Genomic DNA, 446,050 nt, shown 5'->3' on the forward strand with positions numbered 1-446,050 from the left:
CGACGCCCAGCGTCTCCGCCAGTACGTCGGGCAGGTCCAGCAAGCGCAGAGTGTGGCCCGTCGGCGCCGTGTCGAAGACCACGGTGTCGTAGTCGGCGTCGGCGTAGCGAGCGATATACTCAAGCGCCGCCACCTCGTCCCCGCCGGGGATCAGTCCGGCGTCGAAGAGCCGTTCGAGATCCGACTCGTCGAGAGGGAGGCCGGCGTCGCGGAACTCGGCGACGAGCGCCTCGACGACGCTGCGGTACGCCTCCTGTCCCGCCTCGGAATCCACCTCGACGGCGAACAGCGCGTCGGCTACCTCGGTCGGGTCCGCGTCCAGCGAGCGGTCGAACGAGTCGCCCAGCGAGTGGGCGGGGTCCGTGGAGACGACGAGCGTTCGCTTCCCCGCCGCCGCCAGACCAAGTGCGTGGGCCGCCGCACAGGTCGTCTTGCCGACGCCGCCTTTCCCGCCGTAGAGGACGATATCCGTCTCGTCGGTCATCGGAACTCGGTACGCGCCGGAGGGACACAAAGCCGCGGGTCGGGGGACCTTTGGTGTCGCAGGGCGGAGTGTCGGGTGGCCGATGACGAGGGCACCGCTCCGAGTCGGGGTGGCACCCGGTGGTGACGAGCCCTATGAGTGCCGAGGCCCATTTTCTGGTACCAGAATCGCCCCTAGAGTTAAAAAAGAAAGCAGCTCGTATTATTTCCATAAGTTAACCGCATTCGTCCGTGGTTGGCTGTCAGGAGGTATCGAACGATGACCGGTTGGAAGCATAACATGGGAATGTCGGAGGACATGGCGCTCGTGAAGTCGTACGTCCCCGACCAAGTCAAAGAGACCTGGAAGGAAGAGGCAGAAGAGCAGGGTCAGTCCCTGTCCAAGTACGTCGCCGCGAAGGTCGAGCAGGCCCGCGCACAGCAACAGGTCCCGCAGACCAGCAACACGGAGGAAGTCGAGAAACTTCAGCAACGAATCGCGGAACTCGAAGACCAGCTGGACGAGGCACGGGCCAGACAACCCGAGGCCTCCGCAACCGTCTCCATCCTCGAAGATGGCGCGGTGAAGCAGAACCTCTCCCACCGCTGCAAGACGCTGGAGGAACTCCTCCGCGAACTCGTCGAAGACGTGGCTGTCGATCAGTTGATACGGGAGCCGGTCGAGACACGGCTCTACGAACTGGCGGCGGAGAAAGAAGTCGAGTTCCAACGCGGCGCAGGATGGCGGCTCACCGGAGGTGACCGCCGATGAAGGAGTGGGAAAAGACCATCCTCGACAACAAGCACGACGCCGTCAACCAGTTCCTCCAGAGCAAGGAGAACACGGGGAAGTCCAAGCGAACGCTCAACGCGTACAGCCGGATACTCCAGAAATTCTACCACGAACACTTCCCCGAACTCACGCCACAGGAGACGGAGGTGCGCCACGTCGAACAGTACCTCGGAGCACTCAACCACCGAGGCCTGACACAGAACACGAAACGGCGCTACCTCGAATCCATATCCGCATTCTTCACCTGGGCCATGAAACGCCCACGCTTCGAAGACATCAACGGAAATCCCGCCGCGGTCTTACTGGAGGATATTCCGAAACAGGTCCGGAACCGACCGGACTGCGCCACGTGGGAGAACGCGAAGAAGGTCGTCAAGGCGATCAACGATCCACGCGACAAGGTCATCGCCGCCTTCCTCGCTAAAACCGGGTGCAGGGTAACGGAAGCGGTCAACATCCGCAGGGACGACGTGATGACCGACGAGGGATTCGTCCGTCTCCGGGAACGGAAGGGTGGGAAGCAGACTGTCGTCCCTATCGACGGCGAAATGATCCGGGCCTTCCAGCGGTTCGAAGTCCTCCGCCACGGCGACACCGAGGACATGTTCGTCTCGATGAAGGGCAACCGGATCGGCCGGGAGCGAATCCGGCGAACCATCCGAAGCGCCGCAGTCCGCGCCGACGTGATGGAGGAAGGCGAAACCCGTTTCCACAAGAAATTCACGCCTCACACCTTCCGCAGCGTCTTCACCACGCTGATGCGGAACCAAGGCATGAGTGACCACATCCTCCAGTACATCCGCGGCGACTCGGAGCAGGACATCATGGACGTGTACACCCGCGTCGACCGGACGGAGGCCCGAGAAGAATACCTGGAGTGCATCAAAAAACTGGAATTCTAACCCCGAGGAGGTGAACCACGAATCGAACACGACGTTGGCAAAGTCTTCAACGCCGACAACGAGTTAATCGGCGGCACCGTCTTCCTCACTCCCGAGGAAGTCGAACGACTGGAGAGACAGGGCAAGCTCGAAATACAGACCGACTGAATTATATCACTTATTTAATATTTTCTTACTGTAGTTATACTATGGTGAGAACGACGTGGCATCGCTGACAATCAAGCTTCCAGACAATCAGAAGTCCGAAATCGAAGCTATCGCTGGGGAGAAAAACTACAACAGCGTCTCGGAGTACGTACGGGAGGCCCTCCGCGACAAAGTAGAGGAAGATCTATTTCTCCGACCAGAAGTCGCTGAAAAGCTCCGAAAACGACTCAAGAAACACAGGGACGGAGACGTCGAAGTAGTCTCCCACGAGGAAGTCTTGGAAGAGCTGGGACTGGATGAAGATTAACTGGCTGGAAGAAGCCCGAAACGACCTACAACGATTCGAGAAATCAGTACGAGACGAGATCGCGGTCCGAGTCGGGCAACTGGAAAACAATCCGCTCGGCGAAAACACGTCGCTATTCAGTAAGCAGGGCATGGAGATTTTTCGATTGAAGCTAAAGGACGGCCAGTTAGATCACAGGGTATTCTTCGACTTGGATGGCGGTGAAGTCGTAATACTGGGAGTCGAACACCGAGATCAAGCGTACACACCCGAGTCCATCAAGAGAATCAAGTCCCGGCTCTGAATCCTCCGAGACCAACATACAGTAGTAAGTCGTTAGTCTCTCAGTACTGTTTCAAACCCGTCTGTCTGGGCTGTCGGGTTCGTTTCTAACCTGTTTCGAGCCTGTCGTCGCGTCCCCGGTGTTTGGGTTCGGGGCTGTTTCCGGGCCGATTTTCAGACCTGTTTAACATATAGTCAATTGATTTATAAAAGTTAACTACAATATGTAAAGTAGAGGGTGGCAGGAGCAGAGTGGAATACGAACTTGGAAGCATCCAGGTAACCGCAGAACTCCAAGACGAGGACAGCGAGGAGATTCAGAGCTTTTCCGATGTTACCAGCAAGTACGGGTTCCTCAGGGAGAGACCGAAGGAACACTTCTACGCGGTCTTCCTGAAGTCGGACAACGAGGTGATCGGTGACAAACTGGTCAGCCTCGGAGGTGCCAGCTCCGCCTCCATCGACACGAAGGATGTAGCTCGGACCGCCGTCCTCACCAACGCCTCGGCCGTCATTCTCGTCCACAACCATCCGAGCACTAACGACAGGCCGACCGACCAAGACTTGAAGGCCACCAAGGCGATTCAAGACGCCCTCGACCTCTTCGATGTCGAAGTCCTCGACCACGTCATCATCTCACAGACCGGCAGCTACAGCATGAAGCAGAACGGCGACATCTGAAATAAAAGAATCAACCCGGCGACTACTACCATGGAAGCCGACAGAATCCTCAACGAATACGACCTCTCGAAAGAGACCGCTGCCCGATACATCGACGCAATCACTCGGATGAACCAATCGGAGACGGCCGAAGAAATCGGAGTCTCACGCCAGACCGTCAACCGATACAAGAACGTATTCGCAGAGATGACCGCGCAAGAACGCAGCCTACTAATCGCCTCTCTCGCGCAGGACCAATTCCTCGAACAAGCAACGGAATGATTTCACTCGTCTCTCTAAAAAATCGAATCTCTACGCCAATACTGCTGAAATATTTTTAACAGTTCCCGTACCACACAGTAGCAACAAGGGTTCTGTATGGATCGACGCCAGTACCTCGGCTTGACGGGAACGAGTATCGCGGCACTTCTCGGCGGTTGTTCGTCGTCAGGCAGTCAGAGCACTGCAACCGCTACGGATACGGCTACCGCCACCGCAACTGCGACGCCGACAGCCTCGCCAACTGCAACTGAGACAGCCACACCGACTGAGACGGCAACCGCTACGCCTGCGTCGGATCCATATAATATCGACCGGTCGTACGTTGAGTTCATACGCGAAGAGTATCTGCCGAGCGGTGAGCAGGCCCGGAAGATCGCGGATAATTTCGACACTGATGCTGTTGATCCTGGTTCTCCGCAGTTCGGTGAGCAGGTGTTGATGCAGATGAATGATGTTGTGAATACCGGGACTTCGTGGAGCCAGGCCTATGATACGGCTCGGGCCGCTCAGTACGCTGTAACCGAAATCCTGGGTGAATCGATCGATCCGGAGGACAGCAACTCCGTCCACGTCAGACCCGTCCCGCTCCTCCTGACAGGGAAAGATAAGCATGGAGTGGATTTCCACGACAGCCACGGCCGGACCACAATGGCCGCAGCATACGGAGAAACCACCGACGGAAACATACTCAACCCAGAAGAAGACGGAATCGGCGGAAACGAAGGCATAATTGCTTCAACAGTAGAACACGAAAGGGGGATTAAAGATAGTACCTTTAGATGGAGCCACTTTGATGTTATCAATCAAAAGAAAAACAACAGATTCACCCCCGCGGGTGCGGATCGGTACCATACTCAGATTGGGAAACTTATTCCTGATCTGTATCCTGCAGGTAAAATTCCTGCAACGCCTCAGGCTTGGATGACTGAATCCGGGGCGAAGCTCTTGGATGAGCGAGTTGTCGAGGATTATGATGGAATTGCTCCGTATGTGGAGATCGCTGAAGGATTCAGGGATGTTGAGGCAGGAAAGATTGGGAAGATATACGAAGAAGACGGTGAATTTGCCGTCGAACAGGTAGATCAGGATGCATACAGGAACGACATTTTCTTCGCTCCCGAACTCTGATTAAGGCCAATTAAAATTGAGCTTGAATACTTCCAGCGGATCCTTATTAGGGGTTGGGTTTCCTGCTATTCCGGTGGATCCTTCTGGGAAGTGTTGCCAGAGTTCTCCGTTGGGGTTTTGGGTGTTGTCGGCGCGTTTTTCCAGCCATTGTTGTTCGGTGGGGTCGGTGTTGATGCCGAGTTGCTGGTTGATTCCTGGTGTTCCAAGGCTTCTGTCGGCGTCGAGTTCCATGGTGGAGTTGGTGTCAACTATTTGGCCTGCTACTGAGCTTCCTTCGACGATGTATCCTGTATCGGAAGTTCCTGTGACTTCTGTGACTGATCCTCCGCTGTAGATCCATCGCCGGGTTCCCGGTGTAATGTCTCCTGTACTGCCGGATGGCACTTCTTGCTGGAAGCCGTAGATGCAGGAATTATCCCCTGAGTCTCAGTCCAATCTCCTCTGCACCTGCTTTTGGAACGTATTGAGTCGGGCTTCTAAGCTCTCAACCTGCTCCTCCACTTGATGCACCTTCTCCACGAGTTCTCGGTGAGTCAGGTTCTCGTACTGGTCTAGATCTTCTTCATCCTGTTTTAGTCGCTCTTGTCCGTTCTCGGTTAGTTCGGCTTGTTTTGGTGCTTGGAAGACGCGTTTCTGGCCATCGATTACGCGTTCGACCATTCCGTCGGGTTTCTCGACGTGGATGAGGCCCTGTTCTTCGAGTTTTTCGAAGGCGTAGGTGACGTGATGGTTTTCGAGGGTAGTGACTGCGGTGATCTTCTGGACGTCGTCTTTCCCGTTGCCGATACAGGTGAGGACGACCCGGTCTTTCTCTCTGAGCGAGGTCATAATTCGAGGAGGACACATTTGGTTCCGAGTTCTGTGCAGAAATCGTCCTCATTACGGTAGAGGCAAGCCACCTCTAGATCCTCGCGAGTGCTGTACTCCAGCTCTGGACACTCCATCTCGGTTTTTTGGCGTTCCTGTAGCTCTTCCCCGGATAGTTCGAGGATTCGGTACTCGACCTGTTTCAACACCTCTACGTCGGTTACGGATTCGCCGTCGTCAGTGTAGTAGCTGTAGCTGCCGTTCTCGTCTTCGTATTCTGAGCCACGGCGGTTGACTGGATCGGAGACAATGTTCTCCAGCTTCGCTGCGTTGCCTTCCTCAACGACGAAGAGGACTTCTCGCTCTTCTTCGAGGCCGCGTCGCAGGTTTTTGAGTACTTTTGCTGGTTTGCTGAGTGTCTGGCATTCGGCTTCGAGGTGTGCGAGTTCTCCGTCTGGGAGGTGGACGTGCCCGTCCGGTTTCTCTTCTTCGTGGCCTTGGTGGAACAGGTGGGTTTGGAATCCGCGTTCTTCAAGCTGTTTCTCGGCCTGTGCGAGCAGCTCCTGGTGTTTTTTGCTTCCGGCGTTGGCCTGGTTTCCGAGTGATTGCTCTATTTGGAGTTCTGTTCGAGATGCTCGATCAGCGGAACTTTGTCTCTTGATCTGTTCTACGTCGCTGTAGTCGGCGTTCCAAGGCGGGTAGGTGTCGAAAGTAATCGCGTTTTGCTGGGTTCGTTCTGCGGGTTTCTGGACTGCGGCCCGGTATTTGCCCATGGAGGTTAGCGTGTCTCTGTCGAGGCCGTGGAGCATTCCGGCAATTCGGTTGATGTCTTCGGTGCCGCTTGGGTCGAAGAAGACCTTGGTGCGGCAGTTGTTCGAGACGGCCCGGCGCATTTCGGTGGCGAGTTGGTGGAGGTACTGAGTGGCGAGCCAGCATCCAAGCCGGTATTCGCGGGCCTCGGACAGCATCTTAGTGAAGTTGGAGCCTTCACCTCCGAAGTTCTGGAGTTCGTCGACGTAGAGATAGAACGGCGTTCTCTGGTCTTCCGGTTCTGCGATCCGGCTCTGTGCTGCGGCCCAGATCTTGGTGATGGCGATACTGCCGACGAGTTCTGAGGTCGTTTCCCCGATGTCGCTTTTCCGGATGTCGACCAACAGGATCTTGCCCTCGTCGACTACCTCCTTGAAGTCGACGCCTGAGTCTTCGGCTCCGATCACTCTCCGGATGGTTGCGTTCATCACGAAGTCGTTCAGGCGGCGCTGCAACGGCTCCAGATCATACGAAGACATGTCCTCTTTCACCCGGACGAGCTGCTCACGGATTACCGAGTCCTGTATCCTGTCAACCAGATCCGAGAGCTCGTCTTCGTTGATGACGCAACGAAAGACGTCGACCAATGTCTTCGATTCGTCGTGTTTGATGTTCTGGTCAAGGTGTGCGCGGAGCAGGGTTTCTAGGACGCGGCCGAACTGGTCGCCCCAGTTCTCGGATTGGCGTTTGAACAGGTCGATGAGGTCGGAGACGATGATCTCCTTCTGGTTCTCCCGCTGTGCAGTGTTCATGTCGTCGGTGATGTGGGGTTCGAGGACGTTGATCGGTGTCACTGGTTCCTGAGCCGGGTTGACGTAGACGACGTCTTCGACTCTGTCTTCTGGGAGTTTGGCGAGGAATTCGTCGATCATCTCGCCTTTCGGGTTGATGATGCAGAGGCCGCGGCCTTTCCTCGCGTCCTGTAGGGCGACGTGGAGCAGGAGTTGGGTCTTCCCGTGTCCGGTCGGGCCGACGTTGAGGACGTGTGTCCGCCGCTTGTCGTCGTCGAGGGTGACGTTCTCCTCGACGCCCATCATGGATTTGCGGCTGCCGAGGTAGGTGATGGACTGATTCCCAGTACTCTCGATCAGGTTCTGAGCTTCTTCGGGAGTCATGGCTGTGCGGTTCGGATGTTCTGCTGGTTGCGGTCGGGAATCGAGACGAGTGCAGCGAGTTCGGAGGTGGAGGCCTGGAAACTGAGACTCCAGTCGTCGAACTCTCTTCTCCGGACAGCATCGGCGAACTCGAGGAAACGGGATTCGCGTAGTGATCGGACGGTACTGGTGTTGAGGTACTGTCCGGTCGTGGCGTCTTCGAAGTGATTGAACGCCCCAGCGAGTTCCTTCACCCGGCTGGGTGTGTGTTCTCCGGCTCCGATGACGAGGAACCGTATCGACACATCGAACCGTGGACTACCGGCCTTATCCTCAATCGCGTCTGCTTGCTGCCTCTCTCGCGGGGTTGCCGGGCGATCATGCCAAGGGAAGATATCAGGCTTCTCCTTACGGAGGTAACCCAGTTGCTTGTAGGCCCGTCGGATCCACAGTCTGTTTCGAACCGGTTCTCCGATCTTGGGCTGGAACAGGATTTGAACGACGAACTTCGTGTCCCACATTGCGTGCCGATGTAAGGCCGCGGTCAGGGCGTTGATCGGCGGGATATCGTACTCGGTACGTAACGGGTAGCAGTCTCTTCTTCCGACAGTGAGCAGGCCCCCACCGATGGTGTCGTCTTTCAGAACCGGCAGTCCATCTACTCCAGTCTCGAATCCGAGTCCAGGGATCTGCTCGCTCAGATTGGTTCTCAGTTTGCGTTCCAGCCGCTTCGACGGTACCGTGTACTGGTAGGTGAGTTCGCCGCTCTGGCTTCTGCGTATTTCGTATGCGATAACCGGTGAGGCGTTGGACAGTCCGAGCCACTTGGTCTGGTACTCGGTGATCCCCCTGACGAACTGGTTTAGCGTGGAAGGGATGTCGCCGTTTCGTGGCGGTTTTACCTCGACGGTGTACTGGCTTCCCGCTCCGTGATGCAGCTGCTCGGCTTCGTCTTCTGAGAGCGTGGTGTGGTTGTGGAGTAGTCGGTTTTTGAGGTCTATCATCGGGGGTCACTCCTGTAGCTGGATGTAGCGCTCTGAGAGTGCGGGGCAGGCGGTCAGCAGGGTTCTCGCTCGGTCGATGGATCCGTCAAGGATGACGACGCCGAAGATGAAGCGGCCTCTTGCGGTCCAAGCATCGAACCGGACGGGTTCTCCGACTCCGAACAGTTCGTCGACGGCGTACTGGACGTGGTCGGGTTGCCACCGACTTATGTGGATCAGGTACCGGTCGTTTTTCGGTCCGAGGTACGTACCGAGAACCCAGTCTTCTGCGACCGGAACTGCCCAGCGATCCGTCGTGGTTCCCAGTTTTTTCCAGCCCGGCAGCACTTCCGGGAGCAGTTCTTCAGCCGAGGCCTCTCTGTCTGGATCCTCCGCCTCGGTGATGCACGTATCCGGCAGTTCGAGCAATCCGTCCTCGGAGCCGCGGACTTCTCGGTTTCTGGCTTGGGACTGAGTGTTCAGGTTTCCGGTGTCTGCGTCGGGGTTTTTGATTTCTGTTCCACCATCTGACTTGACAGGGTTGTCTGGGTCGTTGGTCTGTTTTCCACGAGCTTCGGTGGCGGTGTTTTCGGGCATGGATATGAGGTTCTCTTCGAATTCTCTGGTGATGAGGTCGTGTTCGCTCTGCGTGGACTCGATTCGGAGCTTGGTGCTGACGGGACCGCGGATGATAGCCTCACTGAAGGGCAGGTCAGTACCGGTCCGTAGCCTCCGAAGTTCTACGGCCTGCTTCGGTGATAGGTTGAAGAAGTCGGAGACACCGGTCTCGACGTCTTGGTGTTTCATGAAGAGGTAGCAGTCGACGTTTCGAAGGATGTTCTGGCCTGCTTGACTGCGGGTGAAATCCGAGGCGTTCTGTGTGATCATCTCGACCGAGACGTTCCGGTCGCGGCCCTCTCTGACCAGTCCGTCTAACGCTTTTCTCCCGTTTGGGTCGAAGAGGAGGCGGTGAGCCTCGTCGATCAGGACGATGGTCTTCCGCCGGTCTTCCGATGCCTTCCTGTAGATGTGGCGGACAGCTTCGGACAGAAGATCGGTGTTGTCCTGGCTGCGGTCAGCGACCGTGTACCGCGTCACCGAGCCCGTCTCCAGGTCGGAAAGCGTGGCAGAATCGAGTACAACGGTCTCTCCATCGATTGCCTCGGTCAGGCTACCGTACTCCTGTTTTGGGTCGATGATGTAGACTTGGAGGTCGCTGTAGGTCTGCCAGGAGCGGAGGAGTGACAGGATCGCGAAGTAGGTCTTACCGGATCCGGTCTTGCCCATGCGGGCGATGTGGCCGGCTTCCCAGGTGAACCGGTTTAGGACGACTGGCATCGAGTTCCGCGTGTCGATACCGAACGAGATGCCGCCTTCCTCGATCTTGTCGTGGGTGGAGAACGCGAAGCTAGCTGCGACTGACCGTGAGGGCATTATCATTCCACGGTCCAGTCCGTCGGGGCGCGTGATGGAGTCCGTCCGTATGCTTCGCGGGGTTTCCAGCCACGGTTCTTCGTGTTTAATGTTGAATCGGCGTAGCAGCCGCTTTACTTCTTCAGTGGTTTCGTCGACTTCTTCCCATGACTCGCCGCGGATGACGATGTATGCGGCGGCGTTCACGAGGCGTTCGTCACCCGATCCCTCGATGTCGATCAGATCCTGTGCGTCGGCTAGCTTCCGGTCGATTTCGGAGCTTCGCAAAGGGTTCGGTGTGGCGACAGTCTCGGCACGCATTCGGCCGACCAGGCGGCCCAGCTTCTTCCGTTGCTTATCCGACGCAGGTTCCACGTTCTGGACGACGTCGATGAATCCCGGCGCGTCCATGTTCAGTATGTCCGAGAGGACGCCTGGCCCGCGTTTTTCAGGGTAGCCGGAGATGCAGAGGATGCGCCGGTGGCTGTCTTCTCCGATGGTGTACCGGGTGTTGGTTAGTGAGGGTTCGGAGATTTCCAGCCTGTTGAGGGTTTGTTCCAGCGGGGTTCTGGTGATGTGGTTTGCTGAGAGGTCACCGGCGTTCAGGCTGTTTCGGATCATCCGACACCGCTCGACCGTGTCCTCGATACGGGCCTCGACTGACCGGGATTCGGATTCTTTCCAAGGTAGTATCGACGGTGAGTCTGGGGAATCTCTGATGACGACGTAGTGATCGGTGGTGACGGCTTGGTTCTTGACGCACCTACAGTCGGAGAGGTCGACCCGGCGTTTCCGGGAGTGGATCTCTACGGGATCTTCGATCTCACGGTGAAGGTTGGCAAGGGTGTCGCGGTTTACCTGCCAGTCTCGCTCCGACGCCATGTCGAGGTCTACGGAGTCGATCTCAACCAGTCCGATCACAACTCCGTTGTCGGTGACGGCGACCTGGTCTCGGACTTCGTACTCGCATTCCAGCTGCTGTTTCTCAGTGTGGAAGCGGAGCAAGTCGACCAGTACTTTGTCGAGAGTTTTACCGTGGATCTGGAGTTCGGCGAAGCCGATACCGACAACCGATCCTACAACGGCACCCGGGAGTCCGGCCAGGATCAAGCCGATAAATACTGGGAGAATAATTCTGACGAGGTCTCCGACGGTGTATCGCCAGAACTTGACTTTGAACTCCGTGATGGGAGCGGGGTACTGTACCTTCATTTGTCACCACGCCCCCGGAGTTCGGTCTCTTTCGTCCAGTCGCCGTTCTGGTCTTGGTGCCAGTTCTCCTCGACGTCGACCTTCGTTTCGTCCTGCCTGATACGGTCCTTCACCTTTCTCTTGGCCCGATGCAGCCTTCCACCGGTCTGGTGCATCTCGACCTCGTTGTTGGACCGGTGCTGGAGCCGGACCTGGTCAGGTTTCTTCTCTGCGAACCGGTTTCTGGCTTGGTTGATCCGTTGAGTTCCTTTTTCCCTGAAATTCTGGTACTGCTCTCGGACCTTGGGTTTCACCCGGTCGCCGGCCTTTCCAGCTGCGTTTCGACTGAATAGGAGGGCCGGAAGCACTAGCGAGGAGCTGGATGAAAGTATCTGGAACGGGAGGGCCAGCATGACGAAGTATCCTCCGAGACCCCAGATGTACTGTGGCAGCGCGTTCTGGCCCTGCATATCCAGCAACGCCAGTACCAACTGATAGGCGATCAGGTCCATCGGCCCGATCAGCAGGAAGCCGATGAACAGGCCAGTCAGCGGTGAGGCGAACTTGCGCGTCGGCTGGAAGTAGGTAAGCAGGAAGATCAAGGGGGAGGCAGCGACGTAGAACAACAGGTAGAACGATTGAACGATGAAGAGAATCACGAGGGCGAGCAGGACTGCCGCTTGAATCCAGATCACAACAGCAGTTGTGAGAGTGACGGATAGGCCGCTCATCGTCGAAACCGGTCCCGGCCGGAGTGCAGCTGCCGCCAGACGCGAGAGTTCGACAGGGTAGTAGAGTAGCCACGGCGAGACTCCGCCAGCGGCTACAACGGCGAGGAGTTCAACCGTAGGCCGGATGCCATCTGCTCTGCCGGTGATGTGCTGGAAGCCGATCCAGATGAGGACGGGGACGGCAAGCAGTAGCGTGAGCTGGAAGACGGTGTGGTGGACATCCAACACGTCCTGATGTTTCACATCCGGGTATGATACCATGACGTAGGAGAGGGTTTCAGAGATAGTCTGGACTAAAGCGTGGAACGGTTCGACCAGTAGCGTCAGCCCTGCCTCAACGATGATGTCGCCCAGGTCGTCACCGAGTTGCTCGACTTCGTCGACCAAGTCTTCAATGGCATCAGTGAGGGCGCTGAGGTCGATCACAGGGCCTTCGTCTTCCTCGTCTTCCTCCTGAGCAGCCGCTGGAGTGGCGGCAGCCAGAGCCAGGAACATGGTAACTCCGAGGATGAAGAGGGTGCGCCGGTTCATCTCTACGCACCCCCGCAGAGGACTCCCTTCACGAATTCTACAAGCCCTCCAGCCATCAGGACGATTATCAGACCGACGAACGTGTTGAAGATGATTCGCCGGGCCTTCTGCTGGCTGTCCGGGGTGCCGCGCATCCAGAGGATGCCCCCGTAGATCAGCATGATCGTCGCGATCAGGAGTGCGAGAGCGATCCCCAGCTGCTGGACCCGAGTGAGCAGTTCGACAATCTCTTGGAACTGAGAGGGCATGTCGCCACAGGAAGCACTGGTCTGGGCCGCGGCACGCCGAGGGATTGAAACGAGGGCAGTGGTGAGGGAACTAATTGCAGCGAGTTGGCTTCGGCTGGGGGATAGCTTAGTGAGGGAGTGACGTAACCACGTTTTGTATGCCCCGGACAGCGGTAGGCGGGACATGATGGATGGGGATACGGGCAGATTAGCGGTGGTTATGATTGATGCGGTTGCGGAGGCGAGCGTCGCCACTCGCCGGCGGATGTTTTCGTACATATCTCTGTTTCTGGGCTTTCAGCCTGTTTTCAGGCTGTATCGCGTGGTGTTGTGGCCGGGCTTCTTACCGGCCAAGTTGGTCCAAGGCTGGAATCGAGGTAAGTACTATCAAATTTATTATAATATATTCAGATCTACTGTGAGAAGGAGTTTTAGCACGAGGAATCTGTTTTACGTGTAGAATGAGCACGGAGTGGGAGGAAATCGCATCTCGGACGATTAGGGATAACAGGAAAGTCCGGACACCAGATTGGTTTGTTGAGTTATTCGCCGTGGACGGAATGGATGACTCCGTTTTCTGGAACTATGAGAAGAACTCGAAATACATCGTTCTCTCTGATCGACCTCTCTCAAAAAGCCAGTATCAGCCCGTAACACGAACTTTGATCTACAACGAGGGAGGTTACCGGAAGATCCGCCCGCCGGGCGATTTCTCTGAGGTTCTTCTTTCCAAATTCTTTGAGGGGAACGAGTTGTTCTACCTGCTTCACCGAGACATGAGAGGCGAAGATAACCCTACATCAGTGTATTTACTGACCCGGAGAGAGGTCCTTGATCTCTTGCCGAATGGGAACCCAGATTCAGATCTGAAGAGCAAGATCCTGAGTACTCCGGGCCTCCTTCCCTCAATATAGGCCGCCTCTAAATCCAAGTCATGCGAATTCTCCGAGTGGAATGGTCGATAGAGTCCTCTTTTGATTCGGTCAAGAAGCATCTGGAGGATCAGATGGGTGATCCGGATTTTGGCGACGAAAGGATCTATAGATGGAAGCCCACTTCGAGGTTCGAAAGCCGTGTGATAGAGCTTGATCGATCAGAGGGCATGATTTGTATGGAAAATACAGCCCCTGATTTCCTGAAATACGCTCTGCATCTGCTGATTGCAGCTCTTGTTTTGGGGGTCGTCGGCCAGAAACAGTTAGTGATAGATGCTGGGACCGGTGCTTCACTTCTCCTCTTTTTCGGATTCAGGCATCTCGTTGACGTGCCTCGGCACGAAGACTACGTGATAACCTCGATAGCTATTTCCAAGTACTATTTTGCCAGCATCCTTCTGGCAGGGATCTTTGCCGTATTCTCCAGTTTTAGCACGTCTGGAACGCTTCAGATAGTGTATATCGTGGGAGGCTTGCTGATTCTGGGAGAGCATTTTGCCCAAGGTTCGCTGCCTATTGATTCGGATTATATTCCGGACCCTGGCAGCAGTCAATCCTTCCTCCATGTACCTGTACTCGGGCTTGCAGCTCCGCTCGGGTCGTATGCCCTGATTAATCTCTTCAATTTGCTTCGGACCTCTGCGCTCCCGTATTGGAGTGTCGTATCACTTACTGCGGTTTTTGCTGTGCTTGGGACTCGGGGATATGGTATGGCGTGTAGAGACGCTCTCGACAGAGTTCGACTGGATCGGAATGCTTTCTTTCCGTCGAAACCGATTCGTGCCGTTGCGGCACTCCTGTATATTTGCGTTAACGTCCTCTCTCTGGCGATGCTTGTTTTCTGGGTCGATCTCCTCGCTCTTGGAATATCTGGAGGTGGCCTGATTCAGGACTTCACACCGAGAGGTATCGAACTGTTCACTCAAATCTATGCAAATCTTGATGCCGTCTTCCAACCTTTGCCCCTGCTATCTCCCCGGAGCTATTCCCTCCTGTTTGCCTCGCTGATTTTCCTTCCAACACTCCTGCTGGTAGGGACTTGGCTTGCGTTTCTTGTTCTGAATATGCACCTCAAGATGAATCTGATCGTGAAGGGCAGGCCAGAGAGTTTCAGCGAAATAGACGGTTCCAATATATCGGTTATTTCGGTCGATGTTGGCCGCCCCATCATCAAACCGCTTAGCCTGTTTTTCGGACTGAAGAAGTGTATTGTCGTGGATAAGTCGGTTCTTGATTTTCTTGATGAAGACAGGGATGAGACTCAGGCAGTCTTGGCACACGAGGTCTACCATCTCCGCAACAGAGAAGTCCTAGTGAATATTCTCTCGTCGATCTTTTCGCTAGTTGTTTTCGGGGGCAAAAATGCGCTGCTCGCGTTCTACGATTACCCCCGTATTGAGGAAGAGGCCGATAGATACGCGGCTGAGATGTTCGGAGCTGAGTCCTTGCAGAGCGCCTTGAGGAAGATCGAATACTTACAGGTACAAGCTACCGGCGACTCAAGAATTGAGCAGATACTTGGAATGCCTGGGTTCACCGGTTCACGAACCAGAGCAGATGAAGAAAACGCGGACGATCCGCAGGAAGAGGCCCCGCTCCTTCAGCGGGTACTGACTGACTTTTCGGCCCCTTACAACCTATTTTATGGAACCGTGTTATTTGACCAGGCCCACAGGTCTGTTGATGAGCGTATCCAGAGACTTGCCGATATGACCAGCTAGTCTGAGGATTCATCCGAAACACACCCTCTCATCACCTACTACCCTGTTCTCCCCGCCTTAGTTCTACAGGGTGATACTCTATCCAAGGTGAACAGTACGCTTTCGACGATTTAGACGAGCTTTACGAAACCGCTGAAGAGCTTCCCGAGGTCGACAGACACGACGTCTACGCCCATCACACCGGAGAGGATGAGTGGGAGGAGGTGCCGTACCGCGACAGTCTCTGGACGGACGATGGAAGGGCGACCGGCGTGGTCTCTGCCTCCCAAGACTTCTACAACATCATCCAGTACGGCGATGTCCTGGAGACTATCGGTGACGCCGTCGACCGCCACGAAGACATTACGCCGAGAGGCAGGGTCTCGATCTCTCCGACAGCCCACAAGATGTCGGCTTCCATCGACTTCGACGGGGCAACGATCTACGCCAACGAGGACGATCCCATCGACCTCGGGTTGCAGGTGCAGAGCGGGCACTCTGGTTTCCACGGTCTGAAGTACGATGTGGGAGCGGAGCGCCAGGTGTGCAGTAACGGGATGACGGCATTCATTTCCGACCTAAGCTTCGACCAGACCCATAGCGATCCGTTCCAGCCCGGTCTTGCGTACAACGCTGTCGACGCCGTCATCCAGAGCCCGGCCGAGATAGAGCAACGACTGGCCCAAGCCCAGAACCGCGAACTAATGAACCAGGACGAGGCCCTGCTTGTCTTGATGGACTCGGGTATCGGACGTTACCTCGAACAGCCTGTCCCCGACCTGCTCAACGCTCTGTACGACGAGGTAGATGATCCGGAGGCTCCGACACTCTGGGAGACGTACAACGCGGCCACACGCGCACTCACGCACTACACTCAGGTCCCCGACTACGAGTTAGCCGATGGGTTTGAACAGGCGGCCCAGCTTCTGGAGACAGGCGGTAACGAGATTCCTGAACCAGAACGATTGGGGCAGCAAGCGGTTGAGAGACGGACCCGTGAACTTGTCGAGCGAGGTGATGCCGAGCCGCTGTGGGAGGGCGAGACCGAAACCCTGCGAGAGCTCCAGGAATTCCACGACGTGGAGGCATGAAACAGATGCTGATCCCACGAAGCCAAAATCCAGAACGCTGGGTAGCGGTGAGGTACAATTACTGATTTTGACGAAGAGGAGCCGATAGCGCGGTGGGAAGCAGCTTTTCTTCCGGACTGGGAGTGGGAGGCCTACGACAAGGACGACGGTCTCTACTTCGGCCGCGTCCGCTCCCCGAACACGTACGGTGAGTGGGAGTACGGCTACTTCTCCCAAGAACAATTGACGGAAGCCGGGGCCTACCGAACCGACCTATATCCGGAGGACGAAGCACCGCTATTTCCGGACGGCGGAGAAATCGAAGATATCGTCGCAGTCTACGAAACGGAGTTAGCGGCCATGCTGGAAGAAGGTGATGACGTATAGACTCAGTCGATGAGATCCTGGAAGAGTATGTCGACGAGCGACACCAGTTCCAAAGGAAGCCGTACTGGCTCTTCCTTGACGCCCAAGACGAGCTGAAGTGGGAGACGTTCGCGTACTTCCCCGAGGCCCACTACAACCGGGAGATAAGCAAACGAATCAGAAAAGAATGGGAGCAGGAGATTCTGCCTGACGGCGGTTCGAGGACGCAGTACTACTGGAGTGGCGAAAAGGGAATTGTCTACCACACTGACGCCGGTGACGAAATGGTAGACCCGTTCTTCGGCTCCATCGAAGAAGCAGAACGCTATCTCGAGGATCTAGCCGATAGACACGGCAAGGAGCAGTACATCGGATTAGTCCTGAGAAAATCCGGGAACAGAAAGGTCGAGGAAGCTACCGAGGTACTGACTGAGCAGAGCGGGATAGCGGACTGGTGATTTAGATCGGATATTTTCCGGAGGTAGCAAATCATCTTAGCAGGGAATATTCTTTATATTTCCTCAAGGAAGGTGCTGGGGGATACGATCTGTATTCCCTCAAATTCCTCTAAGTCCAGTAGGTCGCTATCTCCGGATACCACGTAGCTTCCATCGGCTGCTAACGCACACTCCAGAAACTTGTTGTCGTCCGGATCCCGACAGACCTCCACTGACGGTTCCGGCTGGACGATGTGGAATTCGGTTGCAATGTGGCTGAGGAATCTCTGCTTCTCGGATTCTCTAAAGTCGAGATGAGGATAGTCCATCACCAGCGCGAGTTCTCTCAGGATGTCGGGCGAGGTGTAGCCGGTAATGCTGTCATCGAAGACCTTCTTGAGACATTCCTCTGGCTTACCGTTCCAACCCAGTGCGGAGATGAGGACATTGGTGTCGAAAACCGCTTTCACGCTTTCTGATCTCTGGCCCATTCGATAGCATCCTCGACAACGTCTTCGTCGACATCTTCTTCGCGGAAGCGTTTCTGGATGTTCTGACTCAGTTCCTCATACTCCGAGTCGATGTCCAGTTCGATTTTCTTGAAGATAACACCGTCTTCAACCGGAACAGCCAGGAATCGGTCTGAAGGTTTGAACCCTGCCTGTTCGCGGATCTCGCTCGGTACCACAAGCTGCCCTTTTTCAGACATTTTGACGATTTCTTCGCTCATATTGTTAAACAATTCAACTGTTAAACTTTTAAATATTGTGCTGAGAGGAGCGATACCAGAAAACGAAAACCGATTTCAAACGAACTGACGCCTAACTCGCCATAATAGACAGTTTCTGAATCAAAACTAACTCATGAATTCGCCCGACGGTAAAAGCCTGCTCAGCGTAGCGAAACGCAACGATCTCCTTGATGACCCGGAGGTTCGGAAACTGGTCTTAGCCGCCGGTATCTCCAACAACCAACTCCTCCGAGAGACCGCTTCGAAAGCCGTACTTGGGAAGTCGGTTCAGCACTGGGAGTATCCCTTCGACCGGCAACCACACGTAGGAGATATCGAACTGGGAAAGACGTTCCAGAACCAGCGTTTCCAGCTCTCGCAGGAAGACTTGACGAAGCATCTTCTCGCAGTCGGCCAGTCAGGTTCGGGGAAGACCACGCTGTTCTACTCATTGATGGAGGAGATCGAAAAACCGTTCTGGGCGTTCGATCTGAAGCAAGACTACCGGCACGCCGACGATGTCTTAGTGCTTCCCTGGACGGAACTCCGGTTCAATCCGCTGAAGCCACCGGAAGGTGTTTCGCCCCGGCGCTGGGCTCAGGTCTTTGCTGAGATCTTCGGCCACGCTACTGCTCTCCTCAGCGGTTCGAAGAACTATCTGATGAAGAAGGTCGTCGAGCTGTACCAGCTGTACAACCTGTTCGACCGAGTTGAGAAGCCGTATCCGAACCTCCACGAGTTGGAGATGCTGATCGACTCGGACGGGATCAACTTCGTCAGGAAGCAGTCAGACTACCGCGACACCCTGCTCAACCGTTTGGAGGCGATGAACCTTGTCGCAGGCACCGTCTTCGACTGTAGCCAAGGCTACTCTATCCAAGAGCTTCTACAGCGGGATGTTGTCTTCGAGTTTGACGGTCTTTCCCGAGATGTCCAGAATTTCTTGATGGAGATTCTCTTTACGTACGTTTTCGAGTACAGGTTGGCGCAGAATCATCGTGATGAGGGCCTCAACCACGTCTTCTTCCTCGACGAGGGCAAGAGGGTCTTCTCGGTGTACAAGGAGCGGCAGGATGCCTCCGGTATCCCCGAAATCGACGAGTTGACCGCGAAGATGAGAGAGTTTGGAGAGGGTATCGTTGTCGCGGATCAGGAGGCTTCGAAGCTGACCGATTCGATCAAGGCCAACACCTACACCAAGTTGCTTCTACCTACGGCGGGAAGGAAGCAGTTCCAAGCGGTTTCCGAAGCGATGAATCTCTCAGAGAGGCAGGCGGAGTTCGCCCAGAGCCTCGAAGTCGGGGAAGCGATTGTCCAGGTCGGAAGCGGTGACCCAGTCCCGGTCAAGCTCGAAAACTACGAGATAGAGAAGCAGATTTCGGATGAGGAACTCGAAAAACGCCAAGCGAAGAACTGGGAAGAACTCAGCTCTACACCGAGGGATGCGACACCTGAGTTCGAACAGGCCATTCTCCCCGACCAAGGGACAAGGGAAATTCCCGAAGACCCAGAGAGAGAAATCGAAGTCTCTGAAGACGCGGATCGATTACTGGAAGATATCGTCGAGAATCCATTCAAGTCGCTGACCGAGAGGTACGAGAAGTTCCCGAGCAGCTACAAGGGAAACAACGCGAAGAACGACTTGGTCGACCAAGGCCTCGTCGTCGAAGGGAACGTCCGAGTAGGAGAGCAGAGGAAACTGCTTCAGTTGACGGAGAAAGGCCGGGACTACGCCAAATCCCTAGATCTGGAAGTGAAACACACGGGGCGAGGCGGAGTCGTCCATCGATACTGGCAGCATCGGATCCAGGATGCATTCGAAGAAGCGGGGTGGCATGCCTTCCTGGAAAAGTTCGACGCCGACGTCTATGTCAACATGGGAAGCACGGAGCTAGTGGTCGAAGTAGCGATGGGCGACAACCCAAGAGAAATCGACCACGTAGAGGACCACCTCGAACGAGGATTCATCGTCTGGGTCGCCTGTCGAACCAAGGAGATTCGAGACGGACTGAAGCAGAGACTGGAGGATAACGGACTAGATCCGGATTCCGTGATGTTTCGACTGTTTCGGCAGTTCAACGAGTTAGAGCTCAACTCTGGATGAGTGTTTCGGGTAGTTCGGCGTATCGGAATATAATATCTCTAAACAAGAAATCGGCGAACAAATCTTTCTATTCAAATCTTCCAAGCTTTGGTTCAGATGTGAGTTGAGAGTCACCCCGTCCTATTTAAAACTCAGACACCAATTTTCGCTTGAAAGACCAAACGAAGGAAGGAGAGAAGTCGAAAGGCAGTGAACGGATAATACCTAGCCCCGTCCGGGCACCTGATGAAGGGTTCACTGTCCTTCAACCGTGATGAGGGGTGAGAGCCCCAAGAGAACTGCTGTGTACCGGGACTCTGGTCAAAGGGTTAGGTGTCCGTATACAGCTGTGAATCCATTCGAAGCGCTGTCTTTCCCAGCTTCTTTCCTTCTATTTGAGGTGTAGAACTACTCTATGTCGACGAAACGCTATATCAACGTTGAGAAACAACTGCAAAATCTGAAAGATTCCGAGCTTGAACCAGCTAATGTAGACGCAATACGGAAGTTCATAGATCACTGCGCTGCTGAGGACATCAGTGAGGTGCGGCAAAGCCGATTGATAACTGCTCTGAAATCTCTGATACTGAATTTTGGCCCTGACAGCTTTGAGTTAAGCGGCGCTACTGAAGAAGAGTTGAAGATGACTATTGCCTCTTTGAACAGGAGTGATTACGCTGACTCCACCAAGCATACGATGAGGGCTGCTGCGAAGAAGTTCTACAAGATCGAGAACGGTGGACACGAGCATCCGGAGAAGGTAGATTTCTTTTCTGCGTCGGCCAGCCAGAAGTCGACGGTAAGTCGGGAGGATATTTTCACCAAGGAAGAGCTGAAGCGGTTGTTCAGCGGTTTCATCAATACGCGTGACCGGGCCTTTACGATGGTTCTGTATGAGTCGGCGGCTCGTCCTGGCGAACTCTTGTCGCGGAATCTTGGGGACTTCACGTCGAATGCGAAGGGCGACTTCATCTATCTTGAGGGGATCAAGGGCACGCCTGATCGTACGAATCAGCTGGTTCGTTCGGGACGGCCCTTGCGTGAGTGGATCGCTCAGCATCCTCTCGGTGGAGAGGTAGGCGATATTGATGATCCGAGTGTGCCGCTGTGGGTCAAGACTCAGCAACAGGAGTGCAAGAAGTGTGGAAAGGTTCCGCAGCAGCATGGAAATACAGATTGCCTGTATGATCCAGATCTCCGGGATCGGTGGAAGTACGATAGTTTTCTACGCCGGTTCCAAGATGCCTGTGAACGAGCCAGTATACCGGACAACAAGCGTAGGCCGTACAACCTTCGGCACACTCGATTGACGGAGGTGGCGACGTTCATGGGTTACGAGCAGCTCAACAAGTTCGCCGGCTGGACACCCGGAAGCGACCGAGCGAAAGTCTACGTCCACCTCAACAACGACGACGTCAACGAAGCGATCAGAGAAGAGTACGGTCTGAGCGGTGAGGAAGACGAGGATCAGAGTGAAGACTGCCCGTTCTGCGGGACAGAGAACGAGTCCATACACTCGGAGTGCCGTAACTGCGGACGGCCTCTCAGCTTGGAAAAGGAGCAATCGAAGGAAGAGAAACAGGAAGTCTTGGAGCGTCTCACGGAATTGGAAGAGAAAGGAGTACTGGAGAAGTTGGAACAACTGGAGAATTAGCTTCAGAAGTCCGGTGTAATGACACCGGTTTACCCCTCACTCTTCTCGTTGTTATGCTATGACCCGCATTGCGTCAGGCGAAGTCTTCGAAGCCGAGGAACTCTTGGAAGAAGTCGAGTCCTGGAGCGAAGAGGAGATCAAGGAGTTGCCGAAGCTGTATCAGAGGAAGGCAAGGGAATTTCGGCGGCTTCGGAACCGGGGCGAGGAATAACCAGTAACCTAGGTGTTCGCCCATAGTTCCCTGTGGAATACTTTGACTACGGAGCCGAGAACCTGGATACTGGATTCGACGTAGAGGAGTTCTTGGAGCGGTCACAGAGGAATCAGGGACAGCGGCTAGAGCAGCAGCTTAAGCGGATCAAGAAACAGTTGGAAGAGCGGGATCGGATCTTTGAGGAGAACCGCAGCGAGTTAGAGTTGAAGCTGGACTGGTATCTGGAACGATTACAAGAGGAGTACAACTCGGTCGGGCCAGAATCCGTTGACGAACTGAAAGAGAAAATAGAGGAGTTCTACGAGTCGATCAGGGAGGAGCGCCGGAGGCATTGGCGCGACAGGCAGGAACTGGAGCAGGAGAGACGACAGATTGAACGAGAATTAGAGGAGATAGAAGCGAGTACTTTCGATTTAGTCGAGAGTCTGCAGACAGATTTTTAACAATTCTGTTACGTTATGATGACAAGAGGCCGTTGAAGATGACCGGTCCGCTATCTCGACGCCGTTTCTTAGAATGGAGTCTTGTTTCTTCTTTCCTTGCTGGTTGCTCAACGACAAATAATTCAACAGGTCGATCAGCCACCCCTACTGATACGACATCTACTGCTACTGCGACATCCACCCCTGAGCCTACTGAACAAACGGAGACACCTCAGGAACCAGAGTATCCGGATACAGGATCACTCTCATTCAACCCGGCGGGGGGCGCACCAGCAGACCACGCAGTATTCAACGGCGATGTAGACCTCGGAGTGTTCTCCAACAATCCCGAAGACTACCAGATGCCATCGATACAGCAACTCCGTGAACTATACCACTTCCAACAAATAGACCGGATAGCAGAAGGACTTGAAGGAAAGGTGGAGGTTACAGGGAAAAAACGGTCGGAACTGCTGCATGAATTTCCAAGAAGACTGCTTAACGGAGAATGGGTAGACAGTAATATAGCTGAAGTATTGGAAGAGAGACACGATACAGATTTAGGCGATTTCTTCTATGAAGAAGTATTTAATTCAAAAGCACCTCTAATAGAGAGAATTCCAGAGTCAAACTACAATGGTCTATGGATGAACGTAGAGATGCTCTCCACAGATACTGGAGTCTCATCAACTCACGACTTCATCCGGACAGCAGCATTAGCAGCTGCAGAACATTATTCAGTTGGAAATGAAACGTTCACGAGCCATATGAAGACTTTGGGTGGAAGCCACGGGCTGGGCATTGCAATGACGGGCCTAACCTACAACCAGAGTAAGCAATCCAACCAGAAAGTCTATGGAATAGAAACTGATCCAAATGAGCCAGAACAGATCTGGCCACTCCAAAAAGGCTACGTCAACAGAGATAGCAGAATACCAATCGAAAAACCTGAAGCTCCTGGGAATATAACTCAATGGATGGGTATAGGATTTGATGATGGAAAAATACCGGAAGTATTTCAAAATACGGAATATTCAAACATCAATCTTCAAATTGAAGGAGTGGATCAGTGGGTTGATTTCAAGCGTAATTCTGCGAATCATGCCGGGATGAAGTTTGTAGATTCTATGGTCCTAGCGGCCTACATCGAAGATGAAGCATACGAAGACGGACAACTACCTGGACTGGAAGACGCAACTGTCCGCGTCTCTCCAAAAGGCTTGGACTATAATTTAGCTTGATTTTTTAGCTGATACTCAGTAGATCCGAAGTTGCACCACTACCTGACTGGAGGATGTCCGAATAAAGACACATAGTTCTCACTCGGTTAGCCTAATTTCTCGCGTCTTCCCTTTCTCTCCGCCGTAATAGTAGTCCGCTTGAATCAGATCAAGCATCTCCAGTTCTTTGAGGAAGTCGCTTAGTCGTCTGTTGCTCAGAGAGTCTATCGATTCAATCCTGCAGAGTTTCCGATATCGCTGGTATATCTTCCCAGTTCGAATCCCGTCATCCGCCCCTTCATCCAGATCGACGATAGCGCTGTACAGAAGCTGGTGATGTTGGCTGAAGTCGCTAAGAAGTCGCCCCGCATACGTATCAAGTGCCTCTTGATACACGTCAGTTACACCCGGTTTTGAAAGAGTCTCATTAGCGTTCCTCGCTGCTGTTTGCAACCAGCAGAGTGCGAATCCGACATTCCTTGTCGATGAAGAGATATGAGATAGCGCCTCTTTGTGCAGGCTTCGTGGAGCAAGTGCTTTCCGAGCTCTATCCGCAAGTATCTTGAAGATCTCCTCGCTGGAGTAGGGTTCAAACGTGAGCGTACGAGGATAGAGCGAGCTGAATGTTCTTTCCTCCACCCACTCCTCAAGACTTGCTTGGCCATTAGAGATCAATACGAGACTGAGTGATTCTCTGTCGTCGATCCGAGAGAGGAAGTAGAGCAAATCATTCCCGTCGTTCAAGAGAAGAAGATCGATTTCGTCGAGTACGATGATTGTCGGGAGACCTCCGATTCTCTTGTCAAGCTTGCGCTGTAGCGAGGCCGTGTGGTGACCCTCCTCCGCCGACTCCCTCAGTAATTGTTCGTGGATCCGAGAGAGTACCTTGTACTGAGTGTTGAACCGAGTGCAGGGGACATAGCAGGTCGCGACGGAGTCATCAAGTTCGTGGAGTTGCCTCCGAACCAGATGAGTTTTCCCGACGCCGCGGGGACCTCGGATGATCAGGTCAGTCGACCCGGATTCCATTGTTACCGTGAAAAATTCTCTAAGCGCTGACAGCGTATCCTCTCGGTCTACGAAGCTTGCCGGAATATAATTCGCTTGGAGGGGAGCGGGGTTCTGAATGAGGGCACTCATAGCGTCAACTGAACGTCTCGAATTAATGTACTACTGAGGAGACCGGGTTTTCTGTTGGCCTTCTCTTGAACTGATTCAATAGAAAAATTCGACCTTCAATCGTTTATCAATCCCATCCGAAGCACGACCCGTGACAACGATATTTGAAGATGATGACCTGAATAGTTACCCGGTGGTTGCTCCTGTTCGGCTCATCTAACTCAGGCAATAGCGTATTTCGAGACAGGTCAGTACTAACGTCAGATAGTCCGTTGGACACACCTATCGGACGAGACGACGAGATAGAACGGATAGCCGAGGCCGTCCAGCCGTTAACCCGGAGAAATCCTGCTGAGAACCTGCTGATCTACGGCCCGGCAGGGATCGGTAAATCGACCTGTGTCCAACACGTTTTCGGCGAACTGGAGAAGCATAGCCGAATCAAGCCCGTCTTCATCAACTGCTGGCAGTACAACACCCGGTCGTCACTCCTCACCGAACTCCTGATCCAACTCGGATATCCTGCACCTCGAAAAGGCAAGCCAGTCGACGTACTCCTCTCGAAACTCAGCGAGTGGTTGAACAAGAACCGAGGAGTCGCCGTAGCACTCGACGAGTTCGACCAGCTCGAAGACAAGAACAAGGTAGTCTATGACCTCTTGATGCTTAATCAGGAAGTGGAGAATCGGTTGGGAACGGTCCTAATCTCGAATCAGCTGCCCTCACAGCTCTTCCTAGATCCACGGAGTAACAGCCGACTCTCTCTTTACACACTCCAGTTCGAACCATACGGCTCGGAGCGATTGGAAGAGATCCTGAGAAGCCGAGTCGAACAGACCTTCCAACCAGGAACGGTACCAGATGAGGTGATTCAACGAGTCGCTGAGCAGGTTGCGGACGAAAGCGGTGATTGTCGGAAAGCATTAGAGATGCTGTTGAAAGCAGGACGGAGGGCAGACCAGGAAGGGAAACCCGAACTATCTATTGAAGACATCAATCGATAGAGAGAATTCATTACAAAATTGCGGGTTCTGCTCCGGAAACCGAATTTCGCAATACTCGCCAAGGCCCGGAGGAGTAAATTTAGACCCCGCCGTCTTGCCTTAGTTTCACTTTCACTCTGGATGGATGAACCTTTAGCAGATAGGGAGTGTTGAGTTGAGCAAGCAGGGGGGTTTCAATCGTGCCCAGCTTCGATGTGGAGAAAACGGAGATCACCGTCTTCGAGATCGATGGCTTATACCTGTTTAGACAGTATTTCGACGAAGACGGCTTGTTCCAGCAGCTTGAGGAGTACTATAATTCCGAAAGATATCGATTCGAAGTTCCAGAGTGCGATCTTCCAGAAATAAGTCAGATTTTGGATAATTATTTTTACGAGCTGAAGCTGGCAGACAATCCTGCAGAGTACTGCGCCGTTATAGACAAGGGTATCGACGCGTCGGACATCATGAGAAACGCGGTAGCCACTCAAAGGCACAGAGACTTCGTCATTTTTCTCCTAAAAGATAAGATATCGCTCAAGCAAGCCAAGGAGCATGGCGCAATATCGCTTGAAAAATCAGAAATTTACAAAGAGGTTCTGAGATGGAAAACCGACGGATCGTAGCGGGGGCATTGGGCGGTTCGAACGGAAAATTGAAGTGTCTAGCCGGCACGAATCAAACGAAGAGATTATTAGCATGAGTACGGACAATCTCGAAGTTTCTAAGACCGGACAAGAAAAGGGAGAATCCGTATTTGACACCCGGTCACTCAAGGAAATCTATGAGGAAATACAGAACACCTATCTCGCGGACAATCGCCCTTGGGTCATCGGATATAGTGGTGGAAAGGACTCTACTACCGCCCTTCAGCTAATCTGGTACGCTATTGAGGATCTTCCAGAAGAAAAAAGAAATAAGCCGATATACGTTATTTCGAGCGATACGTTAGTCGAAACACCGAAGATAGTCAATCATATCGTCTCTACTCTCGAAAACATAAACGAATACGCAGAGAAGAAAAATCTCCCGTTCACGGCCCACAAGGTCACCCCCAAAGTCGACGACTCATTCTGGGTTAATCTGATTGGCCGAGGCTACCCGGCACCGAACCAAAACTTCCGCTGGTGTACTGAGCGGCTCAAGATCGACCCTGCGGACCGTTTCATCGAGAACAAAGTCTCCGAACACGGCGAAGTCATCGTCGTTCTAGGAGCACGCAAAGCCGAATCCGCCACCCGCGAACAGGTGATGGAAATGCACAGCATCGACGGTAGCGTGCTCTCCCGCCACAACAAGTTCGCCAACGCCTTTGTCTACACCCCTATCGAGGACTGGATCGTCGACGACGTCTGGACGTACCTCATCCAAGCCGTCGAAAATCCATGGGGCAAGAACAACAGAGATCTCGCAGCCCTCTACCAGGAAGCCGACGACGAATGCCCGATGGTCATCGACACGAAAACACCCTCCTGCGGGAACAGCCGGTTCGGCTGCTGGACCTGCACCGTGGTCTCCGAGGACAAGGCGATGCAGAATATGATCGACGAGGGAGAGGACTGGATGGAACCCTTGTTGGAGTTCCGTGACTTCCTCAAAGAAACACAGGATCCGGAGAAGAAGCCGAAATTCCGGCAAGTAAAGGGCCGTCAACACGGCTACGTCAAAGAGAAAACCAACGGCAGCGACGGCATCATTCCCCGTGCCCACAAGTTCGAGTTCTGCAAGGACCTGCTCCGCAAGCTCCTAGAAACGCAGAAAGAGGTCAACGAAAGCCTCCCCGAAGACGAGGAAATGGAGCTGATCCGAGAGGAAGAGATCAGAGAAATCCGCCGCCTCTGGCGCGAAGAACGTGCAGACTGGGCTGACTCCGTACCAAAGATCTACAACGAGGTCATGGACGACAACCTCAACTGGGTACATGACGACCTCGGTTCCTTCGGAGAGATGGAAGCAGAAGTCCTGAACGAAGTCTGCGAAGACCATGACGTACAGCCGGAACTCATCAAACGCCTGCTCGACACCGAGTTCCAGCACTACGGAATGAAACGCCGGGCCTCGATCTACAGCGAGATAGACAAGGTCATGAGGGAGGACTGGCGGGACCTAGAAGAGATCGTTTCGGAGATCGAAGGGGAAGACCGGATAGAAGCATGGCAGTACGACGGTATCGGAGGAACCTGAAGATACTCTATGAGGATAAACAAGCTGGTAATCACCGATTTTGGACCTTATCGTGGACGCAACGAGATCACTCTCACATCAAGTGACGACTCTCCAATCGTCTTGTTCGGCGGGAAAAACGGGGCAGGGAAGACCACACTGTTTGAGGCCATAGGATTCTGCCTCCACGGGAAATCCTCGCTCGGTCGTCGCACCGCCAGAAAAGACTACGAACAAGCCATCCGGAGCAAACTCCACGAATACCCTGACGGCAAAGCAGACAGCGCCGCCGTACGCTTGGAGTTCGAGTACGCCCACATGGGCGAAGTCGACCACTACTCGGTCGAACGCTCATGGCGAGACAGAGGCAAGAGCATCGTCGAAAACCTGGAGGTTCGAAGAAACGGACAGATACCATCCGAGCTGAACGAAGACCAGTGGCAGGACTTCCTCAAGGAACTCGTTCCTCCCGGCGTCTCACAGCTGTTCTTCTTCGACGGCGAGAAGATTCAAGAACTCGCATCCGCAGTCGAATCTGACGCTGACTTCGAAGACTCGATGTACTCCCTTCTCGGTCTGGACCTGATCGAACGACTGGACACTGACCTCTCCATCTACATCTCCCGCAAACTGGATGAGAGCGGAGTCGAAGGCATCAACGAGGAACTCGAAGAACTCCGAGATGAGCGAAACCAGTTCGAGCAGGAACTCAAGGATTTCAAGCAGGAGAAAGAAGAGAAAGAAGAGAAACTGCAGGAGCTGGACTCGAAAATCGACAGCAAAGAGTCCAAGATCGCTCAGGAAGGCGGGTCATACGCCGACAAGCGAGAAGAACTGAAAGAGCGCCGTGCAGAACTCAACGCCAGCATCGAACAACACGAAAATCAGATCCGGGAAATCGCTATGGGTGCATACCCGTTCACCTTGGCACCGGATCTGTGTGAGGCCGTCGTCGACCGGCTCAAGACCGAGACAGAACGGCAGAACAAGGTGACTGCCAGAAACGAACTCACTGATGAACTCAACAACGTGCTCGGGGACAACGAAGTCTGGCAGGAAACCGAGGTTCCTGAAGACCAGATTGGGGAAGTCGCGGAACGTATCCAGCAAAAGCTCCAGGGACGTCTTGAAATCGATGATGAAGAGCCAGAGCTCGCACACCAGTTCTCCGAAGCACAACGCCAAGAAATCTACTCCCTAGTGGACAAGGCGTTGCACGACGTTCCGCAGCAGCTGTCAGAGGTGACTGAAGAACTGGAAGAGGAAACCCGAGAACTCCAAGAAGTGGAAGCTGGTCTTGGCAAAGCACCTGATGAAGAACTCATCTCCCCGCTCATCGAAGACCTGAACGAGCTGACCGAAGAGAGGGGTGCGATCAAGTCCCGGCTGGAAGAGCTTGAAGAGGGAATCAGTAAGGCACAGACAAAACTCGAACGGAAAGAAAACGAGATCGAGAACAAGCTGGAGAAGAAAGCCCGTGTCGAAGATGTTTCCGAACGGGCAAACCTAGCTACAGACGTACGTGACGCAGTTCAGGACTTTCGAGAACAACTTGCTAAGGAAAAACTCCGGAAACTGGAAAGCAAACTCAGTGAACGGTACATCACGCTCTCCAACAAGGGCAAGTTCTACGACAAGATTGAGATAGACGAGGAAACCCTTGATATCTCCATCAAGACCATCCACGGCAACAAGAAGCCGCACACTGAGCTTTCCGCTGGTGAACGACAGATATTCGCCACCTCTCTACTCTGGGCGCTGGCTGACATCTCCGACCGTCCACTTCCGTTCATCGTCGACACACCTCTTGGACGCCTTGACAACGACCATCGGGATAACCTGATCACGCACTTCTTCCCCGAGGCAGCCCACCAAGTCATAATCTTCTCCACCGACACTGAGATCGACGACAGCCAGTACCAGAAACTGGAGGGCTACATCTCTAATGCCTACCATCTCGAATACGACGAAACAGAAGGCCGGACAATTCCCTCGAAGGGTTACTTCTGGGACGATGATGACGAAAACCAGCAGTCCCTAGAGGAGATCACTTCATGAGCCAGAAGTTCAACCGCATCACGATAGGTAACGACGCAACCAACCGGTTGAAAATGCTGAAAGCCAACACCGGTATGACCCCGAACTACCTGTGCCGAATCGGGTTCTGCTACTCTCTGAACGAATCCCGGCCACCAAACCCGGAAGAATACGACAACGAGGGCCAGACGTTCAACCGGTACACCCTCCTTGGAGAACACGACGCACTCTACATGGCACTCCTGAAGGAGCGGCTGATCCAGGAAAACAAAGACCCTGAAGAGGTTCTGTACGACGAGTTCGTCGCACACCTCAACCGAGGAGTGATCCGAGTCCACGGCAACGTCAGAGACCTAACTGACCTCGAAGACCTGGTGCCCGGTGAAGTGAAAGGGAAGCACGCTCAACAGGAAGGATAACATGAGTCCTGACGTGGCAACACCCATCTACCTTGACCATCACGCCACCACCCCTGTAGACGAAGACATCGTCGACGGGATGAAACCCTACTTCACAGAAAACTACGGGAATCCTGCCAGCGAAGATCATATTTACGGGGCCAACGCCAAGAAAGCGGTCAACGAAGCCCGAGAACGAATCTCAGAAGCGGTAAACTCCAGGCCTGAGGAAATCATCTTTACCAGCGGAGCCACCGAATCCGACAATCTGGCGATCAAGGGAGCCGCCGAGTACGCGGCCAAACACGACAAGGGGAACCACGTCATCACAGCTGTCACCGAGCACGAAGCCGTACTCGAAGCCTGCGAAGCAGTGGAAGAGAAAGGATTCGACGCTACATATCTCCCTGTCGACGAACACGGCCAGGTCGATCCCAGTGACGTAGAAGACGCGATACGTGACGACACCGTGCTGATCTCGATTATGGCCGCAAACAACGAGATCGGTACCACTGCACCCCTGCAAGAAATCGGTGAGATAGCGAAAGAGCACGAGGTCTTCTTCCACACCGACGCAGTCCAGGCAATCGGCTACCTCCCTATCGACGTCGAAGAAATGGGGATCGACCTGATGTCTATCTCCGGCCACAAGATCTACGGGCCGAAAGGCGTCGGCGCACTCTACGTCCGCCGCAGAAACCCGAAAGTCAAACTTGAACCACTGCTTCACGGCGGCGGCCACGAACGAGGCTGGAGATCTGGAACTCTCAACGTACCATCCATCGTCGGTTTCGCAAAGGCAGTGGAGATGGCCGACAAGAACATGGAAGAACGTACCAGCCACGTTGACGAGCTCACCTCGTATATGTGGGAACGCCTCAACGAGGAGCTGGACGACATCGTCCTGAACGGTCACCCGGAGGAGCGGATACCCAACAACCTCAACATCAGCTTCACCGGCGTAGAGAACAAAGCTCTCGTCAAGAACCTTCAACCCGATATAGCGGTCTCAGCAGGCTCCGCCTGTACCACGGGCCAGGTTGAAGCCTCACACGTCCTCCAGGCCATCACCGACAACGAAGACAGGTGGCACAACGCCATACGGTTCGGCCTCGGAAAAGACAACACAAGAGAAGAAATCGAGTACGCCACCGACGAAGTAATCAAGATCGTCAACAGACTCCGCAACATCACCTTCTAAAAACTCATGACCCAGTCAAAACAACTTCAGAGTAAGATCGTCGACAAACTCGGGGTAATGAGGGACGATATCCACGTCACCAGCGACGAGGATGCACTCACCTTCTACCTTCCACCCGACAAGCTCGAAGAAGCCGAAACCATCCTTGACAGAGATTTAGAGGTACTGGAAGAGCACGAACACGAGTACCTCGTCAAAGCCGACATCCAGTAAGACCAGTCAGCAGTCAGTCGTCATCATCCGTTACATCTGCATCCGGGCGGTGATCCTGATGCATCGTAACAACTTCAGTCCGGAGTGTGGAGAGAGTATCTTTTGGTCCACGGACCAAGTCGTCGATATACTCGAAACCGCCATTCGCGTATTCCTGGACTATTTGAGCTACCTGGCTGCCATCCTTCAGGATCTCGGCGTCGTCAGCTTCCTTCACTGCAACCGATTTGATTACCCACTGCTCGTCCTTCGTCAAGGCACTCCAAGGAATGCTCCCCGACCTTGAGTCAAGAGACTTCTGGAGGCCCTGGTCATACCCGATTCCCAGCGACACCATGAACAACTTGCTCATCTGCTGACCTGCGAAAGGAGAGCCGCTGTCCTCGTCAATCAACTCCTTATAGCGGTCTCGCTTTTTCTCCTCGATCACAAGGTCGCGCGGGATCTCGGTTTCCTCAATCTCGTCGATCATCTTTCAACCACCTCGGTTTTCAACCCGCTATTGCTCAGCAGGTATTCATTAGAGATACTATCCTTCATCCTGCTTTCAACCTGGGTAGTGTACTCTGAGTCTGTCATGAGGAAGGTGAGCTGTGTTCCCTCTATGTAGTCCGGGATGTTCTCGGCAATCCTGTTCCGTGGTTCACTAGATATCCTGCCCAGAGGCGTGTCAATAACGATGGGGGCTTCGAATCCACTGATACTGGTGAGGGCGGACATGAACGACAATGCCAAGACCTGCTTCTCTCCAGCAGACAGGGAACCAATCTTGTCCATTCCGAACTCATCCAGGACTCGGATAGTATAGTCCTCCTCCAAGACAATCTCGTATTCTTCGTCTTTCCAGATCAGCTGGTTGAAGTACTCCTCTATTTTCTCCTGAGCCTGACTACGGATCTCGCCCAATACAGTCTGCTGGATCTCATTGACGTGGTCAATCGACTGCTCCAGGAACTCCAGCTTCTTCACCAGGTCCTGGTGCTTCTCTTTCTTCTTTAATTCCTTAGTCAGCTCCTCGTCTTTGTTATCTACCTCTTCCTGCTTCAACGCGATATCACTCACAATATCCTCTTTCTGATCCTTCAGGGTCTCCTCCCGGTCTTCTAAGTCGTCAAGCTGATCCTCAATAGCATCTACGTCGATATCTTCGTCCGAAGTATCGTACTGCTTCAGCTCCTCTTTGATCTCGTTGATCTCAGTCTCCGTGTCACTAATCTCCTCTTCGACCTCACGGATCTGGCCTCGCAAATCCAAGAGCTGGCTCACTTTCTCAGTTCCAACATCCTGGATACGGGGGATCTCACTCTTACCCTCCAGATTTTCATCCTCATCCAGGCCCTGCTCAACTTCCTCAAGAAGATCTTTAAGCTCGTGCTCGTGGTCCTCTTCTATCGGCTCACCGCAGATACACTCACCCTCTTCCAAGAGCTCTCGGATGAAGTAGTCCTGAATCCTCGGAGGTAACTTCCCTTTCTCGTGTAACTCGTTGATTTGCTCCAGAGTGAAATCAAGAGCATCGTAACAGTACACAATAGGAGCTGCCTCCGCCAGGACATCGCCAGATCGATTCTGAAGATTCTCTTTTCTACTGCGGAGATTCTTCAACCGATCCTTCGCCTTGCTACGCTGCTCCTGTCTACTCCGAATATACTTGTCATCACTATCCTCAAGCTTCGATTCCTTCTGCTTGATCAGCCGCCGCGTCTCCTCAAGGTTAGAAACGATCTCTTCCTTGTCACCCTCTAAATCCTCAAGTTCGTCTCTCAGCTCGTTCAATTCCTCACGAAGCTCATCTTCCTTCCCGGAGAAATCATCCTTATCCTGTATCTGGTCACGAACTCTCTTCAGGTGGTTCTCCGATCTCTCCAGAAGGTCAATATGCGAGACGTCGACGATACCTTTCTTCACATTCTCCGAATACTCTTCTTCAAAAAACGTGTCAAGCCGTTCACCGTCAAAGAGGTAGTAATCACGGACGTCAACAGGGAGAATCTGGTTTAGGTGAGCGATAGGATCGTCCTTGATATCCCAATCAGAGCCCTCCTTACGCTGTAGTGTAAGATCGTCAGAAGCGTCGCTAAACTGGTTCTCCCCCTTCTTGACCGTTGTAAAACTCCGCTTGAACCTGTATTCCGGACTATCTCTGCCAAACCGGACCTCCACATACCCATTAAGCTCTTCACCTTCATCTAGATCTTCCAGCTTGTCTCGATTGCCGTACGGGTAAACATTCAGTCCTTCTTCTTTCGACTCCTCAAGATGTTCCTCGGTATCGTAAAGACAGAAAGTGATAGCGTTCAGCAGATTTGACTTTCCAGAGCCGTTCTCTCCCTCTATGACATTGATATTCTTCTTACCATCAGTTTTGAGCTCGATTCGTTGCTTTCCGTGGAATTGTCTGTAGTCCTTCACCTCCACAGAATGAATCTGTATCCTACTCATTTTCTGAGACGATGTCGTCGAGCATATCTTTGTAATCGTCGCTGTACCGAGGCATAGGCTGGTCAAGATTATCGCGCTCGAACTTCAGAATCTGTTTAATGAACGCTCTCTGATCCTCATCCTCGATTTCGTCGACCTTGTCCGTGATTAGACGGTTGACTTCTGGTTTATCCATAATGAGTCCTGTTTTGTTGTCTGAAATATTCCTTTCAGTTGCTAACTACGCTGATGAGGCAATGATCACACGCTACACTTCATATATTGTTCGGACTGTCTCGATGGCGTTCCGGGCCTCAATTTCGTTGTCAGCATTCGATGCGAACTCATCGAACCTGTCCAGTTCCTTTAACAAAATCTTTTTCTCGATTTCTTTGATATCGGGATTCAAATCCTCTGACAGGGATGGAACCACAATTATATCATGGATGACTGCTTTCTCCTTTCCCTCATAATGCCGGAGGACGCGCCCTCTCCTCTGGATAAATTGCTTGGGATTCCCCGTGCTTGACATTAATATGGCCTCCCGAGTAGATGGCACGTCTACTCCTTCGTCCAGACATTTCATCGCCACCAAGGCGTCATAGTTCCCCTTATCGAACTGCTCTAGGAGTTCCGGTCTCTCACTCGGTTTCTCCGCCTGAGTGAACTTATGATGGAAAATACCGTGTTCGTCTAAGATCTGCTGCGCTTGGTCAATTTGCTCGTCGTTAGTGTAGACCAGGAGATGGTCTGGCTCATCAATCCCTTCTAAAATGTCATGGAGCTTGCTGTACTTGTTCTCCGCTTTCTTAATCAGATCGGCACGCTCCATCATCATGTTCTCCACGACCTTGTCTTCGACATCGTCACTGGCTGCCATCCACCCCAAGTCACTGCTTATCTCCTCATACTCGTGCAGCTCCTCCGGAGTCATCTCCACGAAATACGGTTTATACTCGTACGGCGTCAGATGCTCAGGAATCGCCTCACCCAACGGCAGCTCATAAACCACGCCGTTGAAATAGTCCATCAGGAAATCCGTACCCTCCTCGTCAAAGTATCTCTGAGGCGTAGCAGAAAGCCCAATACGGTAATTGTAATCCTCAAGCAATCCTTTCTTCCTCTCCTCAGATCCAGAGCCGTGAACCTCATCAGCAATCAGCAAGCGGTCACAATTCAATTGCTGAATCTCCGACCGGAAGTGCTCATCTGAAAGAGTATCATGCGTGGTCAGCAGAATAGCGATATCTTGCATTTCAATCCGGATATCATCAAGGACGCGACCCATGTCCGACTTCCAGTTGGTGTTGACACTCCCGAAGATCATGTAGACCTCTTCATCATACCCCCAGTCCTCCAAGTCGTCTCTCCACTGGAAAGCTAAGTGCGTATTAGGTACCGCAATGACCACGACCATCGGATGCTCTTGCTTCGCAAAGGTTTGATCCATCGCACCAATAGCGGTGTACGTCTTCCCAGTACCCGTAGCCATCTCGAATAGGCCGTGCCGACCATTGTACCGCCACTGATTCACCGCTTCCTGCTGGTAGTCGCGCAAAGTAATGTTGTGGTCCCTCGCGCTCATTGGACTACCACCAGATCTGTCGTTGTCATAAGGAGCATCGTCAGTCTCTCTCAGCTGGACTATATCCTCGCTAACCCCTTCAGGAAGAGAATACACGGAGATATCTTCCTTCTCGTTATTCCACAGATCATCAAATCTTTCCTCGTGTTTCCGTATCCTTTCAGCATCGCGCTCACACGCCCAATCGCAGAAAACATCGTACGACTCGTAGTTGTAGAAGCCCTTCTGACTGTCATTCTGAGAACCGTGAAACGCCATTTTCCCGCCATAGATACCGGTGACAATACCCCACTTATCGTGGAAGTCTCCATAGATATTGCGTCCATCCGGAACTGCGAATTTGATTTCCAGAAGACCGTCCGCAATCATCCAAGCAACAGTATTCAAAGTATCTTCCTCAAGCCCCTCCTCTAGCTCTTCTATCCCCCGCTCAAGCGATTCATAGATAACCTCGTTTCTACGGCCTTCTTCTCCCTTCTTGAAGGCCTCCCAGTCATCCTCCTCCAGTATCGGGCTGATAATCCACTTGGCCTTCCCACCATTCGACGCCAACCCAGCAATACCACGAGCAGCGTTCTTCAACCAGCCACTCGTAAAGTATCCGACTCCCCTCTTGTACTCAATTGCCCGAGATAGAATAGGATTGTAGAAGTCGTGTATGAAATCAGTCTCTGAGGTCTCAATGACTGGTGGGAGCTCTAACTCGTCAAGTCTCTCCCCAACGGTGTTACCTGATACAGTCACTTGTGATACCCCTGGTAGTACTAACCTTGCACCGAGGTCTGTATAAATCCACGGTGGGGTCAGGAACGCAAGACTCTCTACCTACAAACTTCAGAGATACTCGTCCGGCTCCGGATAATACAGATCCGCGTCCGGGAACTCTTCCTCGAACACGTTGATCCACGTCCTGTATTCCTCATCAACCAAAGACTTTGCGTCCAGCTCGTCGTACTCAAAGTTCACGACGCCGTCGAAGTCAAAACTGTAGTCAGCACTTCCTTCTACACACTCCAATGGCCGGCCGTGGACGTGCATCTGAAACACTTCATCATCCAACCTACTGTCTGGGTCTCCCAGGTACTCGTACTTCTTCAGCCACGGAGCCAGCATGATCACCTTCTCCTCGAAATTAGCCAGCTCCTCCCAGTTCTCAATACGCCGGACAGCGTCAACAGCGAAAGGCGAATCCTGGCTCTCAGCGATCAACTATCACCCCCGTTTTCCTTTCGGAAACCATTCTGATCATCGAGACTTCGGTGATGTGGCCGCAGTCGCTACAGAGAACCTACGTACTGTTTCTTGGGTCACCACCAGCGACGTCGAACACATGGAGAACACCTGAGATATCGACTGCCACGGGCTCTTCAAAGAACTCGAAAAAGCCGAGGTCTACAGGAATGAACACAGCCCAGAGACCGGAGTGCTTCAGATGCCGGAACGAGTCAAAGAAGAACACGGCCTACTCGAAGACGATGACCCAGAAGGAGAGGAAGAGACGGAACAGGTCGGGCTCACTGAGTTCTGAACTCGTTGTACGTGACTAAGGTACGTTCAGAGAGGGCAGGTCAAGCAAACAGACTGAATCGTACTCGTCTGACTTCTGAAGCGAGGTGAACTCCGATCTTAGCGTCACCTCAACCCCGCCACTCGGATCGTCGTCCACCTTGAGCACTAACCAGCTCTTACTGTAATCATTTGGCAGATCGATATTCAGGGAGTCATCCACGACGGAGGTATCTCCCTGCTGCTTCTGCAACACATACCCTCCACGATCTACAGCGAAGCCCGTCTGATCGTACTGGTTTGGAGGGAACCAAGTAATCGGGATATTGCGGTTCCCCTGGAGATGTGTCCCGTTGTCGATGTGATACCGGTACTCCATCTTGTCCGGGAGAAGAACTTGTACAGGGGAATCCAATGATCCCAGAACCGTCTTCGTCAGACTCGGAGAAAACTCATTGCTGCCAACCTGCTCCCTTGCATCGTGCTCTTGTTCAAACCAGTTCAACAGTTTTGACTGCTCGAAAGACGTGATCTCATTGACTACAGGCTTCACGTTGTGATGGGCAATACCCGCGCTGAAATCCTGAACCTTCAGCTTGGCACTTCGCTCCCGTGTCTTAGTCGGCAGATTCGCGGAACCGTACTCCCTAACGGAGTTCGCTTCTCCGAGAAGCGTGTTCTCGTTATAAAAGTCGAAAACACCTTCAACGAAATCCTCTACATTGTTTTGGGTCAACTGCATACGTTATTAGAAACAGGAGATTATCGTAAAACCTCATGTAGACTCTAAATCTGGGAAAATACTTTGACATCAACATGAGACTATCCTCTATGTCAACCGACTCCCTGACTTTCCTCGAAACGGTCACGGAGATTAGCGACGACCGACGGATAACTCAGGAGCGTATTCAGAACTTGCTTGAGGGCCTCGGTTTCGACCCTGAATCCGCCGACTACAACGTGGCTATGGAAGACAGGGTTCCGCCTACGGCTGGAGAGGCCATGATGTCGAAAAGGGCAGAACCACACGAGTGTCGACTGATCATCGATGCCATCATCCGCGAAACTCTATCCCACCCTGCACTGGCAGTTTATTCGCCTAAAACAGAAGACATGGATCAGATGGGGATCACTCCGAGTGAAGAGTCAGATGAGATTGGACGTGAATCAACCGCGTCTCTATGGCTACACATGGCTTCCGAGGTTTCAAAAGCTCAGTGGACTCTTCTTGTCTCCCCAGTGATTATTTCGATAACGGGATCCGACTCAGATAATCAGCACTTCCACACCCAAAACTTCGATCAGGAAGACGCCCAAGAAATCATTGACACAATTACTGGCTAATCATGACCAACACGAACTACGCTCCAGGCCCTATCAAGTGCAGAGAATGCGGTGAAGAGTTTGAGACAATTGAGAAGGGCCACTTACAGAGCGAAAACTGCACCGGAGAAGTAGATGACGTCGAGGAATATCGGTCGAAATACCCTGACGCACCTACCCGGACCACAGAGATGAGGGACAAGATCGTCGACAGCCTGAAGGGCTGAACCACCACTTACGCCCGTTTCGACAATATCGAGAAAACTACCCGAAATACAGCATACAAGACCCTGGCGATTCCAAGGATTACTCCGGCTATCCAGGCTGCCAGCCAACCATACCGCTTCTTCTCCTCACTGACTATGGAAAATCACCTTTTCAACCGATGAACTCCGCCATGCCGACCTACATCATGCCCAAGATTCTCCTCAACGTGCTCCTCCCAGCCAATATCCTTCTCCGCCAAAACAGCACGACGATCACTCCACGACAGACCGCCTTCAGCACTCCCCAACCCATCCCGGCGAACTAACTCACGACTCCAACACTTATGAGGCCGAACATCACCTGTATCCTCGGATTTACCGAAGCCGCGGCCCAATAAATCAGAAGCTGAGACCATCGACAGATTCAGAGGAATGTCACTCTTCCGGACCACGGCCCTTCCGACGTCAGTCACTGCGTAGTTGACCGCGTTATCCGGATGGTCTGGGATCTTCTTCAGGAAGCGCTGCACACAGTGGTTCTTTTTCGGAATCCCACGTTTCTGGCCAGATAAGCCCTTGAGACGTCGTCGAACGGTGCGAGCAGAGAACTCAGCGTCAGTATATTCGGTAAGGTGCTCCGCCATCCGGTTGGCACTCCACCTGTTGGCGACCTCCTTCAGGTTGAGTCAGATTGCGTCGGCAGATCTGTGATTCAAGACCACCCTGTAACTTCACCCGGTTTTCCGCATTGTACTTCAAAATGTGTGACAGCCTATTTTAAAATATCAACACGGTCCGACCAAGCATCAGCCACAGTTCTGAACTCAATCAATTATATCTGGTATCGCTTCATCTCGCTATACAATGGCTGATACTTGGATCGGCGTTACGGATAGCCGACCCATCCCCCTACTGAACTCGCTTGTAGCATCGATTGAGAGCGGCTACACACCGGAAGATATCCTCGTCTTCGTACCTCAGAACGACAAGGACGTACTTCCCACCATCCGGCAGCTTGTCGAAAACGTCTGCAAAGAATACAATGTAGACGCCGAAGTCAAACTTTCCACAACACCCAGCGTCAACAAGCCGAAAGACCTCTCACAGCACGTCTTAGAGACTTTGCAAGAATACGAGGGCACGAACGCGGTCAGCATCTCAAGCGGCTCACGGCTTCTCAACGCCTGTCTTATCGGAGCCAGCAACCAGATGGAGCGATTCAAACTCGACCATCTCTACACCTTGGAAGGCCCCAATCAAGCTAACCTGGAGTCCACCATTTACCCGATGATTCCACGGCCCGAGATGGATCTCATAGACTATCAAAAGAACTCTGCATTGGAACTCACTGGTCCAGGAGATCACGGCAATACTGACGGTGTCTACAAGATCTCTCGCAAGCAGCTGCCTCTCCTCTTCAACGCACTCTACAGCACCGGGAACCCGGTTATTTCTGTAGATCATAAATCCAGTATCCTTTCTACCCTCTACGAGATCCAGCTGGACCGAGGCACTCCTGCTTCCATCCGATTCACAAGCGATGTCAACCAGTACCAGGAAGACAGATCCGAGGTAGGTCGGCGTCACGGAGGACAAGCAGAATCAGAAATCCCGGATCACCGGGCCTTCATTGGTGCGTTCACTTCCAGCGTATTAGAGTTCGATAACCAGGACGAGATTTCGGACTTCATCGACCCATACAGAAACCGACGATTAGAACATGGGAACGCTGAATCCCTCGCAGTCTTCGACACCAACCTGATTCAGTACTGGCCTGCTCACCAGCTGGGTGTTGCCCCTGAGCAAGAACAGGGTTTGAATGGATACGCCGTTGTCACCGGGGTTCGGGACGAACTGATGAATTACGATGGTGACGAGAAAATCAACAAAACCCGGCAACTCGAAGACGCCTTCGGGAAGGAATACAGGGAACTTCGTAACCAATTGAAAAAGACACCACGGCAGCTCCGGCTCGGTAGACAGTACTTCAGCCGACTCCAACGCGAACTCTACACAGAGAAGATTCAGTCCGAGATGGAGGACAACAATATCACCGCTGCCTGCGAAGAAGTCCACCAAACCGGTGGCTTTGATCTCCTGCTATTCAGCAACGACTCAGGCTTCATCTCCACAGCCAGGGATCGTGGACTCCCCTCAGTACTCGTCGATTTCCCTCAAACCCTGCCACGGAAGAAGGATGTCACATGGGAAGACGCATCTACCGCTCTCTACCTCCACGCCGTCCAATTCGGCATTTTGAAGCTTCCGAAAATCGACCTGTACGGCGTATGGCCGCGAAAACGGCCCGAAGACTGGGATACTGAAAAGCTTGCAGTCAGATGCCGCAGCCCGGTCGTGGCCAAACAACTCAACCGTTACCAGAACATCCTCGACGCATCTCCAGGAGAAAGCCAGTAAACCCTCTGAGAAGCTGTGTGGATCGGTGTACCATGGCCCAGTAACATTGATTACACCCCGGCCCGACATTTCCAGTAGTGGTTATTCGTATTGAGTCTCTCACTGTAGAGAACCTGCGATGCTTCCGTGGCGAGCACCAGCTGGATCTCGGCCGAAGCGACGAACCCAGCATCGACGTGGTGTTCGGCTCCAACGGCTTGGGCAAAACCACGTTAGCCGATTCTATTCAACTCTGCCTTACTGGGGAGTTCGATGACGAAGCCCCTCTGGTAACCTACGAACTGGTGGACGAACTCTCCCCTGGAGAGGAAGTCTCCGCAAAAGTCTCGGCCGTGATCTCTGACAGCGAACTCGGTCGACGATTCCGATTCACCCGAAAGTTCCAGACGTCCGAGACTCGCCGGGGACCGGTTAACTCCGTAGACTCGCTTCAAGTAGAAGAAGAGGAAAACGGTGACTGGGTCAGCACCAGCTCGTCGGAAGCGATAAACACGGTGTTCCCGCTTCCGGCGTTCAAGTTTTCCAAGCTGGACGCCGAATCCTCTGTCGGGGTTGACGACCCGTGGGGCGGCACCAGTTGGAGCGAACTTGTCGAAGCCGTAGGTGAAGCAGCGGCCCAGCAGTCGGCAGCACGCGGCACCGAACTTCCCGAGTTCTTCGCCAACAACTACGATCTCGGTGACGAGATGATCCGCCGGATCAACGACGTGCTTCCGAAGCTGGATGAACGTGACCTGTACGAAGTAGAGGAGCGGCAGGACGGGCTTGTGGCTCGCCGGAAAGAAGATAACTCTCCGGCAGAGATGGCTCACCTCTCTGCAGGAGGGCAGCTGATTATCTCACACGCAGCAGCGTTGGTTGCCGGCGAGGTCATGCCTGCGACTCCTCCGCTAATCGGAGATACGATGTTCGGTCGTGTGGACCGTCCTACCCGCGAGCGGATGTTCGAGGTCATCAAGCAGGCTGATCGGCAGGTCCTGCTGTTCTCCTTCGACGCTGAACTGGAGGGCTTCGATATTTCTCCCATGTTCAAACTTGAGCAGGCTGGAGAAGGGAGAGAGAGCAGGATAGCTTCTGTGAACTAGCTGGAGATTTCATTTTCTTTCATTAAATTGCCATCCATGTTAACTAGTACCAAAAAATAATAGTTGCTAGAGAATTTAGTGTGTTATATGCCGGGTAGAGTCCCGGTGATAAAATGTCAGAGTGCCGAGGCCGCTATTTTTGACGGTAGACGGCGTCTCTAAGGGCATCTAGCTGTGGCCACGGTTGACATAGGCCCCGGTCAGATTCTCATCGGGCCGGCAGACACGGATTTATGAACGTTGTCGAGTAATCATACTGCATGGCCGCCGAAATCTCCGACCGGGTTCGAGAAATCGCCGAGGCTCGCGGCCTCCCCGAGTCCGAAGTATTCGAGCAAGCTCTCGAACGCGGTCTCGAAGACCTCTGGGAGGACCTCGTTCTCGCTCGGTATCTCGACGGCGAACTCGACCGCGAGGAGGCCATCGAACGTGTCGGTCGGACGAAAGTCGAACGGGCAAAACGAGAGCGTGAGGCAGTCGAGGAAGACGTCGACTGGGGCCTGAGCGCGTGACGCTTGCGGCTGTCTCGGACGCCGGAGAACGCGCCGCAATTGCGGTCGCGGAAGAGCGGGGAGTCGTTCTCCTGACCGATGACCTCGCCGCCAGAGAGGCAGCATCCGACGTGGGCGTCGAAGTACGCGGTTCTATCGGCGTCATCGCGCTCGGTTACGGCCGCGGATTGCTCAATAGAGACGAAGCGGCATCGCGTATGCGAGCACTCCAGCGTGAGACGAGTCTCTTCGTGACCGAGGCGGTCGTGGAGCGCGGCATCCGGATGCTGGACGAACAGTAACGGAACGAGCGGACGCTATAGGCGCGCTAATCACAATCACTATGGATAGATTGTGAGTCGCGAGTGCCGAGGCCACGCTTTCGTACCGACGCCGAAGTCACAACACACCGACGACGGCGATGGCGAAGTCGGCGGCGTCTCTGAGGACGGGAATCAGCTCCCGGAACCGCTCTTTCCGCTTCTCCCAAGTTAGTTTTCGGAGGGCGTTCGCCTCCATCGAGGCGGCCATCAGCGTCTTCGTCACCGCCTCGACTTCCTCGGCGCCGTCGAGGTGTCCCAGTCGAAAGATGATTGCTTGGTCGCCCTCCCGAACGTCGTTCGGATGCTTCTCCAGAACCAGAAGCCAGGGCATGTAGACGGGATCCCAGTCGAGACCGAGCGACTCCACCAGATCACGCTGGGCTTGCGTATTCCGCGCACGGAGATACAGGAGTGATTCGACCTCACCGAAGTCGTGGAACGCCGCGTTCAGTACGTCACCGACCTCGTCGTCGGTGCCGTTGCCGATCTCCGCGATGAACAGCTCGAACCCGTTCTCCACCCCCCTGAAGTCCCAGTCCGAGATTGCGGCCATTCCTCGATGTTAGATGTCATATGTCTTAACTCTAGGCAAGGTCAGTACGCCAGTTCGTGGGCGGCGGCGGGACGAACGGGACGGCGCCGCTCTACCGCCGACCGCTGGCTCACTCCGGCGGCGTCGTCTCCGCGACCGCCTGCTCCAGTCGATCCAGAAAGTCGGGGTCGTACGTCTCGTCGACGTGGTCGACGTTCCACAGCCCCGACTCCCGAATCGCCCGGCTCCGACTGTATCGGCCGAGCCACCCGTCGGCCCGCGGATCGACCGTGGATGTGCCGACGTTGCTGAGGAGGGCGATGGCGTTGCGTTCGACGTACACTCGGTCGCTGTCGGGACCCGGTTCGTCGTCGAGGGCGATCCAGAGGAAGGGCTGTTCCCGGAGGTACGCGCTCACGCGCCGTTCGAGGATGTACTCCTCGTCGCGGACGGTCGAGCGGTCGCGGTCGATACTCGACCACCGCGCGTTCCAGTCGGGGTAGTCGTCGTGGAGGGCGTGTTTCTCGATGATCGCTTCGCCGACGCGCTTGCGGTAGACCGAGCCGCGGTGGTTGCCGCCGTGGGGATGGGCGGAACTCCCGCTGCCGGTGCCGTAGTGCTGTTTCAGTCGATCCCAGAGTGACGTGCTGCTTCCGGCGGAGACAGCGTGAGTCCCGACGCGGGTGACGCGCAACTGCTCGGTCGCGTCACGCGTCTCCCCCGGTTCGAGGAAGACGTAGACGCCACGGTCGGGCCAGTCCATGTAGCCCGTGCAGTTCTTGAGTTTTCGCGGGCCACCGACACGCTGCCTCAACGTATCGAGTAGCCGATAGAAACGGTCGAGGTCGTCCCGTCGAGCCATCGTCCCCTGATCCACTGCTGCACACAAAGGGTTTGGTACACGATCAGAGGTCGAGGCTACCTGCCCGAGCTGTGGCCTCGCCTACCACGACGCCGACGCGTCACAGGGCCTACGGCCACGTCATCTACTGGGAGTTCGCCTCGCGGGAGTAAACCGGCGGACTCGTCGGAAGTGACGGGTGTTCGTGACTGGTCAGGCATCGAAAGGCGTAGAAACCGACAGGATAGAACAAATATACACAAATTCCCACTTTACCAGTGTATTCGTCTTCCAAGATGCGGTGCGAGAAAACGAATACGCAACCCTTAACCGTGTACCCGGACTCGATCCATTTGCAATGGCAAACGGTAAGGTTGATTTCTTCAACGACACTGGCGGCTACGGTTTCATCGACACTGAGGATGCTGACGACGACGTATTCTTCCACATGGAGGACGTTGGCGGTGAGGATCTGACGGAAGGGACCGAGATCGAATTCGACATCGAACAGGCCCCCAAGGGCCCGCGCGCGACGAACGTCACGCGCGTTTAAGAACGGATTTTCCGCCGTCTTCGACGGCGACTATCTTCGTTTTTCCGACACCCACGACCGAGAGCGGCCGCGACGGCGCGGACGCCGACGAGCGGCGTCACCGACCGGCTTCGACGAGTCGCGACCGTGCGGGGAGTCGCACGGCCCGCGCCGGAGTCTCGGGGTCCGTCACGTTCGTCCGCTGGACGACGTAGCGCTGGCCGACCATCGGGTCGAGGAGGGCGTCGACGGGCGCCTGGTCGTCGCGCAGGATGGGCACGTCGTCGGTCGGTGGGGGCGGGCGAGACATCTCGATGGCTGCAGTGAGGTCGATTCCGATCTCCCGGCGGTCGTTCCGGCGGAGTAACTCCCGAGGCGAGAGCCGTTCGGATCGCTTCGTGGCGACGACTTCGACGTTCTGGACGACGCTCCCGCTCGCGGTGGGGAAGGTGTAGACCTGCGGGAAGGCTTGGGCTATCGTCTTGTACTCGGCGCGGTAGAACTTCGAGGCCGGGCCGCTCGGCGCGGAGATGAGGTTGGCGAAGAGGACGCCATCCTCGTCCAGTCGCGACTCGGCGAGGCGCATGAACTCGACGGTCGTGAGCTGGAAGGGCACCTTGTCTTTCTTGTAGGCGTCGAGGACGATCAGATCGTAGGTGTGGTTCGTCTTCTGGAGGAACTGCCGGCCGCCGGTGTTGTAGACGTTCAACCGGTCGGACTCTTCCAGCCGGAAGTAGCGTTTCGCGGTCCGGATCACCTCGGGGTCGAGTTCGGCCACGTCGACGGTGACGTTGTACTCGGACGCGAAGTGTTTCGGGCCGGTGAAGCCGCCGCCGCCGACGAACAGCACCCGGTCCACGTCCTCGGTCATGAGCATGGGCAGGTGGAAGTAGCGCGTGTACTCGAAGACGTGGCGATCCGGGTCCGACACGTCCATCGCGCTGTGGGGCTGGCCGTCGAGATACAGGGTGCGCACGTCACCGACCTGCGTCACTTCGAGTTCCTGATACGGGGTCTGAGTCTGGTAGAGGACGGGGCCGCCGGCGGAGACGCCGAGCGCGCCGCTGAAGCCCGCGCCGACGACGAGGAGGGCGACGGCGATGCTCGCCAGCGTCGGTTCGTGGCGGTCGTTGCGCCACGTGAGCCAGAGCGCCGTCCCGACGAGGAGGAGGCCGAAGCCGACGCCGATGGCCTCGACGCTCAGTTCGGGGATCAACACGAACGTGGTCACGAAGGCGCCGACGATGCTCCCGACGGTGCCGACGGCGTAGACGTGGCCGGAGGCCGCACCGACCCCCTCCGTCTCCGTGAGTTCGGCGGCGTAGGGGCTGATAAAACCGAGGAGGTAGGTCGGCGGGCCGAACAGGAGGATGACGGCGGGGAGGGAGGCGAACCGGCTGGGGAGCGGAATCGCTCCGGCCGTCGCCATGAGGATGTCGGAGGCGAACACGACGAGGGCGACGTAGGCGGCGGTGCCGAGGAGGAGCCACGCGAGGCGGTCGTCGCTCGCGCGCCCCGCCGCCCGCTTCCCGCCGAGGTGGTAGCCGAGGGAGAGCGCCGCGAGGAAGACGGCGATGATGCTCCCCCACGTGTAGATGCTGCTCCCGAACTGCGGGGCGACGATCCGACCGGCGAGAATCTCCAGCCCCATGCTGGCGACGCCGGAGACGAACACGGCGAGGCCGGGCGGGGAGGGCCGCCACGCGTCGCGCGGGAGGGACGCCATCGAGCGAACAATCGGAGACGGAGGGGTTAAGCCTTGGCTCGGCAGGTGACGATCCCCCGGAACGGGCCGAACCCGTTCGTGACAAGCCCGATACCGGAAAGCAGAGTGAGTTAGTCACATGGAATCATTGGATATGATACACGACGTGTGTGACTCGACGCTCGACCGACGACGCGTCCTACAGGCTGTAGGGGCGGGCGGCGTCCTCGCGGGGCTCGGCGGCCGCGCGACAGCACAGCGCGGCGAGGGACGGGGTGAAGGGAGCAACGCCGGCGTCGACGTGATCGCCAGGCAGGACGAGGGAGTCGTCCACTGGTCGCTTCCGGGGAAGCGCCGACTGGGACAGACCGTGTTCGGCACGCCGGACCGGCCGCGGGCGACGCTCCAGCCGATTCTCGACCTGCTCGACGATCCCGACGGCCCGGTCGGGACGCTGTTGCAGGAGTTGCCGATCCTCGTGGGATTACCGCCAGCAGCCCGCGAGACGAACGGGGACGGAACGGCGTACACGCAGACGGCGGTGCCAACGCCGTTCAGCGACAACGTCGTACGAGTGTCCGGATCGGTGCACGCGACCTACCGAGACCGTCGGCCCTACGACCTGCCCCACTCCTACGGCTCGTCGCCGGACACGGTGGACGTCGACGTGGAGTTCACCGATCCCAACGGCACCCCCTACACGCTCGACGTTCACCACACCATCCAGCCGCCGATTCCGACGTGGGAGACGGGGGGAGGTGTGATCACGGACACGTGGATTCACGGCACGACCGGCACGGAGTCGCCGCTGTTGCCGCGAACCTACACCTACGCGGCGTTCTGGGGGATCTGTGACGTAATCGTCGAGGGCGACGTGGTCGACGAGAACAAGGTGATCCACGCGATGACGATCCAGAACATGCGGAGAGCCGACGGGTCGATAGCCCTACAGTCCGAGATGCCGCTCGCGCCGGACGAGACGTTCAGCGGGCAGGCACACCACACGCAGTTGATCGTGCCGCCGATCACGGTCGGCCCGGACGGTCCGGTTCACGAGGCGGTCAACACGGCCTACACTCTCCCGAACGGCCACACACAGCCGTTCATCCACCTCACGTTCGAGGAAGACACGATCGTCAAGGCACCGTTCGCGAGGTGGGAGTTCCCCGAGAAGGAGTAGGAGTTATCCGGCGGACCTGCGTAGCGCCGACGACCGATGGCCTGTAAGGTCGAACGGGTGTGCGAGCGCCGCGGCCTGCCGACGCTCACGGAGCGACTGGCCGAGCGCCGGACCGAGACGGACGCCAGCCTCCGCGCCCTCGAACGCTTCTTCAACCGCGAGGTGCTCGCGGCGGCGATGCGGGCGGCCGGGATGGAACTGCTCGAAGACGAGGCCGCGAACGTCTACCGCCTCCTCACCGACGAGGACGTGAGCCACGCCGCGCGCACGGAGGCGCGGGACCGCCTGACCCGCGCCGGGGTCGACGTCGACGCCGTCGAGCAAGATTTCGTCACGTACGGCACGATCCGCACCCACCTCCGGGAGTGTGCCGGCATCGAGACGGGACGGGCGTCGACGGTCGACGCGGCGGCGGTGCGCGACACCGTCTTCAAACTCGTCGGGCGGACCGAGGCGGTGACCGAACGGGAACTGGCGCGGCTGGCCGACCGCGAGGACTTCGACGCGGGCGACCTGACGGTGTCGCTGACTGCCCGCGTCGCCTGCGAGACCTGCGGTGAGGAGTACGGCCTTCGCCGCTTGCTCGAACGCGGCGGCTGTGGGTGTGGGGAGTCACAAACGTAATAGTCCCGCCCCGACGTACGAGGAGTACGCTCGTCCGACCGGGTAGCGGTCGGATACGGATACGATGACACACAACGAGACGAACGGTGAGCGCGAGAACGGAGACGAGTCCCTGACGCTCGACGTCCGAAACGTCGGCGGGATCGAGCAGGCGTCGGTGACGCTCGATCCCGGCGTGACGATCGTCGCCGGCGAGAACGCCTCGAACAAGTCGTCGCTGCTGGGGAGTCTCGGGGGCGTCCTCGGCGGTCCCCACCCGCCGCTCCGGGGCGGCGCCGACAGGGGGTCGGTCACGCTCGCGTTCGACGGCGACCGCTTCGACCTCGACCTGATACGGCGGGACGGGGAGACGGTCGTCGCGGATGCGACACCGTACACGACGGCGACGACACTCGTCGACCTGTTCGTCTCCCTCGGTGAGGAGAACCCGATCCGCCGGGCCGTCGTCGACAGCGGCGACCTTCACGAACTGCTTATGCGGCCGGTCGATACGGCAGCGATCGAAGCCGAGATCGAACGCCTGCAGAATCGACGCGAGGAGATCGACGAGCGGATCGAGGAACTCGACGCGACCGTCGAGGATCTCCCCGAACTGGAGGTGCGAGCGCGGCAGTTGGCCGAACGGCAGGCGGACGTGGCGGACCGCCTCGAATCGAAACGGGCGGCGATCACGGAGGCGGACTACCGGGACGCCGCCGAGGCGACTCAGGACCTCCTCGACGACCTCGAAGCGGCGCGGTCGGAGCGCGACCAGCTCCGCGACCGGCGGGACACCAAGCGTCGCGCCGTCGACTCGTTGCGCGACGACCTCGAAGGCGTCGACGAGCGCCTGACCGACCTGAGCGGCGAGGCAGAGTTGGAGAGCGTCGACGACCGCATCGAACAGGTCGACGCGGAACTGACGCGCCTCCGGGATCGGAAGGGCCGTCTCGACGAGACGATCAACGCCCTGAGCCCCATCGTGGAGTTGAACCAGCAGTTTCTCGCGGACGCTCGGCTCCCGTCGACGTTCGACGCGGACGGTGTGGTCGACGATCTCCACCCCGGTTCGGGGTCGATCACCTGCTGGACCTGCGGCCAGTCGGTCGATCGGGCGGAGATCAAATCGCAGGTCGAAGCGGTCGAGGCGATCCTGCAGGAGAAACGGCGGGAGCGCACGACCGTCGAGGCACGGATCGAGGAGCGGAAGAAAGAACGGGCGACACTCGACGCCCGACGCGACGAGTACGACGACCTCGTGGCGCGACGGCGACAGCTCGAACGCGAAATCGAGGAGCGCGAGCGCACGCTGGCCGACCTCGACTCGCGCATCGACGAGGTAGGGAAGCGGATCGAGCGGCTGGAGGCCGAACTGGCGGAGACGGACGCGGCCGACGCTCTCGTCGACCGGCACCGCGAAGTGAGCGATCTGGAGTACGAACGCGGCCGGCTCGAACGCGAACTGTCGGACGTGGAGGAGCGAATCGAGGCGGCCGAGGCGGCGAAGGCCGAACGGGAGACGCTCCGGGAGGAGCGCGCCGAGGTGACGAGCGAACTCGCGGAGCGCCGCGACCGCGTCGAGCGGATCGAGCGCGAGACGGTCGAGACGGTCAACGAGTGCATGGCTCGCGTCCTCGACCGCCTCGGATACCGCGCCGTCGAACGCGTCTGGATCGAGCGTCGAGAGGAGGCGGACGGGACGGTCTTCGACCTGCAGGTGGTGCGGACGGCGGACGACGGGACGGTCTACCGCGCGGCGGTCGACACCCTCAGCAAGAGCGAGCGCGAGGTGGTGGGACTGGTCATCGCGCTCGCCGGGTACCTCGTCTACGACGTGGCGGAGACGGTGCCCGTCGTCGTCGTCGACGCCATCGAGATGCTGGACGCCGAGCGCATCCACGGGCTGCTCGATTTCTTCGACGAACACGCGCGGTACGTCGTGGCGGCGGTCCTGCCGGAGGAGGCCGAACGGTTGCGGAAGCGGTTCGACACGGTCGAACTGGCGGCCGTCGAAGCCGCGTGAACACACCCCAGCCACAGCTCGAAATCCGGCGACTTATACCGTCGAACGGCCTACGACCAGCATCGATGCCGACAGTGAAACGAACGCCGGGACCGGCGGCGCAGCACGCCTTCCGCCTCGGTATGCTCGCCGCCGTCGTCGGCGGCCTCACCGTCCTCGCCGCGCTCTATCTGCACGGCGTCCTCACGACGGCGACGGCGCTGTACGTGTTGTTCGCGCTGTTTCCCGTCTATCTCGTCTTCGCCGCCTCCGCGCTCAGCGTCTGGCTCGGCTACGACAAGGACGTGACGGATCTGCGACCGGTCTACCGCTAGTCGTCGCGGCGGGACTGGCGGCGCCCGGCGGCCCGCATCCGCCCGACGAGCGTCGGTCGCTCGCGCTCCCGGTCCCGCTCGTGTCGCCGGAAGGCGAGGGTAAGCCCGACCAGCGCGACCAGCGACAGCACCGCGAACGGACCGCCGGTCAGCACCGCGGCGACCTGCAGGGATTCGCCGCCGCCGACGAGTAACACGGCGCCGGCGACGAGGCCCTGGAGGATTCCCCAGAAGACGATGCTCCCGGTGGTCGGCGCGACGCCCCGCTCGGTCGCCAGAATCGACACCACGAGCGTCGACGTGTCGGCCGAGGTGACGATGAAGACGACGATGAGCGCGAGAAAGCAGAAGAGGAGGAGACGAGAGAGCGGCAGGGCAGCGAGGATCGGAAAGCCCGCGACGGCCTCGGTGCCGCCGGCGGCGTCGATGGCGGCGAGCACGTCGACGCGGCCGGAGCGCTGGAGGGCGAGCGCGGTGCCGCCGAACAGGAGGTGCCAGCAGACGGAGGCGGCAGCGGTGGCGACGACGCCGGTGAACACGACGGTCCGTACTCGCCGCCCCTTCGACAGCGCCGCGAGGAAGAGGCCGGCGAAAGGCGCCCACGAGAACCACCACGACCAGTTCCAGACGGTCCAGTCGGCGGCCCACGCCACATCGGGGGTGAGGCTCATCGACGCGAAGTCGGCAGCGTAGCGTCCGAGAGCGGCGGTGCTGGCATCGAAGACGTACCCACGGGGGCCGACGAGAACGAGGAGGAGGGCAAAGAGGGCAAAGAGGGCGAGGTTGACGCCGGCGATGCGTCGGATGCCGCGCTGGACGCCGCTCTCGGCGGAGATGCTGTAGATGAGGACGAGGCCGGCGACGAAGAGGAGCGCGCCGGTGCTACCGAAGGTGACGCCCCACTGGAAGTTGATGCCCGCGAGGAACTGTTCGCCGACGAAGGCGACGGAGGTGGCGACGCCGCCGATGGTGGCGAAGATGGCGAGGACGTCGACGAGTTTGGCGAGCGGCCCGTCGAGGCCGTCGACGCCGAGGAATGGGGTGAGGATGGTCGACACCCGGAGTGGCGCGCCGTGCTGGTGGGTGAAGTAGGCGATGGGGAGGCCGACGACGAGGTAGGCGCTCCACGCCGACACCCCCCAGTGGAAACTCGCGTAGGTCAGCGCGACGACGGCGGCGGCCGGTGAGTGTGGGGCGACGCCCGACGTAGGTGGTGGCGAGCCGTAGTGAAAGAGCGACTCCGCGGGTCCCCAGAAGACGATGCCCGCGGCGATGCCGGCGGTGAAGACCATGGCGAAGTAGGTCGGGTAGGTGTAGTCGGGGTCGGCGTCGGGACCGCCGAGCCTGATCGACCCCCACGGGCCGACGAGAAGGAAGAACGCGTAGCCGACGGAGAGGAACATGGCGCCGAGGAAGAGCCAGTCGAACTGCCGGAAGAGGATGTCGCGGGCGACGGTGACCGCGGTACCGACGCGAGCAGGGGCGAGGAGATGGGCGGTGAAGAAGCCGGCGAGGACGACGACGGGGACACCGAAAGTAAGGGGGTCCTGCCGGACGAGAAAGCCGCCGACCCAGTTGCGCCAGGAGAGGTGTCGGACCCGGAGCAGATACGGCGCCCCGGGACCGTCGTCGCCGTCGGACCGGTCGACCGGGAGGAGCGCGAGGTAGGCGAGGCCGGTGCCGAAAAACAGGAGCGAGAGGACGAGCCACCCCCGACCGGAGACGACGGAGCCGACGATAGCCGGGAAGAAGAAGCCGGAGACGACGACGACGCCGGAGAGCGCACACACCGGGAGCAGCGCCGAGCGGGCGAGTCGCTCCAGCACGCTCGTGGTGTGTGAGACCATGGGACATATGTCGGACGGAAAATGTATAGGTGTGTCGTCGCGCCCGCTCCTTTTTGTCGCTGCCGTGCGAATCGCTCACACGTGGCGACCGACTCCCCCGAACCGCCGAGCGACACGGCGCTCGACGAACTGTTCCACCAGCCGGAGACAGTCCCGCTCGTGTACTGGCGGGCGTTCTCCGGCGCGCGGACGACGGTCCTGCTGGCAGGGACAGCGGCCGCGCTGGCCTTCGTCGCCGGGCTCTCCCACCTCAGTCAGGGGGGAATCACCCCGACCGGACCGCTCGCGGGCGTCGTCCCGCCGGCACTGGTCGACGTGGTACCGCTCGCGAGCATCCTCGTCGCCTTCCTGCTGACGGGTGTCGCGGTCGGATTACGGAGTCGGTACCGGCTCGCCTGGTACGGCGCGCTGGCGTGCTTTCCGCTCCTGCTCGGCCTGCCGCTGGTGACGGGGTCGGCCAGCGACGCCATTCCCGCGCTCGTCGGGGGGGTCGGGCTGGGGTCGGTGATCGTGAACCGGACGGGGTTCGACCGCGCGGTCGATCTGACACCGTTTCAGACCACGGCCCTGCTGGCGTTCGTGGCGGTGCAGGTGTACGGTACCGTCGGGACCTACGCCATGCGCGACAATTTCGTCGGCGTCGACAGCCTGACCGACGCGTTCTACTACATCGTGGTGACGGGGACGACTGTCGGTTACGGCGACGCGACGCCGACGACACAGGCGACGAAACTGTTCACGCTCTCGGTTATCGTCCTCGGAACGGGCGCGTTCACCGTCGCGACGGGGTCGTTGCTCGTGCCACTCCTCGAATCGCGCATCTCCAGCGCCTTCGGAACCATGACAGCCTCGGAACTCACACTGCTCGAGGATCACGTGTTGGTCCTGGGCCACGGCGAACTGACGGAACCGCTTCTGGACGAACTCGCGGCGGCGACGGACGTGGTGGTCGTGACGCCGGACACCGACGCCGCGTCGGCGCTCGACGACCGCGAGGGCGTGAACGTGTTGACGGCCGATCCGACCGACGAGGGTCCCCTGCTCGACGCCCGGATCGACGCGGCCCGGGGCGTGGTCGTCGCGACGGACGACGACGCCACGGACGCACTGGCGGTGGTCGCGGCCCGACAGGCCAACCCGGACGTGCGGATCGTCGCGGCAGCAACCGACCAGCGCCACGTCGACAAACTCGAAGCCGTCGGGGCCGACGCGGTCATCAGCCCCGCAGTCATCGGCGGGCGTCTGCTCGGGCGGTCGGTGTTGGGCGAGCGAGAAGATTCCCTCGCCGGCCTGTTGGACGGCTAGCGGGCGGGCGCCGGCCCCCAACTTATTTGCTCCCATCAGGAGAACGACCTGTAAGGGACGCAGAGACATGTACGACAGTATCCTCATTCCGTTCGACGGTAGTGACGAGGCAGAGAAGGGCGCCAACCACGGTCTCGGGCTTGCGGAGACGTGTGGGGCGACGGTTCACGCGCTCTACGTCATCGACCTTCCGGGTGCCCCGCGGACGGTGTACCTCCGGGACGACGAGGACGAGATGCGCGAGCGATACCGCGAGTACGGCGAGGAAGTGACGAACGAGATCAAAGAACGGGCGGAAGATCGGGGACTCGAGTGCGTCACGGCGATCAGGAGCGGATCGCCCGGCGAGGAGATCGTCGACTACGCCAAAGACGAGGGCGTCGACGCCATCGTCCTCGGAAGTGCGTACCGGGGGAAACTGGGGGCGCTGCTCGGGAGCACGGCGGAGAAAGTCGTCCGCACCGCGGAAGTGCCGGTCGTCACGGTGCGCGAGCAGATGAACGATTAGGCGAAGTCCCCGCGGCGCCAGCGCTCCCGCATGTAGATGAGGATGCTGGCGCCGAGGAAGGTGAGGCCGGCGAGGCTGAGTCGCCCCGCCGCCATCAGCCACAGGGCGACGGCGAACGCCACGACGATCAGGAGCGCCAGCAGTGTGGGGACGGTCTCGGGCATGGAACGTGTCGTCTCCACACGCCGGAGGATGAAAAGTCCGACCCGTCGTACGGTCGGCTGGAAGTCGATCGAACGATTCGCCACTCGGAGTAGCGAATCGCTCGAACCAGTCACAGCCGACCGGATCAGTAGAAGTGCTTGAACTCCCAGTGGTACTGGCAGTTTTCGCACGTCGCCCACTCGGGAACGTCGAAGGCCCTCGGGTGGCGCTGGCCGTGTTGCATGCGAGTGCGACAGATGGGACAGGTGAGCGCGAGGAGTTCCAGATCGGTGAACCGCTCGGGCGGGAGGTCGGTCCGACAGTCCGGGCAGTCGATCGGGTCGTGGGGACCGGCCTGTACGATCTCCGAGGCACACTCCGGACACCGGAGCGTCGCCGGCGGCCGGTACGCCCAGCCAGTGTCACCGTCGATGGTGGTGGTGTGGATCTCGACGCTCGACAGCCGGAACTTGTTGGGGCCGTCCTTGGAGCGAAGCGGCGCGATCAGCCGTTCGAGCACCCATCGGAGCGCGCCAACGATCCACCGGAACGCGGCGAGCAACCGGCTACCGGACGAACCGAGGATCGTCGGGAGACCGTGGGAATCGTCGGCCACAGCTACTCGTCAGGGAGTGAACAGCATAAATCCTCGTCGGGGACGGACTTTTCTGCCCACCCGCGAAAGGAAGGTCGTGTCACACCTGCGCCGACAGTCGGGACCGGGACGGCCGTCACGGGCCGCCGCAGCCGCCTTCGTCCCGCTCCAGTGGGGGCTCGGCCCGGCGGACGTGACGGGCGTCCCCGGGCGAGCGGTCGCGTCGTTCCTGCTCGTGTTGAGCGTCGCCGGCGTCGTTCGCTACTGGCGGGCGGGGATGCTGGCGCGGGCGGTCGACGCGACGCTCGATCGGCCGCTCCGCGCCCCGCTCTACGGGGTGGCGACGGCCGTCCTCGGCTGGCTCGTAGTGGCGTACGCCTTCGGGCAGGCGCTCCGTCTCGGCGGCCGCGTCGGGCAGGTAGCCGTGGCGCTCGGTGTCGGCGTCGCGCTCCTCGCCGGCGGATTCGGGTTCGTCGTCGTCGGAACAGGGGTGACGGCGGCCCTCGGCGACCGGCGCCCGTGGGCCGGGCCGCTGGTCGGCGCGAGCATCAGCGCAGTCGTGCTCCTAGCGCTGCCGACTCTGGCCGGCACGCTCGTCTGGGTGCTCGTCGCCGCCACGGGACTCGGCGGCGTGGCGCGCCGGTGGCTACACGCCTCGCAGTCGGTGGAAACGACAAAGGAGTGAAAGCGCATCGTGAATCCCCGCCGGAACGGTCCGGCGAGAGGGAGCTACCCCCTATCAGTCGCTGCTGGCCGCGTCGTCGCTCTCCCTGATGTCCGTCACCATCTCGTCGCCGGCCGTCACCACGTCGACGCTCTCGCGTTCCGAGAGCTCCTGGATGGTTTCGGCGAACTCCTCGGATTCGAGGATTTCGTACTCGTTGCTGAGTCCCAGATAGACGGTGTAACACATCAGACAGAGGATGACGGCGAAGGGGAGGCCGGTGGTGATGGCGGCCGTCTGCAGGGCGGTGAGGCCGCCGCCCCAGAGCAGGATGGCCGCGACGCCGCCCTCGGTGACGGCCCAGAAGATGCGCTGGGCGCGGGGCACGTCGTGTTTCCCGCCGGAGGTCAGGTGATCGACGACGAGCGATCCGGAGTCGGAGGAGGTGACGAAGAAGGTGATCACCAGGAGCGTCGCGAGGATGCCCGAGAGGGCGCCGAGCGGGAACTGTTCGAGCATGGCGAACATGGCGACGGTCTGCCCGAGTTCGTTGTACGTCGCGAGCGCCGCGCCGTTGCCCTGCAGCGAGTTGAACAGGGCGCTCCCACCGAAGGTGGACAGCCAGATGGTGGAGAACATCGCCGGGAGGACGAGGACGCCCATGACGAACTGGCGGATGGTACGGCCCTTCGAGATGCGGGCGATGAACATCCCGACGAAGGGTGACCACGCGATCCACCACCCCCAGTAGAAGACGGTCCAGGCGGTGACCGTACTGCCGCCGGGCGCGAGGGTACCCCGGAAGAAGCCGAGCGCGAGGATGTTGTTGAAGTAGACGCCGAGACCCTCGACCCACGACCCGAGGATGAACACTGTCGGCCCCACGATCAGGAGGAAGCCGAGCAGGGTAAACATCAGGTAGAGGTTGATCGTGCTGAGGCGCTTGACCCCGCCGTCGAGACCGGCCGCAACCGAGAGCGTCGCGATCCCGGTGATGCCCGCGATGAGGAGCACCTGGACGAAGGAGTTCGTCGGGACGCTGGCGATGCCGAGGAGGTCGCCGCCGACGTACGAAATCCCCTGATTCACCTGCGCCACGCCGAGGCCGAGCGAGGTGGCGAGACCGAACAGCGTCGCGAACACCGTCACGAGGTCGATGAGGTGCCCCGGCCAGCCGTAGATGCGGTCCCCGAGCAGGGGCCAGAAGATCGACCGGAAAGTGAGCGGGAGGCCACGATTGAAGGAGAAGAAGGCGAGACCGAGACCGACGAGGCCGTAGACGGCCCACGGGTGGAATCCCCAGTGGAAGAACGTCTGTGCCATCGCCGCCGACGCCGCCGCCCCAGTTTCGGCCTCGGCTCCGAAGAAGCCGGGGACGTTCTGGAAGTAGTACAGCGGTTCGGAGACGCTGAAGAACATGAGGCCGATCCCCATGCCGGCACTGAACAGCATCGCCATCCACGAGAAGTCGCTGAACTCCTTTTCCGCCTCGACACCGCCGATCTTGATCTTGCCGTACTTGCTGAACGCGAAGAACAGGAGGACGACGATGAAGATGTTCACCGCCAGCAGGTAGAACCAGCCGAAGTTTTCGCCGATGAAGTTGAACAGCGCAGTGTACACCGAGGACGCTTGATCGCCGAGTACGACCGTGATGGCGATGAAGAGCGCGATGAGAACGAGCGCCACCGGGAAAACGACCGGGTGGATGTCGAAGCCGAACCGCTGGATGTTGGTGTCACCGGGTTCGCGGTCCGACTCCGGGTGGAACAGCTCTACCTGTAACCCTTCGGACATCTCCCCAGTCGTGTCGTCTGATTCAGCCATACTGTTCCTCCGTCCGGCGAGTGCCGGTCGTGTGTTGTCGGTGGGTCATATGCGTGTCTGGATGTCGGTCGTCGGTCGGTTCGTCGCCTGCGTGGCGGCTATCAGTCGATGCTGCCATGAGCATGGATAGCCGCCCCCATGGCAGAGAGCCACATAGAGACTACTCGTTGTGTCAGATAAAGTTTGGTGTTTTTCTGGAAGCTGTTCTGACGACTACCGCAGAATCTTCTCCCGACCGGGGTCGAACAGCGGTTCGTCGCGCACGGTAGCGTCGTACGTCTCGCCCTCACACAGGATCTGCACGTCGGTACCCGCGTCGGCGTACTCGCTGGGGAGGTAGGCGTAGGCGATGGACTCGCCGACGCTGTAGCCGTAGTCGCCGGCGACGACGTAGCCGAGCGCTTCGTCGCCGTCACCGGCCTCGCCGGTTGCTCGAGGCGTCTCCGACGCCTCGCCATCTAGAACCGGCCGCCCGCCGAAGATCACGTCCGTCGAGTCGTCGAGCGTGAGCGGCGTGAGTCGGCTGTCGGGGCCCGACGCCTGCACCTCGGCCAGCGCCTCGCGGCCGACGAAGTCGGTGTCCATGTCGACGGCGAAATCGAGGCCGGCGGCGACAGGGTTGGCGTCGGTGTCGATGTCCGTCCCCCACAGCCGGTAGCCTTTCTCCAGTCGCATCGACTCCAGCGCGCCGCCACCCATCGGCCGCACGTCGAGGTCCTGCCCCGCCTCCCAGAGGGTGTCCCAGAGACGCGACCCGTACTCCGTCGGCGCCCACAGCTCCCAGCCGAGTTCGCCGACGTAGGAGACACGCAGCGCGAGGACGGGCACGTCGCCGACGTAGATGCGCTTCGCGCTGAAGTAGGGGAAGCCCTCCGCGGACACGTCGGCGTCGGTGACGCGCTGGAGGAGGAGTCGGGACTTCGGCCCCCAGAGCCCGATAGTCGACCGAGCACCCTCCTCGACGACCACCGACACCGTCTCCGGGGCATGGCGCTCCAGCCAGCCGCCGTGGATGCCCGGCGAGTTGCCGCCGCCGGTCGTCACCACGAACTCCTCCGGGCCGAGGCGAACGACGGTCACGTCCGCCAAGACGTTCCCGCCCTCGTTACAGAGCAGGGAGTAGCGGATGCGACCCGGTTCGATATCCACGTCGTTCGTACACATCCGCTGGAGGAAGTCGGCGGCGCCCGCACCCTCGACGCGGATGGAGCTGAACGAGGTCATGTCGAACATGGAGACGTGCTCGCGGGTGTGGAGGTGTTCGGCACCCTCGATGGGCGAGCGGTTGACGCCCTGCCAGCCCTCCTGATCCGGAATCTCGCCGGCGTAGCGCTCCACGAGATCCGCGTTGGAGTCGTACCACTGCGGCGCCTCCCAGCCGCCGGATTGGTAGAACTCCGCGCCGAGGTCGGCCTGTTGCTGGTAGAAGGGACTCCGTCGGAGGGCGCGGTGGTCGTCGGGTTGCCAGCGGGGTTCGACGATGCTGTACACCTGCCGGTAGCGCGTCGCCCCGCGGTCGACGAAGTAGTCCTTGCTCCCGGCGTGGGGTTCGAACCGGTTCACGTGGATGCCACCGGTCTCGACCGGCCCCGAGGGGAGTTTCGGGACGCCCGTCTCCATCCACTCCGCGAGGATCTTCCCGTAGCCGCCGGAGTGAGTCCACCAGATGGCGAGCGCGGTCCACAGGTCGTCCACGGCGTGCGTCTCGCCGAGCACCGGCATCCCGTCGGGCGTGAACACGAAGATGCCGTTCTCCGTCGCCTCGAACTCCTTGCCCTCCGTGACGGGGAGGAGTTCTTCGAACGCCCGTTTCGGCGCCTTGTCGCGGTCTGGGTGGGTCGCGCGCTCCCAGTGCTCGTCGGTGAAGTCACGAACCGACGCCTGCCGGTGCTCGGTGTTCCCACCCATCGCGTCGGGGTCGACCGTCAGCGACTCGTGGTTGTAGGAGCCGAGACCGATGGACTCGCCGTGGGTGCGGAAGTAGAGGGAGTTGTCCTGATCGCGACCCACCGGGCGGGTCGGCGCTCGGCCCATGGCGTCGGCGATGCGGCTGTCACCCGGCACTTCCATGTCGCCGGTGTCGACGCGGCGGTTCGGGTCGGCGTCCGCCAGTTCGGCAAGCGGTTCCGTGACGGCGTACTGGTGTTCGACGGGTGCGATGGGCAGGTCGAGGCCCGCAAGCTTGCCGGTCTGGTAGCCCCAGTTGTTCGTCGCGATCACGCACCGGTCACACTCGATGCGACCGCGGTCGGTGTCGACGGCCGTCACCGTGCCGCCAGCGGTGTCGAAATCCGTGACCGACGTGTGGCCGTAGAAGTCGGCGTTCGACTCCTCGATGTACCACTGGAGGGCAGCGACACCGTCCACCCGACCGTCGGTGGGGGAGTAGTAGCCACCCAGAATCTCGTCTTCGTTCACCAGCGGCAGGTAGTCGGTCACCTCCTCGGGCGAGAGGAGTTGCGCGTCGGGGAGGCCGTAGGCGGTGGCGTGTTCGACGCGGCGCTGGAGGAAGTCCATCCGCTCCTCGGAGCGGGCGACTTCGATGCCGCCCACTTCGTCGTACACCCCGGCGTCATCGAGGAGCCGACTCGTGTAGTGAGCCGTCTTCGTCATGAGTTTCGACGGCGAGGTCTGGAACATGATGCCCGGCGCGTGGGTCGACGACCCGCCGGTGACGGGCAGTGGACCCTGGTCGACGACGACGATATCCTCCGCGCCCAGTTCCGAGAGGTGGTAGGCGACGCTACAGCCGACGGCACCCGCGCCGACGACGACCGTCTCGGCGGACGCGGGGAGCGTGCTATCCGTGCTCATGGGGAAGGAATCGGGCCGAACACGGCAAAAACCTCGGGGTGGTTCACCTGCGACCTTTAAAAGCGGTCGAGGCCGAACATCTCGATGGGGTGGTCGGTCTCGCCGTCGTCGGCGAGGTCGGCCAGAATCTCGCCGATGACGGTGGCGAACTTGAAGCCGTGTCCGGAGAACCCCGCGCCGACGACGACCTGCGGGTGGTCGGGCAGCGTGTCGAGGATGAAGTGCTCGTCGGGCGAATTGGTGAACATACAGGTGGCGAGCCGCATCGTCGGCCCCGCGGCCTCGGGGAAGTACTTCTCCGTGAAGTCACGCAGGAGCACCTCGTCGGCGGGGCCGGGGTCGGTGTCGTAGTGGTCGGGGTCGACCGACTCGTCGAGGTGGTGGTACTTGCCAAGCTTGAACCCGGGCACGTCGTAGATGGGCAGGCCGTAGAACCGCCCCTCGGGCGTCTCGATGTTCCACACCGGCAGTTGCTCGGGTTCGTACAGCGAGGGCGTCTCGGGCTGGAACCACGCGAGCACCTGTCGCTCGGGGACGGCGAGGCCGTCCAGCGCGTCCGCGAGTTTGTAGTTCCACGCGCCCGCCGCGAGGACGAGCGTGTCGGCCTCGTACGTGTCCTTGTCCGTCCAGACGCGGACGCCGCCGTCGGGCGTCTCGGCCCAGTCGTGGACGCCCTCTCGGGCGCGAATCTCGGCGCCTGCCGCCTGCGCCAACTCGGTGTGGCCGACGATTGCCTGCTCCGGGACGACGAACCCGCCGTCCTCCTGATAGAGCGCGCGGTACTCGTCGGGGAGATTGTACCCGGGGAACCGCTCGTTCAGTTCCGCGCCCGTCAGTACCTCGTGCGGGATGTCGTGTTCCTTACAGGAGCGCAGCGACCCCTCGAAGACGATGTTCCCCTGCGGGCCGGCGTCGATGGAGCCGGTGCGGTGGATCACCGGCCGCCCCGTCTCGTCGGCCAGGTCGTCCCAGAGTTCGTACGCCCGCTCGATCAACGGAATGTACGAGGGGTGTTCGTAGTACGCCCGTCGGATAATGCGCGTGATGCCGTGGGAGGAACCCTGCGTGTGCGGGATGTCGAACCGCTCCAGTCCCAGTACGTCGACTCCGCGGTCGGCGAGGTGGTACGCAGTCGCACTCCCCATGCCGCCGACGCCGACGACGATGGCGTCGCGTCGCTCGTCGCTCGAACTCATAGCGCTCCGTTCGACGGGGAGGATATTGATGCTTGGGTCGTCAGGACGCCGTCAGGAGCGCCGCAGTGGGCGAATTCTTTAACAACACTATTGCTGTTAAAACGCTGGTCGATTCGGCGTTCCCTCTTATACGTCCGAAATAGTTGTGGTCCAGTCTTATGTGGATAGGGAGCGATGTTCACTGTCGATGGCAAACAACGAACCACCGGCGCTCGACGACCACCCGAACCACCCGGATATCGACCAGTCGGACCGTGTACTGCCCCGCAACCTGCGCCAGAGCGGCGACCCTGGCATCGAGATGCTCGTCTCGACGCGCGTGCGCAAATCCCCCTTCTTCCACAAGTCGTTCAACGAGGAGGGTGCGTGGCGCTGTACCGTCTACAACCGAGTCTACCACCCACGGGGGCTGGTCGAACCGGAAGATGGCGGCGCGATGAAGGAGTACGAGGCGCTGACGGAGAGCGTGACGCTGTGGGACGTGGCGGTCGAACGCCAGATTCGCGTGAAGGGTCCGGACGCGGAGGCGCTCACCAACTACGTCATCACGCGGGACGCTACGCAGATCGAGCCGATGCACGGCAAGTACGTCATCCTCTGTAACGAGGACGGCGGCATCCTGAACGACCCGGTCCTCCTGCGCGTCGCGGAGGACGAGTTCTGGTTCTCCATCTCCGACTCGACGCTCATGCAGTGGCTGCAGGGCGTCAACGTCGGTATGGACTTCGACGTGGAGATCGACGAGATCGACGTGGCGCCGATGCAGATTCAGGGCCCACTCTCCGAGGACGTGATGGTCGAAGTCGTCGGCGAGGAAGTGAGCGACATCCCCTACTACGGCCTGATGGACGCGGAGATCAACGGCTGTGACGTGCTGGTGAGCCAGACCGGCTTCTCCGGCGAGAAAGGCTTCGAGGTCTACGTCAAGGACGCGAGCAAGAACGCCGAAGCCGTCTGGGACCCGGTGATGGAGACGGTGAAAGCCCACGGCGGCCGCCAGATCGCGCCCGGTCACCACCGCCGGATCGCGGCCGGCATCCTCTCGTGGGGCCAGGACATGGACCACGAGACCTCGCCGTTCCAGGTCAACCTCGGCTACCAGGTGCCCGACGACAAGGAGGGCGACTACATCGGCAAGGAGGCGCTGGAAGAGCAGAAGGCGCAGATCGAGAACGGCGAGTATCCGTTCAACCTGAAACTCGTCGGGCTGAAGATCGCGGGCGAACCGATCCGCGACTACGCGCCCGACTTCTGGATCATCTCCGACCCCGAGACGGGCAAGGAGTGTGGCTACATGACCTCGCCGTGGTGGAATCCGGAGCTCGAGACGAACATCGGCCTCGGCTTCGTCCCGGCGGAGAAACTGGAGGCGGAGACGGACGCCCTGCTGAACGACGAAATCTACGAACACGACCTCGATCTGGAGTTCCAGGTCCACCTGCCCGACGAGTACGCCGAGGATGACGGCGAACCGGCCTTCGCGACGGTCGCGGAGGTGCCCTTCAAGGAGTCGGTCAACCCGAGCGCTCGCGAACAGGCGAAGCTGAACGCCCGGCACGAGGACTAAGAGCTAACCGCCGCGAGGCCTTAGGACGGCCGACACTGCCCACGACATGTCACTCACGAGATCGAAACCCGCCGACGGCGTCGCGAACCTGCTCAGCGAGCCACGCTTCGAACTGATGCCGTTCGACAGCTTCGAGGAACAGATGGAACAACTACCGGACGGCGCCGAAATCGCCGTCACGGCCTCGCCGCAACTGGGCCTCGACGCGACGGTCGAGTGGTCCGAGAAGGCGGCCGCCCGCGGTTACGAACCCATCCCGCACGTCGCGGCGCGCTACGTCGAGGACCGAGACCACCTCGACGACATCGCTACCCAACTGACCGAGGCGGGCGTCACCGACATCTTCGTCCCGGGCGGTGACCGCGAGGACCCCGTCGGCGAGTTCGAATCCGCCTACGAACTCCTCGTCGCGCTCGACGACAGCGGCCACGAGTTCGCGGACGTGGGCATCACCGGCTACCCCGAAGGCCACGACTTCCTCGACGACCGGACGCTCGCGGACGCGATGGCGAAGAAGGCGCCCTACGCCACCTACATCACGACCCAGCTCTGTTACGATCCCGACGCCGTCACGGCGTGGATCGAACGGATTCGTGACCGCGGGATCGACCTCCCCATCGAGGTGGGGATTCCGGGCGTGATGAAGTACCAGCGCCTGCTCAACATCTCGCAGAAAGTGGGCGTCGGCGACTCGATCCGGTTCCTCCGGAAGACGAGCGGTATCGTCGGCTTCGTGCGCCAACTCGTCGGCTCGCGCGGGAAGTACGAACCCGACGCGCTCGTCGACGGCCTCGCACCCTACGCCGACGACCCGGAGTACGCGATTCGTGGCCTCCACATCTACACCTTCAACCAGGTGGCCGACACCGAAGCGTGGCGTCGCGGGCGGCTGGACGGGTAGCGACCCGACCGACCCAATTCGTCGCCGGTTTCGCGCGTTTTCAGTCGATCCACCAGCCGATTCGTCTCGTAACGCGGTGTCCGTGCGGCGCGCTCCGGGACGACCACGTCGCCGCGGTTCAATGTATATTTTTCGAGTATTATTGATATCATAGAATAATTCGACATCTACAGACGAATCTCGGGGTGATTCTAGGCATTTCAGCGCGTTCACTCCCTATTTCTACGTTGAAGACAGCCATAATTCGATTTCGAGGCGTAATTTTCGCGTAACAGGCCGATTATGGCAACCCGGCATATCTGACAATTTTCAGAATGATAGTCGAATATATCGAATTACAGACTCATTCGTCGTCGGTCGTTTCACGCAGGAACACGGCACCGGTGCTGCGGACGACGACGACGTAGCCGCCGTAGGTGAAGGTGAGACAGCCGGCGGCGGTGGGGCGGTCGGCGTCCGTCTCCCACAGTGTATCGAGCGCCGCGACGTTGATCCGCGTGTCGAGTGGCGGGAGGTCGGCCGGCGCGGTGTCGGTGAGCGAGGCGACAGCGTCGACGAGGGTGTCGCTCAGCGGGCCGTCGCCATCGTGGTGAACGTGGTGGACCTCTCCTCGACCCGCGATAGCAGTACCCATGGGTGAGGGTCGGAGGGAATCGGGTTGGGTTGTCGGGTGTCTCACCTGAGGTATTTATTACAGGGAGAAGCGTTCGGCTGGATTCCCGGGCGGTGGGAACCTCTCACTCGTCCTCGATGAGCGTCCGTTCGATGAGTCGGGACGTACCCCGACGGATGCGTCCGCCGACGGCGGTGGGCGAGATGCCGAGGTCCTCGGCGAGCGCCTGTAGCGACGTGCCACGGGGTTCCTCGAAGTAGCCCGCCTCGTAGGCGGTCACGAGGGCGTCGTGCTGAGCGTCGGTGAGGCCCACCCGGTCGTCGACCGAGAACTCGTCGAGGGAGTAGATGTGTCCGAGATCGAACGCGATGTCCTCGCGGTCGCAGTAGTCCCAGAGCGTGCTGAGCGTCTCGCGGTCGGGGAGTTGCATTCGCACGGACCACCCCCGGTCCGTACTCTCGGCTTCGAGCATCAGCCCACCCATCTCCGTCGTGGTCGGGGAGATGAGTTTCGTGCCCGACGTGTGGCCGAGGCGGTAGATGCGCGTCGTCGACGCCTCGGCGACGAGCATCCGTTCGTCGACGGTGTGGTCGCGTTCGAGGGCGGCCTCGAACGCGGGGAACGAATCGGATTCGACGAGGAAGAAGAACATTCCCGTCTCCGGGTCGGTCGCCGTATGGGAGACCACCTGGATCGACGCGTCGGTCGATTCGATGGTGGGCGTCAACGCGAGGTCCGGGTGAGTGAGTTCCGCGACGGCGATGAGACTCATGGATACCTCCCGACGGCGGGGCGGTCGTCGACGGGCGGTCGAACCGGGGGGACGGTGTGCCCGTTCATGACCACTGCGCTGGGGCGAATGGACTTTATCGTTTGGGCTACGCTCCGACACGCCGTCCGTCGTCGCGACGAGCGGAAAGCTGGTCGTCGCTCGCGAGTGTCGACCGGACTGGCTACCGATGGCGACAAGGGTTGGTGAGTTCACCGACACCCTCGATGCCGACGGTCACGTGGTCGCCATCGTCGAGACTGACCGGCGGATCGCGTGACGTGCCGACGCCGGGCGGCGTCCCAGTGAAGATGAGGTCACCTGGTTTGAGCGTGAAGGCTCGACTACAGAACGAGACGAGTTCGTCGAGACCGAAGATGAAATTCGCCGTCGTGGAGTCCTGTAGCCGTTCCCCGTCGACTTCGGCCCAGATGTCGAGGTCGTGAGGGTCGTCCACGTCGTCTAGCGTCACCAGGTCCGGGCCGGTCGGGGCGAACGTATCGAGGGTCTTGCCACGGACCCACTGGCCGTCGCGTTGCTGGAGGTCACGCGCCGTCACGTCGTTGCCGACGGTGACCCCGGCGATGTGATCCCACGCGTCCTCGGCCGCCACGTCGCGGGCCTCACGTCCCACGACGATGACGAGTTCCGCTTCGTAGTCGACCTCGGTGGTGTACGTCGGGTCCCAGACGATTTCGTCGCCGGGACCCGTGATCGCCGTCGGGAACTTCGAGAAGAGAACCGGTTCCTCCGGAATGTCGAGGTCGAGTTCCCGTGCGTGGTCCTCGTAATTCAGCCCCACGCAGACGACCTTCTCGGGATCGGTCACCGGCGCGTGCCGAGTCAGATCGTCGAGGGGTTCCTGCGCCACCTCCTGTTCGGTCGCGTACTCGACCGCCAGCGACGCCTTCTCCGCCCAGTTCCACTGATCGAGCAGCGTCGACAGTCGCCGTGGAACGTCGATGCCGGCGGCGTGGCCCGCGGCTGGCAAGTCGATCACGGTATCGTCCATCACTGCGCCACACCACGGCCGCTCCGACGCCGTCGTACTGAACTGACCCAAGCGCATCGGGCGTAGTAGTCCATCCCGATACATAAGTCCCAGCGGCGGGTGATGTCGAGCGGATTTCCGGCTCCGGTGCCTCTTTGCCGCCCCGCGTGGCACGTCAGCACATGGATCTCGGACTCGACGGCAACGCGGCACTCGTATCGGCCTCCAGCAGTGGTCTCGGGAAGGCGTCGGCGGCGGCGCTCGCTGCCGAGGGCGCGAACGTCGTCGTCAACGGGCGCGACCAGGAGCGTCTCGACGCGGCGGTGGCGGAGATTCGCGAGGAGGCGACGGGCGAGGTGGTCGGCGTGCAGGGCGACCTCACCGACCCCGACGACGTGACGAACCTCGTCGAACGGACGGTCGAGGAGTTCGGTGGCCTCGACCACCTCGTCACCAGCGCCGGCGGCCCGCCGAGCGGCCCCTTCCTCGACACCACCGACGAGGACTGGTACGAGGCGTACGACCTGCTAGTGATGAGCGTCGTCCGCCTCGTGCGCGAGGCGGCGCCCCACCTGCAGGACGGCGGCGGCACCATCGTCAACATCACGTCCGGGAGTGTCAAGGAGGCCATCGACGGTCTCGTGCTCTCGAACTCGGTGCGGATGGCCGTCGTCGGACTGGAGAAGACGCTCTCGGAGGAACTCGCGCCGGACGTGCGCGCGAACACGGTCCTCCCGGGCACCCACGAGACGCCGCGAATCGAGGAACTCGTCGAACAGGGCGTCGAACGCGGCGACTACCCCGACTACGAGACAGGGGTGGCCGAGTGGAGCGCCGGCAACCCGGCCGAGCGGATCGGTCAGCCCGAGGAGTTCGGCGACGTGGTCGCGTTCCTCTCGTCCGAACGGGCGAGTTACGTCAACGGCGCCGCCGTCCCCGTCGACGGCGGCGACCACGCCTCGAACCTGTAGCGGAAAAGTCGCGGGGGTTTATGTAGCATCCATCGTACCTCCCTGCAACTCGCATGGTGCTCGGACTGTCGGGAGAACTGGTCTCGGTCGTGTTGTTCCTGGTGGGCGTCGTCATCGTCATCGTGAGCGTCGAGACGTTCATCGAGGCGGTGGCGGAGGGCGCGCTCGCGCTCGGCGTCTCGGGCTTTTTCCTCACCGTCGTCCTCGCCGGCACCGACCTGGAGAACGTCATTCTCGGCATCGCGGCGGCGTACGACCAGTTGCCCGATCTGGCGCTCGGCACGGTCTTCGGTGAGGCGCTGTTCATCCTCGGCGCCGCCGTCGGCCTCGCTGGCGTCCTCGTCCCCTTCGAGACGGACGTGCCCCGGAACTATCTGGGCCTGATGCTCCTCGCCCCGTTCCTCTTTTTCGGCCTCGCCCTCGACGGCACGCTCTCCCGGTTCGACGGCATCGTCCTCACCGCGACGTTCGTCCCCTACCTCGCCATCATCTACACGCTCGAACGCTACACCGACACCCGCTACCTCTCGGCGGAGGAGGTCGAGATCATGGAAGAGGAGCGGGAAGCGGCCGAAGCCGAGGCGGAAGGGAAGGAAGGAGAAGTGGAGGACGAGTGGTTCGACCTCGACCTCGATCTGGATCTCGACGTCGACGACTTCGTGGAGGAACGTGTCCCCGAACGCTACGAGGGGCCGGCCTTCCTCGCCATCGCCATCGTCGCCGCCATCGGCATGACTATCGGCTCGGAACTCGCCGTCGAGGGGGCGAAGGAACTCCTCGCGCTCCTGGGAGTCACCGGCCTCGCCTTCGGCGCGACGGTGATGAGCTTCATCGCCTCGCTGGAGGAACTGTTCCTGACGGTCGAACCCGTCCGGCAGGGGCGACCCCACATCGGTGTCGGCAACGTCGTCGGGAGCATGCTCTTTTTCGTCAGCGCGAACGCGGGCCTGATCGCGATGGTCCACCCGCTGAACACGGCGGGCATGGTCGTCACCGTCCACTGGCCCTTCTTCTTCGGGACGATGCTCGTCGTCGCCGCCGCGTTCTACCGCGGGAAAGTGGGCCGCCCGACCGGCATCCTCCTCCTCGGGATGTACGCCGCCTACTGGGTCGCGAACTACGCGATTTAACGACCCACCGTCACCGGCGCGAGGCTCTCGAACCGGAACAGCCTGAACGGGTGGTACGACTCCTCCTCGCCCCGGTTGAACGGGGGCGCGCGATGGAGTTGCGTCACGGTGAAGTAGATGTGTCCGTCCGGCCCACAGCAGAAGCCGTCGGGCCAGAGGAACTGCTCGTCGTCCCTGGCGATCACCTCGTACTCGCCGGACGGCCGCGTCACCCCGATGGCGTTGTTCGTCATGTCCGTGATGTAGACGTTCCCCGCCGTGTCGACGGTGATGCCGTCACAGACTTCCTTGTCGCCGTAGCGTTCGATCCGGTCGTCGAGGTCGGCGTCGGAAAGCGACTCGTCGAGCAGATCCGCGGCGCGAATCCGGTAGACGCTCTCGGTCGTGATCCCGCAGTAGTAGACCCACTCGAAGGCGGGGTCGATGGTGATACCGTCGAGGCCGGCGCGGATGGGTTCGTACTCCCCCTTGCTGTTCTCCTGCACGACTGGTTCGCCCTCCATCACTGGCGTGACGCCGTCCTCGGGGAGAACGCTCGGGTGGTCCTCGATGACGCGGCGGGTGCGTCCCGTCTCCAGATCGAGGGCGACGACAGCCGGCTTCCCGTCGGCGCTCGGCTCGTCGCTCAACCCCAGATCCGCGATGTAGATGGCGTTGCGCACCGCGTCGTACGCGAAATCCTGCATAAAGGAGAGGTCGGTCGTCGCGTGCGCGGGAATGTGGTCGACGCGGTGGAGGCGGTCGGCCGTCGTATCCCACGAGACGAGTTTGGGCCGGTGGCCCGCCTCGGGGTCGCCGATGTCGAGGATGCGGACCATCCCGTCGGGGTCGGCCCGCAGGCCGATCAGCGAGGAGATGCCGACGCCGTCCTCGTCGGGGGGCGTACTCCACGCCTCGTTCGGGAAGGGGCGGACCTCCCCGTCGTCGACGTACTCGACGACGCGATACTCCGGCGGGTCGCCGTACGGGAACGGGTGATTGCTGACGATGAGTCGGCCGTCGGGCGTCATCGCCGGGTTGCCGGCGCGGGTGTCGAACTCGGCGTAGCGTTCGGTTTCGACCTCGGTGCCGCCGTCCGTGTGCGGTGTCTCTGGCATGGGTACGTTCCCCGCCGGACGAACCAGCGCGGGTGATCGGACGTGTTGGCGGCCGATCCATATAGAACCCTGCCGTGACCTTACTCGCCGACGGGCACGCCGCTGAACATGACGAGCGCGATGACCCAGTAGGCGACGTAGAGGCCGCCGAGGACGAGGCCGTGCCACTGCTTCATCTCCTTCGTGTAGAAGAAGTAGGCGGCCAGCGCGGTCATGAGGATCATCATCGGCAGGTGGAAGGTGAGCACGGTCGGGGAGATGGTCACCTCACTGAGGAACATGATGACGCCGATGTTGCCGGTGACGGAGAACAGGACGCTCCCGATGACGTTGCCGACGCCGATTTCGGGGAAGCCCCGGCGGACCGGTTCGAGCGTCAGCATTATGTCCTCGAACGTGAGGATCAGGGTGAGGAACGTGGCGCCGAAGACCGTCTCGGAGATGCCGAAGCCCTCGATGACGACTTCCGACCCGCCTTCGAGGAGCATCGCGGCGAAGACGATGCCGGCGAGAGCGACGACGGAGAGGCCGAGCCAGACGAGTCCGGAGTTGGCGAGGTTGCCGAGGATGCGCTCCTCCGGAATCTCTTCGAGGGCGTCGGGCCGAGCCATCCCGCCGTCGGGGCGGAGTTCCTTCCCGAGTTCCGTGTCACGGAACACCGGGATGTCGCGCTGACGCTCGCGGACGATGAAGTACGCGAACGCGAAGACGAAGAAGGCGGTGAGAATCAGGCCGTGAATCAGCGTGAGCGTCCCGATCAGGACGAAGGGAACGAGGACGACCGGCGCCAGCGCGAAGATGACGATGTAGTCGGTCGGCAGATCGACCGGGAACGGGCGGACGATGGCCGCGAGCGCCAGCGTGACGCCGGTGATGGCCAGTCCCGTCCCGAGCGCCGTTCCGAGCGCCGCCTGCTCCAAGCCGCCGCCCGAGAGCACCAGCGCGAGGATGGTGTCGTCGAACTCGAATCCGGTGAAGACGATGGCGAGTGCGAACAGCGAGATTCGCATGTTGATCGACGCGCGGGCGAGGTAGCTGATGAGTTTCTCCGTACAGACAGTGAGAAGGAGGATGCCGCCCAGCAACACGATGACCGCGCCGATCGTGCCTTGCGCTTCGACGAAGCTAGAGATAGCGCCCTCGATGCCGCCTTCTTCCTCTTCTTCCTCGCCCGCTTCCTGCGCGACGACCGTATCGATCGGCCCGGTCACGCCGAGGTCGGCGGCGACGGCCGAGGCGGCCGGCGACGCGAGAAGCAGTGAGAGGAGCAACACGCCAGCGACGATGCGTCCGTGAGATGGCATTCGTCCGTCCGTAGGAATCTGGGGGCTTATACCTCCGTTCTGGGGTACAGCAGTACGACGAACTACCGTACACGAAGTGAGTACGGTGAACGATCCTCCACGCGAGACGGAGGTGGCGGATCGCCGCGTCCGACCGTGAGGCCACGGCGAACCGCACATGTATAATCATACAATGTACCGAGCTACACGGAGAGGGAGACATAAGGCCCCCCACTCGTAACGGCCGTCGATGCGATTCGCGAATCGCCGGTTGGGCGTCGTGTTGGTTGCGCTATTACTGCTTTCGGCTGTCGGAACGGGACTCGTCACCGCGCAGGAGGAAGGCGGCGAGGAAGGCGAAGAGGGCGAACTACTGGAGGTGTCGGGATGGGCCGCCGTGGCCACGTTGCTCGTGGGGTCGTTGATCCTGCTGGCGAGTATCGAACTCCTCATTCACGCGCTGATCCGCACGGCGCTCCGGTTCGGCGTCTCGGCGTTCGTGTTGGCCGTCATTTTCTCGGGGTGGGAGTTCGACAACGTCGCCTTCGGCCTCTTCACCGGCTTCGCGGAGATGCAGAACGTGGCGTTCGGCCTCGCCATCGGCAACTCGGTGTCGATTTTCGGCATGACGCTCGCGCTCGGCGCCCTGGCGGTGCCGTTCGTCGTCGACGTGCCGAAAGACTACCTGCTGCTGATGATCGCTTCGCCCATCCTGTTGATCCCGCCACTACTCTCGGGGTCACTGACGCCGGCGCTCTCGGTCATGTTCATCTTCGTCTACGTGATGATCTTCGGGTACATCCTCTGGCGAGAGAGCCGGATGGATCGGACGTTCATGGAGTCCGACGAGGTGAAAGAGGTCATCGCGACGGCGGACGGACAGGGTGAGACCGCGGGGGGCCTGCCGTCGTACATTCCCGATCCGATCCGGCGGCTGACCGAGTTCAAGTGGTTCTGGCCCACGATGTTGCTGGTCGGTATCGGCGGCATCGTCGTCGGCGCGGAGGGCGCCGCCACGGGCGTCGAGGGGATTCAGGGAACGTGGAACCTCACGGGGACGTTCATCGGCGTCACGCTCGTCACCGTGTTGCTCACACTCGACGACCTGCTCCTGATCATCGAACCGCTCCGACTCGGCTACTACGACGTCGCGGTCGGCGGCGTCATCGGGAGCCTGCTCTTTTTCGTCACCGCCAACGTCGGCATCATCGGACTGGTCGGGACCATCCACTTCCGGTGGGAGACGGTCTTCTTCCACCTCCCGTCGCTGTTCGTCTTCGCCGGGCTCTCGGGCTATTTCCTCTGGAAAGGCGAGATGGGCCGGCGCCACGGGGCGTTACTGCTCGGGATGTATATCGTCTATCTCCTCATCAACATCCGCTACTTCGCGACGCTCCCGGTCGAGGGCTAGTCGGCTTCTTCGGCTTCCTCTACGTCGTCGGCGTGCAGGAGAAACATGGGGTCGGGTTCGGGCGACGCCCGGAGTTCGATGTGTTTGGTCAGGCGGTAGTACTTCCGTCGGCTGGTCCGGTAGCTCTCGACGATGCCGGCCTCCTCCAGCGTCGAGAGGTGGTGGACGGCCGTCTTGCCGTCCATGCCGACCCGATCCGCGAGTTCGGAGACGTACCGTGGCTCGGTCGCCAGTTCGCGGATGATCTTCAGCCGCGCCTTGCTCCCAAGAACGTCGAACAGAGACATCGGTTACCCGGTCTAGGGACGCACACTATTTTACCCCTCTCCTCTATAGACACCCTATGGCCGACTTGCCGGACGCGAACGGTGGGCAGCGAACCGTCACCGAGGGATATTTCGAGCGGGAAGTGCGACTCTCCCGGGAATCGACCGCGGCGTTTCTCCGCGATCTCGCCGACCAGATCGAGTCCGAACCGCGCCTGACCATCTCCACCGACGAGTGGAAGATCCCCTTCGAGTTCGACGAACCCATCGAGGTCGAAGTGGAGTTCGTCGGCGAGACGCACCGCCAGCTAGAACTGGAACTGGAGTTCGAGTGGTCGCCGCCGGAGGACGAACTGGGCGTGAGTTAAGTATATAAACATTTCACCGGAATTTTTATACTAACCGTGTCCTGATAGCCGCGCATGGAACGGACAGCGACGAGACGGGCGTTTCTCGCGGCCACGGGCATGGGGGTAGCTGGACTGGCCGGCTGTCTCGGCGGGACGGGCGGCGGAGCGGGAGGCGACGGCGACACTGCGTCGCCCACCGGCACGACGACGGGGACGCCGATTCCGGGCGAGTCGTCCCTGCTCCTCAACTGGAAGCCGAGCGGCCTCCACGTCCCCTACTTCGCCGCGAAGGCGAACGGGTTCTACGAGGAGGAGGGACTGACGCTCGGCGAGATTCAGACGGGCGAGGGGTCGACGTTCTCGGCCAAGCAGGCCGGCCTCGGCAACGTCGACTTCGCGGTCACCAGCAGTGATCAGGTGTTGAACGTCAACAGCCGCGACCTCTCGCCGCAGTCGGTGGGCGTCGTGATGCAGAAGAGCCCGGCCGTGGTGTTCTCCACCCGCGACACCTTCGGGGGCGAACTGACGAGCGTCGACCAGCTTGCGGGCAAGACGGTCGGCACCGGCCCGGGAATGGTCCGGATGCTCACGACGCTCCTGCTGGAGGAGGCGGGCGTCCGCGAGGACGTGGAGATGGTCGACACCGGCTACGACACGGTCCAGCAGCTCCTCTCGGGCGAAATCGACGCCGCTGGCGGCGTCTTCGGCGACGCCATCAGCGCCGAGGCGCAGGACTACACCGTCGACAGCATTCCGGTGGGGAACACCATCCCCTCCTACGGACACGTGATCGCCGTGAACCGGGAGTGGGCCGGGAACAACTCGCCGGCCGTGCGCGCGTTCCTCCGGGCGACCGCCCGCGGGGCGGCGTGGGCCCAGCAACGCCCCGGCGAGGCGACGGACCTCCTGATCGACGCCAACGGCGTCCTCGAGGAGTCACGCGACCAGCAGCGTCGGAAGTGGGAGACGATGGCCGCGGAGTTCATGACCGGCGACGCGGTGGCCGAACACGGCTGGGGGTGGAGTCGAAGTGAACCGTGGCAGGTCGTCCACGACGCCCTCGCGGGCGCCGACGCCCTCGGCGGCGAGGTCGACCCCGCCTCGGTCTGGACCAACGAGTATCTGGACACCGACTACCGCTTCGTGGGCTCCTACACCGACATCGTCTGATGGCAACGAGTGACCGACGACTGACGACGGTCGAAACGCCCGCCGTAAGCGGCCGGGCCGTCCGGGCAGTCGTCGGCCACGTCTGGCCGCCGGTCGTCGTCGCCGCCCTCGTCGTCACCGGCTGGCAGTGGTTCGTGACGGCGACGGGCGTTCCCGAGGTCATCCTGCCCGCACCCGGCGACGTGGTGACGGCGGGGCTGGCGGCGCAGGACACCCTCCTCGCCGCCGCAGCGACGACCGCACTGACGGCAACGGTCGGGCTACTGGGCGGCGTCGTCGTCGGCCTCACCCTCGCCTTCGCGATGGTGGGGTCACGGACCGCCTCGGCCATCTTCCACCCCTACCTGATCGCCCTCCGCATCGCGCCGCTGATCGCCATCGCACCGCTCGTCTTCCTCTGGATCGGTGACGGCGTCCTCGCGCGGGCGACGCTCGTGGCGACGATGACCGTCTTCCCCGTCGCCATCGCGTCGGTCGACGGCCTCCGGGCGGTGCCGGAGGAGTACACCGACCTCGCGCGGTCGGTGCGGGCACCGTCGGCGCGGGTCTTCCTCCGAATTCGCATCCCGGCCGCCGCGCCGAGCGTCTTCGCGGGCGTGAAACTCGGGGCGGCGCTCGCCGTCGTCGGCACCGTCGTCGCGGAATTTCTCACCCTCCAGTCGGGGCTGGGCTACCAGTTGTTCCACGCCGCGGAGTATCTCCGGACCAGTACGACCTTCGCGGCACTGGTCGTCCTCACGGCGCTCGGTCTCTGTTTCTACCTGATTCCTGCGGCCGTGGAGCGTCGGCTGGACTGGGGGTAACTCCGCTAGTCCCACGCGACGGCACGGTAACACAGCGCCACGCCGCCGTAGAGACAGAGGCCCACACAGAGCAGGACAGTCAGCGCGGCGAGCATCACGTCCACCTGGACGTTCTCGGAGGCGACGAGGATCAGCGAGCCGAGGCCGTCGTTCGAGAGGATCCACTCGGCGACGACGGCGCCGACGACGGCCAGCGTGACCGACTGTTTCACGCCCGCGAACACGTCGGGGAGGGCGTGGGGGAGGCGGACGTGGAGGAACGTCTGGACGGCGCCGGCGTCGACCGACCGGAGCAAGTCGAGGTGGGACTCGGGCGTGCGATCCAGCCCCGCCGCCGTCCCGACGACGACGGGGAAGAAGACGATGAGCGCGACGAAGAGGATGGCCGTCTCGAAGCCGACGCCGAAGTAGATGAGGAAGATGGGCGCGACGGCGATTTTCGGGAGGACGCGCGCGGCGACGAGGTAGGGGTAGATGGCGCGTTTGAGCAGGGGCACCGCCCAGACGAGGAGCGCGAGCGAGAAGCCGACGGCGATGCCGGCGGCGCCGCCGACGAGGATCTTGCGGAGTGTCTCGACGGCGTTCGTCAGGTAGAGGTCGGGGTTGCCGACGAGGCGGGCGGCCACGGCGGCAGGCGACGGGAGGAGAAAGGGTGGAATGGCGAGGGCGACGGTGAGCGCCCACCAGACGGCGACGGCGCCGATCAGCGCCGACAGCGGGAGAACGATTCCGGGAAACGGCACCCGCTCCGCGACGCTCATAGTCGTGAGCCGATGCCGGGCGTTCGCCATGACGGTCCGGCGAACGGTCGACGAACGGGGGCGACGCGCTCGATCATGCGTCGTCGTGGAGCGCGCCGCGCACCTGTGCGACCTGCCGGCCGAACGCCTCCGACCCGAACACCGACTCGTCTCGCGGGCGCGGGAGGTCGATGTCGAACTCCGCGACGATGCGGCCGGGGTCGCCGTTGCCCGTCGCGGCGTGGCCGTCGGCCGGGGCACCGGCGACGACGAGACAGCGGTCGCCGAGGAAGACGGCCTCGGGAACGCTGTGGGTGACGAAGACGACAGTCTTGCGGTTCTCACGCCACAGGCGGAGGATCTCGACGCTCATCTCGTCGCGGGTGATCTCGTCGAGTTCCCCGAAGGGTTCGTCCATGAGCAACACGTCGGCGCCGAGGTGGATGGCGCGGGCGATGGCGACCCGCTGTTTCATGCCGCCGGAGAGTTCGGCGGGACGGGCGTCCTCGAACCCGTCGAGGCCGGTCGTCGCCAGCAACTCGCGCGCGCCGGCGGGATCGGAATCCTTGCCCGCCATCCGCCGGAGGAAGGTGACGTTCTCCAGCGCCGACTTCCACGGGAGGAGAGTGTGATCCTGGAAGACGAACCCGAGGCGGGCGTCGGCCTGCGCGACTTCGGGCGGGTCGCCGTCGATGCTGACCCGGCCGGTCGTCGGTGACTCTAGGCCGCCGATGGTTCGCAAGAGCGTGGTCTTGCCACACCCGGACGGACCGACGATGGTGACGAACTCGCCGTCCGCGATGTCGAGCGACACGTCGTCGAGCGCCCGGAGGTCGCCGTAACTGACGGAGAGGTTCTCGACCCGAATCATCGCTGGTCGATGGCCGCGGCCTGTTCGAGTGCGACGCGGAGCCGCTCCCACGTCTCGGCTGAGTGCCACCCCCAACCGTTCTTCTCGACGGCGTCGCCGCCAGCGAAGCGGTCGAACGCGCCCTCCAGCTTGCGGCGCTCGTCGGCGACGGGCTCGTCGCTGTGGCCGGCGACGGTCGTCGCCGCCGCTTCGGGGTCGTTTCGGGCGTCGGCCCAGCCGGCCATCGCGCCTTCGAGGAAACCCCGGAGCGCGTCGGGACGCTCCCGGAGCGTCTCGCGGCGGACGACGAAGGCGGGGCCGGGGACGGGGAAGTGGTCGGCGAGCAGCACCGAGTCCACGTCGTAGCCCGCGGCCTCCAGTTCGAGGGGGTCGGTGAAGACGCCGGTCGCCACGTCCGCGTCGCCGTCGAGCAACGCCTCGCGTTCCTCGCCGTCGGCACGGACGACGGTCACGTCGTCGACGACGCCGGCTTGGGCGAGAAAGAGCCGGCCGAGGGCGCCCGTCTCGGAGCCGGCGGGCATCGCCACGCGCCTGCCGCGCACGTCTTCGACGCTGCGGAGCGGGCCGCCGAAGGCCGACCGGGTCGTGTAGAGGACGACCATCGCGCGCTGGTAGTAGAGCGCGAGGGGGACGACATCCTCGCCACCCGCGTGTGCGCGAAGAAGCGTGGCGGCGCCGGTGAGCCCCACGTCCACGTCGCCGTCGGCGACGGCGGAGAGGGCGGCCCGGGAGCCGCGACAGCCCGTGAGCGTCACGTCGACGCCGTGGTCGGCGTAGGTGCCGGCGAAAAGGGGCGCGTGGAGCCCGTTGGGCTCCCAGTTCAGGCCGACGTCGACGGCGCCGGCGTCGCGGTCGGGTGGGGTGGGGCCGGTTGTGTCGACGGCGATGTCGTCGCCGAGCGTCGAGGCAACCGTGGCCGCCTGATCGAGCAACGCTTCGGAGTGTCGAGCGCGCACGCGAGAAACGGTACGGTCGTGGCCGGCGGCGGCGCGCCAGCCTTTCGGCGGGCGGCCGGGCGCCTCGCTGTCGACGGTCGTCTCGACGACGAGCCCCAGATCCGTGAGCGTTCCCAGCACGTCCGAGACGCGGCCACGGCCGAGGTCGACGCCGACGCGAACGGCGAGACGCGACGCCGCCTCGCCGGAAAAGCGGTCGGACTCCTCGCGGCCGACCAGATAGGCGAGGACGCGCGCAGCCTCGCGGTCGAGACCCGTGGCGAACGCCTCGACCGTCCGTTCGTCCTCGTCACCGAGGATGGGGAACTCTCGAACTCGCACGTCCCTACCTTGGCCCCTCGGGATATATAAACTGCGTGCGGCCGCTGGCTGATACGTTGAATATCGTATACGTTCGGCCGTGTGTGGGAGTGCCTGACGCAAATTCATCAGCTTTAAGAGTTGGAAACCAAAGTTCGTGCCGATGGTCTCAAAGCAGCCGAAGAAGTTCCTGTCGCGGCGAAAATTCGCAGCCACGTTCAGCGGTGCCGTTCTCGCTGGACTCGCGGGCTGTTCCGGTGGTAACGGTGGCGGCAACGGTGGCGAAGACGGTGGCGAGGCTACAGCGACGGCGACCGCCACGGATACGCCCGAACCGACGGCGACAGCGACGGCAACTCCCACGTCGACGCCGACCGAAGAGGCCGACGCGACGATTACGGTCGGCCCGGGCGGCAGCCTCGAATTCGATCCGGAGACCACGGCAATTTCGCAGGGCGACACGGTTGAGTTCGTCTTCGACTCCGGCGGTCACAACGTCTCCGGTCACCCCGACGCCCATCCCAAAGTCTCTCTCCCCGAGGGTGCCGAACCGTTCGCGAGCTACGACATCTCCGGCGACGACATCAACCACATCTCGCTCAACAAGGCCGGATCGACGTACCGACACACGTTCGAGACGACCGGCGAGTACACCTACGTCTGTGTCCCCCACGCAGCGTCGGGCATGATCGGTCATCTGACCGTCCGATAACCCGAACAAATTCGACAACGGCGGTTAGACGCCCCCATTCTCGTGCCTACGACGTTTAACCCTATAGAACCTTATACACTCAAATTTAATTAACGTGTTCAATTGTGAAATATATCACAAAGTTAAATATAGACAATTCCTACGCTACGTACGGAGTGGTATGGCATGTCGCAATATGTAAACGGAATGCCCCAGATCGACCAAGAGGATCGACGGCAGTTCCTCAAGGTCGTCGGGTTGACCGGCGCAGTGGCAGCAGGCAGCGAGTTCACCCTGAGCGATCTCAGGGGCGAAGTAGAAGGGGAAGCGGCGGGGGAACTCGCCGCCATGGGCGAAGCGATTCGCAGCGACCTCGTCGGCACGCTCGACGCGGGTCTGCTCGGTAGCGAGCTCGCCTCCCTCGAAGGTCAGATCGAACGCCTCCCCGAACTGCGGGCGATGGGCGTTCCGGCCGAAGACAGTACAGAGTATCAGACGCTCGCCGAGCCCGGCTGGGCGATCCACGAGCATCTCGTCGAAGTCGGCTTCTTCGAGAGCGTCGAGGAGCACCTGCCGGAGTTCACGCCCGAGCACATCGGGGCGACGGCGCGCGAGTTCATCAACACGGCGGCGCTCGCGTCCGCGCTCGCCGAACTCGGCTACAGTGAAGAAGAGCTGACGTCGACGGTCGTCAACGTCGTCAACAACAAGGAACGCCTGGCCATGTGGGTGCCGACGAAGAACATCCCGGCCGGCGTCGAAGGGTTCGACCCCGCGAACATCGCCCCGCTCCACCAGCGAGCGTCGGCCGGTGTTCTGCTGTGGACGGACTACCTCGACACGTACCTCTGGCAGAACGAGGTGCTCCTGACGGACACGATCCTCGACAACAACTACGGCGACCTCAAGCAGATGTACGCCGGCCTGCACCTGCTCGCGAACGCGGCCGAAGACCTCGCGGGTTCGCAGGAACTCAGCGACGCGCAGCTCACGGCTGCGCTGTCCGCCGGCGCCGCGATGATGATCGTCGGACAGGAAGACCTGACGAACGACGTGATGCGCATCACGGACGAAATGCGCGCCCCGCGCACGGGAGGTGCGTAATTCATGGCGACTATCCACCAGGCTTTCGACAAGGACCCGGCAGCAGAAGCAGCAGCGAACATCGAGATGGTGGAGGTGGAAGACGGGTACACGCTGACGAACGTACCCGACGAGTCCATCACCGCTCAGTTCGATATTGACCAGATCCCCCAGAAGAACGTCACCCAGGAGATGCGTGAGGCCTCCGCGAAGGAGGACCCCACGTCCTGGCTGATGTACGGTGGCGGCTATCAGCAGCAGCGCCATACCTCGGCCGACGTCATCACGAAGGACAACGTCGGCGACCTCGAACTCGAGTATCTGGTGCAGAGCGGCGTCGCCTCCAGTATGGAGGGTGTCCCGATCGTCGTGCCCGGCGACCCGCCGGTCATGTACCAGACGAACGGGCCGAACCACGCGAAGGCGATCAACGCCCGCACCGGTGAGACCCTCTGGAGTTACACGTACGCGAACCCGCAGGGCCTGCTTCTCTGCTGTGACGCGAACAACCGTGGCTTCGCTGTCCACGGCAACAAGGTCTACATGACCACCCTCGACTCCGGTGTCGTGGCGCTCAACCGCTACACCGGCGAAGAGGAATGGTACACCTCGACCGGTGACCACGAGATCGGTTACTCCGCGACCTGGGCCCCCATCGTCCACGAGGGCAAGGTCATCACCGGCTCCGCCGGTGGCGAGTACGGTGTCAGCGGGTTCGTCACCGCCCTCAACCCGGACAACGGGAACGAGATCTGGAAGACGAACACGACGCCCCCGGAGGAGTGGGCCGGCGATTCCCACGAACACGGTGCCGGTACCGTGTGGATGACGCCGACGCTCGACCCCGACAGCGGCATGATCCACGCGCCGGTCGGTAACCCCGGTCCGGACTTCGACGGCACGGTCCGTCCGGGTCCGAACCGCTACACCATCGGGACGCTGACCCTCAGCGCCGACGATGGCTCCGTCCAGTGGCACTACGGCGAGTCGCCCCACGACGTGTGGGACTACGACTCCTCGGCGCCCAAGATCCGTGTCAACGACATGGACATGGGCGACGGCACGCGCGACGTCGTCCTCAGTCCCGGCAAGACGGCCTGGGTCTACACGATGGACGCCGGCAACGGCCGGCTCCTCGAGCGCTCCCAGGAGACGACCCAGCACATCAACATGTGGAAGATGGTCCCGCACGTCGACGAGGACCGTCGGGTCGCCTTCGTCCCCGGTGCGCACGGTGGCAACGACTGGCAGCCCCCGTCCTACAACCCCGAGACGGGGCTCATGTACATGAACCAGAACAACGCGCCTCACGAGATCTTCTGGGAAGAGGCGCAGTACGAAGCCGGCCAGACCTACTGGGGCGGCGGCCTGAACGACTGGCCGGACGTCACCGAGCCGCAGGGCTGGAACGGCAACCTCAGCGCCATCGTCGCCGTCGACCCGGTCACCGGAGAACGGGTCTGGCGCGACTGGATCTCCTCGGACGCCACCAGCGACTACCTCTGGGGCGGCTCCATCACGACTGCGACCGGCATCACCTTCGCTGGCCTCCAGACCGGCCACCTCGTCGCCTACGACGGCGAAACGGGTGACCGTCTCTGGCAGTTCCAGCTCGGTGCGCCGATCTGCTCGTCGCTCTCCAGCTGGTACGACCCCGGCGAGGGCAAGCAGTACGTCGCCGTGCAGGTCGGTGGCTCCGGTTGGCTCCACGGCGGTCGCCGTGGCTCCACCGTCGCCGTCTTCGGCCTCAGCGAGTAATCCGACGACCGATTTCTCCATTTTTTCGCGACCCGATAGCGACGCGTCACGGTGCTGTGATAGTCGTTCTCAGGGGGAGTATCCCCTAATTTTATTTAATGCGGGATACACGGAACGGGTATGGCGACGCGAAGAAAATTCCTGATCGGTGCTGCGGCAGCGACGACCGGACTTGCTGGCGCCGCGGGATCGGCAACTGCACAGGTAGACACGACGTTCGAACTCGAACTGACACAGCAAGGCTTCCTCGGCCGGGCACCCTCCAGTATCGCCGGTACGACGAACCCGACACTGGAAGTCGAAGCTGGGACCCGGTATGCGATCCAGTGGACGAACAGCTACAACCCCGAGAGCGAGGGACTGCCGGCGCGGCACAACCTCGTCATCACGACCGACGACGGAGTCGTCCGACGTGGCGAGTACGTCTTCGAGACGGGACAGACTCGGACGGTACGCTTCACGGCCAACTCCGGCCTCTCCGAGTACTTCTGTGAAGAACACATGGACGAAGGCGGCGAGTTCTCGGTTAGTGGCGGCGCGACGGCGACGCCGACGGACACCCCCGAGCCGACGGCGACGGATACGCCGATGGACGGCGACGGCGACGGCGGTGACGGCGGCGACGGCGGTGACGGCGACGGCGGCGGCGAGACCAACGGCGGCGGCCCCGGCTTCGGCGTCGGTGCGGCCGTGACCGCCATCGGTGCGGCAGCCTACGGCGCGCTGCGGAAGAAGAGCGACGAGTAACGTCGGCTCCAGCGGCACACAGCTTTTTTCGAGGTGTGCGCCTAACCGAGGAGCGATGCGTCTCGAATCAGTCGGTGACCACCTGCGCCGTCCGGAGTATACGGGGGAGAATCGGTGTCTCCCGTGTACCGTCGTGAACGTCTGTCTCGCACTCGTCGCCGCTGCTGCCGCCACGGTCCTACTCGGCCCGCTCGGCGGCTTCCTCGTCCTCACCGGCGGACTGGGGTCGATCTACTTCCGAGGCTACCTCGTGCCCGGAACGCCGACGCTCACGATGCACTATTTCCCGCCGTGGCTCCTCGAACTGTTCGGGAAGGAACTCGAACTGCGGGACACGCTCACGCCGATCGAGGGCGTGGCCGTCCGGGCAACGCCCGAAGGCGAGCGGCTGATCGGGTCGTTCGCCTCGGCGTGGGACGATCGGATCGAGTCCATGCGCGCCGAAGGCGTCTCGGAGGAAGACGTGGCGACGCTGCTCGGCGTCGAGGAGGCGTCGAACGTCGGCGAGGCGGCCTACGTCGTCGACCAGGGCCTCAGACAGTGGCTCTCGGAATCGGCGCTTCTGGCCGACGCCGCGGCCGCAGCGGTCCTCGAAGCGCGTGGCGGTGAGGCGTGGGCGTCGCTCGATCCGGACGAACGGGTAGCGACGCTGCGTGACCTGCGAAAACATCTCGATTACTGCCCGCTCTGTGACGGTCCCCTCGACAACGAGGAGACCGAAACCATCGAAACCTGTTGTACCGAATCCGAACGGGTGTTGATGGCGACGTGCGAGAACTGTGACGTTCGCCTGATCGAGGATCTGGACGAGCGATAACGCGGCGGCCGCGCTAGTCGTCGGCCGGGGCGTCGGGTTCGACCGAGACCTCGATTTCTGCGGCGGCGGCCTTGTACTCGGGAATCTTCGCGCGCTCGTCGAGCACGTCGTTGGTCAGGCGGTTGCCCGCGGCGTCGGCGAAGTGCGGGGTCGTCCACACGGTGCCTTCCTTGATGTCCTCGGTGACGCGAGCCTCGACTTCGATCTCGCCGCGCCGGGATTTGAGTGTCACGTAGTCACCGTCCTCGATGCCGTAGTTCTCGGCGTCGTTCGGGTGAACGTCGACGAAGTTCTCGGGTTCGACGCGGTTGAGCGTCGCGGACCGACGGCTCATCGTCCCCGTGTTGTAGTGTTCGATGATCCGACCCGTGGTGAGGATGAGCGGGTACTCGTCGTCCGGCGTCTCCTTGGGTGGCTGGTGACGCACGCCCTCGATCTGTCCGAGGCCGCTCTCGGTAGTGAAGCCGTCCTCGTAGAGGTACGGGTCGCCCTCGTCGCCGGGTTCGTAGCAGGGCCAGTGGACACCCTCCTCGCCGAGGACGTCGTAGGTCATGCCGTGGAAGATGGGCGCGACCTGCCGGAGTTCCTCGAACACGTCCTCGGGACCCTCGAAGTCGAAGCTCCCGTCGCCGAACAGGCGGTTGCCCACGTCACACAGGATTTCGAGGTCGTCTTTCGTGTTCGGGTGAACCTTGTCGACGCCGCGCATCCGCTGGGTACGGCGGTCCGTGTTGACGACGGTGCCGTCGCGTTCCGCCCACGAGGTGGCGGGCAGAATCACGTCGGCGTACTCGGCGGTTTCGGTCTTGTAGATGTCCTGAACCACCATGAAGTCGAGTTCTTCGAGCCGCTTCTCGACCTGGTTGGTGTCGGGTTCGCTCATCACGGGGTTCTCGCCCATGATGTAGAGGCCGTAGATCGTGTTCCCGATTTCGTGGGACATCTCGACGTTGGTGAGGCCGGGTTCCGACGGAATCTCGAAGTCCCAGACCTCCTCGACGTCGGCGCGAACCTCGGGATCGGACACGTCGCGGTAGCCGGGGAGGACGTTCGGCATCGCGCCCACGTCGGACGCACCCTGCACGTTGTTCTGGCCGCGGAGCGGGTTGACACCCGTGCCCGGGCGGCCGAGGTTGCCGGTGATGAGCGCGAGGTTGATCTCGTTCTGGACGTTGTCGACGCCGCAGGTGTGCTGGCTCATCCCCATGCCGGTGAAGATGGCGGCGTTGTTCGCCTTCGCGTACTTCTCGGCGGCGAGTTCGATGTCTTCGAGAGGGACGCCGCACTCCTCGGCGGCTTCTTCCTTGTCGAAGTCCTCCAGCGTCTCTTTCAGGTGTTCGAAGCCTTCCGTGCGCTCCGCGATGAACTCCTCGTCGACCCAGTCGTTCTCGAGGATGGTCTTGAGGACGATGTTGAGCAGCGGAATGTCCGTCCCCGGCTCCAGCTGGAGATGCATGTGGCGGTCGGTTTCCGTGATTTCGAACGACCGCGTCGTCTTGTTGGCGTGGGGATCGACCTGAATGACGGTCGCTCCCTCGAGGACTGCCTGCCGGAAGTACTGGCTGTTGGCGATGGGGTGCTGTTCGCCCGGGTTGGCACCCTGAATCCAGAACACGTCCGCCGCCTCCTCCAGATCCTCCATGCTGTTGGTCATCGCGCCCTCGCCGAGGCTGTTCTTGAGGGCGTACACCGTCGACGAGTGGCACATCCGCGTACAGGTGTCGACGCTGTTGGTACCGTAGCGACGGGCGAGTTTCTGGATGAGGTAGTTCTCCTCGTTCATGGCCTTCGAACAGCCGTAGAAGCCCATCGCCTGCGCACTGAACTCGTCGCGGATGCGCTCCATGTTGTCGACGATCAGGTCGTAGGCTTCGTCCCAGGTGGCCTCGCGAAGTTCGCCGTCGTCGTCACGGATCAGCGGGTCCGTCAACCGGTCCTCGTGGTTTACCGACTGCGTCGCCGCCCCGCCCTTGATACAGATGCTCCCTTCGTTGACCGGCGCGTCGCCCCACGGCCGGAAGTTGACTTCACCGTCCTCGTCCTGTGTAATTTGGATGCCGCACCCGACCCCACAGTACGGACAGATCGTCTTTTTCGGCCCGCCTGATTCGTCGCTGGATTCGGATGACATTGTATGTAAAAATCAAGATGGTGAACCATCAATGTTGTCATCCAGTACCGTGCGAAACGCCGCCATCGGGGGCTTAAAGTGCCGATTCAGGCAAATGACGCCGTAGGGAAACGTTCACCCATCGGCGGGTGGATGAGTAGATATGACCGGTTACGAAGCTTTGGGTGACGGGGGAAACGAAACCACAACCGACCTCACTCGCGAGCGGATCGACGTGCTCTCGGACGAATACGAAGCGCGCGAACCGTTCGATTTAGTAGAGCGAGAGCACACCGAGACGCTCCCGCGCGCGTTCGCGGCCGGTGACTTCGGCCGCCGCGACGCCGAGTGGGTGGTCCAGTGGTACTTCCGACGAGGAACCGTCTCGGACAGGGAACGGCGTGAGGCCGAGGAGCGCTTCCTCGACAACGACTACGAGGAGATGGTCGACGCCATCCAGGGGGCCGCGACGGCCGACACACTCGACGAACAACTCGGGGCGTTGACGACGCTGACCGGCGTCGACGTGCCCGTCGCCTCGGCGTTTCTGGCCTACAGCCACCCCGAGGAGTACGTCGCCGTCGGTGAGCGGGAGTGGGCGGCGCTGGCCGCGGCGGACGAACTGGACGAGCCGTATCCGGAGACGGTGACACCGGCCGCGTATCGGCAGTACATCCGGGCCGTCCGGTCTGTCGCGGAGCGAACCGGCCACGACTGCTGGACGGTGTACCGGGCGCTGTGGCGAGTCGGCGCCGATTAACGACCGATCCGCTCGGCGTAGTTCGCGATCACCGGATCGGAGTCGTCGACGTACTCGTTCGTCCACGCCGCGTCGGGGTCGACCGGCGACTCGAGCAGATCCGTCTCGGCGAGCATCTCGGCCAGATTCTCCCAGCGCTGCCCGTCGTGGTGGCCCCAGCCAGCTTCGCGGACGAACTCCGTGAACTGGAGATCCTCGGCGGAGGCGAGGAACTTCATGTGTTCGACCTCGCGGTTGTGTTCGAGCTGGGCGTTGCGAGCGATGAGCGCGTCGACGGCGCGGTCGGGGTCGTTGGTCGCGAGCTCCCACCCGCGAGCCGTCGCCCGCAGGAACGAGCGGACCGTCTCGGGGTTCGACTCGGCGAAGTCCGGGTTGGTGACGACGGCCATCCCGTACACGTCGAGGTAGTCGCCGATCAGGAGTTCGTCGGCCGTACGGTCGTACTCGCGTTCGAGTTCCTTGCCGTTGGTGACGACGCCCACCGCGGCGTCGACGTCGCCGTCGAGCACCAGATGCTCGACGCGGTGGTGCGTGTGCTTCTGCACGTCCCGGACCTCCACCTTGTCGCGGATGCCCCGGTCCTCCAGTAGCTGGAGGGTGAGGATGCGGGTCTTGGTGGCCGAGGGGGCGACCGTCCGACCCCGAAGCTGTTCGGGCTCGGTGAACGCCTCGCCGAACACGTCGCGGAGGGTGTAGATGGTCGCCGGCGTCTTCTGGCTGACCGCGGCGACGGCCAGCGGTTCGAGTCCCTGACTCCGCACCGAGAGGACGGCACTACCGCCGGCGAGGCCGAGGTCGCTTCTCCCTTTCGCGGTCTGTTCGGCGGCGAAGGGCGAGCCGTGCCCCTCGACGAATTCGACTTCGAGGCCCTCGTCGGCGTAGAAACCCTCCTCTCGCGCGAGGAAGTACGGTGCTTGGAAGCCGTTCGGTTCCCAGTTCAGCTGGAAAGTGACAGTGTCGGTCATGGATCGGTGTTGAAGGTGCCTTCAGGAATCTCTTCGACGCCGAGTGCCTCGGCGCCAGCGACGGATTTCAGGTGGTCGAACAGTCGGTACATCCCGTCGACGCTCTCCTCGTCCCAGTCGCGGACGACCATGTCGCGCCAGCCGTCACGGACGGCGCGCATCACGTTGGGGTCGTCGTACGTCATCAGTTTCTCGCTGATTTCCTCCCAGATTTCGTCGTCCTCGACGAGTTTGTCGACGGCGTCGCGGTAGGCGTCCGCGAACGCCCGGACGGTCTCGGTCTGGTCGTCGAGATAGTCGCCGCTGGTGAGGAAGGCCGCGATGGGGAGTTTGTTGTCCGTCTCGGAGAGTCGCTGGACCAGTTCGGAGACGGGCAGGACGTTCTCGTAGGGGCCCGTCTCGGTGATTTCGGGGATGATCTGCCAGAACTGGAAGCCCGCATCGACCTCTCCCTCGCGGATCATCCGCGTGAGTTCCACCTTCGAGCCCGCTTCGACGGGCGTCGCCGTCTCGTCGGGATCGAAGTCGTGGTACTCTCGGCAGGCCGCCCGCGTCAGAATCCAGTTCTTGTCCAGACGGCGGACGACGCCGATACGCTTGCCCGACAGATCCTCCAGCCCGTCGATATCCGAATCCTCGGGCGCGACGAGGCCGCCCACGGTCCGCCCGTACGGGTGGAAGGCGACGATGTCGGCGCCCTCGGCGCGTTCCCGGGCGATGGAGATGTAGTCGATGTCGATCAGGTCGGCGTGACCCTCCTGCAACTGGGCCTCGACCGTCTCGATGCCGTCCTCCAGTGCGTCGGAGACGAGTTGCACGTCGAGGTGGAACCCGTGGTCGCGGTCGAAGCCGAACCGCTTGATCGTGTAGAGCAGGTAGCGCGGACTCCCGTTGTGCTCGAAGCGGGCACGCATCACCGGCAGGTCGCCCGGATCGTCGTGGTACTCGTCGAGGGCGGCCTGTTGAACGTCGACGTGATCCCGGTTCATCGGTCCCCGCAAACGCACACAGTCGTCCGTCGCGTCGACTCGGAGCCGTCACGTCCGGCGTCGCTCTCGGGGGTCGCCCGACAGCGCGCCACGATGGTCTCGTCGGTCGGCATACCCGCAGGGTACGACTGTACCGTGATAAAATTTCCTTGGGAAGGTTCATAAGTCCGATTCGCGGACGACGGGGCCACGCTCACGGGTCGAGCCAAAACGTTCCGTCGGGTATCGTCTCGACGCCGAGGGCGTCGGCGCCGGCGACGGCGTGCAGGTGATCGAACAGTCGGCGCATTCCGGCGATCGTCTCCGCGCCCCACTCGGTGACGACCATCTCCCGCCAGCCCGTGGTGACGGCGCTCGCGACGGTGGCGTCCGGCAGTAGTCGGCGGCTGATGTCGTCCCAGATGTCGTCTCTCGTCAGGAGGTGGTCGACTGCATCCTGCGCGGCGGCGGCGAAGCCCCGCACCGCCTCGGGGTGAGCGTCGAGGTAGGAGTCGCCAGTGACGAACGTCGCGATGGGGAGTTTGTCGTCGGTGCCGGCGAGTCGCTGGACCAGATCCGACACCGGGAGTACTTCGACGAACCGGCCGGTCTCGGTGAGTTCGGGCACGAGCGGCCAGAACTGGAAGCCGGCGTCGACCTCGCCTCCCCGGATCAGCCGCGTGAGGTCGTCGCGGGAGTCGGCCTCGACGAGCGTCGCCGTCTCCGCGGGGTCGAAGTCGTGGAACTTCCGGCAAGCCGCCCGCGTCAAAATCCAGTTCTTGTCGAGCCGACGGGTCACGCCGAGGCGGTGGCCCGAGAGATCAGCCAGTCCCTCGATGGCCGTGTCCTCGGGTGCGACGAGGCCGCCCACGGTCCGCCCGTAGGGGTGGAACGCGACGATGTTCGCGCCCGCCGCGCGTTCCCGGGCGACGGAGATGTAGTCGGTGTCGACGAGGTCGGTGTCGCCCTCGTCGAGGCGGTGGCGAATGGTCTCCATGCCGCTCTCGAGTTCGTCGGTGACCAGTTGGACGTCGAGGTGGAAGCCGTGGCGGTGGTCGAGATCCAACCGCTTGATCGCGTAGAGCAGGAAGCGCGGGCTCCCGTTGTACTCGAAGCGGGCACGCATCACCGGCAGGTCGCCGGGGTCGTCGTGGTGTGCGTCGAAAGCGGCCTGCTGAGCGTCGACGTGGTCTCGGTTCATTCACCGCAACGGCGAGACGATGGCGTCGATGTCGGCGTCGCCGTCGATCAACTGCCGCCGTTTCATCCAGTCGAGGTGGTAGTCGAGGTCGTCGCGGTCCGCGAGTTCCGGCACCTCGTACTCGGGCACGTCGATAGCGGCGCGGACGGCGTCGGCGTCCACGTCCTCGAAGAGATCCGGCGCGACGGCCTCGTCCTTCCAGAGCATGTCGAGGTACTGGTCGCGGTAGGCGTCGGGATCGGCGTTGATTTCCTCGACGGCACGGCGGTACGCGCGCATGAACGCGTCGAGCGTCTCGCCCTCCAGCGCCTCCGCGCCGACGACGCCCATGTGATTCTCGAATTCCAGCACTTTCTCGAAGCCGAGGTGTTCGGCGAGGGTGATGTGCGGGTCGAGGAGCGTGACAGCCTCGACGTCGCCGTCCCGGAGCGCGCGGAGGCGGTCGGTTGGCATCCCGTGACCCTCGATGACCACCTCGTCTTCGTCCATGTGCTCTTCGAGCGCTCGGATGGCCGTGTACTCCTGTCCCGTCCGTCGGTTGACGCCGACGGGAACGTTCGCCAGATCGGACGGCTCCTCGATATCCGAGTCGGGGCGGACGAACACCGCGTACGGCTGGTCCGCGAAGGTGCCCTTGGCGACGATGCGGCCGTCGTCGAACTCCCACGTCCGCTTCAGACTCTCCCACTTGCAGATGGGGTAGAGGTCCACGTCGTTGTCGCCGGTCAGCGTCTCCTCCGCCGGAATGTACTTGTTCGTCACGCAGGTCCGGTCCCGCTCGATCAACTCGACGTCGAGCCCTTCGTCGGCGAAGTAGCCACGCTCCGCGGCGACGCGCTGGGGCAGCATGAACGAGAAGGGTAGGTGGAACACCCTGATCGTCTCAGTTGCGGACATACGACGTGGATACGACCATATGAGTATAAAAGTTCCTCAGAAACCTTTATTAATAGCCCACAGTATCGACTGCGTGGGGACAGATCGAATGAGGCGGATCAACGACGAGCGGGCAGACGACGAACAGGTCGCGGACGGCGTGTATCTCGCCGACCTCGCGGCTGGTGAGCGCGCGTCGATGAAACACTGGCGAGTCGAACCGGGAGCCACGCTCCCCGTCCACCGGCACGACAACGAGCAGATCGGTTACATGATTCGGGGGACACTCACGGCGATCACGGAAAACGAGGAGATCACGCTCCGCCCGGGCGATTCGTACCTGTTCAAATCTGGCGAACTCCACGGTGCCGAAAACCGCGGCGACGAGCCCGCAGTCGGCATCGGCGTCCTCTCGCCGCCTCGTTCCGATCCGGACTGGAAGCAGTCGTAACGACCGGTCCGGCGAGAATCGCTGAACAGTTACGATACTCCCGAACCATACCACTCCCACACCGTTACTCACGACCGACGAGCCGGTCACAGCGCGCGACCGGTACCGTCCCGTCTCGTCCCCGTTCCATCCTCGCCGCTCGTAGTAGGCGTCGAGCGCGTCGTCGACGCACTCGGCATAGTTCCGGTCCGTGGGCGGTAGTCACATACGTTCGGGGCGGGTAGTCGCGGAGGCGCATGGACGCGAACGACCGCGGGTTGGTGAAGTTCACCGCACTCGCTCACGCCCTCTTTCACACCTACGAGCTGTCGATCCCGCTGTTCATCGGCGTCTGGATGGCAGAGTTCGACGCCTCGGCGGCGCTCGTCGGGACGGTCGTCGGCGCGGGCTACGCCCTCGTCGGCCTCGGGGCACCCGTCAGCGGTGTCCTCTCGGATCGGCTCGGCTCCCGCCGACTCATCACCCTCTCGGTCGTCGGCATGGGGGGAGGATTCGCGCTCGTGAGCCTCGCCGACGGCGTGTTCGTCCTCGGGGTCGCGGTGGTGGTGTGGGGCGCGTTCGCCAGCCTCTATCATCCGGCCGGACTCTCGCTCATCAGCCGCTCCGCGGACGCACGGGGGAGCGTCTTCGCGTACCACGGCGCCGGCGGCAACGTCGGCACCGCGTTCGGCCCGCTGGCGACCGTGGTACTCCTGCTGACGGTCGAGTGGCAACTCGCGGTCGGACTGCTGGCCCTGCCCGCGTTCGCCGCGGCGCTGGTCGGACTGCGGATCGAGTTCGACGCCGCTGGCGGCAACAGCGATGGCGATGGCGGCGGGACGACAGAGACCCTCGGCACCGAACTGCGGCGGACGGTCGCCGAATCGCGGGCGCTGTTCGGCGCCGCCTTCACCGTCGCGTTCGTCGCCGTCCTCCTGTACGGGACGTACTACCGCGGACTGCTCACCTTCCTCCCCGACGTGCTCGCCGAGTCGCCGTCGCTCGTCCCCGTCGAACTGTTCGGCTACGACGTCGACCCCGCACAGTACGTCTACACGGGGCTGCTGACCGTCGGTATCGGCGGGCAGTACGCCGGCGGCCGACTCACCGACCGCGTCCCCAGTACGACTGCGTTCGTCGCCGCCTTCGCCGTGCTGGCCGGCCTCGCGTTCGCCTTCCCAGTAGTGCGAACACTGGGGGTGGTCCCGCTCGTCGGCGTCTGTCTCGCGCTCGGGTTCGTCGTGTACGGCACCGCACCGATCTATCAGGTCGTCATCGCGGAACACGCCGCGGACGACGCGCACGGCCGCTCCTACGGCTTCACCTACCTCGCGATGTTCGGCGTCGGCGCGGCCGGCGCGTCCGTAGCCGGTGTCGTCCTCACGCACGCCACCAGCGCCATCCTGTTTGCAGTGTTGGGACTCGTCGCGGCCATCGGCTGTGGCGTCGTGGTCTGGCTCCGTCGCCTGTAGCCGGTTGGAGACTGTCGACCCGCGGCGACGGGGAAACCTATATCGGTCGGCACTCGCCAGTAGTGGCATGGACGCCGTCGATCACATCAACATCGACGTGGACGACCTCGACGCCGCGTACGAGTTCTACCGGGACGTACTCGACCTCGACCTCCTCCGCCCGCCGGAGGATTTCAAAGGCGCGCACGTCATGTTCGAGACGGGCGCAGGGACGGTCGTCACGCTGATGGAGACGGGTCGCGCCGAGAAGTGGGACGAGGAAGGGCTGGATCACCCGCTCGACAAGGCCCACATCGCCTTCGAGACGGATCGCGACACCTATCAGTCCCTAATGGCCCACCTGGAGGGCCAGTTTCCGAAACAGGGGCCCTACGACTGGGGCGAGTTCGAGGGCTTCTACTTTCTCGATCCCTCGGGGAACCTGCTCGAAATCATCACGTACGATCCGGCGCCAGCGGACCGGGAGCGGCGGCTGATGGACCACGACGACGTGGAGTAGCGACGCCGGCGCTACGTCGACCGGTGTGTGACGCCCGCACGAGGCGGTACGCTAATATGTGCATAGGTAGCACACGTGGCACACCATGAGCGGAATCCCGGGCTACGACTTCGGCGACGAGTCCGTGCCAGACGCGCCGATCAGCATGGCCGAGTTCGAGCGGTTGAAAGACACGGTGATGTGGTCCGACGAGGATGACGAGTATCTCCGGATGGCGGGGGAGACGCTCGAACCACAGGTCGACGACATGCTCGACCGGTGGCTCGGCTTCCTCTCCACCTTCGAGTTCATGAACGACTACCGGCGGGACGTGGATACGGGCGAACTGATCGAGGAGTACGGCGACCGCTCACGGCCGCGATACGGGCAGTGGATACGGGACACCTGTGACACGCCGTACGACGAGGACTGGCTCGACTACCAGTTCGAAATCGGGCGGCGACACCACCGCACGAAGAAAAACGAGACGGACGACGTGAACGCGGCGCCCCACATCAACCTCCGGCACATCACGCCGCTGATCTACCTCCACACCGCCACGGTTCGGGAGTTCCTGCAAAACGGCGACCACACCGAGGAAGAGATCGACAAGATGTACCAGGCGTGGTTCAAGTCGGTGGTGCTGCAGGTGACGCTGTGGAGCTATCCGTACACGAAAGAGGGGGACTGGTGAGGCGGGGCGGCGCGGCGTAACGGACGCCAATCAGCGGTGACGACGAGTATCAGTCGTCCTCGACTCGCGCTTCTTCGAACCGGAGTCGACGAGTATCAGTCGTCCTCGACTCGCGCTTCTTCGAACCGGAGTCGACGAGTTCAGTCGTCCTCGACTCGCGCTTCGACCCCCGCCATATCCTCGATGACCTGCATCACGCCGGAGTTGTCGTCCTTGCCGCGGCCGGTCGCGACCATCGACTTGTACATCTCGTGGACGAGTTCGGTCTGGGGCATCGGCGACTGGTAGGCCTCGCCGGCATCGGTGGCGATGCGGAGGTCCTTGTACTGGTAGTCGGCGAAGAAACCGGGTTCGAAGTCGCCCTGAATCATGCTGGGCGCGCGGTTGTCGAGCGTCCAGCAACCGGCGGCGCCGCCGCTGATCGCGTCGACGACGGCTTCCAGATCGGCGTCGGCCTGATACGCGAAGACCAGCGCCTCGCTGACGGCCTGCATCGTCCCCGCGACGACGATCTGGTTACAGGCTTTGGTGACCTGGCCCGCGCCGTTGTCGCCGCAGTACGTGATCGTCTCGCCCATCACGTCGAGGATCGGCCGGACCTTCTCGAGGACGTCCTCGTCGCCGCCGACCATGATGGAGAGCGACGCCTCGATCGCGCCCTCCTCACCGCCGCTGATCGGCGCGTCGAGCATGTTCGCACCGCGCTCGCGAACCTCCTCGGCGAGGTCCTCGGTCACTATCGGCGAGATGGTGGAGTTGTCGATGACCACGTCGCCCTCGCTCAGACCGGCGAGGACGCCGTCCTCCCGGCGCATGACCTCCGCCACCACGTCGTGGTCCGGCAGACACATGATCGTCACGTCGGCGCGTTCGGCCGCCTCCTTCGGCGTCTCGGCCGCCTCACCGCCCGCCTCGACGTGTTCATCAACCGGTTCCTGGGAGCGGTTGTGACCGATCACGGTGTACCCCGCATCGAGCAGGTTCTTCGCCATCGGTCCGCCCATGATGCCGAGTCCGACGAATGCGATTGTCTCGTCTGCCATATCCAGTTCACTCCGCTCGGCCGACATAAAAGAGTCGGAACCGGGAATCGGCTTCGGGGACCGTTTGATGGGGGCTGGTGGCGAACGGGTGTCCATGACCGACGCCGATTCGACCACCGACACGACCCAACCCGCCAGCGACGACGCCGTCGAACGACGCCTCGGCCGTCGCCTGCGGGAGCGCGAGGAGACTCTCGCCGTCGCCGAATCGCTCACTGGCGGCCTCGTCGGCTCACTGCTGACCGACGTGCCCGGCTCCAGCGACTACTTCGACCGCAGCGTCGTCGCCTACTCGAACGACGCCAAACTCGACTGTCTCGGCGTCACTCGGGAGTCGCTGGACGACCACGGCGCCGTCTCCGCCCCCGTCGCCCGCGAGATGGCTCGGGGCGTCCGCGACGACGCCGAGGCGACATGGGGCGTCTCGACCACCGGCATCGCCGGGCCGTCCGGTGGTACGGACGAAAAGCCAGTCGGCCTCGTCTTCGTCGGCGTCGCCTACGCCGCCCCGTGGGGCACTGGTGACTCCTTCGTCCACGCCGAACGCCGCGTCTTCGACGGCGACCGCTGGACCGTCAAACGCGAGAGCGCGCGGTGGGCGCTCCGGACGCTCGATGCCGCGCTGGACTAGTTCGTCGTCACCAGTTCGACCACGTCCCGGTCGTCGAGTTCGTGGCCCCCGCCGATCTGTCGCGACGACCGGCAGTCGATGCCGTGGAGCAACCCGTCGCCCAGATCCGTGTGGATGTGGTTCGCGAAATCCTCGGTCGTCGACCCGGCCGGCAGGAGGAAGCAGTCGCGGAATCGCCCTTTCTCGCTCGTCGATCCGTCGTCGCTCCCGGGGAACACTGCGATGAGGTCGAGTGCGTCGAACAGCGCCGCCTCCAGCGACGACTGGACACCCGTCCCACCGTGTTCGTCGAGGAGGGAGCGAATCTGCTCTAACCCGGCCGCCTGCTCCTCGCTCACGTCGTCGACGAGGTCGAAGTCGTCGGCGCCGGGCGTGTAGTCGATCCGTCCTGCCTCGTCGGCGGCCTTCAGCGCTTTCTCCGCGTGGGCGCTCGCCGGGACGATCGGGAGGTGGTCGTAGGCGGGGTCGGCCGCGATGTCCGCGAAGTTCTCGGCCGCCGCGGGGTCGTCGATCTTGTTCGCCGCGATCACCATCGGCTTCGTGCGCTTGCGAATCTCGCGGGCCAGCGACTCCCGATCCGCCTCGTCCCACGTCGACGGGTCGAGGTCGAGGCCCTCAGAAAGGATGATCTGCTTGATCTCGTCCTCGTTCGTCCGGAACGCGCTCATCTGTTCGGCCAAATCGGCCTCGATGCTTGCGTCCGCGCCGTGATACTTCGACTCGAAGCGCTCGATCCCCTTCTCCAGAATCCCCAGATACCACATGTCGAGTTCGTTCTCGAGGAAGTCGATGTCGTCGCGAGGGTCGTGGCCCTCCGTGGGTTCGCCTTCGAGGTCCGTCTTCCCCGAGAAGTCGACGACGTGGACCAGCACGTCCGCCTCGTTGAGGTCGCTCAGGAACTGGTTGCCCAGCCCCTTCCCCTCGTGAGCGCCGGGGATGAGACCGGCCACGTCGACGAGTTGGACGGGAACGAATCGCGTCCCGTCGTCGCAGTAGCCCACGCTCGGCGTGCACGTCTCGTCGAACTCCGGGGCCGCACACGCGACGCGGACGTACGCCTCGCCGACGCTCGGGTCGATAGTGGTGAAGGGATACGCGCCCTCCGGCACGTCGTTCATCGTCGCCGCGTTGAAGAAAGTCGACTTGCCCACCGAGGGCTTGCCGACGAGTCCGATGGCATAGCTCATGGTCACCCTCCACCGTCACCGGGCAAAAACGCCGCTATCGCGCCGCCGTCTGGCTGTTACTCTCTTTCACACCGACCGGCTTATGCGGCCGGCGGACCGAGCGGGCACATGGCCGACGACTCCCCCGCGGACACCTTCGGCGTGAGCATCGGCGTCGACGACGACGCCTTTCGGTTTCTGGTTCACGTTCCCTCCAACCTCGACGCCGCCTGGAGCGACCGCGACGCCTTCCAGCAACTGGTCGAGCAGGCCGTCTGGGAGCGACTAGATCGGGACCGGACGATCCGGGCCGTCGACCGCGTGGCCGAGACGGGCGAACGGGTCGAACTCGGGACGGTGACGCTCCGCCCCGACGGAACCGTCGTCGATCACACCCTCGCAGAACCATGACGCTCGCGGCGGTCCGGGCGGCCGCACTCGACCGCGCCCTCGTCGGCGACGATCCCGAGTCCGCACTCGCGCTCGCGGGCGTCGTCGATAGCGTGATGCTTCGCATCACCGAAAAGAGCGCGATGCCCGGCGCCGCGGACGAAACAGCCGATCCGTTCACTGCCGCGATGCTCGCGGTCGGCTGTGTCGGGGCCGCGAGCGGATCAGCCGCGACCGACACGCTCGACGACCGGGCGTGGCGACCCGGCCACGACGCCGATCCAGCCGCTATCGCCGGCGCGGCCGTCGCCGTCCGTGAACGGGGTGTCGCCGTCGACCGAGCGGCCACCCTCGCCGGCTGCGCGCCGGCGACGCTCGACGCCGTCGTTGAGAAGCAACGTCGCGAAAAAGAGAACTGAGTCTCAGTTAGCGACCGTTGCCGTTTCCGCCGCCGTTGCCGCCAGCGTTCCCGCCGCCACTGTTGCCGCCAGCGTTCCCGCCGCCACTGTTGCCGCCAGCGTTCCCGCCGCCACTGTTGCCGCCAGCGTTGTCGCTACCGCCACCGGCATCGTCGTTGCCGCTACTGCCGGCGTCGTTGTCGCCGGCGTCGTCGTTACCGCCGTCCTGTTCGTCTTCCTCGTCCGACTGCCCGGGAGCCGAGTCGGAGTTACCCGGCGACTCGTCGCTTTCGTCCTCGGACTGGTCGTCGTCGCTATCCTCGGACTGCCCGGGGGCCGAATCGGAGTTACCCGGTGACTCGTCGCTCTCGTCCTCGGACTGATCGTCGTCGCTATCCTCGGACTGACCCGGTGCCGATCCCGAGTTACCCGGCGATTCGTCGCTCTCGTCCTCGGCGTCATCGCCAGACTGTCCCGGTGCCGATCCCGAGTTACCCGGCGACTCGTCCTCATCGTCGTCGGACTGACCCGGGGCCGATCCCGAGTTACCCGGAGCGCTCTCGTTGCCCTTGTTCTCGACCGGCGGGTTCGCCGGAACGATCCGCGACTGGTTGCCGTCCTTCTTCTCCTGACCCGGCGGCGTCACGGGCGCGTTGTTGCCCGCGGCCGGCGGCGTCACGGGCGCGTTGTTCCCGACCGCCTCGGAGTTACCCGCGTTCGACGGGTTGTTGCCCGTCACGAAGTCGGACACCTGCTGACCGATGCCGGTGAAGCCGGCACCCTTCAGCGCGTCGACGAAGGCCGAGACGATCTGACCGAACGGCCCGACCGGTTCGGGAGGCTCCAAGTCAGCCGTCGTCGTCGCCGTGTCGCCCTCTTTCGTCGCCGTCACCGTCACCGTGACGTTCTCCGCGGGCGCCGGGAGCACGACCGTCCCGGTGTCGTCCGTCTCGTACTCGCCCGTGGCCGCGTACGTGCCATCGGTCGTCACGGTGACCGTCGCATTCGTCACCGGTTCACCGAGTCGGCCGACCGAGACGGTCACCGTCCCGTCGTCGGCCTGTTCGACACCCACGGCGAGCGTCTGAACCGGCTTAACGACGACCGACGTGGACGCCGTGTCGTTCCCGTCCATCGCCGTGATCGTCAGTTCGACCGTCTCGTCCGGGTTGGCGAGCGTGACCGTGCCGTTCTCGTCGGTCTCGAACTCGCCCGTGTCGGCGTAGGTCGTGTTCGCCGTCACGTTCACCGTCGCGTCCTCGACCGTCGCGTTTCCGCGCGTGACCGTCACGACGACCGACCCGTCGGCCGCACCGTCAACCTCGATACCGAGTGCCGGTTCGAGGTCGACTGTCTGCGTCGTGGTCGTGCCGTTGTAACTCGCCTCGACGGTGACCGTCACCGGTTCGTCGGGCGCCTCGAGCGACACCGTGCCGTTGGTGTCGGTCTCGTACTCGCCCGCACCGGCGTACGTGTCGTTACCGTCGGCGGTCACGTTCACCGTCGCGTTCTCGACGGCCGTGCCGTTGTCCGTCAGGGTGACCGTCACCGCCCCTGTCTCGTCCTGTGTCACGTCCAGTGACAGCGACTCATCTGTCGTCTGCGCTGTCACCGCTGCCGGCGCGACCGCCGACACCAATAACAGCGCCGCCATCAGTATCGCACCAGTTCGTTTCGCGTTCATGCCGGTCGAGTCCACGGCCTACACCCCGTTAAATCGGGAAAGCGCTGAAGCCGGGTTTGGGGCGTTTCACCCCGATTAAACCCGGTTTAATTCGGATTGCCGAGCGTTATCGCGTGTGAGATGTGGGTAGGTGTGGCGAGACCAGTGGCTCGGAGCGTATGAAAACGCGACGAGTGGACGGATGGCCGTCGCTCGCCGAGTGAATGAAATGAAGTATGAATGGTGAGGCGGCGAATCGGGTCTCCCAGAGGCTCGCGCACTCCAGTACTGGCCGATACGCAGACAGGCTTAACGTCCGTGTTCGGGATGGGTACGGGTGTGTCCCTGCCGCTCTGGCCGCCTTCATGCCGACCGACGGAATCGAACCGTCATCAGACCACTGTCGGTGGGTCGAACTACCGTATGTACGTGCGATCCAGTTAACGCCTGGACCCGATCAGTCAGATCAGGTCACAGTGCGAATCAGATGAATGTGGCTTGGACTGTTAGTGCTCGCGGGCTGAACGTCTCGTTGCCTCGACGCGTACACCCCGAGTCTATCGAACTCGTCTTCTACGAGTGTCCTCGGTGGTACCTCTTTTCCAGGTGGGTTTCGAGCTTAGATGCGTTCAGCTCTTACCCCGTGGTGCGTGGCTGCCCGGCATCTGCTCTCTCGAACAACCGGTACACCAGTGGCACCCAAGCGGAGTTCCTCTCGTACTATACGCTTGTTCCCGTCAGGTACCTCAACACCCCCAATAGATAGCAGCCGACCTGTCTCACGACGGTCTAAACCCAGCTCACGACCTCCTTTAATAGGCGAACAACCTCACCCTTGCCCGCTTCTGCACGGGCAGGATGGAGGGAACCGACATCGAGGTAGCAAGCCACTCGGTCGATATGTGCTCTTGCGAGTGACGACTCTGTTATCCCTAAGGTAGCTTTTCTGTCATCCACGGGTCCCATTAATGAACCTCGTGGGTTCGCTAGACCACGCTTTCGCGTCAGCGATCCTCGTTGGGAAGATCACTGTCAGGCCTCCTTGTGCTCTTGCGCTCTCTTCCGGGTTCCCGACCCGGATGAGGAGACCATCGGGCGCGCTCGATATCTTTTCGAGCGCGTACCGCCCCAGTCAAACTGCCCGGCTACCGGTGTCCTCCGCCAGGAGTGAGAGTCGCAGTCACTACCGGGTAGTATTTCAATGGTGGCTCGGTGGCCCGCTAGCGCGGGTACCTGTGTAATGCCTCCTACCTATGCTGCACAGTAGCGACCACGTCTCAGCGACAGCCTGCAGTAAAGCTCTATAGGGTCTTCGCTTCCCCTTGGGGGTCTCCAGACTCCGCACTGGAACGTACAGTTCACCGGGCCCAGCGTTGGGACAGTGGCGCTCTCGTTGATCCATTCATGCAAGCCGCTACTGAAGCGGCAAGGTACTACGCTACCTTAAGAGGGTCATAGTTACCCCCGCCGTTGACGGGTCCTTCGTCCTCTTGTACGAGGTGTTCAGATACCCGCACTGGGCAGGATTCAGTGACCGTACGAGTCCTTGCGGATTTGCGGTCACCTATGTTGTTACTAGACAGTCGGAGCGCCCGAGTCACTGCGACCTGCCTCTCTCCGAGGCAGGCATCCCTTATTGCGAACGTACGGGACTAACTTGCCGAATTCCCTAACGCCGGTTGCTCCCGACGGGCCTTGCCTTTCGCCGGCAGAGCACCTGTGTCGGATCTCGGTACGATCACTACTCTCGTCTTTTCACGGGCTCTAGGTACGGCCGACTTGCGCTATCTCAGGATTTGGCCGCTTCCTGCCATTACGGCTTCCACGGCGGTACCTGATTCGACCGGGCGAAGGCCCGGCTCGGCTGTCCCCAAAGCGTCAACTTTCAATGAGTAGTGGTGCTGGAATATTAACCAGCTTCCCTGTTGTCTCGGTCGAATTACGGCGAGACTTAGGATCGACTAACCCTCGGCTGATTGGCAGTGCCGAGGAACCCTTGCTCGTAAGGCCGTCGGGGGTCACACCCGACTCTCGCTGCTACTATGACCAGGATTATCGTCACCGCTCGGTCCACACGAACTCTCGCCCGCGCTTCCGTCCGAACGGAGTGCCAGCCTACGCGATTGTCCGGTGAAGGACACGGGTAGGTCTCGGTGGTAGATTTGAGCCCCGATCATTTTGGGCGCCCCGAACCTCGGCCGGTAAGCTGTTACGCTTTTCTTAGAGGGTAGCTGCTTCTAAGCTCACCTCCCGGCTGTCTAGGGCTCGGGACCACCTTCGATCGCACTTAATCTACACTTGGGGACCTTAACCTACCGCTGGGTTGTCTCCCTTACGGTGCACAGGCTTACCCCGCACACCGGACTCCCTTCGTCTACGGCGTCCGCAAGTTCGGAGTTCGACAGGAAGGCCGACTCCTCTCGGAGGCGGGTCTTCCAATCGGTAGCTCTACCTCGCGGACTACCTCAGAAGAGGTCATGCTTCGACATGTTTCGGCTGGAACCAGCTGTTGCCGGGTTCGATGGGCCTTTCACCCCTACGCATAGGTCACGGGAGGGTATTGTAGGACACCACCCCTAACGGGCCTCCACGTGGCTTTCGCCACGCTTCACCCTGCCCACGCGTAGATCACCCGGTTTCGGGTCGCACCCGCTTGACTCCCCGCGCTTGAACACGGTGGCCCTGGTCGTAAGACTGCGGCCGTATCGGTTTCCCTGTGCCTTCCTCGATAGTCGAGTTAGGCTTGCCAAGCAAGTGCACTCCCTGGTTCGTTTTTCAAAACGCACGACGGAACATCGGCTTCCTTCGAGTCCTACTAGCGGGTCGCCCCGCGGTCGTTTGTCGAAGGACCTTGTATGCCCCGTCGCTCGATCGCCAACTGAGTTCAGGCTCTATTTCAGTTCCCTTCTCGGGATACTTTTCAGCGTTCGCTCACGCTACTTGTTCGCTATCGGTCTCGAGGAGTGTTTAGCCTTCCCGGTTGATGCCCGGGACGTTCACGAGGAATATCCAATCCCCGCTACTCTTGAACTGACTCACGTCGTACTGCATCCCGATACGGGGCTGTCACCCTGTATCGCGCTCCGTTTCAGGAGACTTCTCGGGACGGGTCGGACGCTGATCGTCAGCCTACACCACATGTCTCGTGAGAGATTCGGTTTGGGCTGGCCCGCGTTCACTCGCGGTTACTAACGGGATCGCGATTTGCGTTCTCTTCCTGCTCCTACTGAGATGTTTCAATTCGGAGCGTTCCCCATTGCGCGAAGCAATTGCGAGGGGATTCCCATTCGGAGATCCTCAGTTCTTTCCCTCCATGCGGGTCCCTGAGGCTTATCGCAGCTTGGCACGTCCGTCTTCGGCTCTCGAGCCGAGCCATTCACCAGCTGGCACAGTAGCCAGATTGATGGTTGTCACACTAGTGACCCGGATATGACTGTTCGGGTCCAGTGGACGCCTGGATCGCACGTACATACGGTGTCATTACGCTCTCGTGGACGCGAGGGCGTTCGACCCTTCCCATCCGCGTTCACACGGGATGGTGCATCGGTCTTGCGTAGCCCAACCGAGCGCCGTCATGCACTTAAGCAGTGCGTTTCGGCGACGGTGGGCTGGCATGGACCCGCTGGGATTTGAACCCAGGGCGTCCTCCTTGCAAAGGAGGTGCTCTACCGCTGAGCTACGGGCCCGGTCCCAAAGTGGGACGCTGGGTGATGGTGTGTGAGCCTCGGTGGGTCGTAGGTGCCCGGTCGTTCGGGTGGGCGATCCGATTCCTTGGACGAGTGGTCGCTACGTGGTGGGCCTCCCGTGTGGAAGCGGGAGGTCCCGGTCAGTAGGAGGTGATCCAGCCGCAGATTCCCCTACGGCTACCTTGTTACGACTTAAGCCCCCTTGCGGAGCCCAGATTCGACTTGGGTGACCAAGCCTCATCCGGACCCCACTCGGGTGCTTTGACGGGCGGTGTGTGCAAGGAGCAGGGACGTATTCACCGCGCGCTGCTGACACGCGATTACTACCGAATCCAGCTTCATGAGGGTGAGTTTCAACCCTCAATCCGAACTACGACCAAGTTTAGGAGATTACCGCCCTCTCTCGAGGTGGGAACCCATTGTCTTGGCCATTGTAGCCCGCGTGTAGCCCAGCACATTCGGGGCATACTGACCTACCGTTGCCCGTTCCTTCCTCCGTGTTAGCCACGGCAGTCCTCCTAATGTACCCACCCGGCCGAAGCCGGTGCTGGCAATTAGGAGTGCGGGTCTCGCTCGTTGCCTGACTTAACAGGACGCCTCACGGTACGAGCTGACGGCGGCCATGCACCTCCTCTCAACAGCTCTGACAAGGTCATCAACCTGGTCGTCATTGCTGTTGTCGATGCTGGTGAGATGTCCGGCGTTGAGTCCAATTAAACCGCAGGCTCCTCCGGTTGTAGTGCTCCCCCGCCAATTCCTTTAAGTTTCATCCTTGCGGACGTACTTCCCAGGCGGTCTGCTTAGCGGCTTCCCTACGGCACAACACCCACTCGTAGTGGGAGTCACACCTAGCAGACATCGTTTACGGCCAGGACTACCCGGGTATCTAATCCGGTTCGAGACCCTGGCTTTCGTCCCTCACCGTCGGATCCGTCTTCCCAACATGCTTTCGCTATCGGTGGTCCGTCCAGGATTACGGGATTTCACTCCTACCCAAGACGTACCTGTTGGGTCTTCCGGTCCCAAGCCACACAGTTTCCACCGGACGCCCGCCAGTTAGGCTGGCGGATTTCCCGATGGACTTGTGTGGCCGGCTACGGACGCTTTAGGCCCAATAAAATCGGCCATCACTCGAGCTGCCGGTATTACCGCGGCGGCTGGCACCGGTCTTGCCCAGCTCTTATTCCACTACCACCTTACGGTAGTGAAAAGCGAGGACTGTATGCCCTCGCACTCGGGGTCCCCTTATCGCACTTGCGTGCAGTGTAAAGGTTTCGCGCCTGCTGCGCCCCGTAGGGCCCGGAATCTTGTCTCAGATTCCGTCTCCGGGTTCTTGCTCTCACAACCCGTACCGATTATCGGCACGGTGGGCCGTTACCCCACCGTCTACCTAATCGGCCGCAGCCACGTCCTACAGCGCCGGAGCGTTTACACGTCCCAGCATTCCAGCTTGGGACGGATATGAACTATTAGCCTCAGTTTCCCGAGGTTATCGTTCTCTGTAGGGTAGTTTGGCCACGTGTTACGGAGCTATTTGCTACGAGTGTAAACTCGTACAACTAGCATGGCTAAATCGGACCCCGATAGCAATGGCCTCCGGCAGGATCAACCGGAATGGGCTCACTCCAGAGGGAGTGAGGGGTGGCGGGAAACGTAATGTTTCCGCGTCGTAAAGACCACTGAGGTCCAAGGTGGTGGATCGGGTCCACCCGAGCGACCGGGTGACACCGACCCACCGAGGCTCACATCAGATTCCGTCTTACGGCGGACCGCAGGGGGGGAATCCTCATGTTTCGTCCGGACTTGAACCGACGAGAGCGACCCATATAAGCCCGTTGATCGGGCCCGGGGGATCTCCCATCGGAGCGTGTGGTCCGGGACGCCGAGGGCATCGTCGCCCTCGCCGCGTTCGCATTAGATGCAGAATGGAGGTGAATACTTAACCCCGTTGGTTTCCGCTGAAATCGGCAGACGCAATGATATTTGCGTGGTGATCCCTGTCGTGGTGAGTGGTCGCACGAGGGGTCGATTCGGGCTGTCGCCCGGCGTGAAGGATCAACGACCGCACGTCTCCGGGGTGGTTTATAAGGATGGGGCGTGCATTTGGGCGCATACGATGAGTGACCCGGCAGATTCGATAGAGATTCAGAACGTGGTGGCGTCGACCGGCATCGGGCAAGAGCTCGATCTCGAAGCGCTCGCGGAGGACCTCCCCGGGGCCGACTTCAATCCCGACAACTTCCCAGGGCTGGTCTACCGCACGCAGGAACCGAAAGCGGCGGCCCTCATCTTCCGGTCGGGGAAGATCGTGTGCACGGGCGCGAAGAGTATCGACGACGTCCACGACGCACTCGGTATCATCTTCCAGAAACTCCGCGACCTGCAGATTCCCGTCGAGGAGAGCCCAGAGATCACGGTCCAGAACATCGTCTCCAGCGCGGATCTGGGCCACACGCTCAACCTCAACGCCCTCGCCATCGGGCTTGGGCTGGAGGACGTGGAGTACGAACCGGAACAGTTCCCCGGTCTCGTCTACCGCATGGACGATCCCGACGTGGTCATCCTGCTGTTCGGCAGCGGGAAAATCGTCATCACGGGTGGGAAGCGGACGGCCGACGCCGCCGAGGCGGTCGACGTGATCGTCGACCGCATCGACGATCTGGGACTGCTGGGCTAGGAACGGGTCACAACTCGTTTCTCCGTCCGGGGCGTACCGGCACCGATGACCGACGAATCCGCAGACGGCATGGACGCCGTCACGCTGGAGTCGTTCCACGACGCGTTGCAGGCGGAGGGACGCCCCGTCGCCACCGCCCAGCAGATCGCCCGCCGGATCGGGTGTTCGCAGGCAGCTGCCAGCGAGGCCCTCGACCGACTAGTTACCGACGGCCGCGTGGAACGCCTCGACGTCGAAGCCGACCCCGTCGTCTGGTATCCGACCGAGTGGAAGGAACTCGCGGAGCGCGAGCGCGTGATACTCTTTCCGGAGCGGCGGGAACTCGTCGTCGACCAGCCGACTCAGTACACCCGCGCGCAACTCTCTCGTCTCGCCCACCTCGTCGACACCTCCGGAACCAAAGGCTACCTCTATCGCATCCGCCAGGAGGACGTGTGGGCCGCACCGTTCGACGACTGCGACGCCCTCCTGCGAACGCTGCGCTCCGTCCTCCCCCGACGGTCTCCCCACCTCGAGGAGTGGATCGAGCGCCAGTGGACTCGCGCCCGGCAGTTCACACTCACGACCCACGAGGACGGCTACACGGTTCTGGAGGCGGCGAGCGAGAGCCTGATGGGCAACGTCGCCCGGCAGAAACTCGACGAGGAACACCTTCATGCCCCCATCTCTGACACCGAGAGCTGGGTCGTGGAGGGGAGCGAGGCGGCGATCAAGCGGGTCCTCTACGAGGCGGGCTACCCCGTCGTCGACGAGCGTGATCTGGAGACCGGCGACCCACTCGACGTGGACCTGACGACGAGTCTCCGCGACTACCAGCGCGACTGGGTCGACCGCTTCCTCGATCAGCGTGCCGGCGTGTTCGTCGGCCCGTCGGGGAGCGGCAAGACCGTCGCCGCCATCGGCGCTCTCGCGGCCGTCGGCGGCGAGACGCTGATTCTCGTCCCCAGCCGCGAACTCGCGGGGCAGTGGCGGACCGAACTCCTCGAACACACGACGCTCGACACGGAAGACATCGGTGAGTACCACGGGGGCGAGAAAGACATCAGCCCAGTCACTATCGCCACCTACCAGGTCGCGGGCATGGACCGCCACCGCGCGCTGTTCGACCGCCGCGAGTGGGGGCTGATCGTCTACGACGAGGTCCACCACATCCCCAGCGAGGTGTACCGGCGGAGCGCGGACCTCCAGAGCAAACACCGCCTCGGCCTCTCCGCGACGCCGGTGCGGGAGGACGACCGCGAGACGGATATCTACACGCTCGTCGGTCCACCCATCGGCACCGACTGGGACGCCCTCTTCGACGCCGGCTACGTCCAGGAGCCCGAGGTCGAGATCCGCTACCTCCCGTGGGCGAACGACGAGGAACGCAACGCGTACGGGAGCGCGGAGCCGCGCGCGAAACATCGGATCGCCGGCGAGAATCCGGCGAAGATCGACGAAGTGCGTCACCTGCTCGCGGAACACCCGACGGCGAAGGCGCTCGTCTTCGTCGAGTGGCTGGATCACGGCCGGGAAATCGCTGACGCCATCGACGCGCCCTTCGTCAGCGGCGAGATGCCCCACCACGAACGCGACCGGTTGTTCGAGGAGTTCCGAGCGGGCGAGCGCCGGACGCTCGTCGTCTCCCGCGTCGGCGACGAGGGGATCGACCTGCCGAACGCCGAACTCGCCATCGTCGCCTCGGGGCTCGGCGGGTCGCGCCGACAGGGTGCCCAGCGGGCCGGGCGGACGATGCGCCCCGCAGGGAGCGCGACGGTGTACGTGCTGGCGACCCGCGGGACGAGCGAGGAAGACTTCGCCCAGCGACAGATGCGCCACCTCGCGGAGAAAGGGATTCGCGTGACCGAGCAGGGCGTCGATTAGAGTTCCGCTTCGAGCGCGTCCATCGCCTGCCCCACCCGATCCACGTCGGCGTTGTACCCCATGTGTCCCACCCGGAGCACGTCGTCCGCGAGGTCACCGAATCCAGTCGAGAGCGTCACGTCGTGGGTCTCACGGAGTCGTTCCTGCAACTCCGTCGCCCGCCCGGGAACCGAAAAGGCGGTGACGGTCGGCGAACTCCGTTCGGGATCGGGGTAGGGGTCAAGTCCGAGCTCGGAGCCACGCTCCCGGCACACTGCGGCCACTTCCCGATGTCGGTCGTAGACGGCATCCAGTCCCTCCGCCAAGAGCAGGTCGAGCGCCTCGTCGAGAGCGACGACGAGCGTTGTCAGGTGGGTGTAGGGGTAGGGCTGTTCGGCGTCGTGCCACGGGAGGAGGTTGGTGTACAGCGATTCGGGCTCCCGCTCCTCGATCCGGTCCCACGCCGCGTCGCTCACCGAGGCGACGGCGAGCCCCGGCGGCGCGCTGAAACACTTCTGTGACGCGCCGAGGCAGATGTCGATGCGGTCGGTGGGGACGGACGCCCCGCCGAGCGACGAGACGGCGTCGACGACGGTCACCACGTCGTGGTCGTCGAACAGGGCAAGCGCGGGGGAGAGATCGTTGAGCGCCCCCGTCGGCGTCTCGCAGTGGACCATCGTGGCGAGGTCGAAGTCGCCCGCCGCGAGCGTTCGCTCCAGATCGGCCAGGGGAAGCGAGTCGTCGTAGTCGGCGTCGACGAGCGTCGACTCGCCGCCGTAGCTCTCGACGAAGTCGGCGAAGCCGTCGCCGTACGGGCCATTCGAGAGACACAGAACGTGATCGCCGGGACCGACGGTGGAGGCGATGGCCGCCTCCAGTCCGAGGATGCCCTCGCCGCCCATGACGACCATCTCGTCGTCGGTGTCGAAGACGGTCCCGAGTTTGTCGAGGAGGGCGTCGTAGCGGTCGGCGAACGCGGGGTCGACGTCGGGGTTGATCAGTTCCTCGCTCATCACCTCGCGGACGGACGGCGGCAGGGCCGTCGGGCCGGGTGTCAGGAGCATACTCCACCTACCGCCCCCGGCGGCTTGTAGGTGCGGTTCGGACGGGAAGGCACATGAACGGGGCGGGCGTAGCGCCGCCCATGACCGGCAAACTGGATCGCACGACCCTCACCGATCTCGTTCTCTCGCGGACCGGCGCTCCTAACTCGAACCTGCTCGCCGGACCGGCGTTCGGCGAGGACGCCGCGGCGATTCGGGTCGGATCGGAGACGCTGGTCGTCAGCACGGACCCCATCTCCCTCGCGGCCGAGCGCATCGGGCAGTTGGCCGTCACCGTCGCCTCGAACGACGTGGCGGCGTGTGGCGGTGCCCCCGAGTTCCTCCTCTGTACGGTCCTCCTCCCGAGCGCCGACCCGAGCCTGCTCGATACGATCACCGGTCAACTCGACGCCGAATCGAAGCGGTTGGGGCTGACCATCGCCGGCGGGCACACCGAAGTCGTCGCCGGTCTCGACCGCCCGCTCTGTTCGCTCACCTGCTTCGGTACCGCCGACCGATTCGTCTCGACGGGTGGCGCGACACCCGGCGATCACGTCCTGCTCACGAAGGGTGCGGGGATCGAGGCGACGGGCGTCCTCGCCACCGACTTCCGCGACCGCTTAGATCTCTCGGCCGACGCGCTCGACCGGGCGACGGCCGCCTTCGACGACCTCAGCGTGATTCCCGAGGCGGCCGTCCTCACGCCGGTCGCGACGGCCATGCACGACCCCACCGAGGGCGGCGTCCTCGAAGGACTGATCGAACTGGCGATCACCGGCGACGTGACTCTCGACGTGGACCGCGACGCCGTCCACGTTCGGGCGGAGACGCGCGCGGCCTGCGAGGCGGTGGGTGTCGATCCCCTCCGCGTCCTCGGGTCCGGCGCGTTGCTGGCGACCGTGGGCGACGACGAGGTCGACGACGCACTCGCAGCGCTGGCCGCGGAAGGAATCGACGCCGTCGACATCGGCCGGGTCGAAGCCGGGGAGGCGGCGGTCAGAATCGACGGCGAGCGCTACACGGAGCCGATTCGCGACGATATGTACGCCCTGTGGGGCGAGTGATCACTCCTCGAAATCCGGTTCAGTCCACGGATCGTCCGCGTCGACCGCCGCGAGTGCGTGGGCGACCTCCTCGTCCGTGTAGTCGTATTCGTCGAGCGCGAGATAGAGGCGCTTCCACCGGGCGCTCACGTCCGTCTCCCCTTCGGGACCGACGCGCGCGCCATGAACCCGGAAGAACGGCGAACTCCGGTTCAGTCGCGCCCCTTCGCCAGTGTGGCCGTCGAGAGCCACGTCGTACTGGCCGCCGGCGGAGAGGTCCTCGCCGCTGACGGGGAAGGAGTGAGTCGGCTCCTCCCCTCGTTCGTGCGCCTCGGCCCGCCGCTTCGCGATGGCGTGGAACGCGTTGACCGCGTTCGCGCCCTCGCGGGCCGCTCTGGCGCGCGCGACGACCAGCGCCGCCTGCACCGCCGCCATCTGCCCCCGCCGGGAGTCCATGTCCCAGTTCTCGGCCAACTCCTCGTACCGGCCGACGAGGAGGGCGGCCTGCGCGTCGGCTTGCAGGTCCTCGACGACGAACGTGTTCAGGCGGTCCCAGAGGTTCCACCCGAAGCCGGAGCGTGCGAGTTCCCACGCACACCACGCCGACACCTCCTCGTCGCCGCGGCGGATGGCCTTCTGGAGGAGGCTGACGACCGCGTAGCGGTTGAACCCACCGTCCGTCTCGTCGGCACCCGTCTCCTCGCCGAAGTCGTTGGTCCCCGTCGCCTCCGGCGCCTCCGTCTCCAGTTCGCCGTCCGGCCCGAAGGTCGCCTGTCGCTCCTCGTCCATGCGGCGTCGATGGCGGGCGGCCGACGAAAGGGTTCGGGTCCGCCCGCCACGTAAATGAGAATCCTTAAGTCCAGTCTGGCGATTACGTCTACGTGCCCGCCCTTAGCTCAGACTGGTAGAGCAGCCGACTGTAGATCGGCTTGCCCCCCGTTCAAATCGGGGAGGGCGGACTCGTTTTCCAGCCGATGTGAAGTCGACGAGAAATCGCTTTGCCTCCGTCCACGCGAGCGTAGCGAACGCGAGGCGACGGCGACCGTAGCGAATGGAGGAGACGTTCAGTCGGCGTAAAATACGGCGGAGACAGGTGGAGTATCCGGGCGCAGACCGGATGTCGATGTCAGAGGCACCCCATCTCCGTTCTGACAAATAGTTATCAATCATGTAAAATTCATATATTCACTCGATTAATCAAAACCAGATATGGGAGGAAGATGCGTAGCACTCTCGATACGGACACCCGGTGACGGCCGTCCGGCGAAGGCGGCCCAGCGCCGAGCGGACCGAATCGGTCACGCGGCCCGTGAGCCGAGACAGTAACTAGTAGCTGGAGCGTCAAACCCGACGCAGCGATGGCGCGAAAGATGTCGTGTGACAGTTGCGGGTACGTGGAGAGCTACGACAACATCGCGACGGCGCCCGGTCACTGTCCCCGGTGTGGCGATCCGTGGGGGCCACAGTACTGACCCGGTAAGCGTGAGCCTCATAAGCTGATCCGTCCCTCCAGTATCTATGCGACAGGGTTGGACCACAGTCCTGGCCGCGCTCCTCGTCGTCACGGCAGGGTGTGCAGGATTCGCACCGGACGGCGACGAGACGCCGGCGGTAACGGAGACAGCGACGCCGACGCCGTCGAACCCGTCTGCGGTGACGTACCCGTCCGGCTGGAATGCGACGGGCGTGAACGCCTCGGTCGCCCTGCGATCCCACTACACCGCCGTCCTCACCGGACCGTCGGCCACCGTCACGTATCGATCGGAAGTAGTCGAGTCGGAGGGAATTCCACGCCGAAACACCACGCTCGACATGCGACTCGACACGGCGGACAGGCGGCTGTACGCCTCGATCGAGGGGAAGACGAACCACCGCATCGCCTATTTCGCGGACGGGACGCTCTCGCGCTGGGACGCTCGAAACGAGACGCTGGTCGGGCAGTCGTCCGCTCGTTTCGGAGAAGTGGCGCAATCGATAGACAACGGCGTCCTCTACTCGCATCTGTTGCTCTACGACCTCGAATTCGAGCGGACGGTTCGTCGACAGGGGACGACCGCACTCGTGTACGACGTGACGGGAGCGTACAGCAACACGCTCTCGCGGACGTACGGCTCGGCCCGGGACGCGACGGGGCAAGTCGTCGTCGCGGCGGACGGCCGCGTCCTCGAGATCGAGACGACGGTGACGTATTCGGAGGGGACGCTCCGCTACCACTACGCCCAGACGCGAGTCGGCGAGACGGACGTGGCGATGCCGGACTGGCTTTCGAGCGCGTGATGGCCGGCAGGCACTCGACGGTCGCGTTTTCACTAGATGGAAACCGACGAGCGAGTCTTCAACTCGACGGAGCGACCTACGAACGGGGTTCCAGTAGTCTGGTGTGTGACCGTCCCCTGGAATCCCATCCTCGACCGGTGAGCACCGGCGCTCGCCGCGAGGGAACCGTCGGGCGCAACGGACCCGCGCCCGCCGGATTCGGACGGCCTGCCGAGCCGTCGGCGCTCGCCCCGGAACGTCGTCTCGAGGTGAAGAAGTTGCCGTGCCGAAACGTTCTACAGGGGAGGCAAACGATGAGACAGCCACGAAGTATTCAAAGGATTGGCTTGAAAACCCGAGTGGGTTCCGAATACTGCCTGTACCATCGTCCCATGCGGAACCCCTCCCCTTTCCTTACTGGACGAACCGCCAATTGTGAGCCAGCGTGACGGCGCGTGGCAACGGGGACGGTCCCCCACACCTTTCACGGGGTCGGTCGTACGGTCGCTATGAAGTTCGCCGTATTCGGGGCGGGCGGCGTCGGCGGCTATCTCGGCGCACGGCTCGCGGACGTGGGACACGAAGTGCATCTGATCGCGCGTGGCGAGCATCTCGACGCCCTCCGATCGTCGGGGTTACGGGTCGAGAGCGTCGCCGGTGACACGACCGTCGACTGTCCGGCGACCGACGACCCGGCCGACATCGGGCACTGTGACTACGTCCTCTTCTGCGTGAAGTCATACGACACGCGCGAGGCGGCCGCGGATCTCGACCCGCTTCTGGGTGCGGACACGGCCGTCGTCTCCTTCCAGAACGGCGTCGACAACGAGGCGTGGCTGGCCGACGAGATCGGTGACGAGCACGTCGCCGGCGGCGTCGCCTACATCTTCTCGACGATCAAGGAGCCGGGCGTCGTGGAACACACGGGCGGGCCGGCACGGTTCGTCTTCGGCGAACTCGACGGGGAACGAACCGCTCGGATCGAGGCGCTCGACGAGGCGCTCTCGGCGGCCGAGGGAATCGAAGCGGTGCTGGCCGAGGACGTGCGGGTCGAACTCTGGCGGAAGTTCTGTCTCATCTGCGCGCAGGCAGGGATGACGGCGACGACTCGCCTGCCGCTCGGCGAGATACGGGAGACCGAGGCGTCCTGGGAGATGTACCGGCGACTCATGGGAGAGGTGAGTGCTGTCGCGCGGGCGGAAGGCGTCGATCTGCCGGAGTCGGTCGTCGACGAGTGGAGCGAGTTCGTGCAGGGGCTGGACTCGGAGATGTACTCCTCGCTGCACTACGACCTGACCCACGGCAAGCGGTTAGAACTCGACGCGCTCCACGGGTCGGTGGTGCGGCACGCGGCGACCGTCGACGTCGACGTGCCGATGAACGAGGCCGTCCACGCCATCTTGCGCCCGTGGGCGGACCGGACGGTCGAGTAATCCTACTCGTCCATGTGCGCCAGTTCGACTTCGGGGTTGGTCGGCATCCCATTCAGAATCTCCTCGACCTCACCCGCTTCGAGTTCGATCTCGTCGAGGCCGCCGTCGCTCTGGTGGAGCGAGTAGACGAAGTTGATCATCGTCGCCTGGAAGTGCGGGCTCGGCTGGTCGTTCTCGCGGATGTTTTTGATAAGCTTGGCGGCGGTTTCGTCGTCGAGAATGTCGCTCATGGGGTGGAGATAGCACGGCCCCCAAGTAGATGTTCCGGAGCGGAGCTAGTCGCCCCGGACGGCGAAGCACGCGGCGTCCTCGCCGACCGACTGCGAGGAGATGGTCGAGATGCCGACGGTGAGGAGGGCGCCGAGAACCATGAACGCGAGCGCCACGTCCCACCCACCGTAGCTCCGGGCGAGGAGTTCGACGCTCGTGCCCGCGATTTCGACGGTCGCCGCGGGCACGAGAACGTGCATGAGGTAGAGCGCCTGCGGGACGGCGATGCCGACGACCATCCCGTCACGAGTCGTCGCCTCCCAGTAGAGCGCGATCATGACCGGCGGGGCGAGGAGGGCGAACCCGGAGAACGCGGTGTCACCGACCTCGATGAGCGTGCCGGGGCGAGTGAGGCTGGCGAAGAACGCGAGGGTGGCGAAGGCGGCGACGCCGATCCGAGCGATCCACGCCTCGCGGCGCTCGCTCGCGTCCGGGTCGACGAGGGGTCGGTACAGGTCGCGCGTGAAGTACGACGACCCGGAGAGGAGCATCGAGTCCGAGGAGGACATCATCGCGGCCATCGCGCCGGCGACGACGAGCGCCGCGAACCACGTCGGCGTGTACTCCGCGAGGAGGACCGAGAGCACGTTCGCCCCCTCGGGCACCTCGATGGGGAGGCCGGCGGCCCACGCTCCGAGCATGAACGCCGGGACGAACAGGAGGAGAACCAGCACGGGCCAGAGCGCGAACGACCGCTTCAGCACCGTGGCGGACTTCGCGACGAAGAACCGCTGGTTGATCTGCGGGAACATCGTGACGCCGAAGGCGATGGTGACCGCGGTGGAGATGATGAACTGCGGGGAGTAGAGGCCGCCGCCGAGCGCGGCGAAGTCGGGGTTGGCCGCGATCATTCCCTCCGTGGCGGCGCCGACGCCGCCGATGGCGCTCACGATCCAGAGGACCGCGACCCAGAGTACCGAGAGCATGAACAGTCCCTGCAGCGTGTCGGTCCACGCGACGCCGCGCAGGCCCGCGAGGGCGACGTAGGCGATCATGAAGACGGTGATGAGCGCCGCGCCGCCCCAGTAGGGGATGGCGCCGCCAGTCAGTCCGCGGAGCGCCTCGCCGGCGCCCATCTGCTGGAGCATGACGTACGGGAACAGCCACAGGAGGCTGACGCCGGCAACGAGGGCCCGGAGACCGGGCGACGCGAACCGGTCACCGAGCATCTCGCCCAGCGTGACGTAGTCGCGAGCGCGGCCGATGAGCCACTGCCGGTAGCCGATGACGTACCAGAGGATGGCAAAGAGGATGCCGTCCATCACGCCCATCACGAGAATCCACTCGGGACCGGCGGCGTACGCGAGGTTCGGGCCCCCGAAGAACGTAAAGGCGGAGAGGAGCGTGGCGAAGGTGGTAAAGAGGAGGACGAGCGTCCCGAGTGTCCGGCTGGCGAGGTAGAAGTCCTCGGCGTCCGACCCGCCAACGCGGTAGGCGAGGAGGCCGACGCCGAGCGCCAGGAGGAGGTAGCCGACGACGATGCCGAGCGGCTGAAGCGTCACGGTTCACCACCCCGGACAGGAGGGGTCGCGTCGACGCCCATCAGCCGGTCCCACCCGGTCCGGGCGAACAGTGCGAACACGACGGACGCCACGCCCATCCAGCCGACGTGCCACCAGAGCCAGACCGGCAGGCCGGCGACGACGGTGGACGATCCCCAGAGGAACCAAGGAACCGAGAACGTGACCAGTGTGGCAAAGACCACGACCCACAGCCAGTCGCGTATCGAACGAGTCATCGGAGTACACTCGTATCTCCAACTACGTAAATGATGCCAAATAGTTCTGCAACAGAGTTTTTGAAGAAATTTTGTCTTCGATACGAATAGATGGCGAGTCTGTTCGTTCGATATCCGTCGATACCGGTAAGCCGCCGCCGGGAGAGCGATAGCGTGTGTCCGCGACCGACGATCCAGTCGTGCCACCCCTCCTCGCGCTCGCCGTCGCCGTGCTGGCGATCAGCACGAGCGCGATTCTGGTCCGCTGGAGCGACGCGCCGAACGTGATCAAGGCGCTGTATCGGGTGTCGTTCACCGTCGGGGCGCTCGTGCCGCTGACGGTGCGTGATCGGGCGTCACTCGGTCGTATCCACCGGCGCGACGGCCTCGTCGCCGCCGCCGCGGGCGTCGCCCTCGCAGCCCACTTCACCCTCTGGTTCGAGAGCCTCGAACACACCACCGTCGCCGCGAGCGTCACGCTCGTGCAGGCACAACCGGCCTTCGTCGCCGTCGGCGGATGGCTCCTCCTCGGCGAACGCGTGACGCGCCGGGGGGCACTGGGCATCGCCGTCGCACTCGTCGGCATGGTCGGCCTGTCGTTCGGGCCGGCGATCCGCGCGGCCGTCGATCCGGCCGTCGCCGCGACGGGAGCCGGTGTCGGCACGCAGTACGGCAACGTCCTCGCCCTGATCGCCGCCGTCGCCGTCGCGGGCTACTACCTCGCCGGCCGGTCGCTCCGACGACGACTCGGCGTCGTCCCCTACGCGACGGTGGTCTACGCGGTCTGTGCGCTCGTCCTCCTCGTCGTCGCCGTCGGACAGGGTGAGGCGCTGCTGGCCTACCCGCCCCACGAGTGGGCGCTCTTTCTCGGGATGGCACTGGGTCCGGGCGTCCTCGGCCACACCGTCATCAACTGGGCGCTCGGCCACCTCGAATCCCACGTCGTGAGCGTCACGCTCCTCGGCGAACCCATCGGGAGTACCGTCCTCGCGGCGCTCTTGCTGGCGGAGACGCCGACCGTCGGGACGCTTCTCGGCGGCGCCGTCGTCCTCGCCGGCATCTACGTCACCGCATCGGCCTAGTGCAGTTTGAGTTCGACCCGCCGGCCGTCGGGGTCACGCACGTACGCTGCCCAGTCACGGCCGTAGGCGCCGTAGCGCTCGCGGGGTTCGTCGGCTTCGATCTCGACGCCCGCGTCCCGGAGGCCGTCGAGGAGGGCGTCGAGTTCCGCGCGCGTCCCCGTGCCGTCGGAGCGGAGGAGGAGACAGACGTGTTCGCCACCGACATCGACGGCCTCGTCCGACGGGACGAGATGGAGGTGACGGCCGCCGGCGACGACGGCGACGTACGGGACCTCGCCGGCCTCGAACCGCTTGCGGTCGCGGACTTCCATCCCCAGCAGGTCGTGGTAGAATTCGAGTGCGCGATCCACGTCGCTCACACGGAGGGCGACGTGATCCATGTCGACGACATCCGCGTCCATAGCCGCCGATTGGAGCGCCGCCCTCAAAATCCTACTCCAGCAGTTCGCGTGTCCGCCGGTGCCGATAGCGGAACATGGGTTCGAAGCCGACCCGCGCCAGCGTCGCGGCCACCTCGCCCACCGACCCGAACGGCAGGGCGTACACCACCCGGTCGTCGACGACCGTCTCCGATCCGTCGGCGAAAAAGCGGTGGGTGTGCTCCCAGCGTCGGAACGGCCCACCCTCCATCTCGTCGCGGAAGTACGCCGTTCCGTCGTCGCGTTCGCGTTCCGTGATGACGGAGGTCCACCGCTGGCGCGGGCCGACGCCGAGGGGTCGGAGCGACGCGTCGATCCGCGATCCGGTCTCCAGAATCTCCGGGTCGGGGTCGCCGTTCGGTCCCCGCACGTCCTCGATGCGGAGGTTCATCCACCCGGGCGTCAGCGCCTCCAGACCGCGCACGCGGGAGTGGAAGTCCCACACCTCGTCGAGCGGAGCAGCGACGCGCGTCCGGCGTTGGTAGACTGCCATACTGGCGCCGTAGGGGCGAGCGACCGATAAGCGCCCCGCCGAGATCCGCCTATCATATTAGGTGATTTATTAATCTGAATGTTTATATGCCATCAAATAACACGGGTTATGTGGTGTAATACCATGGACGAAAGTCGACGGCGGTTTCTCAAACGAGCGGGGGTAGCGACAGCGGCAACGACCACCTTGGCCGGTTGTTCGGGTGGTAGTGGCGGCGGTGGGGGTGGCGGCGGCGGCGGTGGAGGCGGCGGTGGAACAGCATCGGGCGAGCAGCGAACGATTTCGGGCGACAAGGGGGAGGTCCACTTCCTCTCGGCGGAGAACAGTTCCGCGTTCAAGCAGTACTACCAGAAGTGGGCGGAGCGGTTCAGCGAGGAGACGGGCTACGGCGTCCGCCTGGAGTTCGTCGGGGTCGGATCGAGCCAGTCGGCCCGCATTTCGCGACTGTTGCAGGCCGGGAATCCGCCGGAACTGACGACGACGGCACCGGAGAAAGGTGGCGGCCTCGCGCTGCAGGGCGTACTCGCGGACCTGAGCGATCAGGCATCCTGGATGGAGGATCTGTACGGCTACGACTTCAACGAGGACTTCCTCTTCTCGTTGCAGGGCAACCAGTACGTCGTCCCCATCTGGGTGAACATGACGATGGACTGGTACCGCGTGAGTACGTGGGAGGAGGAAGCCGGCATGACGCCCCGCGAGCCCACGTGGGACGAGTTCCTGGAAGGCGTCCAGGCGACCGACGGGGCGGGCGACCGCCGCGGGACCTGTGTCCCGGCCGGGCAGACCCTGATGTCCACCGAATACTACATCGACCACATGTTCCAGAACGGTGGTCAGATCTTCGCCCGAAACGGCGACACCGTCGAGGTGGTGATGGACCAGGGCGAAAATCGGGAGCTGACCAAGGAGGTACTGGAGTACATCGGCCAGCTCAACGAAGTCTCCATCGACGGGTCGGGCTACGACTACGGCCCGCAGATCGAGTCCTACTGGTCCGAGCAGGTGAACGAAGTGAAGTACTTCGGCGCGCGCCCGCTCCAGCAGGCGGTGGCGAACAACGAGGCCGTCGCCGAGGACACCGGCCTCATGCATCCGCCGTCGAACCGCGAGCAGACCCACCAGGCCTTCTCCGAGGGCTGGGTGATGTTCGACGCCGCGGACAACAAGGAGGGCGCCCGGGAGTTCGTGCAGTTCATGTCTCGACCGGAACCGCTGTACGAACTCCTGCACATCGCGCCGCTGCACAACCTGCCGCCGTTCCCGGCGGCCGTCGACGACGAGGAGTTCCTCGACAACGAATTCATCGACACGTGGGTGCGGCCGAACGACCACATCCGCATCGAGGACGTGGTGAAGATGGTCGAAACCGCGAAGACGCTCGTTGGCGAGACCGACCCCAACAACGCGCTGGCTTCGCCGGTGTTCTCCGAGTCGACGTTCGGCAACATGCTGTTCAACTATCTGCACGGCGACATGAGCATCGACGAAGCCATCGACCAGGCCGGGAGTCGCTCCCGCGAGGTCATGGCCAACTTCGAACAGTGATGTACGGGCGTACTCCGTGGAGGTGGGCGTAGATGGGCGAAGCGACCCCGACGAGCGGGGTCGAAACGTCCGGCGGTGAGCCCACGCTGCGCGACCGACTCGGCGACCTGTTGGAAAACGAGACGTTCCTCGGGTACGGGAGCCTCTCGCCCGTCATGCTCCTGTTCCTGTTTATCGCCGTGTTCCCCATCATCTGGGCGCTGGCAGGGAGTTTCTTCGCCATCAACGCGTTCAACCCGGTGTGGGAGTGGACCGGCATCTCGAACTACCAGCACCTCTTCTTCGAGGACGGCTTCTACTGGTCCGCGGTCGTCAAGTCGGTCATCTTCGGCTTCGGCTCCGTCGCGGTTCAGGTCGTCGTCGGGATCATCTTCGCGCTCATCCTCCAGCGGTCGTTCCGGGGGAACGCCTTCGCGAGGGCAGTCGTGTTGCTCCCCTACCTCGTGCCGGTCATCGTCGTCGGCCTGGTCTTCCAGTGGATGATGAACCCGAACTACGGCGTGTTCAACCTGCTCGCCATCCGGTTCGGCCTCATCAACGAGGCGATAAACTTCCTCGGCAACCAGGACATCGCGATGTACGCGCTCATCGTCGCCGCGAGCTGGAAGTGGTCCATCTTCGTCGTGATGATGTCGCTCGCCCGGCTGGAGGCGATTCCGTCGGGGTACTACGACGCTGCCCGAGTCAACGGCGCCAACGCCTGGCAGCGGTTCCGTGACATCACGCTCCCGAACCTGAAAGGGATGATCATCCTCGTGGTGTTGCTCCGCGGCATCTGGATGTTCAACAAGTTCGACATCATCTGGATCATGACGCGGGGTGGTCCCAGTCAGTCGACGACGACGCTCCCGGTGTACGCGTACCGGGTGGCGTTCAACCAGTGGCAACTCGGGGAGTCGCTGGCCATCGCGTCGACGCTGTTCCTGACGCTCGTCGTCGGGGCAGCCATCTACTTCGGTAAATTCAACCCCGAACAGGAGGTCCGCGTCGAATGAGCTACACGACATCCAAATCACCGATCGAACGCCTGATGGACTACTACGTCAGGAACGTCCCACACGCCACGCAGAAGCGCATCAGCACGTGGCTGTTCCGCTTCCTCGTCGGGGCGACAGTCATCGTCGTCGGATTCCCGACGTACGTCATGCTGAAGGCGTCGATACAGCCCGAACTGGAACTGTTCTCGAAGACGTTCCTGTTCGTTCCGCGAAACCCGACGTTCGAGAACTTCGCGGGGCTGTTCACCGAGACGTCGTTCGCACGGTTCTACCTCAACAGCATCGTCGCGGCGCTCGGGACGATGGTCATCAGCGTCGTCTCGGCGACGCTCGCGGGGTACTCGCTGACCCGCTTTACGTTCCCGGGGAAAAAGCGGCTCGCCCAGTCGGTGCTGTTCTCCTACATGTTCCCGCCGCTCTTGCTCGCGCTGCCGATGTTCATGATCTGGCGGGATCTGCAGTTGCTGAACAGCTACCCGGGGATCATCCTGGCCCACAGCGCCCACGCGCTCCCCTTCGACATCTGGCTGATGTGGAAGTTCTTCCAGACGGTGCCGATCAGCTACGAGGAGAGCGCCTGGATCTACGGTGCGAGTCGCTTGCGGGCGATGCGCGACGTCGCCATCCCCATGGCGCTGCCCGGCATCATCGCGGTGTCCATCTTCTCGTTTGCCATCTCGTGGAGCGACTTCACGTTCGCGAACCTGCTCCTGACGCAGGAGTCGATGAAGACGCTCCCCATCGGGATGCTCGGCTTCATCGAACAGCAGGCGGTCAACTGGGGGCTCATCATGAGCGCCTCGGTGATGATGGCGCTGCCGGCCTTCTTGCTGGTGTACTTCCTGCAGAGCTACCTGCTCCGCGGCTTCAGCGTGGGTGGTCTCGGATGATCGAGACTCCCCGTCGTATCGTCGGCCGACCATACGAGGTGAGCGATCATGTCTGAGATACGCATCGAAAACCTGCGGAAAGTCTACGACGTACCGAACGGCAAAGAGGTCGCTGTCGAAGGATCGACGCTGACGGTCCCGGACGGCGACTTCCTGACCCTGCTCGGACCATCTGGTTGTGGGAAGAGCACGACGCTTCGCTGCATCGCCGGCCTCGAAAACCAGACGTCTGGCAACATCTACTACGACGAGGACGAGGTGTCCGACCGGCTGGCCCAGGAGCGCGACATCAGCATGGTGTTCCAGTCGATCGCGCTCTACCCGCACATGAAATGCATCGACAACATCGCCTATCCGCTGAAGGTGCGGGGCGTACCCAAAGACGAGCGGTACGAACGCGCCCGTGAAGTGGCCGCGACTCTGGAAGTCGAGGGCCTCGTCGAGAAGTATCCCGCCGAACTCTCCGGCGGCCAGCGCCAGCGCATCGCCATCGCCCGCGCCATCGTCAGGGAGCCGCGCGCGTTCCTGATGGACGAGCCGATGACGGGTCTCGACGAGAAGCTGAAGGTGCGGATGCGCAAGGAGCTGAAACGCGTCGTCGAGGAGACCGAGCAGACGGTCATCTACGTCACCCACAGTCAGGAGGAGGCGATGATGCTCTCCGACTGGATCGCGGTGATGAGCGACGGCGAGATCGAACAGTACGGCACGCCGAACGAGGTGTACCGCGAGCCGAACAACCGCTTCGTCGCCTCCTTCGTCGGGATGCCGGAGATGAACATGTGGATGGGTGAGACCGACGGCTCGACGGTCACCGTCGACATCGGGGAGCAGACGGTCGACCTCACGGTTCGGGACGCGGCCAGCGACGCCGAGCGCAAGGACAAATCCGGCATCGAGGAGCGGAGTTCCGACGCGGTGGAAGTCGGCTTCCGCCCACAGGCGCTCAGCGTCGTCGCCGCGGGCGACGGCGACTTCGACGCCGACCTCGACCTCGTCGAACCGATGGGTGAGAACAGCCTCTGTTACGTCGACTCGCCGATCGGCGAGATCCGCGTCGTCGAGGACGCGGTCGAGGGGCTATCCGAAGGATCGCGTGTCGGCATCGAACTCGACCGACACAAGGGGTACATCTTCGACGAAGACACCGGATCGACTATCGCACGGACGGGCGAGGCGCCGCCGGAATCGGACGGCGTCTCCGGCCGGGCGGCCACCGACGACTGACGGAACCCCGTCCCGACGCCCCCGTTTACCATGACCGACTACCATCACGGCGCGCTCGACGACTTCGAGACGAATCCGGCGAAACCCGGCCGACGATGGGAGCTCTCGCCACCGCTCGGCATCGACGCGTACAACTTCAACGTCGCGGTGCTCGCCCCCGGCGACCCGCTGTCCCAGAACGGCTATCACTACCACGAGTCGCAGGCGGAGCTGTTCTACGTGGTCGAGAATCAGTGCCGGGTCGAGGTCGAGGACGGTGGCTTCACGCTGGAGACGGACGATATCGTCCACTTCGAGACGGGGGTCACCCACCTGCTCCACAACCCCTTCGACGACCCCTGCAAGGTCGTCGCCGTCGGGAGCCCACCCGAGGGTCGGTATCCGGTCCACCAGGTCGCGTCCGCGGCAGAACTGCTCGACCGTCGGTACGGCGATCCGTCGCCGTCGGCGGAGCGAATCGACGACGCCGAACACACGACATGAAAGCGATCAGATATCACGAACACGGAGACGCAGACGTACTGACGGTAGACGACGTGCCGACGCCGGAGCCACGAGCGGACGAGGTACTCGTTCGGGTCCACGCCGCGAGCGTCAATCCCATCGACACCTATGTCCGCGAGGGTGGGGTCGAACCCGCGGGCGGCCTGCCACACGTCGGCGGCGCCGACGTGGCCGGCGTCGTCGAGGCGGTCGGCGACGACGTCGAGGGGTTCGCGGTCGACGACCGGGTGTTCGCCACGGGACTGGGGCTGTTCGAGTCGGGGTCGTACGCCGAGTACGTCGCCGCGCCGGCCGAGTCGCTCGCCTCCCTCCCCGACGAGGTCTCCTTCGTCGAGGGTGCCGCCGCCGCGATGGCGTTCGCGACGGCGTGGCGCGGTCTCGTCGGTCGAGGTGAACTCGAAGTCGGCGATGCCTGTCTGGTGCAGGGCGGCGCGGGCGGCGTCGGCCACGCGGCCGTCCAGATCGCCGCCCACGCGGGCGCCACCGTCGTGGCGACGGCAAGCGACGGCGACGAGGCGTTCGTCCGGGGCCTCGGCGCCGACGGCGTCGTCGACTACGGCGGCGACGACCTCGCCGACCGCGTCCGGGACGCGGCCGGCGGCGAGATAGACGTCGTACTGGAGACCCACGCGGCGGCCAACATCACGACCGATCTCGACGTACTCACCCGTGGCGGGCGGATCGTCGTCCTCGGCGAGGAGGGGCCGATCCGGATCGATCCCGGCGCGTCGATGACCGGGAAGATCGCCGACGCCGACGTGCGGTTCATGTCGATCATGGCCTCCCGCGACGACCAACAACCGATCCTCGAACGGGTCGGTCCGCGCCTGGCCGACGGGACCTTCGAGGTAGAAATCGAAGCGACGTACCCGTTCGAGGAGGCCGCGGAGGCACAGCGACACGTGCTGTCGAGCGGATCGCGCGGGAAGGTCGTCCTCGAAGTTCGGTAATCGAAAGCGAGAGGTTAATTCACCACACTCTCGTCGAACCAACTATGTCGATCTCACTCGGCCCGGACGACTCGGTCGCCGTCCTTGCCCACGAGAAGTTCCCCGACGGAGCGAAGACGGCCGTCGGCGTCCTCCGATACGCGAACTACGACGTGACGGCAGTCCTCGACCGGGAACGCGCCGGCGAACGTGTTACCGACCACGTCCCCGACGTGCCCGACGCTCCCATCGTCGAGAGCATGACTGACGCACTCGAAACGTCGACTCCCGACGCCCTCCTGATCGGTATCTCTCCCATCGGCGGCGGCTTCGACGAGTCGTGGCGCGCCGACGTGCGCGCCGCCATCGAAGCCGGCTGTGACGTGATCGCCGGCCTCCACTACTTCCTCGAAGACGACGAGGAGTTCGCCGGCCTCGCCGCCGACCACGGCGTCGACCTGATCGACGTGCGACGGCCGCCCGACGACCTGACCGTGAGTCAGGGCCGGGCACGCGACGCCGACGCCGACGTGGTCCTGACGGTCGGCACCGACTGCTCGACGGGGAAGATGACGACGACGCTCGAACTCGTCGCCGCGGCACGAGAGCGTGGCATCGACGCCGGCTTCGTCCCCACCGGCCAGACGGGGATCATGATCGCCGGGTGGGGGATTCCGGTCGACCGCGTCATCGCCGACTTCGCTGCCGGCGCCGTCGAGCAGATGATTCTCGACGCGGCCGACGACCACGACGTCCTCTTCGTCGAGGGACAGGGGACTATCGTCCATCCCGCCTACTCCGGTGTCACCTGTTCGCTCCTCCACGGCGCGATGCCCGACTCGCTCGTCCTCACCCACAGCGCCGGCCGCGACGCCATCCACGGCTACGAGGACTTCGCCATCCCGCCCGTCGAGGCGTACGTCGACCTCTACGAGGACCTCGCGACCCCCGTCGCACCGACCGAGATTGCCGCGGGCGCTCTCGATACGCGAGCCATCGACGACGACGACGCGGCCCGCGCGGCCGTCGACGACTACGCCGACGCCGTCGGCGGCCCGGCGACCGACCCCGTCCGCTTCGACGCGGACGCCATCCTAGACGCCCTGCTATGAACACCGACTTCGAGCGCCTGACCCTGCCCATCGACGGCGCCTTCACCATCTCCCGCGGATCGAAGACGGAGGTGGAGACGGTGGTCGTCCGCGTCAGCGACGACGCCGGTCAGACTGGCGTCGGCGCCGCCGCACCCGATCCACACTACGGAGAGACGGTCGACACCGTCTGCGCGGTGCTGCCCGATCTACTCGCCGTAGTGGCGGACGTGGACGACCCCCTCGCCCTCGACCGGATCGAGCGCCGACTCCGGGAGACGGTCCGCGACAACCCCGCCGCCCGCGCCGCCGTGAGTATCGCCTGTCACGACCTCGCGACGCGACGCCTCGGCGTCCCGCTCTACCGGCACTTCGGCCTCGACGCGGAGCGTGCGCCGCCCACGTCCTACACCGTCCCCATCGACGACCCCGACGCGATGGGCGAGCAGGCGGCCGACGCGGTGGCGAACGGCTACGAGATTCTGAAGGTGAAACTCGGGGCCGACCGCGACCGGGAACGGATGGAGGCGGTGCGGGCGGCCGCCCCCGACGCGACCATCCGCGTCGACGCCAACGAGGCGTGGACGCCCCACGAGGCGGTGGCGAAAAGCGACTGGCTGGCCGACCTCGGCGTCGAGTTCGTCGAACAGCCGGTTCCGGCGGAGAACCCCGCCGGCCTCCGGCAAGTCCACGAGCGGAGCGCCCTCCCAATCGCCGCCGACGAGTCCTGTGTCACCCTCCCCGACGTGCCCGCAGTGGCCGACCGGGCCGACATCGTGAACCTGAAACTGATGAAGTGTGGCGGCGTCCGCGAGGCGGTGCGGATGGTCCACGCCGCCCGCGCGCACGGACTCGAGGTGATGCTCGGCTGTATGGTCGAATCGACCGCCTCCATCGCCGCCGCCTGCCACCTCGCACCCCTCGTCGACCACGTGGACCTCGACGGCGCCCTGTTGCTCGCCGAAGACGCGTACGAGGGCCCGACCTACGACGGCGGGACGCTCACGGTCCCGGATCGGCCGGGGACGGGCGTGCGACCCGTCTAGTTACTTCTCGACCCGGAGCGCCTCCCACCCGTCGGCGTGACGCCGGTCCCCGTCGCGGGTCAGAAACAGCGCCGAGAGGTCGTCCCGGGCGCCGACGAACGCCGACGCCCGGTCGTCGTCCATCACGAACGCGGCGGTCGAGTAGGCGTCGGCCGTCTCCGCGTCGGGGGCGACGACGGTGACGCTCGTATCTTCCGTGGGCGACCGCCCGGTGTCGGGCGTGACGATGTGGTGGTTCGTGCGGTCGTCGTCGTAGTAGATGCGGTAGTCGCCGGAGGTGGCGACGCCGCCGCTTCCGAGGCGGAGTATCTCGGCGAGGCTGTCGCCGCGAGGGTTCTCGACGCCGACGCGCCACCGCCCGTCGTCGCCGCCGAAGGCCCGCACGTCGCCCCCGGCCTCGACGAGACCGGCGTCGACCCAGTCGCGGAGAGCGGCCACGCCGGCGTCGACCACCGCGCCCTTGGCGACGCCGTCGAGGGTGATCGGCGTGGGTGCCCGGAGCTCCGAGTCGTCGACCGTAATCGCGTCGAACGTCGCCGCGCCGACCCGTTCGCGGGCGTCCCGCGGGTGGTCGCGCCCGGATTCGTAGGCCGTCAGCACCGGGAGGACCGTGGGGTCGAACGCGCCGTCGGTCCGGTCGTAGATCCGTCGACAGCGACGGAGGAGGCCGACCAGTTCCGGCGACGGGTCCGCGAGAGCGCCCGCCGCGTTCAGCCGCGCCACCTCGCCGTCGGAGTCGTGTCGGGTGAACACCGACTCCAGCCGCGACATCTCTGCGAACGCGCGGTCGACGCCGAGTTCGGCCCGCTCCGGGTCCCGCGTGACCACCGTGACGGTCACGAGCGTCCCCATCATGAGCCGCGTGCTCCGCACCTCCGTGACCTCCCCGCGGACGAGGAGCGTCCGTCCGAGGAGGCCCGCGCCGGCGACGCCGCCGACAGCGGACAGGAACGACCGGCGGTCGAGTTCACGCATCGTCGTCACCTCCCGTCTCGTCGGGCCAGCCCGCCCCCAAGCACGAACACGACGTGTCCGACTCCGAACACGCGCACGAGGTGCCGTGCGCGTCGTCCGAGGCATCGCCGTCTCCCGTCGACCGGCGGACCATGTCGACGATGGTCCCTTCGGGGATCAGGTCCGAACTCCCCTCGAACAGTTCCGTCTCGCCGCCGTCGGTCACGGCGCGTTCGGCCAGAATCCGCTGTTGTTCCGTCGTGCGGTCCTCGGGGCGGATGCGCTCGATGAGATGCGGGTCCTGCCACGCGTCGACCGTGATACCGTGTTCGTTGTCGTACTGGAGGACGACCGGACAGCCGCCGGGGTCGTAGTAGTTGTCGACACAGACCGAACACTGGAAACACTGGAACCGGTCGATCGAGCCGTCGTCCTCGATGGCCTGAAACTCGCAGTCGGTCTGGCACTTCACGCAGTCGCCACAGAGGTCGTACCGCTGGATCGGCTTCCGCTGGAGGACGTTGCCGAGCGCCAACCCGGCGCCAAGCGGACAGATGTAGCGGCAGTACGGCCGGAACATGAACGCCCCCGAGACGATCAGAATCGCCGACCAGCCGATGTAGACGGGGTCGCTCACCAGCGAACTGTAGAAGGCGGCCTTGAACGGTTCGACCTTCGCCAGTTTCGCGCCGAAGTCAGTCGAGATGACGAACCCGATTACGATGGCGACGAAGAGCGGGTACCGAAGCTTCTCCAGTTTGACGTGGTACTCGCGTGGGAGTTCGTACGCCCACGGTGTCACCTTGTAGAGCAGTTCCGAGAGCGCGCCGAACGGACATATCCATCCGCAGAAGACGCCACGTCCCCACTTCGGGAGGACGAGGGCGATGCAGATGAACACGAGTGCGACGAGCGGCGCGGAGAAAAAGAGCGCCCACCGGAAGCCGCCGGTCGTCGCCCACGAGATGAGTTCGCGGACGAGGATGGCGATCTGCTGGGTGGTCGGCTGGGTCGGGTGGTACCAGCCGAGGAAGACGAGCGTCACGCCGAGCGTGCCGATCCGGAGGCGGTTGACCGTCACCCCCGCGTACCGGCAGATGCGCGAGCGGAACGCGAACACGCCGAGGATGCCGCCGAGGAAGAGGACGAGCGCGACGACGGACCCCCAGATGTCCTCCCACGCCGACTCGACGGTGCCGACCCACGCCGGCAACGCCTGCGCGGCCGCGGCGTCGACCGGGTCGCGAACCGCCAGCCCACCGGGGCCGTAGGTGCGGCGGACGCGCTCGCCGCCGACGGTCAGATCGAGGACGAACGAACGGGACGTGTCGAGGCCGCGAACCACCAGCGCGGCGCTCCAGTCGACGCCCTCGACTCGCGTCTCGTGGACTGGCGGTGCGTACGACTGTGTCCACTGGTGGAGCCGAAGTCGGTCCGGGCGAGTAGTCGATCCGGGACCGTCGAGGCCGACCCAGAGCACCGTCGCGTTGGCGGCGAGACTCGCGTTCGACTCGCCGAGCAGGCTCTGTCTGACGGGCGCCGCTTCGATTGGCGCCGCGTAGAGATCCAGCGATGCGGAGGCGTTGGGACCGTCCGTCGCCCCGGCGGTCCAGTGAGCGAGCGCCGTCCCACGACCGAGGTCACCGAGCGTCATGCGACGATCGGTCGTCGTCTCGTTGGTCGCCGTCTCGTTCGCGGCCGCCGACTCATCGACCGCCGAGTCCGAGACGATACCCTTCTCCTCGGCCACGAGACGGGCCGAGCGCGTCACCGTCTCGATGGAGGCCCGCGTGGTCACGGACGCGCCAGTGAGGGCATCGACGTGGTATTCGCCGGACTCGGCGTCGCGGAGGGTGACCTCCTCGGTGACGGACATACCGACCATCTGGTGGCTGAATCGGCGCAACCGCTGGATGGCGGAGAGGCGGTCGAAGAAGGGTTCGTGCTGTTCCACGAGTTCGATCCCGCGGATGGTGCCGTTGGTGTCGAGTGCCACTAGGAACTCGATGGGTTCGTTTCCGTAGCCCTCCACGTCAACCACGTTGCTCGTGAGGTAGACGTAGCCCAGGAGTCGGCGCTCGCCGTCGACCTGTTCGTAGGCTTCGACTGTTCGATACGTCCCCGACGGCTCGGAGAAGGAGTCGGCGCCGGGATAGACCTTCGAGAGACTCCGCTCCGAGAACGGGTCGTCGATCGTCGACCGGTCGACTGCGGCCACTGGTGCCGACATCGAGAGGACGAGCACCAGGGCGAACACGACTGCGAGCCGTCGACCGTGCGTCATGGGTAGCGAGACGCCGTCGAACTGGCGCCGGAATCAGGCCGATATCCGCGTTCGAAAGACGGACTGGCGTGAGGTAAATCCGATCGCGAACGGGTTCGAACCGTCGCCTCGTCCGCGGGGACCGAACCGACTCGCGGCGGCGTCCGACACACCGTGCCGACGGGGACCGTTCCGACGTAACCGACAGAATTTGCCGTTGTCTCTGACACGATAGCCATCGTCACGCGATGGGTGTTAACTGTATGGGTCGAATCCTCCCGTTCGATAACGAGCCGGCGGGCGATCTGTCGACTGTATCACCAGTCTCGGTGCGTCGTGACCGAGCGCACCACGTGGACGAGACGCGTTCCGAGAAGCACCGTCCCGAGAGCGACCACGGCCCCGCCCACGGCGCTGGCGATCCACGGAACACTCGTCCCCGACGTGCCCGCGGCCGGCACGTGGAGCAGCGACGTGAGGGCGTTCATCGCCCCGAACGTGACGGGAACGCCGACGAGAAACGGCGCGCTCCACGCCATCATCGTCGTGGTAACGAGGTCCGGCCGCGACACCGACAGCCAGCGGTCGAGCGTGGCGGCCGCAACGAGCTGCGGGAGCAGACCGAGCAACAGAAACAGGCCGGCGGCGGCCGGCGCCTCGTCGTACAGAGCGAGGACGCCGAACCCCGTCACGCCGAGGAGCGCGAAGCCGTATCGAAACGGACCGGGCAGCCGGCCGGTTCGGCGGACCCACGCGTAGGCGGCGACGGTGGACAGCGTGGCGAGGACGGCGATACCGCCGAGCACCCCCAGCAGGGTGAGCGCGGCGAAGCCGGCACCGAGGCCATTCGACATCGAATCAGGGTTCGGCCGGCCGGTGGATGATCCTTCACCAGTCAGCGAAGACCGTCTCGCCGCCAGCGCGGTCGAGATAGTCTCGCTGCATCGTCTCGATGGCCTCGGGCAGAGTCGCGCCGTCGTCGACGGCGTCGCGGACACGCGCTTTCTTCCACGCGCTCGGAGCGGCCCCGTCGCGCCGGCGTTCGACCGGGTCGAGGTAGCTGTCGATCACGTCGTCGGCGATGCCGGCGTCCCGCAGGCCGCGGCGGGCGAACGCGAACACCTCGTCGTAGATGGTCTCGGGGTCAGCAGTCCGCTCGCCGTCGGCCGTCACCCACGCGAGGTCGGCGTCCGGTCCCCGGTCGACGGCGTCGTAGAAGCAGTCGCGCGCGGCCGTCCACGGCAGGTCGGTGAGCGGGTGGTCGGCGTCGATCAGTCCACGGAGGAGACCGACGACGAGCACCTGCACCGAGACGGTGTCGCAGACGGTGGGCTGGGTCGGGAGCGGGCGGTACTCGATACGGAGCGACGCGCCCGCGTGTTCGGTGCCGACGGGTTGCCCGCCGATCACGCCACGCACCCACCGCCAGTGGACGCCTCGCTTGTGGTCGTACTCCCGGATCGTCGAGCGGTAGTCGTCGGGGTCGCCCGGACCGTCCGCGAGGACGGGCGCGTACGTCTCGTCTTCGACAACCCGGTCCACCACGTCCGTCGCGCGGTCGAGGTCCGACGGGAACCGAACCTTGCCTTCGCCCCGCGGCGCCCCGGCGTTGATGCTCTTCTCGAAGACGTGGATTCGGAGTTCGTGGGGCGTCGCCGGGATCACGTCGGGGTCGTCGTCGTAGCAGTCCGCCGGGAGAAACGGGGAGTTGCTCGTCAGCGCGAGGATCGGGCCCGCCGTCCGCAACGCGGCGTTGAAGTACGCAGGGAACGCGTCCACGTCCGGAATCTGGAGGTGTGGCTGGATCGACGTGGCGAGCGATTCGGCGAGAATCGTCGGGTAAGAGAGGGTCGCACCGGGCACGTCGAGCGTGATCCGACCGCCGCTCCGCTCCAGAATCTCGTTGTCGAGGGCGACGTAGCGCGGGTGGTGGCGCATGTTCTCGGCGACGGTCACCCCGTCCCGCTTCTCGATTCCACCGAGATAGGCGTCGGTTCCTCCCACGGGTGGGATGGTCCACATCGCGTCGAGGGCGGGCGCGAGGTCCTCCGCGGCGAGCGCGTCGATCGCCGCCGAGACGTTCGCGTCGATCCGGTCGGCCTGCTCGGCCACGCCCGCGGCGTCGAACACCGTCGCCGTGGAGTTGACCTCCAGATTGTGGACGCCGAGTTCCTTCGCACAGCCGCCGCGCTCGAAGACGCGTTCGGGGATCCGCGCCAGGCGGCCGTCCGTATCGACGGCGTACGCCTCCAGTTCCATCCCGACCGCGAACTCGTCGGTGTCGAGCCGGCCGGATCGGATGTCGTCGCGGATGCGCTCGGCCTGGTCGCGCACCCGGCGGTCGAACGTCTCGCGGACCTCGGGATCGGTCGATCGCTCGACGGCGGCGACGAGGTCGGTCTCGTCGCCCATCAGGCCGACTCCTCGTCCTCTTCTTCGCGCAACTCGTCGAGTTCGGCTTCGATGTCGGTGGCGGCCGGTTCGGACGCGGTGTCAGAACCGCTCGACTCTCCCATCTCCGCTTTCAGCGTCTCCAGTTCGGCGTCCACCTCACTCGACGTTCGCCCGGTCTCTAGCTGGCGGTCGATCTCGTCCTGATCCGAGAGGGCGTCCTCGAACGCGCCCGTCTCCTGCAGTTCGTCCATCGCCGCCGCGCGGGCCTCCATCTCGTCGGTTCGCTCCTCGGCACGCTCCAACGCCCGACTCACGTCGCCCATCTCGTCGCCGACGCCGCTCATCGCCTCCGAGACGCGGGTCGACGCCTCCGCCGCCTCGTAGCGCGCCTTCATCGTCTCCTTTTTGGTGCGGAACTCCTCGATCCGGCGCTGGAGTTCGTTTTTCTTCTCCACCAGATCGTCCTGCGTGGACTGGAGGTCAGCGATCTGGTCCTCCAGCTCCTCGATCTGGTTCATCTTCTCCTTTTTCTTCTCTAACGCCCGCCGCGCCAGGTCGTCGCGGTCCTGTCGCACCGCCTCCCGTGCCTGCTCGTTGTGTTTGTCGACGTTCTCCTCCAGCCGCCGCTTCTGAATCTCCAGTCGCTTCTTCTGGGTCGTCAGATCGGCGATGCCCTGTTTGACCTCCTGCAGTTCGTCGCGCATCCGCTCGTAGGAGTAGTCGAGCGTCTCCGTCGGGTCCTCGGCCCGATTCAGGAGGGCGTTGAGCTTCGACCGGACGACGTAGGAGGCCCGCGAGAGTATTCCCATACCCCTCCGTTTGGGACGCGAGGCTTAAAATCTCACCCGCCGGGGAGCGACAGGATTGTGCCCCCGCACGGCGTAGCGGCCGGCGTGCCGACCGAACGCCTCGCCCTCCCCGGCGGCCGCGACGTGCGCGCGAGTCTCGATACGAACGGCCAAGCCGACGCCGTCCTCGTCGCCTGCCCGCCCCACCCACAACACGGCGGCACCCGGCACGACGGCCGCCTGACCGCCGTCAGCGACGCGCTTCCCCCCCGTACCGACTGCCTCCGCTTCGACTACGGCCCGTGGGACGAGGGGCGAGGGGAGCGAACCGACGCCGAAAGCGCGGTGGAATGGGCCGCCGAGCGATACGACCGAGTGGGTCTCTTCGGCTACAGTTTCGGCGGCGGCATCGCCCTCCGTGTCGCTAGCGAGGCGGACGTAGTTGCCGTCGCTGCCCTCTCACCGATGGCGCAACTGGAAGACGGAACGGACGTGGCCGCCGCCGTCGGGCGGATCGGCGTACCGCTGTGGATCGGGTACGGGACCCGAGACGACACCGTCGACGCCGAGCGTGTCGCCGCGGCGGCCCGCGATCACGGCGCCACCGTCGAGACGTTCGCCGCCGATCACTTCTTCGTCGGACAGGAGTCGCAGGTGGGCGAGCGGGTGGCGGCGTTCGTCGAGAACACGCTGTGAGGGCTTTTGTCCGCCGGAGCCGTACGTGTTCACGTGCGACGGTACACTCGCCGACGTGTGGTGACCGGTGCGGCGGCCCTCGGTGTCGGGGTCGCAGGGTGTGCGGGAGACGGCGGATCGGCGGCCGAGGGCGACGACACCGCCGAGACGACGCCGACGGTGACCGATACCGAATCCGACTCGGCCGCCCTCGACCTCCGTGAGGCGAACGTCGTCGCCGTCGAACTCGACCGCCGCGACGACGGCACCCGGTTCGACGTGACGCTCCACCACGACGACGACGGCGAAGCGGGGTACGCAAACTGGTGGCAGGTCGAGACGCTCGCCGGCGAGCGACTGGGGCGGCGTGACCTCCTGCACGCCCACGGCACCCGCGAGTTCACACGCTCGGCGACGGTGTCAGTGCCCGACGACACGACCTGCGTCGTCGTCCGCGGCCACGATCAGACGCACGGCTACGGCGGGCAGGCGATGCTCGTGAACGTGGAGACAGGGGCGACGACGGCCGTTCGACAGGGGAGCGATCGGCTGTCGATGGCCGACCGGGAGTGCTGAGTTACTCCTCCCGTTCCTGCTGATTGAGCTTCAGGTACGCGGCGAACCCGAGAATGGTCGCCGGCCACAGCCCGACGAACTGTCCTTTCTGTTCGTCGCCGCGCACGTAGTAGTAGTACAGCGCGAGGGCGACGGAGCCGATGGAGGCCATCCCCGCCGGCCCGAGACCGCTCGCTTCGAGTTCGTTCGCCAGTGCGTTCGTCTCGTCGGTCTCCGAAGTCGAGCTCACACATATTAGTTGGATTGCAGACATATATCATCGGCCACCCCACAAAGAGGGTGACGACGGCACGCCGCTCAATCGCTCTCGTCGTCCTCGTGTTCCGCTTCGTGTTCCTCGATCGACTCCCAGAGGACACACCAGTCGGCCGGATCGACGTACCCCTCGACCTTGGCGCAGGCGCCGAAGCCGTCGCCATTCTTGTCGGGGATGTACTCCGCGCAGTTGCCACAGTCTTCGCCCGGTTCGGCGGACCCGGCCTCGACGGCCGCCTCGGCCTCCTGAAACGACACGTCCTCCTTCCGTGCCAGTTGGTCGGGGTCCCGCCGCTCCTCCGCCTGTGAGAGCGCCGTCCGGTACGGTTCCGGAACCGGCCCGTGTTCGAACTCCTCCTCCGAGACGCCCTCGGGGCGTTCCTCCTCGTGGTCGTCTTCTTCGTCCGCCACCTCCGTCGCCGTCGGCGTGGCTCCACCCCCACCGTCACCCCCGACGCAGCCCGCGATCCCACCGAGACCGGCCGCACCCACAAGCCGGAGGAATCGCCGCCGCGTGTTGGCTATCAGTCCCACATTCACAGATAATATCCTGCTACGTGTTAACGTGACTATATTTCTCGCAGTGTGATAATCTCCTGCGATGCGGTCGAATTTTACCCGCGGTACGGCCTCGGCGCAACGCCCATTGCCCTCGATACGTGATATGGTATCATGCCTATCCATCAGGGGTACGAACAGCACGAGGGCGAACGTATGGGGTACTACCAGTGGGGCGACTCGGGAACGAAGTATTACTACACGCCCGGCAACGAGACGGCGCGGAAGCGCGCGAAGACGAAAGCGGAGAACCAGCAGGCTGCGGCGCACGCGAGCGGGTACGAGGAGTGATCTGGGGCGCCGTTCGTCCTATCAGTTGTACTCCCGCCAGCGGTAGCCACACTCCTTGCATTTGAAAAAGCGCGTCGGCGGTTCGTCGGCCGCACCGGTCTGTTTGATCGTGTACCACGCCTCGCCGTGCCCGCATTTATCGCAGGTCACGTCCGTCGCCGTGGGTTTCCCCTCGAAGTTCGCGCCCTCTTCCGTCTCGATAACGTCGTCGTCGCTCTGGGCCTCGGTGGAGACGAACTCGGCGGCGCGTTCCTCGTCACGGTCGGCGGTCGCACCGCAGGACGTACAGACCATCTCGCCGTCGCGGGTGTGCATCATCGACCCGCAGTCGTCACAGAACTGCATTCGTGCGGCGTAGCGGGTCGACCTACAAAGGTGACTCGGGTGGACGGTTGCGGTCGTTCCCCGTCAGTCGAACGAGGCCGCGTCTTCGTCCTCGACGATGGGACAGTCCCGCACGCGGAAGTGATCGCTGTCGACCACCTCGACGATGGTCGTCCCGTCGTGGGTGCAGGCCGTATCTGGCGGCGCAGCGAAGTGGGGGCACCGCTGACAGAAGTCGCGTTTCGGGACGACGTGTTCGTCCGGTTCGCCGACGGCTTCGGCCTCGGCACCGAGGCCGACCCGATCCTCCGGGCCCGTCTCGCCTTCGACGAACGACTCCCAGACCTCCTCGTCGTCGACGGAGCCCACCTCGACCGATTCGAAGAGGTCGGCCTCGGGCGCGTCGGCGTCGAAATCCGTCTCCTGCGCCTCCCGTCGGGCGCGCACCTCGCGAGCGAGGTCGTCGAGCGGGGCACTATCGTCGTCCGACTCGGGGCCGGGAGCATCCGTGTCCGACTCCGGTGCCGAATCAGGTGCATCGCCCACCTCGCCGAACGGGTCGACCGGATCGTCACCCTCAGTCATCGCTCGAGCCCCCGACTTCGACGTCGAACAGGTCGGCCGGGTCGTTGGGCACGCTGAAGTCGTCCGTGCCGTCGGTCAGGGCCGGGTGGTCGCCCGTCTGGAGCGTGGCGCTACCGAAGAAGCCCGAAGCGGGATCGAAGTCGACGAACGTGGCCTCGCAGTGGGGACAGCGGGCACGGGCGAGGAGGCCGAGGTCGACCGTCGCGTCGCAGTCGCCACACGCCGCCGTCCGCTCGCCGTGCCGGTTCGCGGCAGTCCGTAATTCGTCGACTGCCTGTCGGTCGTGTTCCGCGGCGGCGACACGCTGGAGTTCGGCGCGGAGGTCGACGACTGCACTGGCCAGCGTGTCGGTCTTCTCGTCCAGATCGTCGGCCGCGTCGGTCAGATACTCCAGAATCTCCTCGTAGTTCTCGAACCCGCGGTCGAGGCGGTCGGCGAGGTCGTCGACTTTGGCGTCGGCGTCCGCGGCCGCCTGGGCAGTCGCGTCGACTCGCTCTTCGAGGTCCGGATGCCCGTGATCGCGCGGGGCTTTGGCGTCCGTCTCGCGTTTGATCTGGATGACCCGCTCGCGCACGTCGTCGATCTTCTCGTCGAGGTCGTCTTCGACCGCCGCGACGCGGTCGACGACGTCGTCGACTTCCGCGTCCAACTCGTCGAGACGGGTCTCGGAGGGGTCGTCCGCCTCGGCGTCGAGCGTGCGATAGACCGCCGCGGCGCGCGCGAGAATCGTCTCCGGGTCGGTGTCGCGCTCGGTCGCCTTCCGCTCGACCCAGTCCCGCAACTCCGGCGGGAAAGCCTCGGACTGTTCCCCTGCCATCCTGTAGGCGCTTGACCTCCGGAGCTATAAGTATGACCGCCTAGTTATCTCATCTAATTTTTCGGACGCCGCTCACGTCGAACCCGCCCTCGTGAATCTCCGTCTCGAATCGGATGATGTTCTCCGCCTCGATACGGGAGAGGACGCCCCGGAACTCCTTGACGAACATCGTCCGCGCGCGTTTGGAGCCGCCGCTCTCCCACCCGAACTGGAGGGTGCCCGAAGCGGCGTCGACCAGGTGGCCGAGTTCTGTCGGCGCCAGCGTCTCCTCCTGTACCAGCATCAGAATGAGTCCTCCCCAGTCGTACGCCGCCTTCTGGACGCCCTTCATGAGGAGGGCGATGTCGCTCCAGGTCATGTCGCCGCTGACGGCGGCGACGAGGTCGGTGATGGAGTCCACGACGACGAGGTTGCCCGCCGCGTGCTCGCTGAGATAGTCACCGAGCGCGCCGAGCGCGCTCTCGCGGCGCTCCTCGCTCGCCAGATCGCTCACCGTCCGGGTCTGGCCCACGTACCACTCCCGCGGAATCGGGCTCAGCTGGAAGTATTCGGGCGAGAGGTCCCGAAAGTGGACGTGATCGACCGCCGCGCGGACGAGATCGTCCTCCATCGTGTACGCCATCTCGCGTTCGAGCTGGTCCGGGGCCGCGGTGAAAGAGACGTAGTGAATCTCGTCGGGGGGCTCGGCGGCGGCGTCTAGCTCGCCGTAGTGGAGTTCGAACGCCTCCGTGTCGCCGTAGTAGAGGCCGTTCATCGCGGCGCTGGTGTGGATGAACTCGCGGGCGCCCGCCCCCGCCTCGCCGCTCAGCAGGACGACGCTCCCCGGTGGCGCACCGCCGCCGATGATCGAGTCGAGGCGGGCGATACCGAACGGAATCCGGGCCATGGACGCCCTACGGCCGACGGTGGGTTATTCGTTGCGGCGCTCGGCACACGCGCCACGATTCCGCCCCTCGGCCACCAGCACACGGCCGTCGACGCCGGCCGCGTCGAGGGCGCCCCGCCCCGCCTCGCGCGCCGCCGCCGCCCGGTCGGCGTCGGTCACCCCGTACACCGCCGGTCCCCACGAGGATTGCCCGGCGCCGTACACCGCAGGCGTGTCGTCGAGTGCGGCGACGAGTTCGCCCGCCGGCGGTCGGTAGACGCCACCCTGTTCGTCGGCGTACCACGTCCCGTTGAGCCGGCCGATTTCGGCGACTGCGGCGCCGAACCGCTCGACCGACGCCTCCGTGATCGCCGGGAGGACGCGCCGGGCGATCACGCCGGCGAGACGGTCGCTCGGGGACGGCGGCGCGGACTCGACGACCGAGCGCATGCTCCGGTCCTCGGCGTCGCCGCTCGGGCCCGCCGGCGCGTCGGGCACGACGAGCAGGAACCGCCAGTCCCCGGGGATCGGATGCCGGGCGGCGACCGGCGGCACCGACCACTGGCCAATCTCGGGGCGCGAGGTGGTGAACCGCGCCGTCGGATGGCCGGCGTCGAGGACGAACCCGCCGTCTTCGAAGGTGGCGACGCCGACGCCGGACCGTCCGCCGCGGCCGAGATCCGGCGCGAGGTCGCGCACGTCGACGTCGGCGTCGGTGGCACGCGCGACGGCGACGAGCGTCGCGAGGGCGAACTGTGTCCCGCTCCCCAGCCCCACGTGCCGCGGGAACTCGCCCTCGACCGAGAGGTCGGCGCCGGGCACGTCGAGCAACGCGACGACGCGCTCGGCGTACTCGCGGACCGCGGGGTGATCGCAGCGGACGCCGTCGTGTGGCGTCGCCGTCACGCGGACGTGCGGCCGGTCGAGGCCGACGCCGAGGCTCCCGTAGAGTCGCTCGCGTTCGAGACTCAGGTTACAGAAGCCGAAGTGGAGTCGCGCGTAGGCCGTGACGCTGACGCGGGGCATCGCCTCAGCCCGATCCCGGCATCGGACAGAGGCTGGCGGTGAAGACGACCACCTCGTCCGTGTCGTTGCGCGCGCCGTGACTCACGCCGCGGGCGTGGTGGACGACGCCCGGCGCCTCGATAGCCTCCTCCTCGTCACCCTGCACGACCGTCACCGTCCCCTGCAGAACGTGGAAGACGTTCGTACTGTCACCGTGTTCGTGGGGATGCAACTCGGCGTCCGGTCCCAGCGCGAACGCCTTCACCAACACGTCGTCGCTGACGACCAGTTCGGCCGTCAGCACCTCTTCGGACTCCGGATCGAGCGTCTCCAGTCGGTCGAGTGTCATAGGAAGGAGATCGACCGCCGGCGTCTTAACGGTGCGGCTTCGGGAGCGGTAGAGCGGCCCTCAGTCGAGGGAGTTCGGAACGGAGATAGAGGCGAGATAGCTGTCGTCGTGTGCATCGAGAACCCGCTCGAAGTACGGTGTCATGGCCTCGCGGCCCTCGTCGAACTTCCGGGTGTCGTGGAGTTCGATTCCGAGGGCGTAGCGCGCCGGTTCCGGGCCGAATCCGCTCTGCCCGCTTCGCGGTTTGTCCGGATACTCCGGGTCCTGCATCGCCGCGCGGAGTTCGAACATCTGGGCCTTCATCATCGGCGTCCAGTAGTCGCCGCCGGCCTTGTGGTTGATCCACGCCTCGGTCGTCAGGGACGCGTACGCCGAGTCGATCCCAGCGACCTCGGCGCGGCGTTCGAACCCTTCTTCGACCGCCGACCAGTCCGCCTCGGCGACGCCGTCCGCGTCGATCCGCCCGTCGCCGTCTACCCGGCAGGCGTCCTCGACCTCGTCTTTGGCCCACAGCGCGTCGACGTAGGCTTCGGCGGCCTCAGTCGCCGCGTCCTCGTCGAGATGCGCGAACTGCAGGGCGTCGACCGCCGCGAACGCCTTGACTGCTGCCTCACGCCGTCGCTGGTCGTGATAGACGAAGCCCCGACCGAGTTGCCCGGCCATATACGCGGCGATGTTCTCGATGCGCTCCGAATCGATCCGTTCCTCGGTAGTTTTGTACGTACTCATTGATTGGCTGAAAGCGAAGCGTCAATTGGTGTCTCGAGCGGGGCCAGGCCAGCACCCGTGACTGGCCGGTGTGAGTGACGACCACCAAAAGCGACGATGGCCACTGCCGGAGAGCCACGTCGCCAGCCGTGGCGTCCGCATCAGGTACGGAGTCGTGGGGTGGTCGTCGGCCGCATCGGAATCGATGGCCATCTCCCGTTCGTTCGTACCCTCTACGCGAGAGATATTTGCCCCTTCGGTTTTGTTCGCGCCGCTTCTCTCGGGAGTCGGCGCGTCGTCCGACACCCCAACCACCGTGCCGACGCCGGCGTCGAAAATCCGGACGACTGATCGTCCTTGGATGGTGGTCGTGGCGCCCATCGTACGCATCGTTGTGGATTACGGCCACTTCAAACATACTGATACTAAAGTACAGATTTCAAGGATGTTAGCCCCGTTAGGCCAGTTCTTCCGCCACCAGATCCACCCCGAACAGATCGGGGTCCATCGCGATGTCGGTCTGCCCGCGCGCGAATCCGGGCAGCGAGTCGTGACTGTAGACGACGACCCGGATGTCGGGGTTGCGGTCCTTGGCGACCGAGATGGCCGTCGCCTCGTCGAGATCCGTGAGGACGAACAGGTCGGCGTCGTCGACGCCGGCGTCGTCGAGAACCGACGCGGTGAGGAGGCCCTCGACGCGAACCACGTCGATGCCCTGCACTTCCAGTGCGGCGCCGAGGCCGTCCCGATCCGGCCCGGCGAGGATGGCTCGGGTCACTATTCGTACTCGATGGTCGCGGGCGGTTTGTGCGTCACGTCGTAGACGACCCGCGCGACGTTGTCGTTCTCGCCAGTGATCCGACTCTGGATGCGCTGGAGCGTCTCCCACGGGAGGTCCTGCGCCCGTGCGGTCATGCCGTCGCGGCTCTCGACGGAGCGCACCGAGACGACCCACCCGTGGACGCGATTGTCGCCCTTGACACCCGTCGCCTTGCCGATGACGGCCGCGAAGGCCTGCCACGGATCGTGTTCCGCGACCTCCTCCTCGACGACGTGACACGACTCGCGGGCCACCTCCAACTTCTCCTCGGTGACTTCACCGATGATCCGCACGGCGAGACCGGGGCCGGGGAACGGCATCCGCTCGGAGACGACCTCCTCTAAATCCAGGGCTCGCGCCACCTCGCGCACTTCGTCCTTGTAGAGGTCGCGCACGGGTTCGACGATGCCCTCGAAGTCGATGACTTCGGGGAGGCCGCCGACGTTGTGGTGGGACTTGATGTTGCCCTCGCTCTCGATGCGGTCGGGGTAGATCGTCCCCTGCACGAGGTAGTCGGCGTCGGTCTCTTTGGCCGCGCGTTCGAACTCGCGGATGAACCCCTCGCCGATGACGTGGCGTTTCTCCTCGGGGTCCGTCACGCCGGAGAGGGCGTCGAGGAATCGATCTTTCGCGTCGACGATCCGGAGGCTGTCCATGAAGGCGAACGTCTCCCGGATCTGTTCGGTCTCGCCTTTGCGCATCAGGCCAGTGTCGACGTAGACGGGGGTGAGTTGGTCGCCGATGGCGCGGTAGGCGAGGGCGGCCGCGACCGAGGAGTCGACGCCGCCAGAGAGCGCGATGATGGCGTTCGCGTCGCCCACTTCGGCCGCAATCTCCTCGGTTGCCTCCTCGATGAACTCGTCAGTGTCGACCATCAGGCCTCCACCTCCCGTTCCTCGTCGACCAGCTGCTCCAACGTCGCTTCGACGAAGCCGACGAAGGGCGGACTCGCGCGGTCGGGGCGCGACCGGAACTCGGGGTGGAACTGCGTCCCGAGGAAGAAGGGGTGATCGTCGAGTTCGACGATCTCCATCCGGTTACCCGCCCGGCCGGAGAAGGTGAGGTCGCCGGCTTCGAGGTCATCGATGTACTCGGGGTTCACCTCGTAGCGGTGGCGGTGGCGCTCGGTACACGAGTCGGCGTCGTAGACCTCGTGGGCGAGCGTGCCGAGATGGATATCCGTGGTGTGTGCGCCCAGCCGCATCGTGCCGCCGAGATCCTCAAGATCGTACTGCTCGGGCAGGAGGTCGATCACGGGGTAGGGCGTGTCCTCGTCGATTTCGGCGGAGTGAGCGCCCTCAAGCCCGAGGACGTTCCGCGCGTACTCGACGACGGCCATCTGGAAGCCGAGACAGAGGCCGAGGAAGGGCACGTCGTTCTCGCGGGCGTACCGGATCGCCTCGATCTTGCCCTCGGCGCCACGGGAGCCGAAGCCACCGGGGACGACCACCGCGTCCGCCTCGCGCAGGCGTTCGGTGTGGTGGTCGCGCATCTCGTCGGCGTCGACCCAGAGGACGTTCACGTCGACTTCCTTGTGGATACCGGCGTGTTTCAGCGCCTCGTGGATCGACATGTACGCGTCTTCGAGGGCGTACTTGCCGACGAGCGCCACGTCGATCTCGCCCGTGCGCTCGCGGGTGACGAGTTCGCGCCAGCGGCTGTCCCGTTCCGCCTTCGGCAGCGCCTCGTCCGCGATGTTCAGTTGCTCCATCACGTACTCGTCCAGCCCTTCCTCTTCGACCATCAGGGGGACGTGGTAGATGTCCTCGACGTCGGGGTTGGAGAAGACGGCGTCGGTGGGTACGTCACAGAACAGCGCGATCTTCTCTTTGGTCTGCGGGTCGAGGCGGTCCTCGCACCGGCCGACCAGTACGTCGGGTTGGAGGCCGATGGAGCGCAGTTCCTTCACGCTGTGCTGGGTGGGCTTGGTCTTCTGCTCGCCGTTTTTCGAGTAGGGGACGAGCGTCACGTGCGCGAAGAGCACGTCGTCGTCCTCTTCCTCGTGGGAGAACTGCCGGAGCGCTTCGAGGTAGGGCATCCCTTCGATGTCGCCCACGGTGCCACCGACTTCGACGAGACACACGTCGGTCCCTTCGGCGGCCTCGCGGATGCGCCGCTTGATGTCGTCGGTGATGTGCGGGATGATCTGGACCGTGTTGCCCAGATAGTCGCCCGCGCGCTCCTTCTCGATGACGTGTTTGTACGTCTTCCCCGTCGTGACGTTGTGGTCGAACGTCATGTCCGTCCCGAGGAAGCGCTCGTAGTTGCCGAGGTCGAGGTCGACCTCGCCCCCGTCTTTCAGCACGTACACCTCCCCGTGCTGGTAGGGGTTCATCGTCCCCGCGTCCACGTTGAGATACGGGTCGATCTTTACGGCGGTCACGTCGAAGCCCGCGTTCGACAGGAGGCGGCCGGTGCTCGCGGCCGTGATCCCCTTGCCGAGACCGGACATGACACCCCCAGTTACGAAAACGAACTTCCGACCCAGATCCGGGTCGTACCCTGTCTCGGGTTCCGTCGGCATAACGACCATGCGCGAGCGCACATGAAAATCGTTTCGCCTACGCCCTCGCCGTGTGTCGCGTGCGCATCCGACGTACTTCGAACCGGCCCGTCGTGCCGGTATCGCAGGGTTGGACACGCCAGCGGTCGTTCGGCCGGTATGGATCTCCCACGACTCGGCTTCGGCACGTACCGACTCACCGATCCCGACCGCTGTCGCACCGCCGTCGAGACGGCACTGGAGACGGGGTATCGCCACGTCGACACCGCGGAGTATTACGAGAACGAGGCGTCGGTCGGCGCCGGAATCGCCGAGAGCGACGTGCCGCGCGAGGACGTGGTCGTCGCGTCGAAGGTGTGGCGCGACCGCCTCGGCTACGATGCGTTCCTCGAAAGCGCCCGCGAGCGCGTCGATCTGCTCGGCGTCGAGACGCTCGACTTGCTGTACGTCCACTGGCCGATGGACACCTACGACCCCGAGGAGACGCTCCCCGCGCTGGTGGCGGCACGGGAGCAGGGCCTGACCCGCCACGTCGGCCTCAGCAACTTCACGCCCGAAGGGATGGACGAGGCCATCGACCACCTCGGCGAACCGCCCGCCGCCCACCAGGTCGAACTGCATCCCCTGCTCCAGCAAGACGACCTCCGGGCCCACGCCGACCGCCACGGCTACCAGCTAGTGGCGTACGCTCCTATCGCACGCAACGCTGTCGCGGACGTCCCCGAGATTCGGCAGGTGGCCGAGAAACACGACGCTACGCCGGCGCAGGTGTCGCTGGCGTGGGTCGTCGAGAAGGGCGTCGTCCCCATCCCCAAGTCGGGGACGCCCGCGCACGTCCGCGAGAACTACGGGGCGCTCGATCTCGACCTCGACGACGCGGACGTGGCGAAAATCGACGGGATCGAGCGCGAGAAGCGGGTGGTCGACTTCCCGAACGCGCCGTGGAAATAGGCCTCGCCAAGCACTTCGTCATGCTTTTCACTGGCCGCTCCAAGGATCGAGCATGAGCGCGGACGACAAATATCCCGAAGAGAGCGGCCGGCGGCGATTCGTCAAGGGCGTCGTGGGGGGCTCGGCGCTCGCCGGCGTTGGCGCTCTCGGGACGGTGACCGTCAACAGCGCGACCGCCTCGCCCGGGGCCGGCGGCGGGAGCACCCAAGCGTGGGCCATCGAGAACACCGGCGGCCCGGCACCCCGCGGCATGCCGCAGATCCCCATCGAGATCGACTCCGAGGGCTACATCAAGGGCGTCTGGCCCGACGTCGAGACCGTCACGCAGGGTGGGCGAGAGGTGCAGGTCGCGGAGATGGATCTCGGCGGCTCCACCTACTCCTCCGAGTGGTTCCAGTACTGCGGTGTCGAGGGATACGGCGGCATCCAGCCCGGATACGAGAGTGAGAACTACTTCCGCTCCGGGTCGAACCCCGCCTACAACTGGCAGTCACAGAGCAAGGAGGAGGGCGACCGCTTCCACGTCGACGACTTCAGCGACTACGAGGAGTGGGGCAACGGCATCGGTGACCCCGGCACCGGGAAGCCCGCGAGTGGCCGGTGGCGCTCCGAGGACGCCAGCGACATCATCCCGATTCAGTTGCTCCGCAGCACGCGCATCGAGGAAGCCGCTCAAGACGACGAGTGGTTGCAGGCGAGCACTTCGGAGGGCTTCATCGCGTGGCTCAACAAGTGTACGCACTTCTGCTGTGTGCCGGGCTACAAGCAGTCGGCCGATGCCGGCCGGTTCGGGAACCCGAACAGCGTCTACTGCCAGTGCCACCAGTCGACGTACGACCCGTTCAACCTCGTCCAGACACTGTTCATCGCGCGTCCGCGGCCCGACTAATTTTACCCGCCGCTCACCGGCGGGAACAGCGCGAGTTCGTCGCCACGCTCCAGTTCCGTCTCCAGTCCGTCGCCCGCGTGGACGTTCTCGCCGTTCCGGAGGACGTTGATGTGGTCGGCCACCGTACCCGAGTCGTCGAGGACGCGCTCCCGGAGCGCGGGGCGGGTGTCGAGCAGTTCGTCGAGTGCGTCGCCGACCGTCGCGCCGGGGGCCACGTCGACACGGATCTCCCGGTCGCCCGCCACTTCCGCGAGGTCCGCGAACAACTTCCACTGCATGAGTACGTGTCGCGCCCCGTCGGTCAAAGGAGTTGCGTCTACGCCTCCGGCGCCCGGCTTCGAGCGTCGAGCCGTCGGTACGTCTCGGGACGGCTGACGACGTACACCGCGTCGCCGGGCGCGAGCGTCCGATCGTCGGGCAGGTCGTCGACGGTCCCGTCCTCGCTCTGGACCGCCACGACCGTCGCATCGAGACTCTCGACAGCCACGCCCACGAGGTCGCTCCCCGCAGCAACGTTGACGACGTACATGGTCTCTTCCGCCGCTCGGAGGAGCGACGCGAACTCGCGTTCGGCCTGCGGTTCAGCGGGGAGAGTAACCAGCCGATACGTCTCGTCGGCGTCGAGGTGGGTCGCCTCCTCCCCGTCGACGGCGAGCGTCGCCACGTCGTCGACGTGTGCCCGGAGTTCGCCAGTCAGGAGGCGTTCAGCCGCCGGCTCCGTCCGCCACACCTGCACCCGATCACCGGGACTGGCGGCGTGGGCGGGATCGGCCCGGACCGCGACGGCGACGGTCCCCGGTGCGAGCGTCGGGCCGATCCCGGTCGCGCGACTCCCCAGTGCGAGATACTCGATCGTACCGTCGTCGGTCAGTTCCACGTCGACGTGACCCACATCGTAGTCGTCCTGCAGACGGGTGACGAACCGGTTCTCTAACTCCGAGACGGACAGTCGTCGGGGGAAGATCAGCGTCTTGCCCGCGAGCGTCTCCTTCGTCGCCGGACTCACCGGATCGTACCCCTCTATGTCATCGATGTCGTCGGCGTCCTCGGGGAGGGTCACGTCGGTGATGCGGCCGACCGAGCGGACGATCCGACTCACCTCCACGTCGAGTTCGCGCGCGCCCGCGAAGGCGAACACGTCGGTCGCGACGCGGTCACCGACGAGGCGGCCGACGGGCGCACTGATCGCGCCGACACCCAGCGCGAGGACGTTGAACACGATCCGTTCGACCGAGAAGATGCTCGTCTGGCCGCTGAGCAGGTCGGTGAACACCCCGACCGTGTTGAGCGCCAGCGCGACCACCGAGAGGCCGAGCAGGATCGACAGCCACAGCGGCAGGCGGAGTTTGGTGTACCAGCGGTAGACGAGCGCCGCGACGGCACTGACGAGGGCGGCCCCGACGGCGAAGGCGAGCAGGCGGGCGAGCGTGCGAAGCAGGAACGGATCGACCGCGGGCACGGACACTTGCATCACGCGACCGCCTCCCGGAACGCCGAGACGGCGTCGTACGCCCCGACGACGAACAGGTCGTCACCCACGGCGAGCGCCTGCGAGCCGCGGGGCGCGAACTGCCAGCGCCCCTCGTGGCGGACGGCGAGGACCGTCACGCCGTGGGCGTCCCGCAGGTCGGCGTTACCGATGGTCGTGCCCGCGACGGGCGCACCCTCCCGGATCGTCACTTTCCGGATCCGGTTGCCCGCCCGCCGGAGGAGCGTCAGGAGTTCGTACTCCCGGCGCGTCCCCCGGGAGAGGACGGTGAGGCGGTCGACGGCCGACCCGAGCAGCGAGGACGCCTGCCCGGCGTCGACGGCGACGGTCAGGCGGCCGTCGCCACCGTCCGCGACGGGGAGCGACGGGGTGGCAGTGGGGTCGGGGACAGGATCGGTCCCGCCGTCGGTGGCGCTGGTGTCGGCCGTCCGCGCGGCGTCGCGCGCGCTGTCGCTCCGGAGGCTGACGACGGTCCCACGGTAGGTTCGGTCGGGGGCCGTGAGTGCCACCTCGTCGCCGCGAGCGGTACCCGTCGGCAGGAGCCCCCGGACCGAGACGCCGCGCTTGCCCGGCGGGATGCGCTTGGAGAGGCCGCCGAGGGGCGGCGCGGCGTTCACCGTCGCTCGGGCGCGTTCGTCGAGCGTCACCGCCACGTCCGCGAGGTCGAACTCGGTGCGGAGGCGGTCGGCCACCCGCGACTCCAGTTCGACCACCGGCACGTCGGCGGGGAAGGTGGCGGTCCACTCCCGAATCTCCCGGCGGAGGTCCGCGGGCACGGACGGATACCCCTCCATGTCGCCCACGTCGCCGGAGACGCGCACGGCGACCTGCCCGCGGCCGCCGACGAGTTGGATCACGTCCGTCGAGAGGGTTCGGTCGGTGAGTTTGCGCAGCGACAGTTTCCGGGGGAACTCCGCCCCCATCTTGTCGCCGGCACTGTGCGCGTACAGCGAGAGCATCAACACGACGATGACTGCCACGGTCAGGCGGACCTGATTCGCCGACTGGGTGAAGGTCGGATCGTTCAGCGCCATCAGGCCACCGTTGACGCCGGCGATAGCGACGGAGAGGACGATGACACCGAACGCAGGGACGGTGACGCCGGTGATGTACTTGAACGTGAAGCCGAACGCCCACGACACCAGCGCCGGAATAATGCCCGTCAGGATGCCGAGATAGAGGCCAAAGAGGACTTCGACCGGAAAGGAGGCCATAGTCGCGTCTCGGCGCCGAGGCGTAAACCGCTAACGGGCCGGGCGGGCGACGAGCCCTTTATCAATCCCGTGCCCGAGAGCGTAGGCATGGCTGCGAGTCGGGGTGATCGGTTTCTCGGTGTGCGGGCCGCAGTAGGCCTGACGCTCCTCGCCGGCGCACTCTCGATGGTGACGGGCATCGTCCACATGGGGTCGCCGACGGGGCGACCGCTCGTCCCCTTCGTCCCCCCGGTAGCCCGCGCCACCGCCGGCTTCACCGGCACGCTCACCGGCTTTCTGCTGCTCGGGAGCGCGCTCGGTCTCCGACGAGGCCTTCGCGCCGCGTGGTACTCGACCATCTGCCTGCTCGTCGTCTCCGCCGGACAGGGGCTGGTGCAGGCGAGCGAAACGTCGATTCCGCTGGTGGTCCTCTCCGTCCTCGCGCTGCCCGCCGTCGCGCTCAACCGCCGTCGGTTCGACCGCTCGGTCGACTTCTCGGCCACGCAACTGGCCGCCCTCCTCGCTCTCGGCGGCTCGCAGGTGTACATCACGACGGGCGCGTACGCCCTCCGCGAGGAGTTCGGCGGGATCAACACGGTGGTCGACGCCGTCTACTTCGCCATCGTCACCTCCAGCACCGTCGGCTACGGTGACATCACGCCCCAGACGGCAGTGGCTCGGCTGTTCGGTATCTCGGCGCTCGTCGTCGGGACGGCGAGTTTCGCCATCGCCCTCGGTGTCCTGCTGACGCCCGCCATCGAAGCCCGACTCGTCAAGGCACTCGGAAAGATGACCCAATCAGAACTCGACTTGCTCGACGATCACATCCTCGTCCTCGGTCACGGCGACCTGACCGAGGCGATCATTCAGGAACTGGACGGCAAAGCACCCTTCCTCGTCCTCGTCCCGGACGGTGACGTGGCACGACGGCTGAGCGAACGCGGTATCGACACGCTCACCGGCGACACGAGCGACGAGGAGACGCTTCGGCGCGTCCACGTCGAGGAGGCGCGGGCCGTCGTCGCGGCGACGAACGACGACGCGGCGGACGCCCTCGCCATCCTGACGGTGCGTGACCTCGCGCCAGACATCCACATCGTCGCGGCGGCGACCCACCGCGAGAACGTGGCCAAACTCCGGCGTGCGGGCGCCGACACGGTAATCAGCCCCGCGAGCATCGGCGGCCACCTGCTCGTCGAGTCGGCGCTCGGGGGCCGGGACGTCGACACCGAGGCTGTGGCGGATCGCTTGCTCGACGAAATCTAGGGATGCCCGCGGTCGATCACCGCCACGTCGCAGTCCACGTCGTGTAACCGCTCGAAGGTGGGCGGGGAGACGAACCGCGAGGCACGCGAGCGTTCGCCGGACGATCCGACGAGCAACAGGTCGTAGGCGTCGGCGTTGGCGCCGATGAAGTCGGTGATCCGGCTCCGGGCCACCCGCGTCTCCACGTCCACGTCCACCGTCTCCGCGAGGTCGGCCAGCCGTGTCTCCGCCCCCCGGCGCTCCACTTCGGCGTCGATACAGGTGCAGACGCTCAGCGTCCCGCTCCGGCCGGCCAGTCGCGCGGCGAAATCGAGCATGGCGTGGGCGGTGTCGCCGGGGCGAGCGACGGTCACGAGAATGCGCCGCCAGCGGCGACGGCCCGTCGTCGGCCGGAAGGCGATGGTGTCGTAGCGGCTGTCGAAGATGCCGCGAACGTACGGCGAGAGCAACCCCTGCTTTTCCTCGTAGGGCGTGACCACGAGGTCGCAGTTCGTGTTCGCCGCCGTCTCGACGGTCGTCGGTACGGGCGCGCCGCTGGCGACCACCACCTCGCAGGGGACGCCGGCACGAGTTCGGACCGTCTCCGCGGTCGCCTCCAGACGTTCGGCCGTCTCCGTCGCGACGTCGTCGAGCGCCGGGTCGGCGTTGGCGTCGACGTCGGCATCGGCCGCCGATTCGTCGAGAATCGCCAGCAACACCACCTTCCCGGCGTCGTGGGCGGCGGCGAGCGTCGCGCCGAACAGCGCCGTCGTCTCCGCGCGGTCGTGATCCCCCCGCATCGGCACGAGGACGTGATCGTCACCCTGTGCCGTGTCGTAGAGATACTGCGCGCGGCGTTCGTAGAAGCGCGAGCGCCAGAGGGAGAAGACCACGGCGACGAGGGCACCGAAGACGGCGACGCTGGTGACGTACGCCTCGGGCGAGGCGTCGTCGGTGACGAGGACGAGCAACGCCGTCGAGAAGGCGGCGGGTTCCTCCACGTCGAGGAGCCACGTCGCGGCACCGGTGAGGAAGATGGAGAGCGCGGCGCTCGCGGGCGAGACGGGGGCCGCGGTGGGGAAGAACGGCGCCCACGCGGAGAGGCCGAGCGCCGCCCACCCACAGCACGCGCCGACGACGAGGCCGACGACGAACTTCCGGGGCGAGGCGTAGCGCCCCTCGGGGTCGGCAAAGAGCGTGTACGCCCCCGACGCCAGCGGCGGGAAGAGCAGGAAGGAGAGTTCGGTGAGCGCGTTCGAGATGAGCGTCACCAGTCCGATGAGCAGGGGGACCGCCACCAGCACCGTCAGGTGGAGGAGGTTGCCGGTGTGCTGGAGCCAGCGCCCGAAGGCGGCGAGTTCGCGCCGTTCGAGTCGCCGCATTCGGCGGGCGACGGCGACGAGTCGAGCGATCACCCCCTCGAACATCCTCGCTTACCCGAGCGTCGCGGCGGCGTCTAACGCCAGTTCGATCATCCGCTCGACGTTGTTGCGGGCCTTCGGCGGGAGTTCGTCTGCCGACACGTCGCCGCTCCCTTTCTGCGTGCCCTCGACGAGGTTGCCGTCGACGGTGCAGATGGCACCGGCGCGCAGGCCCTTCCGCCGAGCGAGGGTGAAGAGCGCGGCCGCCTCCATCTCCACCGCGAGCAAGCCGGCGTCCTCCCAGTCGGCGACGTACTCGTCCGTCTCGGCGTAGAAGGCGTCGTCGGTGACGATCGGGCCGACGTGGACGGCCTCGTCGTTCGCCTCGGCGGCGTCGACGAGCGCTCGCAACACGTCGTAGTCGGGGGCAGCGGGATACTCCACCCGCTCGTAGCGTTTGGTCGTCCCCTCCTCTTTCGCCGCGCCGGTGGCGACGACCATGTCACCGATCTCGATATCCGACTGGAGCGCGCCGGTCGTCCCCGGCCGAATGACCGTCTCGACGCCGACGGCCGCGAGTTCCTCCAGCGCGATGGCCGCGGAGGGCGACCCCACGCCGGTCGAACAGACGGTGAGCGGGACGCCGTCGTACTCGGCGTTGACGAGGTAGTACTCGCGGTTGTGGGCGAGTTCTTCGACGGTGTCACACTGCGCGGCGATCCGTTCGACTCGCCCCGGGTCGCCGGGCAGGAGCGCCACGTCGTGAACGTCGTCCTCGTCGACCCGCAGGTGTGGCTGGATGGCCATAGTAGCTCCACGCCGCGCCGGGGAGAAAACAGTCTCGGCTCGGTGAGATCGCTCAACCGTCCGTTTGAGTCACCCAAGCAACCAACACGCTGGGCGCCGAGCCGACACCATGGATCAGACGCGACGACGGGTCCTCGCGGCCGGTGCGGCCGCCGGCCTCCTCTCGCTGTCGGGCTGTCTCGGCGCCCTCGGCGGTGACGATGGCACTCTCGACGGCGGCGAGAACGACAGCCGCCACCTCCAGCTCCTCCTTTCGGACGCCTCGACCCCCCTCCGCTCGGGCTACGTGATCGATTTCGCGGAGACCGAGCGACCGTGGGACGGCGAGGCCTTCGCGGCGGCGTTGGCGGGAGAAACGTACACGACGCAGTACCGCACGCCCTTCGGCTCCCGGCCCGACGACCCGAAATACGCCCGCCACGGGGGGACGTACTACCGCCTCGGGCACGTCGTCGTGAACGAACGGTCCGTCACGCATCCGGTGGTTCGGCTGTCGGCCGTCGCGGACGCGGAGGCGTCCGACGCACCCGAGGCCGTCGCGGCCGACGACCTCTCCGAGGCCGACCGGACGGTCGTCCACGTCGCCCACATGGCGGCGCGGGCGCGGGGGAACGTCGGCGGCGCACCGTGGGGGCTGATCCAGCGCGGTGGATTCGTCTTCCGCGACGACGCCGACGCCGAGGAGAGTCGACTGGTCGGGGACGACGCGCCGAGTCACGTCGCCTACCGCGAGACGGTGTACGCAATCGAGGTCAGTCGCGAGCGGTTCTACGAACCCGTCTACCGGGCGACGGTCGAGCCGGTAGCCGACTCGCCGGAGCGGATGGAGGCCATCCTCCGGGCGCAGTTCGTCGACGCGCGCCTCTCGGGTGACCGCCTCTCTGGGAAGGCACGGTCCATCCTCCGGGAGGCACAGGGTGAGGGCTACGAGGAGGCGCACCCGTACTCCGACGCGTACCGGACGGTGGTGACGGGGCTCCACGCACGCGCCTACCTCGACGGCAACATACAGAAGGACGCGTACGTCGAGGACCCCGGCGCCGGAATGGTGCGGTACGACGGGACGTACTACGACTACCGGTTGCGGTTCGTCACGCGGGGGTGACCCGACCGAGCGCACGATCATGAACACGATTCGTATCGCAATAACCTGCTTCGCCGTCAGCATCCTCGTCTCCCTCGTGAGTCGGGCGTGGTACTCCGCATCGTTCGCGTACGGCGAGGCGGCGTTCTACGGCGGGCTACTGGTCGGTGGAGTTCTGTGGCTGGTCGGCGCTTACTACGGCTACCGGGCGGTTCGGCGGCGCTAGGTCGGTGACCCGGCGACGGCGAACAGCAACACGTTGTGCGCGCCGGGGCCGAGTCCCACCGCAGCGACGAAGCCGAGGATCAGTCGACCCTGCGTCGGCGCCTCCCGCACCGTCTCGGTCAGCGCGACGACCACCACCCCCACGACGGCGAGTTTCACGAGGACGAACAGCCACCCGCTCCCGATCAGGGGCGCGGTGGGGAGCGAGGCCGCGAACTCGATGATGAGCGCCGAGAGCGGCGTCCGCTCGCCGAAGCCGAGGAGGTCGATCCCGACCGCCGTCGAGACGGCGTCGAGGGCGTGGCCGGCGACCGCGAGGGCGCCGACGCGACCGGTCAGAGCCACTTCGGGGCGCAGTCGGCGGAGCAGGAGCCACGTCGCCCCGGTGACGACGGCGGCACCGACGAGGATCGCGATGGATGGAAGGAGACGGAGCGACCGGCGACCGGCGCCGACGCCGAGGGCCGCGGCGACGACGGGGACGAGGGCGACGACGCCGACCGCGGCGAGAAAGCGGTGCGTCTCGCGGAAGGGGGCGGCGTCGGCACCGATCCACGTCGCCCCGGCGACGACGGCGACGGTGAGGTAGACGGCCGGCGTGCCGGTCAGCGGCCGGACGACGGCGGGGAGGGCGTCGAGAACGTAGAGGACGTGAAGGGCGGAGCCGAGCATCATCCACGGCGCGAACGCGAGGATCGTCGACTCGGTGACGGCCGGCCGGCGGCGATAGAGGAGCGCGGCGACGGCGCCGAGGCCGACGAGGAGGGCGAGCAGGTAGGGGAGCGGCGGGAGCGCGAAGCCCTCGGGGAGGACGGCCATAGCTGAAAAGCGCAGAGTCGGCGGGAAAGCCTTACGCTCCGACGACGTGAAGCGGTGACATGGACCGAGCCGATTTCGCCGCGCGCATCGATCACACCGTCCTCGGGCCGGAGACGACGCCGGCCGACGCCAGTCGGATCGTCCGGGAGGCGGCCGACTACGGTCTGAACGCGTGTGTTCCGCCGTGTTACGTGGCCGAAGTGGTCGACGAGGCGCCCGCGGTCACGGTGATGACGGTGGTCGGCTTCCCGCACGGGCAACACGACCCCGAGGTGAAACGCGAGGAGGCGGTCGAGGCGTGGGAGGACGGCGCCGACGAACTCGACGTGGTGCTGAACGTCGGGCGGGTGAAGGCCGGCGAGGATCGGGCGGTGGTCGACGAACTGGCCGAACTCGTCGCCGCGGTGCCCGTGCCGGTGAAGGTCATCGTCGAGGCACCCCTGCTGACCGAGGACGAGAAACGCCGTGCGGGGGAGGCGGCGGTGGAAGCGGACGCCGACTACCTGAAGACGGGGACGGGCTTTGCCGGCCCCGCGACCGTCGAGGACGTAGAGCTCCTCGCGGAGTATCTGCCGGTGAAAGCGAGTGGAGGCATCGGCACCGCCGAGGCGGCGAGAGCGATGCTGGACGCCGGCGCGACGCGCATCGGCGCGTCGGCAGGCGTCGAACTGGTCGAGGGGTTCAACTGAGCGCCACGAACGCCGCCTCCGACGCCGAGGTACCGCTCACGGGGACGAAGAGGGCGTCGTCGGCGACGGCGAGGCCGCGCACGACCGACCCGCCCACGTCGAGGTGCCAGCGCCGGGCGTCGAAGCGCACGTCGCCGAGGCCGATGCCGCCGCCCATCCGGTAGGCGGACACGCCGTTCTCGCCGCCGACGTAGAGCGTGTCGCCGGCGCCGGCCATCCCCGCCGCGAACGACCCGTCGACCGACCACTGCCGACCCTCGCCGTGCCGACTCATCGCCACGAGGCCGCCGCCGTCGGCGCCGTAGACGGTGTCGTCGGTGAGGACGAGCGAGTCCTTGGCGGGGCCGGATTCGACGTGCCAGCGCGTCCGCCCCGCGTGGAGGCCGTCCGCGAGTTCGAACGTGCCGCCGCCGAACGTCGTCGCGTAGACGGGGCCGCCGTTCCCGAGGGCCACGTCGACGACGCTCCCGGGGAGTTTCCGGCGCCACAGTCCCTTCGCATCAAAAAGCGCGTACACCTCGCCCGCCTCGGTGCCGACGTAGGCGATGTCCCGACTCGTCGCGAGCGACGTGACCGCGCCGAACACCGAGGCGGTCCACCGCACCGTCCCGTCCGCGGCGTCGATGCGGGCGACAGTGCCGTCACGCGTCCCGACGAACACCGACTCCCAGTCGTGGTCGGGGACGGGCGCGACGGACACGTCGCCCACGGCAGTCCGCCACTGCTCGCTTCCGTCCGCGGTGGAGAGCGCGAGGAGGCTCCGGTCGTCGTCGGTGCCGACGTAGGCGGTGCCGTCGTGGACGGCGGGGCCGGTCATCCACGTCGTCGATCGATCCTCGGCGGGCGCGAGCGTCCAGCCCGGCGACCCGTCGAGGGCGAACGTTCGGAGGCCACCGAGCGTCGGGAGGTAGACCCGGTCGCCAGCGACGACGGGACGGCCGGTCGGCTGGGGGACGGTCCGGCGCCAGCGTTCACTGGCGTCCGAGCGCGGGCCGACGGAATCGGGGACGTAGCTCGTGCCGCCGGCGTCGCAGTCGGGGAGCGGCCAGTCTGTCTGACTGTCGGTCGCGGCGGGGTCGGCGTCGCTGTCATGACCGAGACAGCCACCCGTGGCGAGGAGGCCGAGACTCGCGAGCACGCGGCGTCTGGAGGGCATCGACACCGTCGTTCGTGTGGCGGGAAGAAAGACGCTACGGTTGGTACGGCGCGACACGCCGTGTGCAATGCCAACAACTAACGTATCTCCGCCCGAAGTCGACGGGGAGGTTCGTGCGCGCCGTGACGCTGACGACCGTCCCGCGATACGCCGGCAGTCGGACGCCGCAGTTGGGAGCGCACGCAGTGGTGGTGGGGGCGGGCGTGGCCGGCCTGTCGGCCGCGTGCGTCCTGGCAGACGGGTTCGATACCGTCACGGTCGTCGACCGGGATACCCTGCCCGACGACCCGGTCGCCCGGCGCGGCGTCCCGCAGTCCGGTCACATCCACGTGCTACTCGTGGCCGGGCAGGTCACGCTGGACGACCTCTGTCCCGGTTTCGGCGCCGACGTACTCGCGAGCGGCGGGGCCCTCATCGACGGGACACGGGACGTGTGCTTCTACGCCGAAGGGGGGCGTCTGGCCGACGGCCCACGCCGCGTCCCGCTGTACTGTGCGACGCGACCGCTCTACGAGCGAACGCTCCGGCGCCACGTCGCCGCATTCGACGGCGTCCGCATCCGGTCAAACTGTCGGGTCACCGACTACCTCCTCGACGAGACGGAGACGACCGTGGCGGGCGTCGCAATCCACGACGAGACGGGCCGTGACGAACTCGCTGCGGATCTGGTCGTCGACGCCACCGGGCGCACGAGTCGGACGCCCACGTGGCTCGACGCACACGGCTACACGCCGCCCGCCGTCGACGAGGTGACCGTCGACCTGACCTACAGCACTGCCTTCGTCCGGCGGCCGGCCGACGACCGCCGAGCGTTCGTCGTGACGCCCTCGCCGCCAGAGGCCCGCGGGATCGGGATGCTTCCCGTCGAGGACGACCGGTGGTTGATGACGGTCTTCGGGGTCCACGGCGACACCTCGCCGGCCGACGCGTCGGGCGTCGTCGACTTCGCGGCGAACCTCCCGATTCCCGAACCGGCCCGAATCCTCGACGATCACCCGCTGGCCGACGGCAGTGTCTCCCGGTATCGGTTCGCGTCCAACCGGCGGTATCGCTACGAACGGCTCGAGCGGTTCCCCGACAATCTGGTCGTCGTCGGTGACGCCCTCGCCAGTTTCAACCCGATCTACGCACAGGGGATGTCGGTCGCCGCCCTCGACGCGCTGCATCTCCATCACGCGCTCTCGGCGGGGGGCCGTGAGGACCTCGCGGCGCGATTCTTCGACCGAGCCGCGGAGACTGTCGACCTCGCGTGGAACATGGCCGTCGGCGCCGACCATCGATTCCCGGACACCAAGGGACCGAAACCGCGGGGGGTGGGCGTCCTGAACCGGTATCTGGCGCGCCTGCTCCGCCGAGCGCACACCGACGGCGTTCTGGCCGACGCCTTCTTCCGCGTGCAGATGATGGAGCGACCGCCTACCTCGCTGTTCCGCCCCGGAATCGTGTGGCGGGTCCTCCGGCCGGGATGACGGACGCCGCTGCCGGACCGTCGCGCTTTTCTCCGCGCACACGTTACCGCCGGTAACCGAATGGCCCGCTATCACATCGAGACGTACGGGTGTACGGCCAACCGCGGCGAGAGCCGGACCATCGAGCGACGGCTCCGCGACGGCGGCCACCACCCCGCCGACGGGCCCGCGGACGCCGACGTGGCCATCCTCAACACCTGTACCGTCGTCGAGAAGACGGAGCGCAACATGCTCCGCCGGGCCGAGGAGTTGCAGGCGGAGACGGGCGACCTCGTCGTCACGGGCTGTATGGCGCTGGCGCAGGGCGAGGAGTTCGTCGAGGCGGGCATCGACGCCCAGGTCGTCCACTGGGACGAGGTGCCCGAGGCGGCGATGAACGGCGAGTGCCCGACGACGACGCCCGACACCGACCCCGTCCTCGACGGCGTGATCGGCATCCTTCCCATCGCCCGCGGCTGTATGAGCGACTGTTCGTACTGCATCACGAAGCGCGCGACGGGGAAAATCGACTCCCCGCCGGTCGAGGAGAACGTCGAGAAGGCGCGGGCGCTCGTCCACGCCGGCGCGAAGGAGATCCGCATCACCGGACAGGATACCGGCGTCTACGGCTGGGACGAGGGGGAACGAAAGCTCCACGTCCTGCTCGACCGCATCTGCGACATCGAGGGCGACTTCCGGGTGCGCGTGGGGATGGCGAATCCCAAGGGCGTCCACGGCATCCGCGAGGAGCTAGCGGACGTGTTCGCGGAAAACGAGAAGCTCTACAACTTCCTGCACGCCCCGGTGCAGTCGGGGTCGAACGACGTACTCGGCGACATGCGCCGCCAGCACCAGGTCGAGGAGTTTCTGGAGGTCGTGGAGACGTTCGACGACCGCCTCGATGAGTGGACGCTCTCGACTGACTTCATCGTCGGCTTCCCCACCGAGACGGACGCGGACCACGAACGGAGCATGGACCTCCTCCGCCGGGTGCGCCCGGAGAAGATCAACGTCACCCGCTTCTCGAAGCGGCCGGGGACGGACGCCGCGGAGATGAAAGGCCTCGGCGGAACGATCAAGAAGGAGCGCTCGAAGGCGATGTCCGAGTTGAAGCGGGATGTCGTGGGCGAGGTCCACGAATCGATGGTGGGCACGCGCCGCGAGGTGCTCGCGGTGCGACCGGGAACCGGCGACTCCGTGAAGTGCCGCGACGGCGCCTACCGGCAGGTGATCGTCCAGCACGCCGACGACCACGGGATCGAACCGGGCGACATGCTGGAGGTCGAAATCACGGGCCACGAGACGATGTACGCGTTCGGTCGACCGACATGAGCGGCAAGTGGCTCCGAAGCGGACTCCGGCGTGACATCTGCGTCGTCGTCGCCGGCGCCGACGAACCGACGGCTCAGGAGTGCAAGGCAGCGCTCGAATCACGGTACGACGACCGGATCGAGCCGAAGACGTTCTACGGGGCACTGGACGCGCTGACTGACGCGGGATATCTCGACCAGTGGGCCGACGGCCTCCACGACCGATACCGCCTCACCGACGCCGGGAAGCGGACGCTCCGCGAGCAGTACGCGTGGATGCGCGACATCCTCGACTAGCGCGCCGTCATCGACGCCGACGACCGGTCGGTGGCGTCTTTCCACTCGCCCAGCCCGGCGGGGTCGAGGTGGACGTGCACGTCGGAGACGGGTTCGATCTCCCGCACCCGCTGGCGGAGTTCGGTTTCGAGGTCGTGGGCCTCGGCCAGAGAGAGGTCGCCGTCCACCTCGGCGTGGAACTCCACCTCGATGACGTGCCCGGAGTAGTAGGCGACGAAGTCGTGGAGGCCGTGGACCTCGGGGTGCGAGCGGATGGCGGCCTCGATACGCCCGCGTTCGTCGGCTGGCGGCGCGCCGTCGGAGAGGTAGCGGATGTTCTCCCGCGAGATGTCGACGCCCTGGTAGATGACGAGGAGGCTCACCACGCCACCGGCCAGCGGGTCGAAGATGGGGTAGCCGAAGGCCATGCCGACGACGCCGGCGAAGGCGGCGAGCGTGGTGTAGATGTCGTTCTTGCTGTCGGCGGCCAGTGCGCGCAGGCTGGGCGACCCCACCTCGCGGTTGACGCGGACGGTGTACCAGTAACAGGCATAACGGACGACGAGGGCGACGAGGAGGCCGGCGACGAGGATCACGCTGTACTCAGCGCTCGGGCCGGTGAGGAGACCGTGTCCGGCGTCGTAGAGGAGTTTCAGACCGAGGAGGATGAGGACGCCACCGACGAAGAGGGCGGCGAGGGGCTCGAACCGGTCGTGGCCATGGGGGTGGGAGGCGTCGGGGTCGTCGTAGACGAACCGACCCCAGACGAGGACGACGGCACTGGCGAGGAGGTCCGCGACGGAGTGGGCGGCGTCGGCCATGAGCGCGAGGCTGCCGAAGGTGACGCCGAGAACACCCTCGACGACGATTTTGAGGACGTTCGAGGCGACGTTGACCCACGACGCCTTCAGGAACGAATCGCGGTCCTCGCTCATATCCTTATACAGCACCTAAACCCACATAAGCGGTGTCATTAGGCAGGTGGAAGCCAGTTTTTGACTCAGTCTAAAACTGGAGTCGAACGGCGCAGTCGTCGTCGGGGACGGTCGCGTCGGGATCGGCGGCGAAGGCGTCGTGGAGGCGGTCGTAGGTGTCCTCGACGGCCTCGACGATGACTTTCGTGTCCGAGACGACGGGCATGAAGTTGGTGTCTCCCTCCCACCGGGGGACGACGTGGGTGTGCAGGTGGTCGTCGATGGAGCCACCGGAAGCGCCGCCGCCGAGGTTGAGACCGGCGTTGTAGGCGTCGGGCTGGAAGGCCCGATCCATGGCATCGAACGCCCGTTGCTTGAGGCGAGCGTGATCCAGCAGTACGTCGTCGTCGAGCGCGCGGTAGTCCCCTTCGTGTTCGTAGGGGATGACCATCGCGTGACCGGGGTTGTACGGGTAGTTGTTCAGGATGACGAACGCGTGATCGCTCCGCGCGACGATGCGACTCGCCCGGTCGTCGTCGCGGTCGGGGAGGACACAGAACGGACACCCCTCCACGTCGTCCTCCGCGTCGTCGCGGGTCACCCACTCGATCCGCCACGGGGCGAACAGTTGCTCCATATCGTCGGGGGGATGCCCAGCGGTTTATACTGTCGGCTGACGCGCGTCAGACGATAATGGTTCTCACGGCTGAGAACCCGGCTGAGCCCGGATTAACCGGGTTTAATCCGGGTTAACCGACTGCCGGGCTTATGCGAACAGCGTCGGTATGGAAGATCGATGAAGGCGAAGCGACCCAACCCAGACACCAACCTCGAACTGTGTCCCGACTGTGGCCGGGAAACCAGGCACGCGGTCCGGGTAGAGATCCGAACGGAGAACCCCGCGTCCGCGAACGCGGCGTTTTCGCGCGAGCCTTACCGGGTCGCAGTCTGTGACGTCTGTGAAGCGGAGTCGATCCAGCGGATGAACGACGCCTAGCGTCGCGTCAGCCCCGACGACGGTATTGACACTCTTCCCCTCTCGACGGCGGACGGAAGACTACGCAGTCGTGACTTCACACCCGTCTTCGGTGACGATGAGGGTGTGTTCGGCCTGACTGACCAGACACCCCTCCTCCTCTTTCAGCACGGGGTAGCCGTGAATCACGTCCTGTTGTTTGAGCCGTCGGAGCGCCATCTCGGCGCGGGGCACGTCGATCCACCGGGCGGCGAAGGGGAGCGTGCGGTACTCCTCGGTGACCTGTTCGAGCACCTGCCGGGCCTGCCGGTTGCGGACGGAGCGCTCGCGTTCGAGCCCGAAAATCTCCTCTTTGCTCCCCTCGCTCACCTTGCCGCGGCCGTCGGTGGCGAACGGTTCGATGGCGATCACGTCACCGACCTGCAGTTCCGACCCGTGATCGACGCCGCGGTTGGGGATGGAGGGGCCCGTGTGGGCGTCCCACTGCTCGACACCGTGGCCCGAGAGGTTGAGGACTGGCGTGTAGCCGTATCCCCGGATCACGTCCTCGATCTCGCCACCGATGTAGCCGGTGTCGACGCCGGGTGCGACGGCGTCGATGGCCACGTCCAGTGCCTCCTCGGCCGCTTCGACCATCTCCGGGTTGCCCGAGAGGTCGACCGTCGTCGCGGCGTCGGCGATGTAGCCGTCGACGTGGACACCGACGTCGAGACAGACCATCTCCTCGCCGAACTCGGTGTCGTCGTCGCGGGCGGGCGTGGAGTGGCTGGCCTCCTCGTCGATGCTGATGTTGACGGGGAAGGCCGGGCCGTCCGCGAGTTCGTCGATCCGCGACTCGGCGTGTTCCGCCACCTCTAGCTGGGTCACACCGGGTTCGATCATCTCGGCCGCCTCGTCGAGGACGGTCCGCAACGCCTCGCCGGCCTGGCGATACTTCTCGACAGTCTCCTCGTCGAGGGGTCCTACGCTCATGGACGCCCTTGGCGTGAGCCGGGGAAAGAGGTTGCGGCATCCACGGGCACGAACCGGCCACCCGCGACGACTACGTACCGACTCGGACGAGCTATATAGACATAGGGACGCCACTTAGCGCGCTTTATGGGCGACGACCCAGTCACGGACAGACAATGATCCGGACCGACGCGCTCGACGCCAGCCTCGATCTCGCGCTCGGCGACGAGCATCACCACGTCGACGCCGACGCGTGGGCGAACATCTACGTCGTCGGCGACGTACACGGGTGTCTACGGGAGCTAGAGCAACTACTCGACCGCCTCGACCCCGCCGACGACGACCTCGTCGTCTTCGTCGGCGACCTCGTGCGGAAAGGGCCCGACAGCGCCGGTGTGATCGATCTCGTCCGGTCGCGTCCCAACTTCGTGTCGGTTCGGGGCAACAACGAGGAGAAACTCCTGCGCGGCGAGAAGTCGCTGGACTCGCTCGACGACGACGACCTCGCGTGGATCGCCGAACTCCCGGTGGCGATCCACTGGGACGGCGCGCTGGTGGTCCACGCCGGCGTCGATCCGCGGAAGTCCCTGATTCAGCACACCGTCGACGACTTCGAGAACGTACGCGAACTCGACGGCGGCGACTACGAACCCCCGTTCTGGTACGACGAGTACGCGGGCGATCATCGCGTCTTCTTCGGCCACACGCCGCTCTCGGCGCCCGTCGTCCGCGAACACGCCGTCGGCCTCGACACCGGGTGTGTCTACGGCGGTGAACTCACCGCCTACGACTGGACGAACGACCGCTTCGTGCGCGTCAACCCGGACCGGACGGTACAGGAACGCCCCGCCCGGAAGTTCGTCACGCCGCGGCGCACGATCGCGGCCGACTAGTTCTCCGCCACGGCCACCTGCATCGATGCGTTGGTCGCCGACCCGACGCCGTCCGGCCCACAGACGACGACGCCGGCGGTCGAGTCGGTCAACTCCTCGAACTCCGCGATGGCGAGCGTCGCGGCCCGGTCGGCCGACACCCCGTCGTCGAGATGATCGACTGCCCGCCGGGAGAGCGTGACGCGCGCGATGTCCTCACCCGCGCCGGTGGCGCTGGCGCCGCCGGCGGAGGTGGCGAAGAAGCCGGCGCCGACCTGTGGCACGTCGCCGACGCGGCCGGCGAGGGCGAACCAGCGGCCGGCGGTCGAGGTGGCGGCGACGAACCGCCCCTCTCCCCCCGCGACGACGCCGACGGTGTCGTGGTCGTGGTCGCCATCGCGCCCGAACCGGTCGCGGAGCCAGTCGAGGTGGGTTCGGGGCGAGTGCGTGGCGCCACGCGCCACGAGTGGATCGGCGTCCGCGAACCGCTCGCGGGTCCGGGCGGTCGTCAGGTCGACGCCAGTCGCGACGCCGAAGTCGGCCGCGAGCGCCGCTGCTTCCCGGCCGGCGACACAGACGTGGGGCGTCTCCTCGGCGACGACCCGCGCGGCGCTGACGGCGTGTTCGACGCCGGGGACGGCGGCGACGGCACCGACGGTCCGATCCTGAGACATACAGCCGGCGTCGACGCGGACGACGCCATCGGACTGGACGGCGCCGCCACGGCCGGCGTTGAAGCGCTCGTCGGTCTCCAGACGGCGAAGCGCGGACTCGACGGCATCGAGCGGCGTCCCCGCCGCTGCGCCGTCGCGTGCCGCGGCGTCGAGGACGGCCTGTCGCGCGGGTGTCGGACGGCCGGCACCGGTGCCCGATCCGGCGCCGCCGTGGACGATGACACGCATACCGGACAGAGGGGAAGGCGGCGGAAAAGCGTCGTGGCGGCCTGTCGGCGATAACGGCAGGTCTTTCACGGTGGTCGGCGAATTCGCCGACGATATGAGCTACGACAAGGTCGAGGTCCCCGCCGACGGCGAACGTATCACCGTCGACGAGGACGGCGAACTCGACGTACCGTCGAATCCGATCATCCCGATCATCTACGGGGACGGCATCGGGAAGGACGTGAGCCCGGCCGCCCAGCAAGTGCTGGAGGTCGCCGCGGAAGCGACCGGTCGCTCGATCCACTGGATGCGCCTCTACGCCGGCGAGTCGGCGCGCGAACGCTACGACGAGAACCTGCCCGAGGAGACCGTCGAGGCGATTCGCGAACACCGCGTCGCGATCAAGGGGCCGCTGACGACGCCAGTCGGGAGCGGCTTCCGGTCGCTGAACGTCGCCCTCCGGAAGAAACTCGACCTCTACGCGAACATGCGCCCGACCTACTACCTCGACGGCGTCCCCTCGCCCGTCACCAACCCCGAGAAGATGGACATGGTCAACTTCCGGGAGAACACCGAGGACGTGTACGCGGGCATCGAGTGGGAAGCGGGGACCGACGAGGTCGAACGCGTCCGCGAGTTCATCGAAGACGAGATGGGCAAGACCGGCATCATCCACGACGGCCCCGTCGGCATCGGCATCAAGCCCATCTCGGAGTTCGGGAGCAAGCGCCTGATCCGGCAGGCCATCGACTACGCCCTCCGCAACGACCGCGATTCGGTGACGCTCGTCCACAAGGGCAACATCATGAAGTTCACCGAGGCGGCCTTCCGCGACTGGGGCTACGAACTCGCCGAGGAGGAGTACGGCGACGAAGTCATCACGGAGGACGTTCTCTGGGACGAGTACGACGGCGAGGCGCCCGAGGACGTGGTGGTCGTCAAGGACCGCATCGCGGACAACATGCTCCAGCAGTTGCTCACCCGGACCGAGCAGTACGACGTGCTGGCGATGCCGAACCTCAACGGCGACTACCTCTCGGACGCCGCGGGCGCCCAGATCGGCGGCCTCGGCATCGCGCCCGGCGCGAATCTCGGCGAAGGAGCCTGTCTCGCCGAACCCGTCCACGGGTCCGCACCGAAGTACGCCGGCGAGGACAAAGTCAACCCGACCGCGATGATCCTCTCGGGTCGGATCATGCTCGAACAGCTGGGCTGGGAGGACGCCGCCACCCTCGTCCGCGACGCCGTCGAGGAGACGATTTCGTCGGGCAAGGTCACCTACGACCTCCACCGACAGATCGAGGGCGGCACGAAACTCGCCACGAGCGAGTACGCCGACGCCGTCGTCGAGAACATTCACGAGTTGGCGTGAATCTCCCGAGCGTCAGTCGATAATCGAAACACGGCACCGGACCACAGATAGGCGGTATCGGCGGTTTGGATGCCGACAATATCGCGGCGGTTTCTTCACTAATTTATAGTCGGAGGGGGAGGTTCCTGTATGAGCGATCCTCATGTGCTGTTGCTCGGCGCACCGGGAGCGGGCAAAGGAACCCAGAGCAAGCGCCTCGCGGAGACGTTCGACATCGAACACGTCACGACGGGTGACGCGCTCCGCGCGAACAAAGATATGGACATCAGCCACATGGACACCGAGTACGACACGCCGCGAGCGTACATGGAGGCCGGCGAACTCGTCCCCGACGAAGTCGTCAACGAAATCGTCAAGACGGCGCTCTCCGAGGCCGACGGCTACGTTCTCGACGGCTACCCCCGCAACCTCGATCAGGCCGAGTACCTCTCGGAGATCACCGACCTCGACGTCGTCGTCTTCCTCGACGTGAGCGAGGAGGAACTCGTCGACCGTCTCACCGGTCGCCGCGTCTGTGACGAGTGTGGCGCCAACTACCACGTCGAGTTCAGCCCGCCGGAAGAGGAGGGCGTCTGCGACGAGTGTGGCGGCGACCTGATCCAGCGCGACGACGACACGGAGGACACCGTCCGCGAACGCCTCCGCGTGTACGAGGAGAACACCGAACCCGTCGTCGAACACTACCGCGACGAGGGGACCCTCGTCGAAGTCGACGGCGAGGGCACGCCGGACGACGTGTTCGAGGCGATTCGCGGGGAAGTCGAAGCGGCGACAGAGTAAAAGCTTCATAACTGCTGGGGGGTTACTCCACGTCAATGGCACGGATCGAGCAGAAGGTGCGAGACCTCGTCTCCGAAGACGCGGGGATGGAGTCGGTCGTCCGGACAGTCCTGGACCACGCGGAGGACGGTGAGGTCAAGTGGGTCGACGTCCGCGACGACTTATCGAGCGGACAATGGGGCCGCCTCATCGAGACGGGCGTACTGGTCGACGGCGACGCCGGATTCGAACTGGCGGACGCCGAGGCGACCCGCGACGCCCTCGAAAACGGTACAGCGGACGCGGGGACCGCGACGGCTACCTCGTCATCGTCGACCGACAGCGACGAGACCGAGTCCTCGTGGTCGATGTGGGACAAGGGCGCGGCGGTCGTCAGTATCGCCCTCTTTGCGGGCTACTCGTGGGCGCCGATGCGCAACATCATCGGCAACGCGATGAACGTGTTCCTCGGCCCCCTGAACTCGGCGCTCCCGTTCTACGCCGTCGTCATGATCCTCGCAGTCGTGACCGGGCTGTACTCGACGCTCCTGCAGGCGAACCTGATGGACACGGAGATGATGGGCGAGTATCAGGAGAAGATGCAGGAGATTCAGGAGAAACGCAAGGAAGCGAAAGAGCGCGGCGACGACGAGGCCCTCGACCGCATTCAGGAGGAGCAGATGGAGGCCATGGGCGACCAGATGGGCATGTTCAAAGAGCAGTTCCGCCCGATGGTGTGGATCATGTTCCTCACGATTCCGGTCTTCCTGTGGATGTACTGGGGCGTCGGTATCGGAGCGAACGCGACGCCGATCTTCAATCTCGAACCGCTCGTTCTCCCCTTCGCGGGCGAGAAGGCGTGGACCGATCAGGTGCTCGGCCCGATTCAGGTGTGGATTGTCTGGTACTTCCTCTGCTCGATGGGGTTCACACAGATCATCCGCAAGGGGCTGAACATCGACATCAGCCCGACCGGATAGAAGTGGACACGCTCTTTTAGTCGGCCCCCATGAGTGGCGGTATGTTACTCACCGTGTCCGGACCGGCGGGCAGTGGGAAGAGCACCACCGCCGCCGGTCTCGCGGAGGCGCTCGATCTGGAGCACGTAAGCGGCGGCGACATCTTTCGCGAACTCGCCACCGAACGGGGCTACACGCCCGTCGAGTTCAACGAACTCGCCGAGGAGGACGAGCGGATCGACCGCGACCTCGATCAGCGCCTGTACGAGATCGCCCGGGACCGCGACGGTCTCGTCCTCGAATCCCGACTCGCCGGCTGGCTCGCACCCGACGCCGACTTCCGACTCTGGCTGGACGCCCCGGTCAACGTCCGGGCCGCCCGCATCGCCGACCGCGAAGAGAAGTCGATCGAACGGGCACGCGAGGAGACGCTCCGCCGCGAGCGAAGCGAGCGGAAACGCTACAGCGACTACTACGAGATTCCCATCGACGACCTCTCCATCTACGACCTCGTCGTGAACACGGCGCGGTGGACCGCCCCGGACGTACTGGCGATCCTCACGACCGCCATCGAGCGTTACGATCCCGCGGTCGACGAGGGCCGCTACACCATCAACGGTGTCGACCTCGACAGTCTCGACCTGTGACTCACCTTCGCGATCCCCCTGGAACCCGCTCGCTCGCGGCGCTGCTCTCGTTCGGCGTCGTCAACCTCGACAAGCCGCCCGGCCCCTCCGCCCACCAAGTTGCCGGATGGGTGCGCGACCTCGCGGACGTCGACCGCGCGGCCCACGCCGGCACGCTCGACCCGAAAGTGACGGGCTGTCTGCCGGTCATGCTCGGCGACGCCACCCGCCTCGCGCCCGTCTTTCTGGAGGGCCGCAAGGAGTACGTCGCCGTCCTCGAACTCCACGGGCGCCCGCCCGCCGACCTCGACAGCGTCCTCGCCGAATTCGAAGGCGAGATCTACCAGAAACCGCCGCGCAAGAGCGCCGTCGCTCGTCGACTCCGTACCCGGACGATTCACGATCTGACTGCCCTCGAAACCCGCGACCGACAGGTCCTCCTCCGGATCGAGTGTGAGAGCGGCACCTACATCCGCAAACTGTGTCACGACCTCGGCCTCGCACTCGGGACGGGGGCACACATGGGCGACCTCCGCCGGACTGCGACCGACCCCTTCGACGATCGGGATCTCGTGACGCTCCACGATCTGTCCGACGCCCTCGCATTCGCCGAGGAGGGCGACGAGGAGCCGATTCGGGAGATCGTCGCCCCTGCCGAGCGGATTCTGGAGGACCTCCCGGCGGTGACCATCGCCCCGAGCGCCGCCGAACAGGTAGCGACGGGGGCGCCGGTGTACGCCCCCGGCGTCATCGACAGCGAGGCGTCACCGACGCCTCGAAGCGCCGGTGAAACCGTCGACGCCGATCCGGCCGACGAGGACGCCCTCGTCGCCTGTGTCACGCCGAACGGGTCGGCAGTGTGTCTGGGTCGACTCGTCGGCGATCCAAACGCCGATTCGGGCGTCGTCGTCGATCTGGAGCGGGTGCTCGTCTAGCGCAAAGCGACACGCTTAACCCGACCACGGTCCTCGCTCGAAACGCGGGACCGTGGGGTAGTGGTATCCTCTGCGCATGGGGTGCGTTGGACCCGTGTTCGAATCACGGCGGTCCCATCCTACTTCCGTTCGACTCCATGACTTAGAGCGGAAGTGCCGCCCGACGGCGAGGGGGTGGTGGATTTGATTCCCCTCGACCCCGAATCGAATCCTTCTGAGTGCCAGTTCTGTGGCACCCACGTCTCCGACGACTTCCGGCGAACCCTCGGGGACGAGGATAACGTTGCTCACCGGTGTCTCGCGTGCGATTCGCGCCCGCGTATCCAGTCCGGAAGCGCCGCCGGACGGGAGGTCAAGTACCCCGACCCGGCGGATCAACCGAATCGGAATCGGGGCCGAAACGTCTCTGAAACACTTTCTGACGGAGGTGTCGACCAGTGAGCCTCCAGGACTTCGGCGTCGAGCGGTTCGACCGCCCGCGCCTGAAGGTGAAAGACGAGGACGGCCGTGTCGCCTGTCCCGTCACACACAACCCGATAGAGTACACGGAGGGAGAGATAGAGATCGCCGTCGCCTCGCTCGCTGACGCGACCCTGAAAGGGGCGCTGTCGAACGCGGGCGTCTCCTCCGTCCGTGCGTACGGATTCGACTCCCCGCACGCCGAGGTCGTCGTCCCCGAGACGTGCCGCGGCCCGGAGGCCGCCGGCTGGAGTGACGAGTTCGTGGGCGTCGAGGTCAGTTTCACCGACTACCCGCGCTACGTTCCCGTCCGTCGCGACGACCTCGCGCCCGCGGGTCGACACGTCGACGCGCTTCAGGTGGACGGCGTCGAGGAGATCGACGCCGAGGCCGGCGGCGCGGACGAGGACGAGGACGAGCCGGGCGACGACGAACAGCGAACCCGCGTCGGTCACTGTCAGCACGACGAGACGGACGTGTATATCGGCCGCCACGGAGACGGCGGGGAGCACGACTTTCTGTCCGTCGACGAATCCGGGGCAGCCGGGTGGCTGGGGAACCCGTACCCCGTCGAAGTGTTCGGCCGACAGGAGTCCGTCGCCATGTTCACCCACGCCCTCCTGACCGAACTGGAGGAGCGTCCAGAACTCCGTCGCGAACTCGTCGAACGCTGTCGTGGGAAGGTACTCGGCTGTTGGTGCCAGCGTCTCGATGAGGACGGCCCGCTGTGTCACGGAGAGGTTATCGCCCGCGTCGTCGACGACGTGATTCAGAAGGTCGACAGCGACGAACTGGAGGGGTCGGAGTGACGGACCCGGTCGAAACGCACCTGTACGTTCTCCTCGACGAGGACGGGAATCCAGCGCGGGCGTACCGTTCCAGCGAGAAGGCGTCCGAGGCCGTCAAGTCAGAATCGTACACTGACGAGCACCTTGTCGAGGTGTGGCCCGACGTTCCTCTCATCGAATCTGAGGGAGGCGAAGCGGAATGAGTACCGACACGAACCCGGAGGGCGACAGCCTCCCGGTCAGCCGTACCTCCTCGACGTTCCCGGAACCGGTCGAACATGGGGCCGCTGTGCAAAACGTCCTGAACGACCTCGCGCCCAGCCGCGAGGACGAGCGTCCGGGAGACCGCGATACGCTGTACGACCGCGCAGTCACGTACTGGCGCGAGCACGTGGGCGATTACGAACAGGAACCCCACCTCCTCGACGCTGACTTTTCCGCGGAGTGGCTTCCTGACGGTCGTTTCGCCCTCCTCCTGACGACCTCGAAATGGAAAGCCGGTGTGAACGGGGCGAACGGATACTCTCCGTTCTACGAACAGCATCTCAAACTCCGCGAGGTCGTCGCGGAAGGCGTCGAGGAGGACGACGCGAACCGCGGACAGGAGTTCGTCGACGGTCTCCTCCTGGAGAAACCACCACTCGCTCTCCACGTCGAAGTCATGCCACAGTACCGCGACCTCGTCTACAAAGACGGGAACGTCCTAGAGTGTCCGTACGGGGAAGGAACCCGCCTCGTCGCCTGGACGACCTGGGCGGAGTCAGGGGAGGCCGTAGAAACGCGTGCGTACGACGCGCTACGCGCCGCGTACGGGGAGGACGCCGTCGACGTTGAGGCTGACCGGAACTACGACTCCCGACGTATCGCGAAGGCGGAGGCACACATCCGGTTCGCCCTCGCGAAGAAGAACGCCGCCGTCGAGACGGTCGAACAGTCGAAGAACCTGATAGAGTGGGGTGGGGAGGCCGAGATCGACGCCGCCCAGCGCCGCCTCCAGGAGGGATGGCTGGAGGCCCGCGTCTCCTCCGGCCGCTGGGACCTTCTCGGGTTCGACGCACCGGGGAAGTTCAAAACGGAGCTGAAAATCTACCAGGCCGACCGCTGGCACAAGAAGCCACCCAGCGACCCGTTCCGGCACCCGAAAATGGAGGCGTCGTTCGACGGCGTCGAGGACGGGAAACTCCCGCACGTCGATCAGTGGGACGCCGTCCTCGACTATCTGAAAGCGGTCGTCGCGACGCACGCGGAATGGGCGAGTATCGGTCGGGCGGACCTCGTCGAGGACGACTTTTTCGCGGGACCCGCCGCGCCACGCTGGGGCTACCTGAAACCTGACGGACGGCGTGAAATGCTCCACAATCGGTACAAGGACCGTGCGACCGCCGTGTACCGCGAGGCGTTGAAAGAGTCAACGACGGCCGTGTACGACCTCCTCCGCGTTATCCAGCGCGAGGGCGGAGCGACGTACGACCACCTCGTCCGGGAAACCGGCCTCGCCCGGTCGACCGTCCGTTATCACGTCGCCCGCCTCGCGGAGGAGGGCGTCCTGAAACGGCTGGGGAACCCCGTCCTCGTGGTGTTCGTCTCCCGTGACCTCCTAGAGCGAGCGGGTGACGTACTCCAGGAGGCACGCCCCGGCGACTCCGCCGAGGACCTGGAGGAGCGAGCCGACGAGCGTCGCCAGCGTCGGGAGGAGCAGCGAGACTCCGACGAACACGACGACGCCGAGGGCCTCGACGCTGACGACGACGGCGCGTCCTGGGCGTTCCTCCGTGACGCCCCGATAGGTGCCGACGGCCTCCTCCAGCGCCTCTACGACGAGCGGCTGGGGGAGTGCGACGTTCGCGTTCGCGTCTCCAGCCTCAACGCCCCGCCAGGCTGACCGCGACCCTCTTTTCGTAGATCGCTGCCGGCTTCGCGCCGGCACGTCGCGAGCGAGCGCTATTCCCAGCCGTCTTTTCTTACGCTCTGTATCAGTTTGAGAAATTTTAGGCATCGTCATTCCGGACTGTTATCTCACACGTTTTACTTTCACCTGGGTGTTAACGTGGCATCTCGCTTTTGTTTCGCTACGTTTCCGCGCGTACATTATACGGGCGCGGACGCCCTCGACGCCCGCACGCCGACGCGCTGGGGTCGCTAACCGCCGGGTAGAGGGTCCGGGCCGCCCACCCAGGTTGTCAGGGACCCTTAGGGTAGGTGCCCCTAAGGGGGAGAGAGAATATCGGCCGGCGGCAGAACGCCGCCGGCCTCCCCGCCCCGCCGCCGGAGGTCAGGCCGGCCGTACGAGGCCGTGACGACCGCCAGGACGACGGAACACGCCAGGATGGGGAACGGGTGGGATTGTGCTAACCGGAGTTATCAGGAACGCTTAGGAGGGTCACACGGGGAGCCGGTCCCGGAGCCACGACAGCCCGAGGCCGACGACCGCCAGGACGAACAGAACGACCTCCCCGCCAGCCGCGAGGTCGACGAGGACGCCGAACCCGAACTTCTCAACGACGAGCGCGAGGGGACTGTCCCGACAGCCCCAGTAGCACGACCGGAGGAAAAAATGGAGAACAAACCAGGCACCGAAGAGGAGCGCGAACGCCCACGCGCCCGCCTCGCGGACGCTGTCGATCATGTACGAACGCGCTCCCGCGCCCTCGACGCGTACGCCGACGCCCGGACGAGCGCGTTTATCGCCCGCGCCCTGACGGACCCGCGCGGAGACGCGAACACGCCGCCGGCCGCGGCCGTTCCCACGCCCAGCCGCCCGGTCGTGGCTACGCGGACGAGCGTACGGACGAGTTCCTGGGCGCGGGCGCTGTCGAACGCGACCACGTCCGCGAACGCCAGCACGCCCACGAACGCGAGGAGCACGGCACTGTACCGGAACAGCGCCGCGAGCGCCTGACCTTTCCAAACCCAGCGGGCCGCCATGACGAGCGACAGGCCGCCCGCCCCCGCGATGAGTTTCGGAGACGCCGCCAGGTCGAACGGGAGCGGCACGTTCAACGCCCCCTACGGAGCCGGAGTGTCACGTTCTGTTTCCGGGTCAACCGGTTAATCACCCGGTACGCACCCCACAAGAGGAGGCCGCCGCCCGCAAGGAGGAGCGGTGCGCTGACCTGACCCAGGACGCCCGTAAGCTCCGCTCCCGCCATTGTCCCGACCTCCGCGAACGTGTACGACACAGCGCCTGGAGCGAGCGTTTCGACCGTGACGAGGCCGACGAGGGCCGCCACGGGCGCGTACACCCACACGGGAACGCCGGCCCGCGAGACGACGACGCCACCCAGGAGGAGCACGCCGGTCCCGAGGCCCATCATGATGTAGGGCGGGACGAGCGGGTTCCCCGCGCCCGTCGAGACGAGTGGGGCGACGCCTCCGCCGCCTCCACTCCCGTCTCCGCCCGCCAGCGCCTCGACAATCGCGATTACCAGGCTGTCGTGCGTGTCCTCCATAGTCAGCCGAACCGGGGAGTTCGCGGTCCCCTTATCCCACACTTTGCCGTCCTCCAGCGACTCCAGTTTGTACTCCTCGCCGGAGGCCGTTCCGTACAGGACGAACTCGACCTCGTCACCTTTCACGGTCGCCGGCCCCACGTCGAACTCCGGCGTGTCGCCAGCCTCGACGAGGCGGACACGAACGTCGTTCTGTGGGTGGACCTCCATAGCGTACGAGCGGGCGGTCGCGGTCGCGCCCGCGGACACGTTCGGGACGTAGAGAACCTGACCATCCGCCTCGACGACGGAATACTCCGCTGGAGCCGTCCAAGATTCGTTGGTTAGGTAGTGGAGGTACTGGGCCTCCTCCGTCCCCGACACGTCGATTGCGAACTCCGAACCCGCCGACTCGACGCGGAACTCCGTCGCCAGCGTGTTCCCTGGCGTCGTCGGTTTCGTGACTTGGATCGACCCGTTCTGTACGTCGACGCGAGACCCGTTCGCGGAGACGGTCACGTTCGACCCAGCCGACACATGACCGAGTTGTGCCGTCAGCGTCGTGTTCTGGAGCGCGTAGTCGTTTACCGTCACCCACGACCCGCCATCAACGCGATATTTGACCTCGCGGACAGCGAGCACGTCCGACTTGAACGGCACCGTCACGCTGGCGCTGTCCGTCTCGCTGGCGTAGTACCGGCTGAAGTTGTACCGCTCCGACCACGTCTCGGCCCCGTAGTCCACGCTGACCTCGTCTTGCGCTTCGTGTGCGTACTCCATGTCCACGGACGGCGTCGGAGCGTCTGACGAACCGCCTAACTGAACCGTGACCGTATTCGACGTGTTCACTGCGGTTGCCGGCGGGTTGACCGTCGCCGTCTCCCCAGGAGCGAGGGTTCCCGCGTAACTCGTCGTCTCACCGTTCACGACGACCGAGGGGTTCGGTGAATAACTCGTCTCCTCGTACGAGATCGACGCGCCGACGCCGTTCCCACCCGTTGCAGACATAGACGCCGAAACCGACGTATCGCCGTCGAGGGATACCGATTTGCTGGATTGGCTGGAGAACGATTTACTCGACCCGTCGACCGTGACAGACACGTCCTCCGGCGTGTCGTACGTCGTGGATTCACTACGTAGGTCGGGAGTCGCGCCGGATGTTGACTCTATTTTGATCGAGTATTGGTCGGCATTATTGTACGAGCTTACATCTGCGGAGTATGTTACTCGTGTTTGATCCGACGGTAGGCTTTTGTCCTGACTGTACACCTCCGTCCCATCGACCCAAACAGTCACGCGCGCCGAAGTACTGTCGTAGAACGTGGACAAATCCACGCTTATAGATGCTAAGTCCTTGGGCCAATCGGTAAACGTGTGTTTGACCCCCTGCGGGGAATCACACCCCCCACATTCACTTTCTACTGCATCGTAGATGTCTTGGCCGTCGCCCGAGTTCCCCGTTCTCCAAGACGTTTCTACCGTCGCGGAGGAGGGCACTTCTTCGCCCGCTATTGTCGAGGACGTAGATGCTCCGGGCGATAGTGAGAACGTATCCGTCTCCGTCGTCGACGTACCCGTGAACTGAACACTGAAGTTATCGACAGCGTCGAGAGAGTTCACGCTGTAACTGTACGAACTCCCGTCCTGGGCCGGCGTCGCGGAGATTCGGACCTGGCCGCTGAACGTCACGGTGTTGTTACTGAAGTGCGGCACCTCGAACGTCAGGAGGCCGCCGCCGGCCTCGACGTTCCGTCGCCAGCGCGTCCCGTCGTCGTGCCGGCCGTACACCGTCTCCGGGAGGTATCCCAGCGTCTCTTTCACGACGCCCGCGGGTAGCGCGACCTCGCGCCCCGCGTCGTGCGTGTCGTCGCGCAGGACGAGCGCGAGGCCGTCCCCGCCCGTCCCCACACGCGCTCCGTCCGCGTCCAGGTACGTACTCGCTCGCTCTTGCGTTGTAACGACGACCTCCAGCGTCGAGGCGTGACGAGACGCCATGACCGACCCCTCCAGATCGCTCGCGTTCACACCGACCTCCGTCCCGGCGGGAACGTCCTCCTGAACGTTCGCGTCCGGGACGCCGACCATACCGGCCGGCTGTCCGACCGCCGGCACCGACGCCGACGCGACGACGAGCACGACGACCGCAACCGCCGCCAGGAGGCACCCGGGGGGTTTGCTCCCATCCGACTCGACACGCGCGGGCGCGTATCCGGTAATCTTCTCGACAACTTCGTGGATCGGTTCGATCACGACGAAACCACCCCCCGACCCTCGTCAGGTTCGCTCGTCTCGCCGGGCGCGGCCTTCGAGATTGACGCGTCGAGGTCGACCCGCAGCTCCTCACCCGTCGGTTTGGGAACGTCACCCCACGCGAACGCCTCGAAATTCGTTTCCGTCCACATGAGGGCCTTCCCGACCGACATACGCGAGGTCAGGTCCGTGTTCATCGGCACCGAGCGGAACCCGACGACCTGACTCCCCCTCGTCGGGTTCGCCCGTCCGTTCATCGTAATCCGCCAGCGCACCTTTCGCCGGACCTTGTCGTGAATGTCTTCCGGGTTCTGTCCCGCGAGGTACAGCGAGAGGTTGAACTTCCGCGCGTCGACGACGATGTCCTGGAGGAGTTCCACCTTCTGATACGTCGCGAACGCGTCTTTGCTCGCGTCCTGACTCGCTATGTCGCCTATCTCGTCGCAAATCCAGGACGTGAAACTGTACGGGCCGAACTCCTGGCGCTGGAGGAGCGCACCGACCCACCAGTGCCGAACCGGATCGTCCGGGGAGAACTCTAACTCCTCGTAGTGTGACGAGGAGCGTTCGTACGCCTCCTGACAGCCGCGCATCTCCGGGTCGGGATAGACTACATGGAACTTGCCGGGTTCCACGCACCGCTCCCACAAGTCCGCCACGTCGTCGTAGAACACGACCTCGCGGACGACCTCCTTCAGGTCGACCTCCCGACGGTACGCGTCCTCCTCGTCCGTCGAGACGACCTTAGCGGTCACGCCGCCCCGGCACGACGCCGGGAGGCACACACGCGCCCACGGAGCAAGGGGCGTCCACTCCGAACGCGTCTCGTCTCCGCGCCACACGACCGCCTCCCCAGCGTTCACCTCAAGGAGTCGGATCGACCACTCCAGAAGGAGCGTCGACTTACCGGCACCCATCGGACCCTCCGCCAGTAACTCGGTCCCTCCTGCTGGGGAATACGCGGAGTTGTCCTTTGCATGGAGGAGTGCCCCGGGGACGGTACTCGGGTAGTTGAACGCCTGTTCGTCGAACGACGGGATACTGAACTCCCGCCGCATATCGGCCGCGTCGGTGTGCCGAGACGTGCCGAGGAACGTACCCGTCTCCGTACGGGCCTCCAGGTCGGTCAGCGTCTCGACGCCACTCCAGGTTTCACTCATAGTCGTGTCACGTCCATGTCCTTCTTTTCGCCCTCCGCGAGTTCGCCCGCTTTATCGACGACCTCGCGGGCCGCCGTCGCGAACGCAGGGAGGAGTTCGACCGCCGCCCACGACTCCCGGAAGAACGGCCCGTCCGGGTCGTCGTGCGGCTGGCGAATCACCATCTGTTTCGTGTGCGGTTCGTCGACGAGCACGCGCGTCACGAGATCTCGGTCGGCCTCCGCGAACGACGCCTCCCCGAGGTACGACCCCCACGTCAGGAACGCGTCCTCGCTGTCGAACCCGTCGAGGGCGTGCCGTATCGCCCAGCCTTGCTTTTCGTCCATCTCCGTCAGCGCCGGCCGCATGGCTGGGTGTTTCTGTAGATCGGCCTCCGGCTGGAGGTCGTCGTCCCGGTCGTTCACGTACTCCGTCGCGTTCCACCGGAGCGCCCGCACCGCGTCGAGGCACGCCGGGAGCACGTCGACCGCCGCGACAGCGCGACGCTGACGGGCCGCCGCCTCCAGATCCGGCGGGTCGTCGACCCACGCCGTACGCGCCCGCGAGGTCAGGAGCGCCGCCATGTCCGGGCCGCTGAACACGCGCTCGACGAACCACTCCCCGGACAGTGACCCCAGCGTGTGTAAGGCCGTCCGCTGACTCCAGCGGACGAACCCACGCCGTGATCGAAAGCCGTCGACGAACTCCGCCACTATCTCCCGTTGATCCTGGGTCAGTTTCCCGACCGCCGGGCGGAACTCCTGGGTTTCCGGGAGGTCGTTCAGGAGTCGGTCGACCGCGTCCCGGTCGAACGTCGAGGCGCGGGCGTTCCCCTCCTCGACCGTCGCCGGGTCGTCCCGGACGCTGTCCCCGTCGTCGGGTGCCGCGCTACGCATGGGCTTCCTCCTCGTCAGCGTCGTCTGTACGCCCGTCTCGACGGTTCCGGGCGACACGCTCCGCACCTCCGCCCATCCCGTCCTCGTCCGGCGCGAGACGGTCGACGACCTCCCGGAACGTGTTCACGTCCTTCCGTTCCAGGTCACGCTGACGCTGGGCGCGACGTTTCGCCTCGCTTTGGTGGTACTTCCGCTGGAACGTCTCCGCGTCGGCACGCTCCGCGTAGCCCTCCATGACCTGAACCATGTTCCCCACGACCGCGTCGAAATGTGCGGGCGCGAGTGAGACGTTCGCCTTGCCGGCGTCCGGAGTCACGACGAGCGTCCCGAGGGCGACAGCGGCCGCCAGCGCCCCCAGCGTCGTGTTCGTCGTGACGTACGTCACCGCGAGGTACGCCACGCCCACGAACGCCAGCCCTGCCAGGATTTTCCCGACAGCCACGGACGGCACCGGGAACCGGCCCGCCACGAACTCCTCCTCGTCTTCCGGCCACTCGACGAGATCCGGGAGGCCCAAGCGGAACGTCTCCTCCGAATAGTCGACGACGTGTTCCGCCGTCGGATCGACGAGGTAGATCACGTCGTACTCATCCTCCTGTTCGTCGCCTGGGAACCGCGTTCGCACGCGCGACCACAGGCCCTCGTCGTCGTCCGCATCTTCGGGCAGGAGATCGTCCTTCGGAGCTGTCACACGCCGCGCTCCCGGGTTCGTCGCGTCGAACTCTAGGAGCGGAGCCGCGTCGCTGAACGGCCACGCACGCGCCAGGAACGGCACCCAGCCGTCGCGAGGGACGACCTTCCGACCGTCCGAACGCTCTACGACCGTGTGAACCCGGTTCGCCAGGTGCCACGTCCCGGACCCGTCGGGAGCCATGTCGGCCTCAGCCGCCCGGAACTGGAGGAACAGCGCCTCCTCCCCGCGGTCGGAGAACGCCCATATCGCGAGCGCGCCGACGAACAGTCCGCCGAGGATGCCCAGGAGTTCGGGCCGCTTTGCCAGCGTCTCGATCAGGCCGTTGTAGAACACGAACCCGCCCATGAACAGCGCCGCGAACCCGAGGAACCCGTACTCCAGGACGGAGACGCCAGGCCCACGGCCCGCGGATTTCAGGAGGTAGCGGTCGAGCACGACCGCCCCGACCGCCGTCCCGAGGAACGGCAGGAAGATACTAACGAACCCGAACATGACGAGGTCGCCCTGGCTGTTCGCCGGCACGGACGCCGTCGCCGCGTTGCTGTTCAGCCGGAACACCCACTGGGTCCGGTCGCGTTCGCCCTCCAGCCACAGCGTGACGTACTTTTCACCGTCGTAAGCCGGCGGGAGGTCTATCCGCGCCTCGTCGTACGTCCCGCCCGCCAGCGACGCCGTGACCGTCTTTTCCTGAACGTCCGTCAGCTGTTTCTCGACGGTCGTCCCGTTCTCCGTCTCCTCCTCGACGCGCCAGGTCACGACGTGAACACGGACTTTCTCGTCCTCGCTTTCCCAGCCACGGAACGACCCGAGGTAGACCTGATTCCGACGGACGACCGTGTTCGGCGTCACGTATCGCCGCGCGTCCTCCGCGCCCTCGCTGACGCCCAGCGCCGCTGGAACGTGCCGGAGCCACCACGCGCCCGCATCGCCTTCCGGCCGCATGGAGTCGGGTGCCCCGGCCGGGTGCGTCCCGAGTTGCCGGAGGCCCTGGATAGTGTAGTTCGACGCCGCCCCCGACGAGTTCGACGCCGGGGCCGGCGTCGCCGTCGAGGACGAGTTCCCCGCCTCCTGGGCGACGACCGGGGCCACCATCGGGACGGAGATCGACGCGACGAGGACGACGACGAACGCCAGCCGAGACACCCGTCGCATGATTACCCAGCCTCCGACAGCATCAACCCGACGAGGATAATCGCGCCCGCGATAGCCGCGAATCCCGTCACAGTCGGCTGGAGCGTCCCGTCGACGACCAGCACTCCGAGGCCGCCGAGGGCTAACTGGGTCAGGAACCCAGGCGACGACAGGATTAGCTGACCTGCCTCCCCGAGGAACATGGATAGGCCGTCAGCCGCTCCGACGAGCGCCCCGACGACGCCAAGGCCCAGCAGGCCCACGCCGGCCGCCGCTCGCTGACTGTCTCGCCGGGCGCGTCTCGCGACGCCCCGGCCGCTGTTCTCCTGCGTCGCCCAGTAGGCCGCCGCCAGGAGGAGGAGCGCGACCACTCCCCACACCCACAGCGGCACCGTATGGAGCGACGCCAGCGACACGTTCGGGAGTTCTATCCCGAACGGCACGCTGTACACCTCCGTTCCGTGTGTCGAATCATGTGATTCTCTCGTAAGCCCTCCCCGCCAGCCGCGCGAGCGCGAAGGCCACGAACACGACCGACAGGAGGAAAACCGTGTAGTTCAGCGCGTCCTGAGGGAGCCAGGAGACACGCGGAGCGATACGATACGCCAGCGGCACGAACACGCCCAGGAGCGAATCGAGATTCAACAGGCCGAACTCGAAAACGGCCCACACACCCGACGCCATTCCCGAGGCTGCCGCGAGGGGTTTCAATTCCGACATGGTCAGGTCACCCACTTCAGGAGCCACGTCCCGAACTGGAGCGCCCCGAACACGGCCGCGACGACGAGTGCGAACGTCACCGCCGCCGCTATCGGACCCGCGAACCCGGTTCCGCCTGCCAGGTCAAGGAGGACGCTGTTCAGAAACCGCTGGAGGTCGAGGACGACGAGCGCCACGACGCGCCCCGCATCCCATGTCTGTTCTCCAGCGATTACGAACGCGCCGATTACCTCGCCCTGGACAGTCTGGACCGCGTACACGACCTCGTCGATCAGGAACTCCAGGCCGGAGACGAACCACGAGATAACGACCTCCAGGATTCGCTCCCGTGGACAGAATATCCAGTCCGGCACCCATCCAGGGACGCTACTCGAAACCTCACACGCCAATCCGACGCACCCCCCAAGACAGGATAAACAGCGTCACGACCACGCCGAGCATGATGACGACGAACGACGCCGGCCCAGCGACGGAGGTCACGTCACGAAGGAACGACCACCAAGACGCCGAGATAGCACGGGAGCCACCGCTGAACAGGAGGCCCAACCACTCCGCCAGGAACGAACCCGGAGCGCGGACGACCTTCCCCAGTCCGCTACCGAATAGCTGGATAGTCTCGACGTAGCCCTGTTGAATCGCGTAGATCGGCGCACCGACGAGGAGAGACGCCACTGTCGGCCACAGCACTTTGCCCCCCTCGCTCACCTTGACGCCGTCTATGCGTGCCATGTTCAGCGCCTGATTCGGTCGTACAACGCCGTGACCGGGTTGAGGTTGAACCGGCGGAGCATCTGGAGGAACACCCATATCCCGGCCATCGTTGCGATTACCCCGACCGCGAACGTCGCGGGTCCGAAGATCGCCCACTCGCCCTCCGTGAGAGAGAACGCCGTGAACGACACGCTCGCGCGGATAATCTCGTCGGGGAGTGACGCGTCGATCAACCCGACGAGGCCGTCCCTGAAGGCCCACAGCGGTTTGAGGAACGTGACGCCGATACCCTGGATGAAGCCGATTACTTCCAGGATGATCGCGTACGAGACGCCCCCCAAGCCGTACTGTTCGATGAGGCCGACGAGGCCGACGCTGGAGACGATACCGGCCGCGGTTTTCGCCGTCGTGCGGGCGGAGGAGTCGGCCATGCCGAATCACCCCATCCTGGACCGGAGGCCGAAGAACCCGAGGATACCCGTGAACACGGCCATGACTGACGCGAACACTCCCCCGAACCCGCCGCCTCCTCCGCCGTTCTCCAACGCAACAGCGCCGCCGCCGCTGGAGGACTGGACCGCCTCAACCTCGTCCGAAGTGACGAGGATTTCCGCCTCGTAGGCCCGGACGACGCCCGCCTGGGGCGACGACGCCAGCGTTACCGTGTTTCCGAGGGAGTCGTACGACCCCGTGTGCGTCGTCCAGGAGTCGTCAGAAATGTCCGAAAACTCCGTGTCCTCGACGCCGGAGGCCGTCCGCACCGTCGCGTAGCGGGCGGCCGGGACGGCCGTCTCGTCGTGCCACGTCAGCCCCGTATGCTGGAGGTCGTAGCCGGTCGGAACGACCGCCTTCCCCTGCTGGACGAGTTTCCGGTCGTACCCCGCGTACTGGGTCGCCTCGACGAGCCGCCAGCGGAACGACTCCGACCCGTCGCCCAGCGTGTACCGCATGGGCATCGACAGGTCGTAGATCACCGCCTCGTCCGTCTTGAGGTCGGAGGACAGCGTGTCGAGGCCCGTCACGGTGAACGAACCCGGCCCCGGCGTGTAGCGGTCCACGCGCTCCTCGCTGTCCGTGTCCTCGTTGTTCAGGTACGACCCGAACTTCCACCGGGCCATCTTCTCGACGTTCAGCGCCGTCAGAACGACCGACGCGTCCGCCTCGCTGATCCGGATCTCGACCTCCTGGACGGAGTCGAACGACCCGTCCCCGTTCGCGACCGTCGCGAGGTCGCCCAGCCGCTGCTGAACCACGTAGCCGTTCCCCGTCGCGGCCGCGAACACGTCCGCGTTCGACGTGTCTCCCGACGGGTCGGCCTTCACGACCTTCTCGTCCCCGTCTCCGTCGCGGGCGACAAGTTCGACGACCGACCCCGACGCGAGGGAGTTCACGTTCACGACCGCCTGGAGGTGTCGTTTCTCGACGCTGTCCTCCACGGATACGTCCGTGAACGTGGCTTTGACCGTCTCGCCCGACGCCACGGAGGAGGTCGACACGTCCAGCGCGTACTCCACGTCGACGTTCGCGTCCGTGACGGAGATCGTCCCGTTCGTCGCGCCGGTCGTGCCCCAGTGCGTCGCCTCCAGCGCCCGCACCGGGTCGTCCGTCTCCCCGTCTCCGTCCGCGTCGTACTGTTCGCCCCGCGGGAAGGCGTAGAGGTCCGGGGCCTCGACCTTGTCCGCCCGGATCGACACGACGTTCTCCGTGTCCTCGCGCGGCACGTAGCCGCCGAGGCTGTCCTTCTCCCCACTGTCGTTTTCGTACGCCGTCAGCGCCGCGTCGTCCGTCCCCCACTTCAGGCGGTGTTTCGCCTTCGTCAGCGTGTCCTCCGCGAAGTAGGGGTTCTGGACGAAATCGCTGTCCCACGCGAGGCCGTCGCGGCCGGTTTGCCACTCCGTCGACTCCTGGGCGCTGGCGACTCCGGTCGCCGCCCCAGCCGTCGAGGCCGCGACGACGCCCACGTTCCCGAGGAACCGACGCCGGGAGAGTTCGTTCGTAGACTGTTCCGCGTTCGTGTCCCCGTTCGGGGACTGGGTTTTCGCGGTCATAGTCGACCGTCGACCCACACCGGGCCGATAGACCGGCCGTGCTATCGCCTCGGGAAATGACCTCGCCTGAGTCCCATCCCTCGCTCCCGAAGTGGCTACGCCGTGTATCCGAGGCTACCTTTTATCACACCCCGACGGCACGCGGCGCTCATGCAGGTGTTACAACAGAAGAACCTCAGTGGCGTCGTGACGATTCCGAAGGAACACTTGGAGCGCGACGGTGTCCTGGAGGACGGGGAGTTCCCCGACGAACAGAACCTCGTCGTCGATCGGGTCGGGCGACAGCAGTACCTCGTGCGGATGGTCGAGGGTGGAGACGTGCCGGATTTGGAGGAGGCGGAGGTGGTTCAAAGAGTGGCTGCGAAGGTGGCCTTGGAGCGAGATTTGTCACACTCCACCGAAAGGAAAGAGTAACCGTAGATAGACTTATGCATAATCCATGCCAGTCGGTCGATATTTTCGCGGGTTAACCGCGTATGATTTACTCGGGAATCTAGTTCCGGGGACGATTCTTCTTATCATGACAATGGGGTTTCTTCCTTCCCCACCAATTCCTGAATCCCTCGGAGAATACGGTCTGTTTACCATTATCGCATTCTCCTTGGGTTCGATTATCCAAGAATACGCATCAAAGGCGGTAGGTGATCGGAAACATTTCGATGAAACAATCGACACGGTCGAACAACTACCAAATACGATTGCAGGGAGCGAAGAGGACGAGGAAGAAAATGAGACAGAACCTGAGGAGGACGAGGGAGAAGATGAGGCAGAACCTGAGGAAGATCGGCGTCTTCGTGATAAAATAAAGCAGGTGGTTTGGTGGGCATTACATCCAGTGATCGGCCCCCTCTTTGGATGGTGGCGTCCAAAAAGAGGGGAAAAGTTGGAGGATTCTATCTTAGCGAATCGAATTTGGCAGCATCTCGTAGACACCTACGAGATTCCTTTCAGGACAGATTCTTACGGTGTATTATACCACATAATGTCGAGTAAAGTGGACGATAGTCGCTCACCGGGTCGAGCAACCCGAATACAGGCGATCCGGAACTTCCATCGAGGAATGTGGATCACAGCGTGGTATTCCTCTGTACTCCTTATCATATCAATATATTTGAAACGTTATTTTGCTGGGGAAACAATTCCCCCATTCGGAATAGAGTACGTTGAATCTGCTTACTTCGTCTACTGGACACCTCTTTGGCACGTAGTTGTGATTAGCCTGATCAGCGTCTTTGTCTTCTGGTATCTCTTCGAATCAGCAGAGGAGGACTATATCGAATATCTGTTCGTGGATTATGCTGTAGCGGTTGGGGACAGCGAGAATGCAGTTACATTCACTCAAGAGGAGGACATCGTGATTGCTGGCGATTTAACCGCAAATATCGGAGGGTCTTCACTCCGCACACTGGATGATCAGGAAAGCGGACCAGATGACAAATCAGGCTAAACCGGGAACGCGATCTGGAGCAGCCCCGTCGTTTCCACAGAAGTCAGAGATACGCCAATCAGGACGCTGTTCACTATCGCTAACCAGAATCAACTCCTTCACATCTCCTACAGATAGGTTTTGAACCTGCTTCTGGATGTTCTCTGAATACTCGGAGTCGTGGACAGGAACCGAAACTCGAATGCCTTGGTCCCCACCCTCCAAGATTTCCAGCCAGAGGTGGTTGTTCTGTCGTCCGACCACCTCGTATGGAGCAGGCTCTGTTTCTAACATACCTAGGTACTCTAGCCAAGGGAGCAATAAACTTTCTCGTAGATTCTAGTGGTGGAACCGTCGTATACAACCTAGTGGTGGAACTAACGTATACAATCTAGTGGTGGGACCATCGTGTAGAACCCTGGGTTCACGCGGAGATGTTCACGCTTCACCGGGTTTCTCCATTTGTGACCACACCGGCCGCCGTCGAGGTCGCGACGACCCCACGAAACCGTTCCCACATCACTACTTAAACGGGGGTCGCGCCGGGTAGATCGACGCGCCGACCCACCTACCCTTCATAAAGAACTCCCGTTCCAGTTACTCCCGAAACACGGTTTCCCCCTTCAGCCGGGGGTTTCTAGACCCCCCGTAGTCACACGCGCTTATATGGGTCGAGATTACATCCGACTCCGGTCGAACCGTGAACGCGAGAAGTTGCTGGCTGAAGCGAAGGAAGTCCTCGACGAGGACCAAGACAGCAAGGCCATCGACGCCGCGCTCCGGCACCTCGTGGAGTCGCACGGGAATCTGGAGGAGATGAAGCGGGACTTGACGCCGGATCAGGCCGAGGCGCTGAGTACGAGCGAGTTGAGTTTGACTATGTATCCGCAGGTCCGGCGATAACCCGAGCCGATTCCGAATAACAATGAAGTCGATTCTTCTGAAATGGAAGTTCGATGATTCTCAGTAACTACCGTAGGCTTCCGTGTGAATAATCGAATCACACTTTGGGCAGATCCAATCTGTATATTGTAACTGGGGTCCCTCTCGTTCTTCCGTTTCCCAGTCAGTGCTACTGGAGGGAGTATATGAGCAATTTTGACAGTCGATTGTCTCCAACTTTTCAACTAGATCTGCTATCTCAACAAAAGCGAGAGTCGTTGCAACTCCTTTTGAACCGGGTTTAGAGTACGTTTCTGTTGTGATTAGAGTATTCTCTGGGGAAAACGGTCCCTCGTAGGCGGTCGCAACTGATGCAGCTATTGTCACCTCTGAGACTTGACCCACAGTATGTAACTCGTCTCTTACCCTACTAGGGTCAACGTCAGCAGAGTATTGTCCGGGTCCATCACCAGGTTGCACATCAACGACTTTTCTTGTGTCTGTCTCCCATGATACTCGAACCATATCGGAGACAGAGAACCGCTAGTCTTCTATGTTTTGGTGGCGCTTAAAAAAGGGGAATTTGGATTGATCGAGCCGGGTTGATTTCGAAGGGCTCTGGAAAACTGCTCTACAGCAGTTCGTCCTTGATGAGTCGGAGCCCCTTCGTCGTCATCCGATAGCGGTTAGGGTTCGAAGCGACCTGGAGGACTCGGTGTCCTACGGCACTGTTGACACGGTCGCACACGAAGCTCCATTCAGGAAGCCGGTCTTCCGGTATCTTGATCGAGACACCGTGACGGTCCGCTACCTGCGCCACAAGATCCGCGATCTCGCTAGGCGTAACTGCGGTGACTTGGTCCCCGGCGTCCTCATCTGCTTCAGTGTCGATGATGAAGCGGTTCGTACCGCCTTGTTCCGTCTTGTGGAGGTAACCGTCCTCCTCGACGATTGTATTGAGAAGGCTTGTCGTCGTCTGGAGAGTAGCCTCCTCTTCTTCGTCCTCCTCTCCGATGAGGTGACCCACGTCGTTGTAGTAGAGGTGGGCGTTTAGCTGGCTACGAGCGAACTCCGCTTGTCCCAAGTCACTAGCGGTGACTTTGAGGAGCTTCGTTCGCTTCTCGGTCAGGTCGTCCGGTTGGGTGAGGCCTTTGGACATAGTTGGCTCTCCATCCCGATCACGGCAACATTCAAGACGTGCCCCACCCAACCACTGGTGGAGGCAACAGTCTCGTCTGTTGCCCGTCGGGCGTGCTGCGGTGCCGACCCGGTACCCACCGAAAGTCTCCCAGGACCGTGATGGGTGCAAACGGGTCGAGCGTCCGACCGATCTTCTACAGCCGACCGATCTTCACATTACACCAATACCCCCCCTAGGTAAAAAGAATTATGACAATCGAAAGCCACAATGCGGCCGGAAAGACTATCAGCAATTGTCCTATAGGTGGATACAGACTATGAATTTCGATTCGATTGCCAAAGAAGGCGAAAGCAGGGATCGAGGAATATTAACCCCAGATGACAGGAAATACCTTCGCGGGGAAAAAGAATACAGTAGTAAACAGTCCGAGATTGACGCTCGATATCGCATTCGAAAGAGAATCAAGAATGCAATAATCGATTTCAGTATCATTCTCAGTAAGCTCACGGATAACGACCGCGAGCAGATATTCAAATCGAATGCTCCCAGCGAGGAGCGAAAAGAAGGCATCTCCGCCGAGAAGCTGGACGAGTTCGTTAAACAAACGAGGTTTGTCCGTGGAATTGAGCATGCTATAGGATTTCTTTATCTCGGAATCGTGGATCTTGGATGGAATTTTGAGGAAGTGCTAGAAGCCGGCATTAAAAATGCAGAAGAGAAGCGGGGCTACGTCGTGGACAATGTCTCAGTGAATATCGAAATAACTCATTCAGAACCTAATTTCGAAGAACTGATTCAAAAATTACAGAGAGGAGAGGGACTAACCAGCGAAGAAATGCGGGCGCTAATCCGCTCAGGAGAGCTTGATATCGACATGGAAACGTTAGATCGGCTCTTTGAAAGAATGAGTGAAGATATTTCGGAAGATCTGGACGAGGGGGAAATTGAGCTGAATTTCGACCCCGAGTGATTACATTTCGATCTCTTCTTCAGGAACCGGTTGAAATTGAGAAATATCTTCCTCTAACATTTCCTCTACGAAATGTTCAATACCAGTCTTCCATTTACGGAGATGATAAGGTTGGGCGGCAGTATCGGAATTTCCCAACGAATCCTTATATAATGAGTATTTGTCTTCCAACTCTGTGAGTTTCTCACCAAGAGCTAGAGTGCTTAATTCAGAGGAATGGTGTTGCCGCACCTCGATATAGTGCCGGCTCTGCGCCGTATAATCCCCATCAAATTTGTAGATCTCACTCCAAGAGCCCAGTTCTCGACTGCAGATCTCGCATTCACACAAGGGTTCATTATTTTCATCTCCGAGATGTTCTGTTTCTTGGAAATTCAGGAATGTTTTAACGGGATTGAAGTAGTAGCGATTGGTCCCTCCCCCGCCACTCTTACCTTCATCTCCAGTCTTTTCCGCCTTCGATTCCTGATATGCAGGACCGAAGCCTGACCCACGGTTTCCTAGATATCCCAGTAGATGATCGAAATAGCTTCCGTACAATAGATGTGGGCGTATATTGGAATCTGATATTTCGTAGATCAACTTTGCAGTGTGTGCGTAATCCATCGGGTCCGTTTTCCGTTTCGTTAGTCCCTCCACCCAAACGAAGACTTCCCGAATATCACATCCCGAAATTAATTCGATCAGAGCACTCAGACGAGTCTCGTCGCTAAGAAAGTCTGGAGTGGTGAAGAAACAGGGCTTGACGGGATAATTTGAGTATTCCTGAGCCGTTTCAATTATCCATTCGTTGATTTCTAAATCACGGATTGAGGTAATCTTCACGTACCACGGAACGATAGCTCGAGGTCGAAGGTCGGCCTCTAAGTCCATGTATCTCCCCAGCTTAGCTTGCGCTGCATCCGCAACCATACTAAGCTGAAATTCACATTGGCTTTCAATGACCTCTCTAAGCTGCTCTTGAGAAAGATCACCTACGGTCAGATTACCCTTTTTTATTAAGATATCAGTCACCGGCTTTCCATAATACTCTGCCAAGGCCTGATCCCATTGACCTAGCTTACCCGGTTTGTCCCAGAACTCTCTCCCCACACGATACGCCGGTAACCGGGGATCGACGTAAAATTCCGTGCCGAAGTCTGTTTGAAGTCGTTCCAGAAGGCCAGCAATTTTCCGGGGACTGACGGCTACAAAATGCGCGGGAATCAGCAGTGAATCATGGTATTGAGCGGCTTTCTTGACCGCCTTTGTTTCGCCATTATGATTGTATCGTAGAGTGTTCTCGAACATCGTCAATAACTCGCTCCATTGCCCGTACTTGCGCGTGAGCGCTGGGATTGTTTCTTCTAGCTGTTGATAAACATTTCACACTGTCACCTACTGCTAGAAGCCCTATGGGGGTGTCCTCCAACCTTTCCAGTAAGTCGTTCGTGACTCTCTCTTCCCATACTGAGAGATACGAATAATCGACAAAGGATCGATTTCGGTCCGCTTGTTTGATCCCTCGCTTGAAATCCTTCGTTTTTAATTCGACTGCGAACACATCATCATCCCGAACGCCAAGCACATCAATTGGAATCGAAAATAGGAGTGGCTCGGTAACATGCTCTATATTTTTTTCTTGAAGGTACTCTCGTACGAATCCTAGTTGATACTTCTCGGGCCAATACATCTAATTATTCATAATATCTTCTTTAATCTCGGATTCGGTAGTGTAGTCCGGATATTGGCTGTAGATATACCTGAGCAGGTCTTCAAGCTCCATGTCAAGATATTCATCAACCACTTGCTCAAACTCTTCCTGAACTTCACTGTCTAAGGCTCGGTTTACGTCCTCTGCAATCGTTTCACCTCTTTCTGTCACAAGGAACCGCTTATTCGCATGGCTCCGGCTATCAGTAGACGTGCGAACTCGATCTGCATTATCTGCTTCTACTTCTTCAATAGCCCCCATATTAATGAGCAGTTCCAACTCATCATAGATTTGCTCAGAGAACGGGCCGTATTTGTATGGTTTAAATTCGATTTCGACATTCGCGTACAAATCCGTGAACTCTGTTTCCTCCTGAAGCAGGAACAGGAGTTTCTGGAGACGGGTGATTCCCTCAACCTCATCGGCATAGTGGAAGAGGAGAAAAGCCAGATCTGTTTCCTCGTTGATTTCGTCTATCTTTGGCATATTGAGCGGTTATTCTTGATTGGCAACGGACTGACTAAGATGTTACCTATGAGCCAGAACCTTTGATCTCCTGCTTCAGACTCGGTGCAAAGTTTGAGCATCTAACTCACCATCCAGATATTCCTCCCCAGACTCCGTGATCGCGTAGACACCATTACCGAGATTCTCCAAGAGACCATATTGGGTTAGGATTCTACATCGTTTGCCGACATACTTGCGGTGATATTGGAGGGATTCACCCAGTTCAGACATACGGTCAGCGATTTGTGCAGGCTGGTGGTTCCCATATTCACTCAGAAATTCTAAGATACGTTCGTCGGCGTAGACCATCCATTCCGCAGGTTTCCTCATTATATGCGTGTTGCCAGATACGTAATTAGATTCAGCGAACAGGACACTATAGTGTTCTAGTGGGAATCTATAAGTTCCCATAGTAGAGTCAGAAGGTACGGAAGCACTTCGCGAACCCGTCGCTCCCCGATGGGTTCCACTCGAAAGCAAAGCGAACCCCGCTGCTGGAGACAGCGGGTTCGCACGGGCTTCCGTGGGATTGGCACGAAAGCCATGTACGCACACACGACGCGGGGTATTCAAAGCCCCGTCCGACCGCTCGAATCGCGCCTGAAGAACCGTTCAGTTTCACTCCCCGGCTGTGGATTCGCCCTTTTACCGACACGTCCGTCGTCCGTCGATGATGGCGAGAAAAGTCGTGCGGATCGAAGACCGGATGGACAGGTGGCGGTTCACGTGCCCTCGCGGCCATCGGTCGTGGGAGCCGACGAATCACCATTTCTGGTGCCAGCAGTGCGCCCGCCTCGACGGCGTCGACGGCGTGTTCCACGAGCTGCGTGACCGGAAGAGTGGCGAGTGTTTCGAGCGCGAGCAAGTGCGCTTGCTCGTCGCGCGCGGGCCGTACGACCGCGACCTGGACGGGAGGAGCCAAGCGTGACGCTGGACGGGTCGAGTTCCTCGCGGAACGACCTCCAGCCGCTCATGCCGCAGGCAGCGATGGAGGACTGGTTGGACGTGCAATCCGACAGTTCCTCCCCGGGAACGGTGGGGTCGTACCGCCGTCGTGTCCGGCAGTTCGTCGAGTGGTGCGCCGAGGAGGGCATCATGAATCTGAACGACCTGCGGGGACAGGATATCAAGGCGTATCGGGACCACCGCCGGCCGCGGCTGAACGATACGTCGCTGAAGAACGAACTCCGGACGGTTCGGCAGTTCCTCCAGTTCGCGGTCGCTATGGAGGCGGTCGAACCGGCGCTCCCGGAGGCGATCTCGCAGGTCATTCCCTCGCTGACGAAGGGCGAGGAGTCGAGCGATACGATGATCGAACGGGAGCAGGTCCACGCGATTCTGGATTATCTCGACGATTACCACTACGCGAGTAGGGACCACGCGCTGTTCATCCTCTTGTGGGATACGGGCGCGCGGATCAGCGGGGTTCGCGCCCTCGACGTGGACGACTTCGACCCGGCGGAGCGGACGGTGACGTTCCGGAATCGACCGGAGTCGGATACGCGTCTGAAGAACGGCGCGTCGAGCGAGCGGATGAACGTCCTCAGCGAGCGGACGGTCGACGTGCTGAGTGATTACATCCGGAATAAGCGGAGTGCTAAGACGGACGATTACGGTCGTGAACCGCTGTTTACGACGAGATTCGGCCGCGCGTCGAAGCAGTGGGTTCGGAGGACGACGTATCGGCTGACTCAGCCGTGTTTCTATTCGGGGTGTCCACACGACGAGGACCCTGAGACGTGCCAGTACCGGGAGCACAGTCATCTGAGTAAGTGTCCGTCGAGTCTGAGTCCGCACCCGATTCGGACGGGTCGGATTACGGACCTCCGGAATCGGGGAGTTCGTATCTCCCACGTCGCGGGACGGGTCGACGCCATCCCGGAGACGATTCGGGTGTACTACGATAAGCCGGACCTTGGACAGAATCTCGACCGACGGAGCGGTGCGATTTCTGACACGGGACTATGAACGCGAAAATCGACAGCAGAGACGGCGATAGTGGAATGATTAGTCAAATTTCTGATGTGTTCAAGTCACGGCGGTCCCATTCGGTTTTCAAGGCCAATCACCACCCGATAGCGACCCCCTTAAGTCGAGGTGGTCGGCGTGAGTCGCGGCGCCCGTCACGTCGACCTGTCGGACCTGCCGACACCCTGCTGTGACTTCTGTGGCGGTCGCATCGAGGACGAGGGCCAAGAGTGCCCGGCGCTCGACGAGGGGGTGTGTCGCCCGTGACGCTCGTCTGCGAGTGTGGGTCACCGGCGCTCAAGATCGTCGACGCGACGTACCCCGAGGACGCCGACGGTCGACCGACCGGCACCGCCTTCGAACGCTACGAGTGTGAGACGTGTGGTCGGACGGGGGATTCTCCTTCGGCGGCGGCGTCGAACGGACAAGCGGCTGTGTCACCACTCGGGAGGCCCGGCTATGAGTACCGAGCGTGTCGGTGGCTACCCGGAAGTCGAGTTACCCGACGACTTCGGAGACTCGACGAGCTGGCAACGCGCCCGCGACGAGGAGACGCGCGTCAAGCCGCTCACCCGCGCGGAGTGGATGGTCCGCGTCGGCGACGGTGACCGGCATCGCGTCGTCTTCGGGACGCGGAGCGGCCAGCCCGTCGGAGAGTGCGACTGCAAGGGCTACACGCACCACGAGTGGTGCACCCACCTCGCCGCTGTCTTCCTCGCCTACTGTCGACAGGAGATCGTCGTCGCCGACCTCGAGGCTGATCCCGACGAGGAACTGGCGATGCTGTGGCGTCAGTACCGGCAGGAAGGTGAGGCATGAGCGGTCAGTCACTCTACGAGCGGGAGTGAGTACGGTAGGGGCGACCGTACCCAGTCCCGAACAGTGAGGAGTTGGGGATCGTGGTATGTCAGAGGCACCCCTTCCCCAGTCAGCCATCTATCTCCAGAGGCATGTACCCCCGCTGTTTCCCATGTAATCAGAGTAATAACAAGAATGACAGCGGTCGTCGACAGTTGTTGCTCACTCGTTCCGGACAGTGAGCAAGGGGGAGAGGCGTGATGGACTACCTCGCCATCATGGAGCGAGCCGACCGCGCCATCCACTCGGTCGCGCAGACCCACCTCACCGAGTTCGAGGGTACGGTCGACCTGTATCCCTCGGTCGGTGAGGGTGACGGGTCGCGCGCACACGCCCCCGAACGCGAGTCCGCTCCGCACACATCCCCACCCCCCGTGCATACGGACTCCGAATCGCCGCGCAGTCCCCGTATTCACGGCGTATGCAAACCGGAGGTGAGTGAATAAGATGCCGCGGATGGACCACAACCCGAAGAGCCGCGTCTCGTTCGGATGCCCCGACGGCGTCGACGCGACAGCCGAGTACCTGCTTGCCAACGAGAACGAGCGGTTCATCCTTCCAGCACCGGCCTACGCTGAAGTCCTCGTCGGAGAAGGGAACGACCCGGACGGCGACGTGGTAGAGGCGAAAGCCGACCTCGCTTGGGGCGAAGTCTACGAGACCGGGAAGGAGACGGCGGAGGTTGCTGGGGAGATCGCCGACGAAATCGATCTGCAGGGGCCGTTCCTCGCAAGAATGGATGGCCTTATCGCTGCTGTCGGCCGAGAACTGAACGCGTCCGTCGTCTCGGACGACCGCGACCTCACGCACCCCGAGACGAAGCAGGCCGTCGACATCGAAGAGTATCGCAACTAACCGAACCCGCCAAACCGACCGAACCGCACCTTATCCCACCGTCCGACGGCGTGAATCGGAAGTGACGGCTCGTCGTCCCCAGTGACACCCATCTACCCTTCGACTGTTACGACTACCCGCTGTCCGGACCGCGTGAGGGGCATCACTCTCGAGGGCCACAAGACGTTTCGGTCCACCGATCCAACTCCCGCCCGTGACTGAGTCTTCAGACAGCGATAGCGACGCGGCTGAAAGCGAGACTCCCCGCGGCGCACCGAAACCGAAAGAACTCGAAGACCGCGAGAACGAGAGGGACGACGAGAGCGAGATCCCGCCAGAGGCCCGCGACCAAGAGGGGAAGTACGACAACGAGTACGGTGAGGCACGGGAGATCGCGAACCCGGACCAGCACCGCGACGAAGAGGAGTACGACTAGCGAGACGGGTGGTGACGTCCCGTTACTGCCGTTCGAACCGGTGGAGAACGATCTCCGAACTGTCGTCCCACTCGAAGTTGTCGTGGGCGCGCTCCAGAATCCCCTTGTAGTGGTCCAGATCCCGTGCCCCCTCGGCGCGGGCGTCGGCGTCGGTCATGTCGCCGAGCGTTCGCTCGGTCACCTCGACGACTTCGAAGGTCGTCCCCTCGACGTCGAAGGTGTCGCCTTCGTCGGCGTACTGCTGGCCGCGGTGGATCTGGGTCACGTCGCCGTCGAGTGCCTGCTGGCGCATGCGGTCGTTCGGGAGGAGCGTCCCGGGGTCGATGTGAGCCATACACGAGGGTAGGACCGAAGCGTGAAAAGCGGTCGGTGACGGCCCTCGACGGCCGACGAACCACCACTTCTGGGGCCGCAGTGTGCGCGAATCGACAGTGTGTTCGACGAACTCCGCGACCCACGCGAGCAAGTACGCCTGCTGACGCCGTTCGGACCGTGTCCGAGAGAACAAGAGTGAAAGAAATGGGGCAGAATGGAGATATAGTTTTACGAACTAGCAATTAATTATTCTATAGCCGACCGAACAGCCTCAAAATATTTAACTTAGTGGTCGCATGGTAATGTATGGTCGAACAACGAGAACGGTCGACGGTCGCATCACACACCGAGTACGTACGCTCCCGGTTCCAGTGTGTCAGGTGTGGCATGAGCGTCCCGGTCGATTCGGAGCGGGGCGGCCAGCGAGTATGCGGTCGCTGTGCTCACTAATGGACGCGACAGTGCCGGCCATCGCGGGACTACGTGATCGGCCGGAGTTCGAACTGGAGTGTCTCTACGACGATCCGTCGAGCCCGTCGGAGTTGACGATCTTTTCGCCGGAGACCCGTCGACTCGCGACGGAATGGCTGACCATCGACCGCTCGATGGCGGTCCGACTCGATCGGATGCGGTAGCTCAGCGGATTGTCAAAGGTCATCAAGCTTCTCGGCGGGATCGTTCAGCGGGAATCTATCGACGGTTGATAAGCCCGATCACTCCTCGTCGGGGAACACGAATCCGTCCTCGTCGTCCGAAGACCAGACGCTCGACACTGCCGTCGGCTCGATCGGCACCTCTTTTCGGTTCCCCATCGCCCCGATCTCTCGGGTCGGGAAGTCGTCGTCGGGGGCCGAGATCGTGATCTCGGAGTGGGCGAACAGGTACTCGGGCGTGATGCAGATATCGCCCGAGAGATCGCCGCGGATCACGCCCTTCCCGTCGGTGAACGTAAGCGCACGCTGATACTCCCGTTTACACGCCGGACACGTACCGCCGTTCGGCTGTCCCTCCGCGTCGCCAGCCATGATACGCTCGTCTGAATCGGTCATACTGCTACCAGCAACGTAGAGGAGCATATCGTTTGTGACCCGACCGCCGCCGAGTGGCGTTGCCACTGGTGGCGTGAAAGAAAGAAAAAACCGCTTTCGGCGGTCAGTCGTGGTTCGTCGGACGATCGTAACCGTCGATCGAGCCGCACGAAGCGACTCGATCGTGGCTCACGATCGACCGATTAGTTGTCGCGCCGAGCGGCCAGCAGCGCAGCCGCGATGAGCGCGATGACCGCGACGATGGCACCGAAGCCGGGGCCGCCGCCCTCAGTGGGCGTCGGCGTGGCCGTCGCCGTCGGTTCCGGCGTCGGTTCCGGCGTCGGTTCCGGCGTCGGTTCCGGCGTCGGCTCAGGCGTCGGTTCCGGCGTCGCGGTGTCCGTCGGCGTCGGCCGGTCGGTTGCCGTCGGTTCCGGCGTCGCCGTCTGGACGTTCTGGACGATCTCTACCTCGACCGTGTCCGAGTTGTAGGAGTCGTCCGCCTCGAGCGTGTACGTGCCCGTCTGCACGTCCTCGAGTTCGAGCGACACCATGTACTGACCGTTGTAGCCCCACTCCTCAGTGGTTGCGAGGGCGACGGAGTCACCCTCCTGCGTCAGCAGTTCCACGGTAATCGAGTTGTCGTCCGGACGCAGGTTCGTGCGGCCTTCGACGACCAGCGTGTCGTCGACGCCCACGGGGTTCACACCGGAGGCTTCCATGCCGTCGGGGTAAACCGAACCGATCGTCGTCCGGGAGTCAGCGAGGCGGAACTGCTGCGTGACCATGCGGTCGTCGCTCGCGACAGCCTCGGTCGTCTGGTCCAGGAGTCGCGCACGGACCTGGTTGCCAGTCAGCGAGTCACTGTCGAGACGGCCAGCGAGGGCCTGGAGACGCGAGTACGCGTCACCAGAGCCGCTCAGGCCTTCACCGAACTGATCGTCGCGGCCGGCGGTCATCGCGTGCGCACTGACCTGACCTTCGACGAGGTCGCTACCAACGTTGAGGTCCTCTTCCTCGAACGTGTTGTCGTCGTCGACGGAGAGGTCAGTGTAGTGGACGTTACCGCGCTCGTCGATGAAGATGAACGCCACGGTCTGGGAGCCCAGCGCCGTGCCGGTCACGTTCACCACGCGGTCGTCGGTGGAGACCTGCCCACCGATCGTCTGGATGTTGGCGTCCAGTTCCGTGTCGGTGACGCGCAGCGACTTCTGGCTGCTCGTCCCCGTGTTGAACGTGGAGACGTTCACGTCGGAGTCGATGCTGCCCGTCCCACCGACGTCGGCCGTGTCGATCACGCCGAAGCGGTACGTACCGGGCTGGGAGAGGAGGTCGTTCCCGTCACCGTCGCCGGCGGAGAGAACGAGGTCCTCCTTCTCGAACGTGTTGTCTGCGTCGACGTTCAGCGAGGTCTGAGTGATACCGTTGTCACTCCGTCCGTCGAGGTCGACGAGCTGGTAGTCGCCCTGGCGGCGGACGTAGAAGGCAACGTCGTCGATACCTTCCGACGCCGTACCGTTCAGGTCGACTTCGCTACCGACAACGTACGTGTTGCCGGGCTGGTTGATCTCGACGTCACCCTGCTCGACCGTGAGCGAGGGATCGTCCTCGAGGCGGCTCGAGATGGCTGCGCCGTCGATGGCGGAGCCAGTCGGCGCAGTCGAGTTCTGTGCGTAGAGGTTGACGTCGACACTGCTGTCGTCGAGGTTGGTCGTGTCGATCTGACCGATGCCGACACCCGTGTCGTCGTCAATCTCGACGACTGCGTAGGCGTAGCCGCCGTTCGTAAGTCGGGAGCCCTTCGAGACAACATCTCCGACGTTCCGGAAGATGCTGTTGTTCGCGGTCGAGGACTGGGTCTGCGAGCGGAACTCGTCGGACTCGATGGTGACGACGTGGAAGTCGCCAGCGTTCGAGCCGCGGATCCTGAAGGTCACGTCCTCACCGCGCGTGACGCGCGACGAGTCGAGATCGAGGGACACGTCGTCGTCACCGGTGACGGTGACGGTCGTGCTCTGGCTGGCCTCACCGAAGTCGAGGTCGTCCGTGCCAGCGAGCGTGATCGTGAACGTTCCCGTGTTGAGGTCCGAGAGATCGAGGTCCCAGTTGACCTCGTTGCTACCGGCGCCCATCTTCCCAACGTCACTCGCGGTCCGAGTCGCCGGGTCGGACGTGCCGCCGGGGTCGTCGTTACCCGTGATGGCGTCGCCAGTCACGTCGAGACCGTCGTCGTTCTCGACGGTGACTTCGAGGTCCTCGGCGTCCTCGTAGTTCCAGGAACCGACGACCGTCAGTTCACCAGAGCCTTCGTTATCGTCGCCCTGCGGCACGGAGCCGCCGGCGATGTCAGCGCCCTGCGCGTTCTCCACGTCGAGCGTGGTCACGCGCGGACGCTGGACGGTCACGCCATCGGAGCCGGAGGCACCGTCGGTCGTGTAGCGACCGGTTGCCTGGTCCTGCGGGACGTCCGGGACTTCGAGGGGCACACCCTCGGCGTTACCGGCCGTCTTCACGATGCCGTTGGAGAGCGAACCGCCCAACTGGAGGCCGGACTCGCCCTGGAAGACGGTCGCACCGTCGAAGACGTAGCCTTCACCGTCGGCGGTGTCGAAGTCGCCAGTCCCGTCCGCGTTAGCGGCGCGGTTGTCCGCACCGCCGCCGGCGTCGTTGATGTTGAACGAGGCACTGCCGACGTTGCCGGACGTCGCCGTGTCGATGTCGAGCGTCCGGGAACCGGTACTGATGCCGGAGGCGACATCGACCGTGGCGTCGATGGAGACGCTGGTCTGGTTCGAGAGGTCAGTCGTGGTGGTGTTGACGTTGTCGATACCGACCACGATGTCGCCGTTGGAGACGGACGTGTTGTTCACACTCCCCTCACCGGTGACGGTGACATCGGTATCACTGATACTCGCAGCCGTCACATCGGACAGGCCGGAATCGGAATAGACCAGCGTGAAGGTTTCATCACCACTGGAACCGCCAGTGGCGTTGAACGATACTGTCTGCGTCTGACCGCTGGATCCAGCGGTGACGTCTGTGGCATTGGTATTGCCAATATTGCTCACGTCCGCAGCAGCCGTCCCCGAAAGCGCGACGGTGCCCGCGAAAACGGAAAACACCATCAGCGCCGCGAGGATCACTGCGCGGATTTGTGTGTTGCGTTCAGTCATTGTTTACTTGCGTTGGTGGCAGTTCCGAGTGAACTCTTTCGTGCCAGTTCGTGACCTGCCCGTTTCTCGGCCAGACCACCGGTAGGGGTGAATCCAAATCAAACGTCAATTAGGTAAGTACTTTGTGCCTGACGCGCGGGTGGATGCGACGTACATCGTAGACTCCTTATATGTGTACTGTTGCCTATGAGGCCCTAACATCCTACAGCAGAATTAGAAATACTAGATGCCAAAGCGATATATAGGTGAACATATCTAGCGTTATTCGTCATGACTGAAAACATTCAGTCGGAGAAAGCGGAGAATAGTGAAGAATCTGCCACATATTTTGTCGGGGACGGACACGGCGTAGCCGACACCGAGGACAACTGAGCCACCAATGTTCGACAAAGACGACCTCGAAGGCCCACGAATCGACCGGCGAACGGCGACGAAACTGCTCGCGGCGGGGGGACTCAGCGGTCTCGCCGGCTGTAGCGGCGGCGGGGACACTGGCGGAGGGGGCACCGAGAGCGACAGCGGATCGAGCGAATCCAGCGGCTCCAGCGGAGGATCCATCTCCGCGGGCTGGAACATCGACGAAATCGAGTACCTCGACCCCCACTACATCGACAAGGGGCAAGAGATCTACCTCTCCTCGAACATCTACAGCGGCCTCGTGAAGATCGGTGCCGACGGCTCCATCGTCGGTGACCTCGCCAACGACTGGACGCTCCCGGACAGTTCGACGTACGTGTTCGATCTGAAGGAGGGGGCGACGTTCCACAACGGCGACCCGCTCGACGCCCCAGCGGTGAAGGCGTCGTTCGAACGGCTGATGAACCTCGACGACTCGCCACACCTCGGCAAAGTTTCGTCCATCGAGAGCATCACTGCCGAAGACGAGACGACGCTCCGCATCAGCCTCGAAACGACGGTCGGGCCGTTCATCTCCTTCCTGACGCGTGGGCCGGGACGGGCCGGCACCATCGTTCACGCCCCGAGCGCGACGGAGAACCCGAACGAGTACAACCGGATGCCCGTCGGAAGCGGCGCGTTCGAACTCGTCGAGCGTGAATCCGGTGAGTACCTCCAGTTGGAGGCCTACGACGGCTACTTCGGAACCGACGAGGACGGAAATTCGCTCCCGTACCTCGATTCGGTCCGGATCGACCTGATCCCGGAGCCGTCGACGATGTGGACGGCGATGCGCGGCGGCGAGATTCAGTACTCCAACAGCATCCCACCACAGAACGCCGGCCAGGCGGAGTCGATGAGTTCGCTCGACGTTGTCGGCACCAACCCCGGCGCGTGGTTCTGCATCGCGCCGCTGTGTAACGACCCGTCCGAGGTCGAGTGGCAACAGTACGCCAGCGGCGCCGGGGAAGCGACGGACAAGTGGTCGGACGAGGAACTCCCGACGACCGACGCGCGCGTCCGGCAGGCCATCGCCATGGCCATCGACCGCGAGGCGCTCATCGAGCGTGCCTTCTTCGGCTACGCCGAACCCGCTCACTCCGTGTTCAACCCCGCTATCGCGTGGCTCTACGAGGAAGAGCCCGATCCGGGCCAGTACTACGACCCCGAGACGGCCCAGCAACTCCTCGACGAGGCGGGCTACACCGGCGACCCGCGGATGAGCCTCTCACTGCTCGGCACGCCGAGTGACGAACGCCGGATGACCGTCGTCCAGGAGATGCTCTCGCAAGTCGGCATCGAGGTGGAACTCAACGTCCAGCAGGAGTCGGCCTACTGGGACAACCTCTACCGCTACGAGAACGAACTCGTGATGTACGACGGCTACGTCGACATCGACCCGTGGATGTCGCTGTGGAAACAGCTCAAGACGCCGGTCGAGTCCGGGTCCGCGGGCGCGTGGCAGGCGAACCTCTACCAGAACCCCGAGTTCAACGAACTCCTCGAGCAGGACTACCGCACCTCGGACGTGGAGTCGCGAACCGAACTCCTCCGCCAGGCCGAGGAACTCTTCCTCGGGGACGCCGCCTGGGCCATGACGACCTTCCCGCTGATTCCGAAGGCGAGCGCGTCGAACCTCGTGGGCGTCGGCAACCAGGCCGGTCTGAGCAACTTCCACACCGCGAGCCTCGAGTAAGCCATGGGCATCCAACGGTACGTGGCGAAACGGACACTCCAGGCGGTGCTGGTCATCTACGTCGTCGCGACGGCGGTGTTCGTCGCCATCCGCTCGATTCCGGGTGATCCCGCACGGCTGATCCTCGGCGGCGACGCCGACGCCGACGCCATCGCGGCCGTCCGCGCCGAACTCGGTCTCGACGAGCCCATTTACGTCCAGTATGTTCGCTGGATGAGCGACCTAGCCACCGGCGACTTCGGGTCCTCGATCTACACGGGCGAACCGGTGCTCGGCCGCATCGCCGGCGCCGCCGAACCGACGCTGAGCATCGGCCTCGTCGGCATCACCATAGCCATCCTGATCGCGATTCCCGCGGGCATCGTCAGCGCCACCCGCCGCGACCAGTGGGAGGATTACGTCGCCACCGGCGTGGCCTTCCTCGGCATCAGCATGCCCTCGTTCTGGATCGGCATCGTCCTCCTGCTCACGGTCGGGACGGCGATTCCGGCCATCCCCTCGTACGGCTACGCGTCGATCAGCGAGGGCGTGGTGCCGTGGCTCTCCCACGTCGTCCTGCCCGCGACGGCGGTCGGCCTGCCCTACGCCGGGATCATCACCCGAATGACCCGGTCGTCGATGCTCGAAGTCCTGAGCGAGGACTACATGCAGACGGCCCGCGCGAAGGGGTTGCCGCCGCGCCTGATCCTGTTCAAACACGGCCTGCAGAACGCGCTCCTGCCCGTCGTGACCATCGCCGGCATCCTCTTTGCCCTCCTCCTCGGCGGCATCGTCGCCGTCGAGATGGTGTTCGGCATTCAGGGCTTCGGCCGCCTGCTCATCCGCTCCATCGAGCGCCAGGACTTCCCCATCGTACAGGGGTCGGTGATCGTCATCGCGATCATCTTCGTGTTCATGAACCTCTTCGTCGACCTGCTGTACATGTCGATCAATCCGAAGATCAAGTACGGAGGTGACGCATGAGCACGAAGTACGGCGAGGCGGACACGGTCTTCGGCATCCGAGTGGACCGATTCGAGCGCCTGCGCGAGACGATTGCCGGCGACTACAAGGCCACCTTCGGACTGACAACCGTCGTGCTGTTCGTCCTCGCCGCCATCTTCGCGCCCGAACTCGCGCCGTACGACCCGATGGCACAGGACTTCGCGCTGATGCAGGCGCCGTCGCTGTCCAGCGCCCACCCGCTCGGCACCGACTCCTTCGGCCGCGACCTGCTCTCGCGGATGATGTTCGGCGCGCGCATCAGCCTCGGGGTGAGCCTCGGCGCCGTGACCATCGGCGCCGTCGTCGGCGTCTCCCTCGGCGTCGTCGCCGGCTACTTCGGCGGCTGGATCGACGACGCTCTGATGCGCTTCGTGGACGTACTCTGGGCGTTCCCGTGGCTCCTCGTCGCCATCATGCTCGTCGCGGTGTTCGGGCAGGGCGTCTGGAACGTCGTCGCGGCCATCGCCTTCGCGTACATCGACGACTTCGCTCGTCTCGCGCGCGGTGAAGTCCTCTCGATCCGCGAGGAGGAGTTCGTCCTCGCGGCGAAGAACGTCGGTCTCGGAGACCTCCAGATCATGACCGAGGAAGTGCTGCCGAACGCGGTGGCGCCGCTGATCGTCCAGTTCACCGTCCTCGTCGCCCGCGCGATGCTCGCCGAGAGCACGCTCTCCTTCCTCGGCATCGGCGTCAAACCGACCACGCCGACCTGGGGAGCGCTACTCGGCCAGGGCCGGAGCCTCATCGGGCAGGCCTGGTGGATCTCCATCATCCCCGGCATCGCCATCGTCATCACGGTCCTCGGCATCAACCTCTTCGGCGACGCGCTCCGCGACGCCTTCGACGTGCGCGGGGAGGGAGGGTCGCCGTGACGCTGCTGGACATCGAGGATCTCGCGGTCACGTTCCCCGTCGAAGATGGTCCGGACGTGCCCGCCGTCGACGGCGTCGACCTGCAGGTCGAGGCCGGCGAGATTCACGGCCTCGTCGGGGAGTCGGGGTCGGGCAAGAGCGTCACCGCCCGGTCGATCATGCGCCTGCTCGACGGCGCCGAGGTCACTGCGGATCGCTTTGCCTACCGCGGGGAAGACCTCTACGCCAAGTCCGAAGCCGAGATGCGTGCGGTCCGCGGCGACGACATCGGGATGGTGTTTCAGGACTCCCTGTCGGCGCTCAACCCGGTGATGACCGTCGGCGAACAGATCGCGGAGGTGGTCAGACACCACGGCGACGTGGACGAGTCCGCGGGATTGCTGAGCGAACTCCGGCGCAAATACGTCACGGGGACGCGCAAGACCGCGTCCTCGTGGCGCCGCGCCGTCGACCTGCTGGAGACGGTCGGGATTCCCGACCCCGAGGAGGTCGCCACGTCGTATCCCCACCAACTGAGCGGCGGCCAGCGCCAGCGCGTGATGATCGCGTCGGCGCTCGGGGGCGACCCCTCGCTGATCGTCGCCGACGAACCCACGACCGCGCTCGACGTGACCGTCGAGGCCAGCATCCTCGACGAACTCCGGCGCCTGTGTGACGAGTTCGACGTGGCGATCCTCCTCATTACCCACGACCTCGGCGTCGTCGCGGAGACCTGTGACCGCGTGACCGTCATGTACTCGGGATCGGTGATGGAACACGGCCGAACCGACCAGCTGTTCGAGAATCCGGCCCATCCCTACACGAAGGGCCTGCTTCGGAGCATCCCGGAGCAGGCGCCACCCGACGGCGAACTGACGACGATTCCCGGCTCCGCGCCGGAGCCGACCGAGCGGCCCACGGGCTGTCCCTTCCGCGACCGCTGTCCCGCCGCGTTCGACGCGTGTGCCGACCCGCTCCCCGAACACGTCGTCGACGACGGGCACGTCGCGCGCTGTCACCTCTACACCGAAGGCGACGACCCCGGTGAGGTGGCGTGGGACGCCCGGGACGGCGAGACGAACGGCACAGTCGACGGGGCGACCGACCGAACCACCCCGACCGAGGTGACCGACGGATGAGTACGGACTCCACGACCACGACGACCGACGCACGGCCACGCGAACTCCTGCAGGCGAGCAACGTCAAGAAACATTTCCCGCTCGACGAGGGGCTGTTCGACCGCCTGTTCGGCGGGGATCAGGTCGTCCGCGCCGTCGACGGCGTCGACCTGACCGTCCACGCCGGCGAGACGGTCGGCATCGTCGGCGAGTCGGGATCGGGCAAGAGCACGCTCGGTCGCACCGTCTCGCGGCTCTACGAACCCACCGACGGGAGCATCGTCTTCGACAGCGAACATATCGAGACGTACTCCGGGCGGGAACTCCGCCCGATCCGCCGCCGCGTCCAGTACGTCTTTCAGGACCCGATGTCGGCGCTCAACCCGCGCAAGACGGTCGGTGAGAGCGTCGCGCGTCCGCTTGCGGTCCACGACATCGCCGACGGCGAGGAGAAGTGGGAGCGGGTGGCGGACCTGTTCGAGGAGGTAGGACTGTCGCGCTCGCAACTCGACGCCTATCCACACGAACTCTCCGGCGGCCAGCGTCAGCGGGTCGGCCTCTGTCGCGCCCTCGTGACCGAACCCGACCTGATCGTCTTCGACGAACCCGTCTCGGCGCTCGACGTGACCCTACAGGCCCAGATTCTGAACCTCATCAACCGCCTGCAACGGGAGTTCGATCTCTCGTATCTGTTCATCTCGCACGACCTCACCGTCGTCCGGCAGGTGTGTGACCGGATCGTGGTCATGTACGCCGGCGAAATCGTCGAGCGTGGCACGGCGCGGGACATCTTCGAGAACCCGCAGCATCCGTACACGCGGTCGCTCCTCGACGCGATTCCGCAGGTCGACGGGGGGAGGCGGTCGGATCGCAAGCACCTCGGCGGCCAGCCGCCGAGCGCGACGAATCCGCCGAGTGGCTGTCGGTTCCACCCCCGCTGTCCCGAGTTCATCGACGGGCGGTGTAGCGGCGAGCAGCCAAGCCTCCAGTCCGTCGAGGGCGACGGTCCCGATCACGAGGCCGCCTGCCACTGGCTCGACCCGAGCGAGGGCGAGCGGGCGACCCACACTCCGCCGTCGCGAGCCGAGCGCGAAATCATCCAGGAGTCGAGCGGGGACTAGCGCCGTTCGCGCTCGGTCGCTCGCTGTCGCAACCGTTCGATCCGGTCGGCCATCGGCGGGTGCGACGCCAGTAGATCGGTAACCGGCCCCTCCTCGTCGCCGTGGATGACCAGCGTCGACAGGAGGCCGCCGGGCGTCGTCGCCCGCTCGATTTTCTCCAGTGCGCGCGCCAGCGCCAGTGGCTCGGTCACGCGCGCCGCCCGGTCGTCGGCCGCGTACTCCCGGTATCGGGAGTACGCCTGCACGACGGCGGTCAGGAGAAAGAGACAGACGACGACGAGGCTCGTCACCGCCGCGTCGGCGGTCCGGGCCGTCCGCCGGAGTTCGACGGGGTCGCCACCGCGGAGCAGCGCAACCGCACGGGCGACGCCCCCGACCAGCAACGCGATGGGCAGGAGGACGAACCAGACGATGCCCGTGGCCGTCCGGACGAGGCTATAACCCAGCGTCTTCACCAGACTGTCCCGCCGTTTCAGGTGCGCGAGTTCGTGGGCGATGATCGCCTCCAGTTCGGCGGCGGTGAGGAGTCGAAACAGGGACCCGTCGATCACCACGTCGCCGTCGCGGGCACCGCCGAGGGCGAGCGCGTTCGGTCCCGGGAGCGACGCGACGAGCAGGCGTGGTGGCTCGACGCCGACCCGATCCGCCAGTACATCGACACGGCGGTAGAGTTCCGGCATCTCGCGGCGCGGGAGTTCGACCGCGTCGAGCGCGTATCGGAGGCGGGCCGTCCCGATCCGATAGCTCGCGTAGCCCATCCCGAGAGCGAGGCCGACGACCACCACCACCGTCGTCACCGGATCGGGACGCTGCGACCAGAGAAAGAGGAGCGCCCAGTAGGTGACGAAGGCGAGGGTGACGTAGACGAAGAGCGTAAGGGCGGCCACCGTGGCGAAGAGGAGTGACGACCCGAGCCGTCGCATGCGTTACGGGTCGATGTCGGTGACGGTGCCGACGCCCTTGCTCCGCCCCTCGCGGAAGACGAAGCGCTGGCCCTCCTCGATCAGGTAGGGGCGGAACTTGAACTCGACCGACGCCGCCCCGCGGTCGCCGGGGAGGAGGTGCCCGCCCTCCGGGCGGAAGACGGCCGCCTCGCTGATGGTTTCGAGGTGGACGACGGGTTCGTAGCCCGTGCCGATGCGGGTGGGGTGGTTGAGGACGACGATTTCGGCCTCGAACTCGCGGACAGGCGTCGGATCGGCGTCCGCGGGCAGGAGCACCATCCCCCGCTCGATTTCGTGTTCCGCGACGCCCTTGAGCGCGATGCCGACGATCCGGCCCGCCTCCGCGCGGTCGACCCGGTGGTAGTGCATCTCGATGGAGCGCACCTCCACCTCGCGGAAGGAGCCGTCGGGCATCGGCCCGATGAGGAGGTCGTCGCCGGCCTCGACGGTTCCGGAGTTGACGGTCCCGGAGGCGACGGCGCCGACGCCAGTCACCGAGTACGTCCGGTCGATGTACATCCGGAAGTCGCCGTCGCCGCCGTTGGTCTTCGGCAGACGCTCGAAGAGGTCGTCGAGGGCGTCCAGTCCCGTCCCCGTGACCGCACTGGTCTTCAGGATCGGAACCACGTCACCGATCTCCTCGGCCGCCGCCTCGACGCCGTGGCGCTCGATCCGCAGCGGCGTCTCCTCCACGTCACGCAGGAGGCGTTCGACCTCGCGTTCGACCTCCTGGACGCGCTCCTCGCTCACCACGTCCGTCTTCGTGATGGCGACCAGCGTGGGCAGTTCCGTCGCCAGCAGAATGCCGAGATGTTCGCGCGTGGTCTTCGTCGGGCCGTCGTCGGCGGCGACGGTCAACAGACCGTAGTCGAGTTTCTGGCCGACCAGCCCCCTGATCGTCGTCCGGAGCCACGGTTCGTGGCCCACGGTGTCGACGAAGGAGACGAGACGGTCCGCCTCCTCGACGACGCGGGCGCGGTCGGACTTCCGGTGGGGGTTGTCCATCCGCACCGATCCCTCGTCGTCGAAGCCGTACACCGCGTACGAGAGGTCCGCGGAGAGGCCGCGCTCCACCTCGTGCGGTTGCACGTCGAGATACGAGCGCGTACTCCCCTGTCCGTCGTCGGCCTGGCCCGTGACGAGCGTCCCGACGAGCGTGCTCTTGCCGTGGTCGACGTGGCCCGCGGTGCCGACGACGATGTGGGAGTCGTCGGTGTCGAGCATCGCCCCCTCGCGGATGGTCGCGACGCCCACGAGACCCTCCTCGTCCGCGCCGCCGACGCCCCACGTCTCCACGTCCTCGATGTGGGCACCCGCCTCCTCGGCGAGCAAGGAGAGCACGTCCATCGACTCCGAGAATGCGGCAGGGGGAATGCCAGCCACGTGGCCGTCGTCCGTGACCCCGACGACGTACGTCGCCTCGCCGTCACCCGAGAGCACGCGGTGGCGCAACTGCGCTGCCAGACTCTCCATCCGGCCGTCGACCAAGTGGACCTCGCGGGAGAGGCGCTCCTTGAACTCGATTGGGCCGCCCTCCTCCTCGCCGCGTTCCAGGGCCCGTTCCAGCAGGGCCCGATCGGCGGTCATGTGGCGTGTTAGGCAACCACTCGGCAAAACGCTTTCCGTCGTTTGGGTATAGTTAGCACACGAATCGAGGGCCCGTCAGTCGCGCAGGCGCTCGTACGCGCGGTTCACCCGCTTGAACGCCTCCTCGTCGCCACTCTCGGTGTCGGGATGGACTTCCTTCACCTTCGCCCGGTAGGCCCGCCGCACCTCGTCGTCGCTCGCACCGGGGTCGAGGCCAAGCAACTCGTAGGCCTCGCGCTCGCTCGGGCCGGACTCGCCGGGGGGTGCGCCGGTTCGCCGGCCGGTCGTCCGGGTCCCCGACGCCGTGCCGCGGGCCGTCGCGCCGAACCCGCCGGGGGCGCGACGTTCCCGTCCCCGCCCCGCCGCTCGACTCGCCCGCGCCTCCCGCCGGGCACGCGCCTCGATCCGGCCGGTCGCGTGATGCCACATGAGATACGTCGTCGCCGCGAACGGGAGCGCCAGAAAGAGCAGGAATAGCTGACGGACGAACGCGACCACTACGAGGACGACCGTGAGGCCGGCGAACACCGCCGCGAGGCCGAGGATGAGTCGGTCCCTGTCCACGTCGTCGTCTCGGGTGCCCACGGTTGTAAGCGTCTCGCCGGATCGAGCGAAAGATACACGACAGTTCGTCAACGAGTCGGGGGCGCATGTCCCTCCAGATCGGTGCCGCCCTGAAGAGCGGAGCCTCTCGCTTCGCCAGTCGAACCGGTGCGATCCTCACGGTCGCCTATCTCGTTCTGTACACCGTCTACCAGATTGGGTACAACGCGATAGTGAACGTCGTCTACACGCGGATGGGCGTCGATACCAGCCTCGCGGTGCCGGTGTCCCTCCCGGTGCCCGTCGCCGTCGTCGTCGTCGTCGCGTGTCTAATCGCGCTGTCGTACCTGAGCGTCGTGGCGATTCGGACGTTCGTCGCCGGTACTCGCGACACCATCCCCGGCGAGTTCTACACCGACGGCGTCGTCTGGGCCGTCCCCAACCTCTTCGTCGGCGGCCTCGTGACGATGGTGCTCGTGACCATCGGCTTCGCCCTCCTGTTCGTCCCCGGCATCTTCCTGCTCGTCAGCCTCCTCTTCATGCCCGTGTACGTCGCCGTCGAGGGCGACAACTTCGTGACGGCGATGCGGCGGAGCTGGGCACTCGCCCGCGGCGACCGACTCGCCATCCTCGGCCTCGTCCTCGTCGTCGTGGCCATCGGCGCCGCAGTCGGCGTCGTCTTCGCCGTCGTGAACATCGCCGCCTCGCTCGCCGGCTATCAGGTCGTGGTGCCGTTCGTGGCCGCCGTCGTCGTCTCACCCGTGACGATGTACAACCTCGCCGCGGTGGCGGCGGCGTTCGAGCAACTCGCCGGGGTGCCCAACGCTGAAGCCCTGTGACGCCGTATCGCCGGCATGAGCGTTACGACCCTCTGTCAGGTCTGTGAATCCGCAACCGCGAACTACACCTGCGACGCCTGCGGGGCGGCGGTCTGTGCCGAGCATTACGACCGCGCCGCGGGACTCTGTGTGTCCTGTGCCGCGGGGAGCCGCCGTTAACGGAACTGGTTGAGTCGGCGCTTGAGTCGCTTGGCCGCCTGCCCCGCCGCGCCGAAGTACGCTCCCTCGTCGTCGTTCGGTGAGCTCTGCTCACCGGCGAAGATGATCCCGCGCGAGGAGTTGACGAGGCCGACGCCATCTGCGAGGCCGTACTCGACCGCCGCCTCGGCGTCGCCCCCCTGTGCGCCCACGCCGGGGACGAGGAAGGGCAGGTCCGGCACCTCGGTGCGGAGCGTCTCCAGTTCCTCCGGCGCCGTCGCGCCGACGACGAGGCCCACGTTTCCGTGTTCGTTCCAGAGATCCGCCAGCGCCGCCACCCGCCGGTAGAGCGGTTCGCCGGAAGCGAGTTCGAGGTCCTGCAGGTCCGCGCCACCGGGGTTCGAGGTGCGACAGAGGACGAACACGCCCGCGTCCTCCCGGGAGAGGAAGGGGTCGAGCGAGTCCCGACCCATGTAGGGATTCACCGTGATGGCGTCCACCTCGTCCAGGAGGCGCGCGTACTGTCGCGAGGTGTTGCCGATGTCGGCCCGCTTGGCGTCGAGCAGAACGGGCACGTCCTTGCCGTGGGCGTACGCGATAGTCTCCCGGAGCGCTCGCCAGCCGTCGGCGTCCTCGTAGAAGGCGGCGTTCGGCTTGTAGCAGGCCGCGTGCTCGTGTGTCGCGTCGATGATCCGGCGGTTGAACGCCCACCGCGGCAGGTCACGGTCGGCGAGGAAGTCGGGAATTCGGTCGGGGTCGGCGTCGAGGCCGACGGAGACGACGCTGTCGACACGCTCGATGCGTTCGGCCAGTCGGTCGAAGAAGGCGGTCATTGGACCGAGTCGGCCGGGCGAGAACTACAAGGTTGCGACCTGCGTTCAGCGACCGTCGTAGACGATATCGCCGTCGACGACCGTCAGCGTCACGTCGATGTCGCGGATCGCCTCGGGCACCCCCCACGGCGACGCGTCGAGGACGACCAGATCGGCCCGCTTCCCCGGTTCGACCGTGCCCAGCCGGTCCTCGTCGAACCCGGCGTACGCGCTCCCGAGCGTGTACGCCCGCAGGGCCTCGGTCACACCGAGGCGCTGTGCGTCAGTCGGCGCGTTGACGGCGTGGTGGACGCCGACGAGGGGGTCGAGCGGCATGCAGTCGCTCCCGAACGCGAGGTGGACGCCGGCGTCCGCGAGACGACGCAGGCGGTTGGTCGCCGTCCGCCGGTCGCCGAGACGGTCGGCGTACAGCCCCGACTCGCCGGCCCAGCGGTGGAAGTTCGGCTGGACGGAGGCGACGATGCCCCGGTCGGCCATCCGGTCGATGGCGTCGTCGCTCGCGAGTTCGGCGTGTTCGATTCGGTGACGGGAATCGGAGTCGTCGCGAGCGGCGAACGTCGTGATCACCTCGTCGACCGCCTCGTCACCGATGGCGTGGGCGGCGACCTGGAACCCCGCGCTCTCGGCGCTGTCGAACAGGTCACGGAACGCGGCGGGCGTGACCGTCCACTCGCCGCACTCCCCCGGCGCGTCGGCGTAGGGTTCGGAGAGTCTGGCCGTCCGGCCGCCGAGGCTCCCGTCGGTGAACGTCTTGAGTGCACCGACGCGAACCAACCCCTCGCCGTGGTTCGTCCGCAGGCCCGTCTCGAGGAGGGCGTCGAGGTGGTCCGCCCAGTAGTTGAGGCGAACCCGGAGCGACAGGTCGCCCTGACGAGCGAGGTCACGGTAGGCGCCGGACGTGTGCGAGCATCGGATCATGTCGTGGACGCCGGTGACGCCGCGCTCGTTCGCATGGCGCTGGGCGGCCCGGAGCAGGTCGGCCGTCTCCGCGGGGTCGGGCGCGACGGCGTCGAGTACCGCCGCGGCGGCGTCCTCGACGACGACGCCCGTCGGCTCGTCCCCCTCGCGCCGGACGCCCTCGGCGGGCAGGTCGTCGACCCATCGTTCCAGCGCCGTCGAATCCAGCGAGGCGACGTGGAGGTCTTCGCGGACGGCGACGACCGGCCCCGAAGCGTCGACGGCGTCGAGGTCCGCGCGGGTCAGGTAGTCCGTCTCGCCCCACGCGTGTTCGTCGTAGCCGAAGCCGAGGACGGGGGCACCGGACTCGACGGCGGCCGCCCGGTCGCGGAGGGCGTCGAGCGCTTCTGCGCGGCTCTCGGCCACCGACAGGTCGGCGTTGACGAGTTTCCGGCCGAGGAGTTCGAGGTGGGTGTGGGCGTCGACGAACCCGGGCAGGAGGACGCCCCCGCCGCAGTCGACGACACGGGTGTCGACGCCGGCCAGAAAGTCGAGTTCGTAGGCGTCGCCGACGCGGACGATCCGGCCCCCACGGACGGCGACTGCTTCGTGCGTCTCGTCGGGGCGCGCAAGCGTGTGGACCTCCGCGTTCGTCAACAGGAGGTCGGCGGCCTCGGTCATAACCGACCTGCCGCGGGCGAGCGCGTTAACGCTTTGGGGCGGTTAGCGCCGCGCCTTGCGGACGCCGTAGGCGACCATCTCGGCCGTGTAACAGAACACACAGCCCCGGAAGCGGGGGCGTGTGAGGTCGTCGGTGTCAGTGGAGTCGGTGGTCTCCCCCATGTGAAGACGGTACACGGCGACGACGTAAGGGTGAAGCGGTCGTGCGCGGTCGGCGGGCGAGCGTTCGGAGTTCAGGGCGCGTAGTAATACTCGCCCTGCCGTTTCTGCTCGCGGTCGAGTTGGCTCTCGGGCTTGTTGATCCGCGGACGGCCCGTCCGCTCGTCGCGGCGGAAGGTGATATCGAGGTCCGCGAGGAAGTCGTTCATGCCCGAGCGCATATCCTGCGGTTTCGAGGCGTGCCCGTGGTCGGCGGGTTCGCCGTCGAACACCATCAGGCGGTCGGCCAGCAGGTCGATCATGTAGATGTCGTGGTCGATGACCATCGCCGTCGCGTCGTGGTTCTCGGCGTAGCGGCGGATGGCCGAGGTGGCCTGCACGCGTTGCTCGACGTCGAGGTGGGCCGACGGCTCGTCGAGCAGGTAGAGGTCGGCGTCTTTCGACAGGCAGGCTGCGATGGCGACGCGCTGACGTTCCCCGCCAGAGAGATCCGTCAACTGCTGTTCCATGATGCGCTCTAGCTGGAGCGGTTTGGCGATCTCCGTGTTCCAGAAGGAGGTGCCGAAGTCGTCGGTGATCGAGGAGAGGAAGGTGTCGACGCGCATCGGCTGGTCGACTTCGACGTACTGCGGTTTGTAGGCGATGTCGAGGCGGAAATCCAGACTCCCTTCGTCGGGTTCGAGCGACCCCGCGAACAGTTTCGCGAGCGTCGACTTCCCGATCCCGTTCGGCCCGACCACGCCCAGCACCTCGCTCTTGTAGATGGTGCCGCCCTCCACGTCGAGCGAGAACTCGCCCTCGCCGTACGACTTGCGCAGGTCGGGGTACTCGACGAGCGGCGTCCCCGTCACCGACTCCCGCGGGGCGTGTTCCTCGAACGTGATTTCGTTCGGGCGGATGCGCATGTTCTCGTTGTTGAGATAGCCCTGCAGATACTCGTTGATGCCGTTGCGAACGGATTTCGGGTCGGTGATGACACCGTACGCTCCGGGCTCACCGTAGGCGACGTGGAGGCGGTCGGCGAGCAAGTCGAGGACCGCGAGGTCGTGTTCGACGACGAGCATCGAGCGGTCCTCCTCGTCGGCGAGTTCGCGGACGAGACGGGCCGCGGTGACGCGCTGGCCGATGTCGAGATAGGGCGTGATCTCGTCGAGGAAGTAGAAGTCGGCGTCGCGGGCGAGCGTCGCCGCGAGCGCGACCCGCTGGAGTTCGCCGCCCGACAGCGTGTCGATGGGCTGGTCGATCACCGGCCGGATGGAGAGCCGGTCGACCAGGTCGTCGACGACGCCGCGTTCGTCCGTGCCCGCGAGCAACTCGCGGGTCTTGCCGTCGAACTGGTCCGGGATGCGGTCGACGTACTGCGGCTTGCGCGCGACCGTCACCGCGTCGTCCATGAGGCGTTCGAGGTAGTTCTGGAGCGCGGTGCCGCGATAGCGGTCGAGCACCGTCTCCCAGTCGGGCTCCGCGTCGTACTGCCCGAGGTTGGGCACCATCTCGCCCGCGAGGGCGTGCACGGCCGTCGATTTCCCGATCCCGTTCGGGCCGAGCAGGCCCGTCACCGTCCCCGATTCGGGAACGGGGAGGCCGTAGAGGGCGAACGCGTTCTCGCCGTAGCGGTGGACGGGGTCGTCGGTCAACTCGGAGGGGAGGTTGATGATCTCGATAGCGTCGAAGGGGCACTTCTCGACGCAGATGCCGCAGGTCTCACCGAGACACAGCTCTTCGGAGATGCTGATCTGGTCGGGGCCGCCGTCGTAGAGGTCGGGGTCGTCGTGTCGCTCCTCCAGCGTGACGATACACTCCTCGCCCGTCCGATTGGGCGGGCAGAAGTTCGCACACTCGTAGTTGCAGCGGTCGGGTTGACACCGGTCGAGGTCGACGACCGCGATACTGTCGTCGGCCATGATTACAGTGAGGCGCCAGTCGTGAGGAGAATTGCGAACGTGATGAACCAGAGCGTGAACGTCATGAACCCGACGTACAGGTGATCTTTCGCGCCGAAATCGGCGACATCGACGCCGATCAGCCGGAGGACGGGATACTGGACGGCGACGGCGGCCACCATGAAGATGAGCGCGAGCGGGTCGGACGCCGCCTCCTGACCGGTACCGACGACGACGCTCGCGGCGACGGCGGCCGCGACGCCGCCGAGACAGGCCAGCGTGGTGACCGTCACCCCGCGGACGTGGCCCGAGAGGCCGGCCTCGGTCTGCGTTTCCGTAGCCATACACGTCTCTCCGGCGGCGGGCATGAAAAGGCGTTCGATACGGCGAATCGCCGTTATTCCGTCCGGACGAACGCGTCCACACAGACGCTCCGCTCCGGGCGCACCATCACCGGGTTGAGGTCGAGTTCCGCCACGTCCTGTCGCTTGGCCACGAGGTTGCCGACCTTGGTGATGAGGTTGGCGAGACTGTCCAGCGACGCGTCGGCGCCGAACTCGTGTTCGAACCGCGCGGGGAGGTCCGTCCGTTTGAGCGCGCCGTAGGCGTCGCCCTTGCCGAACGGCGCGATCAGGTGGGTGGTGTCCTGCAGCGCCTCCACCTGCGTCCCGCCGGAGCCGAGCGTGACGACCGGGCCGAGGTTCGGGTCCTGTGACGCGCCGACCAGCGCCTCCACGCCGCTGTCGACCATCTCCTGTACGAGGACGCCCTCGATCGTCGCCTCGGAGTCGTACTCGAAGACGTTGGCGACGATCTCCTCGTAGGCGCGTTGGGCCTCGGCCGGGGAGTCGACGCCGACTCGCACCGCTCCGATGTGGTTACGGTGGGCAACGTCGGGGGAATCGACTTTCATCACGACCGGCGTGCCGATCTGGCTGGCGTAGCGGGCGGCCTCCTCGCTCGACCCGGCTGACCGCGTCGCCGGCAGGTCGAGCCCGTAATCTTCGAACAGGTCCGTCGCCTGCGACCACGTGAGCGTGGCGTCTGTCGGCAGGTCGGAGGCGGGGCGCCCGTCGAGTTCGAACGGCGGCCGGCCCACGAGGCGGTCGCGTGCCTCGTCGAACCAGACGAGCGACGCCAGCGCGTCGATGGACTTCTCGGGTTCGTAGAACAGCGGATACTCGGCACGGACGCGCTCGTACGGCTGTGGGTCGTCGAGGTCGGCCGGCTCCTTCCGCCCCGTCCAGAGGAAGATGACGGGGTCGTCGGTCATTTCGGCGACTTCGAGCAGGTGGTCCGCGATCATGTCGGCATCCTCGTCGACCATCGAGAGGCCGATGCCGAAGACGTAGGCGTCGAAGCTGTCGTCGGCGAACAGTTCGTCCGCGACTTCGGGGAGCACCTCCGCACCCTGTGCGCGGATGTCGACCGGGTTGTGGAGTTCGCCGAACGTGAGCAGGTCGTCCATCTCCAGCAGCGTCGCCTCCGTCTCCTCGGCCAACTGTGGGAGTTCGAGGCCGCGCTCCTCCGCGAGGTCGGCGAGGAGGGTAGCCAGCCCACCACTGGTCGACGCGATGCAGACGCGGTCGGAGTTCGGCGGGTCGAACGCCGCGTGTGCCTGCGCCCGGGTCGTGAGGTCGGGGATGTCCGGCACGCGCTCGATGCCCGCCTGCCCGAAGGCGGCGTCCCAGGCGGCGTCGTTGCCCGTCAACGAACCGGTGTGTGACTCGGCGGCCGCCTGCGCCACGTCCGAACTCCCGACTTTCACCGCCAGTACCGGCGTTCCGGTCGCCACCGTCTCCCGCGCCACCTCGATGAACCGCCGTGGCTCCGTGACGCCCTCGATGTACGCACAGATCACCTCCACGTCGGGGTCGGCAGCCATGTACTCGACGTAGTCCACGAGGCTCTGATCGACCTCGTTACCCGTCGAGACGATGTGGGAGAAGTGGGTGTCCTCGTCGGCGGCGTTCTCGAAGAAGGTGGCAAACGAGAGCGCGCCGGACTGGCTCGCGAGGCCGATATGTCCGGGTTCGGGCTCCCGTGAACAGAGCCCGGTCAGCACCGTCCCCGCCTGTGCGTTCGCGAGGCCGATGCAGTTCGGCCCCGCGACGCTGATGTCGTACTCGGCGGCGGTGGCTTCGAGGTCGGCCTCCAGTTCGGCGCCGCGCTCGTCAGCCTCGCTGAACCCCGTCGTGATGACCAGCGCCGCGGGGACGCCGATCTCGCCCGACTCACGTACTACGTCGACGACGTACTCGCGAGGGACGACGACGACGGCGAGGTCGACGACCTCGGGGAGAGCCGACACGCTGTCGTAACACTCCCGATCCCACGCCGCCTCCCGATTCGGGTTGACGAGATAGATGTCGCCGTCGTAGCCGTAGTCGATGAGGTTCTCGGTTATCCGCGAGGAGTACCACGAGTCCGGACTGGCGCCGACGATTGCCAGCGACGATGGATCGAACAGGGGGTCGAGTTTTCGACGTGTGTCTTGTACGCCCATAGACACCAGTCGATATGCATCGGCCATTAATGATGGGAGTTGCGGCACTATTGACACTGCGCAACGATCACCGGATCCCGTCTCCGTCGACGGCCAACTCGTCGACGAAGCGACGAACAGGATGGCGAAAGCTATCGTCGCCACGGCCCGCGCTCCGACGCTGACGCGCGCCAGCGCGGGTCGTTCGTGAACCTTTAAGCCGGTGGCCGCGTTCGATTGACGTGATGGCTGGAACTGATGAGGAGGGTCTGGACGACCTTCCCCCGAGCGCGAAACTGGTCTTCAAGGTCCTCGAATACAACGGATCGCTGACCCAGAAGGGGATCGTCGAGGAGTCGATGCTGTCGGCCCGGACGGTTCGCTACGCGCTCGAACGACTCGAGGATATCGGCGTCGTGGACGAGGACGTCTACTTCGCCGACGCACGACAGAATCTCTACCAGCTCAACGAGGCGGCGCTGGCCGACGACGGGAAGGAAGCCGACGCGGCCTGCGTCGAGTGCGACTAGGACGGCAGAACGGTAATCCGCTTTTTCTCGTCGATCGCGCGTTCGAGTTCGTCCGCGATGGCGCTCCCGCGCGACACCTGAATCTCCCCGCCGCGACCGACCGTCGCGGTGAAGAGATAGTCGCCGTCGGCGCGGACTTCGACCGTCTCGCCCACCTCGGCCCCTTCGGCCACGTCGACGACGACGTGACGGGACGTGACTTCGGGGGTGACGACGGTGCCCTCACGAGCGGGACCGCCGGAGCCGCCGCCGTCCCCGTCAGCGCTCCCGTGTGACGGCTTCTCGGCCAGCGTCCGCACGTCGATACTGATGCCGAGGCGGTCCTCCACGTCGCTGATCCGGCCGCCACCTTTCCCGATGACGTAGGAGATGTCGTCCTCCTCGACGTAGACGACGGCCTCGTTCTGGCCCTTCAACTCGACTTCGACGTGCCCGCGAGCGATGGAGCGAATCTCGCGTTCGACCTCCTTGCGCGCGAGGCGGGAGACGCCCGTCTCCGACGACTCGCCGTCTTCGAGGGGGACGGTCACAACCTGCCGGTTGAACGTGTAGATCTCGTAGGCGGGCTTGCCGGTCTCGAAGTCCGAAATCTGGATGACCGGGCGGGCGAGGTCCTCCGCGGTCAGACCCTCGGGCACCTTCACCTCCGTCGTCACGTCGTAGACGGTGTCGACGCGGCCGGCTTCGATGTAGACCACCGTGTCCACGACTTGCGGGATCATGCCGAGTTCGACCCGGCCGACGAGTCGCTGGAGGGCGTCGATGGCGCGCGTGGCGTGGACGACGCCCACCATGCCGACGCCGGCGAGGCGCATGTCCGCGAACACCTCGAAGTCGGCCGTCTTGCGCACCTCGTCGTAGATGGTGTAGTCCGGGCGCACGAGGAGAAGCGAGTCGGCCGTCTTGGCCATGTCGCCCCCGAGAGCCGTATACTGGGTGATGTCGGGGCCGACCTGCAGGTCGCGGGGCTTCTCCATCGTCTTCACCGCGTTGTCGTGGCTGGCGAGGAACTCCGCGACGGCCTGCGCGAAGGTGGACTTCCCGGCACCCGGTGCGCCGGAGATGAGGACGCCGCGCTGGCGTTCCAGCAGTCGTTCCTTGAGATCCTCGGCGAACTCGTAGTCCTCGAGATCCGTCTTGACGATGGGGCGGACGGCGGTAATCTCGTAGCCATCGGCGAAGGGCGGACGGGCGACGGCGATGCGGTACGAGCGATACTGGACGATAGTCATCCCCGGTTCGTCGAGTTCGACGAAGCCGTCGGGACTCGCCCGCGCCGTCTCCGCGATGTCGTGGGCGTACTCCTTCATCTCCGCCTCGGTCGTCGCCTCGTCACCGATGGTCTCGTAGTGCATGTCGCCGATGGCGCCGCGCTTGGCCTTCGGCTTCGACCCGGCACGGAGGTGGACGGACATGGTCGTCTCGTCGAAGAAGGACTCGATTTCCAGCCCCTCGGCGTCGCGGCCGCGGGGTTCGACGTACTCGACGGCGAGTCCCTTCGCCTTGCTCACTTCGGCTTGCACCACGTCGCTGGTCAGGAGCGTGGCGCCGAGTTCGGCGGCCACGTCCCGGACGATGGCGTCGATTTCGCCCTCGTCGGCGTCGCGTTTCTGGCCCGCGTTGGGACGTTCGCCGTGGTACTCGACCGAGATGGAGGATTCCTCGGCCAGTTCCACCAGCCGCTGTAACTCCTCGATACCCTCCCAGCCGGTGTCGTGGCCCTCGTTGGCCTGCCACTCGAGTTCGCCGACGACGGCCTCGGGGATAGTAATGGTCGCCCCCTCGTAGGCACCGGCGTCGACACGTTCGGACACGCGGCCGTCGATGACCGCGCTCGTGTCCGGTACGACGTTCATACCCGATTTCGGGGTGCGAGACGGATAAGGGTATTCAAGCGGCGGTCCGAGAGCGGCCGAGTATAAGGGTATAGCCCCCCTCGGCCGACTCATGAGCGACACGCTGGCGCTGACGCGCCGACTGGTCTCGATTCCCAGCCACGAGGACGAACAGGCGGCGGGCGACGCCGTCGAATCGTGGCTCCGCGAGGAGACGGACGCGACGGTCCGCCGCGACGGCGCCGGCAACGTGATCGCCCGGCGCGGCGAGGGTCCTCGATCCCTTGCCCTCGTCGGCCACCACGACGTGGTACCGCCGGCGGACGAGCAGGTGGCGGGCGGAGGGGTCGACGGTAACGAGTACGTCGTCGAGAAGCGAGACGGCCGCCTCTACGGCCGCGGCACCGCGGATATGAAGGGAAGCCTCGCGGCGGCGATGGTCGCCTTCCGCGACGCCGACCCCACGACCGAACTCGTCTTCGCCTCCTTCGCCGGCGAGGAACAGGGCGGCGTGGGCGCGCGCGCCGCCATCGACGAAGGGTTCGCCCCGGACTACGCCGTCGTCGGCGAGGGGTCGACGGGCTACTCCGCACCGAGCGTCACGGACGTAGCCGTCGCGCACAAGGGCCGACGCGGGAGCACGCTCGTCGCCCGCGGCGAGGGCGCCCACGCCAGCGAACCCGAGGCGGGAGAGAACGCCGTCTACCGCGCCTGCGACGCCGTCGACGTGGTTCGGGGGCTCGACGCACCCGAAACGACGGTGCTGGGCCAGGAGTTGCAGGGGAGCGTCGCCGTCACCGAAATCGACGGCGGGTCGGCGTGGAACGTCATCCCCGAGCGATGCGAGGTGACGGTGGACGAGCGAACGGTGCCGGGCGAGCGGGTCGATCTGGAGCGCACCGAGTCGGTCCCGGGCGTCGAGTGGGTCGTCGATCAGGACCTCCCGCCGATGGCCTGCGACGACGCCGACTTCGCGGACGCAGTCCTCGACGCGGCCCGAGAAGTGCAGGACGGCCGCCCCGAACACGTCGCCAAACCCCACGCGACGGACGCGGGGTGGCTGGCGGCGGCGGGGACGACCTGCGTCGTCTGTGGCGCCGCGGAACCGGGCGAGGCGCACACGGCGACCGAGAGCGTCGCTATCGACGTTCTGGGGCGGTGTGAGTGGCTCTATCGGCGAGTCGCGGAGTCAGTCTAATCGTCTCGAAGCCGGTCTACCTCGGCTTCCAGCGCCGCGATGCGCTCCTCGTACGCGTTCCGCCCGTCCATGAACTGGTAGACGACGAGGGCGACGAACGCCGGGATAGCGAACTGGAAGAGGAGAGCGAAAGCGAGTATCAACAGTTCGGGGAGGCCGGGAATCTGGAGCGGGACCATACGAGGGATGTCGGGCGGGCGACGTATAGAGGCCGGGGACTACCCACCGTCCAGTCGAACCACCCGATCCACGCGCTCGCGAAACGTGTCGAGCGCCGCTCGTTCGGCCCGCGAGACGGGGTCGTCGGTGACGATGGCGTCGGCTTCGAGAGCATTCAACACCGCCACCTCCGCCCCCGCGCAGTAGTCGAGCAGTCGCGCCGGGTCGGCGTCCGGCGTCTGGAATGGGATGGTGGCGTCGTTGACGAACACCGCCCGCGGATCGGCGGGCGCGGCGTCGAAGATGTCGGCCGCGCGGCGAGCGTTGTCGGCGGCGAGCGTGACGGCCTCGTCGTCGGTGTCGGCGGTCGCTCGCGGCGCGTGGGCGTCGAGGACGCCCCGCCAGACGCCGGCTGGTGGCGCGACGAACCGATCGAGCCGACCGCCGAGAATCCGCCCGTCGCGTTCGACTTCGGGTGCGAATTCGAAGACGACGACACCCTCGGCCCCCTCGCGGTCCAGCCACGCCGTCAGGGCGCGAGCGGTGAGCCGTGTCTTGCCGGTGTTCGAGGGGCCGACGATCAGGGTCGTGCCGGCGAGCGGGACGGGGAGGGTGGCGTCGTCGGGCATCGCCTCAGACCAGTTCCTCGCTGGCGAACTTGCCGGCCAGTCCGACCATGGCGAGGGCGAGCGCGACGGCGAAGGCGAGGACGAATCCCGCCAGCGGGCTCACGCCGCCGGCGACCTGCGAGCGGACGAAGTTGGCGGCGAGACCGCCCGTCACGAGCAGGAGCGCGACGCCGCCGACGTTGGCGAGCGTCGAGTTGCGGTCCGGCACCGCGCCCGAGTTCAGCAGGTAGAGGACGATGGCGATGGCGAAGGGCGTCCCCACCGTCCCCAGCGCGAGGACGAGGACGAGCTGGCCCAGCACCGCACCGCCGATGAACGCGCCGGGCGCGGAGAGCAGGGCGGCGGCGACGAGGAGCCAGCGGTACCGCGAATCCTCGATGGTCGTTCCCCAGCCGAGTTTGTCCGCGAGGAGGAAGGGTGGGACGATGGTGTTGCCGCCGAGCGTCGAGACGGCGGCGCCCCAGAGGCCGAGGAGGAACAGCCACTTGGCGCTGGGGCCGACCAGCGGGCCGAGCGCCTGCGCTGCGCCGACAGTGGAGAGATCCGCCGAGGTGAGGACGCTCGCGGTGACGAGAAAGATGGCGAGGGAGTAGACGCCGAAGGCGACGAGCATCGACGCGCCCACGTCGAAGGTGGCGAGGTCGTAGTCGTCGCGGGTCCATCCCCGCGAACGCATCGTGTAGGAGTGCATCGTGATGAGCGTGATGTGGACGGCGCCGCCGAGGATGCCCGCGGCGACGAGCGCACCGCCCGAGGGGACGGAGGGGACGAGGCCCGCCACGGCCGCGCCGGGATCGATGGGCACGACGAACAGGCTGGCGGCGAACGCGAGGACGACGCCGGCGACCAGCACCTTCGCCGCGAGTTCGAGGAAGCGATAGCCTCGCCCGGCGAGGCCGACGGCGAGGACGAGCGCCCAGACGACACCCCAGATGCGCGCGTCGATGCCGGTGACGGTGGCCGACACGGTGGCGACGGTCTTCATGATCACCAGTTGGGCGACGCCGGCGGCGATGACCGCGTCGGCGACGAGGAGCCACGCCCACCACTCACCGAGGTGGTCCTCGACGACGGCGACGATACCGCGCTCGGTCAGGAGGCCGAGACGCATGGCGAGGTACTGGGCGAGAGCGCCCGCGCCCGCGGAGAGGACGACCACCCAGAGAAGTTGATACCCGAAGAGCGCGCCGGCGGTCACGAGGCTGGCGATAGTCGCCGGCCCGGCGGCGATGGCGCCGGCGACCCACGATGGACCCATTCCGGAGAGATAGCCCTCGATGCGTGCGGTGAGCCCCGAATCCGGCGACGTTCGGGTCACGTCCGTATCTGTCATGCCTCCCGGTCGACGCCTCGCCCGTATAGGTGTTACCACTCGGTTGTATCTCCGGGTGACGGCGCGGGGTTGATAACGACGCGAGGCTACGTCCGGACATGAGCGACACGCAGGCGGCGTACGACGACTTGCTCGACCGGGTCGGTCGCATCGCCAACGTCTCGCACGCGGAGGAACTGCTCTCGTGGGACCAGCAGGTGATGATGCCCGACGCGGGGACGCCCGCTCGCTCGCGCCAACTGTCGGCGCTCTCGGCGGTCGAACACGACCTGCTCACCGCGGACGAACTCGGCGACCTCCTCGACGAACTGGAGGGGGCGGATCTCGACGACGACCAGTCGGCAGTGGTCCGCGAGGTGCGCCGCGAACAGGAACGTGCCGTTCGTGTCCCCACCGACCTCGTCGAACGCATCTCCGCGGCGTCGTCGGAGGCGTTGACCGCGTGGCGCGAGGCGAAGGAGGCCGACGACTTCGACGCCTTCGCGCCCCACCTGGAGGAGTTGATCGAGTTGAAGCGGCGGTACGCGGAGCATATCGACCCGGACCGCGACCCCTACGAAGTGCTGTTCGAGGAGTACGAACCGTGTCTTCCCCTCGCCCACGCCGAGGACGTGCTGACGGACCTCCGGGACGCGGTGGTGCCGCTGGTCGACGACATTCGGGCGTCGGAGGCCGACCTCGCCACGGACGCCTTCGCGGGGACGTTCGCGGCCGACCGGCAGGAGGCGTTGATGCGCGAGGCGCTGGATCTGCTCGGCTACCCGTGGGAACGCGGCCGCCTCGACGAGGCTCCCCACCCGTTCTCGACCGGGACGACCTTCGACGCCCGGATCACGACCCGCTACGACGAGAAAGAGCCCATCGGCGCCCTCCTCTCGACGATTCACGAGTTCGGCCACGCCACCTACACGCTCGGCCTGCCGGACGACGCCTACGGGACGCCGCTGGGCGAGGCGCGTGACCTCTCGATCCACGAGTCACAGTCGCGCCTGTGGGAGAACCACGTCGGCCGGTCGAGGGCGTTCTGGGAACTGTTCCTGCCCCGGGTGGCCGAGACGTTCCCCGCCGTCGAGGACGTGAGCGTCCACGAGGCGTACGAGGCGGTCAACGCCGTCGATCCCTCCAATCTCATCCGCGTGGAGGCCGACGAACTCACCTACCACCTCCACATCGTCCTCCGGTTCGAGATCGAGCGCGACCTGATTCGGGGCGATTTGGCCGTCGACGAGGTACCCGCCGTCTGGAACGACCGGATGGCGTCGTATCTGGGCGTCCGGCCCGAGACGGACACCGAGGGCTGCCTACAGGACATCCACTGGTCCCACGGCGCCTTCGGCTACTTCCCCACCTACTCGCTGGGGAGCGTCGTCGCGGCGCAGTTGTTCGACGCCGCCGAGGCGGACATCGAGGGATTGGAGGGGCAGGTCCGCGAGGGCGAGTTCGACACCCTGCACGAGTGGCTGACCGACAATATCCACCACCACGGGAAGCGCTACGAGACGAACGACTTGGTCCGGCGGGCGACCGGCGAGGACGTGTCGGCCGACGCCTTCGTCGACTACGCGACGGCGAAGTACGGCGACCTGTACGGACTGTAGCGGCGGTCGTAGGCCCGAATCGCACGACTGTGACCGCTCGACCTGTACTGTGCTATACTTATCCACACCAATACGCCTAAGTAATGGTATGGCGTACCATGGCATGTATGGCAGCCGGACCCAGCGAACACGACGACGAACTGTTCGACCAGTTCCTCGCGGACAACGGCCACGAAACCACACCGGTACGCTGGGAACGATCCTATAACAAGCTGCAGTGCCCGGACTGTGGGGCACTGCACGACGAGGCCGCGACCGACTGTTCGGTCTGCGGCTGGGACCCGGCCACGTAGCCGGGTCAATTCCGGCGTCGTCGCCCGTCCTTCGAGCCACGCCGTTTATAGAGCCTCGGGCCGTGCACATGGACAATGAGCGACGACGCTACGGTCACCCGCCTCTTCGGTGGCCCCGGTAGCGGGAAGACGACGGCCCTCCTCGACCGCGTAGACGAATTGCTGGAAAACGACGACGTGAGCATCCGCGACGTCCTCGTCGTCTCGTACACCCGGGCCGCGGCCGCGGAGGTGCGCGAACGCCTCGCCGAGCGACTCGACGTGTCGCCCCGCGCGCTTCAGGGGAACGTCTGTACGATGCACGCGAAGGCGTACGAACTGCTCGACCTCTCGCGGGGCGACGTGGTCGGCGAGAGCGACAAGGAGGAGTTCTGCGAGGAGTACGGCATCGAGTACGAGGACGAGTACGGCGGCGCGGGTCGACGAACGGCCCGGTCGACGACGCTCGGCAACAAGATCATCGCCACCAGCCAGTGGCTCCAGCGCACCCAGCGCGACGTGGCCGACTGGTACGACGTGCCCTTCCAGTGGGACGTGGAGACGGTCCGCCTCCCACCCGACATCGACCCCAACGCACAGGAAGGGAACAAGTACACGCCGACGTGGCCGACCGACGACGACCGGATCGACGTGCCCGAAGTCATCCGCGCGTGGCGCGCGTACAAGGGCGAACACGGCCTCGTCGGCTTCGCGGACATGCTCGAACGGGTGGCCCAGCGGTCGCTCGTCCCTCACGTCGACTACCTCGTCATCGACGAGTTTCAGGACATCACCACCCTCCAGTACGAGGTGTACGAGGAGTGGAAACCCCACATGGAGGGCGTCCTCATCGCCGGCGACGACGATCAGGTCGTCTACGCCTGGCAGGGCGCCGACCCCAACATCCTCCTCGACGCCGAGGTGCACGAGGACATCGTGTTGCCCAACTCCTACCGCCTCCCCTCGCGCATCCTCAACGTCGTCAATCGGGAGATTCGCCACATCGACAAGCGACAGGAGAAGGACCTGAACCCGCGCAAGGAGGGCGGCGTCGTCGAGGGGATTCAGAACCCCTCGATGTTCGAGGTGGTGCGGAACGTCCAGCACACCGTCGACACCACCGACGAGACGCTGATGATCCTCTTCCGGGCGCGCTACCAGATGTTCCAGTTCATCGACGACTTCCTCCCGAAGGGCATCCCGTTCTCGGTGATGACGGATCAGCGGATGTGGACCGACCGCCTCACCCAGTACGTCCGCGCCGTCGAGAAACTGGAGGCCGACGACCCGATCACGGGACTGGAAGCGCGCCGCCTCGCCGACATGCTTCAGGATTCGGCGTTCGGGACGAACGAGCGCGACGACTTCTACGACACGCTCGACGACCGCGAGGAAGAAGCGGACGTAGAGGACATCGCCGAAATCGAGATATCGGCGGACGTGGTGAACGACCACATCCCCTTCATGCCCGACGCCGCCTCCGCGGGCGATATGCTCCGAAAGGTGACGAGTTTCCAGCGCAACTCCGTCGACGCCTACTTCGGCGGGGAGTATCAGGGCATGGACCCGAGTCGCGTCCGCGTCGGCACCATCCACTCCGCGAAGGGTCGCGAGGCCGACCACGTCTTCGTCTGTACCGACCTCACCGAGAAGGTGGTCGAGCAGATGGCCGCGAGCGTCGACGATCCGACCGACGTGGACGGCGTCGAGGAGTTCACCGCCCACACCAGTCCCGTCCCACTCCTCACCGACAACGAGCGCCGCGTGTTCTACGTCGGGATGAGCCGGGCGCGGGAACGGCTCGTCCTCCTGGAGAACCTCATCGGCGGCGCCCCCACCCTCCCGATCAGCGTCGTGTTGCACAACGAACTGCGCGACGAGGGCGTGGAGGCGATGCTGGAGGAGGCCCAGGAGACCCCGGCTCCCGAACCCGAGCCGTGAGCGTCGAGGTGGCGCTGCCGGCCGCCGAATCGGGACTCGTCGCCGTCGCGGACCGCCTCGCGGCGGCGACGGTCGTCGACGGACGACTGCGCGTCGACGGCGACCCGCTCATGGCGGCGGTACTCGACGGCGTCGTGAACGAGGCCGCCGACGATCTGACGGCGATCGTGGGAACGCACGACGGACCGCTCCGAGCAGGTGTCCCCATCGTCGTCGCGGTCGATCCCCGCGTCGACGACGCCTCCACGCCGCTCGCGCGGACGTTCGTCGTCGACGGGAGCGGCGGCTGGGAGCGGCGGGCGGCCGTCGCCGTCGAGATGGCCCACGACGCCGTCCGCCGGGTGGCCGAACCGGGAGTCCCGGCTCGCCGGATCGTCGACGAGGCGGTCGCGGAACTCGCGGCGTACGGCCTCGGCACGGGCGAGGGCGCCGTGGCTCGCGGACTCGGCACCGACATCGACTTTTCGACCGACACGTCGCTGGCGGCCGGTCAGCGATTCGTTCTCGATCCGACGGCCGTCGCGCCCGACGCCGACCGCGGCGCGGTGCGGATCGGGGCGTGGTACGCGGTTACCGACGAGGGGTGTCGACGGCTCGGGGACCTGCCCACGTCGCTGTCGCCGGACGCCTACTGAGCGTCCCTATCCTCGTCGTCCTCGTCCGGTTCCTTCACCGCCCGGCCGACGACGCGTTCCAGAACCGCGCCGGGCAGGTCGGCTGGCGTCGTGAGTCGCCGGGGTAACACGACCATCAACACGGCGACGATCACGAGACCGCCGCCGAGGAGCCGGTTCCCGGAGAGAAACGTCTCGATGCCGTAGAGGCCGACGGGGATGGCGAAGATGAGCGTGGCCGCGAGGCCGACGGTCTCCAGAATCCCGAGTCGCATCGGCGGACGTAGGCGGCGACGGGACAAAAGAGGCGTCGGTCTCGGGTCCTACCCCGTGACGCCCGACGGCAATTCGTCCACGTCGTCGACGCTCAGTCCCGTCGTGACGAGGAGCCGAAGGCCCCGGCGGTCGGATTGGGGCTGTTTGGGAGGAAGACGCTGTAGAGATCCTCGTTGGTCGCGCGACGGGTGGCGCGCGGCGCCTCGTTGGTGATGAAGCCGACGGCGTAGACGCCCTTGCGGAGGAACTCGACGAGGACGACGGCGTCGTAGCCGGCGGAGCGCTGGACGAGGCGGATGGCTCGCTCGACGCCGCCGAAGAGGCGTTTCCCGAGGCGCCACGACGCGAGATAGCCGAGGAGCGTGATCCCCGCGTCGATGAGCAGGGCCGCGAGCAACTGCGCGACGATTTCGACGTTGGCGGTGTAGTTGGTCAGTCGCGTCGCCTGCACGAGCGGATTCAGGAGGCCGGTCGTGCGGACGAAGACGAACTGCAGGACGAACAGCGTCACCGCGAGCGGCGTCACCAGCAGGAGGCCGGTGGCGAAACTGGTCCGGAGGCGGCCGCTGAGACTCATACCGAGAGAGAGAGAGCGGAACGCGGATAAGTGAGACGGCGGATCGGAATCCCTTACTCCGGCGCCGGCGAACGGGCGAGCATGTTCACGGGTATCGTCGAGGAGACGGGCGAGGTGGTCGGCGTCGACGTGACCGAGGAGGGCCGCCGCCTCCGCATCCGCCACGGGTTCGACGCGGTCGACCACGGCCAGTCCATCAGCGTCAGCGGCGTCTGTCTCACGGTCGAGCGCTTCGACGACGACTGGTTCGAGGTGTTTCTCGCGAGCGAGACGGTGGCGAAGACGTATCTCGGCGAGGTCGGAGTGGGCGACACCGTCAACCTCGAACGCGCCATGCCCGCCGACGGGCGCTTCGACGGCCACATCGTTCAGGGGCACGTCGACGGCGTGGCGACCGTCGAGGCCGTCGAACGCGTCGGCGACGACTGGGAGTTCACGTTCTCGCTCCCCCCGGACCTCGGACGCTACGTCGTCGCCAAGGGCTCCATCGCCCTCGACGGGATCAGTCTCACTGTCGCGGACCGCGCCGACGGTCGGATCACCGTCGCGATCATCCCGACGACGTACGATCTGACGACGCTCTCGACGAAGGAACCGGGCGATCCGGTCCACGTCGAGGTGGACGTGGTCGCGAAGTACGTGGAGCAGTTGGTCGACTGAGCGTCAGGACTCGAACTCGGTCGCCTCCACCTCGAACGCCGACTCCTCGGCTTCCTCGTCCTCGTGGACCTCGCGGTAGGTGTGGCTGTATCGCCGGATCTTTCGGAAGAGTATGAGGCCGAAGAAGCCGTCGTAGAGCAGGACGTAGACGAAGTAGGACGGGAGCTGCGGCAGGCCGGTCGCGAGGGCGATCAGTCCCGAGCCGATGCCGACGGTGGTGTTGTAGGTGGCGTGGATGAACGCGGCGATCAGGAGACCCTTGACGACGATCGGCCCGCGGTTTTTCGGGTTGAACTTCGCGAGGCCGAGGTAGTAGCCGGCGAAGGCGGAGTAGATGACGTGGCCCGGCCCGGCGAGGGCGCGGACGGCCGTAATCCCGCCACCGGCGCCGATGAGGCCCAGCCCCGTCGCCGTCGGCGCGTCGAGGCTCTGCGTAATGTAGAGGGCGTTCTCGATGGTGGCGAAGCCGAGACCGGCGACGGCGCCGTACACCGCGCCGTCGACGACGGCCTCGAAGTGGTCGGTGCCGTAGGCGTACAGCCGGACGGCGAGGAGTTTCACCGTCTCCTCGATGGGGCCGACGATGAGGAAGAAAAAGAGGACGTTGCCGACGAAGCCGAGGCCGTCGAAGGTGCCTTTGGTGATCGAGTTGAGCACCGCCGCGAAGTTGGCGGTCAGGACGCCGAGGAGGAAGGTAGCGACGAGAATCGAGAGGGGTTCGCCGCTCGTGACGTCCGTCCGCCGGACGTAGAGGGTGAGGCCGAGCGCCGGGAGCGCGGAGAGGAGCGTCAGCGCGCCGATCTGTGGGTCGGTCAGCGCGCTCAGTCCGCCGATACCGACGAGGATGAGCAGGGCGATGCCCACGACGAACAGTCGGGCCGAGGCGACCATCACGCGGTAGATGCCGGACGACACGGCGTCGAGCGGACCCCGACGTTCCCACGTTGCGATGTCGTAGAGGTCGACGGAATCGTCGGCACGCTCCTCGACCGGGTCCCGTCTGCGCGACATACACGTCGTGTCGCCTGCCAGCGGTTAAGTTCTTGGCCTAAGCGAACTGGGACCGCTCACCGGACCGCCGGGTATTTGTCCGCGCGCGCCGGAACGTGGCGCATGTACGACTTCGTCGTAGTCGGCGTCGGCCCCGCGGGTGCGCGCCTCGCGCGCCGGGCCGCCGAGGCCGGATACGACGTGCTCGCCCTGGAGAAAGGGACCGTCGGCACGCCGCTCGCGTGTTCCGGGCACGTCAGCACCGACATCTGGGCATACGTCCCCGAAAGTGCGAAAGCGACCCTCCTCCAGAATCGGGTGTACGGCGCGAACTTCCGGCTCGGCGGGCCGGACTCCCGAGCGTACCCCTTCTACAAATCCAGCGAGGTGTCGAACGTCATCGACCGCGTCGAACTCGACCGGACGCTGGCCGACGCGGCGCGGGCGGCGGGCACCGACGTGCGCGAGGGCCACACCGTCACCGCCGTCGACGAACGCGCGGACGGCGTCCGGGTGACCGCGAGCGCCGACGGCGAGACACACACGTTCGAGGGGCGCCTCGTCGCCGGCTGTGACGGTCCCGTCTCGCGGGTGCGCCGCGAGATCGGCCTGCCGGAACCGGCGGAGACGCTCCACGGCGTCCTCGCGTTCGACGAGGAACCCGACCACGGCGACTTCGTGGACGTCCACCTGACGGTCCCGCGCTTCTTCGCGTGGCGCATCCCCCGCGGCGACGCGGGTGTGGAGTACGGCCTCGCGGCGCCGCCCGGCACCGACGTGACCGAGCGGTTCGAACGCCTGACCGACGCCTACGGCGCCGAGACGACCCACCGGTGTTCGGGCGCCATCCCCATCGGCCCGCCGGAGCGCGTGACGAGCGACCGTGCCTTCCTCGTCGGCGACGCCGCCGCCCAGACCAAGCCCTTCACCGGCGGCGGCATCCTCTACGGCATGACCGCCGCGGACCACGCCGTCGACACCATCGATCCCACGGACCCATCGACGCTCGACGCCTACGAACGGGCGTGGCGGTCGGATTTGCGCCGAGAGATCCGGCTGGGCCACCTGATCCGCCGAGCGTACTCGCTGCCCGAACCGATCCAGCGGCTCGGTCTGTGGGCGCTCGACGGCGAAATCGGGGTTCACATGGACCGCCCGACCTCTTTCTTCTCGGTCGAGCATCTGCGGGCGCTGGTCGGAGGGGGGAGCGCCGACACGGCAGGCGAAAACGAGCGACCTCGGTCTCAGTCCGAGTAGCGGGGCAGGCGGGCCGACCGGCCGCTCCCCTCGACGAACGGGAGCGAGGTGACCGTGGCGTCCACCTCGTCGCCGTCGACACGGACGGTGAGTGAGGGATCGGAATCGTCCAGCACCCCACTCTCTGCGTAGGCGAGCGCGATGGGCCGCGAGAGCGACGGACTCTCCGCGCCGCGGGTCACGTCGCCGACGTGGGCGTCGCCCGCCATCACGGCCGCCCCCGAGTCGGGCACGGCGTCGAGTTCGAGGCCGACCAGTCGCTTGCTCGGCCGACCCTGATTCTCGACGCGGGAGACGACTTCCTGTCCGACGTAACACCCCTTGTCGAAATCGAGCGCGTTGCGGACGCCGGCGACGTTCGGAATCCGGCCGGCGAGTTCGGTGTCGAACAGGGGCGTGCCCGCCTCCAGCGTCAGGGTATCCCACGTGCGGTAGCCGACGGGCGTCGTCGGCGTGCCGCGAGTGAGCAGGGAGTCCCACACGTCGTCGGCGTCGTCGGCGCGACAGATCACCTCGTAGCCCGTCTCGCCGGTCGGATCGTCGGCGGAGACGACAGTGACGCCGGCGTCGGCGATGGCGCCGCGGGCGAACGTGAGCGGCTCCTCGGGCGCGCCGGAGCCAGCAAAGAGGGTCGCCACCGTCTCCGTCGCGGTGGGGCCGTGGACGCCGAAGACGCCGAACTCGTCGGAGGCGTCGCGGATCGACACGTCCTGAATGAACACCTTCTCGCTCCAGTCGGCGGCGAGGGGGTCGGCGCGGTCGGGCGGTGTGAAACAGAGCAGGCGCTCGCCCGCGTTGTAGACGTACAGATCGGTTTCGATGCCGCCCTGCGGGTCCAGCAGGAGGGCGTAACAGCCCTCGCCGTCGGCGGCGGGGACGCGATTCGAGACGGCGTTGTCGACGAAATCGACGGCGTCGCTTCCCTCGACGACGACGACGCCGTAACCCATCTCGATGACGCCCACACCGTTGCGGACCGCGAGGTGGGTGCGCTCCGGGCGACCGTAGTGAGCGACGACGTCGCGCCCGCCCCGTGTCTCGAACTCGGCGCCGTAGTCGGCGTGGCGACCCCGTATCATCGACGACAGGTAGACGGGGAGACGGAAAAAGTGACGCGGTTAGCGGTGGGGCGATCAGAACCCGAGGCGGTCGCGGATGGCGTCGAACAGTCCGTCCTCCTCGTCCGGCCGTTCGCTCGGGTCGGGGACGACGCGGTCGTCGGGGAGGACGACCGTCCGCCCGTCGTCGTGTTCGACCGAGATGAGCGAGTCTTCCTTCAGTTTCCCGAGCGCGTCTTCGAGCGTGTCGATGTCTTCGTCGACGGCCGCGCGGAGTTCGAACACGGTCATCCCCTCACCACTGCGGTCGACCAGCGCGTCGAGGACGGCCACCTCCACGTCCTCGCGGTCGCGGAACTCCCGTTTGGCCTTCATGCACGGACGTAACGACCGCGGATGGTTTACCAGTACCGCCGAGCAGTGTCGCAGTCGGACGCACGTCTGACGGACGCTTTTGGTGTCGGAACCCGCTACCCCTACACAATGGGACTCAGGTGCCTGCTGGGACACGAATACGCGAACCGAGAGGTGGAGCGCGAGCGGGAGGAACGCGGGAACGAGGTGGTCGTCACCTACCGGACCGTCGAGACCTGTGATCGCTGTGGGGAACGCCGGATCGTCAGCGAGAACAAGGAAGTGCGCCCCGTGCGCAACCCTCGCGATGACGAGGTAACGACGGGGCTGGGCGGCGACGCCGGCGGCGTGACGGCCGATATGGGCGAATCGCCCGGCGAGGACGATGCGCCGGCGGCTGCGGAGACGGAGCCGGCCCCGACGCCGCAGCCCGAGACGCCGAACGAGGAGTCGACGCCGGCCGCATCGACGGCGGAGCCGACCGACGTGCCCGACGCCGAGGGGGCGGCGTCGGCCGACGAGACGGCCACCGACGCCGACGAGACGGACGACGTAGACGACGCGATCATCCTCGACGACGATGGGACGGACGAAGGTGGGGCCGACCGCAGCCACGGCGAGTGGCCCGAGCCGGACACCGAGTCGGAAATGGAGCCGGAACCGGAGCCGGAACCGGACACCGTCGACGACGGTGCGACCGTCGTCAGCGGCGACGAGGGCTGGCCCGACACGGAGGGGGAAGACGAGGGGTTCGACGCCGAACCGAGCGACGGCACGCCCACGGAAGTCTCCTTCGGCGGCGGGCTGGCACCCGAGCGAGCCGACGAGACGGCAAGCGGCGAGGCGGAGGCGGCCGCCGCGACGAACGGCACGACGGGTGGCTCGGTCGCCGGCAAGCAGTTCGTCGCCGCCGAGGAGGTCGAACGGGTCGGCGAGGAGGGCGACGGCGAGACGGAGTTTTTCTGCCCCAACTGTGGCTACGCCCGCGTCGCCGGCGGGTCGTCGATGCGCGCCGGCGACATCTGCCCCGAGTGCCACAAGGGGTACATCGCCGAGCGCGAGCGGTCGTAGTCGCAGTCGGGCAATCACGCGGTGTCGACGAACGACGAGCAGGGTGGCGGAAGGACGAAACTGGTAAACCATCGCCTTTCGAAGCAGGGTCCATGAAGGAGTACAAGATGCGTCGTGGGGAAACCCTGGAGGAGAACGCACCGGATCTGAAGGGGACCATCGAAGAGTATTTCGGGCCGGTAACGGGGACGGAGGAGTTCAAGGGGAACGACCTCTACGTCGTCGGCGAACCGGACAACCCGGTCTTCGAGCGGATCGTCGCGGGCGCGACGAAATACAGCGGCAAGAAGGACAAACTCGCGGTCCACTTCGAGGAGAAACCGGCTGCGCAGGTGATCGAAGAGGGCCACGCCGACGCGGCGGAAGACGCCGTCAGCGCGAAAAACGACTTCCTGCTCGAAGTGACGGGGCGTGACGCAAAGTCCCGCCGCGACTCCATGAAACGCTCCGTCGAGGACGACCCCGACGACGTGCCGAACGCCTGAATAGTCCCGTTTCCGCCGTCGAACGACAGCGGAGCGCCGCCTCCGGGATGGACACGAGATTACAGCGCTTCCGGAATCCACCCGCCGTCGACTTCGACGTTTTCGCCGCTCACGTAGTCGCTATCCGAATCGAGGAAGAAAAAGAGCACCTGCCGCAGGTCGTCGAAGGAGGCCCACCGGCCGCGAGGCGCCTCCGCGGGAAACTCGTCGGAGTTCTCGACGACGTACGGCGAGATGCAGTTGACGGTGATGCCGTCGGATTTCGTGTCGTTCGCCAGCATCCGCGTGAACATGATGACACCCGTCTTGGCGACGAGGTAAGGGAAGTTCTTGGGGTAGACGAGCGCCTTCTCCGTGCCCGCGTAGCCGACGTTGACGATGCGGCCGAACTCCGCCTCGCGCATCGCGGGAAGGGCACGTTTCGAGCAGAGATACGTGCCCGTGAGGTTCGTGTCGATGACACGATTCCACGTCTCGAACGAGAGGTCCTCCCAGTGCCGGGGTGCGAAGTCGCCGACGTTGTTGACGAGTATGTCGACGGTGCCGAGATCCGACTCCACCGCGTCGAAGATGGCGTCCACGTCGTCGGGGTCGGTCACGTCGCCCTGAACTGTCGTCGCGGCACCGCTTTCCTCGCGGGCGACGGCGGCCGTCGCCCGCGCCGCCTCGGCGCTCGTGTGGTAGTGGACCGCGACCGAGGCGCCCGCCTCGGCCATCGAGAGGGCAAATTCGCGGCCGACACCCTTCGCGCTCCCCGTCACCAGCGCCACCCGGTCGGAGAGATCCGTGGTGAGCATACCGACGCATGGGAGAGCGGGCGCAAAGGGATTCCGGGGTCGTGAGAGCGGGCGGTAACGGTTTGTGTGCGGCCCGCGAACCCGCCGGGCATGGCCGTCGAGACAATCCTAGTTGCAGTCGGACCGCAGGACTACGAACGCGTCGAGCGACTGGCGGAGGAGACCGTCGACATCGCGGGACCGACCGGCGCAGAGGTCGTCCTCGCCCACGCGTTCACGCGGGAGGGGTACGAGAAGGCGCGGACGAACCTCTACTTCGACGACGCGACGCCGGACGAAGTGGCGGAGCGTAACGCGACGATCCGCGACCTGGAGGACGTGTTAGAGGAGACCGACATCGACTACACGATCCGTGGCGCGGTCGGCGATCCGGGAGACACGATGGTCGAGCTGGCGGGGTCGTGTGACGCCGACATCGTCGTCGTCGGCGGGCGCGAGCGCTCGCCGGCCGGCAAGGCCCTGTTCGGGAGCGTCGCCCAGTCGATCATGCTCGACGCGCCGTGTCCGACCCTGTACGTCCGTACCGGCACGGAGTAGATGGCGACGTACCTCGGCGTCGACCTCGGGGCGACGACGATCCGGGCGGTCGTCGGCGACCGCGCCGGGCAGGTGGTCGGTAGCCACCGCACCGCCACACCACGGGGACCGACCGGCATCGCGGTCACCGAGGCGGTACTCGACACCGTCCGCGAGGCGTGTGCCGACGCCGGCGTCGACCCCGCGGCGCTCGTCGCGGCCGGCATCGGCGCCATCGGCCCCCTCGACCGTGACGAGGGCGACGTGGTCGACACCCCGAATCTGCCACGTGTCGACCGCATACCCCTCGTCGGCCCCCTCCGCTCCCTGCTGTCGACCGATCGGATCATCCTCCACAACGACGCCACGGCCGGCGCTATCGGCGAGCGGTTCTTCCGCGAGGGGGCGGACCACCTCGTCTACCTCACGCTCTCGACGGGGGTCGGTGCAGGCGCCGTCGTCGACGGACACGTCCTCGACGGCTGGCAGGGCAACGCCGCCGAAGTCGGGCACGTGACGGTCGACCCGGACGGCCGTCCCTGTGGCTGTGGCGGGGCGGGGCACTGGGAGGCCTACTGCGGCGGGGCGAACGTTCCGGACTACGTCAGCGACCTGTACGACGGCGAGGCGACGAGTCTCCCCGTCGACGATCCGGACGCCGGCCTCGACGCCGCGGCCGTGTTCGACGCCGACGCCGCGGGCGACGCGTTCGCGACGCGGGTCGTCGACCGGATCGGCCGCTGGAACGCCCTCGGCGTCGCGGCCGTCGTCCACGCCTACGCGCCACGGATCGTGGCCGTCGGCGGGGGGATCACGCGCAACAACCCCGAGCGCGTACTGAGGCCGATCCGTGAGCGCCTGCCGGACCACGTAGCGACGACGGTGCCCGAGATTCGGCTCACCGACGAGGACGGGGACGCGGTCGCCAAGGGTGCGCTGGCGAGTGCGATCACCGGCGGAACGGGCGCGCCGGCGGACCGCTAGAGCGCCCCTTCCAGACTCGACGCGACCGTCCGCGCCTTCTCCGCCAGGTCCTCGGACACCAGTCCGGCGTCGACGGCGTCGTCGAGTTCGTCGTCGTCGACCCGGCGCACCTCGCCCGCGGGCCCTTTCACCACGTCGACGTGGAGGTCGACGTACCGGACGGCGTCGGGGAAACACTCCACGGGGGTACAGACGTTGACGTAGGTCCCCTTCCGCTCGCCGTCCGCGTCGCGGTAGACGGTCGGGTACCACCACCGGCCCTCGCGGACCTTGGTGATCGCCACGTCGCCGGCCTCGCGGGAAACGCCGAGGGCGTCGTAGGTGCCGCCGGCGGTCATCTCGCGGCGAAGCGTGAGCGTGCCGTCGGGGTCGCGGTCGACCACCTCCGCGCGCCCGAGGACGATCCGCCGGCCGTCGGGTTTGCCGTGGTCGAGGCGGACGGAGTCGCCCGCGACGGGGCCGAATACGTCGGTGACGGCTTCGAAGGGGAAGTCGTCGTCCCCGCCGGCCGTCCCCAACGCCTCCACCAGATCGACCGCCCGACTCGCCTCGTCCGAGGCGGCCTTGACGCGGTGGTGGCCGGGCATCGTCGTCGTCACCGCGCGCCGGTCGGCGTCGAGGGCGAACCGCGCCTCGCGGCCGAACCACACCCACGTCGTCGCGGCGGGGGCGGCGAGACGGCGGGGCGGGTCGACCGTGGAATCGAGCGTCGCCTCCAGTCGTTCGGCGCGGTCGACGGCGCGGTCGAGTGCCGTCTCCAGCGACCCCATGTCGGCCTCGGTCGCCGCGGCCGCCCAGACGAGTCCCCAGCCGTCGGGCGGTTCGATGCCGAGGAGGTCGGTCATGCCCGCGAGTTCGCGCCCGGCCTCGTCGTCGTAGGTGTCGACCGTGATTCCCGAGTCGCCGCGGACGAGGGTCGCCGGACCGGCGCGCACCCGAATCGCACCGTCGAGGACGGGCCGACGGTCGGCCCACGGCGGCGCGGGGTCCGTGACCTGCACGCGCACGTCGTCGCCCACCTCGACGTGGGCGTCGACGTTGCCGAAGGGGAGAAAGCCCGTGGCGTCGCCGAGGTCACAGACGGCGCCGCTCCCCAGCGTCTCGGTGACGCGGGCGTCGAAGACGGCGTCCCGTGCGGCCGGGGCGGGCCACACGAACGTGTCACGGGTCAGGTCGAGGTTGTCGACCACCCCCGCGACGGCGTCGGGGTCACCGGTCACGCCGACGCCCTGTCGGTCGTCGGTCGTCTCGATGGTCACGTCGTGCGGATCGGCCCCGAAGTCCGCGTCGAAGCGCTCGCGGATAGGATCGGACGCCGCGACCACGTCGTGATCGGCGTCGAGAAAGCGGCGCGTGAGCGCCGTCGTGTAGATACCGCGACAGCGGACGTTCATACGTGCCTGCGACGACCGGTCGTCGCCGGCGGGAGGGGAAGTTCGTCGTCCATCACACCCCCGCTTGGAGCGCGGGGGTTTTCACTGCGACGGAGACGGTCAGGGGCGTCGGCGCCGAGCGCGAACGACGAGAGACAGGAGCGCCGCGACGGCCGCGACGACGGCGGTCACGGGGCCGAAGCCGGGGCCAGCGCCGACTGTCTCGGTCCGCGATGCGCGACCGGTCGCGTTTCGCGCGTCGTCCCCCGCGGCGGCGCGGTCGGGGGTGGCTGGCGTCTCGGTCGGCGTGGGTGTCGCCGTCACCACGGTCACCGCCTCGGAGTCGATTTCGGTCGTCGTGGGGGCTGGCGTGGATGTCGCCGTCGCCACATCGCCGATCTGCACGGCTCGGCTGTCGGTCACGTCGGCTGTCTCGGCCCGAAGCGTGTAGGCGCCGTCCGCGACGCCCGCCACGTCGACGGTCGCCTGCCAGCGGCCGGAGGCGTTCACCGTCGCGTCGCCGACGGTGACGGTCGCCGTCTCGCGCCGGAGGTCGAGGAGGACGTGCGTCCCGTTCTCGCGGTTGGACGTCCCGGTGACGACGAGCGTGTCGTTCCGGTGCTGGACCGTCTCGACGCGCACGCGAGGGTCGGTCGCGGTGACGTTCAGCGCGAGGATTCGGTCGTCGACGCCGGCGCCGCCGTAGCGGTCGCGGACGACCGCTTCGGCCTCGGCGGCCGTCTCGGAGCCCGCGAGTTCGCTCCGGATGGCCGCCGCATCGCCACCGTCGGCGAACCCGAAGGTAGCGTCGCGGCCGGGCGTCACGAGTAGAACGCGGTACCGGCCGGGCGTGTCGAAGCCGGCGTAGTCGAACTCGAAGGTGTCGTCGTCCGCGACCGTTACGTCCCGGGGGTCGACGGCGCCGCGGGGCGAGACGACGTAGGCGCGGACCGTCTCGCCGGGGCCGGGCGCGCGCCCAGTCACCGTCACCTCGTCGCCGTCGGTCGTGGCGATACGCGACTGCGACACCGACGCCGACGGCGCGGGATCGGTCGTCGTGAGCGTCGTTGTGCCGAAGTCCTCGAAGTCTCGGAGCGTCGACTCCGAGATGCGCGCGGTCGACCCGAGTTCGTCGTCGCCGGGATCGGCGACGGCTGCGATCCGGTACCGACCGGGGACGGTCACGACTTCGCGGGTGTCGAGGTCGACCGCCCACGACCCGTCGGCGCCGACGCGCGTCTCCGCGAGATCACCGTCGTCGTCGTACAGCGGCGCGTACGCCCCGCCGACCCGGGCGTAGAGTTTCACGTCGTCGGCGCCGGGGGCGGTCCCCGAGACGGATACCGTCTCGCCGACCGTCACTGTCTCGCGCGCAGGTGATGCCGAGACCTGTCGGTCCGCGACGGTGACGGGGACGCTCGCCTCGGCGTCGGCGGTGACGTTCCGGGCCACCGCGATGTCGTGGGTGCCCGTCGCCAGTCGATCGGTGTCGATTTCGACTTTGGCGAAGCCGTTGTCGTCGAGAGCGACCGTGGCGTAGAGGGCGTTCGCCTCGCTGTCCGCGCCGACGAGGACGAGACCGTCGGCCGCGCCGAACACCGCCTTCGCGGTGGGAACGGTCACCGATTCGCCATCGCGGAGGGCGTCGGCCGGCACCCGGACGTGCCGGACGGCCCCCGGCGCGCCGCTCACCGTCGCCACCGTCGACTGGCCGCGGGCGACGCGCGTCCGACTCGCCGATATCGTCTTCGCCTCCGCGCGTACCCGGAACGTCGCCGTCGCGGTCACGTGATCGAGGTCGTCCGCGCCCTCGACGCGGACGGTGTAGGTGCCGGTCGAGAGGTCGGCCACGTCGAGCGTCACCGTCTCGCCCGAGGCCGACACCGTCGCGTCCGCGGTGAGTTCGTCGGTGACGGTCAGGCCGTCCGGGTTCTCGACGGTGATGGTGGCGTCGTCGGCGTCCTCGAAGTCGAACCGCGGCTCGACCGTGAGCGTCTCGACGCTCGCCGGGATGGAGGAGCCCGAGACTTCCGTCCCGCTCGCGGTGTCGCCGGGGTAGAGGTCGACGGCCGTCACGTTCGGTTCCTCGACGACGAGCGTCGAGTCGCCGCCGGCCGAGAGCGCGTACGTCCCGGGGACGAACCCATTGCCGCGTGTCACGTCCGCGACGAGGGCGTCGTCGACGGTCGCGACGTTCCCTTCGGCCTCACCACCGGTGCCGAAGAACTGCTGTGACTCGCCCGCCGCGCTCGCACCGTCGAGCCCCGTCAGATCCACGTCCGCCTCGCCGAGGAAGAGCGAGGCGTCGGTCGTGGTGACGCTCCGGTCGCTTTCCGCCGCAGTAGCGGTAAGGGTACCGACCGACCCCGAGGCGTCCGTCGTCCCGTCGCCGTCGGCGTCGACCGTCGCGGAGAGGTCGTGGTCGCCGGTCCGGTCGACGGCGACACCCGAGACGGTGACGGTGACCGCTACCGTCTCGGAGTCGGCACCGGCGTCGTCGTCCCACGAGACGACGACGGCGTTCGACGCGCTATCGACCGAGGCGGTCACGCCCGTCGCGTTGGGCGTAACGCTTCTCGCGTCGACCGTCGCACCCGAGAGGTCGAGCGCTGCGGGCACGGCGACGGTGACGTTCGCGCCAGTCGTCCCGTCGGTGGTGTTCACTGCCGTCGCGTTCACCGAGAGGTCGAGCGTCGTCGTCGACCCGGTCGTGGCAGTCGTGGGCGAGACGGACGCGTCCCCGAAGCCGACGGCCGCACCGCTCGCGGGGATGGCCGCGAGGGTGAGGGCGAAGACGACAGCGAGCGCGACCGTACGGCGCCGCGTCATCGGCGCCACCTCCCGGTCAGCGCGAGAAGCAGGAGCGCCGAGAGCGCGGCGACGGGGCCGAATCCGGGGGCGCTCCCGGGCGTCGGCGTCGACGCAGTGGGCGTCGACGTGTCGGTCGCCGTTGCCGTCGCCGTCGCGGTTGGTTGCGGCGGTGTAGCGGTGGCCGTCGCCGTCGCGGTGGCCGTCGCCGTCGACGGCTCCGTCGCATCCGTCGCCGGGTCGGGGTCACGTGACTCCTCGACGGCCAGCATCAGCGTCGGCAGGCCGGTCGTCCGCGCCTCGTAGACGAGGGTGTCGGCCGTCGCGTTCACCTGCGTCGTCCGCAGCGGCGTCCAGCCGGAGTCGGTCACCCGGTAGAGCGTGACCGTGTCGGGGTCGGCGTTGCCGAGTCGACTCCGGTTCACCGCCAGCCTGAGCGTCAGGTGGTCGATGTCGTCGGTGTAGATGCCGTTGCCGGACACCCGCATCGTGCGGAGGGCGCGGGTGCCGTCGGGCGCCGATCGGTTGCCGGCGTCGCGCACGCGGAGTGTGAACGTCGGGTTGATCGTGGAGAGGGAGACGTTGACCCGGCGCACGTCGACCGTCGCGTTCGAGCGAGCGGGCAGGTCGAAACTCACGCGGGTGGCGCGGCCGATGTTGGCCGCCTCCAGCGTAACGCTCCCGTCCGCGAGCCGTTCGGCCGTCGTCCGGCGCTGGCCGTCGAGCGATCCGGAGTCGATGCGACCCGCTATCTCCTCGTCGTACGCCTCCGGGTGAAGCACTCGGACGAGGTCGACGATGGCGTCGACGATCCGCGGGGCGGGCTGACTGATCTCGTTGGCGTCGAGGACGATGGCGTTGTCCTCCTGGTAGGCGGTGGTGCCTTCGTAGACGCCGTTGGGACCGGACGGCACCGTCGCAGTGCTGTGCTCGTCGCTGTTGAGGACGAACCACGTGGGGTCGGCCGCGACGACCACCTCGCTGTTGGCGAGGAAGTAGCCCGTCGTGTCGCCGCCGCTCGCGTTGATGTCGTCGTAGTCGGTGGCGATGTTGTCGCCGCCGGCCGTCTCGATTACCTCGTGGACGAACGTGTCCTCGCCGGCGGTGAACCCGAAGAAGGTGTAGAACACGTCGGGACGGTCCACGTCGTCGACGGCGGACTCGATCACGTCGAGCTGCCGCGCGAGTTCGTCGGCGCGGGAGTCGGCGCTCTCGCAGTGGCCGACGAGTTCGCCCGTCAGCCGCGTCTTCTCCTCGATGTCCTCGAGGTCCTCGGCCTCCTCGAACAGGTACACCGTCAGGCCGGCGTCGCGGAGTTGCTCGACCGTCCCCGTGTCGGCGATGGTGTTCGGCGCGAGGACGAGGTCGGGGTCGAGCGCGATGGTCTGCTCGACCGTCGCGTCGTCGGTGCCCGTCCCGACCGTCGTCTTCTCGTCCGCGCCGGAGAGGTAGGAGGCGTAGGACGAGACGCCGACCACCTCGTCCCACGCGTCGATTTCGTACATCGTCTGTGCCGCACTGGGGTTGAGCGTCACCACCTCGTCGGGGTCCTCGGAGATGGTCACGGGCGTCCCCGTGGCGTCCGTCCGCGTGATCGGGAACGAACAGTCCTCGGCCGCCGCGGCGGTGCCGATGCCCGGTGATCCGAGCGCCGACACCACGACGAGGACGGCGAGGAGCAGGCGTGTCGTGTGCATGTTTCCACCGCTGTAGGCAACATTGATTTATCTAACGAAAACAAACTTGATAATTCGGCGAAGGGTGAGAGCCGCGTCGGCGCGGTGCGGCGACGGGCTTTCGGCCCCACGCGACGACGGGATGGTATGGACGATCCGTTCGACGCCGATCCGGCGACACGTGTACGGCACGTGTTCGAGCGCCACGCCACGGTCGGCCTCCACCACGGTGCGCAGTTGGCGGTGTACGACGGGGACGAACTCGTCCTCGACCTGGCGACCGGCACCGTCGGCCCCGACGGCCCGGCGACGACGCCCGACCGCCGGTACGTACTCTTCTCCTGCACGAAACCGTACGCCGGCGTCTGCCTCCACCACCTCGTCGAGCGTGGCCACCTCGACTACGACGACCCCGTCCGCGACCACTGGCCCGAGTTCGCCGACGCGGGGACGGAGAAAGCCGAGGCGACGGTCCGACACGTCCTCAGCCACCAGGCCGGCCTCCCGTACGGCCCGTTCGACGAGGCGTACGACCAGTGGGGCGACTGGGACGCGGCCGTCGCGGCGATGGAGGATCTGGAGCCGAAATTTCGGCCGGGATCGACCGCCGCGTACCACTCGCTCACCTACGGCTTCCTCGTCGGCGAACTCGTCCGGCGCGTGAGCGGGCAGCCCGTCGACGCCTACGCCCGCGACCACGTCTTCGAGCCGCTGGGGATGAGCGACACGTCCATCGGCCTCCCCGCTGGCGAGCCGGACGACGTGGCGACGCTCGCCGGATTCGCGCCGGGCGAGCGGTGTCGAAACGCCGGTGTCGGCCTCGACGGCCGGGAGGACGAGGCGGCCGCGCTGTTCAATCGGGAGGCGATGCACCGCGCCGTCGTCCCGGCGGCGACGGGCGTCGGCACCGCGCGCGACATGGCGCGGTTCTACGCCTGTCTCGTCAACGCCGGTGAACTCGACGGGGCGCGGCTACTCGCTCCCGACACCGTCGAGGCGGCCACGAGCCTGCAGGTCGAAGTCGAGACGGACGCCACCCTGAACGTGCCCCGGCGCTACGCGCTCGGCTTCGAGCGCGCGGGAACCGTGTGGGACAAATACGGGACGCTGGCGCCGCGGACGACGTTCGGTCACGGCGGCCTGGGGAGCATCGTCGGGTGGGGCGACCCCGAATCCGGGCTGGCGATGGCCTACGTCACCAACGGGATTCGGGACGAGACGGAACACGCCCAGCGGGCCTGTGAGATGGCCGACGCGGTTCGGCGGGCGTTCGGCGGGTGAGCAGGACTACCGTCTCGATGTACGTCGGAAGCGACGCCGACGGCGCTACCGCCACCACGGCACGCACGGTGGGTCCGGGACCGAAACAGCGCCGTCCGACCCGCGATAATGTTGGGACACCTATATGTAGACAGAGAGCCATGGTATAGCATGGCAAGCAAGGAGACTCGGCCGACCACCGCCGACGAATTGGATATGTTTCCCGACTGGGTCTACCAGATCCCCGGCCTGATCCTGATAGCCCTCGGCTTCGGTGGCGTCGTGTACCTCTCACTCTTCTGAACCACACCCCGTGGAGGAAGGCGGGCTCCGTAGCGCCGCCTGAGCGACGGCATCGTCGGCCGCGACTAGTCGTTGCTCGCGGCCTTCGCCGGCTTGCGCCGATCCGAGCGCGGCCCCGTCAGCGCCACGTCGGGGAGCAGGTCGCGCAGATACCGACCGGTGTGGGAGTCGTCGAGTCGCGCCACCTCTTCGGGTGTTCCCGTCGCCACCACTTCGCCGCCACCCTCGCCACCCTCGGGACCGAGGTCGATCACGTGGTCGGCGTTTTTCACGAGGTCGAGTTCGTGTTCGATGACGACCACCGTGTTGCCGGCGTCGGCGAGGCGGTGGAGCACCTCGATCAACTTGCGTTCGTCCTCGGGGTGCAGCCCCGTGGTCGGTTCGTCGAGCAGGTAGAGCGTCTCGCCGGAGTCCTTCTTGCCCAACTCCTCCGCGAGTTTGACGCGCTGGGCCTCGCCGCCGGAGAGCGTGGTCGAGGGCTGGCCGAGTTGCATGTAGCCGAGGCCCACGTCCTGTAAGAGTTCGAGGCGACGACGGATGCCGGGGTTGGCCTCGAAGAAGTCCAGCGCCTCGTCGACCTCCATGTTCAGCACGTCCGCGATGGTCGCGCCCTTGTAGGTCACGTCGAGCGTCTCGTCGTTGTAGCGAGCGCCGTCACACTCCTCGCAGGGGACGTACACGTCCGAGAGGAAGTTCATCTCGATTTTGACCGTGCCCTGTCCGCCACACTCCTCACAGCGGCCGCCCTTGACGTTGAACGAGAAACGCCCCTTCTCGTAGCCGCGCTGGTTCGCGAGTTTGGTCTCCGCGAAGAGTTCGCGGACGTGGTCGAAGACGCCGGTGTAGGTGGCGGGGTTGGAGCGAGGGGTGCGGCCGATGGGGGACTGGTCGATGAGCCGCACCGTCTCGATCCGATCGTAGCCCTCGATGGCGTCGTGGTCGCCGGGGTCGACGGAGGTGTTGTCGTTCATCTCGCGGGCGAGCCCCTTGTAGAGCACGTCGTGCATGAGCGTGGACTTGCCGGAGCCGGAGACGCCGGTGATGGCGACGAACTGGCCCAGCGGGATGGATACGTCCACGTCGTCGAGGTTGTGCTGGCGGGCGCCGCGGATCGCGAGGGTGCCGTCGTCGGGGTCGCGGCGCTCGTCGGGCACCGGAATCTCGCGTCGGCCGGCGAGGTAGTCGGCCGTGATGGATTCGTCACAACTGACCACCTCGTCGAAGTCGCCCTGCACGACGACTTCGCCGCCGCGCTTGCCCGGGCCGGGTCCCATGTCGATGACGTTGTCCGCGCGGCGCATCGTCTCCTCGTCGTGTTCGACGACGAGGAGGGTGTTGCCGAGGTCCCGTAGTCCTTCGAGGGTGTCGAGCAGGCGGTCGTTGTCGCGCTGGTGCAGGCCGATGGATGGCTCGTCGAGGACGTAGAGGACGCCCACGAGACCGGAGCCGACCTGCGTGGCGAGGCGGATGCGCTGAGACTCGCCGCCGGAGAGGGTGGACGCCTCGCGGTCGAGGGTGAGGTAGTCCAGCCCGACTTCCTGCATGAAGCCGAGGCGGGCGCGAATCTCCTTCAGAATCTCCTCGGCGATGGTGCGTTCGCGCTCGGTGAGCGCGCCTTCCAGTCCCTCGAAGTGGGCGAGGGCGTCCGCGATGCTCATGCGGTTCACCTCGGTGATGGCCGTCCCGTCGACGAGGACGGCCCGCGAGGCGGGCTTGAGGCGCGTGCCGTCACACTCGGGACAGGTGGTGACGGCCATGAACTCCTCGATGTGGTCGCGGGTGTTGTCCGAATCCGTCTCGACGTGCCGACGTTCGAGGTTGCCGATCACGCCCTCGAAGGGCTGTTCCTTCCGACGAACGCCGTTTTTCGTCGTCCACTCGAAGAGCACGTCCTCGTCGGTGCCGAAGAGGAAAGCGTCCTGTACCGCCTCGTCCAGTTCCTCGAAGGGCGTGTCGACGGAGACGCCGAAGTGTCGCGCCACGGAGTCGAGTTGCCGGCGGTAGTACGACCGGTTGTAGCTCCACGGCTCGAAGACGTTTTTCAACGGCTTGCTCTCGTCCTGCACGACGAGGTCGGGGTCGACCTCCTTCGCGTTGCCGATGCCCTCACACTCCGGGCAGGCGCCATGGGGGCTGTTAAAGGAGAAGCTCCGCGTCTCGATTTCGGGGATGTCGATGCCGCAGTGGGTGCAGGCCAGATCCTCCGAAAATTCGACGACGAGGCGGTCGGGGGCGTCGCCGTCGTCGTCGTCCGCGGCGTCGGCGTCCGGGTCCGCGGCCAGATCACCGGTCGACCGGGCCGTCGAGCCGCCGAGTTCGACGCCCTCGGGCGGGTCGGGGAGGATCACCTTCAGGACGCCGCCCGCTTCTTCCAGCGCCGTCTCGACGGAGTCGGTGATACGCGAGCGAGCGTCGGGATCGATCGTCACGCGGTCGACCACCACGTCGATGGTGTGGTCGTAGTTCTCGTCCAGGTCGGGGCGATCCATCGTCAGATCGTAGGGTTCGCCGTCGACCTCGACCCGACTGTACCCCTCGCTCACGAGGTCGTCGAAACGATCCTCGAAGGCGCCCTTCTGGTCGCGGACGATCGGGGCACAGAGTTTGGCCCGCGTCCCCTCGGGGAGTTCGAGGAGGCGGCGGACCATCTGACTCGCGCTCTGTTCGCCGACCTCGCGGCCGCACTCGGGACAGTGAGGCGTGCCGACGCGAGCGTACAGCAGGCGGAGGTAGTCGTGGAGTTCGGTGACGGTACCGACGGTCGACCGGGGGTTGTTGGCCGCGTTCTTCTGGTCGATAGAGATGGCCGGCGAGAGGCCCTCGACGCTCTCGACCTGCGGCTTGTCCATCTGCCCGAGAAAGTTGCGGGCGTAGGCGGAGAGGGATTCGATGTAGCGACGCTGACCTTCGGCGTAGACCGTCTCGAAGGCGAGCGACGACTTGCCCGATCCGGAGAGCCCGGTAACGACGCTGAACTCCTCGCGGGGGATGCGGACGTCGAGGTCCTTGAGGTTGTGTTCCTCGGCCCCGCGAACCTCGATATAGTCCTTACTCATCTACGCTCGACTGGGGGCCGGACCGCTGAAACGCTGTCGGTTCGGGCGACGCAGGGCTGGCTGTCGGTCAGGATCGGTGCGCCGCCGCCCCATGCCGACGGAGCAGCGGGAGGCAGCTATAGTCGCCCTGTCAGGACAGTTTCTCGCGGCTGATCTTCACGCCCGTCGGCGCGACGATGATCTCGTCCTCACCCTTCTGAACCACGTCGCCGTCGACTTCGCGAGCGACCTGCCGGAGGTCCTCCAGAATCCGGTCGACCACGCTGTCGCTCGGGCTCATCCGCGTGATGTCCGCGATGACGAGGTTGCCGTCGTAGACGGCGTCCTTGATCGCCATGGCGTCGCGCTGTTCGCTGATTTCGGCGATCTGGACCTGCATGCTCGCCTCGGCCCGCGCCGTGTCGAAGTCGTCCAGGTTCAGTTCGACGTAATCCTCGGTGCTGTGGGTACCGCCACCGCCGAGGATCTTGCTCATGATGCCCATGGTACGTACAGGAACCACTGGCTCAATAGTTCTTGCGTCAGACGAAGGGTGTCGACGGCGGATTTTTGATGCGGCACGCCCCTCAACCGATCGTGACCTACAGCATCTGCGTCCGGGAGCGGGGTGCAGCGGGCCATCGCTTCGGCGTCGCCGCCGCAGCCCGCGTCCCGGCGGTGGGGAGCGTCTGCCCGCACGTGGGGGACGAGGGCGCCGTCGCGGTGGCCGGCGTCGCCGACCGTGACCTCGGGGGGCGATGTCTGGCCGCCCTCGCGGACGGCCGGCGACTCGACGCCGTGGTCGACGAGATGACCGACGACACCGCCGACCGCTGGCAACTCCACGGCGTCGACGCCGCATCGAGCGCCGCCCACACCGGCGACGACTGTCGCCCCGTCGCGGGCCACCACGCAGGCGACGGCTACACCGTCGCCGGCACGTCGATGGCCGACGAGGAAGTTCTCGACGCGCTGGAGCGGGGGTACCGCGAGAACGAGCGCGACGCGCCGCTCGCCTACCGCCTGCTCACGGCGCTGGCGGCCGGGGAGCGCGCGGGCGGCGACGGACGGGACCTGCCGGTCGGAAGTGCGGCAGTGGTCGTGCGGACGCCCGGCGCGGGGCCGGAACCGCTGTATCACGACTTGCGGGTCGACGCCAGCGAGACGCCAGTCGCCGATTTACGGGAGACGTACCGGCAAGCGAAGCAGGGGTACGAGGCGGCGGTGGAGCGTTATCAGACCGAGAACTCGTAGAGGTCGTCGCCGACGTGGTGGACGGATTCGACGACCTTGCCCGAGTCGCCGGTGAGGTCGGCGCCGGGTTCGAGCGCCCGGCCCACCGCCAGCGCCTTGCCGTGGGTCTCCTCGACGATGGCGACGAGGTCGCCGGGGTCGATGCTCTCGTCGGCGTCGACGATGCCGGGGCGCATCACGTCCGCGCCGTCGCTGACGAACTGGATGGCGCCGGCATCGACGGTGACGACCCGCCGCTGTGGCGGGTAGGTGTTCGCGCCGCGGACCGTCAGGAAGGGTTCGCCGTCGACGAAGAAGACGGACGGCTCACCGTCGACGAGCACCAGATCGAACTCGGTGTCGACGAGGTCGACGCGCTCGTAGGTGTCGCCGTCGAGGTCGACACCGAGAGCGTCCTCGAGCGTCGACTCCAGTTCCCGTATCTCGTCGCTCCGCAGGTGATGGCGGGATTTGACTTCCATGGAGGGGTGGTAGGTCGCTCGGCGGATAAGTCGCCCGTTCGCGGCCGACGGTGTCGCGGCCGTCTGCCGAGCGTCGGACACGCAACAAACGCTAAGTGGTCGTGGTGCCTGGCATCGGCCATGTGGCGTTCCGGATCGGATGGGGGACGGGATCGGAAGACGGTCGTGTGTATCGCGTGTGGCACGTCGCTCCACCGATCCGAGGCCCGCGAGTACGACAAAGAGGGCGACCGCTGGAGCCGACACGGCAAGGAGTTCGAACACCTCTGTAAGGAGTGTTACCGGAACCTCTGTCACCAGCCGCGGGACGAACTCGAAACCCTCCTCGTCGACATCGGTGACGGCGAAAACCTCTCCCAGCAGACCTTTCTCGAACGGTATTACGGTGCCGTCGAGGAGCGGTACGGCTCGGCCGAAGAGCCCGAATCCTGAGACGGATCGTTGTAACGGTCTACCGGCCGTCACCGCCCCCGTAGCCGGAACTGACTTACAACAATCCGTATGGCTGCCGCGCCCGACACGTCTAACTACCCGTCACGTGTAGAGCGGGGCATGACGAACGATTCTGAGGCGCAGGCCCAAGCCGGGACGGCCGAGGGCCAGGGCCCGGTCGAGATTACGCCGGCCGAAGCCCGCCAGTTACAGGAGAAACGCGAGGACCTGTTCGAGGAATTCGAGATCCGCGACGAGTTTCCCTCCGAAGTCCGCCGCGAGGCACGCGAGCGAACCGATGGCGTCCAGCAAGAGATTCAGGACGAACTCGATCACCGCGAGGACCTCCGGGATCTGACCGCGTGGACGACCGACCCCATCGACGCGCAGGACTTCGACGACGCGATCAGCGTCCGCGAGGAGGAGGACGCCTACCGCCTGTGGGTCCACATCGCCGACGTGACCCACTACGTCCACCCAGACTCCGCGATGTGGGAGGAAGCCGTCCAGCGCGGGAACACGGTCTATCTCCCCGCCTACACCATCCACATGCTCCCGCCGATTCTCGCGGAGACGGTGTGTTCGCTGGTTCCCGAGGAAGACCGCCTCGCGCACACGGTCGAGATGGAACTCGACAAGGAGACCCTGTCGTTCGAGACCATCGACATCTACAAATCCGTCATTCGGAGCGACGAACGGCTCACCTACAGTCAGTGTGAGAACCGGCTCGAAGACCCCGAGGCACCGCTCCACGAGGAGAACACCCTCGCGTTCGAGCTCGCGGATCGAATGCACGAACAGCGCAAAGAGGACGGCTCACTCGTCCTGAACCCGCGGCGGGACCGCGCCCACACCATCATCGAGGAGTGCATGCTGAAGGCGAACAAGGCGGTGACGCACGAACTGATGTGGAACCGAGGCGTCGAGGCGATGTATCGCGTCCACCCCCAGCCGACGCCGGATCAGTGGAACGACGCGCTCCGGGAGATTCAGGAACTCGACGGCGTCTCCATCCCCTCCGACAAGTGGGACGATCCGCGCAAGGCCGTCAACGGGGCACTGGAGAACGCCCCCGACCGGATGCTGTCGAAGATCCAGCGCGCGGTGCTGAAGGTGATGCCGCGGGCGAAGTACATGAACGACCCCTTCGGCGGCCACCACGCGCTCAACTTCGACATCTACGGCCACTTCACCTCGCCCATTCGACGGCTCTCCGACCTGATCAACCACTGGATCGTCCACGAGAACGACGTGCCCGAGGATCTGATCGAACTCTGTGACCGGGCGTCCGACAGGCAGAAAGACGGCGAGACGGTCGAACGCCTCTACAAAGGGTTCATGGAGGAGATCGGTCTCGACCCGTACGCGGTGAACAACCGCGGCGTCGTCACCGTCGACGAGGACGGAACCGTGCTGAACGACGAAGGGCTACCGCCGGCCGAAGATCGATAGGTCAGTTCCAGCGTTTGAGAATTGGGGCGGTACGTTTGTATAGTCGAACCATCCACGTCCACGTGCCCCTTCACGGGGCCTGCCGTCGAGTCGGGTCGACCATGCATCGCTCCCACGTCGACGGCTCCTTTCGTACCATGGGCGAGACGGCTCTCCCCCCCGTCTCGTGTGTTCTCTTCATCAGACACCTGCCGAGTCGAATCGTCGGTGAAGTGTGAGAAAGATTTATGTTCCATGGTAACGTATGGCAAGATCCGGTAGCATCCACGAGGACACACTGGACGATCGGGTCCAGTCCGTTCGAACGAACGGGTTGGATCGGATTAGGGGTAAAACCAAAGACCCCGTAACAGGGGAACAAGGTGAACGCCTCGAAGGAGGACCGTAGCGACCCGATGCCCATCCGCCATGGCGGATGGGAGCGAAGACCAAGTAACGGATCTCGGGTAACCGAGATTCGAGAATCTGGGAAACCAGTACCGGTCGTAAGGGCCGTGGAAAACATCTCCCGTCCGGGTCCAAATCGTGGTGATACCGTTCTTCCGCAACCGTGAGCCGTCGCTATCGGGACAGACGGACGGGGTCCCGTATGGGACGATGGTACAGGGAGTGTCCGGGACCCCGTGGGGACGTGGGTCTGGAATACTGAATAGTTCAGGGACGTTCACAATATTTTCGTCCGACACGAAGTTCTTCTCGGATCTGATAGCTGGTGCAGAAGTATTAATTGGCTGAACAGACGAGGGAGAGTGGGCTTCGTCCGACCCCGAAGCCCTCAGAGGCACCCCCCTTTTTCCGTTGCTCCGGGACGGATGGCGACAGGTGGCTTGCAGCCACGTTCTGGGTCGTCGAGCGGTACGTCGACGACTTCGTCGCGCACGGCGTCGGCTTCCCCAGGGCGACGCCATTCCCTTCCGTCCGTCGTAGTCCCCCGCGTGCATCGCGTCCGACCACCTCACGAAGCAGTCAAAAAATCGGGGATTCCGTCTTCTCGGCCACATATCGGCTGCTGGCTACCGAGAGGACCCTTATTCGAATAGATGCTCGTATCGCTCGAAGTCCTCGGCCCTCGTGAGGGCCCCCGGAGTATGAAACAACTCGTGGTCCCGATCAAGATCATATTCTTCAGCTACCCAGTTCTTGTACTGTTTGAAAGCGTCAGAATCGCCAAAATGATCTTCGCGTTTGAAGTGGACACCTGCTACGAACTCGAAGGATTCTCCACAGTACAGACAAGGCGCTTCTTTGCGAGCCATCACTATTCTGTGCGTGGTAACTGATGTTATAACGACGGGGAATGAAGCACGGCTGCCCGAGTGTCCGATTCACCAGTCTTCTCGGTCGCACTCTTGTCGTATTATTTGTGCCACCGACGCTGTCAGTTCGGTAGTCTTCGAATGCCGCAGTAGCAGTCGCTCGTGGTTGTTAGAGAGACGGAGTAGGTCAGTCAACGGAACCACACGTGGAGATCACGTGGGCTGAAAGGGGCTGGCTGACCGTGCCGTCTACCTTCCTTTCCCGTCAGCGCCACAAAACACCTCCGGTACGCAGTTCTGGGAAAGGGCTTCGACTCTGTGCCGGTTCGCGAAGACCGATAAACGCGACCGGCAGACGGCGCTACGCGTCGCTTTTGTTTCCCTAGCGACCGAGTGAAATTTTGGCGGACTCGCCGGGGGTTGACTAATCGGCAGACAACGCCGCATCTCGTTGGGCTCTCTCATCGGTCACTAACCTCCCGCACGAGGCGGCGACGAATCTCCATCTTCTCGCGCTTCGTCCGCTTGTCGTAGTGCTTCTCCAGAATCTTCTCGGTCACGTCCATCCGCGGCATCTTATTCACTCACCTCCGGTTTGCATACGCCGTGAATACGGGGACGGCGCGGCGATTCGGAGTCCGTATGCACGGGGGAGGGAATGTGTGCGGAGCGGACTCGCGTGCGGGCCCGTGTGCGCGAGACCCGTCACCCTCGCCGACCGAAGGGTACAGGTCGACCGTGCCGACGAACTCGGTGAGGTGCGTCTGTGCGACCGAGTGGATCGCGCGGTCGGCGCGCTCTATGATGGCGAAAAAGTCCATCACGCCTTACCCCCTTGCTCACTGTCCGGAACGAGTGAGCAACAACTGTCGACGACCGCTGTCACTCTTATTATTACGTTGACCATATGCAGAACAGTCGGGGTACAAGCCTCTGGAGAAAGATGACCAACGGGGGGAAAGTGCCTCATACCCCATCCCAAACCCCCCGTTGTGTGGACTGAGTACGGTCGCGCTTTGCTTCCGTACTCACTCCCGCTCGTAGAGTGACTGACCGCTCATGCCTCACCTTCCTGCCGGTACTGACGCCACAGCATCGCCAGTTCCTCGTCGGGATCAGCCTCGAGGTCGGCGACGACGATCTCCTGCCGACAGTACGCGAGGAAGACGGTGGCGAGGTGAGCACACCACTCGTGGTGCGCGTAGCCCTTGCAGTCGCACTCTCCGACGGGCTGGCCGCTCCGCGTCCCGAAGACGACGCGATGCCGGTCACCGTCGCCGACGCGGACCATCCACTCTGCGCGGGTGAGCGGCTCGACGCGCGTCTCCTCGTCGCGAGCGCGTTGCCAGCTCGTCGCGTCGCTGAAGTCGTCTGGTAACTCGACTTCGGGATAGCCACCGACGCGCTCGGTACTCACCGCCGCTCACCCCCGTTGCAGTCGGGGCAGATACGCCGGGTGAGACCACCGCGCGACGTGGTCGTGACGAGACGCGCACCGCAGGTCGGACAGTGGCGTCTCACGCCGACCACCCCCCGGTTTCCTTCTGGCGATGACCCGACGGCGTCGACGTGCGCCGAACCTCGCGGTGGAATCGTTTTTCGGGGGTACTCAGACACTCATATAGTCCGAGCGTGATCGACGGAGAGAGAACGCTACGCGTCGCTTTTGTTTCCTTAGCAACCGAGTAAAATTTTGATGGACTCGCCGGGATTTGAACCCGGGGCCTCTTCCTTGCGAAGGAAGCGATCTGCCACTGATCTACGAGCCCGCAGTTTGGTCCAGCCGTCGAGCGTACTTGTAAGCTTCTGTTTCCGCGTGAAAACGCCTTAGCGCGGGGCGCCGATCAGTCCTCGAGGACGATCTCGATGCTGACGTCGTTCGGCACCTGGATGCGCATGAGCTGACGGAGTGCGCGTTCGTCCGCGTCGATGTCGATCAGCCGCTTGTGGACGCGCATCTCCCAGTGTTCCCAGGTCGCGGTCCCCTCGCCGTCGGGGGACTTGCGGGCCGGGACTTCCAGCGTCTTCGTCGGCAGCGGGATCGGCCCGCTGAGGTTGACGCCCGTCTTGTTCGCGATCTCGCGGACTTCGTCGCAGATGCCGTCGAGGTCCTCGGGGCTCGTGCCCGCCAGGCGAACGCGTGCCTGCTGCATCTATCGCTCGTTGACCGAGAGCACTTTGCCGGCCGCGATGGTCTGACCCATGTCGCGGATGGCGAAGCTACCGAGCTCCGGAATCTCGGACGATGGCTCGATGCTGAGGGGCTTCTGCGGGCGAACGGTCACGACCGCAGCGTCGCCGGACTTGATGAAGTCCGGGTTCTCCTCGGCGACCTCGCCACTGGCGGGGTCGAGCTTCTGGTCGATGGACTCGATGGTACACGCGACCTGCGCCGTGTGGGCGTGGAAGACCGGCGTGTAGCCAGCGGTGATGACCGACGGGTGCTGCATCACGACGATCTGCGCCTGGAACGTCTCGGCGACGGACGGCGGGTCGTCGGCCGGGCCACAGACGTCACCGCGGCGGATGTCGTCCTTGCCGATGCCGCGGACGTTGAACCCGACGTTGTCGCCGGGGCCGGCCTCGGGCACCTCTTCGTGGTGCATCTCGATGGTCTTGACCTCGCCACCGACGTCCGAGGGCTGGAAGCTCACGTTGTCGCCGACGTTCATGATACCCGTCTCGACACGGCCGACCGGGACCGTCCCGATACCGGAGATGGTGTAGACGTCCTGAATCGGCAGGCGGAGCGGCGCGTCCGTCGGCGGCTCCGTCTCCGGCAGGTTGTTCAGGGCCTCGAGCAGGGTCGGGCCGTCGAACCAGTCCATGTTGCCGGACTTCTCGGCGACGTTGTCGCCCTCGAAGGCCGAAATCGGGATGAAGGACGCGTCCTCCGTGCCGAAGCGGACCTGCTTGAGGAGCTGCTTGACCTCTTCGCAGACCTCGTTGAAGGTGTCCTCGGAGTAGTCGACGATGTCCATCTTGTTCACGCCGATGATCAGTTCGTTGATCCCGAGCGTGCGGGCCAGGAAGACGTGCTCGCGGGTCTGGGGCGCGACGCCGTCGTCGGCCGCGACGACGAGCACCGCGTTGTCGGCCTGCGAGGCACCCGTGATCATGTTCTTCACGAAGTCACGGTGACCCGGACAGTCGACGATGGTGAAGAAGTACTTGTCGGTGTCGAACTCCTGGTGGGCGATGTCGATGGTGACACCACGCTCTCGCTCCTCGGCGAGGTTGTCCATGACGTAGGCGAACTCGAAGCCGCCCTTGCCCTTCTCCTCGGCTTCCTCGCGGTACTGCTCAATTACGTGCTCGGGGACCGACCCTGTCTCGAACAGGAGTCGGCCGACGAGCGTGCTCTTGCCGTGGTCGACGTGGCCGATAATGGCCAGATTCTGGTGCGGTTTGTCACTCATGGTGGAATCACGCGCTAAGGCGCTTGGTGACGACTATTTGCCCCGAATCACCTAAAACCATTTCGATACACGTTACAGAAGTCCTCGCCGCCGTCTTGCGGTTTGTCATGCCATACCGCACGACTGCGCGGAGACGGTGGTAGGGAGCGTCGATCGTCGAAACGGCCGTGGAGGCCCTACTCCAGCCGGCCCACGTCCGAGAGAATCGCCGTCGCCGTCTCCGGGCCGCCCGCACCGCGGCCGCTCAGGTGTAGCTGGCCCGCGTTGACCGTGTCGAACTGGACGATGTTGCGCGTCCCCGTGACCGCCAGCGCATCGTGCTGGGGGACGAGTCGCGGTCCCACGCGGACGCCGTCGGCCGTCGCCTCGCCGATCAGGCGAACGGTCCGCCCGTCCTCCGCGGCTAGATCGAGCGCGCTCGCCGGAATCGACTTGATCCCCTCGACCGTCGCGTCGTCGAGGCTGTACACCTGATCGCCCTGACTCAGCACGTTCGCCAGGATGACGAACTTCAGCGCCGCGTCCGTCCCCTCCACGTCGAAGGCGGGGTCGGCCTCCGCGACGCCGAGGTCCTGTGCCTCCGCGAGGACGTGTTCGTACCCCAGCCCTTCGGCGGCCATCCGCGAGAGGATGAAGTTGGCCGTCCCGTTGAGGACGCCGCGCGCCGCCGTGATCTGTCCGGGGCCGAAGTCCGCGATGGTCGAGAGGATGGGGATGGCGCCGCCGACGGCCGCCTCGAACTGCACCGTCCCGGCGCTCTCGGCTTCGAGCGCCCGCAGGTCGGCGTAGCGTTCGGCGACGGGACCCTTGTTCGCCAGCACGACGTGCCGGTCGCGTTCCAGCGCCGCCTGGACGTGCGAGAAGCCGGGTTCGGCGTCGCCGAGCGTCGTCGGCGTCGCTTCGACCAGTACGTCGTAGTCGGCTGCGAGCGCGTCCTCGGGGGCACCGTCCCCGACCACACCCTCGCGCTCCTTGCGGTCGAACACGGCCTCGGCGTCGAGGCCGCTGGCGTCGACCGCCGACGACCGGGAGTCGGCCACCGCCGTCACGACGTGGCCGTACTCCGGCGCGAGTTCGACGACGGAGCGGCCGACCGCACCGACACCGACGACGGCGAGACGGAGGCTCATTCGCCCACCTCCACGAGCGGTTCGATCACGTCCAACTCCTTCTCGTCGGCAATCTCGCGGACGTGCGCGAACACCTCGTCCATCCGTCCGGTCCGGGTCGCCAGCCGGAGGCGCGCGCTCGACGCGCTTCCCCGTCCTTCGGGCGCCGAGAGCGAGAGATCCGCGAGCGTCGCGTCCGTACTCGACTCGATGCGCCGCAAGGTGTCGGAGAGGTCGGTGTCCACGATGTCACCGACGAGCAGGAGCGTCAACTGCTCGCCGTACCGCTCCGCGCCGGCCTGGATGACGTTGACGCCCTCCTCGCGGAGCGCTTCGACGATGGTCTCGAACCGATCCGGCGGACACTCCACGTCAACCTCGACAGGGATGTGGCCACGCGGCGTGAGGTTCCCGCGTTCGTGGAATATCGAGAGCAAGTTGCCGCCGTTCTCCGCGATAGGGCGGAGTGCCGACAGCAGTTCGCCCGGTTTGTCGACGAGTTCCAGCCGGATAGTGTGCGTCTGTGGACGCTCGCCACCGTCGGTTTCGGGGTCGGCGGCGGCATCCTCGGTGGTGACTGCCTCGTCGCTCATTCAGGCAGTCACCCCCGCGGCACGACCCGTCGACGCAATAATTGTAATCGGCGACGGGGAGGGGCCGCGGGGTAGCTCCGTGCCGACACGTCGACTGCCGGTAGTCATGCCGCTGGGCATGGTACACACTGTGCCGGTCGGGTATAAGATTGCATCGGTCGCGGACTGTCTTACGTCGCCGCGGCGGGAGACGGGTCGCCGGCCGCCTCGACCGGCGACTCGGCCCGGTCGTGTGCGAGACGGACGACCGTCCGCTCGCCGTCGGTGTCGAACGTCAACTCACCGTTCGCGGCCTCCGCGACGGACCGCGCGACCCAGAGCCCCAGCCCGCTGCCGTGTTTGAGTTGCGTGATCTCCGTGTCGCCCGAGAGGATGGCCCGCTCGTCGTCCGGAATACCCGGCCCGTCGTCCTCGACGCGAACGTCGACCGTCCCGTCGTGGGTGGTGGCAGTAACCCGGATATCGGAGCCACCGTGTTCGACCGCGTTCTCGACCAGTTCGGCCAGGGCAGTCTCGATTCGGTCGTCCGCCCAGATCCACAGGTTCGTCGGCACGTCGACGGTGATATCTACGTCCGCCTCGTCGGCGACCACCTCGCGCACCTCGTCGACGGCGTCGGTGGCGACGTCGTGGACGTTCAGCCGCGCGTTCGGCGTCGACCGCCGGTCCAGCGCTTCGACCATCGTCTTGGTCTTTTCCGCGAGGCCGCCGACCGTCCGGGAGCGCTGGTGGAGGGCGTCGGCCGTCTCGGCGAGCGATCCGTCGAGTTCGTCCACCAGCCGTTCGGACTGCCCGATCAACACCGTGGCGTCGTTTCGCAGGTTGTGACGCAGGACGCGACTGAGAACGGCGAACTTCTCGCGCTCGCGGGCCAGTTGCTCCGCGCGCACCCGCCGGGCGTCGTGGACACCGATGATGACGTGCGCGGCCGCGCTGATCGCGAGGACGTTCCCCGCCGCGAGCGCGTCGGCCGTCGTCACCGTCCCGAGTGCGCCACGGTAGGCGCCGTGGCCGAGGATGACACCTCCGAGGACGACGAGTCCGAGGAAGTTCCAGACGGCGATCCGCACCGCGTTCGGCGTCGAGAAACCGCTTCGATACAGGAGTGCGCCAGCGACGATCAGACCGAGACAGACGACGACACCCAGCGCCCCCAGTCCCAGCCCGACTGCCGGCTGCCCCGAGGCGAGATACGGGGTGAGGTTGGGAAGAAAGAGGGCGACACCGGTCAAACTGACCGCCGTACAGGCGCCGAAGCGGGCGAGTCGTTCCCGACGACGTCTGCCGCCGTCGGGACCCGCCTCGAACAGCCGAACGAGCGTGCGGTCGATCTGAGTGAGGAGGCCAGCCATTACCGCAGGCTTACGGAACGGCGGTGATGAAACTGTCCGTCGGATTATCGAAACTGAGAGAAGAGGGGACCGACTCGAAGCGACGCCGGCGGACGGGGAGTCCTTACGAGCCGCCCGTCAGATGTAGTCGATCGACGGCGGGAGTTCGAGCTTCATGCCCTTGCGCTCGCGAATCTCCTTGATGATGTCCGGCTGGAGATTGTCGGCGAGCACACGGAAGCCCGCGTTCTCCGTGTTCCAGGAGGCACGACCCTCGGTGGCGCTCCGGATGTCGGAGGAGAACCCGATCATCTCGTCGACGGGCGCGATGCCCTCGATGACCATGAGGTCGCCCTCCTGGTACATGTCGTCGACGCGGCCACGCCGACCCTGAATCTCGCCGGACGCCGCACCCATGTGCTCCGAGGGCACGTCGATGCGCACGTCCTGTATCGGTTCGAGCAAGCGAATCTCGCCGTCGATCAGCGCGCGGTGGACCGCCTCGCGGACCGCAGGGATGACCTGTGCCGGGCCGCGGTGGATGGTGTCCTCGTGGAGCCGCGCGTCGTGGAGGCGGATGAGGGTGCCGGAGACGGGTTCCGCGGCGAGCGGACCGTCGTCCAGCGCCTCCTCCAGCCCCTCGACGACGAGTTCCATCGTCTCGTTGAGGTGCTGAATCCCCTTCGTGTCGTCGATGAGGATGTTCGTCCCGTGGATGTGCTCCACGTTCTGGGACGTGTCCTTGTCCATGCCGGCCTCCTGCAGCGCCTCGCGGCGCTCCAGTTCGGGCATGTCCATCGAGACGTTGCCGAGCTGGATCTCCTCGACGATGTCGTCGCTCAGGGGTTCGACCGTGATGTAGAACTTGTTGTGGCGGTTCGGCGAGACACCCTCGACCTCCTGGGAGGCCTCCTGTGGCGACTCGCGGTAGACGACGATGGGTTCGCCGGTGTTGATCGGGATGCCCTGGTTGCGCTCGATACGCTGACCGATGACTTCGAGGTGGAGTTCACCCTGCCCGGAGATCAGGTGTTCGCCCGTCTCCTCGTTGATCTCGATCTGGATCGTCGGGTCCTCTTTCGCGACCTGCTGGAGCGTCTCGATGAGTTTCGGCAGGTCGTCCATGTTCTTCGCCTCGACGCTTTTCGTGATGACGGGCTCGCTGATGTGTTCGATGGATTCGAACGGCGTCATCTCGACGCTCGACACCGTGGAGCCGGCGATGGCGTCCTTGAGGCCGGTGACGGCGGCGATGTTGCCCGCGGGGACGTGCTCCACTTCCTCGCGCTCGCCACCCATGTAGATGCCGACGCTCTGGACGCGGTTCTTGCCCGCGGTCCCGGAGACGTAGAGCTCCTGGCCCTTCTCGATGGTGCCCGAGAAGACGCGACCGGCGGCGATTTCGCCGGCGTGGGGGTCGATCCCGATGTCCGTGACCATGAGGACGAGTTCGCCGTCCTCGTCGACCAGCCGCATCGTCTCGGCGATGTCGGAGTCGGCGTCACCGCGCCAGATGCGCGGGATACGACGGGGCTGGGCCTCCAGCGGGTTCGGGAAGTGCTCACAGACCATGTCGAGCACGACGTCCGAGAGCGGCGTCCGCTCGTGGAGTTCCTGGCGCTTGTCGGCGCGTTCGAGGTCGATGATGTCGCCGAAGTCCATGCCCGTCCGCTGCATCGAGGGCATCGAGACGCCCCACTTGTAGAGCGCGGACCCGAAGCCGACGGTGCCGTCCTCGACGCCGACGGTCCAGTCGTCGTCGATGTCGTCCATCTCCTCGGTCATGCCGCGGATGAGCTCGTTCACGTCGCGGATGACCGAGAGGAGCCGCTCCTGCATCTCCTGGGGCCCTTCCTGAAGCTCGGAGATGAGGCGGTCGACCTTGTTGATGAAGAGAGTGGGCTTGACGCCCTCGCGGAGCGCCTGCCGAAGCACTGTCTCCGTCTGGGGCATCGCGCCCTCGACGGCGTCGACGACCACGAGCGCGCCGTCGACGGCGCGCATCGCCCGCGTCACGTCGCCACCGAAGTCGACGTGGCCCGGCGTGTCGATCAGGTTGATCAGGTGGTTCTTCCCCTCGTACTCGTGGGTCATCGAGACGTTCGCGGCGTCGATGGTGATACCGCGTTCCTGCTCGTCTTCTTCCGTGTCCATCGCGAGCTGCTGGCCCGCGGTGTCCTGCGAGATCATGCCCGCACCGGCGAGCAGGTTGTCCGTCAGTGTCGTCTTGCCGTGATCGACGTGAGCGGCGATGGCGATGTTCCGGATGTTCTCCGGTTTGTCCATCAGCCGTTCACATTCTTGTACGATCTTCTTTCGTCGGCCCATTACAGGCCCATACCGTCAGGAGGGTCAAAAGGGTAGTGTTTTGCCGGCAACGAAACGGTCGATTTCCGGCGCCTGATTGGATGTGTCACGCGATACCACGATACGAGCCGGGTACCACAACCGTCTTACCTTTCTGCCCCGTGGTACCAATCAGCATGGACGTACGCGTTCAGGGCGGCGCTCCGCCCGATCCGTTTCTCAGCGCCGCCGACTTGCTGGCAACCGAACACGATCTCGACCACCCAGTCCACGTGCGGGTCCGGGACGACCCCGACGAACGAACCTGGACAGCCCACTACGACGACTACCACGTCCTCAACATCTCCCGACAGGCCGCCACGAGCGCCATGGCGCGCGAACTCGCGCTCCACGAACTCGCACACATGGCCCGCTACGAACAGGGGCACGCCTCCCACACCCAGTCGACCGACGAGGCGCTCTTTCTCGCCCTCTCCGGGCGCGACGTGGAGCGCCGCAAACTCGCACACTGCTACCAGATCGCCAACCACATGCGCGACATCTACGCCGACGACATCACCCTCGCCGTCGCGCCGGCGGCGAAACTAGTGCAGTTCCTCGAATCCAAGCTCGCGGCCGCCGTCGCCGACGCGCCCGGCCCCGCCGGATCGCGACCGGCCGGTGCCGGCCCCGCACAGACGGGCGCCGATCCCGACATCACCGCCGTCAACGCCGCCTTCGCCCTCGGCCTCGTCGAGCGCCACGGCCTCATCGACCCCGACCACCGTCTCTACGACCTCGCCCGCGCCGCCGCGGCCGACGCCCCTGCCGTCGGCATGGAGACGTTCAAACACCGCTTCCGGGGGCTCATGGACGACCCCACCGAGAGCGACTTCCGGCGCGACCTCGTGGCGGTGACGAAAGAGTACGCGCTCGGCGGCGGGCAGGCGGCGGACTATAGTAGCAGTTGAAACTGTTCACACCTTTGATCGCAAGACAGCGTGCGATCCGGTGTGCGATGACTTTCAACTGGTACTATAGCGGCCCGCCATCGCCGCCTCGAACACGTCGATCACGTCCTCGCGGTCCATGTGGCGGGGGTTCCGCTCGATGTTGTGTTCGGAGTGTTCGAACGCCACGTCCGCGAAGTCCGCGAACGTTTCCCGGTCGAAGTCGCCGTACGCGGCGATGCTCGTCGGTACGTCTACGTCTTCCAGCAGGTCGAACACCTGTTCGACGCTCCGATCCGCGAACGCCCGCGTCGACTCCCCCGGCCGCCGCTCCGCCCCCAGCAGGGCGGCCAGATCCGCGAACCGCTCCACCTCCGCGGGCACGTTGTACCGCATCACGTGTGGGAGGAGGACGCCGTTCGCCAGCCCGTGTCCCAGCCCGCACTCCATCCCGAGCGGGTAGGTGAGCGCGTGGACCGCCCCCAGCCCGGAGTTGACGAACGCCTGCCCCGCCAGCATCGCCGCGAGGCTCATGTTCGCGCGTGCCGCGTCGTTCTCGGGCCCCTGTGTCACCGCCGGCCGCAGGTTCGCTGCGACGAGTTCGACCGCCCGCCGCGCCAGCGTGTCCGTGTACGGCGTTCGCAACACGGTGACGTAGCTCTCGACGGCGTGGGTCAGCGCGTCGAGCCCCGTCGCCGCCGCGACCCCCGGCGGCAACGTCGTCGTCAGATCCGGATCGACCGCCGCGAGGTCGGCAAAGAGATGTGGCGAGAAGACGACCTTCTTCACCCCACCCTCGCGTTCGTCCGCGAAGACGCCGATGTGGGTCACCTCGCTGCCCGTCCCCGCCGTCGTCGGCACGAGCGCCAGCGGCCCCGTCTCCCCCGGCACGTTGTCCATGCCGAGCATGTCGCGAACGGGACCGCCGTGTTTCGCGAGTGCCGCCGCGAGTTTGGCCGTGTCCATCGAACTCCCGCCGCCGACGCCGACGACCAGGTCGTGATCGGCTACCCGCTCGGCCGCCGCCTCGACCATCGACAGTTTCGGCTCCGGCGCCACGCCGTCGTACACCGCCACGTCGACACCCGCGGCATCGAGGCGAGCGACGGGTGTGTCGATGACGCCGCTGGCTGCGAGATGGTCGTCGGTGACGACGAGCGCCGAATCGACATCACGGTCGCGGGCGAAGGCTTCGAGGGCGTCGACTGCGCCCGCGCCGTACTCGACGTGAGCGGGGCTCCGGATGGTGTGAGCATCGGTGAGTGAACCGAGGGACATACCGGTCCCGTCGGCTGGGGGATACGTAGCTGTTCGGGAGAGAAGGGGTAGAGTACCTTACCGCGCAGCGGCGGCGACCCGCTCGGCTTCCTCTTTCTGGTTGATGGCGTAGGTGCCGACGTCGTAGTCGGCGGCGCCCATCAACTGCGTGGCGAGCGCCTGCGCGGCGCTCGTCGGCGACTTGTAGGACCCGCGGTAGGTCCCCTCGGCGATGAACTTCAGAGCCTGATCGACCCGGCGCTGGGGCGCCACGTCGACGGCCTGCGGGACGGAGATCCCACCGTACTTCAGGCGGACGGTCTCCTCACGCGGCGCCGCGTTCTCGACGGCCGTGACGAGGATCTGGACGGGGTTTTCCTCCGTCTCCTCGTGGACGATTTCGAACGCGTCGCGGACGATCCGCATCGCCTGCTGTTTCTTGCCCGTGTTCTCCTCCGTCTGCATCAGACGGTTGATCAGGCGCTCGACGATCGAAATCTCGCTCTTCTGGAACTGCTTGGAGGCGTGGCGACCCATCGTGTGCGCGATGGGCGTCACGTTGAGGTAGCGCTGGGTGCTGGGATCGTTGTACGCGATGTCGTCCGTCTCCCAGACGCCGAAGAGGAGCGCGTCCGTCTCCTGATCCTCGCTGCCGGCCGGCGCGTCGGGTTCGGGGGTGTCGCTCTCGGACATTATCGGACGGGTTTCTCCGCGTTACCGCGCACGAGTTCGATGAGCGAGACGCCGTTGACCTTCTCGACCTTGTAGTTGACGCCGGAGAGGTCGCCCATGGCACGACCCTTCGCGCCGCCGATACCGGCGATGGTGACCTCGTCGTGTTCGTCGATGAACGAGATAGCACCGTCGCCGGGGCAGAAGGCCGTCACCTGCTTGCCGTTCTTGATGAGCTGGACCCGGACGCACTTCCGGATCGCGGAGTTGGGCTGTTTCGCCTCGATACCGACCTTCTCGAGGACGATGCCCCGCGCCTGGGGCGCACCCTCGAGCGGGTCCGATTTCTTCCGGAGACCGCGCTCGCGTCGCGCGTACTCCGAGTCGGACCACCGTCGCGTCTGGCGGTCCTTCTTGAGTTTGCGGGCCGCGTACTTGCCGTTCGCCATAGTGCAACTCAGTTGCCGACGGAGCTACTTAAGCCTCCCTTTTCGCACTCGGTGAAACCGGCTCAGAACGCGTTATGGCACCCGCTAATCCGATCTGAGAGGTTCCTCATCCATCCATCGGCGCCCGGAGAACGACGCTGAGCGCCGAAAGAGCGTCGAGAAGCCGTGAGAGTCGGTTCAGTCTACCGAACCCTTATTTCGCCGCCGCCGGGACGGACGGATATGCTCCGCCGCCGTGTCCTCGCTCTCCTCGGAAGCACCGCGACCACTACCCTCTCGGGCTGCCTGTTCGGCGGTTTCGGCGCCAGCGAATCCGGCCCGCCGGAGACGGTGACGGAGCGCCCCGTCACCGCGAGCGGGTCGATTCCCCAGTACCAAGTCGACGCCGAAAACACGGGCATCCTCACCGGGTCGGCGCCCGCCGATCCGTCCGTCGCCTGGCGCCGGACCCCGTCTCGTTACGACGCCGCCCAACCCGTCGTCGACGGCGACGCCGTCTACGTCGCCTTCGACGGCGACCTGGTGAAACTCTCGCTCCGCGACGGCGACACGGACTGGACGGTCTGGGAGCAGTCGGGCGACGAACGCACCACGGCAGCCCCCACAGTCGCCGACCAAAGGGTCGTCGTTGCGGACGGTGAGACCGTCCGGGCGCTCGACGACTCAGGGTAACGGCGTGACTGCCGTCACGTTAGTTGCACGTCGTCGAGGTCGTAGTGTCGCCGTGCCAGCCGCCGCGCCGTCTCGATGTTCCGCCCGTCGCGACCGATGGCGGCGCCGCGGTCGGCTTCGGGCACCTCCGCGTAGGCGACCCGATCGCCCTGTTCGCTGATCGTGACGTGTTGGACCGCCGCCGGCGCGAGCGCGTTGGCGACGAACGCCTCCGGCGTGTCCGCGTCCTCGACGAGTTCGACCGTGCGGCCGAGCGCCTCCTCGACGGCCTGCACGTGCCGCCCGTCCGGGCCGACCGCCTGCGCCATCTCGCCCGCGACGACGAGAAAGACCACACGGTCCTCGTCGTCGTAGACCAGACAGTCGCGGGCGGTCGCGCCCGTCTCGTCCTCGAAACGGGTGATAAACCGGCGGTCCTGATCGGAGAGCGTGACGCGCATTATCGTGGTGAGTGGACCGGTGAACCCGCGGGTCGCCGTAACCGTCCCGCGACCCGTCGGGACCGACGGACGATGCTCATCACTAGTCGTCGGACGGCTGGGTCGTGTCAGGACTGAAAGAGCCCATCCGGAGGTCCACGTCGCCGGTGCCGATGGCGACGGGCTTGCCGACGATGACGTTCTCGATGACGCCGTCCAGCCGGTCGCGTTCGCCGTGGATCGCCGCGTCGAGCAGGTGGTTGACCGTCACCTCGAACGCGGCGCGGGCGAGCACCGACTCCTTCGACCCCGAGATGCCGTGGCGGCCGATGGACTCGATGGTGCCGCGGTTGGTCATGATGTCCGCGACCAGCATCAGGTGGCGGACGTTCACGTCGTCGAGACCCTGCTCTTCCAGCGTGTCCATCGTCTCGTTGATGATGGCTTCGCGGGCGGCTTCGACGCCGAGGTTGCGGTAGATCTCGTGGATGTTGTTACACGTCGTCCGCGAGGCGTCGACGCCCTCGATCTCGATCACGTCGCCGAAGGCCGATCCTTCGGTGTAGAGGACGAACTCCTCGCCGTCGTCGAGCGTCTCCTTCCGGATGACGACCCGGGAGACCTCCTCGATCCCCTTGAACACCACGTCGCGAAGTTCCTCGACCAACTGGAGGAGTTCGCGGTAGCTGGGTTCCGAGGGGCCGAACTCGATGAGCGTCCCCTCGCGTCGGGTCTGGATGCCCAGTGCGTCTTCGATGGTCTCGGCGATCTCCGCCGCGATTTCGTTCACGTCGTCGACGGTCGGCCACCGTTCCAGCAGCGTCTCGTCGTTCAGATCGACCTGCACCAGCATGTCCGCGACGTTCGTCGACACGTCACCCAGCGAGAGGATCTTGGTGGACTCGATGGCCCACACGACCTCGTGGGCGCGCTCGCGGTCGGTCGCGTACTCCTCGTCGAGATACACCGTCATCATCGGCGTGTCGGGCGTCTTCCGCGCGTCGACGAGTTCGATGAGGCGCGGCAGCCCCTGTGTCACGTCGATCTCCGCGACCCCCGCGTAGTGGAACGTGTTCATCGTCATCTGCGTTCCCGGTTCGCCGATGGACTGCGCGGAGACGGTGCCGACGGGGTCGAGCGGATCGACCCGCGTATCGATGTAGCGCGACTCGGTCGCCTGCGCGATTTCGTTCGCCTGCTCGACGGTGATCGGACCACGGTCCTCGACGGTCTCGTAGATCTGAGTCTTGAGCCGCCGCGGCAGTTCCGTGTCCTCGACGACCGCCTCGATGTCGTCCGTGACGTGTTCGTACTCGCTCTCAGTCATCGGACTCCACCTCCATGCCCTGCGCCTTGTTCAGGCCGGGACCGGCGTACTCCGAGAGGTTCGTCGGCGGTTCGCGCTCGCCGAGGAAGCGTTCCTTCTCCGCGTCGGAGTCGAACTCCGCCTCGATGACGCGATCCGCGATCCCCTCGACGTCGATGGGGTTCTCGTCGGTGGAGGACACCTTCACCGGACTGGTGCCGTCCTCACCGAACTCGAACTGGACGATGGTGTCGGAGGTGTCGCGGACGGTGCCGTCGTACTGCGACTCCAGTTCGGACAGTGCGTTGATGAGGCGGCGCTGGAGGTATCCGGACTTCGAGGTCCGGACGGCCGTGTCGACCAGCCCCTCGCGGCCACCCATCGCGTGGAAGAAGAACTCCCGCGGCGTCAGCCCGCCACGGTAGGAGTTCTCGACGAAGCCGTGCGCCTCGGCGGAGAGGTCGTTCGGCTCGTAGTGGCTGAGGGTGCGGTCCTCGTAGCCGCGGTTGATCCGCTCGCCACGGACTGCCTGCTGCCCCACACAGCCGGCCATCTGGGTCAGGTTGAGCATCGACCCACGGGCGCCCGAACGGGCCATGATGACCGCCGGGTTGTCCTCGTCGAAGTGATCCTCGGCGATCTCACCCGCGCTGTCGCGGGCCTTGCCGAGCGTCTGCATGATCTTCATCTCCAGCGTCTCGTCGATAGTGCGTCCGGGGAGGGATTCGAGTTCGCCCGCCTCGTAGGTCTCGATGAGATCCTCGATGCGCTCGTAGGCGTTGTCGATGGCCTCGTCGACCATTTCGTTCGCCTCCTCCGGGATAGACTCGTCGTCGATGCCGAGCGAGAACCCGAAGTGCATGATCGCGCGCATCGCCAGCGCGGCCACCTCGTTGATGAACACGCGAGCGCGCGTCTCCGAGTACACCTTCGTCAGCGTGTCGACGATTTCGCCGCCGAACGCGCCGACTGCGTCCTCGTCGATGGTGCCAGAGACGAGCTGGCCGTCCTCGATGACGACCGTGTCACCCGCCGACGACGTGAATTCGAGGTTCAGGTCGTCGGGCAGGAGTTCGGAGAAGACGGTGCGGCCCGACCAGTAGGGCTCGCCGTCCTCCTCGCCGTCCGGCTCGGGCAGTTCGTCGACGCTCGTCGCGCGGAGCAGGTCGAGCGCCTGCGTCTCCGAGAAGTGCGGATTCTCGTGGGTGAGCAGGTAGGTCCCGCTGATGTGGTCCTGAATCGCCCCGATGATGTTCTCGCCGAACCGGGGGCTGAGAATCTGTTCCTGCACGCGCATCAGGACGCGCGCCTCCGCCCGCGCCTCCTCGTTCTGGAGGGCGTGCATGTTCATCTCGTCGCCGTCGAAGTCGGCGTTGTACGGCGGACAGACCGTCGTGTTCAGCCGGAACGTCTTGTACGGCATCACGACCACCTCGTGGGCCATGATCGACATCCGGTGGAGCGACGGCTGCCGGTTGAAGATCACGATGTCGCCGTCGACGAGGTGGCGGTTGACCTCCCACCCTTCCTCGACTTTCGTGGAGAGTTCCTCGCAGTTCTTCTCGGTCACTTTCAGCCGCCGGCCGTCGGGTCGGCGGACGTAGTTGGCGCCCGGGTGCCCTTCGGGGCCGTTGGCGACGTACTGTCGCGCCTGCTCGACGTTGCGCTCCGTGACGTTCAGCGTCTGGGTCATCTCCGTGGCGACCCGTTCCGGTACCCCGACCTCGTTCAGACTGAGCGTGGGGTCCGGGCTGATGACCGTCCGGGCCGAGAAGTTGACGCGCTTCCCGGAGAGGGAGCCGCGGAAGCGACCCTCCTTGCCCTTGAGGCGCTGGCTGAGCGTCTTCAGCGGCCGACCGGAGCGGTGTCGGGCCGGCGGCGTCCCCGAAATTTCGTTGTCGATGAAGGTGGTGACGTGGTACTGGAGCAGTTCCCACAAGTCTTCGATGATGAGTTGCGGGGCACCCGCCTCGCGGTTCTCCATGAACCGCTGGTTGATGCGGATGATGTCCACCAGCTTGTGCGTGAGGTCGTCCTCGCTCCGCTGCCCGTTGTCGAGCGTGATCGACGGTCGGGCCGTCACCGGCGGCACGGGGAGCACGGTGAGGATCATCCACTCCGGCCGCGAGCGGCCGGGGTCGATGCCGAGCACCTGGATGTCCTCGTCCGGAATGTCCTCGAACCAGTCCCGAATGTCGGAGGGCATCAGCTTGTTCATGTCCTCCTCGGTCAGATCGACGCCGAGCGCCTTCTCCAGTTTCTTCCGCGTGTCGCTCTTCGGGCGGAACTCGCCCGCCATGATGTCGTTGACGCGCTCCAAGTCGATGCCGAGACCTTCAGCGAGTTCCCGCGGACTCGTCCCCTCGTCGTCCTCGTCGTCGGGGTCGGGCTGCATCGCCTCGGCGATACGCTCCGAGTAGTCCCCGGCGAGTACGTCCTGCACCTCGTAGTAGGTGGTCGGCTTCTCGTGTTTGATGTCGTGCATCACGCCGTCGCAGTCCGGGAACGGGCAGTAGCTCTGCTTGCGCGCCTGCCGGACCGCCGACTTCAGCACGTCGTTGGGGTCCTCGCCGAGTTCCTTCGCGCGGACGAGGTTCTCCTCGTACTCCTCGCGTTCCTCCTCGGTGAGCGCGAGTCGCCCGCACTCCCGACACGTCGAGCGCAGGAGCCGCCGAATGAGCTTCGTGAATCCGACGTGGATGACGGGGGCCGCGAGTTCGATGTGGCCGAAGTGGCCGTTACACGAGCCCGAGTGTTGCCCGCAGGTCCGACACTCCAGCCCCGGGTCGATGACGCCCAAGCGCGGGTCCATCAGCCCCATGTCGATGGGGTAACCGTCGTCGTCGTAGGTGTCCGCCGTGATGACCTTCGTCGCGGACATGTCGCGATACGTCTCCGGGTCCATCAGCCCGAACTGAATGCCGCCGATCTCCTTTGGTGTCTGCATTGACATTGTTATACTGCGTCCTCGAGTTCCAGCCGCGGTCGAATGCCGAGCGCGATCATCTCGTCGAGGAGGAGCTTGAACGCGTAGCTCACCTCGATCTCGTGGATGTCGTCCTCGTCGCCGGTGACGGGGTCGTACACCCGACGCTGATCCACGTCCTCGACGGCGACCATGCCCGTGTCGGCGCTGATGTAGACGTTCTCGCGGTCCGAGGAGTCGAGCAGGCGCTCCTTGAGCGCCATCGCCGCCCCGTGACCGATCAGCACCTCACGCTCCATCTCGCCCACGCGCAGGCCACCCTCACGGGCGCGACCCTCGGTGGGCTGGCGGGTGAGCACCTGCACCGGCCCGCGAGAGCGGGCGTGCAGCTTGTTGCTCACCATGTGGTACAGCTTGTGGTAGAAGATGGTGCCGACGAAAATCTCGGCCTCGATCTTCTCCCCCGTCACGCCGGAGTACATCACTTCCTTGCCGGAGGACTCGAAGCCGTGCTCCTCCAGCGCGCCCCGAAGCTCCGACTCGTCCTCGCCCTGGAAGGCCGTGCCGTCGACGCGGCGGCCTTCAAGCGAGCCGACCTTGCCGCCCAGCATCTCCAGCACGTGGCCGACCGTCATCCGCGACGGGAGGGCGTGCGGGTTGAGGACCAGGTCGGGGACGACACCCTCCTGCGTGAAGGGCATGTCCTCCTGCGGCGCGAGGTGGCCGATGACCCCCTTCTGGCCGTGGCGGGACGCGAACTTGTCCCCGAGTTCGGGAATGCGCTCGTCCCGCACCGAGACCTTCGAGAGCTTCGAGCCGTCCTCGCCTTCCATCAGCGTGACCGTGTCGACGACACCGTCCTCACCCGAGCGCATCGTAACGCTCGTCTCCCGGCGCTTCTGGGGCGACAGGCCACCCATGTCGTCCGGTTCCTCCAAGAAGCGCGGCGGACTCGTCTTCCCCAGCAGGACGGAGTTCTCGTCGACCTGCGTCTCGGGGTTGACGAGGCCGTCCTCGTCCAGATGCGTGTAGGCGTCCTCGCCGCGAGCGCCGCGCACGTCCTGACTCGGCACCTCGAAGCGGTCCTCCTGACCGCCGGGGTAGCGCCGTTCCTCGCCCTCGTAGGTCCGGAAGAAGTGCGAGCGGGCGAGCGCACGGTCGACCGAGCCCTTGTTCATGACGAGCGCGTCCTCGATGTTGAACCCCTCGTAGGACATGACGGCGACGACGAAGTTCTGCGCCGCCGGCCGCTCGTCGAACCCGATCTGTTCCGTGGTCTGGGTCTTGACCATGGCCAGCTGCGGGTAGTGCATGAGGTGCTGGCGCGTGTCCGGGCGAATCCGGTAGTTGGCGGCCGGAAGCCCGAGCGACTGCTTCATCATCCCCGCACCCATCGTAATCCGCGGCGATGCGTTGTGTTCGGGGTAGGGGATCATCCCGGCGCCGATACCGAAGATGAGCTGCGGGTCGATTTCGAGGTGGGTGTGTCGGTCGTTGAGTTCGTCCTCGTCGACGGCGACGTAGATGTCCTCCTCCTCCTCGGCGTCGATGAACTCGATGTAGCCGCGGTCGACGAGCTGTTCGAAACTCAGCTCGTCGTTCTCCACCGCTTCGATTTCCTCGTCCGAGAGGAGGGGTTCGCCGTCCTCGACGACGATCAGCGGACGGCGGGCCCGGCCCGCGTCCGCGTTGATGATGACCTCGCGCGTGCGCTCCTTGATGGAGACGTTGACCATGTCGCTGACGTCGCCGCGCCGGCGCGCTTCGCGGATCTGTTGTGCGAGCTGTTCGGGGTCGGGATGCGTTCCGACCAGACTGCCGTTGACGTATACTTTCGCCTCGCGTGCCTGAGCCATGTTAATCCGCCATCGAGTCGACGCCTTCGATTCCGGGGATGCCCTCGACCCCCATCGACGCCAGTTCGCGTTTGAGTTCCTGTTCGTCCTCCACGTTCTGGGAGAGCTCCATCGCCTGCGCGAAGTTCTTCACCAGCCCACAGTTCGGTCCTTCCGGCGTCTCGGAGGGACAGATGCGACCCCACTGGGTCGCGTGCAGGTCACGCGCCTCGAAGTGGGGCTGCGAGCGCGAGAGCGGGCTCCGCAGGCGCCGCAGGTGCGACAGCACGCCCATGTAGTCCGTGCGGTCGACGAGCTGGGAGACGCCGGAGCGGCCGCCCACCCAGTTCCCCGTCGCGATGGGGTGTTCCAGCCGCTCGGTCAGCACGTCCGACCGGACGACGGTGTTGACCGTCAGCTGCCGGTTGCGCATGTTCGCGCGTTCGAGCTGGTACTTCACGTCACGGGCCAGCTTGTTCAGGGCCGTCCGGAACAGGTCGCGCATCAGGTCGCCGCTCACCTTCAGGCGCTTGTTCGCGTAGTGGTCCTTGTCGTCGGCCTCGCGGCGGTCCAGCGCGAGTTCGAAACACGCCTCCGCCATCCGGCAGAGGTAGTACGCCTTGTTGATCCGAACCTCCTCCTCGTCGACGCCCTCCTCGTGGAGATGCGGGAGCAGGTAGCGGTCGATGACGTAGTTGGCGCGTTTCAGCTGGTAGTTTTTCCCCTGACCACCGGCGACCCGCTTGCCGAGCGTCTCGATGGCCTCCTCCTCGCTCTGGACCTCGGCCATCTCCAGGTTCTCCAGCATGAACTTCACGATCTCGGGGTCGTCGCTGACGCGGTGGACGATCTCCTCGTCCGACTCCAGCCCCAGCGCCCGCACCAGCGTCACGAAGTCGACGCTCCCGGAGACGGAGGGGAACGATACTTCCAGAATCCCCTCGCGGTTGCGCTCACAGAGGACCAGCGCACGGTAGCCCCGGCGCTGGCTGAACGTCTTGGCGACCTGAATCTCGTCGCCGTACTTGGTGTCGTACTCCGCGAGAATCTTGTTCGGGGCGAGGTCCTCGCTCGTCATCAGCACCCGCTCGGAGCCGTTGACGATGAAGTAGCCACCCGGATCGACGGGGTCCTCACCGATGTCGATCAGTTCCTCGCGCGTGAGATCCGCGATGTTACAGCGCCGCGACCCGACCATGATCGGCATCCGGCCGACCTTCGTCTCGGTGGAGTCGACGACGACTTCCTCCTCTTCCTCGCCGCCGCGGACGATGGCCATCTCCATGAAGACCGGCGCGGCGTACGTGATGTTGCGCAGGCGGGCCTCCTGCGGATAGAGGAGTTCCTCGCTCCCGTCGGCCTCGCGCACTCGGGGCGTCTCCACGCGCACGTCGCCGAGTTCGACGAAGACCGGCTCCTGGCCTTCCTTGTCACCGATGTCAGTCTCGATCCGCTCTTTCTCGTCGACGACTTCCTGCATCCCCCGGTCGAGGAAGGCGTTGAACGAGCGGAAGTGGTGTTCGGCGAGCCGTTCCTGTGAGAAGTACTCTCGTGAAATCGTGCGTCGGCTCTGTCGATTCATTCGACCACCAGTCGGTATACGGTTGCTTGGTCAGTGGTACGAGAGTCGCGAACGATCTCGATCACGTCGCCAATCTCGGCATCCTCGGGCAACGCCGGATCGCTCTTCTTTATTTTCGGCAAGTTGGTCTTGCTCACGTTGTACTCCGCGAGTACCTCGTCGACGCGGTCAGGGTCGTCGAGGACTGTATGCTCCGGAACCAGTTTGTGTTGGCTTACGTCTACCATGGGTGAGTGGGTGGAGAAGTTATCACGAGATACTACGGCGCCTTTGTAGACCTACCCATTTAACGCTTGCCAAAGAAACGCGAAGCGAAGCTAATCGACCCGCCGGCGGGCGCCGGCGGACCACGCTCGGTACGGATTGCCATGGACTCTCCCAGTACAAAGCCGTTTCGGCGACGCGCCGCGATACCGCATCTCACAGCGGGTCGATATGGCAAGTCTTATTTCCCAGTCCCCGCTCGGATTAGATGCGAAAGCCCGGATGGTGTAGTGGCCCATCATACGACCCTGTCACGGTCGTGACGCGGGTTCAAATCCCGCTCCGGGCGTTCTTCCTGATTCCAACTCACGAGCGACGAGTGTAACGAGGAGCGAGTGACCGAATCAGGAAGGCGACTCTCGGGATTTGAATCAGGGAGTGCAGCGAAGCGGAACGACCGTGGTTCAAATCCCGCTCCGGGCGTCCTTTTGCCGACGCCGACTACGAACGAGGAGCGAACGAGCGGATTCTGTCTGGACACTGAACCGAACCAATGGTCTTATGTCCCGATACCGAAACCCGTGGGTACGAGTGTCATCCGTCGGCAGATCGTCCGACTGGTACGGACACACCGCCGCTCTCGCGGTGTCCGTGAGTGGACTCGCTGCGCTCTATGTCGTCCAGACCCGAAACTTCCTGCTGTTTCACAGCATCGTCGAGATCTTCAGCATCCTGGTCGCCTTCGGCGTCTTCATCATCACGTGGAACGCCCGTGAAGAGCTGGAACACCCGTTCATCGTCGTCCTCGGGATCAGCTACTTGTTCGTCGGCGGCCTCGACCTGTTACACACGCTCGCGTACAGGGGCATGGGTGTCTTCCCGAACGCCAGCGCGAACCTCCCGACGCAGTTGTGGCTCCTCGGTCGGTCGCTCGAAGCCGCCTCGGTGCTCGGTGCGGGCGTCGCCGGGGTGGTGGTCAGCGAGCGCGACCGCCTGAACATCGAGTGGAACGGCCGGAACCTCGGGATGCTCATCACGGGCTTCGCGGTGGTCGTGGCGCTCGGTCTCGGGTCGATATTCGTCGTCGACTGGTTCCCGCGGGCGTACGTCCTGGGGAGCGGGCTGACCCGGTTCAAGGTCGTCAGCGAGTATGTTATCGTCGGCCTGTTCGGGGTCGGCCTCGCAGTCGTGACCCGCCAGCAGGAGACGTTCGACGAACGCGTCTTCCGGTTGCTCGCCGCCTCGCTACTCCTGACGATGCTGTCCGAACTCGCGTTCACGTTCTACGTCGACGTCTACGGCCTCTCGAACGCCGCCGGCCACTTCCTCAAGCTCGGCTCGTTTTACCTGATCTACCTCGGCGTCGTGAAAACCGGGATCAAAAACCCACAGCGGGCGCTCTATCGTACCCTCGCCCAGCGGGAGGCCGAGGCGCGCAAGTTCAAGAAGGCCGCCGACCACTCCGGACACGCGATCCTGATCACGGATCGGGACGGCATGATCCAGTACGCAAACACCGCGTGGGAGGACATGACGGGCTACGACGCAAGCGAGGCCATCGGCCGGACCCCGCGCCTCCTCAAGTCCGGCGAACACGACGACGCGTTCTACGAGGAGCTGTGGGAGACCATCCTCGCGGGAGACATCTGGGAGGGTGAAATCGTCAACGAGCGCAAGAACGGCGAGCGGTTCGTTATCTACCAAACGACAGCACCCATCCTCACGGAAGACGGCAAGATAGCGGGCTTCGTCGCGATTCACGACGACATCACCGAACAGAAGGCGTACGAGGAGCGCCTAGAGAGTGATCTGCACACGAGCATCGAGCAGTTACAGGTGCTCGCTCGCATCCTCCGGCACAACATCCGCAACGAGCTGAACGTCGTCTCTGGCACCGCCGAGACGGTGCGAACGAAGACGGACGACGCCGACATCGAGGCGATGGTGACCCGAATCGAGGAGGCGAGCGACCGGTTGCTCATGCAGGCCGACAAGCAACGCGAGATAGTGCAGCTCCTGCTGGAGCCGTCGACCGAGACGCCGCTCCAGCTCGACGAGGTGGTCGACGACGTCGTCGAGCGCCTGACGGCGCAGTACCCGCACGCGGAGGTCACCGTCGACGTGCCCCCGGAGCTCGAACTCACGACGATTCCGGAGCTTCGGCAGGCGATCACCGAAATCGTCGAGAACGCCATCATCCACACAGATCGGGAGACACCGACGGTCACGATCAGCGCCCGGTCCCGAGACGAAGTGGTCGAAATCAGCGTCACGGACGACGGGCCGGAGATTCCGGCGGTGGAGCGACAGGTGATCGCCGAAGAGACGGAAATCGACGCGCTCCTCCACAGTAGCGGCATGGGTCTGTGGCTCGCCAGTCGCACTGTCAGGCGAGCCGGCGGGACGATCCGGTTCGAGGACGCGGACCAACGCGGGAACGTCGTCACCCTCGTCGTCCCGTAGGACCGTACCGAGCGGGCAACGGCGGGAGTTGGACACAGTTTAGGAGCGGTTACGCTGAGGTTGTGACGTGGGTTCTTTTAAGCCTCTGACTAATAGTATGAGGCGAGTGCTGGTGGAAATGGCCGCGTGAGGCTGTGACGTTTGAGTTGTGGGCGTGACGAGTGCCCGGATGGTGTAGTGGCCCATCATACGACCCTGTCACGGTCGTGACGCGGGTTCAAATCCCACCCCGGGCGTTCTTCCTGATTCCAACTCACGAGCGAGGAGCGTCGCGACGAGCGAGTGGTCGAATCAGGAAGACGGTTCTCGCGATTTGAACCAGGGAGTGCAGCGAAGCGGAACGACCGTGGTTCAAATCCCGCACCCTCCTCACTCAACCAACCGCAGAGCGACGCCCCCCTCAGAAGTACCGTTCGAGGATCTTATCCGCCGTCCGAGCAGCGAGGGCCTGCCCCGTGTTGGTAGGGTTCGCGCCGCCGACACCGTTCGAGAGGGCGGAGTGGTCGGCGACGAACAGGCGGTCAACATCGTGGGCTTCGCACGCCTCGTCCAGCACCTCGCCCATCCGCATCGTACTGTGAACGTGCAGGGCGGTCGGTGGCGAATCCGACCGGTGGACGTGTGAGGCACCCGCTTCGCGGAGGATGTCGGCCGCGATGGTCGCGAGTTCGTCACGTCGCTTCTGGTCGCCCTCGCTCGGTTCGTAGTTCACGACGGGGATGGGTCCGTGTTCGTCCGCCAGCCCTGGCGTCACGGTGACGCCGTTTCGTCGGTGCGGACGGTCGTCGCTCACGACGAGGATCTGCAGCATCCGGGGATAGCCCGCGAGCAGCCGTTTGAGCTCCGGCCCGGCGAGTCGTCCCATCGTGTCCCAGGGCGCGTCTGTGGGGTCGTTCTGGAACGTGAACCCCGACGCGCTGGCGCCGAAGCCCAGAATCGCGCCGACACCGGGCGTGGTGCCGACCGTCTGCAACATCCCCAGCCCCGGATAGTCGAACCTGGCGGCGATGTCCTGGCCTTCGTGTTGATCGACCGTTCCCTTCCCGAGGCGCTCTTCGAGGTCGTCCGCTTTCCACAGCCCCATCACGTTGTCCCCGAAGTGGATGGTCAGACCCCGCCCCACCCACTCGTTTCGCGGCAGGTCGGCGTTCAGCCAGAGGCGCGGCGTCTCGATGGCGCCTGCCGCGAGAATCACCACCTCGGCGTCCACGCGTTCGGTTCGCCCCGACCACGTGTCCCGGAATCTGACGCCGGTCACGCTGGGCGTGTCTCCGAGCGGCGTCTCCGTCCGGATGTCGGTGACGAACGCATTGGGTCGAATCGAGACGTTGCCCGTCGCGAGGGCTGCGGGCACGAAACTGACGTTGCTCGACCGCTTCGCCTTCTCCTCGTAGGGCGCACCCCGAGGGTGAGGATTGCCCGCGATGTTGCCGAGGGCGAGCGTGTCACCCTGCACCTCGGGGTAGGTGAAGTCGCCGTCGTACCCCGCGTCAACGTGGAGTTTCGGGTCGGGCTGTCGGATCGCGTTGGGTTGTGGTCTGTAACCGGGTTCGGTGACGTTGTGGTCGTGGAGGAGTGGCCATCCTGCCGCCGCCGCCCCACGGAAAAACAGTTCCTCTTTCGCGGTGACGGGCGCGGGCGTCACCTCACACATCGTCTCGATTTCCCAGTAGTACGGAAGCAGGTCGGCGTAGTCGATGGGCCAGTGACCCTGCTCGTCGATCGACGCCGGGTAGGCACGGGGGTGACAGCCGGTGTAGTGGAGCGTCGTCCCGCCGACGCCCGCACACTGGAGGATCGCCCCGTCGCCGGGGAACTTCCGGAACCAGAACCCCCGCTCGTGATCGGCCGGACCGAAGAGCAACTTGTTCACCATCTCGAACTCCCGCGTCGTGAACTGCTCGTCGAGCAACTCGCCGCTCAGATCCGCAACGCTGGACGAAACCGCACCGCCCGGCTCCTCGCTGGGTTTCGGCCACTTCTCGTTCCCGTAGAACGGGCCGGCTTCGAGAACGAGCACCGACAGCCCTGCATCGGCCAGTTTCCAGGCCGCGACGGGACCGTCGCCGCCCGCACCCACGACGATCACGTCGTAGTCGTCTGCGACCATCGTCACTCCGGGAAGGGCTCCTCGTAGTCGCTCGTCTCGTAATCGTTCTCGCGGAACGATCCGGGCTCACGGACGATCCGAACCGGCGACTCCTGATCGTCGTCGATGGTCGTCCAGACATCGCCCGCACCGAGTGGTCCGTCGTCGTCACCGAGGTATCCCCTGAGCGCCGCGTATCCGTCGCTGAATCCCGGGTATCCCGTCTGTCGCCAGCTTTGAACCGCCGCCGGATCGTTCGGATGGACGCGTTCGCTCGGCGGCTGGGTGAACTCGTCGTATCCCTGCCACTCGCTGTAGTAGATCATCTCGGTGAATCCGACGACGAGTTGGCCGACGAGTCCCCCGTCGAACTCGAACAGTTCGCCTTCGAACTGCGAGAGTTCGAGTTCGAGTTCGTCGAGAAGCCCGATGGCCCGGAGTCGATCCCGCCGGGATAGTTTCGAGAAGGGGCCGGCCGCCGTCCGAACCGCTCGGGGAGACGCCTCGCCGGGAGCCAGCAACGAGACTGGGCGGTCGTCGTCGAGTTCGCCGGTGGCGTCCCCCTGATCGAGGAGAGTCAGCGCCGCGATGTCGAGAATCTGTGCGATCGGATCGGCGAGCGGGATGTTCCCTCGGGGACCGAGATACGGCAAGCCGAATTGAAATCCGTCGTCGACGTACGTGACGACGAAATCTTCGAGACCGATCGCCAGGCCGCCGGGGACGTGTGCAGGACCGAGTTCGGGATCGAGTTCCGGCGTCTCCGGTACCACCGCGTCGACGATTGCCCGAAACGTCACGACCGTATGGAGTTCCACGTCCTCGGTGCCCGAGACGAGGTCGGCTAGGAGTTCCAGAGCCGACGCAGCCCCCCGTAAGACGGTGCCGATCCACCGATTGAGCCGGCGCAACTGTTCGTCGTACATGCACCCCTATTCGTCAGCGAGATAATAATACTTCGTCGTGGGCCTGATTTCCCGGACGGCGACACGTCCGTCGAGAGCGCGCTGGCAGGGGCTACTGGTCGGCACCGTCTCCGGAGGCCGTCGACTCGGTCGCTCGGCTGAAGCCGAGAAACAGAAGAACGCCCCCGGCGATGCCGGTTGCGGCGAAATCGAGCGTCCAGTGCCACGGATACGGGGCGGGCGGCTCCCGAATGCTCTCGGGGAGGGCTTTGAGGGCGGGGATGTACCAGAACAGATAGGCGACGAGGTAGAAGCCCCCGATGATCATCCACAGCCAGTCGACGCGTCGGAGCCACTCCCGAACGGACATACACGGCGATACGGTCGCAACCGTGCTAAGCCTATCTCTCACCGCCGTTCACGTCGACCCCGCTCGGCGTGCGAACGACCCCGCCACGCGAGGTACCCGACGATCAGGAGGAGGATGCCGATCACGGCGGGCCGTCGCCACCGCCGTCGGGTCGGTTGCGAGTCGCCTCGCTCGTCGCCCCACGACAGTAGCCGGGTGGCAACGTACTCGTCGACGGTGTCGTCTTCGACGATTTCGAATGTCGCCGCGCCGAGGGAATCGAGGGGGTCGAGAAGCGATTGCAGCACGTCGACGAACCGCTTCGCGTCGTCGGTGGTCGCCCACTCGTACAACTCGAGAAATTCGCCCTCCTGCGTCCCGGCCAACCAGAGTTTTCGTCGGAAGCCGGGCATGCCGGCGAAAAACGGGGTGGCGACGTTCGCGAGCGGGTCGAATAGCACGCTGCGAAGCGTCTCGCTCGTGGTCCTGTCGGCACCGTGCAGGTGAAAGACGAGGACGACGCCGTCGTCACGTGCGTCCGCGACAGCCGGCTGGAGCGTCGTTTCACGGTAGAGGACGAAGCGGTCTCCGTCCGGCAGTTCGAGGACGTACCCCAGACGCTGCTGCGGAAATCGGATGCGGCCACCGAGGAGATAGCCGATGGATCGAAGCAGCGATTGCAGGAACACGAGTGCGGTTTGCGGGTTCATGGATCACTCCAGCGATGGCACCGTGTCGCTCCACCGACGGACGACATCGATTGAGACCACCGCTACCTGTAGGTCACCAGTCGTCTTAGTATCTCGCTGTCCCGCGACTCACGACTCCGACCGCGACCCGTACCCGCCGTGCCGCGTCGACACCGTCTCCGGTTCCGGCTGTGCGGCGTTCAACAGCGCCACGTACACGCCCGGCCGTCGCTGGAGCCACCCCAGTTGCACCGTCACGTGACCGGCGACGAACAGGCCGAGCAAGAGCACCGGTGTTTCGAGTACCTGTCGGGCCTAGACTGGGAACCGCGGGACCGACGGGAGTCCGAGCGAGGTCGCGAACGCACACGCACTCTCGACCGCGAGGTGCCGGTGGTAGCGACCGACTAGTCCCCTCGATTCGGCTCGAACTCGTGGATCGGCCACTCGAGTTCGTGCGCCAGCGCCAGTTCCCGTTCGTCCTCGTCGAGAGCCCGGGCGGTCAAGCGCACCGGCATGTCGATGGCGGCGTTCGCGTACGGGACGGTGAGGCGCCCAGTCAGCCGGGCGCCCGAATCGAGTTCGACGATGGCGACAGTGTACGGCGCCCGGCCTTCGAGTGCGGAGGGCGGCGTCCGAACTTCGGTGTAGGAGACGACGGTCCCCGTTTTCGGCTGTGATTCGACGTGCAGGTTCCGGCCGCCGCAGGCGTAACAGGCCGGGCGGGGCGGGACCAGCCGCTTCCCGCAGTCCTCGCAGACGGCGGCGAGCAGGTCGCCGGAATCGAGCGCCGAGAAGAAACCGGGGAGGGTGAAGGGACTGTCTGGCGTCACCTCGTCGGGTGCGAGCGGTGCGGTCGTGGAGTGGTCGTGGTCGGTCATGTGGTGAGAACGTGGGCGACGGTGACGGCGTCTGCGACGCCACCTTCGTTGATCAGCAGCGCGGTCGTCGCGTCCGCGACCTGTCGCTCGGGTGTCGCCGTCCCGGTCAGTTGTTCGTACGCTTCGACGGCCTGCGCGAGGCCGGTGGCGCCGATGGGGTGGCCGCGGGCCTTCAGCCCCCCACTCGTGCTCAGGTGCGTGTCGGTCCAGCCGTCGCTGCGCTCGGCAGGCGGGAGTGCGCTCTCGTATCCCCGCCCACGGGGTGCGAGTCCGGCGGCCTCGGCGAGGAGTGCCTCACTGATCGTGAAGGCGTCGTGGACCTCGGCGATATCGACGTCCGCCGCCTCGACGCCCGCCTCGTCGTACGCTTCGGTCGCCGCCTCGTGGGCACCCTCGACGAACGTGAGGTTCCGGTCCGCGACGCCGATGTTGTTCGCACCGGCGCCGACGCCGGCGACCCGGACCGGCGGGCGGTCGTCGCCGTCGTCGAACCGCGCCGCCACGTCCGCGTTCGCCACGAGCACCACGGCCGCGCCGTCGGTGACGGGCGCACAGTCGAACAGTTTCAGCGGCGGGGAAACGTAGTCGGAGTCGAGTACCGTCTCCACGTCCGTCTCCCGCTGGAACTGCGCCCGTGGGTTGGCGGCGGCGTTCGCGTGGTTCTTGACCGCGATACGGGCGAGGTCACGCTCCGTCGCGTCGGTGTCGTGGAGGTATCGCTGGGCGAGGAGGGCGTACTGGCTCGGCGCCGTGACGCCGGAGCGCTGTTCGAGCGCGCGGTCGAACGCCGCCGACAGCGCGTTTGTCGCCCCTGCGGTGCCGCCCGCGGTCATCTTCTCGACGCCACAGGCGAGAACCGCGTCCCGGCGGCCGCTCCGTACGTCCTCGACGGCGTGGCGGAGGGCCAGCGCTCCCGCGGCGGCACAGCCCTCGACCCGTTCGGAGGGGACGTGACGCAACCCGCACCACTCCGCGAGGAGCGTTCCGTACATGATCTGGTGCTCGTAGGACTCCGACTGGTTGCCGACGTACATCGCGTCGACCACTTCGGCCGGATCGGGACCGCCCTCGAACGCCTCGGCGACGGCGGCGCTGAAGAGGTCCCGCCCGGTCAGTTCGGTGCGGCCGAACGGCGAGGTGCCGACGGCCGCGACGTGTGGGTCGGGCATGCACCCACCCAGACGTGCTACGTAGTTAACTGTTCGTCGTCCCCGCGTCGCCGTTCGTGACCGGCGGCGGCTGCAACTCGCCGAAAAGGCGCTCCCAGACGACGAGCGCCGCGGGCAACACCAGAAGCGAACTCAGGAAGGCGTAGACGACCGAGAGCGCGGTGAGCATCCCGAAGTCGCCGATGGCGGGAAACACCGAGAGGACGAGGACGCCGATCCCGAAGACCGTCGTGAGGACGCTCCCGAGGAGCGCGCCACCGGTGCCGTAGACGCTCCGGGAGAGGGCGTCGAAGACCGTCGGCTGGAGGCGTCGCTCGTCGATGTAGCGGTGGGTGAGGTGGACCGAGTAGTCGATGCCGAGGCCGATCGTCATGGCGAGGACGGTCGCGGTGAAAGCGTTGAGCGAGAAGCCGAGATAACGCATCGATCCGCCGACGAAGGCGACCGTGACGATGATGGGGGCGAGGTTGGCGAGGCCGAGCGACGCCCGTCCCTCCAGCACCCAGTAGACGAACAGCAGGAAGACGGCGGTGCCTGCGAGCGCCAGTGCGAGGCTGACGATGGCGGACGCGAAGATGATATCCGAGATGGCCTTGAACACGACGATGTTGCCGGTCGCCGTCGCGCCTGCCCGGTACCGGTCCGCGACCGCCCGTGCGTCTGCCGTAACCTCGGCGTCGGTTCGATCACCCTTCACCGCGTACACCACGCGGGCGCTTCGGCGGTCCTCGGTGAGGTACTCCAGCGTCCGATCCCGGGCGGGCGAGGCAAACAGGTAGTCGTACACCTCGTCGAGATTCCGGTCGGGGATGCCGTTCGCGTTCCGATCGTTCCGGGCCACGAGCGCGGCGAACTCGGGGTCCTGTTCTTGGTAGGTCCGGACGATCGTCACGATCGAGGTCTCTCTGGCGTGCCGTCCGTCCCGCACGAACGTATCAGGGGGATTGTCGCCTGCCCGCCACATCGACTCCAGCGCAGTGTTTCGTTCCATCGGCGCCTCGACGTAGACGACCACCTCGTCGTCCTCGCTTGACTCGAAGGTGTCTTCGAGGTAGTTGATCGTGGCCGTGATGGTGTAGTCGCCGGGTCGGAACGGTTCGGGAAGCACGTCGTAGAAGTCGGCAGTCTCCTCGGGTGGGAGGAACTGCTCCTGCGAGAACGTCGTGTCGATACCGGCGGCGTAGTAGCCGGCGCCGCCGGAGGCGACCAAGGCGACGAGGAGGAAGACGACCGGGATGCGCCTGGCGACGATCACGCCGACGGAGAGGAGACCGCCGAGCCGCGACCCCTCCGATCCGATCGGTGTCTGCGAAAACGTCGGGATCGGATACCGGTCGCGGAGGGCGTCGGTGTAGAGTTTGAGTGCCGGCAGGAAGACGCCAAAGACGAAGAAGGTAAAGATGATGCCGACCGCCGCGACGAGGCCGAACTCCCGGATGGGGAGCAGGCCGCTCACCAGATTGGAGGAGAATCCGATGACCGTCGTCGCGGTGACGATGAAAAACGCCACGAGAAGCTGATCGGTCGCGGTCCGCATCGCCCGCTCGGGATCGGCCTCCGTGAGCCGTTCCTCCCGGTAGCGGTTGATCGCGTGGATGCCGAAGTCGATGCCCACCGCCAACAACAGCGGCGGGACGGCGATGAGGATCTGTGAGAAGGCAATGCCGGCGAAGCCCATGAATCCGAACGTCCACACGATGGTCATGCCGAGACCGGTCAGTCCGAGGAGCAGGTCGACGAGGTCACGGTAGGCGATCGCGAGAAAGAGGGCGATGAGAATGACCGCCGCGGGGACGACGATGAGCAGAGAGTCGCCGATGACCGTTCCGAACTCGACGGCGATGATTCCCGACCCAAAGACGATAACGTCGCCCCCGGCGGCGTCGGCGATATACCGTGCCTCGACCTGAATCGATTCGAGCGGGCTGGCGCTCCCCTGTCCCGTCTCGGCGTCGATGCCGGCGGGGACCTCGTGCGTGACGATACCGATGGTCGCCGAGGCGGAGGCGGCGGTCGGATTGAAGTCGTCGCTCAACAGGGCGGCAAAGCGCGGGTCTCCCGCCGCGAGCGTGCGGACGGCGATCCGTATCTGGCCGGGCGTCGCGCGCTCGACGGCGTCGATTTCTTCTTCGAGGGTCGACGCGGACGGGTCGAGTTCCCGGGCGACGAGTCGGGCAGCGCTCTCGGTTCGGATGACGCGCATCCCCGGATCGTCGGCCAGCCGTTCCTGAACCGTGAGCATCCGAAGGAGCCCCCGCTTCGAGAGGACGTTCTCGCCGCGCTGGATGAGCTGTGTACTTCCCTCGTCGGCCGCGAACGGGGCGGAGAACTGCTCGTTGACGGCTTCCAGCGCCGCCTCCTCGGGAACGTCTTCGGCGAACGACTCGGTGCCGGATTCGGTCGAGACGGCGGGGAGCCCGGCGGCGAAGACGGCGGTCACGAGAACGAACGCGAGGATGACGGTGCCCGGGCGGCCGGTGATCCAGTCGTCCGCCGCGTCGATGAACCGCTGATACGGTATTTTCGACGGCACGCTATCTCCGTCGGATGACGACGACGGCGGCGATCACCGCGGCGCCGACGCCGAGGAGAATCCAGATGGGGAGCCCGCCGCCGCGTCGCTCTTCGACGGTAACGGGGAGGCGGAACGTATCGGAGATTTCGGTCGTGCCGTCCGCGCGGTCGTATTCGAAGTCCATCGAGACGGGGTACTCCTTGGGGAACGTGGACCGAGCCGCGCTCACCTCGAAACTGATTTCCGCCGACTCGCCGGGTGCGAGTTCGTCGACGAACGCCTCGTCGTCGCTCGTTGCGATGGGATCGTCCACGAACAGTTTCGCGGACACGTCCGAGAGCGACTCCGCCTCGGCGTTCGTGACCATCACCGTCAGCCGGCCGCTACCACCCGCCGAGACGTTCGACTCCACCACCTCGACCGTGAACGGGTCGCGTTCCGGCGCGACCTCGATCCGGGCGGTGAGCGCGTCGCTCGTCCGGTTGTCACCGTCCTCGTCCTCGTAGTCGACGACGAACTGGAGTTGGCGCGCGCCGGGATCGGCGGCGCTCGACACCTCGACCTCGAACGCGAACGCCGCGGACGCACCCGGGTCGAGGTCGGGGACGGCGAACTCCGTCTCACTCGCATCGAAGTTGGGGCTCGCGGGCCGGAAGACCACGACCGCGTCGGCGACGGGGAGGGGACCGTCGTTCGTCACGGTCCCGGAGACAGCCCCCTCGTGGTCGACGCGAAGCGTCGATTCGACGTCCGACAGCGAGAACGTCTGTTCGGCCAGCGGACGGAGGCTCGACCGAAGCTCGTTCGACGACTGGGCGAAGCCGTCGGTGTCGGTGTACGAAACTCGTCCGGTGACGGTGTAGTTCCGGAGTTCGGCATCGTCGACGACCGTGGCCGGGAACGTCACCGTCCTGATCTCGCCGGGAGCCCACTCGCCGACGAACGACTCCGCCGTGGTCGCGCCGCCGAACGTCAGATCGTCGTTCCCGGAGATGAGCTGAACGCTCGCCTCCCGGGCGAGCGCCGTCCCGACGTTCTGTACCGAGACGGTCGTCGTTCCCGATCCGCCAATCTGTGCGTCGGTCCCCATCTCGACCACGCGGAATCGCGCCCGTTCCTCGACGACGACCGGAATCGTCACGCGGCGGGTGACCGTCCGCTCCTCGTACTCCGGTTCCGCGTCGAGGTCGGTTCGGTCGTAGGCCACCACCGAGGTGTAGGTGTACGTGAGTTCGACCGGCAGTTGGTAGGTTCCCGGCGGGACGAACTCGGGGACGGTGAGTTCGATAGCGGCCGGTCCGTGGATACCCTCGGGGACGACGCCGAACGGAATCGCGCTGGTCTCCACGTCGATACCACGAACCTCGCCGATGTCGAGCGTCGCGGAGCGGGCGGTCGTGACGCGGTCGACAAATTCCTGTGGCCCCCCGCGGACGATAGTCGCGTCGTTGACGACGTACACGTCGAGGGTGACCGCCTCACCGGGGGCGACCCGGTTGTCCGGCACCGACAACGAGAGGTCGGCCCGCCCGACGACGACCCGATCGGTCGCGGCAACCGGCACCGCAGAGAGGACCAGCGCCAACACGAGAACGAGCGTCACGATGCCGACCCTCATGCGCGCCCCTCGCAGTCACTCGCGAGACCGTGTGCCGTCGGAGAACGATCCACGGCACCGGTCGATTCATCACTGTCGACCGTCGACTCGACCGCCAGAACCACACAATCGCCGAACCGTCGCGGGGACTTCGCGGCGGATACCACTGCGTACATCGGTAGTAGTAGCCGGCGAGTGGAGTTAAACTGTTGCCTCAATAACAATAAGGCGGGAGCAAAGCATCGATCCGACCCCGAGTGAAGAACGGCGACCGAAGGCTTAGGCAGGTACGGGCCGACGTGTGACCATGGGCGACCCAGCCTGTTATCTGGACTACTGTCCCGACTGTGCGGCGCCCGTCCCCGTGGTCGACGGCGAGTGCCCGGACTGCGGCGCGGAACTCGACGACTGCTGACCGCCGCGCTCACTCGCCCGCGGGTCGTCGCCGCCGTGGGTCGTCTCGCGTCGCCGGATCTGCACGCCGTGGACCGATTCGGTCACGTCGTCGACGACGACGGCACCACCCGGATCTGCCGGGAGTCGGTCGCGGAGCGTCCCCGTCAGATACGTCGGCGTCGCCTCCGCGAGCGCCGCGATGTCGGCGGCGGCCGTGAGCCGGTGGGCGACCAGCAGGTCCGATTGCGAAATCGCCACGGACGGGAGCGACGCCGGGCGCTGGGTGGCTACGACCAGCGAGACGCCCGGACTCCGCCCGCGCGTCAACACCGTCTCCAGCGCCGGCGCCGCGACGCCGTCGAAGAACGCGTGCGCCTCGTCGATCAGGAGCCACGGCAACCGGGCTGGATCGCGCTCCACGCAGGCCCGATACAGCCCCGACGCGACGCCGCGAACCAGCGCCGATGCCGCCCGGTCGGGGAGGTGCGAACAGTCGAGGACGGTCGCCGGTTCCGAGAGCAACGCTGCGGCGTCGAGGCCGTCGGGGTCGAAGACGCCCCACGACGCCGCGAGGCGGAGATGGTTGCGGGCCGCGCGGCGGACGCTGTCGTCGACGCGAGCCTGCTCGATCCGGGCCGCCACCGCGTCGAGGGTCGCCGTCTCCGCCTCCCGAGCCGCCTCCCAGAGGACGGCACCGGCCGGATCGGTCGTCGAGAGATCGAAGAGCGCGGGCCACGTCGACGGCGGCACGGCCGACGGCGACACCGTCGGCGCCTCGACGACACGCGCCGGGATCGAGCCGTCGGCGAGGCCGCCGAACTCACCCATCGGGTCGACGACGACGGGCGCGACGCCCGACGCCCGCGCCGCCCCCTCGGCGAGGACGCCGAGCGTGTGGGACTTGCCGTAGCCGCGCTTGCCGACGACGAGTGCCGCGTGCGGCCGGTCCAGATCCAGCCCGACCGCCGCCCCCTCGCTCCCGTCGGCAGCGCGATAAGTGCCGAGGCGGGCGACCGGTCCGTCCGGGTCCGTGCGTCCGAGGACGTTCATGGGACGGCGTGGCCGCGGCTTCGGGGATAAATCCCGGGGCGGAGGTTCAAGTACGGGAACGGGAGCACACCGGCCCATGTTCGACGCGTTCCGAGACGACCGCCGCGCCATCGAAGGACTGCCGATCAGACTGGTCATCGCTCTCGTCATCGGCGTCGCCAGTCTGAGCGTGATGATGAACATGCTGACCGGCATTCAGGGACTCTCGACGACGGAACTCGACGTGCGGCCCGAACCGGAAGTGATCGGTCCCGGCAGCGGATCGATCGAACTGACTGTCGTCGGTGCCGACGGCTCGGCCGTCGCGGACGCGACGGTGCTCGTCAAGGCGGGAAGCGCCGACCTCGGCAGTGTCGAGACGGCGACGACCGGCGAAGACGGCACGGCTCGCGTCTCCGTAACGCCGACGCTCCGGGCGAATCAGGACGAGGGAACGCTGGTGATCGAGGTGAAACCGCCGGCCGGAAGTGGGTACGTCGACCGACGCGGAAATACGAAGGTGCTGGTGGTCAGGGGGGAGGAGTGACCTATCGTCGGTGGTGACCGCGCCCGCCGTCGAGGCGGTCCTCCCAGTCGATCCAGTTCTGCTCCCACCCGGTCGGCGCGAAGTAGCCCTGTTCGGCGAACTCGCGGTCCTCGCGTTCGGTGCGGTTGCGGGTGACGCCGCCGGCCTCCTCGCCGGCGACGAGGAGGGGTGCGAGCGTCGTCGAGCCGAACTCCTCGACGACCGCGTACCCCTCCGGAGAGTCGTCGGCTTCGACCGCCACGAGCGTCTGGTCGGGCGTCCCCATCGGCATCACGAGGCGGCCGTCGGGGGCGAGCTGGTCGAGCAGCGCGCGCGGCGGGCGCACCGCCGCCGCCTCGACGAGGATGCGGTCGAAGGGGGCGTACTCCGGTAGCCCGTTCGCGCCGTCGCGACGGTCGACGAGGACGCCCTCGTAGCCCGCCTGTCGGAGATTCCGACGCGCGTCGAGGACGAGCCGGCGGGCGATGTCGACCGCGTGGACGCGCCGCTCGCCGACGAGTTCGGCGAGGAGCGCGGCCGTGTAGCCGACTCCGACGCCGACGACGAGTACGTCGTCCTCGTCGCCGGTGTCGAGGGCTTCGAGCAGGCGCGCGACGGTTCGAGGGGCGAGAACGTCCGTGCCGGCGTGGTCGCCAGCACGGTTGTCGTAGGGGCGGTCCTCGACGAAGACGTGCCGGGGGACCGTCCGCATCGCCACCCCGAGCGACTCGTCGAGACCGTCGAGGGCGTGGTCGAGGCCGTCGACCATGTCCTCGCGCAACACCGCAGGGTCCATATCTGGATCTTGGCGCCAGCGCTTATCAAGGGTGCGCTTGCGCTGGCTTACCCCGACGACTCCCGCATCGGCACGAACCGAACGGCACCGTGGGTCTCCCGGTCGACGCGGCCGTCGGCGCGCCGGGTCAGCCGGACGAGTCGCTGTCGGCCGCGGCCGACGGGGGCGACGATTCGACCCCCCGGCCGCACCTGTTCGACGACGGCGTCGGGCACCGACTGGGGCGCGCAGGTGAGGTAGGCACCGTCGTACGGCGCGTGGGCGGGCCAGCCCGCGAACCCGTCACCGACGCGCACGCGCACGTCGTAGCCGAGGCGGTCGAGTCGCTCGCTCGCCTGTCGGGCCAGGTCGGGTTCGACCTCGACGCTGTAGACGGTGCCCGAACCGACGGCCTCGCTCGTCACGGCGGCGTGGTAGCCACAGCCGGTACCGATTTCGAGGATGCGGTCGCCCTCGTCGGGCGCGAGGAGATCGGTCATCGTCGCCACCATGTGCGGCGCGCTGATTGTCTGTCCCTCGCCGATGGGGAGGGGTCGGTCGCGGTAGGCCGCCTCGCGGCGCTCGGCGGGGACGAACTCGTGGCGTGGAACGGTACGCATCGCCCGTTCGGTAGCCGGACGCTCGACGTGCCCGCTCTCGATCAGGCGGTCGACGAGGTCGCGGCGCGCGCGAGCGAAGTCCATACTACCACGCCGACCACGCGGTCGAGGTCACGTCGCGGCCGTACACCCGCTTGACGTCCTTGGCGAACACCACGTCGCCGTCGTGGTCGAGTTTCTCGAAGCGGTACTCGGGGGCGTCGCCGCGAACCTGGATGCCGGTGATCTCGAACTCCTCGTCCGCGAACTCGGCCGTCTCGCCGACGGTGAACTCGTGATCGCCGGGTACCGACACGGAGACGCTCCGCGATTCGTCCCGTCGACCGTCGTTCGGGTGGATGGTCACGTTGACGCGGACGTTGTCCACGGCGCGGGTCCAGAGCGTCTCGATGTCCTCGATGGTCGCTTCCTCGACGCGCTGATCGCCGTCGAGTTCGATGGCCGTGATCCGCACCTGCATGATCGCCTCGGGCGTGTCGACGACGAACTCTTCGCCGACCGCGACCGTCTCGGACGGCGGCGCGTCGACCGTCGTCGTCAGCGATTCGCCACCCTGCGAGACGACGACGTCGACGTCGGTCTCCTCGGGCGGGTCGTAGCGCTCCTTGTGGACGTGGCCACACTCCGTACAGCGGACGGTGACGTGGCCGCCGGGTTTCAGCACCTCGTGTACCGTCGTCGCGCTCGGGGCACAGGAGGGACAGGCGAGTGCGACGCGGTCGCCCGCGTCGGGTCCGGGATGAGTCATGCGGGGTCGTAGCCGGTCAGGCGGTAAAAATCCGCCCTTCCGCGGATTAGAAGACGAGGCGTTCGAGCAGTCGGCGGGCGAGCGAGGGACGACGCGCCACCGCCGGGTAGACGGTGACGGTCGTACAGCCTGGGCTTGGAACGACCGGCCGCCTGTCGACGAGGGGGGCCCGGAGGCGATGGTCGTCGCCGGGGCGGACGAGTACGTCCGGCGTCGGCGGCCGGCCGCCGTCGGTGCGAACCGACGCGACGCGCGCGGGGACGGCGAGCATCGCGGACAGTTCGGCCCGGTAGTCGGCCGCCGCGTCGTCGGGTGACCGGAGCGAGAGGGTGCCGTCGTTCGCGGCCGCGATGGTCTCCGCGAGCGTCACCGCACGCGACGGGTACGGACGGCCGTCGCCGGCGAGGGCGACGGTCGTGGGGCGGTCGTAGCCGACGTTGTCGACGAGGAGTACGTCACACGGGGCGTGGCGAACCACCCAGTCGACCGGGTCACCGAGCAGTCGTGACCGGAGACGGAGCGGTTCGTGTTCGGCGACGATGGCGTCGACACCGCGGTCGGCGGCGACGTTGACGATAGCGTGTTTCGTGTCGTGACTGACGACTTCGTCCGCCTCGATGGGCACGTCGACGGCTGCCGCGAGCGTCGCCATCCGCGACTCGAAGGAGCGATCCGCCGCGGACTGGACGGTCGCCCGCTCGGTCAGTGGCGCCTGATCCGGAATCTCCTCGAATCGGGTGACGATCACGCGGCCGTCGTCGGGACGGACGAGGTCGGCTGCCAAGGAGACGAGCGAGCGTTCGCGCTCGGGGCCGACGGCCTTCGTCAGCGCGACGAGGACCGCGTGCGTGTCGTCCGCCGCCGCCGACTCGACGTCCGTGAGTGCGTTCCGACCCACCTGTCGTCGAATGGCCTCCGTCGCGACGCCGCTCCGGCGCACCCGCGGCCGGACGTAGAGGAAGTACCAGACGACGCTCCCGGCGGTGATGGCGACGGCTCCGCCGAGGGCGACGGGACCCATCTGGAAGAGCAGGACGAGACCGGAGACGACACCGAACGCCTGCACCCACGGGTATAGCGGCGCCGTGAACGCGGGATCGTAGTCCGTGTCCCCCTGGCGGAAGGCGACGAGCGCGACGTTGATCAGGACGAACACCATGATCTGGAAGGCGCTGGCCAGTTTCGCGATGTCGAGAATCGGAACGAACGCGATGAGCGCTAGCAACACGGCGCCGGTGAGCGTAATCGCGGTCGTGGGCGTCCCGAAGCGGTTACTGATGGCCGAGAGCGACGGCGGTACCAGCCGGTCCCGACTCATCGCGAAGGGGTAGCGCGACGAGGAGAGGATGCCCGCGTTGGCGGTCGAGACCAGCGCGAGAATGGCCGCGAGGATGACGACGATGACGCCGACGCGCCCGACCGTCGTCTCGGCAGCGACGGCGACCGGCGTCAACGAGCCGGCGACGCTGCCCGGCTCGGTGATGCCGACGAGCACGGCGACGACGGCCACGTACAGGACGGTCGTGAACGCGAGCGACCCGAGGATGCCGAGCGGGATGTTCCGGCCCGGGTTCTCGATTTCCTCCGCGACGCTCGCCACCTTGGTGACGCCGGCGTAGGAGACGAACACCAGTCCCGTGGCGGCGAGGAGGCCGCCGATGCCCGCGTCGAAGAAGCCGGCGTAGTTGCCGGACTGGACCTGTGGCGCGCTCCCGGCGGCGAACCAGCCCAGCGCGAGCAGCATGACGACGACGATAGCGAGTTGGAGTCGCCCCGTCTGTTTCGCGCCCACGAGGTTCACGAGGACGAGAACCGCCGCGAGCGTGAGCGCCACCGGCTTGAGCGGCAGGTCGAACAGCAAGAGCAGGTACGGGACACCCCCGACAAGAGCGAGTGCGCCTTTGAACGAGAGGGAGAACCACGTCCCGACGCCGGCGACGGTGCCGAGGAGCGGTCCCATGCCGCGCTCGATGTAGATGTAGGTGCCGCCGGCCTCGGGCATGGCGGTCGCCAGTTCGGATTTGGAGAGCGCGGCGGGAATCACGAGCAGTCCGGCGACGAGATACGCGAGAACGACGGCAGGACCCGCGATTTCGAGAGCGAGCGCCGGCAGGATGAAGATGCCACTCCCGATCATGGCGCCGATACTGATAGCGAGGACGGAGGGCAGGCCGAGGTCGCGTTGCAGCTCCTTCATGCGGGCTGTCGAAGCGTCTCCAGTTTGGCCACGACGGCGTCGGACAGCACCGTCGTCACACAGATGGCCTCGTGACCGGCGTCGGCAACGACATCACACCGGTCGGGCGTCCGTACCAGGATCCGCACGTCGGTGACGCCGAAACGGGTGCGGACGAGCTGGGCGACGAGCAGGCTCAACCCGTCCTGTGGCATCGCCACGACGACAGTCGCGGCGTCCGTGATGCCCGCCGCGTCGAGCGTCCGGTGGTCGGTTGGATCACCCCTGATCCCCGGCTCGTCGGCCGGATCGTGTGCCTCGTCGACGACGGTCACGGCGTGTCCCGCCGTCCGGAGGTGGCGGGCTACCGAGGTGCCGACGTGCCCGCCGCCGAGGACGAAGTACTCGTGACCCGCCCCCGACGCCGTCGATTCCGCTCTCGTGGTCAGGATCGATTGCAGTCTCATGGATCTATGTCAGCCGATGTTGTTCCTCGATCGCGTAGTAGGAGACAGAACAGCATAAATTAGCCGGTTAGATTCACAGATCGTCAAAATAATGCTGTTTTTAGAAACTATCCGTCTTCACATTGGCGCTTCGAGGGTCGGCAGGCTGGCGTGCGGCGACCCGGGACAGTCATAAGACGCCGAGCGACGAAGGTCGGGTCGATGAAAGACGGCGAACTGGATTCGATCGATCGGTCGATCCTCTACTATCTCCAGCAAGACGCGCGACGGACGTCGTCCAGCGACATCGCGGAGAAACTCGACCTGTCGTCGAGCGCCGTCCGAACGCGAATCAACAAACTCGAAGAGAGTGGGATCATCCGGGGCTATCATATCGACATCGACTACGACCGGGCGGGCTACCCGCTGTACACCAAGATCATCTGCACGGCCCCGGTCCCGAAACGGGGGACGCTCGCGAACCGGGCGCGGGAGATACACGGCGTCACCGCGGTCCGCGAAATCATGACCGGCAAGCGGAACGTGTACGTGAACGCCATCGGGCAGACACACGACGACCTCAACCGGATCGCGAGCGAACTCGACGAACTCGGCCTCGACATCGTCGACGAACAGATCATCCGGGACGAGTACGTCTGTCCGTACCACGGCTTCCTCGACGAGGACGACGAGTAGCCGTCCACCGGGCCCACCGTTTATACGCCACCCGCCCGTGTGTGAACGTGTGACAGCGGTAGAGCACGGGGGCGACCACGCCGAGGGCGAGCACACGAGCAGGTGGCCGCTCGTCACCGCCGTCGGCGCGGCGGCGCTGTACGTCGGCGCCGGACTCGCACTCGTCGGCCTCGATCTCGTCCCTGTCGTCCTCCCGGCGATCCTCGTCGCCGTCGGCGCGCTGGGATTCGTCGGCGGCCTCGCCGGGTGGATGGCCGAGGCGTTCCTCGCGGACTACTGGACCGAACGCGAGGGGCGGGAGGACATCTACACCGGCGGGATGGTGCTCTTTCTCGTCTCGGACGTGGCGACCTTCCTCGCCGGCTTCGTCTACTACGCCTTCATCCGCGTCGGGACGTGGCCACCGACCGACCTCCCGCCGCTCCTCGGCTCACTCGTCGTCGTCAACACCCTCATTCTGGTGGCGTCCAGCCTGACGCTCCACTACGGACACGGCGCGCTCGAAGACGGCAATCGGCGCGGCTTCCTCGCCGGCCTCGGCGTGACGACCCTGCTCGGCGTCGTCTTCCTCGGCGGGCAGGCGCTCGAATACTACGAGTTCGTCGTCCACGAGAACTTCACGCTGGCCGGCGGAGTGTTCGCCACCGCCTTCTACGGACTGACGGGACTCCACGGCCTCCACGTCACCCTCGGCGTCGTCCTCCTCGGGATCACCCTCGCTCGGGCGCTCCGCGGCCAGTACGGCCCTGACCGCGACACGTCGATCCGAACCGTCTCGCTGTACTGGCACTTCGTGGACGTGGTCTGGGTCCTCCTCGTCGTGGTGCTGTACGTCGGCGCAGTCGTCGGGTGACGGCCCCGACGAGTTACTCCAGCCCCGTTTCGAGCGCGACGAGTCGTCGGTAGGCCGGCGGCGTCAGGATGCCGACGATGCCGAGCGCGATGGCGAACACGCCGAGCGGGAACTGGAGCGGTGCGGCCTGGAAACAGGGGTTCTCCGCGACGACCGTCGCGTAGTAGTGTTCGCCCTCGTAGGTGACGAGCGTCCCGTCGCGGAACGTCTCGGCGTTCGGGAACGCCCCCTCGACGTGTGCCTCGCCGATCGGATCGTCGAGCGCCGCCTCGAACGCCGCCTGCTCGGCGGGCGCGAGCGCCGCGAAGTCGAGGCGGTCGACCGTCGGCGGCGGTGCGTCACCGAATCGACGGTCCGTCTCTTCGGGAGATTCGACGGCGATGCTCGGCGCGCCACAGGGAGTGAGATCCTCCTGAATGAGGGCGTAGGCGCCGGGGACCGCCGCCGCGATGCCGACGGCGACGAGCAACACGCCGACGAAGGGGACGCCGTAGGTGAACAGCGCCGACTCGGAGTCGGCCTCGTCGTCGGCCTCCGCAGCCATCAGCCACCACCCCGTCCCCGTTTCGCACGCTGCCGACGGCGGAGATACTGGAACGTCACGCTCAGGCCGAGGCCGTAGGCCCAGTGCGCGACGACGACGAACCCGACGTAGCCGATCAGCGCCAGACCGGCCTGCCCGGTGTAGAAGGCGACGACGAACCCGGTCGAGATGAGCGTGGCGAACACCAGCCCCGTCTCGAACAGCAGTCGACCGGGCAGGTACTCCTGAAAGGCGAGGAAGACGAGCGGCCAGGTGACCGTCCCGCCGATCAGGAACAAGAGCGTCCCGAGGAGCGGACTGGCCGGCAAGCCGACGAGTTCGGCGATTTCACCGAACGACGCCGGATCGAGGACGCCGATCAGGATGGCGGTGCCCAGCCCACCGCTCATCAGGACGGTGCCGACGAAGCCGCCGACGGCCGCCATCCACGCGTTGCGCGAGACGGTCTGGGCGACGGTGCCGACGCCACCCAGCAGGCCGGAAGGTTCGCCCTCGGGGTCGTAGGCGGGCCGAACCGTCTCCGGTTCCGCGGGCGTCACGTCGTACTTCTCGACCATGCGGCCCTCGAACCACTGCCACTCGCGCGTGAACTGCCCGGTCGCCTTGAGATTCCACGGGTCCGTCGTCCGCACGGGGTCGCCCTGCCAGTACGACGCCACCATGTTGTAGAGCCACAGGAGCGCCGCCAGCCCGATGACGTAGGCGCCGACGGTCGCAATCTGGCTGGCGAACTGGTACTCCGGCGGGTAGACCGCCTGCCGGCGCGGCAGGCCGAGGCCACCGATGATCAGCAGCGTGGTGAACGTCACCGTCGAGCCGAAGATCAGGAGGACGGACTGGAACTGCGCCAACCGGCGGTCGTACCACCGCCCCGTCAGCAGGGGGTACCAGTAGTAGCTCGCGGCGATCATCATGAAGGGGATGATGCCGACGACGATGAGGTGGAAGTGGCCGACGACGTAGTAGGTACCGTGATAGAGGATATCGACGGGGATGACGGCCAGAAAGACGCCGGTCACGCCGCCGACGATGAACGTCCCGATGCTCCCGGCCGCGAGGATCAGGGGGGCTGTCGTCCGAATGTCGCCGTCCCACATCGTCGTCAGCCAGTTGAACACCTTGATCGCGCTGGGAATGGCGATGACGATGGAGTTGGCCATGAAGGACGCCCGGATGCCGGGGTCTATCCCCGTCGTGAACATGTGGTGGGCCCAGACGGCGAAGGAGAGGATGCCGAGGCCGAGCGTCGAGTAGACGATGAACTTGTAGCCGAACAGCCGTCTGCCGACGAACTTCGGGAGGATCGTACTCAACAGTCCCGTCGCCGGGAGAAAGAGGATGTAGACTTCGGGGTGGCCCCAGAACCAGAACAGGTGTTGCCACAGGATCGGTCCCCCACCCTCGACGGCGAAGAACGTCGTCCCGAAGTTCCGGTCCAGCAGGAGCATCAGGATGGCGCTTCCGAGGAGGGGAAAGGCAAAGAGCACCAGCCCGCTGGTCACGAGCATGTTCCACGAGAAGATGTCGAGATTCGCCCACGTCACGTCCTCCGCCCGTTCGTAGACGATGGTGACGATGAAGTTGATCGCCCCGAGAGTCGTGGCGACGCCGGAGAGGTGGAGCCCGATCAAGAGGAGGTCGATCTGTGGATTCACCGACTGGACGGATAGGGGCGCATAGAGCGTCCACCCGACGCTCACCTCGCGGAGCGTCAGGAAGAAGCGAATCGTCTCCTGTGGAAACACGGGGCTGAGGAGTTGGCCGCCGACCTGGACGAACAGGCCGGCACGAGCGAGCAGGAGCGCCGGCGGTAGGAGCCAGAAGCCGAGGGCGTTCACCCGCGGGAACGCCATGTCGTCCGCGCCGAGGAGGAGCGGAAGGAAGTAGTTCCCGACGCCGTAGAAGACGGGCAGGACGAAGAAGATCAGCATCGTGATCCCGTGGGTGGTAAAGAGCGCGTTGTACGTCTCGGGCGACCAGATGTCGGTGGGGGGCGTCAGCAGTTCCGTCCGGAGCATCATCGCGTCGACGCCGCCCCACAGCCCCGCGACGGTGCCGAAGACGATGTAGAGGATGCCGACCTCCCGGTGGTCGGTCGTCGTCAGCCAGCGCGCGAGTTGTCGCCGGAGGTGGTCCAACTCGAACCGGAGGCGCTCGCGGGTCGGATAGCCGCCGTCGCTCTGGGGGCCGGCGGCGCGACGTAGCCGGACCCATAGCAGGAGACAGGAGACGGCGAGCAGGCCGAGCGCGCTTGCCTCGACCAGTGCCCGATTCATCCGCGAGATGCTGAGCGGGCCGCCGCGGTCGTGCCAGTCGGTACCAAGGCCATCAGTAGCAACGGATAGTGCCAGCGACATAAATCCACACCACGAGAACAGTTCACACGCGGGGGTGCTCGTCACTGGCGACGAGCAGCGGGAGTGTGGGAGACCGTCACAAGCTATATGTCTCGTCCACCGTGATATCGCGCCTGTGAAACGCACGCGGTGGCTCGCCGGGGCCGGAGGGGTCGCACTCGCCGCGACACTGCTCGCGACGCCAGCCGCCGCGCAGTCGGTCAACCGGGCAGCCATCGACGAGTTGAACACCCAACTACTGTACGTCGCGCTGCCGCTGGCGCTGTTCGTCGAGGTGACGCTCGTCTACGCCATCTACCGGTTCCGCGACAACGACGATCCGAGTCCGACCGTCGACGACCCCGCGCTGGAGATTACGTGGACCGCCGCGACGGCCGTCATCCTCCTGTTCGTCGGCGTCTCGGCGTACGTCACGATGGCGAACCCCTATCTCACGCCGGCGGCGGCCGACGCGGAGGCGGCCGGGGACGCTATCGACGACATGGTGATCGAGGTGGACGCCTACCAGTGGGGCTGGGCGTTCCACTACCCCGAGTCGAACGTGACCACGGAGGACCGCCTGACCATCCCGGCCGACCGCGACGTACGACTCGTCCTCTCCTCGCGGGACGTGATCCACTCCATCTACGTCCCGGCGCTCGGGATCAAACAGGACATCATTCCCGGCTCCGAGACGGTTGCCCGGACGCGAGCGACCGAGACGGGCGAGTACCGACTCTACTGTGCCGAACTCTGTGGCGACGGCCACGCCCGGATGCACGGACAGGTCGCGGTGCTGAACGAGACGACGTACGAGGCGTGGGAGGAGGAGCAGTCCGCCGACGGATGAACGGGAGAGGGGCTACGACCGTTCGACTTCCGGGAGGTCTACGACCTCCCCACCTCGCGGTTTCACCGCTCGGTTTCCGGGAGACGTACCGTCTCCCCGTCCGCGTACACCGTCGGCTCCCGAATGATCCCGTCGAGGTGGAGGGGTGCTTCGGTGTCGCCGCCGATGCTCGCGTCGTCGCCGATGGCGACGTGGACCGTTCCGGCCGCCTTCTCGTCCAGCAACACGGAGCCGACCAGTTCCGTCACGCCGACGTTCGTCCCGATGCCGAGTTCCGCGAGGTTGGCGGCGGCGTCGCCCACCTCCTCTCGCCCGGCGTCGACCTGTTCGCGAACGGCGTCGTCGGAGATGTGGGTGACGTACCCGTCTTCCACCTCGAACCGGAGCGGGTCGTCGAGGAGGCCGTGGGGCATCATCGTCCCGTCGACGACGTACGTGCCGTTGGCCGTCTCGGGGCTGACGAACACCTCGCCGGCAGGGAGGTTGGAGAAGTCACCGGGGTCGTGGACCATCCCCGTGTCGGTCAGCCACTCGCGGTCGCCGGGTTCGACCGTGAGGTCGGTGCCCGAGGGCGTCGTCACGCGAATTTCGTCGGCGTCGTCGACCTGTGCGAGCACCTCGCGGCAGTGGCGAGCGATGGCCTCGTAGTCGGCGTCGAGGCCAGCGATCATCACGTCCTCGGTGATGCCGGGGAGGGTCGCGGCTCGGGCGCCGGCGTCGCACGCGCGCTTTCGGGCGCGCGTGTGGCTCAAACTCTTCGTCGTCGGCGCGAGCACTACGTCGGCGTCGGCCATCGCCGCCGCGACCGGTGCGGGGGGTTCGGTGCCGTGTTGCTCGCCGGGCGGGTAGCGCAGGAGGACGGCGTCGTCGGTCACCGAACTCGCCACGTCGTAGAGCGCCTCGCCGATGGGGAGGCGCTCGTCGTCGGTGACGACCACACAGGACTCGTCGGCGTCGAGCGCCATGCACTGATGGACCGCCGTCTCGGCGGCCTCGTGGAGTGCGTCGGACATGGGTGAGTGGACGGCGCCGTCGGGGTTAGCCCTTACCCTTACCGTTCAGCCGAGGAAGTACCGCAGCCAGCGGTTGTTCTGCACGACGCTCGTCCCTTCGAGGTAGGCGTCGACGCCGAGGATGCGGCCGGCGCCGAACGCTCCCAGCCCGAACAGGAGGACCGCGTAGACGAGGTGGTCGTCGACGACCCAGCCGTGGGCGACGGGCAGACCGGCCAAGGGACCGCCAGTCAGCGACGCCAGCCAGTAAAACAGCATCATGATCGCGCCCCAGAACGCGCTCCAGCGGACGAACGCACCGACGATGAGCGCCAGTCCGGTCAAGGTCAGCCCCCACATGTTCAGCGCGTCGATGAGCGGGTTCCCGGCCATGCTCGACCAGAAGCCGATCAGCGGGTTCCCATCGGGGACGTTCATCAGGTAACCTGCCGCCGTCCAGTCGTTGTCGGGGTTGGCGTCGAGGTAGGTGAGGACTTTCGTGATCCCACCCTGGAACAGTGTCCAACCCATGACGAGCCGGAGGAGAAACAGGGAGTACCCGACCCAGTGCTCCGAATACTCGAAGGTGACCGGCCGTCCGAGGATCTCGGTTTCGAGCGTGTCGCGTGTCGACATGAGAGGACCATTCACTTGATCGACACATAAGCAAGTAGCCTTTTTGCATAGATCGAGAGTCAGCGGACGGCGGGCCTGCGGCGCCGACGCGGGGGTCGAGCGGCGTGGCTCGAAACGATTATGCCCGTCGCTACGCGACTGCGCGATATGATTCAGGTCGGCGTCAACGGCTACGGAACCATCGGCAAACGCGTCGCGGACGCAGTCGCGGCACAACCGGACATGGAACTCGTCGGCGTCGCCAAGACGCGTCCGAACTTCGAGGCGGAGACGGCCGTGCGCAAGGCCTACCCGCTCTACGCCGCCGTTCCGGAACGCGTCGACCGCTTCGCCGAGGAGGGACTGGAACTCGCGGGCGAGGTGGACGAACTCGTGGCCGCGGCGGACGTGATCGTCGACTGCACCCCCTCGGGCATCGGCGCCGAGAACGCCTCGCTGTACGAGGACCACGACACCCCCACCATCTTCCAGGGCGGCGAAGACGCCGACGTGGCCGAGGTGAGCTTCAACGCCCGCGCCAACTACGCCGACGCGGTCGGGGCCGACTCCGCGCGCGTCGTCTCCTGTAACACCACCGGCCTCTCTCGCATCCTCGCCCCACTGGAGGAAGAGTGGGGCGTCGAGAAGGCGCGCGTCACGCTGGTGCGCCGCGGCGGCGACCCCGGCCAGACCGACCGTGGCCCCATCGACGACATCCTCCCCGACCCCGTCACCATCCCCTCGCATCACGGTCCCGACGTGAACACCATCTTCCCCGACCTCGACATCGACACGCTGGGGATGAAGGTGCCGGCGACGCTGATGCACACCCATAGCGTCAACGTCACGCTCGAATCCGAGGCGGACGCCGAGGACGTCCTCGACCGCTTCGCCGACGAGACCCGCCTGTTCCTGATCCCGCCCGGCGCCGACATCGACGGCTCGGGCAAACTCAAGGAGTTCGCCCACGACACCGGCCGACCGCGAGGCGACCTCTGGGAGAACTGCATCTGGGCCGAGTCGGTCACGGTCGAGGGCCGCGATCTCTATCTGTTCCAGGCGATCCACCAGGAGAGCGACGTGGTGCCCGAGAACGTGGACGCGATCCGCGCCCTCAGCGGTGACGCCGACGCCGCCGAGAGCCGGCGGACGACCGAAGACGCGATGGGCGTCGGTATCGACTACTGAGGTCGTACTCGGTGGGGAATCGGAACGGCACGGCGGTACCGACCGAACTCCATCGACCGTTCGAAACGCGACGAGCGACGCGTATCGAATGGAGCGGACGCGGCTGGTGCGAGGCTGTCATTATCAGCGAATGGAACGGAGTGAGAATCTTTAACATGGTTAAGACGAAGCGCCAGAGTATGACCGAGACCACGATCGACACGGTGCGGACGCTGCTGGAAAGCTCCGTAGCTGAAACCGACGATCCGGAAGTTCATTTCAAACTCCGGACGGCGCTTCAACTTCTCGCCGTCATCGATAGACAACAGGAGGTGGCGAGTGAAGCGTTAGAGAACGCCGAAATCGAGGCTAAAACCCGCGAAAATCTCCGCGAACTGGGATACCTGAACTAATCACGTCCCGCGTCCAGCGAACGGTTCGACTCACAGTGAGTGTCGTAGCCAACCGGAGGTCGAGCGATCCTCGGCTATAGTAGCCTTTGTAAGTCATCGCACACCTGATCGCACGCAGTCTGGCGATCAGGTGTGCAAACAGTTCCAAACGCTACTATAGATACAGGAGCAGGAGTCTCACGGAGCGACCCTGCGAACGCCGACGATACCCGCTATCAGCAGTCGTCCTGCGCCATCACTTCGACCGCGGGCAAGGACTGCCCGGTGAGCGCGCGAACGTAGGCGCCGCCGGCGATGGAGACGTGCGAGAAGTACTCCTCGTCGAGTCCGTAGAGTTCGATGGCACGGGAGGTGTCGCCGCCGCCGATGACCGAAAAGCAGTCCGTGGTGGCGATGGCCTCGAGGAGGCCCACGGTGCCGTCGGCGAAGCGTTCGTCCTCGAAGACGCCGAGAGCGCCCTTGACGAACACCGCCGCCGACTCCTCGATCACGTCCGCGTAGCGCTCGACCGTCTGCGATCCCACGTCGAGGAGCGGCTGGGTCTTCTCCACGCCCTCGACGGGAATTTCGGCGCGTTCGCCGTCGTCGGTTTCGTACGCCAGATCGACGGGAAGGAGGATACGGTTGCCACGCTCCGCGAGGAGGTCGCGGATGCGCGCCTCGTTGTTCTCCCACTGGTGGTCGTACAGTTCCCCGTCGCCCACGTCGTAGCCCACGTCGTAGCCGGCGGCGCGGAGGAAGAGTTCGCCGACGATCCCGCCGAGGAGGTAGTGGTCGATTTCGTCGTCGAGCGCGCTCATCACGTCGATCACGTCGGTCGCTTTCGCGCCGCCGAGCACCATCGTCACCGGGCCGTCGAACTCCCGGTTGGCGATGCTGGTGTTGGCCTCGTACTCCGCCTGCATGACGCGCCCGGCGTACGAGGGAAGGACGAGCGGGAAGCCCACGAGCGAGGCGTGGGACCGGTGGGCCGCCGAGTACGCGTCGTCGACGTAGCAGTCGAACTCGGGGGCGAGCGTCCGGACGAACTCGCTGTCGGCGTGTTCCTCCGGGGGTTTCTCCGGCAGTTCGTCGTCGCACATCCGGACGTTCTCGAGCAAGAGTACCTCGCCGGCGTCGAGCGAGCGGATGGCGTCGATAGCCGCCTCGCCGCAGATGTCGTCGACGAACGCGACCGGCGTCTCGACGTACTCCGCGAGGAGGTCCGCGTGCTGGTCGAGTGAGACGAAGGAGTCCCGTCCCGGCCGACCCTGGTGAGCCATCACGACGACACGGTGTCCGGCCTCGACGAGTTCCCGGACGGTCCGGGCGTGGCGCGCGAACCGCCGGTTGTCCTTGACGATGCCGTCCTCGACCGGCGAGTTGAGATCGAGTCGGACGAGGACGCGTTTCCCGGACCCGATATCGTCGAGCGTCTTGAACATGTGCCTCGACTCACCGATGGATGGTCGAGTATTTCAAACGGGCGATTCCGCCCGAACGATTGTGTCATAGAGTGTCGTGAGTCGCCGCCGCGAGCGGCTATCACGATTGCCCCCTGTCACTCGCTACCGGGGACAGAAAGCTTTTGAGCGGGAGTAGCCTACGATGGTTCATGAGAGGCGACGACCGTGACGACCCGTTCGGCGACATTTTCGACGAGATCGAACGGATGATGAACGAGATGACCGGTGCCGGTACCGTCGGCGACGGCTCTGGTTTCACCTCCGAGACCCACGTGGACATCTACGAGGAAGACGATCAGGTGCGACTCGTCGCCGACCTCCCGGGCGTCGAGAAAGACGCCATCGAACTGAAGTGTGACGGGAAGACCCTCACCATCAGCGCCGCCTCCCCGCACCGCGAGTACGACGAACGCATCCGCCTGCCCGCCCGCGTCGACGAACACTCCGCCTCGGCCAGTTTCAACAACGGCGTCCTCGAAGTCACCGTCGACAAGGTCGGCGACTCCGCCGCCATCGACGTCGAGTAGCGGCCCTATTCTCTCGCCGTCCGTCGAATCAATCCCGCCAGCCGGTCGTAGAAGTCGTCGACGTATTTCGTGGCCGAATCGACCGTCGGCCGCGCGTTCGTCTCCGCCACGACGACCCGGTCGTCCGTGACGAGGAGGTCGACGCCGAGGTAGTCGATGTCGAGAGCGTCGGCCGTCCGCTCCGCGAGCCGCCGATACTCGTCGGGCAGGTCGACGCCCACCGCCTCCGCGCCGCGGTGGACGTTGTGCTTCCAGCGGCCATCCTCGCGGTCCGCGTCGGACAGGCGGCGCTCGACCGCGCCCGCGTACGCCCCGTCGACGACCATCACCCGGTAGTCGCGAGCGTCGGGCAGGTACTCCTGCAGGAGGAAGGTCTTGTCTCCCGTCGCGCGGTAGTCGTGGACCAGATCGAGGTAGTCGACGATCCCGAGCAGAGAGTCGAGGTCCGTCGCCTTCGCCACGCCGGTCCCGCGGGTCGTCGAGTTGGGCTTGACGACGACCGGCCAGTCGAACCCTTCCATCGCGGCGACGAGATCGGCCTCGTCGACGGGCGTGGCCACCATCGTCGTCTTCGGCACCGGCAGGTCGGCGGCGCCGAGCGTCGTGAGGACGCCACCCTTGTTCCGGGAGGAGAGGATCGCCTCGCGGCCGTTCACCCACGAGAGGTTGTGGAGCGCGGCGAGCGCGTCGCCGGACTGGGTTCGGGAGGGGTAGACGAAGCCGACATCGAACGTCTCGGCGGGCGGGGCGTCGAGCCGAATCGTCCGTCCCTCTGCGGGGAGGTGAGCGACTTCGATGTCGCGGGCGGCGAGCGGATCGCGCAGGCGGTCGAACGTCTCGGCCCGGGAGGTCACCGCGAGACGGAGCATACGCTCGCTGGGGAAGGAGAACGGAAAAGTTCGCGGGTCACGTCGGCTAGCCGATCAGGCGACGAGCAGTTCTTCGCCCTTCTCGACGACGATGCGACACGGCGGCGAAATCTTGTTGTACGAACGCCGGAAGGCGTCCTTGACCGTGTCCGCGTCCTCCGGGTTGCAGTAGCAGGTGAAGACGGTCTCGTTCGCCTGGATGCGCGCGGCGGTGCCGACCGGCTTGCCGAACGCCTGCCGCATCCCGTCGGAGACACGGTCCGCACCCGCACCCGTCGCCTGCTTGTTCTCGCGGATGACGTGGTGGGGGAACTTCCGGAGGACCATCTTGTAGTTCTCCTGGCCGACCAACTTCAGGAGGCGGCGGTTGGCGGAGAGCCGCGAAGCTTCGAGGGCGCCGTGACGAATCTGGCACTCCTCCTCGACTTCGAGGCTGATGTGGACCGGGTAGTCCTCGGGACCGGTCTGGAGGTTACCCATGTTGTGCTGTGCGATCTTGGAGCCCGGGATGCCCGTGATGTACTCGCGTCGCGTGTACGAGGGCTTGCTGATCTCCCGGTACATCGAGGCGGGTTTGTCGGTCATGGTTACTTGTCAAAGTCGAAGCCGAGGCGGTGAATAAAGCCTTCGATGCCGCACGGCGGCCGTAGCGGCCGCCGAGACGGTCGATTGCGGCGTGGCCGGCTACAGCGACTTCCGCATACAGGTCGCCGTCGCCGGACAGAGATCCGCGAATTCGGTCGTCCCGCGGATGACTGCCGGAGCGGCCGTCCGATCGATCGGCTCGTAATTTCGCGCCGCGAAGAACGTCGACACCGTCGTCGTGAGGAGGTAGAGCGTCTCGACGCCGTTCGCCCGGGCCTTCGACTCCAACGCCTCGCAGAGTCCGTTCCCGTACCCGTTCCCGCGTTTCGCGGCCTCGACGACGACCGACCGGAGGAGTCCGACGGTGCCGTAGCGTTCGAGGCCACCGACCCCGATCCGCTCGCCCTCGGCCGTCGCGTAGTGAAAATCCGCCGGATGGGTTCGGACGTCTCGAACGGGGAGGCCGTTCCGTTCGAGGAGGCTCTCGACGTAGTCGAGCGCCGCCGTTCCGGGGGTGGAGCGTCACCGAGGGCATCCGTCCCGATCAGCCCGTACTCTTCATCCCCGCCGCGATGCCCTTGACCGTCAGCCGGAGGGTGCGCTCCTCGGAGGGCGTGCGGTCGTCGCGGGCCAGCAGGCGCGTTTGCAGGAAGTTCAGCGGGTCGACGTAGGGGTTGCGCCGGTCGAGACTCTCGCGGAGCCACGGTCGCCGAAGCGGGTCGTCGCGGCCCGTGATGTCGAGGACGAGTTCGACGGCGCGTTCGTGTTCCGAGCGGATGCGCGGGAAGAAGCGTTCGCGCAACTCCGCGGGCGCGAGGTTCGCGTACTCCTCGGCAATCTCCATGTCCGTCTTCGCCATCGCCTGCGCGGCGTTGTCGAGGGTCGTCCGGAAGAACGGCCAGCGCTCGTACATCTTCCGGAGCGTCTCCATCGACCCGCCGTCGTCGAGATAGGCGTCGATACCCGTCGCCAGCCCGTACCACCCGGGGAGGATACACCGCGACTGCGTCCACGAGAACACCCACGGGATCGCCCGGAGGTCCTCGACGGTGCGCTCGCCCGACCGGGAAGCGGGACGCGACCCGAGGTTGAGATCCTCGATGACCGTGATTGGCGTCGCCGTCTCGAAGTAGGGGATGAAGCCGTCCGTCTCCAGCAGGTCGGTGTACGCCGTCCGCGCCGCGGGCGCCATCGTCTCCATCGCGTCGGTCCACGCGTCCGGCGTCTCCTTGATCGGCCCCTCCATCGACTGCTCTCTGGCGCGCATCTGTGCGTCCAGCATGCGTTCGAGGTTGCGCTCGGCGATCCGGGGGTTGCCGTACTTCTCGGCGATGGCCTCGCCCTGTTCGGTGAACTTGATCTCGCCGGTCACCGTCTCGATGGGCAGAGCAAGCATGGCCTCGTGCATCGGGCCGCCGCCGCGGGAGATAGAGCCGCCGCGGCCGTGGAACAGGCGCATCTGCACGCCGAACTCGTCGGTGATGTCCGCGAGGCGACGCTGGTTCCGGTAGAGGTCCCAGTTGGCCGCGAGGAAGCCGTTCTCCTTGTTCGAGTCGGAGTAGCCCAGCATGATCTCCTGCGTGTCTCCCCGGCAGGAGAGCGCGGCCGCGTACGCCTCGTTCTCGAACAGCGTTCCCATGATGCGCCGGGCGCCGTCGAGGGCGCTCTCCGTCTCCAGTAGCGGCACCACGTCGAGGCCGCTGTACTCGGGGAGGGAGACGACGCCCGCCTGATCGGCCAGAAACAGGACTTCGAGGACGTGGCTCGGCTCCTCGGTCATGCTGATGCAGTAGGTGTCGATGGCGTCGGCGCCGTACTCGCGCTGCCAGCGTTGGAGGGCGTCGAAGCGCTTGCAGACACGCTGGGTGGTGTCGCTCACGTCACCGGGGTTCGAGAGGTCGACCACGTCGGCGTCCTGCAGGATCGCCTCGGTCAACACGTCGATCCGACCCTCCTCGTCGAGGTCGCGGTACTCGACGCCCTGCCTCTCCAGCAACTCGCCGACCGTCTCGGTGTGGTTCTTCTGGTGGTCGCGCAGGTCGAGACTGGCGAGCGCGAAGCCGAAGGTGTCGACCTTCCGAATCAGCGGTTCGACGTAGGCGTCCGCGATGGACTCGGCGTCGTTGAGCCGCAGGCTCTCGTCGATGGCTTCGAGGTCGTCGACGAGTTCCTCCGGCTCCCGATAGCCGCCGGGGCGCACGTCGTCGACGCGTTCGAGGCGTTCGCGCATCAGCTTCAGTTTCTGCCGGTAGAACTCGTGGGGGTAGCGTGCCTCGGCCTCGCTCGCCACCTCCGGGAAGCGCTCGCGGTCCGCGAGCAGCGACGCCTCGAACCGGTCGCCGGGCGTGATCCACGCCGCGTCCTGACTCAGGATGCCCGAGAGCCGCTTCAGTTCGTCGCGGTACTTCGAGAGGACGACCGACCGCTGGCGCTCCAGCGTCTCGCTCGTCACGTCGACGGTCACTGCGGGGTTGCCGTCGCGGTCGCTCCCCGCCCACGACCGGAACTCGAAGAGTTTGGGCACGTCCACCTCGGGGTACGACTCGGCGAGCGTCCCCTCCAGATCCGCGTACACGTCACCCACCACGTCGAACAGCGTGTTTTCGAGATACCACTGCACGTTCCGCGCCTCGTCTTCGGGTTCGGGCGCCCGGTCACGCACCTGTGGCGTCTGCCACAGGCTCGTCACCTCCGCTTCGAGGTGGTTCCACGATTTCCGGCGGTCGGCGTCGGTCAGCCGCCGCTCGTCGAGCGTCTCCAAAATCTGGGTGATCGTCCGGAGTTTCGCCTTGATCGTCTTGCGGTGGGCCTCCGTCGGGTGCGCGGTGAACGTCGGCTGGATGAGCACGTCGTCGAGGACCTGCTGGACCGTCTCGGCGTCGGCGTCGCGCTCAATCAGCGAGGCGATCGTCTCGGTCTGGCTGTCCTCGATCCGCCCCTCCTGCTCGTCGCGGCGGATGGCGCGGACCCGTTCGCGCTCCTCCGCGAGGTTGATGAGTTCGAAGTAGGCGGTGAACGCGCGGGCGGCGGCTCCCTCCAGATCGGAGTCGAGCGAGCCCAGTGCCGTCCGCAAGGGTTCACGCGATGGGAGCGTGCCGTCGCGGTAGTCGATCGCCGCCGTACGGAGATCCTCGACGGCCTCGAACGCCGCCGTCGAGGACTGTACCTCCAGTACGTCGCCGAGGAGCGCCCCGAGTTCGCGGACGTCCTGTCGGACCGTTCGGTGGTGAAGATCCATTGCTCGTGGGTTCCGGGAGCAATCACATTAAACGCCGGGATGACGCAGGATTGGCGCCGAGACGGCCGTTTCGCGGTTCGTCGAGATGGCCGACCGTCACGCGTCGTCTTCGGGCGGCCGACCGGTCGCCGGATCGAGCGCGGCGAACTCCAGTCCCTCCTGCTCCAGAAGCGCCGCCGCCCGGTCGGTGACCGAGGGAGCGACGAGCACGCCCCGAATCTCTACCCCGTCACCGAGTTCGCGGCCGAGCGCGTCGACGTAGCGGCGGAGCTGGCCGACGGCGTCCGGACCCACGCGCCGGCGCTTCAACTCGACGACGACCGGCCGACCCTGCGCGTCCTCCCCGAACACGTCCATCGGTCCCGCCTCGGTCTCGCGTTCGGTCGCGTGCGGTTCGAAGCCGGGGGCGATCCGCTCCGGGTGGTCGAGGACGTGTTCTTTCAGGTCGGCCTCGCTCCCCTGCAGGTCGAGGTCGTCGGGATCGGTCACGTCGTAGGCGGCGAGATGGTGGACGCGGTCGAAGCGCACGTCGAGGAGTTCCTCCGGCGACCGGCGGACGCTCCGCACCCGAAGCCGCCCGTCACGGACGCTGGCGAAGTGGTCACAGCCCGGCGGCTGCCAGTTGACCGGCGTGCGGCCCTCGTCGGTGTGGACGAGCGCCGAGCCGTCGGGTTTGAGGAGGAGGAGGCGGTCGCCGGGACCGAGACTGCTCGACGCGCGGCCGTCGTACTCGACGGTACAGCGGCCGAAGACGGTGATGAGGTCACCTCGCTGGAAAGCGTCTTCGAGGTGGGTCAGCGCGTCCCGGTGGGCCGGGCGGTGGAGCGTCGTGACCGGCATCGATCCGTCGACCGTAGGCCGGGGGCGTACAAAAGGAACGCGTCGCGATTCGTGGGTCAGCGGCATAAAAGCACAAATAGCGCCCGCCCGTGTATTCGTCCGAATGGGGCTGTTCGAACTCATCGCCACGGTCGACGCCGAGGAGAAGACGCTGACGGTGTTCAACCCCGAAGCAGGCGTGGCGACGGCACTCCGCGAACATTTCGCCGACCGCAACCTCGCCATCGAGGAAGCGACGAGCGACGCTGGGCCCCGTAACTACGCCGTGTTGAGCCGCGACGACCAGTTTCTCGCTGCCCTCGACGTGAGCGATGTCCTCGGCGACCGGAAGGGCGTCGCCCCCGGCTTCACCCGCGAGACGTACGAGGTGGTGCTGGACGAACTCGACGAGACGATGTTCACCTCCTACGACACCGAGCGGATGATCGCGGCCTCGAAGGAGATCGAGGACCGCGCCTGGCGCGGCGCGTCGGGGGAACTCCACGCCGGCTTCCAGACCTGTAGCCGGTTCGCGTCGCAGGCCGACGTGTACGACCACATCGCGCGCCGCGGGAGCCTCGACGTCCACGTCTACGCCCACCCGGAGGGGAGCGGCGACTTCGAGTCGCCGGCCGGGCCGACGCTCCACCTGTCGACCGCGACCGAGATCCACGACACGTGGTTCGTCGCGTACGACGGCGGGGGCGTGGAGGCCGCGAAATGTGCGCTACTGGCGGAGGAGCGGATGCCGGGGTCGTTCTACGGCTTCTGGACCTACGATCCCGAGACCGTCGACGAGCTCGTCGACCACCTCCGAACCACGTACGCGATCCCCGAAGCCGACGGACGGGCAGCCGACCGCGGTCCGGACGACTAGGGCCGGGCTTCGATGGCGACGACGACGGCCGCGACGAGGAGCGCCGCGGCGAGCGCCCCGAAGGCGGTGGTGTAGTCGGTGCGTTCGGCCACGAACCCGATGAAGGAGGGGCCGAGCGCGCCGAACCCGATGTACGTAGTGCGCGCGAGGCCGAGATCGGCGCCCATGCTCGCGGTGGGGAACACGTCCATCAGGTACGACTGCATCACCGGCGGGAAGGCCATGAGGCCGGTGGCGAAGACGACGGTGGCGACGCCGACGGCGAGTGGCGTCTCGGCGGCGAGGAGGCCGACGAGGGCGACGGCACCGAGCGCGAGCGTCCCGGCGGCGACGGGCGCCCGCCGCACCCGGTCCGCGAGGCGGCCGGCGGTCGGCTTCACCAGCGCGCCGACGACGAAGAGGCCGGCGAAGCCCGCACTGGCGAATTCGGGTGAGAACCCCTTGTCGAGTTGGAGCAGGGTGGGCAGGAAGCCGGCCGTCCCCTGCCACGCGAACGCGAAGAGACAGTACGCGAAGAGGAGCCGTCGGGTGCGGGCGGTGGCGAACAGGCGGCCGACGGTCGCGCGCACGTCGAGGTCGACGGCTGCGACGTGGTACGACTCGCGGCTCGTCGCGTGGAGGACGACGGCGACGAGGACGAGGACGGCGACGACAGGCAGGAACGCGGCCCGCCACGTCGCGACGGCGAGGGCGGCGACTGCGAGACCCGCGGCGACGCCGCCGCCGAGGTCACCCGAGGCGGTGTGTAATCCGAACGCGCCCCCGCGTTTCGCCTCGAAGTGATCCGAGATGAGTGCGCGAGCGGCGGTCGGGTAGAGGCCGGCGCCGACGCCGACGACGGCCGCCCCGAGCAGGAAGAGCGGGTAGGAGACGGCGACGGCGAGGACGGCGAATCCCGCGGCGGCGATCGTCAGCCCCGCCACCAGTAGCGTCTTGCGCGTGAGGCGGTCCGAGAGACGGCCGCTCGGGAACTGACCGAGCGCGTACAGCCCCCACAGCACGGAGAGGGCGATCCCGGCGCGGAAGGGCGTGATGGCGAGGTCGTCGATGAGCGACGGGAGGAGCGGCGAGAGGACGAGCCGTCCGCCCTGGATGGTGAGCCAGCCGAGCGAGACCAGCAGGAGGAGTCGGCCGCCGTAGCCGCCGAGGAGGCGCTCCTCCGATGTCGCGGTCGCTCCGACGTGGTCGGTCATAGCCCCCCAAACGACGCCACCCTACTTCAACCGTCGAGTCCCGGAAAGGTAGGTCGACGCGAGCGGCACTACCTTTACCACCGTCGACCCCGACCTACGCGTCGGACCAACACGATGGCCGAGCGCGATAGCTCCGCCGACGGCCCGGCGGCCGATCCACGAGCCAACTACCGCCACGGGAGCGAGTCGGTTCGCCGTCCCGGGCTGGCGGCCGACCTCGACGGACTGATCGCGGGCGAGGTGCGGTTCGACGACTACTCCCGCCAGTTGTACGCCACCGACGCGAGCATCTACGAGGTGACGCCCGTCGGCGTCGTCTTCCCCACGTCCACGGCGGACGTGGCCGCCGTGGTCGAGTACTGCGCCGACCGGGAGATTCCCGTCCTCCCGCGGGGTGGCGGCACCAGCCTCGCGGGGCAGGCCGTCAACGAGGCGGTCGTCCTCGATTTCACCCGCCACATGGACGCGGTGCTGTCGGTCGATCCGGACAGCCGGACGGCACGCACCCAGGCCGGTGCTGTCCTCGCGGAACTCAACCGAGCGCTCGACCCCCACGACCTGAAGTTCGCGCCCGATCCCTCGACGGCGAACCGGAGCGCCATGGGCGGGGCCGTCGGCAACAACACGACCGGCGCTCACTCGCTCCTGTACGGCAAGACCGACGCCTACGTGGAGGAACTCGAAGTCGTCCTCGCGGACGGCACGGTGACGACACTCGGCGAAGTGAGCCTCGACGAACTTCGGGCGGGCGCCGACCCCGACGGAACGCTCGAAGAGCGTCTCTACGCCGAAGCGTGGCGCATCGTCGACGAGGAGCGCGAGGCCGTCAACGAGCGCTTCCCCGACATCAAGCGGAACGTCTCGGGCTACAATCTGGATACGCTCGTCGCGGAGGCCGAAACGGGGTCGGTCAACCTCGCCCGCCTGATCGTCGGGAGCGAGGGCACCCTCGCCGTCGTGACCGAGGTGACGGTGTCGCTCGAACCCGTCCCCGAGACGACGGCGCTCGGCCTCCTGACCTACGACGGCCTGCTCGACGCGATGGCGGACGTGGACGACATTCTCGATCACGACCCGGCGGCACTCGAAGTGCTCGACGGCGTCCTCGTCGACCTGGCGCGCGACCTGGAGGAGTTCGCGGACGTGATCGACCTGCTCCCGGATCGGACGGATACGTTCCTGCTCGTGGAGTTCTACGCCGACAGCGACGCGGAGCGCCGCGAGAAAGTCGGTCGATTGCTCGACGACCGAGTGGGGGACCGCGCGTTCGACGGTCTCGAAGCCTACGATGAAGCCGATCAGCAGGACTTCTGGAAGATGCGCAAGGCGTCGACGCCGATCTTGCTCTCCCGAACCACCGACGCCAAACACATCGCGTTCGTCGAGGACGTGGCGGTGCCGCCGGCCCACCTGCCCGAGTTCATCGCCGACTTCCAGCGAGTGTTCGAGGACCACGACACCATCGGCAGTTTCTACGCGCACGCCGGCCCCGGGTGCATCCACGTCCGCCCGCTGGTCGACACGAAGACCGAGGAAGGGGTCGAGCGCCTCGAATCCATCGCGGACGCCGCGACCGACCTCGCGGTGCAGTACGACGGCGCCGTCTCGGGCGAACACGGCGACGGCCGGGCGCGCACGCAGTGGAACCGGAAACTGTACGGCGACCACCTCGTGAACGTGTTCCGCGACCTGAAGACGGCGGTCGACCCGGACTGGCTTCTCAACCCCGGCACCGTCTGTGGCGACGTGGATATGACCGAGAACCTGCGGTTCGACCCCGACTACGCGTTCGACGCTGGCTTCGATCCCGCCCTGAACTGGGACATCGACAACGGCTTTCAGGGGATGGCCGAACTCTGTCACGGCTGTGGCGACTGTCGTGGAACGCAGGAGACGACCGGCGGCGTCATGTGCCCCACCTACCGCGCCAGTCAGGAGGAGATCACCAGCACCCGCGGCCGGGCGAACCTGCTCCGGCAGGCGATGAGCGGCGATCTGGACGACGACGCCGCCGACGTGGAGTTCATGCACGAGGTGCTCGACCTCTGTATCGGCTGCAAGGGCTGTTCGAAGGACTGTCCGAGCGAGGTGGACCTCGCCAAGCTGAAAGTCGAAGTCGCCCACGAACACCACCAGCGCCACGGGTCGTCGCTTCGCGACAAACTGTTCGCGAACGTCGACGCACTGAACGCGCTGGGATCGGCGCTCGCGCCCGTCTCGAACTGGGCGGCGAAGGTTCCCGGCGCCCGCACGGTCGTGGAGAAGACCGTCGGTATCGCGAAAGAGCGCTCGCTTCCCACCTTCCACCGGGAGTCGTTAGTCGAGTGGTTCGACGCACGGGGAGGGGCGCAGGTGAGCGAGAGCGAGGCCGACCGCCGCGTCCTCCTCTTTCCCGACTCCTACACCACCTACAACGCGCCCGAGGCGGGGAAGGCCGCGGTGCGGGTGCTGGAGGCCGCAAACGTTCACGTCGCGATTCCCGACGACGTGACCGGAAGCGGTCGTCCGCCATTCTCGAAGGGCTTTCTCGACCGGGCCCGCGAACAGGCGCGAACGAACGTCGACGCCCTCGCGCCCCGCATCAGGGACGGCTGGGACGTGGTCGTCGTCGAACCCTCCGACGCGGTCATGTTCCAGTCCGACTACCACGACCTGCTGACCGGCGAGGATGTGGACACCGTGGCCGCCAACACGTACGGAATCATGGAGTATCTCGACGTCTTCCGGCTGGACGAGTCGCTCGCCCTCGATGCACCCGCCGAATCGCTGACCTACCACGGCCACTGCCACCAGAAGGCGACCCAGAAAGACCACCACGCCGTCGGCGTCCTCCGTCGGGCGGGCTACGTGGTCGACCCCCTCGATTCGGGCTGTTGCGGCATGGCTGGCTCCTTCGGCTACGAAGCCGAACACTTCTCGATGAGCAAAGCCATCGGCCACATTCTGTTCGAGCAAGTGGACGAGAGTCCGGGCGACCGGGTCGTCGCCCCCGGCGCCTCCTGTCGCACCCAACTCGAAGACCACTACGACGACGAACCCCCCACCCCCATCGAACTGCTCGCACAGGCGCTTCGATAGCTCCCGGGGACGCAGAAGGATTTTACTTGGGTCGGACGAGGGGTGGAGTATGAACGTGATCGACGGCGACGCCGCGGGTGGCATCCTCGACGACATCACGGTCGTGGACCTGACGACGTTCGTCACGGGCGGGTTCGCGACGCTGATGCTCGCCAATCAGGGTGCCGAAGTCATCAAGGTGGAACGACCCGGCGCGGGCGACGACAACCGACACTCCGGGCCGCCCTTTGTCGAGCCCGATCCGGACTACGACGGGCCGGGGCGCACCGCCGACGAGAACGGCGAGTCGCCCTACTTCTGGACGATCAACTACGACAAGCTAAGTGTCGAGTTCAACCTCAAAACGGAGTCGGGGCTGGAGGCGCTCTACGACCTCGTCGCCGAGGCCGACGTGGTGGTCGAGAACTTCCGCCCGGGGACGGCGGAGCGCCTCGGTATCGGCTACGACGACCTGCAGGAGGTGAACGACGACCTCGTCTACTGTTCCATCTCCGCGTTCGGGGAGACGGGACCGTGGAGCAGTCGCCCCGGCTACGACCTCCTCGTGCAGGGCACGAGCGGCATCATGTCGGTCACGGGGCCGGAGGACGGCGACCCGGTGAAGGTGGGCCTCCCCCAGACCGACCTCATCACAGCCATGTGGGCGGCGTTCGGCATCGTCGGTGCGCTCTTCCGGCGCGAGCGGACAGGCGAGGGCGACCGTCTCGAACTCGGGATGCACGACGCCGCGCTCCCGTGGCTGACGAAACAGGCCGGCAAGGCGTTCGTCGGGGAGGAACCGACGCGCATGGGCACCAAGGACCCCGTCCTCGCGCCGTATCAGACCTACCCCACCGCCGACGGCTACCTCAACGTCGGCTGCGCGAACCAGAAACTCTGGGGCGAACTCTGCGAAGCCATCGACCGCCCGGAACTCGCCGAGGACGACCGCTTCGCCACCAACCCCGACCGGGTCGAACACATGGACGAACTCGAAGCCGAACTCTCGGCCGTGTTCCGCGAGCGACCGACCGACGAGTGGGTCGACCTGCTGGCCGAGGACCACGGCCTCCCGGTCGCACCCGTCTACGACGTGCCGACCGCCCTCGACAACGAACAGACGGAGGCTCGGGGCACCATCCGCGAAATCGAGCATCCGGCGCTCGGGACGGTGCCGGTGATCGAACACCCGATCAACTACGAGAACGCGACGGCCGGGTTCGACGGGGCACCGCCACTGTTGGGCGAGGACACCGAAGCGATTCTGGGGGAACTCGGGTACGACGAGGAGGATATCGACCGTCTCCGCGACGACGGGGCGATTCCGGACGCCTAGAGCCGTTCTTCGAGATCCGCCGCCACGGCGTCCGTCGTCGAGTCGCCGCCCAGATCCGGCGTGCGCGGCGCGTCGGAATCGGCCAACTGTTCGGAGACCGCATCCCACAGCGCCGTCGCGGCCGTCTCCTCCCCGAGGTTGTCGAGGAGCATCGATCCCGAGAGCACCGTCGCGAGCGGGTTGGCGACGCCCTCCCCGGTGATGTCGAACGCGCTCCCGTGGACGGGTTCGAACATCGAGGGGTGATCGTTGCCGGGGTCGATGTTCGCCGAGGGTGCCAGTCCCATGCTCCCGGTGACGATGGCGCCGATGTCGGTGAGAATGTCGCCGAAGAGGTTCGAACAGACGACCACGTCGAACTCGTGGGGGCGGCGGATGAAGTCCATGCTCGCGGCGTCGACGAGGAGGCGTTCGACCTCCACGTCCGGGTACTCCTCGCTCACCTCGTCGACGATGTCGTCCCAGAAGACCATCCCGTGCGCCTGTGCGTTCGACTTCGTGACGTTCGTCAGGTGGCCGGAGCGCTCGGTGGCGGCGTCGAAGGCGGCGCGGACGATGCGTTCGGTGCCGCGGCGGGTGTAGACGGCGCTCTGGACGGCCACCTCGTTGGCGAAGCCCCGGTGTTCGCGCCCGCCCACGTCGGCGTACTCGCCCTCCGTGTTCTCGCGGAAGACCAGAATGTCGATATCGCCGCCTTCGTATCCTTTCAGCGGGCTGTCGACGCCGTCGAAGAGGATCGCCGGGCGCTTGCAGATCGACTGGTCGAAACCTTTGCGGATGGGGAGGAGGAGGCCGTTGAGCGTGATGTGGTCGGGGACGTCGGGGTGGCCGACCGCACCCAGCAGGATGGCGTCGTGGCTCGCGAGTGTGTCGAGGCCGTCGTCGGGCATCATCGCGCCCTCGTTCAGGTAGCGTTCGGTCCCCCAGTCGTAGCGCGTGGTCTCGATGTCGAACCCGTGTGCGGCGGCGGCGGCGTGGAGGAGCGGCATGGCTGCGTCCACGACCGTCGGTCCGATCCCGTCGCCGGGAATGAGCGCGATGTCGTACGACATGGCCAAGGACTCGGGGGTCGCACACAAAAAGATACAATAATCGGTCCGATGGGGCGACGCCGGTTCGGGCCGTCTACGCCGTCGGATCGAGCGCTATCGACGCGTCCGGCCGCCCGCTGTCAGCGAAGACCCGCCGGAGGAACGGGTCGTCGAGGTGGTAGCCGTCGATGCGCTCGGCCAGTCGCGCGAGTTCCTCCTCGAAGGCGACGTACGCCGGGTCGGTGCGAAGGACGGACGGAGACTCCGACTCCAGCAGCGCCGCACGCTTCGAGAGGCTCGACAAGTACTGTTCGATCGCCTCACAGACGGTCTCTCGACGAAGGAGCGAGTCGACGAGGTCGACGTACTCCTCGCGCGTGACCGGCTTGGTGAGGTAGGCGTCGATGTCGAGGTCGATAATCTCCACGTCGGGGGTCGCCGCCGACACGAACGCGACGCGGAACTCGTGGGCACCAGCCCGGAGTTCTTCGAGCACCTCGTCACCCGACACACGGGGCATATGCCGGTCGAGGAGCACCACGTCGATGTCGGCGTCACAGCGGGCCAGCGCCTCGGCCCCGCAACTCGCCCGGACGACCTCGGCGTCGAGGTCGTCGAGCCACGTCTCGTAGAGATCGAGCAACGCCGATTCGTCGTCGACGATCAGCACGCGAGGCGTGTCGGACATCAGCGCCCCCCTCCCCGGTTGCCGGAGTTGCCGGACGAGCCGTCGGAGCCGCCGTCACTGCCCGAATTACCGCCACCGGAATTACCGGAGTTGCCACCCGAATTGCTGCCACCCGAGTCGTCGCTGTCCGAACTTCCCGCGTCGTCCGAGCCACCGGCGTTATCCGAGTTTCCCGCGTCGTCCGAGCCACCGGCGTTGTCGGAGTTCCCCGCATCACCACCGTTCGAACCACCGGCGTTATCCGAGTTTCCCGCGTCGTCCGAACCACCGGCGTTGTCGGAGTTCCCCGCATCACCACCGTTCGAACCACCGGCGTTATCCGAGTTTCCCGCGTCGTCCGAACCACCGGCGTTATCCGAGTTTCCCGCGTCGTCCGAACCACCGGCGTTGTCGGAGTTCCCCGCATCGCCGCCGTTCGAACCACCGGCGTTATCCGAGTTTCCCGCGTCGTTGCCGTCGGAATTGCCTGCGCTGGCATCGTCAGAGCGGCCGTCGTTTTCCGAGTTTCCGGCTTCGCCCGAGTTGCCCGGATCGTCCTTACCGTTGTCGTTACCGCTGCCCGGTTTCTCCGACGGACCGGCGGTAGTCGAGCGATTGCCGGCCGCATTGCCGTTACCGTTCCCGGCCTGCTCCGGTGGGCCGGTGTCCGCGGCGTTGTCGCGACCGTTTCCGGTCTGTTCCTCGTCTTCCTCGTCTTCCTCGTCCTCGTCGTCACCCTGTGCCGGCTCCGGCAGTTCGGCCGGACCGCGCTCGGGGTCGAGCTCACGGCTTCGGTCGTCGCCGGCGATCTGTCGTGCGATCTCCGCGACTTCCGGACCGCGGAGTTCGTCGGCGTCCTGCCGCAGTCGGTCGAGTTCCTCCCGGTTCACGCCACGGGATTCGAGCGCGGCGTCGGGGAGGTCACGGGTAACCCGCTCGCTCGATTCGAGCTGGGTCTGGACCGCCCCAATCTGGGCGGCCGTGACTGCCATCCGGGCCCGATACTCGCCGGGCGAAATCTCGCCCGACTGGCGGGCCTCGTGGAGTTCGGACTGTCGTTCGCGGAGGGTCTCGAGCCGCTCACGGACCGTGTTGAGTTCCGTCGCGACCACACCCGCTTTCGACGCGTTCGACTCGGCCCGAGCGACCCGCGTCGCCAGCGTCCGTTCCTCGAGTTCGCCGTCGATTTCGGCGCCCTGCACGCCGACGACGCCCGCGAGTTGTTGCCCCGGAGCGATCGAGGCGTTCTCGTCTCCCTCCGACCCGGAGGCGGTGGCTGTGGCGGTCGCGGTGCCGTTCGCCGTCGTCTGCTGTGCCACCCGATCCTGCGCCCCGTCGCCCACTTCCGCTGTCGCCGTCGCCGTCGTCGTCGGCTGCCCCAGAGCCGACACCGGGACTGCCACCACGCTAACGGTGACAGCGACGACGAGCGCGAACACGACGACATCCGGAACGTCTCGGCTCATCACGAATACTCGTACGAGGGAACACCCAATAAACTGGAACGAACCTCAAAAACGCTTAACCCGGATTAAACAGAGCGTAGGATCGGCCTGAACCACCGCAGTCTGGCGATTTGGAGACGTGTTAGAGAGACTATTGTTCGTCGTCCCCGTCGGGGAGCTTCAACACGTTCTCGCGGCCGAGGCGGAAGCCCTCGAGTTCACCCTCGTCGCGCAGGTCGCGGACGATCTGACTCGTACGGGCTTCGGTCCAGTCGAACGCCTCGACGATCTCCTGTTGTTTGACTCGGCCGCCGTGTTCGCGGACGAACTGGAGGACGCGCTCCTCGTTGCTCAGGAGGTCCTCACGAGTCTCGGTGGTCGCGCCAGCATCGTCGGCACCGTCACCGTCCGCGTCCGCCGCTTGGCCGTCGGCCGCCGTCCCTGCGCCGCGGTCGCCGAAGCGGTCGCGATAGCGCCACGCGGCCGCGACGACGACGAAGAGGAAGCCGATACCGAGGAGCGGAAGCGTCGATCCGCCGCCGTCCGGCGTTGGCGAGACGGTCCCGTCACCGCCGCCGCCGCCCGCGGCCGACGTGGTGACCGTCGACGCGGGTCGGAGGACGACACTCGGTTCGCCGGATACGAAACTCGTCTCGGCACCGCGCCAGACGACTGCGTCCTCCCGTCGCTCGTCGGGGGCAGGCGTGACATCCGTCGTCGCGTACGTGGACGGCCACTCGACGACGAGACGGGTGCGGTCGTCGAGGAAGATACCCTCGATAGCGTCGCCGACCCGGATGGTGTCGCCGTCGACGGCGGCGAAGCCGTCCCAGTGGAAGGTGTAGATGACGACGCCGTACTCCGGCGGCGCGCGCGTCTCCGCCCGCACGTCGAAGTCGGAGGCGTTCATCTCCCGACCGGTCGCGTTCTCGGCCGTGCCGACCGTTGACTGCATCCGCGACGCGAAGCGGTCCGAGAAGCTCTCGGGGTTCGCCTCGATATCGCTCTGTAAGGATTCGAACGCGGCCGTCGTGTTCTCGTCGTCGAGACGCGTCCAGTACTGGACGGTCCACGTCGCGGACCCATTCTCGTTGACCGAGACGATCAGGCGAACGGAGTCGGTGTCGACGCCCTGCTGATAGACTGGACCGCTGTCGAACTGGGGAGACTGTGTCGGGTCCGAGGTCGGTGCGACAGCACCGATCACTGGAGCGGCCGCCGCCGACAGGATCAGCGCCGCGACCACGACTGTGACGAGGCGACCGGACGAGCGCTCCGACATCTGGTGACCCAGACTTTCCCCCGGTCGTAGATAGGTCTTGCCGCTTGGACCGACGTGGCAGGTCTTGCCGCTTGGACCCACGAGCAGACCGTCCATCACCGATAAATATCAGCTCGTAATACCCGTACGCATGGCAACGCTCGATACGCAGTCGTCGCCGTGCCGCGAGAAACAGCGGCGCAGTCCGTCGATTCGTGGGAGGGAAGCGTGACCCGCCGTCGCGCACCCGTCTCGCCGCCGGTCGCACTCACGATCGCCGGCAGCGACTCGGGCGGCGGTGCGGGCATCCAGGCTGACCTGAAGACCATGGAGGCCCACGGCGTCTTCGGCACGTCGGTCGTCACCGCCGTCACCGCACAGAACACGCTCGGCGTCGAGGGGTCGTACGCCCTGCCAATCGAGGAGATCGACGCGCAGTACAGCGCCGTGCAGACCGACTTCGACCTCGGCGCGGTGAAGACGGGGATGCTCGCAACCGCACCGGTGATCGATCTGGTCGCCGACCGCCTCACGGACGCCGGGGCGCCGGTCGTCGTCGACCCCGTGATGGTCGCGGCGAGCGGTGACCGTCTCCTCGATCCGGACGCCGAGGCCGCGTACGAGGACCTGATCGCGGAAGCGACGCTCGTCACGCCGAACGTCGACGAGGCGACGGTGCTGACGGGTATCGAACCGACCGACCGCGACACCGCCCGCGAGGCCGGCGAGGCGCTGGTCGGGATGGGCGCCGACGCCGCTCTCGTCAAGGGCGGGCACGTGGGGCGAGACGGCAACACGGTGACCGATACGCTGGTCGTTGACGAGGAGGACGGCCTGGCGACCCGTACGTTCGAACACCCCCGGATCGACACGGACGCCACCCACGGCTCGGGGTGTACGCTGTCGAGCGCCATCGCCGCCCATCTCGCTCACGGAGAGACGCTCCCCTTCGCCGTCGAAGCCGGGACGGCGTTCATGGAGCGAGCGGTCCGCTACAGCCTCGACGTGGGCAACGGACCGGGTGCGGTCCACCACCTCGCGGCGCTTCGCGAGGCCGCCGACCGCCACCGGACGATGACCGACGTGGCCGAGGTGGTCGAGGCGTTCGTCGACCGCGACGTGTCCCGCCTCGTCCCCGAGGTGGGGATGAACGTCGTCGGCGCGACGGCGTACGCGGAGCGGGTCGGGGAGACCGCCGCCGTCGAGGGGCGGATCACGCGCACGCTCTCGGGCGTCTCGCCCAACCGCGGGGTTCGACTCGGCGCCTCCTCGCACGTCGCGCGCTTCCTCCTCGCCGCCCGGGAGTTCGACCCCGACCTCCGCTTCGCCGTCAACTGCCGGTTCGACGACGAGACGGCGGCGGCGACGGCCGAACTCGACGGCCCCACTACGGAGTACGACCGCGACGCCGAACCCGACGACGCGAGCGGGACGATGGGCTGGGGCGCCCGGCAGGCGTTCGGCGCCGTCGACGCCGACGACCCGACGCCAGTCGCCGTCCTCGACCGCGGCGCCGTGGGCAAGGAGGCGATCATCAAGGTGGTCGCCGAGACGCCAGAGGAGTTGGGCGAGCGGGTGTTCGCGCTGCTGGATGCGGTCGAGTAGGAGACCCACAGCGTTTTACCCGCCCACGGCGGCAGAGTGGATATGACCGCCGACGGAATCGTGGGGGAGTTCCTCGCCCTGAAGTCGGAGACGGACGCCGACCTGCTGGCGATGCAGTGTGGCGACTTCTACGAGTTCTTCGCGGAGGACGCCGAGTTCGTGGGCGACGAACTCGACCTGAAGGTGTCGGAGAAATCCTCGCACGGGTCGACGTACCCGATGGCCGGGGTGCCGGTCGACGACCTGACTCCCTACCTGAAGGCGCTGGTCGAACGCGGCTACCGCGTCGCCGTCGCGGACCAGTACGAGACCGAGGACGGCCACGCCCGCGAGATTACGCGCGTCGTCACGCCCGGCACCCTCCTCGAGACGACGGACCCGGCGGCGCAGTTCCTCGCGAGCATCGTCGTCGTCGACGGCCGCTACGGCCTCGCGCTCGCGGACGTGACGACCGGCGAGTTCCTCGTGACGACGACAGACGCGGCGGCGGACGTACTGGCCGAACTCCACCGCTTCGACCCCGTAGAGGTGTTGCCGGGGCCGACCGTCGACGCGACGGGTGATCTCTTGACCCGCGTCCGCGACCGAACCGACGCCTCGATAACGGACTACGACGAGGCGGCGTTCGCGCCCGGCCGAGCCGAACGCACTCTACGCGAACAGTTCGGCGATACGGCGCTAGAGAGCGTCGGCCTCGACGACCGCGCCGGCGTCGCCGCCGCGGGCGCCGCCCTCGCGTACGTCAAGGAGACGGGCGTCGGCGTCCTCGACGCCATGACGCGCCTGCAGGCGTACGATCCGGGCGACCACCTCGACCTCGACGCCACGACCCAGCGCAACCTCGAACTCACCGAGACGATGCACGGTGACCGCGAGGGGTCGCTGCTCGGGACGGTCGATCACACCGTCACGAGCGCCGGGCGCCGTCGCCTCCGGGAGTGGCTGACCCGCCCGCGACGTGACCGGACGGTCATCGACCGTCGCCTCGACAGCGTCGACGCGCTGGCGTCGGCAGCGCTGGCCCGCGACCGGGTGCGCGAGGTACTGGACGACGCCTACGACCTCGAACGCCTCGCGGCGCGAGCGTCGAGCGGAAGCGCGGACGCGACCGATCTCCTCTCCGTCCGAGACACGCTCGCCGTCCTCCCGGCGCTCGCGGACGCGGTGGCGGATTCCCGGCTCGCGGACTCGCCGCTCTCAGACATCGTCGACCGACCAGACCGCGAGACGGCGGCGGCCCTGCTCGCCGAACTCGATTCGGCGCTATCCGAGGACCCGCCGAAGACGGTGACCGAGGGTGGCCTCTTCCGCCGCGGCTACGACGCCGACCTCGACGACCTGCTCGACCGGTACGAAGACGCCCGCGAGTGGCTCGACGGCCTCGCGGAACGCGAGAAGGCACGGACGGGCATCACCCACCTGCAGGTCGACCGCAACAAGACCGACGGCTACTACATTCAGGTGGGGAAGTCGGAAACCGACGACGTGCCCGAGGAGTACCGCGAGATCAAGACGCTGAAGAACTCGCGGCGGTACACGACCGACGAACTGGAGGAGCGGGAGCGGGAGATTCTCCGGCTAGAGGAGGCCCGCGGCGACCTGGAGTACGACCTCTTTCGCGACCTGCGCGACCGGGTGGCCGCCCACGCCGAGTGCCTGCAGGCGGTGGGACGGACGCTGGCGACGGTCGACGCCCTCGCCTCGCTGGCGACGCACGCGGCGAGTCACGACTGGTGTCGACCCGAAGTGGTCGACCCCGGACCGCTGGTCGTCGAGGCGGGTCGACACCCGGTCGTCGAGACGACGACGGACTTCGTGCCCAACGACGTGGACCTCCGCGACGACCGGGGCTTCCTGCTCGTCACCGGCCCCAACATGAGTGGGAAGTCGACGTACATGCGACAGGCGGCGCTGATCGTTCTGCTGGCGCAGGCGGGGAGTTTCGTCCCCGCGCGTGCCGCGACGGTGGGCGTCGTCGACGGCATCTACACGCGCGTGGGCGCCCTCGACGAACTCGCGGGCGGGCGGTCGACGTTCATGGTCGAGATGCAGGAGTTGAGCAACATCCTCCACTCGGCCACCGAGGAGTCGCTGGTCGTCTTGGACGAGGTGGGTCGCGGGACGGCGACGTACGACGGCATCTCCATCGCGTGGGCGACGACGGAGTACATCCACAACGAAATCGGCTGCAAGTGCCTCTTTGCCACTCACTACCACGAACTGACCGCGCTCGCGGACCACCTGCCGCGCGTGGCGAACGTCCACGTCGCTGTCGCGGGCGACGACGGGGGCGACGAGGATATCACGTTCCTCCGCACCATCGAGGAGGGGCCGACCGATCGGAGTTACGGCGTCCACGTCGCGGATCTGGCGGGCGTCCCGAAACCCGTCGTCGACCGCTCGCGGGACGTACTCGACCGCCTGCGCGAGGAGCGGGCCATCGAGGCACGGGGAGCGGAGACGAGCGACGGGGGCGAGAACGGCACGACACAGGCCGTCTTCGACCTGAGTGCGGGCGGGTTCCGGGAGGAGGCGGACGAGGCGACCGCCGAATCCGACGGCGGCGGCCTCGATCCGGCGACCGAGGCGGTCCTTTCGGAACTGGAGGACACGTCGCTCGCGGAAACGTCGCCGGTCGATCTCATGGCGCGGGTTCGGGAGTGGCAGGAGCGCCTGCCCGAGAAAGGGGAAAAATAGTCGGGTGGGCAACAGGCATATTCCACGTCGTGTCGATGAGGAAATATGGCATCAGTAGCTGTAGTCGGCGGCGGTCCCGCCGGACTGAGCGCCGCGCTGTTCACGGCCAAGAACGGTCTCGACACGACGGTGTTCGACACCGACGAGACGTGGATGCACAAGGCGCACTTGTTCAACTACCCCGGTATCGGCTCCATCGGCGGGAGCGAGTTCGTAGGCGTGGCCCGCCAGCAGGTCGACGACTTCGGCGTCGACCGGAAGCAGGGTGAGGAAGTGACGGGCGTCGCCAGCGACGGTGACGGCTTCACCATCACGACCGACGACCGCGAGTACGAGGCGGACTACGTGGTGCTCGCGACGGGTGCGGACCGGAGCCTCGCGACGGATCTCGGCTGTGCGACGGACGACGACGGCGTCGTCGAGGCGGGCGTCGAGATGGAGACGAGCGTCGACGACGCCTACGCCACGGGCGCGATGGTGCGCGCCGAAGAGTGGCAGGCCGTCATCTCGGCCGGCGACGGCGCCGCCGCCGCGCTCAACATCCTGAGCAAGGAGAAAGGCGAACATTACCACGACTTCGACGTGCCGGCGGACGCGGCCGAGACGTTCGGCGCGATGGCCGACGACGAGGCGTAGAACGCGGTCGCGAACGTCTCGGGCGCAGGTCCAGAGGTCGGCGCGATGGCCGACGACGAGGCGTAGAACGCGGTCGCGAACGGCGGAGCGCACCGCAGCCCAACGTACAAACCCGCCGCGACCCTATTCGTTCCCATGTCTGCACTCGCCGACGAACCCTGCGAAGCCTGCACCAGCGACGACGACCCGCTCACAGCGGCGGAGTACGAACCGTATCTCGACGGCATCCGCGCGGACGTGTGGGAGGTCGTCGACGACCACCACCACCTCGAAGGCCACTACGAGTTCGACGACTTCCGTGACGCGTTGGAGTTCACCTACGAAATCGGCGAACTCGCGGAGGAGGAGTGGCACCACCCCGACATCGCGCTCGCGTGGGGCGAAGTCGACGTGAAGATGTGGACCCACAAGATCGACGGCCTCCACAAGACGGACTTCGTGATGGCGGCGCGGATGGACCGCATCCACGAAGATTACGCACCGGACGAGTAGCCGTACCCCAGCCCTTATCCCTCCGACTGCCGTCTCCGAGGTATGGCTATCACTGCTGGCGATACGGTCACCATCGAGTACACCGGTCGTCTCGACGACGGCAGCGTCTTCGACACGACGAAAGAATCGGTCGCGGAGGAGGCGGGCCTCCTCGAAGAACAGCCCGACCGCGAGTTCGGTCCCCTCACCGTCGAGGTCGGTGCGGGCAACCTCATCGAGGGGATGGAGGACGGACTCCTTGGTCTCGAAGCGGGCGACACGGAGACGCTCACGATCCCCCCGGAGGAGGCATACGGTGAGGCTGGGGACGGCCAGAGCCGGGAGTTCGACCGCGAGCAGTTCGAGGGCATGGTCGGGCAGGAGCCGGTCGAAGGGATGGAAGTGCGGACGCAGGGCGGCGCGTCGGGGTCCGTCGTCGACGCCGACGCGGACACCGTCACCGTCGACTTCACGCACCCACTGGCGGGCGAGACGCTGACGTTCGAGATCGAAGTGGTCGACGTCGAATAGGGGACCGTGGCGTTGATGGTGTCTCCGGCCGTCGGTGGCTGTCGTGAGTGAGACGCCGACCATCCACGCGCTAGACGACGCGACGGTGCGCCGTATCGCCGCCGGCGAGGTGGTCGAGCGCCCCGCGAGCGTCGTGAAGGAACTGATCGAGAACAGCCTCGACGCCGACGCCTCGCGGGTGACCGTCGTCGTCGAGGGTGGCGGTACGGAAAGCGTGCGCGTCCGCGACGATGGCGTCGGCATGACCGCCGCCGACCTCGAACGCGCGGTAGAAGAGCACACGACGAGCAAGATCAGTTCGGGCGACGATCTCGAAGCCGTGGGCACCCTCGGCTTCCGGGGCGAGGCGCTCCACACCATCGGCGCGGTGTCGCGGCTGACGATCCGGTCGCGGCCCCGTTCGGGCGGTCGCGGCCACGAACTCGCCATCGAGGGCGGGGACGTGGGCGAGGTGCAACCCTCCGGCTGTCCGCCGGGCACCGTCGTCGAAGTCGAGGATCTGTTCTACAACACGCCGGCGCGGAAGAAGTTCCTCAAGACGGAGACGACGGAGTTCGACCACGTCAACCGCGTGGTGACGCAGTACGCCCTCGCCAACCCGGACGTGGCGACGACGCTGGAACACGACGGGCGCGAAGTCTTCTCGACGGAGGGGAACGGCGACCTCGAATCGACGATTCTCGCCGTCTACGGCCGGGAGGTAGCGTCGTCGATGGTCGGCGTGGGGGAGGGATCGACGATCCCTCCGGAAGGCGGCGAAGCCGCCGGTGCCGATCCGGACGCCGCACCCGTCGCGTCGGTGTCGGGGCTGGTGAGCCACCCGGAGACGACGCGGGCGGGCCGGGAGTACCTCTCGACGTTCGTCAACGGGCGGTACGTGACGGCGAGCGTCCTCCGCGAGGCGGTCCTCGACGCCTACGGCGGCCAACTCGCGTCGGATCGGTACCCCTTCGCCGTCCTGTTCGTCGAGGTGCCGCCGGACGCGGTAGACGTGAACGTGCACCCCCGGAAGATGGAAGTCCGGTTCGACGAGGAGTCGGCAGTGGCCGACGCCGTGCGGACGGCGATCCGGGAGGCGTTGCTGGACGAGGGACTCGTTCGCTCGTCGGCCCCCCGGGGGCGATCCGCGCCCGCGGAGACGCAGATCACGCCCGAGTCGCCGGAGCGGGAGATTGCGGGTGGCGAGGCGGTCGACGTGGACGAAACGACGACGGCCACGCTCGACGAGTCACCGACGGTCGATACGGGGGCCGAAGTCGGGATGGACCGGGCAGACCGAGCGTCCGGGACGGAACGAGATGACGGGGCCGGGGAAGCGACGCGGACGACGACGCTCGACGAGGTGACGAGTGACTCGTCGGGAGCGGCGGACGCGCCGACGGAGTCGTCGACGGCGGACACGACCAGACCCGAGTCGTCGGGTGCGGCGAGTGACGCGTCGGACGCGGGCGAGCGGAATCGCCAGCGCGCACGCGACGACGAGACGGCCGACGCGGGCACGACGCCCGACACCGCGGCGACCGACGACACCGGGGACTGGCACCACGGCGGCGTCGTGGGGCCGACGGACCAGCGAACGCTCGACGGCGAGACGGCGGCGCCGGACCGCGCGTTCGACCGCCTGCCTCCGCTGCACGTACTGGGCCAGTTCGACGACACGTACGTCGTCGCGGAGACGCCGGACGGCCTCGTCCTGATCGATCAGCACGCGGCGGACGAGCGGATCAACTACGAACGGTTGCGCGCGGAGATGAGCGGCGAGACGCCGACGCAGGCGCTGGCGGAGCCGGTCGACCTCGAACTCACCGCGCGCGAGGCGGAACTGTTCGACACCTACCGTGACGCGCTGGCGGCACTGGGCTTTCACGCCGACCGGGTCGACGACCGGACGGTCGAGGTGCGGACGGTGCCGACCGTCTTCGATTCGGCGCTCGATCCGTCGCTCCTTCGCGACGCGCTGACGGGGTTCGCGGGCGGAACGGAGGGCGAGACGGTCGACGCGGTGGCCGACGCCCTGCTCGCGGATTTGGCGTGTTATCCCTCGATCACGGGCAACACGTCGCTGACGGAGGGGTCGGTGGTCGACTTGCTCGACGCGCTCGACGACTGTGAGAACCCCTTCGCCTGCCCGCACGGTCGGCCGGTCGTCGTCGCGTTCGACCGCGAGGAGATCGAGGATCGATTCGAGCGCGACTATCCGGGTCACGGCGGGCGGCGGGCGGAGTAACGCGAATCTCACGGAGGGGGGGGGTACAGACGGCCGCACACTTTTTGCGCCGGTCGGTCGAACGGAGGTCGTGACCGATCTGGTAACGGTCGGCGAAGCCACACTCCGGTTCTCGCCGCCACAGGGCGAACGCATCGCAACCGCCCGGGAGTTCGCGGCCCACGTGGGCGGGCCGGAGAGTAACGTCGCGGCCGCGGCGGCGACGCTGGATCTGGACGCCGTCTGGCTGTCGAAACTCCCCGATACGGCACTGGGGCGGCGGATCGTGGGCGACCTGCGGCGCTACGGCGTCCGCACCGGCGTCGTGTGGACCGACGACGGGCGCACGTCGACGGCGTTCGTCGAACGCGGCGAGACGGCCGGCGCGACGACGGTGCTGGACCGCGACGATGCCGCGATGGCGACGACGGCGCCCGAGGACGTGCCGATGGGCGTGGTCCGCGACGCCGAGACGCTCTTCGTCAGTGGCGCGACGCCCGCACACTCCGAAACGCTGCTGGAGACGACGGCGACGCTGCTGGAGGTGGCTGGCGAGGCGGGGACGACACGCGCGTTCGACACGCGGTTCGAGAAGACGGGACTCGACGCCGGGAAGGCACTGGAAGTGTACGATCACCTCCTCGACGACGCCGACGTGTTGATCGTCGACGAGGCGGACGCGGAGGCGGTGTTCGGCCTCGACGGCGACGTGGTGCCCACGGGCCACAGCATCCGGACGCGCTACGACTGCGAGACGGTGGTCGTCACCCGCGAGAACCCGGATCACGCGGTCGTCGGGCTGGAGGGTGAATCCATCTACGAGGTGCCGCCGTTCGAGGTGGAGACGCGCGACCCTGCCGGTGCCCACGACGCGTTCGTCGGCGGCTTCCTGGCCGGGCGACACCGTGACGAGGACATGAAAGGGGCGTTGCTCGACGGCGCGGCGACGGAGGCGCTCAAACGGACGATTATCGGGGACGCCGTCACCGGCTCGCGGCAGGACATCGCGACCATTCGTGACCGTCGCGAGTGAGGGAAGGGGAAAAGTGGCAGCAGCCGACCCGGGCCCGGTCGGGGAGCCGGGCCGGAGTCGGTTGGAACGCCGGTAGGGTCGGGAAGACGTCGCGGGGACCGACGCCACCGGCACGCGGGGAATCGTCCGGAGGGCGTCGGCAATCCACACTACACCGGGTAGGCGAATAAATCCATCAGTGACTCAGACACGAATTTTAGCTACGGCGACACACCTTTGATTCCGGAGCGATGAGCGCGGATATGTCCGATCACGACGTGAGCGTCGAGATAGAGGTCGACGTGGAAGTCGACAGCAACGAACTCGAATTCGACGCCGACGACAAACGCGACGTGGAGGCCGAACTGGAGGCCGAAGGGCTCACCATCGAGGTCGAAGCCGAGATCGAACGACACTGATCGGCCCCGAAACCGACAGCTTATTTTTAGGCCAGCCTAATTCGTTGGGTATGGACGAGTCGGTGCGGGTAACACTCGAGGATGGGGACGAGAGTGACGTGGTCCGCATCCGGGGGACTGCGGACGAAGTGACGGTCGGTGACGCCACGTTTCGGTTCGATATCGGCGGCCCGGACGCCGAACAGGGTGAACCCGACGGCGGGATAGTCGTCGACGGAGCGGCAGACGCGGATGCGGAGGTGGAGCCGGAGCCGAAGGCGGACGAGAACGACAGACGCTACGTCGCGCCCGCCGACGCCGTCCCGGACCGTGGCACGCTTCGCTTCGAGGCGACCGCCGGCCGCCGCCGAGTCGACGGGATCCTCCAGCGACTGGACGACGAGGGCATCGTTGCGTGGGAGAACTCCTGCCCGCACAAGCCCGAGGTCCAGCTCGACCGGGGACTGGGCGCGCTGATCGACGGCGACCAACTCGTCTGTCACGAGCACGGCGCGCGCTTCAACTGCGACGACGGCTACTGCACGCGCGGCCCCTGTCGCGGCCGTTCGCTCTCACCGATCGACGTGACCGTCCGCGACGGCGACGTGTTCCTGACGGACGACCGGTTCGAGGCGGGACAGCGGCTGGACTAATTACGCCCGCGGCACCAGCGTCGGCGTCGGATACGTCCCACCGTTGACGTGGAGGACCTGTCCGGTGACGAACGACGCGCGGTCGGACGCGAGGTAACAGCAGGCGTCGGCCACCTCGTCGACCCGGCCGAGGCGGCCGAGCGGCGTCGATTCGACCACCTCGCGCTCGATCCGTTCCCACTCGTCGGTCGCCTCGCGTCCCACGTCGATGAGCCCCGGCGAGAGGCCGTTCACCCGCACCCCATCCGGGCCGAACTCCGTGGCGAGTTGGCGAGTCATCCCCTCGATACCGAGTTTCGAGCCGTAGGAGTGGACGTGCCCAAAGTTGCCGAGATACACCATCGCCCCGATCAGGTTGACGACGGCGCCGCCGCCCGCGTTCAGCATGTCCGGGAGGACGTGCTGGGTCGTGAGGAAGAGGCCCCGGAAGTTAACGTCGAGGACGCGGTCGAGTTCGGCCTGACTCACGTCGAGGAAGGGCGTACTCGGCCGGTAGGTGGCGTTGTTCACCAGTACGTCTATCGGGCCGAGTTCCGACCGCACCGTCTCGACCATCGCCTCGACGTCGTCCGGATCGGCTAGGTCTCCGAGAGCGACGGCGGCCGTTCCGCCGGCGGCCTCGACACGGGCGGCCGTCTCCGCACACCCCTCGCGGTCGGTGTGGGCACAGACACCCACGTCCGCTCCTCGTTCAGCCAGTTCCGTCGCGATGGCCCGCCCGATGTTTCGACTCGATCCCGTCACCAGCGCCGTCCGGTCGGAGAACTCCATGCAGAGGGCACGCCCAACGGTACCAAATAACGAACGGACGCGCAGACTGTCGGCTCGACGACGGCCCGGCGGCGGGATCGCCCCGATTTAAGCCGTCCCGCCCCGCGCCGACGGTATGGCCGCTTTCGTGAGCCACGACGACCTGCTCGATCAGTTGGCGGGGGCGACGTTCGACCGCCCGCCAGCGCTCGTCGCCAACGCCCATATCACGGGACTGGGTGTCGCCCGCGCCCTCGCCGACCACGGCGTCCCCGTCGTCGCCGTCGACCGAACCGGCGAGGGTGTGGCTCCACCGTCCGATGCAGTCGACTTCGCGGGGGCGGTCACCTACCCGCTCGACGACCCCGACGGCTTCCGGGCGGACGTCGAAGCCGTCGTGGAGGCTGCGGGCACCGACCTCGTCGCCTTCGGCTGTATGGACGAGTGGGTGCACGCGTTCGTCGACACCGAACCCGACGGTGTCCGCCTCCCGTTCGCCGGACGGGACGTGATCGACGCCGTCCTCGACAAATCGTCGCTGTACCGGGTCGCCGAGGACCTGGGCGTCCCCTATCCGGAGACGCGGTGGCTCGACGAGACGAGCGTCGAAGCCGCAATCGAGGCGCTGGGGCTCCCGCTGATCGTGAAGCCCGCACGCAAACGCGAGTTCGAGGAGGCCGTCGGGACGAACGTCGTCCGAGTCGAGACGGAAGCCGACTTCCGGGACATCGTCGCGACGGCTGCCGAGGCGGGAATCGAGGTGCTCGCCCAGGAGGAGGTGCCGGTCGCCCGCGGCGCGGACGCATCGCTCGCGTCGTACGTGCCGCCGAGTGGCGTCGCGGACACGCTCGGTGTCGTCGGGACGGCACGGATGCGCAACCCGCGTGGGTTCGGGACGGCCTGCGTGGTCGAGCGCAGCCACGAGCCAGCCATCGAGGAACGCGCCCGGGCGGTGCTGGCGGCGACCGACTACCACGGCCTCAGCGAAGCCGAGTTCGTCTACGACCGGGACCGGGAGACGTACGTCCTTCTGGACGTGAACACTCGCCCCTGGAAGTGGATAGACCTCCCCGTCACCGCCGGGGCGAATCTTCCGATGGCAGCCTACGCCGCGGTGACGGACGCGAGCTACGAGTCGAGCGGCGTCCACGACGCCACCTGGGTCTCCCTCGCGGACTATCTCGAACTGCTCGCCACGGACGACGGCCCGGCCGACGTTCTCGCGCCAGGCGACTGGCGGTCGTTTCTCGCGAGGGACTTCGAGACGCGTCCCGACCTGACAGCCGCCGTCTACCGACCGAGCGACCCGGGACCGGCCGAGCGGCTCCTCCGAACCGCGTTCGGCAGGCGCGAGTACTACTGTTCCTGCTGACGCCGTGAGGCGGTCGTCGCAATCGACCGGGGGCCGGCTGCGTGCTACTTTATGCTGTCAGCGGACGTACTACTATCATGCAGTCGAGTCGTGCAATTACACTGTTACTGGTCGTGGTGATGCTGACAGCCGGCTGTCTCGGTGGCGGCGGTGGCGCAGTCAGTGACGCGATGGCCGACGCCGAGGCGGGTGCCGCGGGCGGTGACGGGGCCGGACCCGGCGCCGACGGTCCCGACCTGACCAACCCCGAAACCGTCCTGCGGGACGCCGGGAGCTTCACCGTCTCGTGGCGGTACACCGGCGTCGACGAGAGCGGCGTCCGGACTGAGGTGCATCACGACTACTACGCCGACCTAGACGCGGAGCGCTCGCTGAGCGTCACGTCGTCGAGTCGCGACGGCCAGTCCGACGGCGGGTCGAGCGAGCAGTTCGTCGCCGACGGCACTACCTACATCCGAACCGGATCGGCGGACGCGGCGACGTACGGCTCGTACCCCGGCACGGCCGACGTGGTCGGCACCGCCATCGGCCTGTCGCAAGCCCGCGCCTACGGCACCAACGACGACATGGCCAACCGCGGCACCGAGACGTTCGACGGCGTGACCGTCACGCGCTACGAACTCACCGAGGCGAGTTCGCAGTTGATTCAGGCCGGTTCCGCGGCGACGAGCGGCTCCGCCGGCGTCGCGGAGATCACCGACTTCCACTACGTCGTCCTCGTCGACGAGAACGGCGTCTCCCGATACGAGTCGTGGTCGTTCACCGGGCGAACGCAGGAGGGCCAACAGGTGAGCGGCGAGTGGGAGTACGCGCTCACGGGCGTCGGTTCGACGACGGTCGACGATCCCGAGTGGCTGGCCGCAGCGCGCGCCGCGACGGCCTGATTACGAGCCGACGAATCTGGCGGTGAGGCCGGCGAGAATGACGAGGGCGCCGAGGATGAAGGTCCCCGGAATTGGAAGCAGGAACAGCAAGCCGCCAGCGGCGGTGACGAGTGTGGAGGTTCTCATATCGACCTGTCGGGGCCCGAGACGGGAAGATCTGATGGCCCTCGGCGTGCCGCCGAACGGGTGGCGACACACCGGCAGACAGTCACAGCAACTCCCGTCACCGGGACTCGACGAACTCGAACGGGATGCCGACGTGCCCTGCGGGCGCGACGAACGCCCGGCGGTACGGCCCTAACCCCTCCTCCGGCGGTTCACCGAGAAACGTGAGTCCTCGCCGCTCGGCGTCGACCATCGTTGCCGCGAGGTCGTCGACTTCGAAGGCGACGTGAGCGGCGGCGTAGCGACCGACCGTATCGAGCAACGCGTCGGCGGACGACCCGCGCTCCTCGCGGACGATCAGGTGGAACTCGGCCGAGTCGGTCTCGAAGAAGGCGACCCTGACGGGACCGTCGGTCATCTCGCGGAGATCGAGACCCAACTCGCGGTAGAAGGCGACAGCGTCCTCGAAGTCAGCGTCGACGAGTTGGCCGACGTGGTGGATGTCCATGGCGGAGTGTGACGAGCGAGAGTGATAGGTGGTAGGGACGGATCGAACACGGCGCGCCGAGTGGTGACTGACTGGCTCGAATCGGTAAAGCTGTACCGAGCGAGGCGCGGTTTCACCGGACGCGACCGCAGGGAGCGTCCGGGTGTTTTTCCCCAAGTTTTTGCAAGGAGCGGTTCCCGCAGCGAGCGAAGCGAGCGAGGAAACCCGACGCAGCAAAAAGTGGGAGTATGCCGCCTCCCCGATTTGAACCGCGTCAGACGGTCCGGGGTGCTCGCTTCGCTGCGCTCCCGGGCTGCGACTGACTGGCTCAAATCGAGTCGGGAGCAGTTTCACTGCTCACGAACTCGGTCGCTTCGCTCCCTCGTCGATTCGCAGGAAAATGCCGCCTCCCCGATTTGAACTTCCGAAAGACTCGCTAGCGCTCGTCTTTCGACTTCCCGCTCACTACGTTCACGGGAAGGGGGACAGCTCGATCTTCAGTCGAGATGTGTCGAACCCGTGTACCGCGCCGAGCGAAGCGAGGCGCGGTTTCACTGCTGGCGAACGCAGTGAGTCAGCAGGGGTTTTTCCCCAAGTTTTTGCAAGGAGTGGTTCCCGCAGCGAACGGAGTGAGCGAGGAAACCCGACGCAGCAAAAAGTGGGAGTATGCCGCCTCCCCGATTTGAACTTCCGAAAGACTCGCTAGCGCTCGTCTTTCGACTTCCCGCTCACTACGTTCACGGGAAGGGGGACAGCTCGATCTTCAGTCGAGATGTGTCGAACCCGTGTACCGCGCCGAGCGAAGCGAGGCGCGGTTTCACTGCTGGCGAACGCAGTGAGTCAGCAGGGGTTTTTCCCCAAGTTTTTGCAAGGAGTGGTTCCCGCAGCGAACGGAGTGAGCGAGGAAACCCGACGCAGCAAAAAGTGGGAGTATGCCGCCTCCCCGATTTGAACGGGGGACAGCTCGATCTTCAGTCGAGTGCTCTCCCAGTCTGAGCTAAGGCGGCGCAGTTCCGACGAGGTGGATCGGAGCCAAAAGGATTTCGAAACGCGGCAGGGCGGTCAGGCCACGGTGCGTCGCTCGGTGAACGTCTGCGTCCCGCCGGCGGTCCGAACCGTCGTCTCGATCCGGATGACGCCGTCGTTGGCCTTGATGCGCGCGGCATCGACGTAGCCCACCTCGATGGTGCGCGTCCGCGTGACCGTCTCGCCGGCAGGGAGACGCCCCACGTCGGAGCGCCCCTCCCAGACGAGGCTGCCGTCGGTGGTCACCTCGGTGGCGACGCGCACGTCGCGCGCGGCCGCTTCGCCTTCGTTCGACAGCGCGACCGTGACCTCGCGACAGCGACTGCCACAGGAGTCGATGGATCGAACCTGCATCGTGATCTCGGGGGTGCTGTCGGCCGTCGCGTTCGCTTCGGCCGACGCCGCCGTCGAGGCAGGGGCCGGCGTCGCCGTTGGCGTTCCCTCGGCGCCGGCTTCGGCCGGACCACCCGACGGCCCCATTCCGAGGGCGACGGCCGCGAGGAGCATCACGACGACGCCACCGAACAGTGCGATCTCCCGACGGCCGACCGACGAGAACCGGCCGTCCCCGTCGTCCGCAGGGTCGGCCCCCGACGGCCCCGATTCGTCATCCCCCGACATACGCCAGCGTTGGCCGTCAGCGCGCATAGCTCTGATGGCCACCGAACGAGAGGCTTTTGCCCATTCCACGACAACACACCGCATGACCGAGGCGTTCGTCTGTCCGATCTGCGAGCACGCGTGCAAAACGCGAAACCACCTGCGCGAACACCTCCACGACCGACACCACAAGAGCGACATCATCGACCGGTATCTGGCGGAGTTGGAGGGTCAGGCCGGGAGTCCGTAGCTGTCGATGTCGTCGCCGGTACCGGCGTCACGTTCGGCGGCCGCGTGGAGGGCGCCGCGGGCGAGGGTCTCGGCGTCGTCGAGCGTCGCGTCGGGGTCGTGGCTCGCTTCGAGCGCCCCCAGCGCGACCGGGGCACCGCTCCCGAACGCCGCCAGATCGTCGTCGGTACTGCTGCCGTCGGCCGTGATAGACCGTAGCTGTGGGGTCCCGCCGTCGTCGTAACCGGCGACGAGGACGGACACGTCGAACTCGGTGGCGAGGTCGCTCGCCATCCGAGTCAGCGGGTCGACGTGAACCTCGCCCCGTTCCGTTCGATACGTGCGAAGGTCGCTCTCTAGGCGGTCGGCGAAGCCGTCCACGTCGCTCCCGACGACGGCCGCGCCGACGCCCTCGAAGTCGAATACGTGCTGGCGCGAGCGACTGCGGACGTGCCCCTGACTCACGGCCACGCGGTCACCCGCGAGGACGACACCACCCGCACACGTCACGCCGAGGACGGTGCTCATGGGTGTACGTTGGGCGGGACGCGGGGTAGGCGTGTCGACCGCAGCCTACCCGACGAGGTCGTCGACCAGTTCCTCGGGATCGAACCGGTCGAGGTCGTCGTAGCCCTGTCCGGTGCCGAGAAAGAGGACGGGCTTGCCGGTCACGTAGGCGACGGAGATTGCGGCGCCGCCCTGTGAATCGGCGTCGGCCTTGGTCAACACCGCGCCGTCGATTTCGGCGGCGTCGTTGAACTGTTTGGCGCGCTCGACGGCGTCCTGCCCCGCCACCGCCTCGTCGACGAAGAGGGTGAGGTCGGGGGCGACCACGCGGTCGATCTTCTCCAACTGGGCCATCAGGTCGCTGGAGGTGTGCAGGCGGCCGGCGGTGTCGCCGAGGACGACGTCGACGTCGTTGGCCTCGGCGTACTCGACGCCGTCGTAGATGACGGCCGCGGGATCGCCGCCCTGCTCGTGGGCGATCAGGCGCTTGCCGAGCGCGTCGGCGTGTTCGCGAATCTGCTCGTTCGCGCCGGCGCGGTAGGTGTCGCCGTTGGCGAGGACGGACGAGTACCCCCGCTCCTCCAGATACTTCGCCATCTTCGCGATGGTCGTCGTCTTGCCGACGCCGTTGACGCCGGTGAAGACGATGGTCACGGGCTTGTCCGCCTCGGCGATGCGCTCCTCGAAGTCGAACTGGCCGACGCTGATCACGTCGAGGAGCGCGTCGCGGAGGGCATCCTCCACGAGGTCGCCGGTGCTCGCCATCTGGGATTTGGTCTCGCCGATCAGATTGGAGCGAATCTGATCGAGGATGGCTTCGGCGACACCCATCTCCACGTCGCTCTCGAGAAGCGCCATCTCGAGGTTCCAGAGCGGATCCTCCAGATCCTCCTCTTCGAGGACGACCTTGCCGGTGGCGAAGGCCTTGGCTCGCTGGAGGCGGCCGGGGCCGTCCGACTCGTCGTCGCTCTCGTCGGCCGTCTCGTCGGCGGCTGCTGCCGCCGGTTCGACGGTATCAGTGTCGGCCTCGGCGTCGGCCTCGGATTCGGCGTCGACTTCGGCCTCCGCCTCAGAGTCTGCCTCCGTGTCGGCGTCGGCACTCTCCTCGACGTCGCTCCGGAAGCGATCCAGCTTCTCTTTCAGTCCGTCGAACATCGCCCGCTACTCGTCGTCGTTCTGCTGCTGTTGCTGCTGCATCTGCTGCATCTGCTGTTGCTGCATCTGCTGTTGCATCTGCTGGGCCTGCTGTTCGATCTCCTCGCTCTCGGCTTCGAGTTCGGAGATTTCGTCCTCCACGTCGCCGATCCGGTCGTCGAGCACACCCTTCTTGCGTTCGAGGGCGTCGACGGCGTCACCCTGTTCCTGCTCGGCCGCGTAACCGCCGCCGAGGTCGACGATCACTTCGTCGATGTCCTGCACTTCGGCGCGGATGTACGCGCCGCCGCCGAGGGGAACCTGCACGGTGGAGCCAGTTTCGAGCGTCTCGACGGCCTCGATGGCGTCGTCGATTTCGGACTGCCGGTCGCGGAGGTCCTGAACCTCGGCCTCGAGTTCTTCGATTTCCTCGTCGATAGCCTGCAGTTCCTGGGAGAGCTGCTGGAGTTGCTGCTGACCGCCACCGCCCATCATGCTGCGCTCACCCCGCTGATCTCTACCTGCATGCGTTTGAGACCGTGTTCGCTCCCGAGCTGCGAGAGCGTGTGCTCGCGCGCGACATTCTCGTTGGGAGCCTCGACAGTCTTCTCGAACTCGCGGTGTCCGGTTCTATCCTGAAAGCGCCCGCTGACGACGAACTCACTCATGTACCGAAGGGTCGTGAGGAAGCGGGAAGTATCTTCCTACTCGATGTAACCGAGCGTCTCCTCGATGCGGCCCAGTTCCGGCCCGGTGGTGTCGGTGCCGACGACGTAGCCCGAATCGTTGGCGACGAGACCGGAGCCGACCAGCGGCGCGCCGTAGTTGACGGTGCCGATGTCGGCGCGTACGTCGAGGACCTCTTCGATCGCCTCCAGTTCCGGCTCGCGGGATTTGGGGTGACAGAGGACGCCCTCGTTGGTCGCGACGGCGGCGGTGCCGACGGTCCGCACGTCGGCGAGGTCGCCCCGTTCGACGGGTACGTCGAGCGCCGACTTCACCGTCTGGACCGCCTCGCGGCTGAGGTCCGGGTGAACGTACGCGCCGTAGTCGTTCGCGAGGACGACGTTGCCGGCGGCGTTGATGCGGCCGGGGAGTTCCGTCACGGGGAGCCCCGTCGCCTCCTCGAGAGCGTCGATCTCACGGTTGGTCGCCCGACCCGAGACGAGCAGGCCGCTCTCGTTCCCGACGGCGAGGGCACCGACGGTGCCGGAGCCGCCGACCATCGTCGTCACTGGCTCGACGTCGAGTTCCGCCGCCATGTCGGCGACGGTGTCTTCGTCGGCGTCGGACCGCACGAGCAGACAGTCGTTGGTCGCTCGGGCGAACACCCCGACGTAGGACGATCCAGCGAAGGAGGCGCGTAACACGTTAGTCGGCGGTCTCGGCTTCGACGGTCGGTTCTCCGTCCTCGACGAAGCGGGCCGCGCGAACTCGGAGTTTGCTCGGCGGGTTGTTCCGCCCCTGTTCCCACACCGCCTCGTTGACGCTGGGGTCCAGGCGAACCTCGCTCTCCTCGACTTTGAAATGCTTCGCGAGGTGCTCGCGGACGAGCGACATCGCCTTGTCGGCGCGCTCGTTCGACGGTGCCGCCCGTGCGTCGCGGAGCGGGACGGTGACGACGCGCTCCTCGAAGTCGTTCGCGCTCATTTATTCGTCCGTGTCGTTCCGACGCCAGTTGCGCCGCTTGGGGTTACGCGTTACCTGTCGGTCCGTCTTGAGCATGACCCACGCGGGAACGCGGCTGTTCTGTCGCTCCAGCTTCGCGAGGCGCTTCTTCTTCGCCTTCGATTTCTTGCCCATAGTGGGCACCACTACCCAGCGGCCGCATAAAATCTTGTTCTTTCGAGCGCCACCGCGAGAGCGACGCGCGAGTGCCCGTCAGGCGCCGCCGAACGGGTCCGCGAAGTCGTTGCGGATGTAGTACCGGACGTAGTTGCCGTAGGTACGGTCGCCGGGGTGGTCGGCCACCTGTTCGTAGCGGACGGTCCCGTCGGTGTCGACGACGTACGTCGCGGCGATACCCGTGAGGCCGTGACTCGTCTCCTCGGTGCCGCTGTACTGCTCGGCCACCTCGCCGGTGGGATCGGCGAGCAACTGCACGTCGAGGTCGTAGCGATCACGCATCTCCGTCACCGCCCCCAGCGGGTCGGTGACGACCGGCAGGATATCCACGTCGTCGTGGAACCACAGATCGTACGAGACTTCGCTGAACGTCTGGAGCTGTTCGGCACAGAAACTGCACCAGTGACCGCGGTTGATCAGCACCACCGTCGGCCCGTCAGCCAGCGTCTCGGAGAGCGTCACTGGTTCGCCGGCGGTGCTGTCGAGCGTGAAATCGGGTGCATCGTCGTGTTCGAGGGTCACGTCAGCCGTTGGATGGGCTCCCTCTTGACCTCCCGGCGGCTGGACCCGGCGAGAACACAATCGAGAGGCGTTCGCTATCGCGACATACGGTTTATCGATCGTGCACGGGCCAATCGCCGTCTCCATGGCGAGACAGTACCACAACGCCGAAATCGCGTGGCGTGAGGCCGAGTCCGCGCAGATTCGCTCCCGATACGCGGCGAGACGGCTGTCGACACCGCGAGACAGGCACCGACGGCGACTCGGTCCGTCTCGACCGACGCCGAATCGGGTCGCCGACAGCCGGTCGCAGTCGGGCGCGGCCGGCGTACGCGTGTAGTTCAGAGAAGCCAACACCGGAGCACCTCGAGAGCCCCGGTCCCCAGACTCTCCGGGTGCTGGTTGGCTCACGAAAGCGAAGCCCTCCGAAAGCGAGCGCGCGCAGAGGCACGTGCGCGTGTCCGCGGTGACGCCGTCGCTGCTACCTCCAGCGAAAGCTTTCGAGAGTCACAACCCCCCTGATCTGAACACTCCCCCGCGTGTCGCCCTACCGTTGATTAGCCGCCGCTTCCACATCCGACCGTCGCGGGATGCGATCACCCACTATAAATCGCATATCGCTATACAAAACGAGGATCACTACAGATGTCACCGGACGAACCGACGGCCGCGTATCGGACCGACGACTACACCCACGAAGCGCCCGACGGCACCGACCTCGCGGTTCGGATCTTCCGGCCAGCCGAGGCAGACGCACCATTCCCGACCCTGCTCCAGCGGACCCCGTACGGTCATCCGGCGACGCCCGACGGCCACGGAGTAGCCGTCCGCGCCCTCGACGCCGGCTACGCCGTCGCGTACGAGGACACGCGCGGGCGCGGTGACAGCGAGGGCGCGTTCGAGCCGTGGATGCACGAGGCGGCGGACGGGGCCGCGACCGTCGAGTGGCTAGCCGACCAGCCGTGGTCGACAGGGCAGGTCGGCATGTACGGCGGGTCGTCTCCGGGGCAGGTCCAGGTGCTCGCTGCCTGCGAACGCCCCGACGGACTGGCGGCCATCGCCCCGATGTTCGCCCCGAGTGACCTCCACCGTGCCGATTTCTTCCAGGACGGCGCGATGAATGCGCAGGCGACGCTCACGTGGTCGTTCGACGCCATCGCGGCGGACACGGTCGACCGCCTGCATGCGTCGGGGCGGCTCGACGACGCGACGGCCGACGCGGCCCGGGAGGCCATCGATGAGGCGACAGCTGACCTGCTGGAGACGGCCACGACGCGACCGCTGATCGATCTCCCGGCTCGCGTCTTCACCGACGTGTCCCTTCCGCCGGACGTGGCACCCACGGACCTCGTCCCCCACTGGGAGTCGTGGCTCTCGCACCCGACCTACGACGATTTCTGGCGATCGTTCGATCCCGAACCCGACTACGACCGGATCGACGTACCCGGCCTCCACGTCACTGGCTGGTACGAACTCTGCCAGCAGGGGACGCTCACCAACTACCGCGGCCTGCGTGACCGGTCGTCGGCACCCCAGCACCTGATCGTCGGCCCGTGGACCCACGGGAACACGTCGAGCGAGGTGGGCGAACTGGCCTTCGGTAGCGAGGCGAGCGCCGACGCGTACGGGCTCTGGGAGACGCATCTGGCCTTCTTCGACACCTACGTCCGCGACCGGCCGCGGCCGCCGTTCGACGAGGGGCGCCTCGTCGAGACGTTCCGAACCGAACGCAACGGGGGCGCGTGGGAACGCCACACCGACTGGCCACCGGTCGACGCCGAGCGCGAGCGGTGGTTTCTGCGGAGTTCGGGCACAGCGGCGACCGAGGGCGGCCGACTCGCCCGCGAGCGCCCGACGAAGTTCGAACCGGCGGATCGGTGGACGCACGACCCGACCGATCCCGTCCCGACCCGTGGCGGCCCGCTCTGCTGTGGCGACGTGGACGCTGGCCCGTACGACCGGCGAGCGGTCGACCGCCGCGACGACGTGTGTACATACACGACGTCGCCGCTCGCGGAGAGGGTGACGCTCGCGGGGCCGGTGCGCACGGACCTCGTCCTCGCTACCGACGCCCCGGACACCGACGTGGTGGCGACGCTCGGCCACGTGAGCAGCGAGGGCGTCTACCCGCTGGCGAGCGGGATTCGACGAGCGCGCTACCGCCGCGGACGGGACCGAGAGATGCCGTCGACGGACGGCCCGATGCGCCTCGCGGTGAATATGTGGGACACGCATTATCGCGTGCCCGCAGGTGATCGCCTCCGACTATCGGTGGCGAGCAGCGATGCCCCACGATTCGACCCACATCCCGGGACGGCACGGCCGTGGGAAGCGGCCGCAGACGAGGTGCGCACGGCCGAACAGGCGCTCCACCACGCGTTCGACCGCGAGAGTACGCTGATCGTGACGCGTCGGTAGGACGACGGCCGTGTCGGCTGTCACCGGATCGGTGGAAGTTCTATATCGCGAAATAGTGTTTACGGCGTCGCGCGTGTCCGCTGAAAGATCGCAGGACGAAGCGCGCACGGACTGTCGAGCCCGAGAAATCGCGGGGTAGCTCCGCGTCTCCAAGCGGTCAGCGGGTGAAACGCTCGTGACCACGGAAACCGCTATGTCATTCGCACGCTACGGATCGCGGCGACGCAGACGACGAGCGCAGCGGGCCCCGGTGGGAGAGCTCCGAAGTACCCCTGCCGACCCGTCCGTGGGAAGCGCCGAACGGGACTGACGAGCGCGGTGGCTGGCCACTCGTCGAATGGGTCGCCCGTGTGGTAGCTATCGAACGCGCAGAAACCGTCACGCTCCGTCGATACGGCGCCCTGGGCCCCAGCGAGCGCGTCACCCGACGGAAGATAAATCGTATATCGCGATACGAAACGTCCGTGGCAGACACGTCACGCCGATAGCGGGAACCGCGCGACTGTCTCGTACTCCGGCCCGTCGTCGGTGAGCGTACTCTTCGTGAGGCGAACCTCGGTCACGTCCATCCGGCCGACGGTCGGATCGGCCTCGCGGACGACCCGCTGGACGGCCTCCTTGCCGCGGGCGTCGTCCATCCGGGCGAGCGTGACGTGCGGGGTGAACTCGTGGTCCTCGGGATCGAACCCCAGCGCCGTCGTCTCGCGTTCGACCGCCTCGTGGAGACGAGTGAGCGCCGAACCACCCTCCCGGACGCCCGCCCAGACGACGCTGATGTAGTCGAGCGAGGGGAAGACGCCGAAGTCGCCGACGACCATCTCGAAGGGGGACACGTCGGCGTCGGTAATGGCGGTGGTCAACGCGCCCTGAATCGTGTCGACACGATCGGGATCGACCTCGCCCAGAAATTTGAGCGTGACGTGGGCGCCCTCGGGGTCGACGGGGCGGAGGCTCCCGGTGTCGGGGAGTCGGGCCTGGGCGTCCGCGACCCCCTCCGCCAGCCCGTCGAGGTCGACGCTGACGAACAGTCGCATAGATCGTCGTGGGCGGTGAGCAGCCGTAAGCCCTGCGCCGGGAGGTCGACCCGCTGACGCAGGCCTTAACCGATCCGGTGCCGAAACGACGGTATGGAAGACGATCGCCCCCACCGATTCTCCGAAGGGCAGGGGTTCGACGAGGACTACGAGGAGTTCTCACTCGACCCGCCCGAACTCTCGGTCGACCCGTCGCAGGTCGACCCCGTCGACTCGCGGGTGTTGACCGACATGCTCGACGAACGCAACGTCGCCAGCGACCAGGTCGACGCCGAACGTCTCATCGACGTCGGCCTCTCCTACATGGGTATCAACCGTTTCGAGGAGGCGACGGGGACGTTCGAGCGCGCGGCGCAGTTCGCCGAGGACGATCTGGTCGCGCAGGAAGCGTGGGTGAACAAGGGTGCCGCCCACGCGCAACTGGAGGAGTACGACGAAGCGGTCGGCGCCTACGAGGAGGCGCTCGCCATCGACGAGTCGTCCGAACACGCCGCCGAGGCACACACGAACCTCGCGTACGCGCTCTGGGAGTGGGGCCGCACGGAGCAGGCACTCGAACACGCCGAGCGGGCGGTCGAGGTCGACCCCCGGTTCGCGCAGGCGTGGTACAACCGCGGGTTCTTCCTCTCGGAGCGTGGCCTCCACGAGAACGCCATCGACTGCTTCGACAACGCCATCCGACTGGGGATGCGCACCGCCGGCGTGTTGGAGGAGAAGGCCATCGCGCTAGAGGAGGCGGGCCAGACCGAGGAGGCCGAGCGCGTCCAAGAACAGGCCGAAGAGCTTCGTGAGGAGGCCGAGCGCGAACTGATCGAGGATCAGTAGATGCTCGTCCGCGAACGTGACACACCCGAGGGACTGCTGGTCGCCGTCTGCGACGAGGAGTGTCTCGGCGAAACCTACGGCGACGGCGACGTGTCGCTGACGGTGACCGAGGAGTTCTACGGCGGCGAGGAGTGTGACCGCGACGAGGTGGTCGACTCGCTGACGCGGGCGTCGGTCGCCAACCTCGTCGGCGAGGAGTGTGTGACCGTCGCTATCGAGGCGGGACTGGTCGACGAGGAGCGCGTTCTCGATCTCGGTGGGGCGCTCCACGCCCAGTTGCTCTGGCTTTAGGTGAACGAACCCTGGAGTCGCTGGATCTCGGACATCGAGCCGACGCGGACGTAGTGGGTCTCGCCCGAGTCACCGGTGGGGTTGATGCGGAGCCAGTAGGTCTGGTCGGTATCGAGGTCGAACACCACGGCACCCGTCTTCGAACGGCCGGCGAGGACCGTCGTGGTGCCGATTGGCTCGACGTCGATCCGGTCGTCGTCACCGATTTTCGGCGTCGCGTCGTCGTCGATGTAACGGATCTGTTCCTCGTTCCAGGCGAGGAAGTTGTTGTTCGGGAACGAGACGGCGTTGTCCCGCGGATTCGAGAGTTCGAGGACGACGATCAGGAACGTGCCGTCGGCGGCGTCGTTGTTCGCCGAACTCCCGATTTCGTCGGCTGCGTAGAAATCGATGATCCGGTAGCCGATGGCCTCGTTACCCGACCCGATCGTGAACGACTCGTCGAGGTCGTGGGTCGGCCCGTCCGGTCCCGGCGTGGGCGTCGCGGTGGCCGTCTCGGTGGCCGTCGGCTCCGCCGTCTCCGTTTCGGTGGCCGTCGGCTCCGCGGTGGCCGTCGCGGTCGCCGTCGCGGTTTCGGTGGCCGTCGGCGCCGCCGTCCCCGTCGGCGTCGCCTCCTCGCCCCCACCGCCGCTACAACCGGCGATCATCCCCGCGAGAACTGTTCCACACGCTGTTAAAACCCGTCGACGTTCCATAGCCCTGTTACGGGTGAGTAAAGATAAAGAAGTTGTCGTCTGATGGGTGTCCGGTGCCGAGAGGTAACCGGTTCCGGTTCAACCCGAGACGAGACACCGAAGGGGTGTTATCCCTTCGGGCCATATCCGGTCCCAATGGGAGTCCAGGAATCGTATCCAATCGACGTGGAGGCCATCCGGGCCGATTTCCCGATCCTCGACCGGAAGGTCGGGGGTGACGTGGAGAGGCCCGGAGAGGGCCCCGGCGACGACACGCCGCTGTACTATCTGGACAACGCCGCGACGAGTCACACGCCGGACCAGGTGGTCGACACGATCAGCGAGTACTACCGCGGATACAACGCCAACGTCCACCGTGGCATCCACCAGTTGAGTCAGGAAGCGTCGGTCGCGTACGAGAACGCCCACGACACGGTCGCCGACTTCATCGGTGCCAGCGGTCGCGAGGAAGTGGTGTTCACCAAGAACACGACCGAGAGCGAGAACCTCGTCGCCTACGCGTGGGGGCTGAACGAACTCGGCCCCGGCGACAACGTGGTCATGACCGAGATGGAACACCACGCGTCGCTGGTGACGTGGCAACAGATCGCGAAAAAGACCGGCGCCGAGGTGCGCTACATTCGCGTGGACGACGACGGGTATCTGGACAGGGACCACGCCGCCGATCTGATCGACGACTCGACGCAGATGGTGTCGGTGGTCCACGTCTCCAACACGCTGGGGACCGTGAATCCGGTGGCCGACCTCGCGGATCTGGCTCACGATCACGGCGCCTACATCTTCGTCGACGGCGCGCAGTCGGCGCCCACCCAACCCGTCGACGTGACGGCCATCGACGCCGACTTCTTCGCGTTCTCGGGGCACAAGATGTGCGGCCCGACCGGTATCGGCGCGCTCTACGGCAAGGAACACGTACTGGAAGAGATGGAGCCGTACCTCTACGGCGGCGACATGATCCGCCGGGTCACCTACGAGGACTCGACGTGGGAGGACCTCCCCTGGAAGTTCGAGGCGGGCACCCCCTCCATCGCACAGGGCATCGCCTTCGCCGCCGCCGTCGACTATCTGGAGGACATCGGCATGGCAAACGTCCAGGCGCACGAGGAACTGCTCGCGGAGTACGCCTACGACCAGTTGTCGGCGTTCGACGACGTGACCATCTACGGGCCGCCGGGCGACGACCGGGGCGGCCTCGTCGCGTTCAACGTAGAGGGCGTCCACGCCCACGACCTCTCCAGTATCGTCAACGATCACGGCGTGGCCATCCGCGCCGGCGACCACTGCACGCAGCCGCTCCACGACAAACTTGGCGTCGCCGCCTCCGCGCGCGCCTCCTTCTACATCTACAACACCCGCGACGAGATCGACGCGCTGATCGAGGCCGTCGACGACGCTCGCGAGTTGTTCGCGTAGACACACGCAGTACAGCGTTTTTCGCCGCTCGCACGCCGACAGCAGCGGCTCACGGATCGGACCGAAGAAATACGGGATCGTTCGAACGCCGAGTCGACTCGCAGGCGTGGGGTGAGCAGGCGCGCGCCGATCTTACATCGCGCCGCCCATGCCACCCATGCCGCCCATGCCACCCATGCCGCCGCCCATGCCGCCGGCACCGGGGCCGCCCTCGTCGCCGCCGTCGTCGCTGCCGCCGCCCTTGAGGTCGCCGGCAGCGATGACGTCGTCGATGCGGAGGATCATGACGGCCGCCTCGGTGGCGCTCTCGATGGCCTGCGTCTTCACGCGGAGGGGCTCGACGACGCCTTCCTCCTGCATGTCGACCACGTCGCCCGTGTAGGCGTCGAGGCCGTCGGAGAGGTTGCCTTCACTGTGGCTGGCACGGAGTTCGACCAGCGAGTCGATGGGGTCGAGACCGGCGTTCTCGGCGAGGGTGCGCGGGATGACGTCCACGGCCTCGGCGAACGCCTCGACGGCGAGGGCCTCGCGGCCGTCCACGTCGTCGGCGTAGTCGCGCAGGCCGAGGGCGAGTTCCGTCTCGGGGGCACCGCCGCCGGGCAGGACCTTGCCGTCCTCCAGCGTGGTGCGAACGACGCCGAGCGAGTCGTCGACCGCGCGCTCGACCTCGTCGACGACGTGTTCGGTGCCGCCGCGGAGGACGAGCGTCACGGACTTGGCCTCGGCCACGTCCTCGACGAAGATGCGCTCGTCGCCGCCGATGTCCTTCTGGGCGACGGAGCCGGCGAAGCCGAGGTCGTCCTCGGTCAGGTCGTCGACGGAGCCGACGACCGTGCCGCCGGTCGAGCGGGCGAGTCGCGAGAGGTCGCTGTCCTTCACGCGTCGGACGGCGAGGATGCCCTCCTGCGCGAGGTAGTGCTGGGCCATGTCGTCGATGCCGCTACCCACGAAGACGGCGTCGGCGCCGACTTCCTTCAGGTGGTCGACCATCTCGCGCAGCTGTTTCTCCTCCTGATCGAGGAACTGCTGGAGCTGGTCGGGGTCGGTGACGTTGACCTCGGCGTCGATCTCGGTCTCCTTGATTTCGAGGGAGCCGTCGATCAGCGCGATGTTCGCGTCCTCGACCGCGTAGGGCATGCTGTCGCTGACGCGTTCCTTGTCGACGATGACGCCCTCGATGAGTTCGGAGTTGTCGATGGCGCCGCCGACGACCTTCTCGATGGAGACGTTGTCGGTGTCGACACCGTCGTCGTCGCGCACGGCGAGCACGGCGTCGACGAGCAGGTCCGCGAGCTGATCTTTGGCGCTCTCGGCACCCTTACCCGTCATCGCCGTCGCGGCGATTTTGACGAGCGTCTCGCGGTCGTCCGCCGAGACGTCGATGGCGTTCTCTTCGAGGATCTCCTTGGCCTTCTCCGCGGCCCGGCGGTACCCCTGGGCCAGCGTCGTCGGGTGGATGTCCTGGTCGATGAGGTCCTCGGCCTCGTCGAGGAGTTCACCCGCGATGACGACCGCCGTCGTGGTGCCGTCGCCGACCTCGTCCTCCTGGGTCTCGGACACCTCGACGATCATGTTGGCCGCCGGGTGGTCGATGTCCATCTCCTTCAGGATCGTGACGCCGTCGTTCGTGACGACGACGCTCCCGCCGGAGTCGACCAGCATCTTGTCCATGCCCTTCGGACCGAGTGTGGTCCGTACGGCCTCAGCCACGGCCTTGCCGGCCGTGATGTTCATCGTCTGGGCGTCCTTGCCCTGGGTTCGCTGGGAATCCTCGCCGAGAATGATCATCGGCTGTCCCTGCTGCATTCGCTGAGACATAATCGGTCGTTGATTGATTGTGATTCTATAAAAAAGTTGTGTTTCGGTGTGTGCGACACCCTGACGCGGTACCGGGATTAGGGCAATCGACGGCGGGCGTGCTGGTAGGGGGATATCGTTCGTGACTCGGTAGCACGGGGCGGAGAGAATCAGTTACCGCGGGAGTTCGACGGCTGGAGGTCCGCGCCGCGCGTGAGTTCGTTGTGCTTGCGTTCGAGGAAGCCGTACACCGCGCCGTGGGGGGCGCCGTCGAGCAACATCTCGGCGGCCCGGCGGACGGCCTGTACCTCCTCCGGCTGGCCGATGATGCCCAGCGTGGTGCCGTAGATGACCACCTCGGCGCCCGTGAGTTCTTCCATCAGCTCTCGGGTCCGGCCGTCCTCGCCGATGAGGCGGCCCTTCTGCCGCTGGAGGTCGTTTTTGTTCCTCGTGGCGTCGTCGATATCGATCAGATCGAACATCCGCATGTCGTCGTCGAGCAGGGAGAGCGCCGCGTCGGGGCGGAAGCCGCGGCCGATGGCACGGACGATGTCCGGCGCCACCATCCCGGTGACGGGGTCACCGACGGAGTCGATGGCGACGCTGCCGCTCTCGGAGTCGATGTCGAGGCGGACCTCGGCACGTCGCTCGATCTCCCGCATGGTCTCGCCACCTTCGCCGATGAGGACGCCGAGACGGTCCTGCGGAACCTTCACGTGCTGCATACCCGGCGATACCGGTCGGAGCGATTTAAGGGTTCGCGATGCGGGATTACGGCTCCGCCTCGACTGCGGTCACGAACTCCCGCAGTTCGTCGGCGTCCACGTCGATTCCCTGTCGAGTGAAAAACGAAGCCACGTTCCGGCAGTCCCGCACCAGGAAATCCTCGGCGTTCGGGTGGTGGACCGTCACCGCCTGCCCCAGATCGATCACCACCAGTTCGCCGTCGTGGATGATCAGGTTGTACTCCGAGAGGTCGCCGTGGACGAGGCCGGCACCGTAGAGGCGGCGCATGTACTCCCGCACCACCTCGAACGCCGTCTCGGGGTTCTCGACGTTCACCTCGGCCAGTCGTCGGGCGCGGTCCTCGACCAGCCCCACCAGTTCCATCACGAGGACGTTCCGCTCGACCGCGAGGGGTTCCGGCACCCGGACACCCGCCTTCTTCGCCCGGCGCAGATTGGCGAACTCCTTTTTCGTCCACGCGAGGACGACCTTCTTCTTGTCCGAGCCGATGCCCTCGAAGCGGGGGTCGCCTTCGAGATACTCCCGCATCTGCTGGAAGTTCGAGGCGTTGATGCGGTAGATCTTCACCGCCACGTCCCGATCCTCCGCGCCGAGCGCCTCGTAGACGTTCGCCTCCTTCCCCGTCGAGATGGGGCCGCCGAAGGCCTCGATGTACCCGTCCTGTACCAGTTTGTAGATGGCGGCGAAGGTGGCGTCGTCGAACACCGACTGCTCGACTTTGAACTGGTCGGCGTCTTTCAGGCGCTTGCGGAACTCGGTGAACTCGCGATCCCGCTTTCTGGCGATGCGGTCGGCCTCGGTGTCGGAGACGTCGATTTCCTCCCACTCGTCACCGAAGTCCTCGCCCTCACCTTCCTCGGGATCGAGCAGGCCGTACTCCTCTGTCATCTACTCGCGTGTACGCGGGCGAGGGGGAAAAGGATGGGTATCGGTAGCTGTCACGCGTTCGCGTCGATCCAGTCACAGAACGCCTCGAAGTCCTGTGCGCCGGCGCTATCCGCGATATCCCGAAGCGTGCCCGTCCGGAGTTCGTCGTGGAGCGGGACCGTCACCCAGCGACGGTCGTTTTCGTTCGTCGGATGTTCGTAGTGCAGTTGGGCGTGGTCTCCGGCAGTTCGTCGCCACTCGAATCCACCGACGTTCACGAGCACTTTCACCACTTCCCGCCCAGAAAACGTTCGGCGCACCATCCCGACGGGCTACTTCAGAACGTCCGGCGGTTCCTCGTCTCCCGTGGTGTTGTCGGCTGGGTCGATCCCTGCTTCACGGAGTTCCTCGTCCGTCGGCTCGCACCCGATTTCGCCCTCGTGGAGCGCGACTGCCTCGTCGAGATTCGACAGGGCAGCCGCGCGGGACGACCCTTGACTGGTGACGCCGGTGGCCACGTCCTTGGCGATCCACCAGCCGTCCTCGCGCCAGAGACGGATTTCGTCGTCGCGGGCATCGGGCGTCGAACTCGCCATGCGTATCTGTTGTTTGATTTGCCGTATAAGCGTTCGGTCGGGGGGGGAGGAATCAACTCCGCCGCCACGCTACGGCCGAAAACAAATCGCTACTCGATGTGGCCTTCGCGCCGCAACTGGTCCGCCTCCGACTTCTCGTAGCGCCACGAGATGTCGGCCTTCTCGTCCTGCCAGTCCCACGGTTCGACGAGCACCACGTCGTCCTCGCGAATCCAGATGCGTTTCTGCATCCGGCCGGGAATGCGGGCGGTGCGCTCCGTGCCGTCCGCACAGCGCACCTTCACCCGGTTCGCACCGAGCATGTCCGTTACGACGGCGAACACCTCGTCGTCGTCGGGCATTCGAAGGTCCTTGCGCCCGCCGTTCTCGTTCTCGCTCATGTGTGTAGATTCGGGGGCGCGAGTTTTAAAAGCGCCGACGTGGCCTCGACACCCCTGCTGCCGGCCGATCAGGCGTCAGAACGAAGCTTCGCCCGTCCGGGCGCGATCAGGTCGTCGAGATACGTCGCCAGCGCGCTCTTCGCGTCCGCCGGATGCAACTCGCCCGACTCCAGGTCGGCGGCCAGCGACTCGTACTCCGCGTACTCCAGATTGCCACCGTACTGGTCGGGGCGTTCGACGACGACCGTCTCGTACCGGGGGAAGACGTGGTACTCGAAAATCTGGAGGACCGGGTTCTCCCGCTCGTTCCCCGCGTCGTCCGGGTCGGGGTCGCGCGTCGGCGGACAGTACGCGGCGTTGACCTTCTCCTCGATGTCCGCGGCCGAGTCTTCCATCGAGATGGAGATGCCTTCGCTGGTGGACATCTTGCCGACCCCCGTCTCGAGGTCGGCGATCAGCGGCGTGTGCAGACAGGTCGGCGCCTCCTCACCGATCTTCGGCAAGGTGTCGCGGGCGAGCATATGGACCTTCCGCTGTTCCATACCGCCGACCGCGAGGTCGACGTCGAGGTAGACGATGTCGAGCGCCTGCATCAGCGGGTAGACCGCCTGCGAGACGGTCACCGTGTCGCCGCTCTTTATTTCGGCCATCGCCCGCTGGGCTCGGGAGATGCTCGTCTCCAGTTCCAGCGCGTGCAGGTCGAGGACGTACTCCCGGTCGAACTGGAACTCCGAGCCGTAGACGAACTCAGTCCGATCCTCGTCGAGGCCGTAGGCGAGGAACTGCGCCTTCATGCGCTCGGCCGTCTCGCGAATCTCCTCGAAGCTCCCCTTGTCGTTGAGATAGGCGTGGACGTCCGCGAGCAACACGGTCACCTCGAAGCCGGCTTCCTGCAGATCCATCAGCTTCGTCGCGGTGAGCATGTGGCCGATGTGCAGCACGCCCGACGGCTCGTAGCCGACGTACGCGCGCTTGCCCTCCGGATTCGCGGCCAGCTCGCGTCCCTCCTCTTCGGTGACCACCTCGGTCGCGTTCCGGGTGATCCGCTCGTAGACGTCCATACCATATAGCGCAGGACCGCCGAAATATGACTTCTGCTTACGACCCGGGCAACAGGTCACCCAGCGCCGCGCCGATACTCATGGGGACGAACGCGACGACGATGTTCGCGGCGGCGAGGCTCGGCTCCGTCCAGTCGACCCGTCCCCACCCGGTCAGGATGAGGGTGGCCATCAACAGGGAGACGCCGATCACGCCCACCAGCCGCCGCGGAATCAGCCCGAAGATCGGTTTGTGGACGCGCACGTCCTGGAAGTCCGCGACGTAGATGATGCCGATGACCATCCCGACGGCGAAGAGGAACGTGCCGGCGAGATAGCCGGGGCGCGGGGCGAGGAAGGTTCCCACTTCCTGTGTGCCGCCCTCGACGGCCATCGGGATACCGAACAGGAGGCTCCCGAGCAACGCCTCCGTGAGGTCGCTCCGATCGAATCCGCGGATGACGCGCCCGAACGGGCTCGCGGCGGCGCTGGCCACCATCGCCACCCGCATCGTCTCGCGGACCTGTTCGCGGGCGGCGTCGGACATCACGAGGTCTTCGAGTTCTTGCAGTTCGTCGAAGAGGTCGCCCATGTCGGCCGACTCGTCGGCGTCGACGCCACCGTCACTCGCTCCGTCGCCCTCGGCGTCGCTCATATCCCGTCCGTCTCGTCGGACGACCAAAGCCGTGGGGGGCTAGTCACCACTCTCGGCCCGGTGTTCGCTGATAATCTGGTCGACCATCTCCGCCTTCTGCTCCTTGGAGCGTTCGTCCGCGCGGCGCTCCCAGTCCTCGATGGCCGCCGCCACCTCGCTCTCGCGGGCGACGGCGAGTTCGTCCACCTCCTGTATCGTCACGTCGTCCGCGGGGGCGACGGGCACCCCGTGCTCGAACAGCACCTCGTCGGCGGCGTCGGAGAGGTTGCCGTCCCGGAGGACGACTCGGGGCTCCGTCTCGACGAGTCGCTCGGCCGTCGACCGGCCGGCGCCGCTGGCGTCGCGGAGGTAGACCACGTCCCCCGCCGCCAGCCCGTACGCCTCGTCCGCGGCGTCGATGGCGTCGCGGGTGAACTGTTCGATCACCTTGACGGGCACGAGATCGCGTCCCTCCGATACGTCCGCGAAGTCGGAGTGATCGAGTTTCCACAGCGTCTTCAGGCGATCCAGTTTCGACTCCAACTCGTCGGCGCGTTCGCACTCCTCGTCACGTTCGCGCTCCAGTCGCTCGGTTTCGCGCTGGAGGCGGTTGACCTCGCGGCGCTCGCGGGCTTCCCGGCGCTCCTCGCGGCGGGCCTCGGATAACTCCTCCTCGTACTCCGCGATGCGCTCGTCCTTTTCGGCCAGTTTCCCCTCTAACTCCTCGACCTGTGACTCTAGCCGGTCGACCTGCCGTTCGAGTCGCTTGATCCGCCGCTCCTCCGGCGAGAGTTCGCGGGGTTCGTGGGTCGACTCCTCCTCCTCGCTCTCGTCGTCGTCGGTCAGGTCGCGGAGGACGGCCTCGACGGAGGCGTCGCCGGAGACGACGCGGTCGATCACTTCGCCGCGGTCGAACTGCGGGGGTACCTTCCGGGTGATGCGCTCGAACCGGTCCTCGTACGCGTCGAACGCGAACAGGGCGGCCGCGAGGGCGTCGCGTTCGTGGTCGTTGTCGTAGGTGTGATCGCGGGTGCGGTGGAGTTTCTCGTCGACCGGCAGGTCGGTGTCGGGCTTCCAGCCCGCGGCGTCGAAACTCCGGCGGAACTTCTCGACCGTCTCGGGCATCGGCTCCACGTCCGCGGCGACGACGACGGGCCGGCCGCGGTCGACCAACCACTCGATGACGGCGGCCGTGTCGTCGGTCCGGGTGGAGTACACGTCGAGTACGTCGCCGTCGAGGGAAACGACGGCGACGGCGGTCGTCGTCCCGGGGTCGATGCCGACGAGGACGCGGTCCCGACGTTTCACGAGGGGTTCGAACTCGATGCCGTCGCGGCGCTCGCGCTCGATTTCGATCCGGGTGTCGCCCGACCGCTCGCGGGAGACCGGGAGGTCCTCGGGCGCCGCTTCGACGGTGAAGGTGGCGTTGGCGTAGCCGCCGTACTTCTCGGTCACGTCGCGCTCGTAGTCGAGGTTCGCCTCGTCCAGCGCGGACTCCACCTCGCGGGCCCGCGCTTTGACGTTGCCGTGGATGCGTCGAGTGTAGCGGTCCTGACTCCACCCGCCCTTGCCGGTCGACCGCCCGCGCGACACCTTCACCGTCGTCGTGTCGGTGAAGGCCGTCACCTCGTGGCCGACGTTCGCGGCCGCGAGGCGGGCGGCAGCCTCGGCTTCCTTCATCGGCTTCTTGCCGTAGGGGACGCCGTGGCGGGACGCGACCCGCGAGAGGGGTTCAGGGCGCTCCGCGCCAGTCACCTGCACGAGACGGGTGCCGTCGGGGAGCCACCGCAGAAATCGCACGAGGTCGTCGCGGTCGGTCGCGAGTTCGTAGACGTTGTCGGTGGCGAGGATGGCCGGTTCCTCGCGCTCGACGAGGCGTCGGAGTTTGCGGAACGACACCACGTCCCGGTCGACGTTCTCGCCGTCGAAGGCGACCACCGCGTAGGAGGGGGCGTCCCCGCGGACGTCGCCGCTCTGTACGTCGACGCCGAACACCAGCGCGTCGAGCGCACTCGTCCGGGCGTTCACACCCCGAGTTGGCGGGCACGAAATAAATACTCCACGGCGCTCCGGTCTGTGAGTCGGAAGTACGTGGACGGAGGTAGCGAGTCCACGTAGTCGTCACAGGACGGCGACGGGGCCGACCGTCACGACCGCCGAGACGCCGGCGTACGCGGCGCGGCGACGACGCCCTCGACGGTCGCTGTCACACTGCGCGGGTCGGTAGCTCACGGGTCGTCGTCGGTCTTCGACCGGGTGACGTGTTCGTCTTCTTTGTCGGGGTAGTAGAAATCGGACTTCGGATCGCGGTCCGGCGAGGCGTCCGCGAGCCGAGCGATCCGGGCCGGAGTGCGGTTCCGGACGATGACCACGTCGTAGGCCTCGGCGGCGGCGATCGGCCCACCCACGCTACTCACCTCCGTCACCAGGTGGCCGGCGTTGTCGCTGCCGACGAACACCATCGACACGTCCTCTCGCTGAGCGCGTTGTCGGATGCGCGTCGCGATGGTGCTGGGCGACGCGTGCGTATCGACCGTCAGGTGCCAGAAGTTGGCGCTCGGACACAGGTCCGTCACCTGCGTGTGTAGCGTCGCCACGACGGACTGCAGATCGAACGGCTCGTCCCGGTCCAGCCAGCCACGCTCGCGGGCGTATCCGGTATTCCCCTTGGGGACGACGCTCACCGCCAGTACGTCCTCGTCGAACACGCTCGCGAACTCGGTCGCACGGACGAGCGCCGCCTCCGCGAGCCCCGACCCGTCGAAGGGAACGAGGAAGGTCATACCACCTGTCGAAGCGCCGCAGTCAACTACCCACCGATCGTTTTCGGCGGACGAGAACCCGACTGCGGCCGATCACTCCGGATACGGCACGTCCAGTTTCTGTCCGTCGCTCGCGACGAAACACTCGCCGTCGAACACCTCGGCGGCCTCGCGTTCGAGACGCTCCCACCCCCCGGCGTACCGGGAGGAGACGTGGGTCAGGGCGAGACGGTCGACACCGGCCCGGGCGGCCACCTGTCCCGCCTCGCGGGCGGTCGAGTGCCCCGTGTGTCGTGCCCGCTGGCGTTCGTCGTCCGCGAACGTCGCGTCGTGGATCAGGAGATCCGCGTCCGCGGCCACGTCGACCACGGCGTCCACGGGCCGGGTGTCGCCGGTGTAGACCAGTCGCCGGCCGGGTCGGGGATCGCCCACCACCTGATCCGGTTCGATCACGCGGCCGTCGTCGAGTTCGACCGCCTCGCCCTCGTGGAGTCGGCCGAACTTCGGGCCGACGGGGACGCCGAGTTCCTCGGCGCGCTGGCGGTCGAACCGGCCGGGACGGTCGTCTTCGACGAGGGCAAAGCCCATCGACCGCGTGCGGTGGTCGGTTTCGACGGTCCGCACCTCGAACGCCTCGGCGTCGTACGCGACCGACCCGGGCGTCACCTCGTGGATGCGCACGGGGAAGCCGGGCTGGTGGCCGCCGGCGTGGACCAGATCCTGAATCGCCTCACGGGAGCGCGGCGGGACGTGAATCGCCAGCGCGTCGGTGCGGTCGTTGAAATCGAGCGACTGGATCAGGCCGGGGATGCCGAGGATGTGGTCGCCGTGGAGATGCGTGACGAAGATGTGGGAGATGTCGAAGCCGGTCCCGAAGCGCATCATCTGGCGCTGGGTGCCCTCGCCACAGTCGAACAGGAAGCGCTCGCCCTCGCGGTTGACGAGGACGGCACTCGGCGCCCGCTGGGTCGTCGGGACCGCCCCGCTAGTGCCGAGAAACGTCACGCGCATCGACATATCACGGTGTGCGAGCGGGGGCGGTAAACGCGTGTCGGTTGGGCGGACGGACGGGTGGGGGTAAGTGTCCGGTCGCGGAACCGGTCGTCGATAGTGTTAGACGCGAATTGGCAGGCGAGCGGAGACGCGACCCGGCGTCACTCCGACGTGACCCCGAGTTGTTCGAGGACGTCCTGTTGGTCGAAGTAGACCCGATGCTCTCGGATCTTGCCGTTCGAGACGCGGAATTTGGACATCTCGTCGATTTCGACCTCCCGTCCAGTCGGGCCAATACCGCCGAATGCTCCCTCGTGTGTCATCGTTATCGTCGCGTCGTACATCACCAGACCGTCGCTGGAGAGCATATCACCGACCGACACTTCGAAATCGGGAAACGCGGTCACCACGTTGCGGATGAACGTCTCCAGCCCGTCGCGCCCGTGTACTTCCCCTTCGGGCGCGGCGGGGTCGTACATCACGAACGATTCCGAGACGACATCCGGTATGCTCGGATACGTCCGTTCGTTCCACACGTCCACGTAGGCGTTCACGATCCGTTTGGATTCTGTTGTGGCGTCTACCATGAGGTGGTCTCCCCCCACCACCTATGCGACGCAGCACCAAACAAGTGTCTCACTGCCGACCGCGTCCACGGAACGGACACACGATCGTACGCACTGGCCGAGAGAGCAAGCTTTGTACCCCATGCCCGACTAGAGCCGCCAATGGACGCCCCGCTGTGGACGGAGACGCACGCACCCGACCTCGACGACCTGCCGCAGGCGTCGGTCCGTGACCGCCTCCAGCGAGCCATCGACGAGCCGATGAACCTCGTCGTCCAGGGGCCGCCCGGATCGGGCAAGACCGCCGCCGTCCGAGCGCTCGCCGATGTGGCCCACACGGACGAGAACGACCTCGTCGAACTCAACGTCGCCGACTTCTTCGACCGGACGAAAAAGGAGATTCGCGAGGATCCTCGGTTCAAGCAGTTTCTCACCGGCCGCTCCCGGATGGCGAAACGCGACATGATCAACCGCGTGCTGAAGGAGTCGGCCAGTTACGCGCCAGTCTCCGGCGAGTACAAGACCATCGTCCTCGACAACGCCGAAGCGATCCGCGAGGACTTCCAGCAGGCGCTCCGCCGGGTGATGGAACGCCACCACCGCACCACGCAGTTCGTCATCGTCACCCGCCAGCCATCGACGCTCATCGCGCCCATCCGCTCCCGGTGTTTCCCCGTCCCCGTCCGGGCACCGACGGCCGACGAAATCGAGACGGTGCTCGCACGCATCCTCGACGCCGAGGAGGTCGCGTACGACGACGAGGGCGTGGAGTTCGTCGCCGGCTACGCCGACGGCGACCTCCGGAAGGCGATTCTCGGCGCGCAGACGACCGCCGTCGAGACGGGCGAGGTGACGATGGCGACGGTCCACGAGACGCTGCAGGACGTGGGCTACGACGACGAACTGGCGTCGATTCTGGAGGCGGCCGAGCGAGGCGACGTAGCCGACGCCAGAAAGACCGTCGGCACCCTCCTCGACGACGAGGGCTACGACGGCCAGTCCCTCCTCGTCGACTTGCTCGACGCGGCGCGCAAGCGCTACGACGGCGAGACGCTCGCCGCCCTCCACCGACTCGCGGGCGAGGTGGACCACGACCTGGTGACCGGCACGGACGACCGCCTCCACCTCACGCACCTGCTGGCGACGTGGGGCCAGCGGGCACGAGCATGACGGGACCCTCGTTCTCGCTCGCGCCCGGCGCGCGTCGGTTCGCCCTTCCGCCACTCGTCGCCGCACTACCGCTCGCCATCGTGGCGCCGCCACTGGGCGCGCTCGCACTCGCCCTCGGCGGCTTCGTGATCTGGTTCTTTCGCGATCCGGAGCGGACGCCGCCACCGAACGGCGTCGTCGCCCCCGCCGACGGCCGCGTCTCCGTCGTCCGTGAGGAGGACGACTGCCTCCGCGTCGGCGTGTTCATGAACGTCACCGACGTGCACGTCCTCCGGGCGCCGATGGACGGGACGGTGGAGACGGCCACGCACCGCCCCGGTGCGCACCGCCCGGCGTTCACCAAAGATTCCGACCGGAACGAGCGCGTGGACGTAACCCTCGACACCCACGGCGTATCGATGATCGCCGGCTGGTTCGCCCGGCGCATCTACCCCTACCTCACCGCCGGCGACGAGGTGGCCCGGGGCGACCGGATCGGCCACATCGCCTTCGGGAGCCGAGCCGACGTGCGCTTGCCCGCCGAGTACGACCGGGACGACCTCCTCGTCAGCGAGGGTGACAAGGTGCGCGCGGGCGAGACGGTCGTGGCGCTTCGGTCGAGGTAATATTTGTCGGTCGACCGTGACTTTATATCTCGTTTGGACAGCGTTAAATGGACAGACTGCTTTGTTATCAGCCGTATGTCAGACGATTCCACTCGACGACGATTCCTTCGCGCAGCCGGAGTAACTGGCGTCGCCGCGCTCGCTGGATGTAGCGGCGGCGGCGGTGGCGGCGACGGCGGCGACGGCGACGAGGGGGGCGACGGTGGCAACGGCGGCGGTGGCGGCGACACCCGCCTCTCGTGGCACGCCGGCGGCACCGGCGGGACGTACTTCCCGCTCTCGAACGAGTTCAAGTCCGTCGTCGAGGCGAACACGGACTTCACGCTGAACGTCCAGTCGACGGGCGCCAGCGTGGAGAACGTGGGGAATCTCGCCAGCGGCGACGCGGACTTCGCGCTGATCCAGAACGACATCGCCTACTTCGCGAAGAACGGCACGGGCATCGAGGCGTTCCAGGGGAACGCCGTCGACAACCTGATGGGCGTCGCGACGCTCTACCCCGAGACGATTACCGTCGTCACGCTCCAGAGTACGGACGTCGAGACGCTCTCGGACCTCTCGGGCGCGACGATCAACACCGGTGACCTCGGCTCCGGCACGCAGGTCAACGCCCTCCAGATCCTCGAAGCGGTCGGCATCACTGACTTCAACGAGCAGAACGCTTCCTTCTCGCAGGCGGCCGACCAGCTCCGCAACGGCGACATCGACGCCGCGTTCGTCGTCGGCGGGTGGCCCGTCGGCGCCATCGAGGACCTCGCGACGACCAACGACCTCCACATCGTCCCCATCCAGGGTGATAATCGGCAGGCCGTCAAGGACGCCGCCTCGTGGTTCGCGGACGACACCATCCCCGCGGGCACCTACACCGGCGTCGACAGCGCCGTCGAGACGGTGGCCGTGCAGGCGATGATCGCCACCCGATCCGGCGTCTCCGAGTCGACCGTCGAGACGGTCACCGGGGCCATCTTCGACAACGTCGACGAACTGACGATCAAGACGGACTTCATCAGCCGCGACTCGGCACAGGACGGCATGTCCATCGAACTCCACCCCGGCGCGGCCGCGTACTTCGACGCGTAACGCCGGACTGACGGGCCGGGTTCGGCCCGCCTCTCGCTATGAAGCAGCGATACGTCGCCGCCCTCGTGCTGGTCGTGTTGGTCGCCGCTCTCGGGAGCGCCGCGGCCGTCCCCGACCGGAAGGTGCTCGTCGTCGCGGACGCCGAGACGGGCGAGACGTATCTCGAAGTCCCGGTGGAGAACGGCACAGTCGTCGCATTAGAGTACATGCACAGCGTCGAGAAGACGCGCATTTACGAGGCGTACACCGTCCGCGGCGACCGACTCGTGATGAGCCACATGGAGTTCGAATCGTACGGCTGGGGCCTCCCCAGCCGGGCGAACGTCACCCGTGAGAACGGGACCTTTATCTACGATCCACCGGGGAGTTACGAGCGACTGACGGTCGCTCCCGGACGAATCGCCGGCCACACACTCCACGTCGGAGACCGGACCTACGACCTCGTCGCACTCTCCGACACCCGCTCGGTGACGCTCTCGATCCAGCGTCGATCCGCCCTCACCACTACCCTCGACGGAGTCGATAGATGACCGACGAACCACCAGCCGACGAGACAGCCGACGAACCGGATCCCGAGGAGACCGAGGCGATCATCCAGGAGATCGAGCGCAAACGCTCGCTGACTGGCTGGGCGACCGTCGCTGTCGCCGCCATCGGCATCGCCTTCTCCCTGTTCCAGATGTGGCTCGCCGCGAAGGGCTTCGTCCTCTCCTTGACGCTGCCCGCGGTGGGCGAAGTCGAGTTCGTCGCGCTCCAGTTACTCCAGATCAACGCCATCCACGTCGCTTTCGGCCTCGTCCTCACCTTCCTGCTTTACCCCTCCAGCACCGGTAACGGGCCGATTTCGCGGCGCTGTATCGCCCTCGGCGCGACGCTCGACGACCGTCTCGGTCCCGATCACCCGGTCTCGGGGAGCGTTCACGCCGTCGGCGACGCGCTCCGGTGGGTCTTCGTCGACCCCGACCTCGACCGCGTAACGCCGTTCGACCTCGCGCTGATCCCCGTGGCCGTCCTCTCGGCGGCCTACTTCGTCACCGACTTCCAGGAGATTCAGACGATGCGCGCACTGGGGCTGGAGGCCGGCCGTCCCATCCACGAGGTGTTCACGTTCCTCGACCCCGTCGCGGGCCTGCTCGGCCCGCTGACGGAAACCTCGTACGCGATGGTGCTGGGCGTGATCGGCGTCCTCCTCGTACTGGAGGCGACGCGCCGCGCCATCAGCCTCTACCTGATGCTCATCGTGGCGGCGTTCATCGTCTACGCCCGGTTCGGCGTCCTCATCCCCCAGAACGCCGCCTACGTTGGCGTCCTCTCCATCCCCGAACTCTCGTGGCCGTCGATCATCCAGAACCTCTGGTACAACACGGAGAACGGTGTCTTCGGCATCCCGGTGACCGTCTCCGTGCAGTTCATCTACATCTTCATCCTCTTCGGTGCCTTCCTCGAGATGTCCGGCGCCGGCAAGTGGTTCATCGACCTCGCGTACGCGGCGACGGGGACGCGTCGCGGCGGCCCCGCCAAGGCCTCCATCCTCGCCTCCGGGTTCATGGGCACCATCTCCGGCTCCTCCATCGCCAACACGGTGACGACGGGCGCCTTCACGATTCCGCTCATGAAGAAGTCGGGCTACCGGCCCGAGTTCGCGGGCGGCGTCGAAGCCTCGGCGTCCTCGGGCGGCCAGATCCTCCCGCCGGTCATGGGCGCGGCGGCCTTCCTCATCGTCCAGTACACCGCGACGCCGTTCGCGGACGTGATCGTCGCCGCCACCATCCCCGCCATCGTCTTCTTCTTCGGCGTCTGGGTGATGGTCCACTTCGAGGCGTCGCGGCTCGGTATCGGCGGCCTCGACCCCTCGGAACTCGTCGACATCCGGTCTCACCTCACGTCCGGGTGGTTCTACCTCGTCCCCATCGGCCTCCTGCTCTACTACCTCATCGTCGAGCGCCTGTCGGTCGCGCGGTCGGCGTGGTTCACGCTCATCGCCATCGGCGCGCTGATCACGCTCGTCGCGGCCTACAGCGACGAGACGCGCGGTCGCCTCGGCGCGCTGTTCGTCGGCCTGTTCGCCGGCAACCTCGCCGCGCAGTACGTCGCCGGCACCGGCATCCTCGGCGCCCTCCTCGGCGCCGGGCCGGGCGGCCAGTCGCTCCAGGCGGCGTTCGCGGCGACGGTCGGCCAACTCGGCGGCATCAGCATCGTCGCGGGCGTCCTCACGCTGGCAACGCACCCGTACATCGACGCCCCCTTGCTGGAGTTCGACGACGCCGTCGACAGGGCCGCCGAGACGAACGCGTCGATGATCGGCCAGCCCCGCCTCGCGGACAACGGTCTCCACCGCCTCGGCGTCTTCCTCGGCAAGTCGATGGAGAGCGGCGCGCGGACGGCCGTGCCCGTCGTCATCGCCGTCGCCGCCGCGGGCATCATCCCCGGCGTCATCAGCGTCTCTGGCCTCGGGCCGAACCTCGTGGCGCTCATCGAAGCCGTCGCCGGCGGGTCGCTCGTCCTCCTCCTCCTCGTCACCGCCGTCTCCTCCATCCTCCTCGGGATGGGGATGCCGACGACGGTGACCTACATCATCCTCGTCTCCCTGCTCGCGCCGGCGCTGACCGCCTTCGGCGTGCCCGAACTCGCCGCCCACCTGTTCATCCTCTATTTCGGCGTCATCGCGGACATCACGCCGCCGGTGGCCGTCGCCGCCTACGCCGCCTCCGGGGTGGCGAAATCCGACGCCTTCCAGACCGGGATCGAGGCCTTCTCGCTCTCCCTGAACAAGGCCATCGTCCCCTTCGCGTTCGTCCTCACGCCGGGACTCGTCCTCCTGCGGCGCGAACCGAACGCGGCGGACCTGGAAATCGGTGAGAAGTACCGCGTCCTCGGAACTGCCGACCTGTTCGATCTGGCCTACATCGTCCCCGAAGTGCTGATCCCGACCGCCTGCGTGTTCCTCGGGGTCGTCGCCCTCGCGGCGACGGTCATCGGCTACGTCTACACGCCCGTCTCGCGGCTCGAACGCGCCGCCTTCGCGCTGAGTTCGCTCCTGCTGATGGCGCCGGGACTGGGTGTCCGTGGCGTCCTCGACGTCCTCGGCCTCGTCGGCATCGGAAGCGGTGGTGGGAGCGAGGTCGCTCTCGGAGTCGACCTTGCCCTCCGGGGCGTCGGGCTGGCGCTGTTCGTCGCGCTCATGCTCGGCAACCGCGGACAGGGCGCGTCGGGGTTCTTCCGATCGGAGAGCGACGCCGAATCGAGCCCCGAGACGGCCTGAACGCCGCCCTCCCTACCGGCGCAACAGCAACACGTACCGCGTGAGCGACCGGTGGACCGGGCGCTCGAACGTCTCCTCGACGGTCCATCCCGCGTCGGCGGCCGTCTCGGCCCACGGTCGGTCACCGACGACGACGGCCTGCGGGGCGACCCGGGCCGCCTCCGTCAGGGCGCCGCCCACGAGGTCGGTCAGGGAGTGGCGTGCAATCTTCGACTGCCGACCGTAGGGCGCGTCGAAGACGACGCCGTCGACGGCGTCGTCTCGGAGGGGGAGGCTGGTGGCGTCGCCCCGCAGAAGGTGGTACTCGCCGTCGAGATACGCCCGGCAGTTCTCGCGGGCGCCCCGCACCATCTTCCGCTGAGCGTCGACGCCGACGACGCGCGCGCCGACCAGTCCCGCCTCGATGAGCGTCCCCCCGGTCCCGCACATCGGGTCGAGAATCGTCGCCCCCGGCTCCGCACCGGCGAGGTTGACGAGCGCGCGGGCGTCGAGGGGGTCCATGCTCCCCGGCTGGAAGAAGGGGCGGTCCGTGGGCCGGCGGTCGCCGTAGTCGCGGACGCTCTCGGCGACCAGCCAGCCCACGAGACAGGTGTCGTCGGCACAGCAGACGCGGAGTTCGTGGTCGGGGTCGTCGAGGTCGACAGTGAAGCCGCGGTCGACGAGCGCAGCCCCCAGTTCGCGTTCGAGGCGGCGGGTGTCGACCGCGGCAGTTCCCCGCACGTCGCGGGCGCGGACGGCGACGGTGCCGGAGCGATCCATCGTCGCCGCCTCGACGAGCGACCGCGCGGCGTCGACGCTCGCCGCACACCGACCGAGCAGGCGGCTGGCGCGGTGCGTGTAGGCGAGCGTCCGGAGGCGGTCGGCGTCGACGCCGCGGGCCGTGGCGAGACCGGGCGCGACCACGTCCACCGCCGACGCCGCACACGCCGCCTCCCGGGCCGCGAAGGCGTCGTCCTCGCCCGCGAGTTCGAGACCGTACACGCTCTCCCGTCCGACCGCCGGTGGCATGAGGGTACCGAACTGGGGTGGCGGAAGCTGTCGACAGTCTGCACCAACCTTTTTAAACCTTAAATACGACATTTAAACCGTCTCATGACCGATCCCAAGGAGACAATCAACATCGAGAACGTGGTGGCTTCTACCGGCATCGGACAGGAACTCGACCTCCAGAGCGTAGCGATGGACCTCGAAGGGGCGGATTACGACCCCGAGCAGTTTCCCGGACTGGTCTACCGGACCCAGAATCCGAAGTCGGCGGCGCTGATCTTTCGGTCGGGGAAAATCGTCTGTACCGGCGCGAAGTCGACCGCCGACGTTCACGAGAGCCTGCACATCGTCTTCGACAAGCTCCGCGAACTCAAGATCAACGTGGACGAGGACCCCGAAATCGTCGTCCAGAACATCGTCACGAGCGCCGATCTCGGTCGGAACCTGAACCTGAACGCCATCGCCATCGGTCTGGGGTTGGAAAACATCGAGTACGAACCCGAGCAGTTCCCCGGTCTCGTCTACCGACTCGACGACCCCGACGTGGTCGCGCTCCTCTTTGGCTCCGGCAAACTCGTCATCACGGGCGGCAAACAGCCCGAAGATGCCGAGGAAGCCGTCGACGTGATCGTCTCTCGCCTCGAAGAACTCGGCCTCCTGGGATAGTCAGCGGCCCCGATGGTCCCCTTGCAGACCGGCGTCGGGTCGGCGTCTCCCATCGCCGTCGCCGGCACCGCCGCGCTGTTCGCCCTCTTTCTCTCCCTCACGGCGCATCTCGCCGCTCGAAACGTCCTCGGAGACGTGCCGATTCGGAACGCCTTCCTCGTCGGGCCGCTCCCCGCCGCCATCGCCGTCGTCGCCGCGGCACTCGAACTCCCGTCGCTCCCCGCCGTCGTCGTCGCCCTCGTCGTCGACGCGGTGCTCGTGCGGTACGTCTACGACCTCGACCGGCGGTTGACCGCCGGCGTCACCCTCATTCACGCCGTCGTCAGCATCATCCTCGGGAGCGTCCTCTTCAGCCTCTACGTGCTCGTCCTCTCGGCGCCGGGTTAGGCGACCGATCGGACGAGCCCCCGCACGCTCCGAAACGTGAGCGTACCGAGTACGCAGGCGACGCCGATCCACACGCCCAGCGTCGCCGCCTCGACGTTGCCGACGAGAAGCCCCACGACGTACGTCAACACGCCGAGTACACCACCGCCCGTGAGGAGCGTGTCGACGGCGTCGAGCGGCGAGTCGACCGACGGGAGCAGGTCGTCGCCGAACGTATGTGTACCCATACCATGTTCTTCGTTCTCTATTAACACATAATTTACCCATATATTCATTATAGATTCTGCAGAGAAATTCAGACTGGAGTAGGTGACTGGCCGACCGAGCGTCGCGACCAGCGACGGTACTAAGGTCACGCCCGTTCGCAATCCGTCCATGGGCCCCCGTGCGTTGCTGTGGAACGACGCCGAGCGCCGCCCCCGGGCGCTCCTCCGGGTCGTCCTCCTGATCGTCGTCACGGCGCTTCTGGCCGTCGGGACGAGTCTCGGGGCGAGCGTCGGCCTCGGTCCCGTTCGGTCGTGGCTCGCGACCGTCGTCGGCGAGGCGACCGCGACGACGGTGAGCGCCGTCGCCGGCATCGCCCTCACCGGCGGCACCGTCTCGCTCGCCGTCCTGATCGCCGGGCGGTACATCGACCGGCGGTACGTGCGCGATTTCGGCTTTCGGCTCGACCGCGACTGGTGGCTGGACTGCGGGTTCGGCCTCGCCCTCGGCGCCGGTCTGATGACGCTCCTCTTTCTCGTCGCCCTCGGCGCCGGGTGGGTGCGGATCACCGACACGATCCAGCCGCAGTCGGGCTTTCTCGTCCGATTCGCGGGCCTCGTCGTCGCCTTCGTCGTCGTCGGCGTCTACGAGGAACTCCTCCTGCGGGGCTACCTGCTGACGAACGCGGCGGAGGGTCTCGTCGGTCGACTGGGAGAGCGCGGCGCCGTCGTCGGGGCGACGATCCTCTCGTCGCTCGTGTTCGGCCTCGCGCACGCGACGAATCCGAACGCGACGCTCCTGAGCACCGGCGCCATCGTCCTCGCGGGCGGCATGCTCGCGGCGGGCTACGTCCTGACCGGCGAACTCGCGGTGCCCATCGGCCTGCACACGACGTGGAACCTGTTTCAGGGCGGCGTCTACGGCTTCCCCGTCTCCGGCCTCGGCGTCGGCGCGAGCGTCGTCGTCGTCGAGGAGACGGGGCCGGATCTGCTCACCGGCGGCGCCTTCGGCCCCGAAGCCGGCCTCCTCGGCCTCGGCGCGATGGTCGTGGGCACCGCCGCCATCGCCGGGTGGGCGCGGTGGCGGACCGGTACTCTGCGGATCGACGGGGCGGTGACGACACCCGAGTTGCGGACGGAGGACACGGACTCGGCGCTCGTCGACGCCGACCGGTGGGAGCCGGCACCGGGCGAACGGGAGTAGGGCGTGTCAGCGCGTCGTGCTCGGCACCGATGGCCGCCGGCCCGAGTCAGCGACTGCGCGGCCTGTAGGTGTTCATCCCCAGTACGCTGTTGAGGACGCACTTCCGAGTGTAGCCCGTCACGAGCAGGATGACACCGATCAGGACGAGTATCAGCGCCATTAGCGCCTGTGGGACGGGGCCCACAGCGACGCGCATCAGCCCGGCATAGCCAACGATTCCCCCGACGAGGAGCAACGCACCGATTACGAGCCGCCCGATTCGATCGTAGCCGCCGACGTTCTTTTCCATGAGACGGTCACCAGCCGACTGTTGGCGCTCTGAAAGGATAACATTGTGAGTGAGATTTCATTTTTTGGGAAGGAGAACGGTTGGTTGATCGGTCGACCGGTAGCTCACTGGAGTCGGCCGGTGGATTCGAACAGGGACGGGACGCTACTCCACGAGCCGCTCGATTTCGGTGACGAGGATGTCGCTCGCGCCCATCGCCTTGAGGTCGTTGATGATCCCGAACACCGCACGCTCCTCGACGACGGCGTGAACGGCCACGTCGTCGGTGCCGGCCACGTCCATCACCGTCGGGCCGCCCATTCCCGGGAGCACGTCGCGGACGGCGTCGAGGCGGTCCTCGGGAACGTTCAACATCAGATACCGCCTGTCCTCGGCGGCGAGGACCGACTCGAACGCGGTGACGAGTTGCTGCACCTTCTCGTCGTCGACCACGTCCGGGCGAGCGAACAGGCGGACCGAGCTGGCGAGCACCTCCTCGATTTCGGCCAGTCGGTTGACCCGGAGGGTCGTCCCCGTCGACGTGATGTCGACGATGGCGTCGGCCATGTCGACGTGTGGGGTGAGTTCCGTCGCGCCCGTCACCTCGACGACTTCGGCGTCGATGCCTCGCTCCTCGAAAAAGTCGCGAGTGATCCGCGGGAACTCGGTGGCGACGGTGCCGCCCGCCAGATCCTCGACCGTTTCGATGTCGCCGTCTTCCGGCGCGGCGACGACGAGGCGGCAGCGGCCGAACTCCAGATCGAGCAGGTCGACGAGGTCGTGGCCCGACTCCCGCACCTGATCGAGGCCCGTGATCCCCACCGCCGCAGCGCCGTCCGCGACGTACTCGGGAATGTCGGCGGCGCGGGCGAACAGGGCGGTCACGTCGGGATCGACCGTATCCGCGTAGAGTTTCCGGTCCGCGCCGCCTTCGAGATGCAGGCCGGCGCGTTCGAGCAGGTCGATCGACGGGTCGTGCAGGCGGCCTTTGTTGGGGACGGCGATGCGCATCGAGTCACACGTCTCGTCCCCGAGGCAACTGCCTTTCGGAAGCGAGGCCGAACGTGGTGAGCCGCGGAGCGCGGTGGCGAGGCGAAATCAGCGACGCGACCGAGGCCTCGCCTACTGAAGCGCCCCCGCCACCCGCTCGCTCGCCGCCGGCGTCGCCCGCGCCCGTGCCGCCGCGACGAGATACGTCGACACCTCGCGCCGGATGCGGGCGGCGGTCACGTCGTCGTCGGCTTTCGATAGTCGCTCGTCGGTGTGGCCGATCCGCGCCGACACGTCGGTGAGCATCGTCCGCGTCAGCACCGGGACCGACGACTCGTCGGCCGCCGTCCGCACCGCCTCGATGGCGTCGGACCGCATCGCGGCCACGTCCTCGGCCGACTCGACAGCGAACGTCTCGCCGTCGGCGACCCGTTCTCGGAGCGACGCGAACGCCCCCAACCCGACGAAGGAGCCGTGCGCCCAGAGGAGCGCCCGGGCGGGCGTCGTCTCGGCCCACCCGTCGTCGCGCCGCGGGTCGACCGGGCGGTAGAGTTCCTCCAGCGCCGCCTCGGCGGGCGTCTCCTCCACGTCGACGCCCTCGACCTGCCACGGCTGCTCGGGATCGACCGACGGCAACGCCTCGCGTTCGGCCTCGAACGCGTCGCGCAACGTCTCGCGAGCGTCGACGAATCGGTCGTGGAGAGGCGTCGGCTCGTCGACGGACTGGACCAGTCGGTCGTAGCAGTGGGCGGCGTCGTCGACGGCGACGCGTGCGCGTTCGATCTCCTCGGCGATTTCACCGACGCCGAGCGGGTTGCCGAGGCGGTAGCGGCGGGGCTCGCCGAACGCCATATCCGTCCGGCCGGGGTCGGCCCGGCGCTCGATGGCGGCGTGGACCCGCACCGCTGTGACGGGGTCGCCGCCGACGTACTGCCACCGTTCCCGGAACGCGCGGCGGTCCGCGCGGACGGCGTCGGCCTCGTCGGACAGGTCCTCGCGGGTTAGCCCCTCGTCGATGGCGCGCCACGCGCCGGCGGCGAAGCGGGCTTCGGCCCGGGCGTGGGCGAACGCCTCCAGCCGCTCGAACGGCGTCGCGGCCTCGGCGGCCGCGTCGAAACTGTCGACGGCGTGCTCGCGCCGTCGACCGATGCGCTCTCGGATGGCGCCGTTCGGCACCTGCTCGGGGCCGAGAGTGGCGGGGACGGCGTCGATCAGCGACCGCGCCCGGCCGCGAGTCGCCGCGAGGTGATCGTCGCCGATGCCGACGGGGAGACGTTCGGGGATCGACGGCGGAGCGTCCGCCGTGACGGCCGCACGGATCGCCGCCCCGTCGAGTTCCGTTTCGTCGTCGCCGCCGAGCGGGTTCGTGGCGCTACAGCCCGCGAGGGCGGCGGAACCGAGGAGGGCGAGTACCCCTCGTCGAGTGGCGGTCATCGCGACCCCTCGCTCGCGTTTTGCCGCCGCCGAATCCGCTCGTTCCGCCGCTCGCACGTGCCGGAGCCGTGGCTCGATCCGTAGCTACTGATGTCGCTCGGGTCGAGCACCGTGGGGATGCGGACGAGCGTCGCGACGACATCCTCGGCGTCGGTTTCGCAGGCCACGTCGGCGTCGCGGTACCGGCGGGTGTAGCTCGTCTCCACCTCCGTCTCCGACCACTGGACGTAGCAGAGTTCGGGCGCGAAACACTCCTGCACCGTCGACTGCTCGACGTACACCGTCGCGGCGTCGTAGTCGGTCGAATCGAGGAAGTCACGAGCCTCGTCGGCACCCGGCACGTCCGCGAAGGAGACGTTCGCGGCGTCGTCGCTGCTGGTGACGAATACGTGACTCCAGTAGTGGGTGGCCCCGTCCTCGTCCGCTGTCGGGCGCTCGTCGGTCCAGACGGTCGGCTCGGTGCGGGGATTACGGAGACTGTACGCGTCGGGGTCGATAGCGACGTTGTCGACGTCTTCGGGCGGGTAGCTCGATCCCGACGACGTTTCGCCGGAACAGCCCGCGAAGCCGGTGAGGAAGGCCACGGCTCCGGAGAGAACGCGTCTGCGCGTGATGGAGGGCATCGGTTCGTGCGTCCCGCGCCGGCGGTAAACGTCTTTTCACCGAACCCCGGAGGCTTAACTCGGCCGGGGGTAAGGGTGGGACATGGCTACGCTCGCGATTCGTGGTGGGCGCATCCTCCGAACGGACATGACCGTCACCGAGGCGGACGTGCTCGTCGACCGCGAGGCCGGCGACATCGTCGAAATCGGGGCGGAACTCGGCGGCGACGAGGAACTCGACGCCGATGGCTGTCTGGTGATGCCGGGGCTGGTGAACGCCCACACCCACGTCGCCATGACACTCCTGCGCGGCCACGCCGACGACAAACCCCTCGATGCGTGGCTCCGGGAGGACATCTGGCCGGTCGAGGCGGCGCTCGAACCAGAGGACATCGAAGCCGGTGCCGCACTCGGCGTCCTGGAGATGATCAAGTCGGGGACGACGACCTTCGCGGACATGTACTTCGAAATCGACCGCACGGCCGACGTGGTCGAGGCGTCGGGGATGCGAGCGATGCTGGGCCACGGCGCCATCTCCGCCGGCAAGGACGACGAGGCGGCCCGAGCCGACATCGAGGAGAGCGTCGAAATGGCTCGACAACTCGACGGCGCCGCAGGAGGCCGAATTTCGACGGCGGTGATGCCCCACAGTCTCACGACCGTCACGCCCGAGTTGCTGGAACGCGCGGCGGAGGAGGCCCACGAGGCGGGCGTCCCCGTCCACTACCACGCCAACGAGACGCGGGACGAGGTCGACCCCATCGTCGAGGAGCGGGGGGCGCGGCCGCTGGCGTGGGCGAAGGAGCGAGGACTCTGCACCGAGGCGGATTTCCTCGCCCACGGCGTCCACCTCGACGGGACGGAGATCGACCTCCTGTCCGAAACCGGCACGGGCGTCGTCCACTGCCCGGCGTCGAACATGAAACTCGCGTCGGGGATGGCGCCGGTGCAGCGCCTCCTCGACGCCGGCGTGTCGGTCGGCCTCGGCACCGACGGCGCCGCCTCGAACAACGACCTCGACCTCTTCGACGAACTGCGCGACGCGGCGATGCTAGGTAAACTCGCGGCCGACGACGCGAGCGCGGTCGCCGCGCCCGACGCCGTGCGGATGGCGACGGCTGGCGGCGCCGACGTACTCGGACTGTACACCGGCCGGATCGAGGCCGGCGCCGCGGCCGACCTCGCGGTGATCGACCTCGACGCGCCACACCTGACGCCAGAACACGACCTCGTGAGCCATCTCGCCTACGCCGTCCGCGGGTCGGACGTGCGCCACACGGTCTGTGACGGGCAGGTGCTCATGCGCGACCGCGAGGTGCTGACGCTGGACGAGGCGGCGGTGATGGACCGGGCGGCGACACGTGCCGCGGCGTTGCTGGAGCGAGCGGGCGTCTAACTCGGTGGATCGCCCGCGGATTCGTCGTCGTTCGTGTCCGCGCTCTCGACCCGCTCCGTGAGGTCGGTCGAGACGGCACAGATACCGCTCGGGTTGCCGTCATCGTCGAAGATTGGGCTCTTGATCGTGAGATGCATGTGGTCGCCGTCGGTGTGGGGGACCGACTCCTCCGTCCGGATCGTCTCGCCCGTCTCCAACACCCGCCGGTCGTCGGCGCGGAACGCCTCGGCGACCGCGTCGGGGAACAGGTCGGCGGCTGTCAGCCCCGTCACGTCGGCGTCGTCGTCGAGCCCCAGCATCTCCCGAGCCGTGTCGTTGAACAGGCGGTAGGTGCCGTCGACGTCTTTCACGAAGATGGCGGCGTCGACGGTGTCGAGCACCGCCTGCAGGCGCCGGTTCGTCTCCTGCAGTCGCTGCTGGCGCCCCTTGCGGTCGGTGATATCCTGCACGACGCCGATGGCGTGGACGGGCGTGCCGTCCTCGAATGTAATCTCGGCCCGTTCGCGGACCCACTTCGTCTCCCCGTCGACGACGATGCGGTGTTCGATGTCGTAGGGTTGGCCGTCCAGCGCCGCCGTCCACTTCTGCTCGACGAACGCCCGGTCCTCCGGGTGGACGTAGGAGAGGAACTGCTCGTGATCGAGCGGCTCGTCGAGGTCGGTCGTCTCGAAAATCTCGTACACCCCGTCCGACCAGTGGAGGTCGTCGGAAGCGATATCCGTCCACCAACTCCCCAGATTCGCCACCGACTGCGCCTGCCGGAGGTGCGCCTCGCGTCGCTTCAGTTCCGCCGCCATCCGCTGGCGCTCGATGGCGTTCGTCACCCGATTCGCGAGGACGGTGTACTGGTCGGTCCCCGTCTCCTTCTGGAGGTAGTCGGTGACGCCGTGAGCGATAGCCTCGCTCGCGATGGCCTCGCTCCCTTGCCCGGTAAAGAGGACGAATGGGAGGTCGGGATAGTCGTCACGGACGCGGTCGAGGAAGTCGAGGCCGTCCATCTCCGGCATCTGGTAGTCGCTGATGATGGCGTCGATAGACGGCTCGTCCCCGTCGAGGCGGTCGAGGGCCGCGTGCACACTCGTCTCGGTGACGATCTGGAGTCGATCGTCCGTGCGAGCCAGAAATTCGGCTACCAAGTCGAGAACCGCCTCGTCGTCGTCCACGCACAACACCTGGAACTCCTCGTCCATATCAGTCGTTTGAGAGAGGTTAGGTGGCTAACGACGGCCAATCTACTAATAGTTTGTCGGTGTGGCAATGTTGGCACGGCCAGCAAGCGAGGCACTGGAGACGGTAGCGTTTTGCCACGCCTGCCGTTACGGAGCGTATGACCGCTCCGACGATAGACGAACGACTGGACGACCCCGAGGCCGCCCGTGCCGACGGGCGTCGGAAGATGGACTGGGCGGAGGCACACATGCCCATCCTCGCCGAACTCCGCGAGGACTTCGAAGCCGACCAACCCCTTGCCGGCGAGCGAATCGCGATGGCGATGCACGTCGAGGCCAAGACGGCCGTCCTCGTCGAACTTCTCGCCGTCGGCGGCGCGGAGGTGGCCATCACCGGCTGTAACCCGCTCTCGACGCAGAACGACGTGAGCGCGGCGTTGAACGCCGTCGACGGCGTCACCTCCTACGCCGCCCACGGTGTCGACACCGACGAGTACTACGACGCCATCGAGGCGGTGGTGGGGGTCGACCCCACCATCACCGTCGACGACGGCGCCGACATGGTGACACACATCCACGACGAACACCCCGACCTGATTCCACAGCTCAAGGGCGGGTGCGAGGAGACGACCACCGGCGTCCACCGCCTGCGGTCGATGGCCGACGACGGCGCGCTGGAGTATCCGATGTTCGCCGTCAACGACACGCCGATGAAGACGCTGTTCGACAATGTTCACGGCACCGGCGAGTCCGCCCTGACCAACATCGCGATGACGACCAACCTTGCCATCGCGGGCAAGACGATGGTCGTCGCAGGCTACGGCTACTGCGGCCGCGGCGTCGCGAAGAAGGCCGCGGGCATGAACGCCAACGTGATCGTCACCGAGGTCGACCCCCGGCGCGCGCTGGAGGCGCATATGGAGGGGTACGACGTGATGCCGATGAACGACGCCGCCGCCGAAGGCGACGTGTTCGTGACGACGACGGGCAACCGAGACGTGATCACCCGCGAGGACTTCGAGCGGATGCAGGATGGCGTTCTGCTGGCCAACGCCGGCCACTTCGACGTGGAGATCAATCTCGACACGCTCGCCGACATGGCCGTCTCGACGCGCGAGGTCCGCGACGGCGTCGAGGAGTACGAACTCCCCGACGGCCGCCGACTGAACGTGCTCGCCGAGGGGCGGCTGGTCAACCTCGCCGGTCCGCTGTCGATGGGTCACCCCGTCGAGGTGATGGACCAGAGCTTCGGTGTGCAGGCTGTCTGCGTGCGCGAACTCGCCGCGAATTCCGACGCCTACGACGCCGGCGTCCACGAGGTGCCGGACCGACTGGATCGGGAGGTGGCGGAGGTGAAACTCGACGCCGAGGACATCGCCATCGACGACCTGAGCGACGAACAGCGGGAGTACATGGACTCGTGGGATCACGGGACGTAGGGGTCGACTGAAAACGGGCGACGACTGATCGACCGGCTATTTATAACCTGCCGTCGCCCAGTCCACGGTATGTCCGCGAACCGCAAGGGGGACCGCCGGGAGCGCGAACTCGTCAACGAACTCGACGCCGCGGGCTTCGCGGTCATGCGCGCGCCGGCGAGTGGGAGCGCAACGGAGCGTGACCTCCCCGACGTCCTCGCCGGCGACGGCGAGAAGTTCTACGCCATCGAGGCGAAATCGAGCGCCGGCGACCCCATCTACCTCTCGGGCGAGGAGGTCGAATCGCTCATCTACTTCGCCCGCAACTTCGGCGCGAAGGCCCGGATCGCCGTCCGTTTCGACCGCGAGGACTGGTACTTCTTCCACCCCGGCGACCTCCACGTCACCGACGGGGGCAACTACCGGGTCAAGAAGGAGACTGCGCTGGCCGATGGGGAGGATCTGGACGAACTCGTCGGCCACTCGACACAGACGCGGCTGGACGACTAGGCGGTCGTCGGGGAAGCGGTCCCCTCCTCGGTCGGCGAGGGACGGGACTCGGTGTCAGTGTCGTCCGTCACTCTCGTTCCGACTCGCTGGAGTCGGGACGCCGGGAAGGCGTACCGTCGCACGTCGCCGTCGCGCCGGAGCGAGTCGAGGTAGACCGCCCGGAAGACGGGTTCGTGGGCACCGTAGTCGGCGTTGGTGGGGTAGTTGGCGACGAGACGACCCTCCACGGTCTCGACGCGGTCGGCACGTTCGTCGGTCGCCGCGACGACGATCAGACGGGTCCCCGTCTCCCGGTCGCGGACGAGGTCGCCCGGCCGGTGGTCGTGTCGGGGGCAGAGCGCGGGGCCGCGAAACGCCGTCGGGACGAACGTCCGCCCGCCACAGACCGCACAGACGGCGGTCCGTTCGCCGGGCGGCGGGACGAGGCGCTCGGTCACTTCGAGGGCGACCCGACGCAGATGCTTGCACCGGGCGTGTCGCAACTGGTGATCCGGGCAGGTACACGTGTGAGCGTCGAGGTCGACGACGTACGTGCTCCCGTCCGTCTCGACTGCGTACCGGCCGTCACGAAGCGGCCGGACAGCCATGGGTTCGACGCGGGCGCGACGAGCGCGCCCCGACGTGCCGGCGGCGGGGAAGGTGGTCTTCGAGCGGGTTGCTGGCAGTGACGCGGGTGTGTGTGCTGGGTGCGTCATGGTAGGTGGGGCAGTCGCGGTCGACCGCGACTGCGGTGTGGGAGCGCCGGTCGCTCCGTTACTGTTCCTTGGGGCTCGACACATCTAAACCCTCGTTTCGGTGGGGAATACGTGTCGAATACGAACGAATTCGTGATCGGCGTGTCATCGAAGCCCTTTTGCCGAGGCCGGCGGATGCCCGCATATGGAACTCGAAGAGGGGATGGTCCGGAAAATCGCCATCTCCGCCGGCGCAGTCGGGCTTTTCGTCGCGGCTGTCGTGGGCATCGGCACCACCTACAACGACGGCGGCCTGGGTTCGGCCGGCGGGCTAGCGCTCGTCGGCAGTATCGTCCTGTTCATCCTCGTGATGGCGGGCGTCGGCTTCCTTCTCGCGGACTAATCCGCCGCCCCGTCAGCAGTGTCACGCTCAGCGACCGCCGACGCGTAGTAGCGGAGTGGGTGATCGATGGTCTCGCACCGCGCGTCCGGATTCACGCAGTCGCCGAACGTCTGCATCGTCGCACACGAGGGCGCGGGATACTGGCTCCCCGACCGGTCGTCGAGGACCGTCACCCGGTAGTCGAGGTGGTCGTCGTCGAGGACGGGCCACCGCTCGGCGATGGTGTCGGCGTCGAGGCCGAGCGAGACGAGGAAAGCGGTCGCCGCGAAGGCGGCGTGTGGCGGGAGGTCCCCCTGTTCACCGTCGAGCAACGCCTGCATACACGGCGGGAACTGCGCGGGGGCGACGGTGTCGATGTCGGGCAGGCGCTCCCGCTCTGCGAGTCGGTCACGGAGCGTGCGCACGTCCGCGTCCAGCGCCGCGGCGAGTTCGTCACCCGCGGCGCTCCCCCGCACGTCGAACGGGAGGCCGTCCGCGACCCGGCGGCGGACGGCCTCCCGGAGCAGGCGATGGAGTTCCTCGCCCGCGATGGGCACCTCGCCGGCGGCCAGATCACGGTTGACGAGCCGCCAGCCGTCGCCCCAGTCCGGATCGGCGAGTCGGAGATACGCGTCCACGTCGATCCGGTAGCGGGCGCGGTGGCGGTCGTCGTCGACCCGTGTGACGGCGTCGGTGAGATCGAACTCGTCGAGGACCGTCGCGAGGTCGACGCGGGGTGGCGTCTCGACGCTCCGGAGCGCCTCGTCGTCGGCGGTGAGGTCGTCGGTCAGACGGTCGAAGGCCGTCGCCGCCTCCGCCTCGGCGTACTTCTCCACCGCGGCGCGCACGTCGACCAGCGAGACGAGGATGCGCGCGATGGGATAGGAGAGGAGTTCGTCCCGGTCGCTCCAGCGCTCGGGCGTCTCGGACTCGACGGTGCCCGACATGAGCGCGCGCTCGACGCGTTCGCGGGCGCGCTCGACGGCGGGGTCGCCCTCGGTGACCAGCCGGGGGGGCGAGATGTCCGCCCGCTGGACCGCCTCGCGGGCGGCGCGGAAGAACGGATACCGGGCGTAGAGCGGGTCGGGACGCATCGACGGTGGATTGTGGAGCGGGGTGGATAAGCGCGACGGTAGTCGTCACGAACGGCGGTCCCGATACGGGCCACGAATCGGTCAAAAGAACCGCTCGAATAGCCTCCCAACGAGGAGAACAGCGATCAGAATACCGACTACCACCACGAGAGCCACGAGAAAGTCGCCGAGCGTTCCCGAACCGACACCGCCGTATTGGAGAAGTAGACGCATCCGGCAACAACGGCGTGTTCACCGCACGCCGTTATACGTTTTCTGTCGGTACGCGACGAACTGGCGGCTCTCGCGCGTTAGTAGCGTTGGACCCGAGCGATGGCGAGACGCTCGCGCCGGTTACGATAACCCCTATACGTTCGCGCTACACAGCCAGCAGTAGTGCCGACGTTCGACTACCCCTGCCCCGACTGCCGGACGACCAACAGCCTCCACGACTCGGACTGCCGGTTCGAGGGAACGCCGTGGGCCGACATCGAGGCCGCCTACGTCGACGTGGTGGCCGTCCTCTCCGGCGGCGTCACCGACGCGGACGCAGTACCTGAAGCCGTCGAGGAGTGGGGCCCGCTCCGACAGGCGGCAGTCGAACGCCTCCGCCGTGACGGCCGCATCGACGACGCGAACGACCGCCTCCGTCTCCTGCCCGCCGAGGAGTACCGCGAGGAAGTGTCGGTGCCGACCCGCGATCCCATCAAGACCATCTACGAACGCGGGAGCGTCCCCGGCTGTCACGACAACGCCGTCTTCGCCATGATCGCGTGGTACGAGATGGTGGGGCTGTCGTGGCCGGAGACGAAGGAAAACGTCGTCGAGTGGTTGCGCGAGAGCGGCGCGTGGGACCGCGGCGGCTTCGAGGAGGCGAGTCCCGCGGCGCTGGTCGAGAAGAAACGCCACGTCTACGAAGCGGGCTACGGCTGGAAGGAGAAAGCCGCGGCGGCGAAGCGGATTATCGAGCGACAACGGTAGCGATAGCGGTCGTCGATTTTCTTCGGCTTGGAAGCGACCCGAACACGTTCGCACATAGAGATACGCAGTCAATACACCCACGTTGTCGTATGGCAGGATCGGGTGAGTCGACCGAACAAGCAGGCGAACCGTGGCCCCAGCAACTACTGGAGAGTCCGTGGCTCCTCGCGGGCGCCGCGTTGCTGTACTTCACGCTCTCGTACATCGTCTGGGGTCTGATCGACCTGATGAGCGTCAAGCCAGGATAATGAAATCACCAATCGAATCTCCGGACGGCGACTGGTGGAACGAGACGGTGAACAGACGGGAGACCATCTGGCTCGGCGTGTCGGGCGTGTGGGCGGTGACGCTTTTCGGCTGGATGGTCGGGTGGATGCAGTTCGGCGAGCAGAATCAGGTGGGCGAGACGCTGAAACTCTCCACCGCCGACTACCGGGAGAAGGTGAACACGTACAAACAGCAGGCTGGCGACCTCGACGGTGCGCTCGTCCCGTCGGGTGACGAGGTGTACATCGGGGCGATGCGCTACGCCTTCGACGGGTTGCCCGCCGTGCTGGAGACGGGCCGAGAGTACGTCTTCCACCTCGGCTCCTACGACGTACAACACGGCTTCTCGGTCCGGCAGGAGGACACGCTGAGCAAACAGCTCTCGCTCCAGATGCTCCCCGGCTACGAGTGGAAGGTGCCGATGGAGTTCGACGAGCCCGGCACCTACCACGTCGTCTGCAACGAGTTCTGTGGCACCGGCCACCGAACCATGCACGCGACGTTCGAGGTGCGGGAGTCGGTGCCGGACGTGAGCGGGAGCGGCGGATCGAGCGGCGACGACGGCGGCAGCGGCGCGAGCGGCGCCGCCTACGACGGCTGGTTCACCGGGAACGCCCGCGGCGGCGAGACGAGCAACTGGGAGGGATCGGCGGCCGACGAAACCGGTGCCGACGAGGTGACGGTCACCGTCGGCCCCGGCGGCGAGTACGTCTACGACCCCGCTGCGGTCCGCGTCTCGCCGGGGACGACGGTCACCTTCGAGTGGGCGTCGCCGACGCACAACGTCCTCGTCGAGTCGGGACCGACCGACTGGAGCGGGCACGAACCCATCGAGAACGACGGGTTCAGCTTCCAGCACACGTTCGAGAGCGAAGGGGTGTACAAGTACTACTGCCAGCCACACCTCGCGCTCGGCATGAAAGGTGTCGTGGAGGTGGTCTGAGATGTTTGGATTCAGCACGTTCAGCTACGACGACGAGGGGTATCGGACCTGCTCGGTGACCGGCCTGCAGATTCACCGGTCCGCCGAGGACATGGTGAAACTGTTCGGCCTGACGGCCATCGTCGCGCTGTTGATCGGCGGCCTCTTCGCCATCTTCGTCGCGCTGACGCGGTGGGAGCTCGTCGGCCTCCTCGCGCCGGCGGACTTCTACACCTTCCTGAGCATCCACGCGTGGAACCTGCTCATCTTCTGGATGATCTTCATGGAAATCGCCGTCCTCTACGTGGGCGGGCCGTACGTCCTCGGCCGACCGCTGTCGCTCCCGCGGGTGGCGAAGGCGGGCTACGCGCTCATGCTCGGCGGGGCGGTGCTCATCAACGTCGCCATCTGGCTGACGAAACAGCCGAATCAGGCGCCGCTTCTGACCTCTTATGCGCCCCTCCCGTCCTCGCCGTGGTTCTACCTCGGCGTGGTCGTCTTCCTGGCCGGGGCGCTCGTCGCGGCGCTTCCCTTCCTCGCGACCATCTGGCACGAGAAGCGGGAGAATCCGGGCGGGACGCTCCCGCTCGTCGCCTTCGGCGCGTTCATCACCTCCATCGTCGCCGCGGAGGCCATCGTCGGCGGCCTCATCACGTACGTTCCGACCTTCCTCTGGCGGGTCGGGATGCTCGCCCACATCGACGCCGCGTGGTACCGGCAGATGTACTGGATCGTCGGTCACGGCAGCCAGCAGATCAACCTGCTGGCGATGATCTCGGTCTGGTACTTCATGACCCACGTCGTCGGCGGCGCCGAAGTCGCGAGCGAGAAGGTGTCCCGGTCCGCCTTCGTCCTCTACCTCTTCTTCATCAACATGGGCGCGGCCCACCACCTGATGTCCGACCCCGGCGTCTCCGCCGCGTGGCGGCTCTGGAACACCTCCTACTCCGCCTACGGGGCGGTCGTCGCGAGCATGATCCACGCCTTCGCCATCCCGGCGGGACTGGAGATCGGCCGCCGGAAGCGCGGCGAGGGCGGCGGCACCTTCGGGTGGCTCTGGTCCGCGCCGTGGAAGGACCCCGGCTTCTCCGCCACCATCCTCTCGATCATCCTCTTTGGCTTCCTCGGGGGCATCACCGGCGTCATGATGGGCCAGATGCAGTTGAACATGACCTGGCACAACACGCTGGCGACCGTCGGGCACTTCCACGCCACCGTCGCCACGGGCACCACGCTGGCGTTCATGGGCCTCGGCTACTACGTCCTGCGCCTCGTCTTCGGCCGGGAGTGGATCGCCCGCCCCATCGCGACGATCCAGCCCTACCTCTACGGGGGCGCGATGGGCATCACCTCGCTGATGATGATGTATCTCGGCATCCTCTACGGCATCCCGCGCCGGCACCCCTCCGTGATGGACATTCCGGGCACCGAGTTCAGCTTCGCGGCGGCCCGGCCGCTCTTCGTCATCTTCGGCGTGATGGCGCTCATCTCCATCATCGGCGGCGCGCTGTTCGTCCTCGTCGCCGTCGGTTCGCTCCTCGCTGGCGACCGGTACCAGGGCGGCCTCCCGGTGACGCGACCGACGGCCGTCGCCGACGGTGGGGGTCACAAGGACACCGCCCACCACCTCCTGAGCATGCGCGGGACGTTCATCCTCACCTCCATCTTCCTCGGGGTGTTCGTCGTGATGTGGGCGCTCAACTGGTACCTGCTGAGTCAGCTCTGGCAGGTCGGGTGACCCCTCGTGCTCCGTGATCTCCTCTCGCTGACGAAACCCCGGATCGCCGCGCTCCTGTGTCTGACTGGCACGGGTGCGACGTTCGCGGCCGGGGGACTGCCGCTCGCCGAGCTCGTCGTGTTCGTCCTCGCGGGCCTCGGCATGGCCGGCGGCGCCGCCGCCTGTAACTGCTACTACGACCGCGACATCGACCCCGTGATGGACCGGACGGCCGACCGCCCGCTCGCTCGCGGGACGCTCGCGCCGCGAACCGCGCTGGCGTTCGGTGTCGGCCTCCTCGCCGCCGCGACGGGGCTCGGTCTGTGGGCGCTCCCGCTTCAGTCGGTCGTCTACATGTGGCTCGGCGTCGCCGCGTACGTCGGCCTCTACACCGTCCTGTTGAAGCGACGCCACTGGCTCGGTGTCGTCCTCGGCGGCTCCGCCGGCTCCTTTCCCGTCCTCGCGGGATGGACGGCCATCCGGCCGCTCTCGGCGGCGGCCGTCGTCATGGCGACGCTGGTGTTCGTCTGGACGCCGGCCCACGCGTGGGCGCTGGCGGTCGTCTACCGCGACGAGTTCGCCGCCGCAGGGGTCGCGACGCTTCCCGCGGTCACGTCGCTCGACCGAGTCCGTCGCGCCGTCTGGGCGTCCGCCCTCGGGACCGTCGCCGTCGCGGCCCTGCTCGTTCCCCTCGCAGGACCCGTCTACGCCGGCACCCTCGCCGCGGGCGTCCCGCTCTTTCTCGTCGCCTACCGCGCTTACCACCGCGGCGGCGGCGAGCCACGGGCCGTGCGCGCCTTCTTCACCTCGAACACCTTCCTCGCCGTCGCGTTCGTCGCGTGGGGCGTCGACGGCGTCGTCGCCCTCGAACCAACCGCCGCCTATCTCGTCGCCGCCGCGGCGACGGTCACCGCGTTCGTCGGCTGCTGGATCGCTCGGCCGAGCCTCGACGGCGTCCGCGCGTCGCCCCCGCCGACGTGGGTGCGGCGGGCGGTGCGGGCCTACGATCGGCTCCGGGTTCGGGTGACTGGCTGAGCGGCGCCGACCCGAACACGTTCGTACCAACCTCCCTGTCGTTCCAGTCCCTTCCTACACCCAATGAGCGAGGAATCCGTTCAGTCGCCGGGAGCGTGGATCGCCGGGAGCCTGCGCGACGCCTGGCGGACGATGCGATCCATCTACTACGCCAACTCGTTGAGCTGGCGCTTCCTCAAGAGCGGGGCGCTCGTCTTCTTCGGGTTCTTCCTGTGGTCGGCGTCGAACCTCCTGCTCTCGTACCAGCCCGCGTGGACGTGGCTCCACTACACCATGAGCTACGGCTTCCTCCTGATCCTCTACGGACCGGTGCATCACTTCCTCGTCATCCCGCTGGCGATTCGCTGGCGACGAGGGGGAAGTGACACGCAGGCGCGGATCGGCCGCCGCCTCCCCACCGCCGGCCTCGCGCTGTTTCTCGTCGCCGTCGTCGTCCTCGGCACCGCGCCGACGGCGCCCGTCGTCTTCGACTTCCAGTCGTCGCTGGAGGGGACGAGCGCCGACATCAACCCCGACCTGCTCTGTACGCAGTCGACGAGCGACGGCGAAACGGTGATTCACTGCCATCTGACCGAATCCGACGGCATCGACCACGTGGTCGTGATGAGCGGCGGCGAGCGGATCACGGTGGATCGCCAGCCGCCGTTCGACTTCGATATCCGCGAGAACCAACTGACGAGCGTCACGGGACAGAAGCAGTTCCAGGTCATCCTCAAGGACGCCGACGGGAACACCATCCGGCGGTACACCCGGACGCTGTCGATGGTTCCCGAGGGGTAGGTGCGGTCGTCACTATGGTCGGCCGAAAGTATTTGCGTCGGCCGGCCGACCGTAGCCGCATGGTCTCCGACTCCACGCTCCACGCCCTGATCGGTGCCGTCGTGACCGTCGTCTTCTCGTTCGTGCCGTTCTCGCCGGTTCTCGGTGGCGGCGTCGCGGCCTACCTGAACGACGCCGACACCAGCGACGGCGTCCGCATCGGCGCGCTCTCCGGACTGCTCGCCTCGGTACCGCTCCTCCTCCTCGGCTTCCTGCTGTTCGCCATCTTCGGCATCTTCACCGTCGGCGGACCGGGCATGAACGGCATGGCGTTCGGCATCGGCGGCCTGTTCGTCCTCCTCCTCGTCGGCCTCGTCGCCATCGCCTACACGGTCGGTCTGAGTGCACTCGGTGGGTATCTGGGCGCGTACTTCGTGGACGGAGTGTGAGGCGAGTCGTCGGTGTCAGTGAACGCGACCGAGTGCAGACGGGGTCGAGCACGGGTGGTCGGGACGCGACTCTCAACCGCCGTCTATCGAGCGTTTCAGGCACCATTCGGCGGCATTCGTGATCGGGAACACTACTGTCGGCGCCACGTAGAGCGCGTGAACGTGCCACGGCACAGCCGGGACCAAAGACTCCAGAAAGATCACGGCACAGACGGCGAGAACCGTCATCGTGATCGGCAGCACGCTGGAGATGCTCGCACCGGTACGCCGCTTCAGCCACGCGTCGACGTCGGGGCCGTAGATCACGAGCCACAACAGCATCGCTCCGACGACGAACATCGACACGAACAGCGACGGGGAGCCGGTCGAAGAGCGGAGACCGAACGCTACGAAAAGCCCGATCTGACCACAGACCGTCAGGAGTACGTCCCGCGACTCGTGTGCCAGCGACTGACGCCGGTCCGGTCCCGCCCGCCGAGCGACACGGAGGGCCCACACCATCACCGCGACCGCAACGCCGAAGAAGATCGTCACGGCAGCGAACAGGATCATCGGACGCTGTCGGACGGCCGCGGGTAACAGGGAGTAGCCGATGAGCCCGAGAAAGGGGAGATGGGCCGGAAGGAGCAGGCCGGGCGGCCGCGCGACTGGGGCGACCCAATCTTCCGCCTCGTCGTCACTCTGCCGGACGGCGTCCCAGTATCGAGCGTACGGTTCGATGCGTTCGAACTGTCGGAGCCAATGGACGAGCGAATAGACGCCGCTCAAGCCGATGGCGGCGGGGAGCAAGAGCATGACCAGCACGCCCCACAGCACTTTCACCGACAGCACGGCGTTCGGAACGGTGATCGCGACGCTCGACAAGACGCCCCACCGAACGTCGGCGAGAGACTGCCGGACGACGCCGACGGTCGGGATCAGAAGGGCGGCGACCGTGACCGCGGACAGGACCATCCCGAAGGTAGCGACGAAGAAGACGACCCATCCTTTGAAATTTTGGACGGCGCCCGAGAGGTCGTCGAGGAACCTGTAGTCGACCTCGTACGGTGACACGCTGCTCCGTACGGCACCCATCCACTCCGCGCCCCGCCACCGCGAGACGGTCAGTCCGACGAACAGCATTGCCTCCGGAATCGGGTAAAACAGGTTGAGCACGGCACCGACGAAGGCCGCCAGACACGCGACGGCGACGGGTAAGGCGGCGTTCGCGAGCGCCGCCTGCCCGTACATGAACGTCCGTCCCCATCGTGGCAGTTCGTCCCACCGCCGTTCCGGAACGTCCGTTTCGTACGGGAAAAACTCGAACAGCCGGTGCAGGCCGCCGGCGTCCACCAGCGGCGCGTCCGGAACGAACACGCGAAAGTACACCCAAAACGAGACGCTTCCGGCGATAAATCCGAAATAAAGGACGATAGCCGCCCATCGGAGCGTCGTGACGACCGTCCGTCCGACGAGTAGCAGGGGATCGCCGGGGACCACTTGCGGGGCGATTACCCCACAGAACATGCCGAAATACAGCGTCCAGACGGCGGTGAGAACGCGGAAGCCGGGCAGACCGACGACGGCGGCGACCCGGTCGGGAAACAGATTCGCGACGTACGAAAACACCGCGTACCCGACGAGAAGCCACGCCATCGCGAGTCCGAAGTCGGGATGCCCGGCGACCGGCTGTATCGCGACGACGGCGGCGAGTATCGGATCGAGGGAACCGGCGGGCCACGAGGCGACAGCCCGACCGACGACGTCCGGGAACACGCTGACGACGGCGAGCAGACTCACCCCTTTCCACGGGGGTATCGACGGGAGCCGCGCCCGGACACCCACCATAGTTGTTAGATATCTATCGTTTTGTGGCATAATTCTGTGCCACGCGAGCGTTCCGGGGGTCGGATCGAAACGGAACGGCGACGCGAGAACGGTCGATCCCGAACCCTACCGGCGGGAGAACAGCAGTCCGGCGACGACGAGGGCGACGACGACCAGCCCGACGCCGAATCCGGGGGCCGAACCTTCCGTGCCGGTCGGCGTGGCCGTCGCCGTCTCGGTACTCTCCGTCGCGGTTCCTGCCACGTTGCCGGCGTCGGTCGTCGTCGGGGTCTCGACCTGCGGCGCGGCGCCCGACCGCACTTCCGAGAGTTCCCCGACGGTCGGCGCGTTGACGATGACGACCGTCGACCCCTGCACGGAGACGTAGAAGGCGTCGTTGAAGGGGTGGTCGTCGGGGAGGCGCCACGTGTTCGCGTGGCCGGGGACGGGTTCACCGGCGCCGGCGAGGGTGGCCCGGTACGCGCTGGCGAACTCCTGGGCGTCTTCCGGTGTGTCCCAGACACTCTTCCAGACGTAGCCCATTTCGCCCGTCTCGGCGGACTCGTCGGTCACGTACGGATAGAACTTGTCACCGTCCCACCCGGCCGAGGCCGGATGGTCGTAGTCGTACGGATCGAGTTGGCGCTGGGTCAGGATATCTTGGCGCGGCACGGCGGAACTCGCGAACCACAGCATGGAGTACATCCCCGCCTCGCCGAACACGGCGTAGTTCACGCCACCCTCCAACTGGGGCACGTACCACTCGTCGTTCGAGCGGTCGGCGACCGTCACGTCGGTCGGTGGGTCCTGCAGGTACTTCTCGGGGTGGATGAACTGCTCGGTACTCCGTGGGGGATTCGCGTACGCCCGGTCGACCGCCTCCCAGCCACCCTGCCGCTGGAGGTCGTGAACCCACGCCGGCCCCTCCGAGTACTGGACAAAGGAGTACACCAACAGGCCCAGATTCGGCCGGGGAGCGTTCTGTCCATCGCCCTCCGACTGGCTAGACGGCTGGAAACAGGTCCACTCGCTGCCGCATCGCTGTTCGTAGAGGTAGTCGACGTAGTTGCCGTCGCCCTCGATGATGGCGTCGATCCGCCGCGAATCCTCCTCGGTCGACCGGTTGTACTGGCCGATCCGCAGGTTCTTGTCCTGATACGAGTGGAAGAGCTCCTGTGCGAGGGTGATCTCCGAGAGCTGTGGATTCTCCGCGTTCTCCGAGATGAGAACGATCTCACCCTGTTCGATGGAGTCGGTTCCCGAGGCGTTGCCGAGCACGTAGAACCCGCCGATGGTGCTCGACTGGAGTTGCTGCTGGGCCTCGAAGTAGTCGGTCTCCTCGCCGGTCATGAGCAACGCCTCGAACTTGGCGTTCTGGTGGAGGCGCGCGGCGGTGGAGATGTTCACCCCCTGTCGCCGCTCGCGGACGTTGTTGACGTATTCCTCGCGCGAGATGACTCGAACCGGCGGGGTCTCCTCGAATTCGACATCCCTGACGACCTCGATGCGGGCCATCGACCGCGCCCTGACCTTGTCGATCTCGGCGTCGGTGTAGCCGTCGTCGGGCGTCACGTTCGCGAGCGTCTCGTTGTGCCAGTAGCCGTTCTCCCACCCTTGGACGTCCTCGTCGGGGTCCGGCCGAGAGTCGACCATGTCGGTGGCGGTGTCGCCGGTCGAGATCGCGGCCGGTCGCGGCGACGTGGTCGTCGTGTCCGTTGCGCCGCTCATCCCCGAAGCCGTCGCCCCCACGGCCGGAGCGACGAGCAACGACGCCGCCAGTAGCGTCAGCAGGATGGTCCGTGGTATCGACATACGACCTATTCGTTACGAGGGCGAAAAAACCTTCGAGCGGGACGATTCGCTGCGTACGGGAACGAAGCGGCGGATCAGCGGTCACGATGGGATCCGGTTCTTTGGGGATATGCAACCCCGAAAGTAGCGACTGCAGTTCGCCTACCGAAACCTTTTGCCTGTAAGCGTTGTAAGGATTGAACAGAGGCATCAGCACGTATGCCCAACGCCAGCAAACGAATCCCGGTCACGGAGGAACGGTGGAAAGAATTGAACGAACTCAAGGGGGCGGGCGAGACGTATGACGACCTGCTTGGGAAACTGATCCAGGAACACCAGCGCCGACAACTCGTCGAACGAGCGAAGGAAGTCCGTGAAGCAGACACTGAAGAACTGACGGCGCTCGATGAGTTATGAGGTTCTCCTCGCGGAGGAAGCCCGTGAGTACGTCGCCGCGCTAGACGAGAAGAGCACACGCATCGTAAAGGACAATCTCCAGAAATTAGCGGACGATCCGTATCCGAGACCGGATTCAGGATCCGGTGACAAGGAGAAGCTAGTGATCGAGGGACAGGAACTCTATCGTCTGCATATCGGGCGGACTCACACCGCGTTCTACGACGTACTCGAAGCGGACGAGGAAGTCCGCGTAATCGAGATCGTGGATATCGACGAGGCACACAAGCGCTACGGGTTCGATTGAACGGGTATGTGGCTGCGTTGGTCAGTTTCTCGAAATAGATGGACTCCGTTCGGAAAGACGGGATCCGAGTCCGACGGCTCCCGTATTCGAAACTTCGAAGTAAACCCTCTTTGCGGCCAAATTCTGACGTTTTGGTACTGCCACGGGCACGGTGAGAGTCCCGTGAGTGAGCAGCGCGAACGAACGGGATGGTTCGAGACGGTGGAGCCGTCTCGTCATGCCGAAAATCTCCGATTTTCGAGCACTACATCGGGGCCGTGAACGACCAACGGAAGTGAGCGGGTGCGATGGGATGTGAACCACGGTCGCGGCGAAGCCGCTCCCTGATTCAAATCCCAGTAGCCGCTACTGCCCACTTCGTTCGCAGATAGCGGGCACGATGGGAGTCCCGTGAGCGAGGGAAACGAGCGAAGGGGACTACATCGGGGCCGTGAACGACCGAAGGGAGTGAACGGGCACGATGGGATTTGAACCCACGACCGTCGGATAACTTCCTCCGCGGGGCTCGGAGTTAGAAGTCCGACGCTCTATCCGGACTGAGCTACGTGCCCTCGATGGCGAAAAAGACAGGCGAGTTAAAAAACCGTTCGATGGTCACCCGTCGAATCGGTACAGCGACGTGACGAGCGGGAGACGGTCGAACATCGGAATGGCGAGGGGAAGGCCGACGATGGTGACGGCCAGAAAACTCGCCACGTTCGCCCAGAGCCAGCCGAGCCACCAGCCGACGAAGACGAAATAGAGGATCCGAACCGCGAGCGACCGCTGGCCGGCGGCCGCGTCGGGATCACCGAGCGACCGGGGTTCCTTCAGCGTCAGGACGGTCGGGACGAGGTTGATCAGTTTGACGCCGAGTGGTGCGCCGACGACGGTCGCACAGAGGAGCCACGCGACGTTGACGACGGCGGGCGTGGCCCACCAGCCGACGACGACGAACCAGAGGGCACGGGTGAGGAGGGAACGCTGTGCCATGCGAGAGAGAGGCGGAGCGCGGGGAAAAGGCTGGCGCGCGGCCGAGGTCAGAGAGTATAAGGCCGCGAGGCAGGTAGGCGAGAGCGATGAAAGTACTCGGTACCGTCGGCCTCCCGGGGAGCGGCAAGGGCGAGGCCGCGGCGGTCGCGCGGGAGGTGGGCGTCCCGGTCGTCACGATGGGCGACGTGATTCGCGAGGCGTGTCGCGACCGGGGGCTCGACCCGGCGGAACACCACGGATCGATGGCGCGAGCCCTCCGCGAGGAAGGCGGCGAGGCGGCCATCGCCGAGCGCTCCCTGTCGCACATCCGGTCGGCGCTCGACGGGGCCGACGCGGTGCTCGTCGACGGGCTACGCGCCCCTGCCGAAGTAGAGCGCTTCGAGGAGGCGTTCGGCGACGCGTTCACCATCGTGAGCATCGAAGCGCCGTTCGAGACGCGAGTCGAACGACTGGCCGACCGGGGGCGCGACGACTCCGACGTGGACCGCGAGGCGCTCCGCGCCCGCGAGGAGCGCGAACTCGGCTTCGGCATGGGTGAAGTGATGGACGAGGCGGACGTGACCGTCGAAAACACGGGGACGCTCGACGAGTTCCGCCAGCGAATCCGCGCGTTGCTGGAGGAAGACCTATGATCTACCGGATCGACGTGCGAGTGATCGCGCCAGTCCGCGATACGGAGGTCACCGATCGCGTCGCCGACGCGGTCCGAAACCTGTTCCCGAACGCCGAGATTCGGGAGGAACCGGGGCAGGTCGTCGGCGAGGCGCACTCGATGGATGCGTTCTCCGAGCGCCTACACGAACAAGAGATTCTCGACACCGCCCGCCGCGAGTTCTTCCGCCGGGCCGACGAGGACGGGTTCGCCTTCGCCCTGAAGAAACAGGCGGCGTTCGAGGGCGTGATCAACTTCGCCGTCGGCAACCCGGACGAACTCGGCGACATCGAAGTGCAGGTGACGGTCCACGAGCCGGACGTGGAGGCGGTCGTGGATCACGTCGCGCCGCCGACGGAAGATGGCAAACCGATTCGGCCCGACGAGTAGGCGAGGCGCTTCGAGGCGCGACGTGGCCGCGGTCGTGGATCACGTCGCGCCGCCGACGGAAGATGGCAAACCGATTCGGCCCGACGACGGGGACTAGAACAGATCCTCGTGACGCGCGGCGAGGTCGGTGTACCCGCCCGTGCTGTAGTCCTCGAAGATGGCCTCGGCGTCGATAGTCGTCTCGGCAAGCGGCGTCGCCCGCGCGGGAACGCCGCGAACGAACGACTCGGGTGGGATGTCGTAGCCCTGTGGGACGACGGTCCCGGAGGCGACGATACAGCGCTCGCCGACGTGGACCTCGGCGTTGACGGTCGTGTTGAACCCGACGAGTGCGCCGTCGTCGACGGTTGCCTCGTTCAGGACGGCGCCGTGTCCGACCATCACCCGGTCGCCGAGCGTCACCGCGTGCAACACGGCGTTGTCGCCGACGTGTGACTCCCGACCCACCTCGACCGGCGCCACGTCGCCGCGGAGGACGACGCCGGGCCAGATGCTCGCGTCGGCGTCGACGCGTACGTCACCGACGAGCGTCGCCTCCTGACTCACCCTGGCGTCCGCGTGAATCTCCGGTCGAATCCCCTCGAACGCGTACTCGCGGCTGTCGACCATAGTCGGCCTACAGCACGCGACGCCGAATAGTTTGTGCCACGATACCACACCACTCATCGGCGTTTTTGCCCGTGCCGGCCGACGACCGGACATGGCATTCACCGTCTCGACGGACGCCCGTCTCGACGTGGTGGACGTGACCGACGACGTCGCCGCGGCGGTGCCGGACGACGCGACGGGGACGGTCACCGTCTTCGTCGAACACACCACGGCGGGCGTCGTGGTCAACGAGGCCGAACCGCGTCTGTTGGACGATATGCGCACGTTCCTCTCCGACGTGGTCCCGGACGAGGGCTGGAAGCACGACGAACTCGACGGCAACGCCGACTCGCACCTGCGGGCGATGCTGCTCGGCCCGTCGGAGACGATTCCGGTCGACGGTGGGGAACTGTCGCTCGGCCGGTGGCAGTCGGTGTTACTGATCGACTGCGACGGCCCGCGCGAGCGGACGGTCCGGGTCGTCTAGACGAAAACGAGGACGGCGAGATAGAGGAGCACCACCCCGAGGACGTCGCAGGTGTTGGTGACGACGGGGATCACCACGTCGTCGGGGTCGAGTTCGAGGCGGTAGGCGGCGTAGGTGGCGACGACGGTGACGAGGACGGCGAGGACGGCCAGCGAGAGGCCGCTGGACAGCGAGACGGCGAGGACCGTCCACGGCGAGAGGGCGGTCGACCCGGTGAGCGCACTCAGGGCCCACGCGCCGAGGCCGACAAGGGGGAAGATGGAGGCGGCGAGGGCGACGGTGGCGAGGGCGTTGCCCGCGAGCGTCTCGTCGTCGGGAGCAAAGGAGAGGGTCCCGAGGTGGAAGGCGGTGGAGAGGCGGGCCGCGAGGATGCTTCCCAGATTCCCCGCGGTGCCGATGGTGACGGGGACGAGGACGAGAAGCGAGGGGTAGCGGAGCAGCGTCGACTCGAAGCTCCCGAGCACGAGGCCGCTCCCGATTTCGACGAGCGTCAGGAGGAGGAGGACGGGCAGCATCGCCCGCGTGATGGCGCGGACGGTCCAGTCGGTCGCCACTCAGACACCCCCCAGCACGAGCGTGACGGACCGAACGGCGATCAGGAGAAAGAGGATGCCGAACACGTCGCCAGTGGTGGTGACCAGCGGCCCGACGAGGGTGTCGGGGTTGTAGCCGCGGCGGTAGCCCGCGAAGACGACGGTGATGACGACGATGACGAGCGTGACCCCCGAGAGCAGGCCGGCGACGAGGGCGATGCCGATCAGACGGCCGAGCGCCGCGACGGGAGCGTCGAGCATCGACAGGATGGCGAACGCGGCCGTCGCGGCGAACAGGGAGGCGACGAGTCCGTTTCCGAGCGCCGCGGCCGCGGCCGCCCGCAGGCGACGGTCGCCAGCGCGGACGCGCGGTTCGATCAACCCCTGATGCAGGCCGGTCGCGAGTCGCGCGCCGAGCGAGCCGTAGACGTTGCCACGAGTGGCGAGAAGGGCAGGAACGAGGACGAGCAATCCCTCGACGGCGCGCAGGTCGGAGCGCATCCCGCCGAGTACGAGGCCCGCGAGGAGGCCGCCGACGAGGCTGGCGCCGAGGGCGGGGAGTGCCTCGCGGTACGCCTCGACGGCGACCTCTCGGACGGTCATCGTCGGAGTCAATGCGGGCCGGGATGAAAAGTCGGGGGGAAGGCGATTAGCCGAACGGCCCCATACCGCCCATACCGCCCATGCCGCCACCGCCGTCGCCGCCCTGCTGTTGCATCTTCTTCATCATCCGCTGCATATCGCCGTCGCCCATCCCCTGGAACTGTTTGATGGTCCGCTCCATCATCTTGTGCTGTTCGAGGAGTTCGCGGATGGACTCCGCGGGGACGCCGGCGCCGCGGGCGATGCGCTCGACGCGTTCCTGCCCGATGATCCGCGGGTTCTCCAGTTCCTCGTCGGTCATGGAGTCCATTGCCACGTCGAACGTGCGCATCCGATCCTGGGTCACGTCCATGGCGTCGTCGGGCAACTGGTCCATGAGGCCGCCGCCCATGCCGGGGATCATGTCCATCACCTGATCCAGCGGCCCCATGTTGTTCATCGCCTCCATCTGCTTCTGCATATCCTTCAGCGTAAAGGACCCCTTCATGATGTCCTGGGGGTCCCAGTCGTCGTCCTCCTCGCCCGTCTCGGCCATCGCGCGCTCGACCCGTTCGGAGAGCTGTTTGAGGTCGCCCATCCCCAGCAGCCGGGAGATGAAGCCGTTGGGCTCGAAGCGCTCGATGTCCTGCACCGTCTCGCCGGTGCCCAGGAAGGCGATGGAGGAGTCCGTCTCGTTGACGGCGGTCAGGGCGCCGCCACCCTTCGCCGTCCCGTCGAGTTTCGTGATGACGACGCCGTCGATGCCGATGGAGTCGTCGAACTGTCGGGCCTGCTCTTTCGCCCCCTGCCCGATGGCGGCGTCGAGGACGAGGAGGGAGCGGTCGGGGTCGACCGCCGATTCGATCTCCTCGATCTCGTCGATCAGGTCGTCTTCGAGGGCGTGGCGACCGGCGGTGTCGACGATGTGCACGTCGGCGTCTTCGGTCGCTTCCAGCCCCTCACGAGCGATCTGGACCGGATCGTCCGAGTCGGGATCGCCGTAGAACTCCACCTCGGCGCGGTCGGCCATCTGCTCGGCCTGATCGTACGCGCCGGGACGGAAAGTGTCGGTCTGGATGACCGCGGGGCGAAGCCCTTTCTTCGAGAACCACCACGCCATCTTGGCGGCGGAGGTGGTCTTCCCCGATCCCTGCAGGCCGGCGAGCAGGATCGTCTGCGGTTCCAGCGGAATCTCCGTCGACTCGCCGATCAGGTCGACCAGTTCCTCGTAGACGATCTTGAGGACGTGATCGCGGGCGCTCGTCCCACCCGGCGGTTCCTCCTCCAGCGCCCGCGTCTCGATGGAGTCCGAGAGGTCCATCACGAGGTTTACGTCGACGTCGGCCTGGAGCAAGGAGCGCTGGATCTCCTTGACGACCTCGTTGACGTCGTCCTCGTCGAGACGGGACTTCCCCTGGAGTTTCGAGAGGGTCCCCCGGAGAGAACTCCCGAGATTGTCGAGTACCATTACCCCTCGATACGCGCTGGCGCCGGTAAAGGCTTTGTTCACGACTGAGCGGCGAGGACGGGTCGTGACGGCCGATCACACCTCGACCTGCAGTATAAGTCACCCCGGTCCCAACGCGGGGCGATGCAGCGGCGTGTGTACCTCCGACGAGTCGGCGCACTCACCCTCGGCACCGCCGTCGCCGGCTGTTCGGAGTCGGGGTCGGCGGCGTCGACGCCCGACGAGAGCGGGACGAACACGGCACCACCGAGCGAGACGGCCACGACGACAGCCACCGCCACCGCCACCGCCGAACCGACACCGACACCCGGTCCGCGCTCCCTTGCCCCCTATCGCTCGTGGCTCGTCGCCCCGACGCCGGTGACGCCGTACACCTACGAGTTCACCCACCTCTCGCTGTCGGCGGTCCGCGAGGACGCCACTCGATCGTTCGCCGAGAGCCTGAACACCTACTGGCGCCAGCGGTCCACGGCGTACTTCGGGTTCGACGTCCCCGTCGAGAGCCTCGACGCCGTCCTCACGGTGAACCACTCCCGCGTCGCCAACGAATCCTACCGCGTCGCCAGCGGGTCGTTCGATCCCGCCGCGCTCCGGGGTCCCCTCGTCGACGCCGGCTTCACCGCCGACGGCTGGGTGGACGACGTGCAGCGGTTCACCCGCACCGAGAACGGCCAGCTCCGGGCCGTCGGTCTCCACCCCGACCTGCTCGTCAGCATCGGGACCGACGCGTCCGCGACCGCACCGCTCGAAACCGCCGTCGAACAACACACGGGCGGCGACGTGCGCACCGAAGACGACGAGGCGCTCGCGCTCCTGATCGACCACTACGGCACCGCCGACTACGTCACCGGCCGCGAACTCGAACCCGCCGCCGAGGATTACCCGCTGAGCAAGGCCGTCGCCACCGGCCGCCGCCTCGACGTTCGAGGGGCGACCACGTGGACCGAACGCACCTACGTCCTGCCGCCCGACGCGACCATCGACGAGGAGGCGGTGCGGGAGGAGATTCGGACGCGCCACGTCGGCCAGCCCATCAAGGAGTTCCGCCGCGACGGCCGCCTCCTCACCGCCGCCGGCGAAGTGGAGAACTCGCTGATCCGGCTCATATAGGCGGGCCAGAAGGCCCTTATTCGCTCGCTGCTGAGACCACGCTATGCCTTCCAGACGTGCCGTCGTGAGCGGCATCGGCGTGGCACTCTCGGCCGGTCTCGCCGGGTGTGGTGCGCTCTCCGGGCCGGATCCGACCGTCGTCGAAACGGAAGTCGACGAGGGGATCGACGCCCTGATCGGTGACACCGATATCTTCGTCACCGTCGAGAACGAGGGGAGCGCCGGCGAGGTGTCCGTGACGCTCGAACTCCTCGACGGCGAGGGGACCGTCCTCCTCGACGAGACGCAGACGACGCACATGGAGGCCGACGAGCGCAAGCGCGTGACGTTCTCGGTGGACGTGCCGGAGGGGACGGAAGACGTGCGGGCGAGTGCGAGTGCGGCGTAGATTCGAGAATGCGGCCCTGTCGAAACCCTTGCCGAGTTATGACGGTCTGTGCGCGCGACTCTGCCAGTAACAAACTCCCCTGACAGGCTTACTTCTGCCGCGTGAGTTCCCGAAGGAGAACGTATATCGCGATACCAACGAGTGCAATGGCGCTAGCGAGACAGCGCGGACAGTTGGACAGCGTTCGTTTCGGTGTCTCTACTGTCCGTTCCTTCTCCCGTGGTTTCTGCGGTCGCTCCCGAAGTCGTCTCAGGAGGATTGGTTGCTCAGGCTCTTCTTCCTCCGCTTCCGGGCGGTCTTCCTCCTCAGAGTACGGGGAGCCACCATGTATGATTACGCACACCACCCACACGATATCCCACAAGATGATGAAGAAGATGGACGCAAGAACGTAATAGAAGTAGACAGAGATCACACAAAGCCATCGGAGAGGGTGCCACCAAGGCCGTTTCTTACAACGTTTTTTGTACGCTGTGACCAGTTCTTCCCATATAAGCTCGAATACTTCGGCCAGATACGTTATCAACGTCCAACAACTACGCCACGGATTTTCCGATACGACATCTGAATTTGACATGATCGTATCGTGCGGCCTCCATCGCCTTTGTTAAGGTTCCACTAACCACGGTAATGAGCGCGTACCTGTTCAGCGCTGAATACGCACCCTGTATTCAGCATGATCGGAGGTAACGACCGCCGAGAGAGAGTTTTGAGGCCAGAAATGCAGTTCGCCGGGATGAACGGGCTCGGGCGGATTTGCGACTCACCGTTCGGTTCGTCGCAAAATCCGAGTGGGCTCGGGTGGATTCGAACCACGGTCACTCCGCTCACTGCGTTCGCTTCGTTCCCTGATTCGAACCGCCCTCACGTTACGGATTTGTGACTCACCGTTCGGTTCGTCACAAAATCCGAGTGGGCTCGGGCGGATTCGAACCACCGATTTCGGCCTTGTAAAGGCCGCGTCATAACCAACTAGACCACGAGCCCTCGTCGGGAACACCGATCCCCGGCCGAATAACGGTTTCTGTATCCGTCCGCGAAACGCTTACCCCGGCGCGGCCGATTCGTCCACTATGCCCCGTCGAGCGATTCACCTCCTCCTCGTCTGCCTCGTCGCCCTCGCGGGCTGTTCGGGGATGGGGACGACGGCCCCGACGACCACGCCGACGGCAACGGACTCGGGCAGTGCGGAGACCGCGACGACGACGGCCACAGCGACGGTATCGACCCCCGGCAGCAACTACGACACGGCGACCGTCGTCGTCAGCGACGAGAACGGCACGCAGTTGGTGACGGTCGACGCGTGGGTGGCCGACTCGTTCTCGAAACAGTACACCGGGCTGAGCGACACGAGCACTCTCGACGACGGACAGGGGATGCTGTTCGTGTTCGACGGCGAGGACGACCGTGCGTTCGTGATGCGCGACATGGCCTTCCCGCTCGATATGATCTTCATCGACGCCGAGGGGACGATCACGACCATCCACCACGCCCCGCTGGAGTCGGACGGCGACCTGACGCGCTACAGGGGGCAAGCGAAGTACGTCCTCGAAGTGCCGATGGGCTACACGAACCGGACGGGGATCGACGTGGGCGATCAGGTGCGGATCGAGGAATGACGGTCGAATCGCTCGCGGAACGCGAGGGCTGGCGCGCCGAGGACTTCGCGGCCCGCGTCCACTACCAAGGCGAGGGCGACCGGTACTCGGTCGAGTATTACGCCCCGAGCGACTGCATCCTCTACTGGAAGGTGAAGGGTGACGGCGAGACGGCGGTTCCCGTGGGTCGGGAGACGGTGCCCGACCCGCTCCGGGAACGGGTGCGGATCGATCTGGAGGCGGCGGGAATCGATCCGGCGGTCGAGGGGCGGTCGCTATAGCTCCGCGACCAGATCCTCGATGGCGCGGTCGATGTCCTCGATCTGTTCGGTCTGTTCGTCGACCTCGTCGGCAATCTCCTCGGTCTCCTCGACGACACGCTGGGCGTCGTCGGTGACGTTCTCGGTCATGCTGGCGATCTCCTCGTGCCCGGCGGCCTGTTCGTCGGTCGCTTCGGCCACCTCGTCGATGCCGTCGTTCACCTCCGACACGGAGGAGTCGATGTCGTCGAGGATGTCGAGCGCCTCGTCGGCGGCGTCGACGCCCTCGCTGACGGCGTCCTGCGTCTCGTCGAGGCTCTCGGCGGCGGTCGAGGTGGAGGACTGGATGCCGTCGACCCGCTCCTCGATGTCGGCGGCGTGTTCCTGTGACTCCTCTGCGAGGCTCTTGACCTCGTTGGCGACGACGGCGAAGCCCTCGCCGGCATCGCCGGCCCGCGCCGCCTCGATGTTGGCGTTGAGGGCGAGCAGGTTCGTTTGATCCGCGATGTCGTTGATGATCTCGACCACCTCGTCGATCTCGGCGACCGCCTCCTCGACGGCGCGCACGTCGTCGACGACGTTCGTCGTCGACTCCTCGATCTGCTCCATCGCGGCCGCGACCTGTTCGACCGCCTCGTGGCCCTCGCCGGTCAGGTCGTCGGCGCGGTCGCTGGCGGCCGCCACCTGTTCCGCCGAGGACGCCACCTCCTCGACGGCGGCGCTCAGGTTCGAAATCTCGCTCGCCACCTCCGTCATGCGCTCGTACTGCTCGGTCGTATGCTCGGTGATCTCCCGCGTCCGCACCGCAATCTCCTCGGAACTCCCCTGCAGTTCGGCGATGGATGTCTGAATCTCGCTGGCAGCCTCGTGGTCGTACCCCTCCTGCCGGTCGATGTCCTGTTCGATGGTCTCGTCGAGTTCGGCACCAACGTCTGCGTCGAGGTCAGTCGAGGCATCCGACATACGCAACCCTGTTCGCGATACCGTCAAAAAAGAGAGGGTTCAGTTATCAGTCATGAAAGTGGGCGGCGAGTCAGCCTTTTGGCCGCGCATCCCCGAGTACGGGTGATGGATGTCCCCGCGGCCGCGGACGATGACCCCTTCGAAGAGCAACGGGAGCGGACGGCCAACCCGATGCGACGCCTGTTCACCGAGTACGGCGGCGAGCAGGCCGGCCCGTTCTCCGTCGGTGTCGCCGCCAGCGTCTTCGCTCGTCTGCTCGACTTGCTGCCGCCCCTCCTCCTCGGCATCGCCGTCGACGCCATCTTCCTGAACGAGAGCGAGTTCTCCCTCCCGCTAGTGCCCGACGCGTGGCTCCCGACGGACACCGAAGCGCAGTTCTGGCTGGTGGTCGGCATCGTCCTCTTCTCGTTTCTCGGCGGCGCTGGCCTCCACTGGGTGCGCAACTGGGGCTGGAACCGCTTCGCCCAGTACGTGCAACACGCCGTCCGTACCGACACGTACGACGCGATGCAGCGGCTGAACATGACCTTTTTCGCCGACAAGCAGACCGGCGAGATGATGTCGGTGCTGTCGAACGACGTGAATCGGCTGGAGCGGTTCCTCAACGACGGCCTGAACTCGGCGTTCCGGCTGGGCGTGATGGTCGTCGGCATCGCCGCGCTCCTCCTGTGGATGAACTGGCAACTCGCCCTCGTGGCGCTCCTCCCCGTGCCGCTCATCGCTTTCTTCACCTACCGGTTCGTGAACACCATCCAGCCCAAGTACGCCGAAGTCCGGTCGACGGTCGGCCAGGTCAACTCCCGGCTGGAGAACAACCTCGGCGGCATCCAGGTGATCAAGACGAGCAACACCGAAGCGTACGAAGCCGACCGCGTCGAGGACGTGTCCGGCGACTACTTCGACGCCAACTGGGACGCCATCGAGACGCGCATCAAGTTCTTCCCCGGTCTCCGGGTGCTCGCCGGCATCGGCTTCGCGCTCACGTTCACCATCGGCGGCTTCTGGGTGTTCCGCGGCGAGGGGCCGTGGTTCTTCACCGGTACCCTCCGTCCCGGCGAGTTCGTCGCCTTCATCCTCTACAGCCAGCGGTTCATCTGGCCCATGGCGCAGTTCGGCCAGATCATCAACATGTACCAGCGGGCGTACGCCTCCACCGCGCGCGTCTTCGGCCTGATGGACGAGGACGCGGGCATCGAGGAGCGCCCGGACGCCGAGGGCCTCGTCGTCGACGAGGGCCGCGTCGAGTACGACGACGTGACCTTCGGCTACGACGACGACCCCATCCTCGAGGGCGTGAGCTTCACCGCCGAGGGCGGGAATACGCTGGCGCTCGTCGGCCCCACCGGCGCCGGCAAATCCACCGCGCTGAAGCTCCTGCTCCGGATGTACGACGTGGATTCGGGTGCGGTTCGGGTCGACGAGCAGGACGTGCGCGACGTGACGCTGGCCAGTCTCCGGGGCGCCATCGGCTACGTCAGTCAGGAGACGTTCCTCTTCTACGGGACGGTCCGCGAGAACATCACGTACGGGACGTTCGACGCGAGCGACGAGGCGGTCGTCGAGGCCGCCAAAGCCGCGGAAGCCCACGAGTTCATCACGAACCTCCCCGACGGCTACGACACGATGGTCGGGGAGCGGGGCGTGAAGCTCTCGGGCGGCCAGCGGCAACGGCTCGCCATCGCCCGAGCGATGCTGAAAGACCCTGAAATCCTGATCCTCGACGAGGCGACGAGCGACGTGGACACGGAGACGGAGATGCTGATCCAGCGGTCGCTCGACCGCCTCACCGCCGACCGCACCACGTTCGTCATCGCCCACCGCCTCTCGACGGTGAAAGACGCGGATCGGATCGTCGTCCTCGACGACGGCGAGGTGGTCGAACGTGGCACTCACGAGGATCTGCTCGCGGCCGACGGCCTCTACGCCAACCTCTGGGGCGTGCAGGCGGGAGAGATAGAGGACCTGCCCGAGGAGTTCGTCGAACGGGCGATGCGACGTGGTGCGCGAACGGACGGCGTGGAACTCCGCTCGACGGAGTCGAGCGACGACGACTAGGCGGTCGAGTCGTCGTCGTCGAACTCGACGCCACGGACCTCGAACCGGGCGCCGCCGGCGTCGCTGTCGGTCACACCGACCGTCCAGCCGTGTGCCTCGGCGACCTGTTCGACGATCCGCAGGCCGAATCCAGTGCCGTCCCGTTCTGTCGAGTAACCGGCGTCGAACACCACGTCGCGCTCGTTCGGGGGAATACCGGGGCCGTCGTCCGCGACGTAGAAGCCATCGTCGAGGGCGCCGACGCTGACGGTCACGGTCGATTCGTCGTCGTCCATACCGTGTTCGGCGCTGTCGTCGGACTTCGTCCGACTGCTCGTGGAGCCATGCTCCACACTGTTTCGAAGCAGGTTCTCGACGAGCTGGCGGAGACGACTCCGGTCGGCCCACATCCGTCGGTCGGTGTCGACCACGAGCGTCGCGCCAGCCGTCTCGATGTTGGCCCAACAGCGGTCGACGAGGTCCGCGAGGTCGACGGACTCCACGTCGTCGAGAGCGTCGCCGCCACGCGCGAGCGTCAGCAGATCCTCGATCAGCGCTTCCATGCGGTCGTGGGCGCGGATAGCGACGTCGAGGTGGGAGCAGTCGTCGTCTCGTTGGGCCAGTTTCACGCGACTCTGGGCAACGTTCAAGGGGTTGCGCAGGTCGTGGCTGACGATGCTGGCGAACTCCTCCAGTCGCTCTTTCTGGCGCTCCAGTTCCTTCCGTCGGCGAACGTCGAGATAGAGCGCGAGGGTGCCGACGATATCGTCGCGGGCGTCACGTCGGGGGACGGCACGCAGCCGCGTCTCGACGACGTCGCCGTCGGCGGTCACGAGTTCTCGATCTTCGCGCATGAACTCGCCATTCAGCGCACGTTCGTACCCGCCGCACTCGATCAGTCTGCGCTCCGACTCGGGCGTGTAGAAGTCCCCGAGTTCTCGGTCGACGAGTTCCTCGCGCTCGTATTCCAGCGTCTCGGCGAACCGCTGGTTGCAGTCGTCGATGACCGGGAGCCGATTCTCGGCGCGCGTGACGACCGCCATGACCGGCGCCTCCTCGAAGAGATACCGGTACTGCGCTTCGAGTTCGGCCGTCAGTTCCTCCAGTTCCTCGGTCCGGCGTTCGAGTTCCCGCTCCCGCTCTTTCCGCTCGGTGATGTCGGTGATGAAGCCCTCCAGCACCTCCCAGTCGCCGTCGGAGCGACTCACGACGCGGCCCCGTTCCCACATCCACTTCGTCTCCCCGTCTGCGGTGACGATCCGATAGGTGACTTCGAACGCGTCATCGGCGTCGAGGGTGTCCTGTACGGCGTCCCAGATCTCCATCCGGTCGGCCTCGTGGATGAGGTCGTCACCCCACGATACGTCGCCCCGCTCCAGTTGTTCGGCGGCGTAGCCGGTGATCGCCTCGATTTCGCCTTCGACCACCTCCATCGGCCACCCGGACTCGTTCCGACATCGATAGACGATACCGGGGAGGTTGCTGATCAGCGTCTCCAGTCGACGGGTCCGTTCGGCGAGGAGCCGCCGGGATCGGTGGGCGTCGACGACGTTGCTGATCCGATTGGCGAGAACTTCGTACTGCTCGGTGTTCGCCCCTTTCTGGAGGTAGTCGGTCACGCCGGCCGAGATGGCTTCGCTGGCGACCGACTCGGAACCTTTCCCCGTGAACAGGATGAACGGCAGGCGGGGGTGATCCTCGCGGACGGTTTCGAGAAATTCGATGCCGTTCATCCCCGGCATGTCGTAATCGGAGACGACACAGTCGATGTCGGCGGCCGCGAGGCAGTCCAGGCCCGTCTGGACGTTCGTGGCCGTCTCGACCACGAACCGCTCGTCGGCGCGTTCGAGGAAGATGGCCGCCATCTCCGCGAAATCCGGATCGTCGTCGACGTGGAGGATCCGAATGGTTTCGGCCGCGTCGCCGGCGATACCGTCGGTCATACCAAACAGTCCGTCCACAGGGTAGTAACGAAGGGGCCTAACGCTGTTGGCAGATGGCACGGAACTGGCCGGGCGTTGAAGGCCCCCGCCGCCGAGGAGTCGATATGCAACTCGACCTCACCGACGCGACCTGGACCGACGTTCGCGACGCCGACACCGACCTCGCCCTCCTGCCGGTGGGAAGCACCGAACAGCACGGTCCCCACGCCCCGCTCGGCACCGACGCCCTCCACGCCGAGACGGTTGCCGAGGCGGGGGCGGAACGGTACGACGGGACGGTGGCCGTCGCGCCGACGATTTCGGTCGGCATCGCGGAGGAACACCGACAGTTCCCGGGGACGCTCTGGGTGTCACCCGACACCTTCCGGCGCTACGTCCGCGACGTGGTCGGAAGCCTCGCCTACCACGGCCTCGACCGGGTCGTCGTCGTCAACGGTCACGGCGGCAACGTCCCCGCGCTCGGGGAGGTGACGGCGACGATCACCCGCCACGACGACGCCTACGCCGTCCCGTTCACGTGGTTCGACGCGGTGGACGACCACGGGAGCGACATGGGTCACGGCGGGCCACTGGAGACGGCACTGTTGCGGGCGACGCATCCCGAACTCGTCCGCGAAGACCGGATCGAGGAGGCGCGCGAGGGGGCGAGCGAAGGCTGGGGCGACTGGGTGTCGAGTACGAATCTCGCTCACGACTCCGCGGAGTTCACGGAGAACGGCGTCGTGGGCGATCCGGGCGCTGGCGACGCCGACCGGGGCGAGGAACTGCGGGAGTTGGCGGCCAACGCGCTGGATCGACTGCTGCAGGCGGTCGCGGAACGAGACGTGTCGCGGCCGGCCGACCGGTAGGTTACTCCTCGTCGTCCTCGTCCGTCTCGAACTCTTGGAGCGCTCCCCGGAGTTCCGGCACCGCGTTCGTGAGGTCGCTCACATCCGCATGGGCTTCGTCGATGTCGGCGATGAGGGATTCCAGTTCTTCGATGGCGGCCGCGAGGTCGTCGGCGTCTTCGAAAGCGTCGGCGCGTTCGCCCATCGTGTACCACTTCTTCGCCTGCCGGAGGTGGTCCTCGGCGTCGCCCACGTCGAGCGCCGACCGGAGGCCGTTCAGGACGCCGAGGACGTTGTTGGCTTCCGTCTCCCACACGTCGGCGGCGGCGGGGAGTTCCGCGCGTGCTTTCGTCAGATGTTCTTCCACGTCGGCGCGCATCTCTTCTGCCGCCTCGCCGAAGAGTTCGTCGTCGCCAAGCGTCGTCTGACTCATACACCTCGGTTCACCGGCGTGTGAGTTAAACGCACGCCCGAAAGTGAAAGTGAAACCGCAGGTGTCGGCGGGGCGAGCGACGGCTATTCCACGTCGACCAGCCGCATCAGCGGGTAGCCGTCCTCCATCGTCATCGCCGTGCGGACGACCACGTCCTCGTACTCGACCCGCATCTCCACCTCCATGAAGCGGCCCGTGAGTTCGACGTAGCCGTGGTCGTCGGTCGCCGCGGCCAGCGCTGCCTCGTCGATGTCGACGGTGACCGACTCGCAGAACGGCTGATTCTCGATGGCGTCGGCCATCGCGCGTTCGAGACTCGGGGCGCTGTCGGGCGAGACGGGCGTCCCCGCGAACTGGTGGTAGAGCGAGCCGAACTTGATGCCGGCTTCGAAGCAAGCCTGCTGTTCGTCGGTGGGCATACGACCCCGTCGCGACGGCGGGAGTAAGACCTGTCGCCGGCGCCCACCGCGGAATCGGTTGTTACTTGGGTTCGGTCGTCCCATTGACGCCCGAATGGACGACCCGGTGTTACTGACAGGCGCGGGTGGGCGCGTCGGGCAGGCCATCCTGAACGGGGTCGGCGACGCCCACGAGTGGCGACTACTCGACCGGGAACCGCTGTCGGACGACCGCCTCCCGGCCGGTGTCGACGAGGACGACGTCGTCGTCGCGGACGTGACCGACGACGAGGCGATAGCCGAGGCGATGCAGGGGGTCGGCGCCGTGATCCACCTCGCGGGCGACCCCCGGCCCGAGGCTCCGTGGAACTCGGTGCTGTCGAACAACATCGACGGCACGCAGACGGTGTTCGAGGCGGCGGTCGACGCGGGGGTCGAAAAGGTCGCCTTCGCCTCCTCGAACCACGCCGTCTCCGCCTACGAAACCGACGAGCGCACGCCCGAGATGTATCGCACCGACGACGACTACCGCCTCGACGGGACGGAACTCCCCCGCCCCGGCAACCTCTACGGCGTGAGCAAGGCCGCGGGCGAGACGCTCGGCCGCTACTACCACGACGCCGAGGGACTCTCCGTCGTCTGTGTCCGCATCGGCAACCTCACCGAGGGCCATCCACCGCGTAACTACGAACGCGGGCAGGCGATGTGGCTCTCCCACCGCGACTGTGCCCACCTCTTCGACCGCTGTATCCGCGCCGACTACGACTACGAAATCGTCTACGGCATCTCCGACAACGAGCGGAAGTACTACAGCATCGAGCGCGCGAAGGCGGTGCTGGGCTACGACCCGCAGGACGACTCGGCGGCGTACACGCTTTCGGGCGAACCGACCGAGGAGGCGTAGCGACGCGACTCTACGACCAACACCGCGCCACCGAGAGTCGCAGACGAAAACTACTCCCCGTCCAAACGTGAAGGGGACGATATGGATCGCCAGCAACTGATCGCCCTCGTCTTCGTGGGCCTCATGCTGTTCTCGTCGTTCGCCTACGCCCTCTCGTTCGTCTGAGCCACAGTCGGCGAGCGCCGACGGCAGCACGTGGTGCTCGGGGTGGACGAAACGTTGCGCTCGTCGGTGCGCTGTCGTTACCAAAATCGAAAATTGAAGGGGAGGGATTAAGGCCCCTCTCTGGATCAAAGGGAACTGAGAGTTATCATGCGACGAACGTGTCCGTTCTGTGGGGACCGAGTCGAAATTCTGCCCGAACATCTCGAAGACTGTCAAGAAGCCCCTCGCGACGACCCGCGAGTGCCCTGATCGTTACTCCTCGAACAACCCCGCTACGTCCGCGTACTCCCGCGCCCGCCGGTCGACGTGTTCCGTGAGACGCTGGTAGACGAGGGGCCGCTCCGCGTCGGCGGTCACGAACTCCAGCAGCGTGGTGGTAAAGAGCGTCCGCTCACCGCCCTCGATCTCTTCGCGGGCGAACTCGATGGCTCGTTCGACGGTCGCCACGTCGTAGCCGTACTCGTCGGCGAGAACCGTCGCGGCGACGGCCGCGGCCTCGAACCGCAGATCTTCGGGTGTGAGCGCCGCACCCTCGTAACGGAGCGCCGGCGGCCGGTGACGCTCGATCACTTCGGGATCGGCGGCGAGCGCCGTCAACGACCGCCGGACAGGATCGAGGTCGACGCCACGGTACGGCGAGGGGAGACCCGCGAGATAGTCGCCGGCGCTCTCGGCGAGGCCCGTCGCGCCGCTCCAGTTGCGGGTCCGAGCGTGGTAGACGGCGGCGGTGAACTGGATCAATCCGTGCAGGAATCGCTCGTCGTCGATGCCCGAATCGAGCGCGAGCCACGGCTCCTCCCATGCGTCGTGCGCGGCGTGATACTCGCCGGCGTTGTAGATGGCGATCCCCGCCCGGAGTGGCGCCTCCATAGATGGGGTAGACGCCCGAGGCTGAAAAACGGCGTCGTCGCAACGCACATACCTTGTCACACGGTATCATAAACCATGGTCGAGTCCGACGACACCGGCAAGTTGACCGAGCGCGAACGCGAGGCGCTCCACGAGGTGGAACTGGGCGTCGAACACCTGCACCGCGCGCACGGCCACCTCGTCTCGTTTCACCACAGTACCGGCCGAGCGATGGACCACCTGGCGGCCGCCGAGGACCTGTTGCGGGAGGCTGGCCACGACGAACTCGCGGACCACCTGCGCGACGAACACCTCCCGCGGGGGGTCGTACCGCCCTGCGACGGCGACCGGGCGACGGCCGGGCGGTGGTCGTACGACATCCTCGAGAAGTTCCAGGAGACGTTTCTCGACGACGTGGTGGGCTTCGGTGACCGAGTCCGTGACCAGGTGGCCGACGGACGGCGACACGTCACCGAACGTCGACAGGAGGCGGAGTGGAAACGGCGCGCACAGCTCGAATGAGAGAGATGGCCGTCCCATACGATCGGTAGGGAGTCGTTAGCGCCGACAGATCGTGTTGTATGCTACCCATACTCATTATCTATGCCGTCCTCGGGCCGAGTGAACCATGTACACCTGTTACAACTGCGACGGTGCCGTGAGCAAGGATTTCGTGCGCGTGTTCGGCGACGAACAGGGACGCGTGGACGGCTGTCCCAACTGCGAACTGCGAGCGGGACCGGTCGACCGAGCGGCAGAACCGTCCTGACGGAGTCCCACGCGAGCGTGAGATGTAGCCTGATCGGGATTCGAACTCGCCGGCGCGTCAGGTCTCCACGAAGTGATGGACCAGTTGGCGTGCACAGAGGAGTATCGTGGCTGTTGTAGATTCTCGCCGGACCGTCCTGACGAAAATCCTCGTGAATACGGGGCGCACATTCGTGGCGAACAGTTCAGTTGGGTATACAGTTTGAAGTGGGAATCGCTGATTGGCAGTATATATGTCAGGGGGGGAAGACACCTGTGGCTACGTCCTCGATCCGGACGACCCCGAGACGTGGGGTGGGGAGGAGGGCGAGGAGTGCCGTATCGACGAGGAACTTCTGAACGAAAGGGGCGTTTGGACCTGTCCGCACGGTGCTGAAGCGGGAGAGAAGTTGTGCATCTTCCACCAACGGGTAGAGGACAAAGAGAACGGCGACGTAGTTGAGGCACTCTCGAACGCCGTCGAAGCGGTGGGCGGCAGCGACGCAGAGTCGGAAAGTGACCGGACGAACGAGTTCATCGGGGCGAAGTTCGAGAGGGTCGAAATCGAAGCGGGGACCGTCATCGAGGCTCAGATCCGATTCGACCACGCTTCGATCAGGGAGGGCTTCCTCGCAGAGGAGGTCGATTTCGAACGCGGCATGAGTGCGAAGGGGGCAAGGGTGGGCACCGAACATCCGAACGATCACACGCCCACCGCGACTGACCACGGTGGGTGGGCTCCACTGGAAGCCAGCATCGGCAGAGACCACCACGGCTCTTTCCCGTCCACACACTCGCCGCGGCACGTGTCCTTCTGCGGTGCGGAGTTCAGTGGAGACGTACTGTTCGAGAGCACGAAATTCGAGGGAACTCGGCACGTCTCGTTCGCTCACGCCGACTTCGGTGGCGACGGCGACGTGTCATTTGCGGAGACGACCTTCGAGAATGAGGGACACGTCGCGTTCAATAAGGCGGATTTCGAGAACCACGGTGAAGTCTCCTTCGAGGGTGCCGTCTTCGAGCACCGCGACGCGTCGTTCTCCGTGATCGATTTCGAGAACGGTGGGGATGTGTCCTTCGAGGAGGTGGCGTTTCGAGACGGTGGGAACGTGGCCTTCCACGATACCGACTTCGTCAATGACGCAGGCGTGTCGTTCACAGACGTAACTGTCGAAGATGTCCGAACGCTCGACTTTCGGGGAGCTACCTTCACCGAAGATGTCACGATCGATATCACAGCCGACAACGTCGAGACGATTTCCTACTTCGACGCGGATTTCTCGAGAGCGACTCTGAACGTCGAGTCAATTCCAGAAGTGTCGTTCGAGTCGGCCAATCTGACTGGTGTCGACCTCTCGGAGGTAGATCTCTCGGGGGCGAATCTGGAGCGCGCGCAACTCACGGGCGCGGACCTGTTCGGGACAGACCTGAGTGGGACCCGGATCTATGGAGCTCGTATCGGTGACGCCGCGATCAACACGGAAACGGAATTCGACGAACACGGCGAAGACCGGTGCATATACGACCCAGACTCGAAGTACGAGTACGATCGGGACCCAGACGAAGAGGTCGGTCAGATCAGGAAAGCGATGGGTGCCTACCACGTTCTCGAACAACTGACACGCGCAAACACGCTGCCGGACAAGCAAGCGAGATTCTTCGCTCGACGACAGGATATGCGCCGGGAACAACTTCGTCGAGATGGACGACGTCTGGACTACTGGTTCGCAAAAGTGCAAAACATGATTTTTCGACACGGAGAAAGTTTTTCTCGAGTGGTTGGTTGGAGCGTCGGAACGATAGTGGTATTTGCGTTCATATTTCCGTTAGGCGGCTGGTTACAGAGTGATTCGACGGGGGCACTCACCTACAGAGCTATCGCTGACTCACCGGTATTGCTATGGAAGTCATTCTATCACAGCGCGCTTCTCTTTCTGACTGGGAACGGATCACTCGCCCCGACCGGATTCGTTGGAGAGGTTCTCACGACGATCGAGGCAATGATAGCGCCGATACTGTTGGCCCTCCTCGTGTTTGTACTCGGTCGCCGCGCTGCAAGATAGTTAGTCCGTGTTCAACACACCGACCTTTTCAGGAGCAGGAACGCCTGCTTGCTCACGGCTACGCCGTTCGCTAGTCCGAGATGCTCACTGCGTTCGCATTTCGCACCGCTCGTCGTCGTTGTACTCCTGAAAACGTCCTGACGGAGTCCCACGCGAGCGAACGCGAGCGTGGGGCACGTCAGGGCGTGAACAGTGCGAGACCGACGGTCTCGCATGCAGCCGGCCGACGTAGTAGTCGGCCGGTGATGAAGGAGTGACCTGACGAAGTCAGGTCACGACTGAAATGAACGTCCTGACGGAGTCCACACCGTCTGGTGTGGGTACGGAAGACCCGAGCGAAAGGAGCGTCTTCCGGAGATTTGAACTCACTCACTTCGCTTCGCTCGTTCGCTGCTCAAATCTCCGTGTTCCCGTTTCCTTTCAGCAGACACTCCTCGCTACGCTCGTCGTGTTATGCTGAAAGGAAACGTCCTGACGGAGATTTGAACTCCGGTCCCTGGCTCCGCAAGCCAAGAGGATAGTCCACTACCCTATCAGGACTCATTCATCCATACCGCGGAGTCGCTTAAGACGGTTACGATACGCCGGCGACGAACGAAGTGAGTCGAGTGAACTCGGCGGAAATGTCAAAGACGGTTTTGAGAGTACCGAAAGGGTATGCCGCCGGGTCACGGAGCGAAGGTATGGATCGTCGAAACCTGCTCCGGGCGGCCCCACTGCTCGTACTTGCTGGGTGTGTCGGTCGCGGTGGGAGTGGTGGTGACGACGGCGACGGCGGCGACGATAGCGACGACCAACCCCGCGTGACCGACCGAACGTTCGACGACACGGGCGAGTGTTCGTTGCCCGAGACGGCGACGGTCGACGCGTCGGCGTCGGAGGTTCGGGTCGACGGATGTATCACGGGTCCCAACGGCTGCGCGGTCGCGCGCCTCGACGCCGCGACGGTCGACGGCGACGAACTGACCGTGGTCGTCACGACGGAGCGGGACGCACCGCCGGACGTGGCGTGTACGGAGGCGCTGGTCTACCGATCCTACACGGCGACGATCACCCTCGACGGGAGCGTGGGGTCGGTGCGGGTGGTCCACGACGCGGCAGGTGGTCGGGAGACGGTCGTCGACCGGTCGGTGTGACAGCCGAAGGTTGATACGTGAAAGCGACCCCAGTTCGGGTCGTGATCGGCCAGCGACGACGAACGAAATCGAGAGACCGAAGCGCGGTGTTCGGGCAAGGACAACGCTTAACCGGAGGGTTCGCCTGTTGCACGGTACTATGGGCGTAATCGAGGACGTGTACGAGGACCTCGACACGGACGTGGAGTTCGAGGAGTTCGAGGCCGCCGTCCACGACAAGGTCGAGCAGATGGGAGGGCTCGCCGACGAGGAGACGGCGGCGATGCTCATCGCCCACGAGTTAGAGGACGAGGAGGTGAGCGGCGTCGCGGACATCGAACCCGGCATGGACGAGGTGAAGTTCCTCGCGAAGGTAGTCGGCGTCGGTGACCTGCGGACGTTCGAACGCGAGGGCGACGGTGACGACGACGAGGAGGAGGTCGACGAGGGACGCGTCATCAACGTCGAGGTGGCCGACGAGACCGGACAGGTGCGTATCTCCTTCTGGGACCGCATGGCGCAGTCCGTCGCCGACGGCGAACTCGACGTGGGCGACGTGTTGCGGATCAAGGGCCGACCACAGGAGGGGTACAGCGGCGTCGAAGTGAGCGTCGACCAAGCGGAGGTCGACGAGGACGCCGACGTGGACGTACAGGTGCAGGACACCTACCGCATCGACGACCTCTCGCTCGGCCTCTCGGACGTGAACCTGCAGGGGCGAGTGCTGGCGACGGATTCCGTGCGGACCTTCGACCGCGACGACGGGAGCGAGGGTCGCGTCGCCAACCTGACCCTCGGCGACGAGACGGGGCGCGTGCGGGTGACGCTGTGGGACGAAAAAGCCGACCGGGCCGAAGAACTCGACTCCGGTACGTCGGTCGAAGTCGTCGACGGGTACGTCCGGGAACGCGACGGCGACCTCGAACTCCACGTCGGATCGCGCGGCGCAGTCGAAGAGATCGACGACGACATCAGCTACGACCCGGAGACGGACGACATCTCGTCGCTGGAACTCGGCCAGACGGCCGACCTCGCCGGCGGCGTCATCGAGACCGATCCCAAGCGAACGTTCGACCGCGACGACGGGAGCGAGGGACAGGTGCGGAACGTGCGTATCAAAGACGAGACGGGCGACATCCGGGTCGCGTTGTGGGGCGAGAAAGCCGACCTCGATATCGACCTCGCGGACTACGTCGTCGTCACCGACGCCGAGATTCAGGAGGGGTGGCAGGACGACCTGGAGGCCTCCGCCGGGTGGCGTGCGACGGTGACGGTGACCGATCCGCCGAGCGACGCGCCGGGGACCGACGCGAGCGGGTCGGGGGATACGGCGAACGCGGGCGGCGTGAGTGGGAGTGGCAGTCCCGGCCTCGACGCGTTCGGAGACGAGGGGGCAAGCAGCGCGGACACGGCGACGGGAGGATCGAGTGCGAACGCGACGACCGCCGACGGCGAGACCGTCCAGTTCACGGGGACGGTCGTGCAAGCAGGGAATCCGGTCGTCCTCGACGACGGGACGGAGACGCGAAGCGTCGAGACGGACGCCGATCTCCGACTGGGTGAGGAGGTAACCGTCCGCGGACCGATCCACGACGGCCGGATCGACGCGGACGAAGTGTACTGATACTGGTGGTTGTACCGATTTCGAGCTATAGTAGCGTTTGGAACTGTTTGCACACCTGATCGCCAGACCGCGTGCGATCAGGTGTGCGATGACTTACAAAGGCTACTATAGTCGTCAGCCCGGAGTGGCGACTAGCTTGCTCGACGTACAGCCGACAGTACGAACGCTCGCGTCGAGGAAGCGGAGAAGGGGGTGGGCGGGGCGCTGGGTTCAGGGGTCGACTTCGTCGTCGTCGACGCCGTCGTTGTTCATCCCGGAGCCGTCGTTGTGGCGGCACTGCTCGGTGTAGAAGCCGAGGTCGAAGGTGACGGAGTCACCCTGCACCTCGTTGCCGTGGTCGATGGGGAGCCACCACTGGAAGGCGACGTAGTGCACATCGGGAGATTCGGAGTAGCAGTCCCGACTGGTGTCGGCGCCACCACCCTGCGGAGCGGGCTCGTTGCCGCCGAGTGGCACGCCGTTTCCGGCGGAGAGCGCGTTCAGCACTTCGCGGAGGGAGCCCTCGATGAACACGTCCTCGTCGTCCTGGTGGACGTTGTCGCCGTCGTCGTACCACGCGCGGGCACGGAGTTTGTCGGCGAGTTCGGGACCGCCCTGCGTCGGCGGTTCGGGCGTCGGCGTTCCGGGGCTCTCCTGACAGATCTCCGTCTCGAAGTCGGACTCGTTCTCGTTGTAGACGAAGGAGTTGCGGAAGGAGGTGGTCTCGCCGGGGGCGAGTTCGCCGAGGCTCCACTCGAAGGCGAGGCCGACGTCGCCCGTCCCGCTGTCGGGGTACTGGTCGTCGTTGTTGTAGCCACCGTTCCGCCAGCGGCTGAGCGTCGTCGACCAGAAGTCGAGGTCGTGGTTGACACTCAGGTCTTCACCGGTGAAGCCAGCGAACAGTCCCAGCCCCTCGTCCTCCTGGAAGATGAACTCACACTCCGTCGTCGTATCGAGGTAGTACTCCCCGACCTCACCTCCCGGCGCGTCGATGTCGTAGTCGACGTACTGGGAGATGCGGAGGTCGTCGAACGTCGCACCGCTCCCGCTGGGGTTGGTGACCTCGTACTCGACACGCAGGGTCGCCTCGTTCGGATCGAGGGTGACGTTCCGGTCCACTTCGAGGGTGACCGTCGTTCCACCCGAGGTTTGGACGGGGATCGTGATGGTCGATTCGGCGGTCGTCCCGGCACTAACGGACCCGGGGAAGGGAGTGTCGAGCGAGCCGTCCTGCTCGGCGTTCGCGAGGGACCCCGTCCCGTCACGGAAGCCGTAGGTTTCGCGATAGAGCGTCCCCACGCCGTTGAAGTCCCAGTTCGTCCCCTGGACGGTCGTCCCCGATCCGAGTTCGCCGACGTTGACGTCGAGGCTCGAATTGCTGATGTTGATGTCGTACGGGCCGTCGGGATCGGTCGGGCCCTCACTTCGCTTCGAATCGGTGGCCGAAGCCGCCTTCGAGGCCGCAGCCAGTCCGGCCGTCCCGGCACCCGCCGCCGCGGCGCCTTTCCGGAGCGCCGAGCGACGGTCGCTCGGGTCGTCGGGGGTGGTAGTGTCCGCCTCCGTCTCCGTCTCCACGCTCGCGTCGCCGTCGTCACCGCCACCGAGCGCCGGCACCGCACCGAGCAGAGCGAGCGGCCACAGCGACGCCTGTGCCCCGTCCTCGTCGGGGTCGTCGGCTTCGGGTTCGGTGAGACCGTTCTCTGCCTCGTCGACGAGGCGGCCGTTCATCCAGAGGAGCGCGGGGTTGTCACAGGCGGCGAAGTCGAAGGTGACCTCGCCGAAGTCGCCGGGTTTCACGTCGTCGATGGTGATGACGGGCGCTTCCATGTCGTCGTCACCGACGTCGGCGAGGGCTTCACAGGGGCCTTCTTCGGACCCCAGCCCGCCCGGTGGGAACTGTTCTTGCCGGGTGGCGTCCATGAACGCCGTGCGGTCCGAGAAGACGAGTTCGATGGGTCGCCCGTTCGGATCGGCCGCCGGAAGCGAGAGGTCGGGAATCTCGCCGTCCTCGGGCATTCTGGCGTAGTCCGTCTCCTCGCCCATCCAGTCCGAATAGTGCTCGTCCCAGCTCACCTTGAGGTCGAGTTCGCCGGCCACCAGCCGGTTGTTTTCGAACGATTCCTGATCGCTGAAGTACGCGCTCGTCCCGAGGCCGGCGCCGGCCGACGCCGCGCCGATGGTGCCGAGCGCGGCCAGCGTCTTGCGCCGCGAGATGTTGAAGTCGTCTTGCATCGTATGCCACTCCCCTCTCGGGGACGCCCACCGGTGGCGTCGAACCACCACCGGTCGCCGGCCACCCGAGTGAGACAGTCTTGTTACATACACCTATACCCATAGCTAATCACCACTTTCAGGAGGTTAACGCACGATTTTGTGGAATAATTACCGATTATCCAGTTTGATGAAACGACGAACCACGGCCGAAATCGAAAGACTGCGTCGCCATACATCTAAACGACAATTAAACTACAACTATGCGTGACACTTCTGGCGAGGATCGACGCGCAGACAGTACCGGCGAGCGGAATGGGGCACAGGGTCGCTCGGCTGACGGAAAGGATTATACGCGCCACGGACACCTATCGGAGTATGAGTGTCGAGTTACCGTTCGCCCCGGTAGACACGATCATCCGTCGGAACGCGGGTGACCTGCGGGTGAGTGCGGGTGCGGCGGAGGAACTCGCCCGTCGCATCCAGCACCACGGGGCGGATCTCGCCGTCGACGCGGCCGAACGAGCGACGGCGGACGGGCGGAAGACGCTGATGGCCGCCGACTTCGGCGTGGAGCAGGTGGTCGACCGGGACGACCTCGAACTCCCGGTGGCGCCGGTCGATCGCATCGCTCGCCTCGAAATCGACGGGCACTACCGCGTCTCGATGGACGCGCGGATCGCGCTCGCCGACATCCTGGAGGATTACGCCGATAACGTCGCCGCCGCGGCGGCGACACTCGCCAATCATGCCGATCGGCGGACTATCCAGGCGGAGGATATCGAGACGTACTTCGCACTCTTCGAATAGATGCAGTTTGGCTACAGCGAGGCCTGTCTCGACCACGACACCGGCGCCCGACATCCGGAGACGGCCGACCGACTGCGAGCCATCCGCCAGCAACTCGCGCGGCGCCACGGCGTCGAGTACGTCGACGCCGATCCGGCCTCGGTCGACGCCGTCACCGCCGTCCACGACAACGACTACGTCGACGAATTCCGCGAGTTCTGTACCGATGGCGGCGGCAACTGGGACGCCGACACCGTCGCTTCAGAGGGGACGTGGAAGGCCGCCCTCGCGAGCGCCGGCCTCGCCCAGTGGGCGGCGGAGCGCGCCCTCGCCGGCGACGACGGGCGCGAGACCCCCTTCTCTATCGGCCGCCCGCCCGGCCACCACGCCGTCGAAGCCGACGCCATGGGCTTCTGTTTCTTCAACAACGCCGGCGTCGCGGCCCAGCACGCCCTCGACGACGGTGGCGCCGACCGCGTCGCCATCTTCGACTGGGACGTCCACCACGGCAACGGCACGCAGGATATCTTCTACGACCGGGGCGACGTGTTCTATGCCTCGATCCACGAACAGGGACTGTTCCCCGGAACCGGCGACGTGAACGAAATCGGGACCGGCGCGGGCGAGCGGACGACGCTCAACGTCCCGCTCCGATCCGGCGCGGGCGACGCCGACTACTTGCTCGCGTTCGAGCGGACGGTCGGGCCGGCCCTCGACCGCTTCGACCCCGACCTCTTGCTCGTGAGCGCCGGCTTCGACGCCCACCGCCACGACCCCATCTCGCGGATGCGCGTCTCGACAGAGGGGTACGCCTGCCTCACCGAACAGGTGCGGGAGACGGCCGACGCCGTCGACGCCGGCCTCGGATTCGTCCTCGAAGGCGGCTACGGCCTCGACACCCTCTCCGAGAGCATCGCCACCGTCCACGAGACGTTCGACGGACGGGCCCCAGTCGAGGACGACGACGGCCACGCCGACGCCACGGAGGACCTCATCGACGAGGTGCGGTCGGCGCACGGACTGGAGTAGGGTAGGACTACGGAACCGGATCGAAGTAGCGAGCGAGTTCGACGCCGAAGTCGTCGGCCAGCCCAGCAACCGCGTCGCCGACGAGGAGGTCGTACTCCGATTCCAGTGCCGTCTCGACCTGTGCGCCGAGCGCCACGTCGAAGATGGCGTCGCTCCCGAGGAGGTCGGCAGGCGTCGTGAACTCGCGTTCGCGCTCGACGACGTAGCGGTCGCCGTCGAGGAAGGGTCCGTACACGTCACGGTCGGCGTAGGCGTCGTAGAAGCCGGTCGCGTGGTCGCGGACGTGAACCGGCGGCCCGGCGTGACGCGCCACGCTCGCCAGTTCGGACACAGCGAGTTCGACCAGCAGGACGGCCCGGTCGTCGGCGAACGTGGCAGAGCGCAGCGGCGCGAAGCCTCGCCGGTCGAGTTCGCCGGCGATCCCGTCGAGCGACTTGCGGAGCTGGGGGTAGAGCTGATCGTCGACGAGATCGGGCGTCTCGAAGACGACGGCGACGGGCGTCGTTCCCCGGCGGTCGAGATGGGCACGGACGGCGTCCGCGTCGAGGGGGGCGGGGTCGCTCGGGACGAAGGGGTCCTCGCGGGGGTCGGCGAGGAAATCGCGGGCGTAGTGCTGGAGGCGGGCGACGTTCTCGGCGGCACAGACGGCGGCGACGTTGCGCTCGGGATCGGTCGGATCGATGACGACGAGCGGATCGTCGAACGTCGCCGTCCCGTGGTCCTCGGGGTCGAGGCGGACGGGCGGGTGCCAGTCGGAAGCGGCGCGGAGCAGGGGTTCGAAGCCGCCGTATTCGAGGACGAGGAGTTCGGAGAGGTAGCCAGAGAAGCCGCGGGTGCGGAGGTCGCTCCCGTAGGCGCCGATACCGGTGAGGAAGGCCTTGAACAGGCGCACGTCGCGCGCGAGAGTCTCGTCGAGACGCTCCTGCAAGTAGGCGTCGTGGAAGGGCGTGCGGTCGACCGCCGACTGGATTTCGGTCGCGTCGGCCACGTCGTAACAGGGGACGAGGTCCACGTCGAACCCCTGCACCTCGCCGGTGACGTAGGGGTGTTCGGCGTACTCCTCGCGGCCGTCGGGGAGGGCGGCTCGGCCGACGTCGAGCCCGTAGCGTTCCAAATCGGCGCGGTCGAGGTCCGGCGGGAAGCGGACGAACAGGTCGATGTCGCGGTCGTCGGCGAGCCACGTCCCGCGGGCCGTCGAGCCGACCTGCACCACGTCGGCGTCGACGGGGAGGTCGTCGACGGCGTCGCGGACGCGGTCGGTCAGGGCGGCGACGGCCGCCTGCAACCGCTCCCGTTCGGCGGCGTCCGGCGTCACGCGGTCGGCCACCCGCGCGACGACGGCCTCGAAGTCGCTCATGGACCACTCATCACGTGCGCCCCGGCGAAAGCGTGTCGGTGTGCGCCCCATGCGACCGGCCGACGGAACGGGGTGAAAACGAAAGCCCTTTCATACGAGTTCGACTATCATCACCCGAGCCGTCGTAGCTCAGATGGTAGAGCACCTCGCTGTTAACGAGGTGGTCCCAGGTTCGAGCCCTGGCGACGGCGTCTTTCTTCCACCGTATCAGGCCCCGAGCGTGCCGTTTCGCATCCCGTCACATCCCTCCCGAGCCTCCGCTCGCGGCGCACGCCCCTATATAATAAACATAACGATGAAATGTTTAAGTAGGGGGCATCCTATCGCCCTTGCACGGGTATGTCTTGGGAAAACACCACGCGGCGCGACGCGCTGCGGGCGGGCGGCGCAGCGGTCGTCGCCGGGTTCGCAGGCTGTGTCGGCGGAACGGGGGGAAGCAGCGACGAAGGCGACGCCAGCGGCTCTAACGGCACCAGTACGAGTACGCCAACCGAACCGACCGACGTGTCGGTGATTCTGAACTGGAAGCCGAACGCCACGCAGGCGGGATACTTCGTCGCGGATCGGAACGGCTTCTACGAGGAAGAGGGATTGAACGTCGAACTCGTGCCCGGACAGGGCGGCGGGTTCGCGGCGAAACAGGTCGGCCTCGGCAACCAGGATATCGGGCTGGGGACGGGCGTCGCGCTGTTGCAGGCACGCAACCGCGACCTCGACATCCGCTCATTTGCGGGCGCACAGGACTCCAACGCCGCCATCTACACCGTCGAAGAGCAGTTCGGTGGAGAACTCACCGAACCGGCAGAGCTCGCGGGCAAGCGCGTCGCGGTCGTCGCGGAGTCCGCCAAGACGATGACGTATCTCGAGATGCTCCTCAAGCAGGAGGGCATCCGCGAGGACGTGGAACTCGTCAACGTCGGCGTCGAACAGCAGACCTCCAACCTCCTCTCGGGCAACGTCGACGCCGCGGTCGGCATCTTCTCCGACTCGCTCGGCCTCGAAGACAAGGGGTACAACGCGTCGATGCTCTGGCTGGCGAACTACACGCCGGCCATCGGGCGCACGGTCTTCGCCCAGCCCGGATACGCCAGCGAGAACCCCGACGTGATCCGGGGCTTCCTCCGCGCGACCGCCCGTGGGTGGGCGTGGGCGTCGAACAACCCCGAGGGTGCGATGGATCGAATGGTCGAGGCGCGCCCCAGCCTGTCGAAATCGCGCGAAATCGGCCTGCTCAAGATGAAGTACACGGCGAAGAACCTCGTGTTGACCGACACGGTTCGGGAACACGGCTGGGGGTACCAGCGCGCCGACGCCTGGGAGCAGGTCGTCAGCAGCCTCACCGAGGGCGGCGTCGTCGACGGCGACATCTCCGCCGAGGACGTATGGACCAACGAGTATCTCGACACGGAGGCGAGTTTCGTCGGCGACTACGCCGCGAAAGTCTCCACCGACTACGACCTCCCCGTCTGAATGTCCACGGTCCCCGTCCGTACCGGTGCTCGACGGGTGCTCGACGGCCTCACGCGACCCGCGGTCGCCGCGGTCACGGTCACGGTCGCCATCGGCCTGTGGCAGGCTCTTACGGTCCTCACCGGCGTTCCGAGCATCCTCCTTCCCGCGCCGACCGAAGTGGCCGCCGCGCTCCGCGGCAACCGCGCCGACATCGCGCGACACCTCGCGTACACGGGCTACGAGATCGGTCTCGGGTGGCTCACCGGCGTCGGTGTCGGCATCGCGTTCGCGGGCCTCATGGCCGCCTCCCGGCGGCTCCGCCTCGCGGTCTATCCGCTCCTCGTCTCGATTCGGATCGTCCCGCTCGTCGCCATCGCGCCCCTCCTGATCGTCGCCTTCGGTGCGACGCTCTACACCCGCGTCTTGATGGCCGCCATTCTCACGTTCTTCCCCGTCACTGTCGCGACGCTCGACGGCCTCCTGTCGGTGCCGTCCAGCCAACTCGACCTCCTTCGGTCGGTCGAGGCGTCCACGTGGACGCAGATCCGGCACGTTCGGCTGCCGAACGCCCTGCCGAGCATCTTCGCTGGCGTGAAGATCGCTACCCCGCTCGCGGTCGAAGGGGTGTTGCTCGCGGAGTTCCTCGCGGCGTCGCAGGGCCTCGGCCACGCCGTGTTGCAGGCGGCCGCGAACCTCGATACGCCCCTGCTGTTCGCGGAGGTGGCCCTGATCGTCGGCGTCGGTCTCGCGCTGTTCGGACTGGTCGCGGGCTACGAGCGACAGCGACGGTGGAGCGACGGCACGGACGGGCTCGGCGGGTTCGGTACCCGTGGCGGGGGCGCCCCGGCGCCGACACCGGAGCGCGCCCTGTTCGGTGCCGTCGCGCTGGCCGCTCTCGGTGGGAGCTGGGTGGCCGGGACGGTGGTCGTCCCGAACGCGGCCGTGTTCCTGCCCTCCCCGTCGGCCGTCGCCGCGTCGCTGTGGGAGACCCCCGACCTGTTCCTGACGGCAGCGGTCGGCTCGCTCCACAAACTCGCCGTCGGCTGGGCGCTCGGCGCCCTCGTCGGTGGGACCGTCGGCGCGGTCGTCGCGTTCGCACCCCGAACCCGCCCCGTCGCCGGTCCCTTCCTCGTCGGCGCGCGCGTGACGCCGACCATCGTCGCCGCGCCGCTCCTCCTCGTCTGGCTCGGCATCTCCTTCTCCGCGGCGACAGTCCTGATCGCGCTCGCGACCTTCTTCCCCATCGCCGTCGCGACGGCGAGCGGCCTGACGACGCTCCCCGAAACCCACCGCTCGCTGCTCGACTCCGTCGACACACCCCGGCGAGCGCGGCTGTTCGTCCGCCTTCGCTACGGGGTGCCGACCGTACTCGCCGGCGTGAAACTCTCCATCGTCAGCGGCCTCTCCGGAGTCGTCATCGCGGAGTGGTTCGTCGCCAACGGCGGCCTCGGCGTCCTCGTCAATCAGGGGATGCGGAACCTCCAGCCGACGCTGACGTACGCGGCCATCGCCTGCCTGTTCGCGCTCGGCATGGTGCTGTTCGGGGGGACGACGCTCCTGCAACGGCGGCTGGACTGGTAGCCCTCACCCTGCCGTCTGCCACGTCCACCGCGAATCGAGCACGTACCGGTAGATGCCGCTGACGACGATGCCGACGCCGTTGGCGACGAGATAGGGGATGGCCGCCGCCGAGACGAGCGCGTACAGTACACCCACCTGAATGGGGATGGCCGTGCCGCGGACGACGTTCGTCCGCAGGAGGCCGCGGGCCCGCTCCCGCCAGTTCTGGTGGCTCGACGTGTGGAACGTCCAACGGTTGTTCACGCCGTACTGGAGGATGATCGTAATCTCGATGGAGACGATGGCGGCCAACAGATACTGGACGTTCCCCCACTCGACGAGCGCGCCGAGGAGGCCCGTCTGGAAGCCGGCGGCGACCAGACCGACGAGGAAGAACCGCCGTAGTTGCGGGGCCTCGGGACCGATCAGTACGGCCCGCAGGAAGCGCCGGAGCATCGGCGGAGCTATCGGTAACCGAGGGCTTCGAGTCTCGTCTCGATGTCCTCGTCGACACCACTGTCTCGGTCGTCGGCGTCGACCGACGCCAGCATCGACGCGTGATCCTCGACGACCGTCCGGAGATGTTCGCGGGCCGCCGCCGCCTCCGGATCGTTGTCGGTCGAGCGATCCGTCCCCTGATCCGGGTCCGCCCGCCGGTCGTACAGTTCCTCCGCCCCCGTCGCCGTGTTCTGGATGTACACCCAATCGGTGTCGCGGGCGCTCACCAGCAGATCACCCTCGTCGAGCGACCGGGGAATCGGCTGCTGGGTCACGTCGTCGCCGCGGACGGTGACGGTCACGATCGGCGTTTCGGGCGGCGCGACACCGTCCCGAATCGTCGGCAGGAGGCTCTCGCCAACCCACTCGTCGGCCGGGTCGACGCCGAAGAGGTCACAGACCGTCGGCGCGATGGCGTCGAGGCCGACGTGCTCCGACACGCGTCGGGCGGGCAGGCCCGGCACGTCGACGATCAGCGGCACGTGGACCAGTTCGTCGTAGAGTTTGGGGTAGTGGGCGAGATGGCCGTGGTCCATGAACTCCTCGCCGTGGTCGCCGGCGAGGACGACGGCCGTGTCGTCGGCCACACCCGCCTCGTCGAGCGAGTCGAGCAGACGCTCCAGACTGGCGTCGACCTGCCGCACGGCGCCCTGATACAGCGTACGCAGGTCGGCGAGCGTCCGGTCGCCGACGGACCACCCCAATCCCGTGCGGACGTGGGCGATCAGCATCCGCACCTTGCCGACGCGCCGGTCGGTGCCGCGGAGATAGCGCGGCGCGGGCACGTAGGGCGTGTGGGCGTCCATGTAGTGTACCCACAGGAAGAACGGTTCGTCCGTCTCGGCGATAAAGGAGGTGGCCGCCCGCTCCATATCGAGCATGCGCGAGGCGTCGGTGAAGGGCTGTTCGTCGCTGCCACCGCGGAGGAAGTTGCCGGCGCGACGGAACGGTGACGTGAGCAACTGGAGCCACGCGCCCCACGTCGGGTGGGCAGCGACGAACTCGCCGGCGCGGCCGTCGGTACTGCCGCCGACGAAGGCGTCGAAGGAATCGAACCCGTCGTCGTAGCCCCAGTGTTCGGTGAGGAAGCCGTTGGCGGCGTTGAAACCGCCGGTGGCGACGCCGGCCGCCTGTAACTGTTCGGCGAGGGTCGTCACGTTCTCGCCGTCGACGCCGATGCGCCCGGTGTCGGCGAAGACGGGACGCGAGGCGAGAATGGAAGGGAACGACATCGGCGTCCAGTTGCCGTGGGCGAAGGCATTCTCGAAGACGGTCCCCCGATCCGCGAGCACCGAGAGCGTCGGCGTGTCGTAGTCGCCGCCGTACGGTTCGATGGCGTCGGTGCGCAACGAATCGACGGTGACGAGGACGGTGTTGGAGACGAGAGAGTCTGTCATGGGAAGTGATATCGACGGCGGATCGGCCACAGACGGGCCGTGCCCCGACGCCGTCGATGGGTCGGTCATTTCGGATATAAGGAGATGGGTGTACTCAAGCTTTTGGTCGACGGCTGGGAGTCCGGCACGTTCAAGACGGCGGAGCGTCGATACGCGCCGTAGGGCCCTTAGCTTAGTCTGGTTAAAGCCCCCGGCTCATAGTGGGCGCGATGGTTCCGTCGCGGGCATGGGATACCGGGTGATCGCTGGTTCGAATCCGGCAGGGCCCATCCCACTTTTTCCTCGGTCGCTCCGCTCCCTCGCAAAAACTTGGGGAAAAAGACCGCAGAGAGGATTCGAACCGCGAGGACTTCGCTTCGCTCGTCCTCTGGGCTCGAATCCGGCAGACCAATGAGAACCGCCGAGCGGCAGCGAGGCGTGTTCGAATATCGTACGCTGGAATACGAACCGACCTATAGTAGCGTTTGGAACTGTTTGCACACCTGATCGCACGCTATCCCGCGATCAGGTGTGCGATGACTTACAAAGGCTACTATAGTCAGGACAGCCGTGAAGACGCGACGGAGAGAGAAAATGAGTCCGGGCCGCTCACAGGAGTTGCTCTCGTCGCTGTTCGAACTCGTCGTCCGAGAGGTCGCCGCGAGCGTAGCGCTCCCGAAGGATGGTCAGCGGCTCGTCGTCATCGTCGTCGGTGTCGCGCGTGACGAGTAGGTAGCCGAGGTAGGCAGGGACGGCGATCAGGAGGACCATCCAGAGGACTCCCAGGAGCCCCATCGCGCCGCCGAAAAGTCCCCAGCCGCCGCTGCCCATCGCGCCGCCGCCCATCATCCCGCCGCCGTATCCGCTCCCGTAGCTGCCGTGGGCTGCCGCCGTACCGGTCGCTGCAACGAGCAGCGGAACGGCGAGCATCGTCGTTCGTCGCGCAGTGCGTCCAAGCGTGTCGAGTCTAGTGGTCATGGTCTTGTGTTTCGTGGGGTTGGTCGGAGTACGGTACACCGGACGCCGGTTCAGAGGTCAGCACCCGTAGCCGTGGCCGTACCCCCTGTGGTCGTCAACGTGGTCGTCAACGTGGTCGTCAACGTGGTCGTCAACGTGGTCGTCAACATGGTCGTCCATGTGGTCGTCAACGTGGTCGTCAACATGGTCGTCCATGTGGTCGTCAACGTGGTCGTCGTCGACGTGATGGCCGTCAGCCATGTGGTCGGTCATCCAGACTGCCCACTCGTCCGCCGTGCCGTTGGACGGGGGCGCGTCGTCAGCAGCCGGTCCGGAGCCGTGCGCGCTGACCACGGGAGCGGCGACGGCGAGTCCGAGGACTGCAATCGTCACGAGTAGCCAGCGGCCGATTGTGATCGTGGTCATTGTCTCTCACCTCAATTAGGCGTAGGCGGCCTCCGGAGTTATTCTCCTGGGTGTGGATTCGCGTAGGAGATCGTTCGAGAACGTTTATAGACGGTTCTAATCGTTCATCTCGCTCAGAATCGTTCGTGCGGGCCGATTTCGAGGGCGAGAGCAGAGGGGTCGTCTGTCCGGCACTACTGCGCCTGGCGTAGCTCGTCGCTCGGATAGACGCGATACGTTCGCCCCTGTCGCTCACGGTACAACAGTCCGCGTTTCTCCAGTTCGCTCACGGTTTGGCTTACCTTGCTCTTCGAGAAATCAGACCGATCCCGGAGTTCGATTTGCGTGATGCCGGGCGATTCGATAACGGGCTCCAGAATGCGGCGTTCGTCGTTCGGTAACAGATCCAGCACCTGCGTTCGGGACTGCGTCTCGGCATCGATACCACCGTTCACCTGGGCGTCGTCACTCGGTGGTTCCGACTCGTCCGGAATCATCGACGCTGGCTCGGTGGAGAAGTCGCGCCGGACGACGAGATAGACGCCGCCGACGGCCGCCGCGACCAGAACCGTCCCGAGCACGTACCAGAGCGGATTTGGTCCGTGAACCATCCCCACCGACGATCCCATCATCGACTCCATCATCTGATCGAGGGCACGCCGTCGCCGATAGGCTTGCCAGCTAAGCGTCCCACCGATGGACAGGATGGCGAGAAGCACGATGCCGACGACGATATCGGCACGTCGTCTCATCCACACCACCTCGTCTGGTCGCGCCATTCGGACATACGCGGTCGTACAGCGCCGTCCCCGGTAGTAGTTGTGATTAGTTTGGGCAAGATCGATGGCGTGTCTATCACGGGGCGCGTTCGTTCAGTGATGGTCGTGTTCGCCCTCCATCTCCCCCGCCGAGCCTTCCCGTGCGAATTTCGAGGGGTTGCTTTCGAACGCCCGCTTACAGGTCTTCGAACAGAAGTAGTAGGACTCTCCTTCGTGGACGGCGCTCGGCCCGCTATCGTCCGTCCGCATCCCACAGACGGGATCACGATACTGGCCGGGGGCACCGAGACCACGCCGATAGACGTAGAGGAGAAAGCCCGAGAGCGCGAACGCGACAATATTGAGGTAGAACGTGTAGTTGCGTTCGAAGAACGTCTGTTCGGTCGCCGTCTGCCCGCCAGCGAGGTTCGGAACGATGCCCAGCGCGTCGAACAGCTCCTCCATGAGAAAGCCCGTGAAGGCCATCGTCACGAAGAAGACGCCGAGGATGTACAGCATCACCTTCCAGCCGTAGTACTTCCGATAGACGTTCAGCACGGGAATCGTGATCAGGTCGGCGTACACGAAGGCAATGACGCCCGCGAAACTGATGCCACCACCCCAGAGGGCAACAGCGAACGGGACGTTGCCCATGCTCCCGACGAAGCTGATCACCGCGATGGCGACGCCCATGATCGCGTTCTCGGCGCTCACGAGGATCCCGTCACCCTGGAGGAAGAGCGCGTTCCAGACCCACCGCGGGACGAACACGATGACGAATCCCGAGATCAGAAAGCCTGCGACGACGTCCTTCCAGATCATGGACCACTCCTTTCGGTACTGGTTGCCGACCTTGTACCACCCGCCCCACGAGCGGAGTTCGTCACGCCATCCACCGCGACTGGCCATCTCCTGCTGGTAGGTTTCCAGACACCCTTTCGAACAGAACGTCAGCGTCTCACCCTCGTCGGTCGTGAGCGAGTACTCGTCTGTGCCCGCCATCCCGCAGGTGGGATCCTCGGTGATCCCGTGCTCCTGATCGCGTCGGTTCAGTTCTTGCCGAACCTCGTCGAAGAGGGTCTCGGGAAGGGTCAGCCGGACGAGTAGCGCCATCACAGCGATGAGGACGACGCCTCCGAGGAGTTCGGCGACCAGAAACTCCCAGCCGAGGAGGATGAGAATCATCAGCCCAAGTTCGACGATGAGGTTCGTCGAGGCGAACATGAACGCGAGGACGTTCACGGCGTGGGCGCCTTTCTTGAACAACCCCTTCCCGATGGCGACGGCGCCGAAGCTACAGCCGCTACTCGCGGCACCGAACAGTGTCGCCTTCGTGAGCCCACTCAGATCACCAGTGCCGAGTACCTGGGCCATCCGCTCTTTGGAGACGTAGACTTGTACGAGGCTCGTAACGACGAGCCCCATGATAATTGCCCACGCCGCCGTCCAGAGAAAGCCGACGCCGATGCGGAGCGACTGGAGGACGCCGTCGACCGGGACCACTTGCATGGACGAAGTATCGGCGGCCGCTATTTTGCCGTTTTCTCCTCGGATTCCGTTGTCGAGTAACATCCAAATCCTCGGCGAGAGCGGCACGGAGAAGCGTCACCCCGTGACGATGATCACGCGGAGACTTCGATTCCAAAGAATCGGGTGTCGAGACCCGCACTTTTCAAGACGAAACCTGGATAAGTTAGCGTATAGCAGAGGTCACCTCGTCGATCAGTTGCCTGTGTGGGGACTGCCACTGACTGGACTGGCGTTCGTCCGGTAGTTCTGGGACGGCATCACGATGCGATTCGGCTGGCGGACGCGCTCAGCGGACGCCGAGGACACCAACGCGTTCCATGTACGGGTGGCCGTATCCACAGTACGTGAGACAACTGAGCGTGTAGTCACCCCGTTGTGTCGCGGTGAGGCGAGCCGTCGTGGGCGATGTCGCGTCGGCTGGGAGCGGAATCGGGTGGAGCATCATCCCCCCCATGCCGCCACCCATATGCTGTCCGGACGGCATGACGGCGAGGCTGTGATCCGGATACTGCTCGTTCGCGTGCTCCAGCGCCTCGTGGAAGTCGTCACCGGGTGGCGATGGCATACGCTCCTCGTTTCGCTCTTCCAGCGCTTCGTGGTCCGGTACTGCTCCCCGAACCGCCGAGGGGAGTGTTTCTAACGCTGCCTCGGCGCTCGTGTTGAACGCGACGACGTCGACCACACTCCCCGGGTCGAACACCACACGCTCCCGTTCGGTTCCCGACTCGTCGAGAACGACGAACCCCCAGTGGTAGGCACCGACGTAGAGCGTGGCGTCGGCGTTCGACCGCCGTCCTCCCGGGAAGTTCGGAGCGGTACAACCGGCCAGCGACGTGAGGGCACCGCCCGCGGCCAGCAGAAACTCGCGACGACGGAGGGTGGTCATCGGTAGATCACTCGTCGGACTGGAGTTTCGAGCGTCGCTGCTCGAACTCCTCGTCCGAAAGGTCACCTCGGGCGTAGGCCAACCGGAGCTCTTCCATCGCCGTGTCGCTTCCCTCGTGTTCGCTGAGGAGACGCCGAACGAGGACGTATCCCCCACCGAGGAGGACGAGCAGGACGATCAACTGGACGACGACGCCGACCAGCCCGTACATGCTGCCACCGCCACCGTAGGGGCCACCCATCATGCCGCCGTACCCACCCATCCCGCCGTACATGCCCATCCCCATTCCGCCGAGGATCATCATGAGCAGGGGCCACAGGACGAGGACAGCGAGAACGACGAGTACGATGGTCGTCAGATCACGCTGGTCGAGGGTCGCCACCGTCAATCCCCCCTGCCGACGGCACCGTCTCGTGTTCGGACCGGATAGGACATACAACACTGAATTCGTTCAGAGAGAGTATAGTGTTTGTGCCGACATGTATCGTCTCGTGTGACGTCTAGCGACGGAGCGAAACGAGCAGCACCAGAAAGCCGAGACCGATTGCAGCCGACTCGACGATGTGTACGACCGCGAGGTCGAGGCCGATGAACTCGAACAGCACGCCTTCGATGAAGACGCCGAAGGTGACGATTCCGAAGCCAATCGCGGCGTCCCGCATGTAGTACGTTCCAGTCCGCCGGTACGCGTCGAGACTGTAGTAGGTGATCAGGCTGCCCAGTACCAGCACGAGGACACGGACGAGGAGCAACACCACCTCCGTCGTCGTTTCTGCCATCCGATTAGCCCTGCAGTTCCCGGGATTCGCGGCCATACAGGGCGTAGAGGATGGTGAACATCCCGACGGCGACGATGGCCGTCGCGATCGTGGCTGCGTTCTCCAGCGTGAGGCCGACGACATCGAACAGGACGCCCTCGATGACGGCACCGAAGCTGACGAAGCCGAACCCGACGGACAGATAGAGCATCGACCGACGGTGACTGCGACGATAGCCTCGATAGGCCTGATACGCGATCAGGAAGCCGAGGATCATCGTGACGAGCTTGGCGATGATGAGTCCGATGTGCATGGCTATTCGTTTCTCATGGTTTCCCAGAGTTGCGCGAAACGGTCGGCGGCGTCTTCGCGGAATTCGACGCGAACGTCGAAGCCCGTTTCGAGAAGCTGTATGTGGACGCGGTCGAGTTTGGCCTCGTATTCGCTGTAGTGGTGACCGTCCGGGTCGATGTGTGTCCGTTCGACGAGCAGATCGTGTTCCAGTAGCGTGTTGACGCGACGAGACACCGTCGCCCTCGACATGTCGCACTCCTCGCTAAGCTCTTTGCCCGAGAGCTGTTCGCGGCGAGTCGCCTCGAGGATCGCCCGAGCGTAGTCGTCCTCGAGGATAACGAAGATGTCTGGCGTGTCTCGCTCCTCATTCACGCGTCACGATTCGTCGAAAGAGTATATAAAGTAACGGCGATTTGCCGACCCAGCAAATCCGCGTATCGGTCTATACGCCACGACTGCGTACGTCTACCTGTGAGGTGACCGACGATGGCAATGGACCGACTGACGCGACGGCGAACGGTGCAAGCAACCATCGGGCTGGCAGTCGCCGGGTTCGCGGGCTGTACGGGTGCGCCGGCATCCGATGACGCGGCGACCGACGCCCCGACCGCCGAACACGGTGAGGCCGAATCGAGCCACGGGGACGACGGAGGCCACGAGACAGAGGAAGGCCACGACGAGACCACGAGTAGCGACGGTCACCACCACGGTGGGGACGAAGTCGGCTCCCCGACCGAGACGGCAGAAGTGAACATGATCACGAACGACGCCGGGCACCACTTCGACCCCCACGTCGTTCGAATCGCCGTCGGCGGAACGGTGACGTTCGTCAACGAGAGCGGAAGCCACACCGCGACCGCGTACCACCCGGGGAACGATCAGCCGCAACTCGTCCCCGACGGGTCGGACGCCTGGGGTAGCGGGCTGCTCACGAGTCAGGGCGCGACGTTCCAGCACACCTTCGACACCGAAGGCATCTACCACTACTACTGTGCGCCCCACGAGAGTCTCGGCATGATCGGGAGCGTCGTCGTCGGTGACCCGGACCCCCACGAGGCGATGGCGATGCGAGAACCACCGGCCGCCAAGTCCGAAGCAGTTCACGAGAAACTCCGTGAACTGAATACGACCATCGAAACCGCACTCGGCGACGACCACGACTGATCCAACGAGCGTGTCGACAGCGGACGATCCGACGGCCCCATGGTCCGTCGTGTGTCGGCATGCGCGAGCGTTAGACCGCCAGTTGGAGACGATGAGCGAAATCTAGTTGCAACTCGGCGTGTACAGTACGACTGATGGTGCGAGCCCAGTCTCCGTCACACGTCCGGCTGTTCGGCCGGGATCGAACCAAAACCCGGTGGTTCGTGACGAGCGCCGTCGCCCTCTGTGGGCTCACACTGGGCCTCGCCGCCGCCGGGGACGCGTTGCTTTCGGTATGGCCACGACTGTACGCTCACCTCGTGATCGAATCGGTCGCCATACTCGTCTTCGCCTGTACCTTCCTCATAGCGACGGCGAACGGCTACCTGAACGACGGGGTCGTGACGAGCGTCGTCGTGACCGCTGCCCCGCTCGTCGGACTGTTTCTCTATCTCGCCGTCGACACGCTCCTGTTCGGGGCCACCGTTCTCACAGAGGTGACCCTCGACTCGCTGGTCTCGCTGGGAGGCGCTGTAGGCGCCATCGGTCTCGCCAGTTACCTGCTGGGGATGCTGCTGTCGTTTCGACGACCGCCGACGATTACGTCGCTGTAGGCCGACGATAGTACCGAAAGACTGGGCGCCGCTCGTCCGATGTGTGCCTCTCGGACGTCGAGCTCCTTGTCAATCATCGAACAAAATAATGAGAGACGGCACCAATACCCAAGGGATGAACGAGCAGTCCGGTTTCACCCCACCCGACGAATCGTCGCCGACACGTCGCCCGGCACGACACGCGACGGGACCCGTTCGGTGTTGTCGCCTCTGCCAACTAGAAGCGGACGACGAGGCGAGAGTGGCAGTCCGCTCGGCCGCGCCGGAACACGGGCACAGTCACGCCGGGACCGACCACGCTCGTCCCGGTGCGGCCGAGCATCCCTCCGGTCACGAGCAGGGTGCGCCCGGAGACGGCGATCACGGTGCCCACACGGATCACACCGGTCACGAGCAGCTGTTCCGGCGTCGATTCTGGGTATCGCTCGCGCTCTCCATCCCCGTCGTCGTCTTCAGCGAGTTCGTTCAGAACGTCTTGGGGTACTCTGCGCCGGCCGTCCCCGGAAGTGTCTGGATCCCACCCGTCCTCTCCGTGGTCGTCTTCGTCTACGGCGGCGTCCCGTTTCTCTCGATGGCCCGGACGGAACTGAAAAACCGGGAGCCGGGGATGATGATGCTCATCTCGCTGGCGATCACCGTCGCGTTCACCTACTCCATCGCCAGCCTGTTTCTCGAGGGAACGACCCCGTTTTTCTGGGAACTCGTCACGCTGATCGACGTCATGTTGCTGGGTCACTGGATGGAGATGCGATCGGTTCGACAGGCCTCCGGGGCACTGGACGAACTGGCCAAACTCATGCCCGACACGGCCGAGCGCGTCACCGAGAGTGGGGACACGGAGATGGTGCCCGTGTCCGACCTCTCCGAAGGCGACGTCGTGTTGATTCGTCCCGGCGCATCCGTTCCGGCCGACGGCGAAGTCGTCGAGGGTGAGTCCTCGGTCGACGAATCGATGATCACCGGCGAGTCCCGACCCGTGGACACGGAACCCGGCTCGGAAGTCGTCGCTGGCACGGTCAATCAGGACGGCAGTCTGCGGGTTCGCGTGACGAAGACCGGTGACGAGACGGCCCTCGCAGGCATCATGCGCCTCGTCGAGGAGGCACAGACGTCGAAGTCCCGAACGCAACTGCTCGCCGACCGTGCCGCGGGCTGGCTGTTCTACGTCGCCCTCGCGGTCGCGGGCATCACGGCCGTCGCGTGGGGAGTCACGGAGGGGTTCGACGTGGCCGTTCTCGAACGCGTCGTGACGGTGCTGGTCATCGCCTGCCCCCACGCGCTCGGCCTCGCCGTCCCGCTGGTCGTCGCCATCAACACGTCCACGGCCGCGAAAAACGGGATGCTCGTTCGCGACCGGATCGCCATGGAAGAGGCCCGGAAACTGGATACGGTGATGTTCGACAAGACCGGGACGCTCACGAAAGGCGAACAGGGCGTCGTCGGCGTCGAAACGGCCGAGGGCTGGGACGACGAACGGGCGTTCAGCGTCGCCACGGCAATCGAAGCCGACTCCGAACACATGATCGCACGGGCGATTCACAACGCCGCCGACGAGCGAGGAATCGATCACGCTCGTGCGACGGGGTTCGAAAATCTCCGTGGGCTCGGTGTTCGAGCGTCGGTAGATGGAGAGCGCTACCACGTCGGCGGGCCGAATCTACTGGACAGATTCGACGTGGAGCGTCCCGACGCTATCGCGACGTTCGCGACCGAATCGGGAGCCAACGCCCAGACGGTCGTCTACCTCGTCCGCGACGAATCGGCTGTCGTCGCGGCGTTCGCTCTGGCGGACGTCGTCCGCGAAGAGAGCCGAGAGACGGTTCGGGTGCTGCACGCGATGGGGATCGAAGTGGCGATGCTCACGGGCGACTCAGAAGACGTCGCCGCCGCCGTGTCGGAGGAACTCGGCATCGATCAGTACTTCGCCGAAGTGCTACCCGAAGAGAAAGATACGAAAGTCGAACAGCTCCAGCAGGAGGGGAAACTGGTCGCGATGGTCGGCGACGGCGTCAACGACGCGCCGGCCCTGGCGCGGGCCGACGTCGGTATCGCCATCGGGAGCGGGACGGACGTGGCCATCGAATCGGGCGACATCATCCTCGTCGAGAACGATCCACTGGGCGTCGTTCGACTCATCACGCTCTCGAAGGCGAGCTACCGGAAGATGCAGGAGAACCTCGTCTGGGCGACGGGCTACAACGTGTTCGCCCTCCCGCTCGCGGCGGGAGTGCTCGCTCCCGTCGGTATCCTGCTGTCGCCTGCTGTCGGGGCCGTCTTCATGTCGCTGTCGACGATCATCGTCGCCATCAACGCTCGCCGCCTGCACAACGTCGATCTCTCGGTGCGGAGTGACCACCGACGCGGGTCCGAGAAATCCCACGACTATCCGAACAACGACGCTCACAGACCCACCGAGAGCGACGCTCCCGACCAGTAATCTCCGTATTCAACGTTACGGCCAAGACGAAAATAACACGATAAATGACAGTAAATACGGCCGTTCCCGTACCCAGCGACCGGCTATGAAGGGAAGAACGCGCGCTTCGCTCATCGGCATGACGCTCGGTGTGATCATCGTCACCGGACTGGGGCTAGCCGTCGGCATCGAACTGTTCCCGTCGTTGTCCCTGTCGCTAATCGGGCTAACGTTCGGCGGCTGGTTGGCCGAACGTCGCTACGAGAACGGCCAGTCTGGCAACGTTCGAGACGACGCGCAGTCGGTCTGATACGGGTTATTGTAAGTCATTACCGGGGGTTCGCCGGACCGTCTTTGCGAACCACCGGTACACAGTTACAATAATCCGTACGAGAAGCCACCGCGACCGTTTTCTACGGCGTGTCGACCGGTCCGTCGAGTGCCGCCGCTCGGCGTCGTCGAATCGGTCGGAGCAAACCAGGTCAATCGAGCTGTGCTACCGGCATCGACACTGTCGATTGAATCCACGCACCGTGGTTCTCGCGGTCGTAGATGATACACTCGCCGTTCCCAGTGGTCAATTCGGCGTATCTGCGCCGGTCGTCTGCGGTCAGTTCGTGCCCGGTCTCGTCCTTGACGTTCGAATTCATAGCTGTTGGGCGATGGCGACGCCACCCCCTGTTCCTCCGGTCCGAGATGTGGGGTGGGGACGCTTAAACGCTCCCTCCAAATTATCAGCAGAAATAGGAGGTCGGCGAAACGGGCCGACGCCCCCGCGATTCAAGCCGGATGGCGCGGCCACCGGTGTCCGTGCTCACCTTCGCCGAACTCGCGCGAGCGACCTACTGTCCCCGGCAGTATTACTACGCCAAGCGGGAGGGAATCGAGGACCCGCCACCGGCGGCCCGCGCCCGCCGCAATCTGGCGTTTCGCTATCCCGAACTCCGCAAGGCGAGCGACGCGGCCCTCACAGCGGAGCCGATCGAGTGCCCGCCGGCGGCGTACCGCGCGGCGCTCGACCGCCTCGCCGAGCGCGACGACTGGGCGGCACTGACCGATCCGTCCGACCGGGAGCGGACGCTGACGGGGCGGGAGTGTCGCGGCGTCGCGCACAAGATTCTCCCGGGCGAGCCGCCGACGCCGACGTTCGTCTCGCCGGGCCGACCGCCGGAGCGGGGCGTGTGGCGACCCCAGCGGGTTCGGGTGGTGGCGATGGCGAAGGCGCTGGCGTGGGAGCGCGAGCAGGAGATTCCGGCGGCGCTCGTCGAGTATCCGGCTCATGGCATCGTCCGCCGAGTCGATCTGACGACGCGCAACCGGGCCGCCTACCGGCGGACAGTGCGGACGATCAGCGGGATCGACGGGCCGCCAGCACGGATCGACGACGAGGCGAAATGCGAGGCCTGCGACTACCGCGAGCAATGTGGCGTCCGGACACGGTCGCTCAGGTCACTGCTCGGCCTGTCGTAGTGTTTGAACTTGCCACTACGTTGACATTCTCCCCGCCCTGAAGAGCGGGGTTTTAGCCTTGCAACTTCGATAACCACGCCTCGATCTCGTCGGCCATCGCGCCGCGGCGGTGGATCACGCCTCGGCCGGGGTCGACGACGGTGCTCTCGGTGCCGGGCGTCTCGCCGCCGTCGACGACGACGGCGACGCCCTCACGGATCCGGTCGTCGAGATCCGTGACGCGGGTGACGCTCGGTGAGCCGGAGCGGTTGGCGCTGGTGGCGGTCAGGGGCGGCGTCCGTTCCAGCAGTTCGAGTGCCGTCTCGTGGTCGGGAACCCGGACGCCGACCCGGTCGCGGCCGGCGGTGAGGGCGTCGGGCAGGGACGGACGGCGTTCGACGATGACGGTCACGGGGCCGGGGAGGAAACGGCGCATGAACCGTTCCTCCCGCTCCGTTGGTCGGGTGTAGTCGAGGGCGGCGTCGACGGAGGGGACGCCGAGCGAGAGGGGGTTGTCCCGCGGCCGTCCCTTCAGGTCGAACACCTGCTCTACGGCGTCGGCGTCGGTGGCGTCGGCGCCGAGGCCGTACACCGTCTCGGTCGGGTAGACGACGGCCAGACCGTCGCGGACGGCCGCCGCAGCGTCGGCGACGCTCATTCAGTCGACGAGCGCCCGAATCTCGGCTTCGAGGTCGTCGTAGGGCGGGAAGTCGGGCCACTCCTCGGCCACCCACGCGTACTGGACGGTGCGATCCTCGTCGATCAGGAAGGTGGCGGGCCGAGCTTCCGAGATACCGGCCATTCCGTCGAGGTCGTTGACGACGCCGTACTGCTCGGCGACGCCGTTCGCGGGGTCGGAAAAGAGGTCGTAGTTCATGCCGCGCTCCTCGATGAGTCGCTTGTGGGCGTAGGGGGTGGAGATGGAGACGCCGACGACGGTGAGCAGGTCGTCGAGCGCGCGGTCCCGGAGTTCGTTCCAGATGTACGTCGCAGGGAAGGCGCCGTCCATGGGGTAGAAGACGAGACAGACGGGGCCGTCGTCGGTCAGGTCGGAGAGGGACGCGTCCGCCCAGTACTCGTCGTTGACGAGGGGCCGGGTGAAGTCGGGCGCGCGGTCACCCTCGTCCACGTGGTCGGTCGCGGGCAGGTCGACGACCTCGAAATCGACCATCAGTCGTCACCCCCCTCGGCGTCGACGAGGCCGCCGCCGTAGGTCGATTCGAGATACTCGACGACGTTGGCCGATTCGGACATCGTGACGCCGGTGCGTTCGTCGACGATGGCGGGGACGGGCCGCGAGCCGGCGACCCGCTTGACGACGTTGCGCTCGGAGTGCATCGGCTCGACGAACCGCGAGGTGTAGTCGAGCCCGAGATCCTGCAGCGTTCGGACGACGCGTTCGCAGTACGGACACGCCTGCAACCGATACAGGGTGATCGGCGGGTCGCTGTTAGACATATAACGCCGTAGGGTAGGCCGTGGCCTAAGCCCTTCGCTCGGGTGATACGGGACTTGTGAGGGCAACGCTTAATTCAGGCCCGTGATAAGGGTCACTACTTCCATGGGTTTGTCGCCGACAGCGAGCGCCGCAGGCGTCGGTAGCTTGGCGCAACTCTCCGAATTCGTGCCACTAACGGACACGACCGTCACTATCGCCGGATCGCTGGCGATCCTGGTGTTGATCGCGCTGTCGGCGTTTTTCTCCTCCTCCGAGATCGCGATGTTCTCGCTGGCTCGCCACCGGGTCGAGTCGCTCGTCGAGGAGGGCGTCCCCGGGGCTGCGGTGGTCCAGGAGCTGAAGTCCGACCCACACCGGCTCCTGATCACGATCCTCGTCGGCAACAACATCGTCAACATCGCGATGTCCTCCATCGCCACCGGACTCTTCGCCATCTACCTCTCGCAGGGGCAGGCCGTCCTCGCGGCGACGTTCGGGATCACGACGCTCGTCCTCCTGTTCGGGGAGAGCGCGCCCAAGTCCTACGCGGTCGAGAACACGGAGTCGTGGGCGCTTCGGATCGCGAGCCCGCTCAAATACTCCGAACTCGCCTTGCTCCCGCTGGTCGTGGTCTTCGACTACCTGACCCGCATCGTCAACCGCGTGACCGGTGGGCGCTCGGCCATCGAGACGACGTACGTCACCCGCGACGAAATCCAGAACATGATCCAGACCGGGGAGCGCGAGGGCGTGATCGAGGAGGAGGAACGCGAGATGTTCCAGCGCATCTTCCGGTTCAACCGCACCATCGCCAAGGAGGTGATGACGCCACGACTGGACATGACGGCGGTGCCGAAAGACGCCACCCTCGACGAGGCCATCGAGACCTGCGTCCAGAGCGATCACGAGCGCATCCCCGTCTACGAGGGGAATCTGGACAACATCATCGGCATCGTCACCCTCCGGGACCTCATCCGCGAGAAGGACTACGGCGAGGGACAGAGCGACCTGACGGACGTGGTCCAGCCCACCCTCCACGTTCCCGAGTCGAAGAACGTCGACGAACTGTTGGAGGAGATTCAGGACAACCGGATGCGGATGGTGATCGTCATCGACGAGTTCGGGACGACGGAGGGCCTGATCACGCTGGAGGACATGGTCGAGGAGATCGTCGGCGACATCCTCGAAGGCGACGAGGAGGAGCCGTTCGAGTTCGTCGAGGACGACGTGGTGATCGTCCGCGGCGAGGTCAACATCGACGAGGTGAACGAGACGCTCGATCTCGACCTGCCGGAGGGCGAGGAGTTCGAGACGCTCGCGGGCTTCATCTTCAACCGCGCCGGCCGCCTCGTCGAGGAGGGAGAGACGATCGAGTACGACAGCATCACCATCCGGATCGAGCAGGTGGACAACACCCGGATCATGAAGGCCCGAATCACGATCCACGAGGACGCGGACGAGGAGGAGTCCCCGGACGAGGCGGAAGCCGAGGGCTGATCACCGATCACGCCACCACGGCGTCGATAACCGTAAACGCCCCGTAGCCGAGCGTGAGCGCGAGGAGCAACGAGCCGAGCCACGCGAGGACGGTGTAGAGCATTTTCTGCCGGCTGACGCCACTCCCGCCTGCCGCGTAGCCGGAGCCGATGATCGCCGAGACGACGATCTCGTTGAACGAGACGGGGATGCCGAAGGCGACGGCGGCCTGCGCGATGGCGAAGGAGGGGATGAGCGCCGCGATGGAGCGTCGCGGGCCAAGCGAGGAGTAGTCCTGTGCGAGCGCCTTGATCATGCGTGGCGCGCCGGTCCAGGAGCCGAGCAAGAGGCCGAATCCGCCGCCTGCGAGCACCGCCGGGAGCGGGATAGCGAAGTCGTCGAGCAGTGGCACCAGCGGTCCGATGGCCAGTCCCACCTGACTCCCGCCGGCGGAGAAGGCGACGAGGCCGCCGAGTGCGAGGAGGAAGCGACGCTGAGTCGCCTCGGGGTCGGTCACGAGGCCGCGATAGAGGACGGCGGCGACGAGGAGGGCGCAACCGAGCGTGACGGCACTCGCGCCGGCCGGGAGATCGGCGGCGAGCGTGCCCGCGATAGAGCCCTGTTCGCCAGCGGGACCGAGCGCGGCGAACTCGATGGTGGCGACGAGGGCACCGACGAGGCCGCCGAGGACGGCGATGGCGTACCGTTCGGGCACGGATGGGGAGCGGAGCAATCGTGCGGTGGCGTAGGCGACGCCGCCGCCGACGAAGGGCGTCAGGACCCACAGCGTCGCGATCTGACGGTACTTCGCCCACGCGGGGTCGCCGCCGAGAGCGAGGCCGACGCCGACGACGGCGCCGGTGACGGTGAAGGCGGTGGCGATGGGGTAGCCGGTGAAGACGCCGATAGCGACGAGGATCGCGGCGGTGAGGAGGCCGACGATGGCCGCGGTGGCGGTGAGCGACACGCCGCCGATCAGTTGCGTGCCGACCGCCTCGGTGACGTTCGCACCCTGTAACACCGCGCCGGCGAAACCGAGGAGGCCGACGACGAACCCGGCCCGCATCACGGAGATGGCGTTCGCACCGACGGCGGCGGCAAAGGGCGTCGATCCCGAGGAGCCGGCACCGATGGCCCACGCCATGAAGAGGCTGGCGAGGGCGGCGACGGCGAACGTCAGCAGTGTTCCGGTGGCAACCATCGAGTTGTGTCCGTCTGTGTGAAGGGGGTATTAAGCGGTACCGGCCGAGCGCCGAGGAGGGGGATTAGCGATACCCCTCGTCGTACCCCTCACGGAGCGAGAGGAGCGTCCGACGGACGAGCAGGTAGCCGAAGAAGACGAGCAACAGCATGAGCGCCACCAGCGCGAGGAAGATGGGATCCTCGAGGAGCGAGGAGAGCTGGAGAACGGTCGCCTGCATGATGGGGACGTGGTTCGGGGCGCACAAAGCCGTTTCGGGGGCGGAAAGGTACCGCGGATCGGGGCCCCGTCAGTCCGGGTGGCGGGGTATCCGGACCGCCGCGGCCGGAGATCCGTTCAGTCGAATTCGAGCTTGTGGACCTCCGTGTACCCGTCCGGACACGGCTCGCTCTCGGTCTGGTCCGAGTCGGTCGCCGTACTCGTCGTCGCCGGATTGTCGCTCTCGTCGCCGAAGACGCCGTCCTCGTCCGCGCCGGTCACGGCCGTCCCCAAACTCGTCGCGGGATCGAAGGTGTACGTCGTGAACTTCGGCCCCATCGGATCCGTCGACGAGCCGTATTTCATCACCAGGGCGTCGATGGGTTCGTCGGTGCTCCACCTGACGGCCGTCGGGTCGCCGTCGTCGTCAAAGTCGATTTCCTCCTCGACGGTTATGGTCGCGTCCGTGACGTCGCTGTCCGAGGCCACGCAGGCCGCGAGGAAGCTGATCGCGCCGTCTCCGTCCACCCCATCGCCGGGTTCGCCGCCGGGTTCGCCACCGGGTTCGCCAGTGGGTTCGTCGTTCATCCCACTGCCGTCGTTGTGGCGGCACTGTTCGGCGTAGAGGCTGAGGTCGAAGGTCGCGCTGTCGGTCTGAATCTCGTTGCCGTGGTCGACGGGCACCCACCACGCGAACACGATGGAGTGTTCCGTCTCCGCGGAGAAGCAGTTCCGCGCGTCGGCCGCACCACCGCCCTCCTCCGCGGGGATGTCACCGTTGAGTGCCGTCCCGAGGCTCCCGCCGTTCAGCATCCCGAGGACTTCGCCAATCGAGCCAACGGCGAGGGGAGTCTCGTCGTTGTTCTGGAAGTTGTTGCCATCGTCGACCCAGACGGCCGCCCGCACGGCGTCGAGGAGTTCGACGCCCGGCCCCTCGTCGGGGTCGTCGGCCTCCGGTTCGGTCACGCCGTTCTCGCTCGCGCTCCGGAGCGAGCCGTTCAGCCAGACGAATCCGGGGTTGTCACAGAGGATGAAGTCGAACGTGACCTCACCGAAGTCGCCCGGCTTCACGTCGTCGAGGTCGATGACGGGGCGATCCTCCTCATCGGCCTGCGAATTCGCCTCGCCGTCGATACAGTCGAGGGTGCCGTCGTTGAAGGACTGATACTCCGTGTTCTCGAGGAACTGCTCCGCCACCGCCGTGTCTGGCGTGCCGTCGTCGTCGTCGTCGGAGACGGCGATGAGCCACGCTGCGTTGGCGGGGAGTCCCACCTCGTCCGGTTCGAGGTCACCCGGGCCACCCGTCGTCCCGGCGGGACCGTCCCACATCCGGACGTTCGGTACGCCCTCGTCTTCTGGGACTCCGTTCGCGTTCGGCATCCAGTCGGAGTAGTGGGCCGAATAGCCGACGCCCATGTCGAGGGTGCCGGCCACGAGCGCGTTGTTCTCGAACGTTTCCTGATCACTGAAGAACGCGCTCGTCCCGAGGCCCGCCCCGGCGGAGGCAATCCCCACCGTCCCGAGTGCCGCGAGCGCCTTCCGACGAGAGAGTTCGAAATCTTTTGTCATTTGTTATCACTCTGAACAGATACGTGCACCTCCATCTGGTTAGTAAATTGTCGTCTACTTCGAATAACGTGTCGTTAAACCACCGTATGCTAAGGATACGTGCCGGAAGACACCGGTAGCTACAATGCCGCTTTGAGCCTACGGTGTTTATAATATCGTCACGGCTGTACGTCGATCTGCGTGGTCCCCCGACCTCGCTTCGGCCCTCCACTTTTCGCCCCGTTCGGGCGGTGTGTCGCACGCCACCGAGCCGAGTATCCTCACTGCAGTCCGCGTCACTCCGACGCCGGCACCCGAATCCGACCGATAACGTCGCCCTCGGGCGACCGCAGAACGCCGACGAGTCCCGACGCCACGCCGTCGGGCACCTCGGCCGGCGCCGCGTCGCTCCCCGCCGGCCAGAGTTCGGCGTGGGCCGCGCGGTTCCCCCGCGGGTCGGCGTGGCTCCCCGGGTTGAGAAGCGTCGGCCCCGCTTCCGGCGTGTCGACCGTCGGGCGGTGGGTGTGCCCCGAGACGACGAGGTCGGCGCCGCGCTGCCGGCCGAACAGCGAGAGCGCCGTCGCCCCGCCGCGTTCGGTGTGGGTGATGGCGATTCGGACGCCGGCGTAGGTCGTCGTCGCGGCGGGTGGCAAGCGCTCCTGCACGGCGACTGTGTCGGCGTTGCCGTGGACGGCGACGAGGCGGTCGGTCCGGTCGCGGAACGCGTCGAGGACTGCGGCCGTGGTGAAGTCGCCAGCGTGGATCACGAGGTCCGCGGCGTCGACGGCGTCGCGAGTCCGGCCGGTCAGGCGGGGGTCGTCGGTGCCGTGTGTGTCGGAGCAAACGACGAGCATAGGGAGGGATAACCCCCCACCGGCAACTCGATTTCGGTCGGAAGGTTGAATCGGGGGCCCGCCGACGAGACGCACATGGCTGGCAGCAAGTCGGTCGTCCTAGCCGCACTCGTCGCGAACGGGGCTATCGCCGTCCTGAAGTTCATGGCCTTTCTGCTCACCGGGAGTCCCTCCATGCTCTCGGAGACGTACCACTCCATCTCCGACACTGGCAACCAGGTGTTCCTACTGATCGGCATCCGGTACAGCGGGAAGAAACCGAGTCGGGGGCACCCCTTCGGTTACGGGAAGGCACAGTTCTTCTACAGTTTCCTGGTGTCAGTCCTCCTGTTCGGTATCGCGGGCTGGGAGAGCCTGAAACACGGCTACGACGCCATCATCCACGGCCACTCGGCGGCACCGGGGATGGTGACGCTCGCGGGCGTCACCTTCGACGCCGTCTACGTGAGCGTGGCCGTCCTCCTCGGCGCCATCGCGTTCGAGACGTACGCGTTCGTGAAGGCCCACGCCGAACTCCGGCGGCAGATGGAGGAGTACGGCTGGTCGAACCTCGTCGAGGCGTTCCGAGAGACCAGTGACGTGACGACGCTCACCGCGTTCACCGAGGACGCCATCGCCCTCGGCGGCGCCAGCGTCGCTCTCGTGGGCATCGTCCTCACGCGAGTGACCGGCAATCACATCTACGACGCCGTCTCCGCCGCGTTCATCGGCGTCATGCTGATGGGCTTCGCGCTGGCGCTAGCGTGGGAGAACAAACGCCTCCTGCTGGGAGAGAGCGCACCGAAGGGGCTGGAGTCGGACTTCGAGTCCATCATCCGCGATCACCCGGGCGTGACCCACGTCGACCGCTTCCGGACGATGTTCGTCGGTCCGTCCGCCATCCTCGTGGCCGCCGACGTGAGCTTCGATCCCGAACTCGACACCGAAGACATCGACGCCGACATCAGTCGAATCGAGGAGAAACTGCGGGGGCGCGACGACCGGGTGCGTTTCGTCTACGTCGAACCCGAGCTGTAGACGGCGGCTTCGATCCGCTCTAGCGCCCGATCCACGTCTTCCCGGCCCACGTCGAGGTGCGTACAGAACCGGACCGTCGCGTCGCCGACGGGGACCGCGCCCACGTCGCGGTCGGTGCAGGCATCGACGAATCCCGCGGCGTCGCGGTCGGTCCCGCTCACGTCGGCGACGACGATGTTCGTCTCCGGCGTGGGCGCCGAGACGCCGTCGAGGGCGTCGAGTCCGGCGGCGAGCCGCTCCGCGTTCTCGTGGTCGACTGCGAGGCGGTCGCGGTTTTTCAGCGCGAGGAGGCCGGGTGCGGCGATAATCCCCGCCTGTCGCATCCCGCCGCCGTGGAGTTTGCGCATCCGGCGGGCCTCGGCGACGAACTTCTCGCTGCCGGCGAGCATCGACCCGACCGGCGCGCCCAGTCCCTTCGAGAGACAGAAGAGGACGGAGTCGACGGGGGCGACCATCTCCGCGGGGTCGGCATCGAGGGCGACGCAGGCGTTGAACAGGCGCGCGCCGTCGAGATGGACGGGCACGCCGTGGTCGTGTGCGGCGTCAGCGGCCGCCCGAATCCGATCGACCGGGACGGCGACGCCCCCGCGAGCGTTGTGCGTGTTCTCCAGACAGAGGAGGCCGGTGCCGGGGCGGTGGAGGTCGGCGGCATGGCAGGTGGCGTGAATCTGCTCGGGCGTCGGGACGCCACGCTCGGCGTCGACGGTACGGGTCTGGAGGCTGGCGTGGCGGGCGAGACCGCCCACCTCCCATCGGACGACGTGGGCCTCGCGGTCGACGATCGCCTCGGTCCCGGCATCGGCGTGGACGCGCGCCGCGATCTGGTTCCCCATCGTCCCCGTCGGGACGAACAGCGCGGCCTCACAGCCGACGAGTTCGGCCGCACGGCGTTCGAGATCGTTCACCGTCGGGTCGTCGCCGTACACGTCGTCACCCACATCGGCGTCGCGGGCGGCGTCACGCATCGCGTCGGAGGGGCGGGTAACAGTGTCGGATCGGAGGTCGATCATGGTCGGGGTCCGAGCGGCGGCGGGAAAAAGAGACGGGGTGGTTCAGGGCAGGCCGTCGATCAACTCGCGGTACTCGTCTTCCGGGAACGCCCGCAACGTCTCGGTCCTGACCGCGCCCGCGCCGGAGATGGTGATGCCGGCCTGCGTCGCCGTCTCCGCGTCGGGCATCTCCATGATCACGACGGCGTCGTACTGCCCCATCGTGAGGTAGAACTCCCGAAGTTCTCCGCCCATCGACTCGACCACATTCCGCGCGGCGTCGAGTCGGTCGGGACTTTCGTCCATGTGCTGTACGCCCTCCCCCGTGTAGTTCACGAGACTGATGAACGTCGGCATGGGGTATCGGCCGCTCGTTTCGGCGACCGTATGTCATTCGTTCGCACAGGATAAAAATGTGATACCTCTGACTCCGAAAGGCTTTGCCGGCGGCGACGGAAGGCGAATCCATGGACCCGCGCATTCGTACACACGCGGAGATTATCGTCGATCACTCGACGCGCATCGAATCGGGCGACAACGTCGTCATCAGCATGCCGGCAGTCGCGGAGGATCTCGCGGTCGCTCTCCACGAGGTGATCGGTGATCGGGGCGCCAGTCCCGTCTACCTGAACAACTCCGAGCGGGCAGCGCGGGCGTATCTCCGCGCGAGCGACGACGACGCCTTCGAGACGCCGAGCCACCAGCTCGCCCTGTTCGAGGAGGCGGACGCCTTCGTCATCGCCCGCGGCGGCGAGAACGTCTCCGAGCAAAGCGACGTGACCCCCGAGACCAACGCCGCCTACCGGCGGGCGATGCGCCCCGTCCTCGACGAACGACTGGGCAAGCGCTGGTGTCTCACGCAGTATCCCTCCTCCGGCCACGCCCAGCTCGCGGCGATGAGCACCGAAGCTTACGAGAACTTCGTCTGGGACGCCGTCACGCTCGACTGGGACGAACAGCGCGAACACCAGGCGCAGATGGTGGAGATTCTGGACGGTGCCGACGAGGTGCGGATCAAGAGCGGCGACGACACCGACGTGACGATGTCCGTCGCGGGAAACCCCACGCTGAACGACTACGGCGAGCACAACCTGCCCGGCGGCGAGGTGTTCACCGCGCCGGTCAAGGAGTCGGTCGAGGGCTACGTTCACTTCGATATGCCGCTGTACCGGAAGGGCAAGGAGATCGAGGGCGCCCGCCTCCGGTTCGAGGACGGCAAGGTCGTCGGCCACAGCGCCGATCGGAACGAGGACGTGCTGACGGGCATTCTGGAGACCGACGAGGGTGCGCGCTATCTCGGCGAACTCGGCATCGGGATGAATCGCTCCATCGACCAGTTCACGTACAACATGCTGTTCGACGAGAAGATGGGCGATACGGTCCACATGGCGGTCGGCAACGCCTACGCCGACACGGTCGGTGAGGAAAACGAGCGCAACGAGAGCGCCGAACACGTCGACATGATCGTCGACATGTCCGAGGACTCCGTGATCGAGGTGGACGGCGAGGTCGTTCAGCGCAACGGGACCTTCGTGTTCGAAGACGGGTTCGAATAGCGGTTTTTTGCTCCAGCTTTTTGCCGCGAGCGACCGGGGGAGCGAGCGGCGGGAGCGAGCGGGAAAAAGGTGGAAGTAGGACGGGTTCGAGTAATCTACGATATCGGCAGTCGCCACACTGTTTTTTCCCCGCGTCGGTCGATGCGGCACGTATGTCCCCCACGACCACGAAAAATCGGTGGCTCATCGCCGCGTCGGCGATGCTGATCCACCTCTCTATCGGCTCGGTGTACGCGTACAGCGTCTACCAGCGCCCACTTCAGGCGTCTCAGGGGTGGAGCATCGGCGACGTGACGCTCGGATTCACCGTCGCCATCTTCACGCTGGGGATGTCGACGGCGCTCTTGGGACGGTACGTGGAGCGCTACGGACCGCGGGTGTCGGGGACCGCCGCGGCCGTCGCGTTCGCCGGCGGAACGATCCTCGCCGGCGTCGCCGTCGAGGCCGGCAGCCACGTGGGGTTCGTGCTGACCTACGGCATCCTCGCCGGCGTCGGTCTCGGGCTAGGCTACATCAGCCCCATCTCGACACTGGTGAAGTGGTTCCCCGACCGACGGGGGCTGGCGACGGGGCTAGCGGTGATGGGCTTCGGCGCCGGCGCGCTGGTGACCGGACCGATCGCGAACTACCTGATTCAGTCGACGAGCATCCCGACGACGTTCTACGTCCTCGGCGTCGGCTACTTCGTGGCGATGGCGGCCGGGGCGGCGTATCTGGAGAAGCCACCGGAGGGGTGGGTGCCCGCGGGCATCGACCCGGACGCGGTGGTCGAGACGGACAGTCACGGCGTGGTCGTCGCCACCGACCTGGAACAGCGAACGGCGAGCGAGGCGATCCGGACGCCGCAGTTCTATCTCGTCTGGCTGATCATCTTCATCAACGTCTCCGCGGGAATCATGCTCCTGTCGGTGGCGTCGAACATGACGCAGGCGATCACGGGGGCGAGCGCTGGCGTCGCGGCCACCGTGGTGGGGTTGATCGGCCTGTTCAACGGCACGGGGCGTATCGTCTGGTCCAGCCTGTCGGACTACCTCGGTCGTACCACCACCTACGCCGCCTTCTTCGGCATCCAGATCGTTGCCTTCCTCGCGCTCCCGCGGATCACGGCCGTCCCGCTGTTCGCGGGCGTGTTGTTCCTCGTGATCACGTGCTACGGCGGCGGCTTCGCCTGCCTCCCGGCGTATCTCGCTGACCTGTTCGGCACGCAGGAACTGGGCGCGATCCACGGCTACACGCTCACGGCGTGGTCCATGGCGGGCGTCGCGGGGCCGACGCTGGTGGCCCGCATCGTCGAACTGACCGGGAGCTACGAACTCGCGTTCTACGTCGTCGCGGGCGCGCTGTGTGTGGGGCTTGGCTGTGTCGGGGTGCTCCGCTGGCGGATGGGCGTGATCCGGCAGGCACAGCTCCGCGGGACGCCTCACGGGGTGGAGCTCTCGGGCCCTGACTCGCGCTAGAGCACGCCTCGAAAGAGCAGGATCGCGCCAACGCCGAAAAGGAGCGCCACGAGGACGCGGCCGGTCCGACGAGCGGCGATCACCACGACCCCGGCCGCGAGCCACGTCGGCGGGTCGGCGGTGACGACGGCCGGCGCGAGGATGGAGACGACGACGGCGCCGGGCAGGGCGTCGAGTGCGCGTTCGGCTCGGTCGGGGAGGTCGACACGACCGAGCACCCAGAGGCCGCCGGCCTTCGTCAGGTAGGTGGCGACGGCCATGGCGAGGACGACGCCGACGGTGAGCGGCGCGAGGGCGAGTGGATCACGCGTCACGCCGGATCACCACCGTCAGCGCCCCCGCGAGTGCGCCACAGAGGACGTACCACCGACCGGGGAGAAGCGCCTCGGTCAGGACAGCGACGACTGCGGCGGTTCCCCAGGGGACGGCCGTCGACGGGCCCTCCCAGAGGTCGACCGCGATAGTGAGGAACACGGCAGTAAGTGCGAAATCGAGGCCGTAGCGCGCCGGGTCGCCGACGACGCCCCCGGCCGTCGCACCGACGACTGTCGCGGCCACCCAGAACGACCAGATGGCGAGGCCCGAACCGAGGAGGAATGCTCCTTGCCGACTTCCCGAACGGAGTTCTCCCATCGTCAGCGCCCAGTTCTCGTCGGCGGTGAAGAAGACGCTCGCGTACGCCTGTCGGGGTGAGAGGCGACGAAACCACGGTCTGAGCGCGGCCCCCATCAGCACGTACCGGAGGTTCACGACGAGTACCGTGCCGACGACAGTCGCGACGGGCACGGGGTCGGCCCACAGTTCCACGGCGATCAACTGGGCGGCACCGGCGAGCACCGTCGCGCTCATCAACGTCGCTTCCGCCACGCTGAGACCGGCCTCGCGGGCGAGGACGCCAAAGACGACACCGTAGCCGGCGACGCCAAGTGCGACGGGGACACAGCGGAGATAGCCGTCACGGAGACCCGTCCAGCCGAACTGCACGTCGGGGGCGTCGTCGGTGGGGGCGGCTGTCACGGAGTGACACCTCTCTGTGGGAAGCCGAACGACATCGGTGAATGGACGGATGGGGTTGACGCCGGTAAAGTCTCGGAGAAGCGCGTTTCTCCCAGCGCAGCGAGAGGTCAGTCGTCGCGGAGGTGGTCGTCCGCCGAGAGCGTCCTGACGGCCGACCGGCCGGCAGTCGTCGGCACGTACCCGTCGTCACGGTCGGCGACGAACCGCCCCCGCAGTTGGCGCAGGTGGTAGTTGAACTGTCCCTTGTCCGCAACCGAGGTGGCCGCGCGAAGCGACGTGTAATCGAGGGGACCGTCCGCCCGGACGAGCGCGAACAGGATTTCGAGGCGAGCGGGGTGCGAGAGCGTCGAGAGCGTCTCGGCGAGGGGGTCGACGGGAGGAGACGTGGACGGCGACGGCCGCCCGGTCAGCGCGTCGGTTGCCGGCGCGTCACCCCACGTCCAGTCGGGAATCGCCATGCCGTACGCTGGGGTTCGCGGCGAAAAAATAGTTCTGGAGGTCGACCCGGGTGCTCACGGGGCGACAGTGACTCTCACTCGTCGTCGATGTCGAGGTCGAACTGCTTGTTCTCGACGACGGCGTTGAGGACGACGCTCGTGTTGGACTCGCGGATGTCGGCGTCGGTCAGGAGCGTCTTGATCTGCTCGTTCATGCCGTCGGTATCGACGAACTTCCCGATGGCGATCACGTCGTAGTCGCCGGTGACCTCGTAGACGCTGACCATCTGTTTCTGCTCCTGCAGGCGGTCGGTGATGTCGGGCAGGGCGCTCCCCTCCACCTTCAGTTGGAGAATAGCCGTCACGTCGTAGCCGAGCGCGCCGTAGTTGACGCGTGGCGTGTACCCCTCGATGACGCCCTCCTCCTCCAGATCGCGCAGGTGGTTGGAGACGGTGGTGACGGAGACGTCGAGCTCTTCGGCGAGGCTGCGCAGGCTCGCTCGACCGTCACCGAGGAGTGCGTTGATCAGCTTGGCGTCGAGATTTTCGTACGTCATGGCAGTTACACACGGCCCGGGGGGTATAGAAGTTTACGAATATCCAATTCCGTTCGACGGTGAGAGGAAATTGCAGACAACAAAAAGGGCTTAATACTAGGAGTATAGATTTACCCTGTCCAGAACATGACGGACGAAAACACGGCTACTGACGGCGGTTTGACGGCCACAGAACAGGACGTAATCGACGAGATCGACGAGAAGAACGTCGATTTCCTCCGGCTGCAGTTCACCGACATTCTCGGGACGGTCAAGAACGTCTCGGTGCCGGCGACGCAGGCCGAGAAAGCGTTCACGGAAGGCATCTACTTCGACGGGTCCTCCATCGACGGCTTCGTCCGGATTCAGGAGTCCGACATGCGCCTCGACCCCGACCCGGAGACGTTCGCGGTCCTCCCGTGGCGGAACGGCGACTCGGACGGCGGCGCGGCCGCTCGACTCATCTGTGACGTGATCGACACCTCGACCGGCGAGCCGTTCTCGGGCGACCCGCGTGGCGTCCTCAAGGACGCCATCGCCCGCGCCGAGGAGATGGGCTACAACGTGAACATGGCCCCCGAACCGGAGTTCTTCCTGTTCGAGGAGGACGAAGAGGGCCGCGCGACGACGAAGACGAACGACGCCGGCGGCTACTTCGACCTCGCGCCCAAGGACCTCGCGTCCGACGTACGCCGTGACATCATCTACGGCCTCGAGAGCATGGGCTTCGACATCGAAGCCTCGCACCACGAGGTGGCCGAGGGTCAGCACGAGATCAACTTCACGTACGACGACGCCCTGTCGACGGCCGACAACGTCGCGACCTTCCGCTCGGTCGTCCGGGCCATCGCGGCCGAACACGACCTGCACGCGACGTTCATGCCCAAGCCCATCGCCCGGATCAACGGCTCGGGGATGCATACCCACATCTCGCTGTTCACCGAGGACGGCGAGAACGCCTTCCACGACGACGACGACGAGTTCAACCTGAGCGACACGGCCAAGAGCTTCCTCGCAGGCGTCCTCGAACACGCCCCCGCGATCACGGCCATCGCCAACCCGACGGTCAACAGCTACAAGCGGCTGGTGCCGGGCTACGAGGCTCCCGTCTACGTCGCCTGGTCCGACCGCAACCGCTCGGCGCTCATCCGCAAACCGGCCGCACGCGTCCCGGCGGCCTCGCGGATCGAACTCCGTTCGCCCGACCCGTCGTGTAACCCCTACCTCGCCTTCGCGGCCATGATCCACGCCGGTCTCGAGGGTATCGAAGAAGAGATGGAAAGCGACGACCCGGTTCGTGAGAACATCTACGAGTTCGACGAGGCCAAGCGTGAGGAGTACGGAATCACGACGCTCCCGTCCAACCTCGGTGAAGCCGTCGAAGCCTTCGAGAACGACGAGACGATCAAGAGTGCGATGGGCGAACACGTCGCCGAGAAGTTCGTCGAGGCCAAGTCCCAGGAGTTCGGCGAGTACATCGTCGAAGTCTCCGACTGGGAGATCGACCGCTACCTCGAGAAGTTCTAACGACCGAGTAGCGCGGTTTTTTGCGGTTTTTTGCGGTTTTTTGCGGTTTTTCGCGACACCCAGCGACGGCAACGCGACCGATCAGCCGGACGACCGTGACTCCGTCGGGGAGCGAAGCGCCGCCACCCCGGGAACGGCCATCAGTACCGCGACGATGCCGCCAGTGAGGACGGCGGCGAGCGAGAGGGAGACGTCGCCCTCGACGACGGTGCTGCCGACGACGGCGACGGCCGGGAGGACGACCAGCGAGAGGACGAGTTGACTCGTCGAGCCGGTCGTAGTGGCGATGCGGTCGGCGGCGAACCGCCAGCCGAGCCACCCGCCGATGGCACCGGCGACGGCGATGACGGTGTCGAGAACGACGGTGACCGCGAGGGCGGCGAGAGCGACGCCGACCGCGAGGGCGAACGTCCGGCCAGCGGCGTCGGCGGTCACGCGGTCGGGGGCCCACCCGGGGCCGAGTCGGAAGGCGAGTGCGAGATAGCCGACGCCGACGGCGATGCCCACGAATACGTCGACGAGGTAGTGGACACCGATGACGACCCGGGACGCGGCGACGACGACGATCAGCACGGCGGCGGCGCGGGTCAGGAACGGACGACGGTCGGCCAGCAGGCCCGCCAGACTGCCGTAGACGACCGTCGCGCCGATGGCGTGACCGCTGGGGAAGCCGAATCCGTCGGTGCCCGCGCCGGGCGGTCGGGGCAGCGCGAAGGCGTGTTTGAGCGCGAGCGTCAGCGCGACGCCGCCGAGTGCGAAGCCGATAGCGGCGGCCATCCGGGTCCGGGACACGTCGAGATGGTCGGCCAGCAAGTAGCCGGCGGCCACGATCACCAGCAGCGTCACCGGGTCACCGAGATGCGTGAGGAGGCCGAACAGGTCGACGACCACGTCCGGCACCGTCTCGACGACTGCCGTCTCACCGACACCGCGGTCGGCGACAGGCTGGACGACACGCGACATAGTCCGACCGTAGGCAGGGAGCAGTATATAAGTCGCGCTCCGACGGGTGCTCAGCGCCGGAACCGCCGAACCGCGTCGAGCGCCTGCCCGGGTTTTTCGAGCAGGGAGAAGCCGAACCCGGCGAGGACGAAGAGGACGTACAGGCCGAGCGTCGAGAGGAAGATCACGATCATGGCGACGATGGCGAGCAGGTCGCTGGAGAAGAAGTAGAAGGCGCCGAGCGTCATGATCGTCCCGTAGAGGAGGACGAGATAGGGTCCCCAGCCACGGGCGTGACCGCGGCGCATCCGCCCGCGGACGTAGGCTTTCAACTCCGACTCCAGATCCGGCCGGTCGACCGTCCGCTCCTCGACGTCGGCCTCGAAGTCGTCGAGGTCGGTGCGGACCTCGTCGAGACGGTCGGCGAGGTCCTCGATGTCCGGTGCCGGGGATGGGTCCGTATCGTCGCCGGTCATTGCCGTCGTCACGTCGTCTCGGTCCGGCGGGTGTTGTACCTGCCGATCCCGGTCGACGATGCGATCGGTGCGGACGGCGTTGAGGATCGCGCCGACGATCAGGACCAGCCCCGCGAGGTAGAACCACGTCACGAGGAGGAGGATCGCCCCGAGGACGCCGTAGAGCGCGAACTGACCGCTCGTCGTCGCGATAGCCGCGTAGAGGGCGAACGCGGTTCCGAAGGCCGTCCACCCGGCGGCACAGAGCAGGGTGCCGGGCAGTGCCTCCCGGATCGAGAGGTCGGTCGTGGGCGTCAGGTAGTACACCGGGAAGAGGGCGCCGACGAGGACGCCGAAGAAGAGCAAGGGCGCGAGGATGGCGACTGGGGTTCGGAGGAGGGCGACGACGCCGACGAGGAGGATGCCGCCGAACGATCCGGCGCCGACGGCGGCGAGGACCGTCACCCCGATGCGGACGCTCCCGAGGAAACCGCGGGGCTCGGTGCCGTAGATGCGGGCGAAGGCGGTGTCGATCCCGCGGAAGAGTTTGAGCGAACTCCAGAGCAGGAGGGCGAGGCCGACGAGTGTGACACCGCCCCGCCCGGTGGTGTTCGCCAGCGCCTCGCCGACGACCCCCTGCCCCACGGGGAGCAGGTACCGGCCGGCGAGATCGAGGACGGCCGTCCGGAGCGCCGGCCCCCCGACGACGGTGGCGACGACGGTCGTCAGGACGAGCAGTGGAAGCAGGGAGACGAACGCGTAGTAGGCGATGCTGGCGGCCAGAAGGGTGGCGTCCCGCGCCCGAACCTCGCGAACGACGATCCGGGCGAGAGCGAGCCGTGAACGTGCGGACACGTGGAATCGGTTGCACGCGGACGGATAAAAGAGCGTCACCAACGCGGCGACCGGAAGATCAGACGGCGACGAGGGGGCAGTTGACGGTGGCCACGCCCCCGGCCAGCAACTCGGCGTCCGTGGCCGACGCCAGATCGGACACGCGGTCGAAGTCGGCGTTGTCGTAGACGTTCACCGACCAGAGCGGCGAGTAGCCGTCGTCGCCGGGCACGGTGGCGACCACGTTGTGTGTCCGGTCGCTCCCGGCCTCGGTCACGAAGCCGGAGGCTGGACCGCCACCGTCCTCGCCGGGATTCGTGTTGAACGCGACGTAGATCGGTGACACCGGCACGCTGCCGCCGGCCGCCGTGAGGGGGGCCTCGGTGAACTGGAAGTACGACACCACCTGCCCCTGGTACCAGCCCTCGACCAGTCCCGTGGGGTCGTCGCCGAGTCGCATGGTGGCTGTCGACCCGTCCGGCACGACCGGGCAGTTCACTAGTGTCTCGGTCGCGGACACGTCGTAGCCGGCGGCCTGGATGTCGTGTCGACTGGTCACCGTGTTGGCCACGTAGTCCTCGGGCACGGTCACCCGGTGGACCTGCCAGAAGTCGTTGTAGCCGTCGTCGCCGGGAACCACGTCGACGACGTTGAGTTGCCCCTCGACCGGGGTGTCCTCGCCCTCGTGGAAGAGGACGTAGATCGGTGCGGGTGTCGTCGACTGCACGTCGAAGTTGTAGTACGTCACCGGCGCACCGTCCGGGCCGAGTCCGCGGGTGACGAAGGGGCCCTGATCGAAGTCGATAGCTTCGTCGGGACCCGGCAGGCCGTTGTCGGCGGTGCGGACCATCAGCATGCCTGCGTCTTCGCTGAACCGGTCGATTTCGACGCGAGGAGAGGTGTCGGGGTCCATGGGTTCGCCACCCATGCTGTCGTCCATCCCGCCCGTCGTGGTCGTCTCCATCCCGTCGTCCATCTCCGTCGCCGTCGCTCCCTGCCCACCGTCGGTGCCGTTCCCCGTACAGCCAGCCAGTACACCGGTCGTCAGCGCCGCCGTCGTTGCGGCGAGATATCGCCGTCTCGTGGTCTGTGGTCGCATGATCGAGCGAGGATACGCCGAATCGGAATATATCAATTTTTCAAGATTAGGCCGGAGTTCGGCGCGAGTGTCTCTAGAATCTTTCCAAAATAGGCGAGAAGTGGCGACGACAGCTACGGCGCCACGCCGACCGTCAGGAGCGTCCCCCACGTCCGGTAGCGGTCGACCATGTCCTCGCGGCGCTCCCAGTCTTCCGTGGGGAACGCGTCAGCCGGCGGAATCTCGATCTCGCGGTCGGGAATCGTATCCTGTTCGGCCACGTGGAGGCCCGCCTCGCGGAAGGCCTCGCGGTACTGCTGACGGTCCCACAACTGCATGTCGACGCCGACTTGCTCCTGCCAGTGGTGGGTGTGTTCGCTCTCTTCGAAGAAGTTCACCGCGCAGAAGAACGTGCCGCCGGGGCGGAGGATGCGGCGGATTTCCCGGAGGACCGTGATGGGCTCTCGGGCGTAGTAGAACGCCTCCATCGACCACACGTGGTCGACGCTGTCGTCCCGGAAGGGGAGATGCTGGAAGTCGCCGCGGAGGAAGTCGAGCAAATCGTCGTCGGTGTACGACCGCGCGTTGTGGACCATCTCGCCCGAGGCGTCGAGGCCGACGCTGTGGCCTACGTCCCGCGTCTCGCGGAGCGCGCGGAGCGCGTAGCCCGACCCGGTGCCGAGATCGAGTACCGTCTCGCCGGCTTCGACGGGCATCCGGGCGAGCGCGTGTTTGGCCGTGTGCCAGTGGCGCTCCTCCATGCCTCGATCTTTCCCGGCCGCCGCCCACCGATCGAATTCGGCTTGTACGCTCATTGGCTACGCACGAGGACGTCGGGACACAAATCGCTACTGAAAGCCGGCGTCACCGCGACTCGCTCTCGGCCGTCGACGACGACCCGGAGTCGTTGGCCGGGCCGCGCCGCCGCCCCGTGAGGGCGCGGTAGACGGGGTAGATGTAGTCCTCGATGGGCCCGTGGACGCCGCGCGGACTCGCGTAGACGAGGACGGGCAGGTCGACGCCCTTGGCGAGTTCGATGACGCGATCCGGCGTACTCCCGAATATCCACCGCCGGAGCCGCCGGGTGCGGGTGGCGCCGATGATGAGGATGCCGCCGTTGTCGGCGGCGGTGGTGACGAGGCCCTCGGCGACGGTTGCGGCGGTGACGTTCTGCACCTCGACGGTGGAGACGCCGGAGAGCCGCGAGATGGTCGTCTCGGCGTTCTCCGCACGGCCGCGGGACCCCTCGGGCGTGACGTTGATCACGTGGAGTGCCGAGCCTTCCTGCCCCATCCGCTCGATCAGCGGCAGGAGGTCGAGGTGGTGCGGTCCCCCGCCAGCACCGATGTTGACGACGCTCGTGTCCGGGTCGGAGACGCCGCTGGCAAAGAGGACGCCACAGGGCGACGTGTACTCCACCTGCTCAGCGATCCCGGTGTGTTCCTCGGGGTAGCCCATGAGGATCAGGTCGGCGCCGTCGTCGCGGGCGGTCTGGACGATGTCGAAGGCAACGTCCTGACAGACGTGTCCCTCGACGGTGTAGTCGGCGTCGATATCCGCGTCCGCGAGCTGGGACTCGATGCGTTCGGTCCGCAGGCGGGCGGTGTCCTCGACGATCTCCCACGGCGTCTGGTCGGGTATGTGGGTGACGTTGACGACCTGTACGAGCGGGTCGTCGCTCCGGAGGCGACCGAGCGTCGCCGCGAGTTCGGTGTACTTCGCCGCCCGTTCCGGGCGCGCGACGGCGACGAGGATGCGGTGGCGCTCGCCCGCCGCTTCTTCCTCTCCGTCCGTCCCAGTGCCGGCCGCCGCACCCGTGGGTCGGGACGCCGGCACCACCTGTTCGAACATCTCCTCGATGTCGGGCGCACCGCCCCAGACGAGGTACGCGACGAGCATCACGACCACGAGGAGGAGGCCGACGATCACGCCCTTGACCGGGAGGTTGTAGATGAGCGCGATGTTGGCGAGGATGCCGAGGACCGGCACCACGGGGACGCCGGGCACGCGGAAGCCGCGTTCGAGGTCGGGGAAGCGCCGCCGGGAGTAGACGAGCGCGGCGTTGACGACGGAGAGCGGGAGGAGGAGGTTGAGCGTGGCGAACCCGGTCAGCGTCGTGAGACCGAGTTCGGTCAGGGTGAGACGACCGAGCGCCGGGAGGGAGACGGTGATGTCGACCGGTACGAGGCCGCCCTCCGCCGGAAAGAGGCCGATGAAGACGGCGATCATGGCGACGATGGTGGTCGTCGTCGCCATCACGCTCCAGAACGGCGTGCCGTAGCGGGTGTGGATGCGGGAGAAGGGACGGGGCGCCTGCCCCTGTCGGCCCATCAACGAGCCGATGCCGCTGGCGGCGAGGATGCTGGCGTTCGAGGCGCTGACCATGCTGAACACTGCGCCGGCGACGATGAGCGAGCGGCCGAACGGACCGAGGAAGCCGGCGGCGACGCGGCCCATCGCCGTCTCGCCCTCCTGGGCGATCACCTCGGCCGGGACGGGCGAGTTGACCATGGCGACGATGACGAAGGCGTAGAGGACGGTGACGGTGACGATGCTGGCGGCGATGGCCCGCGGGACGGTCTTGCGGGGTTCGATGATCTCGCCGGCGCTGGCGGCGATGGCGGAGAAGCCGAAGAAGGTGATGAACGCGAGGGCGGCGATGGTGACGATGCCGACGGCGTCGGTGGTGAACCGGGTGGCGAAGGTGTCGAGGGCGACGGTCGGGCC

455 protein-coding genes, 12 tRNA genes, 3 rRNA genes and 3 pseudogenes (2 of these 473 running past the window's edge) are annotated in these 446,050 nt (G+C 65.4%); 217 read left to right on the forward strand and 256 right to left on the reverse strand.

Going from position 1 to position 446,050, the window contains the following annotated elements; translation table 11 throughout:
- On the reverse strand, positions 1-484 hold the 5' portion of the coding sequence (locus DU502_RS15390) for an ArsA family ATPase (protein WP_121921632.1). The gene continues 458 nt to the left of window position 1, outside the view; 484 of the gene's 942 nt are visible here — the first part of the coding sequence; it begins with the start codon at positions 482-484; its stop codon lies off the left edge, out of view.
- 279 nt (positions 485-763) lie between these two features.
- Between DU502_RS15390 and DU502_RS15395 the strand changes: the two genes are divergently transcribed.
- From DU502_RS15395 to DU502_RS15425, 7 genes are all read left to right on the forward strand, one after another.
- Positions 764-1,234, forward strand: a complete 471-nt coding sequence (locus DU502_RS15395; RefSeq protein ID WP_124897095.1) for a hypothetical protein — start codon at positions 764-766, stop codon at positions 1,232-1,234.
- The gene (locus DU502_RS15400; RefSeq protein WP_121921634.1) at positions 1,231-2,157 is read left to right on the forward strand and encodes a tyrosine-type recombinase/integrase; all 927 of its coding nucleotides are present in this window, start codon (positions 1,231-1,233) and stop codon (positions 2,155-2,157) included. The genes DU502_RS15395 and DU502_RS15400 overlap by 4 nt, the downstream gene beginning before the upstream one ends.
- 202 nt (positions 2,158-2,359) lie before the next feature.
- Positions 2,360-2,611, forward strand: coding sequence for a ribbon-helix-helix domain-containing protein (locus DU502_RS15405; protein WP_121921635.1), 252 nt, complete (start codon positions 2,360-2,362; stop codon positions 2,609-2,611).
- Positions 2,601-2,894, forward strand: a complete 294-nt coding sequence (locus tag DU502_RS19135) for a type II toxin-antitoxin system RelE family toxin (protein ID WP_121921636.1) — start codon at positions 2,601-2,603, stop codon at positions 2,892-2,894. Before DU502_RS15405 ends, DU502_RS19135 begins: the two co-directional genes overlap by 11 nt.
- Positions 2,895-3,124: 230 nt before the next feature.
- Entirely contained in the window at positions 3,125-3,553 is a 429-nt protein-coding gene (locus DU502_RS15415; protein WP_158601194.1) for a JAB domain-containing protein, read from the forward strand.
- A gap of 30 nt (positions 3,554-3,583) precedes the next feature.
- Entirely contained in the window at positions 3,584-3,814 is a 231-nt protein-coding gene (locus tag DU502_RS15420; RefSeq protein ID WP_121921638.1) for a hypothetical protein, read from the forward strand.
- Between the two features lie 96 nt (positions 3,815-3,910).
- Entirely contained in the window at positions 3,911-4,942 is a 1,032-nt protein-coding gene (locus DU502_RS15425) for a hypothetical protein (protein ID WP_121921639.1), read from the forward strand.
- Here DU502_RS15425 and DU502_RS15430 read toward each other — a convergent pair whose 3' ends face one another.
- The 7 genes from DU502_RS15430 to DU502_RS15460 form a co-directional block, all read right to left on the reverse strand.
- Positions 4,943-5,173 (reverse strand): hypothetical protein, encoded by a 231-nt coding sequence (locus DU502_RS15430; protein ID WP_124897096.1) that lies wholly within the window; start codon positions 5,171-5,173, stop codon positions 4,943-4,945.
- A 195-nt stretch (positions 5,174-5,368) separates the two neighbouring features.
- Positions 5,369-5,770 carry a winged helix DNA-binding protein gene (locus DU502_RS15435; RefSeq protein ID WP_121921640.1) on the reverse strand — a complete coding sequence of 134 codons (402 nt, stop codon included), beginning with the start codon at positions 5,768-5,770 and terminating at the stop codon, positions 5,369-5,371.
- On the reverse strand, positions 5,767-7,674 hold the full coding sequence (locus DU502_RS15440; RefSeq protein ID WP_121921641.1) for a type IV secretory system conjugative DNA transfer family protein: 1,908 nt from the start codon (positions 7,672-7,674) through the stop codon (positions 5,767-5,769). Before DU502_RS15440 ends, DU502_RS15435 begins: the two co-directional genes overlap by 4 nt.
- Positions 7,671-8,657, reverse strand: coding sequence for a hypothetical protein (locus DU502_RS15445; protein WP_121921642.1), 987 nt, complete (start codon positions 8,655-8,657; stop codon positions 7,671-7,673). Before DU502_RS15445 ends, DU502_RS15440 begins: the two co-directional genes overlap by 4 nt.
- Before the next feature lie 6 nt (positions 8,658-8,663).
- A complete protein-coding gene (locus DU502_RS15450) occupies positions 8,664-11,261 on the reverse strand; it encodes a type IV secretory system conjugative DNA transfer family protein (protein ID WP_121921643.1) in 2,598 nt (865 codons plus the stop codon).
- On the reverse strand, positions 11,258-12,502 hold the full coding sequence (locus DU502_RS15455) for a hypothetical protein (RefSeq protein ID WP_121921644.1): 1,245 nt from the start codon (positions 12,500-12,502) through the stop codon (positions 11,258-11,260). Before DU502_RS15455 ends, DU502_RS15450 begins: the two co-directional genes overlap by 4 nt.
- 2 nt (positions 12,503-12,504) lie before the next feature.
- Positions 12,505-12,750 carry a hypothetical protein gene (locus DU502_RS15460; protein WP_121921645.1) on the reverse strand — a complete coding sequence of 82 codons (246 nt, stop codon included), beginning with the start codon at positions 12,748-12,750 and terminating at the stop codon, positions 12,505-12,507.
- A 440-nt stretch (positions 12,751-13,190) separates the two neighbouring features.
- On the opposite strand from DU502_RS15460, the gene DU502_RS15465 reads away from it, so the two are divergent.
- The 4 genes from DU502_RS15465 (at position 13,191) to DU502_RS18420 (ending at position 17,258) form a co-directional block, all read left to right on the forward strand.
- Positions 13,191-13,643, forward strand: a complete 453-nt coding sequence (locus DU502_RS15465; RefSeq protein WP_121921647.1) for a hypothetical protein — start codon at positions 13,191-13,193, stop codon at positions 13,641-13,643.
- Between the two features lie 92 nt (positions 13,644-13,735).
- On the forward strand, positions 13,736-15,385 hold the full coding sequence (locus DU502_RS15470; protein WP_124897097.1) for a M48 family metalloprotease: 1,650 nt from the start codon (positions 13,736-13,738) through the stop codon (positions 15,383-15,385).
- A gap of 203 nt (positions 15,386-15,588) precedes the next feature.
- Positions 15,589-16,455 (forward strand): DUF932 domain-containing protein, encoded by an 867-nt coding sequence (locus DU502_RS15475; RefSeq protein ID WP_241966842.1) that lies wholly within the window; start codon positions 15,589-15,591, stop codon positions 16,453-16,455.
- Between the two features lie 629 nt (positions 16,456-17,084).
- Positions 17,085-17,258, forward strand: coding sequence for a hypothetical protein (locus tag DU502_RS18420; RefSeq protein WP_158601195.1), 174 nt, complete (start codon positions 17,085-17,087; stop codon positions 17,256-17,258).
- A gap of 53 nt (positions 17,259-17,311) precedes the next feature.
- Here DU502_RS18420 and DU502_RS15480 read toward each other — a convergent pair whose 3' ends face one another.
- Both DU502_RS15480 and DU502_RS15485 read right to left on the reverse strand, forming a co-directional pair.
- The gene (locus tag DU502_RS15480; RefSeq protein ID WP_121921650.1) at positions 17,312-17,728 is read right to left on the reverse strand and encodes a putative toxin-antitoxin system toxin component, PIN family; all 417 of its coding nucleotides are present in this window, start codon (positions 17,726-17,728) and stop codon (positions 17,312-17,314) included.
- Positions 17,704-17,967, reverse strand: a complete 264-nt coding sequence (locus tag DU502_RS15485) for an AbrB/MazE/SpoVT family DNA-binding domain-containing protein (RefSeq protein ID WP_121921651.1) — start codon at positions 17,965-17,967, stop codon at positions 17,704-17,706. The genes DU502_RS15480 and DU502_RS15485 overlap by 25 nt, the downstream gene beginning before the upstream one ends.
- A gap of 133 nt (positions 17,968-18,100) precedes the next feature.
- Here DU502_RS15485 and DU502_RS15490 point away from each other — a divergent pair, with 133 nt between their 5' ends.
- From DU502_RS15490 to DU502_RS15505, 5 genes are all read left to right on the forward strand, one after another.
- A complete protein-coding gene (locus tag DU502_RS15490) occupies positions 18,101-20,071 on the forward strand; it encodes an ATP-binding protein (RefSeq protein WP_199722756.1) in 1,971 nt (656 codons plus the stop codon).
- 394 nt (positions 20,072-20,465) lie between these two features.
- Positions 20,466-21,704, forward strand: coding sequence for a tyrosine-type recombinase/integrase (locus tag DU502_RS15495; RefSeq protein WP_121921652.1), 1,239 nt, complete (start codon positions 20,466-20,468; stop codon positions 21,702-21,704).
- Between the two features lie 58 nt (positions 21,705-21,762).
- Positions 21,763-21,915, forward strand: a complete 153-nt coding sequence (locus DU502_RS18425) for a hypothetical protein (RefSeq protein ID WP_158601196.1) — start codon at positions 21,763-21,765, stop codon at positions 21,913-21,915.
- A gap of 32 nt (positions 21,916-21,947) precedes the next feature.
- Entirely contained in the window at positions 21,948-22,361 is a 414-nt protein-coding gene (locus DU502_RS15500; protein ID WP_121921653.1) for a hypothetical protein, read from the forward strand.
- 311 nt (positions 22,362-22,672) lie between these two features.
- Complete coding sequence (locus DU502_RS15505) at positions 22,673-23,581, forward strand: hypothetical protein (protein ID WP_124897098.1); 909 nt, start codon at positions 22,673-22,675, stop codon at positions 23,579-23,581.
- 78 nt (positions 23,582-23,659) lie between these two features.
- Here DU502_RS15505 and DU502_RS15510 read toward each other — a convergent pair whose 3' ends face one another.
- The gene (locus DU502_RS15510; protein ID WP_121921654.1) at positions 23,660-24,700 is read right to left on the reverse strand and encodes a Cdc6/Cdc18 family protein; all 1,041 of its coding nucleotides are present in this window, start codon (positions 24,698-24,700) and stop codon (positions 23,660-23,662) included.
- Between the two features lie 176 nt (positions 24,701-24,876).
- Here DU502_RS15510 and DU502_RS15515 point away from each other — a divergent pair, with 176 nt between their 5' ends.
- The 7 genes from DU502_RS15515 to DU502_RS18430 all read left to right on the forward strand — a co-directional run bounded on the left by DU502_RS15515 (position 24,877) and on the right by DU502_RS18430 (position 31,674).
- On the forward strand, positions 24,877-25,683 hold the full coding sequence (locus DU502_RS15515; RefSeq protein WP_121921655.1) for a Cdc6/Cdc18 family protein: 807 nt from the start codon (positions 24,877-24,879) through the stop codon (positions 25,681-25,683).
- Positions 25,684-25,862: 179 nt separating this feature from the next.
- The gene (locus DU502_RS15520; RefSeq protein WP_121921656.1) at positions 25,863-26,288 is read left to right on the forward strand and encodes a hypothetical protein; all 426 of its coding nucleotides are present in this window, start codon (positions 25,863-25,865) and stop codon (positions 26,286-26,288) included.
- Between the two features lie 73 nt (positions 26,289-26,361).
- Entirely contained in the window at positions 26,362-27,846 is a 1,485-nt protein-coding gene (gene dndC, locus DU502_RS15525) for a DNA phosphorothioation system sulfurtransferase DndC (protein WP_121921657.1), read from the forward strand.
- A 9-nt stretch (positions 27,847-27,855) separates the two neighbouring features.
- Positions 27,856-29,883, forward strand: a complete 2,028-nt coding sequence (gene dndD, locus DU502_RS15530) for a DNA sulfur modification protein DndD (RefSeq protein WP_121921658.1) — start codon at positions 27,856-27,858, stop codon at positions 29,881-29,883.
- The gene (dndE, locus tag DU502_RS15535) at positions 29,880-30,281 is read left to right on the forward strand and encodes a DNA sulfur modification protein DndE (RefSeq protein WP_121921659.1); all 402 of its coding nucleotides are present in this window, start codon (positions 29,880-29,882) and stop codon (positions 30,279-30,281) included. Before dndD ends, dndE begins: the two co-directional genes overlap by 4 nt.
- Position 30,282: 1 nt before the next feature.
- Positions 30,283-31,461, forward strand: a complete 1,179-nt coding sequence (locus tag DU502_RS15540) for a cysteine desulfurase family protein (RefSeq protein WP_121921660.1) — start codon at positions 30,283-30,285, stop codon at positions 31,459-31,461.
- 57 nt (positions 31,462-31,518) lie between these two features.
- On the forward strand, positions 31,519-31,674 hold the full coding sequence (locus DU502_RS18430) for a hypothetical protein (protein WP_158601198.1): 156 nt from the start codon (positions 31,519-31,521) through the stop codon (positions 31,672-31,674).
- Positions 31,675-31,687: 13 nt separating this feature from the next.
- On the opposite strand, the gene DU502_RS15545 is transcribed toward DU502_RS18430, so the two are convergent.
- From DU502_RS15545 to DU502_RS15570, 7 genes are all read right to left on the reverse strand, one after another.
- On the reverse strand, positions 31,688-32,146 hold the full coding sequence (locus DU502_RS15545) for a hypothetical protein (RefSeq protein WP_121921662.1): 459 nt from the start codon (positions 32,144-32,146) through the stop codon (positions 31,688-31,690).
- On the reverse strand, positions 32,143-34,116 hold the full coding sequence (locus DU502_RS18770; protein ID WP_243695923.1) for an AAA family ATPase: 1,974 nt from the start codon (positions 34,114-34,116) through the stop codon (positions 32,143-32,145). The genes DU502_RS15545 and DU502_RS18770 overlap by 4 nt, the downstream gene beginning before the upstream one ends.
- The gene (locus tag DU502_RS15555; protein WP_121921663.1) at positions 34,109-34,291 is read right to left on the reverse strand and encodes a hypothetical protein; all 183 of its coding nucleotides are present in this window, start codon (positions 34,289-34,291) and stop codon (positions 34,109-34,111) included. The genes DU502_RS18770 and DU502_RS15555 overlap by 8 nt, the downstream gene beginning before the upstream one ends.
- Before the next feature lie 72 nt (positions 34,292-34,363).
- A complete protein-coding gene (locus DU502_RS15560) occupies positions 34,364-36,424 on the reverse strand; it encodes a DEAD/DEAH box helicase family protein (RefSeq protein ID WP_121921664.1) in 2,061 nt (686 codons plus the stop codon).
- 90 nt (positions 36,425-36,514) lie between these two features.
- Positions 36,515-36,889, reverse strand: a complete 375-nt coding sequence (locus DU502_RS15565) for a hypothetical protein (RefSeq protein ID WP_121921665.1) — start codon at positions 36,887-36,889, stop codon at positions 36,515-36,517.
- A gap of 79 nt (positions 36,890-36,968) precedes the next feature.
- Positions 36,969-37,139 (reverse strand): hypothetical protein, encoded by a 171-nt coding sequence (locus DU502_RS18435; protein ID WP_158601199.1) that lies wholly within the window; start codon positions 37,137-37,139, stop codon positions 36,969-36,971.
- 84 nt (positions 37,140-37,223) lie between these two features.
- Positions 37,224-37,928: a hypothetical protein gene (locus DU502_RS15570; protein ID WP_121921666.1), complete on the reverse strand. Its 705-nt coding sequence runs from the start codon at positions 37,926-37,928 to the stop codon at positions 37,224-37,226.
- Between the two features lie 89 nt (positions 37,929-38,017).
- On the opposite strand from DU502_RS15570, the gene DU502_RS15575 reads away from it, so the two are divergent.
- The 6 genes and pseudogenes from DU502_RS15575 to DU502_RS15600 form a co-directional block, all read left to right on the forward strand.
- Positions 38,018-38,530 carry a hypothetical protein gene (locus DU502_RS15575; RefSeq protein ID WP_121921667.1) on the forward strand — a complete coding sequence of 171 codons (513 nt, stop codon included), beginning with the start codon at positions 38,018-38,020 and terminating at the stop codon, positions 38,528-38,530.
- Between the two features lie 2 nt (positions 38,531-38,532).
- Complete coding sequence (locus DU502_RS15580) at positions 38,533-38,736, forward strand: hypothetical protein (RefSeq protein WP_121921668.1); 204 nt, start codon at positions 38,533-38,535, stop codon at positions 38,734-38,736.
- An 843-nt stretch (positions 38,737-39,579) separates the two neighbouring features.
- Positions 39,580-41,133 carry a hypothetical protein gene (locus tag DU502_RS15585; RefSeq protein WP_121921669.1) on the forward strand — a complete coding sequence of 518 codons (1,554 nt, stop codon included), beginning with the start codon at positions 39,580-39,582 and terminating at the stop codon, positions 41,131-41,133.
- Between the two features lie 77 nt (positions 41,134-41,210).
- A complete protein-coding gene (locus DU502_RS15590; protein ID WP_121921670.1) occupies positions 41,211-42,218 on the forward strand; it encodes an ATP-binding protein in 1,008 nt (335 codons plus the stop codon).
- 260 nt (positions 42,219-42,478) lie between these two features.
- Complete coding sequence (locus tag DU502_RS15595) at positions 42,479-42,730, forward strand: hypothetical protein (RefSeq protein ID WP_121921671.1); 252 nt, start codon at positions 42,479-42,481, stop codon at positions 42,728-42,730.
- A gap of 17 nt (positions 42,731-42,747) precedes the next feature.
- Positions 42,748-43,011: pseudogene (locus tag DU502_RS15600) on the forward strand (nucleic acid-binding protein); the annotation flags it as partial.
- A gap of 97 nt (positions 43,012-43,108) precedes the next feature.
- On the opposite strand, the gene DU502_RS15605 reads toward DU502_RS15600, so the two are convergent.
- Positions 43,109-43,585, reverse strand: coding sequence for a hypothetical protein (locus tag DU502_RS15605; RefSeq protein ID WP_121921672.1), 477 nt, complete (start codon positions 43,583-43,585; stop codon positions 43,109-43,111).
- A gap of 109 nt (positions 43,586-43,694) precedes the next feature.
- Entirely contained in the window at positions 43,695-44,426 is a 732-nt protein-coding gene (locus tag DU502_RS15610; RefSeq protein WP_121921673.1) for a hypothetical protein, read from the reverse strand.
- 337 nt (positions 44,427-44,763) lie between these two features.
- On the opposite strand from DU502_RS15610, the gene DU502_RS15620 reads away from it, so the two are divergent.
- Positions 44,764-44,958: a cold-shock protein gene (locus DU502_RS15620; RefSeq protein ID WP_121921674.1), complete on the forward strand. Its 195-nt coding sequence runs from the start codon at positions 44,764-44,766 to the stop codon at positions 44,956-44,958.
- Positions 44,959-45,055: 97 nt separating this feature from the next.
- Here DU502_RS15620 and DU502_RS15625 read toward each other — a convergent pair whose 3' ends face one another.
- Positions 45,056-46,663, reverse strand: a complete 1,608-nt coding sequence (locus DU502_RS15625) for a spermidine synthase (protein ID WP_121921675.1) — start codon at positions 46,661-46,663, stop codon at positions 45,056-45,058.
- Positions 46,664-46,781: 118 nt separating this feature from the next.
- Here DU502_RS15625 and DU502_RS15630 point away from each other — a divergent pair, with 118 nt between their 5' ends.
- The 4 genes from DU502_RS15630 (at position 46,782) to DU502_RS15645 (ending at position 50,762) form a co-directional block, all read left to right on the forward strand.
- Positions 46,782-47,822 carry a hypothetical protein gene (locus tag DU502_RS15630; protein ID WP_121921676.1) on the forward strand — a complete coding sequence of 347 codons (1,041 nt, stop codon included), beginning with the start codon at positions 46,782-46,784 and terminating at the stop codon, positions 47,820-47,822.
- A gap of 36 nt (positions 47,823-47,858) precedes the next feature.
- Positions 47,859-48,446 carry a rod-determining factor RdfA gene (rdfA, locus tag DU502_RS15635; protein WP_121921677.1) on the forward strand — a complete coding sequence of 196 codons (588 nt, stop codon included), beginning with the start codon at positions 47,859-47,861 and terminating at the stop codon, positions 48,444-48,446.
- Positions 48,447-48,510: 64 nt separating this feature from the next.
- Positions 48,511-50,448 (forward strand): archaea-specific SMC-related protein, encoded by a 1,938-nt coding sequence (locus DU502_RS15640; protein WP_121921678.1) that lies wholly within the window; start codon positions 48,511-48,513, stop codon positions 50,446-50,448.
- Positions 50,449-50,513: 65 nt separating this feature from the next.
- Positions 50,514-50,762: a hypothetical protein gene (locus DU502_RS15645; protein WP_121921679.1), complete on the forward strand. Its 249-nt coding sequence runs from the start codon at positions 50,514-50,516 to the stop codon at positions 50,760-50,762.
- On the opposite strand, the gene DU502_RS15650 is transcribed toward DU502_RS15645, so the two are convergent.
- The gene (locus tag DU502_RS15650) at positions 50,759-52,609 is read right to left on the reverse strand and encodes a BCCT family transporter (RefSeq protein WP_121921680.1); all 1,851 of its coding nucleotides are present in this window, start codon (positions 52,607-52,609) and stop codon (positions 50,759-50,761) included. The genes DU502_RS15645 and DU502_RS15650 overlap by 4 nt on opposite strands.
- A gap of 81 nt (positions 52,610-52,690) precedes the next feature.
- Between DU502_RS15650 and DU502_RS15655 the strand changes: the two genes are divergently transcribed.
- Both DU502_RS15655 and DU502_RS15660 read left to right on the forward strand, forming a co-directional pair.
- Positions 52,691-53,914, forward strand: coding sequence for an NAD-binding protein (locus DU502_RS15655; RefSeq protein ID WP_121921681.1), 1,224 nt, complete (start codon positions 52,691-52,693; stop codon positions 53,912-53,914).
- Between the two features lie 67 nt (positions 53,915-53,981).
- A complete protein-coding gene (locus DU502_RS15660) occupies positions 53,982-54,422 on the forward strand; it encodes a universal stress protein (RefSeq protein WP_121921682.1) in 441 nt (146 codons plus the stop codon).
- Here DU502_RS15660 and DU502_RS18440 read toward each other — a convergent pair.
- Positions 54,419-54,586: a hypothetical protein gene (locus DU502_RS18440; RefSeq protein ID WP_166033694.1), complete on the reverse strand. Its 168-nt coding sequence runs from the start codon at positions 54,584-54,586 to the stop codon at positions 54,419-54,421. The two genes, DU502_RS15660 and DU502_RS18440, sit on opposite strands and share 4 nt — an antisense overlap.
- A gap of 125 nt (positions 54,587-54,711) precedes the next feature.
- Positions 54,712-55,182: a hypothetical protein gene (locus DU502_RS15665; RefSeq protein ID WP_199722757.1), complete on the reverse strand. Its 471-nt coding sequence runs from the start codon at positions 55,180-55,182 to the stop codon at positions 54,712-54,714.
- A 76-nt stretch (positions 55,183-55,258) separates the two neighbouring features.
- Between DU502_RS15665 and DU502_RS15670 the strand changes: the two genes are divergently transcribed.
- Positions 55,259-55,846: a hypothetical protein gene (locus DU502_RS15670; RefSeq protein WP_121921683.1), complete on the forward strand. Its 588-nt coding sequence runs from the start codon at positions 55,259-55,261 to the stop codon at positions 55,844-55,846.
- A gap of 54 nt (positions 55,847-55,900) precedes the next feature.
- Here DU502_RS15670 and DU502_RS15675 read toward each other — a convergent pair whose 3' ends face one another.
- From DU502_RS15675 to solA, 3 genes are all read right to left on the reverse strand, one after another.
- Positions 55,901-57,652, reverse strand: a complete 1,752-nt coding sequence (locus tag DU502_RS15675; protein ID WP_121921684.1) for a BCCT family transporter — start codon at positions 57,650-57,652, stop codon at positions 55,901-55,903.
- A gap of 213 nt (positions 57,653-57,865) precedes the next feature.
- Positions 57,866-60,466, reverse strand: coding sequence for a GcvT family protein (locus DU502_RS15680; protein WP_121921685.1), 2,601 nt, complete (start codon positions 60,464-60,466; stop codon positions 57,866-57,868).
- Positions 60,467-60,522: 56 nt separating this feature from the next.
- The gene (solA, locus tag DU502_RS15685; protein WP_121921686.1) at positions 60,523-61,662 is read right to left on the reverse strand and encodes an N-methyl-L-tryptophan oxidase; all 1,140 of its coding nucleotides are present in this window, start codon (positions 61,660-61,662) and stop codon (positions 60,523-60,525) included.
- A 187-nt stretch (positions 61,663-61,849) separates the two neighbouring features.
- On the opposite strand from solA, the gene DU502_RS15690 reads away from it, so the two are divergent.
- Both DU502_RS15690 and DU502_RS15695 read left to right on the forward strand, forming a co-directional pair.
- Complete coding sequence (locus DU502_RS15690) at positions 61,850-63,229, forward strand: aminomethyltransferase family protein (protein ID WP_121921687.1); 1,380 nt, start codon at positions 61,850-61,852, stop codon at positions 63,227-63,229.
- Positions 63,230-63,275: 46 nt separating this feature from the next.
- Positions 63,276-64,130 carry a methylenetetrahydrofolate reductase gene (locus DU502_RS15695; RefSeq protein ID WP_121921688.1) on the forward strand — a complete coding sequence of 285 codons (855 nt, stop codon included), beginning with the start codon at positions 63,276-63,278 and terminating at the stop codon, positions 64,128-64,130.
- A gap of 343 nt (positions 64,131-64,473) precedes the next feature.
- Here DU502_RS15695 and DU502_RS15700 read toward each other — a convergent pair whose 3' ends face one another.
- The 3 genes from DU502_RS15700 to DU502_RS15710 form a co-directional block, all read right to left on the reverse strand.
- Positions 64,474-64,764 carry a HalOD1 output domain-containing protein gene (locus tag DU502_RS15700; protein WP_121921689.1) on the reverse strand — a complete coding sequence of 97 codons (291 nt, stop codon included), beginning with the start codon at positions 64,762-64,764 and terminating at the stop codon, positions 64,474-64,476.
- A 103-nt stretch (positions 64,765-64,867) separates the two neighbouring features.
- Positions 64,868-65,515: a helix-turn-helix domain-containing protein gene (locus DU502_RS15705; protein ID WP_121921690.1), complete on the reverse strand. Its 648-nt coding sequence runs from the start codon at positions 65,513-65,515 to the stop codon at positions 64,868-64,870.
- Positions 65,516-65,696: 181 nt separating this feature from the next.
- Positions 65,697-66,581 carry a fumarylacetoacetate hydrolase family protein gene (locus DU502_RS15710; RefSeq protein ID WP_121921691.1) on the reverse strand — a complete coding sequence of 295 codons (885 nt, stop codon included), beginning with the start codon at positions 66,579-66,581 and terminating at the stop codon, positions 65,697-65,699.
- A 104-nt stretch (positions 66,582-66,685) separates the two neighbouring features.
- Here DU502_RS15710 and DU502_RS15715 point away from each other — a divergent pair, with 104 nt between their 5' ends.
- Positions 66,686-67,474: an SDR family oxidoreductase gene (locus DU502_RS15715; RefSeq protein ID WP_121921692.1), complete on the forward strand. Its 789-nt coding sequence runs from the start codon at positions 66,686-66,688 to the stop codon at positions 67,472-67,474.
- A gap of 53 nt (positions 67,475-67,527) precedes the next feature.
- Complete coding sequence (locus DU502_RS15720) at positions 67,528-68,604, forward strand: sodium:calcium antiporter (RefSeq protein WP_121921693.1); 1,077 nt, start codon at positions 67,528-67,530, stop codon at positions 68,602-68,604.
- On the opposite strand, the gene DU502_RS15725 is transcribed toward DU502_RS15720, so the two are convergent.
- Both DU502_RS15725 and DU502_RS15730 read right to left on the reverse strand, forming a co-directional pair.
- Positions 68,601-69,701 (reverse strand): L-dopachrome tautomerase-related protein, encoded by a 1,101-nt coding sequence (locus DU502_RS15725; protein WP_121921694.1) that lies wholly within the window; start codon positions 69,699-69,701, stop codon positions 68,601-68,603. The two genes, DU502_RS15720 and DU502_RS15725, sit on opposite strands and share 4 nt — an antisense overlap.
- A gap of 80 nt (positions 69,702-69,781) precedes the next feature.
- On the reverse strand, positions 69,782-71,005 hold the full coding sequence (locus tag DU502_RS15730; protein ID WP_121921695.1) for a sodium:calcium antiporter: 1,224 nt from the start codon (positions 71,003-71,005) through the stop codon (positions 69,782-69,784).
- A gap of 229 nt (positions 71,006-71,234) precedes the next feature.
- Between DU502_RS15730 and DU502_RS15735 the strand changes: the two genes are divergently transcribed.
- Positions 71,235-72,395 (forward strand): sodium:calcium antiporter, encoded by a 1,161-nt coding sequence (locus tag DU502_RS15735; RefSeq protein WP_121921696.1) that lies wholly within the window; start codon positions 71,235-71,237, stop codon positions 72,393-72,395.
- Here the strand turns inward: DU502_RS15735 and DU502_RS15740 are convergent.
- Entirely contained in the window at positions 72,392-72,682 is a 291-nt protein-coding gene (locus DU502_RS15740; protein WP_121921697.1) for an ArsR/SmtB family transcription factor, read from the reverse strand. The two genes, DU502_RS15735 and DU502_RS15740, sit on opposite strands and share 4 nt — an antisense overlap.
- A 56-nt stretch (positions 72,683-72,738) precedes the next feature.
- On the opposite strand from DU502_RS15740, the gene DU502_RS15745 reads away from it, so the two are divergent.
- From DU502_RS15745 to DU502_RS15755, 3 genes are read left to right on the forward strand one after another with little or no spacing between them, the layout of a single operon-like run.
- The gene (locus DU502_RS15745) at positions 72,739-73,029 is read left to right on the forward strand and encodes an amphi-Trp domain-containing protein (RefSeq protein ID WP_121921698.1); all 291 of its coding nucleotides are present in this window, start codon (positions 72,739-72,741) and stop codon (positions 73,027-73,029) included.
- A gap of 54 nt (positions 73,030-73,083) precedes the next feature.
- Positions 73,084-74,181, forward strand: coding sequence for an ABC transporter substrate-binding protein (locus DU502_RS15750; protein WP_121921699.1), 1,098 nt, complete (start codon positions 73,084-73,086; stop codon positions 74,179-74,181).
- The gene (locus DU502_RS15755; protein ID WP_121921700.1) at positions 74,181-74,984 is read left to right on the forward strand and encodes an ABC transporter permease; all 804 of its coding nucleotides are present in this window, start codon (positions 74,181-74,183) and stop codon (positions 74,982-74,984) included. Before DU502_RS15750 ends, DU502_RS15755 begins: the two co-directional genes overlap by 1 nt.
- Positions 74,985-74,989: 5 nt before the next feature.
- Here the strand turns inward: DU502_RS15755 and DU502_RS15760 are convergent, their stop codons facing one another.
- The 3 genes from DU502_RS15760 to DU502_RS15770 all read right to left on the reverse strand — a co-directional run bounded on the left by DU502_RS15760 (position 74,990) and on the right by DU502_RS15770 (position 77,872).
- Positions 74,990-75,745, reverse strand: coding sequence for an ABC transporter permease (locus DU502_RS15760; protein ID WP_121921701.1), 756 nt, complete (start codon positions 75,743-75,745; stop codon positions 74,990-74,992).
- Positions 75,746-75,818: 73 nt separating this feature from the next.
- Positions 75,819-76,595, reverse strand: coding sequence for an ABC transporter ATP-binding protein (locus tag DU502_RS15765; RefSeq protein ID WP_121921702.1), 777 nt, complete (start codon positions 76,593-76,595; stop codon positions 75,819-75,821).
- Complete coding sequence (locus tag DU502_RS15770; protein ID WP_121921703.1) at positions 76,592-77,872, reverse strand: ABC transporter substrate-binding protein; 1,281 nt, start codon at positions 77,870-77,872, stop codon at positions 76,592-76,594. Before DU502_RS15770 ends, DU502_RS15765 begins: the two co-directional genes overlap by 4 nt.
- Positions 77,873-78,014: 142 nt before the next feature.
- Here DU502_RS15770 and DU502_RS15775 point away from each other — a divergent pair, with 142 nt between their 5' ends.
- From DU502_RS15775 to DU502_RS15795, 5 genes are all read left to right on the forward strand, one after another.
- On the forward strand, positions 78,015-78,563 hold the full coding sequence (locus tag DU502_RS15775) for a plastocyanin/azurin family copper-binding protein (RefSeq protein WP_121921704.1): 549 nt from the start codon (positions 78,015-78,017) through the stop codon (positions 78,561-78,563).
- Positions 78,564-78,749: 186 nt separating this feature from the next.
- Positions 78,750-79,646: a hypothetical protein gene (locus DU502_RS15780; protein ID WP_199722758.1), complete on the forward strand. Its 897-nt coding sequence runs from the start codon at positions 78,750-78,752 to the stop codon at positions 79,644-79,646.
- 3 nt (positions 79,647-79,649) lie between these two features.
- A complete protein-coding gene (locus tag DU502_RS15785; protein ID WP_121921706.1) occupies positions 79,650-81,383 on the forward strand; it encodes a pyrroloquinoline quinone-dependent dehydrogenase in 1,734 nt (577 codons plus the stop codon).
- A 120-nt stretch (positions 81,384-81,503) separates the two neighbouring features.
- Positions 81,504-82,130 carry a PGF-CTERM sorting domain-containing protein gene (locus tag DU502_RS15790; protein ID WP_121921707.1) on the forward strand — a complete coding sequence of 209 codons (627 nt, stop codon included), beginning with the start codon at positions 81,504-81,506 and terminating at the stop codon, positions 82,128-82,130.
- A 55-nt stretch (positions 82,131-82,185) separates the two neighbouring features.
- Entirely contained in the window at positions 82,186-82,947 is a 762-nt protein-coding gene (locus DU502_RS15795) for a hypothetical protein (protein ID WP_121921708.1), read from the forward strand.
- Positions 82,948-82,960: 13 nt separating this feature from the next.
- Here the strand turns inward: DU502_RS15795 and fdhF are convergent, their stop codons facing one another.
- The gene (gene fdhF, locus DU502_RS15800) at positions 82,961-85,078 is read right to left on the reverse strand and encodes a formate dehydrogenase subunit alpha (RefSeq protein ID WP_121921709.1); all 2,118 of its coding nucleotides are present in this window, start codon (positions 85,076-85,078) and stop codon (positions 82,961-82,963) included.
- A gap of 142 nt (positions 85,079-85,220) precedes the next feature.
- Between fdhF and DU502_RS15805 the strand changes: the two genes are divergently transcribed.
- On the forward strand, positions 85,221-85,817 hold the full coding sequence (locus tag DU502_RS15805) for a hypothetical protein (RefSeq protein ID WP_241966846.1): 597 nt from the start codon (positions 85,221-85,223) through the stop codon (positions 85,815-85,817).
- Here DU502_RS15805 and DU502_RS15810 read toward each other — a convergent pair.
- The 4 genes from DU502_RS15810 to DU502_RS15825 all read right to left on the reverse strand — a co-directional run bounded on the left by DU502_RS15810 (position 85,814) and on the right by DU502_RS15825 (position 89,848).
- The gene (locus DU502_RS15810; protein WP_121921710.1) at positions 85,814-86,782 is read right to left on the reverse strand and encodes an ABC transporter substrate-binding protein; all 969 of its coding nucleotides are present in this window, start codon (positions 86,780-86,782) and stop codon (positions 85,814-85,816) included. The genes DU502_RS15805 and DU502_RS15810 overlap by 4 nt on opposite strands.
- Positions 86,779-87,771 (reverse strand): ABC transporter substrate-binding protein, encoded by a 993-nt coding sequence (locus DU502_RS15815; protein WP_121921711.1) that lies wholly within the window; start codon positions 87,769-87,771, stop codon positions 86,779-86,781. The genes DU502_RS15810 and DU502_RS15815 overlap by 4 nt, the downstream gene beginning before the upstream one ends.
- 193 nt (positions 87,772-87,964) lie before the next feature.
- A complete protein-coding gene (locus DU502_RS15820) occupies positions 87,965-88,951 on the reverse strand; it encodes an ABC transporter substrate-binding protein (RefSeq protein WP_121921712.1) in 987 nt (328 codons plus the stop codon).
- A complete protein-coding gene (locus DU502_RS15825; protein WP_121921713.1) occupies positions 88,952-89,848 on the reverse strand; it encodes an ABC transporter substrate-binding protein in 897 nt (298 codons plus the stop codon). It lies immediately after the preceding gene.
- 88 nt (positions 89,849-89,936) lie between these two features.
- Here DU502_RS15825 and DU502_RS15830 point away from each other — a divergent pair, with 88 nt between their 5' ends.
- The 4 genes from DU502_RS15830 (at position 89,937) to DU502_RS15845 (ending at position 92,901) form a co-directional block, all read left to right on the forward strand.
- A complete protein-coding gene (locus DU502_RS15830) occupies positions 89,937-90,278 on the forward strand; it encodes a cupin domain-containing protein (RefSeq protein WP_121921734.1) in 342 nt (113 codons plus the stop codon).
- 236 nt (positions 90,279-90,514) lie between these two features.
- Entirely contained in the window at positions 90,515-91,729 is a 1,215-nt protein-coding gene (locus DU502_RS15835; protein WP_121921714.1) for an MFS transporter, read from the forward strand.
- A gap of 67 nt (positions 91,730-91,796) precedes the next feature.
- Positions 91,797-92,228, forward strand: coding sequence for a VOC family protein (locus DU502_RS15840; protein WP_121921715.1), 432 nt, complete (start codon positions 91,797-91,799; stop codon positions 92,226-92,228).
- An 85-nt stretch (positions 92,229-92,313) separates the two neighbouring features.
- A complete protein-coding gene (locus tag DU502_RS15845) occupies positions 92,314-92,901 on the forward strand; it encodes a protoglobin domain-containing protein (RefSeq protein WP_121921716.1) in 588 nt (195 codons plus the stop codon).
- A gap of 140 nt (positions 92,902-93,041) precedes the next feature.
- On the opposite strand, the gene DU502_RS15850 is transcribed toward DU502_RS15845, so the two are convergent.
- Positions 93,042-93,971 carry an NAD(P)-dependent oxidoreductase gene (locus DU502_RS15850; RefSeq protein WP_277872151.1) on the reverse strand — a complete coding sequence of 310 codons (930 nt, stop codon included), beginning with the start codon at positions 93,969-93,971 and terminating at the stop codon, positions 93,042-93,044.
- 67 nt (positions 93,972-94,038) lie between these two features.
- Between DU502_RS15850 and DU502_RS15855 the strand changes: the two genes are divergently transcribed.
- Positions 94,039-94,575: a CinA family protein gene (locus DU502_RS15855; protein ID WP_121921718.1), complete on the forward strand. Its 537-nt coding sequence runs from the start codon at positions 94,039-94,041 to the stop codon at positions 94,573-94,575.
- Here the strand turns inward: DU502_RS15855 and DU502_RS15860 are convergent.
- A complete protein-coding gene (locus DU502_RS15860) occupies positions 94,572-95,762 on the reverse strand; it encodes a redox-regulated ATPase YchF (protein ID WP_121921719.1) in 1,191 nt (396 codons plus the stop codon). The genes DU502_RS15855 and DU502_RS15860 overlap by 4 nt on opposite strands.
- 108 nt (positions 95,763-95,870) lie before the next feature.
- On the opposite strand from DU502_RS15860, the gene DU502_RS15865 reads away from it, so the two are divergent.
- The gene (locus DU502_RS15865; RefSeq protein ID WP_121921720.1) at positions 95,871-96,152 is read left to right on the forward strand and encodes a hypothetical protein; all 282 of its coding nucleotides are present in this window, start codon (positions 95,871-95,873) and stop codon (positions 96,150-96,152) included.
- Positions 96,149-96,550 (forward strand): hypothetical protein, encoded by a 402-nt coding sequence (locus DU502_RS15870; protein WP_121921721.1) that lies wholly within the window; start codon positions 96,149-96,151, stop codon positions 96,548-96,550. The genes DU502_RS15865 and DU502_RS15870 overlap by 4 nt, the downstream gene beginning before the upstream one ends.
- A 7-nt stretch (positions 96,551-96,557) precedes the next feature.
- On the opposite strand, the gene DU502_RS15875 is transcribed toward DU502_RS15870, so the two are convergent.
- From DU502_RS15875 to DU502_RS15895, 5 genes are all read right to left on the reverse strand, one after another.
- Positions 96,558-98,213 (reverse strand): DNA primase, encoded by a 1,656-nt coding sequence (locus DU502_RS15875; RefSeq protein WP_121921722.1) that lies wholly within the window; start codon positions 98,211-98,213, stop codon positions 96,558-96,560.
- Between the two features lie 222 nt (positions 98,214-98,435).
- Positions 98,436-98,557: ribosomal RNA gene (rrf, locus tag DU502_RS15880) — 5S ribosomal RNA — on the reverse strand.
- Between the two features lie 123 nt (positions 98,558-98,680).
- Positions 98,681-101,596 (reverse strand): 23S ribosomal RNA (locus tag DU502_RS15885).
- A 210-nt stretch (positions 101,597-101,806) separates the two neighbouring features.
- Positions 101,807-101,878: transfer RNA gene (locus tag DU502_RS15890), tRNA-Ala, on the reverse strand.
- Between the two features lie 145 nt (positions 101,879-102,023).
- Positions 102,024-103,494 (reverse strand): 16S ribosomal RNA (locus tag DU502_RS15895).
- Together the 16S, 23S and 5S rRNA genes with 1 tRNA gene alongside form the textbook arrangement of a ribosomal RNA operon.
- 500 nt (positions 103,495-103,994) lie before the next feature.
- Between DU502_RS15895 and DU502_RS15900 the strand changes: the two genes are divergently transcribed.
- Positions 103,995-104,555 carry a TATA-box-binding protein gene (locus tag DU502_RS15900; RefSeq protein ID WP_121922040.1) on the forward strand — a complete coding sequence of 187 codons (561 nt, stop codon included), beginning with the start codon at positions 103,995-103,997 and terminating at the stop codon, positions 104,553-104,555.
- Positions 104,556-104,600: 45 nt separating this feature from the next.
- Positions 104,601-106,418 carry a DEAD/DEAH box helicase gene (locus tag DU502_RS15905; protein WP_121922039.1) on the forward strand — a complete coding sequence of 606 codons (1,818 nt, stop codon included), beginning with the start codon at positions 104,601-104,603 and terminating at the stop codon, positions 106,416-106,418.
- Here DU502_RS15905 and DU502_RS15910 read toward each other — a convergent pair.
- Positions 106,415-107,461: a pyridoxal-phosphate-dependent aminotransferase family protein gene (locus DU502_RS15910; RefSeq protein WP_121922038.1), complete on the reverse strand. Its 1,047-nt coding sequence runs from the start codon at positions 107,459-107,461 to the stop codon at positions 106,415-106,417. The genes DU502_RS15905 and DU502_RS15910 overlap by 4 nt on opposite strands.
- A gap of 80 nt (positions 107,462-107,541) precedes the next feature.
- On the opposite strand from DU502_RS15910, the gene DU502_RS15915 reads away from it, so the two are divergent.
- Positions 107,542-108,504 carry an AIR synthase family protein gene (locus tag DU502_RS15915; protein ID WP_121922049.1) on the forward strand — a complete coding sequence of 321 codons (963 nt, stop codon included), beginning with the start codon at positions 107,542-107,544 and terminating at the stop codon, positions 108,502-108,504.
- Here DU502_RS15915 and DU502_RS15920 read toward each other — a convergent pair whose 3' ends face one another.
- On the reverse strand, positions 108,505-109,272 hold the full coding sequence (locus DU502_RS15920) for a hypothetical protein (protein ID WP_121922037.1): 768 nt from the start codon (positions 109,270-109,272) through the stop codon (positions 108,505-108,507). It lies immediately after the preceding gene.
- Between the two features lie 96 nt (positions 109,273-109,368).
- Here DU502_RS15920 and DU502_RS15925 point away from each other — a divergent pair.
- The 3 genes from DU502_RS15925 (at position 109,369) to DU502_RS15935 (ending at position 112,172) form a co-directional block, all read left to right on the forward strand.
- Positions 109,369-109,442: transfer RNA gene (locus DU502_RS15925), tRNA-Tyr, on the forward strand.
- A 559-nt stretch (positions 109,443-110,001) separates the two neighbouring features.
- On the forward strand, positions 110,002-110,760 hold the full coding sequence (locus DU502_RS15930; protein WP_121922036.1) for a DUF7537 family lipoprotein: 759 nt from the start codon (positions 110,002-110,004) through the stop codon (positions 110,758-110,760).
- Between the two features lie 488 nt (positions 110,761-111,248).
- Positions 111,249-112,172, forward strand: coding sequence for a 2-dehydropantoate 2-reductase (locus DU502_RS15935; protein WP_121922035.1), 924 nt, complete (start codon positions 111,249-111,251; stop codon positions 112,170-112,172).
- A 2-nt stretch (positions 112,173-112,174) separates the two neighbouring features.
- Here the strand turns inward: DU502_RS15935 and DU502_RS15940 are convergent, their stop codons facing one another.
- From DU502_RS15940 to DU502_RS15950, 3 genes are read right to left on the reverse strand one after another with little or no spacing between them, the layout of a single operon-like run.
- Positions 112,175-112,402 carry a hypothetical protein gene (locus DU502_RS15940; protein ID WP_121922034.1) on the reverse strand — a complete coding sequence of 76 codons (228 nt, stop codon included), beginning with the start codon at positions 112,400-112,402 and terminating at the stop codon, positions 112,175-112,177.
- Between the two features lie 45 nt (positions 112,403-112,447).
- Positions 112,448-113,944 carry a sodium:solute symporter family protein gene (locus DU502_RS15945; protein ID WP_121922033.1) on the reverse strand — a complete coding sequence of 499 codons (1,497 nt, stop codon included), beginning with the start codon at positions 113,942-113,944 and terminating at the stop codon, positions 112,448-112,450.
- Positions 113,941-114,180, reverse strand: coding sequence for a DUF3311 domain-containing protein (locus DU502_RS15950; protein WP_121922032.1), 240 nt, complete (start codon positions 114,178-114,180; stop codon positions 113,941-113,943). Before DU502_RS15950 ends, DU502_RS15945 begins: the two co-directional genes overlap by 4 nt.
- Before the next feature lie 155 nt (positions 114,181-114,335).
- On the opposite strand from DU502_RS15950, the gene DU502_RS15955 reads away from it, so the two are divergent.
- The gene (locus tag DU502_RS15955; RefSeq protein ID WP_121922031.1) at positions 114,336-115,241 is read left to right on the forward strand and encodes a DMT family transporter; all 906 of its coding nucleotides are present in this window, start codon (positions 114,336-114,338) and stop codon (positions 115,239-115,241) included.
- Here DU502_RS15955 and DU502_RS15960 read toward each other — a convergent pair.
- Together DU502_RS15960 and DU502_RS15965 are read right to left on the reverse strand one after the other, a co-directional pair.
- Positions 115,238-115,642: a VOC family protein gene (locus DU502_RS15960; protein WP_121922030.1), complete on the reverse strand. Its 405-nt coding sequence runs from the start codon at positions 115,640-115,642 to the stop codon at positions 115,238-115,240. The two genes, DU502_RS15955 and DU502_RS15960, sit on opposite strands and share 4 nt — an antisense overlap.
- A gap of 31 nt (positions 115,643-115,673) precedes the next feature.
- Positions 115,674-116,153, reverse strand: coding sequence for an SRPBCC family protein (locus DU502_RS15965; RefSeq protein ID WP_121922029.1), 480 nt, complete (start codon positions 116,151-116,153; stop codon positions 115,674-115,676).
- A gap of 123 nt (positions 116,154-116,276) precedes the next feature.
- Between DU502_RS15965 and DU502_RS15970 the strand changes: the two genes are divergently transcribed.
- Genes DU502_RS15970 through DU502_RS16005 form a run of 8 tightly spaced genes read left to right on the forward strand, consistent with a single transcriptional unit; the run spans position 116,277 to position 124,386 of the window.
- On the forward strand, positions 116,277-117,701 hold the full coding sequence (locus tag DU502_RS15970; protein WP_121922028.1) for an extracellular solute-binding protein: 1,425 nt from the start codon (positions 116,277-116,279) through the stop codon (positions 117,699-117,701).
- A 32-nt stretch (positions 117,702-117,733) separates the two neighbouring features.
- Positions 117,734-118,696 (forward strand): carbohydrate ABC transporter permease, encoded by a 963-nt coding sequence (locus DU502_RS15975; RefSeq protein WP_121922027.1) that lies wholly within the window; start codon positions 117,734-117,736, stop codon positions 118,694-118,696.
- Positions 118,693-119,589: a carbohydrate ABC transporter permease gene (locus tag DU502_RS15980; protein WP_121922026.1), complete on the forward strand. Its 897-nt coding sequence runs from the start codon at positions 118,693-118,695 to the stop codon at positions 119,587-119,589. The genes DU502_RS15975 and DU502_RS15980 overlap by 4 nt, the downstream gene beginning before the upstream one ends.
- A 48-nt stretch (positions 119,590-119,637) precedes the next feature.
- The gene (locus tag DU502_RS15985; protein WP_121922025.1) at positions 119,638-120,816 is read left to right on the forward strand and encodes an ABC transporter ATP-binding protein; all 1,179 of its coding nucleotides are present in this window, start codon (positions 119,638-119,640) and stop codon (positions 120,814-120,816) included.
- Between the two features lie 30 nt (positions 120,817-120,846).
- A complete protein-coding gene (locus DU502_RS15990) occupies positions 120,847-121,299 on the forward strand; it encodes a cupin domain-containing protein (protein WP_121922024.1) in 453 nt (150 codons plus the stop codon).
- Positions 121,296-122,270, forward strand: coding sequence for an NADPH:quinone reductase (locus tag DU502_RS15995; protein WP_121922023.1), 975 nt, complete (start codon positions 121,296-121,298; stop codon positions 122,268-122,270). Before DU502_RS15990 ends, DU502_RS15995 begins: the two co-directional genes overlap by 4 nt.
- A 44-nt stretch (positions 122,271-122,314) precedes the next feature.
- Complete coding sequence (locus DU502_RS16000; protein ID WP_121922022.1) at positions 122,315-123,361, forward strand: DUF1611 domain-containing protein; 1,047 nt, start codon at positions 122,315-122,317, stop codon at positions 123,359-123,361.
- Positions 123,358-124,386, forward strand: a complete 1,029-nt coding sequence (locus DU502_RS16005) for a dipeptide epimerase (protein ID WP_121922021.1) — start codon at positions 123,358-123,360, stop codon at positions 124,384-124,386. The genes DU502_RS16000 and DU502_RS16005 overlap by 4 nt, the downstream gene beginning before the upstream one ends.
- Here the strand turns inward: DU502_RS16005 and DU502_RS16010 are convergent, their stop codons facing one another.
- The 5 genes from DU502_RS16010 to DU502_RS16030 all read right to left on the reverse strand — a co-directional run bounded on the left by DU502_RS16010 (position 124,387) and on the right by DU502_RS16030 (position 130,806).
- Positions 124,387-125,361 (reverse strand): FAD:protein FMN transferase, encoded by a 975-nt coding sequence (locus DU502_RS16010; protein ID WP_158601210.1) that lies wholly within the window; start codon positions 125,359-125,361, stop codon positions 124,387-124,389.
- Complete coding sequence (locus DU502_RS16015; RefSeq protein ID WP_121922020.1) at positions 125,354-127,624, reverse strand: 4Fe-4S binding protein; 2,271 nt, start codon at positions 127,622-127,624, stop codon at positions 125,354-125,356. The genes DU502_RS16010 and DU502_RS16015 overlap by 8 nt, the downstream gene beginning before the upstream one ends.
- 296 nt (positions 127,625-127,920) lie before the next feature.
- Positions 127,921-128,457: a hypothetical protein gene (locus DU502_RS16020; RefSeq protein ID WP_121922019.1), complete on the reverse strand. Its 537-nt coding sequence runs from the start codon at positions 128,455-128,457 to the stop codon at positions 127,921-127,923.
- A gap of 34 nt (positions 128,458-128,491) precedes the next feature.
- Complete coding sequence (locus DU502_RS16025; RefSeq protein ID WP_121922018.1) at positions 128,492-130,015, reverse strand: hypothetical protein; 1,524 nt, start codon at positions 130,013-130,015, stop codon at positions 128,492-128,494.
- Positions 130,015-130,806: a PspA/IM30 family protein gene (locus DU502_RS16030; protein ID WP_121922017.1), complete on the reverse strand. Its 792-nt coding sequence runs from the start codon at positions 130,804-130,806 to the stop codon at positions 130,015-130,017. Before DU502_RS16030 ends, DU502_RS16025 begins: the two co-directional genes overlap by 1 nt.
- A 57-nt stretch (positions 130,807-130,863) precedes the next feature.
- Here DU502_RS16030 and DU502_RS16035 point away from each other — a divergent pair, with 57 nt between their 5' ends.
- A complete protein-coding gene (locus tag DU502_RS16035; protein WP_241966868.1) occupies positions 130,864-131,481 on the forward strand; it encodes an alpha/beta hydrolase in 618 nt (205 codons plus the stop codon).
- A 33-nt stretch (positions 131,482-131,514) separates the two neighbouring features.
- A complete protein-coding gene (locus DU502_RS16040) occupies positions 131,515-132,036 on the forward strand; it encodes a hypothetical protein (RefSeq protein WP_121922016.1) in 522 nt (173 codons plus the stop codon).
- A 1-nt stretch (position 132,037) separates the two neighbouring features.
- On the opposite strand, the gene DU502_RS16045 is transcribed toward DU502_RS16040, so the two are convergent.
- Together DU502_RS16045 and DU502_RS16050 are read right to left on the reverse strand one after the other, a co-directional pair.
- Positions 132,038-132,265, reverse strand: a complete 228-nt coding sequence (locus DU502_RS16045; RefSeq protein ID WP_241966867.1) for a hypothetical protein — start codon at positions 132,263-132,265, stop codon at positions 132,038-132,040.
- A 68-nt stretch (positions 132,266-132,333) separates the two neighbouring features.
- Positions 132,334-132,825 carry a hypothetical protein gene (locus DU502_RS16050; RefSeq protein ID WP_394338941.1) on the reverse strand — a complete coding sequence of 164 codons (492 nt, stop codon included), beginning with the start codon at positions 132,823-132,825 and terminating at the stop codon, positions 132,334-132,336.
- A gap of 138 nt (positions 132,826-132,963) precedes the next feature.
- Here DU502_RS16050 and DU502_RS18445 point away from each other — a divergent pair, with 138 nt between their 5' ends.
- Complete coding sequence (locus tag DU502_RS18445; protein WP_158601209.1) at positions 132,964-133,140, forward strand: hypothetical protein; 177 nt, start codon at positions 132,964-132,966, stop codon at positions 133,138-133,140.
- A gap of 21 nt (positions 133,141-133,161) precedes the next feature.
- Here the strand turns inward: DU502_RS18445 and DU502_RS16055 are convergent, their stop codons facing one another.
- The 10 genes from DU502_RS16055 to DU502_RS16100 form a co-directional block, all read right to left on the reverse strand.
- Positions 133,162-133,485, reverse strand: coding sequence for a transcription factor S (locus tag DU502_RS16055; RefSeq protein WP_121922015.1), 324 nt, complete (start codon positions 133,483-133,485; stop codon positions 133,162-133,164).
- Positions 133,486-133,548: 63 nt separating this feature from the next.
- Entirely contained in the window at positions 133,549-134,049 is a 501-nt protein-coding gene (locus DU502_RS16060; protein ID WP_121922014.1) for a hypothetical protein, read from the reverse strand.
- Positions 134,042-134,866, reverse strand: coding sequence for a CopG family transcriptional regulator (locus DU502_RS16065; RefSeq protein WP_121922013.1), 825 nt, complete (start codon positions 134,864-134,866; stop codon positions 134,042-134,044). Before DU502_RS16065 ends, DU502_RS16060 begins: the two co-directional genes overlap by 8 nt.
- Before the next feature lie 49 nt (positions 134,867-134,915).
- Entirely contained in the window at positions 134,916-135,752 is an 837-nt protein-coding gene (locus tag DU502_RS16070; RefSeq protein WP_121922012.1) for an RAD55 family ATPase, read from the reverse strand.
- A 24-nt stretch (positions 135,753-135,776) separates the two neighbouring features.
- Positions 135,777-136,757: a beta-ribofuranosylaminobenzene 5'-phosphate synthase family protein gene (locus DU502_RS16075; protein WP_121922011.1), complete on the reverse strand. Its 981-nt coding sequence runs from the start codon at positions 136,755-136,757 to the stop codon at positions 135,777-135,779.
- Positions 136,758-136,761: 4 nt separating this feature from the next.
- Complete coding sequence (locus DU502_RS16080) at positions 136,762-137,085, reverse strand: cupin domain-containing protein (protein ID WP_121922010.1); 324 nt, start codon at positions 137,083-137,085, stop codon at positions 136,762-136,764.
- Between the two features lie 60 nt (positions 137,086-137,145).
- Positions 137,146-137,814: a hypothetical protein gene (locus tag DU502_RS16085; protein WP_121922009.1), complete on the reverse strand. Its 669-nt coding sequence runs from the start codon at positions 137,812-137,814 to the stop codon at positions 137,146-137,148.
- A 436-nt stretch (positions 137,815-138,250) separates the two neighbouring features.
- Positions 138,251-138,571, reverse strand: a complete 321-nt coding sequence (locus DU502_RS16090) for a DUF7126 family protein (RefSeq protein ID WP_121922008.1) — start codon at positions 138,569-138,571, stop codon at positions 138,251-138,253.
- Positions 138,571-139,488, reverse strand: a complete 918-nt coding sequence (gene guaA, locus DU502_RS16095) for a glutamine-hydrolyzing GMP synthase (RefSeq protein WP_121922007.1) — start codon at positions 139,486-139,488, stop codon at positions 138,571-138,573. Before guaA ends, DU502_RS16090 begins: the two co-directional genes overlap by 1 nt.
- Positions 139,488-141,137 carry a CTP synthase gene (locus tag DU502_RS16100; protein WP_121922006.1) on the reverse strand — a complete coding sequence of 550 codons (1,650 nt, stop codon included), beginning with the start codon at positions 141,135-141,137 and terminating at the stop codon, positions 139,488-139,490. The genes guaA and DU502_RS16100 overlap by 1 nt, the downstream gene beginning before the upstream one ends.
- 138 nt (positions 141,138-141,275) lie before the next feature.
- Between DU502_RS16100 and DU502_RS16105 the strand changes: the two genes are divergently transcribed.
- Together DU502_RS16105 and DU502_RS16110 are read left to right on the forward strand one after the other, a co-directional pair.
- Positions 141,276-142,067, forward strand: a complete 792-nt coding sequence (locus DU502_RS16105; RefSeq protein WP_121922005.1) for an aldo/keto reductase — start codon at positions 141,276-141,278, stop codon at positions 142,065-142,067.
- Between the two features lie 52 nt (positions 142,068-142,119).
- On the forward strand, positions 142,120-142,956 hold the full coding sequence (locus DU502_RS16110; RefSeq protein WP_121922004.1) for a ubiquinol-cytochrome c reductase iron-sulfur subunit: 837 nt from the start codon (positions 142,120-142,122) through the stop codon (positions 142,954-142,956).
- A 2-nt stretch (positions 142,957-142,958) separates the two neighbouring features.
- Here DU502_RS16110 and DU502_RS16115 read toward each other — a convergent pair whose 3' ends face one another.
- From DU502_RS16115 to DU502_RS16125, 3 genes are read right to left on the reverse strand one after another with little or no spacing between them, the layout of a single operon-like run.
- The gene (locus tag DU502_RS16115) at positions 142,959-143,234 is read right to left on the reverse strand and encodes a ubiquitin-like small modifier protein 1 (RefSeq protein WP_121922003.1); all 276 of its coding nucleotides are present in this window, start codon (positions 143,232-143,234) and stop codon (positions 142,959-142,961) included.
- Positions 143,235-143,272: 38 nt separating this feature from the next.
- Positions 143,273-144,427 (reverse strand): potassium/proton antiporter family protein, encoded by a 1,155-nt coding sequence (locus DU502_RS16120; RefSeq protein WP_121922002.1) that lies wholly within the window; start codon positions 144,425-144,427, stop codon positions 143,273-143,275.
- On the reverse strand, positions 144,427-145,659 hold the full coding sequence (locus DU502_RS16125) for a potassium channel family protein (protein WP_121922001.1): 1,233 nt from the start codon (positions 145,657-145,659) through the stop codon (positions 144,427-144,429). Before DU502_RS16125 ends, DU502_RS16120 begins: the two co-directional genes overlap by 1 nt.
- Positions 145,660-145,746: 87 nt before the next feature.
- Between DU502_RS16125 and DU502_RS16130 the strand changes: the two genes are divergently transcribed.
- Positions 145,747-146,904 (forward strand): NAD-binding protein, encoded by a 1,158-nt coding sequence (locus DU502_RS16130; protein WP_121922000.1) that lies wholly within the window; start codon positions 145,747-145,749, stop codon positions 146,902-146,904.
- Here DU502_RS16130 and DU502_RS16135 read toward each other — a convergent pair.
- Positions 146,901-148,310, reverse strand: a complete 1,410-nt coding sequence (locus DU502_RS16135) for a universal stress protein (RefSeq protein WP_121921999.1) — start codon at positions 148,308-148,310, stop codon at positions 146,901-146,903. The genes DU502_RS16130 and DU502_RS16135 overlap by 4 nt on opposite strands.
- A gap of 6 nt (positions 148,311-148,316) precedes the next feature.
- The gene (locus DU502_RS16140; RefSeq protein WP_121921998.1) at positions 148,317-149,051 is read right to left on the reverse strand and encodes a nucleoside phosphorylase; all 735 of its coding nucleotides are present in this window, start codon (positions 149,049-149,051) and stop codon (positions 148,317-148,319) included.
- A 109-nt stretch (positions 149,052-149,160) separates the two neighbouring features.
- On the opposite strand from DU502_RS16140, the gene DU502_RS16145 reads away from it, so the two are divergent.
- Together DU502_RS16145 and DU502_RS16150 are read left to right on the forward strand one after the other, a co-directional pair.
- Positions 149,161-150,156, forward strand: coding sequence for a hypothetical protein (locus tag DU502_RS16145; protein WP_121921997.1), 996 nt, complete (start codon positions 149,161-149,163; stop codon positions 150,154-150,156).
- A 19-nt stretch (positions 150,157-150,175) separates the two neighbouring features.
- Positions 150,176-150,361 (forward strand): hypothetical protein, encoded by a 186-nt coding sequence (locus DU502_RS16150; RefSeq protein WP_121921996.1) that lies wholly within the window; start codon positions 150,176-150,178, stop codon positions 150,359-150,361.
- Here the strand turns inward: DU502_RS16150 and DU502_RS16155 are convergent.
- On the reverse strand, positions 150,358-151,179 hold the full coding sequence (locus DU502_RS16155; protein ID WP_121921995.1) for a DUF63 family protein: 822 nt from the start codon (positions 151,177-151,179) through the stop codon (positions 150,358-150,360). The two genes, DU502_RS16150 and DU502_RS16155, sit on opposite strands and share 4 nt — an antisense overlap.
- A 59-nt stretch (positions 151,180-151,238) precedes the next feature.
- On the opposite strand from DU502_RS16155, the gene deoC reads away from it, so the two are divergent.
- Positions 151,239-151,868, forward strand: coding sequence for a deoxyribose-phosphate aldolase (deoC, locus tag DU502_RS16160; protein ID WP_121921994.1), 630 nt, complete (start codon positions 151,239-151,241; stop codon positions 151,866-151,868).
- Here the strand turns inward: deoC and DU502_RS16165 are convergent.
- Positions 151,861-153,024, reverse strand: coding sequence for an outer membrane protein assembly factor BamB family protein (locus tag DU502_RS16165; protein WP_121921993.1), 1,164 nt, complete (start codon positions 153,022-153,024; stop codon positions 151,861-151,863). The two genes, deoC and DU502_RS16165, sit on opposite strands and share 8 nt — an antisense overlap.
- A gap of 113 nt (positions 153,025-153,137) precedes the next feature.
- Here DU502_RS16165 and DU502_RS16170 point away from each other — a divergent pair, with 113 nt between their 5' ends.
- The 3 genes from DU502_RS16170 to DU502_RS16180 are packed head-to-tail and all read left to right on the forward strand — an operon-like array spanning position 153,138 to position 156,079.
- Positions 153,138-154,493 (forward strand): NAD(P)/FAD-dependent oxidoreductase, encoded by a 1,356-nt coding sequence (locus DU502_RS16170; RefSeq protein WP_199722783.1) that lies wholly within the window; start codon positions 153,138-153,140, stop codon positions 154,491-154,493.
- Positions 154,494-154,553: 60 nt separating this feature from the next.
- Positions 154,554-155,804: a tRNA (N(6)-L-threonylcarbamoyladenosine(37)-C(2))-methylthiotransferase gene (locus tag DU502_RS16175; RefSeq protein ID WP_121921992.1), complete on the forward strand. Its 1,251-nt coding sequence runs from the start codon at positions 154,554-154,556 to the stop codon at positions 155,802-155,804.
- Complete coding sequence (locus DU502_RS16180; RefSeq protein ID WP_121921991.1) at positions 155,801-156,079, forward strand: PadR family transcriptional regulator; 279 nt, start codon at positions 155,801-155,803, stop codon at positions 156,077-156,079. Before DU502_RS16175 ends, DU502_RS16180 begins: the two co-directional genes overlap by 4 nt.
- Here DU502_RS16180 and DU502_RS16185 read toward each other — a convergent pair.
- Positions 156,076-156,993 carry a cation diffusion facilitator family transporter gene (locus tag DU502_RS16185; protein WP_121921990.1) on the reverse strand — a complete coding sequence of 306 codons (918 nt, stop codon included), beginning with the start codon at positions 156,991-156,993 and terminating at the stop codon, positions 156,076-156,078. The genes DU502_RS16180 and DU502_RS16185 overlap by 4 nt on opposite strands.
- A 70-nt stretch (positions 156,994-157,063) precedes the next feature.
- Positions 157,064-157,609, reverse strand: a complete 546-nt coding sequence (locus DU502_RS16190; protein ID WP_121921989.1) for an HIT family protein — start codon at positions 157,607-157,609, stop codon at positions 157,064-157,066.
- Between the two features lie 159 nt (positions 157,610-157,768).
- Between DU502_RS16190 and DU502_RS16195 the strand changes: the two genes are divergently transcribed.
- Positions 157,769-157,969: a DUF7835 family putative zinc beta-ribbon protein gene (locus DU502_RS16195; RefSeq protein ID WP_121921988.1), complete on the forward strand. Its 201-nt coding sequence runs from the start codon at positions 157,769-157,771 to the stop codon at positions 157,967-157,969.
- Positions 157,970-158,029: 60 nt separating this feature from the next.
- On the opposite strand, the gene map is transcribed toward DU502_RS16195, so the two are convergent.
- Positions 158,030-158,920 carry a type II methionyl aminopeptidase gene (gene map / locus DU502_RS16200; RefSeq protein ID WP_121921987.1) on the reverse strand — a complete coding sequence of 297 codons (891 nt, stop codon included), beginning with the start codon at positions 158,918-158,920 and terminating at the stop codon, positions 158,030-158,032.
- A gap of 155 nt (positions 158,921-159,075) precedes the next feature.
- On the opposite strand from map, the gene DU502_RS16205 reads away from it, so the two are divergent.
- Complete coding sequence (locus DU502_RS16205; protein WP_121921986.1) at positions 159,076-159,792, forward strand: metallophosphoesterase family protein; 717 nt, start codon at positions 159,076-159,078, stop codon at positions 159,790-159,792.
- Here DU502_RS16205 and DU502_RS16210 read toward each other — a convergent pair.
- Entirely contained in the window at positions 159,789-160,673 is an 885-nt protein-coding gene (locus DU502_RS16210; RefSeq protein ID WP_121921985.1) for an isoaspartyl peptidase/L-asparaginase, read from the reverse strand. The genes DU502_RS16205 and DU502_RS16210 overlap by 4 nt on opposite strands.
- A gap of 94 nt (positions 160,674-160,767) precedes the next feature.
- Here DU502_RS16210 and icd point away from each other — a divergent pair, with 94 nt between their 5' ends.
- The 10 genes from icd to DU502_RS16260 all read left to right on the forward strand — a co-directional run bounded on the left by icd (position 160,768) and on the right by DU502_RS16260 (position 168,432).
- Positions 160,768-162,024: an isocitrate dehydrogenase (NADP(+)) gene (gene icd / locus DU502_RS16215; RefSeq protein WP_121922043.1), complete on the forward strand. Its 1,257-nt coding sequence runs from the start codon at positions 160,768-160,770 to the stop codon at positions 162,022-162,024.
- A 129-nt stretch (positions 162,025-162,153) separates the two neighbouring features.
- The gene (locus DU502_RS16220; protein ID WP_121921984.1) at positions 162,154-162,804 is read left to right on the forward strand and encodes an adenylate kinase; all 651 of its coding nucleotides are present in this window, start codon (positions 162,154-162,156) and stop codon (positions 162,802-162,804) included.
- A 35-nt stretch (positions 162,805-162,839) separates the two neighbouring features.
- Positions 162,840-163,763, forward strand: a complete 924-nt coding sequence (locus DU502_RS16225; RefSeq protein WP_121921983.1) for a DUF106 domain-containing protein — start codon at positions 162,840-162,842, stop codon at positions 163,761-163,763.
- A 41-nt stretch (positions 163,764-163,804) separates the two neighbouring features.
- Positions 163,805-164,389, forward strand: coding sequence for a (d)CMP kinase (gene cmk / locus DU502_RS16230; RefSeq protein ID WP_121921982.1), 585 nt, complete (start codon positions 163,805-163,807; stop codon positions 164,387-164,389).
- Complete coding sequence (locus DU502_RS16235) at positions 164,386-165,303, forward strand: RNA-guided pseudouridylation complex pseudouridine synthase subunit Cbf5 (RefSeq protein ID WP_121921981.1); 918 nt, start codon at positions 164,386-164,388, stop codon at positions 165,301-165,303. The genes cmk and DU502_RS16235 overlap by 4 nt, the downstream gene beginning before the upstream one ends.
- 46 nt (positions 165,304-165,349) lie before the next feature.
- Positions 165,350-165,420 (forward strand) — tRNA-Pro (locus DU502_RS16240).
- 60 nt (positions 165,421-165,480) lie between these two features.
- Positions 165,481-165,744, forward strand: a complete 264-nt coding sequence (locus DU502_RS19225; protein ID WP_449271743.1) for a DUF7563 family protein — start codon at positions 165,481-165,483, stop codon at positions 165,742-165,744.
- On the forward strand, positions 165,741-166,571 hold the full coding sequence (locus DU502_RS16250) for a DUF4326 domain-containing protein (protein ID WP_121921980.1): 831 nt from the start codon (positions 165,741-165,743) through the stop codon (positions 166,569-166,571). Before DU502_RS19225 ends, DU502_RS16250 begins: the two co-directional genes overlap by 4 nt.
- Positions 166,568-166,753, forward strand: coding sequence for a hypothetical protein (locus DU502_RS16255; RefSeq protein ID WP_121921979.1), 186 nt, complete (start codon positions 166,568-166,570; stop codon positions 166,751-166,753). The genes DU502_RS16250 and DU502_RS16255 overlap by 4 nt, the downstream gene beginning before the upstream one ends.
- Positions 166,750-168,432, forward strand: a complete 1,683-nt coding sequence (locus DU502_RS16260; protein ID WP_121921978.1) for a winged helix-turn-helix domain-containing protein — start codon at positions 166,750-166,752, stop codon at positions 168,430-168,432. Before DU502_RS16255 ends, DU502_RS16260 begins: the two co-directional genes overlap by 4 nt.
- Positions 168,433-168,930: 498 nt before the next feature.
- Here the strand turns inward: DU502_RS16260 and DU502_RS16265 are convergent, their stop codons facing one another.
- The 12 genes from DU502_RS16265 to DU502_RS16320 all read right to left on the reverse strand — a co-directional run bounded on the left by DU502_RS16265 (position 168,931) and on the right by DU502_RS16320 (position 179,567).
- Positions 168,931-169,176: a hypothetical protein gene (locus DU502_RS16265; RefSeq protein ID WP_121921977.1), complete on the reverse strand. Its 246-nt coding sequence runs from the start codon at positions 169,174-169,176 to the stop codon at positions 168,931-168,933.
- Positions 169,173-169,544: a hypothetical protein gene (locus tag DU502_RS16270; protein ID WP_121921976.1), complete on the reverse strand. Its 372-nt coding sequence runs from the start codon at positions 169,542-169,544 to the stop codon at positions 169,173-169,175. The genes DU502_RS16265 and DU502_RS16270 overlap by 4 nt, the downstream gene beginning before the upstream one ends.
- A 2-nt stretch (positions 169,545-169,546) precedes the next feature.
- Complete coding sequence (locus DU502_RS16275; protein WP_124897101.1) at positions 169,547-171,598, reverse strand: hypothetical protein; 2,052 nt, start codon at positions 171,596-171,598, stop codon at positions 169,547-169,549.
- Between the two features lie 626 nt (positions 171,599-172,224).
- The gene (locus DU502_RS16280) at positions 172,225-173,388 is read right to left on the reverse strand and encodes an ATP-binding protein (protein WP_121921974.1); all 1,164 of its coding nucleotides are present in this window, start codon (positions 173,386-173,388) and stop codon (positions 172,225-172,227) included.
- Positions 173,385-174,263 carry a hypothetical protein gene (locus tag DU502_RS16285; RefSeq protein ID WP_121921973.1) on the reverse strand — a complete coding sequence of 293 codons (879 nt, stop codon included), beginning with the start codon at positions 174,261-174,263 and terminating at the stop codon, positions 173,385-173,387. The genes DU502_RS16280 and DU502_RS16285 overlap by 4 nt, the downstream gene beginning before the upstream one ends.
- Positions 174,256-176,109, reverse strand: a complete 1,854-nt coding sequence (locus DU502_RS16290; protein ID WP_121921972.1) for a hypothetical protein — start codon at positions 176,107-176,109, stop codon at positions 174,256-174,258. The genes DU502_RS16285 and DU502_RS16290 overlap by 8 nt, the downstream gene beginning before the upstream one ends.
- Positions 176,110-176,111: 2 nt before the next feature.
- Positions 176,112-176,531, reverse strand: a complete 420-nt coding sequence (locus DU502_RS16295) for a hypothetical protein (RefSeq protein ID WP_124897102.1) — start codon at positions 176,529-176,531, stop codon at positions 176,112-176,114.
- A 28-nt stretch (positions 176,532-176,559) separates the two neighbouring features.
- Positions 176,560-176,823, reverse strand: a complete 264-nt coding sequence (locus DU502_RS16300) for a hypothetical protein (RefSeq protein ID WP_124897103.1) — start codon at positions 176,821-176,823, stop codon at positions 176,560-176,562.
- On the reverse strand, positions 176,811-177,197 hold the full coding sequence (locus DU502_RS16305) for a hypothetical protein (protein ID WP_133412391.1): 387 nt from the start codon (positions 177,195-177,197) through the stop codon (positions 176,811-176,813). The genes DU502_RS16300 and DU502_RS16305 overlap by 13 nt, the downstream gene beginning before the upstream one ends.
- Positions 177,187-177,537 carry a hypothetical protein gene (locus tag DU502_RS16310; RefSeq protein WP_121921968.1) on the reverse strand — a complete coding sequence of 117 codons (351 nt, stop codon included), beginning with the start codon at positions 177,535-177,537 and terminating at the stop codon, positions 177,187-177,189. The genes DU502_RS16305 and DU502_RS16310 overlap by 11 nt, the downstream gene beginning before the upstream one ends.
- Positions 177,538-177,539: 2 nt before the next feature.
- Positions 177,540-177,950, reverse strand: coding sequence for a hypothetical protein (locus DU502_RS16315; protein WP_121921967.1), 411 nt, complete (start codon positions 177,948-177,950; stop codon positions 177,540-177,542).
- 6 nt (positions 177,951-177,956) lie between these two features.
- A complete protein-coding gene (locus tag DU502_RS16320) occupies positions 177,957-179,567 on the reverse strand; it encodes a hypothetical protein (RefSeq protein WP_121921966.1) in 1,611 nt (536 codons plus the stop codon).
- Positions 179,568-179,717: 150 nt separating this feature from the next.
- Between DU502_RS16320 and DU502_RS16325 the strand changes: the two genes are divergently transcribed.
- Both DU502_RS16325 and DU502_RS16330 read left to right on the forward strand, forming a co-directional pair.
- The gene (locus DU502_RS16325) at positions 179,718-179,981 is read left to right on the forward strand and encodes a hypothetical protein (RefSeq protein WP_121921965.1); all 264 of its coding nucleotides are present in this window, start codon (positions 179,718-179,720) and stop codon (positions 179,979-179,981) included.
- Between the two features lie 25 nt (positions 179,982-180,006).
- Positions 180,007-181,014 (forward strand): hypothetical protein, encoded by a 1,008-nt coding sequence (locus tag DU502_RS16330; RefSeq protein ID WP_124897104.1) that lies wholly within the window; start codon positions 180,007-180,009, stop codon positions 181,012-181,014.
- On the opposite strand, the gene DU502_RS16335 is transcribed toward DU502_RS16330, so the two are convergent.
- Complete coding sequence (locus DU502_RS16335; RefSeq protein ID WP_124897105.1) at positions 181,006-181,287, reverse strand: hypothetical protein; 282 nt, start codon at positions 181,285-181,287, stop codon at positions 181,006-181,008. The two genes, DU502_RS16330 and DU502_RS16335, sit on opposite strands and share 9 nt — an antisense overlap.
- Before the next feature lie 372 nt (positions 181,288-181,659).
- Between DU502_RS16335 and DU502_RS16340 the strand changes: the two genes are divergently transcribed.
- Positions 181,660-181,896, forward strand: a complete 237-nt coding sequence (locus tag DU502_RS16340; protein WP_121921963.1) for a DUF7386 family protein — start codon at positions 181,660-181,662, stop codon at positions 181,894-181,896.
- A gap of 610 nt (positions 181,897-182,506) precedes the next feature.
- On the opposite strand, the gene DU502_RS16345 is transcribed toward DU502_RS16340, so the two are convergent.
- The gene (locus DU502_RS16345; protein WP_121921962.1) at positions 182,507-183,034 is read right to left on the reverse strand and encodes a hypothetical protein; all 528 of its coding nucleotides are present in this window, start codon (positions 183,032-183,034) and stop codon (positions 182,507-182,509) included.
- Between the two features lie 298 nt (positions 183,035-183,332).
- On the opposite strand from DU502_RS16345, the gene DU502_RS16350 reads away from it, so the two are divergent.
- Positions 183,333-183,986, forward strand: a complete 654-nt coding sequence (locus tag DU502_RS16350; protein WP_121921961.1) for a hypothetical protein — start codon at positions 183,333-183,335, stop codon at positions 183,984-183,986.
- Here DU502_RS16350 and DU502_RS16355 read toward each other — a convergent pair whose 3' ends face one another.
- The gene (locus DU502_RS16355; RefSeq protein ID WP_124897106.1) at positions 183,987-185,276 is read right to left on the reverse strand and encodes a hypothetical protein; all 1,290 of its coding nucleotides are present in this window, start codon (positions 185,274-185,276) and stop codon (positions 183,987-183,989) included. It abuts the gene before it with no gap.
- 382 nt (positions 185,277-185,658) lie between these two features.
- Entirely contained in the window at positions 185,659-186,165 is a 507-nt protein-coding gene (locus DU502_RS16360) for a type II toxin-antitoxin system antitoxin SocA domain-containing protein (protein ID WP_121921959.1), read from the reverse strand.
- A 691-nt stretch (positions 186,166-186,856) separates the two neighbouring features.
- Between DU502_RS16360 and DU502_RS16370 the strand changes: the two genes are divergently transcribed.
- The 7 genes from DU502_RS16370 to DU502_RS16395 all read left to right on the forward strand — a co-directional run bounded on the left by DU502_RS16370 (position 186,857) and on the right by DU502_RS16395 (position 190,282).
- Positions 186,857-187,114: a hypothetical protein gene (locus DU502_RS16370; RefSeq protein ID WP_121921957.1), complete on the forward strand. Its 258-nt coding sequence runs from the start codon at positions 186,857-186,859 to the stop codon at positions 187,112-187,114.
- Complete coding sequence (locus DU502_RS16375; protein WP_121921956.1) at positions 187,111-188,154, forward strand: tyrosine-type recombinase/integrase; 1,044 nt, start codon at positions 187,111-187,113, stop codon at positions 188,152-188,154. Before DU502_RS16370 ends, DU502_RS16375 begins: the two co-directional genes overlap by 4 nt.
- 138 nt (positions 188,155-188,292) lie before the next feature.
- Positions 188,293-188,421 (forward strand): hypothetical protein, encoded by a 129-nt coding sequence (locus DU502_RS18930; RefSeq protein WP_277872157.1) that lies wholly within the window; start codon positions 188,293-188,295, stop codon positions 188,419-188,421.
- Between the two features lie 192 nt (positions 188,422-188,613).
- Positions 188,614-188,973, forward strand: a complete 360-nt coding sequence (locus tag DU502_RS16380) for a hypothetical protein (RefSeq protein ID WP_121921955.1) — start codon at positions 188,614-188,616, stop codon at positions 188,971-188,973.
- Between the two features lie 239 nt (positions 188,974-189,212).
- Positions 189,213-189,458 carry a hypothetical protein gene (locus tag DU502_RS16385; RefSeq protein ID WP_121921954.1) on the forward strand — a complete coding sequence of 82 codons (246 nt, stop codon included), beginning with the start codon at positions 189,213-189,215 and terminating at the stop codon, positions 189,456-189,458.
- A gap of 1 nt (position 189,459) precedes the next feature.
- Positions 189,460-189,867 (forward strand): PIN domain-containing protein, encoded by a 408-nt coding sequence (locus tag DU502_RS16390; RefSeq protein ID WP_199722782.1) that lies wholly within the window; start codon positions 189,460-189,462, stop codon positions 189,865-189,867.
- Positions 189,868-190,060: 193 nt separating this feature from the next.
- Positions 190,061-190,282 (forward strand): hypothetical protein, encoded by a 222-nt coding sequence (locus DU502_RS16395; protein WP_121921953.1) that lies wholly within the window; start codon positions 190,061-190,063, stop codon positions 190,280-190,282.
- 22 nt (positions 190,283-190,304) lie between these two features.
- Here DU502_RS16395 and DU502_RS16400 read toward each other — a convergent pair whose 3' ends face one another.
- On the reverse strand, positions 190,305-190,616 hold the full coding sequence (locus tag DU502_RS16400; RefSeq protein WP_121921952.1) for an ASCH domain-containing protein: 312 nt from the start codon (positions 190,614-190,616) through the stop codon (positions 190,305-190,307).
- 430 nt (positions 190,617-191,046) lie between these two features.
- Between DU502_RS16400 and DU502_RS16405 the strand changes: the two genes are divergently transcribed.
- Positions 191,047-191,232: a hypothetical protein gene (locus DU502_RS16405; RefSeq protein WP_121921951.1), complete on the forward strand. Its 186-nt coding sequence runs from the start codon at positions 191,047-191,049 to the stop codon at positions 191,230-191,232.
- A 78-nt stretch (positions 191,233-191,310) separates the two neighbouring features.
- On the opposite strand, the gene DU502_RS16410 is transcribed toward DU502_RS16405, so the two are convergent.
- From DU502_RS16410 to DU502_RS19140, 3 genes and pseudogenes are all read right to left on the reverse strand, one after another.
- A complete protein-coding gene (locus DU502_RS16410; RefSeq protein ID WP_121921950.1) occupies positions 191,311-191,646 on the reverse strand; it encodes a hypothetical protein in 336 nt (111 codons plus the stop codon).
- Positions 191,647-191,828: 182 nt separating this feature from the next.
- Complete coding sequence (csg, locus tag DU502_RS16415) at positions 191,829-194,492, reverse strand: HVO_2072 family ArtA-dependent S-layer glycoprotein (RefSeq protein WP_166033588.1); 2,664 nt, start codon at positions 194,490-194,492, stop codon at positions 191,829-191,831.
- Positions 194,493-194,702: 210 nt separating this feature from the next.
- Positions 194,703-194,795, reverse strand: a pseudogene (locus DU502_RS19140) (surface glycoprotein); the annotation flags it as partial.
- 379 nt (positions 194,796-195,174) lie between these two features.
- On the opposite strand from DU502_RS19140, the gene DU502_RS16420 reads away from it, so the two are divergent.
- Genes DU502_RS16420 through DU502_RS16440 form a run of 5 tightly spaced genes read left to right on the forward strand, consistent with a single transcriptional unit; the run spans position 195,175 to position 200,961 of the window.
- A complete protein-coding gene (locus DU502_RS16420) occupies positions 195,175-196,887 on the forward strand; it encodes an ABC transporter substrate-binding protein (RefSeq protein ID WP_121921735.1) in 1,713 nt (570 codons plus the stop codon).
- 3 nt (positions 196,888-196,890) lie between these two features.
- Positions 196,891-197,850 carry an ABC transporter permease gene (locus DU502_RS16425; RefSeq protein WP_121921736.1) on the forward strand — a complete coding sequence of 320 codons (960 nt, stop codon included), beginning with the start codon at positions 196,891-196,893 and terminating at the stop codon, positions 197,848-197,850.
- Complete coding sequence (locus DU502_RS16430) at positions 197,847-198,743, forward strand: ABC transporter permease (RefSeq protein WP_121921737.1); 897 nt, start codon at positions 197,847-197,849, stop codon at positions 198,741-198,743. Before DU502_RS16425 ends, DU502_RS16430 begins: the two co-directional genes overlap by 4 nt.
- Positions 198,740-199,861 (forward strand): ABC transporter ATP-binding protein, encoded by a 1,122-nt coding sequence (locus DU502_RS16435; RefSeq protein ID WP_121921738.1) that lies wholly within the window; start codon positions 198,740-198,742, stop codon positions 199,859-199,861. The genes DU502_RS16430 and DU502_RS16435 overlap by 4 nt, the downstream gene beginning before the upstream one ends.
- Positions 199,858-200,961, forward strand: coding sequence for an ABC transporter ATP-binding protein (locus tag DU502_RS16440; RefSeq protein ID WP_121921739.1), 1,104 nt, complete (start codon positions 199,858-199,860; stop codon positions 200,959-200,961). Before DU502_RS16435 ends, DU502_RS16440 begins: the two co-directional genes overlap by 4 nt.
- Here the strand turns inward: DU502_RS16440 and DU502_RS16445 are convergent.
- The 3 genes from DU502_RS16445 to DU502_RS16455 form a co-directional block, all read right to left on the reverse strand.
- Entirely contained in the window at positions 200,958-201,884 is a 927-nt protein-coding gene (locus tag DU502_RS16445; protein ID WP_121921740.1) for a M48 family metallopeptidase, read from the reverse strand. The two genes, DU502_RS16440 and DU502_RS16445, sit on opposite strands and share 4 nt — an antisense overlap.
- A 3-nt stretch (positions 201,885-201,887) precedes the next feature.
- Entirely contained in the window at positions 201,888-203,492 is a 1,605-nt protein-coding gene (locus DU502_RS16450; RefSeq protein ID WP_121921741.1) for a GTPBP1 family GTP-binding protein, read from the reverse strand.
- A gap of 75 nt (positions 203,493-203,567) precedes the next feature.
- Positions 203,568-204,056: a J domain-containing protein gene (locus DU502_RS16455; protein ID WP_121921850.1), complete on the reverse strand. Its 489-nt coding sequence runs from the start codon at positions 204,054-204,056 to the stop codon at positions 203,568-203,570.
- An 86-nt stretch (positions 204,057-204,142) separates the two neighbouring features.
- On the opposite strand from DU502_RS16455, the gene DU502_RS16460 reads away from it, so the two are divergent.
- A complete protein-coding gene (locus DU502_RS16460) occupies positions 204,143-204,874 on the forward strand; it encodes a hypothetical protein (RefSeq protein WP_121921742.1) in 732 nt (243 codons plus the stop codon).
- Positions 204,875-204,889: 15 nt separating this feature from the next.
- On the forward strand, positions 204,890-205,033 hold the full coding sequence (locus DU502_RS16465; protein ID WP_121921743.1) for a zinc finger HIT domain-containing protein: 144 nt from the start codon (positions 204,890-204,892) through the stop codon (positions 205,031-205,033).
- Here the strand turns inward: DU502_RS16465 and pyrF are convergent.
- From pyrF to DU502_RS16490, 5 genes are all read right to left on the reverse strand, one after another.
- The gene (gene pyrF, locus DU502_RS16470; RefSeq protein WP_121921744.1) at positions 205,030-205,845 is read right to left on the reverse strand and encodes an orotidine-5'-phosphate decarboxylase; all 816 of its coding nucleotides are present in this window, start codon (positions 205,843-205,845) and stop codon (positions 205,030-205,032) included. The two genes, DU502_RS16465 and pyrF, sit on opposite strands and share 4 nt — an antisense overlap.
- 45 nt (positions 205,846-205,890) lie before the next feature.
- Positions 205,891-207,423: an amidohydrolase gene (locus DU502_RS16475; RefSeq protein WP_121921745.1), complete on the reverse strand. Its 1,533-nt coding sequence runs from the start codon at positions 207,421-207,423 to the stop codon at positions 205,891-205,893.
- A gap of 233 nt (positions 207,424-207,656) precedes the next feature.
- Entirely contained in the window at positions 207,657-209,486 is a 1,830-nt protein-coding gene (locus DU502_RS16480) for a ribosome biogenesis/translation initiation ATPase RLI (RefSeq protein ID WP_121921746.1), read from the reverse strand.
- 2 nt (positions 209,487-209,488) lie between these two features.
- On the reverse strand, positions 209,489-209,809 hold the full coding sequence (locus tag DU502_RS16485; RefSeq protein ID WP_121921747.1) for an EMC6-like membrane protein: 321 nt from the start codon (positions 209,807-209,809) through the stop codon (positions 209,489-209,491).
- Between the two features lie 53 nt (positions 209,810-209,862).
- Positions 209,863-211,971 carry an acetate--CoA ligase family protein gene (locus tag DU502_RS16490; RefSeq protein ID WP_121921748.1) on the reverse strand — a complete coding sequence of 703 codons (2,109 nt, stop codon included), beginning with the start codon at positions 211,969-211,971 and terminating at the stop codon, positions 209,863-209,865.
- Between the two features lie 224 nt (positions 211,972-212,195).
- On the opposite strand from DU502_RS16490, the gene DU502_RS16495 reads away from it, so the two are divergent.
- Positions 212,196-212,480 carry a winged helix-turn-helix domain-containing protein gene (locus DU502_RS16495; protein ID WP_121921749.1) on the forward strand — a complete coding sequence of 95 codons (285 nt, stop codon included), beginning with the start codon at positions 212,196-212,198 and terminating at the stop codon, positions 212,478-212,480.
- Here DU502_RS16495 and DU502_RS16500 read toward each other — a convergent pair.
- Positions 212,477-214,336, reverse strand: a complete 1,860-nt coding sequence (locus tag DU502_RS16500; protein WP_121921750.1) for a PINc/VapC family ATPase — start codon at positions 214,334-214,336, stop codon at positions 212,477-212,479. The two genes, DU502_RS16495 and DU502_RS16500, sit on opposite strands and share 4 nt — an antisense overlap.
- A 91-nt stretch (positions 214,337-214,427) precedes the next feature.
- On the opposite strand from DU502_RS16500, the gene DU502_RS16505 reads away from it, so the two are divergent.
- Positions 214,428-215,513, forward strand: coding sequence for a M20 family metallopeptidase (locus DU502_RS16505; RefSeq protein ID WP_121921751.1), 1,086 nt, complete (start codon positions 214,428-214,430; stop codon positions 215,511-215,513).
- Here the strand turns inward: DU502_RS16505 and DU502_RS16510 are convergent.
- From DU502_RS16510 to DU502_RS16520, 3 genes are read right to left on the reverse strand one after another with little or no spacing between them, the layout of a single operon-like run.
- Complete coding sequence (locus DU502_RS16510; RefSeq protein WP_121921752.1) at positions 215,510-215,692, reverse strand: hypothetical protein; 183 nt, start codon at positions 215,690-215,692, stop codon at positions 215,510-215,512. The two genes, DU502_RS16505 and DU502_RS16510, sit on opposite strands and share 4 nt — an antisense overlap.
- Positions 215,693-215,731: 39 nt before the next feature.
- Positions 215,732-216,301: a hypothetical protein gene (locus tag DU502_RS16515; RefSeq protein ID WP_121921753.1), complete on the reverse strand. Its 570-nt coding sequence runs from the start codon at positions 216,299-216,301 to the stop codon at positions 215,732-215,734.
- 4 nt (positions 216,302-216,305) lie between these two features.
- The gene (locus DU502_RS16520; RefSeq protein WP_199722769.1) at positions 216,306-217,559 is read right to left on the reverse strand and encodes a divalent metal cation transporter; all 1,254 of its coding nucleotides are present in this window, start codon (positions 217,557-217,559) and stop codon (positions 216,306-216,308) included.
- Between the two features lie 173 nt (positions 217,560-217,732).
- Between DU502_RS16520 and DU502_RS16525 the strand changes: the two genes are divergently transcribed.
- The 4 genes from DU502_RS16525 to DU502_RS16540 all read left to right on the forward strand — a co-directional run bounded on the left by DU502_RS16525 (position 217,733) and on the right by DU502_RS16540 (position 222,080).
- Positions 217,733-219,232 carry a carboxypeptidase M32 gene (locus tag DU502_RS16525; RefSeq protein WP_121921755.1) on the forward strand — a complete coding sequence of 500 codons (1,500 nt, stop codon included), beginning with the start codon at positions 217,733-217,735 and terminating at the stop codon, positions 219,230-219,232.
- A gap of 107 nt (positions 219,233-219,339) precedes the next feature.
- Positions 219,340-219,525: an HVO_0416 family zinc finger protein gene (locus tag DU502_RS16530; RefSeq protein WP_199722764.1), complete on the forward strand. Its 186-nt coding sequence runs from the start codon at positions 219,340-219,342 to the stop codon at positions 219,523-219,525.
- Between the two features lie 75 nt (positions 219,526-219,600).
- Positions 219,601-221,445 carry a UvrD-helicase domain-containing protein gene (locus DU502_RS16535; protein WP_121921757.1) on the forward strand — a complete coding sequence of 615 codons (1,845 nt, stop codon included), beginning with the start codon at positions 219,601-219,603 and terminating at the stop codon, positions 221,443-221,445.
- On the forward strand, positions 221,442-222,080 hold the full coding sequence (locus DU502_RS16540) for a M24 family metallopeptidase (RefSeq protein WP_121921758.1): 639 nt from the start codon (positions 221,442-221,444) through the stop codon (positions 222,078-222,080). The genes DU502_RS16535 and DU502_RS16540 overlap by 4 nt, the downstream gene beginning before the upstream one ends.
- Here the strand turns inward: DU502_RS16540 and DU502_RS16545 are convergent.
- Together DU502_RS16545 and DU502_RS16550 are read right to left on the reverse strand one after the other, a co-directional pair.
- A complete protein-coding gene (locus tag DU502_RS16545) occupies positions 222,074-222,334 on the reverse strand; it encodes a DUF7533 family protein (RefSeq protein WP_121921759.1) in 261 nt (86 codons plus the stop codon). The two genes, DU502_RS16540 and DU502_RS16545, sit on opposite strands and share 7 nt — an antisense overlap.
- A gap of 92 nt (positions 222,335-222,426) precedes the next feature.
- Positions 222,427-222,912: a DUF502 domain-containing protein gene (locus DU502_RS16550; protein ID WP_241966849.1), complete on the reverse strand. Its 486-nt coding sequence runs from the start codon at positions 222,910-222,912 to the stop codon at positions 222,427-222,429.
- 81 nt (positions 222,913-222,993) lie between these two features.
- On the opposite strand from DU502_RS16550, the gene DU502_RS16555 reads away from it, so the two are divergent.
- Positions 222,994-223,572: a riboflavin synthase gene (locus DU502_RS16555; RefSeq protein WP_121921760.1), complete on the forward strand. Its 579-nt coding sequence runs from the start codon at positions 222,994-222,996 to the stop codon at positions 223,570-223,572.
- 3 nt (positions 223,573-223,575) lie between these two features.
- On the opposite strand, the gene DU502_RS16560 is transcribed toward DU502_RS16555, so the two are convergent.
- Positions 223,576-224,583, reverse strand: coding sequence for a PrsW family intramembrane metalloprotease (locus DU502_RS16560; protein ID WP_121921761.1), 1,008 nt, complete (start codon positions 224,581-224,583; stop codon positions 223,576-223,578).
- A gap of 102 nt (positions 224,584-224,685) precedes the next feature.
- On the opposite strand from DU502_RS16560, the gene DU502_RS16565 reads away from it, so the two are divergent.
- Positions 224,686-225,819: a geranylgeranyl reductase family protein gene (locus DU502_RS16565; RefSeq protein ID WP_121921762.1), complete on the forward strand. Its 1,134-nt coding sequence runs from the start codon at positions 224,686-224,688 to the stop codon at positions 225,817-225,819.
- On the opposite strand, the gene ygfZ is transcribed toward DU502_RS16565, so the two are convergent.
- On the reverse strand, positions 225,807-226,898 hold the full coding sequence (ygfZ, locus tag DU502_RS16570) for a CAF17-like 4Fe-4S cluster assembly/insertion protein YgfZ (protein ID WP_121921763.1): 1,092 nt from the start codon (positions 226,896-226,898) through the stop codon (positions 225,807-225,809). The two genes, DU502_RS16565 and ygfZ, sit on opposite strands and share 13 nt — an antisense overlap.
- Positions 226,899-226,952: 54 nt before the next feature.
- The gene (locus tag DU502_RS16575; protein WP_121921764.1) at positions 226,953-227,252 is read right to left on the reverse strand and encodes a DUF6432 family protein; all 300 of its coding nucleotides are present in this window, start codon (positions 227,250-227,252) and stop codon (positions 226,953-226,955) included.
- Between the two features lie 108 nt (positions 227,253-227,360).
- On the opposite strand from DU502_RS16575, the gene DU502_RS16580 reads away from it, so the two are divergent.
- Together DU502_RS16580 and DU502_RS16585 are read left to right on the forward strand one after the other, a co-directional pair.
- Entirely contained in the window at positions 227,361-228,302 is a 942-nt protein-coding gene (locus DU502_RS16580; protein WP_121921765.1) for a DUF7093 family protein, read from the forward strand.
- 92 nt (positions 228,303-228,394) lie between these two features.
- A complete protein-coding gene (locus DU502_RS16585; RefSeq protein ID WP_121921766.1) occupies positions 228,395-228,787 on the forward strand; it encodes a DUF5611 family protein in 393 nt (130 codons plus the stop codon).
- Between the two features lie 59 nt (positions 228,788-228,846).
- On the opposite strand, the gene DU502_RS16590 is transcribed toward DU502_RS16585, so the two are convergent.
- The gene (locus DU502_RS16590; protein WP_121921767.1) at positions 228,847-229,584 is read right to left on the reverse strand and encodes an SDR family NAD(P)-dependent oxidoreductase; all 738 of its coding nucleotides are present in this window, start codon (positions 229,582-229,584) and stop codon (positions 228,847-228,849) included.
- 90 nt (positions 229,585-229,674) lie between these two features.
- Between DU502_RS16590 and DU502_RS16595 the strand changes: the two genes are divergently transcribed.
- A complete protein-coding gene (locus DU502_RS16595) occupies positions 229,675-230,121 on the forward strand; it encodes a universal stress protein (RefSeq protein WP_121921768.1) in 447 nt (148 codons plus the stop codon).
- Positions 230,122-231,084, forward strand: coding sequence for an ROK family protein (locus DU502_RS16600; protein ID WP_121921769.1), 963 nt, complete (start codon positions 230,122-230,124; stop codon positions 231,082-231,084).
- On the opposite strand, the gene DU502_RS16605 is transcribed toward DU502_RS16600, so the two are convergent.
- From DU502_RS16605 to DU502_RS16615, 3 genes are all read right to left on the reverse strand, one after another.
- The gene (locus tag DU502_RS16605) at positions 231,081-232,478 is read right to left on the reverse strand and encodes a DUF402 domain-containing protein (RefSeq protein WP_121921770.1); all 1,398 of its coding nucleotides are present in this window, start codon (positions 232,476-232,478) and stop codon (positions 231,081-231,083) included. The genes DU502_RS16600 and DU502_RS16605 overlap by 4 nt on opposite strands.
- 99 nt (positions 232,479-232,577) lie before the next feature.
- Positions 232,578-235,286: a hypothetical protein gene (locus DU502_RS16610; protein WP_121921771.1), complete on the reverse strand. Its 2,709-nt coding sequence runs from the start codon at positions 235,284-235,286 to the stop codon at positions 232,578-232,580.
- A complete protein-coding gene (locus DU502_RS16615; RefSeq protein ID WP_121921772.1) occupies positions 235,283-236,962 on the reverse strand; it encodes a PGF-CTERM-anchored ABC transporter substrate-binding protein in 1,680 nt (559 codons plus the stop codon). Before DU502_RS16615 ends, DU502_RS16610 begins: the two co-directional genes overlap by 4 nt.
- Positions 236,963-237,088: 126 nt before the next feature.
- Between DU502_RS16615 and DU502_RS16620 the strand changes: the two genes are divergently transcribed.
- Both DU502_RS16620 and DU502_RS18935 read left to right on the forward strand, forming a co-directional pair.
- On the forward strand, positions 237,089-238,222 hold the full coding sequence (locus DU502_RS16620) for a serine hydrolase domain-containing protein (protein WP_121921773.1): 1,134 nt from the start codon (positions 237,089-237,091) through the stop codon (positions 238,220-238,222).
- 150 nt (positions 238,223-238,372) lie between these two features.
- Entirely contained in the window at positions 238,373-238,504 is a 132-nt protein-coding gene (locus tag DU502_RS18935) for a hypothetical protein (protein WP_277872152.1), read from the forward strand.
- A 65-nt stretch (positions 238,505-238,569) separates the two neighbouring features.
- Here DU502_RS18935 and uvrA read toward each other — a convergent pair whose 3' ends face one another.
- Both uvrA and DU502_RS16630 read right to left on the reverse strand, forming a co-directional pair.
- Complete coding sequence (uvrA, locus tag DU502_RS16625; RefSeq protein ID WP_121921774.1) at positions 238,570-241,560, reverse strand: excinuclease ABC subunit UvrA; 2,991 nt, start codon at positions 241,558-241,560, stop codon at positions 238,570-238,572.
- Positions 241,561-241,690: 130 nt separating this feature from the next.
- Positions 241,691-242,044: a cell division protein SepF gene (locus tag DU502_RS16630; protein WP_121921775.1), complete on the reverse strand. Its 354-nt coding sequence runs from the start codon at positions 242,042-242,044 to the stop codon at positions 241,691-241,693.
- A 92-nt stretch (positions 242,045-242,136) separates the two neighbouring features.
- Between DU502_RS16630 and DU502_RS16635 the strand changes: the two genes are divergently transcribed.
- Positions 242,137-242,793 (forward strand): DUF1028 domain-containing protein, encoded by a 657-nt coding sequence (locus tag DU502_RS16635; RefSeq protein WP_121921776.1) that lies wholly within the window; start codon positions 242,137-242,139, stop codon positions 242,791-242,793.
- On the opposite strand, the gene DU502_RS16640 is transcribed toward DU502_RS16635, so the two are convergent.
- Positions 242,775-243,254, reverse strand: coding sequence for an RNA-binding protein (locus DU502_RS16640; RefSeq protein ID WP_121921777.1), 480 nt, complete (start codon positions 243,252-243,254; stop codon positions 242,775-242,777). The two genes, DU502_RS16635 and DU502_RS16640, sit on opposite strands and share 19 nt — an antisense overlap.
- A gap of 120 nt (positions 243,255-243,374) precedes the next feature.
- Here DU502_RS16640 and DU502_RS16645 point away from each other — a divergent pair, with 120 nt between their 5' ends.
- The 3 genes from DU502_RS16645 (at position 243,375) to DU502_RS16655 (ending at position 246,418) form a co-directional block, all read left to right on the forward strand.
- On the forward strand, positions 243,375-243,686 hold the full coding sequence (locus DU502_RS16645) for a DUF7562 family protein (protein ID WP_121921778.1): 312 nt from the start codon (positions 243,375-243,377) through the stop codon (positions 243,684-243,686).
- Between the two features lie 120 nt (positions 243,687-243,806).
- Positions 243,807-245,138, forward strand: a complete 1,332-nt coding sequence (locus DU502_RS16650) for a ribonuclease catalytic domain-containing protein (protein WP_121921779.1) — start codon at positions 243,807-243,809, stop codon at positions 245,136-245,138.
- 1,040 nt (positions 245,139-246,178) lie between these two features.
- Entirely contained in the window at positions 246,179-246,418 is a 240-nt protein-coding gene (locus tag DU502_RS16655; RefSeq protein ID WP_121921780.1) for a hypothetical protein, read from the forward strand.
- Positions 246,419-247,451: 1,033 nt separating this feature from the next.
- Here the strand turns inward: DU502_RS16655 and DU502_RS16670 are convergent.
- The 8 genes from DU502_RS16670 to DU502_RS16710 form a co-directional block, all read right to left on the reverse strand.
- On the reverse strand, positions 247,452-247,811 hold the full coding sequence (locus DU502_RS16670) for a hypothetical protein (protein ID WP_124897108.1): 360 nt from the start codon (positions 247,809-247,811) through the stop codon (positions 247,452-247,454).
- 280 nt (positions 247,812-248,091) lie between these two features.
- Positions 248,092-248,163 (reverse strand) — tRNA-Ala (locus tag DU502_RS16680).
- A 75-nt stretch (positions 248,164-248,238) separates the two neighbouring features.
- On the reverse strand, positions 248,239-248,547 hold the full coding sequence (gene rpsJ, locus DU502_RS16685; protein ID WP_121921784.1) for a 30S ribosomal protein S10: 309 nt from the start codon (positions 248,545-248,547) through the stop codon (positions 248,239-248,241).
- Positions 248,548-249,813, reverse strand: coding sequence for a translation elongation factor EF-1 subunit alpha (gene tuf, locus DU502_RS16690; protein WP_121921785.1), 1,266 nt, complete (start codon positions 249,811-249,813; stop codon positions 248,548-248,550).
- Positions 249,814-249,989: 176 nt separating this feature from the next.
- Positions 249,990-250,943 carry a homoserine dehydrogenase gene (locus tag DU502_RS16695; protein WP_121921786.1) on the reverse strand — a complete coding sequence of 318 codons (954 nt, stop codon included), beginning with the start codon at positions 250,941-250,943 and terminating at the stop codon, positions 249,990-249,992.
- Positions 250,940-251,515, reverse strand: coding sequence for an amino acid-binding protein (locus DU502_RS16700; protein ID WP_121921787.1), 576 nt, complete (start codon positions 251,513-251,515; stop codon positions 250,940-250,942). Before DU502_RS16700 ends, DU502_RS16695 begins: the two co-directional genes overlap by 4 nt.
- A 170-nt stretch (positions 251,516-251,685) precedes the next feature.
- Positions 251,686-252,867, reverse strand: a complete 1,182-nt coding sequence (locus DU502_RS16705; RefSeq protein ID WP_121921788.1) for a sensor histidine kinase — start codon at positions 252,865-252,867, stop codon at positions 251,686-251,688.
- Positions 252,868-252,984: 117 nt separating this feature from the next.
- Positions 252,985-255,174, reverse strand: coding sequence for an elongation factor EF-2 (locus DU502_RS16710; protein WP_121921789.1), 2,190 nt, complete (start codon positions 255,172-255,174; stop codon positions 252,985-252,987).
- Positions 255,175-255,329: 155 nt separating this feature from the next.
- Here DU502_RS16710 and DU502_RS16715 point away from each other — a divergent pair, with 155 nt between their 5' ends.
- Entirely contained in the window at positions 255,330-256,103 is a 774-nt protein-coding gene (locus DU502_RS16715; protein ID WP_121921790.1) for a DUF5781 family protein, read from the forward strand.
- A 54-nt stretch (positions 256,104-256,157) separates the two neighbouring features.
- Here DU502_RS16715 and DU502_RS16720 read toward each other — a convergent pair whose 3' ends face one another.
- From DU502_RS16720 to DU502_RS16730, 3 genes are read right to left on the reverse strand one after another with little or no spacing between them, the layout of a single operon-like run.
- A complete protein-coding gene (locus tag DU502_RS16720; RefSeq protein WP_121921791.1) occupies positions 256,158-257,360 on the reverse strand; it encodes an iron-containing alcohol dehydrogenase in 1,203 nt (400 codons plus the stop codon).
- Between the two features lie 57 nt (positions 257,361-257,417).
- On the reverse strand, positions 257,418-258,032 hold the full coding sequence (locus DU502_RS16725; RefSeq protein ID WP_121921792.1) for a 30S ribosomal protein S7: 615 nt from the start codon (positions 258,030-258,032) through the stop codon (positions 257,418-257,420).
- Positions 258,032-258,460 (reverse strand): 30S ribosomal protein S12, encoded by a 429-nt coding sequence (locus DU502_RS16730; protein WP_092635289.1) that lies wholly within the window; start codon positions 258,458-258,460, stop codon positions 258,032-258,034. Before DU502_RS16730 ends, DU502_RS16725 begins: the two co-directional genes overlap by 1 nt.
- Before the next feature lie 222 nt (positions 258,461-258,682).
- Between DU502_RS16730 and DU502_RS16735 the strand changes: the two genes are divergently transcribed.
- Positions 258,683-259,132 carry an outer membrane protein assembly factor BamB family protein gene (locus DU502_RS16735; RefSeq protein WP_121921793.1) on the forward strand — a complete coding sequence of 150 codons (450 nt, stop codon included), beginning with the start codon at positions 258,683-258,685 and terminating at the stop codon, positions 259,130-259,132.
- Between the two features lie 14 nt (positions 259,133-259,146).
- Here the strand turns inward: DU502_RS16735 and DU502_RS16740 are convergent, their stop codons facing one another.
- From DU502_RS16740 to DU502_RS16765, 6 genes are all read right to left on the reverse strand, one after another.
- Positions 259,147-259,572 (reverse strand): NusA-like transcription termination signal-binding factor, encoded by a 426-nt coding sequence (locus DU502_RS16740; RefSeq protein WP_121921794.1) that lies wholly within the window; start codon positions 259,570-259,572, stop codon positions 259,147-259,149.
- Between the two features lie 82 nt (positions 259,573-259,654).
- Entirely contained in the window at positions 259,655-260,878 is a 1,224-nt protein-coding gene (rpoA2, locus tag DU502_RS16745) for a DNA-directed RNA polymerase subunit A'' (RefSeq protein ID WP_121921795.1), read from the reverse strand.
- Positions 260,871-263,804: a DNA-directed RNA polymerase subunit A' gene (locus DU502_RS16750; protein ID WP_121921796.1), complete on the reverse strand. Its 2,934-nt coding sequence runs from the start codon at positions 263,802-263,804 to the stop codon at positions 260,871-260,873. The genes rpoA2 and DU502_RS16750 overlap by 8 nt, the downstream gene beginning before the upstream one ends.
- A gap of 8 nt (positions 263,805-263,812) precedes the next feature.
- Positions 263,813-265,639, reverse strand: a complete 1,827-nt coding sequence (gene rpoB, locus DU502_RS16755; protein ID WP_121921797.1) for a DNA-directed RNA polymerase subunit B — start codon at positions 265,637-265,639, stop codon at positions 263,813-263,815.
- A gap of 1 nt (position 265,640) precedes the next feature.
- The gene (locus tag DU502_RS16760; protein ID WP_121921798.1) at positions 265,641-267,200 is read right to left on the reverse strand and encodes a DNA-directed RNA polymerase subunit B''; all 1,560 of its coding nucleotides are present in this window, start codon (positions 267,198-267,200) and stop codon (positions 265,641-265,643) included.
- Complete coding sequence (locus DU502_RS16765) at positions 267,197-267,427, reverse strand: DNA-directed RNA polymerase subunit H (RefSeq protein ID WP_121921799.1); 231 nt, start codon at positions 267,425-267,427, stop codon at positions 267,197-267,199. The genes DU502_RS16760 and DU502_RS16765 overlap by 4 nt, the downstream gene beginning before the upstream one ends.
- Positions 267,428-267,680: 253 nt before the next feature.
- On the opposite strand from DU502_RS16765, the gene DU502_RS16770 reads away from it, so the two are divergent.
- The 3 genes from DU502_RS16770 (at position 267,681) to DU502_RS16780 (ending at position 270,103) form a co-directional block, all read left to right on the forward strand.
- Positions 267,681-267,753, forward strand: a tRNA-Asp gene (locus tag DU502_RS16770).
- A gap of 302 nt (positions 267,754-268,055) precedes the next feature.
- On the forward strand, positions 268,056-269,867 hold the full coding sequence (locus DU502_RS16775) for an MASE3 domain-containing protein (RefSeq protein WP_199722765.1): 1,812 nt from the start codon (positions 268,056-268,058) through the stop codon (positions 269,865-269,867).
- A gap of 163 nt (positions 269,868-270,030) precedes the next feature.
- Positions 270,031-270,103: transfer RNA gene (locus DU502_RS16780), tRNA-Asp, on the forward strand.
- Between the two features lie 164 nt (positions 270,104-270,267).
- Here the strand turns inward: DU502_RS16780 and DU502_RS16785 are convergent.
- From DU502_RS16785 to DU502_RS16825, 10 genes are all read right to left on the reverse strand, one after another.
- Complete coding sequence (locus DU502_RS16785; RefSeq protein WP_121921801.1) at positions 270,268-271,977, reverse strand: GMC oxidoreductase; 1,710 nt, start codon at positions 271,975-271,977, stop codon at positions 270,268-270,270.
- Between the two features lie 2 nt (positions 271,978-271,979).
- A complete protein-coding gene (locus DU502_RS16790) occupies positions 271,980-272,882 on the reverse strand; it encodes a hypothetical protein (RefSeq protein WP_121921802.1) in 903 nt (300 codons plus the stop codon).
- A 91-nt stretch (positions 272,883-272,973) separates the two neighbouring features.
- Complete coding sequence (locus DU502_RS16795; protein WP_121921803.1) at positions 272,974-273,231, reverse strand: hypothetical protein; 258 nt, start codon at positions 273,229-273,231, stop codon at positions 272,974-272,976.
- A gap of 38 nt (positions 273,232-273,269) precedes the next feature.
- Entirely contained in the window at positions 273,270-273,920 is a 651-nt protein-coding gene (locus DU502_RS16800; protein WP_121921804.1) for a hypothetical protein, read from the reverse strand.
- Between the two features lie 108 nt (positions 273,921-274,028).
- Positions 274,029-274,190, reverse strand: a complete 162-nt coding sequence (locus DU502_RS18460) for a hypothetical protein (protein ID WP_158601202.1) — start codon at positions 274,188-274,190, stop codon at positions 274,029-274,031.
- 116 nt (positions 274,191-274,306) lie between these two features.
- Positions 274,307-274,780 carry a Zn-ribbon domain-containing OB-fold protein gene (locus DU502_RS16805; protein ID WP_121921805.1) on the reverse strand — a complete coding sequence of 158 codons (474 nt, stop codon included), beginning with the start codon at positions 274,778-274,780 and terminating at the stop codon, positions 274,307-274,309.
- Positions 274,777-275,949, reverse strand: coding sequence for a thiolase C-terminal domain-containing protein (locus DU502_RS16810; RefSeq protein WP_121921806.1), 1,173 nt, complete (start codon positions 275,947-275,949; stop codon positions 274,777-274,779). Before DU502_RS16810 ends, DU502_RS16805 begins: the two co-directional genes overlap by 4 nt.
- 25 nt (positions 275,950-275,974) lie before the next feature.
- Positions 275,975-278,470 carry an efflux RND transporter permease subunit gene (locus tag DU502_RS16815; RefSeq protein WP_121921851.1) on the reverse strand — a complete coding sequence of 832 codons (2,496 nt, stop codon included), beginning with the start codon at positions 278,468-278,470 and terminating at the stop codon, positions 275,975-275,977.
- A 13-nt stretch (positions 278,471-278,483) separates the two neighbouring features.
- Complete coding sequence (locus DU502_RS16820) at positions 278,484-280,082, reverse strand: COG1361 S-layer family protein (protein WP_121921807.1); 1,599 nt, start codon at positions 280,080-280,082, stop codon at positions 278,484-278,486.
- Positions 280,083-280,394: 312 nt separating this feature from the next.
- Positions 280,395-281,507 (reverse strand): ATP-binding protein, encoded by a 1,113-nt coding sequence (locus tag DU502_RS16825; RefSeq protein WP_121921808.1) that lies wholly within the window; start codon positions 281,505-281,507, stop codon positions 280,395-280,397.
- A gap of 76 nt (positions 281,508-281,583) precedes the next feature.
- Between DU502_RS16825 and DU502_RS16830 the strand changes: the two genes are divergently transcribed.
- Positions 281,584-282,033: a DUF7382 domain-containing protein gene (locus DU502_RS16830; protein WP_121921809.1), complete on the forward strand. Its 450-nt coding sequence runs from the start codon at positions 281,584-281,586 to the stop codon at positions 282,031-282,033.
- Position 282,034: 1 nt separating this feature from the next.
- Here the strand turns inward: DU502_RS16830 and DU502_RS16835 are convergent, their stop codons facing one another.
- Genes DU502_RS16835 through DU502_RS16855 form a run of 5 tightly spaced genes read right to left on the reverse strand, consistent with a single transcriptional unit; the run spans position 282,035 to position 286,798 of the window.
- On the reverse strand, positions 282,035-282,808 hold the full coding sequence (locus tag DU502_RS16835; protein WP_121921810.1) for a protein-L-isoaspartate O-methyltransferase family protein: 774 nt from the start codon (positions 282,806-282,808) through the stop codon (positions 282,035-282,037).
- 47 nt (positions 282,809-282,855) lie between these two features.
- Positions 282,856-283,491, reverse strand: coding sequence for a protein-L-isoaspartate(D-aspartate) O-methyltransferase (locus DU502_RS16840; protein WP_121921811.1), 636 nt, complete (start codon positions 283,489-283,491; stop codon positions 282,856-282,858).
- A 1-nt stretch (position 283,492) separates the two neighbouring features.
- Positions 283,493-284,155 carry an HVO_0476 family zinc finger protein gene (locus DU502_RS16845; protein WP_121921812.1) on the reverse strand — a complete coding sequence of 221 codons (663 nt, stop codon included), beginning with the start codon at positions 284,153-284,155 and terminating at the stop codon, positions 283,493-283,495.
- A 46-nt stretch (positions 284,156-284,201) separates the two neighbouring features.
- A complete protein-coding gene (locus tag DU502_RS16850; RefSeq protein WP_121921813.1) occupies positions 284,202-286,352 on the reverse strand; it encodes an amino acid permease in 2,151 nt (716 codons plus the stop codon).
- A complete protein-coding gene (locus tag DU502_RS16855) occupies positions 286,349-286,798 on the reverse strand; it encodes an NAD(P)-binding protein (protein WP_121921814.1) in 450 nt (149 codons plus the stop codon). Before DU502_RS16855 ends, DU502_RS16850 begins: the two co-directional genes overlap by 4 nt.
- A 201-nt stretch (positions 286,799-286,999) precedes the next feature.
- Between DU502_RS16855 and DU502_RS16860 the strand changes: the two genes are divergently transcribed.
- Together DU502_RS16860 and DU502_RS16865 are read left to right on the forward strand one after the other, a co-directional pair.
- On the forward strand, positions 287,000-287,473 hold the full coding sequence (locus DU502_RS16860; RefSeq protein WP_121921815.1) for an Lrp/AsnC family transcriptional regulator: 474 nt from the start codon (positions 287,000-287,002) through the stop codon (positions 287,471-287,473).
- 49 nt (positions 287,474-287,522) lie between these two features.
- Positions 287,523-288,326, forward strand: coding sequence for a cytochrome c oxidase subunit 3 (locus tag DU502_RS16865; protein ID WP_199722766.1), 804 nt, complete (start codon positions 287,523-287,525; stop codon positions 288,324-288,326).
- 13 nt (positions 288,327-288,339) lie between these two features.
- Here DU502_RS16865 and DU502_RS16870 read toward each other — a convergent pair whose 3' ends face one another.
- Both DU502_RS16870 and DU502_RS16875 read right to left on the reverse strand, forming a co-directional pair.
- A complete protein-coding gene (locus tag DU502_RS16870; RefSeq protein WP_121921817.1) occupies positions 288,340-288,870 on the reverse strand; it encodes a hypothetical protein in 531 nt (176 codons plus the stop codon).
- Positions 288,870-291,146, reverse strand: a complete 2,277-nt coding sequence (locus DU502_RS16875; RefSeq protein WP_121921818.1) for a DUF6789 family protein — start codon at positions 291,144-291,146, stop codon at positions 288,870-288,872. The genes DU502_RS16870 and DU502_RS16875 overlap by 1 nt, the downstream gene beginning before the upstream one ends.
- Positions 291,147-291,342: 196 nt before the next feature.
- On the opposite strand from DU502_RS16875, the gene coxB reads away from it, so the two are divergent.
- Positions 291,343-292,056, forward strand: a complete 714-nt coding sequence (gene coxB, locus DU502_RS16880; RefSeq protein ID WP_199722768.1) for a cytochrome c oxidase subunit II — start codon at positions 291,343-291,345, stop codon at positions 292,054-292,056.
- A 62-nt stretch (positions 292,057-292,118) separates the two neighbouring features.
- On the opposite strand, the gene DU502_RS16885 is transcribed toward coxB, so the two are convergent.
- Together DU502_RS16885 and DU502_RS16890 are read right to left on the reverse strand one after the other, a co-directional pair.
- A complete protein-coding gene (locus DU502_RS16885) occupies positions 292,119-293,069 on the reverse strand; it encodes an aminopeptidase (protein ID WP_121921820.1) in 951 nt (316 codons plus the stop codon).
- A gap of 45 nt (positions 293,070-293,114) precedes the next feature.
- Positions 293,115-293,684 carry a DoxX family protein gene (locus tag DU502_RS16890; RefSeq protein WP_121921821.1) on the reverse strand — a complete coding sequence of 190 codons (570 nt, stop codon included), beginning with the start codon at positions 293,682-293,684 and terminating at the stop codon, positions 293,115-293,117.
- A gap of 147 nt (positions 293,685-293,831) precedes the next feature.
- Between DU502_RS16890 and DU502_RS16895 the strand changes: the two genes are divergently transcribed.
- Positions 293,832-294,851, forward strand: coding sequence for a type II glyceraldehyde-3-phosphate dehydrogenase (locus tag DU502_RS16895; RefSeq protein WP_121921822.1), 1,020 nt, complete (start codon positions 293,832-293,834; stop codon positions 294,849-294,851).
- A gap of 179 nt (positions 294,852-295,030) precedes the next feature.
- Positions 295,031-295,243, forward strand: coding sequence for a hypothetical protein (locus DU502_RS16900; RefSeq protein ID WP_121921823.1), 213 nt, complete (start codon positions 295,031-295,033; stop codon positions 295,241-295,243).
- Positions 295,244-295,458: 215 nt separating this feature from the next.
- On the opposite strand, the gene DU502_RS16905 is transcribed toward DU502_RS16900, so the two are convergent.
- Positions 295,459-296,667, reverse strand: a complete 1,209-nt coding sequence (locus DU502_RS16905; protein WP_121921824.1) for a phosphoglycerate kinase — start codon at positions 296,665-296,667, stop codon at positions 295,459-295,461.
- A gap of 170 nt (positions 296,668-296,837) precedes the next feature.
- Here DU502_RS16905 and DU502_RS16910 point away from each other — a divergent pair, with 170 nt between their 5' ends.
- Positions 296,838-297,215 (forward strand): Hsp20/alpha crystallin family protein, encoded by a 378-nt coding sequence (locus tag DU502_RS16910; RefSeq protein WP_121921825.1) that lies wholly within the window; start codon positions 296,838-296,840, stop codon positions 297,213-297,215.
- A 5-nt stretch (positions 297,216-297,220) separates the two neighbouring features.
- On the opposite strand, the gene DU502_RS16915 is transcribed toward DU502_RS16910, so the two are convergent.
- The 5 genes and pseudogenes from DU502_RS16915 to nucS form a co-directional block, all read right to left on the reverse strand.
- Positions 297,221-298,084, reverse strand: coding sequence for an ATP-grasp domain-containing protein (locus DU502_RS16915; RefSeq protein ID WP_121921826.1), 864 nt, complete (start codon positions 298,082-298,084; stop codon positions 297,221-297,223).
- A gap of 54 nt (positions 298,085-298,138) precedes the next feature.
- Positions 298,139-298,669 carry a 50S ribosomal protein L16 gene (locus DU502_RS16920; protein ID WP_121921827.1) on the reverse strand — a complete coding sequence of 177 codons (531 nt, stop codon included), beginning with the start codon at positions 298,667-298,669 and terminating at the stop codon, positions 298,139-298,141.
- Between the two features lie 99 nt (positions 298,670-298,768).
- Positions 298,769-299,101: pseudogene (arsN2, locus tag DU502_RS16925) on the reverse strand (arsenic resistance N-acetyltransferase ArsN2); the annotation flags it as partial.
- A 112-nt stretch (positions 299,102-299,213) separates the two neighbouring features.
- The gene (gene ppc / locus DU502_RS16930; protein WP_121921828.1) at positions 299,214-301,907 is read right to left on the reverse strand and encodes a phosphoenolpyruvate carboxylase; all 2,694 of its coding nucleotides are present in this window, start codon (positions 301,905-301,907) and stop codon (positions 299,214-299,216) included.
- 96 nt (positions 301,908-302,003) lie between these two features.
- A complete protein-coding gene (gene nucS, locus DU502_RS16935; protein WP_121921829.1) occupies positions 302,004-302,747 on the reverse strand; it encodes an endonuclease NucS in 744 nt (247 codons plus the stop codon).
- 103 nt (positions 302,748-302,850) lie between these two features.
- On the opposite strand from nucS, the gene DU502_RS16940 reads away from it, so the two are divergent.
- The gene (locus tag DU502_RS16940) at positions 302,851-303,603 is read left to right on the forward strand and encodes a DICT sensory domain-containing protein (RefSeq protein ID WP_121921830.1); all 753 of its coding nucleotides are present in this window, start codon (positions 302,851-302,853) and stop codon (positions 303,601-303,603) included.
- Here the strand turns inward: DU502_RS16940 and DU502_RS16945 are convergent.
- Positions 303,600-304,796: an MFS transporter gene (locus DU502_RS16945; RefSeq protein ID WP_121921831.1), complete on the reverse strand. Its 1,197-nt coding sequence runs from the start codon at positions 304,794-304,796 to the stop codon at positions 303,600-303,602. The two genes, DU502_RS16940 and DU502_RS16945, sit on opposite strands and share 4 nt — an antisense overlap.
- Before the next feature lie 114 nt (positions 304,797-304,910).
- On the opposite strand from DU502_RS16945, the gene DU502_RS16950 reads away from it, so the two are divergent.
- Together DU502_RS16950 and DU502_RS16955 are read left to right on the forward strand one after the other, a co-directional pair.
- A complete protein-coding gene (locus DU502_RS16950) occupies positions 304,911-307,874 on the forward strand; it encodes an FAD-binding and (Fe-S)-binding domain-containing protein (RefSeq protein ID WP_121921832.1) in 2,964 nt (987 codons plus the stop codon).
- 49 nt (positions 307,875-307,923) lie between these two features.
- A complete protein-coding gene (locus DU502_RS16955) occupies positions 307,924-309,189 on the forward strand; it encodes a CaiB/BaiF CoA transferase family protein (protein ID WP_121921833.1) in 1,266 nt (421 codons plus the stop codon).
- Here DU502_RS16955 and DU502_RS16960 read toward each other — a convergent pair.
- From DU502_RS16960 to DU502_RS16975, 4 genes are all read right to left on the reverse strand, one after another.
- Positions 309,186-310,241, reverse strand: coding sequence for an isocitrate/isopropylmalate dehydrogenase family protein (locus DU502_RS16960; protein ID WP_121921834.1), 1,056 nt, complete (start codon positions 310,239-310,241; stop codon positions 309,186-309,188). The genes DU502_RS16955 and DU502_RS16960 overlap by 4 nt on opposite strands.
- A gap of 73 nt (positions 310,242-310,314) precedes the next feature.
- Entirely contained in the window at positions 310,315-310,908 is a 594-nt protein-coding gene (locus DU502_RS16965) for a response regulator transcription factor (RefSeq protein WP_121921835.1), read from the reverse strand.
- Complete coding sequence (locus DU502_RS16970; RefSeq protein ID WP_124897109.1) at positions 310,908-312,353, reverse strand: DUF7096 domain-containing protein; 1,446 nt, start codon at positions 312,351-312,353, stop codon at positions 310,908-310,910. The genes DU502_RS16965 and DU502_RS16970 overlap by 1 nt, the downstream gene beginning before the upstream one ends.
- Positions 312,354-312,483: 130 nt before the next feature.
- On the reverse strand, positions 312,484-313,614 hold the full coding sequence (locus DU502_RS16975; protein WP_121921837.1) for a DUF7345 domain-containing protein: 1,131 nt from the start codon (positions 313,612-313,614) through the stop codon (positions 312,484-312,486).
- 207 nt (positions 313,615-313,821) lie between these two features.
- Between DU502_RS16975 and thiD the strand changes: the two genes are divergently transcribed.
- From thiD to DU502_RS17015, 9 genes are all read left to right on the forward strand, one after another.
- The gene (gene thiD / locus DU502_RS19145; RefSeq protein ID WP_121921838.1) at positions 313,822-315,198 is read left to right on the forward strand and encodes a bifunctional hydroxymethylpyrimidine kinase/phosphomethylpyrimidine kinase; all 1,377 of its coding nucleotides are present in this window, start codon (positions 313,822-313,824) and stop codon (positions 315,196-315,198) included.
- A 42-nt stretch (positions 315,199-315,240) separates the two neighbouring features.
- Positions 315,241-317,895 carry a DNA mismatch repair protein MutS gene (gene mutS / locus DU502_RS16985; protein WP_121921839.1) on the forward strand — a complete coding sequence of 885 codons (2,655 nt, stop codon included), beginning with the start codon at positions 315,241-315,243 and terminating at the stop codon, positions 317,893-317,895.
- A gap of 45 nt (positions 317,896-317,940) precedes the next feature.
- On the forward strand, positions 317,941-318,531 hold the full coding sequence (locus DU502_RS16990) for an NAD(P)/FAD-dependent oxidoreductase (RefSeq protein WP_121921840.1): 591 nt from the start codon (positions 317,941-317,943) through the stop codon (positions 318,529-318,531).
- A gap of 135 nt (positions 318,532-318,666) precedes the next feature.
- Positions 318,667-319,023, forward strand: coding sequence for a 4a-hydroxytetrahydrobiopterin dehydratase (locus tag DU502_RS16995; protein WP_121921841.1), 357 nt, complete (start codon positions 318,667-318,669; stop codon positions 319,021-319,023).
- Positions 319,024-319,065: 42 nt separating this feature from the next.
- Complete coding sequence (locus DU502_RS17000; RefSeq protein WP_121921842.1) at positions 319,066-319,533, forward strand: FKBP-type peptidyl-prolyl cis-trans isomerase; 468 nt, start codon at positions 319,066-319,068, stop codon at positions 319,531-319,533.
- Positions 319,534-319,576: 43 nt separating this feature from the next.
- Positions 319,577-321,760 carry a DNA mismatch repair endonuclease MutL gene (gene mutL / locus DU502_RS17005; protein WP_121921843.1) on the forward strand — a complete coding sequence of 728 codons (2,184 nt, stop codon included), beginning with the start codon at positions 319,577-319,579 and terminating at the stop codon, positions 321,758-321,760.
- Positions 321,761-321,830: 70 nt separating this feature from the next.
- The gene (locus DU502_RS17010) at positions 321,831-322,772 is read left to right on the forward strand and encodes a sugar kinase (RefSeq protein WP_158601203.1); all 942 of its coding nucleotides are present in this window, start codon (positions 321,831-321,833) and stop codon (positions 322,770-322,772) included.
- 242 nt (positions 322,773-323,014) lie between these two features.
- The gene (locus DU502_RS18465) at positions 323,015-323,170 is read left to right on the forward strand and encodes a hypothetical protein (RefSeq protein WP_166033696.1); all 156 of its coding nucleotides are present in this window, start codon (positions 323,015-323,017) and stop codon (positions 323,168-323,170) included.
- 50 nt (positions 323,171-323,220) lie between these two features.
- A complete protein-coding gene (locus DU502_RS17015; protein WP_121921845.1) occupies positions 323,221-323,802 on the forward strand; it encodes a Rieske (2Fe-2S) protein in 582 nt (193 codons plus the stop codon).
- Here the strand turns inward: DU502_RS17015 and DU502_RS17020 are convergent, their stop codons facing one another.
- Positions 323,803-324,573 (reverse strand): SDR family NAD(P)-dependent oxidoreductase, encoded by a 771-nt coding sequence (locus DU502_RS17020; protein ID WP_121921846.1) that lies wholly within the window; start codon positions 324,571-324,573, stop codon positions 323,803-323,805.
- Positions 324,574-324,688: 115 nt separating this feature from the next.
- Here DU502_RS17020 and DU502_RS17025 point away from each other — a divergent pair, with 115 nt between their 5' ends.
- Positions 324,689-325,924 carry a carboxylate--amine ligase gene (locus DU502_RS17025; protein WP_121921847.1) on the forward strand — a complete coding sequence of 412 codons (1,236 nt, stop codon included), beginning with the start codon at positions 324,689-324,691 and terminating at the stop codon, positions 325,922-325,924.
- Positions 325,925-326,001: 77 nt separating this feature from the next.
- A complete protein-coding gene (locus tag DU502_RS17030) occupies positions 326,002-326,808 on the forward strand; it encodes a DUF7537 family lipoprotein (protein WP_121921848.1) in 807 nt (268 codons plus the stop codon).
- On the opposite strand, the gene DU502_RS18940 is transcribed toward DU502_RS17030, so the two are convergent.
- The 4 genes from DU502_RS18940 to DU502_RS18470 form a co-directional block, all read right to left on the reverse strand.
- A complete protein-coding gene (locus DU502_RS18940) occupies positions 326,809-326,934 on the reverse strand; it encodes a hypothetical protein (RefSeq protein ID WP_277872153.1) in 126 nt (41 codons plus the stop codon).
- A gap of 97 nt (positions 326,935-327,031) precedes the next feature.
- The gene (locus DU502_RS17035) at positions 327,032-327,421 is read right to left on the reverse strand and encodes a VOC family protein (RefSeq protein ID WP_121921849.1); all 390 of its coding nucleotides are present in this window, start codon (positions 327,419-327,421) and stop codon (positions 327,032-327,034) included.
- Between the two features lie 912 nt (positions 327,422-328,333).
- Positions 328,334-328,407, reverse strand: a tRNA-Phe gene (locus DU502_RS17040).
- Between the two features lie 55 nt (positions 328,408-328,462).
- Positions 328,463-329,047: a hypothetical protein gene (locus tag DU502_RS18470; protein WP_158601188.1), complete on the reverse strand. Its 585-nt coding sequence runs from the start codon at positions 329,045-329,047 to the stop codon at positions 328,463-328,465.
- 82 nt (positions 329,048-329,129) lie between these two features.
- Here DU502_RS18470 and DU502_RS18475 point away from each other — a divergent pair, with 82 nt between their 5' ends.
- Positions 329,130-329,276, forward strand: a complete 147-nt coding sequence (locus DU502_RS18475; RefSeq protein WP_158601187.1) for a hypothetical protein — start codon at positions 329,130-329,132, stop codon at positions 329,274-329,276.
- Here DU502_RS18475 and DU502_RS17055 read toward each other — a convergent pair.
- From DU502_RS17055 to DU502_RS17090, 8 genes are all read right to left on the reverse strand, one after another.
- A complete protein-coding gene (locus DU502_RS17055) occupies positions 329,258-329,782 on the reverse strand; it encodes a 20S proteasome subunit A/B (protein ID WP_121921435.1) in 525 nt (174 codons plus the stop codon). The two genes, DU502_RS18475 and DU502_RS17055, sit on opposite strands and share 19 nt — an antisense overlap.
- A gap of 45 nt (positions 329,783-329,827) precedes the next feature.
- Positions 329,828-330,916, reverse strand: coding sequence for a signal recognition particle-docking protein FtsY (ftsY, locus tag DU502_RS17060; protein WP_121921434.1), 1,089 nt, complete (start codon positions 330,914-330,916; stop codon positions 329,828-329,830).
- A 6-nt stretch (positions 330,917-330,922) separates the two neighbouring features.
- Positions 330,923-331,387 (reverse strand): prefoldin subunit alpha, encoded by a 465-nt coding sequence (pfdA, locus tag DU502_RS17065; RefSeq protein ID WP_121921433.1) that lies wholly within the window; start codon positions 331,385-331,387, stop codon positions 330,923-330,925.
- Positions 331,387-331,563: a 50S ribosomal protein L18Ae gene (rpl18a, locus tag DU502_RS17070; RefSeq protein ID WP_121921432.1), complete on the reverse strand. Its 177-nt coding sequence runs from the start codon at positions 331,561-331,563 to the stop codon at positions 331,387-331,389. The genes pfdA and rpl18a overlap by 1 nt, the downstream gene beginning before the upstream one ends.
- A gap of 36 nt (positions 331,564-331,599) precedes the next feature.
- A complete protein-coding gene (locus DU502_RS17075) occupies positions 331,600-332,265 on the reverse strand; it encodes a translation initiation factor IF-6 (protein ID WP_121921431.1) in 666 nt (221 codons plus the stop codon).
- Between the two features lies 1 nt (position 332,266).
- Complete coding sequence (locus DU502_RS17080; RefSeq protein ID WP_121921430.1) at positions 332,267-332,545, reverse strand: 50S ribosomal protein L31e; 279 nt, start codon at positions 332,543-332,545, stop codon at positions 332,267-332,269.
- Entirely contained in the window at positions 332,546-332,698 is a 153-nt protein-coding gene (locus DU502_RS17085) for a 50S ribosomal protein L39e (protein WP_121921429.1), read from the reverse strand. It lies immediately after the preceding gene.
- Positions 332,699-332,776: 78 nt separating this feature from the next.
- Positions 332,777-333,262 (reverse strand): peroxiredoxin family protein, encoded by a 486-nt coding sequence (locus DU502_RS17090; protein ID WP_166033697.1) that lies wholly within the window; start codon positions 333,260-333,262, stop codon positions 332,777-332,779.
- Positions 333,263-333,886: 624 nt separating this feature from the next.
- Here DU502_RS17090 and DU502_RS17095 point away from each other — a divergent pair.
- Positions 333,887-335,659 carry a CocE/NonD family hydrolase gene (locus tag DU502_RS17095; protein ID WP_124897110.1) on the forward strand — a complete coding sequence of 591 codons (1,773 nt, stop codon included), beginning with the start codon at positions 333,887-333,889 and terminating at the stop codon, positions 335,657-335,659.
- Between the two features lie 476 nt (positions 335,660-336,135).
- On the opposite strand, the gene thpR is transcribed toward DU502_RS17095, so the two are convergent.
- Positions 336,136-336,693, reverse strand: coding sequence for an RNA 2',3'-cyclic phosphodiesterase (gene thpR, locus DU502_RS17100; protein WP_121921426.1), 558 nt, complete (start codon positions 336,691-336,693; stop codon positions 336,136-336,138).
- A 93-nt stretch (positions 336,694-336,786) separates the two neighbouring features.
- On the opposite strand from thpR, the gene DU502_RS17105 reads away from it, so the two are divergent.
- Together DU502_RS17105 and DU502_RS17110 are read left to right on the forward strand one after the other, a co-directional pair.
- Positions 336,787-337,518: a tetratricopeptide repeat protein gene (locus DU502_RS17105; RefSeq protein ID WP_124897111.1), complete on the forward strand. Its 732-nt coding sequence runs from the start codon at positions 336,787-336,789 to the stop codon at positions 337,516-337,518.
- The gene (locus DU502_RS17110) at positions 337,519-337,809 is read left to right on the forward strand and encodes a DUF424 domain-containing protein (protein WP_124897112.1); all 291 of its coding nucleotides are present in this window, start codon (positions 337,519-337,521) and stop codon (positions 337,807-337,809) included.
- Here DU502_RS17110 and DU502_RS17115 read toward each other — a convergent pair.
- Entirely contained in the window at positions 337,806-338,504 is a 699-nt protein-coding gene (locus DU502_RS17115; protein WP_124897113.1) for a DUF4352 domain-containing protein, read from the reverse strand. The genes DU502_RS17110 and DU502_RS17115 overlap by 4 nt on opposite strands.
- A gap of 135 nt (positions 338,505-338,639) precedes the next feature.
- On the opposite strand from DU502_RS17115, the gene sufS reads away from it, so the two are divergent.
- Positions 338,640-339,917, forward strand: coding sequence for a bifunctional cysteine desulfurase/selenocysteine lyase SufS (gene sufS / locus DU502_RS17120; RefSeq protein ID WP_121921424.1), 1,278 nt, complete (start codon positions 338,640-338,642; stop codon positions 339,915-339,917).
- A 132-nt stretch (positions 339,918-340,049) separates the two neighbouring features.
- Here sufS and thsA read toward each other — a convergent pair whose 3' ends face one another.
- The 12 genes from thsA to DU502_RS17180 form a co-directional block, all read right to left on the reverse strand.
- Positions 340,050-341,705: a thermosome subunit alpha gene (gene thsA / locus DU502_RS17125; RefSeq protein ID WP_121921423.1), complete on the reverse strand. Its 1,656-nt coding sequence runs from the start codon at positions 341,703-341,705 to the stop codon at positions 340,050-340,052.
- A 179-nt stretch (positions 341,706-341,884) separates the two neighbouring features.
- Positions 341,885-342,439, reverse strand: coding sequence for a KH domain-containing protein (locus DU502_RS17130; protein WP_121921422.1), 555 nt, complete (start codon positions 342,437-342,439; stop codon positions 341,885-341,887).
- Positions 342,440-342,485: 46 nt separating this feature from the next.
- A complete protein-coding gene (rio1, locus tag DU502_RS17135) occupies positions 342,486-343,349 on the reverse strand; it encodes a serine/threonine-protein kinase Rio1 (RefSeq protein ID WP_121921421.1) in 864 nt (287 codons plus the stop codon).
- Between the two features lie 50 nt (positions 343,350-343,399).
- Positions 343,400-343,651, reverse strand: a complete 252-nt coding sequence (locus tag DU502_RS17140) for a type II toxin-antitoxin system HicA family toxin (protein ID WP_121921420.1) — start codon at positions 343,649-343,651, stop codon at positions 343,400-343,402.
- Between the two features lie 9 nt (positions 343,652-343,660).
- Positions 343,661-343,924: a type II toxin-antitoxin system HicB family antitoxin gene (locus DU502_RS17145; protein WP_121921419.1), complete on the reverse strand. Its 264-nt coding sequence runs from the start codon at positions 343,922-343,924 to the stop codon at positions 343,661-343,663.
- Positions 343,925-344,013: 89 nt separating this feature from the next.
- Positions 344,014-344,304 (reverse strand): translation initiation factor eIF-1A, encoded by a 291-nt coding sequence (gene eif1A / locus DU502_RS17150; RefSeq protein ID WP_121921418.1) that lies wholly within the window; start codon positions 344,302-344,304, stop codon positions 344,014-344,016.
- 68 nt (positions 344,305-344,372) lie between these two features.
- Positions 344,373-345,365 (reverse strand): tyrosine--tRNA ligase, encoded by a 993-nt coding sequence (locus DU502_RS17155; protein ID WP_121921417.1) that lies wholly within the window; start codon positions 345,363-345,365, stop codon positions 344,373-344,375.
- A gap of 37 nt (positions 345,366-345,402) precedes the next feature.
- A complete protein-coding gene (locus DU502_RS17160) occupies positions 345,403-345,999 on the reverse strand; it encodes a DUF2391 family protein (RefSeq protein WP_121921416.1) in 597 nt (198 codons plus the stop codon).
- Positions 346,000-346,038: 39 nt separating this feature from the next.
- Complete coding sequence (locus DU502_RS17165; protein ID WP_121921415.1) at positions 346,039-348,006, reverse strand: DUF460 domain-containing protein; 1,968 nt, start codon at positions 348,004-348,006, stop codon at positions 346,039-346,041.
- A gap of 200 nt (positions 348,007-348,206) precedes the next feature.
- Positions 348,207-348,761, reverse strand: coding sequence for a universal stress protein (locus tag DU502_RS17170; RefSeq protein ID WP_121921414.1), 555 nt, complete (start codon positions 348,759-348,761; stop codon positions 348,207-348,209).
- A gap of 72 nt (positions 348,762-348,833) precedes the next feature.
- The gene (gene rnz / locus DU502_RS17175; RefSeq protein ID WP_121921413.1) at positions 348,834-349,757 is read right to left on the reverse strand and encodes a ribonuclease Z; all 924 of its coding nucleotides are present in this window, start codon (positions 349,755-349,757) and stop codon (positions 348,834-348,836) included.
- A 137-nt stretch (positions 349,758-349,894) separates the two neighbouring features.
- A complete protein-coding gene (locus DU502_RS17180; RefSeq protein WP_121921412.1) occupies positions 349,895-350,320 on the reverse strand; it encodes an ester cyclase in 426 nt (141 codons plus the stop codon).
- 141 nt (positions 350,321-350,461) lie between these two features.
- On the opposite strand from DU502_RS17180, the gene DU502_RS17185 reads away from it, so the two are divergent.
- The 5 genes from DU502_RS17185 (at position 350,462) to DU502_RS17205 (ending at position 356,416) form a co-directional block, all read left to right on the forward strand.
- On the forward strand, positions 350,462-351,469 hold the full coding sequence (locus DU502_RS17185; protein WP_121921411.1) for an AAA family ATPase: 1,008 nt from the start codon (positions 350,462-350,464) through the stop codon (positions 351,467-351,469).
- Positions 351,466-352,074, forward strand: a complete 609-nt coding sequence (locus tag DU502_RS17190; protein WP_121921410.1) for a protein sorting system archaetidylserine decarboxylase — start codon at positions 351,466-351,468, stop codon at positions 352,072-352,074. The genes DU502_RS17185 and DU502_RS17190 overlap by 4 nt, the downstream gene beginning before the upstream one ends.
- 75 nt (positions 352,075-352,149) lie before the next feature.
- A complete protein-coding gene (locus DU502_RS17195) occupies positions 352,150-353,154 on the forward strand; it encodes a TAXI family TRAP transporter solute-binding subunit (RefSeq protein WP_121921409.1) in 1,005 nt (334 codons plus the stop codon).
- A 38-nt stretch (positions 353,155-353,192) separates the two neighbouring features.
- Positions 353,193-353,684: a DUF1850 domain-containing protein gene (locus DU502_RS17200; protein ID WP_121921408.1), complete on the forward strand. Its 492-nt coding sequence runs from the start codon at positions 353,193-353,195 to the stop codon at positions 353,682-353,684.
- Positions 353,681-356,416 (forward strand): TRAP transporter permease, encoded by a 2,736-nt coding sequence (locus DU502_RS17205; RefSeq protein WP_121921407.1) that lies wholly within the window; start codon positions 353,681-353,683, stop codon positions 356,414-356,416. The genes DU502_RS17200 and DU502_RS17205 overlap by 4 nt, the downstream gene beginning before the upstream one ends.
- Positions 356,417-356,428: 12 nt before the next feature.
- Here the strand turns inward: DU502_RS17205 and DU502_RS17210 are convergent, their stop codons facing one another.
- Positions 356,429-357,397 carry a TIGR01177 family methyltransferase gene (locus DU502_RS17210; RefSeq protein ID WP_166033698.1) on the reverse strand — a complete coding sequence of 323 codons (969 nt, stop codon included), beginning with the start codon at positions 357,395-357,397 and terminating at the stop codon, positions 356,429-356,431.
- 111 nt (positions 357,398-357,508) lie between these two features.
- Between DU502_RS17210 and DU502_RS17215 the strand changes: the two genes are divergently transcribed.
- Entirely contained in the window at positions 357,509-358,069 is a 561-nt protein-coding gene (locus DU502_RS17215; protein WP_121921405.1) for a TATA-box-binding protein, read from the forward strand.
- A 12-nt stretch (positions 358,070-358,081) separates the two neighbouring features.
- Positions 358,082-358,456 carry a DUF7473 family protein gene (locus tag DU502_RS17220; RefSeq protein ID WP_121921404.1) on the forward strand — a complete coding sequence of 125 codons (375 nt, stop codon included), beginning with the start codon at positions 358,082-358,084 and terminating at the stop codon, positions 358,454-358,456.
- Here DU502_RS17220 and DU502_RS17225 read toward each other — a convergent pair.
- Positions 358,453-358,683, reverse strand: coding sequence for a hypothetical protein (locus tag DU502_RS17225; RefSeq protein ID WP_121921403.1), 231 nt, complete (start codon positions 358,681-358,683; stop codon positions 358,453-358,455). The two genes, DU502_RS17220 and DU502_RS17225, sit on opposite strands and share 4 nt — an antisense overlap.
- 148 nt (positions 358,684-358,831) lie before the next feature.
- On the opposite strand from DU502_RS17225, the gene DU502_RS17230 reads away from it, so the two are divergent.
- A complete protein-coding gene (locus DU502_RS17230; RefSeq protein WP_121921402.1) occupies positions 358,832-359,863 on the forward strand; it encodes a CPBP family intramembrane glutamic endopeptidase in 1,032 nt (343 codons plus the stop codon).
- Positions 359,864-359,909: 46 nt separating this feature from the next.
- Here the strand turns inward: DU502_RS17230 and DU502_RS17235 are convergent, their stop codons facing one another.
- The 4 genes from DU502_RS17235 to DU502_RS17250 all read right to left on the reverse strand — a co-directional run bounded on the left by DU502_RS17235 (position 359,910) and on the right by DU502_RS17250 (position 363,178).
- Positions 359,910-360,152: a YgaP family membrane protein gene (locus DU502_RS17235; protein ID WP_121921401.1), complete on the reverse strand. Its 243-nt coding sequence runs from the start codon at positions 360,150-360,152 to the stop codon at positions 359,910-359,912.
- 144 nt (positions 360,153-360,296) lie between these two features.
- Positions 360,297-361,142 (reverse strand): ATP phosphoribosyltransferase, encoded by an 846-nt coding sequence (gene hisG / locus DU502_RS17240; RefSeq protein ID WP_121921400.1) that lies wholly within the window; start codon positions 361,140-361,142, stop codon positions 360,297-360,299.
- 111 nt (positions 361,143-361,253) lie between these two features.
- Positions 361,254-362,555, reverse strand: a complete 1,302-nt coding sequence (locus DU502_RS18480; RefSeq protein WP_158601186.1) for a hypothetical protein — start codon at positions 362,553-362,555, stop codon at positions 361,254-361,256.
- Positions 362,552-363,178 (reverse strand): hypothetical protein, encoded by a 627-nt coding sequence (locus DU502_RS17250; RefSeq protein WP_121921398.1) that lies wholly within the window; start codon positions 363,176-363,178, stop codon positions 362,552-362,554. The genes DU502_RS18480 and DU502_RS17250 overlap by 4 nt, the downstream gene beginning before the upstream one ends.
- An 82-nt stretch (positions 363,179-363,260) precedes the next feature.
- On the opposite strand from DU502_RS17250, the gene DU502_RS17255 reads away from it, so the two are divergent.
- Positions 363,261-364,553, forward strand: a complete 1,293-nt coding sequence (locus DU502_RS17255) for an amidohydrolase (protein ID WP_121921397.1) — start codon at positions 363,261-363,263, stop codon at positions 364,551-364,553.
- Here DU502_RS17255 and DU502_RS17260 read toward each other — a convergent pair.
- On the reverse strand, positions 364,550-365,743 hold the full coding sequence (locus DU502_RS17260; protein WP_121921396.1) for a PAS domain-containing response regulator: 1,194 nt from the start codon (positions 365,741-365,743) through the stop codon (positions 364,550-364,552). The genes DU502_RS17255 and DU502_RS17260 overlap by 4 nt on opposite strands.
- Positions 365,744-365,880: 137 nt before the next feature.
- Here DU502_RS17260 and DU502_RS17265 point away from each other — a divergent pair, with 137 nt between their 5' ends.
- Positions 365,881-367,161, forward strand: coding sequence for an adenosylhomocysteinase (locus tag DU502_RS17265; protein ID WP_121921395.1), 1,281 nt, complete (start codon positions 365,881-365,883; stop codon positions 367,159-367,161).
- A gap of 69 nt (positions 367,162-367,230) precedes the next feature.
- Positions 367,231-367,650, forward strand: a complete 420-nt coding sequence (gene hjc, locus DU502_RS17270; RefSeq protein WP_121921394.1) for a Holliday junction resolvase Hjc — start codon at positions 367,231-367,233, stop codon at positions 367,648-367,650.
- On the opposite strand, the gene DU502_RS17275 is transcribed toward hjc, so the two are convergent.
- The gene (locus DU502_RS17275; protein WP_121921393.1) at positions 367,647-368,345 is read right to left on the reverse strand and encodes an SWIM zinc finger family protein; all 699 of its coding nucleotides are present in this window, start codon (positions 368,343-368,345) and stop codon (positions 367,647-367,649) included. The genes hjc and DU502_RS17275 overlap by 4 nt on opposite strands.
- A gap of 184 nt (positions 368,346-368,529) precedes the next feature.
- Here DU502_RS17275 and DU502_RS17280 point away from each other — a divergent pair, with 184 nt between their 5' ends.
- The gene (locus tag DU502_RS17280) at positions 368,530-368,727 is read left to right on the forward strand and encodes a DUF7472 family protein (RefSeq protein ID WP_121921392.1); all 198 of its coding nucleotides are present in this window, start codon (positions 368,530-368,532) and stop codon (positions 368,725-368,727) included.
- On the opposite strand, the gene DU502_RS17285 is transcribed toward DU502_RS17280, so the two are convergent.
- A complete protein-coding gene (locus DU502_RS17285) occupies positions 368,724-369,800 on the reverse strand; it encodes a DNA primase large subunit PriL (protein ID WP_121921391.1) in 1,077 nt (358 codons plus the stop codon). The two genes, DU502_RS17280 and DU502_RS17285, sit on opposite strands and share 4 nt — an antisense overlap.
- 375 nt (positions 369,801-370,175) lie before the next feature.
- Here DU502_RS17285 and DU502_RS17290 point away from each other — a divergent pair, with 375 nt between their 5' ends.
- The 7 genes from DU502_RS17290 (at position 370,176) to DU502_RS17315 (ending at position 375,909) form a co-directional block, all read left to right on the forward strand.
- The gene (locus DU502_RS17290; protein ID WP_121921390.1) at positions 370,176-370,760 is read left to right on the forward strand and encodes a DUF7474 family protein; all 585 of its coding nucleotides are present in this window, start codon (positions 370,176-370,178) and stop codon (positions 370,758-370,760) included.
- An 89-nt stretch (positions 370,761-370,849) separates the two neighbouring features.
- Positions 370,850-371,008 carry a hypothetical protein gene (locus DU502_RS18485; protein WP_166033700.1) on the forward strand — a complete coding sequence of 53 codons (159 nt, stop codon included), beginning with the start codon at positions 370,850-370,852 and terminating at the stop codon, positions 371,006-371,008.
- Positions 371,008-371,970, forward strand: coding sequence for a halocyanin domain-containing protein (locus DU502_RS18790; protein WP_241966830.1), 963 nt, complete (start codon positions 371,008-371,010; stop codon positions 371,968-371,970). The genes DU502_RS18485 and DU502_RS18790 overlap by 1 nt, the downstream gene beginning before the upstream one ends.
- A 1-nt stretch (position 371,971) precedes the next feature.
- Positions 371,972-373,687 carry a cytochrome c oxidase subunit I gene (locus DU502_RS17300; RefSeq protein WP_121921389.1) on the forward strand — a complete coding sequence of 572 codons (1,716 nt, stop codon included), beginning with the start codon at positions 371,972-371,974 and terminating at the stop codon, positions 373,685-373,687.
- Between the two features lie 6 nt (positions 373,688-373,693).
- The gene (locus tag DU502_RS17305; RefSeq protein WP_121921388.1) at positions 373,694-374,701 is read left to right on the forward strand and encodes a protoheme IX farnesyltransferase; all 1,008 of its coding nucleotides are present in this window, start codon (positions 373,694-373,696) and stop codon (positions 374,699-374,701) included.
- A 63-nt stretch (positions 374,702-374,764) separates the two neighbouring features.
- Positions 374,765-375,481, forward strand: a complete 717-nt coding sequence (locus tag DU502_RS17310; RefSeq protein WP_121921387.1) for a hypothetical protein — start codon at positions 374,765-374,767, stop codon at positions 375,479-375,481.
- Between the two features lie 59 nt (positions 375,482-375,540).
- Entirely contained in the window at positions 375,541-375,909 is a 369-nt protein-coding gene (locus DU502_RS17315; protein ID WP_121921386.1) for a DUF5518 domain-containing protein, read from the forward strand.
- Positions 375,910-375,981: 72 nt separating this feature from the next.
- On the opposite strand, the gene DU502_RS17320 is transcribed toward DU502_RS17315, so the two are convergent.
- Together DU502_RS17320 and DU502_RS17325 are read right to left on the reverse strand one after the other, a co-directional pair.
- Positions 375,982-377,736, reverse strand: a complete 1,755-nt coding sequence (locus DU502_RS17320; RefSeq protein WP_124897115.1) for a hypothetical protein — start codon at positions 377,734-377,736, stop codon at positions 375,982-375,984.
- 105 nt (positions 377,737-377,841) lie between these two features.
- Positions 377,842-379,527: an Hvo_1808 family surface protein gene (locus tag DU502_RS17325; RefSeq protein ID WP_121921384.1), complete on the reverse strand. Its 1,686-nt coding sequence runs from the start codon at positions 379,525-379,527 to the stop codon at positions 377,842-377,844.
- 198 nt (positions 379,528-379,725) lie between these two features.
- Between DU502_RS17325 and DU502_RS17330 the strand changes: the two genes are divergently transcribed.
- Entirely contained in the window at positions 379,726-379,923 is a 198-nt protein-coding gene (locus DU502_RS17330) for a hypothetical protein (RefSeq protein WP_121921383.1), read from the forward strand.
- Positions 379,913-380,209, forward strand: a complete 297-nt coding sequence (locus tag DU502_RS17335) for a type II toxin-antitoxin system RelE family toxin (protein ID WP_121921382.1) — start codon at positions 379,913-379,915, stop codon at positions 380,207-380,209. The genes DU502_RS17330 and DU502_RS17335 overlap by 11 nt, the downstream gene beginning before the upstream one ends.
- 452 nt (positions 380,210-380,661) lie before the next feature.
- Here DU502_RS17335 and DU502_RS17340 read toward each other — a convergent pair.
- Positions 380,662-380,760, reverse strand: a tRNA-Arg gene (locus tag DU502_RS17340).
- 43 nt (positions 380,761-380,803) lie between these two features.
- A complete protein-coding gene (locus DU502_RS17345; RefSeq protein WP_121921381.1) occupies positions 380,804-381,181 on the reverse strand; it encodes a YccF domain-containing protein in 378 nt (125 codons plus the stop codon).
- 86 nt (positions 381,182-381,267) lie between these two features.
- Here DU502_RS17345 and DU502_RS17350 point away from each other — a divergent pair, with 86 nt between their 5' ends.
- Entirely contained in the window at positions 381,268-381,813 is a 546-nt protein-coding gene (locus tag DU502_RS17350) for an AAA family ATPase (protein ID WP_121921380.1), read from the forward strand.
- The gene (locus DU502_RS17355; protein WP_121921379.1) at positions 381,810-382,223 is read left to right on the forward strand and encodes an RNA-binding domain-containing protein; all 414 of its coding nucleotides are present in this window, start codon (positions 381,810-381,812) and stop codon (positions 382,221-382,223) included. The genes DU502_RS17350 and DU502_RS17355 overlap by 4 nt, the downstream gene beginning before the upstream one ends.
- 93 nt (positions 382,224-382,316) lie before the next feature.
- Here DU502_RS17355 and DU502_RS17360 read toward each other — a convergent pair whose 3' ends face one another.
- The gene (locus DU502_RS17360; RefSeq protein ID WP_121921378.1) at positions 382,317-382,832 is read right to left on the reverse strand and encodes a gamma carbonic anhydrase family protein; all 516 of its coding nucleotides are present in this window, start codon (positions 382,830-382,832) and stop codon (positions 382,317-382,319) included.
- A gap of 91 nt (positions 382,833-382,923) precedes the next feature.
- Here DU502_RS17360 and DU502_RS17365 point away from each other — a divergent pair, with 91 nt between their 5' ends.
- On the forward strand, positions 382,924-383,298 hold the full coding sequence (locus DU502_RS17365) for a secondary thiamine-phosphate synthase enzyme YjbQ (protein WP_121921377.1): 375 nt from the start codon (positions 382,924-382,926) through the stop codon (positions 383,296-383,298).
- On the opposite strand, the gene DU502_RS17370 is transcribed toward DU502_RS17365, so the two are convergent.
- The 3 genes from DU502_RS17370 to DU502_RS17380 are packed head-to-tail and all read right to left on the reverse strand — an operon-like array spanning position 383,295 to position 385,881.
- On the reverse strand, positions 383,295-383,852 hold the full coding sequence (locus DU502_RS17370; RefSeq protein WP_121921376.1) for a magnesium transporter: 558 nt from the start codon (positions 383,850-383,852) through the stop codon (positions 383,295-383,297). The genes DU502_RS17365 and DU502_RS17370 overlap by 4 nt on opposite strands.
- The gene (locus DU502_RS17375) at positions 383,853-384,434 is read right to left on the reverse strand and encodes a magnesium transporter (RefSeq protein WP_124897116.1); all 582 of its coding nucleotides are present in this window, start codon (positions 384,432-384,434) and stop codon (positions 383,853-383,855) included.
- A gap of 46 nt (positions 384,435-384,480) precedes the next feature.
- Positions 384,481-385,881: a signal recognition particle protein Srp54 gene (locus DU502_RS17380; protein ID WP_121921374.1), complete on the reverse strand. Its 1,401-nt coding sequence runs from the start codon at positions 385,879-385,881 to the stop codon at positions 384,481-384,483.
- Between the two features lie 123 nt (positions 385,882-386,004).
- Between DU502_RS17380 and DU502_RS17385 the strand changes: the two genes are divergently transcribed.
- Together DU502_RS17385 and DU502_RS17390 are read left to right on the forward strand one after the other, a co-directional pair.
- Positions 386,005-386,991, forward strand: coding sequence for a hypothetical protein (locus DU502_RS17385; protein WP_121921373.1), 987 nt, complete (start codon positions 386,005-386,007; stop codon positions 386,989-386,991).
- Positions 386,992-387,034: 43 nt separating this feature from the next.
- Entirely contained in the window at positions 387,035-387,379 is a 345-nt protein-coding gene (locus DU502_RS17390; protein ID WP_121921372.1) for a hypothetical protein, read from the forward strand.
- 913 nt (positions 387,380-388,292) lie between these two features.
- Here DU502_RS17390 and DU502_RS17395 read toward each other — a convergent pair.
- A tRNA-Val gene (locus tag DU502_RS17395) sits at positions 388,293-388,366 on the reverse strand.
- Between the two features lie 86 nt (positions 388,367-388,452).
- On the opposite strand from DU502_RS17395, the gene DU502_RS17400 reads away from it, so the two are divergent.
- Positions 388,453-388,998, forward strand: coding sequence for a DUF192 domain-containing protein (locus DU502_RS17400; protein WP_241966829.1), 546 nt, complete (start codon positions 388,453-388,455; stop codon positions 388,996-388,998).
- On the forward strand, positions 388,995-389,258 hold the full coding sequence (locus DU502_RS17405) for a DUF7538 family protein (protein WP_121921370.1): 264 nt from the start codon (positions 388,995-388,997) through the stop codon (positions 389,256-389,258). Before DU502_RS17400 ends, DU502_RS17405 begins: the two co-directional genes overlap by 4 nt.
- Here DU502_RS17405 and DU502_RS17410 read toward each other — a convergent pair.
- Positions 389,253-390,200: a methyl-accepting chemotaxis protein gene (locus DU502_RS17410; protein WP_121921369.1), complete on the reverse strand. Its 948-nt coding sequence runs from the start codon at positions 390,198-390,200 to the stop codon at positions 389,253-389,255. The genes DU502_RS17405 and DU502_RS17410 overlap by 6 nt on opposite strands.
- 105 nt (positions 390,201-390,305) lie before the next feature.
- On the opposite strand from DU502_RS17410, the gene DU502_RS17415 reads away from it, so the two are divergent.
- A complete protein-coding gene (locus DU502_RS17415; RefSeq protein WP_121921368.1) occupies positions 390,306-392,255 on the forward strand; it encodes an ABC transporter ATP-binding protein in 1,950 nt (649 codons plus the stop codon).
- Here the strand turns inward: DU502_RS17415 and DU502_RS17420 are convergent.
- A complete protein-coding gene (locus tag DU502_RS17420) occupies positions 392,252-394,177 on the reverse strand; it encodes a hybrid sensor histidine kinase/response regulator (protein WP_121921367.1) in 1,926 nt (641 codons plus the stop codon). The two genes, DU502_RS17415 and DU502_RS17420, sit on opposite strands and share 4 nt — an antisense overlap.
- A gap of 104 nt (positions 394,178-394,281) precedes the next feature.
- Between DU502_RS17420 and DU502_RS17425 the strand changes: the two genes are divergently transcribed.
- Entirely contained in the window at positions 394,282-395,025 is a 744-nt protein-coding gene (locus tag DU502_RS17425; protein WP_121921366.1) for a creatininase family protein, read from the forward strand.
- A 1-nt stretch (position 395,026) separates the two neighbouring features.
- Here the strand turns inward: DU502_RS17425 and DU502_RS17430 are convergent, their stop codons facing one another.
- Both DU502_RS17430 and DU502_RS17435 read right to left on the reverse strand, forming a co-directional pair.
- Positions 395,027-395,437 (reverse strand): DUF5790 family protein, encoded by a 411-nt coding sequence (locus tag DU502_RS17430; RefSeq protein WP_121921365.1) that lies wholly within the window; start codon positions 395,435-395,437, stop codon positions 395,027-395,029.
- An 83-nt stretch (positions 395,438-395,520) separates the two neighbouring features.
- On the reverse strand, positions 395,521-395,856 hold the full coding sequence (locus tag DU502_RS17435) for a dihydroneopterin aldolase family protein (protein WP_121921364.1): 336 nt from the start codon (positions 395,854-395,856) through the stop codon (positions 395,521-395,523).
- A 94-nt stretch (positions 395,857-395,950) separates the two neighbouring features.
- Here DU502_RS17435 and azf point away from each other — a divergent pair, with 94 nt between their 5' ends.
- Entirely contained in the window at positions 395,951-396,739 is a 789-nt protein-coding gene (gene azf, locus DU502_RS17440; RefSeq protein ID WP_121921363.1) for an NAD-dependent glucose-6-phosphate dehydrogenase Azf, read from the forward strand.
- Positions 396,740-397,156: 417 nt separating this feature from the next.
- Here the strand turns inward: azf and DU502_RS17445 are convergent, their stop codons facing one another.
- Positions 397,157-397,774, reverse strand: a complete 618-nt coding sequence (locus DU502_RS17445) for a DUF309 domain-containing protein (protein WP_121921362.1) — start codon at positions 397,772-397,774, stop codon at positions 397,157-397,159.
- 75 nt (positions 397,775-397,849) lie between these two features.
- Here DU502_RS17445 and DU502_RS17450 point away from each other — a divergent pair, with 75 nt between their 5' ends.
- From DU502_RS17450 to DU502_RS17455, 3 genes are all read left to right on the forward strand, one after another.
- The gene (locus tag DU502_RS17450) at positions 397,850-398,275 is read left to right on the forward strand and encodes a hypothetical protein (protein ID WP_121921361.1); all 426 of its coding nucleotides are present in this window, start codon (positions 397,850-397,852) and stop codon (positions 398,273-398,275) included.
- A gap of 106 nt (positions 398,276-398,381) precedes the next feature.
- Positions 398,382-398,522: a DUF7563 family protein gene (locus DU502_RS19230; protein WP_449271744.1), complete on the forward strand. Its 141-nt coding sequence runs from the start codon at positions 398,382-398,384 to the stop codon at positions 398,520-398,522.
- Positions 398,523-398,754: 232 nt separating this feature from the next.
- Positions 398,755-400,563: a pentapeptide repeat-containing protein gene (locus DU502_RS17455; RefSeq protein ID WP_121921360.1), complete on the forward strand. Its 1,809-nt coding sequence runs from the start codon at positions 398,755-398,757 to the stop codon at positions 400,561-400,563.
- Positions 400,564-401,030: 467 nt separating this feature from the next.
- Here the strand turns inward: DU502_RS17455 and DU502_RS17460 are convergent.
- Positions 401,031-401,103, reverse strand: a tRNA-Arg gene (locus DU502_RS17460).
- A gap of 143 nt (positions 401,104-401,246) precedes the next feature.
- On the opposite strand from DU502_RS17460, the gene DU502_RS17465 reads away from it, so the two are divergent.
- Positions 401,247-401,699, forward strand: a complete 453-nt coding sequence (locus DU502_RS17465; protein ID WP_121921359.1) for a hypothetical protein — start codon at positions 401,247-401,249, stop codon at positions 401,697-401,699.
- Between the two features lie 139 nt (positions 401,700-401,838).
- On the forward strand, positions 401,839-403,302 hold the full coding sequence (locus DU502_RS17470) for a single-stranded DNA binding protein (RefSeq protein WP_121921358.1): 1,464 nt from the start codon (positions 401,839-401,841) through the stop codon (positions 403,300-403,302).
- Positions 403,303-403,512: 210 nt separating this feature from the next.
- On the opposite strand, the gene DU502_RS18795 is transcribed toward DU502_RS17470, so the two are convergent.
- A complete protein-coding gene (locus tag DU502_RS18795; RefSeq protein ID WP_243695924.1) occupies positions 403,513-405,513 on the reverse strand; it encodes a SipW-dependent-type signal peptide-containing protein in 2,001 nt (666 codons plus the stop codon).
- Positions 405,514-405,870: 357 nt separating this feature from the next.
- On the opposite strand from DU502_RS18795, the gene DU502_RS17480 reads away from it, so the two are divergent.
- Together DU502_RS17480 and DU502_RS17485 are read left to right on the forward strand one after the other, a co-directional pair.
- The gene (locus DU502_RS17480) at positions 405,871-406,302 is read left to right on the forward strand and encodes a histone (RefSeq protein WP_121921357.1); all 432 of its coding nucleotides are present in this window, start codon (positions 405,871-405,873) and stop codon (positions 406,300-406,302) included.
- The gene (locus tag DU502_RS17485) at positions 406,303-407,310 is read left to right on the forward strand and encodes a histone deacetylase family protein (protein ID WP_121921356.1); all 1,008 of its coding nucleotides are present in this window, start codon (positions 406,303-406,305) and stop codon (positions 407,308-407,310) included. It abuts the gene before it with no gap.
- A 7-nt stretch (positions 407,311-407,317) separates the two neighbouring features.
- On the opposite strand, the gene cca is transcribed toward DU502_RS17485, so the two are convergent.
- Positions 407,318-408,667: a CCA tRNA nucleotidyltransferase gene (gene cca, locus DU502_RS17490; RefSeq protein WP_121921355.1), complete on the reverse strand. Its 1,350-nt coding sequence runs from the start codon at positions 408,665-408,667 to the stop codon at positions 407,318-407,320.
- A gap of 118 nt (positions 408,668-408,785) precedes the next feature.
- Here cca and DU502_RS17495 point away from each other — a divergent pair.
- From DU502_RS17495 to DU502_RS17505, 3 genes are all read left to right on the forward strand, one after another.
- A tRNA-Asn gene (locus DU502_RS17495) sits at positions 408,786-408,858 on the forward strand.
- A 148-nt stretch (positions 408,859-409,006) separates the two neighbouring features.
- Positions 409,007-410,137: an ABC transporter substrate-binding protein gene (locus DU502_RS17500; protein WP_121921354.1), complete on the forward strand. Its 1,131-nt coding sequence runs from the start codon at positions 409,007-409,009 to the stop codon at positions 410,135-410,137.
- Positions 410,138-411,700 carry an ABC transporter permease gene (locus DU502_RS17505; RefSeq protein ID WP_121921353.1) on the forward strand — a complete coding sequence of 521 codons (1,563 nt, stop codon included), beginning with the start codon at positions 410,138-410,140 and terminating at the stop codon, positions 411,698-411,700.
- A gap of 3 nt (positions 411,701-411,703) precedes the next feature.
- Here the strand turns inward: DU502_RS17505 and DU502_RS17510 are convergent, their stop codons facing one another.
- Both DU502_RS17510 and DU502_RS17515 read right to left on the reverse strand, forming a co-directional pair.
- The gene (locus DU502_RS17510; RefSeq protein WP_121921352.1) at positions 411,704-412,135 is read right to left on the reverse strand and encodes a GtrA family protein; all 432 of its coding nucleotides are present in this window, start codon (positions 412,133-412,135) and stop codon (positions 411,704-411,706) included.
- 8 nt (positions 412,136-412,143) lie between these two features.
- The gene (locus tag DU502_RS17515) at positions 412,144-413,574 is read right to left on the reverse strand and encodes a sulfatase (RefSeq protein WP_121921351.1); all 1,431 of its coding nucleotides are present in this window, start codon (positions 413,572-413,574) and stop codon (positions 412,144-412,146) included.
- A gap of 161 nt (positions 413,575-413,735) precedes the next feature.
- Between DU502_RS17515 and DU502_RS17520 the strand changes: the two genes are divergently transcribed.
- Positions 413,736-413,843, forward strand: a tRNA-Ile gene (locus DU502_RS17520).
- 319 nt (positions 413,844-414,162) lie between these two features.
- On the opposite strand, the gene DU502_RS17525 is transcribed toward DU502_RS17520, so the two are convergent.
- The 9 genes from DU502_RS17525 to DU502_RS17565 form a co-directional block, all read right to left on the reverse strand.
- A complete protein-coding gene (locus DU502_RS17525) occupies positions 414,163-414,483 on the reverse strand; it encodes an SHOCT domain-containing protein (protein ID WP_121921350.1) in 321 nt (106 codons plus the stop codon).
- A gap of 105 nt (positions 414,484-414,588) precedes the next feature.
- The gene (locus DU502_RS18490) at positions 414,589-414,936 is read right to left on the reverse strand and encodes a hypothetical protein (RefSeq protein ID WP_158601185.1); all 348 of its coding nucleotides are present in this window, start codon (positions 414,934-414,936) and stop codon (positions 414,589-414,591) included.
- A gap of 173 nt (positions 414,937-415,109) precedes the next feature.
- Entirely contained in the window at positions 415,110-415,667 is a 558-nt protein-coding gene (locus DU502_RS17535; RefSeq protein WP_121921458.1) for a helix-turn-helix transcriptional regulator, read from the reverse strand.
- Positions 415,668-415,787: 120 nt separating this feature from the next.
- On the reverse strand, positions 415,788-417,182 hold the full coding sequence (locus DU502_RS17540) for a permease (protein WP_121921349.1): 1,395 nt from the start codon (positions 417,180-417,182) through the stop codon (positions 415,788-415,790).
- Between the two features lie 307 nt (positions 417,183-417,489).
- A complete protein-coding gene (locus tag DU502_RS17545) occupies positions 417,490-418,089 on the reverse strand; it encodes a cupredoxin domain-containing protein (protein ID WP_121921348.1) in 600 nt (199 codons plus the stop codon).
- Between the two features lie 7 nt (positions 418,090-418,096).
- Entirely contained in the window at positions 418,097-418,471 is a 375-nt protein-coding gene (locus DU502_RS17550) for an SHOCT domain-containing protein (protein WP_121921347.1), read from the reverse strand.
- A gap of 118 nt (positions 418,472-418,589) precedes the next feature.
- Entirely contained in the window at positions 418,590-418,868 is a 279-nt protein-coding gene (locus DU502_RS17555; RefSeq protein ID WP_121921346.1) for a DUF7521 family protein, read from the reverse strand.
- Between the two features lie 4 nt (positions 418,869-418,872).
- Positions 418,873-419,160, reverse strand: coding sequence for a DUF7521 family protein (locus DU502_RS17560; protein ID WP_121921345.1), 288 nt, complete (start codon positions 419,158-419,160; stop codon positions 418,873-418,875).
- Positions 419,161-419,162: 2 nt separating this feature from the next.
- Positions 419,163-419,513, reverse strand: coding sequence for an ArsR/SmtB family transcription factor (locus DU502_RS17565; RefSeq protein ID WP_121921344.1), 351 nt, complete (start codon positions 419,511-419,513; stop codon positions 419,163-419,165).
- Positions 419,514-419,633: 120 nt separating this feature from the next.
- Here DU502_RS17565 and DU502_RS17570 point away from each other — a divergent pair, with 120 nt between their 5' ends.
- The 5 genes from DU502_RS17570 (at position 419,634) to DU502_RS17590 (ending at position 424,784) form a co-directional block, all read left to right on the forward strand.
- Entirely contained in the window at positions 419,634-420,305 is a 672-nt protein-coding gene (locus DU502_RS17570; RefSeq protein ID WP_241966827.1) for a cupredoxin domain-containing protein, read from the forward strand.
- Between the two features lie 134 nt (positions 420,306-420,439).
- Positions 420,440-420,898: a hypothetical protein gene (locus DU502_RS17575; protein WP_121921342.1), complete on the forward strand. Its 459-nt coding sequence runs from the start codon at positions 420,440-420,442 to the stop codon at positions 420,896-420,898.
- Between the two features lie 397 nt (positions 420,899-421,295).
- Entirely contained in the window at positions 421,296-423,335 is a 2,040-nt protein-coding gene (locus tag DU502_RS17580) for a copper-translocating P-type ATPase (protein WP_124897119.1), read from the forward strand.
- Positions 423,336-423,420: 85 nt separating this feature from the next.
- Positions 423,421-423,624: a hypothetical protein gene (locus tag DU502_RS17585; RefSeq protein WP_124897117.1), complete on the forward strand. Its 204-nt coding sequence runs from the start codon at positions 423,421-423,423 to the stop codon at positions 423,622-423,624.
- 479 nt (positions 423,625-424,103) lie between these two features.
- Positions 424,104-424,784 (forward strand): CRISPR-associated protein Cas4, encoded by a 681-nt coding sequence (locus DU502_RS17590; protein ID WP_121921341.1) that lies wholly within the window; start codon positions 424,104-424,106, stop codon positions 424,782-424,784.
- Between the two features lie 52 nt (positions 424,785-424,836).
- Here the strand turns inward: DU502_RS17590 and DU502_RS17595 are convergent, their stop codons facing one another.
- Genes DU502_RS17595 through DU502_RS17605 form a run of 3 tightly spaced genes read right to left on the reverse strand, consistent with a single transcriptional unit; the run spans position 424,837 to position 426,221 of the window.
- Positions 424,837-425,421 (reverse strand): L-threonylcarbamoyladenylate synthase, encoded by a 585-nt coding sequence (locus DU502_RS17595; RefSeq protein WP_121921340.1) that lies wholly within the window; start codon positions 425,419-425,421, stop codon positions 424,837-424,839.
- A complete protein-coding gene (locus DU502_RS17600) occupies positions 425,422-425,934 on the reverse strand; it encodes a redoxin domain-containing protein (protein WP_121921339.1) in 513 nt (170 codons plus the stop codon).
- A complete protein-coding gene (locus tag DU502_RS17605) occupies positions 425,934-426,221 on the reverse strand; it encodes a glutathione S-transferase N-terminal domain-containing protein (RefSeq protein ID WP_121921338.1) in 288 nt (95 codons plus the stop codon). The genes DU502_RS17600 and DU502_RS17605 overlap by 1 nt, the downstream gene beginning before the upstream one ends.
- Before the next feature lie 103 nt (positions 426,222-426,324).
- On the opposite strand from DU502_RS17605, the gene DU502_RS17610 reads away from it, so the two are divergent.
- Positions 426,325-427,698 carry a hemolysin family protein gene (locus tag DU502_RS17610; RefSeq protein ID WP_121921337.1) on the forward strand — a complete coding sequence of 458 codons (1,374 nt, stop codon included), beginning with the start codon at positions 426,325-426,327 and terminating at the stop codon, positions 427,696-427,698.
- A 7-nt stretch (positions 427,699-427,705) separates the two neighbouring features.
- On the opposite strand, the gene DU502_RS17615 is transcribed toward DU502_RS17610, so the two are convergent.
- The 4 genes from DU502_RS17615 to DU502_RS17625 form a co-directional block, all read right to left on the reverse strand.
- Positions 427,706-428,878: an inorganic phosphate transporter gene (locus DU502_RS17615; RefSeq protein WP_121921336.1), complete on the reverse strand. Its 1,173-nt coding sequence runs from the start codon at positions 428,876-428,878 to the stop codon at positions 427,706-427,708.
- Positions 428,879-428,942: 64 nt separating this feature from the next.
- On the reverse strand, positions 428,943-429,098 hold the full coding sequence (locus DU502_RS18495) for a DUF7859 family protein (RefSeq protein WP_166033702.1): 156 nt from the start codon (positions 429,096-429,098) through the stop codon (positions 428,943-428,945).
- Between the two features lie 116 nt (positions 429,099-429,214).
- Positions 429,215-430,645: a SipW-dependent-type signal peptide-containing protein gene (locus DU502_RS17620; protein ID WP_121921335.1), complete on the reverse strand. Its 1,431-nt coding sequence runs from the start codon at positions 430,643-430,645 to the stop codon at positions 429,215-429,217.
- A 275-nt stretch (positions 430,646-430,920) separates the two neighbouring features.
- A complete protein-coding gene (locus DU502_RS17625) occupies positions 430,921-431,478 on the reverse strand; it encodes a metallophosphoesterase (protein ID WP_121921334.1) in 558 nt (185 codons plus the stop codon).
- A gap of 75 nt (positions 431,479-431,553) precedes the next feature.
- Between DU502_RS17625 and DU502_RS17630 the strand changes: the two genes are divergently transcribed.
- On the forward strand, positions 431,554-432,495 hold the full coding sequence (locus tag DU502_RS17630) for a cation diffusion facilitator family transporter (protein ID WP_121921333.1): 942 nt from the start codon (positions 431,554-431,556) through the stop codon (positions 432,493-432,495).
- Here the strand turns inward: DU502_RS17630 and DU502_RS17635 are convergent.
- Together DU502_RS17635 and DU502_RS17640 are read right to left on the reverse strand one after the other, a co-directional pair.
- Positions 432,474-433,505, reverse strand: a complete 1,032-nt coding sequence (locus DU502_RS17635; RefSeq protein WP_121921332.1) for a threonine aldolase family protein — start codon at positions 433,503-433,505, stop codon at positions 432,474-432,476. The two genes, DU502_RS17630 and DU502_RS17635, sit on opposite strands and share 22 nt — an antisense overlap.
- Positions 433,506-433,547: 42 nt before the next feature.
- Positions 433,548-433,841: a GYD domain-containing protein gene (locus DU502_RS17640; protein WP_121921331.1), complete on the reverse strand. Its 294-nt coding sequence runs from the start codon at positions 433,839-433,841 to the stop codon at positions 433,548-433,550.
- Between the two features lie 110 nt (positions 433,842-433,951).
- On the opposite strand from DU502_RS17640, the gene DU502_RS17645 reads away from it, so the two are divergent.
- Together DU502_RS17645 and DU502_RS17650 are read left to right on the forward strand one after the other, a co-directional pair.
- The gene (locus DU502_RS17645) at positions 433,952-435,040 is read left to right on the forward strand and encodes an aminopeptidase (protein WP_121921330.1); all 1,089 of its coding nucleotides are present in this window, start codon (positions 433,952-433,954) and stop codon (positions 435,038-435,040) included.
- Between the two features lie 152 nt (positions 435,041-435,192).
- Positions 435,193-436,497: an L-lactate MFS transporter gene (locus tag DU502_RS17650; protein WP_121921329.1), complete on the forward strand. Its 1,305-nt coding sequence runs from the start codon at positions 435,193-435,195 to the stop codon at positions 436,495-436,497.
- On the opposite strand, the gene DU502_RS17655 is transcribed toward DU502_RS17650, so the two are convergent.
- The 4 genes from DU502_RS17655 to lrp form a co-directional block, all read right to left on the reverse strand.
- On the reverse strand, positions 436,494-436,811 hold the full coding sequence (locus tag DU502_RS17655) for an AzlD family protein (protein WP_121921328.1): 318 nt from the start codon (positions 436,809-436,811) through the stop codon (positions 436,494-436,496). The two genes, DU502_RS17650 and DU502_RS17655, sit on opposite strands and share 4 nt — an antisense overlap.
- Positions 436,801-437,514: an AzlC family ABC transporter permease gene (locus DU502_RS17660; protein WP_241966825.1), complete on the reverse strand. Its 714-nt coding sequence runs from the start codon at positions 437,512-437,514 to the stop codon at positions 436,801-436,803. The genes DU502_RS17655 and DU502_RS17660 overlap by 11 nt, the downstream gene beginning before the upstream one ends.
- 107 nt (positions 437,515-437,621) lie before the next feature.
- Positions 437,622-437,972, reverse strand: a complete 351-nt coding sequence (locus DU502_RS17665; RefSeq protein WP_121921326.1) for an ArsR/SmtB family transcription factor — start codon at positions 437,970-437,972, stop codon at positions 437,622-437,624.
- A 74-nt stretch (positions 437,973-438,046) separates the two neighbouring features.
- Positions 438,047-438,508 (reverse strand): HTH-type transcriptional regulator Lrp, encoded by a 462-nt coding sequence (lrp, locus tag DU502_RS17670; RefSeq protein ID WP_121921325.1) that lies wholly within the window; start codon positions 438,506-438,508, stop codon positions 438,047-438,049.
- Positions 438,509-438,634: 126 nt separating this feature from the next.
- Here lrp and glnA point away from each other — a divergent pair, with 126 nt between their 5' ends.
- Entirely contained in the window at positions 438,635-440,014 is a 1,380-nt protein-coding gene (glnA, locus tag DU502_RS17675; protein ID WP_121921324.1) for a type I glutamate--ammonia ligase, read from the forward strand.
- An 81-nt stretch (positions 440,015-440,095) separates the two neighbouring features.
- Here the strand turns inward: glnA and DU502_RS17680 are convergent, their stop codons facing one another.
- From DU502_RS17680 to DU502_RS17700, 5 genes are all read right to left on the reverse strand, one after another.
- A complete protein-coding gene (locus tag DU502_RS17680; protein WP_121921323.1) occupies positions 440,096-440,977 on the reverse strand; it encodes a phosphatase PAP2 family protein in 882 nt (293 codons plus the stop codon).
- 50 nt (positions 440,978-441,027) lie between these two features.
- Positions 441,028-442,266: a YihY/virulence factor BrkB family protein gene (locus DU502_RS17685; protein ID WP_121921322.1), complete on the reverse strand. Its 1,239-nt coding sequence runs from the start codon at positions 442,264-442,266 to the stop codon at positions 441,028-441,030.
- Positions 442,267-442,324: 58 nt separating this feature from the next.
- The gene (locus DU502_RS17690) at positions 442,325-443,344 is read right to left on the reverse strand and encodes a hypothetical protein (RefSeq protein ID WP_121921321.1); all 1,020 of its coding nucleotides are present in this window, start codon (positions 443,342-443,344) and stop codon (positions 442,325-442,327) included.
- Between the two features lie 113 nt (positions 443,345-443,457).
- Positions 443,458-444,138 (reverse strand): class I SAM-dependent methyltransferase, encoded by a 681-nt coding sequence (locus DU502_RS17695; protein ID WP_121921320.1) that lies wholly within the window; start codon positions 444,136-444,138, stop codon positions 443,458-443,460.
- 49 nt (positions 444,139-444,187) lie between these two features.
- Positions 444,188-446,050: the 3' portion of an amino acid permease gene (locus DU502_RS17700; protein WP_121921319.1), read on the reverse strand. The gene runs 522 nt beyond the window's last position; only the last 1,863 of its 2,385 coding nucleotides appear in the window; its start codon lies beyond the right edge, outside the window — the gene reads right to left on this strand; the stop codon is at positions 444,188-444,190.

Source organism: Haloplanus aerogenes, from assembly GCF_003856835.1.
GTDB classification, from domain to species: Archaea; Halobacteriota; Halobacteria; order Halobacteriales; family Haloferacaceae; genus Haloplanus; species Haloplanus aerogenes.

Coding starts and splice junctions, on each gene's coding strand:
- DU502_RS15395 (WP_124897095.1), top strand. CDS start 764: ATGGGAATGTCGGAGGACATGGCGCTCGTGAAGTCGTACGTCCCCGAC.
- DU502_RS15400 (WP_121921634.1), top strand. CDS start 1,231: ATGAAGGAGTGGGAAAAGACCATCCTCGACAACAAGCACGACGCCGTC.
- DU502_RS19135 (WP_121921636.1), top strand. CDS start 2,601: ATGAAGATTAACTGGCTGGAAGAAGCCCGAAACGACCTACAACGATTC.
- DU502_RS15420 (WP_121921638.1), top strand. CDS start 3,584: ATGGAAGCCGACAGAATCCTCAACGAATACGACCTCTCGAAAGAGACC.
- DU502_RS15425 (WP_121921639.1), top strand. CDS start 3,911: ATGGATCGACGCCAGTACCTCGGCTTGACGGGAACGAGTATCGCGGCA.
- DU502_RS15430 (WP_124897096.1), bottom strand. CDS start 5,173: ATGGAACTCGACGCCGACAGAAGCCTTGGAACACCAGGAATCAACCAG.
- DU502_RS15435 (WP_121921640.1), bottom strand. CDS start 5,770: ATGACCTCGCTCAGAGAGAAAGACCGGGTCGTCCTCACCTGTATCGGC.
- DU502_RS15440 (WP_121921641.1), bottom strand. CDS start 7,674: ATGACTCCCGAAGAAGCTCAGAACCTGATCGAGAGTACTGGGAATCAG.
- DU502_RS15445 (WP_121921642.1), bottom strand. CDS start 8,657: ATGATAGACCTCAAAAACCGACTACTCCACAACCACACCACGCTCTCA.
- DU502_RS15450 (WP_121921643.1), bottom strand. CDS start 11,261: ATGAAGGTACAGTACCCCGCTCCCATCACGGAGTTCAAAGTCAAGTTC.
- DU502_RS15455 (WP_121921644.1), bottom strand. CDS start 12,502: ATGAACCGGCGCACCCTCTTCATCCTCGGAGTTACCATGTTCCTGGCT.
- DU502_RS15460 (WP_121921645.1), bottom strand. CDS start 12,750: ATGCCCTCTCAGTTCCAAGAGATTGTCGAACTGCTCACTCGGGTCCAG.
- DU502_RS15465 (WP_121921647.1), top strand. CDS start 13,191: ATGAGCACGGAGTGGGAGGAAATCGCATCTCGGACGATTAGGGATAAC.
- DU502_RS15470 (WP_124897097.1), top strand. CDS start 13,736: ATGGGTGATCCGGATTTTGGCGACGAAAGGATCTATAGATGGAAGCCC.
- DU502_RS18420 (WP_158601195.1), top strand. CDS start 17,085: ATGGTAGACCCGTTCTTCGGCTCCATCGAAGAAGCAGAACGCTATCTC.
- DU502_RS15480 (WP_121921650.1), bottom strand. CDS start 17,728: ATGGGCCAGAGATCAGAAAGCGTGAAAGCGGTTTTCGACACCAATGTC.
- DU502_RS15485 (WP_121921651.1), bottom strand. CDS start 17,967: ATGAGCGAAGAAATCGTCAAAATGTCTGAAAAAGGGCAGCTTGTGGTA.
- DU502_RS15490 (WP_199722756.1), top strand. CDS start 18,101: ATGAATTCGCCCGACGGTAAAAGCCTGCTCAGCGTAGCGAAACGCAAC.
- DU502_RS15495 (WP_121921652.1), top strand. CDS start 20,466: ATGTCGACGAAACGCTATATCAACGTTGAGAAACAACTGCAAAATCTG.
- DU502_RS18425 (WP_158601196.1), top strand. CDS start 21,763: ATGACCCGCATTGCGTCAGGCGAAGTCTTCGAAGCCGAGGAACTCTTG.
- DU502_RS15510 (WP_121921654.1), bottom strand. CDS start 24,700: ATGAGTGCCCTCATTCAGAACCCCGCTCCCCTCCAAGCGAATTATATT.
- dndC (WP_121921657.1), top strand. CDS start 26,362: ATGAGTACGGACAATCTCGAAGTTTCTAAGACCGGACAAGAAAAGGGA.
- dndD (WP_121921658.1), top strand. CDS start 27,856: ATGAGGATAAACAAGCTGGTAATCACCGATTTTGGACCTTATCGTGGA.
- dndE (WP_121921659.1), top strand. CDS start 29,880: ATGAGCCAGAAGTTCAACCGCATCACGATAGGTAACGACGCAACCAAC.
- DU502_RS15540 (WP_121921660.1), top strand. CDS start 30,283: ATGAGTCCTGACGTGGCAACACCCATCTACCTTGACCATCACGCCACC.
- DU502_RS18430 (WP_158601198.1), top strand. CDS start 31,519: ATGAGGGACGATATCCACGTCACCAGCGACGAGGATGCACTCACCTTC.
- DU502_RS15545 (WP_121921662.1), bottom strand. CDS start 32,146: ATGATCGACGAGATTGAGGAAACCGAGATCCCGCGCGACCTTGTGATC.
- DU502_RS18770 (WP_243695923.1), bottom strand. CDS start 34,116: ATGAGTAGGATACAGATTCATTCTGTGGAGGTGAAGGACTACAGACAA.
- DU502_RS15555 (WP_121921663.1), bottom strand. CDS start 34,291: ATGGATAAACCAGAAGTCAACCGTCTAATCACGGACAAGGTCGACGAA.
- DU502_RS15570 (WP_121921666.1), bottom strand. CDS start 37,928: ATGCAGTTGACCCAAAACAATGTAGAGGATTTCGTTGAAGGTGTTTTC.
- DU502_RS15575 (WP_121921667.1), top strand. CDS start 38,018: ATGTCAACCGACTCCCTGACTTTCCTCGAAACGGTCACGGAGATTAGC.
- DU502_RS15580 (WP_121921668.1), top strand. CDS start 38,533: ATGACCAACACGAACTACGCTCCAGGCCCTATCAAGTGCAGAGAATGC.
- DU502_RS15585 (WP_121921669.1), top strand. CDS start 39,580: ATGGCTGATACTTGGATCGGCGTTACGGATAGCCGACCCATCCCCCTA.
- DU502_RS15595 (WP_121921671.1), top strand. CDS start 42,479: ATGGCCGCCGAAATCTCCGACCGGGTTCGAGAAATCGCCGAGGCTCGC.
- DU502_RS15605 (WP_121921672.1), bottom strand. CDS start 43,585: ATGGCCGCAATCTCGGACTGGGACTTCAGGGGGGTGGAGAACGGGTTC.
- DU502_RS15610 (WP_121921673.1), bottom strand. CDS start 44,426: ATGGCTCGACGGGACGACCTCGACCGTTTCTATCGGCTACTCGATACG.
- DU502_RS15620 (WP_121921674.1), top strand. CDS start 44,764: ATGGCAAACGGTAAGGTTGATTTCTTCAACGACACTGGCGGCTACGGT.
- DU502_RS15625 (WP_121921675.1), bottom strand. CDS start 46,663: ATGGCGTCCCTCCCGCGCGACGCGTGGCGGCCCTCCCCGCCCGGCCTC.
- DU502_RS15630 (WP_121921676.1), top strand. CDS start 46,782: ATGGAATCATTGGATATGATACACGACGTGTGTGACTCGACGCTCGAC.
- rdfA (WP_121921677.1), top strand. CDS start 47,859: ATGGCCTGTAAGGTCGAACGGGTGTGCGAGCGCCGCGGCCTGCCGACG.
- DU502_RS15640 (WP_121921678.1), top strand. CDS start 48,511: ATGACACACAACGAGACGAACGGTGAGCGCGAGAACGGAGACGAGTCC.
- DU502_RS15645 (WP_121921679.1), top strand. CDS start 50,514: ATGCCGACAGTGAAACGAACGCCGGGACCGGCGGCGCAGCACGCCTTC.
- DU502_RS15650 (WP_121921680.1), bottom strand. CDS start 52,609: ATGGTCTCACACACCACGAGCGTGCTGGAGCGACTCGCCCGCTCGGCG.
- DU502_RS15660 (WP_121921682.1), top strand. CDS start 53,982: ATGTACGACAGTATCCTCATTCCGTTCGACGGTAGTGACGAGGCAGAG.
- DU502_RS18440 (WP_166033694.1), bottom strand. CDS start 54,586: ATGCCCGAGACCGTCCCCACACTGCTGGCGCTCCTGATCGTCGTGGCG.
- DU502_RS15675 (WP_121921684.1), bottom strand. CDS start 57,652: ATGGCTGAATCAGACGACACGACTGGGGAGATGTCCGAAGGGTTACAG.
- DU502_RS15680 (WP_121921685.1), bottom strand. CDS start 60,466: ATGAGCACGGATAGCACGCTCCCCGCGTCCGCCGAGACGGTCGTCGTC.
- solA (WP_121921686.1), bottom strand. CDS start 61,662: ATGAGTTCGAGCGACGAGCGACGCGACGCCATCGTCGTCGGCGTCGGC.
- DU502_RS15690 (WP_121921687.1), top strand. CDS start 61,850: ATGGCAAACAACGAACCACCGGCGCTCGACGACCACCCGAACCACCCG.
- DU502_RS15695 (WP_121921688.1), top strand. CDS start 63,276: ATGTCACTCACGAGATCGAAACCCGCCGACGGCGTCGCGAACCTGCTC.
- DU502_RS15700 (WP_121921689.1), bottom strand. CDS start 64,764: ATGGGTACTGCTATCGCGGGTCGAGGAGAGGTCCACCACGTTCACCAC.
- DU502_RS15705 (WP_121921690.1), bottom strand. CDS start 65,515: ATGAGTCTCATCGCCGTCGCGGAACTCACTCACCCGGACCTCGCGTTG.
- DU502_RS15710 (WP_121921691.1), bottom strand. CDS start 66,581: ATGCGCTTGGGTCAGTTCAGTACGACGGCGTCGGAGCGGCCGTGGTGT.
- DU502_RS15715 (WP_121921692.1), top strand. CDS start 66,686: ATGGATCTCGGACTCGACGGCAACGCGGCACTCGTATCGGCCTCCAGC.
- DU502_RS15720 (WP_121921693.1), top strand. CDS start 67,528: ATGGTGCTCGGACTGTCGGGAGAACTGGTCTCGGTCGTGTTGTTCCTG.
- DU502_RS15725 (WP_121921694.1), bottom strand. CDS start 69,701: ATGCCAGAGACACCGCACACGGACGGCGGCACCGAGGTCGAAACCGAA.
- DU502_RS15730 (WP_121921695.1), bottom strand. CDS start 71,005: ATGCCATCTCACGGACGCATCGTCGCTGGCGTGTTGCTCCTCTCACTG.
- DU502_RS15735 (WP_121921696.1), top strand. CDS start 71,235: ATGCGATTCGCGAATCGCCGGTTGGGCGTCGTGTTGGTTGCGCTATTA.
- DU502_RS15740 (WP_121921697.1), bottom strand. CDS start 72,682: ATGTCTCTGTTCGACGTTCTTGGGAGCAAGGCGCGGCTGAAGATCATC.
- DU502_RS15745 (WP_121921698.1), top strand. CDS start 72,739: ATGGCCGACTTGCCGGACGCGAACGGTGGGCAGCGAACCGTCACCGAG.
- DU502_RS15750 (WP_121921699.1), top strand. CDS start 73,084: ATGGAACGGACAGCGACGAGACGGGCGTTTCTCGCGGCCACGGGCATG.
- DU502_RS15755 (WP_121921700.1), top strand. CDS start 74,181: ATGGCAACGAGTGACCGACGACTGACGACGGTCGAAACGCCCGCCGTA.
- DU502_RS15760 (WP_121921701.1), bottom strand. CDS start 75,745: ATGAGCGTCGCGGAGCGGGTGCCGTTTCCCGGAATCGTTCTCCCGCTG.
- DU502_RS15765 (WP_121921702.1), bottom strand. CDS start 76,595: ATGATTCGGGTCGAGAACCTCTCCGTCAGTTACGGCGACCTCCGGGCG.
- DU502_RS15775 (WP_121921704.1), top strand. CDS start 78,015: ATGGTCTCAAAGCAGCCGAAGAAGTTCCTGTCGCGGCGAAAATTCGCA.
- DU502_RS15780 (WP_199722758.1), top strand. CDS start 78,750: ATGCCCCAGATCGACCAAGAGGATCGACGGCAGTTCCTCAAGGTCGTC.
- DU502_RS15785 (WP_121921706.1), top strand. CDS start 79,650: ATGGCGACTATCCACCAGGCTTTCGACAAGGACCCGGCAGCAGAAGCA.
- DU502_RS15790 (WP_121921707.1), top strand. CDS start 81,504: ATGGCGACGCGAAGAAAATTCCTGATCGGTGCTGCGGCAGCGACGACC.
- DU502_RS15795 (WP_121921708.1), top strand. CDS start 82,186: ATGCGTCTCGAATCAGTCGGTGACCACCTGCGCCGTCCGGAGTATACG.
- fdhF (WP_121921709.1), bottom strand. CDS start 85,078: ATGTCATCCGAATCCAGCGACGAATCAGGCGGGCCGAAAAAGACGATC.
- DU502_RS15805 (WP_241966846.1), top strand. CDS start 85,221: ATGACCGGTTACGAAGCTTTGGGTGACGGGGGAAACGAAACCACAACC.
- DU502_RS15810 (WP_121921710.1), bottom strand. CDS start 86,782: ATGACCGACACTGTCACTTTCCAGCTGAACTGGGAACCGAACGGCTTC.
- DU502_RS15815 (WP_121921711.1), bottom strand. CDS start 87,771: ATGAACCGGGATCACGTCGACGTTCAACAGGCCGCCCTCGACGAGTAC.
- DU502_RS15820 (WP_121921712.1), bottom strand. CDS start 88,951: ATGAACCGAGACCACGTCGACGCTCAGCAGGCCGCTTTCGACGCACAC.
- DU502_RS15825 (WP_121921713.1), bottom strand. CDS start 89,848: ATGTCCGCAACTGAGACGATCAGGGTGTTCCACCTACCCTTCTCGTTC.
- DU502_RS15830 (WP_121921734.1), top strand. CDS start 89,937: ATGAGGCGGATCAACGACGAGCGGGCAGACGACGAACAGGTCGCGGAC.
- DU502_RS15835 (WP_121921714.1), top strand. CDS start 90,515: ATGGACGCGAACGACCGCGGGTTGGTGAAGTTCACCGCACTCGCTCAC.
- DU502_RS15840 (WP_121921715.1), top strand. CDS start 91,797: ATGGACGCCGTCGATCACATCAACATCGACGTGGACGACCTCGACGCC.
- DU502_RS15845 (WP_121921716.1), top strand. CDS start 92,314: ATGAGCGGAATCCCGGGCTACGACTTCGGCGACGAGTCCGTGCCAGAC.
- DU502_RS15850 (WP_277872151.1), bottom strand. CDS start 93,971: ATGTCGGCCGAGCGGAGTGAACTGGATATGGCAGACGAGACAATCGCA.
- DU502_RS15855 (WP_121921718.1), top strand. CDS start 94,039: ATGACCGACGCCGATTCGACCACCGACACGACCCAACCCGCCAGCGAC.
- DU502_RS15860 (WP_121921719.1), bottom strand. CDS start 95,762: ATGAGCTATGCCATCGGACTCGTCGGCAAGCCCTCGGTGGGCAAGTCG.
- DU502_RS15865 (WP_121921720.1), top strand. CDS start 95,871: ATGGCCGACGACTCCCCCGCGGACACCTTCGGCGTGAGCATCGGCGTC.
- DU502_RS15870 (WP_121921721.1), top strand. CDS start 96,149: ATGACGCTCGCGGCGGTCCGGGCGGCCGCACTCGACCGCGCCCTCGTC.
- DU502_RS15875 (WP_121921722.1), bottom strand. CDS start 98,213: ATGAACGCGAAACGAACTGGTGCGATACTGATGGCGGCGCTGTTATTG.
- DU502_RS15900 (WP_121922040.1), top strand. CDS start 103,995: ATGAGTGACCCGGCAGATTCGATAGAGATTCAGAACGTGGTGGCGTCG.
- DU502_RS15905 (WP_121922039.1), top strand. CDS start 104,601: ATGACCGACGAATCCGCAGACGGCATGGACGCCGTCACGCTGGAGTCG.
- DU502_RS15910 (WP_121922038.1), bottom strand. CDS start 107,461: ATGCTCCTGACACCCGGCCCGACGGCCCTGCCGCCGTCCGTCCGCGAG.
- DU502_RS15915 (WP_121922049.1), top strand. CDS start 107,542: ATGACCGGCAAACTGGATCGCACGACCCTCACCGATCTCGTTCTCTCG.
- DU502_RS15920 (WP_121922037.1), bottom strand. CDS start 109,272: ATGGACGAGGAGCGACAGGCGACCTTCGGGCCGGACGGCGAACTGGAG.
- DU502_RS15930 (WP_121922036.1), top strand. CDS start 110,002: ATGCGACAGGGTTGGACCACAGTCCTGGCCGCGCTCCTCGTCGTCACG.
- DU502_RS15935 (WP_121922035.1), top strand. CDS start 111,249: ATGAAGTTCGCCGTATTCGGGGCGGGCGGCGTCGGCGGCTATCTCGGC.
- DU502_RS15940 (WP_121922034.1), bottom strand. CDS start 112,402: ATGAGCGACATTCTCGACGACGAAACCGCCGCCAAGCTTATCAAAAAC.
- DU502_RS15950 (WP_121922032.1), bottom strand. CDS start 114,180: ATGACTCGTTCGATACGCGACTGGCTGTGGGTCGTGGTCTTTGCCACA.
- DU502_RS15960 (WP_121922030.1), bottom strand. CDS start 115,642: ATGGACGCGGATGTCGTCGACATGGATCACGTCGCCCTCCGTGTGAGC.
- DU502_RS15965 (WP_121922029.1), bottom strand. CDS start 116,153: ATGGCAGTCTACCAACGCCGGACGCGCGTCGCTGCTCCGCTCGACGAG.
- DU502_RS15970 (WP_121922028.1), top strand. CDS start 116,277: ATGGACGAAAGTCGACGGCGGTTTCTCAAACGAGCGGGGGTAGCGACA.
- DU502_RS15975 (WP_121922027.1), top strand. CDS start 117,734: ATGGGCGAAGCGACCCCGACGAGCGGGGTCGAAACGTCCGGCGGTGAG.
- DU502_RS15980 (WP_121922026.1), top strand. CDS start 118,693: ATGAGCTACACGACATCCAAATCACCGATCGAACGCCTGATGGACTAC.
- DU502_RS15985 (WP_121922025.1), top strand. CDS start 119,638: ATGTCTGAGATACGCATCGAAAACCTGCGGAAAGTCTACGACGTACCG.
- DU502_RS15990 (WP_121922024.1), top strand. CDS start 120,847: ATGACCGACTACCATCACGGCGCGCTCGACGACTTCGAGACGAATCCG.
- DU502_RS15995 (WP_121922023.1), top strand. CDS start 121,296: ATGAAAGCGATCAGATATCACGAACACGGAGACGCAGACGTACTGACG.
- DU502_RS16000 (WP_121922022.1), top strand. CDS start 122,315: ATGTCGATCTCACTCGGCCCGGACGACTCGGTCGCCGTCCTTGCCCAC.
- DU502_RS16005 (WP_121922021.1), top strand. CDS start 123,358: ATGAACACCGACTTCGAGCGCCTGACCCTGCCCATCGACGGCGCCTTC.
- DU502_RS16010 (WP_158601210.1), bottom strand. CDS start 125,361: ATGCGTGAACTCGACCGCCGGTCGTTCCTGTCCGCTGTCGGCGGCGTC.
- DU502_RS16015 (WP_121922020.1), bottom strand. CDS start 127,624: ATGACGCACGGTCGACGGCTCGCAGTCGTGTTCGCCCTGGTGCTCGTC.
- DU502_RS16020 (WP_121922019.1), bottom strand. CDS start 128,457: ATGTCGAATGGCCTCGGTGCCGGCTTCGCCGCGCTCACCCTGCTGGGG.
- DU502_RS16025 (WP_121922018.1), bottom strand. CDS start 130,015: ATGGGCGACGAGACCGACCTCGTCGCCGCCGTCGAGCGATCGACCGAT.
- DU502_RS16030 (WP_121922017.1), bottom strand. CDS start 130,806: ATGGGAATACTCTCGCGGGCCTCCTACGTCGTCCGGTCGAAGCTCAAC.
- DU502_RS18445 (WP_158601209.1), top strand. CDS start 132,964: ATGCCTATCCATCAGGGGTACGAACAGCACGAGGGCGAACGTATGGGG.
- DU502_RS16055 (WP_121922015.1), bottom strand. CDS start 133,485: ATGCAGTTCTGTGACGACTGCGGGTCGATGATGCACACCCGCGACGGC.
- DU502_RS16060 (WP_121922014.1), bottom strand. CDS start 134,049: ATGACTGAGGGTGACGATCCGGTCGACCCGTTCGGCGAGGTGGGCGAT.
- DU502_RS16065 (WP_121922013.1), bottom strand. CDS start 134,866: ATGGCAGGGGAACAGTCCGAGGCTTTCCCGCCGGAGTTGCGGGACTGG.
- DU502_RS16070 (WP_121922012.1), bottom strand. CDS start 135,752: ATGGCCCGGATTCCGTTCGGTATCGCCCGCCTCGACTCGATCATCGGC.
- DU502_RS16075 (WP_121922011.1), bottom strand. CDS start 136,757: ATGCCCCGCGTCAGCGTCACGGCCTACGCGCGACTCCACTTCGGCTTC.
- DU502_RS16080 (WP_121922010.1), bottom strand. CDS start 137,085: ATGACACTCGACCGACTGGAGACGCTCGATCCGGAGTCCGAAGAGGTG.
- DU502_RS16085 (WP_121922009.1), bottom strand. CDS start 137,814: ATGAGTACGTACAAAACTACCGAGGAACGGATCGATTCGGAGCGCATC.
- guaA (WP_121922007.1), bottom strand. CDS start 139,488: ATGGTCGACACTGACGAGTTCATCGAGGAGGCAACCGAGGAGATTGCG.
- DU502_RS16100 (WP_121922006.1), bottom strand. CDS start 141,137: ATGCCGACGGAACCCGAGACAGGGTACGACCCGGATCTGGGTCGGAAG.
- DU502_RS16105 (WP_121922005.1), top strand. CDS start 141,276: ATGGATCTCCCACGACTCGGCTTCGGCACGTACCGACTCACCGATCCC.
- DU502_RS16110 (WP_121922004.1), top strand. CDS start 142,120: ATGAGCGCGGACGACAAATATCCCGAAGAGAGCGGCCGGCGGCGATTC.
- DU502_RS16115 (WP_121922003.1), bottom strand. CDS start 143,234: ATGCAGTGGAAGTTGTTCGCGGACCTCGCGGAAGTGGCGGGCGACCGG.
- DU502_RS16120 (WP_121922002.1), bottom strand. CDS start 144,427: ATGCAAGTGTCCGTGCCCGCGGTCGATCCGTTCCTGCTTCGCACGCTC.
- DU502_RS16125 (WP_121922001.1), bottom strand. CDS start 145,659: ATGGCCTCCTTTCCGGTCGAAGTCCTCTTTGGCCTCTATCTCGGCATC.
- DU502_RS16130 (WP_121922000.1), top strand. CDS start 145,747: ATGGCTGCGAGTCGGGGTGATCGGTTTCTCGGTGTGCGGGCCGCAGTA.
- DU502_RS16135 (WP_121921999.1), bottom strand. CDS start 148,310: ATGTTCGAGGGGGTGATCGCTCGACTCGTCGCCGTCGCCCGCCGAATG.
- DU502_RS16140 (WP_121921998.1), bottom strand. CDS start 149,051: ATGGCCATCCAGCCACACCTGCGGGTCGACGAGGACGACGTTCACGAC.
- DU502_RS16145 (WP_121921997.1), top strand. CDS start 149,161: ATGGATCAGACGCGACGACGGGTCCTCGCGGCCGGTGCGGCCGCCGGC.
- DU502_RS16150 (WP_121921996.1), top strand. CDS start 150,176: ATGAACACGATTCGTATCGCAATAACCTGCTTCGCCGTCAGCATCCTC.
- DU502_RS16155 (WP_121921995.1), bottom strand. CDS start 151,179: ATGGCCGTCCTCCCCGAGGGCTTCGCGCTCCCGCCGCTCCCCTACCTG.
- deoC (WP_121921994.1), top strand. CDS start 151,239: ATGGACCGAGCCGATTTCGCCGCGCGCATCGATCACACCGTCCTCGGG.
- DU502_RS16165 (WP_121921993.1), bottom strand. CDS start 153,024: ATGCCCTCCAGACGCCGCGTGCTCGCGAGTCTCGGCCTCCTCGCCACG.
- DU502_RS16175 (WP_121921992.1), top strand. CDS start 154,554: ATGGCCCGCTATCACATCGAGACGTACGGGTGTACGGCCAACCGCGGC.
- DU502_RS16180 (WP_121921991.1), top strand. CDS start 155,801: ATGAGCGGCAAGTGGCTCCGAAGCGGACTCCGGCGTGACATCTGCGTC.
- DU502_RS16185 (WP_121921990.1), bottom strand. CDS start 156,993: ATGAGCGAGGACCGCGATTCGTTCCTGAAGGCGTCGTGGGTCAACGTC.
- DU502_RS16190 (WP_121921989.1), bottom strand. CDS start 157,609: ATGGAGCAACTGTTCGCCCCGTGGCGGATCGAGTGGGTGACCCGCGAC.
- DU502_RS16195 (WP_121921988.1), top strand. CDS start 157,769: ATGAAGGCGAAGCGACCCAACCCAGACACCAACCTCGAACTGTGTCCC.
- map (WP_121921987.1), bottom strand. CDS start 158,920: ATGAGCGTAGGACCCCTCGACGAGGAGACTGTCGAGAAGTATCGCCAG.
- DU502_RS16205 (WP_121921986.1), top strand. CDS start 159,076: ATGATCCGGACCGACGCGCTCGACGCCAGCCTCGATCTCGCGCTCGGC.
- DU502_RS16210 (WP_121921985.1), bottom strand. CDS start 160,673: ATGCGTGTCATCGTCCACGGCGGCGCCGGATCGGGCACCGGTGCCGGC.
- icd (WP_121922043.1), top strand. CDS start 160,768: ATGAGCTACGACAAGGTCGAGGTCCCCGCCGACGGCGAACGTATCACC.
- DU502_RS16220 (WP_121921984.1), top strand. CDS start 162,154: ATGAGCGATCCTCATGTGCTGTTGCTCGGCGCACCGGGAGCGGGCAAA.
- DU502_RS16225 (WP_121921983.1), top strand. CDS start 162,840: ATGGCACGGATCGAGCAGAAGGTGCGAGACCTCGTCTCCGAAGACGCG.
- cmk (WP_121921982.1), top strand. CDS start 163,805: ATGTTACTCACCGTGTCCGGACCGGCGGGCAGTGGGAAGAGCACCACC.
- DU502_RS16260 (WP_121921978.1), top strand. CDS start 166,750: ATGAGTACCGACACGAACCCGGAGGGCGACAGCCTCCCGGTCAGCCGT.
- DU502_RS16265 (WP_121921977.1), bottom strand. CDS start 169,176: ATGATCGACAGCGTCCGCGAGGCGGGCGCGTGGGCGTTCGCGCTCCTC.
- DU502_RS16280 (WP_121921974.1), bottom strand. CDS start 173,388: ATGAGTGAAACCTGGAGTGGCGTCGAGACGCTGACCGACCTGGAGGCC.
- DU502_RS16285 (WP_121921973.1), bottom strand. CDS start 174,263: ATGCGTAGCGCGGCACCCGACGACGGGGACAGCGTCCGGGACGACCCG.
- DU502_RS16290 (WP_121921972.1), bottom strand. CDS start 176,109: ATGCGACGGGTGTCTCGGCTGGCGTTCGTCGTCGTCCTCGTCGCGTCG.
- DU502_RS16310 (WP_121921968.1), bottom strand. CDS start 177,537: ATGGCACGCATAGACGGCGTCAAGGTGAGCGAGGGGGGCAAAGTGCTG.
- DU502_RS16315 (WP_121921967.1), bottom strand. CDS start 177,950: ATGGCCGACTCCTCCGCCCGCACGACGGCGAAAACCGCGGCCGGTATC.
- DU502_RS16320 (WP_121921966.1), bottom strand. CDS start 179,567: ATGACCGCGAAAACCCAGTCCCCGAACGGGGACACGAACGCGGAACAG.
- DU502_RS16325 (WP_121921965.1), top strand. CDS start 179,718: ATGCAGGTGTTACAACAGAAGAACCTCAGTGGCGTCGTGACGATTCCG.
- DU502_RS16330 (WP_124897104.1), top strand. CDS start 180,007: ATGCCAGTCGGTCGATATTTTCGCGGGTTAACCGCGTATGATTTACTC.
- DU502_RS16335 (WP_124897105.1), bottom strand. CDS start 181,287: ATGTTAGAAACAGAGCCTGCTCCATACGAGGTGGTCGGACGACAGAAC.
- DU502_RS16340 (WP_121921963.1), top strand. CDS start 181,660: ATGGGTCGAGATTACATCCGACTCCGGTCGAACCGTGAACGCGAGAAG.
- DU502_RS16345 (WP_121921962.1), bottom strand. CDS start 183,034: ATGTCCAAAGGCCTCACCCAACCGGACGACCTGACCGAGAAGCGAACG.
- DU502_RS16350 (WP_121921961.1), top strand. CDS start 183,333: ATGAATTTCGATTCGATTGCCAAAGAAGGCGAAAGCAGGGATCGAGGA.
- DU502_RS16355 (WP_124897106.1), bottom strand. CDS start 185,276: ATGTTCGAGAACACTCTACGATACAATCATAATGGCGAAACAAAGGCG.
- DU502_RS16360 (WP_121921959.1), bottom strand. CDS start 186,165: ATGCCAAAGATAGACGAAATCAACGAGGAAACAGATCTGGCTTTTCTC.
- DU502_RS16370 (WP_121921957.1), top strand. CDS start 186,857: ATGATGGCGAGAAAAGTCGTGCGGATCGAAGACCGGATGGACAGGTGG.
- DU502_RS16380 (WP_121921955.1), top strand. CDS start 188,614: ATGAGTACCGAGCGTGTCGGTGGCTACCCGGAAGTCGAGTTACCCGAC.
- DU502_RS16385 (WP_121921954.1), top strand. CDS start 189,213: ATGGACTACCTCGCCATCATGGAGCGAGCCGACCGCGCCATCCACTCG.
- DU502_RS16390 (WP_199722782.1), top strand. CDS start 189,460: ATGCCGCGGATGGACCACAACCCGAAGAGCCGCGTCTCGTTCGGATGC.
- DU502_RS16400 (WP_121921952.1), bottom strand. CDS start 190,616: ATGGCTCACATCGACCCCGGGACGCTCCTCCCGAACGACCGCATGCGC.
- DU502_RS16405 (WP_121921951.1), top strand. CDS start 191,047: ATGGACGCGACAGTGCCGGCCATCGCGGGACTACGTGATCGGCCGGAG.
- DU502_RS16410 (WP_121921950.1), bottom strand. CDS start 191,646: ATGACCGATTCAGACGAGCGTATCATGGCTGGCGACGCGGAGGGACAG.
- DU502_RS16420 (WP_121921735.1), top strand. CDS start 195,175: ATGTTCGACAAAGACGACCTCGAAGGCCCACGAATCGACCGGCGAACG.
- DU502_RS16425 (WP_121921736.1), top strand. CDS start 196,891: ATGGGCATCCAACGGTACGTGGCGAAACGGACACTCCAGGCGGTGCTG.
- DU502_RS16430 (WP_121921737.1), top strand. CDS start 197,847: ATGAGCACGAAGTACGGCGAGGCGGACACGGTCTTCGGCATCCGAGTG.
- DU502_RS16440 (WP_121921739.1), top strand. CDS start 199,858: ATGAGTACGGACTCCACGACCACGACGACCGACGCACGGCCACGCGAA.
- DU502_RS16445 (WP_121921740.1), bottom strand. CDS start 201,884: ATGCGACGGCTCGGGTCGTCACTCCTCTTCGCCACGGTGGCCGCCCTT.
- DU502_RS16450 (WP_121921741.1), bottom strand. CDS start 203,492: ATGACCGCCGATCGGGCCCTGCTGGAACGGGCCCTGGAACGCGGCGAG.
- DU502_RS16460 (WP_121921742.1), top strand. CDS start 204,143: ATGTCCCTCCAGATCGGTGCCGCCCTGAAGAGCGGAGCCTCTCGCTTC.
- DU502_RS16465 (WP_121921743.1), top strand. CDS start 204,890: ATGAGCGTTACGACCCTCTGTCAGGTCTGTGAATCCGCAACCGCGAAC.
- pyrF (WP_121921744.1), bottom strand. CDS start 205,845: ATGACCGCCTTCTTCGACCGACTGGCCGAACGCATCGAGCGTGTCGAC.
- DU502_RS16475 (WP_121921745.1), bottom strand. CDS start 207,423: ATGACCGAGGCCGCCGACCTCCTGTTGACGAACGCGGAGGTCCACACG.
- DU502_RS16480 (WP_121921746.1), bottom strand. CDS start 209,486: ATGGCCGACGACAGTATCGCGGTCGTCGACCTCGACCGGTGTCAACCC.
- DU502_RS16485 (WP_121921747.1), bottom strand. CDS start 209,809: ATGGCTACGGAAACGCAGACCGAGGCCGGCCTCTCGGGCCACGTCCGC.
- DU502_RS16490 (WP_121921748.1), bottom strand. CDS start 211,971: ATGGGCGTACAAGACACACGTCGAAAACTCGACCCCCTGTTCGATCCA.
- DU502_RS16495 (WP_121921749.1), top strand. CDS start 212,196: ATGGCTGGAACTGATGAGGAGGGTCTGGACGACCTTCCCCCGAGCGCG.
- DU502_RS16500 (WP_121921750.1), bottom strand. CDS start 214,336: ATGAACGTCGTACCGGACACGAGCGCGGTCATCGACGGCCGCGTGTCC.
- DU502_RS16505 (WP_121921751.1), top strand. CDS start 214,428: ATGAGCGACACGCTGGCGCTGACGCGCCGACTGGTCTCGATTCCCAGC.
- DU502_RS16510 (WP_121921752.1), bottom strand. CDS start 215,692: ATGGTCCCGCTCCAGATTCCCGGCCTCCCCGAACTGTTGATACTCGCT.
- DU502_RS16515 (WP_121921753.1), bottom strand. CDS start 216,301: ATGCCCGACGACGCCACCCTCCCCGTCCCGCTCGCCGGCACGACCCTG.
- DU502_RS16520 (WP_199722769.1), bottom strand. CDS start 217,559: ATGGGTCCATCGTGGGTCGCCGGCGCCATCGCCGCCGGGCCGGCGACT.
- DU502_RS16525 (WP_121921755.1), top strand. CDS start 217,733: ATGAGCGACACGCAGGCGGCGTACGACGACTTGCTCGACCGGGTCGGT.
- DU502_RS16530 (WP_199722764.1), top strand. CDS start 219,340: ATGGCAGCCGGACCCAGCGAACACGACGACGAACTGTTCGACCAGTTC.
- DU502_RS16535 (WP_121921757.1), top strand. CDS start 219,601: ATGAGCGACGACGCTACGGTCACCCGCCTCTTCGGTGGCCCCGGTAGC.
- DU502_RS16545 (WP_121921759.1), bottom strand. CDS start 222,334: ATGCGACTCGGGATTCTGGAGACCGTCGGCCTCGCGGCCACGCTCATC.
- DU502_RS16550 (WP_241966849.1), bottom strand. CDS start 222,912: ATGAGTCTCAGCGGCCGCCTCCGGACCAGTTTCGCCACCGGCCTCCTG.
- DU502_RS16555 (WP_121921760.1), top strand. CDS start 222,994: ATGTTCACGGGTATCGTCGAGGAGACGGGCGAGGTGGTCGGCGTCGAC.
- DU502_RS16560 (WP_121921761.1), bottom strand. CDS start 224,583: ATGTCGCGCAGACGGGACCCGGTCGAGGAGCGTGCCGACGATTCCGTC.
- DU502_RS16565 (WP_121921762.1), top strand. CDS start 224,686: ATGTACGACTTCGTCGTAGTCGGCGTCGGCCCCGCGGGTGCGCGCCTC.
- ygfZ (WP_121921763.1), bottom strand. CDS start 226,898: ATGATACGGGGTCGCCACGCCGACTACGGCGCCGAGTTCGAGACACGG.
- DU502_RS16575 (WP_121921764.1), bottom strand. CDS start 227,252: ATGAAGGCCAAACGGGAGTTCCGCGACCGCGAGGACGTGGAGGTGGCC.
- DU502_RS16580 (WP_121921765.1), top strand. CDS start 227,361: ATGGGACTCAGGTGCCTGCTGGGACACGAATACGCGAACCGAGAGGTG.
- DU502_RS16585 (WP_121921766.1), top strand. CDS start 228,395: ATGAAGGAGTACAAGATGCGTCGTGGGGAAACCCTGGAGGAGAACGCA.
- DU502_RS16590 (WP_121921767.1), bottom strand. CDS start 229,584: ATGCTCACCACGGATCTCTCCGACCGGGTGGCGCTGGTGACGGGGAGC.
- DU502_RS16595 (WP_121921768.1), top strand. CDS start 229,675: ATGGCCGTCGAGACAATCCTAGTTGCAGTCGGACCGCAGGACTACGAA.
- DU502_RS16600 (WP_121921769.1), top strand. CDS start 230,122: ATGGCGACGTACCTCGGCGTCGACCTCGGGGCGACGACGATCCGGGCG.
- DU502_RS16605 (WP_121921770.1), bottom strand. CDS start 232,478: ATGAACGTCCGCTGTCGCGGTATCTACACGACGGCGCTCACGCGCCGC.
- DU502_RS16610 (WP_121921771.1), bottom strand. CDS start 235,286: ATGACGCGGCGCCGTACGGTCGCGCTCGCTGTCGTCTTCGCCCTCACC.
- DU502_RS16615 (WP_121921772.1), bottom strand. CDS start 236,962: ATGCACACGACACGCCTGCTCCTCGCCGTCCTCGTCGTGGTGTCGGCG.
- DU502_RS16620 (WP_121921773.1), top strand. CDS start 237,089: ATGGACGATCCGTTCGACGCCGATCCGGCGACACGTGTACGGCACGTG.
- DU502_RS18935 (WP_277872152.1), top strand. CDS start 238,373: ATGGCAAGCAAGGAGACTCGGCCGACCACCGCCGACGAATTGGATATG.
- uvrA (WP_121921774.1), bottom strand. CDS start 241,560: ATGAGTAAGGACTATATCGAGGTTCGCGGGGCCGAGGAACACAACCTC.
- DU502_RS16630 (WP_121921775.1), bottom strand. CDS start 242,044: ATGGGCATCATGAGCAAGATCCTCGGCGGTGGCGGTACCCACAGCACC.
- DU502_RS16640 (WP_121921777.1), bottom strand. CDS start 243,254: ATGGAAGTCAAATCCCGCCATCACCTGCGGAGCGACGAGATACGGGAA.
- DU502_RS16645 (WP_121921778.1), top strand. CDS start 243,375: ATGTGGCGTTCCGGATCGGATGGGGGACGGGATCGGAAGACGGTCGTG.
- DU502_RS16650 (WP_121921779.1), top strand. CDS start 243,807: ATGACGAACGATTCTGAGGCGCAGGCCCAAGCCGGGACGGCCGAGGGC.
- DU502_RS16655 (WP_121921780.1), top strand. CDS start 246,179: ATGCTCGTATCGCTCGAAGTCCTCGGCCCTCGTGAGGGCCCCCGGAGT.
- rpsJ (WP_121921784.1), bottom strand. CDS start 248,547: ATGCAGCAGGCACGCGTTCGCCTGGCGGGCACGAGCCCCGAGGACCTC.
- tuf (WP_121921785.1), bottom strand. CDS start 249,813: ATGAGTGACAAACCGCACCAGAATCTGGCCATTATCGGCCACGTCGAC.
- DU502_RS16695 (WP_121921786.1), bottom strand. CDS start 250,943: ATGAGCCTCCGTCTCGCCGTCGTCGGTGTCGGTGCGGTCGGCCGCTCC.
- DU502_RS16700 (WP_121921787.1), bottom strand. CDS start 251,515: ATGAGCGACGAGGCAGTCACCACCGAGGATGCCGCCGCCGACCCCGAA.
- DU502_RS16705 (WP_121921788.1), bottom strand. CDS start 252,867: ATGGCTGGCCTCCTCACTCAGATCGACCGCACGCTCGTTCGGCTGTTC.
- DU502_RS16710 (WP_121921789.1), bottom strand. CDS start 255,174: ATGGGCCGACGAAAGAAGATCGTACAAGAATGTGAACGGCTGATGGAC.
- DU502_RS16715 (WP_121921790.1), top strand. CDS start 255,330: ATGGACGTACGCGTTCAGGGCGGCGCTCCGCCCGATCCGTTTCTCAGC.
- DU502_RS16720 (WP_121921791.1), bottom strand. CDS start 257,360: ATGTCCCTCGGTTCACTCACCGATGCTCACACCATCCGGAGCCCCGCT.
- DU502_RS16725 (WP_121921792.1), bottom strand. CDS start 258,032: ATGTCCGAGAGCGACACCCCCGAACCCGACGCGCCGGCCGGCAGCGAG.
- DU502_RS16730 (WP_092635289.1), bottom strand. CDS start 258,460: ATGGCGAACGGCAAGTACGCGGCCCGCAAACTCAAGAAGGACCGCCAG.
- DU502_RS16735 (WP_121921793.1), top strand. CDS start 258,683: ATGCTCCGCCGCCGTGTCCTCGCTCTCCTCGGAAGCACCGCGACCACT.
- DU502_RS16740 (WP_121921794.1), bottom strand. CDS start 259,572: ATGCGCGTCACGCTCTCCGATCAGGACCGCCGGTTTATCACCCGTTTC.
- rpoA2 (WP_121921795.1), bottom strand. CDS start 260,878: ATGACTGAGAGCGAGTACGAACACGTCACGGACGACATCGAGGCGGTC.
- DU502_RS16750 (WP_121921796.1), bottom strand. CDS start 263,804: ATGCAGACACCAAAGGAGATCGGCGGCATTCAGTTCGGGCTGATGGAC.
- rpoB (WP_121921797.1), bottom strand. CDS start 265,639: ATGGCTCAGGCACGCGAGGCGAAAGTATACGTCAACGGCAGTCTGGTC.
- DU502_RS16760 (WP_121921798.1), bottom strand. CDS start 267,200: ATGAATCGACAGAGCCGACGCACGATTTCACGAGAGTACTTCTCACAG.
- DU502_RS16765 (WP_121921799.1), bottom strand. CDS start 267,427: ATGGTAGACGTAAGCCAACACAAACTGGTTCCGGAGCATACAGTCCTC.
- DU502_RS16785 (WP_121921801.1), bottom strand. CDS start 271,977: ATGGTCGCAGACGACTACGACGTGATCGTCGTGGGTGCGGGCGGCGAC.
- DU502_RS16790 (WP_121921802.1), bottom strand. CDS start 272,882: ATGTACGACGAACAGTTGCGCCGGCTCAATCGGTGGATCGGCACCGTC.
- DU502_RS16795 (WP_121921803.1), bottom strand. CDS start 273,231: ATGTCCGTTCGGGAGTGGCTCCGACGCGTCGACTGGCTGTGGATGATC.
- DU502_RS16800 (WP_121921804.1), bottom strand. CDS start 273,920: ATGAACCCGCAAACCGCACTCGTGTTCCTGCAATCGCTGCTTCGATCC.
- DU502_RS16805 (WP_121921805.1), bottom strand. CDS start 274,780: ATGACCGACCACGACCACTCCACGACCGCACCGCTCGCACCCGACGAG.
- DU502_RS16810 (WP_121921806.1), bottom strand. CDS start 275,949: ATGCCCGACCCACACGTCGCGGCCGTCGGCACCTCGCCGTTCGGCCGC.
- DU502_RS16820 (WP_121921807.1), bottom strand. CDS start 280,082: ATGAGGGTCGGCATCGTGACGCTCGTTCTCGTGTTGGCGCTGGTCCTC.
- DU502_RS16825 (WP_121921808.1), bottom strand. CDS start 281,507: ATGAACGTCCTCGGACGCACGGACCCGGACGGACCGGTCGCCCGCCTC.
- DU502_RS16830 (WP_121921809.1), top strand. CDS start 281,584: ATGTTCGACGCGTTCCGAGACGACCGCCGCGCCATCGAAGGACTGCCG.
- DU502_RS16835 (WP_121921810.1), bottom strand. CDS start 282,808: ATGGACCCTGCGGTGTTGCGCGAGGACATGGTCGACGGCCTCGACCAC.
- DU502_RS16840 (WP_121921811.1), bottom strand. CDS start 283,491: ATGGACTTCGCTCGCGCGCGCCGCGACCTCGTCGACCGCCTGATCGAG.
- DU502_RS16845 (WP_121921812.1), bottom strand. CDS start 284,155: ATGACTCATCCCGGACCCGACGCGGGCGACCGCGTCGCACTCGCCTGT.
- DU502_RS16850 (WP_121921813.1), bottom strand. CDS start 286,352: ATGAAGGAGCTGCAACGCGACCTCGGCCTGCCCTCCGTCCTCGCTATC.
- DU502_RS16855 (WP_121921814.1), bottom strand. CDS start 286,798: ATGAGACTGCAATCGATCCTGACCACGAGAGCGGAATCGACGGCGTCG.
- DU502_RS16860 (WP_121921815.1), top strand. CDS start 287,000: ATGAAAGACGGCGAACTGGATTCGATCGATCGGTCGATCCTCTACTAT.
- DU502_RS16870 (WP_121921817.1), bottom strand. CDS start 288,870: ATGGCTGCGGAGGCCGACGACGAGGCCGACTCCGAGTCGGCGCTGTTC.
- DU502_RS16875 (WP_121921818.1), bottom strand. CDS start 291,146: ATGAATCGGGCACTGGTCGAGGCAAGCGCGCTCGGCCTGCTCGCCGTC.
- DU502_RS16885 (WP_121921820.1), bottom strand. CDS start 293,069: ATGTCCGACGCACTCCACGAGGCCGCCGAGACGGCGGTCCATCAGTGC.
- DU502_RS16890 (WP_121921821.1), bottom strand. CDS start 293,684: ATGTCGACACGCGACACGCTCGAAACCGAGATCCTCGGACGGCCGGTC.
- DU502_RS16895 (WP_121921822.1), top strand. CDS start 293,832: ATGATTCAGGTCGGCGTCAACGGCTACGGAACCATCGGCAAACGCGTC.
- DU502_RS16900 (WP_121921823.1), top strand. CDS start 295,031: ATGACCGAGACCACGATCGACACGGTGCGGACGCTGCTGGAAAGCTCC.
- DU502_RS16905 (WP_121921824.1), bottom strand. CDS start 296,667: ATGTTCAAGACGCTCGACGATATCGGGTCCGGGAAACGCGTCCTCGTC.
- DU502_RS16910 (WP_121921825.1), top strand. CDS start 296,838: ATGAGAGGCGACGACCGTGACGACCCGTTCGGCGACATTTTCGACGAG.
- DU502_RS16915 (WP_121921826.1), bottom strand. CDS start 298,084: ATGCTCCGTCTCGCGGTGACCTCCCGGGCCGAGACGTTCGACCGCCTG.
- DU502_RS16920 (WP_121921827.1), bottom strand. CDS start 298,669: ATGACCGACAAACCCGCCTCGATGTACCGGGAGATCAGCAAGCCCTCG.
- ppc (WP_121921828.1), bottom strand. CDS start 301,907: ATGGATCTTCACCACCGAACGGTCCGACAGGACGTCCGCGAACTCGGG.
- nucS (WP_121921829.1), bottom strand. CDS start 302,747: ATGCCGGTCACGACGCTCCACCGCCCGGCCCACCGGGACGCGCTGACC.
- DU502_RS16940 (WP_121921830.1), top strand. CDS start 302,851: ATGGGGCTGTTCGAACTCATCGCCACGGTCGACGCCGAGGAGAAGACG.
- DU502_RS16945 (WP_121921831.1), bottom strand. CDS start 304,796: ATGACCGACCACGTCGGAGCGACCGCGACATCGGAGGAGCGCCTCCTC.
- DU502_RS16950 (WP_121921832.1), top strand. CDS start 304,911: ATGGCCGAGCGCGATAGCTCCGCCGACGGCCCGGCGGCCGATCCACGA.
- DU502_RS16955 (WP_121921833.1), top strand. CDS start 307,924: ATGAACGTGATCGACGGCGACGCCGCGGGTGGCATCCTCGACGACATC.
- DU502_RS16960 (WP_121921834.1), bottom strand. CDS start 310,241: ATGTCGTACGACATCGCGCTCATTCCCGGCGACGGGATCGGACCGACG.
- DU502_RS16965 (WP_121921835.1), bottom strand. CDS start 310,908: ATGTCCGACACGCCTCGCGTGCTGATCGTCGACGACGAATCGGCGTTG.
- DU502_RS16970 (WP_124897109.1), bottom strand. CDS start 312,353: ATGAGCCGAGACGTTCCGGATGTCGTCGTGTTCGCGCTCGTCGTCGCT.
- DU502_RS16975 (WP_121921837.1), bottom strand. CDS start 313,614: ATGTCGGAGCGCTCGTCCGGTCGCCTCGTCACAGTCGTGGTCGCGGCG.
- mutS (WP_121921839.1), top strand. CDS start 315,241: ATGACCGCCGACGGAATCGTGGGGGAGTTCCTCGCCCTGAAGTCGGAG.
- DU502_RS16990 (WP_121921840.1), top strand. CDS start 317,941: ATGGCATCAGTAGCTGTAGTCGGCGGCGGTCCCGCCGGACTGAGCGCC.
- DU502_RS16995 (WP_121921841.1), top strand. CDS start 318,667: ATGTCTGCACTCGCCGACGAACCCTGCGAAGCCTGCACCAGCGACGAC.
- DU502_RS17000 (WP_121921842.1), top strand. CDS start 319,066: ATGGCTATCACTGCTGGCGATACGGTCACCATCGAGTACACCGGTCGT.
- DU502_RS18465 (WP_166033696.1), top strand. CDS start 323,015: ATGTCCGATCACGACGTGAGCGTCGAGATAGAGGTCGACGTGGAAGTC.
- DU502_RS17015 (WP_121921845.1), top strand. CDS start 323,221: ATGGACGAGTCGGTGCGGGTAACACTCGAGGATGGGGACGAGAGTGAC.
- DU502_RS17020 (WP_121921846.1), bottom strand. CDS start 324,573: ATGGAGTTCTCCGACCGGACGGCGCTGGTGACGGGATCGAGTCGAAAC.
- DU502_RS17025 (WP_121921847.1), top strand. CDS start 324,689: ATGGCCGCTTTCGTGAGCCACGACGACCTGCTCGATCAGTTGGCGGGG.
- DU502_RS17030 (WP_121921848.1), top strand. CDS start 326,002: ATGCAGTCGAGTCGTGCAATTACACTGTTACTGGTCGTGGTGATGCTG.
- DU502_RS18940 (WP_277872153.1), bottom strand. CDS start 326,934: ATGAGAACCTCCACACTCGTCACCGCCGCTGGCGGCTTGCTGTTCCTG.
- DU502_RS17035 (WP_121921849.1), bottom strand. CDS start 327,421: ATGGACATCCACCACGTCGGCCAACTCGTCGACGCTGACTTCGAGGAC.
- DU502_RS18470 (WP_158601188.1), bottom strand. CDS start 329,047: ATGTCGGGGGATGACGAATCGGGGCCGTCGGGGGCCGACCCTGCGGAC.
- DU502_RS18475 (WP_158601187.1), top strand. CDS start 329,130: ATGACCGAGGCGTTCGTCTGTCCGATCTGCGAGCACGCGTGCAAAACG.
- DU502_RS17055 (WP_121921435.1), bottom strand. CDS start 329,782: ATGAGCACCGTCCTCGGCGTGACGTGTGCGGGTGGTGTCGTCCTCGCG.
- ftsY (WP_121921434.1), bottom strand. CDS start 330,916: ATGTTCGACGGACTGAAAGAGAAGCTGGATCGCTTCCGGAGCGACGTC.
- pfdA (WP_121921433.1), bottom strand. CDS start 331,387: ATGGGCGGTGGCGGTCAGCAGCAACTCCAGCAGCTCTCCCAGGAACTG.
- rpl18a (WP_121921432.1), bottom strand. CDS start 331,563: ATGAGTGAGTTCGTCGTCAGCGGGCGCTTTCAGGATAGAACCGGACAC.
- DU502_RS17080 (WP_121921430.1), bottom strand. CDS start 332,545: ATGAGCGCGAACGACTTCGAGGAGCGCGTCGTCACCGTCCCGCTCCGC.
- DU502_RS17085 (WP_121921429.1), bottom strand. CDS start 332,698: ATGGGCAAGAAATCGAAGGCGAAGAAGAAGCGCCTCGCGAAGCTGGAG.
- DU502_RS17095 (WP_124897110.1), top strand. CDS start 333,887: ATGTCACCGGACGAACCGACGGCCGCGTATCGGACCGACGACTACACC.
- thpR (WP_121921426.1), bottom strand. CDS start 336,693: ATGCGACTGTTCGTCAGCGTCGACCTCGACGGGCTGGCGGAGGGGGTC.
- DU502_RS17105 (WP_124897111.1), top strand. CDS start 336,787: ATGGAAGACGATCGCCCCCACCGATTCTCCGAAGGGCAGGGGTTCGAC.
- DU502_RS17110 (WP_124897112.1), top strand. CDS start 337,519: ATGCTCGTCCGCGAACGTGACACACCCGAGGGACTGCTGGTCGCCGTC.
- DU502_RS17115 (WP_124897113.1), bottom strand. CDS start 338,504: ATGGAACGTCGACGGGTTTTAACAGCGTGTGGAACAGTTCTCGCGGGG.
- sufS (WP_121921424.1), top strand. CDS start 338,640: ATGGGAGTCCAGGAATCGTATCCAATCGACGTGGAGGCCATCCGGGCC.
- thsA (WP_121921423.1), bottom strand. CDS start 341,705: ATGATCATTCTCGGCGAGGATTCCCAGCGAACCCAGGGCAAGGACGCC.
- DU502_RS17130 (WP_121921422.1), bottom strand. CDS start 342,439: ATGCAGCACGTGAAGGTTCCGCAGGACCGTCTCGGCGTCCTCATCGGC.
- rio1 (WP_121921421.1), bottom strand. CDS start 343,349: ATGACAGAGGAGTACGGCCTGCTCGATCCCGAGGAAGGTGAGGGCGAG.
- DU502_RS17140 (WP_121921420.1), bottom strand. CDS start 343,651: ATGGTGCGCCGAACGTTTTCTGGGCGGGAAGTGGTGAAAGTGCTCGTG.
- DU502_RS17145 (WP_121921419.1), bottom strand. CDS start 343,924: ATGGCGAGTTCGACGCCCGATGCCCGCGACGACGAAATCCGTCTCTGG.
- eif1A (WP_121921418.1), bottom strand. CDS start 344,304: ATGAGCGAGAACGAGAACGGCGGGCGCAAGGACCTTCGAATGCCCGAC.
- DU502_RS17155 (WP_121921417.1), bottom strand. CDS start 345,365: ATGGACGTCTACGAGCGGATCACCCGGAACGCGACCGAGGTGGTCACC.
- DU502_RS17160 (WP_121921416.1), bottom strand. CDS start 345,999: ATGAGCGACGCCGAGGGCGACGGAGCGAGTGACGGTGGCGTCGACGCC.
- DU502_RS17170 (WP_121921414.1), bottom strand. CDS start 348,761: ATGACCTTCCTCGTTCCCTTCGACGGGTCGGGGCTCGCGGAGGCGGCG.
- rnz (WP_121921413.1), bottom strand. CDS start 349,757: ATGTCGATGCGCGTGACGTTTCTCGGCACTAGCGGGGCGGTCCCGACG.
- DU502_RS17180 (WP_121921412.1), bottom strand. CDS start 350,320: ATGGTAGACGCCACAACAGAATCCAAACGGATCGTGAACGCCTACGTG.
- DU502_RS17185 (WP_121921411.1), top strand. CDS start 350,462: ATGGACGCCCCGCTGTGGACGGAGACGCACGCACCCGACCTCGACGAC.
- DU502_RS17190 (WP_121921410.1), top strand. CDS start 351,466: ATGACGGGACCCTCGTTCTCGCTCGCGCCCGGCGCGCGTCGGTTCGCC.
- DU502_RS17195 (WP_121921409.1), top strand. CDS start 352,150: ATGTCAGACGATTCCACTCGACGACGATTCCTTCGCGCAGCCGGAGTA.
- DU502_RS17200 (WP_121921408.1), top strand. CDS start 353,193: ATGAAGCAGCGATACGTCGCCGCCCTCGTGCTGGTCGTGTTGGTCGCC.
- DU502_RS17205 (WP_121921407.1), top strand. CDS start 353,681: ATGACCGACGAACCACCAGCCGACGAGACAGCCGACGAACCGGATCCC.
- DU502_RS17215 (WP_121921405.1), top strand. CDS start 357,509: ATGACCGATCCCAAGGAGACAATCAACATCGAGAACGTGGTGGCTTCT.
- DU502_RS17220 (WP_121921404.1), top strand. CDS start 358,082: ATGGTCCCCTTGCAGACCGGCGTCGGGTCGGCGTCTCCCATCGCCGTC.
- DU502_RS17225 (WP_121921403.1), bottom strand. CDS start 358,683: ATGGGTACACATACGTTCGGCGACGACCTGCTCCCGTCGGTCGACTCG.
- DU502_RS17230 (WP_121921402.1), top strand. CDS start 358,832: ATGGGCCCCCGTGCGTTGCTGTGGAACGACGCCGAGCGCCGCCCCCGG.
- DU502_RS17235 (WP_121921401.1), bottom strand. CDS start 360,152: ATGGAAAAGAACGTCGGCGGCTACGATCGAATCGGGCGGCTCGTAATC.
- hisG (WP_121921400.1), bottom strand. CDS start 361,142: ATGCGCATCGCCGTCCCCAACAAAGGCCGCCTGCACGACCCGTCGATC.
- DU502_RS18480 (WP_158601186.1), bottom strand. CDS start 362,555: ATGACCGCCACTCGACGAGGGGTACTCGCCCTCCTCGGTTCCGCCGCC.
- DU502_RS17250 (WP_121921398.1), bottom strand. CDS start 363,178: ATGCCCTCCATCACGCGCAGACGCGTTCTCTCCGGAGCCGTGGCCTTC.
- DU502_RS17255 (WP_121921397.1), top strand. CDS start 363,261: ATGGCTACGCTCGCGATTCGTGGTGGGCGCATCCTCCGAACGGACATG.
- DU502_RS17260 (WP_121921396.1), bottom strand. CDS start 365,743: ATGGACGAGGAGTTCCAGGTGTTGTGCGTGGACGACGACGAGGCGGTT.
- DU502_RS17265 (WP_121921395.1), top strand. CDS start 365,881: ATGACCGCTCCGACGATAGACGAACGACTGGACGACCCCGAGGCCGCC.
- hjc (WP_121921394.1), top strand. CDS start 367,231: ATGTCCGCGAACCGCAAGGGGGACCGCCGGGAGCGCGAACTCGTCAAC.
- DU502_RS17275 (WP_121921393.1), bottom strand. CDS start 368,345: ATGACGCACCCAGCACACACACCCGCGTCACTGCCAGCAACCCGCTCG.
- DU502_RS17280 (WP_121921392.1), top strand. CDS start 368,530: ATGGAACTCGAAGAGGGGATGGTCCGGAAAATCGCCATCTCCGCCGGC.
- DU502_RS17285 (WP_121921391.1), bottom strand. CDS start 369,800: ATGCGTCCCGACCCGCTCTACGCCCGGTATCCGTTCTTCCGCGCCGCC.
- DU502_RS18485 (WP_166033700.1), top strand. CDS start 370,850: ATGGCAGGATCGGGTGAGTCGACCGAACAAGCAGGCGAACCGTGGCCC.
- DU502_RS18790 (WP_241966830.1), top strand. CDS start 371,008: ATGAAATCACCAATCGAATCTCCGGACGGCGACTGGTGGAACGAGACG.
- DU502_RS17300 (WP_121921389.1), top strand. CDS start 371,972: ATGTTTGGATTCAGCACGTTCAGCTACGACGACGAGGGGTATCGGACC.
- DU502_RS17310 (WP_121921387.1), top strand. CDS start 374,765: ATGAGCGAGGAATCCGTTCAGTCGCCGGGAGCGTGGATCGCCGGGAGC.
- DU502_RS17315 (WP_121921386.1), top strand. CDS start 375,541: ATGGTCTCCGACTCCACGCTCCACGCCCTGATCGGTGCCGTCGTGACC.
- DU502_RS17320 (WP_124897115.1), bottom strand. CDS start 377,736: ATGGTGGGTGTCCGGGCGCGGCTCCCGTCGATACCCCCGTGGAAAGGG.
- DU502_RS17325 (WP_121921384.1), bottom strand. CDS start 379,527: ATGTCGATACCACGGACCATCCTGCTGACGCTACTGGCGGCGTCGTTG.
- DU502_RS17330 (WP_121921383.1), top strand. CDS start 379,726: ATGCCCAACGCCAGCAAACGAATCCCGGTCACGGAGGAACGGTGGAAA.
- DU502_RS17335 (WP_121921382.1), top strand. CDS start 379,913: ATGAGTTATGAGGTTCTCCTCGCGGAGGAAGCCCGTGAGTACGTCGCC.
- DU502_RS17345 (WP_121921381.1), bottom strand. CDS start 381,181: ATGGCACAGCGTTCCCTCCTCACCCGTGCCCTCTGGTTCGTCGTCGTC.
- DU502_RS17350 (WP_121921380.1), top strand. CDS start 381,268: ATGAAAGTACTCGGTACCGTCGGCCTCCCGGGGAGCGGCAAGGGCGAG.
- DU502_RS17355 (WP_121921379.1), top strand. CDS start 381,810: ATGATCTACCGGATCGACGTGCGAGTGATCGCGCCAGTCCGCGATACG.
- DU502_RS17360 (WP_121921378.1), bottom strand. CDS start 382,832: ATGGTCGACAGCCGCGAGTACGCGTTCGAGGGGATTCGACCGGAGATT.
- DU502_RS17365 (WP_121921377.1), top strand. CDS start 382,924: ATGGCATTCACCGTCTCGACGGACGCCCGTCTCGACGTGGTGGACGTG.
- DU502_RS17375 (WP_124897116.1), bottom strand. CDS start 384,434: ATGACCGTCCGAGAGGTCGCCGTCGAGGCGTACCGCGAGGCACTCCCC.
- DU502_RS17380 (WP_121921374.1), bottom strand. CDS start 385,881: ATGGTACTCGACAATCTCGGGAGTTCTCTCCGGGGGACCCTCTCGAAA.
- DU502_RS17385 (WP_121921373.1), top strand. CDS start 386,005: ATGCAGCGGCGTGTGTACCTCCGACGAGTCGGCGCACTCACCCTCGGC.
- DU502_RS17390 (WP_121921372.1), top strand. CDS start 387,035: ATGCCTTCCAGACGTGCCGTCGTGAGCGGCATCGGCGTGGCACTCTCG.
- DU502_RS17400 (WP_241966829.1), top strand. CDS start 388,453: ATGCCCCGTCGAGCGATTCACCTCCTCCTCGTCTGCCTCGTCGCCCTC.
- DU502_RS17405 (WP_121921370.1), top strand. CDS start 388,995: ATGACGGTCGAATCGCTCGCGGAACGCGAGGGCTGGCGCGCCGAGGAC.
- DU502_RS17410 (WP_121921369.1), bottom strand. CDS start 390,200: ATGTCGGATGCCTCGACTGACCTCGACGCAGACGTTGGTGCCGAACTC.
- DU502_RS17415 (WP_121921368.1), top strand. CDS start 390,306: ATGGATGTCCCCGCGGCCGCGGACGATGACCCCTTCGAAGAGCAACGG.
- DU502_RS17420 (WP_121921367.1), bottom strand. CDS start 394,177: ATGACCGACGGTATCGCCGGCGACGCGGCCGAAACCATTCGGATCCTC.
- DU502_RS17425 (WP_121921366.1), top strand. CDS start 394,282: ATGCAACTCGACCTCACCGACGCGACCTGGACCGACGTTCGCGACGCC.
- DU502_RS17430 (WP_121921365.1), bottom strand. CDS start 395,437: ATGAGTCAGACGACGCTTGGCGACGACGAACTCTTCGGCGAGGCGGCA.
- DU502_RS17435 (WP_121921364.1), bottom strand. CDS start 395,856: ATGCCCACCGACGAACAGCAGGCTTGCTTCGAAGCCGGCATCAAGTTC.
- azf (WP_121921363.1), top strand. CDS start 395,951: ATGGACGACCCGGTGTTACTGACAGGCGCGGGTGGGCGCGTCGGGCAG.
- DU502_RS17445 (WP_121921362.1), bottom strand. CDS start 397,774: ATGGAGGCGCCACTCCGGGCGGGGATCGCCATCTACAACGCCGGCGAG.
- DU502_RS17450 (WP_121921361.1), top strand. CDS start 397,850: ATGGTCGAGTCCGACGACACCGGCAAGTTGACCGAGCGCGAACGCGAG.
- DU502_RS19230 (WP_449271744.1), top strand. CDS start 398,382: ATGTACACCTGTTACAACTGCGACGGTGCCGTGAGCAAGGATTTCGTG.
- DU502_RS17455 (WP_121921360.1), top strand. CDS start 398,755: ATGTCAGGGGGGGAAGACACCTGTGGCTACGTCCTCGATCCGGACGAC.
- DU502_RS17465 (WP_121921359.1), top strand. CDS start 401,247: ATGGATCGTCGAAACCTGCTCCGGGCGGCCCCACTGCTCGTACTTGCT.
- DU502_RS17470 (WP_121921358.1), top strand. CDS start 401,839: ATGGGCGTAATCGAGGACGTGTACGAGGACCTCGACACGGACGTGGAG.
- DU502_RS18795 (WP_243695924.1), bottom strand. CDS start 405,513: ATGCAAGACGACTTCAACATCTCGCGGCGCAAGACGCTGGCCGCGCTC.
- DU502_RS17480 (WP_121921357.1), top strand. CDS start 405,871: ATGAGTGTCGAGTTACCGTTCGCCCCGGTAGACACGATCATCCGTCGG.
- DU502_RS17485 (WP_121921356.1), top strand. CDS start 406,303: ATGCAGTTTGGCTACAGCGAGGCCTGTCTCGACCACGACACCGGCGCC.
- cca (WP_121921355.1), bottom strand. CDS start 408,667: ATGAGCGACTTCGAGGCCGTCGTCGCGCGGGTGGCCGACCGCGTGACG.
- DU502_RS17500 (WP_121921354.1), top strand. CDS start 409,007: ATGTCTTGGGAAAACACCACGCGGCGCGACGCGCTGCGGGCGGGCGGC.
- DU502_RS17505 (WP_121921353.1), top strand. CDS start 410,138: ATGTCCACGGTCCCCGTCCGTACCGGTGCTCGACGGGTGCTCGACGGC.
- DU502_RS17510 (WP_121921352.1), bottom strand. CDS start 412,135: ATGCTCCGGCGCTTCCTGCGGGCCGTACTGATCGGTCCCGAGGCCCCG.
- DU502_RS17515 (WP_121921351.1), bottom strand. CDS start 413,574: ATGACAGACTCTCTCGTCTCCAACACCGTCCTCGTCACCGTCGATTCG.
- DU502_RS17525 (WP_121921350.1), bottom strand. CDS start 414,483: ATGCTCGCCGTTCCGCTGCTCGTTGCAGCGACCGGTACGGCGGCAGCC.
- DU502_RS18490 (WP_158601185.1), bottom strand. CDS start 414,936: ATGACCACGATCACAATCGGCCGCTGGCTACTCGTGACGATTGCAGTC.
- DU502_RS17535 (WP_121921458.1), bottom strand. CDS start 415,667: ATGAGACGACGTGCCGATATCGTCGTCGGCATCGTGCTTCTCGCCATC.
- DU502_RS17540 (WP_121921349.1), bottom strand. CDS start 417,182: ATGCAAGTGGTCCCGGTCGACGGCGTCCTCCAGTCGCTCCGCATCGGC.
- DU502_RS17545 (WP_121921348.1), bottom strand. CDS start 418,089: ATGACCACCCTCCGTCGTCGCGAGTTTCTGCTGGCCGCGGGCGGTGCC.
- DU502_RS17555 (WP_121921346.1), bottom strand. CDS start 418,868: ATGGCAGAAACGACGACGGAGGTGGTGTTGCTCCTCGTCCGTGTCCTC.
- DU502_RS17560 (WP_121921345.1), bottom strand. CDS start 419,160: ATGCACATCGGACTCATCATCGCCAAGCTCGTCACGATGATCCTCGGC.
- DU502_RS17570 (WP_241966827.1), top strand. CDS start 419,634: ATGGACCGACTGACGCGACGGCGAACGGTGCAAGCAACCATCGGGCTG.
- DU502_RS17575 (WP_121921342.1), top strand. CDS start 420,440: ATGGTGCGAGCCCAGTCTCCGTCACACGTCCGGCTGTTCGGCCGGGAT.
- DU502_RS17585 (WP_124897117.1), top strand. CDS start 423,421: ATGAAGGGAAGAACGCGCGCTTCGCTCATCGGCATGACGCTCGGTGTG.
- DU502_RS17590 (WP_121921341.1), top strand. CDS start 424,104: ATGGCGCGGCCACCGGTGTCCGTGCTCACCTTCGCCGAACTCGCGCGA.
- DU502_RS17595 (WP_121921340.1), bottom strand. CDS start 425,421: ATGAGCGTCGCCGACGCTGCGGCGGCCGTCCGCGACGGTCTGGCCGTC.
- DU502_RS17600 (WP_121921339.1), bottom strand. CDS start 425,934: ATGGTCGATTTCGAGGTCGTCGACCTGCCCGCGACCGACCACGTGGAC.
- DU502_RS17605 (WP_121921338.1), bottom strand. CDS start 426,221: ATGTCTAACAGCGACCCGCCGATCACCCTGTATCGGTTGCAGGCGTGT.
- DU502_RS17610 (WP_121921337.1), top strand. CDS start 426,325: ATGGGTTTGTCGCCGACAGCGAGCGCCGCAGGCGTCGGTAGCTTGGCG.
- DU502_RS17615 (WP_121921336.1), bottom strand. CDS start 428,878: ATGGTTGCCACCGGAACACTGCTGACGTTCGCCGTCGCCGCCCTCGCC.
- DU502_RS18495 (WP_166033702.1), bottom strand. CDS start 429,098: ATGCAGGCGACCGTTCTCCAGCTCTCCTCGCTCCTCGAGGATCCCATC.
- DU502_RS17620 (WP_121921335.1), bottom strand. CDS start 430,645: ATGACAAAAGATTTCGAACTCTCTCGTCGGAAGGCGCTCGCGGCACTC.
- DU502_RS17625 (WP_121921334.1), bottom strand. CDS start 431,478: ATGCTCGTCGTTTGCTCCGACACACACGGCACCGACGACCCCCGCCTG.
- DU502_RS17630 (WP_121921333.1), top strand. CDS start 431,554: ATGGCTGGCAGCAAGTCGGTCGTCCTAGCCGCACTCGTCGCGAACGGG.
- DU502_RS17635 (WP_121921332.1), bottom strand. CDS start 433,505: ATGATCGACCTCCGATCCGACACTGTTACCCGCCCCTCCGACGCGATG.
- DU502_RS17640 (WP_121921331.1), bottom strand. CDS start 433,841: ATGCCGACGTTCATCAGTCTCGTGAACTACACGGGGGAGGGCGTACAG.
- DU502_RS17645 (WP_121921330.1), top strand. CDS start 433,952: ATGGACCCGCGCATTCGTACACACGCGGAGATTATCGTCGATCACTCG.
- DU502_RS17650 (WP_121921329.1), top strand. CDS start 435,193: ATGTCCCCCACGACCACGAAAAATCGGTGGCTCATCGCCGCGTCGGCG.
- DU502_RS17665 (WP_121921326.1), bottom strand. CDS start 437,972: ATGGCGATTCCCGACTGGACGTGGGGTGACGCGCCGGCAACCGACGCG.
- lrp (WP_121921325.1), bottom strand. CDS start 438,508: ATGACGTACGAAAATCTCGACGCCAAGCTGATCAACGCACTCCTCGGT.
- glnA (WP_121921324.1), top strand. CDS start 438,635: ATGACGGACGAAAACACGGCTACTGACGGCGGTTTGACGGCCACAGAA.
- DU502_RS17680 (WP_121921323.1), bottom strand. CDS start 440,977: ATGTCGCGTGTCGTCCAGCCTGTCGCCGACCGCGGTGTCGGTGAGACG.
- DU502_RS17690 (WP_121921321.1), bottom strand. CDS start 443,344: ATGCGACCACAGACCACGAGACGGCGATATCTCGCCGCAACGACGGCG.
- DU502_RS17695 (WP_121921320.1), bottom strand. CDS start 444,138: ATGAGCGTACAAGCCGAATTCGATCGGTGGGCGGCGGCCGGGAAAGAT.